Source organism: Cytobacillus kochii (genome assembly GCF_020171845.1).
GTDB lineage: Bacteria > Bacillota > Bacilli > Bacillales > Cytobacillaceae > Cytobacillus > Cytobacillus kochii.
In genome coordinates, this window is record NZ_JAIVAM010000004.1 from 115,344 (window position 1) to 520,308 (window position 404,965).

388 protein-coding genes, 5 pseudogenes and 5 riboswitches (1 of these 398 running past the window's edge) are annotated in these 404,965 nt (G+C 36.1%); of the genes and pseudogenes, 178 read left to right on the top strand and 215 right to left on the bottom strand.

What is annotated here, in order from left to right; translation table 11 throughout:
- The 32 genes from LCM23_RS07065 to LCM23_RS07220 form a co-directional block, all read left to right on the top strand.
- Positions 1 to 835: the 3' portion of an acyl-CoA dehydrogenase family protein gene (locus LCM23_RS07065; RefSeq protein ID WP_095373436.1), read on the top strand. It extends 344 nt beyond the left edge of the window; only the last 835 of its 1,179 coding nucleotides appear in the window; its start codon lies off the left edge, out of view; its stop codon occupies positions 833 to 835.
- 26 nt (positions 836 to 861) lie between these two features.
- On the top strand, positions 862 to 1,623 hold the full coding sequence (gene fabG, locus LCM23_RS07070) for a 3-oxoacyl-ACP reductase FabG (protein ID WP_224936299.1): 762 nt from the start codon (positions 862 to 864) through the stop codon (positions 1,621 to 1,623).
- A gap of 20 nt (positions 1,624 to 1,643) precedes the next feature.
- Complete coding sequence (locus LCM23_RS07075; RefSeq protein ID WP_224936300.1) at positions 1,644 to 2,093, top strand: MaoC family dehydratase N-terminal domain-containing protein; 450 nt, start codon at positions 1,644 to 1,646, stop codon at positions 2,091 to 2,093.
- The gene (locus tag LCM23_RS07080) at positions 2,090 to 2,494 is read left to right on the top strand and encodes a MaoC/PaaZ C-terminal domain-containing protein (protein WP_224936301.1); all 405 of its coding nucleotides are present in this window, start codon (positions 2,090 to 2,092) and stop codon (positions 2,492 to 2,494) included. Before LCM23_RS07075 ends, LCM23_RS07080 begins: the two co-directional genes overlap by 4 nt.
- Before the next feature lie 15 nt (positions 2,495 to 2,509).
- On the top strand, positions 2,510 to 3,736 hold the full coding sequence (locus LCM23_RS07085) for an acyl-CoA dehydrogenase (RefSeq protein ID WP_224936302.1): 1,227 nt from the start codon (positions 2,510 to 2,512) through the stop codon (positions 3,734 to 3,736).
- Positions 3,736 to 4,509 carry an SDR family oxidoreductase gene (locus LCM23_RS07090; protein WP_224936303.1) on the top strand — a complete coding sequence of 258 codons (774 nt, stop codon included), beginning with the start codon at positions 3,736 to 3,738 and terminating at the stop codon, positions 4,507 to 4,509. The genes LCM23_RS07085 and LCM23_RS07090 overlap by 1 nt, the downstream gene beginning before the upstream one ends.
- A 19-nt stretch (positions 4,510 to 4,528) precedes the next feature.
- Positions 4,529 to 5,707, top strand: a complete 1,179-nt coding sequence (locus LCM23_RS07095) for a thiolase family protein (protein ID WP_224936304.1) — start codon at positions 4,529 to 4,531, stop codon at positions 5,705 to 5,707.
- 33 nt (positions 5,708 to 5,740) lie between these two features.
- Complete coding sequence (locus LCM23_RS07100; RefSeq protein ID WP_224936305.1) at positions 5,741 to 6,325, top strand: TetR/AcrR family transcriptional regulator; 585 nt, start codon at positions 5,741 to 5,743, stop codon at positions 6,323 to 6,325.
- Positions 6,326 to 6,327: 2 nt separating this feature from the next.
- Positions 6,328 to 6,765 carry an acyl-CoA thioesterase gene (locus LCM23_RS07105; protein ID WP_224936306.1) on the top strand — a complete coding sequence of 146 codons (438 nt, stop codon included), beginning with the start codon at positions 6,328 to 6,330 and terminating at the stop codon, positions 6,763 to 6,765.
- The gene (locus LCM23_RS07110; protein ID WP_224936307.1) at positions 6,762 to 7,823 is read left to right on the top strand and encodes a phosphotransferase family protein; all 1,062 of its coding nucleotides are present in this window, start codon (positions 6,762 to 6,764) and stop codon (positions 7,821 to 7,823) included. Before LCM23_RS07105 ends, LCM23_RS07110 begins: the two co-directional genes overlap by 4 nt.
- A gap of 10 nt (positions 7,824 to 7,833) precedes the next feature.
- Positions 7,834 to 8,562 carry a 2-phosphosulfolactate phosphatase gene (locus LCM23_RS07115; protein WP_224936308.1) on the top strand — a complete coding sequence of 243 codons (729 nt, stop codon included), beginning with the start codon at positions 7,834 to 7,836 and terminating at the stop codon, positions 8,560 to 8,562.
- A gap of 20 nt (positions 8,563 to 8,582) precedes the next feature.
- The gene (locus LCM23_RS07120) at positions 8,583 to 9,371 is read left to right on the top strand and encodes an enoyl-CoA hydratase/isomerase family protein (RefSeq protein ID WP_224936309.1); all 789 of its coding nucleotides are present in this window, start codon (positions 8,583 to 8,585) and stop codon (positions 9,369 to 9,371) included.
- Positions 9,372 to 9,427: 56 nt separating this feature from the next.
- Positions 9,428 to 11,107, top strand: a complete 1,680-nt coding sequence (locus tag LCM23_RS07125) for a long-chain-fatty-acid--CoA ligase (protein WP_224936310.1) — start codon at positions 9,428 to 9,430, stop codon at positions 11,105 to 11,107.
- 31 nt (positions 11,108 to 11,138) lie between these two features.
- Entirely contained in the window at positions 11,139 to 12,002 is an 864-nt protein-coding gene (locus LCM23_RS07130; protein WP_095373424.1) for a branched-chain amino acid ABC transporter permease, read from the top strand.
- 1 nt (position 12,003) lies between these two features.
- Entirely contained in the window at positions 12,004 to 13,008 is a 1,005-nt protein-coding gene (locus LCM23_RS07135; protein ID WP_224936311.1) for a branched-chain amino acid ABC transporter permease, read from the top strand.
- Positions 12,995 to 13,756, top strand: coding sequence for an ABC transporter ATP-binding protein (locus LCM23_RS07140; RefSeq protein WP_224936312.1), 762 nt, complete (start codon positions 12,995 to 12,997; stop codon positions 13,754 to 13,756). The genes LCM23_RS07135 and LCM23_RS07140 overlap by 14 nt, the downstream gene beginning before the upstream one ends.
- Positions 13,749 to 14,456, top strand: a complete 708-nt coding sequence (locus LCM23_RS07145; protein ID WP_224936313.1) for an ABC transporter ATP-binding protein — start codon at positions 13,749 to 13,751, stop codon at positions 14,454 to 14,456. Before LCM23_RS07140 ends, LCM23_RS07145 begins: the two co-directional genes overlap by 8 nt.
- 27 nt (positions 14,457 to 14,483) lie before the next feature.
- Complete coding sequence (locus tag LCM23_RS07150; RefSeq protein WP_224936314.1) at positions 14,484 to 15,644, top strand: ABC transporter substrate-binding protein; 1,161 nt, start codon at positions 14,484 to 14,486, stop codon at positions 15,642 to 15,644.
- 106 nt (positions 15,645 to 15,750) lie between these two features.
- Positions 15,751 to 16,758, top strand: coding sequence for an NADP-dependent oxidoreductase (locus LCM23_RS07155; RefSeq protein ID WP_224936315.1), 1,008 nt, complete (start codon positions 15,751 to 15,753; stop codon positions 16,756 to 16,758).
- Between the two features lie 157 nt (positions 16,759 to 16,915).
- Positions 16,916 to 17,647 (top strand): YwaF family protein, encoded by a 732-nt coding sequence (locus LCM23_RS07160; protein WP_224936316.1) that lies wholly within the window; start codon positions 16,916 to 16,918, stop codon positions 17,645 to 17,647.
- A 245-nt stretch (positions 17,648 to 17,892) separates the two neighbouring features.
- Positions 17,893 to 18,840, top strand: coding sequence for a C40 family peptidase (locus LCM23_RS07165; protein WP_224936643.1), 948 nt, complete (start codon positions 17,893 to 17,895; stop codon positions 18,838 to 18,840).
- A gap of 181 nt (positions 18,841 to 19,021) precedes the next feature.
- Positions 19,022 to 20,176, top strand: a complete 1,155-nt coding sequence (locus LCM23_RS07170) for an acyl-CoA dehydrogenase family protein (RefSeq protein ID WP_224936317.1) — start codon at positions 19,022 to 19,024, stop codon at positions 20,174 to 20,176.
- Positions 20,173 to 21,255 (top strand): acyl-CoA dehydrogenase family protein, encoded by a 1,083-nt coding sequence (locus LCM23_RS07175; RefSeq protein ID WP_224936318.1) that lies wholly within the window; start codon positions 20,173 to 20,175, stop codon positions 21,253 to 21,255. Before LCM23_RS07170 ends, LCM23_RS07175 begins: the two co-directional genes overlap by 4 nt.
- A 13-nt stretch (positions 21,256 to 21,268) precedes the next feature.
- Complete coding sequence (locus tag LCM23_RS07180) at positions 21,269 to 22,075, top strand: enoyl-CoA hydratase/isomerase family protein (protein WP_224936319.1); 807 nt, start codon at positions 21,269 to 21,271, stop codon at positions 22,073 to 22,075.
- Positions 22,076 to 22,100: 25 nt separating this feature from the next.
- On the top strand, positions 22,101 to 23,288 hold the full coding sequence (locus LCM23_RS07185) for a CaiB/BaiF CoA transferase family protein (RefSeq protein WP_224936320.1): 1,188 nt from the start codon (positions 22,101 to 22,103) through the stop codon (positions 23,286 to 23,288).
- 371 nt (positions 23,289 to 23,659) lie between these two features.
- Positions 23,660 to 25,474 carry a potassium-transporting ATPase subunit KdpA gene (kdpA, locus tag LCM23_RS07190; protein WP_224936321.1) on the top strand — a complete coding sequence of 605 codons (1,815 nt, stop codon included), beginning with the start codon at positions 23,660 to 23,662 and terminating at the stop codon, positions 25,472 to 25,474.
- Positions 25,475 to 25,506: 32 nt separating this feature from the next.
- Positions 25,507 to 27,564: a potassium-transporting ATPase subunit KdpB gene (gene kdpB, locus LCM23_RS07195; protein WP_263624161.1), complete on the top strand. Its 2,058-nt coding sequence runs from the start codon at positions 25,507 to 25,509 to the stop codon at positions 27,562 to 27,564.
- Positions 27,565 to 27,582: 18 nt separating this feature from the next.
- On the top strand, positions 27,583 to 28,164 hold the full coding sequence (locus tag LCM23_RS07200; RefSeq protein WP_224936322.1) for a potassium-transporting ATPase subunit C: 582 nt from the start codon (positions 27,583 to 27,585) through the stop codon (positions 28,162 to 28,164).
- A 79-nt stretch (positions 28,165 to 28,243) separates the two neighbouring features.
- Positions 28,244 to 30,925: a sensor histidine kinase gene (locus tag LCM23_RS07205; protein ID WP_224936323.1), complete on the top strand. Its 2,682-nt coding sequence runs from the start codon at positions 28,244 to 28,246 to the stop codon at positions 30,923 to 30,925.
- Complete coding sequence (locus tag LCM23_RS07210; protein ID WP_224936324.1) at positions 30,922 to 31,620, top strand: response regulator; 699 nt, start codon at positions 30,922 to 30,924, stop codon at positions 31,618 to 31,620. Before LCM23_RS07205 ends, LCM23_RS07210 begins: the two co-directional genes overlap by 4 nt.
- 33 nt (positions 31,621 to 31,653) lie before the next feature.
- On the top strand, positions 31,654 to 32,427 hold the full coding sequence (locus LCM23_RS07215) for a sporulation protein (protein WP_224936325.1): 774 nt from the start codon (positions 31,654 to 31,656) through the stop codon (positions 32,425 to 32,427).
- A 306-nt stretch (positions 32,428 to 32,733) separates the two neighbouring features.
- On the top strand, positions 32,734 to 33,756 hold the full coding sequence (locus tag LCM23_RS07220; protein WP_224936326.1) for a zinc-binding dehydrogenase: 1,023 nt from the start codon (positions 32,734 to 32,736) through the stop codon (positions 33,754 to 33,756).
- A gap of 181 nt (positions 33,757 to 33,937) precedes the next feature.
- Here the strand turns inward: LCM23_RS07220 and LCM23_RS07225 are convergent, their stop codons facing one another.
- The 3 genes from LCM23_RS07225 to LCM23_RS07235 are packed head-to-tail and all read right to left on the bottom strand — an operon-like array spanning position 33,938 to position 36,621.
- Entirely contained in the window at positions 33,938 to 34,750 is an 813-nt protein-coding gene (locus LCM23_RS07225; protein ID WP_224936327.1) for an ABC transporter permease, read from the bottom strand.
- A gap of 14 nt (positions 34,751 to 34,764) precedes the next feature.
- Positions 34,765 to 35,565 carry an ABC transporter ATP-binding protein gene (locus LCM23_RS07230; protein ID WP_224936328.1) on the bottom strand — a complete coding sequence of 267 codons (801 nt, stop codon included), beginning with the start codon at positions 35,563 to 35,565 and terminating at the stop codon, positions 34,765 to 34,767.
- Positions 35,566 to 35,583: 18 nt separating this feature from the next.
- On the bottom strand, positions 35,584 to 36,621 hold the full coding sequence (locus LCM23_RS07235; RefSeq protein ID WP_224936329.1) for an ABC transporter substrate-binding protein: 1,038 nt from the start codon (positions 36,619 to 36,621) through the stop codon (positions 35,584 to 35,586).
- 264 nt (positions 36,622 to 36,885) lie between these two features.
- Between LCM23_RS07235 and LCM23_RS07240 the strand changes: the two genes are divergently transcribed.
- Genes LCM23_RS07240 through LCM23_RS07255 form a run of 4 tightly spaced genes read left to right on the top strand, consistent with a single transcriptional unit; the run spans position 36,886 to position 40,603 of the window.
- Entirely contained in the window at positions 36,886 to 37,797 is a 912-nt protein-coding gene (locus tag LCM23_RS07240) for a DoxX-like family protein (RefSeq protein WP_224936330.1), read from the top strand.
- A complete protein-coding gene (locus tag LCM23_RS07245) occupies positions 37,794 to 38,384 on the top strand; it encodes a DUF4166 domain-containing protein (RefSeq protein ID WP_224936331.1) in 591 nt (196 codons plus the stop codon). Before LCM23_RS07240 ends, LCM23_RS07245 begins: the two co-directional genes overlap by 4 nt.
- Positions 38,377 to 39,984: a YndJ family protein gene (locus tag LCM23_RS07250; protein WP_224936332.1), complete on the top strand. Its 1,608-nt coding sequence runs from the start codon at positions 38,377 to 38,379 to the stop codon at positions 39,982 to 39,984. The genes LCM23_RS07245 and LCM23_RS07250 overlap by 8 nt, the downstream gene beginning before the upstream one ends.
- 52 nt (positions 39,985 to 40,036) lie before the next feature.
- On the top strand, positions 40,037 to 40,603 hold the full coding sequence (locus LCM23_RS07255; protein WP_224936333.1) for a GNAT family N-acetyltransferase: 567 nt from the start codon (positions 40,037 to 40,039) through the stop codon (positions 40,601 to 40,603).
- Positions 40,604 to 40,643: 40 nt separating this feature from the next.
- Here LCM23_RS07255 and LCM23_RS07260 read toward each other — a convergent pair whose 3' ends face one another.
- Positions 40,644 to 40,820, bottom strand: a complete 177-nt coding sequence (locus LCM23_RS07260; RefSeq protein WP_224936334.1) for a CsbD family protein — start codon at positions 40,818 to 40,820, stop codon at positions 40,644 to 40,646.
- 139 nt (positions 40,821 to 40,959) lie between these two features.
- Here LCM23_RS07260 and LCM23_RS07265 point away from each other — a divergent pair, with 139 nt between their 5' ends.
- From LCM23_RS07265 to LCM23_RS07290, 6 genes are all read left to right on the top strand, one after another.
- Positions 40,960 to 41,505: a M15 family metallopeptidase gene (locus LCM23_RS07265; RefSeq protein WP_224936645.1), complete on the top strand. Its 546-nt coding sequence runs from the start codon at positions 40,960 to 40,962 to the stop codon at positions 41,503 to 41,505.
- 24 nt (positions 41,506 to 41,529) lie between these two features.
- On the top strand, positions 41,530 to 42,327 hold the full coding sequence (locus tag LCM23_RS07270; RefSeq protein ID WP_224936335.1) for a PHP domain-containing protein: 798 nt from the start codon (positions 41,530 to 41,532) through the stop codon (positions 42,325 to 42,327).
- Positions 42,328 to 42,347: 20 nt separating this feature from the next.
- A complete protein-coding gene (locus LCM23_RS26160) occupies positions 42,348 to 42,644 on the top strand; it encodes a TIGR04104 family putative zinc finger protein (RefSeq protein ID WP_224936336.1) in 297 nt (98 codons plus the stop codon).
- 228 nt (positions 42,645 to 42,872) lie between these two features.
- Positions 42,873 to 43,964, top strand: a complete 1,092-nt coding sequence (wecB, locus tag LCM23_RS07280) for a non-hydrolyzing UDP-N-acetylglucosamine 2-epimerase (protein WP_224936337.1) — start codon at positions 42,873 to 42,875, stop codon at positions 43,962 to 43,964.
- On the top strand, positions 43,957 to 44,943 hold the full coding sequence (locus tag LCM23_RS07285; RefSeq protein WP_224936338.1) for a polysaccharide biosynthesis protein: 987 nt from the start codon (positions 43,957 to 43,959) through the stop codon (positions 44,941 to 44,943). Before wecB ends, LCM23_RS07285 begins: the two co-directional genes overlap by 8 nt.
- A gap of 1 nt (position 44,944) precedes the next feature.
- Positions 44,945 to 45,787, top strand: coding sequence for a dTDP-4-dehydrorhamnose reductase family protein (locus LCM23_RS07290; protein ID WP_224936339.1), 843 nt, complete (start codon positions 44,945 to 44,947; stop codon positions 45,785 to 45,787).
- Between the two features lie 194 nt (positions 45,788 to 45,981).
- Here the strand turns inward: LCM23_RS07290 and LCM23_RS07295 are convergent, their stop codons facing one another.
- The 6 genes from LCM23_RS07295 to LCM23_RS07320 all read right to left on the bottom strand — a co-directional run bounded on the left by LCM23_RS07295 (position 45,982) and on the right by LCM23_RS07320 (position 49,919).
- Positions 45,982 to 46,521 (bottom strand): glycosyltransferase, encoded by a 540-nt coding sequence (locus LCM23_RS07295; protein WP_224936646.1) that lies wholly within the window; start codon positions 46,519 to 46,521, stop codon positions 45,982 to 45,984.
- 183 nt (positions 46,522 to 46,704) lie between these two features.
- Positions 46,705 to 46,965, bottom strand: a complete 261-nt coding sequence (locus tag LCM23_RS07300) for a hypothetical protein (protein ID WP_224936340.1) — start codon at positions 46,963 to 46,965, stop codon at positions 46,705 to 46,707.
- On the bottom strand, positions 46,958 to 47,164 hold the full coding sequence (locus LCM23_RS07305; protein WP_224936341.1) for a hypothetical protein: 207 nt from the start codon (positions 47,162 to 47,164) through the stop codon (positions 46,958 to 46,960). The genes LCM23_RS07300 and LCM23_RS07305 overlap by 8 nt, the downstream gene beginning before the upstream one ends.
- Before the next feature lie 22 nt (positions 47,165 to 47,186).
- A complete protein-coding gene (locus LCM23_RS07310) occupies positions 47,187 to 48,104 on the bottom strand; it encodes a GDP-mannose 4,6-dehydratase (RefSeq protein ID WP_224936342.1) in 918 nt (305 codons plus the stop codon).
- A gap of 12 nt (positions 48,105 to 48,116) precedes the next feature.
- Positions 48,117 to 49,307, bottom strand: coding sequence for a glycosyltransferase family 4 protein (locus LCM23_RS07315; RefSeq protein ID WP_224936343.1), 1,191 nt, complete (start codon positions 49,305 to 49,307; stop codon positions 48,117 to 48,119).
- A 171-nt stretch (positions 49,308 to 49,478) separates the two neighbouring features.
- Complete coding sequence (locus LCM23_RS07320) at positions 49,479 to 49,919, bottom strand: hypothetical protein (protein ID WP_224936344.1); 441 nt, start codon at positions 49,917 to 49,919, stop codon at positions 49,479 to 49,481.
- Positions 49,920 to 50,085: 166 nt separating this feature from the next.
- Between LCM23_RS07320 and LCM23_RS07325 the strand changes: the two genes are divergently transcribed.
- Both LCM23_RS07325 and LCM23_RS07330 read left to right on the top strand, forming a co-directional pair.
- Complete coding sequence (locus tag LCM23_RS07325; RefSeq protein WP_224936345.1) at positions 50,086 to 51,003, top strand: NAD-dependent epimerase/dehydratase family protein; 918 nt, start codon at positions 50,086 to 50,088, stop codon at positions 51,001 to 51,003.
- Positions 51,004 to 51,005: 2 nt separating this feature from the next.
- On the top strand, positions 51,006 to 51,719 hold the full coding sequence (locus tag LCM23_RS07330) for a glycosyltransferase (RefSeq protein WP_224936346.1): 714 nt from the start codon (positions 51,006 to 51,008) through the stop codon (positions 51,717 to 51,719).
- A gap of 439 nt (positions 51,720 to 52,158) precedes the next feature.
- Here the strand turns inward: LCM23_RS07330 and LCM23_RS07335 are convergent, their stop codons facing one another.
- Positions 52,159 to 53,241: a glycosyltransferase family 4 protein gene (locus LCM23_RS07335; RefSeq protein ID WP_224936347.1), complete on the bottom strand. Its 1,083-nt coding sequence runs from the start codon at positions 53,239 to 53,241 to the stop codon at positions 52,159 to 52,161.
- A 108-nt stretch (positions 53,242 to 53,349) separates the two neighbouring features.
- Between LCM23_RS07335 and LCM23_RS07340 the strand changes: the two genes are divergently transcribed.
- Positions 53,350 to 54,069: a glycosyltransferase family 2 protein gene (locus LCM23_RS07340; RefSeq protein WP_224936348.1), complete on the top strand. Its 720-nt coding sequence runs from the start codon at positions 53,350 to 53,352 to the stop codon at positions 54,067 to 54,069.
- A 75-nt stretch (positions 54,070 to 54,144) separates the two neighbouring features.
- Here LCM23_RS07340 and LCM23_RS07345 read toward each other — a convergent pair whose 3' ends face one another.
- The 3 genes from LCM23_RS07345 to LCM23_RS07355 all read right to left on the bottom strand — a co-directional run bounded on the left by LCM23_RS07345 (position 54,145) and on the right by LCM23_RS07355 (position 56,862).
- On the bottom strand, positions 54,145 to 55,167 hold the full coding sequence (locus LCM23_RS07345) for a M42 family metallopeptidase (protein WP_404826593.1): 1,023 nt from the start codon (positions 55,165 to 55,167) through the stop codon (positions 54,145 to 54,147).
- Positions 55,168 to 55,268: 101 nt separating this feature from the next.
- A complete protein-coding gene (locus tag LCM23_RS07350) occupies positions 55,269 to 55,724 on the bottom strand; it encodes a hypothetical protein (protein WP_224936350.1) in 456 nt (151 codons plus the stop codon).
- A 43-nt stretch (positions 55,725 to 55,767) separates the two neighbouring features.
- Positions 55,768 to 56,862, bottom strand: coding sequence for a glycosyltransferase (locus tag LCM23_RS07355; protein ID WP_224936351.1), 1,095 nt, complete (start codon positions 56,860 to 56,862; stop codon positions 55,768 to 55,770).
- 156 nt (positions 56,863 to 57,018) lie between these two features.
- Between LCM23_RS07355 and LCM23_RS07360 the strand changes: the two genes are divergently transcribed.
- The 7 genes from LCM23_RS07360 (at position 57,019) to sdaAA (ending at position 62,769) form a co-directional block, all read left to right on the top strand.
- Positions 57,019 to 57,318, top strand: coding sequence for a DUF2642 domain-containing protein (locus LCM23_RS07360; RefSeq protein WP_224936352.1), 300 nt, complete (start codon positions 57,019 to 57,021; stop codon positions 57,316 to 57,318).
- 12 nt (positions 57,319 to 57,330) lie between these two features.
- On the top strand, positions 57,331 to 57,564 hold the full coding sequence (locus tag LCM23_RS07365; protein WP_224936353.1) for a hypothetical protein: 234 nt from the start codon (positions 57,331 to 57,333) through the stop codon (positions 57,562 to 57,564).
- A 183-nt stretch (positions 57,565 to 57,747) separates the two neighbouring features.
- Positions 57,748 to 59,676 (top strand): LTA synthase family protein, encoded by a 1,929-nt coding sequence (locus LCM23_RS07370; protein WP_224936354.1) that lies wholly within the window; start codon positions 57,748 to 57,750, stop codon positions 59,674 to 59,676.
- Positions 59,677 to 59,771: 95 nt separating this feature from the next.
- Positions 59,772 to 60,005, top strand: a complete 234-nt coding sequence (locus tag LCM23_RS07375) for a group-specific protein (protein WP_224936355.1) — start codon at positions 59,772 to 59,774, stop codon at positions 60,003 to 60,005.
- A gap of 475 nt (positions 60,006 to 60,480) precedes the next feature.
- Positions 60,481 to 61,155 (top strand): helix-turn-helix transcriptional regulator, encoded by a 675-nt coding sequence (locus tag LCM23_RS07380; protein WP_224936356.1) that lies wholly within the window; start codon positions 60,481 to 60,483, stop codon positions 61,153 to 61,155.
- A 36-nt stretch (positions 61,156 to 61,191) separates the two neighbouring features.
- Complete coding sequence (gene sdaAB / locus LCM23_RS07385) at positions 61,192 to 61,854, top strand: L-serine ammonia-lyase, iron-sulfur-dependent subunit beta (RefSeq protein ID WP_224936357.1); 663 nt, start codon at positions 61,192 to 61,194, stop codon at positions 61,852 to 61,854.
- Between the two features lie 24 nt (positions 61,855 to 61,878).
- Positions 61,879 to 62,769 (top strand): L-serine ammonia-lyase, iron-sulfur-dependent, subunit alpha, encoded by an 891-nt coding sequence (gene sdaAA, locus LCM23_RS07390; RefSeq protein ID WP_224936358.1) that lies wholly within the window; start codon positions 61,879 to 61,881, stop codon positions 62,767 to 62,769.
- Between the two features lie 332 nt (positions 62,770 to 63,101).
- On the opposite strand, the gene LCM23_RS07395 is transcribed toward sdaAA, so the two are convergent.
- From LCM23_RS07395 to LCM23_RS07405, 3 genes are read right to left on the bottom strand one after another with little or no spacing between them, the layout of a single operon-like run.
- The gene (locus LCM23_RS07395) at positions 63,102 to 65,132 is read right to left on the bottom strand and encodes a catalase (protein ID WP_224936359.1); all 2,031 of its coding nucleotides are present in this window, start codon (positions 65,130 to 65,132) and stop codon (positions 63,102 to 63,104) included.
- Between the two features lie 56 nt (positions 65,133 to 65,188).
- Complete coding sequence (locus LCM23_RS07400; protein WP_095373379.1) at positions 65,189 to 65,410, bottom strand: hypothetical protein; 222 nt, start codon at positions 65,408 to 65,410, stop codon at positions 65,189 to 65,191.
- Complete coding sequence (locus LCM23_RS07405; protein ID WP_224936360.1) at positions 65,400 to 65,585, bottom strand: hypothetical protein; 186 nt, start codon at positions 65,583 to 65,585, stop codon at positions 65,400 to 65,402. Before LCM23_RS07405 ends, LCM23_RS07400 begins: the two co-directional genes overlap by 11 nt.
- 92 nt (positions 65,586 to 65,677) lie before the next feature.
- Between LCM23_RS07405 and LCM23_RS07410 the strand changes: the two genes are divergently transcribed.
- Positions 65,678 to 65,953 (top strand): hypothetical protein, encoded by a 276-nt coding sequence (locus tag LCM23_RS07410; protein ID WP_224936361.1) that lies wholly within the window; start codon positions 65,678 to 65,680, stop codon positions 65,951 to 65,953.
- 71 nt (positions 65,954 to 66,024) lie between these two features.
- On the opposite strand, the gene LCM23_RS07415 is transcribed toward LCM23_RS07410, so the two are convergent.
- On the bottom strand, positions 66,025 to 66,792 hold the full coding sequence (locus LCM23_RS07415) for an ABC transporter permease (protein ID WP_224936362.1): 768 nt from the start codon (positions 66,790 to 66,792) through the stop codon (positions 66,025 to 66,027).
- Positions 66,789 to 67,511 (bottom strand): ABC transporter ATP-binding protein, encoded by a 723-nt coding sequence (locus tag LCM23_RS07420; RefSeq protein ID WP_224936363.1) that lies wholly within the window; start codon positions 67,509 to 67,511, stop codon positions 66,789 to 66,791. Before LCM23_RS07420 ends, LCM23_RS07415 begins: the two co-directional genes overlap by 4 nt.
- Before the next feature lie 258 nt (positions 67,512 to 67,769).
- On the opposite strand from LCM23_RS07420, the gene LCM23_RS07425 reads away from it, so the two are divergent.
- The 12 genes from LCM23_RS07425 to LCM23_RS07480 all read left to right on the top strand — a co-directional run bounded on the left by LCM23_RS07425 (position 67,770) and on the right by LCM23_RS07480 (position 81,070).
- On the top strand, positions 67,770 to 68,834 hold the full coding sequence (locus LCM23_RS07425; protein ID WP_318247531.1) for a tartrate dehydrogenase: 1,065 nt from the start codon (positions 67,770 to 67,772) through the stop codon (positions 68,832 to 68,834).
- Positions 68,835 to 68,858: 24 nt separating this feature from the next.
- Positions 68,859 to 69,716 (top strand): HpcH/HpaI aldolase/citrate lyase family protein, encoded by an 858-nt coding sequence (locus LCM23_RS07430; protein WP_224936647.1) that lies wholly within the window; start codon positions 68,859 to 68,861, stop codon positions 69,714 to 69,716.
- A gap of 169 nt (positions 69,717 to 69,885) precedes the next feature.
- Complete coding sequence (locus tag LCM23_RS07435) at positions 69,886 to 70,551, top strand: GntR family transcriptional regulator (RefSeq protein ID WP_224936365.1); 666 nt, start codon at positions 69,886 to 69,888, stop codon at positions 70,549 to 70,551.
- A gap of 91 nt (positions 70,552 to 70,642) precedes the next feature.
- Complete coding sequence (locus LCM23_RS07440) at positions 70,643 to 72,004, top strand: MmgE/PrpD family protein (protein WP_224936366.1); 1,362 nt, start codon at positions 70,643 to 70,645, stop codon at positions 72,002 to 72,004.
- Positions 72,005 to 72,006: 2 nt separating this feature from the next.
- On the top strand, positions 72,007 to 72,852 hold the full coding sequence (locus tag LCM23_RS07445) for a fumarate hydratase (protein ID WP_224936367.1): 846 nt from the start codon (positions 72,007 to 72,009) through the stop codon (positions 72,850 to 72,852).
- A gap of 11 nt (positions 72,853 to 72,863) precedes the next feature.
- Positions 72,864 to 73,430 carry a Fe-S-containing hydro-lyase gene (locus tag LCM23_RS07450; protein ID WP_224936368.1) on the top strand — a complete coding sequence of 189 codons (567 nt, stop codon included), beginning with the start codon at positions 72,864 to 72,866 and terminating at the stop codon, positions 73,428 to 73,430.
- A gap of 165 nt (positions 73,431 to 73,595) precedes the next feature.
- Positions 73,596 to 74,810 (top strand): acyl-CoA dehydrogenase family protein, encoded by a 1,215-nt coding sequence (locus LCM23_RS07455; RefSeq protein ID WP_224936369.1) that lies wholly within the window; start codon positions 73,596 to 73,598, stop codon positions 74,808 to 74,810.
- Between the two features lie 3 nt (positions 74,811 to 74,813).
- The gene (locus tag LCM23_RS07460) at positions 74,814 to 76,028 is read left to right on the top strand and encodes a CaiB/BaiF CoA transferase family protein (RefSeq protein WP_224936370.1); all 1,215 of its coding nucleotides are present in this window, start codon (positions 74,814 to 74,816) and stop codon (positions 76,026 to 76,028) included.
- A gap of 27 nt (positions 76,029 to 76,055) precedes the next feature.
- Positions 76,056 to 77,117, top strand: coding sequence for a TRAP transporter substrate-binding protein (locus LCM23_RS07465; RefSeq protein WP_224936371.1), 1,062 nt, complete (start codon positions 76,056 to 76,058; stop codon positions 77,115 to 77,117).
- A gap of 22 nt (positions 77,118 to 77,139) precedes the next feature.
- A complete protein-coding gene (locus LCM23_RS07470) occupies positions 77,140 to 77,655 on the top strand; it encodes a TRAP transporter small permease (RefSeq protein ID WP_224936372.1) in 516 nt (171 codons plus the stop codon).
- The gene (locus LCM23_RS07475) at positions 77,645 to 78,949 is read left to right on the top strand and encodes a TRAP transporter large permease (protein WP_224936373.1); all 1,305 of its coding nucleotides are present in this window, start codon (positions 77,645 to 77,647) and stop codon (positions 78,947 to 78,949) included. The genes LCM23_RS07470 and LCM23_RS07475 overlap by 11 nt, the downstream gene beginning before the upstream one ends.
- 15 nt (positions 78,950 to 78,964) lie before the next feature.
- Positions 78,965 to 81,070 carry an acetate--CoA ligase family protein gene (locus LCM23_RS07480; protein WP_224936374.1) on the top strand — a complete coding sequence of 702 codons (2,106 nt, stop codon included), beginning with the start codon at positions 78,965 to 78,967 and terminating at the stop codon, positions 81,068 to 81,070.
- Between the two features lie 62 nt (positions 81,071 to 81,132).
- On the opposite strand, the gene LCM23_RS07485 is transcribed toward LCM23_RS07480, so the two are convergent.
- Complete coding sequence (locus tag LCM23_RS07485) at positions 81,133 to 82,041, bottom strand: LysR family transcriptional regulator (protein WP_224936375.1); 909 nt, start codon at positions 82,039 to 82,041, stop codon at positions 81,133 to 81,135.
- A gap of 156 nt (positions 82,042 to 82,197) precedes the next feature.
- On the opposite strand from LCM23_RS07485, the gene LCM23_RS07490 reads away from it, so the two are divergent.
- From LCM23_RS07490 to LCM23_RS07560, 15 genes are all read left to right on the top strand, one after another.
- Positions 82,198 to 82,992 carry an IclR family transcriptional regulator gene (locus LCM23_RS07490; protein ID WP_224936376.1) on the top strand — a complete coding sequence of 265 codons (795 nt, stop codon included), beginning with the start codon at positions 82,198 to 82,200 and terminating at the stop codon, positions 82,990 to 82,992.
- A gap of 168 nt (positions 82,993 to 83,160) precedes the next feature.
- Entirely contained in the window at positions 83,161 to 83,901 is a 741-nt protein-coding gene (gene fabG, locus LCM23_RS07495; protein ID WP_224936377.1) for a 3-oxoacyl-ACP reductase FabG, read from the top strand.
- Between the two features lie 226 nt (positions 83,902 to 84,127).
- The gene (locus tag LCM23_RS07500) at positions 84,128 to 85,297 is read left to right on the top strand and encodes an acetyl-CoA acetyltransferase (RefSeq protein WP_224936378.1); all 1,170 of its coding nucleotides are present in this window, start codon (positions 84,128 to 84,130) and stop codon (positions 85,295 to 85,297) included.
- A gap of 4 nt (positions 85,298 to 85,301) precedes the next feature.
- Positions 85,302 to 85,706, top strand: a complete 405-nt coding sequence (locus LCM23_RS07505) for a Zn-ribbon domain-containing OB-fold protein (protein ID WP_224936379.1) — start codon at positions 85,302 to 85,304, stop codon at positions 85,704 to 85,706.
- Positions 85,707 to 85,746: 40 nt separating this feature from the next.
- Positions 85,747 to 86,892 carry a TAXI family TRAP transporter solute-binding subunit gene (locus LCM23_RS07510; protein WP_224936380.1) on the top strand — a complete coding sequence of 382 codons (1,146 nt, stop codon included), beginning with the start codon at positions 85,747 to 85,749 and terminating at the stop codon, positions 86,890 to 86,892.
- Positions 86,893 to 86,945: 53 nt separating this feature from the next.
- Entirely contained in the window at positions 86,946 to 88,856 is a 1,911-nt protein-coding gene (locus LCM23_RS07515; protein WP_224936381.1) for a TRAP transporter permease, read from the top strand.
- 3 nt (positions 88,857 to 88,859) lie between these two features.
- Positions 88,860 to 90,995 (top strand): acetate--CoA ligase family protein, encoded by a 2,136-nt coding sequence (locus LCM23_RS07520; protein WP_224936382.1) that lies wholly within the window; start codon positions 88,860 to 88,862, stop codon positions 90,993 to 90,995.
- A gap of 17 nt (positions 90,996 to 91,012) precedes the next feature.
- Positions 91,013 to 91,423: a PaaI family thioesterase gene (locus LCM23_RS07525; protein WP_224936383.1), complete on the top strand. Its 411-nt coding sequence runs from the start codon at positions 91,013 to 91,015 to the stop codon at positions 91,421 to 91,423.
- Positions 91,424 to 91,434: 11 nt separating this feature from the next.
- On the top strand, positions 91,435 to 93,210 hold the full coding sequence (locus tag LCM23_RS07530; RefSeq protein ID WP_224936384.1) for an acyl-CoA dehydrogenase family protein: 1,776 nt from the start codon (positions 91,435 to 91,437) through the stop codon (positions 93,208 to 93,210).
- 333 nt (positions 93,211 to 93,543) lie between these two features.
- The gene (locus LCM23_RS07535; RefSeq protein WP_224936385.1) at positions 93,544 to 94,341 is read left to right on the top strand and encodes an enoyl-CoA hydratase/isomerase family protein; all 798 of its coding nucleotides are present in this window, start codon (positions 93,544 to 93,546) and stop codon (positions 94,339 to 94,341) included.
- A gap of 12 nt (positions 94,342 to 94,353) precedes the next feature.
- A complete protein-coding gene (locus LCM23_RS07540; RefSeq protein ID WP_224936386.1) occupies positions 94,354 to 95,517 on the top strand; it encodes an acyl-CoA dehydrogenase family protein in 1,164 nt (387 codons plus the stop codon).
- A gap of 36 nt (positions 95,518 to 95,553) precedes the next feature.
- On the top strand, positions 95,554 to 96,768 hold the full coding sequence (locus tag LCM23_RS07545) for a CaiB/BaiF CoA transferase family protein (RefSeq protein ID WP_224936387.1): 1,215 nt from the start codon (positions 95,554 to 95,556) through the stop codon (positions 96,766 to 96,768).
- A 569-nt stretch (positions 96,769 to 97,337) separates the two neighbouring features.
- Entirely contained in the window at positions 97,338 to 98,432 is a 1,095-nt protein-coding gene (proB, locus tag LCM23_RS07550; protein ID WP_224936388.1) for a glutamate 5-kinase, read from the top strand.
- Complete coding sequence (locus LCM23_RS07555; protein ID WP_224936389.1) at positions 98,429 to 99,676, top strand: glutamate-5-semialdehyde dehydrogenase; 1,248 nt, start codon at positions 98,429 to 98,431, stop codon at positions 99,674 to 99,676. The genes proB and LCM23_RS07555 overlap by 4 nt, the downstream gene beginning before the upstream one ends.
- An 89-nt stretch (positions 99,677 to 99,765) precedes the next feature.
- Entirely contained in the window at positions 99,766 to 100,392 is a 627-nt protein-coding gene (locus tag LCM23_RS07560; protein WP_224936390.1) for an NUDIX hydrolase, read from the top strand.
- Here the strand turns inward: LCM23_RS07560 and LCM23_RS07565 are convergent.
- Positions 100,387 to 101,211 carry an MBL fold metallo-hydrolase gene (locus tag LCM23_RS07565; protein ID WP_224936391.1) on the bottom strand — a complete coding sequence of 275 codons (825 nt, stop codon included), beginning with the start codon at positions 101,209 to 101,211 and terminating at the stop codon, positions 100,387 to 100,389. The two genes, LCM23_RS07560 and LCM23_RS07565, sit on opposite strands and share 6 nt — an antisense overlap.
- Before the next feature lie 182 nt (positions 101,212 to 101,393).
- On the opposite strand from LCM23_RS07565, the gene helD reads away from it, so the two are divergent.
- The 3 genes from helD to LCM23_RS07580 all read left to right on the top strand — a co-directional run bounded on the left by helD (position 101,394) and on the right by LCM23_RS07580 (position 106,201).
- Positions 101,394 to 103,640, top strand: a complete 2,247-nt coding sequence (gene helD / locus LCM23_RS07570) for an RNA polymerase recycling motor HelD (RefSeq protein WP_224936392.1) — start codon at positions 101,394 to 101,396, stop codon at positions 103,638 to 103,640.
- Positions 103,641 to 103,810: 170 nt separating this feature from the next.
- Positions 103,811 to 105,358 carry an esterase/lipase family protein gene (locus tag LCM23_RS07575; RefSeq protein ID WP_224936648.1) on the top strand — a complete coding sequence of 516 codons (1,548 nt, stop codon included), beginning with the start codon at positions 103,811 to 103,813 and terminating at the stop codon, positions 105,356 to 105,358.
- 111 nt (positions 105,359 to 105,469) lie between these two features.
- Complete coding sequence (locus tag LCM23_RS07580) at positions 105,470 to 106,201, top strand: SDR family NAD(P)-dependent oxidoreductase (protein WP_224936393.1); 732 nt, start codon at positions 105,470 to 105,472, stop codon at positions 106,199 to 106,201.
- A gap of 61 nt (positions 106,202 to 106,262) precedes the next feature.
- Here the strand turns inward: LCM23_RS07580 and LCM23_RS07585 are convergent, their stop codons facing one another.
- A complete protein-coding gene (locus LCM23_RS07585; RefSeq protein ID WP_224936394.1) occupies positions 106,263 to 107,816 on the bottom strand; it encodes an ABC-F family ATP-binding cassette domain-containing protein in 1,554 nt (517 codons plus the stop codon).
- A 158-nt stretch (positions 107,817 to 107,974) separates the two neighbouring features.
- On the opposite strand from LCM23_RS07585, the gene LCM23_RS07590 reads away from it, so the two are divergent.
- Positions 107,975 to 109,294 carry a 3' terminal RNA ribose 2'-O-methyltransferase Hen1 gene (locus LCM23_RS07590; protein ID WP_224936395.1) on the top strand — a complete coding sequence of 440 codons (1,320 nt, stop codon included), beginning with the start codon at positions 107,975 to 107,977 and terminating at the stop codon, positions 109,292 to 109,294.
- Entirely contained in the window at positions 109,291 to 111,879 is a 2,589-nt protein-coding gene (locus LCM23_RS07595) for an AAA family ATPase (protein ID WP_224936396.1), read from the top strand. Before LCM23_RS07590 ends, LCM23_RS07595 begins: the two co-directional genes overlap by 4 nt.
- 157 nt (positions 111,880 to 112,036) lie before the next feature.
- Here LCM23_RS07595 and LCM23_RS07600 read toward each other — a convergent pair whose 3' ends face one another.
- Both LCM23_RS07600 and LCM23_RS07605 read right to left on the bottom strand, forming a co-directional pair.
- Positions 112,037 to 112,456, bottom strand: coding sequence for a Fur family transcriptional regulator (locus LCM23_RS07600; RefSeq protein ID WP_191811732.1), 420 nt, complete (start codon positions 112,454 to 112,456; stop codon positions 112,037 to 112,039).
- Between the two features lie 467 nt (positions 112,457 to 112,923).
- Positions 112,924 to 113,466, bottom strand: a complete 543-nt coding sequence (locus LCM23_RS07605; RefSeq protein ID WP_224936397.1) for an NADPH-dependent FMN reductase — start codon at positions 113,464 to 113,466, stop codon at positions 112,924 to 112,926.
- Between the two features lie 314 nt (positions 113,467 to 113,780).
- Between LCM23_RS07605 and LCM23_RS07610 the strand changes: the two genes are divergently transcribed.
- The gene (locus tag LCM23_RS07610; RefSeq protein ID WP_224936398.1) at positions 113,781 to 114,971 is read left to right on the top strand and encodes a glycine C-acetyltransferase; all 1,191 of its coding nucleotides are present in this window, start codon (positions 113,781 to 113,783) and stop codon (positions 114,969 to 114,971) included.
- Positions 114,972 to 115,012: 41 nt separating this feature from the next.
- Complete coding sequence (locus tag LCM23_RS07615) at positions 115,013 to 115,948, top strand: L-threonine 3-dehydrogenase (RefSeq protein ID WP_224936399.1); 936 nt, start codon at positions 115,013 to 115,015, stop codon at positions 115,946 to 115,948.
- A gap of 174 nt (positions 115,949 to 116,122) precedes the next feature.
- Here LCM23_RS07615 and LCM23_RS07620 read toward each other — a convergent pair whose 3' ends face one another.
- A complete protein-coding gene (locus LCM23_RS07620) occupies positions 116,123 to 116,428 on the bottom strand; it encodes an Hsp20/alpha crystallin family protein (RefSeq protein ID WP_224936400.1) in 306 nt (101 codons plus the stop codon).
- A 247-nt stretch (positions 116,429 to 116,675) separates the two neighbouring features.
- Complete coding sequence (locus tag LCM23_RS07625) at positions 116,676 to 116,819, bottom strand: small acid-soluble spore protein P (protein ID WP_224936401.1); 144 nt, start codon at positions 116,817 to 116,819, stop codon at positions 116,676 to 116,678.
- A 119-nt stretch (positions 116,820 to 116,938) separates the two neighbouring features.
- On the opposite strand from LCM23_RS07625, the gene LCM23_RS07630 reads away from it, so the two are divergent.
- From LCM23_RS07630 to LCM23_RS07665, 8 genes are all read left to right on the top strand, one after another.
- Positions 116,939 to 117,199: a hypothetical protein gene (locus tag LCM23_RS07630; protein WP_095373336.1), complete on the top strand. Its 261-nt coding sequence runs from the start codon at positions 116,939 to 116,941 to the stop codon at positions 117,197 to 117,199.
- A gap of 325 nt (positions 117,200 to 117,524) precedes the next feature.
- Positions 117,525 to 120,233, top strand: a complete 2,709-nt coding sequence (acnA, locus tag LCM23_RS07635) for an aconitate hydratase AcnA (protein WP_224936402.1) — start codon at positions 117,525 to 117,527, stop codon at positions 120,231 to 120,233.
- A gap of 642 nt (positions 120,234 to 120,875) precedes the next feature.
- Positions 120,876 to 121,367: a peroxiredoxin family protein gene (locus LCM23_RS07640; protein ID WP_224936403.1), complete on the top strand. Its 492-nt coding sequence runs from the start codon at positions 120,876 to 120,878 to the stop codon at positions 121,365 to 121,367.
- A gap of 131 nt (positions 121,368 to 121,498) precedes the next feature.
- Positions 121,499 to 121,636: an FbpB family small basic protein gene (locus LCM23_RS07645; RefSeq protein ID WP_095373332.1), complete on the top strand. Its 138-nt coding sequence runs from the start codon at positions 121,499 to 121,501 to the stop codon at positions 121,634 to 121,636.
- 60 nt (positions 121,637 to 121,696) lie between these two features.
- Positions 121,697 to 121,840, top strand: coding sequence for an acid-soluble spore protein N (locus LCM23_RS07650; protein ID WP_095373331.1), 144 nt, complete (start codon positions 121,697 to 121,699; stop codon positions 121,838 to 121,840).
- 127 nt (positions 121,841 to 121,967) lie between these two features.
- A complete protein-coding gene (locus LCM23_RS07655) occupies positions 121,968 to 124,301 on the top strand; it encodes an AAA family ATPase (protein WP_224936404.1) in 2,334 nt (777 codons plus the stop codon).
- Positions 124,270 to 124,686, top strand: a complete 417-nt coding sequence (locus tag LCM23_RS07660; protein WP_191811710.1) for an acyl-CoA thioesterase — start codon at positions 124,270 to 124,272, stop codon at positions 124,684 to 124,686. The genes LCM23_RS07655 and LCM23_RS07660 overlap by 32 nt, the downstream gene beginning before the upstream one ends.
- A gap of 17 nt (positions 124,687 to 124,703) precedes the next feature.
- Entirely contained in the window at positions 124,704 to 124,997 is a 294-nt protein-coding gene (locus LCM23_RS07665) for a hypothetical protein (protein WP_224936405.1), read from the top strand.
- Positions 124,998 to 125,035: 38 nt separating this feature from the next.
- Here the strand turns inward: LCM23_RS07665 and LCM23_RS07670 are convergent, their stop codons facing one another.
- Complete coding sequence (locus LCM23_RS07670; RefSeq protein ID WP_318247532.1) at positions 125,036 to 125,335, bottom strand: HesB/YadR/YfhF family protein; 300 nt, start codon at positions 125,333 to 125,335, stop codon at positions 125,036 to 125,038.
- A gap of 78 nt (positions 125,336 to 125,413) precedes the next feature.
- The gene (locus tag LCM23_RS07675; protein ID WP_224936407.1) at positions 125,414 to 126,073 is read right to left on the bottom strand and encodes a GntR family transcriptional regulator; all 660 of its coding nucleotides are present in this window, start codon (positions 126,071 to 126,073) and stop codon (positions 125,414 to 125,416) included.
- 368 nt (positions 126,074 to 126,441) lie between these two features.
- Here LCM23_RS07675 and brnQ (LCM23_RS07680) point away from each other — a divergent pair, with 368 nt between their 5' ends.
- The gene (gene brnQ / locus LCM23_RS07680) at positions 126,442 to 127,788 is read left to right on the top strand and encodes a branched-chain amino acid transport system II carrier protein (RefSeq protein WP_224936408.1); all 1,347 of its coding nucleotides are present in this window, start codon (positions 126,442 to 126,444) and stop codon (positions 127,786 to 127,788) included.
- Between the two features lie 382 nt (positions 127,789 to 128,170).
- Positions 128,171 to 129,517, top strand: coding sequence for a branched-chain amino acid transport system II carrier protein (brnQ, locus tag LCM23_RS07685; protein WP_224936409.1), 1,347 nt, complete (start codon positions 128,171 to 128,173; stop codon positions 129,515 to 129,517).
- Positions 129,518 to 129,599: 82 nt separating this feature from the next.
- On the opposite strand, the gene LCM23_RS07690 is transcribed toward brnQ (LCM23_RS07685), so the two are convergent.
- The gene (locus LCM23_RS07690) at positions 129,600 to 130,709 is read right to left on the bottom strand and encodes a sensor histidine kinase (protein WP_224936410.1); all 1,110 of its coding nucleotides are present in this window, start codon (positions 130,707 to 130,709) and stop codon (positions 129,600 to 129,602) included.
- Positions 130,710 to 131,086: 377 nt separating this feature from the next.
- Positions 131,087 to 131,689 (bottom strand): glycerol-3-phosphate 1-O-acyltransferase PlsY, encoded by a 603-nt coding sequence (gene plsY, locus LCM23_RS07695; protein WP_224936411.1) that lies wholly within the window; start codon positions 131,687 to 131,689, stop codon positions 131,087 to 131,089.
- A gap of 301 nt (positions 131,690 to 131,990) precedes the next feature.
- Here plsY and LCM23_RS07700 point away from each other — a divergent pair, with 301 nt between their 5' ends.
- From LCM23_RS07700 to parC, 3 genes are all read left to right on the top strand, one after another.
- Positions 131,991 to 132,404: a CoA-binding protein gene (locus LCM23_RS07700; protein WP_224936412.1), complete on the top strand. Its 414-nt coding sequence runs from the start codon at positions 131,991 to 131,993 to the stop codon at positions 132,402 to 132,404.
- A 329-nt stretch (positions 132,405 to 132,733) separates the two neighbouring features.
- Complete coding sequence (gene parE / locus LCM23_RS07705) at positions 132,734 to 134,710, top strand: DNA topoisomerase IV subunit B (protein ID WP_281202489.1); 1,977 nt, start codon at positions 132,734 to 132,736, stop codon at positions 134,708 to 134,710.
- On the top strand, positions 134,707 to 137,139 hold the full coding sequence (parC, locus tag LCM23_RS07710; RefSeq protein ID WP_224936414.1) for a DNA topoisomerase IV subunit A: 2,433 nt from the start codon (positions 134,707 to 134,709) through the stop codon (positions 137,137 to 137,139). Before parE ends, parC begins: the two co-directional genes overlap by 4 nt.
- A gap of 277 nt (positions 137,140 to 137,416) precedes the next feature.
- On the opposite strand, the gene LCM23_RS07715 is transcribed toward parC, so the two are convergent.
- Complete coding sequence (locus LCM23_RS07715) at positions 137,417 to 137,989, bottom strand: DUF402 domain-containing protein (RefSeq protein ID WP_224936415.1); 573 nt, start codon at positions 137,987 to 137,989, stop codon at positions 137,417 to 137,419.
- A 265-nt stretch (positions 137,990 to 138,254) separates the two neighbouring features.
- On the opposite strand from LCM23_RS07715, the gene LCM23_RS07720 reads away from it, so the two are divergent.
- The 11 genes from LCM23_RS07720 to LCM23_RS07770 all read left to right on the top strand — a co-directional run bounded on the left by LCM23_RS07720 (position 138,255) and on the right by LCM23_RS07770 (position 147,528).
- Entirely contained in the window at positions 138,255 to 139,898 is a 1,644-nt protein-coding gene (locus LCM23_RS07720; protein ID WP_224936416.1) for a flavin-containing monooxygenase, read from the top strand.
- A 13-nt stretch (positions 139,899 to 139,911) separates the two neighbouring features.
- Positions 139,912 to 140,865 carry an alpha/beta hydrolase gene (locus tag LCM23_RS07725; protein WP_224936417.1) on the top strand — a complete coding sequence of 318 codons (954 nt, stop codon included), beginning with the start codon at positions 139,912 to 139,914 and terminating at the stop codon, positions 140,863 to 140,865.
- Positions 140,866 to 141,041: 176 nt separating this feature from the next.
- Positions 141,042 to 142,013 (top strand): NAD(P)H-dependent flavin oxidoreductase, encoded by a 972-nt coding sequence (locus LCM23_RS07730; RefSeq protein ID WP_095373318.1) that lies wholly within the window; start codon positions 141,042 to 141,044, stop codon positions 142,011 to 142,013.
- 246 nt (positions 142,014 to 142,259) lie between these two features.
- On the top strand, positions 142,260 to 142,583 hold the full coding sequence (locus tag LCM23_RS07735; RefSeq protein WP_224936418.1) for a PadR family transcriptional regulator: 324 nt from the start codon (positions 142,260 to 142,262) through the stop codon (positions 142,581 to 142,583).
- Positions 142,584 to 142,596: 13 nt separating this feature from the next.
- A complete protein-coding gene (locus LCM23_RS07740; protein WP_224936419.1) occupies positions 142,597 to 143,214 on the top strand; it encodes a DUF2812 domain-containing protein in 618 nt (205 codons plus the stop codon).
- Between the two features lie 33 nt (positions 143,215 to 143,247).
- Positions 143,248 to 143,640, top strand: coding sequence for a helix-turn-helix transcriptional regulator (locus tag LCM23_RS07745; RefSeq protein WP_224936420.1), 393 nt, complete (start codon positions 143,248 to 143,250; stop codon positions 143,638 to 143,640).
- A gap of 74 nt (positions 143,641 to 143,714) precedes the next feature.
- Complete coding sequence (locus tag LCM23_RS07750; protein WP_224936421.1) at positions 143,715 to 144,476, top strand: hypothetical protein; 762 nt, start codon at positions 143,715 to 143,717, stop codon at positions 144,474 to 144,476.
- Between the two features lie 167 nt (positions 144,477 to 144,643).
- Positions 144,644 to 145,117: a staygreen family protein gene (locus LCM23_RS07755; protein WP_224936422.1), complete on the top strand. Its 474-nt coding sequence runs from the start codon at positions 144,644 to 144,646 to the stop codon at positions 145,115 to 145,117.
- 1,102 nt (positions 145,118 to 146,219) lie between these two features.
- Entirely contained in the window at positions 146,220 to 146,534 is a 315-nt protein-coding gene (locus LCM23_RS07760; protein WP_191811650.1) for an ArsR/SmtB family transcription factor, read from the top strand.
- A gap of 80 nt (positions 146,535 to 146,614) precedes the next feature.
- On the top strand, positions 146,615 to 147,043 hold the full coding sequence (locus LCM23_RS07765; protein ID WP_224936423.1) for a DMT family transporter: 429 nt from the start codon (positions 146,615 to 146,617) through the stop codon (positions 147,041 to 147,043).
- Between the two features lie 14 nt (positions 147,044 to 147,057).
- Positions 147,058 to 147,528: a DMT family transporter gene (locus LCM23_RS07770; RefSeq protein WP_224936424.1), complete on the top strand. Its 471-nt coding sequence runs from the start codon at positions 147,058 to 147,060 to the stop codon at positions 147,526 to 147,528.
- A gap of 266 nt (positions 147,529 to 147,794) precedes the next feature.
- Here LCM23_RS07770 and LCM23_RS07775 read toward each other — a convergent pair whose 3' ends face one another.
- The 8 genes and pseudogenes from LCM23_RS07775 to LCM23_RS07810 all read right to left on the bottom strand — a co-directional run.
- Positions 147,795 to 149,375: a hydantoinase/oxoprolinase N-terminal domain-containing protein gene (locus LCM23_RS07775; protein WP_224936425.1), complete on the bottom strand. Its 1,581-nt coding sequence runs from the start codon at positions 149,373 to 149,375 to the stop codon at positions 147,795 to 147,797.
- Entirely contained in the window at positions 149,375 to 150,469 is a 1,095-nt protein-coding gene (locus LCM23_RS07780) for a DUF917 domain-containing protein (RefSeq protein ID WP_224936426.1), read from the bottom strand. The genes LCM23_RS07775 and LCM23_RS07780 overlap by 1 nt, the downstream gene beginning before the upstream one ends.
- Before the next feature lie 30 nt (positions 150,470 to 150,499).
- Positions 150,500 to 151,810, bottom strand: a complete 1,311-nt coding sequence (locus tag LCM23_RS07785; protein WP_224936427.1) for a purine-cytosine permease family protein — start codon at positions 151,808 to 151,810, stop codon at positions 150,500 to 150,502.
- Positions 151,811 to 151,826: 16 nt separating this feature from the next.
- Positions 151,827 to 152,555: an aspartate/glutamate racemase family protein gene (locus LCM23_RS07790; protein ID WP_095373692.1), complete on the bottom strand. Its 729-nt coding sequence runs from the start codon at positions 152,553 to 152,555 to the stop codon at positions 151,827 to 151,829.
- Positions 152,556 to 152,583: 28 nt separating this feature from the next.
- The gene (locus LCM23_RS07795; protein ID WP_224936428.1) at positions 152,584 to 154,137 is read right to left on the bottom strand and encodes a hydantoinase/oxoprolinase N-terminal domain-containing protein; all 1,554 of its coding nucleotides are present in this window, start codon (positions 154,135 to 154,137) and stop codon (positions 152,584 to 152,586) included.
- A complete protein-coding gene (locus LCM23_RS07800) occupies positions 154,134 to 155,216 on the bottom strand; it encodes a DUF917 domain-containing protein (protein ID WP_224936429.1) in 1,083 nt (360 codons plus the stop codon). The genes LCM23_RS07795 and LCM23_RS07800 overlap by 4 nt, the downstream gene beginning before the upstream one ends.
- A gap of 229 nt (positions 155,217 to 155,445) precedes the next feature.
- On the bottom strand, positions 155,446 to 157,155 hold the full coding sequence (locus LCM23_RS07805) for a sigma-54 interaction domain-containing protein (RefSeq protein ID WP_224936430.1): 1,710 nt from the start codon (positions 157,153 to 157,155) through the stop codon (positions 155,446 to 155,448).
- A 301-nt stretch (positions 157,156 to 157,456) separates the two neighbouring features.
- Positions 157,457 to 157,801: pseudogene (locus tag LCM23_RS07810) on the bottom strand (Tn3 family transposase); the annotation flags it as partial.
- A gap of 32 nt (positions 157,802 to 157,833) precedes the next feature.
- Here LCM23_RS07810 and LCM23_RS26165 point away from each other — a divergent pair.
- Entirely contained in the window at positions 157,834 to 158,148 is a 315-nt protein-coding gene (locus LCM23_RS26165; RefSeq protein WP_224936431.1) for an MmyB family transcriptional regulator, read from the top strand.
- Positions 158,149 to 158,602: 454 nt separating this feature from the next.
- On the opposite strand, the gene LCM23_RS07820 is transcribed toward LCM23_RS26165, so the two are convergent.
- Together LCM23_RS07820 and LCM23_RS07825 are read right to left on the bottom strand one after the other, a co-directional pair.
- A complete protein-coding gene (locus LCM23_RS07820; RefSeq protein ID WP_224936432.1) occupies positions 158,603 to 160,165 on the bottom strand; it encodes an alkaline phosphatase family protein in 1,563 nt (520 codons plus the stop codon).
- Positions 160,166 to 160,397: 232 nt separating this feature from the next.
- Complete coding sequence (locus LCM23_RS07825; protein WP_224936433.1) at positions 160,398 to 160,778, bottom strand: glycosyltransferase; 381 nt, start codon at positions 160,776 to 160,778, stop codon at positions 160,398 to 160,400.
- 1,120 nt (positions 160,779 to 161,898) lie between these two features.
- Between LCM23_RS07825 and LCM23_RS07830 the strand changes: the two genes are divergently transcribed.
- Both LCM23_RS07830 and LCM23_RS26055 read left to right on the top strand, forming a co-directional pair.
- The gene (locus tag LCM23_RS07830; RefSeq protein WP_263624163.1) at positions 161,899 to 163,422 is read left to right on the top strand and encodes a spore germination protein; all 1,524 of its coding nucleotides are present in this window, start codon (positions 161,899 to 161,901) and stop codon (positions 163,420 to 163,422) included.
- 136 nt (positions 163,423 to 163,558) lie between these two features.
- Positions 163,559 to 164,580, top strand: a pseudogene (locus LCM23_RS26055) (GerAB/ArcD/ProY family transporter).
- 61 nt (positions 164,581 to 164,641) lie between these two features.
- Here LCM23_RS26055 and LCM23_RS07840 read toward each other — a convergent pair.
- Together LCM23_RS07840 and LCM23_RS07845 are read right to left on the bottom strand one after the other, a co-directional pair.
- On the bottom strand, positions 164,642 to 165,727 hold the full coding sequence (locus LCM23_RS07840; RefSeq protein WP_224936434.1) for a Ger(x)C family spore germination protein: 1,086 nt from the start codon (positions 165,725 to 165,727) through the stop codon (positions 164,642 to 164,644).
- A gap of 520 nt (positions 165,728 to 166,247) precedes the next feature.
- Entirely contained in the window at positions 166,248 to 167,660 is a 1,413-nt protein-coding gene (locus tag LCM23_RS07845) for an FMN-binding glutamate synthase family protein (protein WP_224936435.1), read from the bottom strand.
- Positions 167,661 to 167,921: 261 nt separating this feature from the next.
- On the opposite strand from LCM23_RS07845, the gene LCM23_RS07850 reads away from it, so the two are divergent.
- The gene (locus tag LCM23_RS07850) at positions 167,922 to 168,662 is read left to right on the top strand and encodes a YqjF family protein (protein WP_224936436.1); all 741 of its coding nucleotides are present in this window, start codon (positions 167,922 to 167,924) and stop codon (positions 168,660 to 168,662) included.
- A 54-nt stretch (positions 168,663 to 168,716) separates the two neighbouring features.
- On the opposite strand, the gene LCM23_RS07855 is transcribed toward LCM23_RS07850, so the two are convergent.
- Both LCM23_RS07855 and LCM23_RS07860 read right to left on the bottom strand, forming a co-directional pair.
- Positions 168,717 to 169,241, bottom strand: coding sequence for a Rossmann-fold NAD(P)-binding domain-containing protein (locus LCM23_RS07855; protein ID WP_224936437.1), 525 nt, complete (start codon positions 169,239 to 169,241; stop codon positions 168,717 to 168,719).
- A gap of 118 nt (positions 169,242 to 169,359) precedes the next feature.
- Positions 169,360 to 169,962, bottom strand: a complete 603-nt coding sequence (locus LCM23_RS07860; RefSeq protein WP_191811620.1) for a hypothetical protein — start codon at positions 169,960 to 169,962, stop codon at positions 169,360 to 169,362.
- 424 nt (positions 169,963 to 170,386) lie between these two features.
- Here LCM23_RS07860 and katG point away from each other — a divergent pair, with 424 nt between their 5' ends.
- Positions 170,387 to 172,612, top strand: coding sequence for a catalase/peroxidase HPI (katG, locus tag LCM23_RS07865; protein WP_224936438.1), 2,226 nt, complete (start codon positions 170,387 to 170,389; stop codon positions 172,610 to 172,612).
- A gap of 47 nt (positions 172,613 to 172,659) precedes the next feature.
- Here katG and LCM23_RS07870 read toward each other — a convergent pair whose 3' ends face one another.
- The 3 genes from LCM23_RS07870 to LCM23_RS07880 form a co-directional block, all read right to left on the bottom strand.
- Complete coding sequence (locus tag LCM23_RS07870; protein WP_224936439.1) at positions 172,660 to 173,997, bottom strand: CoA-disulfide reductase; 1,338 nt, start codon at positions 173,995 to 173,997, stop codon at positions 172,660 to 172,662.
- A gap of 583 nt (positions 173,998 to 174,580) precedes the next feature.
- Entirely contained in the window at positions 174,581 to 174,739 is a 159-nt protein-coding gene (locus LCM23_RS07875; RefSeq protein ID WP_224936440.1) for a recombinase family protein, read from the bottom strand.
- A gap of 357 nt (positions 174,740 to 175,096) precedes the next feature.
- On the bottom strand, positions 175,097 to 176,008 hold the full coding sequence (locus LCM23_RS07880) for a DMT family transporter (protein WP_224936441.1): 912 nt from the start codon (positions 176,006 to 176,008) through the stop codon (positions 175,097 to 175,099).
- 160 nt (positions 176,009 to 176,168) lie between these two features.
- Between LCM23_RS07880 and LCM23_RS07885 the strand changes: the two genes are divergently transcribed.
- Complete coding sequence (locus LCM23_RS07885) at positions 176,169 to 177,602, top strand: aminotransferase-like domain-containing protein (RefSeq protein WP_224936442.1); 1,434 nt, start codon at positions 176,169 to 176,171, stop codon at positions 177,600 to 177,602.
- Between the two features lie 185 nt (positions 177,603 to 177,787).
- Here LCM23_RS07885 and LCM23_RS07890 read toward each other — a convergent pair whose 3' ends face one another.
- Positions 177,788 to 178,831 (bottom strand): aspartate-semialdehyde dehydrogenase, encoded by a 1,044-nt coding sequence (locus LCM23_RS07890; RefSeq protein WP_224936443.1) that lies wholly within the window; start codon positions 178,829 to 178,831, stop codon positions 177,788 to 177,790.
- 148 nt (positions 178,832 to 178,979) lie between these two features.
- On the opposite strand from LCM23_RS07890, the gene LCM23_RS07895 reads away from it, so the two are divergent.
- Both LCM23_RS07895 and LCM23_RS07900 read left to right on the top strand, forming a co-directional pair.
- Complete coding sequence (locus LCM23_RS07895) at positions 178,980 to 179,843, top strand: LysR family transcriptional regulator (RefSeq protein ID WP_224936444.1); 864 nt, start codon at positions 178,980 to 178,982, stop codon at positions 179,841 to 179,843.
- Positions 179,844 to 180,668: 825 nt separating this feature from the next.
- Complete coding sequence (locus LCM23_RS07900) at positions 180,669 to 180,956, top strand: SoxR reducing system RseC family protein (protein ID WP_224936445.1); 288 nt, start codon at positions 180,669 to 180,671, stop codon at positions 180,954 to 180,956.
- Between the two features lie 43 nt (positions 180,957 to 180,999).
- On the opposite strand, the gene LCM23_RS07905 is transcribed toward LCM23_RS07900, so the two are convergent.
- From LCM23_RS07905 to LCM23_RS07945, 9 genes are read right to left on the bottom strand one after another with little or no spacing between them, the layout of a single operon-like run.
- Complete coding sequence (locus LCM23_RS07905) at positions 181,000 to 181,881, bottom strand: sulfite exporter TauE/SafE family protein (protein ID WP_224936446.1); 882 nt, start codon at positions 181,879 to 181,881, stop codon at positions 181,000 to 181,002.
- A 44-nt stretch (positions 181,882 to 181,925) separates the two neighbouring features.
- Positions 181,926 to 182,558, bottom strand: a complete 633-nt coding sequence (locus LCM23_RS07910; RefSeq protein ID WP_224936447.1) for an NAD(P)-dependent oxidoreductase — start codon at positions 182,556 to 182,558, stop codon at positions 181,926 to 181,928.
- The gene (locus tag LCM23_RS07915) at positions 182,534 to 183,292 is read right to left on the bottom strand and encodes a sirohydrochlorin chelatase (RefSeq protein ID WP_224936448.1); all 759 of its coding nucleotides are present in this window, start codon (positions 183,290 to 183,292) and stop codon (positions 182,534 to 182,536) included. The genes LCM23_RS07910 and LCM23_RS07915 overlap by 25 nt, the downstream gene beginning before the upstream one ends.
- Positions 183,289 to 184,065 (bottom strand): uroporphyrinogen-III C-methyltransferase, encoded by a 777-nt coding sequence (cobA, locus tag LCM23_RS07920; RefSeq protein WP_224936449.1) that lies wholly within the window; start codon positions 184,063 to 184,065, stop codon positions 183,289 to 183,291. The genes LCM23_RS07915 and cobA overlap by 4 nt, the downstream gene beginning before the upstream one ends.
- 13 nt (positions 184,066 to 184,078) lie before the next feature.
- Positions 184,079 to 184,282 carry a DUF3906 family protein gene (locus tag LCM23_RS07925; RefSeq protein WP_095373296.1) on the bottom strand — a complete coding sequence of 68 codons (204 nt, stop codon included), beginning with the start codon at positions 184,280 to 184,282 and terminating at the stop codon, positions 184,079 to 184,081.
- Positions 184,266 to 185,897, bottom strand: coding sequence for a nitrite/sulfite reductase (locus LCM23_RS07930; protein ID WP_224936450.1), 1,632 nt, complete (start codon positions 185,895 to 185,897; stop codon positions 184,266 to 184,268). The genes LCM23_RS07925 and LCM23_RS07930 overlap by 17 nt, the downstream gene beginning before the upstream one ends.
- 3 nt (positions 185,898 to 185,900) lie before the next feature.
- Entirely contained in the window at positions 185,901 to 186,506 is a 606-nt protein-coding gene (gene cysC / locus LCM23_RS07935; RefSeq protein WP_224936451.1) for an adenylyl-sulfate kinase, read from the bottom strand.
- A gap of 14 nt (positions 186,507 to 186,520) precedes the next feature.
- Positions 186,521 to 187,666 carry a sulfate adenylyltransferase gene (gene sat / locus LCM23_RS07940; RefSeq protein ID WP_224936452.1) on the bottom strand — a complete coding sequence of 382 codons (1,146 nt, stop codon included), beginning with the start codon at positions 187,664 to 187,666 and terminating at the stop codon, positions 186,521 to 186,523.
- Positions 187,667 to 187,682: 16 nt separating this feature from the next.
- Positions 187,683 to 188,402 (bottom strand): phosphoadenylyl-sulfate reductase, encoded by a 720-nt coding sequence (locus tag LCM23_RS07945; protein WP_224936453.1) that lies wholly within the window; start codon positions 188,400 to 188,402, stop codon positions 187,683 to 187,685.
- Positions 188,403 to 188,566: 164 nt separating this feature from the next.
- Positions 188,567 to 188,671: riboswitch (SAM riboswitch) on the bottom strand.
- 299 nt (positions 188,672 to 188,970) lie between these two features.
- On the opposite strand from LCM23_RS07945, the gene LCM23_RS07950 reads away from it, so the two are divergent.
- A complete protein-coding gene (locus LCM23_RS07950) occupies positions 188,971 to 190,071 on the top strand; it encodes a tyrosine-type recombinase/integrase (RefSeq protein WP_224936454.1) in 1,101 nt (366 codons plus the stop codon).
- 143 nt (positions 190,072 to 190,214) lie between these two features.
- On the opposite strand, the gene LCM23_RS07955 is transcribed toward LCM23_RS07950, so the two are convergent.
- Complete coding sequence (locus LCM23_RS07955) at positions 190,215 to 191,906, bottom strand: methyl-accepting chemotaxis protein (protein ID WP_224936455.1); 1,692 nt, start codon at positions 191,904 to 191,906, stop codon at positions 190,215 to 190,217.
- Between the two features lie 239 nt (positions 191,907 to 192,145).
- Between LCM23_RS07955 and LCM23_RS07960 the strand changes: the two genes are divergently transcribed.
- Positions 192,146 to 193,330: a NupC/NupG family nucleoside CNT transporter gene (locus LCM23_RS07960; RefSeq protein ID WP_224936456.1), complete on the top strand. Its 1,185-nt coding sequence runs from the start codon at positions 192,146 to 192,148 to the stop codon at positions 193,328 to 193,330.
- Between the two features lie 96 nt (positions 193,331 to 193,426).
- Here LCM23_RS07960 and LCM23_RS07965 read toward each other — a convergent pair whose 3' ends face one another.
- From LCM23_RS07965 to LCM23_RS08105, 30 genes and pseudogenes are all read right to left on the bottom strand, one after another.
- Positions 193,427 to 194,146, bottom strand: a complete 720-nt coding sequence (locus LCM23_RS07965; RefSeq protein ID WP_224936457.1) for a DUF2812 domain-containing protein — start codon at positions 194,144 to 194,146, stop codon at positions 193,427 to 193,429.
- Positions 194,139 to 194,459 carry a PadR family transcriptional regulator gene (locus tag LCM23_RS07970; protein WP_224936458.1) on the bottom strand — a complete coding sequence of 107 codons (321 nt, stop codon included), beginning with the start codon at positions 194,457 to 194,459 and terminating at the stop codon, positions 194,139 to 194,141. Before LCM23_RS07970 ends, LCM23_RS07965 begins: the two co-directional genes overlap by 8 nt.
- 214 nt (positions 194,460 to 194,673) lie before the next feature.
- Positions 194,674 to 195,189 (bottom strand): GNAT family N-acetyltransferase, encoded by a 516-nt coding sequence (locus LCM23_RS07975; protein WP_404826586.1) that lies wholly within the window; start codon positions 195,187 to 195,189, stop codon positions 194,674 to 194,676.
- Positions 195,190 to 195,408: 219 nt separating this feature from the next.
- A complete protein-coding gene (locus LCM23_RS07980; protein WP_224936460.1) occupies positions 195,409 to 195,588 on the bottom strand; it encodes a DUF6440 family protein in 180 nt (59 codons plus the stop codon).
- A 321-nt stretch (positions 195,589 to 195,909) separates the two neighbouring features.
- On the bottom strand, positions 195,910 to 196,035 hold the full coding sequence (locus tag LCM23_RS25845) for a hypothetical protein (RefSeq protein WP_263624165.1): 126 nt from the start codon (positions 196,033 to 196,035) through the stop codon (positions 195,910 to 195,912).
- A gap of 338 nt (positions 196,036 to 196,373) precedes the next feature.
- Positions 196,374 to 196,529 carry a hypothetical protein gene (locus LCM23_RS07985; RefSeq protein ID WP_224936461.1) on the bottom strand — a complete coding sequence of 52 codons (156 nt, stop codon included), beginning with the start codon at positions 196,527 to 196,529 and terminating at the stop codon, positions 196,374 to 196,376.
- Positions 196,530 to 197,130: 601 nt separating this feature from the next.
- A complete protein-coding gene (gene ilvD, locus LCM23_RS07990) occupies positions 197,131 to 198,804 on the bottom strand; it encodes a dihydroxy-acid dehydratase (RefSeq protein WP_224936462.1) in 1,674 nt (557 codons plus the stop codon).
- 134 nt (positions 198,805 to 198,938) lie between these two features.
- Positions 198,939 to 199,613, bottom strand: coding sequence for a FadR/GntR family transcriptional regulator (locus tag LCM23_RS07995; protein ID WP_224936463.1), 675 nt, complete (start codon positions 199,611 to 199,613; stop codon positions 198,939 to 198,941).
- 356 nt (positions 199,614 to 199,969) lie between these two features.
- Positions 199,970 to 200,452 (bottom strand): hypothetical protein, encoded by a 483-nt coding sequence (locus LCM23_RS08000; RefSeq protein ID WP_224936464.1) that lies wholly within the window; start codon positions 200,450 to 200,452, stop codon positions 199,970 to 199,972.
- Positions 200,453 to 200,700: 248 nt separating this feature from the next.
- Complete coding sequence (locus LCM23_RS08005) at positions 200,701 to 200,949, bottom strand: hypothetical protein (RefSeq protein WP_224936465.1); 249 nt, start codon at positions 200,947 to 200,949, stop codon at positions 200,701 to 200,703.
- A 189-nt stretch (positions 200,950 to 201,138) separates the two neighbouring features.
- The gene (locus LCM23_RS08010; protein WP_224936466.1) at positions 201,139 to 201,360 is read right to left on the bottom strand and encodes a hypothetical protein; all 222 of its coding nucleotides are present in this window, start codon (positions 201,358 to 201,360) and stop codon (positions 201,139 to 201,141) included.
- 262 nt (positions 201,361 to 201,622) lie between these two features.
- Positions 201,623 to 202,120 carry a hypothetical protein gene (locus tag LCM23_RS08015; protein ID WP_224936467.1) on the bottom strand — a complete coding sequence of 166 codons (498 nt, stop codon included), beginning with the start codon at positions 202,118 to 202,120 and terminating at the stop codon, positions 201,623 to 201,625.
- 419 nt (positions 202,121 to 202,539) lie between these two features.
- On the bottom strand, positions 202,540 to 202,872 hold the full coding sequence (locus LCM23_RS08020; RefSeq protein ID WP_224936468.1) for a hypothetical protein: 333 nt from the start codon (positions 202,870 to 202,872) through the stop codon (positions 202,540 to 202,542).
- A 233-nt stretch (positions 202,873 to 203,105) separates the two neighbouring features.
- Positions 203,106 to 203,546: a pyridoxamine 5'-phosphate oxidase family protein gene (locus LCM23_RS08025; RefSeq protein WP_224936469.1), complete on the bottom strand. Its 441-nt coding sequence runs from the start codon at positions 203,544 to 203,546 to the stop codon at positions 203,106 to 203,108.
- 65 nt (positions 203,547 to 203,611) lie between these two features.
- A pseudogene (locus tag LCM23_RS08030) lies at positions 203,612 to 204,070 on the bottom strand (GNAT family N-acetyltransferase).
- A gap of 637 nt (positions 204,071 to 204,707) precedes the next feature.
- Complete coding sequence (locus LCM23_RS08035; protein ID WP_224936470.1) at positions 204,708 to 205,067, bottom strand: GNAT family N-acetyltransferase; 360 nt, start codon at positions 205,065 to 205,067, stop codon at positions 204,708 to 204,710.
- Between the two features lie 243 nt (positions 205,068 to 205,310).
- Positions 205,311 to 205,481 carry a Fe3+ hydroxamate ABC transporter substrate-binding protein gene (locus LCM23_RS08040; RefSeq protein ID WP_224936471.1) on the bottom strand — a complete coding sequence of 57 codons (171 nt, stop codon included), beginning with the start codon at positions 205,479 to 205,481 and terminating at the stop codon, positions 205,311 to 205,313.
- 132 nt (positions 205,482 to 205,613) lie between these two features.
- Positions 205,614 to 206,309 carry a nucleotidyltransferase family protein gene (locus LCM23_RS08045; RefSeq protein ID WP_224936472.1) on the bottom strand — a complete coding sequence of 232 codons (696 nt, stop codon included), beginning with the start codon at positions 206,307 to 206,309 and terminating at the stop codon, positions 205,614 to 205,616.
- 115 nt (positions 206,310 to 206,424) lie between these two features.
- Entirely contained in the window at positions 206,425 to 206,859 is a 435-nt protein-coding gene (locus LCM23_RS08050; protein ID WP_224936473.1) for a DUF3888 domain-containing protein, read from the bottom strand.
- A gap of 167 nt (positions 206,860 to 207,026) precedes the next feature.
- Positions 207,027 to 207,514: pseudogene (locus LCM23_RS08055) on the bottom strand (site-specific integrase).
- A gap of 206 nt (positions 207,515 to 207,720) precedes the next feature.
- The gene (locus tag LCM23_RS08060; RefSeq protein ID WP_224936474.1) at positions 207,721 to 208,239 is read right to left on the bottom strand and encodes an NUDIX domain-containing protein; all 519 of its coding nucleotides are present in this window, start codon (positions 208,237 to 208,239) and stop codon (positions 207,721 to 207,723) included.
- Positions 208,240 to 208,424: 185 nt separating this feature from the next.
- A complete protein-coding gene (locus LCM23_RS08065) occupies positions 208,425 to 209,147 on the bottom strand; it encodes a nucleotidyltransferase domain-containing protein (RefSeq protein ID WP_224936475.1) in 723 nt (240 codons plus the stop codon).
- Between the two features lie 305 nt (positions 209,148 to 209,452).
- Positions 209,453 to 209,947: a cysteine hydrolase family protein gene (locus LCM23_RS08070; protein ID WP_224936476.1), complete on the bottom strand. Its 495-nt coding sequence runs from the start codon at positions 209,945 to 209,947 to the stop codon at positions 209,453 to 209,455.
- A 126-nt stretch (positions 209,948 to 210,073) separates the two neighbouring features.
- Positions 210,074 to 210,865 carry a protein phosphatase 2C domain-containing protein gene (locus LCM23_RS08075; RefSeq protein WP_318247533.1) on the bottom strand — a complete coding sequence of 264 codons (792 nt, stop codon included), beginning with the start codon at positions 210,863 to 210,865 and terminating at the stop codon, positions 210,074 to 210,076.
- Between the two features lie 153 nt (positions 210,866 to 211,018).
- Positions 211,019 to 211,684 (bottom strand): HAD family hydrolase, encoded by a 666-nt coding sequence (locus LCM23_RS08080; protein WP_224936650.1) that lies wholly within the window; start codon positions 211,682 to 211,684, stop codon positions 211,019 to 211,021.
- A gap of 271 nt (positions 211,685 to 211,955) precedes the next feature.
- The gene (locus LCM23_RS08085) at positions 211,956 to 212,858 is read right to left on the bottom strand and encodes a sulfurtransferase (RefSeq protein ID WP_224936477.1); all 903 of its coding nucleotides are present in this window, start codon (positions 212,856 to 212,858) and stop codon (positions 211,956 to 211,958) included.
- Positions 212,859 to 213,259: 401 nt separating this feature from the next.
- Entirely contained in the window at positions 213,260 to 214,384 is a 1,125-nt protein-coding gene (locus LCM23_RS08090; protein WP_224936478.1) for an NADH:flavin oxidoreductase, read from the bottom strand.
- Positions 214,385 to 214,523: 139 nt separating this feature from the next.
- A complete protein-coding gene (locus tag LCM23_RS08095) occupies positions 214,524 to 214,898 on the bottom strand; it encodes a hypothetical protein (protein WP_224936479.1) in 375 nt (124 codons plus the stop codon).
- 38 nt (positions 214,899 to 214,936) lie between these two features.
- The gene (locus tag LCM23_RS08100) at positions 214,937 to 215,284 is read right to left on the bottom strand and encodes a DUF2294 domain-containing protein (protein WP_224936480.1); all 348 of its coding nucleotides are present in this window, start codon (positions 215,282 to 215,284) and stop codon (positions 214,937 to 214,939) included.
- A gap of 778 nt (positions 215,285 to 216,062) precedes the next feature.
- Complete coding sequence (locus LCM23_RS08105; RefSeq protein WP_224936481.1) at positions 216,063 to 217,514, bottom strand: aminotransferase-like domain-containing protein; 1,452 nt, start codon at positions 217,512 to 217,514, stop codon at positions 216,063 to 216,065.
- A gap of 325 nt (positions 217,515 to 217,839) precedes the next feature.
- Here LCM23_RS08105 and LCM23_RS25850 point away from each other — a divergent pair, with 325 nt between their 5' ends.
- From LCM23_RS25850 to LCM23_RS08115, 3 genes are read left to right on the top strand one after another with little or no spacing between them, the layout of a single operon-like run.
- Positions 217,840 to 218,052 (top strand): hypothetical protein, encoded by a 213-nt coding sequence (locus tag LCM23_RS25850; protein WP_251161635.1) that lies wholly within the window; start codon positions 217,840 to 217,842, stop codon positions 218,050 to 218,052.
- Positions 218,053 to 218,066: 14 nt separating this feature from the next.
- Positions 218,067 to 218,285, top strand: coding sequence for a hypothetical protein (locus tag LCM23_RS25855; protein ID WP_251161636.1), 219 nt, complete (start codon positions 218,067 to 218,069; stop codon positions 218,283 to 218,285).
- A gap of 30 nt (positions 218,286 to 218,315) precedes the next feature.
- A complete protein-coding gene (locus LCM23_RS08115; protein WP_224936482.1) occupies positions 218,316 to 219,185 on the top strand; it encodes a PhzF family phenazine biosynthesis protein in 870 nt (289 codons plus the stop codon).
- Positions 219,186 to 219,561: 376 nt separating this feature from the next.
- Here LCM23_RS08115 and LCM23_RS08120 read toward each other — a convergent pair whose 3' ends face one another.
- The 6 genes from LCM23_RS08120 to LCM23_RS08145 all read right to left on the bottom strand — a co-directional run bounded on the left by LCM23_RS08120 (position 219,562) and on the right by LCM23_RS08145 (position 229,214).
- The gene (locus LCM23_RS08120; RefSeq protein WP_224936483.1) at positions 219,562 to 220,608 is read right to left on the bottom strand and encodes an enoyl-CoA hydratase/isomerase family protein; all 1,047 of its coding nucleotides are present in this window, start codon (positions 220,606 to 220,608) and stop codon (positions 219,562 to 219,564) included.
- Between the two features lie 22 nt (positions 220,609 to 220,630).
- The gene (locus tag LCM23_RS08125) at positions 220,631 to 222,088 is read right to left on the bottom strand and encodes a CoA-acylating methylmalonate-semialdehyde dehydrogenase (protein WP_224936484.1); all 1,458 of its coding nucleotides are present in this window, start codon (positions 222,086 to 222,088) and stop codon (positions 220,631 to 220,633) included.
- Positions 222,085 to 222,996 carry an NAD(P)-dependent oxidoreductase gene (locus LCM23_RS08130; protein WP_224936485.1) on the bottom strand — a complete coding sequence of 304 codons (912 nt, stop codon included), beginning with the start codon at positions 222,994 to 222,996 and terminating at the stop codon, positions 222,085 to 222,087. Before LCM23_RS08130 ends, LCM23_RS08125 begins: the two co-directional genes overlap by 4 nt.
- A gap of 14 nt (positions 222,997 to 223,010) precedes the next feature.
- Entirely contained in the window at positions 223,011 to 224,678 is a 1,668-nt protein-coding gene (locus tag LCM23_RS08135; protein ID WP_224936486.1) for an acyl-CoA dehydrogenase family protein, read from the bottom strand.
- A 201-nt stretch (positions 224,679 to 224,879) separates the two neighbouring features.
- A riboswitch (cobalamin riboswitch) is annotated at positions 224,880 to 225,064 on the bottom strand.
- A 285-nt stretch (positions 225,065 to 225,349) separates the two neighbouring features.
- Positions 225,350 to 227,161, bottom strand: coding sequence for a methyl-accepting chemotaxis protein (locus tag LCM23_RS08140; protein WP_224936487.1), 1,812 nt, complete (start codon positions 227,159 to 227,161; stop codon positions 225,350 to 225,352).
- Positions 227,148 to 229,214: an efflux RND transporter permease subunit gene (locus tag LCM23_RS08145; protein WP_224936488.1), complete on the bottom strand. Its 2,067-nt coding sequence runs from the start codon at positions 229,212 to 229,214 to the stop codon at positions 227,148 to 227,150. The genes LCM23_RS08140 and LCM23_RS08145 overlap by 14 nt, the downstream gene beginning before the upstream one ends.
- 158 nt (positions 229,215 to 229,372) lie before the next feature.
- Between LCM23_RS08145 and LCM23_RS08150 the strand changes: the two genes are divergently transcribed.
- From LCM23_RS08150 to LCM23_RS08170, 5 genes are all read left to right on the top strand, one after another.
- Complete coding sequence (locus tag LCM23_RS08150) at positions 229,373 to 229,942, top strand: TetR/AcrR family transcriptional regulator (RefSeq protein ID WP_095373690.1); 570 nt, start codon at positions 229,373 to 229,375, stop codon at positions 229,940 to 229,942.
- 206 nt (positions 229,943 to 230,148) lie between these two features.
- Positions 230,149 to 230,252, top strand: a riboswitch (TPP riboswitch).
- An 85-nt stretch (positions 230,253 to 230,337) separates the two neighbouring features.
- Positions 230,338 to 230,946: a Ykof family thiamine-binding protein gene (locus LCM23_RS08155; protein ID WP_224936489.1), complete on the top strand. Its 609-nt coding sequence runs from the start codon at positions 230,338 to 230,340 to the stop codon at positions 230,944 to 230,946.
- Positions 230,943 to 231,554: an ECF transporter S component gene (locus LCM23_RS08160; RefSeq protein ID WP_224936490.1), complete on the top strand. Its 612-nt coding sequence runs from the start codon at positions 230,943 to 230,945 to the stop codon at positions 231,552 to 231,554. The genes LCM23_RS08155 and LCM23_RS08160 overlap by 4 nt, the downstream gene beginning before the upstream one ends.
- Entirely contained in the window at positions 231,529 to 233,094 is a 1,566-nt protein-coding gene (locus LCM23_RS08165) for an ABC transporter ATP-binding protein (RefSeq protein WP_224936491.1), read from the top strand. Before LCM23_RS08160 ends, LCM23_RS08165 begins: the two co-directional genes overlap by 26 nt.
- On the top strand, positions 233,091 to 233,876 hold the full coding sequence (locus LCM23_RS08170) for an energy-coupling factor transporter transmembrane component T family protein (RefSeq protein ID WP_224936492.1): 786 nt from the start codon (positions 233,091 to 233,093) through the stop codon (positions 233,874 to 233,876). Before LCM23_RS08165 ends, LCM23_RS08170 begins: the two co-directional genes overlap by 4 nt.
- A gap of 134 nt (positions 233,877 to 234,010) precedes the next feature.
- Here the strand turns inward: LCM23_RS08170 and pdxR are convergent, their stop codons facing one another.
- Positions 234,011 to 235,426 carry a MocR-like pyridoxine biosynthesis transcription factor PdxR gene (gene pdxR / locus LCM23_RS08175; protein ID WP_224936493.1) on the bottom strand — a complete coding sequence of 472 codons (1,416 nt, stop codon included), beginning with the start codon at positions 235,424 to 235,426 and terminating at the stop codon, positions 234,011 to 234,013.
- A 114-nt stretch (positions 235,427 to 235,540) separates the two neighbouring features.
- On the opposite strand from pdxR, the gene pdxS reads away from it, so the two are divergent.
- On the top strand, positions 235,541 to 236,428 hold the full coding sequence (pdxS, locus tag LCM23_RS08180) for a pyridoxal 5'-phosphate synthase lyase subunit PdxS (protein ID WP_224936494.1): 888 nt from the start codon (positions 235,541 to 235,543) through the stop codon (positions 236,426 to 236,428).
- Positions 236,428 to 237,021 (top strand): pyridoxal 5'-phosphate synthase glutaminase subunit PdxT, encoded by a 594-nt coding sequence (pdxT, locus tag LCM23_RS08185; RefSeq protein WP_224936495.1) that lies wholly within the window; start codon positions 236,428 to 236,430, stop codon positions 237,019 to 237,021. The genes pdxS and pdxT overlap by 1 nt, the downstream gene beginning before the upstream one ends.
- Before the next feature lie 244 nt (positions 237,022 to 237,265).
- On the opposite strand, the gene LCM23_RS08190 is transcribed toward pdxT, so the two are convergent.
- The gene (locus tag LCM23_RS08190; protein ID WP_224936496.1) at positions 237,266 to 238,174 is read right to left on the bottom strand and encodes a helix-turn-helix transcriptional regulator; all 909 of its coding nucleotides are present in this window, start codon (positions 238,172 to 238,174) and stop codon (positions 237,266 to 237,268) included.
- A gap of 76 nt (positions 238,175 to 238,250) precedes the next feature.
- Here LCM23_RS08190 and LCM23_RS08195 point away from each other — a divergent pair, with 76 nt between their 5' ends.
- Positions 238,251 to 238,706, top strand: coding sequence for a VOC family protein (locus LCM23_RS08195; protein ID WP_224936497.1), 456 nt, complete (start codon positions 238,251 to 238,253; stop codon positions 238,704 to 238,706).
- A gap of 2,440 nt (positions 238,707 to 241,146) precedes the next feature.
- Here the strand turns inward: LCM23_RS08195 and LCM23_RS08200 are convergent.
- Genes LCM23_RS08200 through LCM23_RS08225 form a run of 6 tightly spaced genes read right to left on the bottom strand, consistent with a single transcriptional unit; the run spans position 241,147 to position 244,882 of the window.
- Positions 241,147 to 241,605 carry a DinB family protein gene (locus tag LCM23_RS08200; RefSeq protein WP_224936498.1) on the bottom strand — a complete coding sequence of 153 codons (459 nt, stop codon included), beginning with the start codon at positions 241,603 to 241,605 and terminating at the stop codon, positions 241,147 to 241,149.
- Between the two features lie 54 nt (positions 241,606 to 241,659).
- A complete protein-coding gene (locus LCM23_RS08205) occupies positions 241,660 to 242,034 on the bottom strand; it encodes a VOC family protein (protein ID WP_224936499.1) in 375 nt (124 codons plus the stop codon).
- A complete protein-coding gene (locus LCM23_RS08210; protein WP_224936500.1) occupies positions 242,034 to 242,672 on the bottom strand; it encodes an NUDIX hydrolase in 639 nt (212 codons plus the stop codon). The genes LCM23_RS08205 and LCM23_RS08210 overlap by 1 nt, the downstream gene beginning before the upstream one ends.
- 15 nt (positions 242,673 to 242,687) lie before the next feature.
- Positions 242,688 to 243,167: an NUDIX domain-containing protein gene (locus LCM23_RS08215; RefSeq protein ID WP_224936501.1), complete on the bottom strand. Its 480-nt coding sequence runs from the start codon at positions 243,165 to 243,167 to the stop codon at positions 242,688 to 242,690.
- Positions 243,168 to 243,189: 22 nt separating this feature from the next.
- Positions 243,190 to 243,966, bottom strand: coding sequence for a hypothetical protein (locus LCM23_RS08220; protein WP_224936502.1), 777 nt, complete (start codon positions 243,964 to 243,966; stop codon positions 243,190 to 243,192).
- A 28-nt stretch (positions 243,967 to 243,994) separates the two neighbouring features.
- Entirely contained in the window at positions 243,995 to 244,882 is an 888-nt protein-coding gene (locus LCM23_RS08225; RefSeq protein WP_224936503.1) for a prenyltransferase/squalene oxidase repeat-containing protein, read from the bottom strand.
- Positions 244,883 to 245,223: 341 nt separating this feature from the next.
- On the opposite strand from LCM23_RS08225, the gene LCM23_RS08230 reads away from it, so the two are divergent.
- Together LCM23_RS08230 and LCM23_RS08235 are read left to right on the top strand one after the other, a co-directional pair.
- Positions 245,224 to 245,403: a hypothetical protein gene (locus LCM23_RS08230; RefSeq protein ID WP_224936504.1), complete on the top strand. Its 180-nt coding sequence runs from the start codon at positions 245,224 to 245,226 to the stop codon at positions 245,401 to 245,403.
- Positions 245,404 to 245,667: 264 nt separating this feature from the next.
- The gene (locus LCM23_RS08235) at positions 245,668 to 246,429 is read left to right on the top strand and encodes a SurA N-terminal domain-containing protein (RefSeq protein WP_224936505.1); all 762 of its coding nucleotides are present in this window, start codon (positions 245,668 to 245,670) and stop codon (positions 246,427 to 246,429) included.
- 273 nt (positions 246,430 to 246,702) lie between these two features.
- Here LCM23_RS08235 and LCM23_RS08240 read toward each other — a convergent pair whose 3' ends face one another.
- Positions 246,703 to 246,885, bottom strand: coding sequence for a hypothetical protein (locus LCM23_RS08240; RefSeq protein WP_224936506.1), 183 nt, complete (start codon positions 246,883 to 246,885; stop codon positions 246,703 to 246,705).
- A gap of 3 nt (positions 246,886 to 246,888) precedes the next feature.
- On the bottom strand, positions 246,889 to 247,065 hold the full coding sequence (locus LCM23_RS08245; protein ID WP_224936507.1) for a hypothetical protein: 177 nt from the start codon (positions 247,063 to 247,065) through the stop codon (positions 246,889 to 246,891).
- Between the two features lie 255 nt (positions 247,066 to 247,320).
- Here LCM23_RS08245 and LCM23_RS08250 point away from each other — a divergent pair, with 255 nt between their 5' ends.
- Entirely contained in the window at positions 247,321 to 248,274 is a 954-nt protein-coding gene (locus LCM23_RS08250; RefSeq protein ID WP_224936508.1) for a calcium/sodium antiporter, read from the top strand.
- Positions 248,275 to 248,357: 83 nt separating this feature from the next.
- On the opposite strand, the gene LCM23_RS08255 is transcribed toward LCM23_RS08250, so the two are convergent.
- Complete coding sequence (locus tag LCM23_RS08255; RefSeq protein WP_224936509.1) at positions 248,358 to 249,110, bottom strand: class I SAM-dependent methyltransferase; 753 nt, start codon at positions 249,108 to 249,110, stop codon at positions 248,358 to 248,360.
- Between the two features lie 425 nt (positions 249,111 to 249,535).
- Here LCM23_RS08255 and LCM23_RS08260 point away from each other — a divergent pair, with 425 nt between their 5' ends.
- The 4 genes from LCM23_RS08260 (at position 249,536) to LCM23_RS08275 (ending at position 253,806) form a co-directional block, all read left to right on the top strand.
- On the top strand, positions 249,536 to 250,513 hold the full coding sequence (locus LCM23_RS08260; protein ID WP_224936510.1) for a ZinT family metal-binding protein: 978 nt from the start codon (positions 249,536 to 249,538) through the stop codon (positions 250,511 to 250,513).
- Between the two features lie 79 nt (positions 250,514 to 250,592).
- The gene (locus LCM23_RS08265) at positions 250,593 to 252,131 is read left to right on the top strand and encodes a metal ABC transporter solute-binding protein, Zn/Mn family (protein WP_224936511.1); all 1,539 of its coding nucleotides are present in this window, start codon (positions 250,593 to 250,595) and stop codon (positions 252,129 to 252,131) included.
- Between the two features lie 179 nt (positions 252,132 to 252,310).
- Complete coding sequence (locus tag LCM23_RS08270) at positions 252,311 to 253,027, top strand: metal ABC transporter ATP-binding protein (RefSeq protein ID WP_224936512.1); 717 nt, start codon at positions 252,311 to 252,313, stop codon at positions 253,025 to 253,027.
- On the top strand, positions 252,964 to 253,806 hold the full coding sequence (locus tag LCM23_RS08275; RefSeq protein ID WP_224936513.1) for a metal ABC transporter permease: 843 nt from the start codon (positions 252,964 to 252,966) through the stop codon (positions 253,804 to 253,806). The genes LCM23_RS08270 and LCM23_RS08275 overlap by 64 nt, the downstream gene beginning before the upstream one ends.
- A gap of 266 nt (positions 253,807 to 254,072) precedes the next feature.
- Here the strand turns inward: LCM23_RS08275 and LCM23_RS08280 are convergent, their stop codons facing one another.
- The 3 genes and pseudogenes from LCM23_RS08280 to LCM23_RS08290 form a co-directional block, all read right to left on the bottom strand.
- Complete coding sequence (locus tag LCM23_RS08280) at positions 254,073 to 254,612, bottom strand: HAD-IIIA family hydrolase (protein ID WP_224936514.1); 540 nt, start codon at positions 254,610 to 254,612, stop codon at positions 254,073 to 254,075.
- A complete protein-coding gene (locus LCM23_RS08285; protein ID WP_224936515.1) occupies positions 254,596 to 255,189 on the bottom strand; it encodes a histidine phosphatase family protein in 594 nt (197 codons plus the stop codon). The genes LCM23_RS08280 and LCM23_RS08285 overlap by 17 nt, the downstream gene beginning before the upstream one ends.
- A 447-nt stretch (positions 255,190 to 255,636) precedes the next feature.
- A pseudogene (locus LCM23_RS08290) lies at positions 255,637 to 256,215 on the bottom strand (GNAT family N-acetyltransferase).
- Between the two features lie 546 nt (positions 256,216 to 256,761).
- On the opposite strand from LCM23_RS08290, the gene LCM23_RS08295 reads away from it, so the two are divergent.
- The 3 genes from LCM23_RS08295 (at position 256,762) to LCM23_RS08305 (ending at position 258,990) form a co-directional block, all read left to right on the top strand.
- Positions 256,762 to 257,214: a DinB family protein gene (locus tag LCM23_RS08295; protein WP_095373688.1), complete on the top strand. Its 453-nt coding sequence runs from the start codon at positions 256,762 to 256,764 to the stop codon at positions 257,212 to 257,214.
- A 75-nt stretch (positions 257,215 to 257,289) separates the two neighbouring features.
- Complete coding sequence (locus LCM23_RS08300; RefSeq protein WP_224936516.1) at positions 257,290 to 258,144, top strand: DUF2268 domain-containing putative Zn-dependent protease; 855 nt, start codon at positions 257,290 to 257,292, stop codon at positions 258,142 to 258,144.
- A 15-nt stretch (positions 258,145 to 258,159) separates the two neighbouring features.
- Positions 258,160 to 258,990, top strand: a complete 831-nt coding sequence (locus LCM23_RS08305; RefSeq protein WP_224936517.1) for a helix-turn-helix transcriptional regulator — start codon at positions 258,160 to 258,162, stop codon at positions 258,988 to 258,990.
- On the opposite strand, the gene LCM23_RS08310 is transcribed toward LCM23_RS08305, so the two are convergent.
- The 7 genes from LCM23_RS08310 to LCM23_RS08340 all read right to left on the bottom strand — a co-directional run bounded on the left by LCM23_RS08310 (position 258,921) and on the right by LCM23_RS08340 (position 265,258).
- Entirely contained in the window at positions 258,921 to 260,159 is a 1,239-nt protein-coding gene (locus LCM23_RS08310; RefSeq protein ID WP_224936518.1) for an MFS transporter, read from the bottom strand. The two genes, LCM23_RS08305 and LCM23_RS08310, sit on opposite strands and share 70 nt — an antisense overlap.
- Before the next feature lie 205 nt (positions 260,160 to 260,364).
- Positions 260,365 to 261,411 (bottom strand): hemolysin family protein, encoded by a 1,047-nt coding sequence (locus LCM23_RS08315; protein ID WP_224936519.1) that lies wholly within the window; start codon positions 261,409 to 261,411, stop codon positions 260,365 to 260,367.
- A 2-nt stretch (positions 261,412 to 261,413) separates the two neighbouring features.
- Positions 261,414 to 262,736: a hemolysin family protein gene (locus tag LCM23_RS08320; RefSeq protein ID WP_224936520.1), complete on the bottom strand. Its 1,323-nt coding sequence runs from the start codon at positions 262,734 to 262,736 to the stop codon at positions 261,414 to 261,416.
- Positions 262,737 to 262,949: 213 nt separating this feature from the next.
- Positions 262,950 to 264,143: a GTP-binding protein gene (locus LCM23_RS08325; protein WP_224936521.1), complete on the bottom strand. Its 1,194-nt coding sequence runs from the start codon at positions 264,141 to 264,143 to the stop codon at positions 262,950 to 262,952.
- 101 nt (positions 264,144 to 264,244) lie between these two features.
- Positions 264,245 to 264,514, bottom strand: a complete 270-nt coding sequence (rpsN, locus tag LCM23_RS08330; RefSeq protein ID WP_095373223.1) for a 30S ribosomal protein S14 — start codon at positions 264,512 to 264,514, stop codon at positions 264,245 to 264,247.
- 32 nt (positions 264,515 to 264,546) lie between these two features.
- Positions 264,547 to 264,696 (bottom strand): 50S ribosomal protein L33, encoded by a 150-nt coding sequence (rpmG, locus tag LCM23_RS08335; protein ID WP_224936522.1) that lies wholly within the window; start codon positions 264,694 to 264,696, stop codon positions 264,547 to 264,549.
- A gap of 163 nt (positions 264,697 to 264,859) precedes the next feature.
- Positions 264,860 to 265,258: a sporulation protein gene (locus LCM23_RS08340; RefSeq protein WP_224936523.1), complete on the bottom strand. Its 399-nt coding sequence runs from the start codon at positions 265,256 to 265,258 to the stop codon at positions 264,860 to 264,862.
- A gap of 510 nt (positions 265,259 to 265,768) precedes the next feature.
- Here LCM23_RS08340 and LCM23_RS08345 point away from each other — a divergent pair.
- Both LCM23_RS08345 and LCM23_RS08350 read left to right on the top strand, forming a co-directional pair.
- Entirely contained in the window at positions 265,769 to 265,921 is a 153-nt protein-coding gene (locus LCM23_RS08345; RefSeq protein WP_224936524.1) for a hypothetical protein, read from the top strand.
- Between the two features lie 51 nt (positions 265,922 to 265,972).
- Positions 265,973 to 266,701 (top strand): 2-phosphosulfolactate phosphatase, encoded by a 729-nt coding sequence (locus LCM23_RS08350; RefSeq protein ID WP_281203055.1) that lies wholly within the window; start codon positions 265,973 to 265,975, stop codon positions 266,699 to 266,701.
- A 63-nt stretch (positions 266,702 to 266,764) separates the two neighbouring features.
- Here LCM23_RS08350 and LCM23_RS08355 read toward each other — a convergent pair whose 3' ends face one another.
- From LCM23_RS08355 to murB, 6 genes are all read right to left on the bottom strand, one after another.
- Positions 266,765 to 267,196: a hypothetical protein gene (locus LCM23_RS08355; protein ID WP_224936526.1), complete on the bottom strand. Its 432-nt coding sequence runs from the start codon at positions 267,194 to 267,196 to the stop codon at positions 266,765 to 266,767.
- Positions 267,197 to 267,359: 163 nt separating this feature from the next.
- Positions 267,360 to 269,096, bottom strand: a complete 1,737-nt coding sequence (locus tag LCM23_RS08360) for an ABC transporter ATP-binding protein (protein WP_224936527.1) — start codon at positions 269,094 to 269,096, stop codon at positions 267,360 to 267,362.
- Positions 269,093 to 270,835: an ABC transporter ATP-binding protein gene (locus tag LCM23_RS08365; RefSeq protein ID WP_224936528.1), complete on the bottom strand. Its 1,743-nt coding sequence runs from the start codon at positions 270,833 to 270,835 to the stop codon at positions 269,093 to 269,095. The genes LCM23_RS08360 and LCM23_RS08365 overlap by 4 nt, the downstream gene beginning before the upstream one ends.
- A gap of 423 nt (positions 270,836 to 271,258) precedes the next feature.
- Entirely contained in the window at positions 271,259 to 272,041 is a 783-nt protein-coding gene (locus LCM23_RS08370; RefSeq protein WP_224936529.1) for an ABC transporter ATP-binding protein, read from the bottom strand.
- Positions 272,042 to 272,131: 90 nt separating this feature from the next.
- Positions 272,132 to 272,617 (bottom strand): flavin reductase family protein, encoded by a 486-nt coding sequence (locus tag LCM23_RS08375; protein ID WP_224936530.1) that lies wholly within the window; start codon positions 272,615 to 272,617, stop codon positions 272,132 to 272,134.
- Complete coding sequence (gene murB / locus LCM23_RS08380) at positions 272,610 to 273,542, bottom strand: UDP-N-acetylmuramate dehydrogenase (RefSeq protein WP_224936531.1); 933 nt, start codon at positions 273,540 to 273,542, stop codon at positions 272,610 to 272,612. The genes LCM23_RS08375 and murB overlap by 8 nt, the downstream gene beginning before the upstream one ends.
- A gap of 129 nt (positions 273,543 to 273,671) precedes the next feature.
- Between murB and LCM23_RS08385 the strand changes: the two genes are divergently transcribed.
- The gene (locus LCM23_RS08385) at positions 273,672 to 273,914 is read left to right on the top strand and encodes a DUF1450 domain-containing protein (protein WP_095373211.1); all 243 of its coding nucleotides are present in this window, start codon (positions 273,672 to 273,674) and stop codon (positions 273,912 to 273,914) included.
- Positions 273,915 to 273,951: 37 nt separating this feature from the next.
- Here the strand turns inward: LCM23_RS08385 and LCM23_RS08390 are convergent, their stop codons facing one another.
- Positions 273,952 to 274,725, bottom strand: coding sequence for an arylamine N-acetyltransferase family protein (locus LCM23_RS08390; RefSeq protein WP_224936532.1), 774 nt, complete (start codon positions 274,723 to 274,725; stop codon positions 273,952 to 273,954).
- Between the two features lie 284 nt (positions 274,726 to 275,009).
- Between LCM23_RS08390 and LCM23_RS08395 the strand changes: the two genes are divergently transcribed.
- From LCM23_RS08395 to LCM23_RS08405, 3 genes are all read left to right on the top strand, one after another.
- Positions 275,010 to 275,765, top strand: coding sequence for a TraR/DksA C4-type zinc finger protein (locus LCM23_RS08395; RefSeq protein ID WP_224936533.1), 756 nt, complete (start codon positions 275,010 to 275,012; stop codon positions 275,763 to 275,765).
- Between the two features lie 301 nt (positions 275,766 to 276,066).
- A complete protein-coding gene (locus LCM23_RS08400) occupies positions 276,067 to 276,249 on the top strand; it encodes an SE1832 family protein (protein WP_224936534.1) in 183 nt (60 codons plus the stop codon).
- A gap of 545 nt (positions 276,250 to 276,794) precedes the next feature.
- Complete coding sequence (locus tag LCM23_RS08405) at positions 276,795 to 277,196, top strand: VOC family protein (protein ID WP_224936535.1); 402 nt, start codon at positions 276,795 to 276,797, stop codon at positions 277,194 to 277,196.
- A 189-nt stretch (positions 277,197 to 277,385) separates the two neighbouring features.
- Here the strand turns inward: LCM23_RS08405 and LCM23_RS08410 are convergent, their stop codons facing one another.
- On the bottom strand, positions 277,386 to 278,210 hold the full coding sequence (locus LCM23_RS08410) for a 2OG-Fe(II) oxygenase (protein WP_224936651.1): 825 nt from the start codon (positions 278,208 to 278,210) through the stop codon (positions 277,386 to 277,388).
- 29 nt (positions 278,211 to 278,239) lie between these two features.
- Positions 278,240 to 278,920 carry an NAD-dependent epimerase/dehydratase family protein gene (locus LCM23_RS08415; protein ID WP_095373204.1) on the bottom strand — a complete coding sequence of 227 codons (681 nt, stop codon included), beginning with the start codon at positions 278,918 to 278,920 and terminating at the stop codon, positions 278,240 to 278,242.
- Positions 278,921 to 279,101: 181 nt separating this feature from the next.
- Between LCM23_RS08415 and LCM23_RS08420 the strand changes: the two genes are divergently transcribed.
- A complete protein-coding gene (locus LCM23_RS08420; RefSeq protein WP_224936536.1) occupies positions 279,102 to 279,926 on the top strand; it encodes an aldo/keto reductase in 825 nt (274 codons plus the stop codon).
- 71 nt (positions 279,927 to 279,997) lie between these two features.
- Here LCM23_RS08420 and LCM23_RS08425 read toward each other — a convergent pair whose 3' ends face one another.
- On the bottom strand, positions 279,998 to 281,113 hold the full coding sequence (locus tag LCM23_RS08425) for an NAD(P)/FAD-dependent oxidoreductase (RefSeq protein ID WP_224936537.1): 1,116 nt from the start codon (positions 281,111 to 281,113) through the stop codon (positions 279,998 to 280,000).
- A gap of 60 nt (positions 281,114 to 281,173) precedes the next feature.
- Positions 281,174 to 282,964 (bottom strand): oligoendopeptidase F, encoded by a 1,791-nt coding sequence (gene pepF / locus LCM23_RS08430; protein WP_224936538.1) that lies wholly within the window; start codon positions 282,962 to 282,964, stop codon positions 281,174 to 281,176.
- Positions 282,965 to 283,095: 131 nt separating this feature from the next.
- Here pepF and LCM23_RS08435 point away from each other — a divergent pair, with 131 nt between their 5' ends.
- On the top strand, positions 283,096 to 283,878 hold the full coding sequence (locus tag LCM23_RS08435) for a hypothetical protein (protein WP_224936539.1): 783 nt from the start codon (positions 283,096 to 283,098) through the stop codon (positions 283,876 to 283,878).
- A gap of 342 nt (positions 283,879 to 284,220) precedes the next feature.
- Here the strand turns inward: LCM23_RS08435 and LCM23_RS08440 are convergent, their stop codons facing one another.
- The 5 genes from LCM23_RS08440 to thiW all read right to left on the bottom strand — a co-directional run bounded on the left by LCM23_RS08440 (position 284,221) and on the right by thiW (position 287,706).
- Entirely contained in the window at positions 284,221 to 284,847 is a 627-nt protein-coding gene (locus tag LCM23_RS08440) for an FMN-dependent NADH-azoreductase (RefSeq protein WP_095373199.1), read from the bottom strand.
- A gap of 145 nt (positions 284,848 to 284,992) precedes the next feature.
- On the bottom strand, positions 284,993 to 285,601 hold the full coding sequence (thiE, locus tag LCM23_RS08445) for a thiamine phosphate synthase (protein ID WP_224936540.1): 609 nt from the start codon (positions 285,599 to 285,601) through the stop codon (positions 284,993 to 284,995).
- On the bottom strand, positions 285,601 to 286,410 hold the full coding sequence (thiM, locus tag LCM23_RS08450) for a hydroxyethylthiazole kinase (protein WP_224936541.1): 810 nt from the start codon (positions 286,408 to 286,410) through the stop codon (positions 285,601 to 285,603). The genes thiE and thiM overlap by 1 nt, the downstream gene beginning before the upstream one ends.
- On the bottom strand, positions 286,410 to 287,216 hold the full coding sequence (gene thiD, locus LCM23_RS08455) for a bifunctional hydroxymethylpyrimidine kinase/phosphomethylpyrimidine kinase (protein ID WP_224936542.1): 807 nt from the start codon (positions 287,214 to 287,216) through the stop codon (positions 286,410 to 286,412). Before thiD ends, thiM begins: the two co-directional genes overlap by 1 nt.
- A complete protein-coding gene (thiW, locus tag LCM23_RS08460) occupies positions 287,185 to 287,706 on the bottom strand; it encodes an energy coupling factor transporter S component ThiW (protein WP_224936543.1) in 522 nt (173 codons plus the stop codon). Before thiW ends, thiD begins: the two co-directional genes overlap by 32 nt.
- 71 nt (positions 287,707 to 287,777) lie before the next feature.
- Positions 287,778 to 287,870: riboswitch (TPP riboswitch) on the bottom strand.
- A gap of 42 nt (positions 287,871 to 287,912) precedes the next feature.
- Positions 287,913 to 288,020, bottom strand: a riboswitch (TPP riboswitch).
- 125 nt (positions 288,021 to 288,145) lie between these two features.
- On the opposite strand from thiW, the gene LCM23_RS08465 reads away from it, so the two are divergent.
- Positions 288,146 to 288,652 carry a shikimate kinase gene (locus tag LCM23_RS08465; protein WP_224936544.1) on the top strand — a complete coding sequence of 169 codons (507 nt, stop codon included), beginning with the start codon at positions 288,146 to 288,148 and terminating at the stop codon, positions 288,650 to 288,652.
- Positions 288,653 to 288,779: 127 nt separating this feature from the next.
- Here the strand turns inward: LCM23_RS08465 and LCM23_RS08470 are convergent, their stop codons facing one another.
- The 7 genes from LCM23_RS08470 to LCM23_RS08500 form a co-directional block, all read right to left on the bottom strand.
- Complete coding sequence (locus LCM23_RS08470) at positions 288,780 to 289,415, bottom strand: hypothetical protein (protein WP_224936545.1); 636 nt, start codon at positions 289,413 to 289,415, stop codon at positions 288,780 to 288,782.
- Positions 289,416 to 289,740: 325 nt separating this feature from the next.
- Entirely contained in the window at positions 289,741 to 290,649 is a 909-nt protein-coding gene (locus LCM23_RS08475) for a nuclease-related domain-containing protein (protein ID WP_224936546.1), read from the bottom strand.
- A 279-nt stretch (positions 290,650 to 290,928) separates the two neighbouring features.
- The gene (locus tag LCM23_RS08480) at positions 290,929 to 292,029 is read right to left on the bottom strand and encodes a branched-chain amino acid aminotransferase (protein WP_095373191.1); all 1,101 of its coding nucleotides are present in this window, start codon (positions 292,027 to 292,029) and stop codon (positions 290,929 to 290,931) included.
- A gap of 418 nt (positions 292,030 to 292,447) precedes the next feature.
- The gene (locus LCM23_RS08485) at positions 292,448 to 293,047 is read right to left on the bottom strand and encodes a response regulator transcription factor (protein ID WP_224936547.1); all 600 of its coding nucleotides are present in this window, start codon (positions 293,045 to 293,047) and stop codon (positions 292,448 to 292,450) included.
- Positions 293,044 to 294,180, bottom strand: a complete 1,137-nt coding sequence (locus LCM23_RS08490) for a sensor histidine kinase (protein WP_224936548.1) — start codon at positions 294,178 to 294,180, stop codon at positions 293,044 to 293,046. The genes LCM23_RS08485 and LCM23_RS08490 overlap by 4 nt, the downstream gene beginning before the upstream one ends.
- Positions 294,181 to 294,266: 86 nt before the next feature.
- Positions 294,267 to 295,277 (bottom strand): fatty acid desaturase, encoded by a 1,011-nt coding sequence (locus tag LCM23_RS08495; protein ID WP_224936549.1) that lies wholly within the window; start codon positions 295,275 to 295,277, stop codon positions 294,267 to 294,269.
- A gap of 123 nt (positions 295,278 to 295,400) precedes the next feature.
- On the bottom strand, positions 295,401 to 295,985 hold the full coding sequence (locus LCM23_RS08500) for a branched-chain amino acid aminotransferase (protein WP_224936550.1): 585 nt from the start codon (positions 295,983 to 295,985) through the stop codon (positions 295,401 to 295,403).
- A 274-nt stretch (positions 295,986 to 296,259) separates the two neighbouring features.
- On the opposite strand from LCM23_RS08500, the gene LCM23_RS08505 reads away from it, so the two are divergent.
- Positions 296,260 to 296,787: a ribonuclease H-like YkuK family protein gene (locus tag LCM23_RS08505; protein WP_224936551.1), complete on the top strand. Its 528-nt coding sequence runs from the start codon at positions 296,260 to 296,262 to the stop codon at positions 296,785 to 296,787.
- A 1-nt stretch (position 296,788) separates the two neighbouring features.
- Here LCM23_RS08505 and LCM23_RS08510 read toward each other — a convergent pair whose 3' ends face one another.
- The 3 genes from LCM23_RS08510 to LCM23_RS08520 all read right to left on the bottom strand — a co-directional run bounded on the left by LCM23_RS08510 (position 296,789) and on the right by LCM23_RS08520 (position 301,305).
- Positions 296,789 to 297,244: a CoxG family protein gene (locus tag LCM23_RS08510; protein WP_224936552.1), complete on the bottom strand. Its 456-nt coding sequence runs from the start codon at positions 297,242 to 297,244 to the stop codon at positions 296,789 to 296,791.
- A gap of 483 nt (positions 297,245 to 297,727) precedes the next feature.
- Positions 297,728 to 298,720 carry an LLM class flavin-dependent oxidoreductase gene (locus LCM23_RS08515; RefSeq protein ID WP_224936553.1) on the bottom strand — a complete coding sequence of 331 codons (993 nt, stop codon included), beginning with the start codon at positions 298,718 to 298,720 and terminating at the stop codon, positions 297,728 to 297,730.
- Positions 298,721 to 298,734: 14 nt separating this feature from the next.
- Entirely contained in the window at positions 298,735 to 301,305 is a 2,571-nt protein-coding gene (locus LCM23_RS08520) for a DEAD/DEAH box helicase (RefSeq protein ID WP_224936554.1), read from the bottom strand.
- Between the two features lie 210 nt (positions 301,306 to 301,515).
- On the opposite strand from LCM23_RS08520, the gene LCM23_RS08525 reads away from it, so the two are divergent.
- Complete coding sequence (locus tag LCM23_RS08525; RefSeq protein ID WP_224936555.1) at positions 301,516 to 302,049, top strand: YceI family protein; 534 nt, start codon at positions 301,516 to 301,518, stop codon at positions 302,047 to 302,049.
- 88 nt (positions 302,050 to 302,137) lie between these two features.
- Here LCM23_RS08525 and dacB read toward each other — a convergent pair whose 3' ends face one another.
- The 14 genes from dacB to LCM23_RS08595 form a co-directional block, all read right to left on the bottom strand.
- Positions 302,138 to 303,622 carry a D-alanyl-D-alanine carboxypeptidase/D-alanyl-D-alanine endopeptidase gene (gene dacB / locus LCM23_RS08530; RefSeq protein WP_224936556.1) on the bottom strand — a complete coding sequence of 495 codons (1,485 nt, stop codon included), beginning with the start codon at positions 303,620 to 303,622 and terminating at the stop codon, positions 302,138 to 302,140.
- 249 nt (positions 303,623 to 303,871) lie between these two features.
- A complete protein-coding gene (locus LCM23_RS08535; protein ID WP_095373183.1) occupies positions 303,872 to 304,183 on the bottom strand; it encodes an MGMT family protein in 312 nt (103 codons plus the stop codon).
- A gap of 204 nt (positions 304,184 to 304,387) precedes the next feature.
- Positions 304,388 to 305,350, bottom strand: a complete 963-nt coding sequence (locus tag LCM23_RS08540) for a S8 family peptidase (protein WP_224936557.1) — start codon at positions 305,348 to 305,350, stop codon at positions 304,388 to 304,390.
- 161 nt (positions 305,351 to 305,511) lie between these two features.
- A complete protein-coding gene (mug, locus tag LCM23_RS08545) occupies positions 305,512 to 306,018 on the bottom strand; it encodes a G/U mismatch-specific DNA glycosylase (protein WP_224936558.1) in 507 nt (168 codons plus the stop codon).
- Positions 306,019 to 306,298: 280 nt separating this feature from the next.
- Complete coding sequence (gene pbfA / locus LCM23_RS08550) at positions 306,299 to 307,657, bottom strand: (R)-1-hydroxy-2-aminoethylphosphonate ammonia-lyase (RefSeq protein ID WP_224936559.1); 1,359 nt, start codon at positions 307,655 to 307,657, stop codon at positions 306,299 to 306,301.
- On the bottom strand, positions 307,647 to 308,465 hold the full coding sequence (gene phnX / locus LCM23_RS08555) for a phosphonoacetaldehyde hydrolase (RefSeq protein ID WP_224936560.1): 819 nt from the start codon (positions 308,463 to 308,465) through the stop codon (positions 307,647 to 307,649). The genes pbfA and phnX overlap by 11 nt, the downstream gene beginning before the upstream one ends.
- Complete coding sequence (gene phnW, locus LCM23_RS08560) at positions 308,465 to 309,556, bottom strand: 2-aminoethylphosphonate--pyruvate transaminase (RefSeq protein ID WP_224936561.1); 1,092 nt, start codon at positions 309,554 to 309,556, stop codon at positions 308,465 to 308,467. Before phnW ends, phnX begins: the two co-directional genes overlap by 1 nt.
- 14 nt (positions 309,557 to 309,570) lie before the next feature.
- Positions 309,571 to 310,560 (bottom strand): extracellular solute-binding protein, encoded by a 990-nt coding sequence (locus tag LCM23_RS08565; protein WP_224936562.1) that lies wholly within the window; start codon positions 310,558 to 310,560, stop codon positions 309,571 to 309,573.
- 16 nt (positions 310,561 to 310,576) lie between these two features.
- On the bottom strand, positions 310,577 to 312,199 hold the full coding sequence (locus LCM23_RS08570; protein ID WP_224936563.1) for an ABC transporter permease subunit: 1,623 nt from the start codon (positions 312,197 to 312,199) through the stop codon (positions 310,577 to 310,579).
- A complete protein-coding gene (locus tag LCM23_RS08575; protein ID WP_224936564.1) occupies positions 312,192 to 312,944 on the bottom strand; it encodes an ABC transporter ATP-binding protein in 753 nt (250 codons plus the stop codon). The genes LCM23_RS08570 and LCM23_RS08575 overlap by 8 nt, the downstream gene beginning before the upstream one ends.
- Before the next feature lie 86 nt (positions 312,945 to 313,030).
- On the bottom strand, positions 313,031 to 313,198 hold the full coding sequence (locus tag LCM23_RS08580) for a hypothetical protein (protein ID WP_224936565.1): 168 nt from the start codon (positions 313,196 to 313,198) through the stop codon (positions 313,031 to 313,033).
- A gap of 64 nt (positions 313,199 to 313,262) precedes the next feature.
- Positions 313,263 to 314,033 (bottom strand): DeoR/GlpR family DNA-binding transcription regulator, encoded by a 771-nt coding sequence (locus tag LCM23_RS08585; RefSeq protein ID WP_224936566.1) that lies wholly within the window; start codon positions 314,031 to 314,033, stop codon positions 313,263 to 313,265.
- Positions 314,034 to 314,288: 255 nt separating this feature from the next.
- Positions 314,289 to 315,557, bottom strand: coding sequence for a TRAP transporter large permease (locus LCM23_RS08590; RefSeq protein ID WP_224936567.1), 1,269 nt, complete (start codon positions 315,555 to 315,557; stop codon positions 314,289 to 314,291).
- On the bottom strand, positions 315,554 to 316,102 hold the full coding sequence (locus LCM23_RS08595; protein WP_224936568.1) for a TRAP transporter small permease: 549 nt from the start codon (positions 316,100 to 316,102) through the stop codon (positions 315,554 to 315,556). The genes LCM23_RS08590 and LCM23_RS08595 overlap by 4 nt, the downstream gene beginning before the upstream one ends.
- A gap of 193 nt (positions 316,103 to 316,295) precedes the next feature.
- Between LCM23_RS08595 and LCM23_RS08600 the strand changes: the two genes are divergently transcribed.
- Together LCM23_RS08600 and LCM23_RS08605 are read left to right on the top strand one after the other, a co-directional pair.
- Positions 316,296 to 317,324, top strand: coding sequence for a DctP family TRAP transporter solute-binding subunit (locus tag LCM23_RS08600; protein ID WP_224936569.1), 1,029 nt, complete (start codon positions 316,296 to 316,298; stop codon positions 317,322 to 317,324).
- Between the two features lie 69 nt (positions 317,325 to 317,393).
- Positions 317,394 to 317,573, top strand: a complete 180-nt coding sequence (locus tag LCM23_RS08605; RefSeq protein WP_224936570.1) for a DUF4083 family protein — start codon at positions 317,394 to 317,396, stop codon at positions 317,571 to 317,573.
- 421 nt (positions 317,574 to 317,994) lie between these two features.
- Here LCM23_RS08605 and LCM23_RS08610 read toward each other — a convergent pair whose 3' ends face one another.
- The 7 genes from LCM23_RS08610 to LCM23_RS08640 form a co-directional block, all read right to left on the bottom strand.
- Complete coding sequence (locus LCM23_RS08610; RefSeq protein ID WP_224936571.1) at positions 317,995 to 318,477, bottom strand: hypothetical protein; 483 nt, start codon at positions 318,475 to 318,477, stop codon at positions 317,995 to 317,997.
- Between the two features lie 432 nt (positions 318,478 to 318,909).
- Complete coding sequence (locus LCM23_RS08615) at positions 318,910 to 319,344, bottom strand: peptidylprolyl isomerase (RefSeq protein WP_224936572.1); 435 nt, start codon at positions 319,342 to 319,344, stop codon at positions 318,910 to 318,912.
- Between the two features lie 340 nt (positions 319,345 to 319,684).
- Positions 319,685 to 320,227, bottom strand: coding sequence for an HD domain-containing protein (locus LCM23_RS08620; RefSeq protein ID WP_224936573.1), 543 nt, complete (start codon positions 320,225 to 320,227; stop codon positions 319,685 to 319,687).
- Between the two features lie 468 nt (positions 320,228 to 320,695).
- Complete coding sequence (locus LCM23_RS08625) at positions 320,696 to 322,771, bottom strand: transglycosylase domain-containing protein (protein WP_224936574.1); 2,076 nt, start codon at positions 322,769 to 322,771, stop codon at positions 320,696 to 320,698.
- A 106-nt stretch (positions 322,772 to 322,877) separates the two neighbouring features.
- Complete coding sequence (locus LCM23_RS08630) at positions 322,878 to 325,115, bottom strand: AAA domain-containing protein (RefSeq protein WP_224936575.1); 2,238 nt, start codon at positions 325,113 to 325,115, stop codon at positions 322,878 to 322,880.
- A 455-nt stretch (positions 325,116 to 325,570) separates the two neighbouring features.
- Positions 325,571 to 326,149: a TerD family protein gene (locus tag LCM23_RS08635; protein WP_224936576.1), complete on the bottom strand. Its 579-nt coding sequence runs from the start codon at positions 326,147 to 326,149 to the stop codon at positions 325,571 to 325,573.
- Between the two features lie 28 nt (positions 326,150 to 326,177).
- Positions 326,178 to 326,759 carry a TerD family protein gene (locus tag LCM23_RS08640; RefSeq protein WP_224936577.1) on the bottom strand — a complete coding sequence of 194 codons (582 nt, stop codon included), beginning with the start codon at positions 326,757 to 326,759 and terminating at the stop codon, positions 326,178 to 326,180.
- A 366-nt stretch (positions 326,760 to 327,125) separates the two neighbouring features.
- Here LCM23_RS08640 and LCM23_RS08645 point away from each other — a divergent pair, with 366 nt between their 5' ends.
- Positions 327,126 to 327,821, top strand: coding sequence for a hypothetical protein (locus tag LCM23_RS08645; protein ID WP_224936578.1), 696 nt, complete (start codon positions 327,126 to 327,128; stop codon positions 327,819 to 327,821).
- Between the two features lie 629 nt (positions 327,822 to 328,450).
- Here the strand turns inward: LCM23_RS08645 and LCM23_RS08650 are convergent.
- On the bottom strand, positions 328,451 to 329,287 hold the full coding sequence (locus LCM23_RS08650; protein WP_224936579.1) for a LysM peptidoglycan-binding and 3D domain-containing protein: 837 nt from the start codon (positions 329,285 to 329,287) through the stop codon (positions 328,451 to 328,453).
- 300 nt (positions 329,288 to 329,587) lie between these two features.
- Between LCM23_RS08650 and yhfH the strand changes: the two genes are divergently transcribed.
- Positions 329,588 to 329,719: a protein YhfH gene (yhfH, locus tag LCM23_RS08655; RefSeq protein ID WP_224936580.1), complete on the top strand. Its 132-nt coding sequence runs from the start codon at positions 329,588 to 329,590 to the stop codon at positions 329,717 to 329,719.
- 118 nt (positions 329,720 to 329,837) lie between these two features.
- On the opposite strand, the gene LCM23_RS08660 is transcribed toward yhfH, so the two are convergent.
- Positions 329,838 to 330,029, bottom strand: coding sequence for a cold-inducible protein YdjO-related protein (locus tag LCM23_RS08660; RefSeq protein WP_224936581.1), 192 nt, complete (start codon positions 330,027 to 330,029; stop codon positions 329,838 to 329,840).
- 120 nt (positions 330,030 to 330,149) lie between these two features.
- Here LCM23_RS08660 and LCM23_RS08665 point away from each other — a divergent pair, with 120 nt between their 5' ends.
- Complete coding sequence (locus LCM23_RS08665) at positions 330,150 to 330,296, top strand: hypothetical protein (protein ID WP_224936582.1); 147 nt, start codon at positions 330,150 to 330,152, stop codon at positions 330,294 to 330,296.
- A gap of 29 nt (positions 330,297 to 330,325) precedes the next feature.
- Here the strand turns inward: LCM23_RS08665 and LCM23_RS08670 are convergent, their stop codons facing one another.
- Together LCM23_RS08670 and LCM23_RS08675 are read right to left on the bottom strand one after the other, a co-directional pair.
- Positions 330,326 to 330,478: a hypothetical protein gene (locus tag LCM23_RS08670; RefSeq protein WP_224936583.1), complete on the bottom strand. Its 153-nt coding sequence runs from the start codon at positions 330,476 to 330,478 to the stop codon at positions 330,326 to 330,328.
- Between the two features lie 540 nt (positions 330,479 to 331,018).
- Positions 331,019 to 334,351: a beta strand repeat-containing protein gene (locus LCM23_RS08675; RefSeq protein WP_224936584.1), complete on the bottom strand. Its 3,333-nt coding sequence runs from the start codon at positions 334,349 to 334,351 to the stop codon at positions 331,019 to 331,021.
- Between the two features lie 553 nt (positions 334,352 to 334,904).
- Here LCM23_RS08675 and LCM23_RS08680 point away from each other — a divergent pair.
- Positions 334,905 to 336,389 (top strand): aldehyde dehydrogenase family protein, encoded by a 1,485-nt coding sequence (locus LCM23_RS08680; RefSeq protein ID WP_224936585.1) that lies wholly within the window; start codon positions 334,905 to 334,907, stop codon positions 336,387 to 336,389.
- 43 nt (positions 336,390 to 336,432) lie between these two features.
- Here LCM23_RS08680 and LCM23_RS08685 read toward each other — a convergent pair whose 3' ends face one another.
- The 7 genes from LCM23_RS08685 to LCM23_RS25860 all read right to left on the bottom strand — a co-directional run bounded on the left by LCM23_RS08685 (position 336,433) and on the right by LCM23_RS25860 (position 344,006).
- Positions 336,433 to 337,188 (bottom strand): MerR family transcriptional regulator, encoded by a 756-nt coding sequence (locus LCM23_RS08685; RefSeq protein WP_224936586.1) that lies wholly within the window; start codon positions 337,186 to 337,188, stop codon positions 336,433 to 336,435.
- Positions 337,189 to 337,911: 723 nt separating this feature from the next.
- Positions 337,912 to 339,015 (bottom strand): ABC transporter permease, encoded by a 1,104-nt coding sequence (locus tag LCM23_RS08690; protein ID WP_224936587.1) that lies wholly within the window; start codon positions 339,013 to 339,015, stop codon positions 337,912 to 337,914.
- Complete coding sequence (locus tag LCM23_RS08695; RefSeq protein ID WP_224936588.1) at positions 339,015 to 340,277, bottom strand: ABC transporter permease; 1,263 nt, start codon at positions 340,275 to 340,277, stop codon at positions 339,015 to 339,017. The genes LCM23_RS08690 and LCM23_RS08695 overlap by 1 nt, the downstream gene beginning before the upstream one ends.
- A 19-nt stretch (positions 340,278 to 340,296) precedes the next feature.
- Positions 340,297 to 341,229 (bottom strand): ABC transporter ATP-binding protein, encoded by a 933-nt coding sequence (locus tag LCM23_RS08700; protein WP_224936589.1) that lies wholly within the window; start codon positions 341,227 to 341,229, stop codon positions 340,297 to 340,299.
- Positions 341,230 to 341,434: 205 nt separating this feature from the next.
- Complete coding sequence (locus tag LCM23_RS08705; protein ID WP_224936590.1) at positions 341,435 to 342,067, bottom strand: response regulator transcription factor; 633 nt, start codon at positions 342,065 to 342,067, stop codon at positions 341,435 to 341,437.
- An 11-nt stretch (positions 342,068 to 342,078) separates the two neighbouring features.
- On the bottom strand, positions 342,079 to 343,206 hold the full coding sequence (locus tag LCM23_RS08710) for a sensor histidine kinase (RefSeq protein ID WP_224936591.1): 1,128 nt from the start codon (positions 343,204 to 343,206) through the stop codon (positions 342,079 to 342,081).
- 671 nt (positions 343,207 to 343,877) lie between these two features.
- Positions 343,878 to 344,006 carry a hypothetical protein gene (locus LCM23_RS25860; protein ID WP_263624167.1) on the bottom strand — a complete coding sequence of 43 codons (129 nt, stop codon included), beginning with the start codon at positions 344,004 to 344,006 and terminating at the stop codon, positions 343,878 to 343,880.
- 392 nt (positions 344,007 to 344,398) lie between these two features.
- On the opposite strand from LCM23_RS25860, the gene LCM23_RS08715 reads away from it, so the two are divergent.
- The gene (locus LCM23_RS08715) at positions 344,399 to 346,021 is read left to right on the top strand and encodes an ABC-F family ATP-binding cassette domain-containing protein (protein WP_224936592.1); all 1,623 of its coding nucleotides are present in this window, start codon (positions 344,399 to 344,401) and stop codon (positions 346,019 to 346,021) included.
- A gap of 129 nt (positions 346,022 to 346,150) precedes the next feature.
- Here LCM23_RS08715 and LCM23_RS08720 read toward each other — a convergent pair whose 3' ends face one another.
- The 9 genes from LCM23_RS08720 to LCM23_RS08760 form a co-directional block, all read right to left on the bottom strand.
- The gene (locus LCM23_RS08720; RefSeq protein ID WP_224936593.1) at positions 346,151 to 346,621 is read right to left on the bottom strand and encodes a DUF523 domain-containing protein; all 471 of its coding nucleotides are present in this window, start codon (positions 346,619 to 346,621) and stop codon (positions 346,151 to 346,153) included.
- Positions 346,622 to 346,764: 143 nt separating this feature from the next.
- The gene (locus tag LCM23_RS08725; protein ID WP_224936594.1) at positions 346,765 to 347,952 is read right to left on the bottom strand and encodes a D-alanyl-D-alanine carboxypeptidase family protein; all 1,188 of its coding nucleotides are present in this window, start codon (positions 347,950 to 347,952) and stop codon (positions 346,765 to 346,767) included.
- A 227-nt stretch (positions 347,953 to 348,179) separates the two neighbouring features.
- Positions 348,180 to 349,124: a glycine-rich domain-containing protein gene (locus LCM23_RS08730; protein ID WP_224936595.1), complete on the bottom strand. Its 945-nt coding sequence runs from the start codon at positions 349,122 to 349,124 to the stop codon at positions 348,180 to 348,182.
- 151 nt (positions 349,125 to 349,275) lie between these two features.
- The gene (locus tag LCM23_RS08735) at positions 349,276 to 350,475 is read right to left on the bottom strand and encodes a DHH family phosphoesterase (protein ID WP_306469994.1); all 1,200 of its coding nucleotides are present in this window, start codon (positions 350,473 to 350,475) and stop codon (positions 349,276 to 349,278) included.
- A gap of 74 nt (positions 350,476 to 350,549) precedes the next feature.
- Complete coding sequence (locus LCM23_RS08740; protein ID WP_373370906.1) at positions 350,550 to 351,881, bottom strand: YjiH family protein; 1,332 nt, start codon at positions 351,879 to 351,881, stop codon at positions 350,550 to 350,552.
- 76 nt (positions 351,882 to 351,957) lie between these two features.
- On the bottom strand, positions 351,958 to 353,256 hold the full coding sequence (hutI, locus tag LCM23_RS08745; protein WP_224936596.1) for an imidazolonepropionase: 1,299 nt from the start codon (positions 353,254 to 353,256) through the stop codon (positions 351,958 to 351,960).
- A gap of 22 nt (positions 353,257 to 353,278) precedes the next feature.
- On the bottom strand, positions 353,279 to 354,952 hold the full coding sequence (hutU, locus tag LCM23_RS08750; protein WP_224936597.1) for a urocanate hydratase: 1,674 nt from the start codon (positions 354,950 to 354,952) through the stop codon (positions 353,279 to 353,281).
- Between the two features lie 428 nt (positions 354,953 to 355,380).
- Positions 355,381 to 356,334, bottom strand: a complete 954-nt coding sequence (locus tag LCM23_RS08755) for a phosphoglycerate dehydrogenase (protein WP_224936598.1) — start codon at positions 356,332 to 356,334, stop codon at positions 355,381 to 355,383.
- Between the two features lie 30 nt (positions 356,335 to 356,364).
- Positions 356,365 to 357,819 (bottom strand): helix-turn-helix domain-containing protein, encoded by a 1,455-nt coding sequence (locus LCM23_RS08760; protein ID WP_224936599.1) that lies wholly within the window; start codon positions 357,817 to 357,819, stop codon positions 356,365 to 356,367.
- 136 nt (positions 357,820 to 357,955) lie between these two features.
- On the opposite strand from LCM23_RS08760, the gene LCM23_RS08765 reads away from it, so the two are divergent.
- The gene (locus tag LCM23_RS08765) at positions 357,956 to 358,405 is read left to right on the top strand and encodes a cupredoxin domain-containing protein (RefSeq protein ID WP_224936600.1); all 450 of its coding nucleotides are present in this window, start codon (positions 357,956 to 357,958) and stop codon (positions 358,403 to 358,405) included.
- 210 nt (positions 358,406 to 358,615) lie between these two features.
- Positions 358,616 to 358,813 carry a hypothetical protein gene (locus tag LCM23_RS08770; protein WP_224936601.1) on the top strand — a complete coding sequence of 66 codons (198 nt, stop codon included), beginning with the start codon at positions 358,616 to 358,618 and terminating at the stop codon, positions 358,811 to 358,813.
- An 86-nt stretch (positions 358,814 to 358,899) separates the two neighbouring features.
- Here LCM23_RS08770 and safA read toward each other — a convergent pair whose 3' ends face one another.
- The gene (gene safA / locus LCM23_RS08775; protein WP_224936654.1) at positions 358,900 to 359,526 is read right to left on the bottom strand and encodes a SafA/ExsA family spore coat assembly protein; all 627 of its coding nucleotides are present in this window, start codon (positions 359,524 to 359,526) and stop codon (positions 358,900 to 358,902) included.
- Between the two features lie 304 nt (positions 359,527 to 359,830).
- On the opposite strand from safA, the gene LCM23_RS08780 reads away from it, so the two are divergent.
- Positions 359,831 to 360,430 carry an undecaprenyl-diphosphatase gene (locus LCM23_RS08780; RefSeq protein WP_224936602.1) on the top strand — a complete coding sequence of 200 codons (600 nt, stop codon included), beginning with the start codon at positions 359,831 to 359,833 and terminating at the stop codon, positions 360,428 to 360,430.
- A 338-nt stretch (positions 360,431 to 360,768) separates the two neighbouring features.
- On the opposite strand, the gene nadE is transcribed toward LCM23_RS08780, so the two are convergent.
- Genes nadE through LCM23_RS08800 form a run of 4 tightly spaced genes read right to left on the bottom strand, consistent with a single transcriptional unit; the run spans position 360,769 to position 364,418 of the window.
- Entirely contained in the window at positions 360,769 to 361,590 is an 822-nt protein-coding gene (gene nadE, locus LCM23_RS08785; protein WP_224936603.1) for an ammonia-dependent NAD(+) synthetase, read from the bottom strand.
- Between the two features lie 17 nt (positions 361,591 to 361,607).
- Entirely contained in the window at positions 361,608 to 363,083 is a 1,476-nt protein-coding gene (locus LCM23_RS08790) for a nicotinate phosphoribosyltransferase (protein WP_224936604.1), read from the bottom strand.
- A 22-nt stretch (positions 363,084 to 363,105) separates the two neighbouring features.
- Positions 363,106 to 363,648 (bottom strand): cysteine hydrolase family protein, encoded by a 543-nt coding sequence (locus LCM23_RS08795; protein ID WP_224936605.1) that lies wholly within the window; start codon positions 363,646 to 363,648, stop codon positions 363,106 to 363,108.
- Between the two features lie 14 nt (positions 363,649 to 363,662).
- Positions 363,663 to 364,418 carry an NUDIX hydrolase gene (locus LCM23_RS08800; RefSeq protein WP_224936606.1) on the bottom strand — a complete coding sequence of 252 codons (756 nt, stop codon included), beginning with the start codon at positions 364,416 to 364,418 and terminating at the stop codon, positions 363,663 to 363,665.
- Positions 364,419 to 364,589: 171 nt separating this feature from the next.
- Between LCM23_RS08800 and LCM23_RS08805 the strand changes: the two genes are divergently transcribed.
- Together LCM23_RS08805 and LCM23_RS08810 are read left to right on the top strand one after the other, a co-directional pair.
- Positions 364,590 to 365,063: a DinB family protein gene (locus LCM23_RS08805; RefSeq protein ID WP_224936607.1), complete on the top strand. Its 474-nt coding sequence runs from the start codon at positions 364,590 to 364,592 to the stop codon at positions 365,061 to 365,063.
- Between the two features lie 95 nt (positions 365,064 to 365,158).
- Entirely contained in the window at positions 365,159 to 365,749 is a 591-nt protein-coding gene (locus LCM23_RS08810; protein WP_224936608.1) for a biotin transporter BioY, read from the top strand.
- Positions 365,750 to 366,077: 328 nt separating this feature from the next.
- Here LCM23_RS08810 and LCM23_RS08815 read toward each other — a convergent pair whose 3' ends face one another.
- The 3 genes from LCM23_RS08815 to crcB all read right to left on the bottom strand — a co-directional run bounded on the left by LCM23_RS08815 (position 366,078) and on the right by crcB (position 367,837).
- The gene (locus LCM23_RS08815; RefSeq protein ID WP_224936609.1) at positions 366,078 to 367,007 is read right to left on the bottom strand and encodes a lysylphosphatidylglycerol synthase domain-containing protein; all 930 of its coding nucleotides are present in this window, start codon (positions 367,005 to 367,007) and stop codon (positions 366,078 to 366,080) included.
- Between the two features lie 103 nt (positions 367,008 to 367,110).
- Positions 367,111 to 367,461 carry a fluoride efflux transporter FluC gene (locus tag LCM23_RS08820; RefSeq protein ID WP_224936610.1) on the bottom strand — a complete coding sequence of 117 codons (351 nt, stop codon included), beginning with the start codon at positions 367,459 to 367,461 and terminating at the stop codon, positions 367,111 to 367,113.
- Positions 367,454 to 367,837 carry a fluoride efflux transporter CrcB gene (gene crcB, locus LCM23_RS08825; RefSeq protein ID WP_224936611.1) on the bottom strand — a complete coding sequence of 128 codons (384 nt, stop codon included), beginning with the start codon at positions 367,835 to 367,837 and terminating at the stop codon, positions 367,454 to 367,456. The genes LCM23_RS08820 and crcB overlap by 8 nt, the downstream gene beginning before the upstream one ends.
- 95 nt (positions 367,838 to 367,932) lie before the next feature.
- Between crcB and LCM23_RS08830 the strand changes: the two genes are divergently transcribed.
- A complete protein-coding gene (locus tag LCM23_RS08830; protein ID WP_224936612.1) occupies positions 367,933 to 368,475 on the top strand; it encodes a YhcN/YlaJ family sporulation lipoprotein in 543 nt (180 codons plus the stop codon).
- Between the two features lie 298 nt (positions 368,476 to 368,773).
- Here the strand turns inward: LCM23_RS08830 and LCM23_RS08835 are convergent, their stop codons facing one another.
- The 7 genes from LCM23_RS08835 to LCM23_RS08865 form a co-directional block, all read right to left on the bottom strand.
- On the bottom strand, positions 368,774 to 368,977 hold the full coding sequence (locus LCM23_RS08835; protein ID WP_095373136.1) for a DUF6501 family protein: 204 nt from the start codon (positions 368,975 to 368,977) through the stop codon (positions 368,774 to 368,776).
- Between the two features lie 115 nt (positions 368,978 to 369,092).
- Positions 369,093 to 369,281, bottom strand: coding sequence for a hypothetical protein (locus LCM23_RS08840; RefSeq protein ID WP_224936613.1), 189 nt, complete (start codon positions 369,279 to 369,281; stop codon positions 369,093 to 369,095).
- A 72-nt stretch (positions 369,282 to 369,353) separates the two neighbouring features.
- Positions 369,354 to 370,223 carry a gamma-glutamylcyclotransferase gene (locus LCM23_RS08845; protein WP_224936614.1) on the bottom strand — a complete coding sequence of 290 codons (870 nt, stop codon included), beginning with the start codon at positions 370,221 to 370,223 and terminating at the stop codon, positions 369,354 to 369,356.
- A gap of 240 nt (positions 370,224 to 370,463) precedes the next feature.
- Positions 370,464 to 372,107 (bottom strand): AMP-binding protein, encoded by a 1,644-nt coding sequence (locus LCM23_RS08850; protein ID WP_224936615.1) that lies wholly within the window; start codon positions 372,105 to 372,107, stop codon positions 370,464 to 370,466.
- 242 nt (positions 372,108 to 372,349) lie between these two features.
- Positions 372,350 to 372,820 (bottom strand): GNAT family N-acetyltransferase, encoded by a 471-nt coding sequence (locus LCM23_RS08855; RefSeq protein ID WP_224936616.1) that lies wholly within the window; start codon positions 372,818 to 372,820, stop codon positions 372,350 to 372,352.
- Between the two features lie 25 nt (positions 372,821 to 372,845).
- The gene (locus LCM23_RS08860; protein ID WP_224936617.1) at positions 372,846 to 373,349 is read right to left on the bottom strand and encodes a GNAT family N-acetyltransferase; all 504 of its coding nucleotides are present in this window, start codon (positions 373,347 to 373,349) and stop codon (positions 372,846 to 372,848) included.
- 15 nt (positions 373,350 to 373,364) lie between these two features.
- Positions 373,365 to 374,108, bottom strand: coding sequence for a VOC family protein (locus LCM23_RS08865; RefSeq protein WP_224936618.1), 744 nt, complete (start codon positions 374,106 to 374,108; stop codon positions 373,365 to 373,367).
- A 257-nt stretch (positions 374,109 to 374,365) separates the two neighbouring features.
- Here LCM23_RS08865 and sda point away from each other — a divergent pair, with 257 nt between their 5' ends.
- Positions 374,366 to 374,497 carry a sporulation histidine kinase inhibitor Sda gene (sda, locus tag LCM23_RS08870; RefSeq protein WP_095373130.1) on the top strand — a complete coding sequence of 44 codons (132 nt, stop codon included), beginning with the start codon at positions 374,366 to 374,368 and terminating at the stop codon, positions 374,495 to 374,497.
- 79 nt (positions 374,498 to 374,576) lie between these two features.
- On the opposite strand, the gene LCM23_RS25865 is transcribed toward sda, so the two are convergent.
- The 3 genes from LCM23_RS25865 to LCM23_RS08880 all read right to left on the bottom strand — a co-directional run bounded on the left by LCM23_RS25865 (position 374,577) and on the right by LCM23_RS08880 (position 379,428).
- On the bottom strand, positions 374,577 to 374,711 hold the full coding sequence (locus LCM23_RS25865) for a hypothetical protein (RefSeq protein WP_263624168.1): 135 nt from the start codon (positions 374,709 to 374,711) through the stop codon (positions 374,577 to 374,579).
- Positions 374,712 to 375,329: 618 nt separating this feature from the next.
- Positions 375,330 to 376,577 (bottom strand): 2-oxoglutarate dehydrogenase complex dihydrolipoyllysine-residue succinyltransferase, encoded by a 1,248-nt coding sequence (gene odhB / locus LCM23_RS08875; protein WP_095373129.1) that lies wholly within the window; start codon positions 376,575 to 376,577, stop codon positions 375,330 to 375,332.
- A gap of 16 nt (positions 376,578 to 376,593) precedes the next feature.
- Positions 376,594 to 379,428 carry a 2-oxoglutarate dehydrogenase E1 component gene (locus tag LCM23_RS08880; RefSeq protein WP_224936619.1) on the bottom strand — a complete coding sequence of 945 codons (2,835 nt, stop codon included), beginning with the start codon at positions 379,426 to 379,428 and terminating at the stop codon, positions 376,594 to 376,596.
- Between the two features lie 436 nt (positions 379,429 to 379,864).
- Here LCM23_RS08880 and LCM23_RS08885 point away from each other — a divergent pair, with 436 nt between their 5' ends.
- On the top strand, positions 379,865 to 380,056 hold the full coding sequence (locus LCM23_RS08885) for a small, acid-soluble spore protein, H family (RefSeq protein ID WP_224936620.1): 192 nt from the start codon (positions 379,865 to 379,867) through the stop codon (positions 380,054 to 380,056).
- On the opposite strand, the gene LCM23_RS08890 is transcribed toward LCM23_RS08885, so the two are convergent.
- Together LCM23_RS08890 and LCM23_RS08895 are read right to left on the bottom strand one after the other, a co-directional pair.
- Positions 380,053 to 380,382 carry a DUF3889 domain-containing protein gene (locus LCM23_RS08890; protein WP_224936621.1) on the bottom strand — a complete coding sequence of 110 codons (330 nt, stop codon included), beginning with the start codon at positions 380,380 to 380,382 and terminating at the stop codon, positions 380,053 to 380,055. The two genes, LCM23_RS08885 and LCM23_RS08890, sit on opposite strands and share 4 nt — an antisense overlap.
- Before the next feature lie 369 nt (positions 380,383 to 380,751).
- Positions 380,752 to 380,946: a hypothetical protein gene (locus tag LCM23_RS08895; protein WP_224936622.1), complete on the bottom strand. Its 195-nt coding sequence runs from the start codon at positions 380,944 to 380,946 to the stop codon at positions 380,752 to 380,754.
- Between the two features lie 306 nt (positions 380,947 to 381,252).
- On the opposite strand from LCM23_RS08895, the gene qoxA reads away from it, so the two are divergent.
- Genes qoxA through qoxD form a run of 4 tightly spaced genes read left to right on the top strand, consistent with a single transcriptional unit; the run spans position 381,253 to position 385,047 of the window.
- Complete coding sequence (qoxA, locus tag LCM23_RS08900) at positions 381,253 to 382,167, top strand: cytochrome aa3 quinol oxidase subunit II (protein WP_224936623.1); 915 nt, start codon at positions 381,253 to 381,255, stop codon at positions 382,165 to 382,167.
- A gap of 44 nt (positions 382,168 to 382,211) precedes the next feature.
- Entirely contained in the window at positions 382,212 to 384,158 is a 1,947-nt protein-coding gene (qoxB, locus tag LCM23_RS08905; protein WP_224936624.1) for a cytochrome aa3 quinol oxidase subunit I, read from the top strand.
- On the top strand, positions 384,158 to 384,754 hold the full coding sequence (qoxC, locus tag LCM23_RS08910; RefSeq protein WP_095373124.1) for a cytochrome aa3 quinol oxidase subunit III: 597 nt from the start codon (positions 384,158 to 384,160) through the stop codon (positions 384,752 to 384,754). Before qoxB ends, qoxC begins: the two co-directional genes overlap by 1 nt.
- Positions 384,755 to 384,756: 2 nt before the next feature.
- Entirely contained in the window at positions 384,757 to 385,047 is a 291-nt protein-coding gene (qoxD, locus tag LCM23_RS08915) for a cytochrome aa3 quinol oxidase subunit IV (RefSeq protein WP_095373680.1), read from the top strand.
- Positions 385,048 to 385,078: 31 nt separating this feature from the next.
- Here qoxD and LCM23_RS08920 read toward each other — a convergent pair whose 3' ends face one another.
- Positions 385,079 to 385,351, bottom strand: a complete 273-nt coding sequence (locus tag LCM23_RS08920; RefSeq protein ID WP_224936625.1) for a hypothetical protein — start codon at positions 385,349 to 385,351, stop codon at positions 385,079 to 385,081.
- 389 nt (positions 385,352 to 385,740) lie between these two features.
- Here LCM23_RS08920 and LCM23_RS08925 point away from each other — a divergent pair, with 389 nt between their 5' ends.
- Complete coding sequence (locus tag LCM23_RS08925) at positions 385,741 to 387,387, top strand: AAA family ATPase (RefSeq protein ID WP_224936655.1); 1,647 nt, start codon at positions 385,741 to 385,743, stop codon at positions 387,385 to 387,387.
- Between the two features lie 559 nt (positions 387,388 to 387,946).
- Entirely contained in the window at positions 387,947 to 388,804 is an 858-nt protein-coding gene (locus LCM23_RS08930; protein WP_224936626.1) for an ATP-binding protein, read from the top strand.
- A 180-nt stretch (positions 388,805 to 388,984) separates the two neighbouring features.
- Here LCM23_RS08930 and LCM23_RS08935 read toward each other — a convergent pair whose 3' ends face one another.
- The 10 genes from LCM23_RS08935 to LCM23_RS08980 form a co-directional block, all read right to left on the bottom strand.
- The gene (locus tag LCM23_RS08935) at positions 388,985 to 389,764 is read right to left on the bottom strand and encodes a divergent polysaccharide deacetylase family protein (protein ID WP_373370907.1); all 780 of its coding nucleotides are present in this window, start codon (positions 389,762 to 389,764) and stop codon (positions 388,985 to 388,987) included.
- Between the two features lie 56 nt (positions 389,765 to 389,820).
- Positions 389,821 to 390,900 carry a YkvI family membrane protein gene (locus LCM23_RS08940; protein ID WP_224936627.1) on the bottom strand — a complete coding sequence of 360 codons (1,080 nt, stop codon included), beginning with the start codon at positions 390,898 to 390,900 and terminating at the stop codon, positions 389,821 to 389,823.
- A gap of 91 nt (positions 390,901 to 390,991) precedes the next feature.
- Positions 390,992 to 392,098, bottom strand: a complete 1,107-nt coding sequence (gene menC, locus LCM23_RS08945) for an o-succinylbenzoate synthase (RefSeq protein ID WP_224936628.1) — start codon at positions 392,096 to 392,098, stop codon at positions 390,992 to 390,994.
- Positions 392,095 to 392,931 (bottom strand): GNAT family N-acetyltransferase, encoded by an 837-nt coding sequence (locus LCM23_RS08950; RefSeq protein ID WP_224936629.1) that lies wholly within the window; start codon positions 392,929 to 392,931, stop codon positions 392,095 to 392,097. The genes menC and LCM23_RS08950 overlap by 4 nt, the downstream gene beginning before the upstream one ends.
- A gap of 3 nt (positions 392,932 to 392,934) precedes the next feature.
- Positions 392,935 to 394,071, bottom strand: coding sequence for a M20 peptidase aminoacylase family protein (locus tag LCM23_RS08955; protein ID WP_224936630.1), 1,137 nt, complete (start codon positions 394,069 to 394,071; stop codon positions 392,935 to 392,937).
- Between the two features lie 12 nt (positions 394,072 to 394,083).
- Positions 394,084 to 394,929 (bottom strand): MurR/RpiR family transcriptional regulator, encoded by an 846-nt coding sequence (locus tag LCM23_RS08960; RefSeq protein ID WP_224936631.1) that lies wholly within the window; start codon positions 394,927 to 394,929, stop codon positions 394,084 to 394,086.
- 396 nt (positions 394,930 to 395,325) lie between these two features.
- Positions 395,326 to 396,402 (bottom strand): ABC transporter substrate-binding protein, encoded by a 1,077-nt coding sequence (locus LCM23_RS08965; RefSeq protein ID WP_224936632.1) that lies wholly within the window; start codon positions 396,400 to 396,402, stop codon positions 395,326 to 395,328.
- Entirely contained in the window at positions 396,399 to 397,199 is an 801-nt protein-coding gene (locus LCM23_RS08970) for an ABC transporter permease (RefSeq protein ID WP_224936633.1), read from the bottom strand. Before LCM23_RS08970 ends, LCM23_RS08965 begins: the two co-directional genes overlap by 4 nt.
- Positions 397,196 to 398,002 carry an ABC transporter permease gene (locus tag LCM23_RS08975; protein ID WP_095373114.1) on the bottom strand — a complete coding sequence of 269 codons (807 nt, stop codon included), beginning with the start codon at positions 398,000 to 398,002 and terminating at the stop codon, positions 397,196 to 397,198. The genes LCM23_RS08970 and LCM23_RS08975 overlap by 4 nt, the downstream gene beginning before the upstream one ends.
- A complete protein-coding gene (locus LCM23_RS08980; RefSeq protein ID WP_224936634.1) occupies positions 397,992 to 399,098 on the bottom strand; it encodes an ABC transporter ATP-binding protein in 1,107 nt (368 codons plus the stop codon). The genes LCM23_RS08975 and LCM23_RS08980 overlap by 11 nt, the downstream gene beginning before the upstream one ends.
- A 153-nt stretch (positions 399,099 to 399,251) precedes the next feature.
- Between LCM23_RS08980 and LCM23_RS08985 the strand changes: the two genes are divergently transcribed.
- Together LCM23_RS08985 and LCM23_RS08990 are read left to right on the top strand one after the other, a co-directional pair.
- Positions 399,252 to 400,328 (top strand): endospore germination permease, encoded by a 1,077-nt coding sequence (locus tag LCM23_RS08985; protein ID WP_224936635.1) that lies wholly within the window; start codon positions 399,252 to 399,254, stop codon positions 400,326 to 400,328.
- 5 nt (positions 400,329 to 400,333) lie between these two features.
- Positions 400,334 to 401,782 (top strand): spore germination protein, encoded by a 1,449-nt coding sequence (locus tag LCM23_RS08990; protein ID WP_224936636.1) that lies wholly within the window; start codon positions 400,334 to 400,336, stop codon positions 401,780 to 401,782.
- A gap of 300 nt (positions 401,783 to 402,082) precedes the next feature.
- On the opposite strand, the gene LCM23_RS08995 is transcribed toward LCM23_RS08990, so the two are convergent.
- A complete protein-coding gene (locus tag LCM23_RS08995; protein ID WP_224936637.1) occupies positions 402,083 to 403,210 on the bottom strand; it encodes a metallophosphoesterase in 1,128 nt (375 codons plus the stop codon).
- 234 nt (positions 403,211 to 403,444) lie between these two features.
- On the opposite strand from LCM23_RS08995, the gene LCM23_RS09000 reads away from it, so the two are divergent.
- Together LCM23_RS09000 and LCM23_RS09005 are read left to right on the top strand one after the other, a co-directional pair.
- Positions 403,445 to 403,759, top strand: a complete 315-nt coding sequence (locus LCM23_RS09000) for a hypothetical protein (RefSeq protein ID WP_224936638.1) — start codon at positions 403,445 to 403,447, stop codon at positions 403,757 to 403,759.
- Between the two features lie 43 nt (positions 403,760 to 403,802).
- Positions 403,803 to 404,822, top strand: coding sequence for an AI-2E family transporter (locus LCM23_RS09005; protein WP_224936639.1), 1,020 nt, complete (start codon positions 403,803 to 403,805; stop codon positions 404,820 to 404,822).
- Positions 404,823 to 404,965 lie beyond the last annotated feature (143 nt).

The following is a 404,965-nucleotide window of genomic DNA, read 5'->3' on the forward strand; positions in this document are numbered from 1 at the left end:
TCCGACGATAAATGGTGAGAAAAAATCTTGTTTCGCTATGACTGAACCTGGAGCAGGATCTGATACGCAAAATATTCGCATGACAGCAGTGAAAGATGGAGATGAGTGGGTTCTAAATGGTGAGAAAACTTTCATTACTGGTGGTAATGAAGCAGATTTTGTTATGGTCATCGCGATAACGGATAAGGAGCTACATAAGAAAACAAAGGGTAGAGATGGTGTCACTTGTTTTATCGCTGACCGCGAAATGGGCTGGAAATCAGAATTTATCCATACGATGGGTGAATGGGGACCAGCTGGACTTGTATTTGATAATGTACGAGTGCCAGAGAAGAATATACTAGGTGAATTGCATGGTGGTTATAAACTTGGCCTTGAATGGATTGGATTTGCTCGTTGGATAGTAGGAGCAAGAGCAGTTGGAGCAGCAGAGAGACTATTGCAAATGGCATTAGATTATGCAAAAGAACGAGAAACTTTTGGCAAACCAATTGCTGAGAGACAGGCAATTCAATGGCAAATTGCCGATTCAGCCGTTGAAATTGAGGCAGCTAAGTGGCTAGCTTTAAATGCTGCATTTACTTTGGATCAAGGGGAAGATAATCGACACTATGCATCAATGGCAAAACTTTATGGGTCTAATATGGGGAACAGAGTCGTTGACCGCGTATTACAAATTCATGGGGGCATGGGGTATACAAGAGAGCTTCCGATTGAGAGATGGTACCGCGAGGCAAGACTTTGGAGAATATATGATGGCACAGATGAAATCCAACGTATGATTATCTCAAGAAACTTACTGAAGGGGCATGTGAAAATCGGACAACAAATATAAAGGAATGATACAGGGGGCATATGAAAATGACAAGATTCACAGGGAAAACTGCATTTATTACTGGTGGAAGCCGAGGAATTGGTAAAGGCGTCGCTGAGCTCTTCGCACAAGAGGGGGCAAATATTGCTATTATTGATATCAATGAGGAGGCATTAGCAGAAACAGCCGCAGAATTCAAGGAAAAGGGCTATCATATCTTCGTGAAAAAAGCGAATGTTGTGGAAGCAGGCGAAGTAGAAACAGCAATGGAGGAAGTTGTGCAACAGTTTGGTACACTTGATATTTTAGTTAATAACGCTGGTATCATCCGCGATAATTTACTGTTTAAAATGACGGACGATGATTGGCAATTAGTAATGGATGTACATCTGAAGGGATCCTTTAATGCATCGCGTGCCGCACAAAAATATATGGTCAAGCAAAACTATGGCAGAATCATTAGTATTTCTTCTACTTCTGCTCTCGGTAATAGAGGTCAGGCTAACTATGCAACAGCAAAAGCTGGTTTACAAGGGTTAACAAAAACTTTAGCCATTGAACTTGGACGCTATGGTATCACAGCAAATAGTGTCGCACCTGGTTTCATTGAAACAGAGATGACAAAGGCTACAGCAGAAAGAGTAGGGGTACCTTTTGCAGACTTTATAAAAGGAGCGATTGCGGCTATACCGGTTGCGAGAAGCGGAAAACCTGAGGATATCGCCAATACAGTTGCTTTCTTTGCAGATGAGAAATCATCATTTGTGAACGGTCAAGTTATCTATGTTGCGGGCGGTCCAAAAAATTAAAAAAGGAGTTGATACACAGGATGTACACGGATGTGATTGGCAAAGTATCAGGTAAGGTGAAGAATACTGTTGAACGTGGGTTAGTCAAACGGTTCGCGCAATCGATTGGCGACCCTCATCCCATTTTTATTGACGAAGAATATGGAAAGAGAAGTAAGTATGGCACAAATATTGCGCCACCTACTTTTCCACGTGTGTTTGAATCAGGCACAATTGAAGAGTTACAGCTCCCTAAGAAAGGTTTGATTCATGGTGAGCAAAGGTTCCATTATGAAAGACCTCTCCTCGTTGGAGAAGATGTTTATGTTTGGACCGAAGTAAAGGATTATTATGAAAAGAAAGGGAACAATGGTTTAATGGGTTTTCTTTCCGTAGTGAAGTATGGAGAAGATAAGGATGGGAAGCTCATTTTTAAAGAAGAAGCCATTACCATCATTACAGAAGCTGTGAGAAAGGCGATGAGTGTATGAGTAATATCTTGACTTTAGAAAAAGGAAAAACATTGTCAGAAACCTTAGCGCCTGTATCGAGAATGGACTTAATAAAGTATTCAGGTGCATCTGGAGATTTTAACCCCATTCATACAGTTGATGAGGAAGCAAAGAAAACGGGACTTCCTGGAATTATCGCTCATGGCATGTGGACAATGGGTAATTTGGCCAAATTATTCACACCATATTATGAAGAAGGATTTATAAAGGATTATCGCATTCGTTTTTCAGGTATGGTCTTTATTGATGATGTGATTACACTGGTTGCTACAGTGACTACTGAAGAGGAGCAGGAAATCGCATTTGAGGTGAAAGCAGTCAATCAAGCAGGGAAAGCAGTCTTAAAAGGTGATGTCACGTTTGTTAAAACAAATGGATAAGAGGAGGTGCGTGTAATGAATTTTGAATATTCGGATAAAGTAAAGCGTTTACAAGAAAAAATTAGTGATTTTATGGACCAATATGTTTTTCCAAATGAGAAAACCTATATGGAGCAAATAAGTAAGGAGAATCGATTTAGTACCCATCCATCCATTATGGAGGAACTAAAAGCAAAAGCAAAAGCAGAAGGATTATGGAATTTATTCTTACCGGATAGCGAAGATGGTGCAGGTTTAAGCAATATCGAATACGCTCCATTATGTGAGTTAATGGGGAGGTCATCTATAGGACCTGAAGTATTTAACTGTGCAGCGCCAGATACAGGTAATATGGAAGTATTAGTACGCTACGGAACGGATGAACAGAAGGAAAAGTGGCTAAAACCATTACTAAACGGTGAAATACGCTCTTGTTTTTCCATGACTGAACCGAATGTGGCCTCATCTGATGCGACCAATATCGAATCCAGCATTATTCGTGATGGAGATGAGTATGTCATTAATGGAACAAAGTGGTGGTCATCAGGGGCAGGTGATCCTAGATGTAAAATTGCCATTGTCATGGGTAAAAACGATCCAAACGCAGAAAAACATAAACAACAATCGATGATATTAGTCCCACTTGATACACCAGGTGTAAAAATCAAACGTACATTAAATGTGTTTGGTTACGATCATGCTCCTCATGGTCATGCAGAAATTGAATATAACAATGTAAGAGTCCCTGCTAGTAATATGCTACTAGGTGAAGGAAGAGGCTTTGAAATTGCACAAGGCAGATTAGGACCAGGGCGCATTCATCATTGCATGAGAACGATTGGGGCAGCGGAAAGAGCATTATCCATTCTTTGTGAGCGTGTCCAAGAGCGCATTGCCTTTGGCAAAACATTAGCAGAACAAGGTGTTATTCAAGAATGGATTGCCGAAGCTAGAATGAATATAGAACAATCTCGTTTACTTACGTTGAAAGCTGCTTATATGATGGACACTGTTGGAAATAAAGCTGCCAAAACAGAGATTGCCATGATTAAGGTAGTCGCACCAAATGTGGCACTTCAAGTGATTGATCACGCCATTCAAGCACTAGGTGCAAAAGGAGTAAGTCAAGATACACCGCTTGCTGCAAGTTGGGCGAATATTCGAACATTACGGTTAGCAGACGGTCCAGATGAAGTCCATAAAAGAGCGATTGCAAGACAAGAGTTAAAAAAATATAAAAAAGTAGCACAGGGGGTCCAATAATGCATGTAAAAGAACTGTTCGATCTATCTGGGAAAACAGCTATTGTCACTGGGGGCGGAAGAGGATTAGGTGAACAAATTGCTGAAGGGTTTGCCGAAGCTGGAGCAAACATCGTGTTATGTTCCAGGAAAAAAGAGAATTGTGATGAAGTGGCCGATCGTTTAAAAGAACTTGGTGTTGAAGTACTGACTTTTAAATGTGATATTACTAATCCAGAAGAAGTGCAAACAGTCGTCGACGAAACGATTCAGCGTTTTGGAAAGATTGATATTCTTGTCAATAATAGTGGGGCAACATGGGGGGCTCCAGTAGAAGAAATGCCTCTAGAAGCCTTTCAAAAAGTGGTCAATGTAAATGTTGTAGGCACATTTCTAATGTCACAAGCTGTTGGTAAAGCAATGCTGGTTGAAAAACAAGGGAAAATCATTAATATAGCTTCTGTTGCTGGACTTAAGGGGTCAAATCCAGAGTTAATGGACGCAATTGGATATAACTCAAGTAAAGGTGGTGTCATTTCTTTTACAAAAGATTTGGCTGTGAAATGGGGACCGAGAGGCATTCATGTCAATGCGATTGCACCTGGGTTTTTCCCAACAAAAATGTCCAAGGTTCTTATTGAAAGAAACAGCGATCGCTTCTTGCAAAGGACACCACTTAGGAAATTTGGTTCCGACTCGGATTTAAAAGGAGTGGCTTTATTTTTAGCCAGTGGTGCGTCCAATTTCATTACTGGTGAAACAATTGCTGTAGATGGTGGAACAACGGCAATGTAAAGAGAAGGGGATGGATGAAATGGGTAATAGAGAAGCAGTAATCGTTTCAGCTGTACGCACAGCGATTGGTAGGCAGGGAGGTGCTCTTGCCTCCGTTCCAGCTCACGTATTTGGTGGCGAAGTTATTAAGGCAGCAGTAGAGCGGGCGCAAGTGAATGTGGGAGAGATTGATGATGTGATTTTTGGTAATGTGCTAAGTGGTGGAGGAAATATTGCTAGATTATCAAGTCTTCAATCAGGTCTTTCTCTTAATCTACCTGGCTTAACAATAGACCGCCAATGCGGATCAGGTATGAATGCTGTTGCACTTGCTGCAGCAATGATTAAAGCGGGTGAGGGAGATGTCTATATTGCAGGTGGAGTAGAAAGTATGTCGAGGGCACCTTACTTGATGGATAGGGCTGATCAGCCGTATAGTCCAAGACCCCCTCAATTTAGAAAATCACGACTTTCACCTGATGAAGTTGGAGATCCACCTATGGGGATAACAGCAGAAAATTTAGTAGAAAAATATGATATTTCTCGTCAAGAGCAAGATGAATATGCCAATCGTAGTCAAGCAAGAATGGCTAAGGCGATGGCAGAAGGCCGTTTTAATGAACAAATTGTTCCGATAAAGATTCCTATTAGAAAAGGTGAGCCGATTACTTTTAATGAGGATGAACACCCAAGACCACAAACGAATATAGAGGGGTTAGCTAAACTTAAACCTGCATTTAAGCAAGCTGGCAGTGTGACAGCCGGTAACAGTTCAGGCTTAAATGATGCCGCTTCGGCGCTTGTTATCATGTCGAGAGAAAAAGCGAATTCACTCGGTTTACGTCCATTAGCCGTCATAAAAGAATCAACTGTCGCTGGTGTTGACCCTAATATTATGGGAATAGGTCCTGTACCTGCTGTTAGAAAACTATTAAAGAAAACTGGCAAAACACTTGAAGATATTGATTTAATTGAATTAAATGAAGCATTTGCTGCACAAGTCATTGCTTGTGACAGGGAGTTATCATTCAATCCTGAAAAGTTGAATGTGAATGGCGGAGCGATTGCTCATGGTCATCCATTAGGCGCAACAGGTGCCATACTTGTTACGAAAGCAGTGTATGAATTGCAACGGTCACTGAGCCAGACGGCTTTAATTACCGCTTGTATTGGTGGAGGTCAAGGGATTGCCCTTCTCATTGAAAGAGAACTAGTCTAAGAATAGGCATAGTCATAGTCAGGAGGGCTTTTAGTGAAAAATCAAATTTTAAAGAAAAGCATCGATTTGTTTGATGATAAAGGCTTTAAAGAAACGACCATTCAAGATATTGTGGATCAACTCGATGTGACAAAAGGTACTTTTTATTATTATTTCAACAGTAAGCAGGAAGTATTAAGGGATATCCATTTAGAATACATCGAAGGTTTATTACAAGAACAAGAGGAAATCTTACAAAATCAAACATTAAGTAATAAAGAAAAGCTCTACGAAAACATTTATTTAACATTAAGTAAGATTGACACCCAGGGCAAAGAAGCACGAATTGTGCACCGGGAGTTAAGGCATTTACATGAAGATCATGTCAAACAAATTAAATTAAAGAGAAAAGAATATCGATTAAATTTTGAAAAGATTATTGATGAAGGTAAAAAGACAAAAGAATTTAGTAATCATATTCGTACGGATATTCTTGCATTCGGATTTTTAGGAATGACGAATTATAGCTATTATTGGTTTCGAACAGATGGTGAACTAACGGATAAGGAATTAGCACGATTTTATACAGAAATCATTTTAAAGGGTATTGAAGAAGTGCCTGTTAAAGAGGGGATTTGATGATGCATAAAAAACATCAAATAGAGGTGTATGTACGGTTTAGTGAAACCGATGCTGTTGGCCATGTCAATAATACAAGTTATTTTCTTTATTTTGAAGAGGCAAGAACGAAATTATTTTATGAGATCCTACCTAATAGAAATAAACAAAGTAGCATGATTTTGGCTTCTATTCATTGTGATTATGTTGCCCCAGCTTTCGCAGGTGAGGAACTAGTTGTGACAACTGAGGTTAGCAATATTGGCCGTAAAAGCTTTGAATTACAGCATTTGTTGACAAGAAAGATGGATGGGAAATTGGTGGCTAAAGCAAGTTGTGTCACTGTGTGTTATAACTTCATAGATGATCATTCTATTTTGATTCCAGAACATTTAAGGAATAACTTAGAAAAATATCAGCCTCTCGCATTACTAAGTACAACAGAGGAGGGTGTTCAATGACATCTGATACAATTCCCATTCGAGAAGGTGAAGGGCTGGATGTTCATCGCTTAGAACAATATTTAAAAGCAAACATAGATGAAATACCTAACAAACCATTAGAAATCTCCCAATTTAGTGCAGGTAAATCAAATCTAACCTATCAATTAAAAGTTGGCAACTGGGAGGCTGTGTTAAGAAGACCGCCTATGGGACCAGTAGCACCTAAAGCGCATGATATGGAGAGGGAATATAAAGTACTACAGGAGATCCACCCTTTTTTCAATCAAGCACCAAAGCCTTTTATTTACAGTGATAAAGAACTTTTAGGTGCACCGTTCTTTATTATGGAAAGAAAAAAAGGGGTGGTGATAGACGATTCCCTCACTATTCCTGATGGTGACAGTGCTTATGATGTCGGTCAAAGGATATCACAATTGATGGTAAACGCTCTTGTACAATTACATGATATCAATTATCAGAAGACCAAACTAAAAGATATGACGAGACCAGCTGGGTTCATGCAAAGGCAAGTAGATGGATGGATAAGCCGATATCATCGTAGTAAAACAGATGAAATTCTTGGGATTGATGAACTTACAAATTGGTTAGAGTCCCATCTCCCACATTCCGAAAAAACAACGATTATCCATTATGATTTCAAGTTAAATAACAGTATGTTCAATCAACAGTTAACAAGATTAATCGGTGTCTTTGATTGGGAAATGTCAACTGTTGGTGACCCATTAGCGGATCTAGGTGTTGCCTTAAGCTACTGGCATGAAAAAGGTGATTCCGATCTATTGAAGAGAGGTCTAGGAAACGAGTCGGTGACAACAAAGCCTGGCTTCTTCACAAGAGAAGAGTTTATTCAAGCATATGCTCTAAAAAGTGGGACAGATGTCAGTCAAATTCATTATTATTTAACATTTGCTTACTTCAAACTCGCCGTTATATGTCAGCAAATTTATTATCGTTGGAAGCGCGGACAAACAAAAGACGAGCGCTTTTCTAATCTAAACTTATATGTAAATAACTTAATACAACATGCTGTAAAGACATCTAGAAGAAAATTGTGAGGTTATTGATATGGTGAAACTTCATGTAGTCATGAAAAAAGAAGAAATCGATAAAGAGAAATTAAATGGGCAGAAGGTGGTCGTTGTTTTTGATATTTTGATGGCCACATCAGTTATAACAACTGCGATTCAACACGGGGCAAAGGCGGTTATACCAGTAGCGAATCAAGAGGATGCATTATATGAAGCAAGTATTCGTGAAAAAGGAACATATGTGTTAGTTGGAGAATATAACGGGCTAACGATAGACGGTTTTGAATCGCCCCATCCAGAAAGGTTATCTAAAACTGTATTAGGTAAGGATATCATCTTAACAACCACCAATGGAACAGTGGCCATCAAACATGCACTTAATGCAAAGAAAGTGTATATAGCATCCCTTTTAAATGCCAAACATTCTGCTAAGGCAGTTTGTAACGAACATCTTGATGAGACGGTAGTACTTGTTTGTTCGGGATCTTCTGGTGCATTTAATGTCGAGGACTTTTATGGAGTCGGTTATTACATCGATTGTTTAATAACTAGCAGTCATAAAGCTTGGGAAATGTCAGATACAGCACTATGTGCCCATCAGTTTTATTTGGGTGCAAAAGAAAAAGGAACAGAATTATTAATGGCTTCACGTGTAGGTAAAATGATTGCAAATCACGGTATGAAGACAGAAGTAGCGTTCGCAGCTCAAAAAGATATTTTTGCCGTTGCACCTATTGTAACGGATGAAGGCGTAATCGGCGTTTAATAAAAAAATGAGGTGAAGATATGACATCGAAAACAATGAGTCATTTACTAATGAAAATTGAGAATGGTGTAATGGAATTAACATTAAATCGACCTGAGGCATTAAATTCATTTAGCCCTGAGCTAATTCAAGGGTTAAAGTCAGCACTACAACAAGCGAAAGCAGATAAAGATATTCGTGTTATTGTATTGAAGGGTGCAGGAAGAGCTTTCAGTTCTGGTGGAGATGTAAAAAGGATGGGTTCAAGGTCGCCTCTAGCTACTTATGAACATATTGGTAATTTGAATGAGCTTATTCTTTTAATACAATCTGTAGAGAAACCAATCATTGCAGCCGTACATGGATATGCGGCAGGAGCTGGGTTTAATCTAGCACTAGCATGTGATTTAATCTTAGCTGAAGAAGAAACTAAATTTATTTTAAGTTTTTCTAAAGTAGGCTTAATTTCGGATGGCGGCGGCTCTTATTTTCTACCTCGATTAGTTGGATTGCAACGTGCGAAGGAACTATTATTTAGCGCAGAGCCATTAACAGTTGAAAAAGCATACGAATTTGGCATCGTAAACCATATTTACAAAAAAGGTCACTTTGAAGATGAAGTAAAACAATATGCGGAAAAATTAAGTGCTGGGCCAAATATTGCGTATGGATTTATTAAAAAACTTACTAACGAATCTTATCAGTTATCATTAAAACAAGTATTAGAACAGGAAAGGATTACACAAGGAACGATGGTAACAACAGAGGACCATCATGAAGGAATTACTGCTTTTAAAGAAAAAAGACAACCTGACTTCAAACGTTCTTAAATTAAATATGACACCTCTATGAGCTATTCTAAAAAGTTAAGGAGGAGATTAAATTAATGCAAACAAGACATTTTGATCACTGGCCAAAGCTTCCAAAAAAATTGATTGTTCCAGAAACTTCAGTTTACCAAAACTTGGAATTCTCAGCACTTCAATATCCTTCGCGAGAGGCTATCCATTATTATGGAAATGAAATAAGCTTTAAGCAATTATTAGACGAAGTGAAGAGTGTTTCTAGTTATCTTCAAACGGAATTACAGGTAAAAAAAGGAGATAAAGTCCTGCTCTTTATGCAGAATTCTCCACAGTTTGTCATTAGCTTCTATAGCATTATGAGAATCGGCGCAGTCGTCGTTCCGATTAACCCAATGCTTGTTACGAGTGAGTTAGCATTTTATATTAATGATTGTCAAATTGAAACAGCAGTTATCGGTCAAGAATTACAACCTATTGTAAAACCACTTATTGAACAGACTTCTTTGAAACACCTACTTATTGCCTCCTATTCAGATTATATTGACCCACAAGATAACATAGATAGACCAGATGTAGTTGCAGAACCACGAAAAGAATGGACAGAAGAGCAAGATCATTTCCGGTGGGATGACGCTATAAAGATGAGAGAAATCGTTCCTTATTATACGAGCAAACAGGATGATTTAATCGTCCTTCCTTACACTTCAGGAACAACCGGTGTACCAAAAGGCTGTATGCATACGAATTATTCTGTTCAAGCCAATACCGTTGGTGGTGCTTTATGGGGGAGGATTTCAAGTAGCAATGTCATTTTATCTTCTTTGCCATTTTTCCATGTGACCGGAATGGTGCAAAGTATGCATGTACCCATTTATGCTGGAAGTACCATGGTCATTATGACTAGATGGAATAAAGATACGGCATTACAACTTATTGAGAGAAAGCAGTGTAGTAATTGGACAGCTATAAGTACGATGTTAATTGATTTTATTTCTAATCCTAAATTAACAGCTGATCGTATAGCTTCACTTATTGGCATTTCCGGTGGTGGCGCTACTTTGCCGGAAGCAGTTGGTCAGAAATTAGAGAAATTAACTGGATTAACTTTTTTAGAAGGGTATGGCTTGACCGAAACAATTGCACAAACCCATTCAAATCCAACAGATCATCCGAAAATGCAATGTTTAGGCATTCCCTTCTTCGATGTGGATGCTAGAATCATAGATCCTATTACAAATGAAGAATTGGGTATCGATGAGGTTGGTGAAATCATCATTCATGGTCACCAAGTAATGAAAGGTTACTATAATCGTCCGGAAGAAAATGAAAGCGCTTTTATTACTATAGAAGGAAAACAATTTTTTAGAACAGGTGATTTAGGAAAAGTAGATGAAGAGGGTTATTTCTTTATTGTTGATCGTGTTAAAAGAATGATTAATTCTTCAGGTTATAAGATTTGGCCGACAGAGGTGGAGTCGATTCTATATCGTCACTCTGCGATTCAACAGGCTTGTGTCGTGGGGATTCCTGATCCGAGACGAGGAGAAGCAGCAAAAGCCTTCGTAATATTAAATGAAGACAGTAAAGGAAAGACATCTGCTGAAGAGATTATTCAATGGGCTAAAGAGCATATGGCTGCCTATAAAGTTCCGAAAGTGGTTGAGTTTAGAGAGTCTTTCCCAATGACATCTAGCGGGAAAATATTATGGCGTAAACTGAAAGAAGAAGAAGAATCGAAATTGAATCAACAAAAAGTCTAATCTTCTACTGACGTGAAAAAGGGGGAAAATGATGGAACTTTTAATGCAACAATTGTTTAATGGATTAACAATTGGGAGTGTCTATGCCCTAGTAGCTTTAGGGCTCACTTTAGTATACGGCATTCTCCATATTCCAAATTTCGCTCACGGTGCTCTGTACATGGTAGGTGGATATATCACTTTAATTATGATGACTGAAGCAGGTTTACACTATATTCTCGCAATGGTTGTTTCCATTTGTGTAGTCGGACTATTAAGTGTCTTAATGGAGAGACTTGTGTTCTATCCTTTAAGACACTCTCCTCCTATTCAAGATAAAGTGGCTGCCATCGGTATTTTACTTTTTCTTGAAGCATTAGCACAGTTTATATGGGGAGCGGACTATCGCCAAATGTCAACACCTTTTGGGCAGGTGGTGGAAGTGTTTGGTCTCACACTGACATTGCAAAGAATACTCATTGTATTCGCAGCAATTGCCGTGATGATTTTGCTTTACTGGTTCTTAAAGAAAACATTTACGGGTAGGACAATCATTGCAATGGCCCAAAATAGAGAAGGGGCGCAATTAGTAGGTATCAACACACATAAAGTAGCGATCCTCACTTTTTTTATTGCTGGTGCTCTGGCGGCAATTGGTGCTTCACTTACGTCACCAATTAACCTCGTCTTTCCTGGAATGGGACATCTGGTAATCCTAAAAGCTTTTGTCATTATCATCATCGGTGGAATGGGCAGTATTCCAGGAGCCATATTAGGTGGATATATTCTAGGGTTCACGGAAAGTTTAGGCGCAACCTATCTTTCTGCAGATTATAAAGACATCATCGCTTTTGTATTATTAATTCTTATTCTATCGATTAAGCCTCAAGGAATTTTCTCTAAAGGAGGCGTATAGAATGAATGTTCTAACAAACAAGAAAGTAATTATATCTTTGCTCATCGTTCTCGGAATCGTTTTCCCTTTCATTATCCCGAATCTTTATTATCTTCATATTATGACTTTGGCTTTTATTTGGACCATCGCAGTTTATGGCTTGAATTTACTTGCGGGTTATACAGGTTACTTATCTTTAGCTCATGGTGGTTTCTTTGCAATTGGGGCGTATGTTATCGGCATTCTTACCGTTAAACTTGAGATGGGTTTTTGGTTAAGCTTTTTGTTAGCTCCATTGGTAACGATGTTCATTGGGTTAATCATCGGGCTGTTTGCCTTAAGAACGAAAGAACACTTCTTTGCTATATACACCCTTTGTGTAGGCTATATTATTTACCTAGTGATTGATAAGTGGGAAGGTCTAACTGGTGGCGTAAGAGGTCTAATTGGTATCCCTTTGCCAGAGGCAATCGGTCCAATCACTTTTCAATCGCCAACAGCTCAATATTATTTAGCGTTTTTCATTTTTCTTCTCGTTGTGGCTGTCATTTATCGTATCGTGCATTCCCTAACTGGGAGAACATTTATCGCTATTCGTAATAGTGAAGATTTAGCGTTATCACTTGGTATTTCAACTAAACGTAATAAACTTCTTGCCTTTGTACTTTCAACTTTTTTTGCTGGTTTGGCAGGAGCGATGTATGCAGGTTTTATCCGTTTCATCGGTCCAGAAATAGCTTATACAACGATCACATTTGATTTGCTTACTTATATGATTGTTGGTGGAATTGGTACATTTGCTGGTCCGATTGTAGGGACATTTCTTATCGTAATCATTTCGCAAAATCTACAATTCTTACAAGATTATCGGATGCTCATATTTGGTCCATTACTGACATTACTCATCATCTTTTCTCCTAGAGGAATTGTTGGGTTTATTCAAATGCAGTTGTATCAAAGAAAACGGAAAAAACAAGAATCTCTTGCTTACAAAAACAGGGAGGAGGAGACAAATGCTGGAGGTTAAAGGCTTAACGAAGCGTTTTGGTGGAAATGTAGCAGTGAAGTCAGTGGATTATTCCGTACAACAAGGGAAGATCAACGCCATCATTGGCCCTAATGGTGCGGGGAAAAGTACATTCTTTAACTTGATTACAGGTGTGCACGAACCGACCGAAGGAACGATTATCTATAAAAATGAAGAGATTACTAGACAACCAGCGAATGTGATAGCAAAGCTAGGTGTGGCAAGGACATTTCAAAGTACACACTTATTTGAAATGTCGACGGTGAAAGACAATGTAATCGTCGGCCATCGCTTGCGAACGAAATCGAATCTGTTTGATAGTATCTTTCGGACGAGAAGACTAAAAGAAGAAGAACAACAATGTATCGCCAAAGCAGAGGAATCTTTAGATTTCGTTGGCTTATCACATGTAAGTGATCAACTAGTAACAAATATTTCTCAAGAAGAGAAGAAACGTGTTGCTTTCGCATTAGCACTTGCTACTGATCCTGAGATCGTTTTTCTCGATGAACCAACAGCTGGGGTCAATCCTGATGAAACAGATGAAATGGCAAAATTAATCCAAAAAATGGCGGATAAAGGCTTAACGATTTGTCTTATTGAGCATAAGATGCCGATGATTATGCAGTTGGCGCATCATATTATGGTGTTGAACTATGGAGAAAAGATTGCGGAAGGAACACCAGCAGAGATTCAAAAAAATGAAGAGGTCATCAAAGCCTATTTAGGAGGGACGGTGAGTGCTTAAAATAGATGGGGTTTCTGCTAAATATGGAAAATATTTAAGTATTAAAGATATTAATATTGATGTGGTGGAAGGCGAGATTGTTGTTTTATTAGGGGCGAATGGAGCAGGGAAAAGCACGACTTTCAAAACAATTAGTGGTCTATTAAAAGCAACTTCAGGCAAGATACTTTTTAACGATGTACCTATTCATCAAACGGCACCTGAAAAGATTGTACAAATGGGGATTGTCCAATGTGCCGAAGACCGTAAATTGTTTCCTTATATGAACGTAGAACAAAATCTAATGATGGGTGGTTATATTCATCGTAAGCGTAAAGCGCAATTGAAACAATCATTAAATGATGTGTTCGAGCTTTTTCCGATTCTTTACGAGAAAAGAAATGAAGCAGCAGGTTTACTAAGTGGTGGACAACAGCAAATGCTTGCAATCGGCAGAGCTTATATGGCTAAACCGAAGTTAATGTTACTTGATGAACCTTCCATTGGGCTAGCACCACTTATTGTTGAACAAATGTTTGAAAGCATTAAAAATATTAATCAAGAAGGAACAACCATTCTTTTAGCAGAACAAAATGCATTTGCAGCGTTAAGTATTGCGAAGAAAGGTTATGTGTTTGAAAATGGGCAGATTGCATTGCAAGGGACTGCGGATGAGCTTTTATCAAACCAAGAGGTAAGAAAGGCTTATATTGGTGCATAAGTAATAATCATTAAGGGGGAGAGTTTTATGAAAAAGCGGAAATGGTTAAGTGTTTTAGTCGTATTCACTATCTTTTTTCTTTCAGCTTGTGCACAATCAAGTGGTGGCAATGGTGAGAAAGTTGTCAATATTGGTTATAGTGGTCCATTGAGTGGTGCTGCTGCTTATTATGGTGAAAATACATTAAATGGTTTGAAGATGGCAGTAGAGGATATTAATAAAGAAGGTTTTGAAGTAAATGGTGATAAATACAAACTGAATGTTGTTGCCTTGGATGATAAATATTTACCTAATGAAACAGCATCAAATGGAAAGCGCTTAGTTCAAGAAAACCAAACACCAATTATATTCTCGCCACATAGCGGTGGCATCTCAGCGTTACAAGTATTTAACGAAGTGGATAATTTCATCGTATCAGCCTATTCGAGTGAACCAGATATTGTTGAGCGTGGGAATACATTAACTGTTAGAATACCGCCGAGCTATGAAGGATATATTGAGCCATTCTCCGATTATGCGATGGATAATTTCGGAAAAAAATTAGCAGCTATTCCACCTGTTACGCAATATGGAAAAGATTGGGCTGAAGCGATTATTCCATACTGGGAAAGTGCAGGAGGAGAAGTGGTTCATAAAGCTTCAGTTGATTACTCAAAAGATACCGACTTTTTTACTCTTTTAACGAATGCATTAAAAGAAGAGCCAGATGTCCTCTTCATTGGTGGACCTTCAGAACCTACTGCTAAAATCGTATCACAGGCAAGACAGCTTGGATATGACGGAGGTTTTATCGTGATGGACCAAGCGAAATTGGATGAAATGAAAAATGTGACAGGTTCATATGATGTATTAGAAGGAGCAATAGGTGTTGTTCCGCTTATATATACAGAATATTCTGGAACAAAGGCTTTTATTGATAAGTATCGTGAAAAGCATGACAAAGACCCAGGTTCTGAAGCAGGGTATCACTATTTAGCAATGTATGTATTTGTAGAGGCAATGAAAGCAGCGGGATCTGTTGATGATGCTAAGCTTATACGGGAACATATAGAAGATGGATTAACTAATTTACCAGATGATAAAAAAGTATATGATTTGAAACATATTGAAGAAAATGGGGCAATCGAAAACTTTATCAGAATGGGTGTAATTAAAGACGGTGAGTTTGAAGAAGTAGATGTAGAATAAAAAGTGGACGTCTGTGAGTGAAGAAAATTCACAGACGTCCTATCTTTTGTTTTACCTTAATTGATAAGGGTATAGAGAAGTAGAAAGTATAAAATGGAGGGATAAAATGGGTAATCGAAGTATTCTACTAGTCGAAAGACCAAACGGAATGCCAAGTGATAAAAATTTTGAATTAGTAGAGAGTGGAGAGGTTCCTCGTTTAAATGCAGGGGAGGTATTAATACAAACCATTTACCTTTCTGTTGATCCATATATGAGAGGCAGGATGAGTGGGCGAAAATCATATATTGAGCCATTTGCATTAAATGAAGTGTTATCTGGTGGAATTGTAGGTCAAGTAATTGAATCAAAGGATGGTAATTTTAAAGAGGGTGACTATGTGGAAGGGCGGCTTGGCTGGTCTGATTATAATGTAGCTAAAAGTCATCAAATACGTAAATTAGATCCTTCTATAGCTCCTATATCAACTGCATTAGGTATTGTGGGAATGCCAGGGTTAACAGCTTATTTTGGATTATTAGATATAGGTGAGCCTAAAGAGGGAGAGACGGTTGTGGTCTCTGGAGCAGCAGGTGCCGTTGGTTCAACGGTTGGGCAAATAGCAAAATTAAAAGGCTGTAAAGTGATTGGAATCGCTGGAACGGAAGAAAAATGCCAATATTTAAAAGATGAGCTACATTTTGATGAAGTCATCAATTATAAAACTGATAATATAAAGGAAAAGGTTAAAGAATATACACCCGATGGCGTCGATATTTACTTTGATAATGTAGGTGGAGAAATTTCCGATGAAGTAATAAAAAGAATTAATTACAAAGCAAGGATTATTCTTTGTGGACAAATCTCCTCCTATAATGCGACAGAAGTAGAGCACGGCCCGAGAATACAAGGGTTATTGGTACAAAAAAGTGCATTAATGAAGGGATTCATTGTTGGTGATTATGCAGATAATCACGAAGAAGGATTGAAGCAACTTGGAGAATGGGTTAATTCAGGAAAGCTTCAATATCGGGAAAATATTGTGGAAGGTTTAGAAAATGCTCCTCATGCATTTATTGGCTTATTTAAGGGGGATAATTTAGGTAAACAACTGGTTAAAGTGAGTGAAGATTAACATGACCTAACTATAAGGACATGATATTGGAGAAGAATAAATAACGTGTCTATGGCATGATTTGTTCTTCTCCATATCATTGTGAATGGTTGCTGCTGCTACAATCTTTGTAATAGAACAATAAGGGACAATTAGATACATAGATTGGAGGAATGTTATGCAACTATTTGAGCCAAATCATAGCAACTACTCCTTTGAGATATTTTCTACTTCACACCTTGTAATGGTGGTCCTTTTTTTATTAGGATCCTTCTTCTTATATTTCAAGAGAAAAAGGTTAGCCGGACATAAAACGATGTTAAGAGTAATATTTTCATTCCTCTTACTCGTTTTAGAAGGAAGTTATCACTATTGGTTATGGATAGGTGGAAAGTGGGATGTATCATTTGCTTTGCCTCTTCACTTATGCTCGATTAGTGTGCTGCTTTGTTTGCTATTACTTATTTTACAAAAACGTTTGTTCTTTCAATTAACTTATTATATTGGTATTGCGGGAGCGACCATGGCTATCTTGACGCCAGAATTGTTTTTCGGATACCCTCATTTTCGTTATTTTCAATTTTTCTTTATCCATATGATCATCGTATGGACAGCTCTACTTTATATATTTACCTTCAAGTACTCTCCATCAAGTAAAGGGGTTGTAAATGCGTTTATTTCACTTAATATATTTGCAATTATAGCGGCTGTTATTAACTATGTTACGGGTGGAAATTATATGTTTCTTTCCCGAAAACCAGCGACGGGTTCTGTGCTCGACTTTTTTGGACCCTATCCTTATTACATTTTTGTTCTTGAAGCTGTAGCAGTATTGTTATTTGTACTTATGTATCTCCCATTTAAGAATAGGAGGAAAGACCCTCTAGAGAAAAGAAAAACAATTAGTTGATTACATCGGCCCATTTTTCCATAGGTGTCACAAAATGGACAAATAAAATGCAACTATTTTCTTTTGTGTTACATTTTATTTTAGTGATAAAGAACTGTTTATTGTGGATGATATTGGAAGTTTAGTATGTATTTTCTTTTAAACTGTCATTATATTACATATAAACCATGTTTTTCACGGTTTGTTTTTCATCGTATGACCACTATCATGAATGAGATAATGATAGATTAGGAGTGTACAAAGTGATGAAAAAACAACTCGTGTCAATAGCAGCGGCTACTACTCTTTTTGCGGCAACATATGCAGAAGTTGGAGCAGCGCAAACACATACAGTGCAATCAGGTGATACTTTATGGAAATTGTCTAATACATATAATCTTTCCATCAATCAATTAATGGAATGGAATCAGTTAAAGAGTTCTACAATTGTTGTTGGTCAAAAGCTGAAGGTTAATGGGACAGAACAAACAAGTACCTATACTGTCAAAAGTGGAGACTCACTTTGGAAAATTGCACAACAACATGGCATCTCTGTCATTGATTTAAAAAACATCAATGGGCTGAGTTCCGATAGGATATATCCAGGTCAGAAATTAAAGCTAAAGGTGAGTTCAGGGGGAGCACCTTCAACCCCTAATACAAACCAATCAACTTATACAGTGCAATCAGGTGATAGTCTCTGGTTAATTGCCTCAAAACATCAGTTATCAGTAGCGCAGTTAAAAAATATAAATAACTTAACAACGGATGTGATCCGTCCAGGTCAGGTTTTAAAAGTGAGTTCATCTAACTCCTCGGCTGGTGGAAATCAAACTAGTAATAACCAACAGTCACAGGTAAATCAATTAATAAAAGAAGCGAAAAAACATATCGGTGTTCCTTATACTTGGGGAGGGAATTCACCATCTTCAGGGTTTGACTGTAGTGGATTTCTAAAATATGTTTTTAATCAAATTGGTGTTTCCATTCCACGAACAGTGGAAACGATTTGGCAAGCGACTACATCTGTTTCATCTCCACAACCAGGTGATATTGTTTTCTTTGAAACGTATAAAAAAGGACCATCACATGCCGGTATTTATTTAGGCAACAATCAATTTATTCATGCTGGAACAAGCACAGGTGTAACAATTGCAGATATGTCTTCAAGTTATTGGAAACCGAAATATTTGGGTGCAAAGACGGCATTATAGTCATTGGATTTAAAAGAGCATTTGGGAGACAGTTCCTAGATGCTCTTTTTTAGGTTTAAAACACTGAATTACTCAATAAATATTCTAAATATTTAAAATTGACAAAAAAGAATATTTTAAATAAAATATTATATATAGATATATAGTATCGAATACCGATAAAATGAGAGGGTGAAAAGTATTGGTTAAATTAGAAGTGCCAACTGTTCAATTGACATCTGATCAGCAGTCATTTAGAAATGAAGTCCGTACATTTTTAAGAGAAGAAATACAATCCGGGCATTTTACACCTGCATGTGATTCATGGCTAAGTGGAGAATCATCTACTTTTTCGAAAAAGCTAGGTGATAAAGGTTGGATTGGAATGACATGGCCGCAGGCATATGGTGGAAGTGAAAAGAGCGCCATTGAAAGGTATATTTTAACAGAGGAATTGCTTGTAGCAGGTGCACCCGTTGCTGCTCATTGGTTTGCTGATAGACAAACGGGGCCATTGCTTCTTAAATATGGGACGGAAAATCAAAAAAAGACTTTTTTACCGCAAATCACAAAAGGTGAATGCTTCTTTGCTATAGGTTTAAGTGAACCGAATGCTGGCTCTGATTTAGCTGCTATCAAAACCCGAGCAGTACGAACGGATGGTGGCTGGCTACTCACTGGTTCAAAGATATGGTCAAGTGGTGCTCATATCGCTCACTATATGGTCGTGCTATGTCGTACATCACCAGAAGATGGAGAAAATCGCCATGATGGTATGAGTCAGTTAATTGTTGATTTACATGTTAACGGTGTGACCATTCGCCCAATCACTTTTTTAACAGGTGAGCATCATTTTAATGAGGTATTTTTTGAAAACGTTTTCGTTCCAGATGAACAAGTGGTCGGTCAAGTCGGGAATGGTTGGAAACAAGGAATGGCAGAACTTGCTTATGAAAGAAGCGGACCAGAGAGAATACTCAGTACATACCCATTATTTTCAGGTGTAATTGATGAACTAAAAAGGATAAATGATCGAGAAGGATTAACAGAAATGCTCTCGCTCCTTCCAGAGCTATGGAGCATTAGAAATTTATCTATTGGTGTGGCAAAGTATCTTGACGAGGGGAAGGATGTTTCATTTATTGCCTCACTTGTTAAAGATAGAGGAACAACTTTTGAAACAAAAGTGGCAGAGACGGTGAGGCTAGTATTGTCTAAACACCCTGATTTATTAAATAGTAGGCCTATCGTTGAGCTGTATACACAATCTATTTTGCATGGACCAGGTTTCACTCTAAGAGGGGGAACAACGGAAATCTTACGAGGAATGATTGCCAAAGGGGTTGTATCAGAATGAGTGAAATAAAAGAGTATATTTATGATTCGGCCAGTAAATTTTTGAAGAAACAATCTACACAGGACTTACTTGAAAAGGGACAAAAGGGGTTATTTGATGATGAGTTATGGGCATCCTTAAATGACATGGGTCTAACAGGAGTAAATATACCGGAAGCATATGGGGGAGTTGGCGGAGATTATGAAGATGGTTTTACAGTTATTAGATTAGTTGGTCAATACCCAATTCCTCTACCTTTACCTGAAACTTTAATTAGTAAATGGATTCTGTCACAGTACGGGATAAAGATCCATCATGATCAACCGTTATCTTTCTATTTTAATGAACAAAAACCTTTGGAAGTTAGGAAACATAACGGCAACTATATTATAAGCGGAGAGGCTTTGAACGTACCTTGGGGAAGGGTAGCAAAAGAAATCGTTGCCCTCGCCAAATGTCAAAACGAGTGGATGATGGTCCTCGTACCAGTAAACGAGTCCAAGATACATGAAGAGGTGAATCTAGCCGGTGAACCACGTGATTCCTTGATTTTTCATGACATTCATATTGGAGGTTCAGCCATCAAAATAATAGAAGATTGTGAGAGTAAGAAAATAGTAGAGCAACTGTATGCATTGGCTAAAGCGGCGATGCTTGCTGGCATTAGTGAACGAGTAGTACAGGAGTGCCTGTCTTATGCAAGTGAGCGTAAACAGTTTGGCAGGAATTTATATCGCTTTCAAGCGGTGCAGCAACATATCTCACTTCTAGTAGGAGAAACCGCTGCTTGCTTAGCTGCTGTTAATAATGCAGTGGAAATGCTTCAGGGTAGTAATGATTCGTTGTTTATCTTGTTGACGAAGATAAAGGTGAGTTCCGTTGCAGGTGATATTGCGATGACCGCTCATCAGCTCCATGGAGCCATTGGGATGACATATGAACATACGCTGCATCATTTAACAAAACGGTTATGGTCGTGGCGTGATGAAGCTGGAGATGAACGCTATTGGCAAGGGGAATTAAGCACATATATAGCACACAGTCCAGCCACTATTTGGTCACTATTAGTGGATAATCACGAAGTTAAATCCATTTTATAAGGAGGTAAAGAGAATGTCTGATTTACATTTTGAGGTAAGAGACGGAATTGCACAAATTATATTAAACCGCCCAGATGCAATGAATGCGTTTAGTGAGGAAATGCTAGATTTATGGATTGACGCACTACAGACTGTGCGAGATTCTAATGATATACGTGTTGTGATTGTTAAAGGAAATGGAAAAGGCTTTTGTGCTGGTGGGGATATGAAAGAAATGAGTGCAGGCAGGGGATTTTATCGCTCTGATGAAGATCGTGTAACCACTGGTCTTGCAAGAAAAAATTCTCTATGGAAAAAGGTACAACGAATTCCTTTATTATTGGAAGAGATTGATCAACCTGTTATTGCACAAATTAATGGAGCGGCATTTGGGGCAGGTCTTGATATGGCATTAATGTGTGATATCCGCATTGCCGCAGAAGGTGCGAAGCTATCCGAAAGTTATACAAAAGTCGGCTTAGTTCCTGGGGATGGTGCTGCTTATTTTCTTCCGAGAATAGTTGGTATAGACAAAGCTTTAGATATGCTTTGGACAGCGAAAGTATTGACGGCTAGTGAGGCGAAAGAAATGGGATTGGTCACATTTGTAATTGCTGATGATGAGCTGGAAGGTTTTACAGAGAACTATGCCAAAAAATTAGCAAATGGACCACAAACGGCCATTCGCTTCATTAAAAGAGCTGTCTATCAAAATCAAACAATGAGCCTAAGGTCATCATTAGATATGATTTCTTCGTTTATGGCAATCACAACCGAATTAGAAGATCATCGTGAAGGAGTAAAAGCGGTAACAGAGAAGAGAAAACCGAAATTTCAATGAATAGATGTGAAGGGGGGAGGTAGTCGTGGATAGAGCCTTGGATGGAATTAGAGTATTGGATTTATCAAGAGTTTACGCTGCACCGGCTGGTTCAATGATATTAGCTGATTTAGGTGCCGATGTAATTAGAATAGAATCACCTATGGGTACTGATAGCATGCGAGATTGGGGACCATTTATGAATGGTCACAGCAGCTATTATTTTACAGTCAATCGGAATAAACGTTCTATTACTCTTAATTTAAAATCTCATGAAGGATTAACTATTTTTAAGCAGTTAGTAGCGAAAGCTGATATCGTCCTTGAAAACTTTAAAACAGGGACATTGAAAAAGCTTGGTATTGATTATGAAGATTTAAAGAAAATCAATAAGGGCATCATACTTTGTTCTGTGACAGGTTATGGGCAAACGGGGCCGTTAAAGTCAGAACCAGGTTTTGATCCTGTTATTCAGGCGATGAGCGGATTAATGGATGTGACCGGCCAACCAGATGGTGAGGCAACAAAAGTAGGAATACCGATTGCGGATATTCTCACTTCTAAATACGTCGCTATAGGTCTTTTAGCCGCATTAAGAATGAGGGATAAGACGGGCATCGGCCAGCATATCGACTTGTCTTTATTAGATGTGCAAATGAGTGATATGGCGAATATTTCCAGTGGATATATTAACACTGGAATGGAATCCAAACGTTTAGGAAATCAACATAATAATGTAGTTCCGTATCAAGTTTTTGATTGCCAAGACCAACCGCTCATGATATGTGTGGGCAATAACCATTTATTTCATCAATTATCCAAGCTATTAGAAAAACCTGAATGGAACAATGATGAGCGATTTTTAACAAATGAAAAACGATTAGAAAATAAAGAAGTATTGGTTCCACTTATAGCAGAAAAATTAAAAACACAACCAGCAGAAAATTGGTTAGAGCAGTTTTCTCAATACGGCATCCCTGCTGGAAAGGTGAACACGATTAAGCAAGCCTTAGCCCATCCGCAAGTGCTTGCAAGAGAAACAGTAGAAACAATGGCACACCCGGTGATAGGAGAAGTAAAAATGATGAAAAGTCCTCTTCGCTTCTCGGGGTTAAATATTAGGACTGATCTTGCACCGCCATTACTAGGAGAACATACAGATGTTTACTTGCATGAACAGTTGGGCATGGATGAGGAAAGTATTGCAAAACTGCGAAAGCAAGGCATTATATAGATGAAACGATAGCGGTGATGTCAGGGAAACTGGGACAAAACTGTGCTAACTCAAGGATTAATCCGAATGTTTAGGTGTATCTAACATCTAATCATTCGGATTTTTTGTTTGATTTTCTTTTTCCTAACCCCTTAGTTAGAAAAAACATTGTACTCCTCCCCTTGTAAGCAAGCTTACACGAGAATATCATTCACTCTCTTTATACTTTCTTAATACAAACCGCTCTGACCTTAACACTACCCTAATATCGTATTTGTTATTTTTTATTAAGAGGGAGTTTTGAAAATGAATGTTGTCAATATGTGTTTAGGTTTAGTGGGATGTACGTGTATCGTTTATTATTTTTATATTTTATTAAGAGGAGATAAACAATGAGTGCAATGGTCATCGAATATGGATTGTATGTGGGCATACTTGTTTTACTCGCTATGCCATTGGGAGTATACATAGGTAAAGTGATGAACGGAGAAAGGGTATTCCTTTCACTGGTCATCACGCCTATTGAAAGGTTAATATATAGATTTTTAAAAGTCAGTGCGACAGCGCAGTCAAGTTGGAAACAATACGCCAAGGATGCTATTGCACTTAGTGCATGTGGCTTTGTTGTCTTATTTCTCATTCAAATCAGTCAAAATATACTACCGGTAAACCCGGAGAATAAAGAGGCTGTAAGCTGGGATTTAGCGTTAAATACGGCGATTAGTTTTATCACTAACACAAACTGGCAAGCATATAGCGGCGAGGCGACGATGAGTTATTTTACTCAAGCGCTTGGATTGACGGTACAAAATTTCATTTCTGCTGGCATGGGTATCGCTGTCTTGTTCGTGATTATTAGAGGCCTATCACACCGTAAGGATAAAGATCAAGGCTTAGGAAATTTCTGGGTCGACATGACAAGGATTCACTTGTATATTCTCTTGCCGTTATCTTTAGTGATCGCTTGTCTGCTCGTCTCGCAAGGGGTCGTGCAAACATTCCAAGCGTCAACGTCTGGAGCGCTTATTGAACCGTTTGCTGTTGATGGTGATGGTGAAGTAATTGCCAATGGATCCATTCTCGATGACAGAGTAACGGTAAACAGTGACGTAGTGGAAGAGGCGACCATTATCAAAGAACAGCTGATTCCGCTTGGTCCTGCAGCAAGCCAAATTGCCATTAAACAATTAGGAACAAACGGTGGCGGCTTTTTCGGGGTGAATTCTGCTCATCCATTTGAGAATCCAACGAGCGTCTCTAATTTTATCCAAATGTTATCGATTTTGCTTATTCCGGTTGCATTAGTTTTTACATTTGGCAGAAACATTCGTGATAAAAAGCAAGGTTATGCGATTTTTGCTAGCATGTTCATACTACTCATTCTTTTCTTAAGTGCATCTGCAATCAATGAACATTTAGCGACTCCACAGTTGGAACAAGATGGTGCCGTTTTAACAGCGGTTACGTTAGATCAAAGTGGAGGAAATATGGAAGGGAAAGAAGCGCGGTTCGGAATTGTTTCCTCAGTTGTATGGTCCGTATTTACAACAGCTGCTTCGAACGGATCGGTCAATTCCATGCTTGATAGTTATACACCTTTAGGTGGAATGATTCCGATGATCCTCATTCAACTAGGAGAAGTGATTTTCGGCGGTGTTGGTTCTGGCTTATACGGTATGATCGGTTTTATTATTGTTACCGTTTTTATCGCTGGGTTGATGGTTGGACGCACACCAGAATATTTAGGGAAGAAAATCTCTCCATTTGAAATGAAAATGGCTGTTCTGATTTGTTTGGCAACGCCCATCTCTATTCTTGCGAGCAGTGGATTTGCCGCTCTGATACCGAGTGTTCATTACAGCCTTAATAATGGTGGTGCACATGGGTTTTCTGAATTTCTTTATGCCTTCACTTCAGCAGGCGGGAATAACGGATCAGCGTTTGCAGGGTTTTCGGCAGATACAACTTTTTTAAATATAACGCTCGGTGTGACAATGTTATTGGCTCGTTATCTACCAATGATCGCGATTCTAGCGATTGCTGGCAGTATGGTAGAGAAGAAAAAAGTGGCCGTTTCATCTGGTACGTTATCGACTAGCAGTCCGTTATTTATCTTCATGGTAATCCTGATTGTTATTTTAATGGGGGCATTAAGTTTTCTACCTGCATTGGCCCTTGGCCCGATAGCAGAGTTTCTCTCAATGTGAAAAAACACTATACATGAATAAGGAGTAGAAGGATGAAAAGTGAACATACAATGGAAAAAAGGATCATGGCAATTGCCATAGTTGATGCTGTGAAAAAACTTCACCCAAAGGTGCAAAAAGAAAACCCGGTCATGTTACTTGTTTATATATCCGCTATATTAGTGACCGGTTTATACGTGATCTCTTATTTCGGACTAAAAGATGCACCATCAGGCTATACATTGTTTATTAGTATCGTTCTCTGGTTTACAGTACTTTTTGCCAATTTTGCAGAAGCGATTGCAGAAGGTAGAGGAAAAGCACAAGCAGATTCATTGCGCTCGTCAAAAAAACAAGTCAATGCCAATAAAATTCCTTCGATAGAAAAGGCGAACGAGATTCAAGTTATCCCTTCTACGCGATTAAAGAAAGGTGATTTAGTAATTGTCAGAGCTGGTGAAATGATTCCTCTTGACGGTGAAGTAATAGAGGGTGTCGCTTCTGTCGATGAAAGTGCGATTACAGGTGAGTCTGCACCAGTGATCAGAGAAAGTGGCGGTGATAGAAGTGCCGTTACAGGCAGTACTTCAGTTATTTCTGATCATATCATTATTCGCGTTACGAGTGAACCTGGAAAGGGATTCTTAGATCAAATGATTGCGATGGTTGAAGGAGCAAATCGGCAAAAAACACCGAATGAAAAAGCGTTAGAAATCTTTCTTGTAGCGTTAACACTTGTGTTTATTCTTGTCACAATGTCACTTTACACGTATACGCATTTTATCGCAGCAGATCAAGGGATCAATAATCCTGTTTCTGTCACTACAATGGTTGCTTTATTAGTTTGTTTGGCACCGACAACGATTGGCGCCTTATTATCGGCCATTGGTATTGCTGGGATGAGTCGCTTAAATCGAGTGAATGTATTGGCGATGAGCGGGAGAGCGATTGAAGCAGCTGGAGATGTAGATATCCTCATGCTTGATAAAACAGGAACGATTACTTTCGGTAACAGACAAGCGGACGATTTCATTCCAGTTGATGGCGTACAATCATATGAATTGGCTGAAGCAGCGCAACTTTCTTCCTTGGCTGATGAAACGCCCGAAGGAAGGAGTATTGTGATCCTTGCCAAAACAAAACATCAAATAAGAACAGAGCATATCGACACGAGTAAAATTAATTTTATTCCCTTTTCTGCAAAAACCAGAATGAGTGGCGTGAGTATGGAAGGAATAGAGATTAGAAAAGGGGCAGCTGAAGCGATTAAAGCGTATGTGGTAAAAAACGTTGGCACATTTAGTAGAGAGTGCGGGGAAGTGGTCGAAAAAATAGCTAATAAAGGTGGGACACCGTTAGTTGTAGCTAAAGGCAACCAAGTGCTCGGTGTAATCTATCTTAAAGATATCGTCAAAGAAGGCGTGAAGGAAAAATTTGCTGACCTAAGAAAAATGGGCGTAAAAACCATTATGATTACCGGCGATAACCCCAAAACAGCAGCAGCCATTGCAGCTGAAGCAGGTGTGGATGATTTTTTAGCAGAGGCAACGCCCGAAGCAAAGTTAGAACTGATTAGAGAATATCAGCAAAAAGGCCATCTTGTCGCCATGACTGGAGATGGTACAAATGATGCACCAGCACTTGCACAAGCAGACGTCGCGGTTGCAATGAATACGGGAACACAAGCAGCAAAAGAAGCGGGGAATATGGTCGATTTAGATTCTTCACCAACGAAGCTTATTCATATTGTACAAATTGGTAAGCAATTGTTAATGACACGAGGTAGTTTAACAACATTCAGTATGGCCAATGATTTAGCGAAATACTTTGCCATTGTACCTGCGTTGTTTTTAGGGCTATATCCGCAATTATCGGTGTTAAATATCATGGGGCTACATAGCCCAGAAACAGCTGTTCTTTCGGCGATTATCTTTAATGCGCTTGTCATTATCTTTTTAATCCCACTTGCTCTAAAAGGAGTGAAATATCGTGAAGTTTCATCACAACGGCTCCTTTCAAGCAATTTGTTCGTTTATGGACTTGGTGGCATTGTCACACCGTTTATTTGTATTAAAGTAATTGACATCATCTTAAGTAGTATTTGGTATTAATTGGAGGAGTGTAGTAAAATGAAAAAAAGTTTAAGAGCTTTGATGTTTCTTTTCATCTTTACAATTGTCTGTGGTGTGATCTATACGGCAACAGTAACAGCTTATGCACAATTATTTTTTGATGAGGAAGCGAATGGTAGTTTACTAGAAAATGAACAGTCTAGTCGTTTATTAGCACAATTTAATCAAGATGAAAAATATTTGTGGGGGAGAATAATGATTGTCGATAGTAGCACCTATCAAGATGAGGAAGGTAATCCACTAGCTTACGGTGTAGCATCCAACCTCAGTCCTGCAAGTGATGAATATGAAGCCATTGTTGTTGAGAGGGTTGATTACATTCAATCACATCATCCAACAAAAAGCGAGGAACCCATACCGGTTGATCTCGTGACTGTTTCAGGTAGTGGGCTTGATCCAAGTATTTCGATTGCTGCTGCCAACTATCAATTGGACCGGTTAGCAACGGAAAATCAACTTTCAAAAGAAGAAGTACAAGCGCTATTTGACCGTCATACGACAAAACCGTTTCTGTCAGTATTTGGTGAAGCGACAGTCAATGTGACAGCAATAAACGCAGAGTTACAAAAGCGGAAGTAGGATTTACCTGTAGAAAAAGGCTGCTGGAGTTGAACACATACTCTAGTGCCTTTTTTCGATAAAATTGAGGTGTTTGCTAATGAAACGAGCCAAGCCAGAGGATTATTTACATATGATACAACATCATGATGAAAAGCAAGATAGAGGAAAGTTGAAAATATTTTTTGGGTATGCAGCTGGCGTCGGTAAAACTTATGCGATGTTACAAGCAGCCCATGATGCCAAACGAAAAGGTGTGGATGTCGTATGTGGTTATATTGAGCCGCATGCTAGGGAAGAAACATTAGCTTTACTAGAAGGGTTGGAAAAGATTCCTCCACTAGAAAGCAATCATAACGGTTTAAAAGTATACGATTTCGATTTGGACGGTGCTTTAGAGAGAAAGCCCGCACTTATTCTTGTCGATGAGCTAGCCCATACGAATGTAGAGAAAGCCCGCCATACGAAAAGATATCAAGATATTAATGAACTACTTGCTGCAGGGATTAATGTTTACACAACGGTCAATGTCCAGCATATTGAAAGTTTGATTGATATTGTCACGATGATTACAGGTGTTACTATCCGAGAAACTTTACCTGATTCTGTATTTGATGAAGCGGATCAAGTAGAGATGGTAGATATCGAACCAGATGAATTGATTCAAAGAATGCAAGACGGGAAGATCTATCGTCCCCCTCATGTAAATAGAGCACTAGCTCATTTTTTTACAAAAGGGAACTTAACAGCCCTTAGAGAGTTGTCATTGCGGCGAACAGCTAATCGTGTAAAAAAGCATGCTGAAAAATCAACGGTTAATGAACAACAGTATTATGCGGATGAAACGATTCTCGTCTGTCTGTCAACGTCTCCTTCAAATGCAAGAATTATTCGCACAGCAGCGAGATTATCAGCGGCATTTAAAGGGGAGCTGATTGCTCTTTATATTGAAACATCTCGCGACAGGCAATATGCAAATGAGGACCGTGAAAGATTAATACAAAATATTCGTTTAGCAGAACAACTGGGTGCTAAAGTAGAAACAGTTTATGGGGAGGATATTCCTCATCAAATTGCTGAATATGCAAAAGTTGCTGGTGTATCAAAAATTGTAATTGGTCGAAGCCAGTCAAAAAAACGACTTTTCAAAGCGGGCCCTTCCTTTACGGAGAGAGTAACGGTGCTTGCGCCAGATATAGATGTATACATTATTCCTGATCATGAGCAATTTATGAAACGTTTTACGGCACAAAGAAAGAAAGAGAAACTCACGTTTTCATGGCGAGAGTGCGCCCTTACAATTTTCATGCTTATTGTGGCAACAATTGTGGGGTATATATGCCAAAGAATGGGTTTCAGTGAGGCTAATATTATTACTTGCTATATCCTCGGCGTATTGATAACGGCCGTTTACACAAGTCATCGTTTGTATAGTCTTGCTTCCTCTATATTTGCTGTTTTGTTGTTTAACTTTTTTTTCACTAACCCGACATTTACATTTATGGCTTATGATAATGGCTATCCAGTGACTTTTCTGTTTATGTTACTTGCTTCATTCATTATTAGTACGGTAACAACAAGGCTTAACCAGCAGACGAAAAAAGCAGTTCTAACAGCTAGCCGGACAAAGATCCTGTTAGATGCAAATCAGCGATTACAGCAAAGTAATACTCGTGAAGAAATTATCCAAACAACCGGACAACAATTGCTAAAATTATTGCAGAAAGACATCGCTATTTATCCAGTTAGCGAATCAGGCTTATTAAAGCCATTGCCATTTTTAATGAACAATCAAGAAAGGCAATTATTTTTAGAAGAGAAAGAAGTAGCTGTCGCCCATTGGGTGTACAAAAATAATAAACGGGCAGGCGCATCAACGCAAACTTTGCAGGGAGCTAAATGTCTCCATATGGCCATCAGAAGTAAGAATGTTGTCTATGCTGTTGTCGCCATTTCACTCAGAGGACAGCGATTAGATCCTTTCGCTGCCAATCTGCTTATTTCCGTTCTTGGTGAAACGGGAATGGCATTGGAGAAAGAGTTATATAGTAGAAAAAGAGAAGAGGCAGCGATCGAAGCGCAAAATGAGCATTTACGAGCAGATTTATTGCGCTCCATCTCTCATGACCTTCGCACACCTTTAACAACCATTTCAGGCCATGCTGATTTTCTCTCAAAAAATGAACATTTATTAGAAAGTGATAAAAGAAAAGCACTATACAAAGATATATACAATGATTCGATTTGGCTTATTAATTTAGTCGAAAATCTACTTTCGATTACGAGAATGGAAGACGGTCACCTACATTTGCAGTTGGTGGAAGAATGTGTGGACGATATCATTGAAGAAACATTGAATCATATGTATGGAAATAACATCCATGAAAGGGTATGCTATCATGCTCACTCCACTTTATTATTTGCTAAAATGGATGCGAGACTGATGATTCAAGTTGTCACCAATTTAGTAGATAATGCGCTTAAGTATTCCCCGATAGATACTACCATTGATATTAGGACGATTAAAAACGGAAGTAATGTAGTTGTGGAAGTTCTCGATCAGGGTTTTGGTATAGAGGAAAGTGAAAAAGAGAAGGTGTTTGATATGTTTTATACCGCAAATCGTACGTCAGGCGATCAAAGGAGAGGGCTTGGCATTGGGTTAGCCCTTTGTCATGCGATTATTACTGCCCACGATGGAACAATGAGCATAAAAGATAATAACCCAAGTGGTAGCATCTTTCGTTTCACTTTACCACTGTCAGGAGAAGAGAAAATATGAATCAAAACCAGCTCTCGATTCTAGTAGTCGAAGATGATTTGCCTATTCAACAGTTAATTGCTACAACATTAGCAGCCTATCATTATGTGTTTTGTTGTGTAACAGATGGGCAGCAAGCCATCTTGAAAGCTGCCACTATCAATCCAGATATTATACTCCTTGATTTAGGTTTACCGGATATAGATGGTGTAGAAGTAATCGAGAAAATTCGCACATGGTCTGCTGTCCCAATTATTGTCATCAGTGCCCGTAGTGAAATGAATGAAAAAATAATGGCGTTAGATAGAGGCGCAGATGATTATTTAACTAAGCCATTTTCCGTGGAAGAATTATTGGCTAGGATACGTGTGGTGACAAGAAGGCTCAGTATGATTCAGACAGAAATACCGTCATCACATTTTACAAATGACGAGCTAACGATTGATTTTAGCTCATCCTGTGTCTATGTATCAGGAAAGGAAATTCATCTCACACCAATCGAGTATAAATTAATTTGTTTATTAGCGAAGCATGCTGGTAAAGTATTGACCCACCATTTTATTTTGAAAGAAGTATGGGGGAGTCATATTCAAAGTGATGTTGCTTCATTACGCGTTTTTATGGCAACGTTAAGACGAAAGGTGGAACCGGGAGCAGCAAGATCTAAATTTATCCAAACGCATGTAGGTATTGGTTATCGCATGTTAAAATATTAAAGAGGTAAATAATAATATGAAGGATGGGATTAAATGAGTTTATTTTCCAAAGTGTTAGCGAGTGTAGGTATTGGAGCTACGAAAGTGGATACAAAACTTTCAAAAGAGTCTTTTATGCAAGGAGAGCAAATAAACGGTATAGTCGAGGTGAGAGGAGGGAAAATAGATCAACAGATTGAACATTTATATATAGAAGTATGCTGTAAATATGATGTCGAAAATGATGATAATGGGGTAAGCACACAAACAGCAGTTCTATGTCGTCAATTGATTACACAAAATATAACCGTTTTAGAAGGTGAAGAAAAAGAAGTGCCTTTTTCTTTTCAATTACCTTATGATACACCGATGACTTACGGAAAAACAAAGGTTTGGTTACAGACTTCAGGAGATATTAAGAACGCAATGGATCCTAACGACACAGACTTTATAAAGGTTGAGCCTAATCAATTATCTTCTTCCATTTTACATAGCATGGAGGATATTGGATTTAGGTTAAGAGAAGTAGTATGCGAGGAAGTACCTAGAAGATTAAGAGATAAATATCCGTTTGCTCAAGAGTGGGAATTTGTTCCTGCTAGTGGAGAGTTTCGAGGACGGTTGGATGAAATAGAATTAATCTTCATGAAGCAAAACGAAAGTAATGTGGAATTACTCATTGAAGTCGACCGTCGAGCAAGAGATTTTGGCTCCTTTCTTTCAGAACTTATGGAAACAGATGAGACGAAATTAAGAGTCTATTTGTCTGTAAATGATATCCCTCAAATGGAAGCGAAACTTACAGAGCTCATTCGTAAATATGCTTAAAATGTAACAATAACTAATGGTTGTATGCTGGAAGTAAGTAAAATAATAGCCTAATAGAAGCTTAACAAGTCAATGATTTTAGCTATTATGTTTGTTTATGTATGTGATTTTATGCGAACATATCAGAGGATAATCTTCATTGGATATGTTCGCATTTGTCGTTTCAAGCATATAAAGTCAATCTATAGATGTTCTAATAAATCAGAATTTTTGAATTAATCGATGGGTTTGTTATACTTGTATTATGTTTAATTAAGTAAAATAATTGCTATATATACAGGAGAGGTTTGGAAAGGGGTAGAAAAAATGAAAGCGGTTGTATTAAAAGACAAAATGAAAAAAGGAGATATGATTGCTCCATTATATTATGAAGAAGTAGAGACACCACAGCCCAAAAAAGGTGAAGTGCTTGTGAGATTACATTATGCTGCTGTTAATCGTCGGGATGTATTTATCCGATATGGTGCTTATCCTGGGATTGCGGTACCTTCTGTTTTAGGTTCTGATGGGGCAGGTGTCATTGCAGCATTAGGTGAGGGGGTTTCAGGTATCGCTGTAGGTAGTGAAGTTGTCATCAATCCAGGGCTTGATTGGGGAGATAACATTGACTATCCTCAAGCTAAACATACAGTACTTGGTGTTCCCTCAAACGGGACTTATGCACAGTATGTGACAGTACCTGCTGAGAATGTGCTACAAAAACCTTCCCATTTAACATTAGAAGAAGCAGCTGCCATTCCTTTAGGCGCACTTACAGCATACCGAGCCGTTGTCACAAAAGGAGAGGTCAAACCATCTGATACCGTTATTATTCCGGGTATTGGGGGAGGCGTTGCGACTTTTGCATTACAAATTGCTGTTGCAAAAGGAGCGACGGTCTTTGTTACCTCAAGCAGTGATGAGAAAATTGCTTATGCTAAGGAACTAGGGGCTACTGATGGAGTAAACTATCGCAATGAGGATTGGGTGAAGGAATTAAAAGCACTGTCAGGTGGTGCCGATTTAAGTATTGATAGTATTGGTGGATCTACCTTTAATGATCTCATCTACTTGGCTAAACCTGGTAGTAAAATCGTCTCCTTTGGTGCGACATTAGGACCGGTAGAGCAAGTTGTGATGCCAAGAATCTTTTTTAAGCAATTACATATTCTAGGGACAACAATGGGTAGTGCTTCTGAATTTAAATCAGTGATTGATTTCTACGAGGCTCATAAGTTAAAGCCAGTAATTGATGGAGTATATGATCTACAAGATATTGAAAATGTCCATGAGAAAATGGATAAAGGAAAGGTATTTGGGAAAATGGTTTTAAAAATACCGCATGACTAAGATGGAAAAATGGTATAAAACATTATTTATCGTTGCCAGGCCAGCTATGAAATTATCATCCACTCATCAAAGATATCAAATCCCAACTGACATGCAAAAATGAAAAACATATAAAATAAATAGCAAAAGGTTGATCTTATCATTACTATAAGTTCAACCTTTTTATGCTACTTAATGGTAATTATTCAGGTTTCCATGAGCTAAATCTTTTTTCAATTAAACCGATAATGCCGGTGAGAATGACACCAGAAACAGCGATTACAACGACACCAACAAACATTTCCGCAGTTTTTAAATTTTGGCCTGCATGTGTGAGATGATAACCAATACCAGCTGTAGATGCATACATTTCTCCAACGACAATTGCGATTAATCCCTGTCCTAGCCCTAAGCGAATACCGTTTAGAAGAAAAGGAACCGTGGAGGGGAGAGCAATTGTTTTAAATATTTGGAATTCAGATGCGGTAAAACTACGAGCTGCTTTAATTAAGTTTTGATCTAGAGTGGACATGGCCTTTTGTGCACTCATGACAATAGGAAAAAATGCCATTAAAAATACGACGACGATTTTAGATGCCGCACCAATCCCAAAAGCAATGATGATTATGGGTAATAATGCAACTTTTGGCGTAACGTATAGAGCGGATACAAATGGACTAATAATACTGTTGAAAATACGATTCCACCCGGCAAATATGCCAATCGGAATCCCTATCGCCATCGCCAGTATAAACCCAAGTGAAAATTCATATGCACTAACACCTAGATGCTGCCAATACCTAGGATCTGCAAAAAGTGTCGTGGCCGCTTCAACAATTTTAATAGGTGAGCTTATAAATAGGGGGTTAATAAGCTTATAATAAGAAATCAATTCCCAAGAAATTAAAAATAGAATAACGGAAGTTACACTAATCCAGACGGTGCTTTTTTTTGTTTTTATTTTTAGCGATTTATTTTTCACTGGAATGGTGGATGTCATTTCGGTTTTACTCACTCAATGTCTCCTCCTTAGGCGAATCCTTGTTTTGCTGACTCATTTTCTATTAACTGCCAAATACGGTCAACATATTGTAGAAAATGTGGTTCTCTTTTTATCTTCAATTCTCTTGGTCTTACTAAATCAATCGAAATATCTTCTACTAAATGGCCAGGTCTTGCACCAAACACAAAAACGCGATCAGCTAAAAAAACAGCTTCGTCGATTTGATGGGTGATAAAAATACTTGTCTTTTTCGTTTCACTCCATATTCTCACAAGTTCCTGTTGCATAAATTCTCTTGTTTGTGCATCAAGAGCGGAAAATGGCTCATCTAAAAGGAGTAAGGAGGGTTCTACTGTTAAGGCTCTTGCAAGGTTTACTCGTTGTTGCATACCACCAGATAGTTCATGCGGATAATGACTTTCAAATCCTTTGAGGCCAACCATTTCGATATATGTTTTCGCTAGCTCTCTTGTATCAGGACTCAGTCTCTTTTGTAATTCTACCCCATATAAGACGTTGTCCATTACATTTCTCCATGGAAGGAGACTCGGAGATTGAAAGACCATAGAGCGATCTTTCCCAGGTCCGACTATTTTCTTATTATCTAAAAGAATGGACCCATTACTCGGTTCAATAAAACCGATCACCGTATTTAAGAAAGTTGTTTTTCCACAACCTGATGGACCGACAATACAAATAAATTCTCCTTCTTGAATGGAGAGGTTAATATTTTTTAAAGCAGTTACCTCTTGACCGGTTTTATGGTTCATATAAGTGACATCGAGGAATTGACTTTGCAGTTTAGGTAATGATTGTGTATCTTTCATCGTACCCTTCCTTTCCTATTATTTTGGGAAAGCCTCTTTTAAGTAACGATTTGTCCAAAGTTTTTCTTCAGCCGTATCATGAGTTTGGCTTACACCAGAAATTTCACTTAATTCAACTAAAGGGTCTTGTGCGTGATCCCATGCAGCTTGAGTCATTTCACCATACCCGACATAGGTTGGTTTTAATGAAGTGAGCGATTTTTCTAATATTGCTTGATCAACTCCTTCAAAATACCCTGTAATTAATCCAGCAGCTTCATCTGGATTGTCCCGAGTAAATTCAATCGCTTTTCCTAATGCTCTTACAACTTTTGTAGTAAGTTCAGGGTTGTCTTCGATATAGTCTCTTTTCGCAAAAACAATCTCCCAAGCTAGTTCCGCGTACATTTCTTCTTCACTTAGTTCGAGTGCAAGTGAACCACCATCTTCTGCTTCAACCAGTGCAGAGAATGGAGGTGACGCAATTCCACCATCAATAATACCTTCTTGCATTCCACCGACTTTTGATCCTGTTCCTTCCATTTTTACTGTTTCAAGGGTCGATTGATCTTGTCCATACTTTTCCATTAAATAACGTAAATAAACATCGCCGGAATCTCCCACTTGATTAGAGCCAATTTTTGCACCAGCTAATGCTTTTACTTTCTCCTCAACAGTGGATTCCTTTGTTATGCCTTTTTCTTTCATAAAGGTTTCAGACAGCGCTACTTCATATGTGAGAGCAGAATTTAATCCTTGGATGGCTACAAGGTCTTCTCCTGCTTCAATGGCAGATAACATGGCACGTGGTGCTGCTAGCGCAAATTGTGTATCTCCTGAAAGAATAGTCGCTGTTACTTGGGAACCACCACCACCTGAAGCAATATTTGCCTCGATCCCTTCGTCTTCAAAATATCCTTTTTCAATTGCTACATAGAGAGGAGCGAAGGAAAGAATTCGTGCTGGTTCTGCAAAAGTAAGTGCGGTCTTCCCATCCTCTGAAGTAGAAGAAGCATTCCCACAAGCTGTCAGAAAGAGCAATGTTGACAGTAATAAAGTGAATAAATTGCTTTTCATGTTAAATCCTCCTTTGTTTTATATATAATACATAGTTTTAAATATACAAAAAAGATTTGATTAATGTCAATATTATTTGAATATTTTATTTATTTTGATGAGTTCAATATACCTTTTACCGATTCTAGAGTATAAAGATAGTCAAAGGAGAATTTCGTCTTTTAATCTAATTAAAGAACGCTATGTATGAATGGATTATTCTCCAACATTTGATGATTCAACCGTTTATTATCAGTTATAATGGTAAATAAGGGAGGTGGGTTGATGAAGCCTAAACCGATTTATGTGGAGGTTGATATCAATCGTGAGCTAGATGACGTTTGGACATACACACAAGAACCTACTAAGCATGTGGAATGGGATATCAGGTTCTCAAACATTCACTATGAAGAAATATTGGATGATGATGTACAAACTTTTACATATAAGCGGAATATCCCACCATTTTTAGAAATAATAGGGTGGGGGAAAACAAGAGGTAGCGTAGATAGGGATGGAAAAAAGACTTCATCGCTTCATTTCGGTACCGATTATTCGCTTTCGCCAATAAGGGAAGGTAGAGGATACTGGAAATATGAAACTAAAGGAGAAAATAAGACATTATTTATTACCCAATATGACTATGATGTCCCATTAGGTAGGTTAGGTATGTTGCTAGATAACTATTTTTTCCGACCTTTATTAGGATGGTCAACGGCGCTTAGTTTCGATGTATTGCGAAGATGGTTAGAAAAAGGGGAAAGTCCTCAGACGCAATATCGAAATTTTATCATTCACTGGATAGTTACTTTTCTATTTGCTTTTATATGGATCTATCACGGTTTAGTTCCTAAATTGATTACACAACATCCTTTAGAGGTGCAAATGATTACGGATGTATTGCCAGTCTCATATGCGCATGCGAAAATATTGACGGTAATAGCTGGTGTAGGTGAGATTGCCTTTGGCTTAAGTTTTTTATTCATTCAGCGAAAAGATAAGCTGTTTATAATAGCCCTCTTGCTTTTATTTGCTTTAGGCATAGCGGCAATTGTCGGAATTCCATCTTTAATGACTGTCCCCTTTAATCCTTTTACGTTTAACACTAGTTTAATTATACTTGCCCTGATTGGGTGGTTAAGTTCGGCTCATCTACCGTCTGCTAAAAATTGTAGGAGAGTGAAAAAGCGCAAATGACTATGTATGAGCAAGTATTAGGTGAACATTTTGAAAAATTACATAAGAGAATGCAGCAAAGATACCGTTTCAATGAGGCAACTTTTATAGGAAAAGGGAAAATGGACATGATTGAAAATAAATGGTGGCTACGCCCTTTTTTATATTTAGCGACAAAAAGACGCTTAATGTTCCCTGAACATGGTAAAAATATTCCGTTTGAAGTGAAAAATACGTTGAATGTAGAAAAAAACGAGGTGTATTGGGAGCGGAAGTTTTTCATTGGTGGGAAAGTACGTTTTTTTGATGCAAACATGAGGTGGAATGAACAGACGAGAGAAGTGGATGATTTTTTAGGATATCCGTCCCCTTTATATTCATCACTGTGTTTTCAAGTACAACCTTGTGGTGGTCTAAAGATTGTGTCGGGTCGGCAAAAGTTGCTTATTGGTAAACACGAGGTAGAGATTCCCTCTTTCTTTCAAGTAAAAGCAGAGGTGTATGAACAATTTGATGAGAAGATTGGCCGGTTTCGAATTAAAGTAAAAGTAATGAATCGGCTTATAGGTACATTGTTCACATATGAAGGGACTTTTATTGATGAATAGACAGAAAAAAACATTACTTATCCTATACATCATTTTATTTATTATCACACTTATCGTATCAATCGATAGTGGCTATTTTTTACTTTTGACCGTAGCACAAATGATTTATGTTCCGACAATGATCTTGCTTATTGTTGAGAAAGGGGATTGGATAGACAGATACGGATGGCTATTCATTACAATTGGTGTCCTTTCGATTTTTATACTAACGGTTTTCACTTCAGGTGTGACCAATTGGTTTTTCTCTACAATTTATCTGTTCTATACGGTTTTCATATGTTTTTATGGGGTATGGCGCTTTCTAAATCGAGGTTTCACTCTTTTTGAAGAATTTTTGATTGATGTTGGCTTGATTTATTTTGCAATTGGAGGATTATGGACATTTGCTCATTATAATGGAATTGATACTGGTTTTTCTCCAATGATTACTTGGTTAACGAGTATCCATTTTCATTATGCTTCTTTTTTATTACCGGTTTTTGCTGGTTTTTTAGGACGCGTACTAAAAGGGAAGCGAAGGGGTTTTTATTACTGTAGCACAGCCGTCCTTATTGCACCGCTTCTTCTTGCAATTGGCATTGCTGTTTCTTATTGGTTAGAAGTAGTATCCGTCGTTCTTTATATATATGGAATCTATGGACTGATTTATTATGCATTAAGAGCACGAATTCATAGATTGTTTTACAAATCCTTAGCTGTGATTTCATTTGCTTCCTTAGGTGTAACCATTTTATTTTCTGTTGCCTATATCATAAGTCGATTTGGTGGAAATGAAGGGATTACTATTCCTTTTATGCTTCAATTTCATGGTATAACGAATAGTGTCTTTTTTGCTTTATGTGGTTGCTTAGCTTGGTTTTTTATCCGACCCCAAAGTCGTTTTGTTAAGCATAATATCCCATTGAGTCATGTGAGAGGTGGCATGATGGTTGGTGAAGAAGTTTTAACTAAAGTGAAAGACAATAGAAAAGTAGAGGGACTTGTTGAAGAACTACAAAGTTATTCATCCCGTTCGATTCCAAAACCATACCGAGATTTTTATGAACATACGGGCGAGTTTCGCTTGTATGCAACTGTACATTGGGCTAAATGGTTTAAACCATTTGCTTTCTGTTATTACCAAGTGAGCCGCTTCGTTAAACAAATCCATTTACCCCTCCATAGCAATAAAATAGAAATGAACGGTGAGTTGGTATCGGTCTCATCTAAAGTCGATGGGCGAACAAATCCCCGAGCGTGGGTGAGAAAAATAAACAATGACGTTTGCTTTATTGCTTTATATGCAGCACATGAACATTTAGGGAAAAAATATATGAATATAAGTCTACCCCTTCCTTTCTCTGCTATGACCGGTATTCTTTCACTGAAGATGGATAAAGAGAACTTAGTATTAACTAGTTTTCAAGAAAATGAGCAGTCGCATGAAGGGATATATTTTCAATGGAGAAATCACTTCTTCCGTTTGCCATTAAATGAAAAATTTACGATGTTTGTTTCAAAAGATGGCAAGTTAATGGCGAATCATCATATGTGGATATTCGGAATCTCTTTTCTATTTATCTCCTATGAGATTGAAAATAGGCAGGAAAAAAATACTTAGAGTAGAACTATATTAGCATGATCAAATGATAGGTTGCTAAGGAGTGCCTTAAATGGGAAAGATGTTAATAAAAGGATTTCGTATGTTAGATGGGAAGAAATTTTATATACGACATGCTGAAAGCTCGGATGCCAATGAGTTGCTACTGTTTACTAAGGATGTCATAGAGCAATCTCCTTATTTATTGATTGAGCCCAATGAATATCAGATTTCCTTCAAACAGCAACAGCAAAAAGTTCAGCAAATACTTGAAGGTCCAAGTAAGTTATTGTTAATTGCTGTTTTTGGAGAGGAGATTATTGGCAGGTTAGATTTTAGTGTAGCCAGTCGAAAGAAAATTGCGCATACAGGAACTTTCGGGATGAGTGTGAGTCACTCTTTTCGTGGAAAAGGGGTAGGAAAAGCGTTACTTTCAAGTTTACTTTTATGGGGTAGACAACATCCAAAAATAGAAAAAATAGAGTTAGAAGTGCTGGCTGAAAATAAAGCTGCTATCCACTTGTATGAGAGTGCGGGTTTTGCAGTCGAAGGTGTTAAAAGGCAGGCAGTGAAAAATCGTTATAATGAGTATGATGATCTCATCTTAATGAGTTATTTTTTCGATAATAGCAGAATGTAAAGAAGAAAAAAGGTGATGAAGGGAATCATCACCTTTTTTCTTACTTTTGTTTGTTAAAAGCTTCCTTCACATCGCCGAACTTTTCTTTAACTGTTCCTTTCACTTGATCCATCTTACCTTCAGATTTTTTTGATGTATTATTTGTACTATCACCATATTCTTCTTTCATTTTTCCTTTTACTTTATCTTTAAGACCATCCATTTGCTCTTTATTCATTTGTACCACTCCTTTTGAAGTTTGTTACATTTATTCCCTTTATCAAAAAACTGAAACCTTTTTCTTCGATTATTCGTTTATGAAACTGATAAACTATTGAAAAGAGACAACTTTGTGTGGGGGAAAAGAAAAGGTGAAGATGGTGAAAGTTTTTAGGGCGTTTGTATTTGTGCTCATATTAATTATTATTCTATTGTTATTTATCCAATATTTATTCGGTTCATTATTTAAGTATAAAGATGTACCCTTACCAGTTGAGGTTCATCCCGAAGTAAGAGCTAAGACAGAACAGCTAATCACATCATTAGAAGACAAAGGAATCAATATATTGATTACAGATGATTATCGCAGTTTACATGACCAAGATGAGCTGTATGCAAAAGGGCGAACTGAAGAAGGAAAGATTGTCACACATGCTAAAGGTGGAGAATCGTATCATAATTATGGGTTAGCTGTTGATTTTGCACTAGTCACAAAAGGTGGAGAAGTAGTATGGGATATGACATATGATGGGAATGGAAATGGCCAAGCTGACTGGGATGAAGTAGTTGCAGAAGCGAAAAAATTAGGTTTTGAATGGGGTGGGGATTGGCAGCATTTTAAAGATTACCCGCATCTACAATATGACTTCGGTTTATCGATTAATGAATTACAAAGGGGGAAAAGACCACCAGAAGAAGAATAAATATCGTTAAGGGAGGGATTGAGTGTGGTGGATATTGCTGCTGTAACAAAAGAGGAAGGCTTTGATCTGCATTTGCATACGACTGCTTCAGATGGTGAACTAACACCTCTTGAGTTAATGCAATATGCTGTTGAAAAAAGATTAAAGACTATCAGTATTACAGATCACGATACGATTAATGGTGTGGAAGAGGCATATAGCATCTCCCACAATCTCCCTATTCAACTCATTAGAGGGATTGAGCTATCATCAACATATAAAGACAGAAGAATTGATATTTTAGGTTACGATATTCACCCAACTAATCACCTTAAAAAAAAACTTGCATTTATTTATGAAAATCGGTTAGATCGTGCCAACAAGATGGTAAAACTGTTAAACTCTTATGGCGTGCATATTAATATGAGAGATATTAGAAAACAGATGGTAGGAGAGCTAATTTGTCGTCCCCATATTGCCATGGCTATAGTTGAAAAGGGCTATGCATCGTGCAAGAATGATGCTTTTCTGCGATACCTCGGTGATGATAGCCCAACACAAGTTCCACTCGATACGATGTCTGTGGAAGAGGCGATTGCCACTATTCATGAGGCTGGTGGACATGCTGTGCTAGCTCATCCGCGTCTCATAAAAGATGATCAATTAGTGTTAGAATTACTGCGTTTAGGTCTCGATGGTATTGAAGTTTGGCATCGCAGGCATACGAGTAAAGATGTGAAAAAATACAAAAGAATGGCAAAAAAATATGAGATTCTGCAAACAGGCGGATCAGATTTTCATACATATGCCCATTATCTGGGTGAATTTGGTTATAAACGATAATAGAATTATGGAGGTTTGTCATGCCTATTTGTCAACATTGTCATCACAAATGGAGTTGGATGCAAACATTTAAAAGACTATTTACTATTAGAAGGACAATAAAGTGTATGTATTGCGGTGAAAATCAATATCAAAGTGTAAGGTCAAGAAAAGTTACTTTCTTTCTACCGCTCGTTACCTCATTTATGATCGCTTTTATTTATCTTTTTAATCCTTCGCAAACCATTGTATATCTATTCAGTGGCTTCATATTTATCCTTATTTGTCTTGTCATGCCTTTTTTTATCCGTTTCATTAAGGATGATGATGTAATGTAGTGAACTAATGAAGAACTAAATTTTTGCTTGCTATGATGATATGGTAAATACCATTTCATCATAGCTTTTTTTCATTATGTATACTCCACTGGCTTCTCCCCCTTAGGTATATGTTTCAATTTTATCTTTCAAAGACTTGCCTATAGCAAAGTCGAGATACAAGCATAAATTAATATTAGATAAAAAAAGTGCTATGGTCTAGTAATAGAAAGGAAAGGGAGTGAAGGGATGAAGATCATGACAATTTTGGGGACAAGGCCAGAAATTATTCGCTTAAGTTTAATCATAAAAAAACTCGATCAATTAATTGATGAACATCTTATTGTACACACTGGTCAGAATTTTACAAACGAATTAAGCGATATCTTTTTTAAAGAACTAGGCTTAAGACAACCTGATTATATATTAGCATCAAAACAACAATCACTAGGAAAACAATTAGCAAAAATGTATAGCGAGCTAGAAGGCATATTACAAGATGAGGCACCAGATAAAATTCTCGTATTAGGAGACACCAATAGTGGACTCAGTGCTATTTTAGCTGAGCGCATGGGTATTCCAGTATACCATATGGAAGCGGGGAATCGTTGTTATGATTTAGAAGTGCCTGAAGAGAAAAACCGCCGTGTAATTGATGCGATTTCAACAGTTAATCTTCCTTATACACCAGGAAGTAAAGAAAATTTATTAAGAGAGGGGATAGCCCCACAAAGTATTTATACTTCAGGCAATCCGATTAATGAAGTCATCCAACACTATTCGCCACAAATTAATCAAAGTAATATCTTAACCTCATTATCACTACAAAAAGGAAATTATTTGTTACTTACTGCACATAGAGCTGAAAATGTCGACCATCAAGAAAGGCTGCTTGAGATCTTAAATGGTGTTAATCAAGTAGCTGATCATTTTAATAAACGTGTCATTTGCAGTATTCATCCCCGCACAAAATCCAAAATCGATCACCTTACCGATTTCGTTCTACATCCATTAGTCGAATTCCATCAGCCATTTGGTTTTTTTGATTTTGTACAACTTGAGAAAAATGCTTTCTGTGTATTAACGGATAGTGGAACAGTCCAAGAGGAGTGCTGTTTATTCTATATTCCAACTGTTACGATCCGCCATACAACAGAAAGACCTGAAACATTAGCCTGTGGAAGTAATATGATTTCTGGTATTGATGCAAAAAGAATACTTTTCTGTGCAAAAATAATGACGAGTCAGCCGACAAGTTGGAAATTGCCTGAAGGCTACGAAGCAGAGGATGTTTCAGATAAAGTAATCAAACTACTATTAGGGGGACTGACAGTTGTTTAAAGATAAAATCATCTTAGTAACCGGCGGTACAGGGTCTTGGGGCTATGAACTCGTCGAACAATTACTTTTCTTTCAACCGAAAGAGATAAGAATACTATCTAGAAATGAGTCAAATCAATTTTCAATGAAGGAAGCATTCGATCATCATCCTTCATTACACTTTTTAATTGGAGATATAAAAGAAAAGGATGCCATGATTGAAGCAACACAAGGAGTACATTATGTTTTTCACCTTGCGGCACTTAAGCATGTTCCTGTATGTGAAGACCAGCCGATTGAGGCATTAAAATCCAATGTGATTGGAACACAAAATGTCATAGATGCAGCGATTATTAATAAAGTGGAAAGAGTTGTATATATATCCACAGATAAAGCTTCTAACCCGTCGAACTTCTACGGTTTATCTAAAGCGATGGGGGAGAAATTGATTATCCATGCCAATACTTTAAACTCGGCCACAAAGTTTGTTTGTATAAGAGGAGGAAACGTACTTGGTACAAATGGAAGTGTCATTCATGTGTTTAAGAGACAAATACAAGAAAAGGGAAAGGTAGGCATCACCGATCCAAGAATGACAAGATTTTTCTTAACAGTAGAGGAAGCGATCAAATTGGTATTTAAAGCAACTTTTGAAAGTATCGGTGGCGAAACATTTGTAATGAAAATGCCAGCATGTAAAATTACTGACCTCGCTGACTTATTAATTGAAGCATCAGGAAAACCGAATATTGGAACAGAAATTCTTGGAGTAAGACCAGGAGAAAAAATCCATGAACTTTTACTATCAGATTATGAAAGTACAATGACCGTCACTTATGATGATGAATACTATGTTATCCTACCCTCTATCCATATCGATGGTTTGAAGGCTTATTATAAAGATTATCAACCAATTAATCTAGAAGAATATAATTCTGGTCAATCGTTAATGGATAAAGAGGAGCTGAGAAAGATGTTGAAGAAGGGCGGGTTTATTTAAAATGAAATTATTAATTTTGGGAGGGAAGGGCATGGCAGGTCACATGCTTGCCTCCTATTTTCATGCTTATTCCACCTTTGACGTCTACACAACTTCAAGAGAACATTCAGAAAGTGATCATCAACTATATTTAGATGTGACCCGTACAACTGATGTCGAAGAGGTTATAGATAAGGTACAACCGGATATCGTTATAAATTGTGTTGGTATCTTAAACGAGCATGCAAGTGCTAATACAAAGCTTGCCTTTCAAGTGAATAGTCTGCTGCCACAAGCGTTGGCAAGTATTATGGAAAAAAGGGGCGGTCGTCTCATCCATATTAGTACTGACTGTGTGTTTTTAGGCGATAAGGGTGGCTATACTGAAGAAGACATAACAGATGGTACATCTATTTATGCGCAATCGAAGCAATTAGGTGAAGTATCTTCACCTCCCCATTTAACTGTAAGAACATCAATTATAGGTCCGGAGTTAAAGAAGGATGGTATCGGCTTATTCTTATGGTTTATGGAACAAACAGGTACCATAAAAGGTTTCAGTAATGTGTATTGGAATGGCGTAACGACTTTCGAATTAGCGAAAGCGATTCATCAAATGATCAAGGAGGATATACAGGGACTGTATCATCTGGGTATGCATCAAGCTGTTTCTAAATATGAGCTCTTATCTTTAATAAAAGAAGTATTTCACAAAGAAGATGTATCGATCATCTCTGATGATGTAGTAAAGTTAGATCGAACAGTGCAAACGGTAAGGAAAGATTTTTCTTATCCACTACCATCATATAAAGAAATGCTCATTGAGCTTAAAGAAGAGATGGAAAGAATGAAGGAAAGAGAATAATTGTCATCAGCTATAAGGAAAAACTGCACCTCTAATGGTTAGACACATGACCTAACAATTGGAGGTGCAGTTCATCCTTAAATTATGCGGAGGGTTCGTTTGTATGTTTGCCATCTTATTATTTAAAACTTATTCGATTATTCGCATTTAGATTTTTAGCGAATCAAACCGGATTGATCGTTTTTTTGATTCAATTATTCATGCAGTTTTTTCTGTATCGCCTGATGATAGAGGCATAGTACTTGTTTAATGGCATTTGCTAACGACCAGTGATGAGTAGCAAACTCCAATGCGCTTATACCAATACTTTTTCTGACCTTTTCTTCATGTAGTAAGAATGCGATTTTTTCAGCTAGTTTTTTTGAATCTCCTATCGGTGTTAGAAATCCTGTTACGCCATCTTCAATCATTTCAGGTATGCCTCCTACATCACTGGCGATAATAGCTAATCCTGATAGTTGTGCTTCGATAATTGATAAGGGCTGGTTTTCTGAGAGTGTTGGTAAAATGAATAGATCAGTTTGTTGTAATAGAGAGGGGACATCATTTCTTTCTCCTAAAAAGAGAATTTGATTTCTTAAGTGATAATCATTCGTTCGTTTTTGTAGATGCTGTTTTTCTTCGCCATCACCAATGATCCAACAACCCCAGTTATTATTTTGTTCTTTCACATATGACAATGCTGTGATCAAATACTGTACACCTTTTGCTTTAATGAGTCTACCTGTATATATTCATAGTTGTTGTCTTTTTTTTCTTTTTCTAATATGGTTTGCAGGTTTTGCAGCTCGTAATAAGAAATCATCAATATCAAACCCATATTGAAGGATAGTTAGTTGATGACTCTCGATGTGAATATCATTACATAAAATACGTTTCATCCATTCATTAGCTACAATAGTGGTATAACCTGCCCTTTAACCGGTGTATTCTAAATTCTTAAAATACGATAAATTCTCCAATTTTGATGAAGGGTCTTGGAAAAACTGTTCTTTTATTTCTTTTGTCAGGGATCCATGTATAGTTGTAATGAGAGCAGGGTGTTTGAGTTTTAAATGATCAATTGCACGGGCTGCAATAACGTCTTGTTCATGTATGATATGCTTCCAAATCCATTTGAGCAGCTGCCTTCTCATATTCCTTGCTTTGATAAGCGGTATATTTAATAATTTATTCATCAGGCGGAAGTTCTGTATGAGGCGGTGTAATCGGAATATTAATATCTTTATTAATAATAATGACATGACGGTTTTGTGTATTAAACCCCATTAAATCTACCTCATGACCTTCTGCCTCGAGCCCTTTTCTTAACTGATTCATATAATTCCACACTCCCCCTAAGTGAGGAATCGCCCAATACGTAGCTAGAATCTTCATAAAAAAGCTTCTTTACATTAAGTTAGCTTTTGTTTTTCATAAATTGATAGGTTTGTAGTAAGCCCTCGTCGATAGAATGGTGTGGTACCCAATTGAGTTTCTGTTTGATTTTTTCTCGGGAAAGGCAGCTATCTTTTATATCTCCTTGGCGACTTGTAACATATTGTTTCTTTATCGGCTTAGAATGAATATGCGAAAGTTTTTCAATGATTTGATTAACTGAAGTTTTTAAACCTGTGCTCACGTGATAGGTATCATTTGTGATTTGTTTACTAGCAGACACATTTGCAAGAACGATATCGTCGACAAATATAAAATCTCGTGTTTGTTCACCATTCCCGTGGATATTAAGTGATTCCCCGGATAAAATCTTTTGAAGGAAAACAGCAATAACACCACCTTCTCCTTTGGGTGTTTGTCTAGGACCATACACATTGCCATAGCGTAATATCGTATAGGGTAATTGATATAAATGGTGGTAAAGGCGGATATAATTTTCTGCTGCATATTTTGACATACCGTAGTAGGAGATTGGTTGAGTGGGATCTGTTTCGTGAATAATATCCTCCGATGATTCTCCGTATACAGCGGAGGTAGATGAGAATATAAATTGCTTTACTTTTGCTTGTACACTAGCTTCTAGTAGATTGATTGTACCTACGATATTAATATCTGCATCTGTAGTTGGATATTTGATTGATTTTGTTACATCTGCTTGAGCAGCAAGATGGAAAACAAGCTCAGGTTTTATGGTAGAAAAATGCTGCTTTATTTTGTCACTTCTTATATCACAATCAAGAACGATTGACTCAGGGTGGAGATATTTTTGTGTACTAGATGAAAAGTTATCAATCACATATACTTTTGCCCCTTCTTTTATAAAATAGTCCACTAAATGTGAACCAATAAATCCTGCTCCTCCACTAATAACAATATTCATGATTGTTCCTCCCTAAATTTGCTTTGTCTTCAAGGCTTTTTGGTAAACGGCAATAACACGATCAATGGCTGGGCCTAAACGCCAGTAATCATCTGCGAAATGTTTGGCACGCATCCCGAGATTATTTAAGAATGCTGGCTCTTGTAAGAGATAAGCAATCGTTTCATAAAGGGGGTAGGCGTTTTTTGGAGGTACTAGCATGCCTGTCATACCATGTTGAATCATCTCGGGGACACCACCGACTTGACTAGCGATAATGGCTTTCCCAGAAAGTTGTGCTTCAATAACAGATAAAGGTTGGTTCTCAATTAACGTTGGTAAAATAAGCATATCTGACTGTTGCAATAAGGCAGGGATATCATCTCGTTGCCCTAGAAAGACAATATCTTTCTCTAGTCGCGCTTCTTTAACAAGTTTTTTCAATTCGTTTTCTTCAGGGCCGCTCCCTACAAGCCAACATACCCAATCATGTCTTGTTTTCTTAAGCATTGAAAGTGCTTCAATGAGAAACCTAACCCCTTTGAACGGTGTGAACCTACCTGTGAAAATGATCACTTTTTTATTGCGTGGTTTTTTCATATTGGTCGTTTCCTTCGCGCTAGCAGTAAAAGCTTCAATATCATAGCCGTAGTGTAAAATGTTTAATTGCTGACTCGATACATCGAATTGGGAGATCAATTTTTCATACATCCATCGGTTTGCCACAATAGTACAGTCGCTAGCTTCAGCTCCTTGTTTTTCGAGTTGACAGAAATATTGAACACCTTCTATGGAGCGATTTTCTATTTGCCCATGATAATGGGCATCAATAATTTCTTGAGCTACACATCCATGCATGGTAGTAACTGTTGCCGTTTGAGGGTGTTTTAATCGATTGACCGCTATAGAAGAGAAAATATCCTGGGCATGTATGACATTATATTCGCTAAGGTCAATTTGTTTGAAACAATTTATATATATGTCTAATAAGGAAGAATAAGAGCCAATAATGGGATCATTACTCTCAGCCATAGGTGGTTGTCCAGCGGGCGTAGGGATAAAAATATTACGATTAATGACCGCAAGTGCTTTATGGCCTTGAGTAAAACCAATGATATCTACTGTATGACCAAGTAGTTCATACCTATTCTTTAGTTGGTTCATATATTTCCATACGCCCCCAACATGCGGAATTTGCCAAAAGGTTGCAAATAAAATCCTCATATGTTCCTCTCCTTTTTGATTGTCCACATACTATGTATATGCAGTGCGCTATAATCGGTTATAGACGGGTATACCAGCTAAATATCTTAAATAGAAAGGCTTTTTTCAAATTAAAACGCGGACAAAATATGATAAAAACATATATTGTCCGTGTTTTGCGTCATTCAGAAATTAATCAGAATAGGCTGCTGCATAAAATGTTTCTGGTCCTGTTCGTGTTGGAAATAATACAACTCCGCCTCCTACATTGATTGTTGCGCGATAAATTGGAAAAGTCGTTGTAGCAATGGGGTTGTAATCGGCACCATTGAAAGATAAGACAGTAGTTGAAGCTACTCCAAGACCTGCAACTGCTAATGTTTGTGTGGCTGAATAAATAAGTGTTGGGGTACCGTTCACCACACGATATACGTTTACGACAATCGGTGTTAACACTGTAGCTAATGAAGTGAAGGCGGCACTGATAGAAAATGTTACACGTGGATTAGCACCAGCACCTGCTAAATTCAAGCCTAATGTACCGAATAATGCTGGTGTAGCTGTTACAGGTATACTAATCTGACCATTTGCTGTTGAGTTTTGTGAACTTTGTGAATCTAAAAATGTTCCCAATATGTTCACCTCCTTTGCTTGTCAGTTAGTAATACATTATGTGAATGAAGTGCGAGGTGCTTGGACAAGTTTCACCATTTTTTTACGATTTGAGCCCGAAACAAATAGACAAACTCTTCATATGCTATTTAGTAAGTTGTTCGAATTGGAGAGTGAGAGGGGCAATATGGGTAAAGGGAAAACGGTCCTTATTACTGGTGCTGGTGGGTTTACGGGTCGGCATGCATGTGATTTCTTTCATAATCAAGGTTATCAAGTATATGCATTAATGAGGAATCAGCCAATATTATCATTACCATATAAGGTAATCATTTGTGATTTATTATCGCTTGAACAAATTGAAGAAGCAGTAAATGTCAGTAAGCCTGATTATATTTTACATTTAGCTGGGAGATGTAGTGTTTCTGATTCATGGGAACATCCAGTAGATGTATTAAGTGTTAATACGATGGCAACAGCCAAATTAATAGACGAAGCTAGAAAGCATGTGAAACACTGTCGCATTCTTATACCGGGTTCTGCCTTAGAGTTTGAACCCAATCAAATAGACACACTGAAAAACCCTTATAGTCTTAGCAAAACGATACAAGTCATACTGGCAAAGTCCTGGATTCAGCTCTTTGAAAGCCAAGTCATCTTAGCTAAACCCACGAATTTAATTGGGCCAGGAAATTCGACGGGGATTTGTGCCATTTTAGGTCAACGAATTGCAGAAATAGAAACAAAGCATTCTTATAATAAGGAAGAAGCGATAGAGATTGCTGTCAATGCTAAAAGAGATTTTCTCGATGTAAGAGATGCAATAAAAGCTTACGAATTGTTGTTAAGAAAAGGAAAAGTTGGAGAAGTGTACGAGATTTGTTCTGAAACATCTTACACACTCCTTGAAGTGATGGCTATTTACAAATCTCTTACAAATGAAAATATTCATATTGAAGAAGTGGAAGAGTTACGACCATCTTATGTATCATCAATGAGTGCACAAAGATTAAGAGAATTAGGTTGGGTGAGAGACTACACGTTAAAAGAATCTTTAAATGATGTGTTAACTCACTTTAGGAATAAGATAAAGAAGGACGTGTAAATATGGAGCCACTAGTTTCGGTCGTTATTCCTTTTTATAATTGCCAATATGTCGATCAAGCAATTGAAAGTGTATTACAACAAACGTATAAAAATATAGAATTAATTGTTGTCGATGATGGTTCAACTGAATACGTACACTTAGTGCAAGCGTATAAAGATAAACTAACCTATATTTATCAAAGAAATAAAGGAACAGCAGCTGCATTAAATACGGGAATTAAAGCTGCTAAAGGTAAATATATTGCCTGGTTAAGTGCCGATGATTTATTTGAACATGAAAAGATTGAAAAACAAGTAGATTTTATGGAAGATCGTCTAGTGGATATGAGTTTTACAAACTATGATATCATCAACGAAAATAATGAAGTTGTGATGAAAAACTTAACGATTAATTTTCTATCTACCAATCATATTTATGAAACATTTTTATACTACAACCCTGTAAATGGATGCACAGTTATGATAAAGAAAGATGTATTTAATGAAGTGGGCTATTTCAATACTCTATATAAATTCACTCAAGACTATGATATGTGGTTAAGAGTAGTCCTTGCCAAAACTTCAATAGCATTTATAAATGAAAGTCTAACAAAATATCGCTCTCATAGTAATTCAACATCAGCTAAAAATCAGCCGGCAATGAAAATGGAAATACGTAAACTCGAAGCCATTTATCGTAGAAAATTAAGGAAACTATTAAAAAAGTGGATATGAAATAATACTAGTTTTTATAAAATAGTGATCTGGATGAATACATGCCAAATGAACACTCTGAATATGGAGTGTTTCTTTTTTTGCATAATACTTTGTGCGTTCTAATTGTAAAACTGATAGAGATCCTTAAAAAAATGATTGCCGATTAGGTAAACCCAAAGGCGAATACACAATGGAAGTTAAGATTCCGAGTTATACCAATAGAGTAAAAACAGAATTGAGCAGTGTAATGTACTGCTCAATTCATTTCCTAATGTATGATTATTACAATCTACTTGTTTCAATTCCTTAAAGAGGCTACTGAATAAATAAAATAGTTAAATGAGTAGTTGCAACGTATTCCTTATAAGATGACATGACGTTTCAATTAGAAAACAACAGCATAGTAAAAGATTTGCTATGAGAATTTTTTAGTTGTTTTTCCGTCATAGAACATATTTCAGTTACTTACTGGTAATGTACTTGTCATCATTTTCTTGAAATTCTGAGCATAAAGCGAGGGGGCAAAGTTCGTTTTTACATGGGATACTGCGTTATTAATAATTGTCTGTCTGAGCGTCTGGTTTTGAATTAGCTCTATTCCTTCTTTAACAGCTTCTTTTGGGTTGCCAATATCATAGTATTTACCGGTAACATTATGAGTGACAGCTGTTCTTATACCGCTAGAATCAGTTGTGAGTATTGGGCATCTACAGCTCATCGCTTCTAATGCTGTTAAGGGGGCACCTTCTATTTTTGAGGTCGAACAAAGAAATCCACCAGAATCACTAATCATGGAAAAGTAGTCAGCCATTTTCTCATTAGGAATATTCGGTAATAAATTGATGTTTTTTTCTAAATGGTACTTTTTCATCGTCTTTAAAAAATTCTCTCTATCTTTAGGGAAAGATAGTGTTGGATCTTCAAAAAGGTAGACTTGTAGCTGATTACGTAGTTTCCTTTTTAGTAGAAAACAAATGTTCAAAAATTCCTGCCAGTTTTTATTATCCTCGATCCGACCAACCCAACCAATAATTGGTTGGACAAAACTTTTGCCAGTCGCTTTATAGTTAAAGTGACTGCAGTCAAAGCAATTATTAAATTCATACTTAGGAACATTTGGGAACATCTCACTTAATAATGTGGAAATATGGGGAGTTCTTGGATTAAGAAAACCATCAATATCATTCTCTGCTAATGTTTTACCGATAGAAAAACCATATCTTGTTTGTTGTATCGACCCATAACCTTGGATTTCAACATAGATTTTACCATTGTACCCACTTTTTTTGATAGCAGGCACCATTTTAAAATCGGAAGTAATGACAATGGCGTCATATTGATGTTTCTTTATAAGGGTAATAATTTCTTCTTCATCACTTTTAATAAATACAGGATTATAGTGTTCATTTATATAATTTCTACGGTTTTCATAATATAGAAAATGACAAGTGATTCCTACCTCCTTTAAAGCAATACTTCTTTGTCGATTTAAGGTTTCGACTCCTCCACTTGGTACATAGAATATAAATAATACTTTCAAGATGTACTCCTCCTATCACATTTATCCTCTAATACTATAAATATGCTTAAGTCTCACATGTGGTTTGGACAATACGTCTAGAAAGAAAGAACGGAGTGCATTTAATTTATGGATAAAGTTTCAGTAGTCATCCCTTTTTATAATTGCCGGTATATTGATGAGGCAATTGAAAGTCTGCTTGCACAGACATATGGAAATATCGAGATTATTGTCATCGATGATGGGTCCACATTACATCTTGATAAACTTGAACCATATAAAAAACAGGTTACTTATGTAAGGAAGGAAAATGGAGGCACAGCTACAGCTCTCAATGCTGGCATTCAAATCGCAACAGGTAAATATTTTTGTTGGCTTAGTGCCGATGATAGCTATAAGCCAACAAAAATAGAAAAACAAGTAAAGTATATGGAAACATATGGTGTAAGAGCTTGTTATACCGGCTGTGAGACAATTGGGAAGAGTGATTCACAGATAGATGCTTATTTTAATCAAACCTATTCATTGAGAAGTCACTTTTTAAAAGCTTTATTAAATATATGTTTTATTCACGGTTGTACAGTTATGCTGCGTATGGATTTATTACGCGAAGTTGGTCCATTTGATGTTAGTTATCGATATACACATGATTATGAGATGTGGTTGCGGGTTGGCCTAAGTGAGGAATTTCACTATCTTACTGAAAAGTTAGTGAATTATCGTGTGCATGAAGAAATGGGGACAGTGCATCATCAAAGAGAAATAAAGCAAGAGGTTCTCTTCATAAAGAGGCAGTATCGAAATCATGTATTAAAAAAAATCTCAGAGCTAAGAAGGGGTGGGCATTAGGAAGAAAATATACCTGCCGTCAAACAATATGTTTTGGCAGGTAGGGTTATATCAATTACACTCAGGATTGATCCTTTAACCAACTAGTTCTGACAGTAAATAATAATAAAGTAAGTCGTAAGTTTGGCGAATACTCTTTTCATGCGTGCGCTCAAAAGCGTGAGAAGAATCGATTCCTGGTCCGATTAATCCGTGAATAATATCAAATCCAGCTCTAATCGCGGCAGATGCATCGGAACCGTAGTATGGATAAATATCCACTTTATAACCGATTTGATGTTCTTCTGCCAGAGCGACTAAATGTTTACGCAATTGATAATGATAAGGCCCACTAGAATCCTTCGCACAGATAGAAACCGTATATTCATCAGTTGCCTGTCCATCACCGATCGCTCCCATATCCACAGCTAAATATTCTACTGTTTCGTCAGTGATATTTGAATTGCCTCCATAACCAATTTCTTCATTATTTGAAATGAGGAAATGAGTTGTATAAGGTAATTCAATACGAGTAGTAGTGATATCTTTCATTAACTGCAGTAAAATAGCTACACTTGCTTTATCATCTAAATGTCTAGATTTGATAAATCCAGCGTTGGTTATTTCCACTCGTGGATCAAATGAAACAAAATCTCCTACGGCAATTCCTAGTTTTTTAACGTCTTCAATGGAGTGTATTTCTTCATCTAAACGTACTTCCATATTATTTATATTTCTTTCCGCTGTACCGGCATCTTTATATACGTGAACAGAGGTCTGATGCATGAGAATCGTCCCAGTATATTTTTTTCCATCTGACGTTTCTATTTGACAGTACTCACCTTCAATAGAGTTATAACGAAACCCACCGATTAGATCAATTTTTAATCTGCCACTCGGCTTAATTTCCTTTACAATGGCTCCTAATGTATCCACATGTGCAGTTAACATCCTATGTTGGGAATCGTCTTTGCCAGTAATTGTTGCGATAAGAGCACCTTTGCGATTTTTTCTTGTTTGTACGCCAAGTTCATGCAAATATTCCTCAACGAATGAAATTACTTCATATGTATTCCCTGATGGACTAGGGATGGAAACTAAATCTTTTAATAATTGCAGTGTTTCTTTCGTTTGAAAGTGAGTCAAATTTGTGAGCCTCCTATATGTTTAATTGTCTATTATTATACGCCTTTTTAGTGTGTCTGAACATGCCAGGCATTTTATTGTTTTTGTGATTGATATTCTCTTTTTTTAAGCTCTTGTATGGCAAGTATTTTTAGTGAAAGAATTTCTTCATCACTAAAATGCTTATTAACGGTGTCCATTAATTTTTCCTTATCTTTCTCCGTTAACCCATGTTTTAGTTTTGTAGAAAGATCCTTGATGTCTTGATTGCTGAAGGTTTGTGTTACTTTAGTCATGGCTTCTGATCTCGTTTTGATCGGTAAGTCCGTTTTACTTAAGTTCATTGTTGCAATCTCGTCTTTTTCATTGATATATGACAGGATTGTAGGGTCGTTTAATAATTTTTGCATGTCTTCTTCTTGCAGCGTGTCAGCCAGTTTTGAAGCTGCTTGATAGGTGACTCCCTCTAGCACCGCAAAATAAATAAGTATAGCGGTGAAAACCGTTGTTAAACTTATGAAAGAAATAAATATGATTTTCTTTCTAGACATAGAGAGCTTGCACCTCCTTTTTTTCTTTTAGCATATTTTAACATTAATTGAGGATGTTCACGTACAAATTAGTTAAATCTTTTGTGATTTTCGCAATGTTAAAATCTTTTAATAATGCTTGACGAATTTCTTTCATTTCTACAAGTTTTTTTTCATGAGTCATCAATTGGAAGATGTCATTTTTGATATTCCGTTGATGAATAGGTTGATCTGCATGATGATCAGCAAAATGACCATATTTCATTTTTTCCCAGTTTTCTTTTGTCACAATTCCACTATAACCTTTTGCTCCTGCTGCTATAACAGGAACTTCGCAGCATATCGCTTCCATTGCTGTTCTTCCGGTTCCTACAACCGCATTAACGGAATAGTAAAAGGGGCGTAAATCTTGTTGTGAGCCTAATAAATGAACGTACGGTGTAGCTCTTTTCCGATTCATCGCTTTAATCATATTATGAATTTGTTTCGTTCTAAAACCTTCCCCAGCAACAAGTGCATATAGGTTTGGTTGTCTCAATTCTTCAATGGCTTTTAACAGACGCATGCAAATATCTGCTTTATCAAATTCGAGCCGGCTGGCATAAAAGACAACAAATCCTGTTTCTGGGATATGAAGGTTTTTTCTTGCAGTTAGATCAGATTGATAAAAATAATCATTTCCATCAAGGCCATTGGGAATGAAGGTAGATGTCAGATTATATTGATGAACCAATTGCTCTTGAACGAATTGGCTAACAGTAATGATTTGGTTACATTTTGGAAGTATTTTTAATAACTCGTCTTTTCGGTTATATAGACCATGAAGAGTGTAGACATAGGGGATGTTATGTTTTTGTGCCATATGAAGGAATAAAATACCTGAATATACTTGATGACAATGAATGAGATCAATTTGATGGTTATGAATGATTTCTTCTATTTTTGCTTCTAATTCATTAGATTTTTTGTCAAAGGTGGTCGGGATATTAACCTCATAGACAGGAATGTTCTCATGCTTAAAATTGTCCCCTAATACGCCGGGTCTCCCGATGACAATAATCGTATAACCCATGGCTTTTAATGCTTTACTAATTGTAAATATATAAGTTACTGTTCCGTTTGCTCCTAAGTGATCAGCTACCATTAATATGGATTTCATCTTAACACTTCCAATCATGTTTTTTTTACATTATATGTGGATTGTTTAAGGAATTGTTAGAAAAAAGGCGTTTGTACTGGGAAACTCGTCCATTCAGTTTGAGGAAAACGACATAAGATAGTTAGTGATTAAGGAGTGAAGGGAGGGTATTACAATATGTTATGTACTGACTCTAAGAAGAAACATCGTTACCAAGGTGGTAAGGAAAAAGAATGGTTAGAGGGTTGTGAAAAACCATCTCATAACAATGACTGTGGTGATGACTTCTGTAATTTTGAAGGACTAAGAAATGAATTAAAACGCTTAGTCGGCACTTTTGTAGAAATTGAAACAACAGGTGGTCCAGTAGAAGGTGTATTAGCAGCAGTGAGAAAAGACTATGTTGTTGTTACTGATGGTACTTCAACTTTCTTTGTTCCATTTAGAAATATTCAATCAGTTATTAATTTAGGATAAGGAGGGTTTATATTGTCTAGAGGGTTTTCTGGATTAGCACCAACTATTGCAGAAGAGCTAGAAGGTTACATCGGACGTACAATCACTGTAGTAAGTAACTTTTCTTCTCAAACAGGCGTCCTTTTACGCGTAGATGAAGGTTCACTTGTGTTAGCACGTGTCGTATCTGGTTATTATTCAAATGAAACGGACGAGATTATTATTCCGTTATGTAATGTGAGTTATGTAGAGTTACCAGTAGTTTAATGATGACTTAAAGCCTTCGAAGGTCTTTACCTTTGAAGGCTTTCTCATTTTTATTTATGTAGCAGGACGATATCAAAAAGCTGCATTTTTGAAACTTTATTATTTTTGTCTTCGTCTTCAATAGGAGCAAGCTTATATCATATTACATTTTTATTTATAAAAGAACGTGAAAGAGGTTTTATCATGGAAGAAAGTAACAATAAATATATTTCATTTCATACGATTTTTCTCATTGCATTAAGTAGTTTTGTTATGAAGCTCTTGATTACATATAACACACAGTTTGGAATGGATATTGAGCTGGGAACGCAAATGATTATATTAGCTACACATATTTTAAGTTCTGCTAGCTTATTTTTTATCTTGTATATATTTAATAAACGTAAACAAATGATTTATTTACTTATCATGGATCTTCTTTTAACCATTCTTCTTTATGCAAATGTTGTATACTATCGATTCTTCAATGATTTCATTACAATACCAGTCTTAATGCAAACAAGAACAAATGGGGGGCAATTAAGTAATAGTGCCTTAGTTCTCATGCAGCCAATAGATATTCTCTTTTTTATAGATTTGATCGTGTTGGTCGTCCTTTTGACCGTATTTAAAGTTAAGGTTGTTGGAAATCGAAGCATGAAAATGGCATTGATAGGCCTTTTCATAGGAGTAATGATGGTTATAGGAAATGTCATTTTAGCAGAAAATGATCGACCAGGGTTATTTCAGCGCTCATTTGATCGCGCCTATTTAGTCAAGTATTTAGGGTTATACAATTTCACACTTTTTGACATTTATCAAAATATACATGCGACGAGTGAAAGAGCAATGGCAGATAGCGGAGATGTGGTGAAGATTAAAAAAGAAATTCAAGATCGCTATGTTTCGCCTTCTAAGGATTATTTTCAATTGGCGCAAAATCGCAATGTGATAGTAGTCTCAATGGAATCATTACAAGATTTTGTAATCAATACGAAAATAGAAGGGAAGGAAGTCACACCTTTTCTCAATTCTTTAGTAGAAGATGAGGAGACGTTTTATTTCGATCAAATCTATAATCAAACGGGTCAAGGTAAAACATCGGATGCTGAGTTCATTCTTGATAATTCTTTATATGGCATGCCGCAAGGGTCGGCCTATGTAAATAAAGCGCAAAATACCTTTCAATCTACACCAGGAATATTAAAGGAATATGGTTATACATCTGCTTCCTTTCATGGGAATTATCAAACATTTTGGAATCGGAATGAAATGTATCGTTCTCAAGGCTATGACCGTTTCTATGATGCATCATATTATGATATGAATGAGAGAAATACGAAGAATTATGGATTGAAAGATAAACCTTTTTTTGAAGAGTCGATGCCAATATTAGAGGAATTACCTGAACCTTTTTACGCAAAATTTATTACATTATCCAATCATTTTCCTTTTGAAATGGACGAATGGGATACAAATTTCCCACAAGCTAATACAAATGATAAGGTTGTTAATCAGTATTTCCAATCGGCAAATTACCTAGATTCCGCATTATCTAAGTTTTTCACAGATTTGAAAAAGAGTGGTCTATATGACCGTTCTATTATTGTCCTTTATGGTGATCACTACGGAATTTCAGAGAATCATAATGAAGCGATGGCAGAGATTATCGGCAAAGAAATTACACCAATCGAAAGTCTAAAATTACAACAAGTCCCCGTTTTTATTCATATCCCTGGAGTGAAAACAGGAGATTATCCTCAACCTATCGGCGGACAATTAGATATTAGGCCTACACTTCTACATTTATTAGGGGTTGAAACCAATCATTATTTAGGTTTAGGAACAGATTTATTAGCCAAAGGTCATATCGAACTTACGCCATTGCGAAATGGTGATTTTGTCTCGAATGATATAAGTATGATTAATCGGCGTTTTTATGATAGTAAAAGCGGGAAAATGATACCGTATGAGGAGGAATTTGATCAACTGACACAAGCTGCAAGAGAAAAACTTGATCTTTCAGATGAAATATTAACAAAAGATTTATTAAGGTTTTATCATCCAGCAGGGTTTACCCCTATCAATCGTGAGGACTATCACTATGTTCAAGACGGTGAAGTGGAAAGTTAAAGTATTGAATGTGGACTTCGGGTTAAAATATAGCAAACAACTTATAATCAATGTTATACTTCATACATTGAGAAATTGATTAAGGGGGATAAAAGATGAGCGAATGCAAATTGGATCACACAATGACTGATGTAAAAAATAAGTATATAGATCAGCAATCGTATTTGCCTAAGGATTTGCATGCAAAGTTCGACCTTTTTTTCCAAGAAGAACATAGCCAAGAAATCCTAAACGATGTATTTCACTTATTAAAGAAATACGATTTAGCTGATGAAGAGGAGCAAGAAACGAGAAATAATCGTCTTCATTTGGTCTTAAGAAATGTTTGATGATAAAGCGAGAGGACTTTTGTTCTTTCGCTTTTCATTTGTTGTTGGGCAGATGCATGTAAAATGAAAAAACTTAGTGGTGATATTGATTTAAAGCATTTCAATGTCGCACTCATAGAATTAGCCCAAGCTGAGAGCTTCACAAAAATAAAGAAATCAGGTCTCCACAAGGCTATATTATCTCCTTCAGAGAAGAGTCCAAAACGATGAGTTGTCAATAGGAAAGGCAAATGCCCTCTTCTTTCTCAAGCGAAAGAGGGTATAATCTTCTGTCTTTTAAACTTGCACAAAGGTATTTTAGACTTGCGGATTTTTATTTGTTCTTAGTTTATCGTACTTTTGAACGTTATTACAAAAAAATTGTATGCATTAAAAAAATATTTTAATTATAGTTTATGTGTGTTATGATGATTAGGATTTGAAATACAACCATTTTGAAAACGGTTTCATTCGAAGAGTATAGGATGTGACAAAGATGAAAAAGAAGGATCAACATATATTTGACTTTGCTATTAGAACGGCTGATATGCTTGTAAAAATGTTTGGCCCTCATTGTGAAGTAGGTGTTCATGATTTCTCGGATTTTAAGAAATCGCTTATACATCTTGCCGGTAATGTAACTGGTCGTTCAATTGGTGCTCCAATTACGGATTTAGTTTTGAACGAATTAGCAAAGGGTAACTATGAAGCAGAGGATCTTGCCAACTATAAAACGCAGACACCAAAAGGAAATGTAATGAAATCATCGACCGTTTTCTTACGTGATGAACATAATAAAATTATTGGCGCGCTATGTATGAACTACGACATAAGCTTGATGATGCAATTTGGTGGTGTCCTTGAAACGTTAACAAACTTTAATGAAGAAGATACAAAGGATGAAACTTTCTTTACATCCGTACAGGATATTGTTCACGAAATGGTGGAACAAGTCCTTCAACCGTATAAAAAAGCACCTGCAAGTATGACGATTGATGAAAAAATTGAGGCAGTGAAAAAGTTAGAGGAAAAAGGGACCTTCTTAATTAAAGGAGCCAATGAATATGTTGCTTCTATTTTAGGAGTTTCTAAGTTTACTATTTATAATTATTTACAAAAAATAAAAGTGATGAATGAGAATGAGAACGAAAACACGCATGAGTATGTTTAAGATAAAGAGTCAGTTAATGATAAAGGAGCATAATATATGAAATATAGATCAGCATTTGATATTATCGGCCCAGTTATGATCGGACCTTCTAGCTCACATACAGCTGGGGCTGCTCGGATTGGAAGGGTAGCTCGGACCTTATTTGGCAGGCAGCCAACGAAGGCGGAAATATATCTTTATGGTTCATTTGCGAAAACGTATAAGGGACATGGAACAGATGTGGCAATTGTAGGGGGAATTCTTGATTACGATACGTTTGATGAACGCATCCCTGGATCGCTTCAATTAGCCGAGCAACTGGGAATGGAAATCGTGTTTTCTGTTGAAGAAGCAGTTGTTGATCATCCAAATACTGTGCGCATTAAATTGTTTGATGATGATAAAGAAATGGAGCTCGTTGGTATTTCCATTGGTGGAGGCTCTATTGAAATAATTGAATTAAATTCATTTGCGCTCAAACTTACAGGTGAACATCCTGCTATCTTAGTGGTCCATAATGACCAATTTGGTGTAATTTCAAAAGTTACTTACCTTTTAGCACAACATGAAATAAACATCGGTCATATGGAAGTGTCAAGAAAAGAAAAAGGGAAAATGGCATTAATGGTCATTGAAGTAGACCAAAATATTGATCAAAACTTAATGGACGAAATTGCTCAGTTACCACATATCACTCAAGTCATCAAGATGGTGGATTAATGACAGCATGTAGGAGGGATGTATATGTTATTTAAGAACGCGGCAGAATTAGTAGAATTAGCAGAAAGAGAGCAAATCAAAATTGCAGAAGTGATGATTCGTCAAGAAGTTAAAGTATCAGGGCGCACACGTGAAGATATTATTGCCCAAATGGATCGTAATCTTACCGTTATGGAACAAGCAGTAGAGAGAGGTTTAAATGGTGTAACTTCTGTTTCTGGGTTAACAGGAGGAGACGCGGTTTTATTACAAAAATATATAAAAAGTGGAAAAGCACTTTCTGGTCATACACTGCTAGATGCTGTTAGCAAAGCTGTTGCTACAAATGAAGTAAATGCAGCAATGGGAACTATTTGTGCCACACCAACAGCGGGTTCCGCAGGCGTTGTACCTGGAACGCTGTTTGCCGTTAAGGATGTACTTAATCCAACAAGAGAGGAAATGATTGAATTCTTATTTACATCCGCAGCTTTTGGCTTTATTGTTGCCAATAATGCATCCATTTCCGGAGCAGCTGGTGGCTGCCAAGCAGAGGTGGGGTCAGCGAGTGGGATGGCAGCTGCAGCTATTACAGAAATGGCAGGCGGTTCACCTTCTCAAGCAGCACATGCGATGGCGATTACTTTAAAAAATATGCTCGGTTTAGTATGTGATCCTGTAGCTGGATTGGTAGAAGTCCCTTGTGTGAAAAGAAACGCAATGGGTGCTTCAAATGCGATGACAGCAGCAGACATGGCATTAGCAGGGATCACAAGTAGAATTCCATGTGATGAAGTGATTGATGCCATGTACCGAATTGGTCAAACGATGCCTTCTGCGTTAAGAGAAACGGCTGAAGGTGGGTTAGCGGCCACACCAACAGGTAGAAGATTAGAAAAAGAGATTTTTGGGAACAAAGCTAAAGCAGTTAAATAATATGATAGAGCACTTTAAATAAACATTCTTGTCTCGTGTCTATACGATTCAAGAGCGTTTATTTTTTTGTTTGTTTAGCAGCAGTATGGCTAATAAGGAATGAGATGTGGGAGAAAGAAGTAGAGCAAAGATCGCTAGGTACTCTTTTTATCAAAATCAAATGAAAAAGTCTTAGGAGTGCTTATCATTCAATACGATATTCGTACCCATGTTCATCTTTTGCACAGATTACAATGAAGTACACGCATAGATAGCATAAGAGAAGACCACTACAAAAGTGGTCTAATGTAAAATGGATTACAAAGGTGGTTGACGCTGGTGTATTTTGTCTATTATCCTCGTTCCCAAAACCTTTGTTTACCTACATTTTGTATATAAGTTTTAAAAGGGCCGTTTGTGATTGTTACTCCAGGTTTATTAATAATTCCAACTTCTTGGATTAAGTACATACCACTTCGAGAAGAGCCAATCGGTTTATAATGATTAAATTGTTCAATTATATAGCTCTTTGCTTTTTGATTAAAGTGAGGTGTAGCTCCTCTTCCAGATACGACAAATAGGCTGTCATAAACCAGGGGAGAACCTGTTAAAAAGGAATCGTCGACTTGAAGCGTACTACCATCAGTTCCATTCAATGTTTCCTGTGTTTCACTAATAATGAACGGGCGAGTTTTTGCAGCGAGCAGCTGTTGTAATAATGGACGTACAATAGCTGCATCATATTGGTCAGCTACGATGATTCCCACCTTTAACGTAGCTGGAGAAAAAGTGGTGTTTGCCATACTAAGTGCTTTAGAGGACGCAGTTTCTGATGATTCTTTCACATTTGGTGGCTGGATACCAATTTTATGTGCCACGGATGTGGCCAGATCGTGGCTAATATGACCAATAAGGTTGACTACATTTTGCCTGACCATTTTACTTTTTACTTTACCTAATTCAAAGCTAAAAGCTAAGAAAATATGATTCCTTTCAACATCACTCATACTATTCCAAAATAACCTCGCCTGAGAAAAGTGGTCTGTAAAACTTGGAGCAGTCTTTCGAACTTTCATGCCTTCAACTTCAGAAGGGTATGTGAGAAACCCGCCTCTTGCTGGGGGTACTTCATAAGGTGTATTGTTTTGCAAGGAATTATTGTGATAAGCGACTTTGTCCTTATCGATAATATATCTGGCTGCACCGTCTCGTTGGTTGTTATGAAATGGACAAACAGGACGATTAATAGGAATTTGTTGAAAATTTGTTCCTACACGATATATTTGTGTATCTGAATAGGAAAAAATACGCGTTTGTAGTAGGGGGTCATTAGAGAAGTCAATACCACGGACGATACTACCAGGGTGAAGAGCAACTTGTTCTGTTTCGGCAAAAACATTATCAACATTTCGATTCAATGTCATTTTACCTATTTTCCGTACGGGAACAAGCTCTTCTGGCCATAATTTAGTCGCATCTAGAATATCAAAGTCGAATTTAAATTCGTCTTCTTCATTAATGACTTGTATGCCTAATTCATACTCAGCAAAATGACCTTCTTCGATATTTTCCCATAAATCTCTGCGGTGAAAATCGGCATCTGCTCCGCCAAGTTTTTGTGCTTCATCCCAAATTAACGAGTGCAGTCCAAGTACAGGCTTCCAATGAAATTTAACAAATCTCGCTTCGTTATTTTTATTAACCAGTCTAAATGTATGGACGCCGAAGCCCTCCATCGTTCTAAAACTACGGGGAATGGTTCGGTCGGACATAATCCACATCATCATTGCTGCAGATTCTTCATTGCTCGAAATGAAATCCCAAAAAGTGTCATGAGCTGTTTGACCTTGTGGAATTTCATTATGCGGTTCTGGTTTTACTGCATGAATGAGATCTGGAAATTTAATCCCGTCTTGAATAAAGAAGATGGGAATATTATTCCCTACCAGGTCAAAATTGCCTTCTTCTGTATAAAATTTTGTCGCAAATCCCCGCACATCTCGGTTCGTTTCATTTACCCCTCTAGAGCCCACCACCTGAGAAAAACGGACGAATACAGGTGTTTCTAAACTAGGATCTTGAAGAAAATGAGCCATTGTTATATCTTCTAACGATTCATATACGCGAAAAACCCCATGTGCAGCAAATCCCCTCGCGTGAACTACTCTCTCAGGAATACGCTCTCTATCAAAATGAGCCATTTTATCCTGAAATATAAAATCCTCCATCAAGGTGGGACCGCGTTCACCAGCTGTTAGAGTATTTTCGTCATTCGCAATTTTTACCCCTTCATTAGTTGTTAACGGTTGATTTTTATTTTCACGTATGAATGCTTCTAATTGTTTCGTTTTTTTATTTTCTGGCTTTTTGCCTTCTCGCTCCACTACAGTCACCTCCATTATCAAAGGTATGATGACGGTAATAAAGTATGTATAAAATTTTATGATATACGCTTTTGATGATCTTTTACGGCAATTAAAATCCCCTTGTTAATCCAATAATTGAAGTTCTCTGGCGGGAAAACACCACGCCTTTGTGAAGATCCCATTTCAATAATAATACTACTATCACTTACATCCAAAACCTTCAAAGATTTTGACAAACATAAGTTAGGTAAAAAACCATCTTTAATTTTAAACTCCATATTCTTTTTAATAGCCATCTAGATTCGCCTCCATTTGACATGATGAATTAATGCGATAGACTAGGCTTTCATTCGCCTTATCATCTTGGGTAATATAGAACTTTATGTAAATCGTATAGTAAAAACCTTTTAAATGATTATTTTCCTTTGCTATACACTTGAATTGTTCAATTATAATGTAACCAATTTTCATGAGGTTTATCCTTTTTTAAGAGTATTTCAGCAATGATGAAGAATAATAGAGAACAATGTTGTTGGTTTAAAAAATGAAAGGAGCAATAAGATATGGAATTTCCAATAATACATACAAATTTTTGGGATGCTATCATCGCTATTCCCATATTGATGATTCTTACGCAAGTGTTAAAATATTTTCTAGGAATTAGTAAACCTTATGTGCCGACAGTGGCTATACTTATTGGGTTAATTGTATCAATATTTATAAGTCATAGAGGGGATCTCATTGCAGGTGTCTTTATGGGTTACTTTTACGGTTATGGGGCTATTGGTAGTTACGCTTCCCTTAAAACATCTTTGCTTTATTTTAGAAATAAAAAATAATGCAAAAGAGCAAAAAGTTATTAAAACGAAAACACGAACAAATTTCCATTTGTCCGCGTTTATAAAGGATATCATTCCGTTTTATTTGGCGTATGTGTCATAAATTGCATCCTTTCATTAAACATTGTTGGATAGGATAGGAATCCAAGTATAATACTCGTGATAACAGCAGAAGAAAGCAACATAAACAGAATCAACAATTGAAACATGACAGCCTGCACAGGATCAGCGCCTGCGATTATTTGTCCACTCATCATCCCAGGCAGTTGTACAAGCCCAATTGTTTTTTGACTTTCTATTGTCGGTATTGTACTTGCGCGAATACTTGTCATTAACTGACGGTGAATAGCTTGTTTCGGTGTACCTCCCAATGATAGCAGAAGCTCTACTTCTCCTGCTCTGTTTTCAATTTCTGCGGTAAATCGATTGAGAAATAATATCGATAGTACCATCGCATTACCAATAATCATTCCACTAATTGGAATCATGTATTGGGCAGTTGCTGGAATAATTTTAAGACTAATAAGGACACTTTGGGTCAACACTTCGATAAAGCAGTATGTAAGAATAAGTTTCCATGTAATGCCTTTGATCATCACACCTTTTTTTCTTGCATTATGTACGGCAGCAGTAATAATGAGAATAATCATTAAAAAGATATAGAAAAAGCTTTCTGAATCAAAAACGAATTGCAACACGTAACCGACCGCAAGAAGTTGGATGATTGATCGAATGGTCGCAATCAAGACATCTTTTTCAAGACCTAGCCTGAATGTTTTAGATAAGAGAATAGGAATAAGAACAAATATTAATGTCAGAGATAATTGAAAAAAAGTCATTTTTCCTCACCACCTTCAAAAAACTGCTTGACCTTATCATTTGAGGATGAAACAATTTCAGTGCTTTTTCCATATGCTGCTAGTTTGCCATCTATAATTACCCACGTCTCATCCCCTAAACGAAGTGCTTGATCAAGATTATGAGTAATCCAAACAATGGTTGTTTTCCTCTTTTGATTAATCGTTGTAATTAGTTGCTCAACTTCCCTTTGTGAAGTTTGATCAAGGGCTGATGTAACTTCGTCTAACAATAATATTGCTGGTTCATTCAGTAATGTCCGCGCGATAGACACCCTTTGTTGTTGCCCTCCAGAAAGGTCTGTTGCTTTGCGGTGAAGGAATTCTTCATTCAATCCAATCAAATTAAGCATTTCGATCGCCTTTTCTTTTGATAACTGTTTTCCATTGAGGGTTAGTGGCAACGATAAATTATCATAGACATCCCCTTCTATCATAATGGCTTTTTGCAGAACTATTCCTACATTACGACGTAGAACTGTTGGTGTAATGGTCGAAATATTCTCACCATGAATGAAAATGTCTCCAGATGAGGCTGACTTCATTCCATTACATAAATAGAATAGTGTAGATTTGCCCGAGCCTGATGGACCGACAACGGTCGTTATATTCCCGGAAGAAATAGTACCTGTTATGTCTTTAATAATTGATAATGAATCAGTGTGATAATGTACATTTTGAAATGAAATCGCTGTTTGCAAATATAACCACCCTTTTACATTTATGATTAATCTTTTTGTACAACCTTAGTATATCCTAAAGGATGAGATTGGTTAGATATTTAAAACATTCTTGCTTAAAATGAAAAAGAAATAACTTGATGTTCTTTAAAGTAAACGCGGTCTAATGGTTACTTAGTAAAAAGACTTTACTTAATATTTGAAAAAAGAAAAGGATTTATTAAAGGCAGTAAAGAAATGAAAATATATCACAATGACAACAAAGAGGAGGTAAAGATGATGAAAAGATATGATTTAGCAGTGATTCCTGGTGATGGTATAGGGAAAGAGGTTGTACCTTCTGCCGTTAAAGTGCTCCAAACAGCAGCGACTTTACATGGCGGTATTCAATTAGAGACAACTGAACTTCCATGGGGGTGCGACTATTATCTCAAACATGGCAAAATGATGAGTGATGACGGTCTAGAGCGACTGAAGAATTTTGATGCGATTTTTTTAGGGGCAGTAGGAGATCCGAACAAAGTTCCCGATCATATTTCATTATGGGGTTTACTTATTCACATTAGGAGAGAATTTGAGCAGACCATTAATATCCGGCCAGCAAAATTATTCAAAGGGCTAACCTCCCCTCTCGTTGATCCAGGGGCATTTAATTTTCTAGTTGTACGTGAAAATAGTGAGGGTGAGTATAGTGAATCTGGTGGGAGGATACATAAAGGAACAGACGAAATCGCTATCCAAAACGCCATTTTTACGAGAAAAGCAACGGAAAGAGTAATGGATTATGCGTTTAAACAAGCTGTTCTTCGTAAGGGTCATGTCACTTCAGCTACAAAATCTAACGGTATAGTCCATTCGATGCCATTTTGGGATGAAGTGTTTAAAGATGTGAGTGAGCGCTATACAGGAGTGCGTACATCATCTGTGCATATTGATGCACTAGCTGCTTTTTTTGTTTCCAAACCGAGCGATTTCGATGTGATCGTTGCTAGTAATCTTTTTGGAGATATTTTAACTGATATTGGTGGAGCGATTATGGGGAGTATTGGTATAGCCCCTGCTGGAAACATCAATATAAATGGGAAATATCCGTCTATGTTTGAGCCTGTACATGGTTCAGCGCCAGATATTTATGGTAAAGGAATAGCCAATCCAATCGGGCAAATATGGACGGCTTCGTTAATGTTAAATCATTTAGGTGAAGTAGCACTAGCTAGAGAGGTCTTACGAGCAATGGAAGAAGTTACTGATGCAGGGGTAAAGACGAGAGATATTGGCGGAAATGCTACGACTGATGAAGTGACAAATAAGATTTGTCTTCAATTACAAAATAATATTGGCTGAATGTAGGGAGGTTGAAGATATTTGATGAATCAAATGTTTAGTTATTTATTCGTACCTGCGATTTCTACCAAGATGGTAAATAAGGCTTTAACAATTAAACAATCGGCCATCATACTAGACTTAGAGGATTCTGTTGCCCATTCCAAAAAGCATGTAGCCAGAGAGAAGGTCTCTGGTTATATGAGTGAACTTAATAAATGGGATAGGCAAAGGGTATATATTAGGATTAATGATAGTGAAAGTCCGTATTTTTATCATGATCTTCAATTAGTTAAAGTATGTAAGCCACGGGGACTATTTATCCCAAAAACAGAAGATAAAAACATGATAAAGGAGATAGCTACTTATTTGGCAGACGAATCGATAGCTCTTATTCCCTTAATTGAAACGGCAAAAGGGATACATTATTCATTTGACATTGCCACTGCAACAGAAACCGTTGAAAGACTGGCTTTTGGTGCGGTTGATTATTGTTTAGATACAAATATTGAGGTAGGAGAGGGGAGGGAAGAGTTATTATACGCACGTTCGCAACTAGTAAACGCTTCAGCAGCAGCTAAAACACTACCACCTATTGATTCCGTGTTCCTTCATTTAGAGAATAACAATGATTTCATTAAAGAAACAACCCATGGCAGGAAACTAGGCTTTGCTGGTAAATTAGCGATTCATCCAAAGCAAGTCGTACGAATCAATGATGTGTATCATCAAGAGAATCACAACCGTATTTATGAGGCTAAAGAAGTGATTAGACTGTTCGAAAACGCTGAGAAAGAGGGAAAAGCATCAATTAATGTGAATGGGCGTTTAGTGGATTATCCCGTTTATAAACAGGCTAAGAAATTACTACAGATAAATAGTGAGAGTAATGAATCAAAGTGATGACACTTTATATTTTGAACTGTCAAATGTTTGATACGCTAGTATTAGCTGACCCTTTGTCATCGAACACTTAGTTTTACTACTCTTTAAAATAAATTTCTGAAAAGTATAGACAATTGTAATTGGATTTTGTATCCTGTTTTAAAAGGGAGTAAAGGGTGAGTGATCATTGACGATTGATGTTGATTTGAAATTAGATAATCGTGATACACTGCATTTAAAAGTATGTAATGTTCTCCGAGAAGCAATTATAAAAGGTCAGTTTAAACCTGGTGAACGATTAAAACAATCAGATTTAGCAGAAAAACTCGGTGTTAGTAGAATGCCGATTAGAGAAGCATTGAGAAAATTAGAATCTGAAGGCTTAATTACCCTAGTACCACATAAAGGAGCTATTGTTAAAACGATTCATTTATCAGATTTACAAGAGGTGTACACCTTAAGAGCACAGTTAGAGAAGATGGCTTTTATCCAAAGTGCAAAGCTGCTTACAGATACTGAAATCACGAGATTAATAGATCTTGTTCATTTAATGGAAGATAGTGAAGATGTAGATGAATTTGTTGAAAGAAATATAGAATTTCATCAATTATTATTAAAGCACTGCCATTGGGAGAGATTAAATGGTTTTATTGACTCACTATGGAATGGGCTACCACAACAAACCCCACATTTTATTACAGGTCAGACGGCTACATCAAATGAAGAGCATCAGGAGATTATCAAAGCGATTAGAGAGAAAAGATTTGAGCATGCAGGTGAGATTTTGTCTCATCATATTTTAAGAACAGGTGAATCACTTATTCATAGTTTAAAAAATGAAAGAATGAAATAAATATTGATTCATCAGGAAGGCAGCACGAATTTTTCAGAGCTGCCTTATCTTTTGCAAACGTTTACTTTAACGAAGGAAGGATGAATGGACAATGGCTTTAACGGAGAAAATTTCAGAATATATAGTTAATTTAGACTATCAAGATTTACCAAAAGATGTGATTGAATTCACGAAAGTATGTATTTTAGATTGGTACGGTTCAGCAATAGCAGGCATAGATGAACCACCAGTTGTTGCTTTAAAAGAGACGTTATTTGAAATGGGAGGGAATGAACAGGCAACCCTTATTTCCGGTGAAAGGACTTCTCTTGCAAATGCTGCCATGATTCATAGTGCTGCTAGCCATATAGTGGAGTTAGATGATATTCATAAAGGGTCGATTATTCATGCAGCAACAGTTGTGATTCCTGCTGCTTTATCTGTGTGTGAAGCGTATGACTTATCAATAGAAGAATTAATTACGAGTATCGTCATCGGCTATGAAGTTTGTTATCGTATCGGGGAAGCGGTTACGCCTAGTCATTATTATTATTGGCATAATACTGCAACATGTGGCACTTTCGGAGCAGCAGCTGCAGCAGCGAAGTTATTAGGGCTTAATAAACAACAAATCGTTCATGCTTTGGGGAATGCAGGGACACAGGCAGCGGGGTTATGGGAATTTATTGAAGACGGTGCCAATTCAAAACAGCTTCATACTGCAAAGGCATCCTATAATGGTGTACTTGCAGCACTACTTGCTAAAAAAGGCTTTACAGGTGCATCAAAGATATTAGAGGGTGATCGTGGTTTTTTCAAGGCAATGAGTGATTCGTACAACGAACAAAAGATTGTTGAAGGACTCGGTGAGCAGTTTAAAATAATGGAAAATGGTTTTAAGCTTTATGCTTCCTGTCGTCATACACATCCGAGTATGGACTGTGTGCATACATTGATGAACAAACATTCAATAGACTCTACTGAAATTGAAAAAATCCTCATAGAAACCTATCAAACTGTATTAGATATAACGGATAATCCCAAACCTCGTTCCATTTATGCAGCAAAATTTAGTGTACAATTCTGTGTTAGCTTAATCGCTCTTAAAGGCAGCGCTTTTCTACAAGACTTTAATGAAAGAACATTAAATAATAGTGAAATTAGAGAAATGATGAATAAAGTACGAGTAGTATCAACAAAGGATTTTACGGATGCCTATCCAGAACAATGGGGTGCCAAGGTAACTATTGTCTTAAGGAATAAAGAAAGTTATCGTTTCGCGACTGAATTTCCAAAAGGAGACCCAGAGAATCCTGCCAGTAAAAAACAAATGGTTGAGAAGTTCCAGTCATTAGTGGCTCATAAAATTACAGATGTAGATCATAGAGTAGATGATATATACAATATTGAAAATGTAAAAATAAAGGATTGGCTACTGGTAAATAGCCCAATTGTAAATGGAAATGAGGCTTGATGATGAAAGTGATTGCTTATGACCATATAGTGGAACAAGTAGCGAAGCTTTGTCAGGAAGCGAACTTTGACCTTGGCGAAGACGTTATTTCTGCTTTTCGACAAGCGGTAGAAACAGAAAGATCACCAATTGGAAAAGATATACTGTTAGATTTAATTGAAAATGCGAATATCGCTACAGAAAACCGTGTGCCTATGTGTCAGGATACAGGTGTTTCCGTTTTTATAGTTGAATTAGGTCAAGACTGTTTGATTAAAGGTGGAACAATTACAAGTGCCATTAATGAAGGTGTAATGAAAGGATATAAAGACGGATATTTAAGGCATTCTATCGTCAATAATCCCCTGACAAGAGATAAATCTGAAACATATAACAGCCCTGCCATTATTCATATCGAAATGAAAGCCGGAGATCAACTCGTTATCCATATGTCGGCAAAAGGGGGAGGGAGTGAGAATATGAGTGCACTTAAAATGTTAACCCCAGCAGATGGTATCGAAGGCGTAAAAGAGTTCATCTTAACAACCGTTGAAAATGCAGGACCAAATGCTTGTCCACCTCTAGTTGTTGGAATTGGAATTGGTGGGAATTTTGAACGCTGCGCTTATTTAGCTAAAAAATCATTGTTTAGGCCGATTGGTCAACATCATCAGTCTCCAATAGTTGCCCAATTAGAAAAAGATTTAATGAAGAACATGAATGAAATGGGGATTGGTCCTCAAGGATTAGGTGGCGATACAACTGCCATAGATGTAAAGATCGAGTTAGAACCATGTCATATCGCTGCACTTCCTGTGGCTGTTAATTTAAATTGTCATGCGTCAAGACATAAAGAATTAAGAATGTGAGGCTGATAAAATTGGAAAAAAAGCAATTATCACTACCCTTAAAACCAGAAGAGTTGGAAACATTAAGGGCCGGGCAGCAAGTCGAATTAACTGGCTTAATATATACAGCGAGAGACGCAGCCCACAAAAAAATTTATGATCTTTTATCTCAACAAGAAACGGTCCCATTCACGTTAGAAAATGCTTTTATTTATTACGTTGGTCCGACCCCAGCAAAACCTAATCAAGTGATTGGTTCCGCTGGTCCAACTACTAGTAGCAGAATGGATAAATATACACCATTATTATTAGAGCATGGCTTAAAAGGAATGATTGGAAAAGGATATCGAAATGAAGAAGTAAAGGAAAGTATAAAAAGAAACAAAGTCGTTTATTTAGCAGCAATAGGGGGAACCGGTGCACTTCTTTCTACGGCTATTAGAGAGGCTGAGGTTGTGGCATTTCCTGAGTTAGGTCCAGAGGCAGTATATAGGCTCACAGTAGAACATTTTCCAGCTACAGTGATTATCGATTCTTTAGGTAATGACTGGTATATACAAGCAAGAGAGAAGTTTCAACAAGAAAGATCAACTCTTTAATCATTTATTACTATTCTTAAAAAGGACAAAGTCTCACATGTCTATCAATTGTATCCATTATCCCAAACAAATTATCTATTTTATTAATAAAATATTGAATATTATTAATATATATAATAGTATAATTAATAAATTCAGAAAATTCTAATTAGGTGGTGTGGAGAGATGGAGTTCGAATATACAAGTGAAAACCAACAAGTCTTACAAATGGTAAAGGAGTTTGTCCGAAAAGAAGTGTCACCCCACATTAAATATTATGAGAAAAATCAATTATTCCCGAAAGATATTTTTGAAAAAATGGGGAATCTAGGTTTTTTTGGTGCTTGTTTTCCTGAGCAATATGGCGGGTCTGAATTAGGTTTTCTTAATTTAGCTATCATTGCTGAAGAAATATCGAAAGCACATCCATCGTTAGGTTATGCCTTTAATATGCAAGCAATGACCTGTCCTTTTACAATACTAAATTGGGGAAATAAGCAGCAAATTGAAAAATATGTTCCTTCTCTAATAAAGGCTGAGAAAATTGGTATGTTCGCTCTTACTGAATCTGGTGGTGGCTCAGATCCTGCTGGAGCAATGAAGACAACGGCTGTTTTAGATGGTGATGAGTACGTACTGAACGGATCAAAAATGTGGATTACTTTTGCAAATGAGGCAGATGTAGGTGTGTTGTTTGCGAGAACCAATCCAGAAGCTGGTCATAAGGGCATTTCTGCATTTATTATTGAGACTAATGTACCAGGGTTTTATGCAAAACCAATCGAAATCAGCTCTCTAGGATTTATGACAAGAAGCTGTGAAGTATTTTTAGAGGATTATCGAATCCCCAAAAGTCAATTATTAGGGAAAGAGGGAGAAGGCTTTAAAATTGCGATGAACGCCCTTGATTATGGACGCTTAACGGTTTCTTCACGATTGGTTGGCATTGCTCAAGGTTGTATTGATGAGTCGATATCTTATGCAAACGAACGAGAAGTGAGTGGTGTACCGATTGGTCAATATCAAATGATTCAACATTTGATTGCGGATATGGTAGTAGAAACAGAGGCTGCAAGATTGCTTACGTATAAAAGCGCTTACTTAAAAGATAAAGGCGAAGCGGCGACTAGACAAAGTGCATACGCAAAATATTTTGCTTCCGAAGTAGCTACCAAAGCTGCAAGAAGTGCGTTAGAGATATTTGGTGGCAATGGTATCGCAGATGAATATCCGATTATGAAGTATGTAAACTATGCGAATATGCTTCACTTTGGTGAAGGGTCGGCAAATATTCAACGTATACTGATTGCCAATGATGCCTTAGGGGAAAAGGATGCTAATCGTCATCATATCGAAAGAAAGTATTCTTTAAGTAGTGATATTCAAAAGGTGAGGGTGTAGTCGATGAGTGAAAGGCAACCACTTGAAGGCGTTAAAGTATTGGATTTATCTCGTGTATATGCAGGACCTGGGGGTTCAATGATATTAGCAGATTTAGGTGCTGATGTCATCAGAATAGAGGCACCGAACGGTACAGATAGTATGAGAGATTGGGTTCCTTTCATAGGTGGAGAAAGTACGTATTATTTTACCGCTAATCGTAATAAAAAATCAGTCGAGTTGGATTTGAAAAATCAAAAAGGGAAGGATATCTTTCTAAAGCTCGTACAAGAGGCAGATATTGTCTTAGAAAACTTTAAAACAGGTACTTTGAAAAAGTTAGGTCTCGACCTAGATCAACTTAAAAAGGTAAAAAAAGATATTATATTATGTTCGGTTACCGGATATGGGCAAACGGGACCGTATAAAGGGGAACCGGGATTTGATCCTGTTATGCAAGCGATAGGTGGTTTAATGGAAGTTACTGGATTTTCAGAGGGCGAGGCGACAAGAGTGGGACTTCCACTAGTCGATATTATGACGTCACAATATGTAACAATAGCGATTCTAGCAGCACTAAGACAAAGAGATCAAACAGGAAAGGAACAATATATTGATCTATCCCTATTTGAAGTACAATTAAGTGCACTTGCCAATGTAGCAAGTAGTTATTTAAATACAGGTACTGTTTCCACAAGAGTTGGCAATGATCATAGTTATATTGTTCCTTATCAAGTATTTAAATGCAGTGACCGCCCATTAATGGTTTGTTGTGGTAATGATAAATTATTTGCGAATTTTTGCGTTGTTTTAAATCATGAAGAATGGATTGGGGACGATAGGTTTAAAACGAATCAAGCCAGAGTAACTAACCGAGAAGTGTTAACAAAAAAGATCGCAGATATGATGATAACCAAAACGGCAGATGAATGGTTCAGTCTATTATCACAAGTAGGTGTTCCAGCTGGACCAGTAAATAATATTGAACAAGTGTTTCAACATCCTCAAGTTGAGGCGAGAGAAGTTGTAGAAGAAGTTTCCCATGTAAAGCTTGGACATATTAAATTGGTGAAAAGTCCACTCAAAAATTCTACGCTAAATGTTAAAACAAAAGCAGGGCCACCTGTTTTAGGACAACATACAGAAGAACTTCTACATGCATTAGGGTATCAAAAATTAGAGATCGATCAACTGAGAAAAGAGGGAGTTATTGGTTTGTTAGCCAAGTGGAAAGTGTGATTATGCACAATAATGGAGGTGTTTCCAATGAAAAAGATTCTTCTATTGACTTTATTTTTTGTATGTATTTTATTAAATGGCTGTAGTCAACAGACATCCAATGAAAGCGCTTCCGATGAGGTGTATGTGATGGATATAAATAATTGGCAGCCATCTACACATCACTATGCTTATAATGCGTGGGAGCCATGGAAAAAGATGGTGGAAGAAAAGACGAATGGAAGAGTTAAAGTCAATATTTATCATGGGAGTGCCTTAGGAAAGTCTAGCTCTGTTTATCAAGATATAAAAGGAGGGCTCTATGATGTAAGTCTTCTCGTAACGAACTATTTTTATGATACCCCTTTTTTTCCTTATACAATCGGTAGTTTACCATTTGCATTACAAGGACCTGTTGAGGCAAACAAAGTTTTAAGTAAATTCGAAGATCGATTTGCAGACAAAGGGTTAGATAATGTCATCCTTATGCCACCAACATCAACAGATGCCTATGATTTATTTTCTACCACTCCTATTCACACAATGGAAGATTTACAGAATAAAAAAATGAGAATGAGCGGAAAAGGCGAAAATGCCTTTATTCAATCATTAGGAGGAACGCCAGTATCGATCACATCTGAAGGCATATACGAAGGATTAGAAAAGGGGATGATTGATACCGCATTTTATACACCTATTGGCGGTGAAGCAGTAAGGTATTATGAACCTGCCCCTTATATTACACAAATGTCAGTACTCGTAAACCCACTCATTCCTGTAATGAATAAAAACTTCTATGATCAGCTCCCGCCAGATTTACAAAAAATATTTACAGAAGAATTGAATCCTGCGTTATCAGAAATGTTTACAAAGAGTTATGTTACAGAGTTAGCTGCTTCTAATGAGCAGTTAGAGAAAGCAGTTGAAAAAAGAGGCGAATATATTAAACTTTCTACAGAAGAAGACATTAAGTATCGTGAAGCAGGTAAAGGTGCTTGGGAGTTATGGATAGAAGATGCCAATAAACGTGGATATGATGGAGAAGAAATGGTCGAAGCTTTTTTTGAAATTCTCCGTGAAGAAGATTACCCTTTACCATTTGAAAATTAAAACAGTTAAGGTGGTGGAATGCATGAGAAAGCTGGAAGAGATCATACACTTTTTAACAGCAATAACAAAATATATTGCGTTAGCAACGATGACACTGATGATGATTTTTATTACCTTTGCTGTAATTAGTCGGATATTATTTTCACCTATTATCGGTGATATCGAAATTGTTCAGTTAGGTATGGTAGTGCTAATCATGTGTGGTTTGGCTTATACAGAACAAGTAAACGGACATATTACCATAGATATTATCACAAGCAGACTTTCATATAAGTGGCAACGTGTCTTAGAGATATTTGGCGCCTTTCTTACATTTATTATTACCATCCTCATTGCCTATATATATCTTCATGTCGGGATCTTTCATCAACTAACAATGCCTATATCTACTACTCTTTTAGAAATCCCGTTTTATCCCTTTGATTATATCATTACATTCGGCTTTCTCATGTGGGGAGCTGAGGCTTTTCTAAGAATGCTCAAGCTCATCTTTTCATTAAATTATGAAAATACAGGAGGTGATGAACATGCCGGTTGAATGGTTTGGCGTTATCGTTATTTTGATCATGTTTGTTTTAATGTTTTTTAAAGTACCCATTGCTATCGCAATGGTTGTACCAGCCGTACTAGGAATCTTTTATTTGAAAGGTTGGACGGCATTAGCCACAGTTGTTGAAACAGTGACATGGGATCATAGTTTTAGTTATACGTTAAGCACTATCCCTATGTTTGTTCTAATGGGAGAATTATTATTTATCTGTGGAATTAGTACAGAGCTCTTTAATACTTTCAGACTTTGGCTTAGTAGATTAAGAGGTGGACTTGGAATGGCGACAATTGCATCTTCTGCTGTTTTTGCGGCCGCTTCAGGTTCAAGCCTTGCAAATACTGCCACAATGGGTGTAATTGCATCAAAGGAAATGCTAAAGGCTGGTTATAACAAATCATTAACCGGAGGAACGATTGTCGCGGGAGGAACATTGGGTGTGCTCATTCCACCAAGCACTTTGTTTATTCTATATGGGATGATGACTGAACAATCTATTGGACAGCTTTTAGTGGCTGGCATTATACCGGGGCTGATGCTTATCATCTTATATATGATTACTGTATTTGTGGCTGTTTCTGTAAGGCCAGAGTTAGCACCAATGATTCATACAAAGGTGGAGTGGAAGGATCGTTTCATCGCATTGAAATCTACAATATGGATTATTTTGTTATTTGGTATTGTGATTGGGGGTATGTATATCGGCTGGTTTAACCCAACTGAAGCAGCAGGGATTGGGGCATTCTTTACGTTTATTTTTGCATTAATCAGAAGGAAATTAACGATTCAGTCATTTGTTAAAGCATTATCTGCTACTTTAAAAACAACAGGATTTTTATTTGCCATAATTATTATGGCATTTATCTTAAATTACTTCCTAACAATTACGAGATTACCTTTTCTATTAGCGGATATTTTCGAATCTATCTCAGTTCCCCCTTTTCTATTATTTGTGCTTATTATTCTTATGTACATTTTATTAGGAATGGTGATGGATGCTCTTGCTATGGTTGTTGTTACATTACCGATTATTCTACCGATTATTCTAGCGATGGATATGAATTTAATTTGGTTCGGTGTCATTATTGTTTTGGTGATGGAAATGGCAATGATCACACCTCCTGTTGGCATGAATTGTTTTGTACTAAGAGGATCAGCCCCTGACCTTTCTTTAGAACAAATTTTTAAAGGAACAAGTTTATTTTTGATTCCCATTTTCCTATTAATTATTATTCTCTATCTTTTTCCTGATATTGCTCTGTTTTTGCCTAAAAATATGTATTAAGAGGAGGTTGAATATATGTTTACGAGTGACGACCTTAAACCAATGTTAGAACCAAACGCAATAGCTATTATTGGAGCTAGTGGAGACGAAACGAAAATCAGCTATAAACCGATAGCGAATTTAAAAGAGGTAGGCTATCAAGGTGAAGTTTATCTTGTAAATCCAAAATATGAAGAGATATTAGGTTTTCTATGCTATCAGAAGATAGAAGAACTACCTGAATATATTGACTTAGCATTGATTTGTGTAGCAGCTAAAAGTGTATTATCTATTATTAAACAATTACATGCGAAGAAGGTAAAAAGTATATTGATTTTTAGTTCTGGATTTACAGAAATAGGTGGAGAGGGAGAGAAGTTAGAGGAAGAGATAAGGGAGTATTCAAAAGGAAACCATTTGCCGATTTGCGGTCCAAATTCTCTCGGATTATTTAACTTAAATAAACAGATGATTGCTTCCTTTTCCAGTTTAAAAGCATGTGATCCTGCAGCGATTGCATTCGTTACACAAAGCGGAGCAATGGGTTCTTTAACTCATACATTAGCAACTGAAATGGGTATCGGATTTCAAGCTTTTGTATCTAGCGGAAATGAAGGCACGGTTGATTTCTTTGAGTATATTGATTATTTTGCTAAAAGTCCTGACATAAAAGTCATTGGTGGATATTTAGAGGGAGCAAGAAATATAACTAAAATGAATCGTTCAATAAAGGCAAGTCATGAAAATAATAAACCAATAGTATTAATGAAAGTTGGCACGTCAGTTATCGGGGCGGATGCGGCTAGTTCGCATACCGCATCATTAGCAGGAAATGCGAAGATTTATCAATCTTATTTTGCTGCAAACAATGTGGTTCTTGTTGATGATGAGGAAGAATTAATTGATACATTATCACTGTTTAATTATGCTAAAAATATCTCTAAAGACGGAGGGGCGGTTATCGTCACACAATCAGGTGGTGCAGGCATAATGATGGCTGACCAATGTGAACGTAAAGGAATGAAACTTGCCACTTTAAAAGCAGAAACGAAAGAGAGATTATCACAAACTCTTCCAGCTTTTGCTTCTATTAAAAACCCAGTTGATATGACGGCACAAGTGAATCAAAATCCTCAACAAATACTTGATACTCTAACTGTGTTAGTTGAAGCAATTGAAGTGCAATCCATCGTGCTTTATATTCAAATGACGGATCATTTATTTACACCTATTATCGACAAACTTAGTAAGTTGATTAAACAAGCAAATAAGCCCGTTGTTGTTTGTTGGTCTGGTATACAGGAAGAAACAAAAAAGGCGGTCTTTAAGGAAAAAAGTATTCCTTGGATCCCTACACCAACACGGACCATTAATGCCCTTGCACATGTCGTAAATTACTATACGGCAGAAAAGCAAACTTACGGTCAAATGAGAAAAGAAATTCGTAAGCAGACACCCATGATCGTTAATGAAAAACTAAATGAATGGGAAGGGAAGCAACTATTACAATCGATTGGTATAAAAGTGCCTAAAGGTTCTTTTGTTCGTAATCAAGAAGATCTGCATGAGCATAGTCTTTCTTTTCCTCTTGTCTTAAAAGGAGTTTCGAAGGAGATCACTCATAAATCAGACTATCAGTTGGTTCAAACAAAAATCAACAGTCAACAAGAGTTACTTCAATTTTATGAAGGCATGATTAATAGGATAAAGCATCATCATATCGAACATCTTATCGAAGGAATGATGATTGAAGAAATGGCAGATGAAGGAGTTGAGGTGATTATTGGAGCCATTAACGACCCTACATTTGGACCGACAATCATGTTTGGTATCGGTGGGGTATTTACGGAAGTGCTTGAGGATGTTGTTTTCTTGCCTGCACCAATTACAGAGGCTCAAGCGTTACAAATGATTGCTTCTATTAAGGCATTTCCACTTCTAAATGGAGTGAGGGGAAAACCTAAGTCAGATATAAAAGCATTGGCATTAACGATACAATCTTTATCAGAATTTTGTTTATCTCATCAAGGGGAATGGAAAGAAATGGAATTTAATCCAATCCTTGTCCATAAAGAAGGTAAAGGTGTTACAGCGGTTGACGCTGTCATTGTTGGGAAAAAACAAGCAGAGATCTATAGTTGATTCACTTACCCTTATTAATGAGGCAAAGTGCAGGAACCTCATTAATAAGGTGGGTTATATACTTAAATCAAATAGGGCTTCTGTTCAGTTACAAACGATAAAAACTTCTGTATTCCTCCAGCAATTACCGTATCTTGATGGTAAACAAGGTGAGAGTGACGATACAAATGCAAGTCATCACTAATTGGAATGATTTGGAGCTTACCATTTTCAATCTCTTCTTGTACCGAGATACTTGGCAAGAAAGAAATCCCGAGATTAATCTCGATCATTTTTTTCGTTGCATGGATGTCGTTAAGCTCCATTCCTGTTTTCATATCGAAACCATAGGAAGATAGCTTTTGTTCAATTTGTGCCCAGTAGTTTGACTCTTTCCCATAAACGATGAAGGTTTCATCAGCTAAGTCACTTAAATGAGGACTTGGAATATTTGTTAAACGATTGTTAGCTGAGGCAACGAGTACAATGGGATCTTGACCAATATGATGGCTGACTAAATCTTCTTCTATAAACTCTTTTTGAGCGGAACGTGCAATGGCAAAATGCACTTCACGATGATAAAGCATATCGATCATTTTAGGTGTAAAAGCGGTATGTAGTATGATTTCAATTGTAGGATAGGAAATATGAAAGCTTTCTAAAATTTTTGGTAAGATCCAGTAACAAAATGAATCGGAAGTCACTAGAGAGAGGGAACCTTTATACCCTCCTTTATATTGAGTGAGTGATTTTTCGGCTTCTTTTACTAATGAAAGAATTTGTGTGGAATAAGGATAAAGAATCTTTCCGGCATCTGTTAAGCTACCTAATGATTTATTTTTACGATTGAATAATTGCAGCCCTAATTGGTCTTCTAAAGATTTGATTTGAGAGCTAACTGTTGGTTGTGAAATACAAAGTTCCTCAGCAGCTTTAGAAAAGTTATTATGTTTATATACTGATAGAAATACTTCTAATTGTTTAATATCCATTCTAATAACGCTCCTTACATGTTTTCCTGCTCCCACTATTTTACCATATAGATATCAGATGATTTATATCATTCAAAAAACAACTTTTATTTCGTTGACAAAAATTTTTTTTGTATATAAAATTACTGAAAAAAGGATAATGAAGGGGTAGAAAAGATGGATGAGCATGTAAAGAAGGCGAAGAGAAAATATAATGTACCTGCAGTGGACAGTGCATTTAAAATCCTTACATTATTGAGTCGAAAAAAGTTTAGTAAAAGTAACTTAACTGAAATTGCAAATGCCTTATCATTAACCCCAACAACATGTTACCGCATACTGCAAAAGTTAGAAGAGCTATCCGTTGTACGTTATGATCAAAGCTCTAAAAGATATAGTCTTGGCCCCTATTTAGTTGTTTTAGGAGAAAGAGCGAAAGAGAATATTCTAGATTTATCTGTTATTATGCCATACTTGGAAAGATTAACAGAAGAAACTGGATTAACGAGTTTCCTAGTCAATCGAATTGGTGAGAAAAAATCGACCATCATTGCTAAGGTAGAAGCAGAACAATTTGGAATAAATGTATCAGTAGGTAGACATTTCTCAATTGTAGATGGTGCTTATGGTAAGTGTTTGTTAGCTAATCTAAGGCGAGAAGAAGCAAAACGGTTAATTCATTATAATGATGGTCTTCGTCCTTTAACGGAAAACGAAATGAAAGAATTATTAGCAGAGTTAGAAATGATAAAAATAAAGGGATATGCCATTTCATATGGGGAATATATTGATGGTTTAATTGGCATTGCTGCACCGATTTTTAATAATACAAATACAGTGGAGATGTCCATTTCATTAGTCGGCTTAACCAGTCAGTTGCAAGGAGCGGAAGCGGAAAGAATTGGTGAACTAATAAAGGGAATTGCGAATGAAATTACAATTAAATTAGGCGGAGATCGCCCATTAGTCTAATTAGAAAAGACATTATTATTCAATCAGAAAATAGGGAGTAATAATGTCTTTTTTGCAGAAAATCGAATGTAGTTAAATAATCTTAATTTTCTAATTTTTTATTGACAAAAAAATTTTTAATATATAAAATCTTAATTAATATCATATTTTTGAAATGGAGGTAGTTTCATGGATTTAAAGAATAAAGTAGCGATAGTTACTGGCGCTGGGAAGGGAATCGGTAGAGAGATTAGTCTTTTATTAGCTCAACATGGCGCCCAAATAGTCGTTGGTGACTTGAATGTAGAAGCATGTGAATCTGTCGTGAATGAAATTGAAAAGGTTGGATCAAGGGGATTAGCAGTTAAAGTAGATGTTGCCAAAAAAGAAAGTGTTGACGAGCTTTTCTCCAAGATAATTAGTCATTTTGGTGATATAGATGTGCTTGTTAATAATGCAGGAATTACACGTGATGCAATGCTTCATAAAATGACAGAAGAGCAATTTGACCAAGTGATTCAAGTACATATGAAAGGGACATTCTTATGTATGCAAGCTGCGGCACTTCATATGAGAAAACAAGAGAAGGGGAAGATTGTTAATATCTCATCCATTGCCGGTAAGGTTGGTAATATGGGGCAAGTGAATTATGCTGGCGCTAAGGCAGGAATTGTTGGCATGACGAAAGCTGCAGCAAAAGAATTAGCTAAATTCCAGGTCAATGTGAACGCCATTCAACCTGGTTTTATTGAAACAGATATGACCAAAGCCATTCCTGACAAGTTAAAGGAGTTGAAAATAGCAGAAATACCGATGCAAAAAGTAGGTCAACCGCTTGATATCGCTAAAGCTGCCGTTTTCTTAAGTTCTAATTATGCTGACTATATCACTGGGAACGTAATTGAAGTAACTGGTGGCAGATATATGTAAGCGATTGCAAAACATGAAAAATATATCGATTCATTTTTAATCTCTCTTCTCAAATCTACAAAATGATCTAACAACATCCTCAACCAAGATACATCCTGAAATACTCGCTGTTAACTTCTTTGTAAAAGACCAAACCCAATAAAAACATATGTATACCAATCTATTAGGTATGTATGACTGCTTTCATAAGGATTTCTAAAAATAAATGCATAGATGGAGGGTTATCATGTCAATTAAAAACGCTGCTGCCATTGTCGGAGTAGGTGATGTTGAGCTTGAGGAAGGAAAAGTAAAAGACGGTTTATCTGTCTTACAAATTCAAGCAATCGCAGCAAAACGAGCACTAGATGATGCAGGTTTAACAAAGTCTGATGTAGACGGTCTGTTTGTTGCTGGTCTATGGGGAGTACCTGGTGTTGGTACATTTCCTTCTGTTGTAATGGGAGAATATTTAGGGATTGAGCCAAACTATACAGATTCTACACAGATAGGCGGTTCTTCATTTGAAGCTCATATTGGCCATGCTGCAGCTGCCATTCAAGCAGGGCTTTGTGAAGTAGCATTAATTTTATATGGAAGTACACAGAAGTCAGAGAGATCGCGATCTTTAGCAGGAAGACCACCTACGTTTACTGCACAATATGAAACACCTTTTGGCTTACCTTCACCAGCTGGTGCATACGCAATGGCGGCAAATCGCCACATGCATCAATACGGAACAACGAATGAAGACTTAGCAGAAATAGCAGTAGCAACAAGAAAGTGGGCTCAATTAAATCCATATGCGACAAAAAGGGATACGATATCCATTGAGGATGTTCTGCAATCGCCAATGATTACTGATCCTCTTCATATACTAGATTGCTGTCTTGTAACAGACGGAGCAGGGGCAGTAGTGCTTGTATCACCCGAACGGGCAAAGGATTGCCGGAAAAAACCGGTCTGGATCCTTGGTCAAGGGGAGGCACATAGTCATTGGTCTATTCAGGCGATGCCTGACTTAACCATGACATCTGCTGCGCAGTCAGGTAAACGCGCGTTTGAGATGGCCGGAGTTGGCCATGATGACATTGATTTCGTTGAAATCTATGACTCTTTCACGATCACGGTGTTGCTCACATTAGAATCTTTAGGCTTTTGTAAACGTGGTGAAGGTGGCGATTTTGTGAAAAATCAACGTACAGCTCCAGGCGGTGATTTTCCGATGAATACGAACGGCGGGGGCCTTTCATATGCCCATCCAGGTATGTACGGGATTTTTTTAATTATTGAAGCGGTTAGGCAACTAAGAGGTGAGTGTGGAGAGAGACAAGTGAAAGAAGCAAAAATAGGACTTGTAAATGGAACAGGGGGAACACTTTCCTCAACATCAGTCGTCATTTTAGGGAGGGACTAAACAGATGGATAAGATAATGAAGCCATTACCAATTATTGATAATGATTCGAAGTTTTTTTGGGAAGGGTGTGAAAAAGAAAAATTATTCATACAACAATGTCAAAGTTGCTCTTTGCATATCTTTTACCCACGTATTCTATGTCCTCACTGTGGAGAGGAAAACGTTACTTGGGTAGAAGCAAGCGGAGAAGGGACGATCTATTCTTATACAATTGCGCGAAGGGCTGGTGGCCCTGCGTTTAAAGAAGATTTGCCGTATTGTGTTGCCCTCATCGATCTAAAAGAAGGGGTTAGGATGATGACGAACATTATTGATACGGATATGGAAGCAATTCATTGCAATCAACAAGTAAAAGTCGTCTTTCAAAAAGTCGGAGAGATGACGCTACCCATGTTTACGCCTGTATAACTTTGTTTTCATTGGCCATATCTGGATGGGAGGTTATTACATGAATAAAGGGAATAAAATGCTTCCATTAGTACTGCTGCTATTACTATGTTTTCTTTTAGCTGGATGTAACTCTGCTCCTCAAGCTTCGTTGCTCGCAGATGAATCGGGCCTAGCTGAGCAAATGACGTGGAGTGTATATGATGTAGGCTCTGGTGGTTATGCAGAAATGTCGGCTATTGCGAATGTGTTGACAGAAAAATATGATACAAAGGTGAGAATGCTTCCATCTGCAAGTGGTGTTGGAAGAATGGTGCCTTTAAGGCGTGAAATTGCTTCTGTAGGCAAAGTGGGAGATGAAATTCAACTGGCATTCGAAGGAAAGGAAGAATTCACTTCAAAAAAATGGGGACCGCAAAATGTTCGAGCTTATTGGGCACCCATTAGTCAATTCGGATTTGCTGTAAGAGAAAACTCAGATATACAAACTCTCAAAGATCTAAGGGGAAAGAAAATTCCAATAATAGCTGGAAACACTTCCGTCAATTTAAAAAATGAAGCAATGCTTGCTTTCGCCGGCTTAACTTGGAATGATGTGGAGCCAGTAAAAATCACTTCCTATTCAGGACAAGGAGAAGCGCTTATCCAAGGGCAAATTGATGTTGCCGGTATTAATCCGACTGCATCTACAATGTTTGAAGCCCATAGTAAAGGTGGAATTCGTTGGTTAGAAATGGATAAAGATGACAACGGGGGATGGGCAAGAGTTGAGGAAGTGGCTGCGTGGTTATTTCCTATTAATACAAAACAAGGAGCAGGTATGGACACAGGTATGGATGTCATGGGACATGGCTATTTAATTGGTGGATACGCAGATCAAAGTGAAGAGGCAGTTTATCAGTTTATTAAATCGTTAAATGATTCTTTCCATTTATATGGCGATGCCCTACCTAATCTAGCTCTATATAGTAAGGATGAAGTCTTAACAGAGCCAAAAGGAATTCCGTTTCATGAGGGCACAATTCGTTTCTTTAAAGAAGAAGGCTTATGGAGTGAAGAAAAACAACAAAAAAATGATCAATTAATAGAACGGTACGAAGCGTTAAATGAAGTATGGGAAAAAACGGTTGCCTACGCTGAAAAAGAAGAATTAACAGATGAGGAATTTGAAGCGCTCTGGTTACAGGAACGGGAATCTGTAAATTAGAAATGAGAGAATCATAACCATCCATTCTGATAAATGTGAGGTGAGGTTAGTCTATGGTGCAATCACGTTTAAACACTTTTTGGAAAACGATTATTATTAGCTCCACTTTAATAGGCATTTTCTTATCTGTAAACATGTTATTCTATCTTGAATTATTTGGCATAAATCCGATTCAAAATGCTTACATGATTTTATTATTAGCCTGTTTTCTCCCTTGTGCCTATCTTATGTTTCCCGGAAAGAAAACGGATCTTTCGATTAAATGGTATGATATCGCCTGTTTTTTATTATCCATGATCATTGCTATAGCCATTGGTTTGAATGGTGAACGAATTATTATTGAGGGATGGGATTGGGAGGCTCCAGTTTTACCGACCATTGCAAGTATTCTTCTATGGGGGTTAATTATTGAAGCTTTAAGAAGAACAGCCGGTCTTGTTTTAGCGATGATCTGTCTAGTAATCTCACTGTATCCTCTTATTGCTGGAATTATACCGATAGAATTGCTCCAAGGACAGTCTTATGATTTTCTTACGTTAGCGAGAAATCACATCATGAGTTCTAATAGCGTGTTTGGTATTGCTTATACAACGATTGGGAATTTATTACTAGGATTTTTAGTATTTGGTGTAGTCATTACGAAAACTGGTGGTGGTGACTTTTTCTTCAACCTCGCTCTTTCTATCTTTGGCAGAACAAGGGGGGGCTCTGCGAAGGTTGCCGTTGTAGGGAGTGCATTTTTTGGCATGTTGAGTGGTAGTGCCGTTTCGAATGCAGTGACAATAGGAGCAATGACCATACCGGCAATGAAGAAAACAGGCTATAAACCCCATTATGCAGCAGCTATTGAAGCGACAGCGTCTACAGGTGGTACCATTACGCCACCGATTATGGGTTCGGCAGCCTTTATCATGGCCTCTTTTTTAGCGGTCCCTTATTATGAAATCGCTTTAGCAGCTGCAGTCCCAGCATTTCTTTATTATCTTGGCTTATTTATTCAAATTGATGGATATGCTGCCAAAAATGGATTGAAAGGGATGTCTGCTAAGGAAATACCCTCATTCTGGAAAACGTTAAAAGAGGGTTGGTATTATATCTTTTCAATCGTAGTCATGATTTTCTTCTTAGCAGTACTTAACTCAGAAGGGCAAGCACCTTATTATGCGAGTGCTGTATTGTTAATCATTGCCATGATAAAGAAATCAACGAGGATGTCAGCTAAAGATCTAGCGAATATGGTTGTGAATATAGGAAAGGTCTTAACTGATATCGTTGTTATTATTGCTGGGGTAGGCTTTATTGTTGGTGCGTTGTCTGCTACAGGTGTATCGTTTTCATTTTCTCGTGAATTAGTGGCTGCTGCTGGAGATAATACTTTCTTAATCTTAATAGGTGGAGCACTTACCTGCTTTATTTTAGGGATGGGTATGACTGTATCCGCTGTATATGTATTTTTAGCAGTTATTATGGCACCGGCACTTGTGGCAGTTGGTGTGGATCCAATAGCAGCACATTTATACGTTGTTTATTGGGCAACTGTCTCCTATATTACGCCACCAGTAGCATTAGCTGCCTTTTCGACAGCAAGTATAGCAGGAGCAAGTCCGATGAAAACAGCTTTTCAATCTGTCCAGTTAGGGTCAGTAAAGTTTATTGTCCCATTCTTCATGATTTATAATCCTGCCATATTGATTGGTCGTGGAGATCCGTGGGATACGGTCCTTAGTATAGTTGTTGCAGTCATAGGGATTGCTTGCATTTCCTTTGCTCTGGAAGGCTATTTTGTGGGAGCTGGCATTTTAGTTATGGCAGAGCGAATCATTTTATTTGTTGCTGGTCTGATGATGTTTGTCCCAATGTGGTCATTTATTATCGCTGGAACCGTGATAGCTGTCTGTCTTTATGTACTTAAATGGCGAAGAAAAAGAAGTAAATATAATCAAGGCAATGAACTGGAGGTATAACGAATGGATAAAAATGAAGCGATACAAAAATTTCTTCACCCAGAATCAATCGCCATTGTAGGCGTATCAAAAGATTTCACATCCATTAGTGGTAAACCGATCAAAAACCTTATTCAGCATCAATATAAAGGGAATATTTATCCTGTAAACCCTAAATATGAAGAAATTGGTGGTTATAAGTGTTACCCTTCTTTAGTTGAAATTCCTGACTCCGTTGATGTCGCATTAATAGCTGTTTCAGCTAAAAGAATGTTATCCATCATCGATCAATGTAAACAAAAAGCAATTAGAAGTATCGTTCTTTTTGGCTCAGGTTTTGCAGAAATAGGAGAAGAAGGTTCAAATCTACAGAATGAAGTGTTAGAAAAGGCGAAGGAAGCGAATATTCATATTCTTGGCCCCAACTGTGTCGGCTTATTAAATGTTCATTTATCACTACCAATGGGGTTTGCTACCTCGTTTGAAACAGATCGGCCATTTATTTCTGGACCAGTAGGGTTTGCTTCTCAAAGTGGAGCGATTGGCTTTTCATTATTCGGGATGGCACAAGAAGAGAATATAGGATTTTCCTATGTGGTGAATACGGGAAATCAGATGGATATTACGACACTTGATGTCATGAGTTATATGGTAAAGGATGAGCAAACATCAATCATTACTGGTTATTTAGAAAGTATTCCAGACGGAGAACAATTCATTCGATTAGCGAAAGCCGCAAAAGAAAAAGATAAACCACTCATCATGTTGAAAGCTGGAAGGTCAAAATTAGGACAGAAAGCGGCTTTATCGCATACAGCCTCAATGACTGGTTCTGACGAAACGTATCAAGCAATCGCCAAACAATATGGCATTATTACAGTGAATGATATTGATGATTTAATCACAACAGTCAAAGTCTTTTTAAATCACAAAAGGGCAGCTGGAAATAGAGTGGTAACGATTTCTAATTCTGGAGCTGCAGGTATTGCAATGGCTGATTATAGTGAAGATTTGCAGCTTAATATGATTACGTTGGCTGAAGAAACGAAGAGAAAAGTGGCAGATTTAATCCCTACTTACGGATCTGCAATGAATCCGATTGATGTGACTGCGCAAAGTTTAAAAGAACAACATATTCTAACCGATACATTGAAAATTTTATTAGAAGATACAACAATAGACAGCATTGTTTTTCAAACGACATTTGGAGGCGAATTAGGCTTTAATATTTGCAAAGCAATAGCGGAAATAGACGCGAAAACAGATAAACCGATACTCGTGACGATTACTGGTACAGATGAATTAACGGGAAAAGGAAGAAGATATTTACAACAAAATAAAATACCAGTATATAAAACATCTTATGAAACGATGGTCGCACTAAGTTTACTAGTACAATATTCAACAAAGACTGTTAATGATGTTCAGGTAGCTGGTGAAAACATTTATCATCGTGATGAAATTAAAGAACGAATTTGGACAGAAGTAAAGGTTAAACATTTATTAACAAGCTTTGGCATCCGTACACCTAAAGGAGTACTCATCAATAAGGTAGATGAGATAGAGACTATGAAAGTAGATTGGGATATTCCTAAGGTGTGCAAAGTCATTTCTTCCGATATTCTTCATAAAACGGATGCAGGTGGTGTTATTGTTAATATACAGAATGAACAAGAATTAGCGTTAGCGGTTAAGGAGATAACAGAAAGTGTAAAGAAATATGATAAAGAAGCACAGATAGATGGCTTTCTTGTGGAAGAGATGGTTAAGCAAGAAGGTGTAGAATTTTTCATTGGCGTGAAAGAGGATCCTCAATTTGGTGCGATTATTGTCTGTGGGCTAGGAGGAATATTTATTGAAGTATTTAAAGATGTATCGCTAAGAAAAGCTCCAGTCAGTGAGGAAGACGCAATTGAGATGCTAATGGAATTAAAAGGTTATGCCGTTTTGCAAGGAGTTAGGGGAAAAGGCAGTCATGACATTCAGGCATTAGCTCGAGCGATAGAGAAGATATCCCATTTTGCTGCTAATCAAAATGGTAGATTAAAAGAGATGGATATCAACCCTCTTCTTGTGCTTGAAGAGGGAGAAGGTGTGCTTGCCCTAGATGGTGTCATCGTTTGGGATGAAAAAATTGATCATTTAATAGAATCCTTATGAATGGAGAAGTCTCTATTATGAAGAATGAATACTTACAATGGCTAGAAAAGGAGTTTAATACATCTCCTTATTGGCAGCTCCTTGGTATTACAATGGATGAATTGGAAGCAGGGAGAGCGCGCATTAAGATGTCGGTAAAAAAACAACATTTAAACTCTAATGGTGTGGTTCATGGAGGCGCAACCGCCTCCTTATTGGATTCGGTTATAGGTGTCACTATTCGGTCAATGAAAGATGTTAAAGTGGCGACGATTTCATTAACAACTCAATTTCTCGCACCTGTTAAAGAAGGGATCTTGTATGCAGAAGCGAAAATGATACATGAAGGAAGAAGAATCCAATATGTTGAGTCTATTCTTACTCAGGAAGATGGAAGTGTTGTTGCTAAAGCGCTAGGTACCTTTTCTATTAAACAGCGGATAAGTTAGGAGGGGGATTTATGGATGAGTCTATTAAAGTACTTCAACCGGAACCGATAAAAGGTGGCATGCCAGAACCGACAGAAATAAATTATTTCTTATCAGATCCCCATATTCATTTTTTATTAGCACACTATGTAAACGATGATTATCAATTATTTAAAGCTAAGTTAATTGAGTTAGGGGATAGAGCAAATAATGAGATCGATCCGCTTTCGAGAGAGGCGGACAGACATCCGCCAACATTAACAATGTATGATAAGCGTGGGCAACGAATAAATGATGTTAATTATCATTCATCCTATTCACGTCTCGAGGAAATCGGTTATGAAGAATTCGGATTGGTTGCCATGAGTCATCGCAGCGGTGTCATGGGGGCTGAAACGGCTTTTAATAAAGTGATGAAATACACTTTTTGGTATGTATTTGCTCAAGCTGAATTTGGTTTATGTTGTCCGATGAGTATGACAGACTCAGCGGCGAAGATTTTGGAGGATTATGGAAGTGTGAAACTAAAGACAGAATACTTACCCCAATTAATTAGTACGGAGAGTAATAGAATGACCGCTGCTCAATTTATGACAGAAAAGCAAGGCGGTTCGGATGTTGGTGCCAATTCAGTCAGAGCAGAAGCTAATGGAGATTCATGGTTAATCACGGGGGATAAATGGTTTTGTTCAAATGTTAGTGCTGATGTAGCACTTGTATTAGCGAGACCAACAGGTGCAAAAGAAGGAACAAAAGGGTTGGCCATGTTCTTAGTACCAAGAATCTTGCCTAGTGGAGAAAGAAATCATTATACGATCAATAAATTAAAAGATAAATTAGGGACAAAAGGAATGGCTTCAGGAGAAGTAACTTTTAAGCGGGCGACTGGTTACTTAGTTGGGGAACTTGATCATGGGTTTAAACAAATGATGTCAATGGTCAACGCTTCAAGGTTATCAAATAGTGTCCGTTCTACAGGTCTCATCAGGCGCTCTTATTTAGAAGCCTTATACACAACTAGAGGACGCATCGCATTTAAAAAACCATTAGCCAAACTTCCTCTCATGCAGAAACAATTATTTGAAATGATGCTAACATCGGAAGTGGCGACATCCATGTCACTATACACGGCACATACCTTTGATTTGACCGAAACTAAAAAGGATGAGAAAGCAAAAACGATGCTAAGATTGTTAACACCTTTGTTAAAAGGTGTAATATGCAAACAAGCAAGAGTGATTGCAGGTGAATCAATGGAAATGAGAGGCGGCAATGGATATATTGAAGAATGGGCAAATGCTAAACTTGTACGTGATGCTCATTTAGGGTCAATATGGGAAGGTACGACGAATATTGTTGCGCTGGATGTTTTAAGAGCAATTACAAAAAATAAGGCAAATACTGTGTTAATACAAACAATGAAAACGATTTTAAATGAAGTGACGTTTGTTGATTTTATCCCATTGAGAAAGAAGTTATTAACTAATATGCATCTATTAGAGGAAGATCTTAATCTAATAGGGCAAGTTAGCCCTACAGAAGTAGAAATGGAAGCTATTTCTATCATGCATCGCATTTATTTTTTATTAGCGAATTGCTTATTGTTGAAAGAAGCTGAAATTGAAACAAAGGAAACAAGCAGTTATAGAAAATATTTTAATGCTTGTTATTATTATCATCTGCATATCCAAAATAGTAAAAGTCGGTGTTTTCACCAAAGTGTATGGCAATGGGGAGAAGATGTTATCAATTGGGTGACTATCCCCAAATCAGCGATCTCTCATTTTAATGAGCAATTAAGTAAATAGAAAATTCTAAAAAATATTGCAATTGAAAATTGGATACAGTATCCTATAGATAACCATTTTTATAAGTAGGGTGAAGACGAACGACAACTTGTGAGAAAAAACGAGAAGCTTCGTTGTTTTCCCCCCTAGCAAACCATTAAAACATCACTTAAAGGAAAATGTTACTATGCATTTCCACAAAGAACATCTACGAACATTTGGCGAAAAATGAGCAGGTATTCGTCTCCATTTCTTTAATGAATCATACTAAACCAACAAGAATATTAAGGGCAACTATGTCAATGATTGAGTATGAATTAAATGCTCTTTTTACAGCAAAAAAGGAGGATATAAATGAAAGTTGAGACATATGAAACGATTGACCTAAAAAAAACCCATCATAATCAAATTGCTATCTTACGTTTAAACCGTCCACAATCAATGAATGCATTGAACACTAGAATGGCAAGTGAGATTGTATCAAGTTTAGAAACCTTAAAATATGATCCAGATTTACGTGTCATTATTTTAACTGCAGAGGGGGATAAAAGCTTTTGTGTTGGAGCTGATTTAAAAGAGCGAAACGGAATGAGCCAAAGTGACTGGAAAAAACAACATGATATTTTTGAAAGAGTGACAGAATTAATTCGTGAGTTTCCTTTTCCCATTATTTGTGCTGTAAATGGTTATGCGCTAGGCGGAGGTATGGAGATTGCATTAAGCTGTGATATGCGCACAGCAAATGAAAACGCTTCATTCGGTTTGCCTGAAGCGAAACTCGGTCTCATACCAGGGATAGGTGGTACACAAATGGCCGTAAGAGTATTACCACTTGCAATAGCTAAAGAAATTTTATTTACAGGTAAAAGAATCAGTGCTACAGAAGCTGAGAAATATGGACTCGTGAATAAAGTTTGTCGAGAAGAAAACTTATTAGAAGAGACAATTAAGTTGGCATCAGAAATTGCAGAGAACGCGCCACTTTCATTAAAGGCATTAAAGAAAGTTGTTAATAAAGGAGCAGATTCCGATTTATCTACGGGAATCGCACTAGAATTAGAAGCATATTATCGTTGTGCTAATTCTAACGATCGTCTAGAAGGAATTTATGCTTTTAATGAAAAAAGAAAACCACAATGGCAAGGAAAATAAAGGAGGGTAAAAATGGCACAGACGAAAGTCAATACTGAACATGACATGATTAGGAAAAGTGTGAAAAGTTTATGTGAGAGATTTCCGGAAACGTATTGGCAAGAAACGGATGAAAGGGGAGAATATCCAACAAGTTTCGTTCAAGCCTTAACAGATGAGGGGTGGCTTTCAGTTCTTATTCCAGAACAATATGGCGGAGCTGGTTTGGGAATGACAGAAGCGAGTATTGTATTAGAAGAAATTAATCGCTCAGGCGGGAATGCGGGTGCTTGCCACGCACAGATGTATACAATGGGTGCAATATTAAGGCATGGTAGTGAAGAACAAAAACAGAGATTTCTCCCAAAAATAGCCAGTGGTGAAGCAAGACTCCAGGCATTTGGAATTACGGAACCAACAGCTGGCAGTGATACAACTAGTATTGAAACTTTTGCCCACAAAGAGGGAGATAAATATATAGTTAACGGACAAAAAATTTGGACATCTAGAGCTGAGCATTCTGATTTGATGCTACTTCTAGCAAGAACAACACCAAAAGAAGCTGTAGCGAAGAAAACTGATGGCTTAAGTTTATTCATACTAGATATGAAAGAACAACACGATAAAATAACCATTCGTCCGATTGATACAATGATTAATCATGCGACAACAGAAGTATTCTTTGAAAATGCGGAAATTCCAGTAGAAAACTTAATTGGCGAAGAAGGTAAAGGGTTTAAATATGTTCTTAGTGGAATGAATGCGGAGAGAATATTAATTGCCTCAGAATCTGTTGGAGATGGCTTATACTTTATAGATCGCTCAGTACAGTATGCTAATGAACGTGTAGTATTCAATCGTCCTATTGGAAAGAATCAAGGTGTACAATTTCCGATTGCTAAGGCATTTATGGAAATAGAAGCCGCAAAGCTAATGAGAGATAGGGCGGCTGATTTATTTGATGAGGGAGTCAATTGCGGTGCAGAAGCAAATATGGCTAAATACCTTACTTCCGAAGCGACATGGAATGCAGCAAATGCGGCAATGGATACTTACGGTGGCTATGGTTTTGCTAAAGAATATAATATTGAACGGAAATTTAGAGAAGCGAGATTATTTAAGGTTGCCCCAATTGCCAATAATTTAGTATTAAGCTTTGTCGGACAGCATGTATTAGGATTACCAAGGTCTTATTAACTTGTACCATTTCTTTTACTACAGGGAGGGATAAGGATGACGGGACCTTTAGCAGGCATGAGAGTCATTGATGTCACAACCAATATTTCCGGTCCAACTTTGACAATGATTCTAGCGGACTTAGGTGCGGAAATTATTAAAATTGAACGTCCGGGTACGGGAGATGACGCCAGGGGGATGGGGCCATTTATGAGTGGTGAAGGCGTATATTTTCTCCATATTAATCGCAATAAAGAGTCGGTTGTCATCGACCTTAAGAAACAAGATGGGAAACAAATCGTATATGATCTTGTCAAATCGGCAGATATATTCGTTGAGAACTTCCGGCAGGGAAAAGCTGAGCAAATGGGATTAGGTTATGCTAAATTGAAAGCAATAAACAATCAAATCATCTATTGCTCATTATCAGCATATGGCCAAAGTGGGCCGCAAAAATTGCAACCGGGCTATGATGCTATTGCTCAAGCTGAAACAGGCATCATGGGCATCAATGGAGCCAAAGACGCTGAATTAGCGAGAGTACCTGTCTCTATTTTAGATCAAGGAAGTGCAATGTGGGGTGCAATTGGTATTCTATCTGCACTTTTGCATCGAAAGCATACAGGTGAAGGGCAATTTGTTTCTACTTCTTTATATGAAACCGGTTTATTTTGGAGTAGTTATCATATGCTTTCCTTTTTAGCGACAGGAGAAGAACCTCAGAAAAACGGCTCTGGTCACACGGCATTTGCTCCTTATGGTGCTTACTTGGCAAGTGATACGTATATCATGATTGGCATTTCCAATCAATCGCTATTTGAAAGATTATGTCGGGTTTTAAATAGTATGGAGTGGCTATCAGATCAGCGATTTTTAGATAATAAAAATCGTGTGGAAAACCAATACATCTTAAAAGAAAACATAGAACTGATACTTCAAAGGGAAACGGCTGATTATTGGGTGACGGAATTAAGCGCGGCAGGGATCCCAAGTTCCAAAGTAAAAAAAATATCGGAAGTCATTGATGCAAAACAGACAGAAGCCCTTGGCATGTGGCAACAAGTAACACATGATACAATTGAAGATTTACGTCTACCAAGACTACCTTTTCATCTAAGTAAATCTACACCTGAGGTGAAAATGGCATCGCCAAAACTAGGGGAAAATACTGATTGTGTCCTACAATCATTAGGCTATACGCAAGAAAGAATAGCAGAGCTTTCAACTAGCCAAGTTATTGGAGCTTATGAAAAAAAACTGAAAAACAGATAAACCATTTATGAGCTCTTCTATTATTGTGGTAAGACATTTATAGGAGAGCTTTTCTTGTGGTTCAACTAACGCGTAAATAGTACAACTGTTTTTCATCTACAATATCAAAAAGTTGAAGAAAAGATTTGTTTGATGAATATTACATATGAAGTGGGGATATTTTCATCAACTACGATAAATAATTCTTTTCATGAGAAAGATATCTGCTATAATGGTTGTAATACTGAAACGTTTTAATTGAAGAAAGAGTCAAAATTATAAATGAACGATTGAAAGAGGGCTAGTAAATAGGGATTGGCATGAAAGAGAGTGGAATTTATCAGCTGAAAGATTCCACCATGATTCAACCTATTGAACCTGCCTCTTTAGTCTGGTGAAAACCATCAGCGGTGATTGAGACGTTAACTCATGAAAGTGGAATGTTTAAAAGAAAGCATTCAATTAAGGTGGTACCGCGAAACCTAACTCGTCCTTATGTATTAAGGCTTGAGTTAGGTTTTTTATTTTTTAAAAAACTAGACTGAGACATCACTACATGGGTGTTCGTGCTCTTAAAAGGAATGAATCATATGGGGAAGAAAAGAATGATCGTTAAAATTGGCAGCAGTTCATTAACGAATGAAAGGGGGGAAATTGACCGCTATAAATTTACCGATCATATATTAGCACTTGCAAAAATACAGAAAATGGGCCATGAAGTGATTGTCGTATCCTCGGGAGCAGTAGCAGCAGGTTTTAGAAAACTAGGTTATTCTTCCCGTCCCATTACATTAAAAGGGAAACAAGCTGCGGCTGCTATCGGTCAAGGATTATTAATTCAAAGTTACATGGAAGCCTTATTAAAATTTGACACCTTGGCAGCGCAAATTTTACTGACTCGATCCGACTTTAACAATCAAGTGCGCTTTAGAAATGCGTACGATACGATTATGGAACTGTTAGATCGTAAAGTCATACCGATTATTAACGAAAATGACACTGTTTCTATTGAGGAATTGACTTTCGGGGATAATGATATGTTATCAGCACTCGTTAGCGGGCTTGTTCATGCTGATTTACTTGTGATTTTAACAGATATTAATGGCTTATATGATAAAAACCCGTTTAAGTATCCAAATGCCAGCCGAATTGACTTCTTAAATGAAATTACTGATGTGCAAATGAAAGCGACAGATGGTGCGGGCTCTAAAGTTGGAACTGGCGGCATGTACTCAAAGTTGAATGCTGCTAAAACAGCTATGGAATTAAACGTCCCGGTTTTTATCGGTACTGGTAAAGGTGAAGACAAACTTATAAGCATCCTTAATGGAAATGGAGACGGTACATATCTTTCTAATCAGCAAATGAAAAATATTAATACAAAACGGCAATGGATTGCCCTTCATTCGACGGTCAAAGGAAAAATCTATGTGGATAAAGGAGCCGAAAAAGCACTTGTACATGGTGGTGGAAGTCTATTATCACCTGGAATTGTTAAAATTGATGGAAGTTTTCTTTCGGGTGAGGTTGTTGAAGTGAGGTTTGAAAATCAACTAATTGCTAGGGGAGAAGTAAGTTGTTCTAGTCAATATCTCACGCAAACATCACATGAGAAAAAACGAATTAAAGAAGTGATTCATCGTGATAAATTAGTTTTAGAATCGAATAGGAGTGAAGGGAAATGACAAGTGAAGTATATGAAAAAGGTAAATTAGCAAAAAAAGCGAGCTATCGTTTAAGTGGCGCTACGACAGCGGAAAAAAATCAAGCATTAAACGCCATTGCCAATCAATTAATAGAAGATCAAGAGGAAATCCGTTTAGCCAATGAAAAAGATATAAGGATGGCGCGTGGCCACATGAGTGACAGTATGATTGATCGTCTTATGTTAGATGAGTCTAGAATAAGAGCAATGGCACAAGCGGTCACTGATATCGCACAACTTGACGATCCTATACATCGTGTATTGCAGACAATAAAAAAAGAAAATGGCCTACTTATTCAACAAAAGTCAGTCCCACTTGGTGTTATAGGTATGATTTACGAGGCAAGACCTAACGTAACCATTGATGCTGCTTCACTAGCTTTAAAGACAAATAATTGTGTAATTTTACGAGGGAGTAAAACGGCTCTACATAGTAATCGTGCGCTTGTCCAAACTGTTCATCGCGCATTACAATCGACGGAGCTACCAATTGATAGTGTCTTATTAATTGAAGATACGAGTAGAGAAGCTGCCAAAGAATTATTTCATCTTCATACATTTCTCGATGTGCTTATCCCCAGAGGTGGCAAAGGATTGATTGATACTGTTGTACGTGAGGCATCCGTGCCGGTTATTGAAACAGGTGCAGGTAATTGCCATATGTATATTGATGAGTTTGCGGAATTAGAAATGGCGAAGAAAGTAGTATTAAATGCGAAGAAACAAAGACCTTCTGTTTGCAATAGTATCGAATCTCTTTTGATTCATACTCATTGGTTGGAAAAATACGGGGGAGAATTTTTAGCTTACATGGAGAACGAGGGAATTGAAATGGTTGGAGATCAATATGTGAAAGACTTTCTTCCTCACATCGAATTAGCCACTACAGAAGATTTTCACAGTGAGTTTCTATGCTTAAAAATGAGCGTTAAAACAGTTGCCTCTGTTGAAGACGCCATTACTCATATTCGTCAGTATGGGACAAAGCATTCAGAAGCAATTATAACGGAAAATAATAGTCGAGCAGAAACCTTTATGAATCATGTAGATGCTGCTGCTGTTTATCATAATGCTTCAACAAGATTTACAGATGGATTTGAATTTGGTTTTGGCGCTGAGATTGGCATTAGCACACAAAAAATGCATGTGCGTGGACCAATGGGATTAAAAGCACTAACATCAAGTAAATATTTTATTGAAGGTAATGGACAAATAAGAGAATAATTGTTAGCTAAAAGTTAAAGGAATTTTGCTAGCGTTAGAGAAGTATAAATGAATAAGATGATATTCTTCTGAAAAGGTGTGACTTATATATGGAAACTATTCCTAAGCCAGCGGCGACAGTCTTATTAATCAATCCACAAGGACAAGTATATATGACGAAACGCCCAGCAACAATGAAATTTCTTGCTGGGCATTATGTTTTTCCTGGTGGCGCAGTGGATGAGAAAGACTCGCTGCTATCTAATAGATTAATTGCTCCAACAGATCAGGAAAATATCCCTTTAGCTTATTATGTTGCTGCCGCAAGAGAAGTCTATGAAGAAATTGGAGTTTTCCTTGGTTGTGATAGAACAGGAGAGCCGCTCTCATTTCAAAAAGAAGAAAGTTTGAACGATAGGAAAAGGCTCTTAAAAAAGGAAATAAGTTTTATCGAGTTATTAAAAGAAAAAGAAGCCGCGCTTGATTGTCGCTGCTTCACATATATCGGCCATAAAACGACACCAGCAAAAAGTCCAATACGTTTTGATACACGTTTCTTTATTACACGTCTCCCAAAACGGCAACAACCAATTCCTGATCCTTATGAAGTTGCAGAAGCCAGGTGGATTTATCCAAAAGATGCTTTGCATGCTTATGAGAAGGGTGAAATTAAACTCATAAACCCGACTATCCGTTCACTTGAAAAAGCAATTTGTTGGTTAGATGCAACTTCATGAATAACTTGAGTAAGCATTTCTGTTCTGTATAACCTTTCTTTCTTCTATCAACTTAATTAAATGAGCTTCTGTTGTTTTTTCTGCTACTACTTTGTTTGAAGGGTGAATATGACCAGCGTATATCTTATTCGTAATTTCGTGTAATAACAGGGGCTCATTCTCTTTTAAAATATGTAAAATTTGTTCTTCTCTCTGCATTCTTCTATTCAGTACATAATCAATATGTTCGTATGGATTATTAATCCAATCGCCATGACCAGGACCAACCATTGTTAAGGATAATGATTTTATTTTTTCTAATGTGATGAAATAATCTTTCATATTCCCATCGGGTGTACCAATCCAAGAAGTTCCCTTTTCTATTAAATTATCGCCTGCCAGTAAAATCTTCTTAGAAGGTAAATAAAAGCTTAAATGACCTGAAGAATGCCCTGGGAGATGTAATGCTATCAGAGATTCATCGCCTATAGATATTTCTTCGTGATTTGAAAGGTAATGGAGGTTATCAATTTGAACATTCCTTCTGATTTCGGACTCCTCAAGTGGATGAGCAAATATAGGTATTTGCCAATCAAGAAGTTGTTTCACTCCAGGTGAATGATCTTTATGTCCATGGGTGAGAAGAATCGCTTTCGGAATGGGAAGCTCATGTTTTTTTAGTGCTGTATGTAGTGTTTCTCTTGTAATGGGTTGATTATAACCAGTGTCAATGATTAGAGTTTCCTCTTTATTACCGATGATGTAGCTATTTGTTGTTGTATATGGCCAAAGAGTGGGAGTAGGAATAGGTATACGTAATACACTAATATCTGATTTCATTATGTCCACCTTTTATAAATAATTTGAATATTATGAATATTTTTTAGCTATTGATACTTACTTTAAAACTATGCTATGATACATAGGTATGGCTATTTGTTATTATTGTATAAAAGTATCCAATATAATAATAACAAAAATATTGAGATGTGTCAACTAATTTTTTATCGAGGAGTGATTCTATGCAAGAGCGACAAGAAGAGCAAAAAAGGGTAGATAGAATAATACATGAAGTGAATAAGAAGCAAGTCGCTTATATAGAAAATCGCGACCACGTACAGAAGGATGTAAAACAATTAAAAACAGGATTTTGGGATGATGTGACAGTCAACCTAGAGGAAATGGACGATGTGATTGAGACATTTCAAAGTGTAAAGCAGCAAGCAGAATTATTAGGGGAAAGAGAACGGCGAATGGGAATGCTCGATCAATATGTCAACATATTGTCGAAACAAAAAGACTCGCCCTATTTTGGCAGAATTGATTTTAGGGAAGATGGGGAAGAAAAGGAATCCATATATATTGGTGTTGCCTCATTAATGGATGAAAATGATGAGCAGTTTCTTATTTATGATTGGCGGTCACCTGTTGCGAGTATGTATTACGATTACACACCTGGAAAAGCAAAGTATGACACCCCATATGAAACAATTATGGGAGAAATGTTATTAAAGCGTCAATTTATTATAAAAAAGGGGAATATTGAAGGGTTATTTGATACGGGTTTAACGATTGGTGATACTGTGCTGCAGGAAGTGTTAGGTGGACACGCAAATGCACAGATGAAAAGTATTGTTGCTACGATTCAGAAGCAACAAAATGCAATTATTCGCAATGTGAAAGACGATTTAATTATTGTTCAAGGAGTGGCAGGTAGTGGGAAAACATCAGCAGCATTACAAAGAATCGCTTACCTTCTATATCATTATAGGAAATCATTACATGCGGAAAATATAATTCTTTTCTCGCCAAACCCGCTATTTAATAGTTATGTTTCTCAAGTGTTACCAGAATTGGGTGAGAAAAATATGAAGCAGGATACTTTTTGGCACTTCATTCAAAGTAAGTTTGATGCAAAGCTTACGATAGAAACACCGCTTGATCAATTAGAATTTCTTCTTCAAGAAAATGATTCAAGTGAAAAAAGAGTCCAGGAAATTGAATATAAGTCCTCTTTATCCTATCAATCTTCTATGGACCAATATATTAGCCATTTATTAATAGAAGGGATGATTTTCCGTGATCTCACCTTTCATAATGAAAAATGGCTGACTGTCGATGAAATCGGTGAGAAGTTTTATTCTTATGAAAGTAATATCTCAATCGCGAACAGACTGCAACTTATACAAGAATGGAGCCTTTCTATTATAAAGAAAAAGGAGAAAGCAGAACGGAAGAAGGCTTGGGTTGAGAATGAAGTAGAATTACTTGATAAAGAAGATTATTTACAAGCATATAAAAAGGCACAGCAAATAGATGATGATGGCTTTATGCAACCAGAAGTTGAGCAAGCGTATTTGATGAAAATGGTTGTGAAAAGGAGACTTAAGCCACTTCGGAAACAAATCAAATCTTTCTATTTTGTTGATATACTTGCAATGTACGATGAGTTTTTACGTACAAGTAACAAAGATGATTCGGGATTAGAGGCAATTGTATCTGGTGATATGTTGTATGAAGATGTGGTTCCTTATTTATATTTAAAACAACAATTATTAAAGGAAGATGGTCATACGTCTGTACGTCATATTTTTATTGACGAAGCACAGGATTATTCACCCTTTCACTTTGCCTATTTAAAAGAGTTATTCCCGCATAGTAAGTGGACGTTATTGGGAGATGTGAATCAAACTATCCACTATCACGCTGACAATCAGTCTGTCCTTTTTAGTAATGAAAAAGCAACAATCTATCAATTAAGACAAAGTTATCGTTCAACGAAAGAGATTACGACATTTACATCAAGTCTGCTTTTAAATAATGAAGATATTATTCCTTTTAACCGAAGTGGCGAAAAGCCCATTATCAAAAATGTGGATGAGAAAGAAGCGCTAACGATACTCATAGATGTCGTTCGTCGATCCGTCTCGCTAGGTCATGAAACCATTGCGATCATTGCTAGGAGTGCGAGTCAGAGTGAGGAGTGGTACCGTCAATTATTGCCTCATCTTAACAATGTGAACCTTATCCATCAAAAAACAACGGAATTTCAAAAAGGAATTACCATTATTCCATCTTATTTAGCAAAGGGGATTGAATTTGATGCTGTTGTTATCCCCGATGGTGAACAGTATAAAAAAGAGAGGGACCGCTTTTTATTCTATACTGTGTGTACGCGGGCAATGCATCAATTAGTCATCTTGCAAAAATCACAAACGAATCCGTTTATTAATGGAGCAGATGTGCACACATATGAATATATATTGTAATGATTGTTTTAGGTATGTAGGATATTATTCGTATCTTGCATACTTTTTTTTATATCTTTTGATGTGTTTTTACATATTAAAGGAGGAAAAGGGGATTTCTTGCATAACCCTTTTAAGGGAGCAATTTTTGCTTTCAACCTGAATAGAGGGAGGAATGTGAAGTGAAAAAAATGGTCGCTTGTATTGCCATCGTCACACTATTTATGTTAACAACCTCTCAAGCATTTGCTGCTAAAACGATTACGCCTCAAGGAAAGCTTAAGCCACCAGGGGAAGTATTCACGCCGGGAGAGTGGTTTCTCGGAAGTGTACCACCGAATTTAGATACAAGTAAACCCCCGATTGTCTTTGTTCAAGGAAAAAATGGTAGTTCAACTAGTTGGTATGAAGAAACGGAATATCATGGTGTAAATGATATGTATACAAAAGCGTATGAATCTGGTTATCAAACTGTGTTTGTACAATTGCATGATGCAGCAGGAGAAGGTTCGGCAAGCCAATTGGATAACGGTGAACTTCTCGCTTCGATGCTTGCTGATATTTCCGCACATTTCCAAGGGAGAAAATTAAATATTGTCGCTCACAGTAAAGGTGGACCAGATACACAAGCGGCGCTCATTCATTATGGTGCACACGCATATGTCGGTCGAGTCATTACATTAGGTTCCCCGCATCATGGTTCCCATTTGGCCGACCTTGCTTATAGTTGGTGGGCAGGGTGGTTAGGTACGTTATTAGGGCAAAAGGATGATGGGACATTTTCTTTACAGGTAGGTGAAATGGCTCACTTTCGCTCAATAACTGATCACCATTCTCATGCAACGAAAAATAAGTATTACACTGTTTCCGGGACAAATAAGGGGCCGTCAATGTCCGCTTTATGGATGGGTGGCCAATACTTATCCTCTGAAGGTGAAAATGATGGTTTAGTTAACGATTGGAGTACAAGGTTACCATATGGTACACATCTCTTTAATGACACCTCTCTTGATCATGATAAAATTCGTATGGGCTCCGCTGTATTTTCTAGAATTGAACCATATTTGCGTTCATCATCTGTAACCGGATTGACAACGGATGATGTAAAAAGTAGCGATACATTAATGTCTAAAGATATTTCCTCCTATACCCACGGTGGCGAATGGCAAGGGTATGCCTCTTATAATCAATCCTTTCATGTGGATGAACAACTTAAAAACATACAAATCTGGACATCAACGAAGGATGTTAAAGTTAAATTAATTTCGCCAACTGGGAAAGAGTATCAAAGTTACACTTCATCACCTAAAAGTGCAGAAATATTTAATGGGGCAGCAGCACATAGTTTTACTGGCATTATATCTGAAACAGGTCGTTGGCAAGTGCAACTAACATCTAGCAAGAAGGATAATGCCTATGTTTTAAATGTTACCCATGAAGGGAAAAATAATCTAGAACTAAAGATGAATCCACTTTTCTCAAAGGATCCAGTTGCTTTCTCCCTACAATCAAACAACAATATACAATCTATCACAATGAATACGAAATTAGTGGATAAGAACGGCAATACAGTAGTGGCACCTTTAAATGTACAAAACACTTCGCGTAATGGGTCAATTGGACAATTTAATGCTAAGTTAAGTAGTGGTGTTTATAATATGACTATTGATATAAAAGGTAAAACACTTCAAGGGGCCCCTTATGAAAGAACAGTTATTCGCTCGTTTTATGTACAATAGTAGAGTTTCATTTATCGTTTGATCGGTGTGTGAGGTGCTGATACTGGCATCTCTTTTTCTTTTTAACTAAAATAAAGGCAAGTCAATTGAAATAGATGGGGTGAGATGTGAATGAAGTTTATAAATAAAACAGTTATTGTCACTGGTGCAGGAAATGGCATTGGTCAAGGGGTTGCACTCGCATATAAACGGGAAGGTGCCAACGTAGTAGTGGCTGATTGGGATGATTCGAACTTTGCTGCGCTTGAAGCAAAGGGGCTTGATTGCCTTCAGATAAATGTCCAAGAAGAAGCAGACATTCAACGATTATTAGAACAAACGATCGAGAAATATGGACAAGTAGATATTCTCATTAATAATGCTGGTGTATCTGTCTTTAAACCTTTGTTCGAATTAACATTAGATGAATGGGATCGTGTCATCAATACAAATGTAAGAAGTGTATTTCTAGCCACGAAAGAAGCGGCAAAATATATGAAAAATAACGAATCGGGTGGAGCCGTTGTGAATATGGCTTCTACTCGTTCGATGATGTCTGAGGTCAATTCAGAAGCCTATGCCGCTTCAAAAGGTGGCATAGTTAGTTTAACTCATGCATTAGCTCTTTCCCTAGCTGATTATCACATTACGGTTAATTGTATTTCGCCAGGGTGGATTGTGACGAATGAGAAGGCGGAACTGCGAGAAGTAGATCATCATCAGCACCCTTCAAGGAGAGTCGGGACGGTAGCTGATGTAGCTAAAGCTTGTCTTTACTTAACAGATCCGGAAAATAACTTTGTGAACGGAGAGAATATTACTGTAGATGGTGGTATGACGAAGAAAATGATATATGAAGAATAAATAAATGATAAAAAGCAAGGTTCCCCTAGTAAGAGTAAAGGAACCTTGCTTGTTTATATTTCTATTTCATTGCGTCTGACCACTCTTCTACATTCCACACTTTTGTGACCCAATCTTCGTAAAAGTCGGGTTCATGGCAAACGAGGACAATGGTGCCTTTATATGCTTTTAAGGCTCTTTTTAATTCTTCTTTCGCCGTAATATCTAAATGATTTGTTGGTTCGTCAAACAGTAGCCAATTGCTTTCGTTCATCATTAACTTGCAAAGACGTACTTTCGCTTGTTCTCCCCCACTTAGTTGGTTCATTGGTCTTGAAATATGTTCATTTTTTAGCCCGCATTTAGCGAGAGCTGCACGAACCTGATGCTGATCCATCGCCGGGAACTCGTTCCATACATCATCTATGGGTGTAATTTGCTCGCCTTTCACTTCCTGTTCGAAATAGGAAGGGTAGAGGAAGTCACCTCTTTCAATTTTCCCGCTAATCGCTGGGATTTTTCCAAGCATCGTTTTTAAGAGGGTAGATTTTCCGACACCGTTACATCCAACAATGGCAATGCGATCCCCTTTTTCAATCGTAATTGACATTTTTGGCAATAGGGCATGTGTATAACCAATTTCAAAATTCTCGCCTTCAAACACATAACGGCTACTAGCCCTCGACTCTTTAAATTCGAAAGTAGGTTTAGCGGCAGTTTCAGGACGATCAATTCTCTCCATCCGGTTTAATTGCTTTTGCCTACTTTTTGCACGACCTGTTGTTGAATATCTCGCCTTGTTTTTTGCGATAAAATCTTCTTGTTTCTTGATGAATTCTTGTTGCTTTTCATATGCGTGGATATGTTGATTTTTATTGATTTCTGCCAGTTCTAAGAATTTTTCATAACTAGCCGTATAGCGAGTAAGTTTAGAGAATTCTAGATGAAAAATAACATTTGAGACTCCGTTCATAAATTCAGTATCATGCGAGATTAAAATGAATGCATACGGATATTCTTTTAAATAGTGGGATAACCAGTCTATATGTTCAACATCTAAATAGTTTGTTGGTTCATCTAAGAGTAAAACTTGAGGTTGCTCAAGCAATAGTTTAGCAAGTAAGACTTTTGTTCTTTGCCCCCCGCTAAGTGCTGCGACATCTCTATCCAAACCTATTGCATCTAATCCCAACCCTCTTGCGGCATCGTCTATTTTTAAATCGATTGAATAAAATCCGCCTGCTTCTAGTGTATCTTGAATTTCACCCATTTTCTCAAGCAAAACTTCTAATTCTTCTGGTGTGGCATCTGCCATCTTCGCTGTGACTTCATTTAATTCTTCTTCTTTTTTATATAATGGTAGAAAGGCATCTCTTAATGCATCGCGCATCGTTTTTCCAGGGGTTAAAACAGTATGTTGATCCAGATACCCATATTGTACATTAGGTGTCCATTCCACTTTGCCCCCATCGTGAATAAGCTGCCCTGTAATAATATTCATTAAAGTAGATTTACCTACCCCGTTTGCTCCAACTAACCCTACGTGATCTTCTGCTAATAAACGAAAAGACACGTCCTTAAATAATGTTCGATCGCCAAAAGTATGACTAAGATGATCAACTGTAAGTAAACTCATTTTGTAATCCTCATTTCTTCATAATCATTTAATAATCATACTAGATTTCTCGATGTTTAACTAGGGGAGAGGCGATATTTATCTATAAAAGAAAAATTCCTTATGAGGAATGGATGGTGGTATAATATGGTTTAAATACATATAAAAGGGGGATTGTTATGCAATTAACGATCCATGCAAAAGGAGAAGACGCGAATATCCTTTCTTTCTTATTGGCGAAACACCCTGAACGTCTTTATGAAAAAGAACATAAAGGGCATAAAGTACGTCTCTTTTATCAAACCTTTACTCCCAATGAGGTGAAAGTAACGATATACGTCGTTTTGGATGCTATAAGTTTAGTAAGGGATAGTGGAGAGAAATTAGATATTACACATTATATTAATGACCGTGAATTTGCAGTTAGTAGTTTGTTTTTATCACTCATACGCTCTTCTCTTGCGACAGCCCTAAATGGCTTACCTAAGGAAGAATATTTACCATATGTACGGCAGGTATTTCAATTTTCTTATTCATTTGGTCCAGTAAATACAGACCTTTCTGTAGAGAATCTTCGGGAGTTGTTTTCACCGCTTGGATTTACCTTATCTGTGCAAACTGAAACGAAAAACAGTCCTCTTTATGTAACTGTTACAGGTGAGACAACGTTACAAAAGGGGTTAAGGCAGTTATTTATTCTCATTCCAGTTATTGATAATTATAAGCACTATTTTATTGATGAAAAAGAGGCGGAAAAGCTTCAGCGGTTCGGAGAAGGTTGGCTAGATGATCATCCTCAAAAAGAATGGATTTATAAACGTGCCTTAAAGTATAAAGGGCTGTTAGACGACCATATAACCGAACACATAAAGGTTGAAAAGGAAAAGAAGCAAAAAGGACTAAACCAACTACGTTATGAAAAGATAATCGAAATCATTCAATCTAAACCTCATCTTAGAAAGATAATAGATATGGGGAGTGGAGAAGGAAAGCTTAGTACTAGATTAGGCTTTTTACCAAATGTGAGTGAAATAATCGCAGTTGAACCAAGTGAACGAGAAACGTTAAAGGCGAAAAAAAGATATGCAAAAGCTGCCGAAAATCCGGGCTTCTTAATGCCAATGCAAAAATGGGGTTCGGTATTTTATTATGATGATGGACTAAAGAATAAAGACGTCTTTATTTTATGTGAAGTGATCGAACATATTGCCGAGGAAAAATTGCATACGGCCATGCAACTGATTTTTCAAGAGTATAAGCCTGCAGTTTGTATTATTACAACACCGAATAAAGAATATAATACACTTTATCAACTTGGGGAATCCATGCGTCATTATGATCATCGCTTTGAATGGACAAGAGCAGAATTACTAGCATGGGTTGAGAAGATGACTGATATGTATGCTTATAAAGCTAGCATTTCTAGTATAGGTGAGGTAGATCATAAACGAGGTTCACCGACTCAGATAGTCGTATTTGAAAAAGAGGTGATGGTATGAGGAGGAGAATCACACTTCCTAACGCTGGTGTCGTTTTACTTGTTGGGCCTTCTGGTAGCGGTAAAACAACATTATTGCAGAACTTGGTCGATAGCGGACAAATAAAAGACTCAGAAATTTTAAGTTCAGATAAATATAGAAAAATAGTTGCAGATCAAGAGTACAACTCAGTTGAAAGCACTGATAATAAGATGGCGCAAATCTTATTTGAACAGTATCAAAGGATTTCTAAAGAGGCATTTGAACTGCTAGAATTGACCCTAGAAGCAAGATGTCGCTTAAATAAATGTAGTTTCATTGATGCGACTAATATAAATAGTGATGATCGTAAAAAATTGATTTCCATTGCACATCGCCATCATTTACCAATAAGCGCAATTGTGCTAGATATCGATTTAGATACATTATTAATGAGAGATAACGAACGAGTATTCCCAAGGGGCTCAAAGCGCATTAAACAACAAATGAAAAGGTTCCAATATCATAAGCGTTATTTAAAGACAGAAGGTTATCATCAACTTCATATGATAAAAGAATTGAATCACTCTGTTGAAATAGAACGAATGGATGAAGTTCCTCCTATTGATGTGGGAGCAGGAATTGATATCATTGGTGATATTCATGGTTGTTATACTGAGCTATTACATTTATTAGAGAAGTTAGGATATGAAGAAAATGAACAAGGGCTCTATACTCATCCCCTTGGGAGGAAGTTTTTATCATTAGGAGATATTATGAGTCGGGGACCGCGCTCTTTAGAAACGCTTTTATTTTTTAAAAATCATGTTAATAATAACTTAGCTTATATGATTGATAGTAATCATGGTTGGAAAATCTACAGATGGTTAAAAGGAAATCAAGTTACTTTACAACATGGTGACGAACTGACAGCTAAAGAAATCAATCAATGGTTAGCTACCTATTCAGAAGAAGAGCAAAAGCGCCTGAAGGATGAGTTCATTCAGTTTTTAGGAGATGCTCCGGCACATTATATAATCGAGGATAAAGGCGTGCCGATGCTTGTATGCACACATGCAGGGATTAAAGATGAGTATATAGGCAAGAAATCCCAACAAATATCGGATTATTGTCGATACGGTGAATCATCAAGTCGCATGAAAGATGGTATTCCCATTAGAGATGAATGGTATCATCATCATACAGGTCATATGACCATTATATGGGGGCATGATCCGAGACCATATCCGACTACTATCAACTCTACGATTAATATTGATCAAGGTGTAGTATTTGGAGGGAAATTAACAGCCTATCGATATCCCGAGAAGTCATTTGTCGCAGTTGATGCCCTCAAAAATTATAACGGTGTAGAGCATAACCCAATAATAGAATGGAAGAGCAAAAGATTGCTACCCCCAAATATACAAGCGCTTATTGAAGGTTTCCGCATACAAATGGAAGAATTCGAAGATGTAAGTGTGAAAGGTAAGTATGTAAAACCAGTCATTGGCTCGTTATCTACAGCCGATACCCATTTTGGTCAACTGGTTTATCTCCCTCCAACTATGAGCCCTGTTCCTATTCCGAGTCAGTTGCCAGATTATTTAGAACATCCAATAGAGGCTTTTAAATATTATCAGGATAATGGTGTTAATCAACTGATTGTTGAGAAAAAGCATATGGGTTCACGGGGGATTTTACTCATCTTTAAGAATGAGGAAGTAGCGTTAAACTATACTGGGATTAGTAATTTAGGTGCGATATATTCAAGAAGTGGGAAGCGCTTTTTTAAGAAGGATATAGAAGAGCGAATATTAACGGTTATCCAATCTAGTTTAAAGGAAAATGACTATTTTGGTAAGTACGAAACTGACTTTGTATTACTGGATTGTGAGATCATGCCATGGAATTTAAAGGCACAAGATTTAATCAATAAACAATATGAACTTGTAGCTGAAAGTGCGATCTTAGATCGAAAAATCTTGGATCAAGCACTAAATGAATCAATGGTTGAGAACCAGTGGTTAAAGGAAAATGAGGAAAAGTTAGAACGTGCAGAAAGTTTTCAAAAAGTGTATGAAAAGTATTGCTGGGAAGTTTCTGACATAGATCGCATTGTGATTGCTCCATTTCATATCTTAGCACATAGTGGAAGAGTATATCACGAAAATCCCCATACATGGCATATGACTCATGTAGAAGAACTATCCAATATATGTAGTATTTTTAGACGTACTGAATATTTACTTATTGAAGATGAATCGGATTGGAAGCAAGTAATTAATTGGTGGAAAGAAATAACAGAAGAAGGGCATGAAGGAATGGTTGTTAAACCTAACCAGTTTACCGTATGGGAAAAAGGGAAGCTGTTACAACCAGCTTTAAAGGTAAGGGGAAGAAAGTATTTACAAATCATATATGGCATCGATTATTTAGAAGAGAAGTACTTAGAGCGGTTGAAGAAAAGAAACACGAAACGTAAACAAAAACTAGCGTTGCAAGAATTTTCCTTAGGGATAGAGGCGTTAAACCGCTTTGTAAAGCAAGAAGAAATAGGTCGAATTCATGAATGTATTGTCGCTATACTTGCCCTCGAAGGAGATGAAGTCGACCCGAGATTATAGTCGTCATAGAGAAAAGTCATCTATATATGATGGCTTTTTTATGATGGAATTTTATCTTTCATAATCTTATTACCACAAGCGCAAATTGTACTATGCTTTAACTTAATTAATTTTGTTTTACATACTGGGCAAATTTTATCTTCTTTTTTCATCGGAATCATCCTTTCTCTATGCATTCTTGGCATTTCCCATACACTTCCATATTGTGATTATTGACGGAAAAACCTGTAAGATTAGCTACCATTTCTTCAATTTCTGTAAGTTCCGGATAGTTAATATCTGCAATTTTTCCACATGATTCACAGATAACGTGATAATGATTGGACTGACTAAATTCAAAGCGACTTAATCCATTGCCATAAGGTAGCTCATTAATGATTCCTAATTCAACAAATAGTTTTAAGTTATTGTAAATGGTAGCGAGACTAATGATGGGGATTCTTTTTTGAATGTCTTCAGCTGTTGGATGTCCATTCATGTCAATCAGTGTCGTTAAAATTTGTATTCTTTGTGGTGTAACCCTTAAATTTTTTTCTTTTAATAAGGGAATTAAGCTTTCTATTTGGTCTTTGTTCATGCTATAACCCTCATTTATAATGATGTAATTGTAGAGAATGCCTTTAAGTAGAACTTAAAGGCAAATGAGAAAAAGTGAAAAATAACGAAATATGAGAATGACTAACATATTAACGATATATATTAATAATAACACTTCTCATTCGAAAATCAATACTTTTTTATAATAATTATAAATAAGGACTGTGTATAAATATAGTTTCGACATTACCTGTAATATATCCTCGTTGAGTGTGTAATAATTTTAGTTTTTTTAATCACCAATATACTAATATGTTACATGTCATGAATGTGTGAAAGAATATTGAAGACGGAAGGGGATTATCAATTACACTTTGAATGGGGATTCTAGTTGATAAAAGAGTTCGAATTTTGTACAAATATAAAATCCGTAATGTCCCTAAAACATTAGCGTTTTTTGGAACATTACGGATTTTTATATATTTAATCTAATAATGGAAGTGAAGGTTATTTTACTTTTTCTGCCCAGTTCATAAAATTGTTTACAACCTGATCTAAGAAATCTAGAGTTTGTTCGTGTACAAGTTCTCCTTGTTCATTTACTTTATCAAGCACGGTACCGATAAAAACTTCATTTCCTGGAAGTGTGACAGCGCCGACTCCAGCTGAGTTGAGTATTTGACGCAAGTGCATTTGCGCTTTTACTGTTCCCATTGCACCAGGCGTTGCCCCAACAATCATCGCAGGTTTATTGACCATTACTTTTTCCACTCTTGAAAACCAATCAATGGCGTTCTTTAAAAATGCAGGAATGGAGTGATTATATTCAGGTGTTAAAAATAATAACCCATCACTATCTTTAATTCTTTGGCGAATTTCTAAAACGGCCGCTGGTGGTGTAAGTTCATCATCTTGATTATACATCGGTAATCTTTCAAGAGGGAGGATATCTATCTCGAGCTCTTCTTGATAACGATCTTTCATTAATAAGGCTAACTTTTTATTTATTGATTCTTTACGATTGCTTCCAACAAATGCAGCAATTTTCATATAAACGCCTCCATTATGTAATAATTAATGTTTCCATCATAGCATAGACCTATTTGAAATCTGTTATAAATGCTCAGAAAATCTAATCGTTTCAATTAAAGGAACATTTTTTAAGTAAAATGGGTAAATTAACTAATAAAGTTCTTTTGGAAATATGTCCTCTATATGTGTACAATTATTTAAAATGTGGTAAAGTATAATTTGTAAAACCTATACATAGCAAATGTATAACTAGAAAATAGTTGTATTTTTCCAGAGGACAGTTGTCTATTTTGAAAAGAAAATGAAGATGAAACCCTAGGAGGAAAAGAAATATGTCAAGCAATATTCTTAATCAATTTTTAAGTGAAAATCTTGAGGATTTAAAAGATAAAGGATTATATAACGAAATTGACCCGTTAGAAAGTGCGAATGGTCCAATCATTAAAATTAACGGGAAAGAGTTAATCAACTTATCTTCTAACAATTATTTAGGTTTAGCAACAAATGATACGTTAAAGACAATTGCTAAAGAAGCGATTGATAAATATGGTGTTGGTGCAGGAGCAGTTAGGACGATTAATGGTACGTTGCAAATTCATGTAGAGCTTGAAGAAACACTTGCAAAATTCAAGCATACAGAGGCAGCAATTGCTTATCAATCTGGATTCAATTGTAATATGGCGGCGATTTCTGCAGTTATGGATAAAAATGATGCCATCCTTTCAGATGAGCTTAATCATGCTTCTATCATTGACGGTTGCCGTTTATCCAAAGCAAAGATTATTCGATTTAATCATTCTGATATGGACGATCTTAGAGCAAAAGCAAAGGAAGCAACAGAATCTGGGCAATACAATAAAGTAATGGTCATTACAGATGGTGTATTTTCAATGGATGGTGATATTGCTAAATTACCAGAAATCGTTAAAATCGCTGAAGAGTTTGATCTAATAACATATGTAGATGATGCTCACGGTTCTGGTGTATTAGGTAAGGGTGCTGGTACGGTAAAACATTTTGGTCTTTCTGATAAAGTGGATTTCCAAATTGGTACATTATCGAAGGCAATCGGAGTAGTTGGTGGTTATGTAGCTGGTAAACAACAATTAATCGATTGGTTAAAGGTGAGAAGTAGACCTTTCTTATTTTCTACATCTGTTACACCTGCTGATGCCGCTGCAAGTAAAAAAGCGATTGAGATGTTAATGGAGAGCACAGCGCTAAATGAAAAATTATGGGAAAACAGTGAATACTTAAAAGCAGGCTTAAAGAAATTAGGATTTAATATCGGTGACAGTGAAACACCGATTACACCTTGTATCATTGGGGATGAAGTGAAAACGCAAGAATTTAGTAAGAAACTTAATGAAGCTGGAGTGTATGCAAAGTCCATCGTATTCCCAACGGTACCAAGAGGAACTGGTCGTGTACGTAATATGCCATCTGCTGCACATACGAAAGAAATGCTAGATCAAGCGTTAACTATATATGAAACGGTAGGAAAAGAACTAGAGATTATATAAAATCACCCTTTTAGAGAGGGTTGAAAAGGGTAGGAGAAAAAATGAAAAAAATTATGATTACTGGCGCACTTGGCCAGATTGGCTCAGAGTTAACACTGAAATTGAGAGAAATCTATGGAACGGACCATGTCATTGCAACAGATATTAGAAGCAATGACTCAGAGGCAGCTACATCAGGTCCTTTTGAAATGGTAGACGTTACAGATGGAAAAACGATGTTAGAAGTGGCGAAAAAGCATCAAGTTGATTCTATTATTCATATGGCTGCCTTATTATCAGCAACAGCTGAAGCAAATCCAGTGTTTGCTTGGAATTTAAATATGGGTGGATTGATGAACGCACTTGAAGCAGCAAGAGAAACGGGTGCGCAATTCTTTACGCCAAGTTCCATTGGCGCTTTTGGACCTTCTACACCAAAAGACCTTACACCACAAGATACGATTTGCCGACCAACAACAATGTACGGTGTCAATAAAGTGTCTGGAGAGCTTCTTTCAGATTATTACTATCATAAATTCGGTGTGGATACGCGCGGTTTACGATTCCCAGGATTAGTTTCTTACGTAACACCTCCAGGAGGCGGAACGACCGATTATGCTGTGGAGATTTATTACGAAGCGATGAAAAACAAAGCGTATACTTCTTATATTGCAGAAGGTACCTATATGGATATGATGTATATGCCTGATGCCTTAAATGCGATAGTCAACCTTATGGAGGCTGATCCAGCAAAATTATTACATCGTAATTCATTTAATGTGACAGCAATGAGTTTTGAACCGGAGCAAATCGCTGCTGAAATTCGTAAGCATATACCAGAATTCACCTTAACGTATGATGTCGATCCAGTTCGCCAATCGATTGCTGACAGTTGGCCAAATGCCATTGACGCTTCAGCCGCAAAAGAAGAATGGGGATTTAAAGCAGAGTATGATCTTGCAAGAATGACTGAGGATATGTTAAATAAACTAAAATAATGATATAGAAAAACGCCCTTTTGATAAGCGGGCGTTTTTCTTTGAGTTAAAATAGATTTTAGTATATCCATGCTAAGGAGGATTTATCGTATCGTAAATTTGTTCATTTTAGTTCGAATCCTGAGACGATAAAAGGTTTACATAAATATATTATGTCAACTAAATGTTTCATCGTTATTTGTCTATGGAAATTTCCAAAATAGAATGCTGGTGCACGATTCGTAGTGGAGTTGTAATATGAGGAAGCATAAGTTTTCTGCTATATGTTGCACCATCACTTTTTGCGACAGCACTGATAATAAGCTCATCTCCTGTTGGTATTACTTGCACATGATGATAACGATCTTCTTCAATTAAGGCTTCAATAATATAAGCTGATTCTGTATCAAATACATCGATACGAAAGATAGACTCGTCTAAAAAAGATGTTAACGGATCAAGAAACATGCTTTCAAACCAACTCTGCCACTCCATATTCATACATATCACCCCAGTATGATAATGTATGCGTATACACAAATAATGTGAATCGTACCACGGATTTTTTTAATGTTAATGGGGAAAAATATATATCCTCTTCCAAATTAATGATGAATTATTTTTATTAGGAACAGTCCGGGTATAAGGTAAAATGAGTCCGGTACAATACCGAACCCATTTCAAGAATGCAAAGTTATTTCATTAAGTTTTTATTTTGATCACTTATGCAATTGTATCGAACAAACTTCTACATATCATGATGAGAGTGATTCTTTTGTCTTGAATGATTTCTATTCTTTACTTTCTTAGAGCCACTTAAAGGCTCAGGTTGTCCTGGATTATCCCCTTTTGGAGCGTTTTTTCTCATATCTTTACCATCATTTTTATTCATTTTTTTATTTCCCTCCTTTTGTTTATAGGATGAAAGAATCCCCATTTTTTATACGGTATATTTTATCATCACACTGAACAATTTAATTGTAAGAAAAGCAAAAGAGGTGAAAACAAGTTATGCCTTATCATAAAAATAAACAGCAAGCATTTCAAGCAGCCCAACAAAGTATGGAAGATGTAGAAGAACAGTATCATGTAATAGATAAACATGCGAGTACGTATGGCCAACAACTCAAACATCTGTCTCAAGAAATAGCAGAAACTTATGAACAAATTCAAAATGCTTTAGAAGTTGCATCAGAGCATCAAAAAGAGCAATTGCTTAAATTTCAAACGGATTTGGATGCCATTACAAGCCAAGTGCAATCGGAAAAATAAAAAATAGTGCTAAGAAAGTCGAATAAAGTCAATTAAACACGATTGGTTTATTTTCTTAATATAATAATTAAATGAAGTCTATTTCACACCGTAATTGATAACCTCTCTCAATTACGGTGTTTTTATGTTTATCATATCATTTATTAGAAATACCATAAGAAAAACTTATCAATAACAATAACTTTCTTGTTATTTACTTATGTTGAATGTTGTATTATTATAGAAATTGTGAGAAAAGTGAGGATGGGTAAAAATTCAAACTTTTCGATTGATTACCATTAAGTGGTATTATAGTACTTTGTAGTTCGAATTAGGGGGTAATACTATGGCGAAAAATGATGTGTTTAATTCCCGTAAATCATTTGATGTAGATGGGAAACGTTATCATTACTATGACTTAGCAGCACTTGAAAATGCAGGTATAGGACAGGTATCTAAATTACCATATTCTATTAAAGTCCTACTTGAATCTGTACTACGTCAATATGACGGTCGTGTAATTACAAAAGAGCATGTTGAAAACTTAGCAAAATGGGGAACAGCAGATGTGAAGGAAGTGGATGTACCATTTAAACCTTCACGTGTTATCCTTCAAGACTTTACAGGTGTACCAGCAGTTGTAGACTTAGCTTCTTTAAGAAAAGCTATGGCTGATATGGGTGGAGATCCAGATATGATCAACCCTGAAAAACCAGTTGATCTTGTTATTGACCACTCTGTACAAGTTGATAAATATGGCACACCAGATGCACTAGATGCAAATATGGTTTTAGAATTTGAAAGAAACGCAGAACGTTACCAATTCTTAAGTTGGGCACAAAAAGCATTTGATAACTATCGTGCTGTTCCACCTGCGACAGGTATCGTTCACCAAGTAAACTTAGAATATCTTGCAGATGTTGTAATTGCAAATGAAACAACAGAAGGAGATTTTGAAGCATTCCCTGATACACTTGTTGGTACTGACTCTCATACAACGATGATTAATGGTATCGGTGTACTCGGTTGGGGTGTTGGTGGTATTGAGGCGGAAGCTGGTATGCTTGGACAGCCTTCATATTTCCCAGTTCCTGAAGTGGTTGGGGTGAAACTTGTTGGTGAGCTACCTAATGGAGCAACAGCTACTGACCTAGCCTTAAAAGTAACACAAGTTTTACGTACACACGGTGTTGTAGGTAAATTTGTGGAATTCTTCGGACCAGGTGTTCCTGCACTTCCACTAGCTGATCGTGCAACAATCGCGAACATGGCACCTGAATATGGTGCAACATGTGGATTCTTCCCTGTTGATGGTGAATCTTTAGAATACATGCGTCTAACTGGACGTAAAGAAGAACAAATCAAAGTTGTTGAAGCTTATTCTAAAGCAAATGGATTATTCTTCGATCCTTCATTAGAACCAGTTTATACAGATGTAGTAGAAATTAACTTAGCTGATATTGAACCGAACCTTTCCGGTCCGAAACGTCCGCAAGATTTAATTCCGCTTTCTGCTATGAAAAAAGAATTTAATAAAGCTGTTACTGCTCCTCAAGGTAACCAAGGTTTTGGTTATGATGAGAAAGAGTTTGATAAAACAGCAACAGTTAACTTCAAAAATGGCGATTCTACGACAATGAAAACAGGTGCAGTTGCAATTGCTGCAATCACTAGCTGTACAAACACATCTAATCCTTATGTATTAGTTGGTGCAGGTCTTGTTGCGAAAAAAGCAGTAGAACTTGGTTTGGAAGTTCCTAAATATGTAAAAACATCTTTAGCACCGGGTTCAAAAGTTGTAACTGGATACTTAAATAACTCTGGTTTACTTCCTTATTTAGAGCAATTAGGATTTAATCTAGTAGGTTATGGATGTACAACATGTATCGGTAACTCTGGTCCTTTAAAAGAAGAAATTGAAGAAGCGATTGCTGATAGTGATTTACTTGTTACTTCTGTTCTTTCTGGTAACCGTAACTTTGAAGGTCGTATCCATCCATTAGTAAAAGGTAACTACCTTGCTTCACCACCGTTAGTAGTTGCATACGCTCTAGCTGGAACAGTTGATGTTGATCTTCAACATGATGTTCTTGGTCAAGATAAAGATGGGAACGATGTATTCTTTAAAGACATCTGGCCAACAACAGAGGAAATCAATGCAGTCGTTAAACAAACGGTTACACCTGATTTATTCCGTGATGAATATGAGCGTGTATTCGATGATAATGAGCGTTGGAATGAAATTAAAACAAGTAATGAACCATTATATACTTTTGATGAGTCATCTACTTATATCCAAAACCCACCATTCTTTGAAGGTTTAAAACCAGATCCAGAAGAAGTAAAACCATTAAATGGTTTACGTGTAGTTGGTAAATTTGGTGATTCTGTTACAACTGACCATATTTCTCCTGCAGGTGCAATCGGTAAAGATACACCAGCTGGTAAATACCTTCGTGAAAATGGCGTAGAAGTTCGTGACTTTAACTCTTATGGTTCTCGTCGTGGTAACCATGAAGTCATGATGCGTGGTACATTTGCTAATATCCGTATCCGTAACCAAATTGCACCAGGTACTGAAGGTGGATTCACAACGTACTGGCCAACGGGTGAAGTGACATCCATTTATGATGCATGTATGCAATATAAAGAAGATGGAACTGGATTAGTTGTACTTGCTGGTAAGGATTACGGAATGGGATCATCTCGTGACTGGGCAGCAAAAGGAACAAATTTACTCGGTATTAAAACAGTTATTGCTGAAAGCTATGAGCGTATTCACCGTTCTAACCTTGTGTTAATGGGCGTTCTACCACTTCAATTTAAAGCTGGGGAAAGTTCTGATACACTAGGATTAACTGGTAAGGAAACAATTAGTGTTGAAATTGGAGAAGACGTGAGACCTCGCGACTTTGTAAAAGTGACAGCAATTGCAGAAGATGGCACTGTAACTACTTTTGAAGCACTTGTTCGTTTCGACTCTGAAGTGGAAATTGATTACTATCGTCATGGTGGTATCTTGCAAATGGTACTTCGTAATCGATTGCAGAAATAATTGTAGCAATCCTGCCCTCTACACATCTAGATGTGTAGAGGGTTTTTAGTTTCCAAACTTCACCCCTTTTAGGAAGGAATTTGCCTCCATTCAATACTCATAGAATCACGATGTAAAGTTTTTAAAAAAGCTTAGGATTAAATGAAATGAGTTAAAATGATTGAGCATAGTAAAACAAAAGGAGATAACAATTGAAAGCATGGATGATTGGTCCGTTTTTAATTACTGTAAATCAGTTAAGTCTTGCATTAGCGTTTGTAATCACCTATTTATTTAAAAAAACTTTGTTTAAAGTTGAAGGGAAGATAAAAGATGAAGTTAGTTCTAGTCTGGTGACTGGTCTAATTATTTTTCTCCTATGTTATAAAGGGTTGCCACTCATAACGAGATTTGCAGATGTAATAAAGAACCCCTTTATCATTGTTTATTCAAGTAGTGGGCTGAAAGGTCTATTTTTCGCTTTAGTTATCATGGTCATTTATTTATTTATTTATAAAAGCCTATCGCTCGCATTTCTCTATGATTCAATGGATGCGTATCGCTTTCGTTTATTTATTTACATATTTTCTTTCATTTTGGATGATCAGAACACTATATTTTCTTTTCTATTAGGAACAATAATGAAAGGAAGGAGTGTTCTAGTTGAAAAAAATCTTATTATTCCTTTGTTGCCTTTTCCTATTTATCCCGCTAGAAACTGCAGCAGAAGATCAATTACCAGGTTTGAAGATCGGCACAAAAGCACCCGACTTTAAGCTTCAGACTATTGAAGGTAAAAATGTCAGTTTAACGGAATTTCGCGGAAAAAAAGTGATGCTCAACTTTTGGGCTACTTGGTGTGCGCCATGTAAACAAGAAATGCGTGATTTCCAATCATTTTATCAAAATAAAAAGGATACTAATATAGAGATCATTGCCATTAACATTGATACAAAAAGTAATGTCAGCAAATATGTTGAGCGTTTAGGTATTACTTTTCCGGTTTTATTAGACGAGAATGATCACGTAAATGAGGTTTATCAAGTGCTGGTAATACCAACAACTTATTTCATTGATGAAAAGGGCGTTATAAGGGATAAATACTATAGTGCTATGCCTTTATCATTAATTAAAGAAAAGTTAAAGCAGTTTTAATATATCTCTTTTATACTTATTTGATTCCAATAGCTAAATCCATTATTAAATTTTCTAAAATTTGTAATAACTTTCTATTGAATGGGGCATACTGCTAATAAAATAGAAAGAAATGGTGGGTGAAGAATTTTATGAGAAAACCTAAAAGAAGAACGTTTGCTGATCTGGTATTGGAGAATAAGCTTCAATTAATGAAAGATCAATCTGCAATGGATAAAATAGAAATGCGATTAGAAGAAAAACATGCTAGTCACCTGAAGGCAGAGTAGATTTTTACCTGACTATTTCACTTAACTTCCGAACATAATAATATGAAGGAGGGATAAGTGATGGGTAATCCAAAAAAGAACAGTAAAGCTTTTGTCCCCAATCACCTTGGTACACAATCAAGAGGTTTTGGTGGCAATAAAGGGAAACAAATGCAGGATAAAACAGGCAAACAACCTGATGTGATTCAAACAAAAGGTGAATAAATGTCAAAAGGATGCTTAGGTAGGCCGTACCTAAGCATCCTTTTGTATGTAAGCGGCTTTACTTCAATATGAAGAAAAAAATATGGTATAGTTAGTTTAAACCATTGAATAAAGTGATGTGAATAGAATGAAACAAAAGAAAACAGAAATTGACAAAAATGGTTCCCAGCAAGTACATACTAAAAGAAATATATTTGAACAAATCTCTCGTTTAGATGAAAAAACGGATGCTGAACAATTATCAAAGTTGCTAACAGAAGCTGCGCAATTGTCTGCTATAAGGGACAAAACAGATGTTCAATTGCCAGTTGCATGGTTACAAAAGGCGATTGAATTATCACCGCAGAATCTCAGAGCAAAAGAAGCGCTTGCAGAAACAAAATGGATGATTAACAAAGAATTCATGGATCAACTACAATATCCTATTATTCGTGAAACTGATAATCGTGCAACAAAAAAATATGCTGCAGAAGAAATGATAGCCATCACAAACCGTTTTATGCAAGAAACTCTTAAAGCAAAAGAACATTTAAAAGGTCAAAAAGAGGAACTAAGTAAGTATAAAAATGATCAGCTGAGTCCTTTTGTAGACGATTTATATGCTATCCTCGAAGACGCTCTATTCATTGGCGATGAATTAGTTGAGGTTGCTGAAGCATATGAGCAATCGATATCCGGCGTATTTCATACAGCAATACATTATGATGAAGTAAAGAGAAAAATTGAGCAACTTTTGAAAGTGAAAGAAAAGTGGCAACAAAGAATTGAAGCCTACGAAATACAGAAAAAGCAACATGTGACTCCTTTAAATGAACTTGATGAAATGGTTGGTATGATTAATGTAAAGAAGAGAATTAAAGCTTATTATCAATTTTTACAGTATCAACATAGACGTCGTACTTTAGGTTTTAACCTGCGAGATCAAATGAGTCTCAATATGGTGATCACAGGGAATCCTGGAACAGGTAAAACAACTTTAGCGAGAACACTTGCGCGTATATACCATCATTTAGGTGTCTTACCAAGGGAGAATGTTATAGAAACTAATCGTTCACAATTAGTCGGCGCATATGTTGGGCAAACCGAAGAGAATGTTGGACAATTAGTCGAAAAAGCGCTAGGTGGAGTATTATTCATAGATGAGGCTTATACATTGAATCGATCAGATCAGTCAAAGGACGATTATGGACAAGTAGCAATTGATACGCTTGTTTCGTTAATGACAAGTGAAAAGTATAGTGGACGGTTGGCAGTAATATTGGCAGGCTACCCTGATGAAATGCGACAGTTTCTTGAAGTAAATCCGGGATTACGCAGTCGTTTCCCACAAGCAAATCATCTCCATCTTCAAGATTACAATGACTACGAGTTGTTAGAGATAGGGAAGCGGATCGCTTTAAATAATGATTATGTGCTAACTAGTTCAGGAGAAAGGGCGTTGTTAAAGAGAATAGAAAGAGAGCGTGTTGATGACACCTTTGGTAACGCAAGAGCTGTACATGATGTCATTCTCGATGCGATATTTTCTAAAGGTATTAAGGGTGATCAAGCAGATATTAGAGAACTAACCATATTAGAAGAAGATGATTTTACCATCGATGAGGAAGAGTCTATTGATCAACCGCAGAAGCAACTGGATGAAATGATTGGATTGGAGCATGTTAAAGAAGAAGTAAAGACTTTAGTGTCATTTGTACAAGTACAGCATATGCGAGGGCAACAAGGATTACCGGCCATTCCTGTGCAGCTACACTCAGTTTTTACAGGAAATCCAGGTACTGGAAAAACGACGATAGCGAAAATTTTCGCACAATTATTAAAAGAATGTGGCTTGCTCAAACGGGGCCATCTTATTGTTTCGAGTAGAGCTGACTTTGTTGCTGGTTATATTGGCCAGACAGCATTAAAAACAAGAAAACTTATTCGCCAAGCATTAGGTGGTGTTTTGTTTATTGATGAAGCGTATTCTCTTTTATCAGATATCACTACGGATTTCGGAAAAGAAGTGATAGATACGCTTGTGGATGAAATGACTAAACATAATGAAAATTTGGTTGTGATATTAGCAGGGTATCCAATGGAAATGGAAAAGCTATTGGCAAGTAATCCTGGACTAAGGTCGCGGTTTAAAAAGTTTTTACATTTTCCGGACTATACTGCTGAAGAGATGCTGAAGATGATGAAAGCATTTTTAGCAAGTTATGAAATGAGTTTAACGAAGGCGGCCGAACAATTACTGATAGAATATTTTACGAATACAGTAACAGAAGGTAATGGTCGTTTAGTTGTGAATCTTGCTGAAGGGGCCATTCAGAATCAAGCAAGAAGAATTATGGAAGATTCACATACAAGTGAGTCATCGTTATCCACATTAACAGAGAGAGATTTTATGAATACAATAGGCGGGAATAGAAAGGAAGACAAGACTAGTGCTAGTTTCAACGAAAGAGATAGAAGTTAGATATGCGGAAACAGATCAAATGGGTGTGGTCTATCATGCCAATTATATTATTTGGATGGAACTAGGTCGAACGCAATTCGTAAAAGACCTAGGTTTTAATTATGCGGCATTAGAAGAACAAGGTGTATTATCACCTGTACTCGATATACAAGCATCTTATAAAAAACCTCTCCATTATGGGGAGACAGCTACAGTCAAGACCTGGGTAGAAGCTTATGATGGTTTAAGGACAACTTATGGGTATGAGATATATAACCAAGAAGGCATTCTCGCTGTTAGTGGGTCTTCCTTACACACTTGTGTGAAGAAGGATAGTTTTCGACCGATTTCACTTCGAAGGAAGTTTCCAGATTGGCATGAAGCATACGAAAATGCAAAGAAATAAAGAAAGAAGGCTTAAAAATGGCGTTCGGTATTACTAGGGTGGATGTGAGAAAGTGGAAATCTGATATAGATGCTGGAAAGATCGCCTTTCTTACTCATTATTGGCTTGATGATCGTTTCCCCACGTGTAAGACGGTCACGAAGGTGGGAGCGTCCGATTTGAATCAGCTCATTTTATGGGGGAAGCAATACGGATTGAAGCCGGAGTGGATTCATCATCGTAAGGATGGATACTCTCATTTTGATTTATTAGGAGATAAACAAATCGAAATTATGAAGTTAGAGGGAAAAGAAGAGCATATTTGGAGATAATAAACATCACCCCTAGTTTTAAGAGCTAGGGGTGATGTTTATTTTTCATATTTATACTGCGGTTCGTTTAAGTCCTCATCATAATGCACAATCAAATGATGATCATCGAAGTACCATAAGTCTTTTTCCTCGATGAAAAACTGGATACCTTCAGATTCTTTCGTAACGATAGGATTAACCGGTTCTTCATTAGAAATACCTAAAGAAAAGCCTTGTTGTATCGGGCTTGAACCTCCATAACGGGCAAAAAAACGAACGTAATCTCCAGCGGTTAAAAGCATCTCATCTTTAAACCAATTAATGGCTTTCTCACTCAATCGAATGTCCAAGGTCCCCACTCCTTTTACCTTTATAAGCCTATTGTATACGAAAGCGAAACACACTGCTAAGATTTTGATTGGAAAGAGAAGGGAACCTTATTTATGCTCAGAAAAATATTCATTGATGGCACGAATCCAATTGATTCTTGTTACATCAGAGGCTGTTTGTTTGTCACCTGCTTCTAGCGCTTGAATGATCCGTTCATGCTCGTCGATAGATGATTCTGTTAAGATAATGGCTTTGTAATAGTAAAGTCTCATAACATGAGGTTGGAGACCTTCAATTGCCTGAGTTATATAAGGATTGTTTGTTTCATCTACTATTAATTGATGGAACTCTTCGTCATATTTAAGAGCAGAGAATGAATCCTCAGTATTAATAGCTTCAGCAAATTTCTGATTAATTCCTTTTAAACGATTAATCACCTCTTGCCCCAGATTGCCTGCTACTAATTCAGAAGACAATGCTTGCAGGACACTTAATGGAGGAAGGATTTTCGTTATATCTTCGTGATTTACTGCCGTAACTTGTGTCCCGACACCAGGATACATTTCTACAAATCCTTGGGAATTCAATAATTGTAATGCTTCTCTAATGGGTGTTCTGCTGACTCCTAAAGCTTCCGCAAGATCAGCATCATTCAACTTTTCTTTTGGTTTTAACGTACCATCAATAATCCATTCTTGAATTTGCAAGAATGCTCGTTTTTTGGCTGAAAGTCGTTGTGGAGTTGAAAAATTACTTGGAATTGGCATAATAAACCACCTTTGCGTATCAAATATCTGTAAATTACTCTGTTAGTATAGTGTGATTTTTCAAACTTGCTGAAATAAATACGGAAATATTCTATCCATATTAGTAATATATAGAAAAAATTATATAATAATATAGTTTTTAATGCAATATATCCCCTCGTCCATTAGTTTCTTAAGATAATTTATTGTGTTCATTATAGTGATATGTTATCTTATTAATGCAATATATTAACTGGAATTAGATAAAAGACAGAATTTTTTAAAATTATTTCAGAATATTTAATTTTATGAAGAATAAATATTCTGAAAAATACTAGCGGTGAGAACATCATCTGCTAGTTGTAATTGAGAGGGGTAAACTTGTAAATATGAATCAAAAATCTTCAAATTCTTATGTGGTTGTATTAGGTTTAATGTTATTCTCTTTGTTCTTTGGAGCGGGTAATTTAATATTCCCGATTATGATGGGTCAAGAAGCGGGTACAAATGTTTGGGCAGCAACAGCTGGGTTTATTATAACTGGTGTCGGACTGCCATTATTAGCTGTTGTTGCTCTTGGCTTTTCAGGTAAAAGTGATTTGCAATCGCTTGCAAGTCGAGTGAATCCAACATTTGGACTGATTTTCGCTATTATATTGTATTTAGCTATTGGTCCATTATTTGCCATTCCGAGAGCAGGAAGTGTTTCATTTGAAATTGGCATCCGACCATTATTGCCAGAATCTTCACTGACGATTGGTTTATTAATATTCTCAATCTGCTTCTTTGGTGTTGCGACGATATTATCATTAAATTCATCAAAGATTGTTGATATCGTTGGTAAATATTTAACGCCTATTAAAATTAGCTTTATACTACTATTAATTCTTGTTGCTGTTTTTAATCCTTTAGGATCTTTTGGGGAGCCAACAGAAGCTTATTCACAACACTCATTCTTTAATGGCTTCTCAGAAGGCTATTTAACTATGGATGTACTGGCTGCTTTTGTTTTTGGTGTAATTGTTATTAATGCACTTCGGGCAAAAGGTATAGAGTCAAATCGCTCTATTATGTTTGCTACGATGAAGGCTGGTTTGATTGCTGCGGTTTTATTAGCATTCTTTTATAGTGCGATGGCTTATATGGGTGCTAGTAGTGTTGCGGAATTAGGTATCCTTGAAAATGGTGGAGCTGTTCTCTCGGGTGTAGCCTATGCCTATTTTGGCTCTTATGGAGGAATCGTTCTAAGTGCTGTTATGATTATTGCCTGTATGACAACAAGTGTAGGTTTGATCAGTTCATGTGCTAGCTATTTTAATAAGATCATGCCTAAATTTTCCTATAAGACATATGTAATTGCATTTGCAATTTTCAGTACTGCAGTTGCGAACTTTGGTTTAACAGAGTTAATAGCTATTTCTGTTCCAGTACTTACAGCGATTTATCCTTTGGCGATTTTATTATTAATTTTAACATTTTTCCATCAGTTCTTTAATGGGAAGAAGTCTGTCTATCAAGTGAGTATGATTTTAACGTTTATTGTTAGTGTTTTTGATGGTTTAAAAGAGGCAGGAGTTCAAATAGAGCCTGTTTATCATTTATTCGCAAACATTCTTCCGTTGTATGAAGTGGGATTAGGTTGGATTGTACCAGCTATTATTGGTGTGATTTTAGGTATTGTTATAGATCTGTTTAAAAGAGAGACAAAGATAAAAGAGAATGAAGAAGTAATCTAACTGTTTTTTTACCCTTACAAAAGATTTTCCTTTTGTAAGGGTTTTTTTATGTAACCAATAATATTCACTATTTTATTGATATCTAGAAGGATTATCCTTAGTCATTCCAATTAAGAACGTAAAAATTATCGATGTCCATACTAGTAATATAAGTAAGAATCATTCTATTAATATATTACATATGACTATATTTTTTTAAAATAATATATTGCATTCATTACATGGATATGTTACTTTAATAATGCAATATATTGCTTGAATTTTTTCAGAGATTGTAATTCATACAATATTATATTTAAATATGAATTTTCTGAAGAATTAGTAAATTATAGTATTTGATGATTGTTAACTACAACAGTAGAGGCAGAAGGGGGTAGAAGATATGAATCAAAAGGTTCCATCTTCTTATATTATTGCAGTAGGTTTTATGTTATTTTCATTATTTTTCGGTGCTGGGAACTTAATTTTTCCAGTAATGATGGGTCAAGAAGCAGGAACGAACGTATGGGCCGCAGTAGCGGGCTTTATTATAACAGGTGTTGGTCTTCCTTTATTGGGTGTAATCGCTCTAGGTTATTCTGGTAAAAGTGACTTGCAATCGCTTGCAAGTCGTGTAAGTCCACTCTTTGGTCTCCTTTTTACAGTTGTATTATATTTATCTATCGGACCATTATTTGCGATACCAAGAACTGGTACGGTCTCTTATGAAATTGGTATAAGACCATTCATTTCTGATGAATGGAGCACGATTGGATTAGTTATCTTCTCTATCATTTTCTTTGGAATTACCGCATTCTTCTCTCTGAATGCATCGAAAATTGTTGATATTGTAGGTAAAGTTTTAACACCCATTCTACTATTATTTATCTTAATTTTAATTGTAGTAGCATTTGTTAATCCACTAGGATCTCTACAAGCACCAAGTGAGGCATATACTGTTAACTCTTTCTTTAACGGCTTTACTGAAGGTTACTTAACAATGGATGCTCTTGCAGCTTTCGTATTCGGAATTATAGTGATTGATGCCATTCGCTCCAAAGGCGTTCAATCTACTAAAGTAGTGATGCTTTCAGTGATTAAAGCAGGATTAATTTCAGCCGGTTTGCTTGCCGTGATTTATGGCTCACTTTCTTATATTGGTGCTAGTAGTGTTTCTCAATTAGGTATATTAGGAAACGGTGGTGCAGTTTTATCTCAAGTTTCCGGGCATTATTTCGGCTCATTTGGAGGAGTTATTCTAAGTGTGATTGTCATTGCGGCATGCTTAACGACTAGTATTGGCTTAATCTCTTCATGTGCAGCTTATTTTAGTAAAATCATGCCTAAAGTCTCCTATAATACGTTTGTTATTGTTTTCTCAGTATTTAGTGCAGCGATTGCTAACTTTGGATTAACTCAATTGATCGCTATTTCAGTACCGGTATTAACAGCTATTTATCCATTAGCGATTGTATTATTAATCCTTACGTTTTTACACCCATTGTTTAATGGTAAGAAAACTGTTTATCAAATGAGTATGTTATTTACGTTTATTATTGGTATCTTTGATGGCTTTAAAGCAGCAGGATATACGATTGCCTCAGTAGATAATCTATTCACTAGTATTCTTCCATTATATGATGTAGGGTTAGGTTGGTTAGTACCTGCATTTTTAGGAGCGGTTCTAGGAATAATCATTGGTTTATTTCAAAATAAAAAGGTTGAGGATGAAAAAGAACAATTAATATAATAAGAAAAAAAGCCTCCGACTAAAACGGAGGCTTTTTTTTGCTATAAAACGATGCCAATTATTCGGATGTGAAGTTAATCTCTCAATTGCTGTATGTATTTTCTTTATCGAGCGGTAAAGTAATCTTAATCGTTGTACCTACATTCATTTCAGATGAAATGTTAATCCAGCCATTATGTTGTTCGATAATTCTTTTACAAATGGATAACCCAATGCCTGTGCCCGTCGTTTTAGTAGAATAAAAAGGTTGAAAAAGCTTTTCTAATGTCTCTTCATTCATTCCGAAACCCGTGTCCTTTATAACGATTAAACATGTTTCAGCTGTACTTCTAACAGAGATATTAATCGTATTATCTTGATGCTGCTCTTGTGTATCAAATGATTCCAGTGCATTTTTAATTAAGTTGACTAGTACTTGTTTTAATTGTTTGGCATTTCCATAAATATATGGGTCGTCTTTTGATAATTGGAAGGAGAGTGCAGTATTCTTTAAAATCGCTTCACTCTGAAACAACAGGAAAGTATCGTGAACAAGTTTATTAATAGAAATACCTTCTTTTATTTTGTCCGTTGGCTTTGCTGCATTTAGGAACTCATGAATAATATCATTGGCACGATTAATCTCATCTAGAGCAATATCAACATATTGATTTTTCCCTGACTCGTTGAGATAGGGTTTTAACAATTGTAAAAAACCTTTAACTGTTGTAAGCGGATTACGTATTTCGTGTGCCATCGATGCTGCAAGTGTACTTAAATTTTGGGCGTACTCATTTGTAAAATTTGCTTCATTAATCTGAGACGCAGTTTCATGAATGATTTTCTTTTTTTCATTTAGTTCTAAGCTAAATCTGAGGAGTTTCTGTTCTAATTGTTGTGTTTGATAGTTATAGTCAGCAGTTAATGAATGAAATAAGGGGTAGCAAAATAAATGACATGATTCTTCCTCAGGAATCGTATAGACGCGATAATTGTGATAACCGTTACCGAAAAATAGCTGTAAATTAAGAACTGCTTTTTTCTTCCGTATTTCATTAAATTGTTCGACATCTTCGTAATTCATTAATTGTGTGAATGGGGTACCAATGATTGTATGCTGATTAACTATAGATGTTGAAACCACGTGATTATTGTTGTCAATTAAGAAGTATGGAAATGGTAGTTCTTTTAAGACAATCTCAGTTAATTTCATTTCTTATCATCCTTACCATTGTTTGTCATGTGGAAGTAGTATCTAATGTCATTCTCTTTTATTCTATTAGAAGAAATTGCAATATATGTTAGAAAAACAAGTATATTGAGAATAAAACACGAATCATCTCTACATATCTTGTTATGTATATGAGTTAAAATGTCATATTTTTAATTAAACCGCAATGTTGGAATTATTAATCTTATCATACCAAAGTCATTCAATGGCTTTCAATCACCGTTTTCATTCGTTAAAGGAATTTTTTAGGAATTGTTAAAAAATGATAGATTACTAGAAAAAAGTATAGCTTCGATTTACCTAGTATAGAAATGAATAGATAAAAAAAGACAGCATGCTCTAACGCTGTCTTTTGAATGTTATCTTTTCTTTTTAAATAAATTGACTTTTGGTTCGGTTTTATTGATAATCCTTTTAATATTTGTACGATGTCGATAAATGATGAACAATGTCATTAAGGCAATCACTATGATTAAAATTGGATCACCAAGAATGAGTGAATAAATCAATCCTGCAATACCAGCAATCATTGATGATAATGAAACATATTTAGTAGTGAGAAGTGAGATGAAAAAAACAGCTAATATTACCACAAACATGACGGGCACGAACGCCAGCACAACGCCTGCAGATGTAGCAACAGCTTTACCACCTTTGAATCCTGCAAATATCGGGTACATATGGCCAATAACAGCAAAAATTCCTATAATCACTGTATGTATATCTATATCAAAGAAGATTGGTAATAATCCAGCAGCTATGGTACCTTTCAGGATATCGGCCAGTGTAACGGTAAAACCTGCTTTTTTTCCTAGCGTTCGGAAAGTGTTTGTCCCACCAAGATTACCACTACCATGCTCACGAATATCAATGCCATAAAACACTTTACCAATGATTAATCCAGATGGAATGGAACCAATTAAATAAGCAATAAGAAAAACGATGATTACTTCAAATGTCATAAACTCTCCCCCACGGAATAAAAATACAGTTCTTATATTGTACCACGTAAATAAGTGAATGTACTATGTTGCTTTTAAATTATCTTTTCTATTGCAAAGATTACGCTATATGAAACGAATGTTAAATAGATATATGATTAAAATTAGTAGAAAAGAACTTTTTTGTTAAGAGGAATTACGTGATATTTAGCGAAAAGGAAAGCTTTATAAAAAAGATAGAAAGTACAGCATTGCGATCCATTCGCATTTATACTTTAATTCAGATAAAATAGTGTAGAGTTCAAAATAAGAGGTGAATGTATTGAGTATAGAAAACCCATCAAGAACTGAAATCGGAAAGATGTTAAAACAAGCAAAGAGGATTGCCGTCGTAGGTTTAAGTGATAACCCTAATCGTACATCCTATATGGTAAGTGAAGCAATGCAAAAAAGTGGTTATGAAATTATCCCTGTTAATCCCAAAGTTAAGGAAGTATTAGGTGTAAAAGCGGTTGCATCATTAGCTGAAATAGAAGGCAAAGTGGATATTGTTAATGTCTTTAGACGGTCGGAATATTTGCCAAGTCTTGCGAATGAATTTCAAAATATTGATTGTCCCATTTTTTGGACTCAGCTAGGTGTTGTAGATGAAGACGTATTTCAGCAGTTAAGCGATGCTGGTTATACCGTAGTCATGGATCGATGCATTAAAGTAGAGCATGCGCTAACAAAATAACATTTGTAGCATGGGATCATGACATTGATTTCATGCTTTTTCTTTCATATGCGGTTTAGAAGTGAAAATATGATATAATGATTAGAACGTTTGTTCTTGTTTGCCTCTTGCAACAGTATATACATGATCTTAATGCATGTTACAATGGGGAACATATATGCATACGGCTCGCATGATAAGAAGGAATATAGTGAATAAGAATGGAATAATAAACCGATATCTATTGTAGAGAGGTGCATAAAGGCGCGGTTATGATATAATCAAACTCTATTGCCGACTCGGATTGATAGACAATAGATGGTTTTTGAAGAGATGAAAGGGGAATGCTTGTGGCAAAAAATCAGGAAGTATTTGACTATAATGATGATGCCATACAAGTACTTGAGGGATTAGAAGCTGTTAGAAAACGTCCCGGAATGTACATTGGAAGTACGGATGCAAGAGGGTTACACCATCTTGTATACGAAATAGTCGATAACGCTGTAGATGAAGCACTTGCAGGTTTCGGCGATCATATCATTGTCAAAATACATAAAGACAATTCAATTAGTGTTCAAGATAAAGGTCGAGGAATGCCGACCGGAATGCACAAAATGGGCAAACCTACAACCGAAGTCATATTGACTGTGTTGCACGCTGGAGGAAAGTTTGGCCAAGGTGGATACAAAACAAGTGGTGGACTTCATGGTGTGGGTGCTTCAGTTGTTAACGCCTTATCACAATGGTTAGTCGTTAAAATTAAACGCGATGGACTTGTTTATGAACAGCGATTTGAAAACGGTGGAAAGCCAGTAACCACACTTGAGAAGGTTGGTAAAACGAATCAAGTAGGGACAACGATCCACTTTAAACCAGATCCGACAATTTTCTCAACAACTACATATAATTTTGAAGTTCTAAGTGAACGATTACGTGAATCCGCTTTTCTCTTAAAAGGAATGAAAATCGAAATAACGGATGAACGTCACGATCTTAAAGAGATTTATCATTATGAAAATGGGATTGAAGCATTCGTTCAGTACCTAAATGAAGAAAAAGATACGCTCCATCCAGTAGTTAGTTTTGAAGGGGAGCATAACGGTATTGAAGTTGATTTTGCCTTCCAATTTAATGATGGCTTTTCAGAAAATGTCCTTTCTTTTGTCAATAATGTTCGTACGAAAGATGGAGGGACACATGAAGCTGGAGCTAAAACAGCGATGACTAGGGTGTTCAATGAATATGCCCGTAAAGTTCAGCTTCTAAAAGAGAAAGACAAGAACTTAGAAGGAACCGATTTACGAGAAGGTTTTGCGGCGATTGTCTCAGTACGTGTACCTGAAGAGCTGTTACAATTTGAAGGACAAACAAAGGGCAAGCTCGGAACAAGTGAAGCGCGTTCAGCTGTCGATGCCGTTGTATCAGAGCATCTCTCTTACTTCCTTGAAGAAAATCCAGATACAAGCTCTTTATTAATTAAGAAAGCAATTAGAGCTTTTCAAGCAAGAGAAGCAGCACGTAAAGCGAGGGAAGACGCTAGAGGCGGGAAGAAGAAGAAACGGGCTGAAGCGGTTCTGTCAGGGAAATTGACACCTGCTCAATCACGTAACCCAGAAAGAAACGAATTATATTTAGTAGAGGGTGACTCTGCAGGTGGTTCAGCAAAGCAGGGGCGCGATAGAAGGTTTCAAGCGGTATTGCCATTAAGAGGTAAGGTAATAAATACTGAAAAGGCAAAGCTCGCAGATATCTTTAAAAATGAAGAGATAAACACGATAATACACGCTGTTGGAGCGGGTGTCGGTGGTGACTTTACGATTGAAGATATTAATTACGATAAAGTGATTATTATGACGGATGCTGATACCGATGGAGCCCATATTCAAGTGCTCTTACTGACCTTCTTCTACCGCTATATGAAGCCGTTACTCGAAGCAGGTAGAGTCTATATTGCTTTACCACCATTGTATAAAGTGAGTAAAGGTTCAGGAAAGAAAGAAGTAATAGAGTATGCATGGAGTGATGAAGAGCTTCCTGATACGATTAAAAAGGTCGGTAAAGGCTATATTATTCAGCGTTATAAAGGACTGGGTGAGATGAATGCTGACCAATTATGGGAAACAACAATGGATCCAGAAACGAGAACGCTCATCCGTGTGAAAATTGATGACGCTGCGAGAGCGGAACGTAGAATTACCACTTTAATGGGTGATAAAGTTGAACCGCGGAGGAAATGGATTGAAACCAATGTCGCATTTGGGTTAGAAGAAGATGGCAGCATTTTAGAAAATGAAAACATTTCGACGCTTGAGGAGTTAGATTCATGAACAAAGCAGAACAATTTCGTGATCTGCCGTTAGAAGATGTCCTTGGTGACCGATTTGGCAGATATAGTAAATATATTATACAAGATAGAGCATTACCTGATGCGCGAGACGGGCTAAAGCCCGTACAGCGTCGTATCTTATATGCCATGCATGTTGAAGGAAATACGCATGATAGAGGTTTTAGAAAATCGGCAAAAACGGTCGGTAATGTGATTGGTAATTTTCACCCACATGGTGACTCGTCTGTATATGATGCCATGGTGCGTATGAGTCAAGATTGGAAGTTGCGCAAGCTTCTTATTGAAATGCATGGCAATAATGGTAGTATCGATAATGATCCACCTGCTGCAATGAGGTATACAGAGGCGAGATTATCTTCTATTTCTTCTGCACTCTTAAATGATATTGAAAAAAGAACGGTTGATTTTATTCCGAACTTTGATGATACTTCGAATGAACCAACCGTTTTACCGGCTAGTTATCCTAACTTACTTGTAAATGGATCAACAGGGATTTCTGCCGGGTATGCAACGGAAATTCCACCTCATCACCTTGGAGAAGTTATTGATGCTGTTATTCATCGTATGGATCGTCCACAAAGTACTGTCGATGACTTAATGCAGTATATAAAAGGACCTGATTTTCCAACCGGTGGAATCATACAAGGTGTGGAAGGCATTAAGAAAGCCTATGAAACGGGCAAAGGTAAAATTATTATCCGTGGTAAAGTAGATTTCGAGGATATTCGTGGTGGTAGAAAGCAAATAGTCATTACTGAAATCCCTTATGAAGTAAATAAAGCGAACTTAGTGAAGAAAATGGATGAATTTCGCTTCGATCGTAAAATTGAAGGAATCGCCGAAGTCCGTGATGAAACGGATCGTACAGGGTTAAGAATTGTCGTTGAATTAAAGAAAGATGCTGACCCACAAGGTGTTTTACACTATTTATATAAATATACTGATCTGCAAATCCCATATAACTTTAATATGGTGGCTATTCATAACCGTCATCCGAAAACGATGGGGTTAGTTCCCTTATTAGATGCCTATATTGACCATCGAAAAGAGGTTGTCACACGTAGAACGCAATTCGATTTAGAAAAGGCACAAACACGTCAGCATATCGTTGAAGGACTAATTAAGGCGTTATCTATATTAGATGAAGTCATTGCGACGATTCGTGCTTCAAAAGATAAGCGTGACGCGAAAGAGAATTTGATGAGAGAGTATCAATTTACAGAGCCTCAAGCAGAAGCGATCGTCTCATTACAACTTTATCGTTTGACGAATACGGATATCACAGCATTGCGTGCAGAAGCAGAAGAACTAGCGGCCAAAGTAGAGGAACTCACATCGATTCTTGCCAGTGACAAGAAACTCGCATCAGTGATAAAAAAAGAACTTCGTGAAGTGAAGAAGCGATTTGAAGACAATAGAAGAACAGTCATTCAAGCAGAGATAGAAGAAATTAAAATTAACCTAGAAGTTCTTGTAGCAAATGAAGATGTGATTGTTACTGTCACAAGAGATGGGTATATTAAACGGACAAGCCAGCGTTCTTATTCAGCTTCAAATGGACAAGATTTAGCGATGAAGGAATCCGACCGTTTATTAACAAAGCTAGAGATGAATACAACGGATGTTCTACTTCTATTTACGAATAAAGGCAGCTACTTATATTGTCCTGTGCACCAATTACCTGATATCCGCTGGAAGGACATGGGTCAACATATTGCCAATATCATTGCCATCGATCGTGATGAATGTATCATTCACGCAATCCCTATTACTGATTTTGAACAAGAGAATGCGACATTATTATTTATTACGAAAAACGGTATGGTGAAGAAAACTGAATTAAAATCATATAAAGCTCAACGCTTTTCAAAAGCGCTCGTTGCTCTTAACCTAAAAGGTGATGATGAGGTTGTCGATGTTCACCTAACACATGGCGAGCATGATGTGTTTCTCACAACTCATTTAGGTTATGGTCTCAGGTTCCATGAGACAGAAGTAAACTTAGTAGGTCCAAGAGCTGCGGGTGTAAAAGGAATCAATCTAAAAGATGATGATTATGTTGTTTCTGGAAAAATGATTAGTAATGAGAAAGAAGAAGCAGTTGTCATTGCGACGCAACGCGGGGCAGTGAAAAAGATGAAACTGCAAGAGTTTGAACAAACATCAAGGGCAAAACGAGGTGTAGTGATGTTACGCGAATTGAAAAAACATCCGCATCGCATTGTCGGTATGGTTATAACAAATAACCATGAAACGGCATTTGTTGAAAGTGAAAAAGGGACAATCGAGTCCATAGCAATGAATGAACTTAGATACAATGATCGTTACTCCAACGGATCGTTCATTTTGGATGAAGAAGAAAATGGTACAATTATTCATTTATGGACTGAGAAAAAGGAACAAACATAAATGGTTTTCTTCCAAAAGTTGAAAGGTTGTATTTAACTTAAATGACACATAAAAAAAGTACACACTCATTAAAGTGATGTACTTTTTTTATGTGTCATTATCCTTCTTTTAGTTGATCATTTTTTTAAAAAACTCTGAAGGCGTCCTTCTAACGCTTCTTGGTCAACAGGGAAGATTACTGTGTTAGAAAATCATTTTTTTATATTAATGTTAAGTCTTCTAGTTAACTAATTTTCATGAACGGAAATAGACAGAACTTCTGTTCATTTAATCTTAGTTACTTCAAAATTTCAGATAGAAAATTTTTATGGGCGTTTGACAATTTTAACAAATTAAAGTTTCCAGCTCTAGCTAAACTTTTAATGATTTTTACTTCTTTCCAAGCTAAATCATATAGAGGTTGATTAATAATATTATTTTTTAGAGCATCTTCAAGTTCGTCGTCATCCAAAACATATAATTCCCCGGTTGGTAATATAACAATATCTAAGAATAAATCGTCTATCCATGGAATAGTATTGTCTATTCCATAATGGAGGCATATGTCTATATACCACTGAATGATATTCCCTTTAGAATCGAACATCGTAGTTACTGTATGGTTTTTTCTTAAAGGAAATTGTTGAAGCCACATATATCCATCATCCACTATACATAATTTCTTTCTACCATAACTTACACATAATGGAGATGTAACGGATAGTGTATGTAATAAAGTTATGTGTCCCTTAAAGTTTTTGGTATTGAGGAAAGCCTGTGAATATTTCCTTTTATCAATTCTTTTCCAATCTGAACGATCTCCGAACTTCCTCTTTAGCATCATCATCCCCCACGCTTGTTTTTTACGCAAATTATAGCCTTTTATTGTAACGAGTTTAATTGTATTAAACAAATTTATTTAAAATAATAGATCTTACTGAATATATTTCATAAGTAATGCTGTTACTTCTAAAATTAATGGGCTTCCTTTTACTGAGCTATTATAGTGAGAAAAAATTTAATTAAGGAGAGAGGAATTTTACAATAGGAGGTCTAATACTATTAATAGTCAGAATATTTTTAACAATACCTATGAAATGTAAGCAATCATTCAAGTAGAAAGGTGTGAGTAATTGATGGACAACCACAATCATCAAGATTTCCCTTCCTATGATGCAATTATTGTTGGTGCTGGGTTTTCTGGCATGTATATGCTCTACAGATTACGAGAACGCGGCTTGAAGGTACGGGTGTTTGAAAAAGGTGCTGGTGTAGGGGGAGCTTGGTATTGGAGCCGCTATCCTGGTGCGAGGTGTGACTCAGAAAGCCATACGTATAATTTTACCTTTTCTGAAACGTTATATGAAGAATGGTCTTGGCGTTCTCGTTATCCGACACAACCAGAAATTCTCGAATACTTAAACTTTGTAGCAGATCGCTTACAACTGAGAGAGGATATTGAGTTAGAAACAGAAATAAGAGCGGCTCATTTTGATGAAGAAATTACACAATGGAGAGTGTTTTTACAAGATGGTCGACAATTGATATGTAAATATTTCATTACAGCTGTCGGTTGTCTATCAGCACATGCGAAGAATATACCGAAAATACCAGGTTATAGCCAGTATAAAGGTGAAAGCTATCACACAGGTACTTGGCCACATCACGAAGTAGATTTTCATGGCAAGAAAGTAGGGATTATTGGTAATGGCTCAAGTGGAATTCAAAGTTTACCGGTTATTGCAGAAACAGCAGCGGAAGTATATAGCTTCCAAAGAACTCCTCAATATGCGATTCCCGCACAAAATCACCCTTACACAGAAGAAGAAATCAATGAATATAAAGCAAAGCGATTAGATACAAGAAAGAAAATGTTTCAATCTCATACTGGTTATCCCTTTTTTTCACGACCGTTTTCTGCCTTAGAGGAAAATCAATATAAACGGCAGGAAGTTTATGAAACAGCATGGAAGAAAGGCGGCTTTGAGATAAGTGCCACTTATAATGATTTATTAATTAATGAAACCTCTAATGAAACACTTAGTCAATTTGTTCGAGATAAGATAAAACAAGTTGTTAAGGATCAATCGTTAGCAGAAAAATTGTTACCCACTTACCCAATTGCCACTAAACGTCTAGTTCTTGATACAAATTATTATGAATCATTTAATTTGCCACATGTTCATTTTGTCGATGTAAAAGCTGCGCCTATAACACAATTCAGTGAAAAGGGTATTTGCACAACAGGCAGAGAGTATCCCTTAGATATGGTTGTGTTCGCTACAGGTTATGATGGAATGACCGGACCATTATTAACGATGGATATTAAAGGACGTGGAGGAGAATCACTTAAGGAGAAATGGGAACATGGAGCTAATGTATCAACTTATTTAGGTGTTGCCACTAACCTCTTCCCGAATATGTTTATGATTACTGGACCACAAAGTCCATCTGTAGCAACAAATATGCCGACAAGTATTGAACAGCATGTGGATTGGATTGACCGTTTTATTGCTTATATAGAGGCAGAGGGGCTCGAAATGGTAGAAGCGAATGCGCAACAAGAAGAAACATGGCGTATCCACTGTGAAGAAGTATATAGACAAACATTATATAGCAAAACCCCTTCTTGGTATTCTGGAGCAAATGTAGAAGGAAAGCCTGAAGCATTTTTAATTTATCTGGGTGGACTAGGACAATACGGGAAAATCCTCGAGAACTGTGCTACTAGTGAGTATAGTGGATTTGACCAACATTCTTCCATCACAAAAAGTATGTAAAGGAGTGCTATTAATGGATTTTATGAGTAGAGTAGCAGAAGAAATAAGAGAAATCTGTGAGAATTTCCCACCATTTAAGTTACCAGAGGGATTAGAAGCAGCAAGGCAGGCTGCATTCGTCCCAGTCGAAACATCCCCTTATGTAAGAATCAATCAATTATCTATTCAAGGTGGAGATAAACAAAGAATGTTAGTGAAGATCTATGAACCTTCTAATAGAAATGAAGAGGCACTTCCAGCTGTTCTTTTCATACATGGTGGAGGTTATGTTACTGGTCATCCAGATGGTAGTGATGCTATTTGTCAAGCGTTTGTAAAAGAAGCTGAATGTGTGGTTGTGTCAGTGGATTATCGGTTAGCTCCAGAGCATCGCTATCCTTGTGCAATAGAAGATTGCTATGCTGCCTTGTTATGGATGCATGAGAGCTGTGAAGAATTAAAGATTGATAGGAGTAGAATCGCAGTAGCTGGTCAGAGTGCGGGCGGAGGATTAACAGCTGCCCTCTCATTGTTAGCACGAGATAGAAGCGGTCCGAAAATAGCCTTTCAAATGCCACTTTATCCAATGATAGATGATCGTAATACGAGTGCATCAAGCTATGAAATCACCGATGAAAAAGCGATATGGAATCGTGGCAATAACCTAGCAGCATGGAGGATGTATTTAGGTAAAAATATCAATGGCGAGATTTCACCGTATGCTGCGCCGGCAAGAGCAAAAAATTATTCTGGCCTACCACCAACCTATACCTGTGTGGGTCAATTGGATCCATTTAGAGATGAAACAATTGAATATGTCTCGCGACTTGCGAAAGACGGAGTCGATGTAGAGTTTCATATTTATCCTGGCGCTTATCATGCCTTTGAATTATTAAATCCAACTTCTGATTTGGGTAGTGCAGCAATTCAAAACTATATACAAGCATTAAAGAAAGCGCTTAACCCAAAAGTGAAAATCATGAAATAAAAGAATGAGCTGCGAGATTGAATCGCAGCTCATTTTTACAGAAAATAATATTGTTAATTTAGAAATATCTGATATTTAATTGACGGGTAACAGAAATATGGGTTAAATTGGACATATAGAAAACAGATGAAATAAGTGTTACCGTTTTCATTCGTTCTTTGAAGGGAGAAAAGAAAATGTCTCGTTTACCAAAACAATTTCAGCAATTACAGTTACCGGTCATTGGATCACCACTTTTTATTATTAGTAACCCAAAGCTAGTTATTGAACAATGTAAAGCTGGTATCGTTGGATCAATGCCAGCATTAAATGCCAGACCTTCTTCTCAGTTAGATGAATGGTTAGCGCAAATTACGGAAGAGCTTGCTGATTATAATGCACAAAACCCGGATAAACCGGCTGCACCCTTTGCAATTAATCAAATCGTACATAAATCAAATCAAAGATTAGAAAAAGATATGGAGCTATGCGTGAAATATAAAGTGCCAATTATAATTACCTCTCTAGGAGCGAGAGAGGAAGTATTCTCCGCTACTCATAGTTATGGTGGTATTGCACTCCATGATGTAATCAATAACACTTTTGCACATAAAGCGATAGAAAAAGGCGCAGATGGTTTAATTGCTGTTGCTGCAGGAGCGGGTGGCCATGCTGGTGATAAAAGTCCGTTTGCGCTCATTCAAGAAATTAGACAATGGTTTGATGGAACATTAGCGCTATCGGGCTCTATTGCGAACGGACAAGCCATTTTAGCTGCGCAAGCGATGGGAGCAGACTTAGCCTATATCGGCTCGCCATTTATCGCTACAGAGGAAGCTAGAGCCTCAGAAGAGTATAAACAAGCTATTGTTGATGGTTCGTCCGATGATATTGTTTATAGTAATCTATTTACTGGGGTTCATGGTAACTATTTAAAACCATCCATAAAAGCGGCTGGTTTGGATCCTGATAATCTACCAGATAGTGATCCAAGCAAAATGAATTTTGGGGAAAATCGAGTAAAAGCATGGAAAGATGTTTGGGGTAGTGGACAAGGGATTGCTGCCATTTCCGCGGTGACAACTACCGCTAATTATGTCAATAAACTAAAACAGGAATATAAACAAGCACAAGAAGACTTGTTCGCTTATAGCAAACAATTTACGTGAACAATGAATCTTTTAGCCACCTTTTAGGTGGTTTTTTTAATGTCCGAATTTATAAGCATACAAAAATTAACGAAAATAATTCTAACAGAACTATGTTCCAAATATTCAATAGATAAAGAAAAAACAAAATATGCAATTAAGTAAGAAAAGGGCGAAAGTTGAAAAATGATTTATTGCAATATACAGTCAGACTGTATATAATTGTACTATATAGTTTAACTGTATATATAGTGTCGGGGTGATTCCATGGACATAAATAAATATTCTCCATTAACCGAAACAACCTATTACATTTTATTATCATTAATTGAACCTTCCCATGGATATGTCATGATGCAAAAAGTGGAGGAATTAAGTGACAACAAAGTGAAAATAGCGGCAGGAACGATGTACGGAGCAATAGAAAATTTAGTGAAACAAAGGTTAATACAATCTGTGCAAAGTGATGATAAACGTAGAAAAACGTATGTGATCACAGAGAAAGGAATTGAGGTACTAAGACAAGATTATAAGAGGATGAGCCATATGATTCGCATTACTAATAACTTATTCTCTAATACAGATAAGTAGTGGAGGGGAGAAGATGCGCAAATTCAAGGTTTTTAATGACTTTGATAAAGAGGAACAATGGTTAGAGAGAATGGGGAGTGAAGGATACCAATTAGAAAGCACTTATTTCGGCTACAAATTTCGGTTAGTTGATCCAAAAGAGAAAAAAATTAAAATAGATTTCAGAAAGTTCAAGCATTCAGCAGACTTTTTGGATTATATTACACTGTTTGAGGATAGTGGGTGGAGACATATAGCGGGATCAAAATATTCAGGGATTCAATATTTTGAGAAAATCGATGACCAAGCCATAGATGACATTTTTTCTGATAATGTTTCAAAGGCAAAAAGGTATCAGCGCTACGCTCATTCTTCTCTCATGCTTGCCATTGGTAACTTCCCACTAATAATCTTTCTTTATTTTACAGACATTATTGATCCAGTCTATTTCATTCGACCAAGTGAACTTTACTTAACGCCGGGGCTATGGGACAAAAGTGGAACCTCATTTTGGTTTTCGTTCATTTTTGAGACACCTTTTGCCTTGTTAAGAGGGGCAGCTTGGACATTCATTCCACTATCTGTTCTATCCTATTTATTCTTTAGTTATAAAGCAAATAAACGGTATATTCAATCAATGATAAAAAAATAACAGGATTCTTCATAGCAAAGGTAGGGGAGAACAATGGAATCTGAATTAAAGAGGGGCTTTCTTGTAAGACAAAGAGCATTTTTGAAGTTGTATTTACTAAAAATGATTGAAGCGAATAAACGTTATGGTACTCAGTTTTTAGATGATCTGAGAACCGAATTTAAACCATATGGATATCATCCTACTCATTCCGAAATCTATAAAACATTACATGAGTTAACGAGAGAGGGATGGGTGAGAAGAGAAAAAAAGTTACTTGGTGAACCTGGAGTAGATTTTCAAGAAATTATTATTTATCATCTTACGGATAAGGGGAAGCAAGAATACGAACTATATAGAAAGCAAATGAAAGTGGAGCTTGACCGTTGTTTAGGACTGCTAAATCAGGCCATGAGTGATCATTACGGACCAATAAAAAGAAAATAAATTTTTCAAGTCTCTTTTTGCATTATTCTTCCAATAAAGGGCATCCTTATAATAATGTTAGGAGGGTCTTTATAATGAAGAAAGAAGTGCTTGTCGCATTAACTGCCTTTTTCTTGATGAGTTTATCCACGATGACCGCTGTATATGCCGGTGTAGACAAGAATGAAGAGCAAAAAACAATCATTACCCAAGAAGCAGAGCTTTCTGGAAAAGAGTTAAAAGAGACGATAAAAATTAAAGGTATCCGTTATGAAGAGGAAGCTGGTTTTTTTAAAGAATTATCATTAGAAGTAGAAGATGATCTTAAAAAAACTGTCAAAGTAGATTTAGAACCGGGGTTTGACCCACGATTAAAGATAATTGATTTTAATGATGATGGTGAAAAGGAATTGCTAGTGAAAATCAACAGCGAAGATAGTGGAGAAAATGCTTCATTCTATCTTTATAGTTATCAAGATGGAAAACTAATTAACTTAGGTGTACCTGACCCAGTCATTTCTACTGCGCAATTAGAGGATAATTACGAAGCTGTTATTGCAGTAGAAAATGAAAATAGGGAAGTAACTTTTGATTTGGCTGGGAATGCAAAAGCATATGAAAAACTCGGTATATATCATAAAGGGAAATTAAACGAACCATTTGAACTAACTGTTAACTCATACAATATGCTTACTCCTTTTGAAAATACAAAGGGAGAAAAGGGCTTGAAGGGAATGCAAAGGGTCACAGGTATAGACCAAAATGATACTATAGCTTATTTGCAATCTTTTTGGAAAAGAGAAGATGAAAAATGGCAATTAGTGAACGTAGAAATTTTGGATGTAAGAAACAAATAAGCGGTTATGGCTAAATAGCTTATAGTTTATCTTCTTTAAAGATAAACTATAAGCATTTTTTATGATATGGGTAGAGAATAGGGTACAAATCTCTAGCTAGCACAACTTTAGCTAATGGGCATATGATGTATAGAAGTAACAATCTTTTAATGAAGGGGAAGGATTCAATGAATCAAGAATTAGATTTAACAAAATTAAAGGTTGATATTCTTGCTCCTGCAACAAATGTTAAGCCAGTTGAATATAGAAATTATTACTTTCGACAGCCTTATGGAGATGAACAAGCTTATTTAAGCATTTCTATTGAGAACGTAAAAAGCAATGAGAACACTCATTCTGACGCGCTTCAGGCACAGTGGATACCGCAAATGGGGCAATATGTATTGTTCTGCCGATTTCAAATTAGCAAAGGAGAGTATACTGAACCGTATGCTAAGATACGATATCTTATTTATGAAAGAGAAATCAATACTTGGTTAACAGCGCTGGTATATGGAGATCAACATTTTTTACAGCATTATCCATGGTTACTCGATTCACCAATCTACGTACAGTTTCAATCTGATTATCCTGCGTTTAATAAGATACAATATTATGGAAATGTAAGACAGTTTTTAAGCAAAGCTTTACAAAGACAATAATATTATTATGTAAACTAAAAGTTATAAATCGAAGCATGGTTTATAACTTTTTTCAATTAAAATTGTGAATGACCTAAGAGATCAAGGAGTAATTTTTATATCATGCAGAAAAATATGATAATGGATAAAGCTATTTTCTGTTACATCTAAACTTAGTTATGAGCGTTCAGCAGCTGGCAATGCTGAAGCAAGAATAGAAAAGGTAGCTAAGAAGAGTTAATACGGTATTTTAATCGTATACAACTTAGGTAGAGCAAGAACGTAAATAAAATCATTGAGTTAACTGCGATTTTTTTAATTGGATAATAGATTGATTGATACACTAAAACTTGAATCATATGCGAATCAATCATTTTGTTAAAGTTATTAAATAGGATTACATATAGATTTGCAATTTTTGATTACAATGGAAAACAATTTATCACAAAAATAAGATCAGGAATCATAAAATTTTATTCTGTCTCAATGTTTTAAGTATACTTAGATATTGAGACAGAAATGATTAAAATTACTTAACTTCCTATAATATATATTATGTAAACTAGATAAAAATGATAAGAAAAGTAGTTACTTTCATTTCATTGCGATTTCCCGCTTACGACTTCACTTCGATCTATCCAAAAATAGCAACTATGTTCATTTTTCTATGCCAAAGTTCTTTAACCTTTCATAATCCTTATTCTTTCGAATGGTCAGGATGATAAACTAATGATTTGTTTTACATACTTTGGTTCCTTCCTATTAACTTTTCACGTTGATTTAAAATTGTGGAGTATTGGATATTTTTTTGTCATTCATGATAAAATTCATTCCTCAGTTTACATAATAAGTATTGCTCGAATGCTACTTTAAAAGGATTTTCATTCATTTAAGAACGCTGGGCTTAAATAGTTAAAAATAATAACATGAGATTAACTAAAAGTGTACTATATTCTTCCCCCACTTATAGTTAATATGTTTATACAGAGCTGGTGATTTTGTTAATAGAGTAAATTTGCATATCTTTAATTTTATGTACAATTCTCCCTCCCTTCTTCTGCCTTTGCTAACAACGTTTAATACATCAATTTGACATATATAGAAATATCGATATAATAGCAATATGGAACCTATCGATATTTTTAAAGCATTATCTAATGAAACGAGGCTAAATATCTTACTGTGGTTAAAAGATCCAGAGAAGCACTTTCCAAAACAGGGGGCTCACCTACCTAAGGAAGTGAGTTACAAAGGCGGAGTATGTGTTGGAGATATACAAGAAAAGGCTAAAGTTTCCCAATCTACAGTGTCACACTACTTAAATATGATGCAGAAAGCAGGATTATTAGAATCTGTTCGTTATGGTCAATGGACTTATTATCGAAGAAATGAGGAAGCTATTAGTCAATTTGCTGAATATTTTAAAACGGAAATCTAAGTTTTTATGATTTTCGTATTTTTTTTAATGCATATATCGATAATTCTAGATATTTAAATTTAAGACAGGAGGATTTAATCATGCGGTTTATTGCATATATTTTTGCATTATTGGCTGGAATGGCACTTAGTTTTGAAGGAGCTATTTACGGTGAACTAGGTAAAAATATTGGAAAATTAGAGACTAGTTTTTATAACTTTATTGTAGGTGCAATCATTCTTGGTCTATTATGGTTATTTTTTGGAAAAGGTAATTTATCATACGCAGTTAAAGCACCTAAATGGTCCCTTTTAGGAGGAGTCTTAGGTGTTGTTTACTTAACAGCAATAGTAATTAGTATCCCATTTGTTGGAGTTGGGATCACTATGGTTGCTGTAATCCTTGGCCAATTGATTATGAGTATGGTAATTGAGCATTTTGGATGGTTAGGAACAAATAAAGTGAAAATTAATAGAGAGAAAGTTTTAGCTGTCATTTTAATGATGATAGCACTCATATTAGTTAACTAGGAGAGGTTTTTATTATGGGAATTATTATGATTTTATTTACTTTAATTGGTGGTATAACATTAAGTGCACAATCAGCAATAAATGGATCATTCAGCCGTAGAGCAGGTACAATCGAAACTACGTTTTTAACATTTATAACAGGCAGTATGTTATTGGCCCTTATCATATTATTCTTTGGTCAAGGAAATATATTTGCCATATTTGACGCACCTCTTTGGCAACTAAGTGCAGTTTTCTTAGGAGTTATATTTTTGCTCTTTAATGTTTTTGCTGTTACAAAAATTGGCGTTATAGCTACTAGTATTACGGTGATAATCGGACAATTAGTCATTAGTGTTGTAATTGATCACTTTGGATGGTTTAATAGTTTAATTATTCCACTGGATACTAAACGATGGTTTGCTCTTTTATTTATGTTAATAGCCTTATATTTCATATTTAAAGGTAATAAGCGTTCTGTGGTAGAAGCGAAACAACAAAAGTAGTTGAGGTTACTTCACTTAATGCATTTAAGAATCCCCTATTAACCAGTAAGTCATTAGGTAGCATAGCTAAATCATCTCAATTTTTTTACCGCAATGAATTTAACTATTATACTTCAGCTCTATTAGAGCGGGACTTGCAGTTCATATCTCATTACGGTAGTAAGAATCAACAAAACCAGTCATCAACACTATAGATGACTGGTTTTGAATTTGACTCTGATAAAAGCATCAGTCTGTGTTTTCCCTACTATTTGTAACTTTTGCTATTAATGGGTAGCAACCTCGCTTTGATATTTTAAGTCCCCTGCCGCTTTCACCCTTACTCTAGTTGCATTTCCTGGCAAGTAGGCCAATGGGACATCCTCAATATCTACAATTTCTACACTACTTGGTTCAGCCCCAGCTTCCACAGCTTCTTTTATTGCTTGTTCTTTTGCGCTTTGTAACGCAGCAGCTCTGCCAATCTCATCTAGTACAAATATCTTTTCCACTTGCCCGCTTACTTGAGCAATGGCTGAGCCAATGGCATTTGCTACACCTGAATGGTTCGGGCGGATAACATGAGAGGCGCCTTTAAGGGTTTCTGGTAGTAAAATACTACCTCCTCCAACAAGAATAACGGGAACTGGATCAGCACTTGTTTTCATTCTGTCTATTGCTTCTTCGACCATCTCAACCATTCTTACGTATATCTTATCTAATAAATTTTTATCAAGATGTGACACTTTTTTAACGTCTCCTAAATTACTTTTCCCAAGTGCCACAACAACATCAGTAGTAGTTAATGTATCTCCACCGAAGACCAATCCTTTCTCTGGTAATCGATACCCCACACTTTCAGGACCGATTGTAAAAGAATGTTCGTCTTCTATTTTTATAATTGTTCCTCCCCCTAAGCCTATAGAAACTAAATCCGGCATACGGAAGTTCGTTCTTGCTCCACCAATCTCAACTGCAAGAGAAGATTCTCGTGGAAATGATTGCACTAACACACCTACATCAGATGTTGTTCCTCCTACATCTACGACTATGGCATCAGATAATTCACTTAAATATGAAGCACCTCTCAAAGAATTAGTAGGTCCGCATGCAACTGTGAAAATAGGGTATTTCATTGCATATTTTACAGACATCAATGTTCCGTCATTTTGTCCAAAGAATACTTTCGCTTGAATCCCTTCATTTTTTAATGCATCGATAAACCCTTCTGCAGCCATCTTTGCGACATTAATAACTGAAGCGTTTAATATGGTCGCATTCTCCCTTTCTAATAGCCCTACAGAACCAATCTCAGAAGATAACGATAATGCGATAGAGTCTCCCAATACTTCTTGAAAAATCTCGGCTGCTCTTTCTTCGTGTGCCTTTGATACCGGAGAGAAAACAGAAGTAATTGCTATGGAATCCACTTTTTCCTTTAATTCATTTGCAATTTCATATAAGTGATTTTCATCAAGTTCAACTATTTCTCTTCCATCAAATTCATGACCCCCTCGCACTAAGAAGACATGTTCACCTAGTAATTCTCTAAGGTCGTTTGGGACACCTATTAAAGGTTTGACTGCCAGTGTCGCTGGCGCACCAATTCGTACTACCGCCACTTGATTTAGTCTCTTTCTTTCAACAATCGCATTCGTGCAATGAGTTGTTCCTAACATTGCATATTTTATATTTTCTTTTGGCACATTCGCATGAGAAACAATTTTGTGCATTGCATGATATATGCCTGTAGCTACATCTTCAGTAGTTGAAGCTTTTGTTTCTGATATGACTTCATTCTTGTCATTTAACAAGACCGCGTCAGTATGAGTACCACCTACATCAATTCCAATTCTATATGTTGCCATCATTGTGTCACTCCTTTTTTTACAAGTTCCTCTACAGGTGTATATGCCATATCATAGCCAAAGTAGTTTGGCCCTACTGTTGCTATGCCTTTTTCTGTTCTCCATTTTGGATGACAAGGGATGCCAATTACAACACATCTAGATCCATAGCGTATGCCTTCTGTTGTTATAGGTAAACCTGTTTCTGAATCGAGTACAGCTATTAAATCCGGCGTCATACATAAAACCTTTTCATTCGTTTGAGCAATAAGATGTTCATTTTGAAAGCGGAGTTTTAAATTTTCACCTTTATTTTGTTCAAGCCCCTCAAAAGTAGCGACACCCTTTGCAAAACCTGATTCAGTTTTCCTATCTATATCAATGACTTTCCCTTTAAATAACTCAAAGCCATTGACTGTTTCTAAAATTTTCTCTATAGGATTCACATTATTTATTTTGGCTAATCTAATACTTTTACCAATTTCCTCTTCAAGCTTAAGAATATTTGTAATCCCACTTTTCTTAAGGTCTTTAGCTGTCATTGAATACATCGCACACATGACAGAACCACCCATTTGTATAGTTGCAGATCTAGCAATCCTCTCTGTCCATACATTATCAATTGTAGACAATAGCGCTGTATTTCCCTTTTCATCAGCTATTATTGCAGGAGTTGCTGATATCCCGTCTAAATAAAAGGTTACCATTTGGAGTTCTGGAAATGCTCGTCCCATCCCATCAGCATCTATTACTGGAATTCCTAATCTTGCAGCTAATGCAAAAGGTAACATACTATTTACACCACCCGCTTCAATAGGAAAAGTCCCGTATATCTTTTCACCTAAATATTCCTCTAATTGATTAAAAGCACGAATAGCTTCCTCACCACTTGGTGCTTTTTCTAACATAACAGTGGGTGCACCCATCATTGATGATGGGACAACTAATGCATCGTCAGGTACTTCCTCCGGGTCTAATAATATTACCTCTCCATATTCTTCAATTGCTTGAAGCGCCATTAACTTACCAATGTACGGATCTCCACCTCCGCCCGTTCCAAGTAAAGCTGCACCAATTGCCATATCCTCAATTTCTTGTTTTCCTATTTTTCTCATTTGACGCACTCCTTTGAAGTTTCTAAATATTTATGCTACATCTGCATGAATATCAGTTTTATATAATCTCTCCATTTTTTTGGCAACATAATAAATGACCGCACTAATCACTAACGAGTTAATAGATGGTATACCTATTGTAATAAAATAACCAGCTAATCCTCCGCATCCCCAGGCTAAAATCGTAGGCCAGCCAAGTTTCTCGGTATTTGCAGGCAATTGGCCCTTCTGGCGACTTTCGTCTAGTATTTTCCTATGTGTCTTTAAAATGAAATAGTCAATAACCATAATTCCCGCAACAGGTGGAACAAGTATCCCAAGTAAAACGAGAAAATCAGTGAAACGTTCTAATATCCCTAATACAGATAATAGCGTACCAATAATACCAATTAGTAACGTAACCATTCCACGATTTAATTGAATTCGAAATAATGAGTCAAAAATATTAGTAAAACCGAGGGATGATGAGTACAAGTTTAAATTATTGATTTTAACAGTGGAAAGGACCACAACCATAACCCCTAACCAGCCAACTGTTGTCATCATAATATTAGCCACATCATTTGTTCTTGCCGCTAAAGCCATTAAGACAGCAATCATATTAATCCCTAATTCTCCTACTAATAATCCGATGGTAGTCATCCAGAAAACATCTTTTCCACTCTTAGCAAACCTACTAAAATCCGGGGTAATCACCGCACCTATGATAAATCCACCCGCAACCATGGTCGCAGCAACGCCAATTGATAAAGGCTCACCTGCTGGCTGTGTTGCTAGTAAATCAGAAAAACTCTGTCCTTTTAGTGTTTGATAAATTCCTATACTGACAGCTATTAGAAATAAGGGTACAGTGATTGAAGCTGTAATACTTAAAAGTTTAAAACCGAAAATAACCAAAATGGTTACACCAATTCCTGTTAATGTTGCTGCTAAGGGTAAAGAAACCGCTCCATTGGTAGATTGTACAATTCCTTCAGCAAACACGGAATTTTGTACACCAAACCAACCAATACAAGAAATAGCTATAACTGCCCCAATTATGCTCGAACCATGGCGCCCAAACCCTGTCCACCTAGCTAAAAGACTTGTAGATAACCCTTCTTTCGCGCCTGCATACCCTAAAAGGAAACCAACCACTTGAAGAATCACACTACCTAGAAACGTAGCCCAAAATGCCTGCCAGAAAGTCATCCCGTATCCTAAAGATGCTCCTAAAATAAATTGTGAAATGGTTGCTAATGCCCCGACACGAATGATCGTAATACTCCACAGTGATCGCCTAGCCTCCTGAGGCACCCTTGTTAATGAATAATCGTCCCCAATAGTAGAATGATTTGCCAACGTCCTATCCCTCCATTCAATTCGTATTCATCACTCTTTGTTTACTTGGCGGCTTCATATAAGTAATGCGACTTTGCTTCACTCCCATACTTATTGTAGCTTCTAATAATTTTGTCGCTGCAAAGCCAGGATCTACAACTGGAATGTCATAGCCTTTTTCAGTTAGCTTCATTTGGAGTTCGCTAGCTACCCCCATAAATCCAGTACAGCCCAAAATTAGTGCTTCTGCTTGGTCCTCTTTAATCGCTTTTAACATTTCATCTAAAAGAGCACTCTTTAACTTCTCTTTCTCATGTACTTCTAAAACGGGGATGTTTACATAACGAATAGAGGCAAGATTATGATAAACACCTGTTACTTTACTAATGTTACTAATCATTGAAACGACATTGGGGAGAACAGTTACAACAGAGAAACGTTTTGCCAGTGTGCTTGTAAACAGCATAGAAGCCTCGCAAGGGCCTATCACTGGAATATCAACGACCTCTCTAGCTGGCTTCACTCCTGGATCTCCAAAACAATTACTAATCACACCGTCGTATCCGTCTGCTTCCGCTTGTTTTACTTTTTCGATAAAATCAGGTACACATAAGGCTTCATCGTACTCACTTTCTATAGAAGCAGGCCCGTAATCTAGGTTTGTTACATCAATGGTTGTTTGAGGATAGGAAAATCCAGTAAATTCTTTTTTCATTTCATCCATAAATGTGTCTGAGATAATAGGTGCAATCACTTTAATTTTCATATTTCGCCCTCTCTTTTTTAAAATAAGATTATAAATCACCAAATGCCATTATTTTTAAACGAAACATTTCACCTTTTAAATAATCGAATGGAAATTCCTCCACTCTATTAATTTTGATCGTTTCAGGTTTTGCTCCTTTATGAATTAACTCTGTAATTACCCTCTCTTTCTCTCTTTCTACAATTTCCTCTTTTGTACGATCATTTAGCCAAAAAACTTTGTCTAGACTTGAGCTTAGGGGAGCATAACAAGCTCCTACGGCATTACATATTTGATAACCTACAGGCTGGATAGCTTTATCAAATTTAGTGAAAATATTATTTAGAAGTAAAGGACTTCCACCTCCAACTAGAACGAGTGGGACGTATTGATCTTTAGGTTGTAATTGTCTAATTTTTTCTCTTATCCTGCTTGATACCGTATTTACTACTTTTAAACAATCTTCTGTTGAAATACCTTCTAGATTTTCATATTTAATGTGTTTATCCTTGAATGAATGAGGAAAAATTTTTAAAAACGAGTCGGATATTGTCCATTGTTCTCCTCCCCATGCAAGCCCATCTTTTGTTATATCACTTGCAATTGTATCTTCAATTAATAAATCACCATTATGAGTATTGACTAAATTGCCTCCACCTGTTGAAAGTGAGTGTACTTTTGGCAGCCTAACATTCACTGGAATATCCAATACTTTTACTGGTCCTTCTTCTGTTTGTGGATGACCATGACTTACCATACCAATATCAATTGTGCTGCCTCCAACATCAATCCCTATGAAGTTCTTTAAACCAGTAAGTTTGGAAGCGCCACGTAAACTATTAGTTATGCCAGAACCGATTGTGAAAATAGGTAACTTAATCGCTTCTTCTACTTTCATCAATGATCCATCATTTTGCGTTATCCAATAAGGGCAATGCAGACCTAAGTTTTTAAAGATATCATTAATGGAGCTTAACGCATCCTTCATCACAAATGACAACATTGAGTTAAGCAAAGAGGCATTCTCACGATCCAAAAAGCCTATACTTCCTATTTCATTAGATACAGTGACAGAAAGAGAAGGCATATGAGAGGCGATCACTTTTTTTAAGTTGTTTTCTTCATCCTCATAAAAGGAAGAAAAGGCACCTACAATACAAACTGACTCTACTTTTGCTTTTTCTAATTCCTTCATTATCTTAAATACACTTTCATGATCGATTTCATCATAATGAGGTATTTGCCTTGTAAAATCATATTTTGTTTCTAAATGAAACTCTTTTATAATGTATTTACTTAAATGACTTGGCCAGAATAAACCAGGTTTGATTTTTGATGGTTTCTTGGTTAAACGAATCAAAGCTGTCTTGGCTAAATTTTTTGGATAATACAATTCATTTAGTACATGTGTAGTGCCTAAGAAGACCCCTTTCATTGATTCTGGCTTTACATTGGCCTCATTTAATACTATTTTTGCGGTTTCATAGATGGTTTCTCCCAAGTTACTTGTCGTCAATTGCTTTGACCAGGCCTTTATATTGCCTGAGTCATCAATGATAACTGCATCAGTATTTGTTCCACCTACATCAATTCCTAACCTCATTGGTCTTCCTCTTTCTTTAACAGTTGATAAGATTCTTTCATGTGTATGAGTGTTAACATATCTGTAGTATGCAATATGTTAGGAGCAGGTATAACTAAAACGATGACTGATTGAGCCCTTTGAATGTCTACAACACTGATTGGTTCAAGTGAATCTATATGGAGAAACACAATTAAATCTGGCACACGATAAATGCTTTCGCCATTATGAATGGTAAAAAATTCATTCATAAATTGGATTTCAATTTTCTGGTTATGTTGTTTTGTATAGCTTTCAATAAATAGTTTTCCAACAATCACTTCATTTTCAAACCAACGAGAGACCTCTGTTACATACCCTTTAATAACGAGAGATAATTCTCCGTAGATCGAATTTTCAAATGCGTTCTTTATTTGCTTTAATCGGATGATTCCGTCGCCATAAGACGTAATAATTTTCCCTAAACGATAGGCTAAATAAAGTGTCCCTGACAACATCGAAGTTTTGATCTCATCTCCACTTGCACCATAGCCGACTACGTGACTATGCCCTCCATTATTATTAGCAAATGATTTAGCTTCATGTACTGCCTGATCGGAAGTGTATGAAGAAGGAACGAACTTCATATTATCTTGCGTTACTAGTGAAAGAGGGGCAAGTGGAATACCATTTAAATGCAGAGTAGTCATATAAAGCTCTGGAAATGCTCTTCCCATTCCATCTCCATCAATCACAGGAAGGCGCCGCTTTAGAGCAAGTAAAAGGGGAGCCAAAGCATTCACACCACCTATTTCGATAGAAATGAGGGCATCTACATTTTTGTTATATTTCTTTTCATATAAACTAAGTGCTGTTTCCATTTCTTCGCCTGTCGGTAAATCTTCATTAAAGAGGACTGTGGAACCCATAATTCCAATAGCAGTTACCCACCAATCATCCCTCACTTCATGAATGGGTATCACCTCTATCACATCATCGTCTTTCATCACCGACAATATTAAAGCTTCCATTGATCTTGTATTACCACCACCTCCACAAGATAATATCCTTGCCCCAAGGGAAATGAAGCGAATGTCTTCTTTAGTTATTTTCCAAGGCATTTCTTTCTCTCCTTTCTTTACTAGTTGCAAGTTCTATACCAATATTCAAAAAAATAAAATAATAACTTAAAAAACCACGAATCTCGCAATTTTATGTATCTAGGTTAAACGTGAAAATCCTCTCAAGTGAGAGGATTTTTAAATATAAACATGAGAATGATAATTGAGAAAAACAGGTTAAATACATTGATTTCTCATTTTTTCTCAACTTTTCTCTTTGATTCTCAAATTACTTAATTCTTAATTTATTCAGTTTGCGGTATAAGGTTGGTAAACTTATATTCAAGGATTTTGCTACTCTTTTTTTACCTAAGGTATCCCTTCCAAATTCATCTAATAGTCGGAGGATTTCCTCTTTGTTTTCATTGGATTGTGTTCTATATATACGCTTATGATTTGGTTGTAATTGTATTTGAGATTGTATTTCATCTTTAAGATACGTTGGCAAACTTTTTTGAGTCACTAATTCACCGATTTCTAATTGAACAAAGTGGTGCACGACATTTTGTAACTCTCTAATATTTCCACTCCAATTGTTATTCAATAAAATCTCCAATACTTCTTTAGAAATTCTTTTCGGTTTTTTTCCAGCTTGTTTTGATAAGTTTTTCATAAAATATTCAATCAATATAGGGATATCCTCCCTTCTATCTCTTAAAGGTGGGATGACAATCGGTATAACATTTAAACGGTAATATAAATCTTTTCTGAACTTCCCTACTTGAACCAATTGCTCCAAGTTTTGATGAGTAGCAGTAATGATCCTTACATCTACTGGGGTTGATTGATTATCACCTACTTTTTCTATTCTTCTTTCTTGAACAACCCTTAATAACTTCGCTTGAAGAGAAGGAGACAAATCACCAATCTCATCTAAAAAAAGCGTACCGCCATTTGCGAGCTCAAAGCGCCCAACCCTTGTAGTATGTGAACCAGTAAATGCACCTTTTACATGACCAAATAATTCACTTTCTAATAGTGATTCTGGTATGGCTGCACAATTTAGCGCAATAAATGGCCTCTTACTTCGATTGCTTCCATGGTGAATAGCTTGGGCAAATATTTCCTTTCCCGTACCACTTTCACCTCTTAATAGAATAGATGAATCACTATTAGCTACTCTTTGTGCTTTTTCAATCGTTTTTTGAATACTATGGCTAGTCCCTTTAATTTGTTGAAAAGTATAGAGCGTTTGTTTAGCAATCGGTTTTTTCACAGTTCCTTTATCCATTAATATTTGTATTAAATAGGATATTGTTACATCATTTGATTTGATCGTTCTTAAAGAAACCGTAGCTTTTCTTTTATTCACCAATAATTCAACCTCTTCAATGACTTTATCTTTTTTGAGTCTTTCCCAATCTTTACTGTACATTAAAGTCGAAATATTTAAGCCTACTACATTTAATCTTTCCTCATTAATAGAGGAGAATGTTTGACTGGTCGTTTCAATGACGTCTTCTTTGTTAATAAGGACAAATACATCGCTTGTAGTTTGTAAAAAGATTTGCAGTTCATCTAATGTTTCATGATAAAGACGTTCTAGTTCTAGACTTTGTAATTTTATTTCGATTGTCGATTTACATAAGTCCAATTGAGAGTCAATGAGTTCTAATGTTTCATATCGCTGTTCATTTTTCATGCCACTTTGCATAACAAGATATGCCACTATTTGATTCGCTATCCTAATGGGGGTCATACTTATTTCTTCATCAGGGTATTTAGTTAATGTACATAAGTCAGTACAAATGCTACACGATTCTTTAAATAATTGTCCAATTGAGTTCCTATTTTTCCGGAGTTTTTCTTCAATAAGGACACCAAAGGTTGAATTCTGCCTATCACAATTCTCAAAATAGATATGTATCTTACAAGAATAGTGGCGAAAGAACCTTATAGCAATTGTCGTTATTTCACTTTTATATAATTCAGATAACAACAGGATCACCACTTTTACTGAGATTAAAGTTATTATAACAAATAATCGAGATGTCCCATTGGTATATTGACGCATTTAGATTAATTTCACTTTAAATGAACCTTATGAAAAATAAACCTGAGTTTAAATAAATCCTTTTATAAGGTGAATTAAGGTCGCGCATCCCAAGGCTTAAGTGAGCCAATGATTGTGAAATCTCTCGCTGATTGCATACTGTCAATTGTACCAGCTGATATTTCTTCGTGTGTGAGCCCCACCTGGAAGATGTTCCGTTATATTTGAAGCCTAGTTGAATGATTTTAAGCTTACATTGATTAAAATGGTATTCTCCTAGTATATTGATATGTTCCCAACCTAAAGGCAATATATGGTGCAATAAGTCTTCATTAAAATTACCTGTCCGTTTTTGATATTCTACTGCTCTTGTTAGATGTAGAGTATTCCAGATACTGATGGCATTGATAATTATGTTTAAAACACTTGTCCTTTGCAGTTGATCCTGTATGGTTGGTTCTCTAGGCTCTCCTTGTTCTCCGAAGAAAATGGTTCTTGCCATTCCATTCATGGCTTTTCCTTTATTCAATCCATTTTGTATTTTTCTTCTTAAAGATTCATCCGAAATGTAATTCAGAATAAAGATTGTTTTTGTTTTCTTCTTGTGCCCTGGAAGAAAGGTAATTGCTGCAACTTCTTTTCTTAGAACCCAGTGTTCGGGATCGGATTCAAAACTGGAGCAAACTATCAACTTACTCAGTAGCAGTTTATGAGCGCTACCCAGATGACCCAACTCTTAATCAAATCCTTATTAATCTAAAACAGCAAAGAAAGCTGTTTCAAAACTTATGGGACCAGCACAATATACAACAGAAGAAAGTTAGTTTCATTTCGATAAATGACGTACAAAATCAAACAAATAATTTCCGCATTCATTCTGCTTCCCATGTAGATGGAAACGAAGATCTTCATTGGTGTATGTATGTTCCTGTCTCTTAAATTATTGTTCACAACAAATCTAAGCGTTGCCTCCGATAATGGCCGTTATGGTGAATGAAATATAGATTGTCACCGTTGATTTAAAATAATGTTGTACTGGAAACATACCGATGATTTTCTGTCATCTAGGTGCTTTAATAGAACAATCAAAAAAGCCTAATTTCTAATTTCTCAGCATTGAACTGCACCCCAATTATTAGACACAAAATCTAATAATTGGGGTGCAGTTCATTATTAAGAAATTAGGTTTTTTTGTTGCTCCGTTAGTTAAATGGCGATTTGGAAAAAAGTTATTGAACTATGCAACTTTATTTTAAATATCAAAAGAAATTTTTAATGGCATCCATATGTATTTTATGACTACAATCTTCACAACAAAAAATTCTACTCTTTCTTTCTTTATTGACGAATCAATCCTTTTACTTCTGGATGATTAAGACTTCATTTTTAAATACTATTCTAAGAAATCTAATATCCATTTTTTTAAATCAACAATACGCAAATCATCTATACTTTTATTGGTACCTGTTACAATTATAGGTGCAAGAGAATCATTTTTATGCATCGAGCCATGAGCCCCACCTCCTGTATGTTCAGGAGAACTTTCTCCAATAAATTCGTAACCAGGTTTGGCATCAACTATTAGAAAATCTCCTTTTTGTGAATGTAGTGCTCCATACAATCTTGCTAATCCATCAGGGTAATCTCCATACTTTAATTGATTTTTAGTTTTTATTGTCAGATCAAGAATTGAGCTATTTCCTTTTATATACCAATTTTGATTATAAATATCTTTAAAATCCCCTTTGGGTTTAAATTGTAACGCCCCTTTTTGATCGCCTGATTCCACTTGAATCATATCGTTTTCCTTCCACGCAACCCATGCTATACGCTCATCTGTTTGCAATCTACTTGCAATATCGTGCATGGAGCAATCCTTACTGATCTTGTATATATACGCCATACGTTCATTTGCTGTTATAACAAGTTCATCATTATTACGAACAAGCTCATCAAGCTTTAAAATATTGTAGTTCGATAGAATTTCTCTTAAATCAATTAAAGCTTCTTTTTTGTTTTTCTTAACAAGTGATTGTGGGCTGTCTCCAATGATAATCCAAACCATATTATCAAGGGCATTATTCCAATTTGGAAATACATTTAATATTTCCTGTAGTTGTTTATCAAGCTTCTCAATACCTTCAATCGTTTCAGGCCCTTTTCTATGAACGAAGTGATCATTTGCGGGAAGATACATAATTGTAAATTCAGGAAGTATGTTTTTCTCTAAAAGATATTTTAATTCTTGAGCTGCAAATGCATCATTAAGCCCTAGCCGATTGAATAAATGTGAATTTTTTTCGTCTTGACGAATAAAAGCACCCAATGATAAGATCTTTGGTCCAAAGGTTTTGTATTGTTCAGGTAAAGTAGTTGTTTTCGCTAAGACTTTTGGAATTTTAAGAATGTGTTCATAGTTCCCTCGGTATATAATAGAATTTATAGAAGCTGTTTCTTTCCCACTTTTGTCTAAAACTTCGTGAATGGTTTCAACATTAGAGCTGAGATCTACATTATTAAATTGGTATATGCTATCTTCAGTAAACTGAGAAATCCCAATCTTCATCATTTCGAAAAAACCATTTCCGTAGTTAATAATACGCTGTTCATTTTCGTCATACCATACAAGCCCAGGAATTTTATGTTTATCAGGATAAGTTCCTGTTATCAAAGAGCTATCTATTGAGACTGACATTGTTGGGTAGGAACTGACTAAGTTATTATGATAACGACCATGATTTAAAAAAAAATCAAGGGCAGGCGCTTTATTCTCTTGAATTGCCTTTTTTAAAGGCTTATCCATCAATGAATCAATGATAATAAGGACAATTTTAGGGGAGTTTTCATTATTCGTTTGAATGGCATTTGGGGTATCTTGCTCTTGATTATTTGTATGGGCAGTGGAATAAAATAATAGAATAGAAAGAAATACAATAAAAACTAATCGAAATCGCATCATTTTACCACCTTCGTGTTTTTCGAATTATTCTTTCCAAGTTATTCATTTTCTATGAATGATTATATTGAAGAGCAAGGTATATACAACTACGGGCATTCAGATATTACTATGACTTAACGAAGGAGTTTAACAATGAATTCAGCACCCGCTAGTGGATCTAATTTTTTTTGAAACGTACTTATACTATCATGCAAAAAATTCATCTCTGTAGGGGAAAAAAGTAACTTTTCTATAAATGATCGATATTAGTTGAATCATCGATCTTAATAGCTAAACCCTCATTAACTAAATAATCACAATTACTTTCTTCATGTCCCGGAATTGGTTGATAAATAAACAAAGGTAACCCTTTTGTTAATGCTTCAAAACAGGTTAAGCCACCAGATTTTGTGATGAGGATATCTGTTGCTTCCATCCATTTGTCAATATGTTCTACAAAACCTATAATTTGAATATTAGGATGATGATACACTTCATTTTTCAAAAAATTCCTTCTTAGCCTTTCATTCCTTCCAGTGAATATTAATATGTTTATCTTTTCTTTCCATTTTATAAGTTTATATGCTAGTGTCTGGATTCCACCTAGTCCTAATCCTCCTCCCATTACCATAACAGTAGGAAATATTTTTAAGGTTTAATTCCTTTCTTATTTCTTGTTTGTTATTTTTTCTAATCCAAAAATTCGAGGTTATTGGCATTCCTGTAACGGTAATATTTTTTTGGAAACTCCCATTTTTAATGGGAAGCTGATTTATATAGGGTTGGATAATTTATAAAAAAATGATGCTGATATTATTGGTATAAACATGTATAAATATGTTTCATGACATTTGTCTTCTTGTTGGAAACAAAGAATGATATACTTATCCATCACTTTAGCCGAGGGTAGTATAAGAATTATCAATGTCTTTAATTAACTGTAATAAAAGTGATAGTAATTGAAAATTCCTCAGTATCTAATCGTTCTTTTTTAGAAGGAATAATGAAAAAACGAAAAACAACATTGGCTTGAACAAACAGCCGAAAGAAGTGACCGAAGAAATTAGTCTTAAAAAAGTTAGTAAATATAGGTACTTAAATGGTAGGAGAAAAATCGAAAAATCTGCTATCTATTTACTCAGAAAAGCTATCCATTAATGGTTCAATGTCAGCCCCATAACATCCGATTTTTGCTGATTAGGTTGATTTTCTTTCCGTTATTTGTTTGCACCCAAGAATGAGGATAGATTGAGGATTTATTCTTTCTCTTAAAGGAAAAATGTATGACAAGGTGGCTTTGTCATACGGTCTGATAAAACAGTTGAGAAAGTGACTATTGAAGAGTTGGTGTAGCATGGAAACGCCAATTACTACTTGGAAACCATGTATTCTAAGTGAACCCATTCAAAGTTTCTGAACCATTAAAAATGGAGAATAGCAAATTAAACATACTTTTACTTTTAAATCCTACATAATAGATTTGATATATGTGTTTTTGTAATTAAGTAGTTTCTTCAGCATATAAAGGGTGATACTAAACTTTTTTACATCCCTTATTTTCCATACATAAACGTTTGATTGCTGCTTGATGCGCTCCTGGAGAACCTACCTCTTTAATTTAACTTTTCCTCTGCTCTTCCCCTAATATTAATCAATTTATTGGATAACCTATAAATACAAATAACCAAAGAATCAGTATCGGAAAAAAAACCTTCTATTTTCAATGCAAATATATAAGGAGGGCTTTACCCTTGCTAAAATGGCTTAACCAATCGAAAAAGACATTATTTAATAAAAACAATGACGATACTGAAACAGAATTTAAGATAGATGATTTAATTAAAGCGTTAAAACCATCGAAAGACTTTCAACGGTTTGAATTCAAAACTGGAAGTACTAGTTGCATTATTAGCTATATGAATACTTTAGTAAACCCGGAGTTTATCCATCGTGATGTACTGTCACATTTAACAGAAAACACCTTTACTAGCCTAAAAGACATAGAAAAATTACTTCCAATAGAACAGAAATTAATAACTGATGATGTAAAAGAAATCCAAAAGAAAATAATGACTGGTTCAATTATGATTCAATTTAGTGAACATGATTCGAACTGTTTACTGATACCTGCTGTTACTGTTGAATCACGACAAGTAACAATACCGGAAGTAGAGTTTAGTGTAGTTGGACCGAAGGAAGCATTTGTGGAAACACTTGATATAAATATTAACTTAATCAGAAAGAGACTTCCACTTCCGCAGTTACATTTAAGAGAGATTGAGGTTGGGAAAATATCAAATACACGAATCGCTGTTCTTTTTATTGATGGCATCGCTAATCAGGAAAATGTTAATACAGTAATACAGCGATTATCTGATATTGAATATGACAATATAATTGATAGTTCGTATATAACTCAAATGATTTCTGATAATAAAAATTCACCTTTTCCACAGCTGCTCGATACGGAACGTCCTGATCGTGTTTGTGCAGTATTAACAGAAGGGAAAATTGTGATTCTAGTTGATGGTTCACCGCATGCCCTATATGCTCCTATAACAATAGTTGAATTTTTCTCGGCATTTGAAGATTATTTTCTTATTTGGCATATGGCATCATTCTTTCGATTGATTCGTCTATTCGCTGTAGCTTTTTCAGTTTTTTCTACTCCTTTTTATATCGCAATATTGACATATCATTTTGAAATGTTACCGATAAATCTTTTAGCCACCATATATTCATCAAGAGGAAATGTCCCATTTCCACCAGTACTAGAGGTGCTGATAATGGAATTTGTTATCGAACTATTGCGTGAAGCTGGTGCAAGATTGCCTAGTAAAGTCGGACAGACAATTGGTATCGTTGGCGGTATTGTAATTGGAACAGCTTCTGTAGATGCTGGTTTAACTAGCAGCGTATTACTAATTATTGTAGCACTTGCAGCACTAGCATCTTTTACAACACCAGTCTACCAAATGAGCAACACCATTCGCTTCATTCGCTTTCCTTTTATATTATTTGCACATTTGTGGGGATTTGTCGGAATCGCTATTTTATTTGCAATTACAATTTGCCACCTATTAGGGTTGACCTCTTTAGGTAGGCCATTTATTGAACCTATATTTCCGCCACGTTTAACGGATTTAAAAGATGCCTTTTTTCGTATGCCTTTCAATCGTCAGGCTAAGCGTCCAATCTACCAAAGACCTGAAGACTCAAATCGTGCAAATTCAGATCGCCTAAATCAAAAACATGATAAGAATAAAAATAAATAAGGAGCATAGAGCTTTTTATCGTAACAGCAAATGGATCTTGAACAACTACTATGGAAATTTGGTGAGGTTTATGCGAAATCTTTTAAAAGAAAACTTACTTATTTCACCCTTCCTTGTCTTTTATCTGATTCATTCAATGCAGACAGGTATCTCTGTCCTCGACTTAAGAGGAATAAGTAAGTCTGCTGGACACGATTCTTGGATCTCAATAATAATATCTGGGTTAAGTTTACACCTTCTAATCTTCATCTTATATCGTATTTTAAACAAAGGACAAGGAGATTTAATTGCTATTCACAAGGAATTGTTTGGCAAATGGGTTGGTGGTTTTCTTAGTCTGCTGTTTATTTTATATTTATTAATGCTTTGTTTCACTGTATTACGTTCATATATCGAAATCATACAATTATGGGTATTTCCGCAATTAACTCCATGGTTTTTTAGCTTATACTTTTAATAGCAGCCGGTTATTTTGTGATTAACGGACTACGAGTTGTAACTGGGATATGTTTTTTAAGTACCCTATACTCGATACCAATTTTACTAACATTTCTTTTCCCGCTGAAATTTGCTCATTTTAGTAACTTGCTTCCTGTAATGGACCATAGTTTTAGAGAATTGATTGATTCAGCAAGAAATGCCACATTAGGTTTGAGCGGATTTGAATTATTATTTATGTATTACCCATTTATTAAGCATCCGAAAAGGTCTGAAAAATGGGCTCATTTAGCAGTTATAGTCACAACACTTGTTTATGTCTTTATAGCTCTAGTTACTTTCGTTTTTTATAATCAAGGTCAGCTGCAAGAAATATTATGGGGAACAATCACAATTTGGAAAATTATCGAATTTCCATTTTTTGAGCGTTTTGAACATTTAGGAATAGCTGCATGGATATTTATTGTATTGCCAAATATTTGTTTGACATTCTGGGGAGCACACCGTGGAATTATAGAGATATTTTCATTTAACAAAAAACTTATTTTGAGTGTGATCATAATCATTTTAGTAGCTGCTTCAGGATTAATTGAAGATCGGACAAGTATCGAAGCACTTAGAAGATTTTCAGGAGAAGTTACTTTCTTTTTTGTATATGGTTACATCCCCATTTTGTTTATTTTACAAAGGCTTATATTGAAGCTGAGAGGGGGTAAATAAAGTATGAATATCCCCTCACAAAAATTTAGAAATAACTTAAAATCTATTCGTTTCTGTTTTTTTACTCAGTAATGCCCTTTTCTATAATATCGAATTTAATTTTGACATCTACGGAGGCATCTGGATACAGTTCCCGCCATTTATCTGCTTTCCATCCCCTTGTTTGGCTTCTAACTCTATCTCCAAAACCAAGTGGATCAATGCCCTTTTCTTGAAAATCTTTAATCATTTGTAAACTGCTTTCCTTTAAATGTGCCTCTATCATTTTTTCAAGCTTCCTTTCATCAGCCGCATTCTGCAACTTAATGTCAGAGATAACTTCATTAATAAAAGCTTTAGCTTTAACAGTGATCTCAATTTCTGGACTGGTCATCCCCTTCTTTATTTGATAATCCACTTTCGATTTTATAGTTTCCAATGCTATATAAGTATCTTCTTCAGGAAAAGAGGCCTCGTACGTCCCATAATCTATATGTTCATATAACATTTTAAATAAGAAAAGCTTATCCCCCCGTATAGCATCTATGTATTTATCTTCTTTAAATAAGGCTAGACCACTGAGCTTAATTTTATCGTTTTGTTTTTTGACAAGCACCATAAAGGGATCTTGACCTTTAGATGAATAATTGTACATAAACTCATGATAATTTGTTGAAGGTAAATTTCCTGTTTTATGATGTTCAAGAAGATTCTTTAAATAACGGGAAGGTGTTTCTTCAAATGCGTATGTCCCTTCTAATAATTCCTTGGCGTTTCCTTCAATTACACAAAAGTCAACCATTCTTCCAATAGATGGATGTCTTTTAAGACCATCAAGAATCTTAATAACACCTTTTTTTGCTAATTCTTCCCCGTAGACAGCAACCAACACTTTACCCACTGTAACAGGTTTAGGCGACTCATTTTGAGCACTTCTTGCAGCACCATATCCAGTAAAATTCACATCGCTGAGGGTTGTGTTAGTCACTTTTTTATCCTTACCTGTACTGAAAATAGCAACATCCAAAGTTAATTCGTATTTTTTATTGTCAGCAGAATCATAACCGATGCCTTCCGCAATCTGAAGATTTTCAATTGTTTCTGTCTGAACACAGCCTACAAGTAAATAAATACAGCAGATAGGGATGAGCGACTTTTTAATTATCATTAATATACTCCTTGACATTAAAATTTACCAAATTAAGGTCAGGTAATCATAGATATTCGACAGTGACATTGATTCAATATCATTATTCCGCCCAAACCTTTATATAATGTGACAACTATTCATATATTATAGGACTTTGTTGCGAGTGCAGAGATTGCATAGTTTCCTGTACTAATACTAAATTTATTGGAAAAAGCCCTAAAACTATGGATGAATTTAAAAGGACATTCACTTTTAAAAATAGATTAAATAGTATATACAAAAAATAATCTCAATTGTTATAAATTATTCTTTGTTAATTGCTGTAAATTATGACAAGATAAATTGAGAATATACCAATACATTTATGCCTCTTCATTAGTAAATCAGGCTCTTTTTCTATATAATCAAATACCTGTTTTTAACTAACTTGTATTATTAAAATCCAATATTGTGAAGCAATAATTTTAGAATACTATCTGGAACCATCTTTTTATCAGATTATACTCAAACTTATTTATGTTAATAAAATAATTGATGATTATTTCTCTTTATGGTTGACTTTCCAAGGTTCAAATGAAAATGGAATTCCCACCATTTTAGCTGTTAACTCATCATAGGATACTAAATCTTTTTTTGAAAGTTCTTTTAATGAGCGTTTCCCCATTGCTCTTAAGGCCATTTTCATTTCTTCAATGCTCGCTGTTAAAAATTTTTCTGCAGTTTTCACCCCATCTTCAATCTTAAACTGATCCTTGAATTTCCCTTCATTCCATACAACTTGTGTAGGTGGTTCGAAAGGAATTGCCTGAAATATTTGATTATGTGCGACCGTAAATAAAATAGCAGAACCCAAATAAACAGCATCAGCACCTAATGCCAGTACCTTTAAAAAATGTCCTGGAACAAAAAGTCCACCAGAAACAATTAAACTAATTTCTCCTTTCATATTTCTCTTCTTTAAATGATTAACAGCACGAACAATTGCATGTAAGGTTGGAATCCCCATATCATCAGATAAAATCGGCGGTGCACCCATTGTAGCTGCTTGACCACCGTCTATCGAAATAAAATCCACACCTAGATAAATTAATTGATCGATGTCCTCTTCTATCTTTCCGCCTGCCCCCATTTTAACACCTATAGGAACACCCCCAGATACAGTTCGAAGTTCCTTAACAAGCTCCTTTATATCATCGATCGTTTGATCTTCATAGAAATTATCATAAATCACAGCATCTTCATTTTCTTTCAGTCCCATTACATCACGCGCACGTCCGGTTAGATTTTTTGGAGAAATTTTCGTACCCACACCGAATAGTGCACCTTGTCCAAATTTAATTTCAATCATATCAGCACGTTTAATTAAATCCTCGTCCTTTGACCATTCCGCTTTTGAAAATTGCAATATATATTTCCCTGCGGCGTTTAATTCTTCAGGTAAAACGCCTCCTTCTCCTGAATTAATTGCTGTTCCTGTATTGTTAGCTGCTTCTGCCAATGCAAGCCTTACTTCTTCGCTCAGTGCAATGCCATAAGCCATCCCACTGATCAGTAATGGTATTTTTATTTTCATTGGCTTCTTTGCTTTTGGTCCAATTGTTACTTTAACATCTACCTCTGCTTCGCCATCTATAGGAAATGGTGTTGTTTGTGTAGGGATAAAGGTAATCGGATCAAAATGTGGCCACTTTTTTGACGAGCCTAATGGACGATGTAGGACATCGCCTGTTTCGGCACGCAAGCTGTTTTCTAGCATATTTTGAATTCCCATATGGCGTAAACCCGGCAATATTTCCATAAGATTTTCTTGATATCCGTCGGTTAGTATGATTTTCCCCATTTTTTTCGCTATTTTTTTTATCATCCAACGCCAACCAATAAGGATGAAAATCAAAAAGATAAATAATATTGAAATCATCACAAAAGAAAAATAGTATAAGATGTTTGGCATAATCACTTCTCCACTTTGTATTAATAAACAACCATCATCTCCATTATTGCCCAAATTAAAATTTATTATCATATTGATATAGAACACTAGCAAGTAGTACATATGGAGTTCTAATAAAATTCATCTTAAGGGGAAGGCTAGAAATGATTTTAAGATTGAACAATTACTAATGTAATAAGACGTGCTTCGGGTGATTTTTATTAACATCATTTTCTCATGGATTATAGTGTTGCCATCTAACATGGAAAGGAGAAAATTTGCTTGAATATTTTAAAAGATACCAGTCATCGACCATTTTCAATATATTCAAAAAAATGGATAATGAGACAAACATGGAGAAACCTATATTTTCTTCATTGGCCTGTCCCAATTGAAGCGCTACGTGAACATATTCCTAATTCATTACAAATTGATACCTTTAATAACTATGCTTGGTTAGGAATTGTTGCATTTGTTATGGAAGGAATCTATCCTCGCGGAATACCTGCTGTCTCAATAACCCCTAAATTTCCAGAAGTCAATTTAAGAACCTATGTTAAATATAATGGTAAACCAGGAGTCTATTTTCTTTCTTTAGATGTCGAGAACTGGGCTTCCTATAAAATCGCAAAAAAATGGTATCGTTTGCCCTATTATCCTGCACAGATTTCTTTTCGAAATGACGATCAAATTTTTCATTGTAAGAGTGTCAGAAAAAATAACAATGCCCAAATAGCATTTCGTGGGACGTTAAGACACTCACAAGAAGTAATTTTTGCAAATACAGGCACTCTTGATCACTGGCTTACAGAGCGGTATTGCCTATATAGTACCGATTCTAATGGCACCATCTATTGTGGAGAAATCCATCATGGGCCATGGCCGTTACAGAAAGTAGATATAGATATAGAGGTGAATACACTTTTTTCACCTTTTAATATTGATCTTTCTAATAAAGAACCGATATCTCATTTTTCAAAAGGAGTTGATTCTCTTATTTGGAATATTAAGAAGATACATTAAATTAAGAAGACGTAGATTTCTCTTTTAAAAAGAATTACGTTAAGGTCGCCCATCTCAAGGCTTAAGTGAGCCAATGATTGTGAAATCCCTCGCTGATTGCATACTGTCAATTGTACCAGCTGTTATTTCTTCGTGTGTGAGCCACCTGGAAGATGTTCCGTTATATTTGAAGCCTAGTTGGATGATTTTAAGCTTACATTGGTCTTTGTAGTTTTGTTGGGAGGATTTGATACTTTCGATGTCTGAACTGCTGCCTTTTACAAGATAGAGTGTCCAAGGTTCATTTTGTAATTGCTCGATTTGTTTGTTCATTATAGGAATAGCGTTGGGGGCTGTATTATGAATCCATGCTAAAACAGTGTGAATGGGACCGCCTTCTTTGTGAGCAAGGGTAATCTCTTCAATAAGTTTGTCAGTATCAGTGTAATCTAAAAGACGATAAGTTGTATTTGATTGCTCTAGAGATTTGCTCTTTCTTCCATAGATTCTTGTTTGAGTCGTGCGATCAATTAACCATTGTGTTGTTTCCTTTAACATACCTGTTCCTCCAAAAATGAGCGTATGTCCAAAGTTTTTCATACTGCTTCTCCCTCCTTCTAATTAACTGCGATGTTACTGCGAGCGCATACATAAAACTTCCATTTATCAGCGATTAAACCCTCTTTTTTTAAAAATTTCCTTGAAGAATTTTGACAGTTTAAAGAACTTGCTTCTTGTATCGGAAATATTTCTTTTCTAGTTTTGCAGAAGTTGCAAAGATATATTGGTAGCTTTGCTGAATAAGCTGAATTAAATCATTTAGTTGCACATCCGATTCATTCATTACTTCTTCTCTCATCTCTTTAAGTGATTGATGAAAGCCTTTAATGTCTTCATATTCCATAATGTCATAGAGTGTTTCCATATCTTCATATGATGTATAGATGAACCGTTTCATTAGTTCGTGTAATCTTTTTGCTTTTAGATGGTAATCAATATCTAAATTAAAAACATTAGAGTATAGTAATGCTTCATTAGCAATCTCTTTATATTTAGGTTCAATCTTCGTCGTTATTAAAAGTAGTTTTGAGGTGGCGGTAGAGAGAAAGATTTCCTTATCACGATGCCAAATGGTTACTCTAACACCGTAGTAGGTAATCATTCCGCCAATAATCGCTCCAACAAATCCGATCAAACCAGCTATAATGGTCAAGTCCCATTCAAACATGATATGTAAACAAGCCCCTAGCACCAATGTAATACATAATAGTAATAGAGTGATGATGATGATTAAGAAGCTGTTTTCCTTTTGATGAATCATTGCTTACCCCCCCTATTTAAAAGGATTATTAAGAAAGGTTATATTTATCAAAGGCTAATACTTTCCATTTTAGTTACTTTCATTTACAATAAAAGATAAATAGTCAGATTTTTCTATCTTTATTTTATGACCTCGATTAACTGATAATACCCTTTACTGATTTATTTTCATTTACATATTAATTTTATCAATTTCATTTACATTTTCTCATATTCTCCTTCTCTTTTTACTATTTTACAAGAATAAAAGCACCCTAATATTCCATTGTTTATCCTCTTAGAATATAATTTTCTCGTAAATTTCATCTTTTCCCTTTACTTTTTTTATTATATTTTATTATAATCATTATATAATAATTATTATTATCTGAGATTGATTAGTAGATGATGATAATTACCTCACTTCACAATAAAGGAGAATCAGTATGAGCGAAAATAATATTATTTCTGAAGCAAACCATTCAGGCGGAGGTGGCTGCCCTTTTCATCATGGAAGTGTAACTAAGCAGCAATCTGAAGCAACGACTAACAAAGATTGGTGGCCCAATCAATTAAACTTAAATATTCTTCACCAACATGATCAAAAGTCTAATCCAATGGGTGAAGATTTCGATTATACTGAAGAATTTACTAAACTAGATTACTATGCTTTAAAGCAAGATCTTCATAAATTAATGACGGATAGCCAAGATTGGTGGCCAGCAGACTTCGGTCATTACGGACCACAGTTTATTCGTATGGCTTGGCATTCTGCAGGTACTTACCGTACAGGTGATGGACGCGGGGGTGGCGGTACAGGTTCACAACGGTTTGCCCCTCTTAATAGTTGGGCAGACAATGCCAACATTGATAAATCTCGTCGTCTTTTATGGCCTATTAAACAAAAGTACGGTAACAAAATTTCTTGGGCAGATCTAATTCTATTAGCAGGAAACGTTGCCATTGAATCGATGGGTGGTAAAACATTTGGTTTCGGTGGTGGCCGAGCAGATGTTTGGCACCCTGAAGAAGATGTATACTGGGGTAATGAAAAAGAAATGCTTGGTGATAACCGCTACTCAGGAGATCGTGAATTGGAAAATCCTTTAGCGGCTGTACAAATGGGTCTGATTTATGTGAACCCTGAAGGCCCAAATGGGAAACCTGATCCTGTAGCAAGTGGGAAAGATATTCGGGAAACATTTGCACGTATGGGTATGAATGATGAAGAAACAGTTGCCCTTGTTGCAGGTGGCCATACTTTCGGTAAAGCACACGGTGCTGGAGATGCTGCCCAAGTTGGCCCAGAACCAGAAGCAGCGCCAATTGAAGCGCAAGGACTTGGTTGGATCAGCTCACATGGTAGTGGTAAAGGTCGTGACACAATTACAAGTGGAATTGAAGGTGCTTGGACTGCAAACCCTACTCAGTGGGATAACGGTTTCTTCGAACAATTATTTGGATATGAGTGGGAGTTAACAAAAAGCCCTGCCGGTGCATACCAATGGCAAGCAGTAGGTCAAGATGAAGCACATATGGCGCCTGATGCCGCTGATAGCTCTGTCCGTGTGAAAACAATGATGACAACTGCTGATATGGCGCTACGTATGGACCCTGCTTATGAGAAGATCTCTCGTAGGTTCTATGAGAATCCAGAAGAATTCGCCGATGCTTTTGCACGTGCTTGGTTTAAACTTCTACACCGTGATATGGGTCCACGTGATCGTTATTTAGGTCCAGAAGTTCCAGAAGAAGAATTAGTATGGCAAGACCCTATCCCTAAAGTAGACTATGAACTAACAGATGCTGAAGTGTCTGAGATAAAAGCCAAAATTTTAGATTCAGGTTTATCAATTAGTGAGCTTGTTACAACTGCATGGGCATCAGCTAGTACATTCCGTGGTTCTGACAATCGTGGAGGTGCGAATGGTGCGCGGATCCGTTTTGCTCCACAGAAGGACTGGGAAGTGAATCAACCTGAACAACTTTCTAAAGTGCTTCATACATTAGAAGGTTTACAAGCTGGATTAAATAAAAAAGTCAGCTTAGCTGATTTAATTGTACTTGGTGGTAGTGCGGCGATTGAACAAGCGGCAAAGAATGCTGGTTTTGACGTCACTGTTCCATTCTCTGCAGGTCGTGGAGATGCCACAGAAGAACAGACGGATGTAGAAAACTTTGAAGTATTAGAACCAATTGCTGATGGTTTCCGTAATTATCAAAAACAAGAATACAGTGTAGCTTCTGAGGAGTTATTGGTAGATAAAGCACAACTACTTAACTTAACTGCTCCAGAAATGACTGTGTTAATTGGCGGTATGCGTGTATTAGGTACAAATCATGGTGGCACAAGCCATGGCGTATTTACTGAAAATGTAGGCACACTATCCAATGATTTCTTTACGAACTTACTTGATATGAGTGTAGAATGGAAACCAGTTCAAGGCGGTATTTTTGAAGGTCGTAATCGTCAAACAGGAGAAGTTGTTCGAACGGCTTCAAGAGTGGATTTAGTGTTCGGTTCAAACTCAGTGTTACGTTCTATTGCTGAAGTGTATGCACAAGAGGATAATAAAGAAAAGTTTGTCGCTGATTTTATTTCTGCATGGGTTAAAGTAATGAATGCCGATCGTTTTGATTTAAAAATCAAAGATGCTGTATTAAGCAAGTAATATTATTCTAAAAAGAAACGCCGCTACTTATGTAGACGGCGTTCTTCTTATTTACTTCTGCGTGCGGCTTGTTGCACGGGGTCCCATACCCCGTTGAAAGGTGGCGCATACGATAAATCTAAATCCATTAAGTCATCGATAGACATTTGATTGTATAACGCAGTCGCAAGAACGTCTATTCGCTTATCTACCCCGTACTCTCCAATAATTTGTCCCCCAAGTAATGTGCGATATTTCTTATGGTATAAAAGTTTTACCTTCATTCTTTTTGCATCTGGGTAATACCCAGCAATATCGTGAGCATCTGTTACGACAAACTCGTAAGGAATATTTAGTTGTTTAGCTTCCTTTTCAGAAATACCTGTTCTTCCTAATGTTAAGTTAAAAAATTTAATGACAGATGATCCCACGATTCCTTTAAACGGCTTAGGAATTCCTAATAGGCTCAGACCTGCAATTTGTCCCTGCTTATTTGCGTGTGTGCCCAAAGGAATATGATCATCTAAGGCTTTAATTCGATGATATTGCGTAGCACAATCTCCTGCTGCATATACATCTTTAATACTGGTTTGCATATAATTGTTCACCCGTATTGCACCGTGTTGACTGAGTGAAATATCTGTTTGTTTGAGAAATGCCACGTTTGGCTTGACACCAATTGCCACTAAGACAAGATTTGTCTTGTATGCCCCTTTATCAGTCTTAATGCTTTCGACAAAAGTGTTTCCTGAAAAGGATTGAACTTCTTCACCTAATTTTAAAGTCACTTGATGCTCTTTAGCTTTTTGATGAATCAGCTGTGCCATATCTTCATCAAAAATGGTAGCAAGTTGTTTATTGCGCTCGATAATCGTGACCCTTTTCCCTAACCTCACAAAGCTTTCAGCCATTTCCAAACCAATGTATCCACCACCAATAATCGTCACATGTTTAATCGTTCGATTATTCATTTCCTGGATTATTTCATTTGCGTCAGGTATGGTTTTTAAAGTGAATATTCCTTGAAGATCAGCCCCCTCCCAATCAGGCATAACAGGACTAACTCCAGTCGCAATCAATAATTTATCGTATGTAAGTTGAAATGGTTGTTGATCAATATAGTTATATCCCTCAACGGTTTTCGTATCTGTATTAATATTAGAGACTTCATGTTTTACTTTGGCATCTATTCCATATTTCTCGCGGAAAGTAGTAACAGAACGGGCAATTAAGTCTTCCTTTTGTGGAATTACGCCACTAATATAATAGGGAAGACCACATTGTCCATAAGAATAAATCGTTCCTTTTTCTAATACAGTAATTTCGTGATTTTCCTTGCTGTTGCGAATGATTTGCATCGCTGCACTCATCCCGGCAGCATCGCCACCTATAATAATTATTTTCATCTTCTTTCATTCCTCCCTTCACTAGTTTTGCTCAACAATGTGTTTTTCACACAATGATTCGTTTTTTACCTACAATGAAACGATTGAACAAAGTTAACTGAGCGTTAAAGTTATCGTTTCTTATCGCCTTCCACCACTCGTAAATTTCTTAATTGAATACCCTTTAGTTCATTTTTAGAAAACATAATAATTGATTGAATAATTTACACGCATTGATGGGGCGCAGTAGCAAAACGCGAAATTGTTCACTTATGTCATCTGAAATGCTAAAAAACTCTAACCTTTGTTCTGATGTAAGTTATGCTCTTCCTCTTAACGACATCTTATAAAATTGCTTGGCATTGATGTTGATACAGGGGTGTCTTTATGTTTCCCTTTTAAATTATTTTTTTAGCCTGCTTCCTTCTCTAAATAACAATAGGTAGTTGTACGAGAAATCCCCCCATTTAGCAACATCCTTTATAGGTGGTCCGTTTGCCACAATTGTTTTCTGCATTACTATTTGCTTCCTATCTAATTTTACTGGCCTTCATCCTCATCTACATCTTGCCTTCGCTGCTATTCTTCAGCTTGCTGTACGTACTTAAATAAGATTTCGTTCAAATTCTGCAAATGCCGTGAATAAATGAAACATCAACTGGCAGGTTGCAGTTGATTTATTCAGCGTAATGTTTTCCTGTAACCTGTGAAAGCTAATACCTCGACTATTAAGATCATTGACAATTTTTAAGAAGTGCTGCATGTTTCTCTCTAACGATCAAGTCACTAACCAATAACAGTGTCACCTGGACGAACAAACCGGAGAGATACCTCAAATCCTTTTCTTTACTCTTTTGGTCCACTCATTTTGTCAGTTAAAATTTCTTCACAACCATGAGTTTTTTAAAGCTTCTATTGCAAGCAAATTACTATCATAGAGAACCGTCATTTCTAATTATTCCCAAAAGTAATTGTACCATAACTTAATGCAATAGCTATTAAGGAAAAATAGATTTATTAACAGAGTTAATGTAAATTATTTATAATTAAATATAGAAAACTAGATTACAAAATATTGTGTACAGAAATGATGACTTTCCGGACTGAACTCAATAATAAATTAATCTTCTATTTGTATATTTCGTTTTACTCTTTTCGGTAATTTATCTCTCTTTATATGAATGAACAAAACCCCAAATAGCGTTATGATTCCTCCTATAACAGAAAGGGTAGTCGGTACCTCTCCAAGCCAAACCCAAGCAATCAAAAATGTAAGTGCTGGTGTTAAGTAAAGCGAGCTTGTCGCCTCTGAAGCTCCTACCCGAGATGTTACATAAGCTAATGCAAGATAAGGAATAACCGTAGGAAAGAGACCTAAGTACAAAATGCTAAGTGTTGATTCTATAGAGGATCTTATTATTTCCTGACCCAGTCCCGGGAGATAGAAAAGCATAAAAAATGTACCTGCCCAAATCGTATAGGTAGTAAAAGCAAGAAATCCATACTTTATTAAATACCGCTTTTGGAAAACGAAGTATAAACTTTCTGAAAAGGAAGCTAAGAGAATAAATAAAATTGCAGTATTAAATTCAAAATGATCTCCTGTCCCAAACGATATCAATATAGCGCCCAAAAAACTTATAATAGACCCAATCCACCTTATAAATCCAAACCGTTCACGCAGAAACCAAACGGCTAATAGAGCAGAAAAAATAGGAGTCATAGATACAATTAGGCTTGCAACACCAGCACTAACCGTTTTCTCTCCAATATTTAAAGCTGTATGATAAACCGTGAAACCTAAAAATCCTAACAATAAAATAGCTGGAACATCCTTTATTTCCGGTAAATGCATACGAGTGAGTAAAGCAATTATTACGAGGGCTAAAGAACCAACTAGTAATCGAAAAAGGGCAAGATGTTCAGGTGTATAGGACTCTAATCCAACCCGAATACCAGGAAAAGCTGAAGCCCATAGAAAAATCGCAAGACTATGAGCGACTATAACATTAAACCCCCATTTTTTTGCCATTTGAACACATCCTTTGAGAATACGAAACCAACCAATATTATTTCTGGTTCCTATTATTTCTAATCTTAATCAGTATTTGATAGAATGTCTTCAACCAGTTGGACAATTTTCAACCCAACCACTTTGGAATAAAAATAGAATGTGAAGGGGTAACTTATGGATGAAATCAAATAAAAAATATCCGAAATATCAACAAATTGTGGATGATATAAAAGAGAAAATTGCACATGGAGAATGGCCTATCGGAAGCAAAATTCCAAGCCAACGTAAATTAGCCAAGAAATTCGAAGTAAATCGGAGCACTGTTATCACTGCTTTAGAAGAATTAATGGCTGACGGGTTAATTGAGGGTAAAATGGGAATGGGAACAATCGTAGTGAATAATACATGGACATTACTAGCTACAAATCCTCCACCTGATTGGAACGAACATGTCAAATCAGGTTTACACAAACCGAGTCAAGCAACAGTTCAAGAGATTAATCAAGCCGAATCTAACACCAACCTTATTCAGCTTAGTAAAGGCGAACTTTCCAAAGATCTATTTCCCTTGGAAACAATGAAGCTCGTAATGGGAAGAGTTTCTAACAAAATGGAGGCATTCGGATATGAAGAACCAAAAGGATTTATGCCATTACGAGAAGCGTTAAGCAACTATTTAAGAACAGTGGGTGTTCATGCCTCACCTTCATCCATATTAATTGTTTCTGGAGCATTGCAGGCTTTACAATTGATTTCAGTTGGCTTACTACACAGGGGGTCATCCGTTTTACTTGAAAAGCCTTCCTATCTTTATTCTCTACATGTGTTTCAATCTGCTGGAATGAAGCTTACAGGTCTACCCTTAGATGAACACGGTCTCTTGACTAATGACATTTCTATATCAAAGGGCCAGGAAGGCAGAGCAATTTTATACTCTAATCCTTGTTTTCATAATCCGACAGGGATTTTAATGTCTGAAAAACGACGCCAAGAGCTCCTTGAAGTATGTGAAAAAGAACAACTTCCAATGATTGAAGATGATATTTATCGGGAGTTATGGATCGATGAACCACCTCCTTTCCCTTTAAAAGCAAAAGATAGAAATGGACATATTTTGTATCTTGGTAGTTTATCTAAAACATTAAGCCCGGGTTTAAGAGTCGGTTGGGTTGTCGGCCCCGAACCTGTGATTGAACGATTGTCCGATATTAAAATGCAAACCGACTATGGTTCTAGTTCATTATCCCAAAGAGTTGCTACTGAATGGTTAACAAGTGGGCTATATCAGCAGCACCTTGAGTCTGTCAGAGAGCAGCTAAAAATAAGGCGAACAGTAGTGTTAAAGGCTTTAGATACTTATTTGAAAGATATAGCCCTTTGGAATGCACCAAAGGGAGGGTTTTTTATTTGGTTAAACATTTTGCCTAAACTATCAATGAGGGATCTTTATGTAAAAGCATTAGCTGAAGGTATTCTTCTTAACCCAGGGAATATATATGCTCAAGAATCGGACCGTTATATTCGCATTTCCTATGCGTATGCCTCATTAACAGATCTTAAAAAGGGAATCCTTAAAATGAGTCAAATCATTCGTGAATTAGTAAAGTGTTAATAAAAAATCCTCTTCCAATAGAAAATTGGTTGAGGATTTTTGTTTGCGCTTCCTGTTCTGTTGATTATTGAAAAAATTATGAAGTCTTTATGAGGGTATTTTCCTCAATCTTTTTATAACATTTACAATTAAACAGATTCTGGTATTGCTATTATTGTTATTGTTCCATTTCAAGTAGGTTGAGATCAAATGATATCTTTTTCGACCATTGTCAATACAATCTGGACTGAATTCCAAGCAGCCCCTTTTAATAAATTATCTGATACAATCCAGAGGTGGAAACCATATGGATTGTCAGGGTCTTTTCGAACTCTTCCAACAAACGTTTCTGTTTTTCCGACTGCGTAAATAGGCATTGGGTATAGTTGATTACTTGGAGAATCCTGCAAAACAACGCCCGGTGCCGAAGATAATACTTCTCTTATTTCATCAACAGTTGCTACTCGTTCCAATTCAATATAAACAGATTCAGAGTGCCCTGTTACAACTGGCACTCTGACACAAGTGGCAGCCATTTTTAGGTTAGAATCTTCGAATATCTTCTTGGTTTCTTGAATTATCTTTACCTCTTCAAAGGTGTAATCATTTTCAGTAAATACATCTACTTGCGGCATTACATTAAAAGCAATTGGATAATGTTTTTTATCTTTTTTTGCAGGCATTATAGAAGCGGTAGCCTCTTCACCCATGAGTAGTTTCATTGATTGATCTTTTAACTCATTGATGGCATGTATTCCAGTTCCTGATACAGCTTGATATGTAGAGACAATAATTCTTTCTAAACCAAATAATCTTCTAATCGGCTGAAGTGCTGTCACCATTTGTAAAGCAGAACAATTGGGTACAGCAATAATCCCCTTGTGTTTAATAAGAGTATGGGCATTCACTTCTGGAACAACAAGTGGGACGTCAGTTGACATACGATATTCGCTAGTATTATCAATCACCACTGCGCCACTTTCGACCGCGAAGCTTACTAATTGTCTGGAAACTTCTCCGCCAGCACTAAAAAATGCGATATCAACACCCTTAAAGCTTCCTTCCTCCGCTTCCTTAATGATGATTTCTCGACCTTTGAAAGAAATTTTCTTACCAGCAGATCGCTTCGATGAAAGAAGAGTGACTTCGTTTATATCAAATTGAGTTATCTGCTCCAGCAAGTTAATAATTTTCTGGCCAACTGCACCAGTAGCACCTACAACAGCGATATGATAGCTCTTTTTCCTCATATTATTCTCCTCCGTTAATTAATTTTAAGAAGTGGAATAGGTCCATTTTTTTATTCCTACTTTTACTATAATGGAAGAGTTATTATTTGATAAATTGAAATATATGATATAATCATTCATAAATTATGATACTAAAAAGAGGTTAGCTATGGAAATGAGACATGTTAAGACTTTCTGTGCTGTTGTTAAATATGGTGGATTCTCAAAAGCAGCGCGTGAATTAGATTATGCACAATCCACTGTAACAACGCATATTAAAGCTTTGGAGAACGACTTACAATCTCCACTTTTCGATCGGTTAGGGAAAAAAGTACTTTTAACAAAATCTGGGCATCATTTTCATCCTTATGCGTTAGAATTACTTGCGATTTACGAAAAAGCACAAGAAATTCCAAAAGATAGCAATCATCCTGAAGGTACGCTTACGATTACTGCGAATGAATCTTTAGCTGTCTATCGATTACCAAATATCCTACAAAAATATAAACTGATAAATCCTAAAGTAAATATTGTTCTTGAGACGGGAACAAATGAACAAGCAATTAAGAAGCTGAGAGACGGAGAAACAGATATCATTTTTTTGATTGGACAATCAATGGAGTACGATGAGCTCATTACGACTCCTTTGTTTGATGAGACCTTAGGTTGGGTTTTACCGGCTGACTTAGCTTCATGTGATAATCCATTAAAGATATTAAAGGATTATCAGTTTATCTATACAGAGAGAAATTGTGGGTACAGAACCATGGTGGATAATTACATACGTATGAGTGGACAGATGCCTGACAGAACATTTGAAAGTTCAAGTATTGAAGTGATTAAACAATCAGTTTTGTGTGGATTGGGCCTAGCTATTCTTCCTTATATTGTTGTGAAAGAAAATTGTAACAATAACGAACTAATCTTTAAGCCAATTGAAGCATCACAACTTATTAAAAGTAATGTGATTTATCATAAATCCAGATGGATCTCTCCAGTACTACAATCTTTTCTTAGTATATTAGAAAAGTAGAGTAATTTAATGTATGATTAAATACTATTATTATTTCAAACAGTTAGTAACGATTTTAAAGAGCCTTATTATGTATAAAATGTAGTAAGGCTATTGCTTATATAGTTAAATTAAATAACCAAAATCGACGTTCGTAATATCAAATTTAACTTAGCGTATGTTTTCCCGCGTATTGCTACCAGGCCCCCTTGATTTGGAAGAGACCAATGTCCTCTGAAATATAATGAACTCGAACTCAAAAAAATCAATAATATGATAATAATTAGCCCAATCTACTTCAGAGTATGCAAAAAGTACTCTCATCTATAATCGTAATAATTTTTCTATATCTAATCATTTAAACACTTCGATCCGAGCAACTCCACTATGAATAATAACAACATCATTCATCTACTTTGAAAATTATTGTATCTCGATAACATTAGTTACTATAAAATTATTATGTAAACTAATCCCCCTTCAGGTTGCATGTATACAAAAAATTATTACAGTAAAGCAAATAAGGGTAAATTACCGGATTAGTTGTAAATTTTGTATAAAAATTTATTTTATTACATGATAGCCCCGATATTTTTGTAATAATATAATTTTAAAATTATAATTATGCATAGCGATTTTCCATAAACAAAGGATTATACTTGCTTTTTCCAACATGTGTTGTAGTAATATCTTTAATATTAGTTTACTATTTACACTTATTGTAAAGGAGGAATCAAACTGAATAAAATATAACCCGTAAACTATTTAAGCCATTTTTATAGTATTATAGTCTAAAAGGTTTGCCGCTTACATAAAGTGGATATGTCATAAGAAAGGAGAATTCACATGAAGACGATAGAGATAAAAAGATTTTCTGTTGGTAGTGTTGTAAAAAGCACTTTGTACTTATTATTTATCCCCATTATTGGAATGATTATTTTCGGATTATTTTCTTCATTATTATTGTTTACCGAAGATGGTGTCATCGCCTTTACTGGCATTTTATTTATGCTTTTATTATCTGTATTGTATGCGGCCATTTATTTTGGCATACTTGCACTCATGACCGTTATTTATAATTGGTTAGCTGGAAAGTTTGGTGGCTTGAAAATGGTAATTGAAGAGAAAGAGTAAAGAAGCTAGGCTGGGATCATTTCATCCCAGCCTTACTGGTGTTTTACGAGTTTAAATGTAACATTTTTTTATGGTAGATTCGAATGACTGTAAAGATAATCGCTGTTACCCATATGAGTGCGACAGCACTATACACAATGGGATAAACCTCTTCATTACTAATCCATGTTTGTACAATTGTTTGAATGTTAATGAGAATGATGAATCCTCCAACAAGCACCCCCATTAATTGTGGATTTAATTTCTGTACAAGCCAAGCAGCGATCGGTGCTGCAATTACACCGCCTACCATGAGTGCTCCCACCCAAAGCCAATTTACCTCGTTCCATCCTAAAGAAATAAGAAAACCAATGGATGCAGAGAGGGCAATCGCAAATTCACTTGTGTCAACAGTTCCAACAACTTTCCTTGGGCTTACCCCTTTTTTTGAAAGCAATACTGGTGTTGTAACAGGACCCCAACCGCCACCACCTGTGGCATCAGCAAATCCGGCTATAAAACCTAATGGAATCGATTGCTTTTTACTGAGATTGATTGATGACTGGTGGCTACTTTCCTTATATTTAAATAAAAATCGTATGAAGATAAAAACACCTAATAGTAAAAGAAAAAGGGCTATATATGGCTTAGCTAAATCACCTGGGATATTACTTAAAAATGTGGCACCTAAGAACGCACCAATGGAACCAGGGATGATTAACTTATATACTGTTTGTTTATCTACATTGCCAAATTTAATATGTGAGATACCTGAAGCAGCTGTAGTGACAACTTCAGCAAGATGTACCGATGCGGAAGCAACGGCAGGTACAATGCCAAAAGCAAGTAAAAGCGATGTAGAAGTCACTCCGTATGCCATTCCGAGAGCACCATCAATTAACTGTGCGAATAAACCAATAAAAATAAAAATCAATAAATTTTTCACGGTAACACCTCTTTCGTTAAATAAAAAAAGGCAAAATCTATTTTCTAGATTTTGCCTTCGGTTGACCGAACAGCAGCTATATGTAATGCTTCTAAGCTCTCTCTTTGTTGTTTATTATTTACACGGAATTCATCTGCTAGTACCTCTTGTAAATAGTCATTTTTTTCAATTTCACTTATAGGCAATTTTTTAACCAACTGCCTATATTCGGCAAGAAACGTTGTATACTCCGTCCAACTTTCATCAAATTGTTTACTTAATTGTTGTTTTAATGCTCTTGTTAACTTTGGACTACTGCCATTTGAAGTAACTGCTACTTGCAGATGCCCTCTTGTTACAGTAGCGGGGAAGAGTGTATTGCCATCCGTTAATTCATCTACTACACAAACTAACTTTTGCGGGGTTAATATTTCGCCAAACTGCTTATTAATCGCCCGATTATTGGTAGCGAGAATACAAAGAAACGCATCCTCGAAATCAGCCAATTCGATCTCTCTTTCTATGCATTGAAAATGATTTTGTTGCGCTAATTCCAAGACTTCATTTGAAAATGCAGGTGCGATAAAAGTAATATTGGCTCTTTGTTCTAATAAAACTTTCGCTTTGCGTGCGGCAATCCTCCCACCTCCCGCAATGACAATTGCCTTATTACTTAAATCAATAACGAGTGGTTGCAATCTTCTGGGCCCCCTTTATTTAAATATTGAATCAATCGAAGTTGTATGCTGGAGATGCGACTTAACGGTTCAATGATGAAAGTCTGATCGCCTAAAGCTCTTTTTTGTTCCGTAAATTGCTGCAATTCGTCTAGTAATAACCCTGAAAATAATAAGTAAGGGATAATAATTACTCTATTTTTTGTACGACTCTGTGATAAATGGTAGCCCTCTTCAAGACGAGGAGTGGCTGCAGCAAGAAAGCAGGAGGTTACGTTGTTCACAGCTAACCTTGCCTTTAACCCAGTTGTAATTAAGTTGAAATCCTTATAAATGTTCATGTCGCTACTTCCACGTCCTACTACAAGTAAATGATCTTTTTCGGTAATGGGAGAATATTTTTCGTTTATCAAATCACATATACCATCTAAAATATAGCTTTGGACGCCAAAAGGTGGAAGTAAATCGATTTTAATAGCTGAAAAGCGCCTCTGCAATGATAGTAGAAGGCCAGGAATATCCTTCTTGTAATGCCCTCCTTTTAATAAAAGTAACGGAATGATTTCAATTTCCCGTGCTCCTTGATGAACACAAGCTTCTATTCCTTGCTCAATCGTTGGGGCACATATTTCTAAATAGGACCATTCTTGTATAGGGACATTTACTTGTTTCATGATGGTCTGCAAAAAACATTCTACTTCCCGTATTCCTTTTTTTGACCTTGTGCCGTGAGCAATATAAAGGATGGCTTTCATTCGCTATGAACCTTCTGAAGGGCTGAGCCATTTTCAATATACCAGTTCAGTTCATCTCGTAGTTTAACGACTTCCCCAATAATAATCATACTTGGATTGATAATTGCTTCTTCTTCCGCTACCTTTACAATCGATTTTAATTTTCCAGTTATCGTCCGTTGTTTCAATGTTGTTCCCCACTCCACAATAGCAATTGGGGTATCACTATTTTTTCCGCTTTTAATAAGATGATCGACAATGACAGGCAATTGTGAAACACCCATATATATACAAAGTGTATCAACTCCATGTGCTAAGTGATGCCATTTTTGGTCAGCAACTGAGTCACCCGCTTGATGACCGGTAATAAATGCAAAGCTTTGACTGATTTGCCGATGGGTGACAGGAATGCCGGCATAGCTCGCAGCACCAATGCCAGCAGTAATCCCGGGAATCACTTCAAATGGAACACGATGTTTCACACATTCAAGGGCCTCTTCTCCTCCACGACCAAACACGAAGGGGTCCCCACCTTTAAGGCGAACAACTGCTAACCCTTTTTTTGCATATTTTACGAGGAAATTGTTGATCGTTTCTTGTTTCATCGTATGATAATGAGGAAGCTTCCCACAATAAATCAATTGTGCCTCTTCTCTCGCAAATGATAAAATTTCCTGATTAACTAGTCGATCATATAAAATTACATCCGCTTGCTGAATTTTTTTAATTGCTTTTAATGTTAGTAATTCAGGATCACCACAGCCTGCACCAACAAGGTAAACATAACCCTTCATTTATCCGCCTCCATCATTCATCTAATATAAAACCGATTTTTTTCGTTATCCGTTTCTTTTCTCTTAACGTTACTTCGTCTATCTCTGGCAACTTTAAGTAATATTTTTCTAGTTCAATATCTAACTGGGTAAATGCTTCATCATCAGAATCAGCTACAATGACTGCTGGAATTTCCTTATTTACCAATGACAATTCAAACCTATATAGAAAGGCCATCTTTATGATTCTCCAATACAATATTTAGTTGATCTTGCAAAGATTGTGTGCCATTTCTTTGCACAAAAGTATAAAAGTTCTCACCTGACATTTTTTCTTTGTTAAAAAAATGTAGTAGATGTTCAAGTGTATCTGTGAGGAAGTTGGCTGGTACTTTTCCTTTTAACTTTTTGTTAAACTCTCCGCCAGATTCTAACGTTCCTCCAACATACACTTCATAAGCTTCTTCCATTTCCTTATTCTTGTTTCGTACCATCACACCTTGTAAACCGATATCGGCTATTTGCCGTTGACCGCAGGAATTCGGACAACCGATCATATGCATGCGTACCGGAACATCAACAGTTAAGCGACGATCGAGTTCTTCTGCAATTTGGCGCATTCTTTCCTTTGTCTCAACTAAGGCTAAGTTACAAAATTGGATACCTGTGCAAGAAACGGAATGTCCGATAAAGGAATTCGGATTCACTGTAATTCTATTAAAAATGGGTTCGGCAAGTAGCGATTCTACATGTTCTTCTGGGATATGTGGAATAATCAAGTTCTGTGAATTACATGTTCTAATTTCACCTTGACCATATTGATCAGAGATTCGAACAAGTTCAAATACTTCATCAGCTGTTAAACGGCCGACAGGTACATTAAAACCGATGAACTTAAGCCCTGATTGTTTCTGATCATGGACGCCATAGAAATACCCTGCATTCCATTTCTTCACGGGTTCAACTCCTTTAGAAGGCAGTTCCCCTGTATATTCTTCAAGTTTTTCTTTAAATTTCTCTACACCCCAGTCAGCAATTAAAAACTTTAATCTAGCACGATGACGTTTATCTCGATAACCGTAATCTCTGAAGATAGTGGTTACGGCAATAGCAATCTGTAGCACTTGCTCTTTTTCTACAAATATATCAACCGTTTCTGCCAAAAAAGGCTTAGCAGATAGGCCTCCCCCTACTTTTAAATGAAAGCCTTGTTTTACTTCACCATCGATGTTTTTTTCAGCCGGTGTAAATGAGACACAGTTAATTTCTGCATTAGCGGCGTTGTGTAAGTTTGTACTGATAGACATCTTATATTTTCTTGGTAAATTCGAAAATTCCTCATTAAATTGAAAGTACTCATACACTTCTTTGACAATATCTCTCGTATCAAATAATTCGTTAGGGTCGATGCCTGCGATCGGATTTCCGACTATATTCCTCGTTATATCCCCACATGCACCAGCACTGGAAAGGCCAACACTTTCTAATCTAGTAAAAATATCAGGGATATCCTCAATTGTTAACCAGTGAAATTGAATCGCTTGTCGCGTCGTAATGTCGAAAATCCCGCGACCATAATCTTTGGCAATACCAGCTAGAATTTTCGCTTGTTCCTTCGTTAGTATTCCTGAAGGTACATTCACACGCATCATAAAATAACCTGCTTCTTTCGGCTTTTGCAAATACAAGCCTGCCCATTTAAAAAGATCCCATTGGTCTTTAGGAATAGACGTGAAGCCATTCTTTGCATATTGTGGAATGTCTTCATAAATTTTCAGCCCATCTTTTTCGAGTTTAGCTAATTCGGTTTTGTTTAGTTTTTCATTATTTGACCAATGCTTTGTATAAGCCATTGTCTACAACTCCTTAATGATTTGTTGTTGTTGCAAAAACGTTAGTATTTCCGTTATTGCTTCCTCTACTGATAACCGGTCGGACCTAATAGTTAAATCCGGATGTTTAGGAGGCTCATAAGGTGAATCGATTCCGGTGAAGTTTTTTATTTCACCTCTACGCGCTTTCTCGTATAATTTCTTCGGGTCTCTTTTCTCACATTCTGTTAACGGGCAGTCAATAAATATTTCAAAAAATTCATTGGAGGCAAACTGTTCACGCACACAATCACGGTCAGCTGCGAATGGTGAGATGAATGCCGTAACAACAATTGTTCCACTATCAACAAACAGTTTAGCTACTTCCCCAATACGGCGGATATTTTCTGTACGGTCTTTTTCAGTAAAGCCTAAGTCTGCATTTAGACCATGTCTGATATTATCACCATCAAGGACATATTCCTTCATACCTTCTTCAAACAATTTGGCTGATAAAGCATTTGCCAAAGTTGATTTTCCAGAACCAGATAACCCAGTAAACCATAATGTACAACTACCATGTTGCTGCTTTAAGCGACGTTCTTCTTTGGAAATGAGCGTATCGTGCCAAGTAAGATTGCGGCTCGCCATATAAATCATCCTTTCTAGACGCTTGCATCAGTTTTTAAGCCATTAATCAATACATCAATCACTTCTTTACGGCTGAATGTGGAAGGTGGCTGTTCACCCTTGCTTAATAGCTCTCGTACTTTTGTGCCAGATAATATCACTCGATCTTCTTGTTCATGTGGACATGTTTTATTTGAAACCATTCCTTCACAGCGGTGGCAGTAAAAGCTATGTTCAAAAAATAATGGGGTAATTCCAAGTTCTTCTTTAGTAAATTGTTGGAAAATATATTGGGCATCGTATGTACCGTAATAATTCCCAACACCGGCATGATCTCTGCCGACGATAAAATGTGTACAGCCGAAATTTTTTCTGGCTATGGCGTGAAACACTGCTTCTCTAGGGCCTGCGTATCTCATCGCTGCCGGGTAAACACCCAAATGGACACGTTCACGAGGAAAATATTCCTTTAGTAAGATGCGATAACTTTCTAAACGGATATCAGCTGGGATATCATCTGCTTTTGTTTCACCTACTAATGGATTTACAAATAAGCCATCGACCGTCTCAAGCGCAGCTTTTTGAATATACTCATGCGCTCGGTGAATCGGATTACGCGTTTGGAAACCAACAATTGTTTCCCACCCCTTTTCTGCAAACAAAGCTCTTGTATCTTTTGGCTCTAACCAGACATCTGCAAATTCTTTCTTTTCCGTTTTTCTAATGAGGATGATTTCTCCAGCTACATAAATATTGCCTCTTTCAAAAAGTCGTTTGACCCCTGGATGGGCTTTATCCTTTGTACGATAGACCGATTGTGCTTCTGTTTCTAAATCAGGTTCGAACCACTCAGAAACAGTAATTACACCATAGGTAGTATTTTCTAAAACCAAACGGTATTGCTCCCCTTTTTGAAGTTGGGCAGCAACCGTAACATCAACAGGTAATGTGATAGGGATGGACCATATTGTCCCATCGCTTAATCTCATTTCATGAACGACAGATTCATAATCTTCTTTTCCTAGAAAGCCTATTAATGGACTAAATAATCCAACGGCTATTAGCTCTAAATCACTTAGTGCAACTTTGTCAATCTCTATCGACTTTGACACTTTAGAAATATCAAATTCTGGCTCAAATCTTTGAATTAATGTTCCTCCATGTGGGCTAGGTATGCTCATCTGTTTACTCCTTTTTTTATGAATTAGTATGCAAGCCGCATTCTGTTTTCGTTAAGCCTTGCCAGCGGCCAGCACGGGAATCATCACCGCCAATAGCTGGTTGTGTACAGGGAAAACAACCAATGCTCGGATAATTTGCATCATGTAAGCTGTTATAAGGCAACTGCTTTTCTTTGATATAATCCCACACATCATCTATACGCCAATGAATAAGTGGGCAAATTTTGATATTAGTGAATTTCTCATCACGATTTAAGAAATTCGTCTGTTTTCTTTCAGGTGATTGCTCGCGCCTAAGTCCAGATATCCAAGCTTTTTTTTCTTGCATTGCTTCTTGTAAAGGCAACACTTTACGTAATTGGCAACATTGATTCGGGTCGCTTTTCCATAATGCTGACCCATATTGTGTGGCTTGTTCATCCAATGTAAGCTTAGGTTTTTTCATCTCAATTTGAAGCGTAGGAAAACGTGATTTTATTTCCTCGATTACTTGGTATGTTTCAGGAAAGTGTAAATCGGTATCAAGAAAAACAATTCTGGCATCACTTTTTATTTGTGCGATGAGGTCAATTAGAACAATAGCTTCAGCACCGAAACTAGAAGCGTACACAATTTCCTCTTCGTCATATGTGCCATAAGCCCACTCTAGAACCTGTTTGGCTCCTTTCGTTGATTGATCAATAGCGAAGGTAGCAGAAATGTCTTTCCAGTTTTTATAAGAGAGCGGTTGATTCATTTAATCCCCCTTTTCCAATAAAAAAAGACGGCATTTCCTCCGTAAAAGGAAATGTCCGCCTTTAGTTGTCTAATCAGCGAATCTTATTATTTTTTTATTCATCACCTTCTTAAATAAAAAACACCTTTTCAAAAAGAAAAGGTGTAGGATGGAAAAATTTTGACACCTTATCTTTCAAAATGAATCAACATTTTGCTGGAATTAGCACCTTGCACTAAGCAGGTTGCCGGGTTTCATCGGGCCAGTCCCTCCACCTCTCTGGATAAGAAAATATTGGATAAGATAAATCCTAACATACTATCAATAAAAGTCAAGACAAAAATCTAATTTTTATGATTTGTCTGAATTATACTCCTATATCGCAATAATATTCCACTGAAAACAACTAGGTGAATACCTATTAAAAAAAAGATAATTTCGTCTGAGGGCGATTCTCGAGCATCCTAATTACTGGAAAAATATTATTTTATTTTCATAGATTTCTATGATACTATATAAGTGAAGATAATTACGCATTATCTTTACTATACATAATAAAATTATGGTTAATAATAAGGAGTTCTCTTCTATGAATGATATGATACCTTTACATAAAATGACTGATAGTCAATACTTACAAGCTTTACAAACTAAGTTACATTCGAGTCATCTTCTTGATGAACATCGCAATCTCATTTTGGAAAAAGCCAGTGATCAAGAATTTTTGGAAATGTTCTTCGTTGTAAAGATTTTTACAACCAATAAAACATTTTCTCCTCATACCCTGAAGGCTTATCGCAGTGATGCGAAAACCTTACTTACTTATATGAATACACATCAACTTTCATTCAAGGAAATTGGTTTCCCGGAAGTGAAAGCTTATAATCGTTACATTAATGAGGCTTATGCAGCCAAGTCAGCGATAAGAAAATTAGAATTTTTTCGTAGAATCTTAGACTTCGGTTATGAAACGCAATTTTATAAAGCGCATCTTTCAACATGGGTATCTAAACCATCAAGTAAAAAAGGTCATTTTAGTGATCAAACATCTGCAGGTGTTGGTATGAGAGAACTGACTGCTTTTGACGCCGAACAACTTATTTCCTGTTTCCCAAAAGTCGTGAAGGCGGAGACAAATCGTGAAGGATTAAAGCAACGCAATTTGTTAATCGGTTACTTATTGTATACAACTGGATTAAGGGCGAGTGAGCTTATCAGTTTGAATTGGGGTAGTTTCCGTTTAAATCGTCGTGGTGCCTTATATGCAGATGTGATTGGAAAGGGAAATAAATTCCGTTCTATTCCTATTCGTGAGGAAACAAAAAAGGTGCTGTTGCAATATCGCGAAACAATAGGTGCTTCAACAAGTTTTTCAAGCGGAGACAACTCTCCTCTCTTTTTTTCTATGTATAATAAACGGGATTTAACTGGAAAGCAGAAAAGACTCACTTATCCTGCACTTTATAAAATTGTGAAAGAAGCGGTGCGGATGGCCGGAAAACAAACTGATATTTCTCCCCATTGGTTCCGCCATACTTTTGTCACGATGTTGTTAGAAAATGATGTACCATTAGCAGTTGTAAAAGATTGGGCAGGACACGCAGATATATCTACGACCAATGTTTATTTAGAACGAATTAATCAAGAGGAAGCATACAAACATCTTGAAAAAGTAAATATTTTCCAATAATACAAATGAAAAAGACAGCCTGGGCGAGCTGTCTTTTTCTCCGTTTGAGGTGAATCAGTTTTTCAGAAGGATTACTATACTATATGTACAAGCAGGGAATGTGGACAAGGACAATGGTCTATTTTTTAAAATTTGGGCTAAACTTAAATTTGATACTCTTTATTTAATTCCTTTAATTTTCGTGCAAGTAAGCTAATCTTTAAACCCTCTTCGTGACTTTGTGCCACTTCCTTCATTAAATGGTTTGAATCCATCACCATTTGCTCTGATTTTGCTAAAGTCTCTTGCGAAATCGCTAAAGCGTATTCTGTTTTGTCCTCCATTTGCGGTAGAATAGTCTGTAAACCAACCAATTGTCGTTTTGATTCATCTATAATGTTACAAACAGAAAGGACTTCTTTCATTAACAAATCGAATGCTGTTCGATTCTTATTCATGATCTCTTTATATTGTAAAAAATGGTTATTTGTTTCTTCAGATTCAAAGAGTGTTCTAGATGAGATGTCTTTCATTGAAATAATATTTTCTTTGACTAATTCAACAGCTTGTGCTGATTTTTCTGCCAAAGCACCGACTTCAGTTGCCACTACCGCAAAACCGCGCCCTGATTCCCCTGCCCGCGCTGCTTCTATGGAAGCATTTAAAGCTAGCAGCTTTGTTTGAGTTGAAATATCTTGTATAACTGAGGTCACCTTTTCAATAGAAGAAAAATAGTTATTCATTTGGGCAACAGTGTGAGTCATTTTTGAAAATGAAGTTGAAAAAGATTCAAATGTGGCGATGACTTTACTTATACTCTCTTCACCATCTACCGCTGTACCTTCCATTGTATATGCTTTTTTCATCATACTATCCATACTATCAAATAATTTATTGGTTTTTTCTTTCATAGATTGAAACTTCTTAATACTCTCTTCAGAACTAATGGCAGTTTGCTCTGCTCCCTGTTTTACCACTTGAATACCGACTAATAATTCTTCATTTTCTAATTTTACTTTATGAGAAATATGATCAAGACTATTGCCTGATTGGGATAAATTGTCTGTAGCATCCATTATATTTGTTAATAACTTCCTCATATGAGCAATCATTGTTTGATAACTATTAATAAGTGAGACAATTTCAGGTGTTGTACTTTCCATTTTTATATCATTTATTAATTGTCCTTTACTAGCCTGTCTCATCATTATTGTTAACTTTGAAATAGGGTTGGTCAAATTTCTTACTAAAAGAATGACAATCACTCCAGTTACTAACAAACATAAAAGGACTGTTACACCAATAAACTGGCTCATTTCTGTTAATGTTTGTAGATACTGTGATTGAGGTATAGCAATAGTGTAGATTCCCTTTAATTCTTGAATGTTACGAAATGCTATCGTGTAGGTTTCCCCATTCATGTCACGCTCAATGATTCCATTTTGTTGTTGAGTAATAGTTTCAACAACGTTATCAGGAAAGTTAATTGGTCGATTTTCACTGACAGAAAAAGGGTCTGCTCCGTTTTGATTAATCAAAAAGAAATATGCACTGAATCCATCTTGGGCTAATTGTGATTCTTGTCTTCTGATCACTTGATTCAGTTTTGTTGTGTACTCATTCTCGTCATCTATGTATATGAGTAATAAATTTTGGGCAATTTCATAAATATAACTTGTTTCCTTATCAAGTCTTTGTTCCATAAAGCCAATAATAGTTTCTTTTGATTTACTAATAGAAATCATTGTCACTACCGTTGCTGAAAAAAGCAGAATAGTAATCACAATAATCAAGAGTCTTGCTTGTAAAGAAAGTTTTCCAACAATCCCTTTGATGGCGTCTAAAACATTTTCCATATATCTCTCCCCCTTGTTCTCATTATGAGGGTGAAATATAAAGAGAATGTAAATAATGAGTTATAATTGTTTTAATTCTTTATACCCATTACTAAAGTAGTGAGAATGAAAAGTTGTGCACTCATTCTTAATACATTGAATAATGCAATTTCTGTCATTTTTTAATATTCATTTGACATCAGATGTCATACTACCTTATTATCAATACTATTGGAGAAAATTTTTTAAGGGGAGACATCATGGTAAATATTTTAATAGGAATTTTAGGTTTTTTTCTCGTTCTCGGCTTAGCATACCTTATTTCCAATGATAAAAAAAATATCAACTATAAAGCGATTGCTATTATGGTTGTCTTACAGATTATCATTACTTTATTCATGTTCCAAACAACCATTGGTTTAAAGTTAGTTGAATGGATTTCTAATGGCGTTACAACTGTTTTAAATTTTGGTTATGAAGGTATTGATTTTGTATTAGGTGGCTTGGTGCAAGAAGGACAAACAGTCTTTTTTATGAATGTACTTATGCTCATTATTTTTACTTCAGCATTATTATCCATTCTTACTTATATTAGAGTTTTACCTCTAGCTATAAAGTACATTGGTGGGTTTTTAGCGAAAATTACCGGTTTATCAACAGTAGTTACATTCAATAGTATTAACTCCATTTTCTTTGGCCAAAGTGAAGCATTGTTGGCGATTAAATCACATTTGGCAAAAATGAGTGATAACAAACTATTTATTATTAGTACATCAGCAATGGGGAGTGTATCAGCTAGTATTATGGGCTCTTACATGACAATGGTTCCTCCTCAGTATGTTTTAATAGCGATGATTTTGAATTCGCTTTCAGGCTTGATTATCGCGACAATGATAGCTCCGATCAAAAACAACGAAAAAGAAGAAATTGATGTAAAAGACGTAACGGGGTCAAAATCATTATTCGAAGCGATTTCTAACGGTGCACTTGATGGCGGTAAAGTAGCTTTAATCGTTGCAGCTATGCTTGTTGCCTATATTGCGTTAATGGCTTTACTTAATGCCATGTTTGATGGAATATTTGGTATGGATCTAACAACAATACTAGGTTATATATTTGCTCCTATTGCCTGGTTGATGGGTATACCATCAAATGAAATTATTACAGCAGGATCCATTATGGGAACAAAACTTGCTACAAACGAATTTGTTGCAATGTTACAATTCCAACCACTTATTGGAGAGCTTTCAGAGAAAACAGTTGCGATTATTTCAACATTCTTGATTTCTTTCGCTAACTTTAGTTCAATTGGTATTATTAGTGGTTCGATTCAAGCTATTAATGGTGAAAAAGCGGCAGTCGTTGCTAAATTTGGTTTGAAGATTCTATTAGCAGCAACCATGGCATCTACCTTAACATCCATTATGGTCGGTTTATTTAGTTAAACACGAAAAAAAGGCATAGCGATATATGCCTTTTTTTCGTGTTTAAATCATGAGTTTGTTCAACTGAACCTATACTTACTTTGATTAAATGTAAGATTACCGCCCTAAGTGCTTATGATAAAAAGATAAAATTGACCAGATGAGTATAGGTAGTGCAAAAGCACCTATAAGCATATAAGCGAGCGTTTTAATTGCATCATTTGGGCCACTTCCATATAACAGAAAAATTGTCAATGCAGCTAAAAATAATAGGATTATTGTATTTATGAAAAATACACTTCTTTGTTTCCCTTGTACTTTCCATTTATTTGATTGAATTTTCATTGCTGTCCAAACAGCTGGTACTGCTATGATCGTTAATATTATTGATACAACAGTGAGTATATTTGCTATCATTCCAGTTGTAAATATTGTACCCGTCCAAGAACTTACTGCAAACAACACTAATGCTCCTATTCCCCACCTTGCCGTGTTACTTAAAGATTCTTCATGTTTTTGGGCAAGTGTTTCCTTATCTGAATAAATTGGTTCAGTACCAGGATCGGCGCGAAATAAATGAATACCTGCTTCTGAGTAAACGTGGTTCCAACCTGCGTCTTCAAAATAGCTTAAGTATTCCTCTTCCTCATTTTCTTCTACTGTACGGTAATCAATGCTGTATACATACTCTTTTTTCTCACCTTTCACCAATGTATATCCCATGAAACTTAGCTTTTTAACATGCCACCCTTTAAGAGACTGCTGCCTCAATTTCTCCATATCTTTACTTTCTGCAAATGCTAATCCACCAGACATCATATACTTTGTTTTACTCATTGTCCATTCCTCCCAATCCTTCTTCAGCTAATTGAACCATTAGCTTTCTCACATTCATTTCATCTTTTAATACCACTTTACCTTGATTAGTCAATTCATATACTTTTCTTCTTGAATCCGAACCGTCCTGCAAATAAATCCATTCTTGTTTTAAGAGCTTCTTTATAATCGTATACATCGAGGCTGGTCCAATGGCTATTCTCCCCTGTGTAGTCTCTTCGATCAAAGACATAATTGCATATCCATGCCTTGGACGGGTTAGTGCCGTCATAATATAAAACATAGAATCGGTTATCTGCCCTTCTGATTTCAATTTACATCATCCTTAATGTATTCTTTTTTGATATATCATAAATGGATATATTCATAATATATCATTTTGTGATATAAGTGTCTATAGTTATATCATAAAATGATATAATTTTTATAAAAAAAAAAGCTTCCTTCAACATAAAGAAGCTTTCTAGTCAATATTAACAACGAACATATCTTTGCAATTTTAATTTCTTTTACCCATACATTGCACATTACTTCAAAGGATATACCATCAACCAATTACTATCCTTATTCATTTTCCTCACTTTCGTAAACCCAACTTTTTCATAACAAGCAATAGCACGATGATTGTTTGTCGCAGTATCTAAAATAACCATCTTTGCTTCTGTTCTTTGCGCAATGTATTTAACAAATAGTTTCACCATTCTTGTTCCAATACCTTTTCCGAAAAGCATTGGTTCACCGATGAACTGATCGATTCCATAGATCAGTTCATTGTCCCCAAATCCAAAATATTCATTTTCATTATCTACCTGATAATACTGCATAAATCCAATCGGTTGATCTTTGAGTTCTACGATAAATGGCAGGACATTAATTTCGCCGTCTATACGAGGACCGTATTTCTCTTTCACCATTTCTAGAGAAAAAGGTTCATTAACATCTCCGTAGAATGTCAATACTTCTTTCGTACTTAACCATTTCCTCATATACAGATAGTCATTTTTAGACATTTTTCTTATATATAAATCATTTTCCTTCAACATGAACTCTCCTGTTCAAGATATAGAGTGACCTCTCGCACGCATAAAAGCAGATATGTTTGAACCACCAACCTACCGAATAAGAAAAGTCTCCCCTTGGAAAAATAATCGTATCTTAACTGTTCCAAAGAGAAACAACTGAAATTCCGGTTATTTATTCACATGTTTATCCGTACACATACCCACTTAATAGGACGGAATTTTCAGTTAATAAATTACACACTATTTCTTAAAGTCCTTATCTATCAAAGGTTTACCATCTGGATCAAGCATAACAGTTAATCCACTGACCGGACCTGCATAATGGAACATATACATCACTCCGGTTTCATTATCCCGAATAATCTTAAAATTTTCTATTTTCCCTTGAGAATAAATTGTTTGAAAACGTTTATTATCCATCACTCAACGCTCCCTACATCTTTTTTAATGAAGTTCCTCTGGGGTAATGTAGCTCTAAATAAGTTTCATTAACTTATTTTTACCATAAAACCACCTACTGAACAATGCACATTTCAAAGCATTTTTACTTTAGAGATTAAATCAAAAATTTTTATAAATAATTCTGAATAATAATGAGTTACTCCTTTAAAGTGATATAGCAGTCTAAATTATTGTTATTCTATTCAGTTAAAGACCAAACAACGTCTGTATTGAGTGAAAATACAAATTACCTAAAAAAAAAGCTTGTTAACTTCGAAAGCTAACAAGCCAAAAATGATCCTAATCTGGTTTTCTTTTTTGATCTTTATTTCGTTTATTCCCCTTACTATTATCACCACTTATTGCGCTTTGAGTTCCTTGCGGTGAGCTTTGGTTCTTACTGCCGTTATTAGGTACTTTCGTCAAACTACATCACTCCCTTCTATTAAGGAGTATTGTGGACCTTTCGAGAAAATTCTATTCAAAAAAAGAATCCAGTCACTCCCAATCCCTCCTCTTATCAAATCACGGGGCAAGTAATTCCATATGTATAATGATATTTAGTCACCAATAGTTAAAGTTCGCTTCCTAACTGAATGAAAAGAGTAGACTTCCTTTGTGGCTTTTAGGAATCGGCTTTGTTCTTTTATTCAATAGTATCTAATTGGTGTAGAGATCGGTCGGTCTTTCGTTTTCAAATCTTGTTCCTATTTTCTAGCTTAAATGAAATAACTTCTAGCGTGTTATCGAATTTTATTATTGGTCTATTGTTTTTTTGAATGATAGCCAGTGTTTTCTTCCTCAAAGCAAGAAAAACAAATCATTTTACCATCATCTTCAAGAACACCACCTAAAAAACCACCATGACAATAAATCCCCTCACCACAACTACTACATATACCAAGATACTCTTTTTCCATAATACCTCCTTAATATAAGAGTTCGACCTTTTTAGAACAGACTTTAAAAAACTTTATATTGTCTTTTATAGATACAGTTCAATCAAATGATTTCAATTAAAACTTATTGTTATATATATTTAGACAACAGGCAAACATATTCCCTCAAGTTTGAGGGTACTGATGAGATTTTTAGGCAAACTTAAGGTTTTTGAATTTTCAATAAGAAGAAATGAGTAAACATCTGGAAAAGTAAGGGGAAATTTATTTAAGTATAGAAAAAACGTATATTACCTACAAAGAACACGAAAATAAGCCCGGAATAAACATGTTAAGTAATTTTTAAAAAGCTACGTGTAATGCTTAGTTCTATTTTGTTAATAAGGAGGGCTTATCGACTGTTTCGTAACAATTAAAAATAACTTTGCAACGTCTCATCTCCAATCTCAGAGATGTGTGAAAGTTGTATCATTTTTTATAACCCGTGCTTTTAATATTTTTAAAATGTTGGGCTCGCCATTTACTTTGTTCGTCCATTACTAAATCAATTATAGTAATAGTCTTGAAAATAATAAGTAAGAAACCTCATTATCTAAAATGAAGTTTCTTTACTTTACTATACTTAAATGCTCATTACGCCACCTTTTGATGCATTTGTTACCAGTTTGGAGTACCTTCCTAACCAGCCATTTTTAATCTTTGGTTCAAATGGTTGTAATGATTTTTTTCGGTTAGCTAATTCTTCATCAGATAATTTTACGTTCATCGTTCTGTTAGGTAAGTCGATTACAATGATATCTCCATTTTCAATAAGTGCGATTGGACCACCCTCAGCGGCTTCTGGAGAAATATGACCAATGGAAATTCCGCGTGATGCTCCGGAAAAACGACCGTCTGTTAGCAAAGCAACTGAACTACCTAATCCTCGACCCATAATGGCTGAAGTTGGTGCTAGCATTTCCGGCATTCCTGGACCACCTTTAGGTCCCTCATACCTGATGACAACAACATGGCCTTCTCTTACAGCTCCATTATCGATTGCTTGTTGTGCTTCTTCTTGTGACTCAAAAACAATTGCTTCTCCTTCGAACTCTTGAATCGTTGGGTCCACTGCGCCGACTTTGATGACAGCACCTTCAGGGGCGATATTTCCATATAAGATGGAAAGGCCACCAACTGGGCTATAGGGATTATCCTTAGGACGTATAACCTGTTCATTAGTAATGTCATGTCCACTTACCAACTCACCCATTGTTTTACCTGTAATCGTTATTCTCTCTGGATGAATGGCATTTGGAATTTTCGTTAATTCATTAATGATTGCACTAATGCCCCCAGCTTTATTAATATCATCCATTGAATAATCTGACGCTGGCATAATTTTTGCTAAATATGGAACACGGGTAGCGATTTTATTAATATCTTCAAGATTATAATCAATACCAGCTTCATTTGCGATTGCCAAAGTGTGAAGCACTGTATTAGTCGAACCACCCATCGCCATATCTAAAGCAAAGGCATCATCAATGGCTTCTTTCGTAATGATGTCACGTGGTTTCACATCTTCTTCAATCATGCGAACTAAATGTTTAGCAGCTTCATAGATTAACTCTTTTCGTTTCGCACTTGTTGCGACAATCGATCCGTTACCGGGAAGAGCGACACCTAGCATTTCCATTAAGCAGTTCATTGAATTAGCTGTAAACATCCCTGAACAAGACCCACATGTTGGACACGCATTATTTTCAATATCATTGAACTCTTCTTCTGTCATTTTTCCTGACTTAAAAGCTCCTACTCCTTCGAAAACAGATGTTAATGAAAGTTGTTTTCCGCTTGCACTCGTTCCTGCTTCCATCGGCCCACCTGAAACAAAGACGGAAGGGACATTTGTACGCGCGGCTGCCATTAACATACCAGGAGTGATCTTGTCACAGTTTGGAATATAAAAGACGCCATCAAACCAGTGGGCATTAATAACGGTTTCTGCACTATCAGCAATTAGCTCTCTGCTAGGTAAGGAATAACGCATACCAATATGCCCCATGGCTATTCCATCATCAACACCGATTGTATTAAATTCAAAGGGAATGCCACCTGCTTCAATGATTGCTTCTTTAACCACATCTGCAAATTCTCGTAAATGAACATGTCCAGGAATAATATCAATATATGAATTACATACACCAATAAATGGTTTCTCTAAATCTTTTGCTTTTACTTTTCCTGTCGCATATAAAAGACTACGGTGAGGAGCTCTATCTACTCCAAGTTTAATCGTATCGCTTCTTCTCATTTACAACCACACCTTCAATTTTCATTATTTTGATTATTTGTATAATGTATTGTAAAACGTATGTTGTCTGCTGTCAATAACGTTGTTAGACAAAAAAGAGCATCTTTTATAAAAAGATGCTCTTTTTTGCTTTTTTATTCAATTCCTAATTCACTCATTGCATGTAATATATGAATTTTCATCGCACTTCTTGCTCCCTCAGGGTTACGATTCTTCATAAAATCCATAATCATTTGATGATCATTCAATGTATCTTTAATTGCAACTTCTTTTTCGACTGATAAAATCACCCCTTTATCGATGGCTTGATAAATGACAGGCATGAGCTTTTCCATAAATTCATTATGGGTCGCTTTAACAATTGATTGATGAAATTTCTGCTCTTCAGCCGTTCGATCTTGCTTCTTTTTAATCTTCTCTTCAATTTGTAATCCATAATCGATAATTCTTTTCATTTCTTGGTCACTTGCACGAATGGTCGCATAGTATGCAGCTTCTGGTTCAAATATTAAGCGCATTTCATACAAATCTTTCGCATTAATTTTTGCATCTGTAAGCAATCCGAAATGTTGCATATGGTCAATATCCAAAGCTTCTTTTATAAAAGTCCCTCTACCTCTTTTGATTTCGACAATGCCATTTGTAACAAGGATTCTAATCGCTTCTCTTAAAGTAGTTCGACTAATATTCAATTCTTCCGATAATACATTTTCGTTAGGTAGCTTATCTCCAGGTTGAAAACGTTTCTCAATGACAATCATAGAGATAATGTCATCAGCGATGGAATCGGATAATCTTTTTTGAGTCATATATTTGTCCACACCTTATTTAGTATTAATATAGAATATAGTGTAAACGATCATTTATGTAAATGCTTATTTTTTGCGAAATGAAAAACCATGAATGCTGTTGGGTTATAAAAAAGTTTGATCAAATGCACGTCTTATTATGTTAATTTCCCAAATATAAAAGAGCCTGTTTTTGAAAAAAAGGTTGATAAAAACAGGCTCTTTAAACATTTTACGAAGACGATTTTTATAAAAAAAGTTTGATTATTTTCTACCTTTGTTGCTCAACAATCGCGCCCGTTTGCGGAAGATTAAATTAATGATTTTCTTTTGCTTTTAGTTGCTTCACTGGTGCACCAATTACTTAACCTTGTCATTCAAAATCCTTTTACGGCTAATTCATCGTTATCTATTCCTCTTACAATAATTTCGTATGTTTCATCTTCTTGAAGTAAGTTGGGTAATTTATTTGATTCTATAATTGCATTAGCATCTTTAATCAATTCACTTAAATGTTGATCATTATCTAAATCTGAATCTTGTATAGAAGTTTTTAAAATATATTTTATAGGTTTAGGATTGAAATCTATTGCTATACCAGTATATTGAGTATAATTCACTTTTAATTTTTCATCTATTTTTGAAACAACTCCTATCCATTTATTCTCAGGGTGACCAACTTCAACAGCAGATGAATTAAAATTAAAGACATTGGCATTTTCTCCATTCAGAAAAGAAAGAAAAACGATTAAAAAAATAGCTATTAACACTTCAATAGTGTGTTTTCTTTCTTGTTTTTTAAGCTCAATTATTTCTTTATATTTTTGTTGTACTCTTCTCTTTTTTGAATCAATTCTCATAAGAAGACTCCTTAAGGGTTAGAATTTAGAACCTAATTAATTATTGTGACCATTACAATCATGCATATAATATCATTAATATCCAGCCTCAAGGAAAGCTCCTTCCCTTAATGGCCCTTACACGAGAAAGAGACGTATCTAAATAAACGTAGCCGATTGCTTAATAACAATTATTTTAAAATTCGCAATATAACTCAATCCTTTTATTCATTAAATAAGGCGTATTCCTTGCTCAAGAAATGCGCCCTTTAGTTGAAGAAACTTTTATCACTCTTTTTTCTTTCAATTAATGTCCAAACTACATATATCAAAAAAGACACACCAACCACTATCAAGAATCCATTTGTAATCACGTTAAAATCTAATTCATTTATCGTTTTAACTACTTCACCGTTTTCCCCCATATGATGTATGGTCCATCCGTTATAATCAAGGAAAAAGTATGATAGTATGATACCGATTACTAATCCGCCTAATAATGAAAACCAAACTTTCATATAAATCACCCCTCTTCACTTAAAAATATATTCCACATATTTTTTTCAATTCCTCTTCAACAATCCTGCCCTTTAGGTCAATTAAAAATGCGATACCTCATTATTGAAGTATCGCACCCTTTTGTAGAATAATCTAACTGTATATTATATAAATGATGCGCAACTTTTCTTAAAAATCATCACATTAAACTATTCTTTATTATTATTTGAATCCATTATTGAGCCAATTATTATTCCAATAAGCATTCCTATTCCAGGTCCAAAAGCCCAAGTTAGTGGAAATTCAAAAAACATTCCAACAATAGATGAAAATACAGCGCCTCCAAGCAATCCGAAAGCAACTCCAAAACCCACATATGAGTTCCTATCATTATTATCCTGTTTTTTATTAATATTATTTTTGTCAGTCATATTTAACCGCCTTCGCCCGACCATAACTTTCACTGTTCACTTTTCTACAACTGCGCTAAAGATTTGTACAACAGTATGGAAGCGAATCTAGCATAACCTTATTCAATAATTGCGCCCTATTGAGGAAGATATATTTATTCAATTTTTAGGGCAGGCTTAAAATATTTTTCTACATCTTTAATATTATTAGTACGTAATATCTTTCATACGAGGACGGTTTTCTATACTTTGTATACTACTTTTCTAGCTAATTAAGTTTTCTTTAAAAAGTTAGATCATCAATTTCATTATTACGATTTTCCCAGTCGCGAGTTATTTTCATCTCGTTGTTAGTTTTGACTGTTATTTCTCCTTTTCTATCTATAGATTCTTCAGAACCATTATCGGAAAAAATTAAATGTAATGTATATTTATATTTTTCTGACTCTTCTTCCGATTCGACTTTTTCAAGAGTAACATCATCTAAAGCGATGCTGTTATTTGTTTTAGATGCAACTTCAGCAGGTATATCGAAAGCTCTATTGGCAAATTGTTTCTCATATTCTTCATCAGATAAGAAAGGTTTCACTTTTTCCCCTATTTCATCAGCAGTAGGGGGGTTTTTAGGATTTTCGATTGTATACTGGTAGGATTTATATTGACTTAAAAATTCTTTAACTTCTTTTTCATCTGCGTTACTGCTGCTATTACTATCTTCTGAACATGCTGAGATAAAAAACAAACACATAAATGTAACTGTAAATAAGATGATTCGTTTCATATTGTTCATTCCCTCCTTTTACACTAATTATATACTAAATTAGGAATAAAAGGATTATTATATCGAGTAGTACCAGCGAAGCTGACATCACCCGCAATAAGGGAATGTCAAGGGTTATATTACGTTGTTTAAGTTAAATGCTTGAAATACACATCCCCCCTCCTGTAGGATGGGGTAACATAAAGTTGCTAAATGAAGATTCTTTATAAATTTAAATCTAATTCATTTATAGTTTTAATAACTTCGCCTTTTTTCCCCATATGATGTATGGTCCACCCGTTATAATCAAGAAAAAAGTAAGAAAGCATGATACCGATTATTAATTCGCCTAATACAGAAATCAAAACTTCCGTAAAAATCAGCTCCTTTCACAAAAGAACACAATTCTTACTTCAGAAAAGCGCATGTTTGAAAAGCTTTTATTTTTTTAAACTATCAAATAAAACATAACCAGAAACAATCCCAGCTGTTGTTGTCAATGTAGTATCACCTAAAAAGATCAACTCTTTTGCAAATAACAAATTCTCAAAAGAAGTAGATAATGACAAAATTGGTATCATTGCTATATATAGTGATGGTATTCCAATTGCGGCAACCTTAATCCAATCAAATGACCATTGCTTTTTTTCTTTAATCTCTATAATCAATTTAGGCAATCGTAATAACAATCCGATAGCAATAGGAAATATAGTAGCAAATATTAAAAAAGGCAACAGATTAAACGAATTTCTAAGTTCTTCATGTAACCTCACTTGATACTTCACTCCTAAGTAAAAAATAAATCCCATAACAACTGTGGAAACGAAATAAAATAAAAATCTTTTAATCTAACCCCCCCTTTAACCTTGCTTTACTTATATATACGAATAGCTATCCGATTTTATTAAGCTTAACTGCACCCATTTATTTAATAAGCCTTATTCAATTAAATGGCCCGATTCTGATACAACTTTGCCATTAAAGCGCCCGATCGTATTATTGAATATTATCTATTGACGTTATATGATTGATTCCTAACAACTACAGTTTCGGGTACAAAACGAATGAAAACATTTTCAGGATCTTGATTTTTGAATCTAGCATCCCACTCCTTTTCTTTTGAACCTAAATATTTAGAAAATAACCGTTTTGCTAAATTAGAGTTAAATGGCTCTACGGTTGCTTTTCCTCTAAAACCTGCATGTAATACCTTCCCTGTAGCCGGATCAAAATCAACAATACCGATAGCACAATTCGGATTTTCGTCTATTCTTAATGGAAAAGTATCTACAGGAGTTCCTATAATCCAAAGACATTTATCTTTCCAAAAAAACCAAACGGGAGATTCTCTTGGTCCTTCGGATGAAGCCGTCGATAGATGAGCAAATAATGGTTTCGTTAAGAATTCATCCAAATCAAAACTCCGTTTACCCCTTATAATCTTCATTTATTCCACCTCTTAATTATAGATAAGCGACCTTTGATTGAACAAAGGAACCTTTAAACTAGCATTCATAATCCATTTTTTGGAAATTCATATATGTTACCATTTGTATCTTGCATAAATGAATCAATATCTTTAAACCCAACTTTTCTATATACTTTTATCGCTCTTTGATTAAAAGTTGCCACTGATAAAGTAATTTTATCTGGTGTAAATCTTGATTGGACAAAATCAATACCTGCATTGAGAAATTCTAACCCTCAACCATTTCCAGTCAAACCTGGTCTCATTCCTAAACCTATATCATAAATATTAGCAGCTACTTTGCTAACACTGAAGAAACCAATAATTTCATCCTCTTTCAAAACTGCAAACATAGGGTTACCTCTTGTTTCTGGGTCTAAAAATTCAGCTAAATCTTCTTCATCAGCTTCCATATCATAAAAAGAATATTCTCCATCATAGTGCCATTTATGTGCAATATCTTCAGCTTGTTCCTGAGTCATATTCTCAAACTTATAAGGCATAAGTATCACCTCTCCCTTTACCCCTGTTCCCCTTGTTCAACTCTCCTTCCCGTTTGCTCAATACCAATTATTTCAAAACCATTCGCTCAACTCAATCTTTTTTTTGTTGACGTTTACCTTATTTCAGATAAGCGTCCGATTCTGGAACAAGTATTTTGGATAATTTTAAATAATTATTGATTCATTACGGCGTAACCAATCCATCCGATTAGTAAAATGTTCGGGGAAATCAATAATGCTGATAGCCACCTCATATTTTTTCTTAGGGATAAAGCAGCCCCTAGGTAAAAGAATGGGAATATCAAACCCCACCATTCAAAACGTGACGTTGCAGCTAGGTAGAGTGATAATGGAATTATCAGTAGACCGGAAATCACAAGAAATAAGGCTTTTTCATTCCTAAAGAAATAAACGAAAATATAATTGAAGCTATCATAAATGGCCAAAATAATAACCCCATAAAGGCTCTCCCCCTTAAGGTTTCCCTCATATTTCGAAATTGTTCTAAAAAATTAATACTAATTATCTCAAGTTCCTATAATATCCACAATTAGTTATTAAAGAAAATGGCCCTTTTCATGCAAAATAAGCGTAGATCCTTATTCAGGAAATGCGCCCGTTTCTTGAACAATGAGGGTTAAATAATCACAGACATTTTAACTGTTTTAAAGGTATGATCAAAGAATGACTCGCTAAATTCTTCAATATAGGTAAACCCATGTTTCCGATAAAAAGATTCTGCCTGATGATTTCCTTTTTCCAGGTAAACCACTAGTTCATCGCCATTTTGTAATTTATTTTTTATTTTATTTAAAAGGGCACTTCCTAAACCTTTCGACTGAAACTTAGGGTGGATGTATATAGCTGAAAGGTCATTCTCATTCTTACTGCAATGTAAATTAGCAAACGAAACGACCTTTTCCTCCCATTCCCCAACTAGAAATGCCGTTGTTTCAAGTTTATTTCTAAGTGGATCAATTGAATAAGCTGTTTGCAAATATTTTTTTGAACTGAAACAGGGATAAGTTCTCTATATGCTTCTGCCCACGATAATCGAGCAACCAATTGGATAGTCGAAAAATCACCTTCTGTTGCATTTCTTATTTGTATACTCATAATTTATTACCTCGCACACTGATCTATAGTCCTTAATAATATTTCGTTAAATGGCCTAATTCTGCAATACAGGCTCTGCGCTTAGCTTTGCATCAGATTTGCGACCGATTGCGGAGAAAAAAAGTTACTTTTCTTTATCCATACAATCCGTACAAAAAATCTCACTTTCTTTTTTTAAATAGGCTTTAATCTCAACCATAATCGTATTCTTCGGAGCCTTCATCTTTGCATAGATTTCTTCTCCATCTTGAATTTCTCGATTGCAATTAGAGCAATATAGCGTACGTTTAAACATTAGAAAATATCCTTTGTTTTTGCAGAATCTGGCCCTTTTCTTAAAGAAATGGCGCTAATCCATTGTTAAATTGCACCCTTTAATGGAGTAAAAGTCGTCCCTAAAGAAGACCTTAGTCTCAAAAATCTAATTTCATTTTTTATAGCCATCAAAAAAGGTCCCTCCTAATGGCTTGTAAACATAATCTACAAATTCGATAAAAGGCTGTTTGTTTCCGTGTTTATAATAACAGTTTAGAGTTTCAAAAAACTTTTCGTACAAGCTCCCGTCAAATGCTTTTAAAGCTCTTGTAAGACCTTTCCCCCTTCCAGACCATTGACCATTTAAACGTAAAATGAAGTCAGCAACCTGTAATGAGATATTGTTAATAGTAATCAATGCCTCTTGTTCATTTTTTGAATCTGCAAAATCATCGAGAAGATCATAAATAAAATACCTTGAAGCTTTTATAAATTCTTCAGAAAGGGGCGGAGGACCATTTTCGATAAAATTATTTGCGGTGTTTCTTATATCATCTAACTCGCCGTTATTTTTAAGCACTTTACTGTCGATTAGCATATTAGCTAAGATAGGTCTTCCTTTATTTCTGTCTTTTTCAAATTGTTCTAAATAAGAATTAAAATTATGAACAAATGATTCAATTTTCCATCCATATAAAACAAAGCTTTCTCGGTAGGAATTTAATGAATTATCAATAATCACAATATCTAAATCAGAGGTCATAGTTTCTTCACCTCTTGATGCACTTCCTGCTAATAAAGCAATATTACAATCCGGAAAGTTTCCCTCTACAAATTTAACTGCAGCTTCTATTGCAGAAAAAATCATCTTCACCCCCATTTTCTAAACATCTCTCCCAAGAAACATAATTCTTTTTTATTTCTTTATCATTAACCTAAATACCTTCTGCAAATATCTGTCTGAAATATAAAAGGGCGCTTATTCATATTAATGAATCGCTCCCTTTAGTTGAAGTTCGAGGATATGTTTTCAAGTGTTTATAATTTATGAGTTTCCCTCTTGTATTTATCACGACTTCATCTTCCCCATAACCCATATGAGCACGATAGTAAGGGTATACTTTTAGCGTTAACTCATATAATCCACCAATTCCATATAACTGTTTTATTTTAATGATTTCTGTATCATATGAAGCCCATGTAAGAACTTCAGGTACATTTTCGTCGTCTTTGTAGATTTCTACAATTGCTTTATCTACTGGTTCTCTTAGGCTACTTATAAGTGCCATTTTAACCGTTTCGCATAATTCCGTATCGGCTTCATTTATTGTTTCTGTCTTTGCATTTACTGTTCTATTAGAGATTACTAAAAGCATTCCAACCATAAGCAAGACCGCAAATTTATTAATAATTATCACCTCATTTTAGTTTTCCTAAGAACTAAAATGATTTATTCAAGAATCTGGCCCTTTAAATCAATTTTAACTACTTCCAAATATGTGAGTATACTCAATCATTTACTTCAAAAAAAGAAAAGGCACTATAGAGAAAGAACCTTTTTATGTCAAAGCGATTGATTATGCATTTAAAAGTATTTGCTATAGAAATCTTGTCTCAGCTTTCCACTTAGCTGAGCATATATTTTTGTAGTTTCACTCTTCTCGTGACCAAGTAAGCTCTGGGTCACTTCAAGTGGTGCTCCATTGTGGTTTGGCAAGCTTCCCTCAGATGTTCGATTTCAAGTTCAGAGAGGAATTTAGGTATTCTTTTTCCTAGTTTTGGTTCCTTCAGTTTAGCTGCAGGATTTTTAGATATATATCCTTCATCATATGTCCATTTAAATAATGATCGAATACTTCGGACTCTATGTCCCAGACTAGACGGCTTTAAATGCTCTCCTGCATCGATTAAATAACTTTTTAATTTTTCTGTCGTCACTTCATTCATATCAATATTACCAAAATATCGCAATAACAAATTATTCTGAAAGCAATATGTTTTTATAGTTAATGCTGAATATCCCTCAATCTTCTTATCTAGTTGGTATTTCTCCCAAGCTTCCGATAATAACACCATTCTTCACTCTCCCAGATTATGAACCAATTATTCTAGATTCTATTATGTTCAAGGAAAGTCATTATTATTCAACAATCTAAGAATTTAATAATTAACTCAATCTATAAAAGCCTTGAAAAACAAGGGGGATTCCGTATCTTTTTCAAGAATCGCGCCCTATTGTTGAAGATCTAGTTACATGTTTGAATGAACTAAATCACTCTTTAGTTAAAAATCGGCAATTCCCAGTCCTCTAAAAGTCCCCAAGTTATTTCAGGATTTCCATTTAAAGATTTCATTGAGCCTACATATACTTTTTCATTTTGCTTCCCTATACTGTCGTAATGTTTAACTATTTCTTTGGTTGTTGCTGAAACATTGTTATTCAGAATATCTTCATAACCAATCCATGATAGTGAGCCTTCATCGCTTTCAATTAAAACAGTATTTTTAGGTACGATTCCAATGAAAACATATTGTATTCTAAGTTCTTGATTACCCTTTATCCTAAGTACAACGTATCCAAGTGTAAGATTTTTTATGTAATCACTCTTTAAACCTGTTTCTTCTTCAATTTCTCTGAAACATGCTTTTTGTGGATCATTAATTTCAACACCTTCTATATGACCCCCTATTGGAACTAATAACCCTGCAAGGAAAGTATCTTTTTTCTTTTTTTGAAGAAATAAAATTTCTTGTTCCTCATTAAAAAGGAAAGCGACTGACATTTGTCTAAGTTTCAAAGATTCCAACCCCCTTTTTGTTTTAAAAAGTTAAATCTTTCTTACACTATCCTGTCCTTTAGCTTAATAATAATTATTTCAAATTCTCATTATTTTCACAATAAGTTATTCCAGAAAATTGCCCTTAACATAATGAAGGAGCCTAATTCTTGCTGCAGAATTACTCCCGATTGCTTAATAAGGTTTTATGGATTATCTTTTTCTTTTCCTAGAGAAAATCCTTCAAATAAACGCCCACCGTACGGATCCAAAACCTTATCTACTAATTGAACAACCTTATTTTTCTCACCTGTTTTATAAAAAACATTAAAGGCTTCTACGAACTCTTCGGTAAATTTCTCATCATGTTGATTCAAAGCCCGAATAATCCATTTCGAAGAGCCAACCCACTGACGATTAGTTCTTAAAACAAATTCGTGAACAAGATCAGCTAATGTGTTAGTTATAAATATTTCTTCAGCTCGGTCATTACTTCCTAAAAAATCATCAAGTGCATCAGTTATAAAGTATCGCTTTGTACTAACAATTTCTTTAGACCATATTTCAGGTCCCTTCTCTAATATATCTTTCGCTTCTTTTTTTATAGATTCTAAGATTCCTTCATCTCTTAAAATAATTCCTTCAGAAATCATTCTTGGCATAGAAGGCTTTGCAGCTTTGCAGTCCATTTCGATAAAGTATTTGTATGAAGTTAAATTATGGGCAAAAACCTCTATTGCCCATCCAAAGTCAAACATAGACTCTCTATATGATGAAGTAAGTCTTTTATCAAAAATGACAATATCAAGATCAGAAGTTTCTGTTGCCTCTCCCCTAACTACACTTCCTGCTAATAAAGCCCCTTGGCAATTTGAAAAGTGCTTATCAATAAATTGTTTCGCTGCTACAACTGGATCAAACCTTTTCATTCACTTCACCTCTAACAATCTTTTCATTTCCAATATAAATTCGTCAATAAAAAGAAAACCCCTATTTCAAGGGTAAATTTAATCCAACTTTATTTCAATATACTGCCCACTTGCTGCATTAAAAAGGCGTTTTTTCTTATGGAAGAAACGCGCCCGATTGTGGAAAATAATTAAGCTAATCTTATTGAATAGGTGCCCTTAAATAGAGTGAACCCTTATTTAAAATTCAAAAACAATTTTATCCCCATTGGAGCATGGTATTTGTTGTTTTCGACACGACTAATTTCGATGAAAGGAATTCTATTCTATAAAAAACTTAAAAATCTATTATTCCAGAGATTCTCATGATGTTCAATGATTGTTTTAGCTCCCAAAAGGTCACTGTTTAGAGTGGTAGTTAACCCTTTTTTCATAAATAATTTATATCCTAATCCATGAGCCATTCTAATAGTTGTATCTACACAATATTCGGTTTGTGCTCCACAAATTTCAAGTTTATTTATATTTAACTTTCTAAGTTGTTCATTCAAATCAGTCTTGTAAAAAGAATTTGCATGTGTTTTGTTGATATAGATATCTGTATCTTTAGCATCTAGTTCCGGAAACAATTGCCATTCTGGAGAATTAAAAACCAAATCACTATCATTATGTTGAACAAAAATAATAGGATTTTTTATTTCTCTAAACAAACGAATTCTTTGATTAACTCCATTTAATACATTCGCTAGTTTAAATAGTGGAACATTTTTAGGCTGAACACCAATTTGCAAGTCAATAATTATTAGTGCTGTATTTTCCATAATTATTATTCTCCTCATATCTCTTTTAGAATTTATCTACTTACGATATCACAAAATTTTTATTTGTTCTAAGTAATTTTATCCAAATATTAAGAAAAAGCACAACTCTTGATGAAGAATTGCGCCTTATTGCGGAATATCACTAGGTAAAGTAGCTGAATTGTTGATAGTTACTTTCCATGAAATTATTGTTGTACTATCACGTACATTATTTTCCTTAATTTCTTCTAATAATCTTTTAACACCATATTGATTGGTTATCCCTTCGAAGGTATTAAATATTTCAAATGGGTTGTCAAAATTAGTATTTGGGCACTCAATAAGCCCATCTGTTGTTAAGAAAATATGATTTTCTCCTTTCCGTAATTCTTTCCTTCCAGAACTGTAACAAGGTACAGCTAAATTAAAAGTATTCTTTTGTCCTACCCACTCATAAAAACTTCTATGATTCTGTTGAAATTCTCCTAGTGCTTTAAGTTCAGGATGAAACAAATAAAGAATGCAATCTCCTATCGATAGCCACCAAAGGAATTTTCCTTTCCTAACAACAAATAGGCAAGCAGTTTCTCCTTGGACATTTTGATTAGCTTCTCGAAAGCTTTGACCCTTAAAAATATTTAGAATGAAGGTGGATATGGTGTCGAAAGCTTCTACTGTCTGCATTTTTAAGATTTGTTGCACTGAGTCTCTTTCTTTTTCAAAGGTTTTAAGAACTAATTCTGCACTTTGTGCTGTATTATGAGCATCAAGAATAATAACAAACTCCCAATCTTCTTCTTGATTAACCCAAATTAAACATCCATCTTCATTCTTAAATTGCCCAGTTGAAGAGTTACCACCAAAATGACCTATTACAATATCGTTGTTCAACAATTCAGTGTGAACTTCATCTACATAATGTTTTGGCTTCCTACCCATTGATAATCACTCATGATTAATCACCTTTTATTCATATTGGTCAACTATTTTTTAATATACAAAAGAAAATAAAACGATTTATAACCTAAGAAAAGCACCCTTTTCATGCAGAATAGCTGCCAATTCCTTATTTCGGAAATATAATTTCGTTATTTATCCAACTTTACTTGCTATTAAAATATCTGTTATCTCGTCAACACAATTAACAATATGTGTAGGGTTAGTATCACTTAATTCTTTAAATGAACCATATCCATAAGTTACTCCGATAGAGTCAATACCAATATTATTTGCACCAATCATATCGTGTTTTCTGTCACCAATCATAATAAAATCATCTAGCCTATGCTCATTGTACTTATCAAGTATGTATTGAATAATTTCAGTTTTTGATGTTCGTGTTCCGTCTAGATTACTTCCAGCAACAAGATCAAAATAATGGTCAATGTTAAAATACTTTAGTATTTGTTCAGAAAATACAGTAGGCTTTGAAGTTGCAACAACTAAAATATATTGTTGTTCTTTTAATGATTTTAGTAGAAAAGGAATTTCCGAATATAGGTCATTCTCAAACATACCCTTATCCTTGAACCTTTCCCTGTAAAAATGAATTGCCTTTTGTGTACTTCCTTCATCAAAGTCGTAATATTCAGCAAATGACACTTGAAGTGGTGGACCGATAAAACATTCAAGTTTATCGATATTAGGTTCATCAATGTCCATTTTCTTTAACGCATATTGAACAGATTTAGTTATACCTATTTTTGGGTCTGAAAGTGTTCCATCTAAATCAAATAAAATTATCTTATATTTGTTCATATAAAGCTTCCTTTCTGTATCAATTACCTTCCTCATTTTACCATAAAAAAACTCAGAATTATTTAAATTTATTATCAAACTGTCCCGTTTACTCGATAATTCTTGCTCCATTAAATGGCCCGATTGCTGAAAAAAAAGTCCTGCATCAATACAGGACTTTTGATCAAACTTTATTATAAGTTATCAATCTTTTTTATAAATTATCGAACTTTTTTACAACCTATAAATTTTAATTTAAATCAACAAATGCGAGAACATTCGTGGAAAGAATTTATTCATTATTGGTTGTTACTAGTGGCGCGTTTTCGTCTTGCACCCATTCTGTCATGGAACCATCGTATACAGCGACATCTTTACGGCCTAGTGTATATAGAATGAAAGCATTCCATGTAGCAGCAATCCCACCGCCACAATATGTGATGACTTTTTTAGATTGATCAAATACACCGGTCGGCTCAAAAATTTCACGTAAATTTTCTTCATCTTTAATGAGAAGTGATTCATCATCTGATAAGTCGGCAAAGAAGACATTTTTACTATTAGGAATATGACCGGGACGACCGTAAGTGTTTTTCTTACCACTAAAGACATCTGGTGATAAACAATTCATAATAATCATGTTTGGATCATCTATCGCTTTTTTGACATCTTCTTTTGTAGCTAATAATTCCCGTCTTCTTCTACCATTAAAAGTTGCTTTTGGATAATATTCAATCCCAGACTTAATTTCTCTACCTTCTTCTTTCCATTTTCTAAACCCGCCGTTTAAGATTGAGACATTATCAAATCCTTCGAAGCGAAGTTGCCACCAAACACGTGATGCCCAATCAGATGCGGCATTCGGGGAGCCGACTTCAGCGATTTTGTCATAAATAATCACATGCGTACCATCACCAACACCCAATTTTTCAATCCCTTCTACGAACCTTTCTCGAGATGGCAATGTAAATGCTTTTGGATCATCTGGGTTTGCTAATTCGTTTACTACATCTGCATGCACAGCACCTGGAATATGCTCTTCTTTATAAGCGTCTCGTCCGTTCGTTACAGAGTAAAGTCCATCACCATCTGGTAACTTTAAGAAAGTCGTCGCGTCTAGTATGCGGATATTTTCATCATTTAAATGTTCCTCTAACCATTGGGTTGAAACAATTGGTGGAATCGTTTTGGTCATACTCTTCTCTCCTCTTTCGATTTTTGATTAATATAACATTATACCCATCTGTATACAAGGAATTAGGTTTGCAATGTTCATTTTTATGAAACAAACCATTATATTTTCATATTCCCTATTTATAAAGGTTAGAAACATTGATAAAAGCTTAATCATAATCATTATTTTATGAAAGCTTTCGAGCAAAAAAAACACTCTCCCTAAACCTGTTCATTGAATAGAGAGAATGAAATTAAGTAAAGACATTCGACATTCATACCAATAATTATAAGAAAATATCTTTTCGATTCGTCTCTACATTACAACTCAATCTTGCTACATAAGGCCCTCCTTTATGGAGGAAAGAAACAACGGGAAAAAAACCGATTCTTATTTTAATCGGTTTTTAAAATAATTTCCTATTAATAGAGGGTGCCTTCTGCTTCTTTTGTATAAATTTTCACCTGATCAAGTGCCCCATCTTTTAACTTAGTTACCCATTCTGGATCTGCAAGTAGGGCACGACCGATTGCCACGTAATCATATTCACCAGCATTCATTTTTTCATCGACAATTTTAAGATTTTTTTCAATGGTGATTTGTGCATTATCTTCACTACTTAAATATGCGCGATTAATGCCAATGGATCCAACTGCAATTGTTGGTTTTTGTGTGATTTTCTTTGTCCACGCAGCTAAGTTATATGTAGGGTGTTCATCTACAAATTCTGGTTCCCATATGCGTCTTGTTGAACAATGAAAAATATCTACACCCGCTTCAACTAAAGGTAATAATATGGTCGCAAGTTCCTTACTATTATTCGCTAACTTGGCTTTGTAATCTGTACCCTTCCATTGAGAATAGCGGAAAACAATTGGAAAATCGGGACCAACACTTTGTCTGCATGCCTTAACGACCTCTGCTGCAAATGTAGAGCGTTCCTGTAGGTCTCCACCATACTGATCTGTCCGTTTATTAGTCAGTTCCCAGAAAAATTGATCAATTAGATAACCGTGAGCTCCGTGTAATTCGATGCCATCAAATCCAATCTCTTTGGCAGATTTAGCAGCCTTTGCATACGCATCAACTAGGTCATGTATATCTTCTTCTGTAAGTACCTTGATTTGATCAATTTTCTTTCCTTTTAACGTGATTCCTGAAGGACTGACAGGCGGTGAATCGATGTTAGGTAGACTCCCGGCTTTTCTTGCTGCACCAACATGCCATAATTGTGGAATAATCTTCCCGCCGGCTTCATGTACTTGAGCTACTACATTTGCCCAACCTTTTAGTGCATCCTCGCCATAAAAAAGGGGAATTGTTTCACCAGCAACTGCTGATGGATGATCAATCGCTGTGCCTTCAGTAATAATAAGGCCTACACCATTTTCTGCTCTCCTGCGATAATATTGTGCTACCTTTTCATCTGGTACACCATTTGGTGAGAATCCTCTTGTCATTGGTGCCATTACTACCCTGCTTTTTAATTGCCCATTTCCAAATGACACCTTTTCCAATAAACTATGCCCTGCAATTTTTTCTACCATCTTTATCACTCCTTGCTTTCATTTTACAAAGAATGCTAACAAATACAAGTAAAATGCTTTCAATTAACAGAATATTTTATTCGTTTATCACTGCATAAAAAAACATTTCAACAAAAGGGATTGAAATGTTTTCTCTTTATTAGGAATCAGCTCTTTTAATTTCTTCAGGTTTAAAGCCATAAATGACAGAAACACCTAAATATAAAGAAAAGAAATCCAAGAACCAATTATTATTCCTTTCCTTTGTGTGAAGACAACGAAAGATCTCTTGGAACTGCATGCTTTCATTTGCCTTCACCACGGGGGTGATTCCGAAATATTTAATTACCGTATCTAAATTTAAATGTTTTGCAATCTTCAAAACATCCTCTAATAGTGAATAATAGATTGCGATTTCCTTTTCCTGAAATAGTTTAATCATTTGCGTATTTAAGTTAGTTAATAATAACCGTCCTTCTTCTTCATTCACAACAGGAACTTGATTTAACATTTCTTTTATATCGATTTTAATCACCTATTTTTCCAATTTTAATCATCTTAACGAGTTGAGAGTTATACTTGCAAAGGTTTATCAAAAACATAAATCGTCATCGCAATATCTTTTTCTAAATCAATATCAGTAAAAATATTGATTAATTGAGCACCAACGAGTCCTTCAAGTTTTTCAACCTTTTCTTTATCGCTATATAATTGTTTGATAAGGGTTGTTCGAGCTTCATGGACTACTTGGTAGCCTTTCGTTGATTCAATCATGAACTTCTCGACATTTGTTAAGTTCCCTTTCATTTCCGTAATCGCCCAACAGCCTGTAAATTTTGTAGTCATTTCTCTTGGCCCATTGCCTACATGTTTTTTTCGAATTTCTCTTATAATCATATTGAATTGATGTTCGATATTCATTAAAAGCGTCCTCCAATAATAAAGTCACAGTTTTTCCAGGTAAGTGTATAGCGCAAATGTAATCTTATGGTCCTCCATGTGATCATTAGATAAACCTATTCCTTTATGCATACAATAAGCCCGCCATAAAATAGTTTGTTTACGCAAACTATTTTATGGCGGGCTAATAGCAAAGCAGCAGACGCTACTCGTTATCCATCTCACCATTCACCTATTATTATATAGTAATAGGCAATATCTTTACCTATTAGCCATATATTACTTATATAAGTATAATTTCTTTCTCGAAAAATATCAATATTATAGAAAAAAATTGCTTTCTCTTCTATTCGATATCGTAATAATCTTATAGTTGCTTTGCAAGCAAAGGTACTACATTACTAAAGTAATCAAACTCCCCATCTCCTTTTAATCCAGCAATTTTAAATTCTTTTTTAATTATCATTATCGATATATTAACCTCGCCTATTTTCTTATCTAAAATATTCTATTATATCTATTCAACAAAAAATCCCTTCCTTCCTGTATTGAAGTAGGGATTTCATACTAATTATTGAACATTTATTCAACTACCTTGCCCTGTTAATTTAAGTACATTTTTTTCACAATCCCATTAGTGTAATCCTATTGAGACTCAGTTATTTTTACATAAAAGAGGGATTTCAAGCGTCTCAAATGACTCGTCTCAAAGGTATGAACGTTTTTAAATCTTTAAATTTAGAGTGATAAGCAGATTAAAGTTGTAAATCCGCACTTTTGAGACTACCCCGATATGAACTTAAAGAATTTGTTCTGCTACCAATTCTGAAAGAGTTTTAATTCCATAGTCAATTTCATCTAAGGATGCATAAGAATAAGAAATTCTCAAATATTGATCAGAGTGATACTCATACAAATCTCCAGGGTGAACAAGTATTTTCCGACGCAAGGCTTTTGTAAAAAGCTGGTACATGGATATACCTTTATTTAACTTAAGCCAGATGAAATATCCGCCTCTAGGGATATTCCATGTACCGATGCTAGTAAAGTATTTCTTTAATGCTTCAAGAGCAACATCTCTTCGAATCTTAACATTTTTCCGCATAATATCGTTATGCTGATAATAAAGGCCACTAGAAAATAGTTCTGTGGTTACATTTTGGGAGAGTGAGCTGGTTCCATAATCAGTTTGCATTTTTATATCTGCCAATCTTTTAATGACTTTTTCTGATCCAACAATCCAACCAATCCTGAGACCAGGACTTAAATTCTTCGATAATCCACCAATATATAAAACAAGTCCGTTGTTATCAAATGCCTTGATTGGCTGTGGAGGTTTTTCATCAAACCAAATCTCCCTATATACATCATCCTCTATAATAGGCAAACGGTCCCTATCACACGCTTCAACAAGCGTTTTTCTTCTTTCAAGTGACATGACACTACCGGTAGGATTTTGAAAAGTAGGTATTGTAAAAAGAATTTCTCCTTTTCTCCGCCTATGTCGATCAACCAATTCTTTTATTTCTATACCTTCTCCATCCTGCTTGATTCCCGAAAGTTGCATTCCGAACGATTGAAAGGTTCTAAGAGAGTAAAGGTAGGATGGCTTTTCAACATAGACTACTGAGTTTGTGTGCAAAAGGCCAAGGCAAATAAGCTGAAGTGCCTGCAAAACACCAGAGGTAATCAAGATTGAGGATGGATCAGCTTCTATTCCTATTGTTTTAAGGTACGTGCTTACCTCTCTTCTTAGATTGATATTCCCGTTCGGTTCTTCATAACCCAGCGATGTCATAGACTGTGACAGTTTTTTTAGTACGCCCTGAATCATTTTGTTAGGTATTAATTCAGGGGAAGGTTCACAGGATCCCATTCGGATGATACCAGGTTGGAATTCAGCTTGATTGATCTGCTGCATTATATTTTGATTTGTTTGATGTAATCCCGAAGATATATAGGGATGCCAATTATGTGAATGATTAATGGACATTAATGTCCATGTATTGTTTATTACTTTTGTACCTCCACCAGCATTACCGCTAATAAGGCCTTCAGCTGCCAGCTCTTCAAGGGCAGATACTACGGTACTTCTGTTTACACAGAAAATTTCAGAAAGCATCCGCTGACTTGGCAATTTGAAACCAACTGGCCATTCTCCAGTTACTATTTTATCTTTTATGAAATTAACAATCTGTATATCCAATCGATATGGATTGTTTCTATCAGGTTTCCAGTTGATATCAAACATAAATTCCCTCCAAAAACATAGTATTTTCACCATATCATTTGGTTGGTTAATTAACAACCAAGAATGGTTGGAGACTTTTTGTTGTTATTCAAATACAATTACATTAAATCTTTTCAAAAACCCTAATGGTAATAGGCACAGGAGTTCAGGCGTTTTTTTTAAATAGCCGCCACTCTATCTCAAGTTCAGACAATTAACAAGGTATATATATAACCCTGTAAAATATGAAAATGCATTAATATACCAGTCTTCAATAAAAACGGAACTCGGTAAAATCATAAATGATATCAACGATAATTATAATAAGAGCTGGAAACAAAGAATTGTGTCAGTTCAGTTTGTAGCTGTAAGAAATCCAATGAAAGCTTTGGAAGTAACCGATGCAGTAATTACGATTACGCCTTCGCGAAAACCATTGATTTTTAAGGATTGGATTAAGCCAGGCAAACATATCAGCTGTGTGGGGGCAGACATGACTGGAAAACAGGAAGTGGATGAAAAGATTTTGAGGTTGTTTCTGTATACGAAGATGATATAAAACACGTATCGACAGTGGGAGAAACAAAAAGTGCTATAAGGGCTGATATATTAGGCAAAAACAGTTTGACTGAAATTGGACCATTCTTACTTGGAAATGCGAAAGGACGTACAAGTGATGTAGAAATGACGATTTTTGATAGTACTGGCATAGCATTGCAGGATCTTGCAGTTTCAAAATATATTGTATCAAAAGCAGAAGAAATGAATGTCGGGACAATCGTACAAATATAAAATCAATATCTAATTTGGAGGGATCATATTATGAAGATAAAAGTTTATACATTAAATTCATTTGCAAAATCCATTGAGGGAGGAAACCCTGCCGGGGTGGTACTTAGCGCTGATTATCTATCAGAAGAGGACATGAAAAAAATAGCAGGTATCATCGGCTTTAGTGAGACTGCTTTTGTCATGAAGTCAGACCTTGCTGACTTCAAGGTTAGATTTTTCACACCTAATGAAGAGGTTGACTTTTGTGGCCATGCAACAATAGCAACGTTCTATACACTTTGCAACCAAGGCTATATTAAACCAGGGAAATATTCTCAAGAAACAAAATCTGGAGTTTTAAATGTAGAAGTAATGGAAGACTTATCCATAATGATGGATCAAAATGCACCAAGCTATTATGAAATAATAGACAAGGAGGAAATTGCAGATTCCTTAAATATTACTATAGATGAAATGTTAGGGGATCTACCAGTGCAAATTGTATCTACTGGTCTTAGGGATATACTTGTACCGATTAGAAACTTAGATATATTAAATTCTATAAAGCCAAATTTTGAAAAAGTATCTGAGATCAGCAGTAAATATAATACCATTGGATATCATATCTTCACCCTTGAATCACTTAAGGATTCAAATGCTCACTGTAGAAATTTGGCACCTCTATATGGAATTCCAGAAGAATCTGCAACTGGTACATCCAATGGTGCCCTTTCATGTTATTTATATAAATATGGTAAAATCAACTCTGAAAAAGAGATTAATCTGTCTGTTGAGCAAGGTTACTCTATGAAAAAACCTTCTGAAATAGTTATTGAGTTAACCACTCAAGGGAAAGAAATTATTGAGGTCAAGGTGGGCGGGAAAGCGTTGAATTTCTCTGAAACAGAGGTTGAAATATAATGAATGTAAATTTTAAATCAAAGAAATATTAAGACAGCCGGATTAGGTGTTGTGTTACATCTAGTATGGCTGTTTTTCTTTATTAAATATTCTTTAATTGTCGGTTATTAGAGCGTTATTGTGATGAATGAGGGCTTAGATGGTAATATCAATGGACCTGTCGATTACAGTGCTTATCCTATGTTTGCTTTTTTTGATATGGCATGGTTCTGATGAGAAATAGACAATAACAACGTGGTTTCAGAAGAAAATAAAAAACTACTCGAAAAAACCTTGCTTTCGCGGAGCTTATCGCTACGAACGTCATGCAAGGTTTTTTAATTCAATGAAATATACTTTTTATAATTGTAATTGTTTTTCTTTCGTTAGAGTTAGCTTACTTTTTTTGAAAGAATCCCTCAACATGTTGAGATGTAAAATCGGATAATTGTGCAAAGTCATATTGGGGATTGCGGTCTTTGTCAATGACCACAGACCGTACACCTTCATAGAAGTCACTATGGCTTAAAAAATTTCTAGCAAGTATGAAGTCTGTTTCTAAGCAAGTTGTGAGAGATTGTTCTTCACCGTCAATCAGTTGCTTAAGTGTGACTTTAAGTGATGAAGGTGATTTAGATAATAAGATATCACTTGTCGTTGTAGCGAAATCACTAGGATGTTCACGAAGAGAGTGTAGAATCTCTTCTAATGTTTGAAAAGAAAAGTGCAAATCAATTTCTTCTTGTAATTGTGATAACTTACTTTCTCCGCTTTCGTCGTTGGCGTACTGGTTGAGTAAATCATTCAAGTTATAATCGAGATTTACATCTAACCAATTCATATTCTCTAGATTTTCTAAGAGGGAGTTAAATTGTTCACTCTTGATGAAATAATCAGCTCCTCCTATGTAGAGAACATCAGATGCATGTATCGTCTCTGCCGTCAACGCTAAATAACGGCCAATATAGCCTGGAGCTTTGTTAAGGAAATAGGCTGCACCGACATCAGGGAAGAAGCCAATATTCATTTCAGGCATGGCCCACTTCGTCCGTTCAGTTACGATACGATAGTTTGCCCCATAAGTCAGTCCAACTCCCCCGCCCATTACAATACCATCAAGATAAGCAATAATGGGCTTTGGATAGTCATAAATTAATTGATCTAATTCATACTCCTCTTTAAAAAATTGCATTGCCAGACTTTTATTTTTTTCATTCAAGCGGGCATCGTATAAAGCTTTTATATCTCCACCTGCACACAAGCCTTTTTCTCCTGCTCCTTTGATCAGAATTATCTGTATGTGATTATTGTTTTTCCATCGCAGTAACTTTTCTTTAAGTGGTTGAACCATTGCTAAAGAAAGTGAGTTTAGCGCTTTCGGACGGTTGAGTGTAATCACACCTAACCCTTTATCATTTACTGTGAAGAGTACTTCATCTGTCATACAATCTCTCCTTCCATTTTTTTTAAAACCAACGTTCAGTTACGACTTTCTTTCTTGTATAAAATTGAACACCATCTTTTCCGTTAGTTCCTAAATCTCCATAAAATGATGATTTGTTACCAGCAAAAGAGAAAAACGCCATAGGAGCAGGTACATTCACATTTACACCAATCATACCTGCATCAATCTTCTCCCTGAAAATTTGTGCTTCTTTACCACTAGATGTATAAATAACAGCTCCGTTGGCAAATTTTGATTGGTTCGTTAAGGCGATACCATCTTCAAATGTTTTTACTCTAACGACACTTAAGACCGGTGCAAAAATCTCATCTTGCCAAATTTTCATATCGGATGTTACATTGTCAAATATTGTTGCACCTACATAATAACCATCTTCTGTCGTCTCTGTATCCCTACCATCTACGATTAAATTGGCTCCCTCTGATACCCCTGAGGCGATATATTGTAACACACGGGATTTATGAGTGTCACGAATGAGTGGTCCAACAAAATGCTCTTCAAACCGACCATCCCCGACAGTAAGTTTTTTCGTTTCTGCTACAAGTAGGTTCATAAAGTCATCTGCTATATCTTCTACAACGGCTACCACAGAACAAGCCATACATCGTTCCCCACTACTTCCAAACGCTGCGCCAATAACACCTTGAACCGTTTTTTCTAGATGACAACTAGATGATACAACTGCGTGATTTTTCGCACCAGCTAATGCTTGTACTCTCTTTCCGTGAGCGGTGCCAGTTTGATAAACATGTTTGGCGACCGGCTCTGACCCAACAAATGAAATTGCACGAATTTCTGGATGATCTAATAAGCGATTAACCACGTCTTTTCCTCCATGTACAAGGTTTAGTACCCCTTTAGGAAAACCTGCCTCATAGAATAACTCTACGAGTCTACCAGCCAAGATCGGCGTTCTTTCAGAAGCTTTCAGTATAAATGTATTCCCACAGGCGATTGCCAGAGGAAACATCCATAAAGGAACCATCATTGGAAAGTTAAAAGGGGAAATCCCAGCAACAACACCAAGCGGATAGCGCCAAATTGAGCCATCTATCCCTTCGGCAATACTAGGAAGTGCATCTCCCATCATTAAATTAGGAGTGGAGGTTGCGAGTTCAACGACTTCAATTCCTCTTTGTACCTCACCACGCGCATCCTTTAATGTTTTTCCATTTTCCTCTGTAATAATTTGAGCGAGGTTTTCTTTTTCCTCTTTTAACAAATGAAGATATTGGTAAAGCAGACGCGCTCTATTTGGGACGGGTACTTCAGCCCACTTAGGATAGACCGCAGCAGCAGCTTTGACAGCTAAATCAACATCTTCTTTACCAGAAAGGGGGACGTAAGCAATAATTGTCCCATTCGCCGGGTTCGGTACGGCTTCCACTTCCTTACTGCTTGAATCAACCCATTCACCATTAATATGGTTTTTCATTGTTGGAATTTCTGTTTTAATCATTCCTTCATCCCCGTTTCTTTCGCATTTTTTGTTTGATCATTTTTCACTTTTTCATAAAGAACAGCCATATCTTGGCTACCATAACCCTCGTTTTCAGCATTTTTGTATATATTTAATAGTAATTCACTAACTGGCAATTGCAATTCGTGTTCCTTGGCTAAATCAAGCGCGAAACCAAGATCTTTATTTAATAGCTGCAAGGTAAAACCGGGACGATAATCTTCGTTCGCGATAAAACTTTTATAGTTTCTTTCATATATCCGACTTTGGCCGTAGCTCACATTCAACATCTCAAATAATTGTGCTAAATTAATGTTGCTTTTTTCTGCCAGATTTAAGGCTTCGCTTACACCAGCAGTATAAAAACCGATAAGTAAGTTATTGATTAATTTGACTGCAGTTCCGCTTTCAATTCGTTCATTCACATGAAAAATATTCTCTCCAAGAATATTTAACAATGGTTGGGATTGCTCGAAAGCTTGTTTAGGACCACCGACCATAATGGTTAAAGTACGATTTTCAGCACCGATTACACCCCCACTGACAGGAGCAGCAAGAAAATGAATGCTCTTCTTTTTTGCTTCTTCTGCTAATTTTTGATTCAAGCTAGGAGCAACCGTACTTGTATCAATCAGGACAATGCCTTCACGTCCTTTTGTAATCAATCCTTCCTCACCTAAATAGATTTCTTCCACCGCTTTCATTGAAGGTAAGCTTGTGAAAATAAAATTTACTTGCTTTATGATATTATTGATAGATAATCCAATCACACCTCCCGACCTTAGCAATGCCGCTTCAGCATCTTTGTTGAGGTCGACGCCGTACACTTCATTGCCTTCTGATAATAAGCTTTGCGCCATCGGTAAACCCATATTCCCTAATCCAATAAAACCGATTTTCTCACCCATCATTTAAGCTCCCTTCATTTCAGTAATTTTGGTTGATCAATAAGTATTTGTGCTAATTGCCTTTTTTTCAATAACAGATTGCTGTAGAGTGGGATTTGGTAATTTTCAATGTTTGCGAATGCAACGAATCGTTCTTTTTCATCAAGTATCGCTGCTGAAATCAGGCTAATCGTTTGTTGTTTCAAATATTGAAAGCATTGTTCGCATATAATATCAGTCGCTAAATCTTTCCACTTTTGATTTTGTTTTCGATGTTGCAGTTTTGATGTCCGCATATAAGTCGATTCCATTGTGTATAGTTCTGTGATGATATTAGCTAAAAGACGTGCATACTGCTGTTCCCTATTTATATCAATTTTTGCATTTGAAACCGCTTCCAAAGACAGCGATAACAGTTCTTTTCCTAACTCAATAAATTGGCTGTTTCTATCTTGGTGTAATGGTGTAGGGGTATTGATTGTGATATCTTTAGATGAGTGTTTGTGAAGTAAGTTTTTTGCTATGGTTAAGCGATTGATTTCGTTTGTTCCTTCAAAGATACGACTGATTCGAGCATCCCTATATAGTCGCTCAACATCGTAATCTCTCATATAACCGTATCCACCGTGAATTTGAACGGCCTCATCTGTTACATGCCCAAGCATTTCAGAGCATCGTACTTTGTTTATGGCACATTCCATTGCGAATGCTTTTAAAGAGGTGATTCCTTCATCTGTTGGAGCTTGATCAATCATATCTGCTGTGCGATAAGCGGCACTTTCACTTGCATAAATAGATGTCACCATTTCAGCTAATTTTTCTTGTATCAACGTAAATTCAACCAGCGCTCTATCAAATTGTTGTCTCTCTTTCGCATAGCTAAGAGAAAAGTTGAAGGCTTGTTTAGCTGTGCCAATATTCGAGAAAGCTAGCTTCAATCTAGCAAGATTTAATATATTCATGGCAACTTGATGACCTTTTCCTTTTTCTCCTAGTATATTAGCGGATGGCACAACGACATCTTCCAATATAAGAGTAGCTGTTGATGATCCATGAATACCCATCTTTTCTTCTTCTGCACCAATAGATACGCCTGCTATGTCTCTTTCAACAATAAAAGCAGTCATCCCGTCATTTGTTTGGCAAAACACAACAAACACATTTGCTATGTGAGCATTGGTAATCCATTGTTTTTCCCCAATTATTATCCAACTATCACTCTTGCTGTTGTAAATAGCTCTTGTTTTCGGTGAAAGTGCGTCCGATCCAGCTCCTGCTTCCGTTAAGGCATAAGCACCAATCCAATCCCCGGAGATGAGTTGTGGTAAATACTTTTGTTTTTGTGCTTCTGAACCAAAATAAACATACGGTAATGTGCCAACACCTACATGAATATTATACGAAACACTAAAAGCCCCACCGTATCCTATCTTTTCAGCTATAAGCCCGGATAATTTTTTACCAAGTGCAAACCCGCCATAATCCTCAGGTACATCAATAGCTAGTAGACCTAGTTCCCCTGATTTTTGAAACAGATTCTTAGCCACTTCATAGTTCTTTTTTTCTAATGAATCTATTTGGGGCAACACTTCATTCTTAATAAATAATTCTGCCGTTTGTGCAATGAGTTGTTCCTCTTCAAGAAAATCTTCAGGAGAAAAAATATCTCCCTTTTCTTCTAGTGTTTTTTTTAGCTTCGCCATCGTGCACTCCCTTTACATCTTTCTATCTCCTTTGATTGAGCGCTTGCTCAAATCAGTAGCAAGAAGCAAACCACCTTCAAACAAAAAACAACTCCTGTTAAAAGAAGTTGTTAAGTAACGAGTGGACAAACAAATAAACATGTGTTGAGTAATATACATGTTCTTCTATCCGCACTTAACACCCCCTATCCGCGTAGGTAATGATGTTGGCTAAAACAGGCAGGTCTCCTGGCTTATGGTCGTGGCGGATTTGTTCCTTCCCTATTCAATAATGAATAAGTGGTTATGTACAATCCGCTCGCAAATACAGTTGCGGGACAGCACCGGAGTCTAACCGGTTTCCCTTTTAAGCTTGATGAACAAGCACCTGTTTATTTAGCTTATTTAGTTTTCACACTAACAATATATCAATTTTTCGGAAAATTTACAATTTATTTTTTAGAATATGTATTCTCAGCTTAAAATGATGAAAAAGTTAGGCTCTTTATCATTTTTCTTCCAACCACAATATAAGCTAGAGTCATTGATTAAATCCACTCCTACAACCCGAGTAGAAGAAAGCCTAATTCTTCATTTTGACCGATCGTTTGATGTAACATGAAAGGTTTATATAAATTTACCACCAAAAAGAGAAACACGCCTCCTAGATTGCAGTGGCGTGTTTTTCAAGTTTACTTAAATAAGTTAAGAAGTTTCTCGAAGAATCCTACTTTATCTTTTGTTTCTTTTACATCTTCTTTGTTATCTTTTATTTTAATCTTATCTGTTTGGATGACAAATTGGACTAGTTCCAACTTTTCATTATTTTTATCTGATACAAAAGAAATTGGCTCATAATCAGATTTATCATATTGCGATATCATTTCATCCACTTCTTTTGTCACCTCATCAGGAATGTCTTTAGTTGCATCATGTAATTGTCCAGTTCCATTATGAAGCGAGCCAGCTCCTTTGGTTAGTTGCTCAGCTCCAGATAGAGAACCGCTAATTCCTTCATGGATGTCACTATATGATGTACTTAATTCAGAAACACCGCCTGTATAAGCAAGTAACCCTTGGTGGAATTGATTATAGTTAGATACCATTTCTTCAACACCAGATGTCAATTGTTTTAACCCTTCATCAATGTCAATTTGAAGAATAGATTCGTCTATATTAGATGATATTGCACGAAGGTTACCTGCTGCTTCTCTCATTGATTGACTAAAGGTTGATAGCGGTTCAACCATGTCTGTAAGGTTATCTTTGGCTAGTAGTAGAACTTCTTGAGCAGCTTTTGTCCCTCTATAGGTTTCTACCAATTGATCAATTACCTCTTTATCCGCATTACTTTCATATAATTTATTTATCTCTTTATCTGAAATTTGGTTATCTGGTATCTGCTCCAGAGCACGATTGATTTGTGTTTTTACCTCATTATAATTAACAACTACTTGGTCTACATCATTTGCTGCTTGTTCTAGATTATCCGCTACCTCAGGCAGATCGATTGTTACATTCTCGAGTTCCCCAATACCACTTACGCCACTGGCTTGTTTCATCTCATCTTTAATCAAAGATAAAGTATTATTTATTTGTGCTGATCCTTCTGTTAATTGGTTACCAGACTGACTTAATTCATTTAGTCCTTTTTTATATTGTGCAGACCCACCCTCTAAAGACCGTAAGCCTGATGATAGTTCATTCATTCCTATTGCTAAGTCTCCGACACCATGATGAAGGTCACCAATTGCCTCAGTTAATGAGTGAAACTCACTCGTCAATTCTTCAGTATCTGGGCTATCAATGGCAAGTGAAGCAGGTAAAGCAGATATTTGCACACCTTCTGTTTCAAAATGATTTGTTTCTGCCTCAATCGTAAATACTTCTTCCTGCTCCGGCATAACGGTAAAAGTGAGCTGCTTATCTTTGCCGGATTGTGCAACAGTGGCATTCTCGGCTTTTATCTCCTTGAATTTTTCAGTGTTCAGCGGTACGCTAATTTGCAGCATATAATTTTCAGAGAATGAAGAACGCTTACCTTCATTCGCTTCTACAGCAATTTCCATTTTTATATCGCCCGATTTACCAGCTAAATTTTCTGGTTCAACCTTTTTATTATTAAGGTAATAATTAATTGTAAAACGCCAAGGTAACTCAAAGTTATTTGGTAAGTTTCCTTGATAATAGTAATTTTCTTCTTTTGCTTGTAATGTGATCTGATCATTTTCTTTGCTAATTTTTGATGTGTCAGTTAGATTTTTAACCTTTTGGTAATTCCCAAAATCTTCTATCACACCAGGTTCTATCAGTTCAAACGAATTGACAACATATAATTCGGTTAGGTTACCGTCTGCTAGCAAGTTAGCATAAATCACTTCATTTTTGTTTGCTACTTTCCCTTTACTCATTCCGCCTTTAACTGTTTGTGATTCAGCATGTATATTCATCACAGGAAAGAAAAATAGGGAAGCAGTGATAAGCATCCATTTAATGATCTTCATGTTTTTCCTCCTTGTTACTAAAGTCCATTTGTAGAGATGTTTTTTGAATCAATTTATCACATAGTAATAATAATGCAGGTAGAAAAAGGATAACGAGTAAAAACGCGAGCAATGCTCCTCTACCTAATAATAATCCAATAGAACCGACGATTGGATTTGAAGAAGTTAGCCATAATATAAATCCGACACTAGATAAAATGGAGGCAGACACGATAATGGAAAATAATTTCTCATCAATTGTTTTTCTCATCGCTTGTTTTGGAGAAAGTTTTCCACGCTTATGCTTATAAGTCTCTGTTAATAAAATGGCATAATCGACCGTTGCTGCAAGCTGTACAGTGCTAACGATGAGATAACCAATAAATACTAATGACGTATCGGTAAAATAGGGTATGGCGAGATTAATCCAAACAGAAGATTGTATTGTTAATAATAAGATAATCGGTAATGATAATGATTTGAATGTGACAAGTAACACGAATCCAACCGCGATAACGGTTAAAGTATTTACTAAAGAATTATCTTCTGTAACCGTTGATTTCATATCATAAAGTGCAACACTTTCGCCTAAAGTTAACGCTTGATTACCAAAATACTTAGTACCTATTTCCCTTATCTCTTCTACTAATTGAAAAGGAATATCTCCTTCTGTTCCTGCATCAGTATTAATGATGATTCGACTGTAATTATTGGATAAGAATTGTTCCTTTGCTTCCTCCTCTAAATATTCTTGCGGAATAGTCGAACCAACCATATTCGTGTAGCCAATTACATTTGAGACATGGTCAACCTCTTCAATAGATGCAATCATTTCTTTTTCTTTACCTATTTCATTATTAGGTACCAATAATACTACAGCGGTTGATTCGCCAAATATTTCTTCTACTTTTTGGATGTCTTGCCCTAACCTAGTACTGTCAGGTTGATCCCCCATTCCATAAGTAAATGAGGTTTCTTTTTGTGCTAAAAAGCTTGGTATAACGAGAAGTAAGACGAAAATCAAGACCGGAAACCTTAACTTTAATGTTTTTTTTCCAATACCTTTAAAATTTGGTATTAATGATTTGTGCTGTGTTTTTTCAATCCAATGATGGAATAATAATGTAAGTGCTGGAAGGAATACCATCACACTTATAAAACTTAAAATTATTCCTTTAACAAGGTTTAAACCTAGGTCTGATCCAATCTCAAAATCCATAAACAATAATGCAATAAATCCAAATAGAGTTGTAGATGCGCTCGAGGCAATGACACTAAACGATTCTTTCATAGCTAGTTTCATAGCTTCATTTGGCTCATGCCCTTGTTTACGATAATCTTGAAAACTATGTAATAAAAAGATAGCGTAATCCAAGGAAACAGCTAACTGCAAAATTGGTGCGACTGATTGTGTCACAAAGGACACTTCTCCTATAAAAACATTACTCCCTAAATTAATAATTACCGATACACCGATAGCCGTTAAGAAAAAGAGCGGTTCAACCCAAGAGTTTGTCGAGAGAACTAGTATAATGATAATAATGGGAATAAGTATCCCTGCAGCGAGTAACGTTTCTTGCCCTGTCATTTTCTGCTGCGTAGCTGTATTTGCAGCTTCGCCAATAAGTGATCCCTTCTCACCAATTATTTGATATATATCTTCTGTTGCTTCGACCTCTTTGCCACTCTCAATGGTGACAGAATAAAGAGCGTGATTATTTTTGTAGTAATTTTCTATTGTGCCTTGGTCTCCGGTTTCTATTGGTGTTCTTATGTCCATCGCATCATCTAACCACATCACATCAGTTACACCTTGAACCTTATTTAATTTCTCTTTGATAACGAGCGCTTCTTGGATTGTAACATTCTCAACCATTACGCTTGTATTTGGAATACCACTAGTAAATTCCTCTTCCATCACTTCTAAAGCAACGGTAGATTCAGCTTCTGCTGGGATATAATCTTTCATATTATAATTAACATTCACAAACAGAAAGCCAATAGCAGAAAGCACTGATAACAAAAAGAAAATGATTGTTACAGATTTTTTATAACGAATAATAAACTCAATCATTATTGGTTTCCCCACTTCTTGATGTTGAAATTCTTTTACAGTAACATTATACATACCACTGTGTTAGATAAACAACAAACAGTTGTGTAAAAAATGTTTAACATCCAACATTTAAGCGTACTTTGTTGGATTTCTTTAAAAAAGTGAGGGTTTGTATGATGAACAAAAAATTGGATCGTCGGAAACAATATACTCGTATGGTGTTAAAGGAAAGTTTAATGGAATTATTAAGAGAAAAAGTAATCTCCTCCATTACCATTAAAGAATTATGTCAAAAAGCAGATATCAATCGTTCTACTTTTTATAGTCATTATCGTGATCAATTTGATTTACTCCAGCATATTGAAGATGAGATTTTGTTAGAATTACAAGTCACTTTAAAACAGTACAACCATAATGAGACAAATGAAACTTTTGCAATGACAAAGTATTTATTAGATTATGTTTATAAACGTAGTGCTGATTTTCTTGTTTTATTTAGTGACCATGGTAACAAAGCTTTTCAAACGAGAGTAATTGATACTGCACAATCAATCATTATTAATAGTTTAAAGGAAGAACAGCAGGTCATAAATCTAGATAAATCAAAATATATGATTTACTTTGTAATTAGTGGATGTATTTATGTAATTGAAAAATGGTTAATGAACGGGATGAAAGAATCTCCGGAAGAAATGACAACCATTATTACTGAAATAAGTAATCGGGTTATTCTTCATTCTAAATAGGATGCGAATATATCAACATTCTTCACATCAATATTTTATTCATCTCTACTGTATTGGAATTTAAGTTGTCTTCCCTACTCATTTGCATCATTTTACGTATCAATTAATATATTGTATTTATCGCTACTACATTATCAATTGACAAGTATTGGTTTACAGATAATGATTTTTTGCTTATGATAGGATAGACGAACAAATAAATATATCGAATGCGCTAGGGGAGCTATATTTAATGGCTGAGAAGGCAAGTGCCTGACCCTTATAACCCGATCTAGATAATACTAGCGTGGGGAAGTGCAGTTGGTCAGTGTATTCTCTTTTTTTCTGCATAACCAAACTGCATTCCATCGGGGTGCAGTTTTTTTGTTCAAAAAATGTTAAAAGGAGATTTTTATATGAATCAATTATGTGGAACAAGTAGTATCGTGGGTTGTCAGTTTACGCTTTCTGCAATGAGTGAGAGGTATGTGGACATCATCTTATTTGCCCTTAAAGAAGTGAACATGTCAAAGGTGTGGGCTGAAACTGATGATGTATCTACTTGTATCCGTGGTAAGCAAATTCATGTTTTTGATGTAGTGAGGGCAATCTTTTTACACGCAGCTAAAACGGGAGAACACATCGCTATGAGTGGTACCTTTTCGATTGGTTGTCCAGGAGATTCAGCAGCAGATGTATACATGGACGAAACTGACATTGCCTTGAACAAGGATGATACAAAAGAAATAGACCAGCTTGCAGGTTGTAAATTTGCCCTCTATCCCTTAGGGAGGGAAGATTATATGGAAAAAATTTATGAGCAAATTGATTGGTCCAAGGAGACTGAAGTAAACGTAAGCCATAGCCATTATGCCACAAGGCTTGATGGCAAGGTGAATGATATTTTTAACTTGTTACAGAACGTTTTCGATCAGACCAAGCAAGATGTATCTCATGTGACAATGACATTCACATTATCAGCTAACAGCCCTACTGGAAAAGCTAAAGAAGTGAAAGTCTCATGATAAAATCATGGCGTCTAAAAGATATTGTTCTCATGTCAGTCCTGGGTGTAGTATTTGGCTTTATTTATTTAGGTTTTTTTGGGGTCGGTAAAGTTCTTGTTGCCATCCTTACCCCGTTTGGATTTGGACCCATTGGTTATGAATTGATTTATGGCATATGGTTTATTGTATCAATAATAGCTGCTTACATTATCAGAAAGCCAGGCGTTGCTTTTACAGCAGAAACCATTGCTGCTATTACCGAAGTACTTGTCGGCTCAACATCTGGACCCACTTTAATTCTTTCAGGGATGGTGCAAGGGTTAGGGGCGGAAATCGCTTTTGCACTGACAAAATGGAAAAATTACCAACCTCGAATTCTCGTTTTCTCAGGTGTTAGCGCAGCATTTATTAGTTTTCCTTACCATTTCTTTGTATCAGGTTTTCATGCCTATGAATCCTGGCTTATTATGACAATGTTTGTTATACGTCTCTTAAGTGGAGCCATCATTGCTGGTTATTTAGGAAAAATGTTAGCGGATCAACTAGCGAAAACTGGTGTGTTAAATGGGTACCCGATTGGGAAGGAGGTAATAGCAAGGCATGAAAAATCATCAACCAATTTTTGAACTAGACTCTTTCTCATTTTCCTTTGATAAACACGATGAACCTTCTGTAAATAATGTAAGCTGTAAGTTATATGCAGAGGAAGTGACTTTATTACTTGGAGCAAGTGGTTCTGGCAAAAGTACACTTACACTATGTTTAAATGGTCTATATCCTGAGGCGATTGATGGTTTTACTTCAGGGGACCTTTTATATAAAGGGAGAAATATCTCCTCCTACCCTAAAGGAGTAATAAACCAAGAAATAGGCATTGTCTTTCAAGATCCAGAAAGTCAGTTTTGCATGGTTCGTGTAGAAGATGAATTAGCATTTGTGTTAGAAAACTTGTCTATTCCCAGATGCCAAATGAAACAAAGAATAGAACATGTGCTAGATATTGTAGGATTATCACAATATATGAAACATAACATTCACCATCTTTCAGGAGGACAAAAACAAAAGGTTGCGCTAGCTTCTATCCTTTTAATGGACCCTCAATATTTAATTTTAGATGAACCTACAGCAAATTTAGATCCGATATCTAGCCTCGAGTTTATCGAGACAATTATTAAGATTCAAAAACAACAAAGATTTGGTTTGCTTGTAATTGAACACGAAATCGATGACTGGGAACCATACGCTCATCGGTTGGTTGCGCTTAATAACAAAGGAGAATTACTTTTAGATAGTACGCCGAAGGAAGGTTTTCAAAATCATTTACATAAGTTGACGAAGAATCGTATAAGAGTACCTAAAAGGTATGAAAATAGAAAAATGCCTATTCGACCATCAAGTGAGAAAGAAAGTACAGAAGTAATCGTTAATCTTAAAGATATACAATTTAACTATAAAAATAAGCAAATCCTAAATGAGCTTTCCTTTTCAATCAAAAAAGGGGACTTTTGCGCAATAGTTGGCGAAAATGGTGCTGGTAAATCTACGTTATTACAGTTAATAGCCAAATTAATTAAGCCCGTCTCAGGCTCGATCGATTTTTTAAACACTCCATTAAGTAATTGGCATGAAAACGAATTGTATAAGAATATGGGCTATGTATTTCAAAATCCTGAGCATCAATTTATTAACCAAACTGTATACGATGAAGTGTGTTTTGGTATCAAGCTACGTGGCTATTCTAGAGTAGAAACAGAAAGAATGGCTCATCATTTATTAACCGACTTTGATCTCTTATCTGATAAGTGGAAAAACCCATTTTCATTAAGTGGTGGCCAAAAAAGAAAGCTGAGTGTAGCAACGATGTTACATTCCAAACCTGATTTACTTCTATTCGATGAACCAACATTTGGACAAGATGCCTATACGACCTCTCAATTTATGCGTATAGTCACGCACCTAAATGATAAAGGGGTAACCATCGTTTTCGTTACACATGACATGGATTTAGTTGATTCATACTGTAATAATGTCTTGGTTATGCAACAAGGAAAGATCGTTTATGATGGTACACCTAAAGCACTTTGGCGAAAAACTGAGCTTCTAGAAAAAGCCAGATTAAGGATACCTTACCGCTTACGGTTGATCAATGAAGAGATGACAATATGATACACTCATTAAATCCAACCATGAAAGCTATTACGGTTATCTTACCTGCCATTCTGTTGAGCTTTTCCTTTGATATTATTACACCAGCGATTATGTTTATTTATATCCTGATACTTACCTTTTTCTTCAGTAAACTGAACATAAAGAAATGGTTGTTTTACTTTATACCTATGTCCTTTTTTGCGCTCGGATTAGCTTGGATGACAATGCTATATACGGATGATAAGTACGCAACTGGTCCTATTGTTTTTTCGTTCTTTTCTTTTGATATCAGGATGGGTAGCATTATAGTTAGTATGAGTTTAGCACTAAGGTCATTGTGTTTTATAGGGTTATCTTTACTCTTTGCTTTTACAACTGATCCCACAAAATTTATGTTAAGTTTAATGCAGCAAGTTCGCCTTTCACCTAAGTTAACTTATGGTATTTTGGCTGGGTATCGCTTTGTTCCAACCTTCAAACACGAATTAGACTTGTTAAAGAAAGCTCATCGTATTCGGGGCCTTGGTCGTGCGAAAGGATGGAGAAATCGCGTGGAACATATGAGACAATATTTTATTCCCCTATTAGCTGGTGCCATTCGGAAGGCTGAAAGAGTCGCAATTGCAATGGAATCAAAAGGTTTTACAGGGTCAAAAGATCGAACCTATTATACTGTAATGAAAATCAAGGCCACTGATTACCTATTTATTATCATCATGCTTATCATTTTAATAATCGCCTATTACGTCTCTTATCGATTGGGCACCCTTAACATATTTGGCCATCGGATAATGCCCTAACTTTACTTCCTTCAATCTTTCTAAGTAATATTAACAACGAACAAGTTCAGTTATATGATTAAGAATTTGTTCGTTGTTGATTAACTTATTGTACTTGTTTGTAATTATTTCTTCTTAAGTCAAGCAAGATATATCTAATCAATATCATCCATTCCCCATGCTTTGAACAATGCCTTCAAGCTGTGTTCCAATTGTTCTTCACGAATACCTGCAAAGCCTAATATGATTTGCGGTTCTTTATCCTCTCTTCTAATTATGGAGTAATTAGATAATGGATAAATTTTCAAGCGCTCTCTTTTTGCGCGTGCTACGAGTTCGCTTTCATTCATTCCGTTCTTGACAATCAATACGACATGTAATCCAGAGCTTTCTCCCATAACTTCTAATTGCGGAAAGGACTTGAGTACGTTTAGAACTATTTCTACCTTTCTTCTATAAACTTTTTTCATCCGGTTTAAATGCTTTTCAAACTCTCCGTCTTTCATAAATCCACTTAAGGCATTTTGGTCTATTCTCGAAACCGTGCAATGATAAAAAGATAATTTTTCTTTATAAGATTTAACAAGGGGTTTCGGCAAAACCATATAACTAATGCGCAATGATGGAATAAAAGATTTAGAAAAAGAGCCTAAATAAATAACCTTTTCCCCTCTGTCCATACTTTGCAGAGACGGTATCGTTTTTCCGTTATAGCGAAACTCGCTGTCATAATCATCTTCAATAATGTAGCGATCATTCTTCTCTGCTGCCCAATTCAACAATTGTTGTCTTCGTTGAATCGGTAAAACGGTTCCATAAGGGAAATGGTGTGAAGGCGTCGTATACAGGATATCTATAGGCGATTTTTTTATGGCGTGGATGTCGACTCCTTGTCTATCCACTAACAGTGGATACACTTCATATCCGTAATTATGTAGTATCTTCATCATTAAATGGTAGCCTGGGTCTTCCACCCCATAGACCGTATTTTTATCAAACAGAAAAATCAGCTGTTGTAAAAGAACTTCTACACCTGCGCCAATTACTATTTGTTCTGGCTTGCAAGTTACACCACGGGAATGATATAAGTACTGCGCAATTTCTTTCCTTAAATCAAGTTCCCCTTGGTTTTCACCAAGCAGTAATGAGGACTGATGAACAGGTTCAATATGTTGTTTCACATACTTTCGCCATTTATCAAATGGAAAGTGAACTGTATCAATTTGGCTCGGGTGAAAATCATAAATGGCTGTTTGTTCCTTAGGATAAACACCCACTGTTGAACTTTCATTCTTCATTTTACTTTCGATATATTCTAAGTCTGTTAATGGTAATATAAAGTAGCCTCTGCGCGCTTGTACTTCAATATAACCTTCCGCTTCAAGCTGTTCATACGCTGTTTGAATGGTATTTTGACTTATTTTTAACAAGGTGGCTAATTTTCGTTTAGATGGAAGCTTATCTCCTTCTCGTAATCTTCCCACTGTTATTTCGCCCTTAATATAGTCATATAATTGCTCATATAAAGGCACATCACTGTCTCTTAACAACTCACAAGCTAAGTAATCCATCTAACTGCCCCCTCTAACTGATACTATAAAATTATCAAAAACTGATACTTACAATCATATCAGTTCCTTTTTATACTAATAAACAAATCTGAAAAATGCAATGGAGGAATGAAAATGAGTCAATTAGTAGGTACAGAAACAGTAAAACGCGGGATGGCACAAATGCAAAAAGGCGGTGTCATTATGGATGTCGTCAATGCTGAGCAAGCAAAGGTCGCTGAAGCAGCAGGCGCAGTTGCTGTTATGGCATTAGAGCGCGTGCCTTCAGATATTCGTGCAGCTGGAGGAGTCGCTCGCATGGCGGATCCAAGAATTGTTGAAGAAGTGATGCAGGCAGTGTCTATTCCTGTCATGGCCAAGGCTAGAATTGGACATATTGTTGAAGCACGAGTGTTAGAAGCAATGGGTGTTGATTACATAGATGAGAGTGAAGTATTAACCCCTGCGGATGAAGAGTACCATATTTTAAAAAGTGAGTTTACGGTTCCATTTGTGTGTGGATGTCGTGATTTAGGTGAAGCAGCAAGAAGAATTGGTGAAGGTGCATCCATGTTAAGAACGAAAGGTGAACCGGGTACAGGTAATATTGTTGAAGCAGTAAGGCATATGAGAAAAGTTCAAGCACAAATTCGGAAAATCACTTTGATGAATGATGATGAACTCATGACAGAAGCTAAACTCTTAGGTGCACCATATGAAATCCTTCGTGAAATTAAGAAAAGTGGTAAATTACCAATAGTAAACTTTGCTGCAGGTGGGATTGCCACGCCAGCAGACGCTGCTCTCATGATGGAACTTGGTTCTGATGGTGTCTTTGTAGGTTCGGGTATTTTCAAATCTGAAAATCCAGAAAAGTTTGCTCATAGCATTGTGCAAGCAACAACGCACTATAAGGACTACGATTTAATCGGAAAGCTTTCGCAAGAACTCGGTGCTGCAATGAAAGGATTAGATATTTCTAAATTATCCTTAGAAGAAAGAATGCAGGAGCGTGGTTGGTAATGTTAAAAATTGGCGTACTCGCCTTGCAAGGAGCCGTTTCTGAGCACATAAAACAAATCGAGTCAGCCGGGCAAGTCGCTGTAGCCGTAAAAAAAGCAAGTGAACTACCGTCACTTGATGCTTTAATTATTCCTGGTGGAGAAAGTACGGCAATAAGAAAACTAATTGATTATTATGAATTCAAAGCACCAATTCAACAGTTTTCAGCAGAAAAGAAACCGATTTTTGGTACTTGTGCGGGTTTAGTATTACTAGCTAATGAGTTAGTTGATGGTAGTGAAGCGCATTTACGGTTAATGGATATAAGTGTAAAGCGAAATGCCTTCGGTCGACAAAAGGATAGTTTTGAAACAATGTTACAAGTAAAGGGATTCACAGGCAATGTTCCAGCAGTATTTATTAGAGCCCCAATTATTACAGAAGTAACAGAGCATGTGGAAGTGTTAGCTACATATGATAACCAAATTGTAGCTGCCAAACAAGGTCATCTACTTGTTACCTCCTTCCACCCTGAATTAACAGAGGAAAATCGTTGGATGAAATTATTTATCAAGATGGTAAAACAGGCACATCAAATGTCTACCATTCATTAAATCACAAAAAGAGCCTTGCTACAGATAAGTTAAAAAGAAATGCCCGGAAAAGAGCTGTTTCCTAATAGGAATTTTTCCGGGTTCTCTATGTATTTATTTACTCTCCTTTTCCTAACCTGCAAATCTATTTCTTATCGCGAGAAGTTATATATGGCAAGATGACGAAACACACTTGCTTACTTCGGTAAAAATACGCTCCTTCTTCGAGTCCGTTTAGCTGTTTAGAAGAACAGCAGTAACCATTTTATTTATAAAGTTTCACTGCCCCCTCCAAAAACTTTACATATTTCACAATAAATGCTTTTGGTTTTAAAATCTTAACTTTATTACCAAATCCGGCCAAAAATTGATAAGCATATTGATTCTCAGGCAATTCAATTGTTGCAACGTAACTTGTTCCAGCTTCTTTCTTAACGGCATCTTTCCCATATCTATCGATAAATTGATCCCTTACAGCAACATCTATTGATAGATGTACATTAACCATTGTTTTTTCTTTATTGTGTTGTCTTTCATGTTTGTATTCCTGATTAATTCTTGCATCAAAATAACCGCCTTTTTGGATGTTTAATATCCTCGTCAACTTAAATGTTCGATAGTCTTTCCGTTCTAAGTTATAGCCAAAAAGATACCAATGCATTTCACTTAAATGTAGTCTATAAGGTTCTACCACCCTATAAGTTATGTTTCCTATTTGGTCAACATACTCAAACTTTAATAACCGATTATTATTAATTGCTTGCTCAATAAATAAAATATCTGCTTTAGATTGCCTTCTCCCAACCCAATCATAGAAAGATAGATTAAGATTTGGAGAAATATCTGTGCTGGTCATTCCTCTAATTTTTTGAATAGTCGTTTGAATTTCTTGATTTGTAATCAGTCCCTCAAAGCCTGCTAAAGCTATAAGTATATTTTCTATATCCTTGTGATTTAGTAAACGTTTATCAAATTTATACTCTTCCATTAGCGCATATCCCCCTTCAACACCATATTTCGCATAAATAGGGATTTTTGCATAACTTAATGTTTCCATATCACGTTGAATCGTTCTTCTCGTCACATGAAAAAGCTGACTAAATTCTGAAGCCGATACAACTTCCTTTTGTAACAAAATCATTACTATCGAGATAAGTCGCTCAATTTTCTTCATATTCTCCTCCGATATACGACATACATATGTCGCTTATGTACTATTATACTTCAAATATGAAAAGGAGGAATAAAATATGAAAGCAATAAATTATCTACAATTTGATGGAAAAGCAGAAGAAGCATTGGCCTTTTATGCAAAGGCATTATCAGCAACTAGCAAAAAAATAGTAAAATTTGGCGACTTCGGTCAAAATCCCAATGCCCCATTAACAAAAAAAGAACAAAATATGATTATGGAATCTCGTATGGAGTTTTCGGAGAATATTTTAATGATCTCTGATGTTCCGCCTTTTATGCAATCTGTCACAGGTGATATCACAAATGGTAATACCCTCTTAATTAGTATTATTGACGCTGATCCCGAAATAAATGAACAATATTTCGAAAGCCTTTCAGAAGGTGGTACTGTGATTATGCCGATTTCTTCTACGCCATGGTCAGCAAGTTTTGGAATGTTAGTCGATAGATTTGGGGTAATGTGGAAGTTTAATAGTGAGGCAAGTAAATTTATAGATGGTTATGTAGATTAATCTTCTATTATTGGGGATTTCTCCAACCTTTTTGGCGTAACACCCAGACTAAACAGAATAGACAAACTAGCCTCTGAGATTTCCTATATTATTTGGAAATTTCGGGGCTTGTTTTATTTCTATGATTAGATATTTAATAAGAAATATTGATATAAAAGAAAATTGGTAATCTCTTTTAAAAAATTCCGATAAATATTTTTCTTTTTCTCCTCTTCTTTAATCAAAACAATCCCCTCATTTCGTTAGTTTGCTTTAAGACAGTGTCATAGTGTCTTATAGAGATAGAGAAGAGTATGTTTAAACAGATTCATTGATGGCCAAACTTTTAGTAAAAGAGATTTGGGGAGGAAAAGCTGAATGAAATTGACCAAAAAAGAAGCGGAATGACCGCCACTTTAAGGTAGTTTTTCCCTTTAATGAAACCTTTCCTACAATTGTTTCGTAATAATTATAAAAGGCTTGTTACTGTTAAAACGTAGATTTCTCAATGGCTTTGCGGAAAATGAGTAAACAATCAGGGCGGTTTCCAAAAAGGAGGGGTACTGAATGGCTTATATTGGAGTAGCATTTGCTTTAGCCGTAGCTATTTGGATAGGTTGGAAAGAAGACAAAAAGAGAAAAGATTGAATAATAATGATAAACAAATGGGGGCTTGGCAATTAATAGAAGTTTTTCATTTGTATTTAGTGAAAATCACCCCAAACGACTGTTAGTTGATTAACCACCTTAAGGTGGCTTTTTTTTAAGAAAAAAGGCAGTAAATGGGGGAGGTTGACCAAGGTTTTATTTATGTTTTCATTCGTTGTTTAAAAAGAACGAATCGTGCTTTTTCACTGTTTCTTAATATGTATAATATACTAGGCCAACAAAAGTGCAAAGAAAAAGCCAGATTCCACATGGGTTCTGGTTTTTGTAACTGCCAATATTGTGACGTTATGTCTACTAGATTGTATAGGTGCTGTATATTTATTTGTCAAGAAATACTCTTGTTTTATTAGAATCAGATGCTATGTAAAATGTAATAAAATATAATCGATAAACATAATAAAATAATAAGGATAATTTGAATGCAACCTCCAATTATACTAAGGATTCTACCCCTTGATGCCCATTTAGTTTCTTCAATGTATTCCCTGTCTTTCATTACCTTTGAAGAAGTCAAAATCCCGAATACTCCAACTATAATCCCGATATATGGTAATAATATAGACGTTACTCCTAATATCATGGGTAAACGACTTTGTTTAAATGTAGAATCCAAAAATAGTTCCTCCTATAGAATAATAATTTTATTCATTTTATTCCACTCTAATTGGATTAATACGAGTTTATTATAAAAAGTAACCATCCAATTAAGATTACTAGAGGAGAAAAAATCATATGATTTGGATTTTAGAAGTCGTAGCAACAATATTGGATGGTCTTTTATCAATAAGGGATTTTTTGAAAAATAACAAAAAAAAGTAGAAACTTAATCAATTTTATTGAGCTTTCACATTAAACACCATTGCCCAGGTTATGCTCAGGATGGTACCGTTTCCTTTATTATTCTTTTCAAGTCTACTTGCCACCAATTTTCCGTAGTTACTTACTACACTTGCAACAAAATCAAGTACAGGTATTTTTAAGATTCTCAAAATAGTTGAACTAGATTTTACATCTTTATCAAACTCCCTTAATTGATCTATTGCATTTACAGTATCCCTATTATTTAAATATCGTGTATATCCCCCACCAGTGTTTAACAGTTTTTGTTACTCCTTGTACTTCTACATTTTGAATTATTGTTTATCCGATAAAATAGTTATAATTCCTTGTTCAGCTTCTTGATTCAATTCATTTAAGCGTACTTCTGAATTATCTAAGTTATATTATTGTAATTAAATGGATTTTTTAAGCTCATATAAAAAAAGAGCATGTACTAAGATAGTTTTTTGCTTTAGAGTTGCTGTTCTGTTCGCTTTACTTCTCTTTTATCTTCTTCTTCTAACGCTTTCCCCTTTTTTGAATCAATAATTTTTTGAATCAATAAAATGATAATAGTGAAGATAATTATACAAAATACAATACCGATGTTCGAAAATGAGATACCGTCTAATCTATTATCCAATCATAAAATATAAGCAGAAAATAAAATAATGAAGGTGCCTATTAAATGAAAGAACTCGTTGCTTTTGAATTTTCTATACGAATATCATATAGAAATGAGATCCATTCATAAAGGAATAACCATAAAAAAATACATACGGAACTTTTGAACTTGATATGGGTTAGCGACTACCTATTAAAAGTCTCTGAAATCATTATTTCAATTAGTAGCAAAAACCAGCTAATCCCTAGACAGTACATTAGCTGGTTTTTGTTATAAATACATAGATGTAAAAAGAGCACACTCCTTCCTCCGAAAAAGCGCCTTATTCTCTAATAAGAACTAAATTTATCAATTGTTATTTTTAATTAAAATTTGATTGCGAATATGGTGTTCCATATGCGAAAGATAATCTTGAATAAGCCACTCGAGTGTCTTATGTTGATTATTGCCTATGTCACAAAGTTTAGATAGGCTTTCGCTAGGAACATTTTTAACAATAGTGAGAATTTGCTTATTTAATGTCTGAAAAAGGTTTACTATTTCACCCAGCGGTCTATCTTGATAATTCTGAACCTTTACCCAATGATCTTGATTATATGATTGAATAACATACATTTGTTCTTCATACTGAATTTTTATAAACCTTTCAATATTATTTATCGCAGAGTCACATAAATGTCCTAAAATTTCTTTTTTAGACCATTTATTTGGTAATGGTCGATTAGAAATTTCTAATTCTGACATAGAATTGTACTCATCTGGCAATGTTTTTATCCAATGATTGATCCCCTCAACTACCTTTTGCATATTTCTCTTCCCCCTAAAATTTTTATAAGACAAATATTCAACTGTACTGGAGGTCTATCCTTTTGAAGTTACCCGTATATAATATCCATCTGGGTCAATGACTCTAAAATCAGTTGCCCCCCAACTTTGGTGTTTAATAGGAGATTCTATGACTTTTGGTGCGACTTTTGTGATTTGCTCGTAATGATCATTGACGTCATCCACACTTAGAATCAACTCAACGCCCACTCCCTTATTTGCTAAATTCCTTTTTCTGAAGTAATGGTCCCCGTCTAGAATGGATTCTCCTGTGAGTAAGAGAAAAGTATCCTCATTCTTAAACAAGGCACTATTCTCCCCTTGTTTCATAAGGCTACATCCTAATATTTCTTGATAAAAATGAATCGACTGGTGCATGTCTATTACAAATAATTCAATTTTGAAAGCCATCAACTACCTCCTTTATTTACTAGCAATGGTTGAATCAGTCTTATGACATCTTGATAAAACGAAGGCGGATGCGGAACAAAGTGTGCTTGAGTGATATTAGTGTTCAGCTCATCACTTTGCCTAGGATCTAAGATAGATCGGTCTATAATAGGAATCGTATCTTGTTCCCCCACCCATAATCGGCAAAAATCAGTCCATTTCACTTTAACCAAGCCGGCTACTTCTTCTTCTTGAAGAGAAAATTGATCCCAGTTGAATAATCCACGATATAAAAAAACATGTGCATGCTCTCTATCTTTCATCTTTTCGGTTTCTATGGCATAGCGAAGCATACCAATTGAGGAAAGTTGTTTTATAGAGACATTGATGCCTAGCTCTTCCTCTACTTCCCTAACTCCATCTTCAATGGTTTCATCCGCTAATAAATGCCCTGCAGCAGTAATATCTAGCAAATTAGGATAATCTTTCTTTTGCGCACTTCTGATCTGTAAAATGAGGTAGTCTGTTTCTCCTTCCTGACTTAGTAGCCAACAATGAAAGACTTCATGCCAATAGCCATTGTCGTGCGCGTCGTCTCTTGTTGCTATACCAATTTCGTTATATTGTTCATCAAAGATTTTCAAGAATTCTTTAGTCATGTATGCCGTCCTTTCCTACAACCAATCTTCTAGTACACTCCAAGTAATAGTGGGTTTGCCGTTGTCTGATTTCATTGTGCCGGTATAGATTAATTCATTTTCCAGGTGTTCATTATAATGACTGGCAATGGCCCTCGACGTTTCAGAAACGTTTTCCTTTTCCAAATTTTTCATCCTGATCCAGCACAATTCTCCCTCCTCACCAGAAATAATTGGTCCATTCTCCTTTAAGCTTGCAAAGAAGACATATTGAACCCTTATCTCATTTTCATCTGCTTTTAATCTATGGACAATATACCTTAACTGTAGTTTTTCTAAAATAAGTCCAGTCTCTTCCTGCACTTCTCTTATAATCGCTCGTTCTGGGTCATTTAGCTCATCTGGCTCCATATGACCACCGATTGGAACGAGTTTCCCTGGAAGAAATGCGTGCGTGGAAGGTTTTTGTAATAGTAAAACTTCACCATATCGATTGGTTAAAAACGCAACGGCCATTTGCCTTAACCTCACTCAGTAATCACTTCACTTCCCAATTGACTTTTATTCTCCCTTTTAAATCTGAACCGGTTACGAAAACACGATATTCACCTGTTGTATCTGCTGTAAAATAGATTCGAAAATTGTTCACGTCTTGATCGATTGCCTCTATCATCTGATAAGACACATCTTGATTTTTTTCGTCTAAAATATAATAACCATAGCCACCCTCATTTTCAGGTAAAAATTGAATGGTTATGTAGACTATCTCACCACGGGCAAGTGAAATAGGAATAGGTTGGATACCATTAAAATGAGTAAATTGAGCAGAAAATGAGTTTTCTGACCTTTGATCATGCCAGTCTTTCTTCTCTGTATAGTCTATGTTGGATAATACAACTAACATGGGAAGAAGTAGAACAATTCCCCATAGCTTTTTATGATAGTGTTTCACGATTTTATAGCAAAAGAAAAAGATAACAGCTATAAATGCAGCGAATATACCTGCAAAAAAGGTAAAAAAGCTGATTCCCGTAAGAGGAAAGAAAGCTATAAAGCCAGCGACTGTATAAATTATGGCCTGAGCTGATATGGATAAAGATAATTTAATCGAAAACCCGTCAATGACCACAGCAGCAAGTAGAGCATAAATGATGCAGTAAAGATAAACCCATGACTGATATGACTGCTTCCATGCATATAAATCAAAACCAACACTACTTAGAAGGAAAACATTTAGTAGAATAAGTATGCAAGTGAGTGTAGTTAATAGATTCATTATATATGATAGAATGGATTGGTTTTTATCCGTGTTCATATGAACAACTCCTATGAAGCAAAAGATTTTATTGAAAGATCTGTAATTTCTGCTGATTATTAATGGCAATAATGCCTATCCATTGTTGTTTAGCTACAGCAAAATTCAACTGATCGTCTCCCCAATCCCAAGAAGGGTTCCATACCCCCTCCGTTGTAATTGTTTTATGTAAGTAAACAATATTTTCTTCTACAAGATTGCGATATTGATGATATAGAAGTTCCTCTTGATTATGAATTAAATCTAGTGGTAGTGCGCCATAACTTTTCCCCCATGTATCTGGTAATTTGTTCATCGCTCGCTCTGCTAGTTGATGGATTTTAGCAAGCACTTTTTTGGAATCACCCATTTTGTCCTGTAATAAGTTAGCTGCCTTCTGATAATTATTAATCTCATGAAATCCCATGTCTTCCGCTTGCTGCAGATAGGTGAAGGCTTTTTCAATTACTTGCCATCCCAACTTATTTGCTTCACTCTCCTCGTTCGACCAATGTATCAAATAGGCAGCTAATTCAACTGATGGATTATACATCCACGTAGATTGAACATCTTTTGTATAGTGCCAATGAGGGGCATGGGGATAAAGGTTATGTTCTGGTGTTACTGTGAGCCAAAGTTCCGCTTCTCTATTATAAGAAAGTAATAAATAGTTGACGAGATTCCTTACTATCTTTTCATCCTTAGTCGCATTCACTTCTATTAATTGTTGGCACGCTGACCATGTAGCAATAGCCGAAGAATCTGGCAGCCAGAAATCGGGTTCCAATCCATTACCGAAACCTCCATCTTCGTTTTGGTAGGACGCTAAATACTGAATGACCCTTTCTCGTGACCCTCCATCAAATAGGTATTCCCATCGTGCCAATTCAAGTGGTCGAGCATTACGCTGCATCCAAATCTTCGTTTTTTTATTCATCCTGTCTCCTCCTTAATCATAGCGTCTTGAATAGAGCTCGTTAGTCAAGATTAGAAAACTGACCACGGCTACTGGCATATCTTGATGAGAGCTGTTTAAACTTTGTTCACCGTTTTCTATTGCCTCTTTTCCTTCTGCCATTGTTTCATCTAAGGAACTAGATGAAGAATCATTATATTCACTAAACGCGTCAGCAATATATCGTGAATAATGAAAGCACCACTAATATTCGATATCATTTTGCGCCTTATCACTCATTCTTTTGCTTAAGCTTCATAGATAGTAGAAACCTTCCATATAATTATAGAAGAATACATTCTAACTTAGGAGGTCAATTTTCAATGAATTTGTTAGGTATGATTACTTTTCTCTTATTAATTATTGCTGTTGATTATTTTTACTTTGATAGGGATAGAAAAAGATGGGGTTGGTTGAAAGGTGCAAGTCGCGCAAAGAAAGCAATTTGCATATCCTCTATCCTTCTACTTTCTATCATATCTTATCTAGGTTTAAGTATGTGATATTCCCTCTGAAAATTCTTATAATTTTTGTTACTTTTGTAATAAAAGAACAGGCATTTTTTCCTCTTTAATATGAAAAGAATGGCTAATCTCTTGTTTTGCTGGTATCATATGTAAATAGTTAAAATTTTTATTGATTTTTCAATTTGATTACATCTCATAATTGGAGGGTCAATTGGTTTCTTTTTAGCCAAACATACTATATAATGCGCACTAGATGATTTTAATCAAAAAATCATTCTGCTTGCAGGAAGGAGATTGATTATGAAGAAATGGACAGTTTTATTAATGACAAGTTTGATGGTGCTTTTCTTAGCCGCTTGTGGAGGAGACGAAGAAGCAAAAGATGCTGAGAAGAAGGACGAAGGGCAAAACACTGAATTATCTGCTGAAGATAAGAAAAAACAAGAAGAAATGCAGAAGAAATTAGACGAACAAATGGTTGAGGATGATTCAACTGTTGCTGTAGTGAATGATGAAAAAATCTTAGGTGTTGATTATAATTTGACACTTACTACACTACAAGGGCAAATGCAACAAATGGGTCAAGACCCAACTACTAAAGAAACATCTGAACAAATGAAGACTCAAGTAATTGATAGCCTTGTTGGACAAGCACTTATCCTTCAAGAAGCAGATAAAAAAGGGATTAAAGCTTCTGAAGAAGATATCAATGAACAATTTGAGCAGACAAAAGGTCAGTTTGAAGATGAAAAAGCCTTTGCAGCTGCTCTAGAGCAATCTAAATTAGATGAAAAAGAATTAAAAGCACAAATCGCTGATAGCATTCAATTCAACCAATACGTTGAAAAAGAAGTACCTACTGGCGAAGTATCAGAAGATGAAATCAAAAAAGCGTATGAAGAAGTAAAAACACAAAGTGAAGGTGCCGATCAAGAAGTGCCAAAACTTGAAGATGTAAAAGAACAAATTAAAGCATCTATCCAACAGCAAAAACAACAAGAAGTACTTGCTCAACATGTTGATGACTTGAAAGAAAAAGGGAAAGTTGATATTAAGATTTAATAAACCCCCCCATCCAAACTTCATTTGGGTGGGGGTTTTTGATGGTTCTTGTAGTCTTTATAAAGACCTCAACCTATCAAAATAAACAAATTTCCCAGTGGTACCAGTAGGAATGACCTTAACTTGGGTGCCTATTGGATTATTCTATCGAGTAATATTTTCCCCATTCTTCTTGGTTAAGAAAATAATTGCATAGGACTCTTGGCGCTCGGGTTTTAAAGTGAACATAATGATGTTTTTTCCTCCTTCTACAATTAATAACTTTGTTTGCTTTTATAATTGGATAGCAATTGCTACCCTATAAGGCTTCAGTTCTTTCGTAATAAACTCAATGTACTTTTGTTCATTCACACGAAAATGCTTATCAACATGAAATTTTTCACTATATAAACCTGCCTGCCAAGGGCAATAACCTTCTGTTCTTTGCACCGGTATACTATCAATACCCACTATCATTAGTTAAGCATTATGGTAATCTAACCCTTTTTCCAATGACAAAGAGTCACCACCAATTGCATCTTGATCACGTAAAAGATTTTGACCATCATGCATGTAAAGCACAGGATAGTGATTACTTGAAATGGGATAACCATTGTTCTCGTTTGTTTCAAGAAGCAATGCAACAAATTTAAGCACACCTCACTTATGCAATTTTAATAAGGAGTTGTTAAGGAAGTATTTAAAAGTTTAATAAGGAAAACTCATTTCTATCATTTACGATAATATTTTTTAAAGATATTATACAAATTTATACGAGCATAATTGGATATTTTTTTTATTAATAAATCAAAGCTATATTTTAATCCACTCCGAAAGAGGGTATGAATAGGAGTGAAGAGATAAGAATAATGAATAAAACTATACATAAAAGAAAATGAAGGAGTACTTATGATGACTTATATTTTATTACTTGTTGGATTCGCATTATTGATTAAAGGGGCTGATCTTTTTGTTGACGGTTCTTCCAATATTGCTAGGTTGTTAAGAGTCCCACCCATCTTAATTGGGTTAACGATTGTGGCATTTGGTACAAGTTCACCTGAGGCTACTGTCAGTATTATTGCGGCACTAGAAGGAAGTGCAGATGTTTCACTAGGGAATGTGCTGGGAAGCAATATCTTTAACATCACACTTGTGGTAGGGGTTACAGCCTTTTTATATCCATTGAAAGTACAAAGTGAAACCATAAAAAAAGAAATCCCTTTCACATTACTTGCAAGTGTTACTTTGCTCATTCTTATGAGTGATATAGCATTGCAGGGTTTTGACAGTAATTTACTTACTCGTAGTGATGGGCTTGTCTTTTTATTATTTTTATCTATATTTATGTACTATGTCATTGAAATTGGCCTTAAAAGTCGGCAAAATAAAGAAAATATATCTACTCCTAAAGACATTACGTGGGGGAAAAATATATTCATTTCGATTATAGGTCTAGCGGCCATTATTTTTGGTGGGAATTTGGTCGTTAACAACGGGACAGAAATTGCATACTCCCTCGGTATGAGTGAAACATTAGTAGGGTTAACAATTGTTGCAATAGGTACCTCTCTACCAGAACTAGTAACTTCAATTACTGCAGCGTTAAAAAAAGAGAGCGAAATCGCTTTGGGTAATATTGTAGGTAGTAATATTTTTAATATTTTATTTGTACTTGGTGCCTCGGCAACCATCTCACCATTAGCCGTAAATGATAAAGTCTTTATTGATGTCATTCTTATGATAATCCTAACGATTGTTCTATTTATATTCTCGCGGACCAGTTTTAAAATCGGCAAAAGAGAAGGGTTCATTCTCGCTGTCGCATACATTATTTATTTGGTTTATATTATTATTCGTAATTAAAAAATGCTATAAAATAATTGAATGTGCATGATAAAAAAAGACTTCCATTTCTAGTTTGAAAGTCTTTTTTTTGTTTGTTTGCCCTATATGTTTGGCTTACGACATTTGATAATAAAGCTAGTCGGTAATAGACTGGCTTTATCAGGTGAATACCAGCCATTACTATGTCTATCTTTATCTTCTTCTGTTAAACAGACCTCTTCGATCATTTGCTCAATATGAAAGCCAGAAGCAGTAAGTAAATTGATATATGTACTTAATTTATATTGTTGCATTGTTGCTGGTTCCTGCCATGCATGATGATTATAAGCACCTTCCTCATGATAGCTTTTAGTCATAACGAGTTGTCCATTTTGGCGGCTCATTCTATTATATAGTGGGTGCTCCCAACTAAAGATAAATAAACCACCATCATTTAAATATTGAAAGACATTGGCCAATGTCTTGCTTAAATTCGTCGACCATCCGATCGCGTATATTGAAAAGACAATATCAAAATACGCACTTGGAATACCAGGATTCTCTTCCATTGGAGACTCAAATAATTGAATCGATGTATTACTTTCTGCTAATAAGTGCTTAGCTGTTTGAATTTGCACATGAGATAAATCAAGCCCCCATAACTCACTAGGAGATTTTCCATCTAAATATTTGATTGAATGACCACTCCCACATCCTAATTCCAATATCCTCTTTCCTTTCACCTCACCGAATAACTGAAAATCATCTTCAGTAGGTGCGAACGGACCATATTCAGGTAGCGGGTTTCTAGCAAAAAAACGCTCTGCGGCTTTATCCCAACTTTTTTTGTTTTGTATTAACGTTACATTATTCATACTCTCACCTCTTAAGAACATATATTCTTCTCTTGGGTGATGATGTCCTCCTTTTTGAGAAAAAACTAGGGTGATCATACTTCAATTTTGTGTCATAATACAGTACCGTTAAGCACTCCTGTTTGTGATACTTTTATAATTTTAAATATATTAGTTGCAGCGGATTTTATTAATATGACTAATAAAATAAGCTATATTCCCCTCTTTTCAGCCATTTGGCTATTAATTAGTTATTTATTAAAAATAAAAGATTCATATTGACAAAACTAAAAAAACATTATACTCTTTAAAACGTAATCGTTACGATTAACTAACAAAGATCTGCCCTGAAGAAATCATACTCTATACATATTGATCAACCTTCTAAAAGTATATTCTTTAAAACGTAATCGTTACGATTAAATTAACGCGAAAGGGTGTTTATTTTGAAAAAACCGTACTTATATTTAAGTGTAGTGGCTTTAAGTTTAGCATTAGTAGCTTGTCAAAATTCAGAAGAAACAGCAACTACTAACAGTACTTCATCAGAAGAAGGGAAATCTACAAATGATAATACAACTTCAGTAGAATCAGCAACTATTGCAATCGATGGCTTAGGTGATCATTATCACACTGGGGATACCATTGAGTTGGCTGCTGTATTAAGTGAAGAGGCTGATTATGATCACTGGCATTGGTATACAAGAGAAAGTGGTCAATCAGAATGGGAGGTTGCATCTGGTCAAGAAGGTGACACCTTCTCAGGCGAAGCAAGCGTCGATGGTTTAGAAATTAAAGCAGCTCTTTACAACGATAATCATGAGGTATTTGCTGAATCAGAACCAGTAACGATTGTTATTGATGATCATCATGGGCATGATGAAGAAAGCAAACAGATTTATCAAGGGTATTTTGACGATGATCAAGTAGCAGATCGTGAATTAACAGACTGGGAAGGCGATTGGCAGTCTGTCTACCCTTACCTTTTAAATGGTGATTTAGATAAAGTCTTTGCACATAAAGCTGAAGAAGGTGACATGACTGCGGAAGAATACAAAGACTATTATACAGAAGGTTATGTAACAGACGTCGAACGTATTGTTATTGATAATGGTAATGTAACGTTTTACAAGGACGGAGAAGAGTTTTCTGGAGACTACGAATATGATGGCTATGAAATTCTGACTTATGAAAAAGGAAATCGTGGTGTTCGTTTTATCTATAAACTCGCAGAAGAATCTAAAGAGATGCCTCAATACATTCAATTTAGTGATCATATTATATCACCTCAAGTATCTAGTCATTTTCATCTTTATTGGGGAGATGATCGCGAGAAATTATTAGACGAAGTTACTCACTGGCCGACTTATTATCCATCTAACTTAGATGGCGATGATATTGTGCGCGATCAATTAGCACATTAATATTTTGGAGAAGAGATGGATTGGTCCTCTCTTCTCTCTACTTTTGCAACACATTCTAACAAGGAGATTCATAGATAAAATGAAAAAATACCAAACTATATTCATATGTTTTACCGTGATAGCATTTCTTTTTGGCTGTCAGTCTCAAAATTCAAAAGTAGCTGGAAATAAGAATGAATCTGAAATAACTGTTGTCGCTTCCTTCTTACCGATGTATGAATTCACCAAACAAGTAGCTGGTGATCGAGCAAATGTTCAACTTATGGTTTCAGAAGGTCAAGATACCCATCACTATGAGCCTAGTGCCCAAGATGTAGCAGCTGTCAGTCAAGCAGATGTGTTTGTCTACAGTAGTGAAGAAATGGAGTATTGGGTAAAGAGCCTACTTAATACGGTAGAGAACAACAATCTCGTTATAGCACGTGCTGCAGACGGTCTCGATGAAGCAAAACATGAAAATGTGCATGATGAACACGACTCAACTGGAACAGAACAAGTGAAGATCAATGGGGTAGCAGATCATTACCATACGGGTGATGATATTCAACTTTCAGCTGAATTAACAGGAAATGCCAATTATGATCACTGGCATTGGTATCAGCAGTTAGATGAGAGTGAAGAATGGGAAGCTATTTCTGAGCAAAGTACTGATACGTTGACAATGGTTGCTCCAGATAAAAGTTTAAACATTCGTGCTGTTATTTATGATGATAATCATAATAAATATGCAGAATCAGAGCCAGTAGAAATTAATATTGACAACCATGATAACCAGGTAGACACTGAACACGCTGAACATAACCATTTCAAGAAGGAAGCGGAAATAAACATTAAAGGGTTAGCAGATCATTATCATACAGGTGATGTTGTTACACTAGAAGCTGAGCCGAATGATTCATTCAATTATAATCATTGGCATTGGATGATGAGAGAAGATGCTAACCAAGAATGGAAAGCAGTACCAAAACAAGTAACCGATCATTTTGAATACAAAACAACAGGAAAAAGCTTCGAATTGAAGGCTGTTCTTTATGATGATAAACATCATATTCAGGCAGAATCTAACCCTGTATCTGTGTTAATTGATGATCATGAAGATCAAGATCCTCACATATGGCTTGATCCAGTTTTAGCACAAAATCAAATCAAAGCGATTCGTGATGCCTTAATTGAGGCAGATCCGGGTGGAGAAGAAATATATGAGAAGAATGCTGAATCCTTTATGAATGAACTTAAGGATCTAGATGAGGAATATCAAACTACTTTAAAAGATGCGAAAAATCGTGTTTTTGTCGTGCAACACCAGGCATTTGGCCATCTGGCGAAACGTTACAACCTAGAACAAGTTGCGATTGGGGGATTATCTACAGAAGTTGAGCCCAGTCCTTCACGTATTGCTGAAATCGGTCATTTAGTCGAAGAGAATAACGTACCTGTGATTTATTATCAACAAGGAGCGAGCTCCTCCATTGCTCAAACCGTTGCATCAGAGACAGGAACAGACACAGCTGTATTGTATGATTTAGAGGTACTTTCTGATGAATTATTAGAAAATAACTTAGGTTATATTGAAGCTATGCGTCATAACCTTAAAGCATTGCAACTTAGTGTACATTAGGATCAATTGGTGAAGGCGGTTATTTAAAAAAAGGCTAACTAACCAAAGGTTTGGATTTGCATCATTCTAGTTAGCCCATCTGGTTAATTTAACTTCTATCTATTAGATAAAGAATCAGATAGACGATCCTGCAATCCTTCCACCTTATTTTTGGAAAATGAAGAAAGGTAGATGAAAAAGTGTTCTATATAAAAGTAGCTGATCTCTCTTTCCACTACGAAAAAGAACCCGTCTTAACAAATATTTCATTTGAGCTAAACCCGGGTGATTTTGTCATGTTAACCGGTGAAAATGGCGCCGCAAAAACAACTTTGTTACGTAATATCTTAGGATTGCTTAAGCCTACTATGGGGGAAGTTACGCAGTCTCCTACTAATCGATATGGTGAGAAGTTAGTGGTTGGATATGTTCCCCAACAAGTATCTTCATTTAATATTGGTTTTCCTAGTACAGTCTTAGAATTAGTTCAATCAGGACTCTATCAAAGGGGCAAGTGGTTTAAAAAGTTGACTGAAGCGGATAAAGATCAAGTGAAACGATCCCTTGAATCTGTAGGATTATGGGAAATGCGTCATAAAAAAATTGGTGAATTATCAGGAGGCCAAAAACAACGAATATCGATCGCACGTGTATTTGCTACAGATCCGGACTTATTTGTTCTAGATGAACCTACTACGGGAATGGATAAAAAATCAAGGGAGGAATTCTACCAATTATTGCGACATCAAAGTGAAATACACGAAAAAGCAATTCTGATGGTGTCGCACGACCACGACGAATTACGAAATTATTGTAATAAACATATTGAACTTGTTCGAAAGGAGGAATTGCCTTGGAGATGTTTCTCTATGAATTCATGCAGAGAGCTTTCCAAGCCTCGATTCTCATCTCTTTAATTGCCCCTATGCTAGGCTTGTTTCTCATACTACGGAGACAGTCTCTGATGGCAGATACTCTAGCTCATGTTTCTTTAGCTGGTGTAGCACTTGGATTATTAGTTAGTATCAATCCGACTTGGACGAACATTATCATGGTGGTGATCATTGCGATCTTACTGGAATACTTACGTATGTTATATCGCACCTATTCAGAAGTTTCAATTGCTATTTTAATGTCTGGCGGGATGGCCTTAGCATTGATTTTAATGAGTTTGAACCAAGGTGGAACGACACTTAATATCAATCAGTTTTTATTCGGTTCTATCGTAACAATTAGCACACAACAAGTATGGATGCTCTACCTCTTAGCGGGAATCATCGTCATACTGTATATCATTTTCCGTAAGGCGATGTACGTTTTAATATTTGATGAAGAAACAGCGTTTACTGCTGGATTACCAATCAAAACGATGTCGATTGCCTTTAATGTATTAACCGGAGTTACGATTGCTATTATTATGCCTATAGTTGGCTCCCTGCTCGTATCCGCCATTTTAATTCTTCCTGCAGCCATTTCTATGCGATTGAGCCGTAGCTTCGCAAGCACAATTCTATTAGGGATACCTATTGCGTTGACTGGTATGTTAAGTGGTTTATTTACATCTTATGAGTATGGTACGCCTCCGGGTGCCACTATCACTTTAATCTTATTGGCCCTATTTGTGATAGCAATCATAGTAAAAAAAGTGATGAAACAAAACCAAAAGGAAAAAATTACTTTGAAAGAACAGCAGTAAATGGTACAACATCATTAAATCAAACTTCATAAGGTTCTGGTTCTATGTCTTGTTAGGGTGGGGATACTATTTCCACCCTTAATTTATCTTATAGATACTTTTATTTAGCGTATTTAAATTCAGAGGTTAAGTAGTTTTTTAACTCTCCACTTAAATCTTGTTCTATTTCCCTTTACATCTAAATAAGTTTCACATTCATATAAAATATTTTTCAAGTATCATAATATCTTATCTGTTTGAAATAGCGTTCCGTACATATCGAACATTTATGTATACTCTCTATGAATAACGTTCATGGCCTCTTCTATCCCTTCAACCACCTTATCCAACTCAATGTCTTTGAGTCTCTCCTGGTGCTCTTTTAATGTTTGCTTTCCTGCCCCAGTTTTGACTAAGATTTTCATTGCCCCTACTTTTGAAGCGGCAACCATATCACTCCAGCGGTCGCCAATTACGACGGTTCGAGCTAGGGAAAGCTTATAATCTTCTGCTGCTTGCTGGAGCATTTCAGTATTTGGTTTGCGACATTTACATTCCGCTTCAGGGGCATGAGGGCAAATATACACTTGATCGAATCCGAAAGAAAGTAATTCGTGAATAAATGCCGTTTTTGTCGTTAATCCTTTCGCAATTCCAGGTTGGTTCGTGAAAGCAAAAACCTTTATTCCCTTTTCCTGTAACTTGCTTATATTTTCTTTTACTCCGGGGAAGAGTCTAAATTCCCCAGGAAAATGGATGGTGTCATCGCCACCAATTGTGCCATCTCTATCTAAGAAAACGGCTTGTATTTTATTGTTTTTCTTCATGATGACCGTTCCCCCATAGGCGATTAACCGTTAACAATTTTTCTTCAGCAAAAACCATCTCATAAATATCAGGTTTTGTTGTTTGTTGAAAAAATTGAAAATCAAACTGTTTTTGAAAGTAACTCATTATAATCGTCATGATATTTCCATGTGTTCCAATAACAATAGATTCTCCCTTATAATTGTTCAAAATCTCTTTTATAACTGGAATAGAACGTTCTTGCGCGGCACCTGTGGATTCTCCTCCAACTAAACAGTAATTTTCGTCTTTAAATGACTGCTCAATGGCGGATAATAATTCCTTTTCTTCTGCATGGTAATCGAGCCCCTTAATTGGTCTTTCTCTTAGATTTTCATATGTTTTGATTTGTAGTTGCCTATTTTCTGCAACCTCTCGAACAGTCTCGATTGCGCGTGTATATGGACTAGAGATGACTCTATCAATCTTTTTATCCTTTAAAACCTCAGTGACCTTAATTGCTGCTTCTCTTCCCCTTGGCGATAAACCTCTCGTTTTCTCCTCACCAAATATAAACGGTGATTCTGCATGTCTAACCATATATATTGTCGTTACCATAGATTTCCCCCTATCATTCTCTATAAGACTCGAAAAAATTCCGATAATTTCGAGTCTTATAGTTAACGTAAATCCAAATATATAAAATTCTTTATACAATCTCCACTTTTCTTTTTACGCTAAGAATCGAGCACAATGACATTCTTTATTCTGCTCTACCCTCATGTTTAATCTTTACCTTGGGAAAAGACTCCAATTAATCTCCCACCATATAGAAGCAACTACTCATAAGTAAGTGCGATTAACTCTGTTTGCTATTTTACTTATCCAATTGAGGATAATAAGGACCAAAAAAATGAAGTACGAGAAATCTATACTTCTTTATTTACAGTTATTGAGAAGGTTAAAAATGGGGAACTATAAATTTGCGAAAGGCATGGTGTGAAACATCCAACATGCCTTTTCTTTTTTTATTTAATCTTTATCATACTTATATTAGATTCGGTTTTACAGAAACTTCTCATAACAAAAACATTCATATGCTCGCTTATACTGTGACTTCACTTCTTCTTTGTTATCACCGACATAATGCGCGAAGGTTGTCGTTGGTAGGATATTTTTATCTTTGCTAAAAATGACATCACTACCCTCTTCTTCATTGATATAAAGATGAAGATAGGAGTAATCACTAGTAAATCCGTTTTGCTGGTACCAACTGTTGACTCCATTATCGTCTCTCGTCCACGCTTCTAACCGATAGATGTTTTTTTACGAGCTATTCGCTCAGCTTCTGTCAGTTGCGCGCGCAATCCCTTGTCTTCGGTAATCTGGATGGACAGCGATATGCCATATCATGCCACCGAGTCCACTCCCCTGGAAACAAATACTTCTTTCTTCATTTTCATATTCTACATCGATCAAACCGACAACTGTTTGGTCCGTGATAGCTATAAGTTCAATCGCTTGATTTTCGTAATGCTCTTTTGCAGTTAAAACATTGTCATAATAAGCTGAATCCAAAAAGGCAAGTACTCTACATCTCACCCAACCTATTTCATCCTCTGGTCTATAAGCTCTTATTTCCATTTACTCTCTCCTTAAGTAAAAGAATCCCCTAAACACCTACATGCAATTATTGTTAGATTCATTGTGAACATGGCAATCACTCCTTTCAATATGAAAGTCTTTATGATTAAAGATAAAAGGCATTAAATAAACAAACGAGAAGTCCAGTTTCTATGGATATAGAACCAACACACTTTGCTAAACGGCCTCACATCCCATTCTATAGAACAAGATTGGCGAGAAACAATGCCTTTTTTGTAAAACGAAATAGTGATTACTATTATTTTGAAATTGCTTGGCATGAATGTCTTTCTCTCGAAATTTCAGTTATCCATTTGAAAATAAAAAGAGCACGCCCTTTTTCTCCATGCTTTACCTTACATTTCGATTGCAATAAAAAACAGGTGGAAATTTGATACAGGTGATTATCTGGTAAATTGTAGCCTATTTTATTTTCTGTATTTCCTATTTTTTTGCAATTGTTCAACTTCCTTTTACTTTTTTTGCTATAATTAATAGTATCATATTTTGGAAAAAATGTAATTTTGTAAGAGGGGTGAAATGATTTTGTTCCAGTTCTTTCAATACAATTGGCAAGTGAGAGATGAATGGTTGACACTGTTGAAAGACATCCCTCCTGATGAACTATTAAAGGAGAGGGTCGGTGGTGTCAGGAGTATTCTTTATACCTTCTTCCATATCATTGATGTGGAGTATAGCTGGCTACGGTGTATCAATGGAAAAGAAGATGTACTATTTGATTATAGTGACTATCAGACACTTGATCGTATTCAATATCTATCAAATCAACTAAGAACTGAAATAAGCGCTACCTTTCCTCATGATGTACCTATAGATAAACAAGTATTTATTCCTTGGGACTCTAGTCACCAAAATGTGACTGCGATTCTTCATCATATAATTGCCCATGAAATTCATCATATCGGCCAGTTGTCTATATGGGCGAGAGAATTGAATTTACACCCTGTCTCTGCTAGCTACATTGGGCGGAAATTTTAATCGGAGGTATCTATGCGTTTTACTTATTTTTGTCTTAGCTTAACAGTGTTGTTTTTATTATGCGGGTGTTCTGAAATGAGTAGGAATGAAAAATTAGAAACGAACTGGTCTTTCCAAACTGAAAACGGACAATCATTTAATATTGTAGAAATCCAACATTTAATGGAAAGGTACATAAAAGATCATGATGAAGAAGATGCTATATTCGCAGATTATAAAGAAGCGGTCATTGATCCTATTTATAATGAATGCTTTCTTGACGGCGAATTTCTTCATATCGCTGAAGATGTATTGTCACATAACCCGAAGAATTTCGACAAACTACAAAGAGTCATCGAACGGATGAATAGTCAGGAAGTAAAAGATAGCTTATCCGAAGCATTAGAGCTTTCTGCTGCTGCCTTACCGATAGAAAAGGAAATCAATGTCTGCTTACTTCCTGTTTCCTACCCTGGTTTTGGAATGGCAGTAGGATCAGATAAGATTCTCATTTTGTTTGACGAGTACCTTTCCATCGATCGTTTTAAGGTTACACTCGCTCATGAATATCATCATAGTGCCTGGCAAGCTGCATATAGAGAGTCATCTGAGAAATGGACTGTCCTAGATAATATGGTTTTTGAAGGAAAGGCAGTGATGTTTCAAGAGATCATTTACCCTAATCAACAAATGATCAATACAAATGAGATTTATGACCAAGAGGCATGGGATTATGCTTCACCTCATTTCGAAAAAGGAACACTCGAGCACTCTAATGAGATTCTTTATGGCGGATTTGATCCACTGCCACCATTGTATGGCTATTCTGAAGGCTACCGAATGGTGAAAAATTATATTGAGAAAAATCCGAAAATGAGTATTCCGGAATGGACAAAACAAGACGCTGCCACTATTTTCAAAGAAGGTAATCATGAGGAAAACTATGATTAAGATAGGAGAGCTCTTATGCAACATGGAAATGTATTAATTCCTTCAAAAAAGGGACTGTTTCTCTATAAAAACACCTTTCAACAAGAAAGCCTATTACGCTCAGATGCTTCGTATAAATTGATATATGCTCTAAACGGACCCATTCATTACGATCTATCACAAAGAGTGGAAAAACTAAAGGTTAATCAATTTATTATGGTTGATCCATTTACACCTCATCAGCAATTATTTGTTGAAAAGCAAAAATTTCTCATTGAAATCAATCCTTCTTTTTTAAAAGATGTCAATGAATCTTTTGGTAATCAACCTGCTGATATTGCATTTGCTGCGGTCATTCAGCTCAATCCAATGATTACGAAATGGATTGAACTGGTCATTGAAATGATGACACTAGAAGAAGATCATCAACAGCCGATGTTTCAGTTATTCCTTGAGAACAGCTATACCCAGTTAGCGATTCTTCTTTTAAAACACACGATACATACGAATAACCATCAGCTACCAACTGAACATTTTCAAACCGTAGCACCTGCTATTTACAAAGTCACTTCCTCATTAAGAGAAGCCTATCAATCACCATGGTCACTCAATGACATGGCGGCAATTATTGATTGGGATATCTATCATTTCTCTCATTATTTTAAAGAAATCGTCGGTGTTTCACCCTATTCGTGGTTACAAATCTATCGTCTGCAACGAAGTTTGTTTTCATTGAAACAGAATGATACGACTATCCTCGATACGGCTCTGAACGCAGGTTTTTCATCCATTGCTGTCTATAATCGCCTTTTTAAAAGAGTATATGGCATTTCACCTCGAACATTTCGAAACAACTTCACGAAGTAATAAAATGTGAAGAGACATATAAAAAGGCCACATATTGCAAAGAGGAATCTTACTGGTACAATATGTGAGAATAAACCAAATAATAATAAGGAAAAGGCATTCGCACAATATAAAGTAAATGCGCTAAAACTAAAGCCTCGACCTAACATCTCATCTGGTAGGTGTTTTTGTAACAAATAAACTCTAGCTAACCCTGAAATCGGTAGACCAATCGCTGCGAGGGACACACCAATAAACAAAGATGGGAGCCCATTAACTAAACCGACGATACTAATGCCAGCTCCCCATATAAATGAACCAATTACATATTGCATCATAGTGAATCTTTTGATAAATAAAGGAATGATTACATTAACAACAATGACAAATAGGCCGTACCAACTGGTTAAAATACTGTACCATTCTTCTCCCTTTGTAACCATTTGTTCTACTAACAAAAATAATCCTACTTGCCAGACCCAAGTATGGAAAAATACAATCACAACAGTGATGAAAATGACATTCCTAAGAATATGGTGCTGTATTAACCAGTGAAAAAATTCCTTTAAGGACCTGTAAATTTTTAATTTATTCGTTTTGATGTCACTATGAATGTATACCTTCACAAATGAAAGGAATATTGCACTAACAAGATAGCTAACTATCGAAAATGTAAATAAATGTATTTTACCGATCGTAGCTAAAATGATGAGGTTTCCAACTGGGCCTACTATAACAACACCTCTTGTAATAGAGTCAACTAAACTGTTGGCCGTTGTTCTCTCTTCTTCAATCGTCACTTTCATCAATAACGCTCTACTCGCAGGATCATATAAGCAACCTATTGTATGTATAGATAAACAGAGAAAAATAAGTTGCCAATATTGTAATTGCTGAGTATAAAATAAAACAACCACTATCATGATTATCGGTATTTTAATGATTTCCATCCGAATAAGCCATTTCTTAATAGGAATCCAATCCGCTAGTACGCCTCCTATTAATCCAAATAGCAAATATGGCAACACTTGAGCGGCCACCATAGCAGTTACATAGCTAGATGAACCCGTTAATGAGAAAGCAAAAAACAAAAAAGCCATATTTATCATCATGTTACCTAAACTGGTGAAACTCTTACTAAGTAAATAAAACCTGAATGCCCGGTTGTTTCGCAGAATTGATTGATACATCTCGCTCACCTCACCTACTAGCTTATAGTTGAGCGAGGGATTTTTCCGCTATGATATTGTATATATTTTGCACAAGATCATACCACTTACTATTGTTTAGTATCATTCTTATCAAAAATATAAAAGATGATAATCCTAATTACGATACCATACAAGGTCTACGGTTGGTCTTAAACTCTCACGCATTAGGTAAATCATATATTTGTTAGGTTACGCTATAGCCTTCCTCACCAATTTCACCAACAATTTCCTCTAGAACATCCTCCATTGTGACAATACCAACAGCTTGATTTTCTTCATTATGAATAAGTGCCATATGCTTTCTTGTTTTTTGCATCGTTAGTAAAGCTTCCTTAATTGGAGAAGTCTCTAGAAAGTTTGGAATTTCATGAATAAGATCACTGATAGATACATCTTGATCCACTAGACTTTTCGTTAATAATTCCTTTGCATTTATATAACCTTCAATCCTTCCATCTATCTTGTCTTTAACAGGATAACGAGTAAAAGCGTGTTTTTCTAAAATATCTAATAAGACGGCAAGGCTCATGTTTTTTTCAAGTGTAATGATACTTGCTTTAGGAATCACGATATCTTTTAGTTTTCGTTCATCAAAACTAAAAATATTTTCTAGATAAGTAAGTTCTGCTTGGTTAATCTCACCACTTTCGAAGCTTTGTGTGGCAATCAACTTTATTTCTTCTTCTGTATGCGCTGTTTCATGTTTCGACGGTTCGACACCAAACAATCTTAGAAGACGTTGCGAAGCTCCATTTAAGAATTTTATAAACGGTTTTGTTATTTTCCCAAACCAATATAATGGTGGAGCAAGTAACAATGTCATCTTCTCTGAATATTGGATCGCCAATGTTTTTGGAGCTAATTCTCCAAAGACAACGTGGAAAAACGTGACAATCGCTAAAGCAATGAAATACGACAATAAAGTGGCTGTTGCTTGAGAAAGTTCGAATCGTTCAAAAACAGGATGTAAAATTTTTTCTACTGTTGGCTCACCCAATGCACCGAGTACGAGGGCGGTAACAGTAATTCCTAATTGGCATGCAGATAAATGATAATCGAGCCCCACAACCACTTTTTTCGATATTTTAGCCTTTTTATTTCCTTCTTCAATCAGTTGGTCAATTCGTGACATTCGCACCTTAAGAATAGCGAACTCTGCACCAACAAAAAACGCGGTTAAAATAATAAACACAACAACAAGAAATAGATTTAAAATAATCATACCGTCCATTCTCAATCCCCTTTGGGTTCACCTCCAATATGAAGTCCTTCTAATTGTACTCTTTGGATTTGTAGTTGTTTTACTTTCATTACTGTCCAAGTGAGACCGTTTTCTTCCACGACATCTCCCTTTTTTGCCATGCCCGCTAATTTTTGATGAATCCAACCGCCTAATGTATCAATTTGATCACTATTTGCGAATGTCATCCCGAATTTTTCTTCTAAATCAGCCAATAAAACGCGTCCAGAGATACAGTATTTGTTAGGTGCACGATACTCAATTTCTTCGACTTCCTCTTCGTCAAATTCATCGCGAATTTCACCAACAATTTCTTCTAAAATATCTTCTATCGTAAGTAAACCAGAGGTACCACCGTATTCATCCACAACTATCGCCATGTGAACACCGATTTTTTGCATTTTGATGAATGCGTCGTATATTTTTGTTGTTTCTAAAATAAACGGAATAGGTTGAATAAAATCAGCCAAGTGATATTCCCTTTTGCCTGCCATCTTGGTCAACATTTTTTTAACATTAACGATGCCGATCACTTGATCCTTTGTGTCTTCTATCACAGGATATCTTGTAAAATTATGCTCAATCATCATTTGCGCAATTTCTTCCCTTGTCATGTTCTGCTCGAACACAGCCATATTAATTCTGGGAACCATGATATCTTTGGCCACCCTTTCATCAAAGGAGAAAATATTTTCCATATATTCGAGTTCGGTTTGGTTGATTTCACCGCCTTTATAACTTTGGGTCATGACAATTTTCAATTCTTCTTCCGTATATGAGTCTTCTTTTGCTTTTGCCGGCACGCCAAACATACGTAATATCACACGTGATGTTCCATTGAGTAACCAAATGAAAGGAAACATGATTTTTCCGAACCAGTAAAGAGGGGGCGCTAATAATAAGCTCATTTTTTCGGCAAATTGAATCGCTAAGGTCTTAGGTGCCATTTCACCGACAACTACATGTAGAATTGTTACTAAAATAAAGGCAATGGCATATGAAAGAACTGATGATAATGATTGTGAAAGATTTAACCAATCAAAAACAGGATATAATATCTTCTCAACGGTTGGCTTACCAAGGGAACCAAGTCCTAAAGCTGTTACGGTAATCCCCAGTTGGCAAGCTGATAAATTATAATCTAAGTTATCTGCTACCCTCTTGACAGTCATTGCTTTTTTATTCCCCTCATCAATAAGCTGATCAATCCGTGACATTCTTAGTTTGACAACAGCAAATTCAGCTGCCACAAAAAAACCGGTCGCAAAGATCAAGAAGGCCAGTAGTAGTAAATTTAATATTGTAATCAGATCCATAAGACACCACCAGTATTGAAATTGTATTTTATTAATGTGTCCATTCTTATATCATGTACTCATGCATTTGTAATGATTAGTTAACCTCTAATACCAAAGGCTAAAATGCATAACAGTATCTATGAAAACTCCTATTAAAAATAAAAACGAGGAAAGAAAATAATTTTTCTTTCCTCGACAACATTAACATGTTTTATAACTGGACCGATTTATCTAACTATTGATTGTCCAGCTAAATGGATCTGGCAGTTCATCCCACTTGGCATCATACTCACTTGGTGATAACAAGCAGTCATCTAATTCTTTTGTTATTAAATCTACATCAATATCCATTCCAATAAACACAAGTTTAGTATGACGATCACCAAATTCCACATCCCAATCATCTAACAAATTAGGGTTTTCCTTTAAGGTCTCATCTTTTTCCTTCTCTGGTAGTGATGCTACCCAATAGGATATGGGCTGCATCATTACAGAAGGACCAGCTTGTGACATTAATATAGCTAAGTTGTTTCTGCTCGCGCACCAAACAATCCCTTTTGATCTAACTATTTGTGATGGCATTTTTTGACACCAAGTATTAAAACGTTCAGTATGGAAAGGGTATTTTCGGTAATAGACAAAAGATGAAATGCCATACTCTTCTGTTTCAGGCGTATGATCAGAAGGACCGATCGAGAGCTCTTGTAACCAACCTGCAGATTGACTGGCTTCGTCAAAATCGAAAAGCCCAGTATTTAAAATTTCTTTCGGATTTACTTCACTATTTACCGTACGAATAATCTTCGCTTGTGGCTGCAGTGTTCTAATCACTTTTTCTAATTTATCAAGGGCTTTATCATTTACTAGATCACACTTATTTAATATAAGCACATCGCAAAATTCAATCTGGTCAATGAGTAAATCAGCGATATTTCTATCATCTTCTTCCCCAACTGCCTCCCTACGTTCTAATAATGTGTCTCCTGATTCAAAATCATGCCAAAATCTATTCGCATCAACAACCGTTACCATCGTATCTAATTTACAAAACCGAGTTAAATCTATATTCATTTCTTCATCGATATAAGAAAAGGTTTGTGCTACAGGGACAGGTTCGCTAATACCTGAAGATTCAATCAGTATGTAATCTATTTCACCCTGTTTAGCTAATCGTTCAACTTCTATAAGTAAGTCTTCTCGAAGAGTGCAGCATATACATCCATTTGACATCTCCACCAATTTTTCCTCTGTTCGAGAAAAGTTTCCTTGTTTTCGAACAAGTTCACTATCGATGTTTACTTCACTCATGTCATTTACAATGACTGCTACTTTTAAACCGTTTCTATTATTTAATATATGATTTAATAATGTTGTCTTACCAGAACCTAGATAACCACTAAGAACGGTCACTGGAATTTTTTTCATTGTTAAACACTCCTATAAATCAAAATGATTACGATTTATTAATTAAAAAAATACTCTTCTTATCTTTCGTTTATATACTCCCATCTAATAAGGATAGTGGATTACCAACTCGATTTTTTAACGCCTGGTATTTGACCTTTATGTGCATATTCGCGAAAAGCTATACGAGACATCTTAAATTTTCTAAGATAACCTCTAGGTCTTCCGGTTATTTCGCATCTGTTTTTTAACCTTGTCGGGGACGAATCTCTCGGTAGTTTTCTAATACCTTGAATGTCACCTTTTTCTTTCAGCTCTTTCCGAATTTCTGCATATTTTTTCACTAATTCTTGCCGTTTCTTTTCTTTTGCTATTTTAGATTTCTTAGCCAACTTTCACCATTCCTTTTCTATTTCTACATTCTCTACTTTGTTTCCCTATGCAAAGTTTTTCTCTTTAATCGTGGACAATATTTCATCAGTTCAATTCTTTCTGGATGATTTCTTTTATTCTTTGAAGTAATGTAATTTCTATCACCCGTCTCTGTGCAGGCTAGTGTGATTTTAACTCTCAATTTTTTATCTCCTTCCCGTTTCCTATTCATAAAAACTAAAAACAATCAGATACTACATCTCATAGTATAAAACGTAATCATTACGATTTGCAAGTGTTTTTTATTCCTTTATAAAAAAAGAGCCATCATATTGTATGATCGCTCTACCCTTTGATTATTTAATTTACATAGTTGCTAATGGGCTAATTTTCACTGCAACTCTTACTGATTGCTCTAATTTATGATCGAGCATAAAGTTCGCTTGAATATAATAATCATTATCTTTAGCATTCATCTCATTTGCTGAGGGAATTTCCAATGTAAATACTGTTTCTTTCTGCTCATTCGGTTGGACAGGAATCGAACAAAATACAGAGTGAGATCTCACAATTTCTTCTTTATCATTTTCTTGGTTGCAAGCAATCAGATCAATATCATATCTTCTAATCTTCTGTGGGATGAGACCACCAAAAAATTTTATGCCACCTTCAATAATATGGCCTTCTTTATATTCTTTTTCATTAGTAGATAAATGAATTTTCTTCATTCCTATACCCATTTTTAGAGCATATTTTTTAAGCATTCTAGCTATGTCACCTATACCTTCTTATATATTGTTTAATAACTGTTGTTTGTAATCGTACTAACCTATAATAGTATATGATAGAAATAATGGTAAAGAATTTTTTTACATAATTATTTTTTTACATAATTATTTTTTAAAATTATTTATCCTTCTTTTCACCTTAGAATTATAAGCTTTCAATCAGTAACGCATTTTACTAAACAATTAATCAATTCCATTACTCCCTTTTTGAAAGTGAAACGTTACAATTGTCTAACATTTCTTCAGGTAATTAACCAAAAGATAAAGTGCAACGTTATAGTTCTTTAAATTATATAATGCGCATCTACCTTTGACAAGATAAAAACGTGTGCTTTTATAAAATTTACTGTGTTTTTACATTCGTCAGTAGGTACATTATGACGGATTCATTTTTATCGTTCAAAAATAACTATAGTAAGTATTTTAGTTGCATTAAAAGATGCATGAGATTTAGCACCGAACCATGGAATAACAAAGCAGCAGGAATTGTTTCTTATCTTAAACTGTATTGATATAACACTTAAACTTGCTGTACAAAGCAAAACGAATATAATTGAACCGGAATTACCTGCGCATCATCAACTAGTAACAATGAAAAATATTATCTTAAACTATTTAACCGCAAATGCAGCAAAATAAAGGCTTTTAGAAAAGAGGAGAATAATCATTTCATACTTACCTGAATGTCAGATAGAATGGGGAAAACGTGGTGCAAGAGAAGCAGCAAATCGAGGAGATATTGTGATTATTGTTGATGTCCTCAGTTTTTCTTCTACAGTTGTAACGGGTTTAAACTACGGAGCAATCATATATCCCTATCCCCCTCATTTAAATGGCAAAGCATACGCACAATCATTGGGAGCGCAATATATTCTTGGGAGAGCTGAGGCAGCGAGATTAGGTGCACCCACTTTATCACCTGTTACATTTAATCACTCACATGATAGGCAAAAATATGTTTTGAGTTCTTTAAATGGTGCCTTTTGTACTTGGATTGCCTCCCATATACCAGCTTTATTCATTGGGTCTTTATTAAACGCTTCTGCAGTGGCATCAGCTGCAAATCAATTATCCGCTTCATTAAACGCTAATATTACTGTTGTTCCTTGTGGAGAATTATGGAATGGCGTGAAAGAATTTGAAGACTCCCTTCGTCCTGCAATGGAAGACTACTTAGGGGCTGGTGCCATCCTTTCTAGGATAGAAGGAAAGCAATCAGCTGAGGTGCAAGTGTGTATTGGCGCTTTTCAGCATTCAAAGTCAACACTTAGTAGATTAATATGGGATTGTACAAGTGGAATAGAATTAAGAGAAAGAGGGTTTGAAAAAGATGTGAAGCATTGTAGCCGTTTAAATATTTATCAAACCGTTCCTATATTAAAAAACCAACATTTTTCTGAGTATACAACAACGACATGAAGAAGCAATCCACGATAATGTTCACAATTGCTTCTTCTTTGGTAGCTTTTAATCTTGTCATCTTCATCTTAAGCTGTTTGATTCGCCAATTATAAGTGTCACTATTTGGTAGAAATCTCGTTGGGCAATGAGGAAGTGGGGATGATTTTCGTCATCTAATAACATAATATAAGGCTCTTCTTCTTCAGGAATAATTAATACCATTTCGTTGATAAAATCATTAAACCATTTGTTTTTTACGGTCAATGAGGGTGCCAACGGAATACGAACCATATAGCCGTCTTTAGGCATAGGATTAATTTTCACATATATCCCATTGATTGATTGAAGAATAGATGTTGCTTCTTGTTGTATTTGTTCATTAGGGGGCCGTTTTTTTACAACGTCGTTGACTTCCACATCAAACAATTCCACTTGAGGAAGTCCTTGTGCAGAAGCTGTTGAAACAAATGATAATAATAGTGCGAAAGAAAGTAAGATCAACATTTTTTTCATCTTAATCACCTCTGTTATTAACTTTTCCCTCAAGATTTTTTTTACTCTTAATTGTGCATTTATTATTTTCTTTCCTATTGAATATTTGGAACATAGTTCGTTTAATTTATTAGTTAAATGAAAAAACCAATCTAAGATTTATACTCAGATTGGTTTTTTCTTCTTATGCTTGTAAAGATTTCGCTTGCATCTCGTACATTTGTTCGTATATGCCACCTGCTGCAATGAGCTCTTCGTGACTGCCTTGTTCTTTGATTTCACCTTTATCAAGCACCAAAATGCGGTCAGCATTTTTAATTGTAGACAGTCTATGAGCGATGATAAAAGTGGTTCTTCCTTGTTTTAGAACATTCATTGCGTTTTGAATAATCTCTTCCGTTTCTGTATCTATATTTGATGTTGCTTCATCGAGGATTAGGATCGCTGGATCGAAAGCGAGCGCCCGTGCAAACGAGATTAATTGTCTTTGACCGGAAGACAAAGTACTTCCTTTTTCAATTACCGGTTCATCTATCCCTTTTTCTAAATGTGATAGCACTCGATCAGCACCAACTGACTGAATCGCATGCTCCACTCTTTCTCTTGTAATATTAGGTTGATTTAAACTTACATTCGAAGCAATAGTCCCTGTAAAAAGATACGGGTCTTGTAAAACTATCCCCATATGTTCACGAATCGTTTGTCGTGGTATCGTCGTAATATCAACTCCATCAATATAAATTTTACCGATTGTTGGATCATAAAAGCGAAATAATAAGTTCATAATCGAGCTTTTTCCTGAACCTGTATGACCCACGAGCGCAATCGTTTCTCCCTTTTTGGCTTGGAATGAAATATCCTTTAAAACAAAATCAGGTTCTTTATATGCGAAGGATACTTGATCAAACACCACATGCCCTTTATATTTTGGTATCTTTTCATTAGATACCTTCTCACCTTTTAATGCTAAAACTTCAAATACACGATTCCCGGCTACAAGTGAACGCTCCATTTGCGAAAATTGATTCACAATATTTGTAATCGGATTAAAAAGTCTTGTTAAATAGTCAACAAACGCATATAGGGTTCCAGCTGTCACTATTTGTGTACCACTAAATGATTGTGTCCCAAAATAAATGATAAAACATGTAAATAACAGTAGCCTTAACGTATTTACAAGGTTATGAGAAGTCGCAGAATCAAGAATAATTAGCTTTCTCTCATATTGATAATGTTCTTCATTCATTTCATCAAACTCTTTCGTCATTTGTTTTTCTCGACGGAAAGCTTGAATAATAGTCATCCCTTGAATGGATTCATTGATCATTGCATTAATATCAGCAATTTTTGTTCGGATCACGTCATTATACTGTGAAGCATACTTTCTATATAGAATCATCCAAATATAAACGATTGGTATCATAACGAGTGCGATTAAAGCCATTTTCCAGTTCAAAATGAATAAGGCAATATAGACACCAGTTATAGAAATGGCACTCGTAGCAAAACTCGAAAGTACTTGCACAAATAAGTTTCTAATTGCCTCTGTATCATTTGTCACTCTTGCTACAATTTTACCAGATGGTAATTGATCAAAGAAACCAATTGGTAATGTTTGAATATGCTTGAATACATCTTTTCTTAATGCTTGAATAATTCTATTTGAACCCTTTTGTAATTGTAAATACATAAAATAACGGAAAATAGCCGTACAAATTGATAATGAGAAATATAGAATGAGTAAGTATAGAATTGGTGTAAAGTCAAATTGGCCGAGTGTCATATGATTATCAATGATATGTTTAGCAATAAAGGGGCCCGCTAGGTCAGTGAACACTGCAATGGATAGAAATAACAACCCGAGTAAAATGGTGCCTTTAAACCTTAGCGCATACGATAATAATTGTTTGCCTGTGCTCATGAATTTGCCCCCTCTAGCTGTTGGCGTACATACTGTTCTTTATACCAACCGTCTTCATTAATTAAATCATCATGTGTACCTACTTGTGTAATCACACCATTATCTAAAACAATAATTTGATCTGCGTGTTGAATACCTGATAAACGATGTGTTGTAATAATTGTCGTTTTTCCCGCTCTTTCGCTTTGAATATTGCTGATAATTGCAGACTCTGTTTTTGCATCTACAGCAGATAAGGAATCATCTAATATTAAAATATCAGGATCTTTAATTAATGCGCGAGCAATCGATACCCGCTGCTTTTGTCCCCCTGATAAGGAAACACCTTTTTCACCTACTAGCGTATTTAACCCGAGCGGAAGATAAGCTAAATCTTTTGTAAAAGCAGCCAAATCAATCGCTTTTTCTATTTCTTCGTCTGTGGCATCTTCTTTACCGAATAATATATTTTCTTTAATTGTTCGAGAAAAAAGCACGTGACTTTGCGGTACATAGCCAATCCAATCTAATACTTGTTCTTTCGTCTGTTGGGAAAGGTCGATATCATCAATAGATATTCCTCCTTCTCCTAAAGGATACTCCCTCAACAATTGGCGAATAAAGGTCGTTTTCCCTGCGCCTGTTTTACCCACAATTCCTAACGTTTCACCACTTCTTAAGCTTAAATTAATATTTGAGAGGTTAACGACTTTACTCGTAGGATATTGAAAGGTTAACTCTTGGAATTGTAAAATATGGGGCTTATCGACTGCTAAAGGTTTTGTTGGCGGCATGATATCCGCTTCATAATTTAATGTCTCTTGCACTCTGTCTAAAGAAGCGTTCCCTTGTTGCATCACATTGATTAACTCACCAATAGCAAAGATTGGCCAAACCGCTAATCCTAAATAAACATTAAAGGTAACTAGTTGCCCAACAGATAAGTCTCCATTAGCCACTAACACTGATCCATAACCGAGTGCGACAATATAACTAATACCAGTTCCAATTGTTGTGATTGGATTGAATAAAGCATTTATTTTGGCGGTATGCATATTTTTCTCAAAAACATCTTCACTCATATCAGCAAACCGTTGTTCATCTGCCTTCTCTTGCACATAGGCGCGAATAACTCTCACACCAGAGACTGATTCTAAAACACTATCATTCATCTCGCCAAAAGCATCTTGTGCTCTCATATACCTTTCATGGACAAGTTTGCCATAATATTGAATTAATATGGCCATAACTGGGACAGGTAACATGGCGAAAAAAGTAAGTTCCCACGAGATCATGAAGCCCATCGCTAAGATAATACCACCGAGAAAGAAAGTAGAGTCAATCAACGTCATAATCCCAAATCCTGCGGTTAACGAGACGGCATTCAAATCATTGGTCGCCCTGGCCATCAGATCTCCGGTGCGATTTTTTTCATAAAAAGTCGGTGTCATACGCAGAAATTGGCTCATTAATTTCCGCCGCATTAATCGTTGCAAGTTGACGGATCCTTCGAATAGACCGTATTGCCAAAAGAAATTTAACATATAGCTAAAAATAATAATACCTAAGAAGACCGCTACATACTGAATAAGTAAATCACGTGTCATTTCACCTTCTGTAATGTAATCAATAATGACCCCAATTAAGTACGGTGGAATAATTTCTAATACAGTAGCTAACATCAATAATAGAACGGCGATACCGTATTGCTTTTTGTATTTTTTAAAAAACCAACCGAGTTTCTTTAACACATCAAACATTTATTACACAACCTTTCCTCTCTTGCTGTCTGTTTCCTCTACCCACAACCTATACGCTGATTTTTTAATAGTAATATTCTTTGTTTTCTGTTCATCTTTAACATCCCCTTATCTTTATTCAACTATCTATTAGAAAAACTCGACTTGCACAGAAATTTACATGGCAAGTCTCTGTTTATCTCCCCTATTTTCTTCTCCAAAAAAAGAAAATGCGGTCCCCATAAAGAGGCCGCATTTCTCTTCTAAGGTATGAACGTGTTGCCATACCTCCATTCATTAAAAGAATAAAGCATTATCGAAAAAAAGGTAGGGACGAATATGAATTTGTTTTCATGAATGCCTTCACTCTTGCTTTCATCGTCCTTACCTCCTCTCATTTGTAAATAGCGTCTTTTGAATATTACCACTATTTTCATATTTGTGTCAATATGTTTTTTTCAAAGACATTCTTTTTGAATGCCTGTCTACTTCAACTGTTATGCCAAAAAAATCAGTTAATGTTTCACTCGTAAGTAACTCAGATGTATTTCCACTTTTAAATACCGTACCGTCTTTGATTAATAGAGATTTATTGAAAATAGGAATGATTTCTTCAATATGATGGGTAACGAAAATAATGGTCGGCGCTTCTTTTTGTTTTGAGATACGAGCAATTGAACCCAGCAGCTGTTCACGAGAAACAAAATCTAGTCCAGTTGTTGGTTCATCAAGAATGAGCAATTTTGGATGGGCCATTTGGGCACGAGCGATTAATATTTTTTGTTTCTCACCTTGAGAGCAAGTTTGATAAGTTTCATTCTGTAATTGGATTAAATGGAATTGCTCTAACCATTCATTTGCTTCTTCAATGTCATCCATTGAAGGTTCGTCATAAAGTCCGATAGATGCGTATTTCCCACTAACAATAATATCTTGTACTCGCTCGTATGGACGAATCTTCTCTTGAAAAGAAGAGGATACCCATCCAATGGATTGCCTTACTTGCTGTAAGTCTACTTTTCCGTATGTATGACCCAATACTGATATTTGTCCACTAGTTGGCCAAATATAGCCCATAATCATATTTAATAATGTGGTCTTTCCTGAACCATTTAAACCAAGCACTGCCCAATGATCCCCATTATTTACTTGCCAATTCATATTTTTTAGGATGAGCTCTTGATTTCTTGAACAGTAGACATTTTCTATTTGAAGCACTGTATCCATCTTTACCCTCCCTAAAAACTAAACTATATAATAAAAAAACAGAACGGTGCTTTTGGCTTTTGTCCGTCCTGTTTATGTAAATTATTCATTTCACTCATAAAAACTGTCAGGGATACCTGCGAATTTACGCTTATGATATAATAACGGTTCTTTTTTATTGCTTTCTATATCAATTACTTTTCCCACTAAAATACTGTGGTCGCCAGCTTCAATTGTGTCATGCATCTCGCATTGAAATACACCAGCGCAATCAGCAATAATTGGCAATCCATTGGCTGATTCAGACCAATCAGTATTTTTAAAACGATCAAGACCTTTTGAAGCAAATAATGAACAAACTTCTGCTTGATCATGAGCTAATACATGGACAGCAAATTTTTTCGTTTGCGTGAACTTCTCATAAGAAGATACTCTTTTATCAATTGACCACAATAATAACATTGGATCTAATGAAACAGAAGCGAATGAATTCACCGTTAAACCGATAGGAGTGCCTTCTTCGTCCATCATTGTGACAACAGTGACACCAGTAGGGTAATTACCCATGACTTCTTTAAATAAATCTGTTTTACTCATGATTCTTTCCCCTTTCATTCTCCTCATAATCCCCTAAAATTTGTACTTCTCTTTCTAGCTTCACACCAAAATTGGCAAAGACCTTTTCTTGTACAAGATGAATGAGCTGAATATAATCACTAGCAGTCGCTTCATTCATATTCACCATAAAACCTGCATGTTTCGTCGACACTTGCGCGCCCCCAACCGTTAAGCCCTGTAAGCCGCTATCTTGAATCAACTTCCCAGCGAAGTATCCCGGAGGTCGTTTAAAGACACTACCACAAGAAGGATACTCTAGTGGTTGTTTCGATTCTCTCGCAAAGGTAAATTCATCCATCTTTGCTTTTATGTCTGCTTGATTTCCTTTTTGTAGCGTGAATGTCGCTTCTAATACAATTAGCTTTTTCTTAGCAAATGCACTTGTACGGTAAGCAAAATCAAAGTCTTCTGGTGTTAGCGTTAATAACTCACCTTCCGTATTTAAAGCAATGACCTTTGTTAATACATTCGAGATTTCACCACCGTATGCCCCTGCATTCATAAATACCGCACCGCCTACACTTCCTGGGATCCCGCATGCGAACGCTAACCCATCTAGTCCGTGTTCATAAGCAGTACGAGAAACATGAATAATTTCAGCGCCACTACCTGCTGTTATTTGTTTTTCATTAACAGCAATATCATTAAAATGATTCAGGTTTAACACAATTCCAGGTAAACCATGATCACTAATAATGACATTTGCTCCTTTTCCAAGTAAGGTTAGAGGAATCTTTTTATCGAAGGCAAATTTTACAACCTTTTGTGCGTCTTCAGTATTTCTTGGCTGCACGAAAATTTCCGCCTCGCCACCAACCTGTATATATGTATGTTTTGACATCGGCTCTTGATGATAGATATCACTATTCGTTAATAGCTGACGTAATGTTTCTTTGATGTTCATTTTTTTACTCCAATCTGTTATGCTTTACAAAAAGTCAATGCATTTTTATACTGAAAGGTATAAAAATAAAATAACATGAAATCATGTATTTATCTAGTACTTTGTGAGACGAAAGAAAGTGTGATAACCATGGGTTTAATATTACTAGAAATTTGCGACATGAACCTCTTGTCAGAAGAAGCGTTGCAAGCACTATTAGAAAAATATCCCGAAGTAGCTGTTATGAGCTATGATTGTCAAAACTTATGTGGTCTTTGCAAAATGAGACCATATGCGCTCGTAAACGGACAAAGGATATTTGGAAAAGACTTGCCGGAATGCATTGAAAATATACGCATTAAAATAGAAGAGGAACTGGCATTGTTCGCATAATTCATTCGCACTGGAGCCTAATAAAGGCTCCAGTTTTTTATTTATTTTTTATAGTAATCCCAAATAGATCTTTAGCTAATTGTAAAAATTCAGCTGTTGTTACTTTTCTTTTCGTTATATTCCCCCCTACATTTAGGGTATAGGAACTTTCTGTCAACGTAATCGTTTCATATTCTCTAATAGATGTGAATAGATAACCCTTATTAAAAGGTGAGGATTCACTATGGATAATGGTGTCTTGTATGGTCGTTAATTCATCTTCTGATTGTATAGTGTTTGCCAAAGAGAATTTATACCCTGTTTTCCAATCATGTACACCGTTTTTTTTCATATTTAAAATATATTCATCGTTATTGTATGTGATTCTAAAAAAACCGTTCGCTGATTTGACTTCTTCACCGTCTAACGGTACAGCTTTTAAAGGTAAATTATTGCCAAAACCTGTATCTACTAAGAAAGGTTTATTTTCTTTAGTGAGAATGATACATACATGCGTGTCCCCAGTACTTGACCATGTTTGTTTACTGTGATCATAGACATTCCCTTTTACTAATTTTACATCTAATCCTTCATCTTTTAATACATAAAAAAGCAAAGGGTTCAAATGATAACAAACACCACCAAATCCATTGATTAAACAAGTTTCTTCAATTAATTCTTTTGTAATAGGTGTTGTGCTTCTCGCCATAATACTCGTGTTTTCAAACGGGAAGATATTTGTTGTTTTTCTTAGAACTTCGTCCAAATTATTAAATGTAATCTTTTCTTGAAAATGAATTTTCTCTTTGAACTTCATTGTCAAGTCTGTCATTGTTCATCATCCTTTGGTATAACTTCACTCTACTATAACACGCTTCGCCTATCTCATAAATGAATCTGCATAAAATTGGCGAGCACAAGGTATCTTTCTGATTCTTTCAATTACTGAGGAGTATTTAATAAGAAAAAATTAATCATCCCACCTATCACAGATTGCCTACTATTTTATTCCTTAAAAAACCAAACACATGAAACACAAATCACTTTGAATAAACCTTACATAATAAAGAGACAAACCGCTGACAATATAAGCAACAAAGATAGGAGGACTTCATTATGTTATCTGCTGAACAACTACATCATTTTAAAAAATTGTTAACACAATCTTTAAACGAAAATGAACAACAAATAGAGCAAAATCATCATTTCGGACTCCATGAGGAACAAAATAATGTTGGTTTTTCAGGCGAATTATCTAATTACGATAATCATCCAGCTGATTCTGCGACTGAATTATACGAAAGAGAAAAGGACCTAGCCATAGACGATCATTATAGAGATGAAGTTGATGAAATTCGCACAGCTCTTACTGCTATAGAAAAAGGAACTTATGGAGTGTGTCAAGTTTGTCAAAAAGAGATTCCCGTAAGCCGACTTGAGGCATTGCCAACAGCAACAACTTGCATTGAACATAGTCAACAGCAGAACTTAAATGAGTACAGACCAATAGAAGAAGAAGTCATTAATGCCGATGTCGAGGTACCACATGATGATAATAACGGTTTTGATGAAGAAGATAGCTGGCAATCTGTTGCAAAATGGGGGAATTCAGATGGACCGTCAGATTTATACGATGCCCCAACAGATTATGAAAAAATGTATCTTAATTCCGGTGAAAATGTTGGCTATACAGAAGAGTTCGAGAATAGTGTGGGAACGGATATCGATGGCAAAAACATTCAAATTTTTGACACTAAACAGTTACGTGCTTATGAAGAAGCACTTGATGAAGAAGGCATTATGACCACTTTCGGTGATTTAAAAGCTTATGAAGAAGAACCTTATGTAGAAAACAAAGAAGATGAGCAATAATAAAAAGCGAGACTATAGCGTCTCGCTTTTTATTATTCACTGCTTTACTTCTCTTCTTTGGCGAGATCGATCATCATGACAATTAACACGAGTAATTGAATCAAGACATCGGCTTCGATCGGAATCATCCTCCTCCATAAATGGTGAAGTTCATTCCTCCGGTTTATCTAAGAAGTAAAGACTTACGTTTCCCTTACTCCATCTATATGCAGAAGCGTCTTCATTATGTCTCCATTTACTAGTAACCAGTGAAGATATACGTTAAACTAAAAAGGATTATATACATAGGTGGGGAGAGTAAATGACATTAAAGGAAATTGAAAACCAATTAGCAGAGTTAAAAATGGACTATATGCGCTTACAAGATGATATCGAAAAGTTAGAGTCATTTGGACGTTCAGTTGAGAAACAAGAATTACGAATGAAAGAAATTGAAGAAGAACTACAAAGGCTTAATCATTTAAAAGCTGAGCTTGAGAAATAATACGCTGACTGCAGGTGTGAAACGGCCTGTTGATTTGCCGCCGGGTCTATATAGTGATAATGAAGGCTTCCCCCAATTAATTTGGGGGATGTTTCCTGAGATGATGAACACATGACTTGCACTAAAAAATAATCTTATTTTCATATTTTTGCCTTCACATTCTATTTAACAGAGTGTCAACAGAACGCTGATTTGATATCTTGTGACAGCAATCTTATAATGAGAAACTTTGTGGTTGTAAAAGGATAGTAGAAAAAAACCACTTCTTGCCCTTCCGATTGGATTTCTAACAAAGACAAAAAATAGGGGTGTTAATCGAAACCTGCTCATTAAATTTAGTTACCCTTATAACGAATATAGAAAGCTCGCAATTAGAAGAAGTTCAAATACATAACGGTCTAATCGGTTATTATGCGTAACACCGTAACTTTTCTACAAGATGATGTTGCTATTGATACCGTATAAGTTAACTAAAAAGGTGGATGAGGATGAGCATTCTCTGTGGAATCAAGTGATTAATGAGGCAAGCTAAGGAGGCATTACCAATGTCTAAAGGAATGATTCATCATATAGAATTGTATGTGTCAGAACTTTCAAGTAGTGTAGCTTTTTGGGATGCATTACTAACAGAGCTGGGTTACAGTCGTTTTCAAACATGGAAGTACGGACAAAGTTGGAAAATAGAGAACAGTTATTTAGTCATTGTACAAGCAGAAGAGAAATATTTAGACATTCCCTATCATCGTTGTCGTGTTGGCCTTAATCATTTAGCTTTTCATGCACAGTCACGAGAGCAGGTTGATGTGATTACAGAAAAATTAAGAGAAAATCATGTTACAATTCTCTATGAAGATAAGCACCCCTTCGCTGGTGGTACAGGGCATTATGCTGTTTATTTTGAAGATCCAGACCGGATGAAGGTTGAAATTGTTGCACCCGCAACATAGTTTCATCGTCATTCTCCACCATTTAAATACTTGTTATCACCCATCATCACATTTTTATCTTCTCTCATATTTACATTAGTAGGAGGCAAATATGGATGATGCCTCCTTTTTCTATCAATCCAAAAAGCTATACTACATAAAAAAACAATGATAAAAAAGAGCACCCACATTTATATCATCACCACGCTTTTAATCAATCCTTTTTTGTCTAATCCATTTGGTTGCCACCCACTTTTCTCCTCTTTGTACCGGTAAACTTGAATGTAATGATTTGCGATCGACTTCACCTAGAGAATTACTATAGTGAAAAAAGACAGCAGATCCTTTCTTAGGGGTAAATGAAGCATTAATCTTTGGAAATATCGTTTCACCGCCTGATTCGACATCATTCAAATAGATTAGCATCGTCGCTATTCTTTGCCCGCCTTTACGATTGTCTACACGGTTTTCCGGAAAAAAATCAAAGTGAGACTTATATTCATCACCGACTTCATAATGCAATACTTGCAAACCTTCCCCATTTTCAATTGGATAAGAGGTCAGCAAACTGATTCGTTTTTCAATTCGAGCAATAAAATCATCTTCTTGAAGCTTAAAATACATCCCTTTGCTCGTTCTACCAGCAGCGGCTTTTTCTGCTCCAGAATTCGCATCTATGACTTTAGATGGCTGAAGGCGGCTTTTCGCCCGTTCAATGAGAAAATCACATTCCTCATCTGATAATACATGGTCTAGTTGGATAATCGTTGGTTTTATAAAGTTTGAGCGAACAAACACCATTTGATTATCTACCACAATGGTATGAGGTTGTTCATTTAAATAGACAGGTTCATATTGATAAGTTGAGGCACCTTTAATATCTGAACTGGCAAACGCAATTTCAAACATTGTCTCATAGGCAAACCTAGCATCAAATCCTTTTTTAATCAGACCATTCGTAATAGCTAATGGACTTACTCCTTGTTTTAATGTATCAATAATCCAATCTTGTAGTTCATTTGAAATAGTTTTCATTTTTTCCAAAACAGACGTCAACTCCTCCCCTATTTTGACAATATGTTTTGTTGAGACTGAACAATCTTCATTAGTTGCTCTGAAGAATAAATACAAACACCTTGTTTCTCCATATCAGTGATACATTTCATTGCTTGAGCAACATGCTTGGCTTCAATGGCATATTTCATTTTTTTCTCGTCATTCAATAATGGCGACAAAAGTTGATACAGCTTTTTACCCGCAAGTTCCCCTCTACGCTTTTCTAATCGTTCTCCCATTAACAATGAAGGCCTTACAATCGATAATGCAGGTAATGACAATGTTTTTAGTTTATCTTCTAGTAAGCCCTTAATCCTTGGATAGAACAATTTAGAACGAGCATTTGCATTGATAGAACTTATAATGACAAAATGTTCAACCTCATGACTCTTCGCTAACTTTGCCATCGTATAAGGATAATCTACATCTACTTTAATCATTTTCTCTTTTGTTTTTGCTTTTTTAATGGTCGTTCCTAAACAGCAATAAACGTGATCAACACAAAAATGTTCGGCATATTCTTCTAAATAATCAAAGTCAATGACTAATTCAATCAATTTTTCATGTTTCATATGAAGCGGTGTTCTAACAATAGCAATCACTTTCTCATACGAATCTTGTAGTAATAATTTTAATAATTCTTGCCCAACTAGGCCTGTTGCACCTGCTATCAGCGCAGTCTTTCCCATCTTTAAACCATCCTTCTATATTTTTTCCTTTCATTCTATGATACATGGAAACGGGTACAGATAAAAACAAAAAGTTTGAATTATTGTGCATTTATTGTTTTTTTCTAGTCACGAAGCTTTTCTTTTTGCAAAAATTACATCATATGCCATAATATGACCATAACATTAAAGGAGGTACTACATGAATACAATTACTTTAAACAATGGAGTAGAAATGCCCCAACTTGGCTTTGGTGTTTGGCAAGTGCAAAATGAGGAAGCAACCGCTGCTGTGCAAACAGCCATTGAAGTTGGGTATCGTTCCATTGATACAGCGATGATTTATCAAAATGAAGAAGGTGTCGGCAAAGCCATTAAAAACGCTGGTATTGCTAGAGAAGATCTATTCATTACGACAAAAGTTTGGAATACGGATCAAGGATATGAACAGACATTAAAAGCGTTTGACGAAAGTCTAGAAAAGTTAGGATTAGATTATGTTGATTTGTACTTGGTTCATTGGCCAACACCACAATTCGATACTTATGTAGATACATATAAAGCACTAGAGAAATTATATAAAGATGGTCGTGTAAAAGCGATCGGCGTCTGCAATTTTCATATTGAACATTTAGAACGTATATTAAATGAGTGTTCAGTCAAACCTGTCTTAAATCAAGTAGAATGTCACCCCTATTTATCACAAAACGAATTGAAGGAATTTTGTAACAAACATGATATTTATGTTGAGGCATGGAGCCCTTTACAACAAGGCGGGGAAGTATTACAACTTGATTCAATTAAAGAAATAGCCAACTCAGTAGGAAAAACACCTGCCCAAGTAGTTCTTCGTTGGCATTTGCAGAACGATACAATTGTTATTCCTAAGTCAGTTACTCCTTCTAGAATTAAAGAAAACTTCGATGTCTTTGATTTTGAGCTTTCGCAAGCACAAATGGAAACCATTAATAAACTTAATCGCAATGAAAGAAAAGGCCCAGATCCATCGGATATGAATGTTCGCTAATATTCTTTCATCAATAGGATAAAGAGGTAAGTGCTATAATATTCTTATATTTGCACCTCCCTCTTTTTTTATTACCTAAAGGCGTCATTAATATTATATAGGGCTATATCAATATCTAATTCCTCGCCAATTACAAGCTTTGCTAATTGCGCACCTAAATACGGACCAGATGTTAATCCAGATGCTCCTAAGCCATTGGCAGCATATAGTTTCTCGTACCCAGGAACTTGACCTATAACGGGTAAAAAACCAGGTGTAAACGGTCTAAATCCCACTTTTGTCTCAACAAGAGTGGCCGCTTGTAAACCAGGTGCCACAGTCAACGCTTTAGATAATACTTCAAGCACGCCCCCCGCTGTCACATTCGTATTAAACGGATGTTCATCCTCATGTGTCGCACCAACAACGACTTTACCATCTTCAAAAGAGAGTAAATAATGATTTGTTGGCGGCTGAACCACAGACCATTCAGATGTGTCTGCATCAGGTACGTGAAGATGGGCAATTTGTGCTTTTTGAGCACTAACTTGAAAGTTGAGCCCTATTGGCTCTAATAATTCCCTTGCCCAAACGCCGGCGGTTACGATGATTTTATCTGCATGTAATAGCTCTCCATTCACCTTTACCCCTTCTAGTTGACCATTTTCACCTACTAATAAAGCTTCACCATGAATGATATCTGCGCCATATAGTTCGGCGGCTTTTAGCAGTGCCTTCCTAAGTTTACGCCCATCTACTCTAGCCGCTCCACTCACATATACTGATTGAAAATCGTGCGACAGTGGCGGAAAGGCGTCTCTCGTTTTTTCTTGATTATAATTTTTGATTTCACCGATTTCTGGTGCATCTTCTCGCCTTTTTATCGCCCTATCTATCATCTTTTCAAGTTTTGTTTCGTCGTGATGTAAACTAATCGCACCTACTTTTTTATAACCGGTGTCTTGATCAGTTTCCGCTTCAAGTGCTGGAATTAATTGTTGATAATACTTCGCTCCCCCTTTAGCAAGCTGATACCACGCTTTGTTTCGACGTTGTGACAACCATGGGCAGACGATACCCGCAGCTGCTTCTGTCGCTTGCCCTGCATCTTGCCGATCGATTACTGTCACCTTAAAACCAGCTTTCGCTAAATGGTAAGCAGTAGATGCACCTAGTATGCCTGCTCCAATCACTATCATTTGTTGCATATTTTTTCCTCCATCATGGATAAAAGACGAAAGGCAATATGCTTTCCGTCTTTTTTCTTTCTAGCTTAAGCTTGCGAACTCTTCCACAAGCTCTTCAAACGTTTGTAACGCTTCGTCAATCGGTTTTGACGTCGTTAAATCCACGCCCGTATTTTTTAATAAGGCTAATGGAAATTCTGAACTTCCGCTTTTTAGAAACTCAAGATAAGTCTTTAATGTTTCCTCATCGCCATTATAAATCTTCGTTGCTAATTGAATGGCTGAAGCATAACCTGTCGCATATTTATATACGTAAAATGGTCGATAAAAATGCGGAATTCTTGACCAACCATATTTTACCTCTTCATCTAATACAAGGCTTTCCCCATGATAATCTTTAAATAGCTGTTCATAAATGCCATTAAACACTTCTGTATTTAACGTTTTACCTTCTTCTGCTAATTGATGCGTTTTCCATTCAAATTCACTGAACATGACTTGTGTAAAGAATGTGCCTTTAAACTGATCAATAAAATGATTAAGTAAATGTCGTTTGACGTCTTCATTGGTTTCGTGATCAAGTAAATATTTTATTAAAAGTACCTCATTTACAGTTGATGCAACTTCAGCGACGAAAATACTGTAGCCTGCCGTAATTTGCGGCTGATGCTGGGCACTCCATTTACTATGAACACCGTGGCCACATTCATGCGCAAGTGTAAACATACTATCAAGATCATCACGATGATTTAAAAGAATATAAGGGTGTACACCATATACGCCCATATTATAAGCACCCGAGCGCTTTCCTTTCGTTTCTCTTACATCAATATAACGATGTTCTTTAAACGATTGCAATGTAGAAATATACTCTTCCCCTAGTGGCGCTAACGCTTTACACATCGTCGCAAATGCCTCTTCATATGGAATCTGCATATCGACATCTTTCACAAGCTGGGCACTTAAATCATATTGTCTTAATTCATCTAACTGCAATAACTCTTTTCTTAATGCTGTATATTTGTGCATCGTTTGCAAATGGTCTCTTGTGGACTGAATTAGATTATGGTAAACCTCTTTCGGAACATTATCACCAAATAATGCTTTTTCTAATGCAGAAGGATACTGCCTTATTCTTGTGGTTGTAACATTATTCTTGATTGCCGCTGATAAAGTCGAGCCGATTGTATTTTTAAGTTGTACATAAGGCTTATAATACGCCTTATACGCTTCTTTCCGCTTTTCTCGATCATCACTTTCAATTAATTTCGCATACATTCCTCGTGTAAGTTCTACTTTTTCACCATTATCTTTTGTTACGAGTCCAAACTCAATATCAGCATTATTAATCATATTATATGTATTTGATGGTGCAGAAAGCGATTCACCGAGTTGTGATAATAAACTTTCTTGCTCAGTTGAGAGCACATGCGCTTTATAACGAAACGATTCGAGTAAGTCTTCTTCAAAATATTGCAGCCCTTCTTCTTCTTTAATATAAGCTTTTAATGTCGCTTCATCTAAGCTAAGTAAAAACGGCATAAAGAAAGAAGTTGCACTACTCACTTTTACACTTAGTTGTTTCGATTGATCTAATAAACTTTGAGCACGACTATCCCTTGTATCAACATCTGATTGTAACATCGCATAAGCATAGACTTTACCAAACAAATAAGATAAATCTTCCTGCTTCTTCAGAAATTGAAATAAACTTTGCCCATCGCTTATTTCCCCCTCGAACCCAGCTAACTCCTGCGCTAATGACTGAATGGAATCATAATCCTTTTGCCACTCAGACTCCTCACTATAAATATCAGTGACATTCCAAGTTTCTTCTACGGGAATCTCTTTTCGACTAGAATAGGCCGTCATAATTTTTAACACTCCTTAAATAGTTCATTTTTTTGCTCATATGCGTTATATTAACTAAATATATTCTATTTCGCCATTCTTAAACCTTTTTATAGTAATTAATAATGGAAAAAAGGAAAGGAGATCCAATCATGGCTATTACATTACCTCATATCGAGGATGCGAATCAAACTAATTATCTCCCACCTCAAGGTGAGATTCAACCGTTTGAATCTGAAGAAGAATACGAAACTAAGTTAAAAGAATGGAAGCTGCCTGCCAAGAAAGCGTTTTGGTTTAAACAAAAAACCCATCAACGCAAAGTAGAAATTGTCGGCTATCAAGCATACGGTGAAGAAGATGATCATTACACCATTGTAATCAAGTTCCAAGATGGAAAACTAAGTTGCATTCATCCCGCTTATTTAAAAGAAATGCAAGCGGGCAACTTTGGTAAAGAAGCTTTTGATGCTGCTGGACAACCGAACACCGCACAAATAGAAGAAAAACAGGCCGACGAAAAAACAAAAGAGCAAGCGCCAACACCGCCGAAAACCACAGCTACAAAAACAAAAACAAAGAAAAAAGAAGCAGCTAAAAAAATCCAACTTCCTGAAGATAAGGTGGCTTTCTCAGCAATTGTGAAGCAATTTGCGCTAAGCTATAATCATTTCACTGAGGACCATGATGAAGTCATTGTGCTCGATGAGGTTGTAATTCATCAAGACGACCCTTTACCAATTGGACTAGCTTGGTGCAGTCACTCTAAAACATTAAAAAAACAAGAATTAGCTATCGGAAACAAACTTTCCTTTAATGGCAAAATCGTCAAAAAGAAATTACCAAAAGCCCAAGACGATGTCGATGAAGAGCATAAAGCAGAAGAAGCAGTTCCTTATAAAATAAACAATCCTTCAAAAATTGAAAAACAATAACAAACAGAGTGAGGCCATTCCTCACTCTGTTTTGTTCTACTTTAAGATACGCAAGTAATCTTTCGTAACAAATGGGTACTGATTCGACAAATAGTTCCTCAGCCATCATTCATGCATGTAGTTAAACTATATCTATTTAACTGCCTATCTAGCTTGTTTAAAATGTCTTCCTGTTTTGAATCCTAACCTCTTTACACATCATCGAGTTGTGTGATAATAATCAAGTTTATTCAAGGTTTACGCAAAGAATGAGCGACCGTGACTTCCTCAATACAACTTTTAGGACGTCCTTTAGACAAAAAAAGCACCTCTACAAAAATATAGAGATGCTTACGTATCGAATTAGAATTGAGCAGCAGCTTTAGCTACGTTTTGTAATCCTTCTTCAATAATATCTTGTGTACGATCTGGGTATTGGTTATGTCCTTCAATCACAACTTCTGAAGGAGAAGTAATGCCCCAAAGGCTGATAATTGTTTTTACTAAGTTAACTGCCATTTCGCCAGCAGCCATACCTTCTAGTGAATAATCAGAACCTCTAGCGTTTAAAAGCATCACTTTCTTGTCGCCAGCAAATCCTACTGGACCTTCAGCAGTATATTTAAACATTTTACCTGCTTGAGCTAAGTAAGAAACATAGCTGATCAATGGAGCTGGTACAGTTGAATTCCAAAGTGGGAATGCGAAAACGATTTTATCAGCATCAAAGAACTGATTTAAATACTTCTCAACTAACGCCGCACCCTTTTCTTCTGCAGCAGTTAATTCCAACCCTTGGTTCTTTTTAAAAGTACCATTGATTGCATCATTACCATAGTAAGGCATGTTTTCTTCAAAAAGATTCAATTCCGTAATATCATCTGATGGATTTGATTCTTTATATGATTGTAAAAATGCATGATACATTTTTACAGAAATTCCAGCTTCAACTGGACGATCACTTGCGTTTACAAATAGAACTTTTGCCATTATGTGAAGACCTCCGAATGTCGTAATAATTTATCCGAAATACACTAAAATGAAATATCTCGAACCAAAAGTAATTTTAGTATATTAATAGTATCTTGTCAATGGAATAAGTTCTCTTTAACTACACTTATGATATATTTTAGGTCTAAAGGAATAACTGAAGTAAATCTCGAGCTGACTTTTCTGGATTTTTAGATTTACTAATTGCTGAGACAACAGAAACACCTGCTAACCCTCGATTTTTAAGCATTTTTATGTTTTCTAGTTGAATACCACCAATAGCGACAGCAGGAATATCAATCGCTCCAATGATTTCCTCGAGCATACCTGGTGCTATTAAATCAGCATCAGATTTAGAAGTTGTCGGAAACACCGAACCTATTCCAACATAATTTGCTCCTTGTTCTTGAGCAAGTTTCGCTTCTTCCACATTAGATACAGAGATACCAACTACCATATCATCAGGAACAACCTTTCTAACGACGGCACATGGCAGATCATCTTGTCCCACATGCACACCTGCTGCACCTACCGCTAAAGCGATGTCTACTCTATCATTAATAATCAGTGGAATATCCAATGGCTTTAATATAGATTGTAATGTTTTCGCCTTTTCATAAAAGAGTTGACCATCCGCTGTCTTCTCTCTTAATTGAACGATGGTCACACCACCTTTTACACCACTTCGAACAATATCATATAATTCATTGTTTGCTATTTTATCATCTGTGACTAAATATAAACGGTAATCCATTAGTTTTGCCTCACTCCATCTAGCCAAGTGGCTGCATTCATTGTACTAATCGTATCCATTAGCTTCACTCGAAATGAACCTAACCCTTCACCGGCATGTAAGCTCTTTGCTGCGATTTCCCCTGCTAGACTCATAGTAGCCATACCAATAACAGCACCGTCAAACCAATTTTCTGAAACAGCAGCAGCAGTTGCTACTAATGAAGCTGTCATGCAGCCAGTTCCAGTTACCTTCGTCAAAAGGGAATCTCCATTATCAATCACAACGAATTGTCTACCATCTGTAATGACGTCTTCTTTCCCACTAATAACAATGAGACAGTTTAGAACTTCGGCTGCCTCCTTTGCGAGTGCTTCAGGTGCCATTTCAATTGCCCCTGCATCAACACCACGCGTTTTAGTATTCTTACCAATAAGAGCTGAAATTTCAGAAGCATTGCCACGAATAATGGACACTTTTATTGTGCTAATTAACTCTTTTGCCTTATTTGTGCGATAAGTGGTTGCACCAACACCCACTGGATCAAATATTACTGGAATTCCTTTTTGATTGGCAGTTTGTCCAGCTTTAATCATCGCCGCAAACATTGCATCATTAATAGTACCAAAATTAATTACGAGCCCATCTGCCATCATAGCCATTTCTTCTACTTCTAAAAGTTGTGTGGCCATAACAGGTGAACCGCCCATTGCTAGGGTCACATTGGCACAATCATTAATAGTTACTGTATTTGTTAAATGATGAATGAGTGGGGTATGTTCTTTTAACTGCTGAAAGATTCTCTCAACTGCTTCACTTGAAATCGTCATTATCTTTCCTCCACCTTTGCTTTGTTGTATAACTCATAAAAATGATTTGTCGGACCATGCCCATGACCGAGTGCTAGACTATGCTCAATCGCTATAGAAATATAATTCTTCGCAGACTGTATGGCCTCAATAAGTTCTTCTCCTTTTGCTAACCCGGCAGCAATGGCAGATGAGAGAGTGCAACCTGTACCATGGGTGTTTTTTGTCTCTACTCTTCGACCATTAAACCAGTTGAAACTTTGACCATCCCATAATAAGTCATTCGGTTCTCCTTCTAAATGTCCACCTTTTAATAAGACGGCTTTTGGCCCTAATTCATATAACTTTTTACAAGCTTGCTCCATGTCTTCAACCGTGCGAATCGTCATACCCGAAAGTACTTCAGCTTCAGGAATGTTTGGCGTAATTACAGTCGCAAGTGGTAACATCTTCGCTTTTAATGCCTCAATAGCTTGTTCCTTTAAAAGATGATGTCCACCTTTCGAAACCATAACAGGATCTAACACAATCACTTTTGGACTATAATGATTTAAACGGTCTGCGACGATTTTTACAGTCTCACTAGATGACAACATCCCGATTTTGACAGCATCAACTTGGATATCATCAAACACAGCTTCTATTTGGTCTTTTATAATATTGATTTCAATATCCTGTACCGAACGTACCTCTACTGTATTTTGAGCGGTAATCGCCGTAATGACGGACATGCCGAACACACCATTGGCGGAAAAAGTTTTAAGATCTGCTTGAATCCCAGCTCCTCCTCCTGAATCAGAACCTGCGATCGTTAATGCTGTTTTCATTGATGTAACCTCCAATAGCTTTATTCTTTATTAATACTCTTAATAAACCATATCCTAAAATTGCTCCAGTAAACGAGCTCACCATAAATGCTGGTAGAAATCCGAAAAGGGTGGCTTCTTGTCCTAAAAGTAATGTACTAATCGGATAAGTCGCTACTGCCCCTATCATTCCCGTTCCAACGACTTCACCTAGTGCTGAGAAGCCAATTTTTTTCGTTTTTTGATAAAGGAACCCTGCAAGTAATGCGCCAATCATACTCCCGGGGTAGGCAAAAACACTTCCTGTCCCCATCATATTTCTCAATGTAGATGAAAGAAACGCTTGACTAACGGCATACCATGGTCCAAGAAGTACAGCAGATAATACATTCGCCAAGTGCTGAATCGGAAAAATTTTCGCTATTCCAATCGGAATAAAAATGAGACTACTCGACACAGTAGTGATGGCTGCAATCGTTGCCGTCATCGTCATTTTATGGATTTTATTCATAGACCTTTCCTCCTTTCGATAAAAATAAAAAAGCCGCTAGTTTGTATAAGCGGCTTTGGTCATCATGATATGTATGACGTCACTCGCTTCCCTACGCTAGTATTAACTAAATCAGGTTCAAAGGGTTCATCTCAGCCAAGTATTTGGCACCCCTAGCATTTATTCATATATAAAAAAATCCTCTACTTCCAAAAGGAAGCGAGGACGACTACATCGACACACTTCCCTCCACTGGTACAAACCAGATCAGGTTCAAAGGGTTTTGAACGGCATTCAATCTCAGCCTCTATGTGAAGGCACCCCCAGTGAAAACTTATAATATATGATGTCAATATAACATGAAATGATAGAAATGAAAATAAAAAACATGGGATAGAAACGATGTTGCGACATAAAACGTTATGATATGATATTTATATAACATTCGGGAGGACAGTCTATGGAAGATAAGAGTATTGTACTTATTGGGTTTATGGGGGTCGGAAAGACATCCATAGGAACGGAATTAGCTAAGAAATTACAGTGGGGTTTAATCGACACGGATGAACGCATTGAACAACAGTTCAAGATGTCAACTTCAAAAATTTTCCTTGATCATGGTGAAGAAGTTTTTCGAAAAGCTGAAAGCGAGTTGATTGAACAACTATCTGCCGAAGAAAAACAGATTCTTTCATTAGGCGGCGGTGCCTTTTTAAACAGTAAGAACCGCGAAATATGTTTACAAAACAGTACCGTTGTCCTTATCGAGCTCTCATGGGAAAAGTGGCTTGACCGATACCCATTGATTAAAGATACAAGACCGAAATTAAATGGTCTTTCTACTGATGAAATGTATCATCTATACAAAGAAAGACAAGCTCATTATCAACCATATCATCTAAAAATCAATGTTGACGGGAAAACAGCTGAAGAAGCTGCTGAATTGATTATTAGTGGGATAAGATAAAGCTAGTAATGATTATGGTTATGGTTCATTAGGATGTTTCTTCTACTATCTAAGTATTTCGCATTATCCTAAACGAATTTATGAAAGCCGGGCACTCCCTTGCTCGGCTTTCATTTGTGTTTGGTTCTTAATAAATTGCTAAATAACTCCTTTTTGCGGGGCGTTTATCTCTGGTTTTCCTTCTGAGTGACTTGCTAAACCCTTTTGCGGGGCGCTCATCTCTGATTTTCTTTTCGAGTGATTTGCTAATCCCTTTTGCGGGGCGCTCATCTCTGGTTTTCCTTCTGAGGGACTTGCTATCCCCTTTTGCGGGGCGCTCATCTTTAGTTTCCTTTCTGAGGGACTTGCTATCCCCTTTTGCGGGGCGCTCATCTCTGGTTTTCTTTCTGAGGGACTTACTAACCCCTTTTGCGGAGCGCTCATCTTTAGTTTCCTTTCTGAGGGACTTGCTAATCCCTTTTGCGGAGCGCTCATCTCTGGTTTTCTTTCTGAGGGACTTACTAACCCCTTTTGCGGAGCGCTCATCTCTGGTTTTCTTTCTGAGGGACTTACTAACCCCTTTTGCGGAGCGCTCATCTTTAGTTTCCTTTCTGAGGGACTTGCTAAACCCTTTTGCGGGGCGCTCATCTTTAGTTTCCTTTCTGAGGGACTTGCTAAACCCTTTTGCGAGGCGCTCATCTCTGATTTTCCTTCTGAGGGACTTGCTAAACCCTTTTGCGGGGCGCTCAGCTCTGGTTTTCCTTCTGAGTGACTTATTAAACACTTTTGCGAGGCGCTCATCTCTGGTTTCCTTTCTGAGGGACTTGCTATCCCCTTTTGCGAGGCGCTCATCTCTGGTTTACCTTCTGAGGGACTTGCTATCCCCTTTTGCGAGGCGCTCATCTCTGGCTTTCTTTCCGAGGGACTTGCTATTCCCTTTTTGCGATGTCATCTAGATTTTTTCTTTTATTTTGTGCACAAAGTTCTTTGTTCAACTTATAACTGCTTACTAGTAGATTGAACCCATCAGAATACCGATCAATCTATACGGTACTGTTACTTCACTTCATTACTAAATAATTCAACTATTTCTTCTTTTTTAAAACCCATTAATGATAATAAAAATAATTTCCACCACCATTAAGTGTATATTTCTCTTGTAAGAATCGTTGTATTGCGGAACTACTGATTGCTCCTCCACACCAATCATAAATCGCCGTCTTTGTTACTTTTTCTGATGGAAAAAGAATAATAAAGTCATTGATTGCTTCACTTAATGCATCATAAGATGAAATGTTCCTCCTACATTTTGAGCAATGAAATTTGCGCAAACTCGCTCGCCTCATCTGCCCACTGCACTCTCGACAAACCACTCCTTTTACCAAATCCTCCGTACAATAATCGATTTTTCTAGCATAATTCATTTCTTCTTTATGATGACTCAAAAAAGTGTGAACAATTTTTGTATGAAATGGAGAGTGTTGAATGTCTATTTGATTTAGTTCTCTTAATAATCGTGGAATTTGCGGTGGAAAAATAACATTTTGTTTCTTTGTACGGTCATATAACATAAACTCGGGATGAACAAAAACAAGTAGATAATCAAATGCAATGTTTAATTCGTGCTTAGTAAGGAATTGGTGTAGGAGGGTTTCATTTCTTTGGATTTGTAAAAGGGGATTTTTAATTTCCTTGTTTGTTGGTGAATACCATTTAGTGTCCTGAACCAAAAAATCACCACTATAATTTTTCACTTCGAAAGCAATGAGTTTGTGGGGAGTTAAACAGAGTGCATCAATTTGGAAGGATGTATGATTAATTTCTAGCAATACATCATAAAGAATGGGGAATTTTGGTGAAAGTTGCTGCAAATCATCTCGCCATTTACTTTCTCCTTCATATCCTTTTTCTAACATTTTGAGATATTGTTCATTCTCAGGGGACAATTTTGATCTAAGATGGAGCACGCGTAATAATCGGAGTTGATAAGAGGGATTGAGTGGTTTTAGGTCTGGCAAATTCCTTCATCCTTTCTTTTTACTCTATTATAACGAATTTTTAACATAAAAAAATACCAATATATATAACTTCTCTAAAAGAAAGTACAAATTTGCTTGTTAAAAAGTGTAAAACCCTTTTGTGATTTTAATATATGCAGTCATTCCATTTTTTCACTAAGTCCATCACTTCGACTTTATTCTTTCAGTTTTTGTCCACTTTTACTGCTACCCACATTTCTAGCCTAACCCTTTTAAAAAACCACTTACCATCAATGGCAAGTGGTTCTTTCTCTTCTATTAAATTGCTGTCGTAACAGCTTTTTCTTCGTCCACCTTCACGATCCAACCAAATTTATCTTCTACTTTTCCTTTTTGGATTCCTGTTAGCGTTTCGTAAAGTTTGCCGGCGATTTCACCTGTTTGTCCGCCACCAATGGTCAGTTTTTCGTTATTCCAGAATAGTTCTCCGACTGGTGAAATGACCGCTGCAGTACCCGTTCCGAATGCTTCTTCTAGCGTGCCATTTTTTTGCGCTTCATAGATCTCATCGATTGAGATACGACGCTCAGATAAAGGAATACCCCAGTCTTTAATGAGTTCAATAACAGAGTTTCTTGTAACGCCTTCTAAAATGCTTCCGTTCAATTCAGGTGTAACGACTTCACCGTTAATTTTAAAGAAAATATTCATGCTTCCTACTTCTTCCACATATTTATTTTCCTTGCCATCTAACCAAAGTACTTGTGAATATCCTTCCTGTTCTGCTACTTCTTGTGCTTTTAGGCTAGCAGCATAGTTTCCTCCTGTTTTAGCATTACCCGTTCCACCTTTGACTGCACGAACATATTCGCTTTGGACAGCAATTTTCACTGGGTTAATTCCTTCTTTATAATAGGCACCGACTGGTGACATGATAATAATAAATTTGTATTGATGTGATGGAGCAACGCCTAAATAAGGTTCTGTAGAAATAATAAATGGACGAATATATAGAGATGTTCCTTCTACATTTGGAACCCAATCACGATCAACTGCAATTAATTGTCTTAATGCTTGAACAGCAAGTTCTTCGTCAATTGGCGGAATACAGAGTCTGTTGTTCGATTTGTTCAGTCTCTCCATATTTTTATATGGTCTGAACATGAGCACTTCCTGATCTTCAGATAAATATGCCTTTAATCCTTCGAAAACACTTTGGCCATAATGAAATACCATTGCAGACGGGTCAATTTGTAATGGCTCATAAGGGACAATACGTCCATCATGCCACCCCTTGTCTGCATGATAGTCCATTACAAACATATGATCTGTAAAATTCCTACCGAAAATCAACTGATCAAATGCCGGTTTTTCTTTTTTGGTTGCACGTCTTTGGATTTCAAACTGATAATCATTCATTTCTACTCTACTCCCTGTCTAAGATCAATTTAAAGTGCTGTTAAACATCTTTACTCTTTTTCTTTGGTATTATGCACCATTGTAAACGAAATACTTTGATGATTAAACTACTACTTCGCAATTTATACGATATTAAGAATTTATTACTTTAATACTTAAAATCAATATAACATTTCCTTAATAAAGTACATTGATTGTTTAAAATATTATGAACCCTATTTTTAGTATTGTCAACACAGTTTCTGAAACTTTTCTATTATTCTTACAAATTTATAATCTCCCTATAAACGCAGGATTTTACTAGCTTTTTATTGAAATGATTTGCATGAAATATTATGCAGAAAAAGGTTTGATTTTTTAGATAATTAGTCAAGAAATACAAAAATACTCGTGACCACCTGCTCGTCACGAGTATTCATTAATGAAACCAGCCTTTGTTTTTTGATTCTGTGATGGCTTCGATTCTGTTGGTTACTTCTAACTTCTCTAATATAGCTGAGATATAATTACGAACTGTACCAGCTTTAATCGTTAATATGGAGGCAATTTCTTTAGTGCTTTTTCCTTCTGCCATTAATTCAAGTACCGCTTTCTCACGTTCTGTTAAGGGATTTTCTTCTCGATAGACATCATCCATCAGTTCCGGGGCAAAAATTCTTTTGCCTGCCATGACACTACGAATCGAATCAGCTAACTCTTCACTCGGACTATCTTTTAATAAATAGCCCCGTACCCCTGCTTTTATCGCTCGTTGAAAATATCCAGATCTTGCAAAAGTGGTTAAAATAATGACCTTTATGCCACTGTTTTTAATTGCTTCAGCTGCTTCTAACCCTGTTTTTAAAGGCATTTCAATGTCCATAATACAAATATCGGGACTTTGTTCCTTCACTAATGTAACTGCCTCTTCTCCATTGGAGGCTTGACCAACGACTTGCATATCGTCCTCAAGGTTCAGTAAAGAACCGAGTGCGCCTAACATCATCCTTTGGTCTTCTGCAATGACAATTCGAATCATGCCAAATCTCCTCCTTCAACTTGTTTAACGACAAGTGGGACAATAATTGAAATTGTCGTGCCCTCATCACAACTGATGTCCAAATGACCATTGACAAATTCTAATCGTTCTTTCATGCCATTAATCCCATTACCATAGCTTTTTTTCTCACTATTCGTAATGCCTGTTCCGTTATCCTTTACAGTAACGACTAATTCTTTATTTCGTTCTTCTATTACTACCGAACATTTTGTCGCTCGACTATGTTTGACTACATTTGTAACCGCTTCTTTTAAGCACATACTAATAACATTCTCTATAAAAATGGATGTGTAAGCTTCTTTTAATGGTTCATTGATTTCCATATCCATTTGCGCTGCTTGTAATATTTCTTTAATACGAACGACTTCTTCCTGCAATCGTATTCCTCTCATTTGCGATACCATTTTCCGTACTTCATTCAAAGCTGTACGGGCTGTTTGCTGGACATCTTTTAATTCAACTTTTGCTTGTTCTGGGTCTTTTTGAATTAACTTTCTCGCCAGATCACTCTTTAATCCTATTAGTGAGAGTTTTTGTCCAAGTGTATCATGTAAGTCACGCGCAATTCTTTGACGCTCTTCTTGTTTAACAAGGTCGGCAATTCTTTGGTTCGCGTATTCTAATTGTTTCTCTAGCCTCTCTTGTTTTCTTTTATTATAGATATTAAATGGCAACAATATCATACTCACTAAAATAATAATCACAAATGGAATTTGACTTAAAAACATGTCACTTTTAACAACAATATTATAATTAATGGCTACAGTCGTTGAAACAATGTGAATGATATAAACAATAAAAAACGCCACTCTATTTCTTATATATCCATTATAATAAGCGATAAAAAAAGCAAAATACACATACTGATAAATAATTAACATTGTCATTGAAACTGCAATCAATAAAAGAGACCATATATAAACTGGCCATTTATTAGATATAAAGGCAAAACGAAAAGTGATAAAAAAGACGACCGTTAATATAATACCAACAATAATCTCCCAAGTCGTTGAAGATTGAAAGATAAAATAAAATGGGAGAATCGTCAGGATAATCCATATGTATGGTGTCATCCCAGAGCTTTTCAATTTATATAAAAGTGGATATGACATTGTAAACCTCCGCTTCAATGTAGAAATAGAAAACTCCTTTGTTTCTTTCATACAAAGGAGTTTCTTAACAGTATTATAGCAGATTATTAAGATATCGGTACTTTTCGGTATTGTTTTACTGCACGGTAGCCGACAAATATTTTCTTCTCTTCATCCCAAAGCTTAAAGCGAAGAGATTCTAGGCTTGTTGCTAGTGAAATGGTCGGTACATTTTGTAATTGCTCACTGTTAGTATGTGCTTTCTCTAATTCGTAATTTGGGACTCTTGGAGCTAGATGGTGTACATGATGGTAACCAATATTTCCTGTCATCCATTGCAGTGGTTTTGGCAATTTGTAAAATGAACTGCCTTCAATTGCTGCACTCACATATTCCCATTCTTTATCTGGCTCAAAATAAGAATCTTCAAATGTATGCTGGACATAGAATAACCAAATACCAGCTGCACCAGAAATCAGGAAAATCGGGGTTTGCACAAGCAGGAATGCTTCCCAGCCGATGAGATAACACATGAAAGCATATAAAGCAACAATTCCTACATTGGTTAAATACGTATTTAATCTCTCTGGTAAACGAGCACCCTTTCGATTAAAACGATTTTTAAATAAAAATGTGTAAATCGGACCTAATCCAAACATAATGATTGGATTACGGTAAAGTCGATAACCAACCTTCGTTAAAAAAGAGGCATCCATATATTCTTTAACAGTCAACAACCATATATCTCCTGTCCCACGCTTGTCCAAGTTACTGCTTGTTGCATGATGAACGGAATGATCATGTGCCCAAGCGCTATATGGAAAAATCGTAATAATCCCAGCAATCGTTCCCACAATTTTATTCGCTCTGCGGCTTTTAAAGAATGAATTGTGACAGCAATCATGAAAGATGATAAATATACGTATTAAAAAGCCCGCCGCTAAAACAGATAAAGCTAATGTCAATAAATAATGAATGGAAAGTGAAAAATAAGCAAGTGTCCATAAACCAAAAAATGGTACCAGCGTATTGATTAATTGATATATACTTTTGTTACGATTCGCCTTTTCAAATGGCAGCATTTGTTTTCTCAATGTTTTCAAACGTTCTTTTGTCATATTGTAAGTTCCTTTCCTTCAATATAATTTAATAATAAAGACGTCTGAAAATACTGTGAAGACATAGGTGTCATCACGCAACCATGATAAATGTCATGTATCCATTAAGACCAACTACTAATATCAGCCTTCAAGCTCAATTATAAGGTCAAATAAAACTTTATAAATAAGTGAAAAAGCTTCGCCTATCTTCATATCTTCAGAAAATCCTTCAATATAATCTAACGTAAAGTTAATTTCCCATAAGCCATCTTTTTGATTAAACATGGGGCTGAGTCGCGCTTCATCACTTGTGAAGATTGACATAAAATAGGCTTTAATTTCTTTTTCCTTTTTCTTAGGCTGTTTTAAACCAATCAAGCAATCATAAGTACGGAATAAATCATCTACTTCAAAAGAAAGTGATTCAACATTTAGTTGATCGAACCATACGGATTCAACATAGACGAATTCATTGATATGTTGCTTAAAATAAGTGATCGGCTGCTCAAAAAATTCACTGGCCGATTCTGTCCCAAGGAAATTTTCTGTTTCTTTATCGCCTCTTTCAATATAACTATCAAAAAAGCGCTTTTTAGGATCGAGGACGTTTTCCTCTTTTTCATCTATTAACTTCTGCTTTTTTGCGTAGTTTAATTCTTCATTAAATAATAATTCTCCATTTTCTTTTGCTTGTCTAATTCTTTCAACTAACTGTTCTTTAAACATTATTCGCACCTCTTTGTCTTTCATTGCAAGTTTTACTCCTTTACATTCTACACAACTCTCTATCATGCTTTCAACAATGGAAAATCACATATTGACGAACATCCACTATCAATGATTCCAATAACCGCCATCTCATCCTTTCAATCAGTTTAGGTTGCAACCTAGCATCATAAAATTTATCTTAAAATCTTTACTTCTTTCATATGTATAAAATAGGCTGCAATTGATTTATGAAGGTTCGTGAATGCATAAACTATAAATTAAAAATGTGGTGATGACTTTGCAAATACTTCCTTTTCAAAATTTAAAAGAGAAAAACTTAACATTTGAAGATGTTTTTGAGCGCATTCTTCACTTCATGTACATCCAACCGAGAGGAAATTATAAACTGATTGTTGGAACAGACTCTCAAGTACATCCTGCCCATACTTTATTTATCACTGGTATAGTGGTTCAAAATGCAGGAAAAGGAGCGTGGGCTTGTATTAGAAAATGTTCCGTCCCACGAAAAATGCTTCATCTACATGAACGAATTTCTTTTGAAACTTCTTTAACTGAAGAAATTGTTGCATTATTTGATGAAGAGAAGAAAAACAAGATGATTGATATCGTCTTACCATTTATTTACCAAGGTGCAAGTTTTACGATGGAAGGCCATTTAGATATTGGTGCCGGCTCTCGTAATAAAACGAAGGAATATGTAGCTGAAATGGTCGCAAGGATGGAATCCATTGGTGTGGAAGCCAAAATAAAACCAGAGGCATATGTCGCCTCTAGTTATGCAAATAAATTCACAAAATAAATTACTGATGCAGTGAATACTGCTGTTCTGCTTTCTCTGCGACTGCATTCGTTAACTCGGTTGTAATTTCAGGAAGAGAGGTTTCTAAAATAGCATTCGCCATTTTTGCCATCATTCCTTCAGCTACAATCTCTAAAAAGCCCGTCATCACTACTTCTTTTTTAGAAGAATTTACACTTGAGAAAAAACCATTGCCCTTAAATTTCTCATTGATACCTGTTAAGTTAAATGTCACTTTATTAGGTGCCTGCCATCTAGTGATATCAACCTGTAGCTCTATCTTCTTTTTCATTAAGCCGACATCTACTTTAAACACCCAGATGGAGCTTTTTTCATTTAATATTTCATGCCTTATATATCCAGGAACAAGTGGTGCCCAATGGTTCATATCACTAACAAACTGCCATAGGTGTTCAATTGATACATTTACTTTTTTCTCATGATGAAAGCTTGCCATTATGCCTCTCTCCTTCATTCTCGTCTTAGATGCTACTGCCTTATTTCTATTCAAGCAGTAAGGGAAACATGCTAACGAAAACAAATTAGAAACTCTAGAGGTAAAAGCTGCTTGCTTAAAATCAATTGACATTGCTTCAGTTTAATAAAACCGTTATACCTCATCATGTTCGCTCTTTTAAATGGCAGAAAAAAAGAGAATACATTCCTACCTTATATTCTATTAAAATCAATGGACGAAGTAGATAGTTTCGATATTAAATCTCTCACCTTTAAAGAATAGCGTGCAATCTTTATACAATTGCTAAAAAAAAGATCATACTACGATTTACTTTGTCTATTTGAGCCATAACGCAGTCATAATTTAGGCTATCGTCTAATGGCTATACTACAGACGTCTGTAGCGCGATGATTAGCTTTAGATTGGGGGTGGTCAACCCACTAATTCACATTGTGTAGGTTGCTTCACATTCCCTTTATATCTCTAAAAAACTGGTTTGTTAATCATATCAGCCAATAATTTATATGACTTTAGACGATCGTCATAATCATGTGTTATTGTCACGATCATGACTTCATCTATGCCGTATTGGTCTGTAAGACTTAACAATTCTCTCTTGACCTTTTCCGGATTACCAATAATCATTCTTTCTTTCATCTTAGCTACTTTTTCTTGTTTTGCAATGAAATAGGGATGCTTAATTGCTTCCTCTACTGAAGGCACTTCTTGCTTCTCTCCATCATCTGATTGGAGATGCCATAATAATACTGAGGTAGCTATTTCCTCAGCCTTTTCATCTGTTTCAGCACAAATAACGGAGACGGTTAACATCATATTTTGTTGTTCGTTCTTGCGCTTCTCTTTAAAAAGGTCAATCGCCTCTCTACCATTAGCTTCACTCATAAATTGTCCAAAACAGTAATGTAACCCTTTTTCGGCTGCTAAACTAGCACTTTTATGGCTTGTTCCTAACATCCACACTTCAGGCTTTATTGGTGGGAAGGGACTTGCCTTCACTTTACGAAAAAGATGGTCTTCTGGATGATGGTCATTTAAAAAAGCAAGTAGTGTATCAATAGACTGTGGCCACTCTTTGACAGCTTGCAAATAATTCCCTGCTAGTGCAATACTTGCTTCAGCAGATGCTCCTGGTGCTCTTCCTATACCGAGGTCTATACGTCCTGGAAAAAGTGTGCTTAATAAATGAAAGTTCTCTGCCACTTTAAAAGGTTTATAATTCGGTAGTAACAACGCACCCGAGCCAATCCTTATAGTTGACGTTTGTGATGCAATATAACTCATCATAATTTCAGGAGAGGAACTAGCGAGCCCAGGCAAGTCATGATGCTCTGCAATCCAATAGCGGTAATAGCCTAATTCATCCGCTGTTTTTGCTAACTGCAGTGAGGCCTCAAGTGCTTCTTTTGCTGTCTTGCCTTTGGCAATTGGTGATTGATCTAAAATACTCAGCTTCACATTATCCCTCCTGTTTACCTCTTATAGTAACGTCTTCTTCTACTCGGTTGATTCTTATGGCAATCATCGCAAATGTTAAAGGCATGATCCCAAGCTAAAGATTTCCCACAACGCTTACATGTTTTTTTCATATTTGCAATATCATCATCTAATCGTTCAAACACATGATTAGATATATCGTCCCTCACTCTTTCCCAATAGATGGCTTCAGTATGTTGACCTAATTTATAGAGAAATAGTAAATGAAGACCTATTGCTTTATATGAATACTCAAGGTCTTCAAGATTACGGTTTCTTAACCTTGGTTCAGGCAACTCTTCATGATCAATGATACTGTACATCGTCTGCTCCCATTGCCGAATCAGGTCCGCTTCTTTTTTTGAAAAAGGTAGATGTAAGAAGCTGTACAAATCTTTTAAAGGCATTCTCGCTTCAATCTCTGTCCCTCTAACCAGTTCATAAAGCTCCCTTTCTTCACTTAATGTTGCTTTCTTAGTTCCCTTTGGACTTTCAAACAAATCCCAGAGTTCAAAAAACTTCCCTAAATCACGATAATACAAAAGAAAGCGATCAAAAATGGCTGAAGTAGGGGCAATAGCAAAACTTTCAATCGGAGCATCTACTTGTGATAATAAACCGCTCATTAACTTAATCCGGTCAAAAAAGGCCACTCTACCTACAGGGTAAATACCTTTTCTCCCCGCTCTCCCAGCAATCTGTTTCACTTCTTGAGAAGTCAGTGTGCGACGTTTCGTACCATCAAATTTCTCCGTTTCCAAAAAAACAATCCGTCGTATCGGTAAATTTAATCCCATTCCGATTGCGTCTGTTGAGACAATGACATCAGATTGACCAGCTGTAAAGCGATTAACCTGTTTCTTCCTCGTTTCAGGTGGCATACTGCCATATATCATACTCACTTGATGACCTTTTCTCTGTAACATAGACGCTGTTTCGAGTACCCTTTTACGTGAGAAACAAATCAGCGCGTCACCCTCTTTTACGTTTTTTAGGGTGAACTCTTCACTGTCTACTTCCAAAGGGGCTTCTCGTTTATATCTATGTATTTCAACATTGCTATCTCCAATTAACTGCAACAGCATAGCTTCGGCATTTTTACTCGCAATAATATGCACTTCTCCCGCATTTGCCTTTGTGATTGCCTTAAACCAAGCATAGCCACGGTCCTTATCACTAATCATTTGTGATTCATCTATAACAATGACATCATAATCATCTTTCTCATAAAACATTTCAACAGTACAAGCTAAATGTGTCGCACCTGAGGTTTCTCGTTCTTCTTCTCCAGTTTTTAAAGAACAAGGTGTTCCTTCATTGTTTAGCTTTTCATAGACTTCAAGTGCCAACAAACGTAATGGGGCTAAATATAACCCGGATGGGGCTGCTTTCATTTTCTCTAGCGCTTGGAACGTTTTCCCTGTATTTGTTTCACCAATATGAAGAACAAATTTCTGATAAATATTCTTTCGGCTCTCATAAGCAGAGGCAAAAATATCATTCAACATTCTTTGTTGTTGTTCTTCTTTTTGTCTCCGTTCCCGTTCTTCTTGTTTGCGCTTCATTTTTCTTTCTTTTATTTGTATTTCATATAAGCTTCGCTGCTCTTCTAAATCAAAATCCTCATTTGCTATCGTCAATAAATCGTTCACATAATCTTCCATGATTCGGCCTAGTGCATTTGGAATTAAATCCTCCCAATCGATTAAATCCAACAACTTCTCTCCAGTCAAACTATGATGGAACAAAGATTGATACTTATCGATATGATCTTGACCAAGTTGTAATAGAAGCGCTTGTTGTATAAGCGTATGTAAAGTTTCTCCTACCATTTGTTCATATTCAAAATAGTATGTTTCATACTCAAAATACCATTTATTTTTTATCATTACTTTGTGGAGATTACCTGTAAACTCCTCAAAGAAATCTTCTACACGGGGGTAATCATCAACGACAAAAGGGCCCACTTCCACTAAAGGCTCTTCTAAGTAACGTGATTCCGTCTCATGATACTTCACTCTATTTGTTAAATCCGTTTTAAGCTTTAGAGCCAATTTATGTCTTAAAGTTAAAAAGAGATTTTCACTGTTTTTTGACAACCATTGTTCTGCTTCTTCACATAGAAATTCTTGATAGGCGTACCTTTCTTGTTTGATCTGGCGTTCTTTTTCTTCTTGAAGATATCTTTCTCTTGCATAAGCATAACGCTTCGCCCACTTTTCAGGTTGATCTTCAAAAATCGAATGCAGCAAACTATTTACATTTAATGGACGAAACTCAATGACTTCTTTCCTAAATGCTTGATTTAACGTTTTCTTATTCATATCTTCAATAACATAGTTTTTTTTCTTTAAATATTCCTTCTTATGAAAACGAGAGAGTTTGTTTGTCGCTTTATTACTCCACACATTTTGCCAAACTTGTGCTAAAAACGGGGCTCGATCCTTTATATATTGTGAAAAACTTAACATTTGTTCATTTGCACCTAAATAATAATCTATATCTTCATAAATTTTCATTTTTGTATATTCAATCGCTTGACGATGGATATCCTCTAATTGCTTCATTCCTTTAACTCCTCTAACAAATACATATTATTCCTATTGTATACGAACTCTTGTCACTTCACTACCATAACATATCGCACTTCTACGAAAAAATAATTAGAAAATTTAAAAATAAATTGACAAACACGGATGACGAGATTATAATTATTTCGAAATCAATTATTTTTAATTTGAGATTTATTAATCAAAGATATATAGGAGGAAAATAAAATGGCTAAAACAAAGTGGACGTTAGACCCAGCTCATAGTAGTGTTGATTTTTCTGTTAAACATATGATGATTGCTAATGTAAAGGGATCATTTACAGCGTTTGATGCTGTTATTGAAGCTGATCCTAAAGATTTAACAACAGCGGATATTTCATTAACAATCGACTCAGCTAGTATTGATACCAAAAACGAAGATCGTGATAATCATTTAAAATCACAAGATTTCTTCGATGTTGAAACCTATCCAAAAATTAATTTTAAAGCAACGAATATTGTGAAAAATGGGGAAGATGAATATAGCGTGACAGGCGATCTGACGATTAAAGATACAACAAAACAAGAAACGCTTACAGTCGAATTTGAAGGAACGGGAATTGATCCATGGGGAAATACAAAAGCTGGATTTAACGTAACTGGTTCAATCAGCAGAAATGATTATGGCTTAACATGGAACTCTACATTAGAAACGGGTGGCGTTCTTGTCGGAGACAAAATCAAAATTAGTTTAGATGTTCAAGCTAGCAAGGGTGAGTAATTTTTATCCGAATCTTATTTAAAATAAAGACGATTACAAAACGCTTGGTGTCCAGCACCCAAGCGTTTTTGTAATGATAGAGCGTAGTTTATTGTTCAGCTAAAATGGTAGCAATTTTATCTTCAATGATTTTCCCTTTTGATCCATCTACCATATTATTCAATATAATAGAAAATACATATCTTTCTCCTGACTTGTTATCCACATAGCCTGAAAGCGAGCTAACAGTTGAAATCGATCCTGTTTTTGCATAAACATGACCCTCAGCTGGAGAGTTTTTCAGTCGATTTCTTAATGTTCCCCCTACCATTCTGTCCGCATGACCAGCTACTGGTAATGAATGAAAATACACATCAAACCAAGATTCCTTCTGTACTTCGTATAAGAGTTTGGAAAGCTCGTTAGCTGGTAATAAAGTGACATGAGAGATGCCTGATCCGTCTCTTAAAAGCATGGTATCTTGATTGATTCCCCAAGCCTTCAATTCATCTGTTAAAACTTTTAATCCCGCATCCCAACTGCCTTCATTTTTAATCACTTTTCCCATTTCTTTGATTAAGATTTCGGCATGTGTATTATTACTTAACTTCATAAAGGGAATGAGCAATTCCTTTAACGGCATGGATTGTTGTTCATACAACACTTCTGTTTGATTAGGTGCGACTCCTACCCTAACGCCACCATGTATTTTAATACCTTCATCTGCTAAAGAATCCTTTAATAACTCTAAAGCATACTGTGTTGGCTCCCATACGGCAATCCACTCTCTACTAGATGTAGCTTCTATAGGAATCGTCCCAGTGATGGTTATCTCATTTGTACCATGTTCTCTTACAATATCAATTTCTTTTTTATCTGATGTACCAACGGTTTTAGCGTTATTGTTGATTTTGACATATTTATTGTTCGGCTGCAGAGTTATTTCTGGCTTTTTCCCCTCTTGTTTACCTGGTTTTACCTCGACAATCACACTTCCAGCATCATAATCTTCATTCGGACTTACAGTCAATGCTGATATTTGCGCACCATAATAATAACTCTCATCTTTCCAGATGATATCTTCTGACAAACGTTCATCATCATACCAACTATCATCTGCAATAAGTTGACCCTTAATCATTTTAATACCTTGTTTTTTTAATGCTTTAGCCATGTTAGTAAAATCTTCTTTCAATAAAGTAGGGTCGCCATACCCCTTTAAATAAATATCCCCATGGTGGACAGAGCCCCGTTGCTGGCCCTTCGATAATAATTCTGTTTTAAAACGATAATCTTCACCTAATACTGACAGTGCTGCTGCTGCTGTTAATAGTTTCATATTAGAAGCTGGTCGTAATCTAGTATCAGCTATATGTTCATAAACAATCTCCCCTTCTTCTGCGCTCCTCACGCTTACACCAGCAAGAGCTCCCGCTAACAGTGGATCATTGTTAATAAGTTGATTAAGCTTCTGAACTAACTCATCTCCTTCTTCATTAGCCGAAACTTTAGGTTCCACTTCTGATTGAAACGGTGTATAGGCAATTGAAAATAATAGTACAACCGTCAACAAACTCACTAAAGCTTTTTTCATTTTTCCTCATCCCCTCCTATTTTCTTCCTGTCTACATTTCTCCTACATAGATTGACAAAAAACTACATCTATATGTATTGAACTTCGCTTTTTCTTCATTTTTCTCCTGTAAGTGAATGGATGTGTTTTTCCTTCTGTCCTAAATAGGTAGCAATAACTAGTCAATCATTTCTTTCAGCAAAACTAGGCATACTTAGGGGGAAAAAAAGAGGAAAGTTAGAGAACAAACCTTGACTGTGTGTGAATGCTTCACTTGGCGCGGTCATACTGTGAGCGACTCATATCCACTTGATGAGCCTGTATAAAGAAAACACCTTCTTGTTCAAGTAACTCTTTTTGCATATCGGCTTGGTGGCTATCATTTAGTCTAATTTCACCTACTTTATTGACCACTCTATGCCAGGGCAAACCATATTTATGACTCATTGAATGGAGAATGCGAACAACTTGCCTTGCACCACGGGGGCTACCAGCATATGTTGCGATTTGTCCGTAGCTCATGACTCTGCCTTTAGGGATTTCTTTAATTATTTTAATCACTGTTGCTGTAAATGGTTGCATATCCTTTCCTCCAAACGGGTCGTTTTGTTTTGTTACTAGTATAATAAACTAAAGGATCATAACATAGTCTCAATTCATTCATCATAAAATACATGTAATCAATAAAATAAAAAAACCATGCCTAGAGAAACTTATTAGACAAAAAATAACAAGAACAAATTCAATGAAACAGAATTTGTTCTTGTTTTTAATCCAATCAATATATTAACTTCTTACTAATCTATTTTTTACTACTTCAGTTAATACACGGTTTAAATGTTCTGGTACAGTTAAATAAAGGAGACCGTTACCTTCTAATTTTGGCGAATAGCCCAGCGGAACAGTTCTTCTAATCAGTTGCGCATATGACTCAGGCTCTGAGAAATCTCTTTCAAATGTAACTTGAGATAAATCTTTTATTAACGCCAAAGCCCCTGCGACGTGTGGTGCGGCCATTGATGTACCGCTTAGTTTTGCATATTTACCATTTAAAAAAGTAGATAATATTTCTTCACCAGGAGCGACCAAATCAATTTCGGTATGAGAATTGCTGAAAGGAGATGATTCGCGGTTTAAATTAACGGCTCCAACACTAATGACTTCATTATATGAACCTGGATAAGCAAGCTCATCGGTATTATCATCCCCGTCACCTTCATTCCCAGCTGCACAAACAACAAGAATATTTTCTCCGACGGCTTTTTGTATCGCTTCATGTAGTTCTGGAACATCTTCAGGGCCACCTAGTGACATCGATATAATATCTACTTTCTGTTCAACCGCATACAATATTCCATTTATAATCCAATCATATTGACCAGATCCATCTTTGTTCAATACTTTTACAATTAACAAATCTGCTTCCGGGGCTACACCAATTACTCCTGATTCATTAGCAGTAGCAGCAATTGTACCAGCAACATGTGTGCCGTGACCATTATGGTCATCTAAGATATCTGGTGAACTCCCATCATCGTCTGTAAAGTTTCTACCACCTATAATTCTCGCTTTTAAATCGGGGTGGTCCATGTCACAACCTGTATCTAATATTGCCACCTTCATGCCTTTTCCTTTCGTCTCTTTCCAAATCTCAGGTGCCTGAATCAATTGTATTCCTTGCGGTGTTTCATTGACATCTGTCACTTGATCATTGACTGTGTAAGGCATTACTCTAACTAATTGCTTCATCCTTTATCCCTCCCTAACATAATCGTGAAAACCATTTGGTCCCTTCAACGCATAGACAAGAGAATTTTGAAGCGATACAAGTTGTATCATTATTATAACAAAAGATTAAATATTCTGAAAGAAATTAGACCTTTTTTTCTCTCGGTCTTTTTTCCTGTTTTTTACTTCCGTAACATTTCCCTCAATTGTTTATAGATATCTACAATTTCATCTATTTTCATTCTTACAAGCCCGCTTGACGAAGGTGCAACAAAATCAATTACACCAGGTACAACCGATTCGCTCTGAAACCCCCAAGATACCTTCTTTTTCTTACTAAATTCTTGATATACACCTTTCCCTACATAACAGGCCACTTCAGGTTGATATGTTTCTAGTTTTTCTAATAGTTCTAATCTACCTGCTTGATATTCTTCCTTCGTAATATCGCTGGCCGCTTTAGTTGGTCTTGAGACGATATTTGTTAAACCATATCCTAATTGAAGTAATTGATGATTTTCTTCTGGTAAGTAAATCCGCTCAGTCAGTCCAGATTGATAGAGGATTTTCCAAAACCGATTATGACGATTGGCATAATGATATCCAGTTTCTGCAGACTTTACGCTCGGGTTAAACCCAATAAATATGACTTTTAAATCCTTTTTAAGATGATCATCTATCGGTTTCATTTATCTTTACTCCTTTATTTTTTCATACAATAACCATAGCATGTAAATGATTATTTTTGCATTGATACAATCTACAATTTATTTATAGTAGAAGGAAAAAATGATCAATTGCTTGTATGAATGTTCTAGAAAAAAAGACGTTTACAATCTTAAAAATGGACAGTGATTATCCCGACAATCATTTTCATCATTTTAAGTGCTGTTTAGACGATTCCTAATTTTTATGATGTTGCACTATGCATGCAGAAGACAAAAAAACCTCTCTAAAAATGAGAGGTTTTTATGCATGATATGCTCTCAAGCCATTCTCCAGTAACTCAATAGCTAAGCTTGCTTCTTTTTCTTTGATGATGAGGGGTGGATGCCATGTGATGCAATTGCCAGCTGCTACTTTAAACGATAGTCCATGTTGTAAACAATAGTAGAGAAGAAACTCGGTCAACTGCTCATCTTTTTCTTTTGTGACTCGGCTTTTAACAAGCTCGATCGTTATTAACAATCCACAGATTCGCAAATCCCCAATGCAAGTATACTGCTCCGCTAGCTTCTTTAACTTAGCCGCCATGAATTGAGATTGGCTCAAACTATTTTCTTTTAACCTGTAATCGTCAATATAGTTAAGCATGGCAACGATAGCCGCACTGCCTATTGCTGGCTTTTCATGTGTATAATGACCGAGTGAAACATCTGCGGCCGTATCAAGCACTTTTTTCACTAAAACGGCAGCTTGTGGCACGATGCCTCCGCCTAATCCTTTTCCCAATACAAGGATATCTGGCTCGATATCATATAATTGATGCACATAACATTCACCGCTTCGGTAAAAGGCGGTTGGAATCTCATCAAAAATGAGTAGAATTCCATGTTCGTCACATATTTTTCTTAACCTTTTAAAATAAGATCGTGGAGGAATATGCGTGTCTGTTGCTCTAATTGGCTCTAGTAAGATGCAACTAATATTCCCTTCATTTATAATCACATACTCCAGATAATTTAACGACTTTTCAGCGATATCTTCTGGTGAGCTTGCACCAAAGACATTCCGGTAGGACTGGTAGGGCATTACTTTAATCATCCCAGGCAACATCGGACCAATACCGTTTTTAAATACAGACTCTCCTCCCGCAGAGATTGCATCTAAGCCTGCCCCATGAAATGACTCCCACATGGAAATCACTTTATGATTGCCAGTCACTTTTCTAGCAATTTTCATAGCAAGCCCTACTGCTGCACTGCCTGAGGGAACGAATAATACTTTGAAATCTTTTGAGATCGTCTTCTCTATTAACCTTTCTCCTGCCTCCATCGCAATGTCAGCAGTAAATCTCCGCGGAATAAAAGGCAAAGTATTCATTTGTTTCATGATAGCTTCAATCACGTACGGATTTTTATAGCCGACTTGATGCAAGCTATTGCCATGGAAGTCTAAATAACGTTTTCCCTCTCGATCGATTAAGTAGCAACCGTCTGAGTCAACAACGGTTTGTAGACAAGGAGTCGACATCGATTGCCTTATAAAGACCGCTTCGTCGCGACAAAGTGTTTCTCGACTTATCTGATCAAGTGAATGATTCCATCTCAGCCGTGAAGGGCTATTATTCACGTCTCCTTCACGGTGAAGTGCTTCTTTATTTTTCAATCGCTTCCCTTTCCTTCCCGGATACTTGAAGATTAATTGTTTCTATCAGTGAAGGTAATTCTGTCATTGTCTCAATTGTAAAATCAGCCCCTGCGCTTATAAAGGCTTCTTTTGTTCGTGCCATTTCTTTCCGTTGTTCCTCTTCAGATAATTTGTTAAACTCATTGGCTGATAAGCCCATTTCAGAACTACCAACTATCACCCCAACCGTCCATACGCCGGCTTGTGCACCTTCTTTCATATCTGAAATCGTGTCTCCAACCTTCACGACGTTTTTGACACTTGATACTTTTAATGCCTGCAAGTTTTTAAAGATCATAAACGGATACGGTCGACCGTACGAATCGGTATCATCAGCTGTAAAGTAACAATCAGGTGTATAGCCTTTTTCCTTTGCTAAGGGTACAACAATATCCATCATTGTGCTCGTATATCCTGTCGTTGACCCTATTTTCAAACCATATGCTCTTAGCTCTTTAACCGTTTCGACCACACCAGCTATCGGATCAGTAAAATGAGCTAATGACTGCAATAAAGCCGGTTCGAATTTGCTATACAAACTTTCTACATCTGTTTCAGTGAATGGCTTGCCATTTTGTTCTTCCCAAAGACATGCAATCCGGGGCATCGACAGCATGGCGCGAATATGATCGATCTTTAGCATGCCCATTGGTTCTCTCGCCTCTGCCATCGTCACCTCAATACCCGCATCTTTAAAAATATCAATAAAGACATTTACAGGTGCAAAACAACCAAAATCTACTGTCGTACCCGCCCAATCAAATATCACTGCTTCTATTTTCTTCATTATGCTTTCACTCCCAAATAGTTTTCGATAATATCACATAAACGGTTAATATCTTCTTCGTAAATTTCGCCAATATTGCCCATTCTAAAAGTATCTTCATCAGTTAGTTTTCCTGGATAAATAACAAACCCATGTTCTTTCATATAATTATAGAAAGCTTGAAAACTAAATTGATCGTTCGGATAAATAAAGGAAGTAATAATTGGTGATTGTTTGTCCTCACTAATATATGTATCAAATCCAATGGCTTTCATTCTCTTCCTTAATAACTGATTATTATTTCGGTATCGTTGTTCACGAGCAGGAATCCCTCCTTCTGTGTCCAGTTCATCCAAGCTCTTCCCGAAAGCAGCAACGACATGAGTTGGTGAAGTATAGCGCCATTTACCATCTTTGTCCATCACTACCCATTGATCATATAAATCGAGTGAAAGGCTTCGTGCATTACCTTTACAAGAGGTGATTTTCTCTCTTTTAGCAATCACAAATCCAAACCCTGGCACTCCTTGTATACATTTGTTCGCACTGCTTATTAAGAAGTCAATTCCAAGTGCAGGTATATCAATTTCCATTCCGCCAAAGCTTGACATTGCATCAATAATTAATGTTTTATTTGTTTCTTTAGCAACGTTGGCGATCATCTCAAGTGGATTAAGAATACCTGTCGTTGTTTCACAATGGACCATGACGATATGTGTAATTTCGTTATCTAAAGATAATAAATTTCTAATCTCTGCTTCTTTCGGATATTCATTATAGGCTACAGCGTAATGCGTATGCTTGATACCAATATAGTTGGCGATTTTGACAATCCTCTCACCATAGGCACCGTTCGTAATAATCAATGCTTTATCTTCTTTACTAAAAGCAGAAGTCATAACTGATTCCACTGTAAAAGTGCCGCTTCCTTGCATCAAGACAACGGTATAGTCATCATTTTCTGCATGAGCAAGTTTTAATAAATCTGTGCGAATTTTTTGCGTAATTTGCTTATAATCATCATCCCAAGTACAACGATCAAACAACATTTCTCTTTTAACCGCCTCTGTCGTTGTTAATGGACCTGGTGTTAATAATTTATATTGTTTCATTCGTAAACTCTCCTTTATTTAGCTGAATTAAAGAATGCTTGATGTTTCTCTAATAACTCTACTGTCATTGGTTCTGGGAATATTTTTTGATTGCTAGCAATATTTTCATCTGCAACCGTCTCGCCATCGTATAAAGCAACTGGATAATAGTCGATTAAACCTTCTCTCGCTTCTTTTACCAGAACTTCAGCCATTTCTTCCGCTAATTCTTTTTGCCCTTCACCTTTATCAATGACGGCAATCGATTCTGTAGTTGAGAAGTTCCCTTCTGTTGGATCGATAAAATCAATGGGTGCGCCTTCCGTTTTTGCAGCAACCGCTTGATGACGCAAACCAAATCCAACCGCCACTTCCCCTGCTTGCACCTTTTTAATAGAACCAGAACCTGAACTTTCTATATGGGGCCCTGCATTTTTTATAATACCAGCCATTACATTCTTACCAGTTTCTTCTCCATATTCACTAATTATTGCCTGAATAAGCATCCATCCTGTGGAAGAATCCATAATATTAGGGATTGACACTAAGCCTTCGTATTGCGGTTCTGCCAACTCTTTTATTGAGGTCGGTACTTCTAGCCCTTTTTGCTCTAAAAGAGAAGTGTTATAAAATAATGAACCAGTATTAGCTAATAAAGGAGTATAAAAGTCAGGATATTCTTCTAAACTACTTGTATCAAAACTTAAATCCTTAAACATGTCATGTTGCTTTTCAGCACTTTCTAAAAAGTAAGAGCTCATTGTGACGATATCTGCTTCGATACTTTTCCCTTCTGCTAATAATTTTCCTCCTAATTCTGATGTTCCTAATGATTGAATTAAATAGTCTCCTTCAAAGCCAGCATCGTTTAATGTTTCTTCCATCACGTTTACAGCTTCTTCATCACCATTTGATAAAATCACGACTTGATTACTGTCACCACTTGCTGCCTCCCCTCCACATCCAGCTAGAATCATGACGATAGCAACTGACAAGAGTGTGAACCATTTTTTATTTTTTCTCATGTTACATCCCTCACTTTTATATGTTTTTTAATGATCTTCTTTTTTGTAAATAATCACAGAGTAGTTTGATAATGAGATTAGTGAAGAAGATCAGTAAAGATAGTACAAAAATGTCATTAAATTTAGCAAAGTGCTGTAGTTCTTTGATCTTACTTGAAACAAGCGATGTTTGAGCAGATACGAGAAAAATAATGCCGCTAATCGTGACCATCGCATTGATAAAATAATAACTAAACATTTCTATCACTGTGCCCCAAGAGTTTGGCAGAATCACTCTGTAAATCGTTTTAAACCAACTATCTCCGAGTAATCCTCCCGTTGTCTCCCATGTCGGGTTCATCTTAGATAGAGAATTTTTCGCCATTAAGTAAGGCGTTGTGTAGTAGTGGACAATATTGCATACAATAATAATAATAAATGTGCCTTTTAGACTACTATTATTAAAAAGTAATAGATACGATAGACCAAGTACCATACCAGGCAAGGTATTTGTAATCATTGAAACAATATCAAACGCGCCTTTTCCTTTTATCTTTGTTCTCGCATTAATAATCGCTGAACTGTAGGCTATCAATATCCCAAAGAATGTCGTAAAAAGAGCAACGATTAAAGAATTCTTATAAACGCCAATGAGGTCATTTGATTGAAATACATTGATGAGATGATTCCATGTAAAAGTTGAATCGTAGGGAAAACTTGTTAAAAACGGTGCAATGAACATCACCAGAAAGACAGATAACATACCAATGATGACAATGGAAGATAATAACGCAAAACTAATATCTCTTCCTTTATTTTCAACCATTTCAATCTCAGTGAATTTGTCATAATGGAAATTGAATCGTTCTAAATATTGCAGTAAAAACACACCGAATAAGGCTGGTAGGAGCATTAATATAGCGATGACTGCCCCATGGCTGAAATTCGGGATTGAACCAAGCATAACCTGATAAAGCTGAGTAGAAACAACCGAGTAGGTTCCGCCAATCGAAGCTGGTATCCCATAATCAGTAAAACTTAGAATAAATGAGAGTACAAAGGCTCCACCTATGGCTCCAGTTAATGGACGTAAGATCGTATGAAAAAAACTTCTCCAAGTACCGTCTAACATCAACTTTGAAACAACCATGAATCTCTTATCTATATACATAAATGAGTTATTGATAATAAGAAAGGCTGCCGGTAAAGTGTAAATTGTATAACCTAACAACAAGCCATTAAATCCATAGATATTAAATAAAGGTTCTCCCATGAGCTGCGTGATTAATCCTTGATTACCAAAAGAATACATAATTGCAAAACCGTATGTAATCGTAGGTAATAACATAGGAATAAGTATCCCGACTTTAATGATACTTTTATAACGATGTTCAATATTCGTACAATGTAATGCGTAAGCAATCATAAACGCTAACACAGTTGAAATGACAGCTGTTAATCCTGAAACTTTTATACTGTTCATGAACGCTGTTAGTAATTCGCCATTCGCTAGTACATTTATATAATTAGTTAATTCAAGGCCATTGGTTGTTTGGAAGGAGCGGTAGAACAATGCCAGCATTGGCAAGACTAGAAATACCGAGAATAGTAGGATGATAGCCATATAGATGACCTTCATTTCCAACTTGATATTAGGCATATTGCTCACCAAACAAATGAAAAATATTTTGCCTTTTAATGTGGAGTTGTTTAAGAATAAAATCTTTCACAAATTCATTATTCGGTTCATGAATAATTTCATGTGGGGTGCCGAATTGTGACACATGACCTTGATTAATAATTAAAATCTTATCTGACAAAGTTAACGCCTCTTCCGGATCATGCGTAACAATAATGGTTGTCAATTGAAATTGCTTAGCAATCGACTTGATTCTTTCTTTAATTGACTCTTTTATCACCCCATCTAATGCACTTAACGGTTCATCTAATAGAAGAATTCTTGGTTTCATCACTAACGTTCTCGCAAGCGCGACTCTTTGTTTTTGCCCGCCAGATAGTTGACTGATTTTCTTGTCCAAATGTGGACTGAGCTCAAGGAAATCAATATATTCGTGTAATTCATTCTTTGAGTCCATAGATTTCTTATTCTTCAAGCCATAAACAATATTTTCATAGGCGTTTAGATGGGGAAATAATGCATAATCTTGAAAAACAATGTTAAAGCCCCTATCCTTCATCTTTACATTCGTTAAATCTTCATTCTCATAATAAATTTTACCACTATCCATTTTTGTCAATCCTAAAATGATGTTTAATAACGTTGTTTTCCCACTTCCACTTTGACCAAGAAGTGACACGATTTCTCCTGGTCGTATTTCTAAATCAATATTTTCTAATACTGATTTGTTATGATATTTTTTAGATACATTCTCAAGTTTGAGCATATTTAAATCCTCCTATAGTTAGAAAATTCAGTATTTTAAACTGAGCATTTTCCTCTTTCAGCTACCAAGACGAATGATAAAAAGTGTCACAATGATAAAAAATTAACCATGTTATAGACCCTTTTACCGCCTACAAAAAATATTATCGCTGCTGATGTAAGTCCCTTTACTTTGACGCCCATTTTTATCATTAAATCAGCATCTAGAAATCCTAACCGATACAATAGTGCGGCAACTGGCATCGGAGCGATCATTGTTCCATTCTCCTCTGAACTAAGGAGGGCTGCAATCAGCTAACTAAAGTGCATCCCTCTCCTTTTAGCTCTGTATCCATTGTTCTTTAGTAAGGGCAACTGTGTGCGAATAGTCGATATTCGTAATAAAGTAATTCACTTCTTCTAATGATGCGATTTTATAATTGGCTACCTTATCCACCTTAGAATCATCACTTAGAACATAAGATTTTTTTGATTGCGAGACAAAAACTTGTGATAGAAGACATTTATCTAAGTCATAACTTGTAAATCCAGCTTGATTAGCCACACCGTCGATGGCAATAAATGCTTTATCGACATAAAATTCTTTTGCCATTTTTTCTGCCAGAGATCCGGTTGTGCGGAAGTGGTCATTACGAACATGTCCACCTAAGAAGATAAGTTCACCTGTGAAACTTCTTAACTCCTCTCTTTCCATTAATTTAATCGCGATGGGAAAGGAATTCGTTATCACTGTAATGCCTTCTTTCATTAATAAACCATCAGCCATCTGCATCGTTGTACTTCCTTCATCAATGAAAAGTACATCACCATCTTCAACAAGAGCAGCTGCTTTCTTACCAATCAATTTCTTTTCTTCGATATGAAGAATTTCTCTTTCAAACATCGACAATTCATTATTTACAGGCTCAACTTTGACTGCGCCACCATGAACTTTTTTTATTTTATATTCATTTGATAATTCTTCTAAGTATCTACGAATGGTTTCCGTTGATACATGAAATTCCTTCGCCAATTGATTAACCTTCACTTGCCCAAACTCTTGGATTAAACTCATAATCTTTTTCTTTCTTTCTTCGGCTAGTAGAGACATCCATGTTTGCTCCCTTAATCAAAATTCTTTTATTGTTTTACTTTGTTTTATTTTGTTTTATGTTGTTTTTTATTATATAAGCAAGAATATCACATGTATATCATCCTGTCAGAGAATCTCACAAACATTTACAAAACCTTAAATATCATTTACAACCGCTTAAAGGATTTTACATATTTCTTATATTAGTTTGCTTATAACAACACAAAAAGACCGCCAAAGCCATTGCTTTGGACGGCTCTATTACTCAATGATTTACTCTGCAAACAACAGAGAGATTTCAGGAAATATGATTACAAGAATAAGTGCAGCCACCATAAGCAAATAAAAGGGAACCACACCTCTAATCACTTCACCAATTTTTTCTTTTGTAATTCCACTAACTACGAACAGATTTAGCCCTACCGGAGGAGTAATCATCGCTAACTCCATATTAATCGTCATAATAATGGCAAAATGTATGATATTGATATCGAACAATACTAATACAGGTAGTAAGATTGGCAAAGTGATTAAAATAATCGCTGTTGCCTCTAGAAACATCCCCAATAAGAAAAACATCAAATTGACACCAATTATAAATATCCACTTATTGGCTGCACTAGCTTCAATCCATTGAGCAAAAATCTGCGGTACTTGTTCCGTCGTTAAGAACATCCCAAAAACCATGGCTGAAGCAATCACTAAGAAAATCATCGAAGTTATATTAATAGACTCTTTTAATACTTCTCGAAATTTATTAAAAGTCATCTCTTTGTAAATAAATATCGACACAATTAAACCGTATAAGCAAGAAACAAAAGCCGCTTCAGTTGGCGTGACAGCCCCACTATAAATGCCACCTAAAATAAAAACGGGTAGTAAAAAGCCCCAGATTGCCTTATATGTCTTCTTCCATCTTAATTGAAAGGGAACTTTTTCTAATCTACCATAATTATGTCTCCTTGCATGAAATATAGCTGAACACAAAAGTAAACTTGTTAGTAGCAAACCAGGGATTATTCCTGCAGCAAATAATTTACCTACTGAGGCTTCTGCAACAGTTGCATAAATAATTAACGGAATGGACGGCGGGATTAATATACCTAGCGTACCAGCAGCTGCCACTAAACCCATCGAATATCTTTTACTGTAACCTGCCTTTACCATCGCAGGAATCATAATCCCACCAATTGCTGCAGCTGTGGCCGGGCTTGAACCTGAGATGGCAGCAAAAATCATGCAGGCAAGGATAGTGACAACAGCTAACCCACCGCGAAAATGACCGACCCATGATTTTAGTGCTTCAATTAAGTGAAAGGATATGCCACCTTTGGACATAATCACCCCTGCAAAAACAAATCCGGGAATAGCCATTAAAGTTGCTGAGTTTAAAGCATTAAACATCTTCAAACCAACCGTATAAAGCGTAAAATCTACCATAAATAAAGCAACGATGCTAGACAGGCCAAGGCTGACTGCGATTGGAACTCTTAATAAACAAAGAATCGTAAATACAACAAAGAGGACAATAATCGCACTCATAAACTAACCCCCTTGTTATGATTTTCTCTATTTTGTTGTTCAATTTCTTCATATAATTCTTCTACTTCACCTGTTAACTCTTTCTTATCTCCTTTAGCAGATCTATAAGCTTTTCTAATGAAGTAAAGCCCTAGTAGCCCCATACTGATAGGTAATACAAGTAAGGTAATCCAAATCGGAATACCTACATCAACAGTTTCAGTACCTTGCACTCTTGTAAGCGTTACCAATTTAATGCTTGTAAACATTAAAAAAAAGGCAAAACCCGCACCGATACAATTGCTAATACAGTTAATAATCATTTTTGCTTTGTAAGATAAACGATCAAATAGGATTTCTACACTGATATGACGATTTTCCTTTAAAGCGATACCAAAACCCAAAAAGATGGACCAAACAATCAAAAATTCAAAAATCTCTGTCACCCAAGCTTGCGGCATATTGAGGATATACCGTGTAAATACCCCATACAGACTTACAAACACACCAGCAATAAATAACAAACCAGCTATTCCCTCTTCTAAGTTTGATAGTTTCTTAAGCATGACGATTATCAACTCCCCTTTTGTAGATTGTATCCAATATTTATACTTTACTATAAAACAAATGAATAATAAACAGAATATTTATTTATTTTTATTTATTCACAATTTTCATTTATTTTGTTATAATTTTAGATATTGTATCCAATCTACTATTTTGTAAGCGATTTCTTTTGTAACTAAGGGGGGTTTTTCCATGTTAAGAGTAAAATCGATTTTTGTCCTTTGCCTTTTGATTATCGTTGGAACACTTCTGTCTGGTTGTCAAAGTCACCCTACACATGCAGATGTTACCCAAGTAAACGGCGTTCAAGCAATGACTATTAAGATATCCCACGTAGTTGCTGAAAATACCCCCAAGCATAAAGGGGCATTAAAAATGAAAGAAGTGATTGAAGAACAATCAAATGGGAAGATCCAAGTTGAAATTTTTCCTAATAGCTCCTTGTTCGGTGATAAAGATGAATATCAAAACCTAATTGCCAATAATGTTCAATTCATCATGCCAGAAATGACCAAATTAGTTGGTTCAGAAGTCGGTTTTAATATTCCAGGTATGCCTTTTCTATTTGAAAATGATGAAGCTGCTGAAAATTTTTGGGATGGTCCAAAGGGGAAAGAAGTATTAGCGCGTTTACAGAAAGATAAAGTATTAGGGTTAACCATGTGGCCAAACGGAGCCAAGCATGTGACAAATAATAACCGTACTATATCCTCTCCAAGTGATTTTGCTGGATTGAAAGTGCGGACAACTGGAGGGCAACTATTAGAAGAACTATATAAGTCATTAGGTGCCGGCTCAAGTTCGATCCCTTTCGGAGAGCTATATACTGCCTTACAACAAGGAACGGTCGATGGTCAAGATAACCCGTATAGCAACATCGAATCGAAAAAGTTTGCTGAAGTACAAGAGTACTTAACCATTATCGGTATGAACCGTGTTGACTATGCATTACTAACAAACACAACTTTTTGGGATGGATTAAATGATGAGAGCAAGCGTATTGTGCAAGCCGGGATCGACGCAGGTACAGAGATTGCTAGAGATTCTGCTGAAAAGCTCAATGATGAAGCTTATGTAAAAATACAAAATGAGAGCGATATAGAAATAAATGAACTGACTGATGAAGAAATAGAAGCTTTTAAAGAGCATTTACAGCCAGTGTATGATAAATGGAAGGAAATTATTGGCGAAGATATTATTGAGGATGCTGAAAAACAGTAAAACGGCATCCTAATATTTCTATATCATGTATACTAAGGTAAAACCGTCTCAAATGAGGTGATATAAGAAATGACTGGGGATATGGTGTTTCAAATTATTATGTTCCTCTTCCTTTTAGCCGTCTTATTAATAATTGCTACCGCTGTAAAAAGCTTGTTAAAAAAGAGGGTTGTTAAAACAAATCTTGATGTAGAACAAAAATTAGATCGTATTATCGAATTATTGGAAAGAGAAACAAATAGTAAATAATTAAAGGCGTTTTCATATAAAGCGCCTTTCTACTTTCTCACATTTAATGTAGATTTGGACGATTCTAAATGCCACTCAAAAATTTCGATAGACAATTATCGGTTAGCAGATGCCCACACATCGCCTTTACTACCCCTATTTTTATCAATTTTCACCACGTTTATATGTTTTTAACCAATATTGTAATGATTTGAGGGTTATGTCTCTTTTTTTGGAAGATAACTTTTACGTCAAAATACGAGGGTTTTCTTATTCTTTATGCAAAGATTATGAGTGAGTGATGTATTTTTGATCTAGCTATTCATACGTAATGGGTTTGTGAAAAAACGACTTTTGCTAGTCTTTATGAGCGGTTTCCCTTTTGATGGAAGTGAAATACTTTTACGAAGCATCCTTTCGATTTTTCCTTGTGAGTGATTGGCTATCCATTTTGCGAAGCATTCATTTCTTCTATTCTTTCTGAGTGACTTGCTAAGCCACTTTGCGAAGCGCTCTTTTCTTCTTTTCCTCCTGAGTGACTTGCTAAGCCACTTTGCAAAGCGCTCTTTTCTATTTTCCCTCCTGAGTGACTTGCTAATCCACTTTGCGAAGCGCTCTTTTCTTCTTTTTCTCCTGAGTGACTTGCTAAGCCACTTTGCGAAGCGCTCTTTTCTATTTTTCCTCCTGAGTGACTTGCTAAGCCACTTTGCGAAGCGCTCTTTTCTATTTTTCCTCCTGAGTGACTTGCTAATCCACTTTGCGAAGCGCTCTTTTCTATTTTTCCTCCTGAGTCACTTGCTAAGCCACTTTGCGAAGCGCTCTTTTCTATTTTTCCTCCTGAGTGACTTGCTAATCCACTTTGCGAAGCGCTCTTTTCTATTTTTCCTCCTGAGTGACTTGCTAATCCGTTTTGCGAAGCGCTCATTTATATTTTTCCTCCTGAGTGACTTGCTAAGCCGTTTCGCGAAGCGCTCATTTCTATTTTTCCTCCTGAGTGACTTGCTAATCCACTTTGCGAAGCGCTCTTTTCTTCTTTTCCTCCTGAGTGACTTGCTAAGCCACTTTGCGAAGCGCTCTTTTCTATTTTCCTTCCTGAGTGACTTGCTAATCCATTTTGCGAAGCAATTATTCCATTTCCTTCAACTCAAAAACCTTACCAATCCACAACATTCTGTAATCTCACTCATATCGTTCTGATTGTATGTAAATAACCTTCTACACACTCTTGATTATTAACAACACAGGCGTAATCACATATATGGATAGAACGAATCACACACGACAAAAAACCCGGACTCATGTCCGGGTTACATTTCAGCTAAAACAAACCACCTTGCTCTAGTTGATGAAAGTGGAATTAGTCTTCAACGACAACCTTTTCCATTACGTCACCATTTTTCATTGCTTTAACAGCTGGCATACCAGAAGTTACTTTACCAAACACAGTATGAACACCGTTAAGATGCGGCTGAGGTTCATGTACGATGAAGAACTGACTTCCACCAGTGTCTTTACCAGCATGCGCCATAGAAAGTGACCCTTCTTCGTGTTTGTGAGGATTGCCTTCTGTTTCACACTTAATTGTATAACCGGGGCCGCCTGTACCTGTTCCTGAAGGGCACCCACCTTGAGAAACGAATCCAGGAATCACACGGTGGAAAGTTAACCCGTTATAAAAGCCCTCGTTAATCAACTTTTTGAAGTTTTCTACTGTACCTGGTGCTTCATTAGGGTATAATTCAAATTCAAGTTTTTCTCCATTTTGTAGCTGTATGTATCCTTTTTCAGACATGTATAACACTCCTTTATATTTCAAAATCTTTTCTATCATAACATTTTTTTATGTAAGAATAAAATCTGAAGGTTAATTAATTTAAATGAAGCATTTATTATGTACCAAATAAGCTTAAGAATAGTAATAAAAGAAATATGATCGATGCATAAAATGAGACATGGAGAAAAAAAGTAGTGAGGTTGAATTTTATTTCTTCAGTGTTAAAAGTTTGTCTTTTCGTCCGTTTTTGCATATCATCACCATCCTTATGTAGATGTTAATAATATTCGTTATTCATGTGACAAAATCCTCCAACTTTAAGCAAAATAAATAGCCCTTCGTTTGTATGAAGTGCCATTTATTCAGCTTGTCTTTGCTGAAGTTGTTGAGTTAAATGACGATCAATGATACTATCTAACTTTTGTAGACTTTGTCTTGCTCTGTCAGCAGTAATGGTCCGATAATGATGGGCTCCTCCTGGTTCTTCATCCTTTTCATCTGCTCTTTTAACAATGGATTGTAAGGCCGTACGATCCACTTCTCCACCTGGTAAAAAAGAATCAGTATGAAATAATATTGCAAGTGAGACTTGTTTGGCTCTAATCGGATTTTCACCTAAGCGAATCAGTAATTTATGGGCTCTTTCCGCTCCTTTGATCGCATGAATATCGTTTTTACGATATAATTCATAGTCCCATTTACCATTTTGATTATACCAAGTGTAATGACCGATATCGTGTAAAAACCCTGCTTTTGCAGCTAAGTCGACATCCACATTTTCGATCTTTGCTAATTTCACTGCGTGATAAGCAACCGCTACAGCATGGGCAAGACCTGATCTTGTGACATATTTTTTGGCAATATGATGATCAAAAATATTTGTTAATGTAACATCTCTCATAAAAAATAACCTCCTCTTTTTATCCTTTACCATATTTATGCCCCTCTAAACAAACGTTGGCTTATAAAGTTATCATATACATTATTATTGTCGAAAGTGTTAGGGCATATTATGTGGAAATTGATATTTTAACTATACATTTTACTTATTTTCTCTTAAAATTGCTAGTGTTTTGTTTGATTATCTAACAAAAATGTTTGTGAGCAATGTCTCTACCACCTCATAAATAAAACATCCTTGACTAATCGTAAGAAAGAGACTGAGACAAAACTAAATGACCTAACCTTAAAAACGAACAATTACCAATGATGATCTATAAAAATCAGTTGCAAAAAAACCTGTTCCATTGCACTATTCTTTTTATATAAGGGTAAAAACACACAAAAAAACCGAATGATTAGTTGTGTATTTTCCTAATCACTCGGATCAATCCTTAGCTTGAATACATATGTCCCAGCTACTTCCTTCTTAATTTACATATTCATTCCATTTATCGCGCAAGTATCTCGCGAAATCTTTTCCGTCTTCAATGCTTTCTTTCATAAATTCTTTCCAAACGGGTAGTTCTTCTTTTAGTTTTTCCCCTAGTTTGTCAGATTGTTCTTTAATGGTTGTTTCCATTTTCTCTTTTGCTTTGTTAAAAGTTTCGCCCGTGCTGTTGTTCACTTCTTTAGGTTCAATAGCGCCTTCCATTACCGCTTTAAAAATCGGTACAACATTTGTCGAGGTGCTTCCTGATAAGTAATGTTCTCGGTCCGTTTTATCATACCCCAACCACACTGCGCCAACGATTTCATCTGTATAACCAACAAACCATTGATCTTTTGTTCCATTTAAATCAGCATATGGCAATTGAGTCGAACCTGTTTTCCCAGCAAGTGACACACCTTCTATTTTGGCACCTGCACCGGTTCCATTTTCAATGACGTCTTCAAGCATTGTATCCATTTTTTTTGCGACTGATTTTGATGTGACCTTTGTAGCTTTATCATCATGGGCAACAATCTCATTACCTGTTGGACCAACAATTTTCGTAATAAAATGAGCATCATACCGCTTCCCTTCATTTGGGAAAGTAGAATAAGCTTCTGCTAGTGTTAAAGGAGAAATCCCTTTATGCATTCCACCTAAAGCAATACCTAAATACTCATCTTCCTTTTCATAAGGAATGCCAAATCGCTGCAAGGAATCTAACCCTTTTGTTAATCCAATTTGATCTAGTAACCAGACAGCGGGTGCATTGATAGATTCAGCAACAGCTTTTGTCATCTCTACTTCACCAAGGTATTGATCGTTCACATTTGTTGGTGTGTAGTCCCCATAAGTGACTTTTTCATCTTGTAACATTGAATCTGGCTCATAACCTTCTTCAAGCGCAGGGGTGTAGGCAGCAAGTGGCTTTAAGGTTGACCCTGGTTGTGCCTTTATATGTGTGGCACGGTTAAATCCTCTAAAAACATGTTCGCCTCGTCCACCAACCACTGCACGGACGCCACCAGTTTGCGGATCGAGTAGAACAGCTCCACTTTGAACAAGAGTACTTCCATTACCATTCGGGAATAGAGAGTCATTATGATAAGTCACTTCTAAATTTGATTGGATGTTTTGGTCCATTTGTGTGTATATTTTATATCCTCTTGTAAAAATTTCCTCTTGAGTTAGACCATAACGGTTGATTGCTTCATCTAATACCGCATCTACATAGTAAGGGTATTGTCTCTCGAATGTATTTTTTTCCCCTTCTTTTAAGACAATCTCTTCGGCAACAGCTTTTTCGTACTCAGCAGTAGTAATCATGTTCAGTTCCTGCATTTTAGCTAATACAATATTTCTTCTTTTCATTGCGCCTTCATAGTTTTTATAAGGGTCCAGATAAGAAGGTGATTGCAATAAACCTGCAAGCATGGCTGATTCACTTATTGTTAACTCGCCAACATTTTTACTAAAATATTGGTTGGCGGCACTGTCAATTCCCCAGGCACCACTACCAAAATAAACTTGATTTAAGTACATCTGCAGTATATCTTCTTTTTCATATTCTTTTTCAATTTCAACTGCAAGGAATAGTTCTTCTATTTTTCGGCGGTATGTCTGTTCGGATGTTAGTAGTGCATTCTTAGCTAATTGCTGTGTGACTGTACTACCTCCACCTGTGATTCTACCAGCAAATAGATTGCTTACAAACGCCCTTGTCATTCCTTTTAAATCAAAGCCATTATGTTGATAAAAGCGTTCATCCTCTATGGCAACAACCGCATTTGGTAAATGTTCTGGTAAATCTTCAAATGTTACTCCTTCGCTACGATTTGTGGCAAAGCTTGACGCTTCATCCCCATCCTTATCATATATGATAGTAGATTGCTTTAACCCTTCTTGTAATGTAGAAACATTGGCATTTACGGCAAGAAAAGCAAAAAATAGAATCGCAAGTAAAATAAAAGTCAATCCTAATAATAATCCAATTTGCGTTAAATGATATTTTTTCCAAAACTTCTTTATCCATTGCCATAAAGTTTTTAATCTGGCTTTTAGTTGAGCTTTCATTGTTTTACTCCTTCATATAAATGCAATAGTGAAAAGTTTTTATTTCCTCTCCTCTATTAAATAGAACGTAATAAATGAAAATAAGTTTCACTTTTATATTATTCTTCTACCAACCATTAGATTTAACCCAGTTGACTAATGTATTTGATATGATTCTCGCACTGACATAAGGGGGTAATAGATTAGTCATTGCTTCAAAAGGAGCTCCAAGCCATAAAATATCATCATCAATCAAAATAAAAGCAAAGCACGGATGACCTTTCATCTGATTAGCCGAAGGAAGCTCAGATAAATGAGACTCGCTACAAATCGTAAGTAAATTCCTTTTCATAAGTGATTGAAATACCTCTATATAAGGGGACCCAACACTAAATATTTTCGGCAATCCAACGATTACTTGCTTCTTAGCATGATGTAGATCATATAGGAGGCGTTCACGCTTTTTAGCATAATGCCAAGACAATTTCGGATGAGAATGATTCATCCATTGCCCTATTTCAGCGGGGCCAATCACATGTCCTTCGCTCGTTTGATGTTGCCATAATTTTTTCCATATTTTCTTACTTGATACATGCTGCCTTATAAACGTATCATTTGCTATATGGATAAACTTTCCTTTTGTACGTGTGAGAGCAACATTCAATAATCGTTCACTATTTTGACCGGTTAATAACATACCTGGTCTTGTTTCCGGATCCCCATCGACTGTATCAAATATCATCATATCCTGCTCACTCCCTTGAAAGCGATGGACAGTCGCTGACACAATTTGCGCAGCCATTTTCTCTTTCTCATAGACTTCATCTAAGAACTGTGTCATTAATATTGCTTGTGCCCTATAAGGGGTGACATAGCCTATTGAGCGATTACCCGCCTTATAAGCTTCATGAATGAGTTGAAAAGAGAGCAATAATTGCCAGAGATTCACGCGTGAATGCGTTGATTTTTCCTTTATGCAATAGGCACCTGTACTTGATGTATCTAACAATATAGAAGCACGTTGAGGAAATGGATGACTTTCTACAATGTTCTCTCTCGTTTGATAGACAGATGGATGATCGATAACGAGGGATTGATAAATATATTCATTCGTGAATTTCGATATATCTGGGTGCATTCTTCTTTGTTCATTTAATAAGAACAACTGCGGATGAAGTTTCCCTTTCTTCTCTTGACTTACGACACCGGCATGATGGAAAATATCTTCTTGCAACCATTTTTTTACTAAAGGATGCTTTGCTGAAGCTATTGGCGGTAGCTGTTTAAAATCTCCACAAATAATTGTCCGTTTTCCTAGAGAAGTCGCCAGGGCAATTTGAGGGATATATGCCATACTTGCTTCATCTAAAATGATATAGTCGAATTCATCTTCATAGATTAGGGTATCAGTAGCCATTTTCGCCAAAGTTGTGCCAATGATTCTTGATTGCTTTACTAGCGTATTTTCTTTTTTCTTTAGTTTTTCCTGTAATGTATGAAGCTTTTTTTCTATTTCAACTAATTGCCTACTATCACGTTGGCTAAAGGAAGAGGATAGATCTAATTTTAATCCTGCTCTTTCCTCCATTAATTGATTTTTCTCTTCTATTAAATCACCATCGCTCATGTTCAATAAGCCAGTCGCTGTAATTGAAGCAAACTGCTTCATGAATTCATCTGACTGTCTGCCATACCTTAATAGATCACCAAGATTATATTTATCCTTTTTCAAAAGAAACTGATAAACTTCTGCCATAAGTACATCCACTGCTTGATTACTATGTGCGACAATTAATATCCGCTTCTTTTTTAAATATTGATTTGCAGCTACTCTTGCTAACGTATAGGTTTTACCGGTTCCAGGAGGTCCCCAAATATAAGTCATTGGATTATACTTCGATCGTAGGACTAACTCATGTAATGATGATTTAATTTTATCTTGCGGATGTTTTACCTCAGTTGAGGGATTCATTAGATGCTTTATTCTTACTCTTTTTTTCTTTTGATCCTTTATTTCCGCTAGCCTCTGATAGAGTTGATCTAATAACTCCCACGGGTCATGCTGCAAATGGGCTTCATGAATCTCTTCACCGAAATAATCTTCTATCGTTACAATAATATTTTTTCCTTCTACAGATACCATACGGCCCTTTGACCTTCTTTCTCCCCAAAGAACGGTAATGGTTGAACCAATTGGAATTGATAAAGGAAAATGGACTTCAAAGTAATAGCTATAGCCCTCTTTTGCATCTAATTTTCTTCCAGCAAAAATATGAAAACTCTTACTACCATATTGTTTTAAATGACTGATTTCTGCTGCAATCGCTTTTTGCCACTCTTTTATATAAACTTTTGTTGATACCATTTGCTCATACTTCCTTTGTTTTCATTCATAAATATTTACTATACCATATTTACAAACAAGTAGACTCTGCTTGAAATAAAAAAGGTAATTAGCCTTCAGCACCATCCTCAGTACAAAATGATCTAATCTCGCTACATCCCTTTGGTAAATCACCTTTTAGTAACCACGTTTCAACGATATAAGTAAATAAGTCAGGTTTTTCCATAGGAAATCCATGGCATGTAAAAATACAATTAAAGAAGCACCCTTATCACCGTATTCTGTATACTTCAAAGCCACTAATTTCACCTATCTTCCTTTCTTTTTCTAATCGGCTTTCAATATTAGGATTTTTCATATTTAGTTACTTATTTTAGAACGTCCTTGTCGTAAAGAATGACTCTCTGCAATCATGAATGAACCAGAGATAAATGAAAGAGGCTCAATCATTTTTAAAATGATTGAGCCTATCTTCCTTATACTTCTAAGCCATAGTTTTTACATAATGCTGCTAGTCCACCTGAGAAGCCACTACCAATGGCATTGAATTTCCATTCGTTATTGTGGCGATAAAGCTCACATACAACAACAGCTGTTTCAATGGAAAAATCTTCTCCTAAATCATAACGTAGAAGTTCTTCATTTGTTTCTTCATTTACTAAACGGACAAACGCATTGGAAACTTGTCCGAAATTTTGCTTTCTTAACTCTGCATCATGAATGGTAACAGCAATTCCGATACGATCAACAGTTGAAGGGATTTTTGAAAATTCGACAATTAATTGTTCATCATCTCCATCTCCTTCACCAGTACGATTGTCTCCTGTATGAATGACCGAACCTGATGGATGTTCCAACTGATTGTAGAAAATAAAATCTTGATCTTGCTGGCAACGGTTTTGATGATCTGCTAAAAATGCAGAAGCATCTAGGTCAAAGGATTCCCCGCCATTATACTTATTTGTATCCCAACCGAGACCGATCACTGCCCTCGTTAACCCCGGGTTTGTTTTCGTTAAATCGATTCTTTGTCCTTTTGATAATTGAATAGCCAAAGAGACTCCCCCTTTTATCGCGTTAAGATTATCCTACTTGTAAGCCGTAATCAGTTGCAATTCTTGCCAAACCACCTTGATAGCCTGAACCAATCGCAGAGAATTTCCATTCGCCATTATGACGGTATAACTCCCCAACAATTACAGCTGTTTCAATAGAGAAGTCTTCTCCCAAATCATAACGAATCAATTCTTCATTGTTTTCTTCATTTAAGATACGAACATAAGAATTAGATACTTGTCCGAAATTTTGCCCTCTTCCCTCTGCATCATGAATCGTAATTACAAACGAAATTTTTGCAATAGTAGCAGGTACATTGGATAAGTCAACTTCTACACTTTCGTCATCACCATCACCCACACCCGTGCGATTATCCCCTGCATGTACAACTGACCCATTTCCACCTTCTAATTGATTGTAGAAAATAAAGTCTTTATCCGAAGAACATTTTCCAGATTCATCTAATAAAAACACACTAGTATCTAAGTCAAAATCTTGGCCGCCATCATACTTATTTGTATCCCAACCAAGACCGATAACGACTTTAGATAGCCCTGGATTTGTTTTGGTTAAATCAATTTTTTGTCCTTTTGATAATGAAATTGCCACTTTTCATCTCTCCCTTTTCATTGAAAATTGTAAATATGTATACATTTAGTTTAAACGTTTATTAGAAAAACGTAAACTGATATACCCTCGCTTTTCTACTTAAAAAAGCAAGTGAAAAAAAACTATTCAATTAGCATGGTTTCTTATGCTTATGGAAAATGAAGTTCTTTCATTTCTGACTCTCATTTTCTTTTGCATCCTGTCTATAGTACATACGTAAACGCCTGATAAATAGTTTCAAAAATTTTTCGTTTAATAGGTGAGTGCCTATTATTGCCACAGTTTAACAACGACACTCATATGCTATAAAAACAGATCTGAAGGGAGGTTTATATTCTGTCTAAACAAGAGCAAGTAACACCATCATTGTTTCTTAAAGAAAAAATCACTAGTAATCAAGATGTTTTTAGAAAAAATTATCTATCTGACCTTTTAGAAGAACAATCACAGCTTAATCATAAAGTATCAAAACAGCATCGCGATTTACAACATCAGTTAGAGGAGACGTATGAAGATTTAATGAGCTATGCTAAAGATGAGAGTATACGCCACGAAAAAAATATGCAGCAATACAATGAGGACTGGACTGCACTTCAATCAGCCTACCAAGCTCAAGAGCAAAATCAACTCGAAATGAATGGTTATCTTCAACAAATTGAAAATAAAAACGAAGAATTACTAATTCAACTAAGAACTAGTCAGTCTTCATATGAAACTCTATTAGCACAATCATCTATTCAGGAAACAGCTATCTTAGAACTTTCACGAAAATTAGATAACCTTGAGAAGCCGACTGAAAAAATCCTAGAGGAATTAACAGTCATTACCGATGATCAAGCTGCTATTAAAGACAAAATGGAAACACAAGATATCTATCATCAATCTGTTATGGAAAAACTCGAATCTCAAGATGCACTTAATGAGAAATTATCAAGACAAATCGATCATTTAAAATCGATTATTTTTGAAAGAACAGCTTACCTTACAGAAAACTTTAAGTCACTCATTTCTCCTGTAAAAAGTTTTTTTGTTCATCATGAGGAGAAAAACAAAAATAAATAAGACCGGTTTTATATTTTTTCTTGCGCGGTTTTGGTTTATTTTAATTGCCTGGTCGCGCATTTATTTGCCCGTTGCACTCATCCTTATTTTCAAGAAATTTCACGATATAGATTTCTTCGTGTTCTTAGTTAATTAACGAATCTAGTGAGATGAATGTTGTTTTCAGCTCCACTATTAAGTTAAATCGCTATAATAATCATCACCTTCTTTTTCTCATTTTCCCTTTTAATAATGAAAAGTTCATTCAATTCGATATTGTTTATGTCAGACTTTAAGGCAGGTATGTCAAAGATCAATAAGCAGAACCTGGGTCTATAAAAAATTTTTAGGGGTAGTTAAAGTAATAGAATTGTAGTGAATAGAGGATATATACTCCTAAAATCATAGCAAAAATAACAAGGCATAAGTATATTGTCCAAGATGGATGGGTAAAAATGGGTTGTGTCACGTTCAAAGAAAAAATTATAATGAAACCTTGAATACGAAATAGCAGAGTTCACAACTCTTTCTTTCAGTCTAAGAGACCCATAGAGCAAAAAAATCCGAACACATAAACCTTTATAGGTTTGAAATGTGTTCGGACTTGTCAGCTAACTATCATACTAGTTTAACCATTTTCTATTTAACAATTAATCTAAGATTGTCACTTTTACTGTTTGTCTACCATAATTAATGGCATCCTCTTTATTTGGAATAAAGATATCAATTTTATTTCCTTTAATTGCACCGCCAGTATCTCCTGCGATTGCTTCACCATAACCTTCTACATATACTTTTGTGCCAAGTGGAATAACATTTGGATCAACTGAAATGACCTTCGCATCTGGATTCTCTTTTAAGTTAATACCAGTTGCAGTTACACCAGAACAACCCTCACAAGATGCTGTATATGCAGTTGCTTCCATTGTAATTTCTTTTGTTCCTTCTTCTGAAGGGGTGTTGTTTGTATTTTTCTCTTCCTTAGGTGCATCTACAGCCTCTGCAGGTTCTTCTTTTGCCTGTTCTTTGTTCGTCTCTTGATTCACCGCTGGTTTTTCTTCTTTAGTTGGTGTAGATTCGGTATTTTCTACCGGAGTATGTACCGGGCTTTCTTTTACGATACTACTCGGTGCACCGGGATATACAACAAGCTCTTGGTCAGGGTGTATCACTTCTGAACTTAAATTGTTCCAGTTTTTTAATGAATCAACCTTCACATCAAGTTCTTTTGCAATGCCCCAAAGCGTGTCGCCTTTATTTACTTTATATTTTTCTTCCTCATATACGTTTAACACATCTTCAATATAAATTGTATTTGAAGATAAGTTATTCCACTCTTTAACCTGTTCAACTGTCGTATTGTATTTTTGTGAGATGCTCCATATTGTATCTCCTTTTTTGACAGTTACTTCCTCGGCTTGCACGCTTGCTGCAGCTCCTCCTGCAATAGTTGCTACAGCTAAAAATGATAATACTGATTTTTTCATTTCGCATAACCTCCTGTATAGCTTGTATTAGCTAACGGTGATAATCATAACAAAAGTTCGTTACAGGAAAAGAACAGGACAATAATAATCTAATGACTTATATAACAGAAGTTTAACAAAATGAGGGTTGTTGCTTAATAAATGTATTAATAGTAATTCTTCTTCCTTAAAATGAAAATTTTTCTTCCTTTTTATTAAAAAATTCAAAAAATAGGTACACATTTTTATTTTAATCGTGTATACTGTATCATAACAGAAGGAATAATAAAATAATTGTTATATAAAAGGAGATGGAAGAAAATGATGAGTCCAGTAGAATTTTTTCAAACTTTACCTAAGAAGGTATGCCCAGAATGCGGTCAAATAATGGAAGAACAAGCGGAATCCTACTTAATGGAATGTGATCGTTGTCTTTCAAAAAAAGGTGAATAGAACGACAAAAACCGTGCAGTCGATGTAGACTACACGGTTTTTTGTATCCATCTTGCTAAAAATAAAGCGATTAACACAAAGAACTATGCTAATTGCTTTATTTTTAACTGGCGTCAAGTTACATTAAGATTTCTGGGAGATCCCTTACTTCTAAAGTTGTGTCACTACCACATAAAGGGCATTTCAAATCTACAGATACAAAATCTTTTCTCATCCAGCCATTACATGTATTATCTAGACAAGCATATACATCCGTACTTAAAATCACTACTTCAGGTTTTTCATCTTGTGCTTTTTTATTAAAAAACATCGTAATCCCCCTCTAAATTTTATCTTCTACTATTAGTATGGACAACTTAGCTTAGATTAATGAATTTAATTCTGTGTATTTTTTCGTAAGTAACGTAAACTATAGAAAGAGGTGAACATAATGTCATCAAAAGAAAAACGATTTACAGTAGCAGGAACTGATATTAATGAAGTGAAACGACTAAATCAACAGTCTGGTTTATCTTATAATGAAGTAAAAGCATTATTAGCTGCAAAATATTTAAATTCAAAAAATGAGCGTAACTAAAGAAGCTGCCAGTAAGCAGCTTCTTTAATTTAATTCTGTGATTTTTTTCTTGGAATCGCGATGTCAATACCTTCAATAGCATCCCAATTTTCATCAAAATTTTCTAAATCACCATTTAGCAAGGATAGATTCTCATAAAGATTTTTGGATTCACTTAAAGGCATATCCTCATACTCTTTCAAATCTGTTATCCTCCCTTCATGTAATACTATTGTGTTCAAATTTCACTTTTTCATACAGTTCTCAAGCATTTATGTACTATTGCCAATATGATTACATAGAGAGAATTCTTCACAATTCGAATCAATGATCATCGATTTAACAAGCAGTAGAATAACTGTTCACATGATTAATATCATGACTGGTTGATGAATATTACCATGAACACAAGTAGGTTGAAGGATGGAAGAAATAAAGAGATAAACTCGTAGGGAAATTCCAAAAATATAATATAGAAGATTATTCTTAAGTGAATACTTTTTTAGCAAGTTGAAAGTAAATGGTTCCCAAACTGAAGTAGCGAAACTTTCACAATGTAGCATAACAACATTCAAAAAATTAAAAACAGAAGTATTTAAAAATAATAAAGCAGCCATTAAGGCTGCTTCTCAAGATGTTCTAACGTCAATATAACAAACATCTACTATCTTATATTTATCTTTAATTCCCATGTTGACATCCTCATTTGAAGGGTAGCTTTTATTTTTATTGATTTACTTTCGTTACGGAAAACGTATTGCGTTAATGTCGATATTTAAAGCACTTGAAGAGGTTACATTTGTTGCTACTGTATAAGCTATTCTAATATCATATGTTGCAGTTCCAGTGGTAGTAGCAGTATTTACATTGGTTGATGCAACAGGAAATCTTGATGTACCTGCCGAACTTACACTTCTTTGAGCGGAACGCGTATCAAGTAAAGTCCCATTAAGATATAGCCTTATTTGGAAGGTGAAATTAGAATTGGCTGTTGTAATTACATCAACTGATACCGCATAGTCAATTTTAATGTTTTGAGCAACAGTAGTTGGCACATTTAATGTAGCCACTGTCGTTTCAGTTCCAGTAGTTATTAGCGCAATTGGCCCAGCCACTTGTGTAAAAAATAATTGAGATCCAGCTCCTGTGGCTCCCGTTACTCCAGTCGCTCCTGTGATTCCTGTTGATCCTGTGATTCCGGTATCTCCGGTTATTCCCGTCGTTCCAGTTGCTCCTGTTGGACCGGTTACTCCGGTTGCTCCCGTTACTCCGGTCGATCCTGTGGCTCCTGTGATTCCAGTCGATCCTGTGATTCCGGTTGCTCCTGTGATTCCTGTTGCACCGGTTACTCCCGTCGTCCCTGTGGCTCCTGTTATTCCTGTAATTCCGGTTGCTCCTGTAATTCCTGTTGCTCCTGTTATTCCTGTTGTTCCTGTGATTCCTGTTGTTCCTGTGATTCCGGTCGATCCTGTGATTCCGGTCGATCCTGTGATTCCGATGGCTCCCGTTACTCCAGTGGCTCCTGTTGGACCGGTTACTCCCGTCGTCCCTGTTGCTCCTGTGATTCCTGTTGCTCCTGTAATTCCGGTTACTCCTGTGATTCCTGTTGCTCCTGTGATTCCGGTCGATCCTGTGATTCCAATGGCTCCCGTTACTCCAGTGGCTCCTGTTGGACCGGTTACTCCTGTGGTACCTGTTGATCCGATCGATCCTGTTATTCCTGTTGCTCCTGTTATTCCTGTTGCTCCCGTAGCGCCGGTTACTCCTGTGATTCCTGTGACTCCTGTTACTCCTGTTACTCCTGTTACTCCTGTTATTCCGGTCGATCCTGTGATTCCTGTGGCTCCTGTAATTCCTGTTGCTCCTGTGATTCCGGTTGCTCCTGTTATTCCTGTGGCTCCTGTGATTCCGGTTACTCCTGTGATTCCTGTTGCTCCTGTGATTCCTGTTGCTCCTGTGATTCCGGTTGCTACTGTTGTTCCTGTTATTCCGGTTGCTCCCGTTACTCCGGTTGCTCCTGTTATTCCGGTCGATCCTGTAATTCCGGTTGCTCCTGTTATTCCGGTTGCTCCTGTTATTCCTGTTGCTCCTGTGATTCCGGTCGATCCTGTGATTCCGGTCGATCCTGTGATTCCAATGGCTCCCGTTACTCCAGTGGCTCCTGTTGGACCGGTTACTCCCGTCGTCCCTGTTACTCCTGTTATTCCTGTTGCTCCCGTTACACCGGTTGCTCCTGAGATTCCTGTTGTTCCTGTTGCTCCTGTGATTCCTGTTGTTCCTGTGATTCCGGTCGATCCTGTGATTCCGATGGCTCCCGTTACTCCAGTGGCTCCTGTTGGACCGGTTACTCCCGTCGTCCCTGTTGATCCTGTTATTCCTGTTGCTCCCGTAGCGCCGGTTACTCCTGTTGCTCCAGTTGCTCCTGTGACTCCTGTTACTCCTGTTATTCCTGTAATTCCTGTTGCTCCTGTGATTCCGGTTGCTCCTGTTATTCCGGTTGCTCCAGTGATTCCTGTGATTCCGGTGGCTCCCGTTACACCAGTGGCTCCTGTTGGACCGGTTACTCCTGTGGTACCTGTTGATCCGGTCGATCCTGTGATTCCGGTGGCTCCTGTTAATCCAGCCGTTCCGGTTGCTCCCGTTGTTCCAGTTAATCCGGTCGATCCTGTTACTCCAGTCGATCCTGTTGAACCAGTTACTCCGGTGACTCCTGTTGATCCGGTCGATCCTGCGATTCCGGTTGCTCCCGTTACTCCGGTTGCTCCTGTTATTCCGGTTACTCCTGTTGCTCCTGTGACACCTGTGATTCCTGTTATTCCGGTGGCTCCCGTTACACCAGTGGCTCCTGTTGGACCATTGGCTCCTGTTGGACCAGTTACTCCCGTCGTCCCTGTGGCTCCTGTTATTCCAGTGGCTCCTGCGATGCCTGTGGCTCCCGTAGCTCCGGTGACTCCTGTCAATCCAGTCGTTCCTGTTGGACCGGTTACTCCTGTGGTACCTGTTGATCCGGTCGATCCTGTGATTCCAGTTGCTCCTGTTAATCCAGCCGTTCCTGTTGCTCCCGTTGTTCCAGTTAATCCGGTCGATCCTGCGATTCCGGTTGCTCCCGTTACTCCTGCTGTTCCGGTTATTCCTGAAGGACCTGTATTACCTGTGACTCCTGTCGCTCCGGTTAACCCTGTGGCTCCTGCGATTCCTGTGGCTCCGGTTATTCCGGTTCCTCCTGTGGTTCCCGTGGCTCCTGTGACTCCTGTAATTCCGGTCGTTCCCGTATCTCCTGTGATTCCTGTTGCACCTGTAATTCCTGTTGCTCCTGTTACTCCGGTTGCTCCAGTTATTCCTGTTATTCCGGTGGCTCCCGTTACTCCAGTCGCTCCTGTGATTCCTGTTGTTCCAGTTAACCCTGTTATTCCAGTCGTTCCAGTTGCTCCTGTTGGACCGGTTACTCCGGTCGTCCCGGTAGCTCCGGTAGCTCCTGTGACTCCGGTTAATCCAATCGTTCCAGTAGCTCCGGTCACCCCTGTTACTCCGGTTGCCCCTGTATTACCTGCAACTCCTGTAGATCCCGTGGCACCGGTTACTCCGGTCGCCCCGGTGGCTCCTGTAACTCCACTCAAACCTGTAATTCCACTAGCTGTCGCATTAAAACTCTCTGGGCCAACACGCGTTACATCTGAATCAACTGCACCAGTAATATTACGAACAAAGGCAGTATATATTAAAAACCCAGAACCTTTGGGGACATTGTAATCTGAAGCGGAAAATGCGTACTCTTGAGGACCATCCTCGGAGCCATTAAGAACAATAGTCTTGATACCTGTAAAAATAGTATTAGCATTAGGATTAGTCCCTCGAACAATTTTTATTTCTACAAAATTTGTATAAGTACTGGCTGTTGGACTTAATTTTAAAGTAATAATACCGTCAAATTGAACACGAATGTTTGAAGTGGGGATAGCTTCACTAACATTAAGGCCAACTTGTCCCCAAATTTGGTAAGCAGACGAAGTTGGTATGTTTATAGAATTGGCATAGGAAGCATTTTGAGATATTATTCCATCAAAGAATTCTGGCATAGGTTGTCACCTTCCTTTTTATAGAGAATACAAGTGAATTTAATTTAAATTAACTTTCTAATTAATTTATGAAATTTGGAACAAAAGTGGAACGGCACATTTATTGATCTTTGAAAAAACTGAGTTTAAATAAAATGATAAAATTTTGTCGCATTTTAATAAAAAGTACAAGTAATAAATAAAAAAATTCGACATAAAATCTAAAAATAGAATATAAGACCTTTTCCTATATACTCATGAGTATGTTGAAAAGGCATTTCTTGTTGGAATACAAGTGTATTTTCACACGGCTCCAGGATGAATATAATACCTGTTAATCCGCGCATACATATAGATATCAATTCCGATGTTTAACCTTTACATTAGTGCTGTCCGATAAATAGCTTCTTTCTTATATTCATTAAATGTCCATGTCGAATATAGACGGAAAATTATAAATCTTCTTAGTTGATTTATAATTTTAAAAAATGGTACTATATTCATGTAAACGGTTTCTATGCTTAACAATTCCAGCCATGAGAGTACATAGACACTATTTTTAAGGAGGAATTCGATGAGTCAGTTAACTGTAAGTGTGAAAGAAAAGGTGGAGAAATTTTTAAGTGGGAAGAAAAAGCTGTATATTAATGGGGAGTTTGTCGAAAGCAAATCAGGTAAAACATTCGAATCTTATAACCCAGCGACAGGTGAAGTACTCGCCCATGTATATGAAGCTGACAAGGAAGACATTGATTTAGCGGTCAAAGCAGCTCGCGAGGCATTTGATAATGGTAAATGGTCAAAGATCTCTGCTGCACAACGCAGTCGACTTCTCTATAAACTTGCCGACTTAATGGAAGAGAATAGTGAAGAATTAGCACAATTAGAAACCTTAGATAACGGAAAACCTATTAGAGAAACAACAAATGCAGATATCCCACTAGCTGTTGAGCATATGCGTTATTATGCTGGCTGGTCAACAAAAATCGTAGGACAGACGATACCGGTAAGCGGTCCATTCTTTAACTATACAAGACATGAACCTGTGGGAGTAGTAGGACAAATCATCCCATGGAACTTCCCATTGTTAATGGCTATGTGGAAAATCGGTGCAGCACTAGCTAGCGGTTGTACGGTTGTATTAAAGCCAGCTGAGCAAACTCCTCTATCTGCTCTCTATTTAGCAGAACTAGTCGAGGAAGCTGGATTCCCTAAAGGTGTCATTAATATTGTTCCTGGATTTGGTGAAACGGCAGGTAGTCCATTAGTGGATCATCCATTGGTCGACAAAATTGCTTTTACTGGCTCTACTGAAGTCGGTAAATCGATTATGTCCAGTGCTTCTAAAACATTAAAAAGAGTAACGCTGGAGCTTGGCGGTAAATCACCTAATATTATCTTACCTGATGCTGACCTTTCAAAAGCGATTCCAGGGGCCCTAAATGGTGTCATGTTTAACCAAGGTCAAGTGTGCTGTGCCGGTTCTCGTGTGTTTATTCAGAAGAAACAATTTGATAATGTAGTGGCTGATATGGCAAGCCATGCTAAAAATATCAAACAAGGAGCAGGTATACATGCTGACACAGAAATTGGACCACTGGTGTCAACTGAACAACAAAAACGAGTCCTTGGTTATATTGAAAAAGGTGTAAGTGAAGGTGCAGAACTGGTCGTAGGAGGAACGAAACCACAGGATGATGGCTATTTTGTTTCACCAACAATCTTTGCTAATGTGCAAGATGACATGACGATTGCTAAGGAAGAGATATTCGGTCCAGTTATTTCCGCAATGCCATATGAAGATTTGGATGAACTTATTGATCGGGCTAATCGCTCAGAATATGGTTTGGCTGCGGGCGTATGGACACGTGATGTAGCAAATGCTCATTATATTGCAAATAAACTTCGAGCAGGTACCGTTTGGGTTAACTGTTATAATGCTTTTGATGCAGCTTCACCATTTGGTGGCTATAAACAGTCTGGTATCGGTCGTGAAATGGGATCCTATGCTCTTGATAATTATACTGAAGTGAAAAGTGTCTGGATTTCAATGAAATAATATAGAATAAAAAAAGAGTAGCCAAAAAATGGCTACTCTTTTTTTACGCATATGCTAAAATACTGTCTCTTAAGAGTTGAGCAGCCCCTACACCTGCTTTCTCATCGTAATACTGTGTAAATCTCTCATCAGCGATATACATGTCTGCCAAACTTTTATGTGCCTCAGAAGAATAAGTTGACCATGTATATTGTAACCATTTTTTGTGTAACATCACGATTTGCTTCGCATCTTCTTTTTGTTGATTTTTTTGTTGATTGAATTGTTTAAGTCTTTCAATCAATTCGCTCTCAATCTCTTGCATCTCTTTATAGCTTTCCTCAGACATTCCCATCCATGATTGATTTGCCTCTTCTACTGCTTCCTCTCCATATTTTTCACGAATTTCCTCTCCGAACTTGTTTTCGTTTTCCTCTATTCTCTTCTTTTTGAATGCGGCAAATTTTTCTTCGTTACTCATTTCTATCTCTCCTTTATGATAAGCAATCGTATGTTCAACTGCTTCTATTAGGCTGTCAATATGATTCCTCTCTTCAACTAATGCATCATAATGCGTGTGCAGTATGCTTTGTATCGATTGACTTTCAGAAGATAGTATTCTTTGTATGTCAGACAATTTGAAGTTTAATTCCCTATAGAACAAGATTTGTTGCAATCGATCGACTTCAACTGTTGAATAAAATCGATAACCCGCTTCATTGGTTTTTGTAGGCTTAAGTAAATGAATTTCATCATAGTATCTTAAAGTTCGTGTACTTACACCAGACATTTGTGCCATTTGTTTAATTGAATAGAGCATCAACTCACCTCCTAATCACTACAATAAAGGTTTACGTTGCGTAAAGGTCAAGCGTAAATGAAAAAAATTTTTCCATACCACTTTTAATGCAGGATACAAAGCAACAATGTTTTTTATATGCTTTTTTGACCCTTTAAACGACAGTCATCAGATGTTCAACCCCAAATGGCGAGTAACATCCTCCTCCACTAGCGGAAGTTCTCTAGAAAAATTCACAATAAGTGCTTTTAAGAATCCTTTTATATGTACTCAAATCTTTTTATGGGAAAAGGAATTGATGATGCCTGTCAGGTAATATCCCAAAAGTCTAACTAGTTGGGTTTTATGAACAGTTCGGTCTTTTAGTAAAAGTATTGTTAATTTAGCGTATAATTTCTTCCATGACGCGTTTTGGTAGTTCAATCATCCTTTAATATGAGCCTAATTTACTTAGCTTAAAACCCAATTGTATCATTACACCATGTTCTGTTTAAAAAAGAAGATATAGAACTTGAAAATAACCGAAGATAAACTAAAGGGGCTGGGTTATAACTCAATGAACTACCTTAAAACGAACAATAACAAATGATGCCCTATGAACATGAAGATCATTTGTAAAAAAGGTCCATTTCATTGCACTATAGACACTCCTTTCTGACAAAAAATCCGAATGATTAGATGATAAATACGCCTAATCACTCGGATCAATCCTTAGCTAGAATACTTATGTCCCAACCTCTTCAGTTATTTCGTCCTTCTTTCGATCAAATTTACGCCAACGCCCATACAAATCACTCCAATTAATAACATGAGGACTAATGGCATTGTAATCTCAAGCCATCCGGCATCAAAGATGGCTATATCCATTAGGGCTTCAATCGCATGAACGAGTGGAAATAAATCGGCAACGAACGAGAGGACAGGATGACTAATCAGTCCAGGTGGCATGTAAACACCACTGATGACCGGCACAATTGGCATAACGGACGGGAAAATCATATTAAACTGTTCCGGTGTTTTTATAAATCCTGTAAATAACATGGCTAAACTCACCATACTGAGTGTAAAGACAGCAGCGACAGTAAGTATCATGCCAAAGTTATGTCCTAGATCATAGTCCATCACATAATTAAAAATCGCTAATACAATTACAATTTGCATAAACCCAATCATAAAACTGTAAAACAGATGGCCGGCATACATCCCCGTTTTGCTGACAGGAGAGAGAATCATTCGATCCCATACACCACTCACTTTATCGGAAGTTACTGCATTCACTTTAAATCCAATTGTAAACATGGCTAGAAACAGGGTGAAACCAAACAGTAATTGGAGCTGCATATTATATTCAGGCACTTCTCCACCCTCAATGGATTCCGTTTGCATTTGGAATGGAGCCTCTTCCAAATAACCATTCACTTTCTCTCGTGTGGTGTCAACATTCCCTGTTCCAGATGCGGCTTGGAGCTGCGCCTCTTTCGTAAATACAGAATGAACATAGTCTTCCACTAATTGGACCGCCTGAGTATTGGAAGCTGCAATAATCTGATAATCACTTTCTGATAGCCGAATCGCTGCCTCACTTTTTCCATCTTCCACATCTGTCTGCGCCTCTAATTCATCAGTAATCACAAAATCATAATCCTGATTTGCATTCAACAGAGGCTCCCATTTTTCTTCCACTTCTCTACTATTAGGCTCACTGCTAAAAATCGGAACAGTTGTTTCTGTTTGTTCATGCAAATCGGTGAAAATAAACGTAAAAAGTATGCTTCCTATGGTCAATAGAATGACTAACCATGGACTTCTTATGTCCTTCTTGAATTGTGCTTTCATCAATGGAAACATTACGACCTCCCCCTTTCAGGAAACAGGAGTATTCCGAGAGCAAAAAATCCACAGAAAAAAACAAATTGCTTCACCAATGGTACGGCAAAAGAAATCGCATTTCCATTTTGCAGAAATTCCGTAAATAAATCTATCGCTACCCCAGTCGGTGTCCATTGACTCAATTCCTGTACCCAATTCGGGAATTGTTCCAACGAGAAAAAATTTCCGCCTAATGCAGCCAACACCATAACGACCATTGTAAACAGTCCATTCGCTGTATTTATATTACTCATCCTTAACGTCAACGAAGTGAAAATCGCAGATAACCCAGCAATAGTTAATGAGAAAAACGTAACAATAACAATGATGCCTAGCCAAAATTCCGATAATTTTTCGGGGAAGATTCCCAACATCAGATCAGTTGCAATAAACACAAGCATTAACTGAATCCAAGCCAGAAGGAAAGTAGAAATTACCTTTCCCATTAAATACGAAAATGGACTGCTGTTCGTTAATAAAATTCGATTGAAAACACGTTCTCTTTTTTCCGTTGCCGTCTTTACTGCAACTGTTGCAGCAATAAATAGCGCAAAGAGTGAGCTCATCGCAATCGTATAATATTGGGCAAGTTCTATTTCAACAATGTTTTCGCTGATTACGTCTCTTCCTCCTTGCGGTAATACTAGTTCTGTTCCTTCATCTTTTGTCACCGCATCAAGTGCCAATTGAAAATTGAGCGTCTCGATATAATGATCGATTACACTAGCTAAGATATCCGTTTCAAATGAATGCTCTGCTATTTGAAAACGAATAGCTGTATCTGCAGGTTGCCCTAGCATTACCTGACTTAACATATCATGCGTAAATCCTGCTGGAATTTTAATAATGGCTTCTAATTCGCCGTTTTCGACCTGTTTTTTCGCTTCCTCTTCACTCATCTCTATGGTATGAATCCAGGAACTTAATTCAGGATCTTCAAAAAACGATACCATTACCCCACTTGGTGACAATGTTTTAGCCTGGTCCATCATTGCATTTATTTCCATTTCTGCCAAGTTCATTTCCCGTAACGTTTCTTCAAATTGTTTAAATGCGGCAGCTTCATCATCTTCCAGAACCAAACCAGCCCTTACATCCAATTCATCGGTATCATCTATCGATATTCCGGAGAAGGCAACATTCAGAACAATCAAGATCAATATTGGCGCTAATATAGAAATCAAGACTTCTTTACGATCCCGCCAAAAAACCAATAAATCTTTTTTTAAAAATGAAATCATTTGGCTCCCCTTCCTCCTCTTAATCTCTTAATGTCCGACCGGTAATATGCAGGAAAACATCCTCAAGACTTGGCTTTTCCATTTGAAAATTCGTTAAATGAATGGCTTCACTTTCAACCGCGTGTACTAAATCACTTAAGATACTACTTCCTTTTTTGGAGATAATCCGTAAACTTTTATCTGTTACATCTACACGACGTATGTTGTTAATAGCTTTCACTTTCTCGACTACCCTCTCACTCGTCTCGCTCAAAGTTACTTGAATCATATCCTCACTGGACAAAATGCTTAATAACTCTTCTTTACTTCCTGCAGCCACCACTTTCCCATGATCCATAATGTAGACACGTTTGCATAATTGCTCGACTTCTTCCATATAGTGACTCGTATAAAGCACTGTCGTCCCATATTCCTCATTTAGTTTACGCACCGTTTCAAGAATATGGTTTCTTGATTGTGGATCAATCCCTACAGTAGGTTCATCTAGAATAAGAACTTTTGGTTGATGCAACAAAGCAGCTGCAATATTAACCCGTCTTTTCATCCCGCCGGAGAATGTTTTTACCAGCTCTTTTTGACGTTTTTTCAATCCGACCATCTCAAGAACTTCCTGGGTACGTTGCTCTAAGATATTCTTTTTGACGTGATAAATTTCACCAAAGAACTTTAGATTTTCATAAGCAGTAAGTTCTTCATATAAGGCGATCTCTTGTGGAACAACACCAAGGATTCTCCTGATTTCTCCCGGATTTTTAATGGTACTTTTGCCATTTAGTTTCACATCACCGGAAGTCGGCTTGAGTAAAGTAGAAATCATGGAAATCGTTGTAGACTTGCCAGCTCCATTCGGTCCAAGCAAACCAATGGATTCTCCTTCATCTATATAAAGATCAATTTCATCCACAGCTTTTTTTCCTTTAAATATTTTGCTTAATTTTACCGTTTCAATCATATCCACACACCCCTGTATAAGTTGGTAGCACAGAAAAACTTGACGTAACGCTCGTTTTTCTAATACTTATATCCTCTCCTGACATTGTCAATATACATAAAAAAAAACAGTGTCACCACTGCCTTCAGTCATTTTCATCATCATTGGTCATGACTTTAGTCATTTTCATTTTTCGCCTAGTTATTTGCTGCTTCTCTTCAGTTAATCAGACAAGATTATGGCGGATTGCGTAAATAGCCAGTTGTGTCCGGTCTCTTAAATTTAATTTATGTAAAATCTGACTCGTATTATTTTTCACCGTTCCGACAGATAAACCTAGTCGCTCTGCAATTTCATGATTGTTAAGCCCTTCACCGATACAAGTTAATAGTGCACGTTCACGCGGATTCAACGATGGATCTGGATTTTTTTCTTCCTGGCGATGGAGAAGAAGCGGCATCACTTTGGCTGCAACTTGATCTTCCACACTCAGTCCACCTTTTAGCGCACTACGGATAGAGCGAATGAGAGAATCGGTATCTGCATTTTTTAATAGATAACCGCTTACGCCTATTTTTAATGCTTCCATCACATACTCGTTATTATCAAACGTTGTTAACATTAAAATTTTTGATGGTTTCCAACGGGATTGTATAATTTTAGCAGCTTCGATTCCGTCCATAACAGGCATGCGAATGTCTAAAATAACTACGTCAAATACATGCTTTTCACAAAGGTCGATTGCTTCCTTACCATTGCTTGCTTCTCCGACAACCTTCATTTCCTCATCTGTTTCAATCATCATCTTTAGCCCTTGCCGCACCATCACCTGATCTTCAGCCAATAGAATCCGTATCAACATTACCCCTCCTAGTCTGCTAATTTTATAAAACCCTTAACGATAAATTGCTCTTCTGTTTTCTGTACTTCTAACTGACCGCCGATTTTATCAAGCCTTTCTCGCATGGAGGTTAATCCGAATCCTTCCTCAAAGCGATAACTATTCATCACCGGATTGCTAATTTCAAAACGAAAAACACTGCCCCCTGGAGCTTCAAACGAAATCTCAGCCTCTCTAGCATTACTATGTTTCATAATATTCGTAAGTGCTTCCTGTACAGAACGAAAAATGACAAAAGACTGTTCACCTGTAAGCGGTACGGTAAACGCCCCATGCTTGACTGAAAACTGAATACGGATAAAACTCTCCGTTTCCAGCATACGGATTAATCGTAAAATGCCCTGAAGTCCTCCAATTTCATTGCTCTTTAACACTTTCACCGCATTTCGCGTTTCTTCAAGACTTTCACTTGCTAGGGACTTTAAAGACTGGATCTGCTCCTGATCTTTTTCATCTGCCGTTAACCTGAATGCTTCCATTTGCATGAGAAGCGCAGTAAGTTTGTGACCTACAGAATCATGAATTTCATGTGCAATCAGTGTACGTTCCTCCTGCCTTGCTGATTCTTCCTCCGAGACAACACGCCTTTTTAAACTCCTATATTCACTGAGTAGCACATCATACCTAAGGAAAAAATCATCCTTCTCGTTCTTTGTTTGTTTATAAAGAATGATCGCTGCAATGAGAAAAACTAAATATAGCAAGATAAAACTAATTTCAGTTGCGGACAGATCCTTATTTAATATGATAAAAATAACTCCTATAGTAGAAACAATTGCAATAATACTAGCAAGACGAGTTGACAGCTGATAATAGGCTTCTCCAATTAACAAGGATAAAATCAACAGCAGAAACAGATTAAATGGTTCTCCTTGTTGCGGGAATAATATAATGACCGAAATCACTGCATTAATAGCAATTAAAACGGTGGAAATGACAGGCTTTTCCTTAACAAGCGGCATGAAAAAAAACAGTATAAAAAACAGTGATAAACCAAATAGCCGCCATGTGATCTCTGACAAATCACCTGAAAAGCCTAGGATAGCAAAACTCCAAGCAACTGCATTAAACAACAACCATATCCAGTATAAGTTCATACACATTGTCCCTTTCCTTCCAATGAATATATCGTACCAAATAGGGTTTTAGATAACAATTATCTAAGGTAATATATCTAAAAGAAGAAGAACGTTGTTTCTCGAAAGGATCAGTTATTGGAATTGGGGAAGAAATATGGTTTTTGGTCTTTGAACTCAACTAAGCAAGCGGCGAGTGATAAATTGACTGGAAACGCCAATGTATTTTACGTGACATATAAGGTGGAATATTTTATACCTATAGATTCGAGTAATATACGACTGTTGAACAACCACTCAAGTAATGTGGTGGTAGGGGAAAGGATTGTTAATTTTTTGCATCAAAAGTGTACAAAGTCCAAGTACTTGAACAAATAATGAAGTAACTACACATTTAGTCTTCGTCTTATTTGATTTTCTTTAACTGATTGGTGGCACAGCATTTAGTCAACTAGTTTCAATATTCGGGCGCTTGACTTGAATAATAAGGCGCCTTATTAACATGCCCTTCACATTAAAGGATTAAATTATCTATAAATAAAATATTGTAACTTTCCCATTTAAACTCTAAAGTTACCTTACAAAATGTCCGCAATGTGGTCTATACATAAAAAAATATCATTAAACAAAAAAAAGAGGTGATACACTCACCTCTAAAATCGATTAATCATATGTAGTAGCCCTGCTTATCCTTAATTAGAAGCAGATGGCATTGCTTTACATGGCTGAATGGTTAATAATGATCTTGGTTTTGTAAGGCTCACTTTAATACCAGCTTTTTTTAAACGGTTCACTAAATCTACGATCTGTGTTTTCTCCATTTATAAAACTCCTTTTTTCCTGCCTTTATACTTTATATATTAAAGGATAATTATGAAAAAACTATGAACAATCCTTTATTTTTTTCCTTCTTTTATAACTTTTTTGTGAAAAAAGTATAAAAAGGATCATGGTTTTGTTGGATAAAGTGAAAACTTGCTTGTATGTATTGTCCAACGCCTCGCATTGTCTATTTTATCATTACTTACCCTTTTAGAATTATGACAAAACCTCAACAATTTCATTTCAAACCATAAATATTTATATTCGCTTTAAAGGGGTAAACTCCCTCTATTTTTTCATGTTTTTTCAAATAAATATGATCTAGATTAACACTGTGACTTGAGTTAATGTTATAATTTTATCGATTATGATGCATGGAGGAATATAATTAATGCTAACTGTTACAAACGTAGGTCTCCGCTATGGCGATCGCAAATTATTCGAAGATGTTAATATTAAGTTTACACCTGGCAATTGCTATGGTTTAATCGGCGCAAACGGTGCGGGAAAATCCACCTTCTTAAAAATTTTATCTGGCGAAATTGAATCACAGTCCGGGAATGTTAGCTTAGGACCAGGAGAACGGCTTGCCGTCTTAAAACAAGACCATTTTGAATATGAAGAATATGAAGTATTAAAAGTGGTTATTATGGGGCATGCACGCCTATATGAAGTGATGCAAGAGAAGGATGCTATTTACATGAAAGCAGATTTCTCAGATGAAGATGGTATGAGAGCTGCTGAATTAGAAGGTGAGTTTGCTGAGTTAAATGGTTGGGAAGCAGAATCCGAAGCGGCTATTTTACTTAAAGGTCTCGGCATTCCAGAAGAATTGCATATGAAGAAAATGGCTGATTTATCAGGTGGAGACAAAGTAAAAGTATTGCTTGCTCAAGCATTGTTTGGAAAGCCTGATGTTTTATTACTAGATGAACCGACGAACCACTTGGATATTAAAGCAATTGCATGGCTAGAGGAGTTTTTAATTAACTTCGAAAACACAGTCATCGTTGTATCTCATGATCGTCATTTCCTAAATAAAGTCTGTACTCATATTGCTGACTTAGATTTCGGTAAAATTCAAATTTATGTCGGTAACTATGACTTCTGGTATGAGTCTAGTCAATTAGCACAAAGAATGGCCCAAGATGCAAATAAGAAAAAAGAAGAAAAAATTAAGGAATTACAAAACTTTATTGCTCGCTTTAGTGCGAACGCGTCAAAATCTAAACAAGCAACATCTAGAAAAAAATTACTTGATAAAATTTCTTTAGATGACATTAGACCGTCCTCAAGACGTTATCCGTATGTAGGGTTTTCTCCTGATCGTGAAATTGGTAATGACTTATTAAGAGTAGATGGACTATCAAAAACAATTGACGGTGTGAAAGTACTCGATAATGTAAGCTTTATTATGAATAAAGACGATAAAATTGCCCTTGTGGGTACAAATGAACTTGCTAAAACAACTTTATTCAAAATTCTGATGGGTGAAATGGATCCAGATGAAGGTTCATTTAAATGGGGGGTAACAACTTCTCAAGCTTACTTTCCAAAGGATAACTCAAATTTCTTTGAAAATAGTGAGCTGAATTTAGTCGAATGGCTCCGTCAATATTCTCCTGAAGATGAAAGTGAAAGCTTCCTTCGTGGCTTTTTAGGTCGTATGCTCTTCTCAGGTGAAGAAGTATTGAAGAAAGCAAGCGTGCTTTCAGGTGGAGAAAAAGTTCGCTGTATGCTATCAAAAATGATGCTAAGTGGTTCAAACGTACTTTTACTTGACGAACCTACTAACCATTTAGACTTAGAATCCATTACCGCTTTAAATAATGGTTTAATTGCCTTTAAAGGTTCGATGATTTTTGCATCACATGACCATCAATTTATCCAAACGATTGCTAACCGAATTATTGAAATCACACCAAACGGTATCGTAGACAAACAAGTAACTTATGATGAATACCTTGAAAACGATGAGCTACAAAAGCAAATCGCCAAAATGTATCAGGCATAATTGTAAGAAAGCTGGTAGCCATATATGGCTACCAGCTTCTTTAAATGGATATGTAAAGTCGCGAATACCTGAGGACACTCAAAGTTGTATCTATAACAAACACCTACGTAAAAATACATAAATATATCCTTAGTTAATTTCAAGTATTGAATATTCATTAAAGTTATTTTCCGAAATGACTTTAAAACCATTTTTTCTTAATAAGGCTGTTGTGACACCATTACCTACTATCTGTTCCCCTTTGAATGCTCCATTGTAAATAACTGAACTACCACATGATGGACTATTTTCCTTAAGGATAATTGTATTTGCTCCCAACTCTTGAGCTTTTTTTAATGTAGCATATGCACCGTTGATATATTGTTTTGTAACATCCTTACCTGACTTTTCGATAACTTTTGCTTTTCCGTCTAATACATCTTCACCATCTCCGCCCACGATTTCAGCTGGCTCTCTTGGCGTCGTAAAACCTCCGAGTAATTCCGGACAAACAGTCATCGCTTGATTCTCTAATAAAAGTTTCTGGATTCTTTCGTCTAAACTATTAGATCCATTATATCTTACATTCATTCCTGCCAAACACGCACTTACTACTATCATGTTTTCACCGCCATTTGTTAGTCCCAAACTATCTTTTCTATTGATAATTGTAACATAATTCTTTCTTTTTAAAGTTATATTCTCACATTTACTCACATCTATATAAAAGCAAAAAAGCACAGTAAAGTTACTGCGCTTCCTTCCTACCATCTTCTATTATGGATATCATATCGGTTACGTTTCCTCATTTTTCGTATAAATAAGAAAACCACTATCAAAATGATGGCGACCGAGCCTATAGCAATATAAATAATATGAGTCGGATTTTCCTTCTCAGTATCATCGCTAGCATCATTCATCGTATGATGGTTCGCTACCTCTTGTTTAGGCTGTTCTCTTTCCAAAGTTATTTCTTGTATTACTTTGTCATTATTATCCACGATTTCTAATACACCTTGTTTATTTAAGTGTTCTGTAAATCCTTCAATCGGTAAAGATACCTTGTAGCTATTTTCTGTTGGTTGAAACACTTTTTCACCAACAAAATATTCTTGTTCAGGGACAAGTTCTTTATTTTCATAATGAGAGAAACTGTAATCAAAGATGGTTTTTGTGTCTTTATAAATATCACGTTTAAAATCTGCTTTCATAACAATCGCTGTTAATGCCAATTTCCCATTATCTGCAGTAGATGCGAGTGTTTGTTTAGATTCACTGACAAATCCAGTCTTCCCACCAGTAATCCATTCGTACGGTCTTTGTCCAGTTAGGAGTTGATGATGGCTAATGAGTGTCGTATCCCAAGATTCACCATCCCATTTTAATTCTACAGTACCGAAAACTTCAGCGAAGGTCTCGTTTTTCATAGCATAATTTGTGATGATTGCCATATCCTTTGCCGTTGTATAATGGTTTTCGGAAAATAATCCGTGGGGGTTCGTAAAATGAGTCTCGGTCACTTTTATTTTATTTCGCATGTAAGCATTCAATTTTTTCGAAAAATTCTCTTCATTACCTTCCAAATGAATGGCAATTGCCTTTGCCGCATCATTACCTGAGTTAATGAGCATTCCTTGAACGAGCTTTTTTAAAGTTACCTGCTCGCCCTCTTCTAAGTATACTTTTGTCCCATCAACATCTACTGCTTCTTTAGAAATTGTGACCACATCATTTAAGTTTCCGTTTTCAATTGCGTAAATAGCGGTTGCAATTTTAGTTAAACTTGCTGGATACATTTTTGCGTTTGCATTTTTTTCATACAATATAGCGCCCGTCTCTGTTTCCATAACGATTGCCGTTTCACTAACAATTTCTGGTTCATCATCCTTAGCATATGCTTGTGTACCTAATAACATGAGGAATAGGAAGATGATCATCCATTTTTTCTTCATTCATCCACTTCCATTTCTAGTGCTTTTTACCCTATTGAATTGTACCAAAAAAATCTAACGTAATTACAGATGATAACAAATTGTTACATAATTGAAAGAACTTTGTCGTATTTTGTAATGAGTTAACGAATGATGGTGATAAAAACTAAACTTAGTACGTGCCTAATTTTTGGTCATAAAAAAGAGCATCCTTTATTTAGATGCCCTAATTTACTAATTATATGATATTAACTACTGCCGCAGCCTCCACCGCAACTCGCACCTGAATCACCACTAGAACAAGAACTATCATTGGAAGGTGACGATGCATCACTAGCACAGGCAAAACCGCTGCATGAGGAAGAAGTAAAGCTATTCTTGGTTAGCTCTTCAGGTAAATAACTACTTACCGCTTCCTCAAAATTGTCATATTCATACATTGAAAAATAAATGCTAATAAAAAGAATACCTTGGTGGGAAAATACTGATTTTGATTTTAAACTCTTATCTTGATTTTCATGAAAATCAGTTGCTAATTTAATATTTTCTTTTATTGATTGAATTAATTCCAATTGGATATCCTTCCATTTAGAATGAGTCCGAAAATAAGTCATTAACAATTCTTTTTCACTCAAAGCAGTAAAATCAGCTATAATTTGCGGGTGCAAAGGTTTTCTCATAAAAGATCCCCATATTTTCACACTATTCTCAGATGGTTGGAAATAACTCAAATACAAAAAGTCAAAAAATGCCCTTTCGTTATGTGCAGATTGATTGCCACCAAGGTTAGGGGTATGGTGTAAATATTGACCAAATAATTGCTGGCAAAAATCAGCATACTTTTGTGTAAACAAAATCATTTCATGCCATAATGTATCTACTTTGCTACTATACATAGGTACTGTTTTAAACATGCTGCATAAGAAGAAATACCTTTTCAACTCCAAAAAAAGCCAGTCAAATTCATGATCTTTCCATTTTGGATGTTCTTTTAGCACGCGATTTCTTAACTGCCTTTTATCACTTTCAGTAAATGAATTCTCTACTTGATGAACTAAAGATTGTGCTATCGGCTGAACTAAACCAAGATTATTCGGGATTGGCAATTCCTTTAAAGGTTTTACAGTCGGTTTTAAGAATTTGGCAAATACGAGAATCATGATGATGAATAAAATGATAAATAAGTACAACATTCTCTCTTCCCCCCTCTCGCTCATTATACACAAGATATTGGTACCCCACCATAAATTTGGAAGGTGTTAACCAAGCATTCAAAAGCGATACTTTACCCCAAATTTATAAAAAACTCCTCGAAAGGGTTGCTATCTTTCGAGGAGTTATGACTTACTTATTCTTTTTCATATAATTATCGTATACATCATCTTTCGCTAACCAAGCAAAATCAGCTATCTTAATTGCATTCACTGCCGATTGGAAATCTTTAAATACTGTCGCATTTTCTTGATGATTCTTTTCTATTTTCCACTGCTCTTGTTTTTGGTAGATACGATAAATGTCACCAGAGCGTCCTTCATAAATCGTACCATGACTATTTTCTTTTTGGTTGAATTTATTTTTAGGTGCATCAATTTTTAATGATTCTTCTGTGAATAATTCTACAACAAATTTTCTAAACGCCTCTTCATTCATCGTACAGCCTGATGCTTTTGCATGACCACCCCCACCGTACGTGCCTGCAACAGCCGAAACATCAATGTGATCGTGAATCGTTCTGAAGCTGACTTTGCGACCACCCGTATTAAGAATTGCAATATAATCTAAATGAGGGTATTCTTTTCCCAGCTCATTGCCTAGTTCGGAATGATAAGATTCCGCATGAACAACACCAACAATATGCTTATCAATCGACGCTTGGATAAGTTCTCTTTTTTTACGCTTAATATAGCGTTCAATTTTAGCTTCTTCCATTGATAATAATTTCGCTTCAAGCTCATCAAATTCAAAGTCATCTGCGGTTTTTAATCTTTGCAGTATCATTTCTTCAAATTCTTCTATAGAAAACATATAAAATAAATCATTCAACTGCTTCGCTTTTACATTATTATTTTCGTCCCATTCCCAAGTATCATATTGTCGAACCAATTCAATGAATTGTTCAATAGACCTTTTTGGAGATAGTTTTTTTTGCTCAACAAAATACTCATATAATAATGATGTAGCACAAGTTTGTCTACCATCATCATATTGTACTGTTACTGTAGCCCATTCATATTCATTAAAGTGTAGGGCCGTTTTATGATGATCAATTAGTTGTGCCTGACCACCCTGTTTGACAAAATCATCGACCCTTTTCGTATTATCCTCATTGATCGATAAGTCTGTTAAGTAAAGCTTGGTATCTTTATGGTCCTTTTCAGAAAAAAACTTCTCGACTTTATAGTCTAAGCCTCCGACAGAATTATAATAAACTTGCCCTTCTTCTCCTAATGCTAGCTTGATTATAATACCACAACCAACACCATCTAAGTCGTTATGAGAATATAATTTATACATTACTTCACCCGCTGTTCTAGAATATTTCAATATGTATGCTCTCCCAAAAGAGTTAGTACTATTATATATGAAAAGAACCCTGCATGAAACCGCAGGGCATTAAATTAAAACAGAAGGTATGCAATTGGTGTGACAAGAATAAGAGCAAGCACTGTTCGTTCAAACCAAATAATCACCATTTGCCTTATGGTAATAGGAATATCAGTTGATAAAATGCAAGGAACTAAAGCCGAAAAGAAAATAATCCCGCTAACAGATACAACCCCAATAATAAATTTTGTCATCAAAGCGGCTTCTGTCACTACCATAGAAGGTAAGAACATTTCAACAATCCCAACCGATGTCGCTTTTGCTGTTAGCATTGCTTCTGGTAATCCCAATATAGCTGTAAATGGATAAAATAAATATGCAAGCCAATCAAAAACTGGCGTGTATTCGACTAATACCAAGCCAATAAGCCCAATAGACATAATTGAAGGCAGAATGGACATCGTCATTAATACACCATCTTTTAAATTTTGTTTCACATTTTCAACTATTGATGGTGCTGAAGCAGCAGCTTTCATTGCTTCTTTCCACGCAGTTTTTAGCAGAGGTTTGTCATATGCATCTTTCTCTCTCTTCACACCTTGATAATACTCATTTGACATGTTTCTAATTGGCCAAATTCTTACCGTAATTGCTGTTACTGCAAATGTAATTATGAAGGAAGTCCAAAAATAAACCGACCATATAGACATTAAGTCTAACGCTTTAGCCACGACAATCATAAAAGTAACAGAAACAGTGGAAAACCCAGTCACTATAATTGCTGCTTCTTTCATTGAGTACTTACCTTCTTTAAAAATACGATTAGTAATTAAAATACCGACAGAATAACTACCGACAAAAGAGGCTACTGCATCAATCGCAGACCGTCCAGGTGTTTGGAAAATCGGTCTCATAACTGGTTTCATCATCACTCCGATAAATTCAAGCAGACCATAGCCTACTAATAAAGCTAAGAAGACCGAACCAATAGGAACTAATAAACCGACAGGCGTAACAAGACTATTAAATAAAAAAGGACCCATATTTGGATCAAATATGAATGTGGGACCCAAGTTAAAATAAACCATAAAAGCAATGACTACACCCAAAAGTTTTAAGAAGGAAAATACTGTTGTCACAATCGTTTCTTTCCAATTACCTTTTATAAAAGGATATAAGCCTCCTATCAGGATAATCAATAGCAAATAATAAGGAACAACATTACCTAGAAGGTGGCGCAACCCACTCACAATATGATCGATCATGATGGAAGATTGCCCATTCAATGTTATCGGAATAAAAAACATAAATATACCAATCATACTGTAAATGAAAAACTTCCATACATGACTATTGGCGTTTTTCATTTGAGATTTGGTCTTTGGATTACTCAGTTCCGTTTCCATATTTCCTCACACCCTATCTTCCTTTAAATGTTATTTTATAAAAAGAGACTGGCACATACCAATCTCTCCCTTACTATTAGTGACTTTTTAGCTTAGTTGTTACTAGGGCACCATTGTCAATGACTATTCTTCCAGCTTTAATTACCGTATGCGTATGGTTCATTCCATATAAATATTGAGTTTGCATATAATTAGGTACATCAAGTATAAGAATATCTGCCTTTTTTCCTTCTTCCAGACTGCCAACCTCATGACCCTTCCCAATTGCATGGGCAGCATTGATTGTTGCCGCGTAAATCGCTTCAGCAGGCGTTAAGCCCATATGCATACAAGCGAGATTCATCATAAAAGGTAATGAAGTTGTTGGCGAGGAACCAGGATTACAATCTGTAGACAAGGCAACTGCTACTCCTTCATCAATCATTTTACGACCATTTGCTGCTGCTTCCATTAAGAAAAAGGCTGTACCAGGAAGAAGAACAGCGATGACACCTGCTTCCGCCATTTTTTTAATCCCTTCATCTGATGCTTTCAATAAATGGTCAGCTGATATGGCACCTACTGCTGCTGCTAATTCTGCTCCACCATACGGTTCAATTTCATCTGCATGAATTTTTGGTATTAATCCAAGATTTTTACCCGCTAACAATAACCTCTTCGATTGCTCAGGAGTAAACACTCCGCGTTCACAAAATACATCGTTAAAAACAGCTAACTCTTCCTCTACCACAAGAGGGAGCATCTCATCGATAATTAGATCAATAAAAACATCTGGCCGCTCCTTGTATTCAGCAGGTATGGCATGTGCGCCCATAAAGGTGCTGACAATATCGATTGCATGAAGGTGATTGAGTTCTTTAGCTACAAACAATTGCTTATATTCAGTTTCCCAGTCAAGGCCGTAGCCACTTTTTGCTTCAATCGTTGTTACACCGTGTATTAAAAAGCGATCTAACCGTTTTATACTCTCCTCTTTTAATTCATCTATTGTCGCTGCTCTCGTTTTAGTTGTGGTGGCATGAATTCCACCTCCGTTGTTCATGATGTCCATATAGGTGGCACCATTTAACCTCATATTAAACTCTTCTTCACGGCTCCCTGCATAAACTAAATGTGTATGTGGGTCCACTAATCCAGGCATGACCACTTTACCACTCGCATCAATTATTTCTGCTAAATTTATCTCCTGATGAAATTGGCTGAGCAATTCATCTGTTTCACCGATGGCGACTATTTTTTCATCTTTCATTAGTATCGCACCATCATTAATGACGTGTAATTGATTCATCGCTGCTTTGACTGCTGGTTGTTGTGAATGACCCTTTAATGTAAGTAGTTCATTCGCATGCTTTATAAACAAATAAGTTGAGCTCATTACCTTACCTCTCCTCTATCGATTATTTTTCGGTATCTCTCTTCAACATTGGTATTTGAATGCCTTTATCAATGGCGGTTTGTTTCGCCAGATCATAACCAGCATCAGCATGCCGAACTACACCCATACCAGGATCTGTTGTAAGCACTCGCTGTAATCTCTTCTCCGCTTGTTCCGTTCCATCAGCAACAATCACCATGCCAGCGTGTAAGGAATAGCCCATGCCGACTCCACCGCCGTGATGTACTGACACCCAACTAGCACCACCAACACTATTAATTAAAGCATTTAAAATTGGCCAATCTGCTACTGCATCACTGCCGTCCTTCATGGCCTCTGTTTCCCTATTAGGTGAGGCAACAGAGCCTGAGTCAAGATGATCTCGCCCAATTACGATTGGTGCTTTTAATTCACCAGATGCAACCATATCATTAATTATTTTGCCAAACCTTGCTCTTTCACCATAACCTAACCAACATATTCTTGAAGGTAACCCTTGAAATTGAATTTTTTCTCTAGCCATTTTAATCCAGTTACATAAATGCTTATTATCTGCAAACTCTCTTAAGATGACTTCATCTGTTTTATAAATATCCTCTGGATCTCCCGATAGTGCTACCCATCTAAAAGGGCCTTTCCCCTCACAAAATTGTGGACGAATATAAGCAGGTACGAATCCTGGGAAGGCAAAAGCATTTTCCACACCTTCATCATGCGCGACTTGACGAATATTGTTACCGTAATCAAATGTAATCGCACCTTTATTCTGCATTTCAAGCATAGCAGTCACATGAATGGCAATTGACTTCTTAGCTTGTTGAACATACTCTTGTGGATTTTCAATTCTTAACTTCGCTGCTTCTTCCATTGAATAAGAAATAGGAATATAGCCATTTAACGGATCATGCGCGGATGTTTGATCTGTTAATATATCTGGAATGAAACCGACGTCCAACATTTTGGGGAGGATTTCAGCTGCATTTCCAAGCAAGCCAATTGACAGTGACTTTCCCTCTGCTTTTGCTTCCTGTGCAAGCACAATCGCTTCTTTCATATCGTAAACTTTTTTATCCAAATATTTTGTTTCTAATCTTCGGTCTATTCTTGTCTCATCTTTATCTATTGCAATACAAACACCCCCAGCCATTGTCACTGCTAATGGCTGCGCCCCGCCCATACCGCCAAGGCCCGATGTAAGTGTAATCGTTTGCTTTAAAGAACCATTAAAATGTTGCTTTGCCAATTCTGAAAATGTTTCATACGTTCCTTGCACAATTCCTTGGCTGCCAATATATATCCAACTACCTGCAGTCATTTGGCCGTACATTATTAAACCTTTTTTGTCTAGTTCATGAAAGTGATCCCAATTGGCCCATGCAGGAACAATGTTAGAATTGGCAATTAATACTTTGGGTGCATCCTCATGTGTTTTAAAAACCGCAACAGGTTTCCCTGATTGCACAAGCAAGGTTTCATCATTTTCAAGATGGTGAAGAGTTTCCATCAAACTATCGTAGCTCTCCCAATTTCTTGCCGCTTTACCAATCCCGCCATATACAATTAATTCATCAGGCTTTTCTGCGACTTCTTTATTTAAATTATTTCTTAACATACGAATAGCAGCCTCTTGAATCCAACCTTTTGCATGAAGTTCACTACCTGTATAATTAATAATTTCTCTCTTCACTTTTTCCATTATTATCCCTCCAACCCATTCATAAGTTTATTTTAACTTAGAATTTTCAGAATAAACGGTCTATTAATATTGGATTATTTATATTTTTTTGTGATTTGTTACTTTGATTTATATAGTTATTTATTCATTTATTTGATTTATATAAAAATATAAAGAATATATAACTAAACCGTTTAAATTCTACTGCTTTATTTTAGTTCTCCTCTTTATAAACAAGATAATTCTTGCAAGGTCTGAACCCATTCCGTTTCTTTCACGGTAGAATTGCCTCTTTTAATTAAAGTTGATTCTGCTCTCTTCATGCCAGACTCGACAATATGTATAATGAGACTTTCCTTGGAGTGAATAAACGGCCAAAACAAAAAAATCCAAACAATCATTCTATGTTTTAAGGAAAAATTGAATGATTGTTCAGATTGAGTTTTTGTTTATGATTTCGAGACGAGATGTTCTAGCTGTTCGTCATTAATAAATCGCTGTATATTTTTTAGCGTCAGCTGGTTAATTCTTTGGACTGCTTCAAAAGTAGCCCCACCTATATGAGGAGTTGCTATCACATTTGCTTGTTTTGACAACTCCGTAATAGAAGGCTCTTTTTCAAAAACATCTAATGCAGCACCTTTAATCACATGGTTTTTTAATGCTGCAAGCAGGTCCACTTCATTGACTAATCCGCCGCGTGAGATATTAATAAGAAACGCACTCGGCTTCATTTTTGCTAATGTTTTTTCATTTATTAGATGGCGATTTTTCTCAGATAACGACGTAGAGAGAATAATGTAATCGGCAGTTGATAGTAAATCGTCAAGTTCAGTAAAGGTAACATTCAGCTCTTTCGCTTTTTCCTCGTTTCGGTAATGGCCGAAAGCAATGACTGACATATCAAAACCGCTTGCTCTTTTAGCAATTGCTTGTCCGATTGCACCGAAACCAATAATGCCCAACTTTTTCCCGTACACTTCGTTACCCATAGAAAGCTGCCATTTACCAGTTTTCATCTCTTGATCTTTTTGCGCAATTTGTCTTGAAATTGACAATAATAACGAAAAGCCAAGATCTGCTGCGGAATGTGCATTTTCCCCCGGTGCATTTGTAACAACAATCCCTTTTTTCTCAGCATAGCTCACATCGATGTTATCGTACCCTGCTCCGAATTTAATAATGTACTTTAAATTGGGGGCATGGTCAATGACTTCTTGATCAATTTTCACAATAGCAACGACGATGATATCAACCTCTTCGACTTCTTTTAATAATTGTGATTTTGTAAGTCCACTATCACTATGAACGAACTTCACTTCAGCATTTAACTGCTTCGCATCTTCTATGATTGTCGGATATTCCTCGATAAAGGGATCTCTAATTAAATATAAAACTTTCATTTTTCATCTTCACCTTTATGTTCATTTTTGTTAGTACGTACGACTGGTGTTTGCACGAAAAGTACTTGGAGAGCACTTCATGTTTTGATTAAAGACTTTATTAAAATATTGTTGATTACGATAACCACATTCTTTCGCAATTATTTTAATAGGAAGATTTGTTTCCGTCAATTGCTGGGTCGCTTTTTTTATACGACGCATCGTAACGATTTCTCTAAAAGATTGCTTATAATACTTCGTTAATAAGGAGCTAATATAGCTTGTATTACGATTAAATTTGGCAGCAATCATATCTAAGCTTATCTCTTTCTCATGATAATGTTCTTCTAGATAATGATATATTTGCTTGGCTAACTTCTCGGACTTCGAGTCTATTTGCATGTCTGTATCTATTAAACTAGCTATCAGCTTGATCATTTCTTCTATTACTCGATAGATAAGTGGTGAGTATAGAATCGTTTGGAATAATGCTTGATATTTTTCTTCCTTTTCTTTATCAATTAAATGCCTTGAAATCATGTATCTCCTAATTTGTGCCAAAATACTCGTTAACCTAATTCTAATAATAGCTGGATCAGGGTAAGGCGAAGTTAGACTTAAAAATTGCTCATACAGCCATGTTTTGATTGCTTTTATATTCCCTCGCCGTAAATAATCAATCCAAAACTCCTGCTCTTTTGGTGTTAAAAAAGGGTCAATACTCACCCATTCGTTTGCTGACCATGGAATAAGCTTATTTAGACCAGTGTAAAAAGAAAGCTCCATTCGTTGCTTAATCTTACCGTATTGTGATTGCAGTTGACCTGTATCATTTGTATTTCCTTCGGCTAAAATAATCGCTTCATTTGATTCTTTTTCCCATCCACGAATAAAGGTATGGCATTTTCTTAAAAGATCTTGGTCATTCTCCTCGACAAGGCATAAAATCATCTCAGGTAAAAGAAATACTTTTTTGACATTTGCCCATGAATGACCCATTACATATGTATATAACTTAAATATTCCATTTGGATGAATAGTTCTCATTCCTATGACCTTTACATGATGGGCTTGATCTTTTTGCAGTAAGGTTCGTTCTTCAGTATTGTCTTCTGCTATTTGTGCATGGTTCAGGCTTTTGCTATGCATACGATAAAGCACCTGAAGTGATCGAAGCACATCCTCAGGAGACACAGGTTTTACTAATAAATCACTCACTCCTATTTCAATGGCTTTCTTTGCTTGATCAAAAGTAGGTTCAATGGTGATGGCTAAAATTTTTATGTTTAAGATAGGCACAAGCTGTTTTAATTTCTTATATCCCACTGAATCGAACATTTCCATTTCCAACAATAAGAGATCCGGACTTTGTTTTTCCATGGTTGTGAATACTTCATTTGTAGATGATCTTATTTCAATTTGCCAAGTAGGATATACGGTTTTAATTAACCATTTTAATCCCTCTGCATCGATGTTATCTCGATCAGCAATCAAAATTTTATACATTCCATCATCTCCTTTTTATTATGTTAGCTTAAAATGCAAAAGTAAACAATTTTGAAAAAAAAGATAAAAATGAGACAAGTTCTGATGTTCAACCTGCATACATATGAAGTACAACCTAATAATGAGGAGAGATAGAATGAAGTTTCTAATTATTACAAAGCAAACGATAATCACTGTTTTATTATTAATTGCCCTTATTGCATCTGCTTCGGTATGGCTTATATCAAAAAATGGGAGTTTAGCAGTGATTGGGGATACGACAGAAACAACAAGAGAGATTGAAATGGTAACAACAGAATATAAAACAACAATGGAAAATGGAGAAGAAATGGAAGTCTATCGCTGGGATCCAGGAACTGTATTTTTAGAGGTCGGAGAAAAGGTTAATTTAAACATACTAGGTGTAATGGGTAAGGAACATTCCTTTTATGTAGAGGGAACTGATATTAAAGGTGTGGTTCAAAAAGGAGAAGAAACTAAAGTACCTCTCCAATTTGACGAAAAAGGTACCTATCAACTCATCTGCCATAACCATTCTCAAGAGGAAGATCACGGAAAAATGATTGCTTACATTGTTGTACAATGATTATAGTTGTCTCTAAGAATGTTGAATATAGAAAATAACCACTGAATAATGACACGAACAAATTGAACATACTTTTTGATTTGTTCGTGTTTCTATTATAATCTCCTTTAGGCATCCCCCTATTTTTTCCACAGTACATCGTTTGGAAAAATCAAAAATGATACACAACGACTCTATTTTCTTATAATTAAATTTTTGGGAGGGACAAAGGTGTCTAAAGATATGGTTTTTCTTTTTGGTGCTATCGTATCTATGATTGGTGATTGGGTTTCTGTCTCCAGCGAGACTATAAAGCCTACAAAAGGGATACACAGCCTTTATTATATTTACCAATATTCTTTTTTCAAGAATTTATGCGATAATCAATTCAATACAGTAAACGACTCGTTAAAGACCGCTAAAACATAGCCTAAAAAACACAATTAGGTAATCGCAATAGGCTTCATAAAAAAACTGCCGTAACTTGTACGACAGTAGAATTCCCTTCTATATTATTATTTTGAAATAAACATTTGTGTCCAATAGTGACCGTAAGAACCGCCTGTAACATAGCCAACACCAATCTCAGTGAACTGACTCGATAAGATATTCTTACGGTGTCCATCGCTATTCATCCATGCTGTTACAACAGCTTGTGCACTTGTTTGGCCAGCTGCAATGTTTTCCCCTGCTGCATGGTATGTTAGACCAAAATCTTTTATCATTTGAAAAGGTGTGCCATATGTAGGAGATTGATGACTAAAGTAACGATGATCGATCATGTCTTGAGATTTAAAGCGTGCCACTCGCGCGAGCTCCCAATTTTCTTTTAATGGTTTTAAGCCCTCTTTAGCGCGCTCTTCGTTTACAAGCTGAACGACTTGAGATTCCATTGATAATGTCGCTTGAGCAGTGGATGGAATTTGAACTGTTTGACCAGGGTAAATGAGGTTAGGATTACCAATTTGTTTATTAGCTTGAATAATCTCCTGCACCCCTACTTGATACTTCACCGCTATTTTCCACATTGTATCTCCGGATTGCACTGTATGTACGGTTTGAGCACTTGCTATATTTTTTATTCCAAAGACAAGAGTAACAGTTAACAAAAATAAGGAAAAGTATTTAGTTGTTTTTTTCATATTCATATTAAACCAAAACCTATTAAACTATTATAGCGGTAATTGTTGCCTACATTGGGTAAAAGAAGCTTAGATAGTATATGAAAGGTAATACTGGAAAAATCATTACCTATAAATTTGAAATAAATTACTTTTTTACGCCCTTAAAAATTTTATTGAACAATGGTGTAGGGAATTTGCCTTTGTTCTCGTCTATTCTTATGATAATGTAAGTTACTTGTTAGAATCAGATGACAGCAATAGGAAAAATGATTATAATGGAGTAATGACATTAGAAACTGATAGAATAGAAAGGTATTGAGAGATGAACGAAATCAATATTAGTTTATTTAGAGGAATAAATGACCTAGGCTTTGAATATCCAGATTTGAACCCAATAATTGTTTTTATTGCCGAATATACCGTGATATTATTAGCCTTCATTACTTTGATGTATTGGTTTACACGTAAAACAAAACATCGTTATATGGTGATGACGGCAGGATTCACATTTATTTTAGCTGAAATTATTGGTAAGTTCGTTGTTAGCAAACTTCACTTTAACTACCAACCTTTTGTTGAATTGGATAATGTCAATAAGCTTATAGATAAAGCGGCAAATAATTCTTTTCCAAGTGATCATACGATATTATTCTTTTCATTCTGTATCGTCTTTTGGTTATTTAATAAGAAAAATGTATTGTGGCCCATTCTTGCTGTATTAGTAGGGATTTCACGAATATGGGTTGGTGTTCATTATCCATTTGATGTGATAACAGGGGCACTCATTGCCATCATTTGTGCGATTATCATGTATAACCTTATAGGTAGAATGCAATTGTTCACGACACTTTTAGAAGTATACGAAAAAATAGAAGAAAAAGTATGGCCAAGAAAAAATAAAGGTAGACATTTAAATCGATAGAAGCGGGATGGATCTTTTTTAGATCCATTCTTTTTTTCCTTTCTGTTATTGAACAAAAATAAGGGGCGATTATGTAGCATTTGCTCAATTATTTAGCGAAAATGCACAATGATTCGGTGAAAACGACTTATACTCTGTATTCATTCAGGTTTTCTATTTGAAGTCCGTTTTGGCTCGACTTTTACCTTCGTTTTATCTTCGTTATGTTAACACTGTCTACTTATTTAGTTGTTTATTAGCTTTTAAATTCAGTAGATTGGTTCCTCCCCTAATCATGTTGGTTAATTATACTTACCTGTTAAAAAAACAGACTGCTAACTAGCAGTCTGCCTACAACTTTATTTCCACCAATCGTCATGCATAGATGCTGGCATTTGTCTTTTATGTTCCGTTATAATATACCTTTGCTCAATTTTCTTGGCAGCTTCCGCACTGACTTCTTTTCCTTCTAAATAGTCATCAAGCTCATCATAAGTAATTCCTAGTTCTGTCTCATCAGCTTGTCCTGGTGTTTGATCAAGTAAATCTGCTGTCGGTACCTTCATATAGATGCTCTCTTCTGCACCTAGTTCTTTTAATAGAGCTTTACCTTGTCGCTTAGATAATCCTGCTAGTGGCAATAAGTCTGCTCCTCCATCACCGTACTTTGTATAAAATCCTGTAACTGCTTCTGCAGCGTGGTCCGTACCAATTACTAAAAGACCCATTTCTCCACCGAAAATATATTGCGCAATCATACGTGTTCTTGCTTTCACATTTCCTTTATGGAAATCTTTTAGCTCAGCAATATCGGCCACTTCATTATATACTTTTTGAATCTCATCGACTGGTGATTTCACATTATAAACATATGTTTCATCCGGTTGAATAAATTGCAATGCTTTTTGTGCGTCATCTTCATCATGCTGTTCTCCGTATGGTAATCGAATCGCCACGAACTTGGCTTCATATCCTTCCGCCCGTAATTCTTCTACTGCTATCTGTGCTAATCGTCCGGCTAGTGAAGAATCTTGACCACCACTTATACCCAATACAAATCCTTTTGCACGCGCCTGCTTGACATAATTTTTTAAAAAATTGATTCGTTCAATGATCTCTTCTTTTGGATCAATCAATGATTTGACATTTAAAGCAGCGCGAATCTTATCTTGTATGGACATCATTACTCATCCTTTCATCAAGCTTTAGCATTTAGGCTATCTTTAATTTTTTTCTTTATTGAATCAATCAGTTCTATTTTGTTATTCCAGCAATTTGGACTTAAATCTACAGGATATTCTTCCGGATTTAATGACCTTCTATACTCATGCCATAATAGAGATAGGTTTTCTTTCACGTATCCTTGTATCTCTTGAAGACTAGGCTTTTCATAAACTAATTGTCCATCCGTAAAAATGTCCTGATGTAAGTCTTTCGCTTCGAAATTGGTGACAAACTTACTGATATAGGTGTGGACAGGGTGGAACATTTTTAAACGTTCTTCTTCTTTAGGATTTTCACTCTCAAGTGCGATATAATCACCCTCTGATTTGTGATTTTCCCTATTTATAATTCGATAAACACGTTTCAAACCTGGCGTTGTTACTTTTTCTGGATTCCCACTTATTTTAATTGTATCTTCCATTTCCCCTGCTTCATTTTCTATAGATACCATTTTATACACAGCACCCAGTGCAGGTTGGTCATAACCTGTAATCAACTTTGTCCCAATACCCCAAGAATCAATTTTGGCACCTTGTGCTTTAAGATTCATAATTGTATATTCATCTAAATCGTTAGAAGCAACAATTTTTGTGTGAGTAAATCCAGCTTCATCTAACATTTTTCTAGCTTCTTTAGATAAATAAGCTAAGTCCCCACTATCAATTCGAATACCGACAAAATTAATACGATCTCCTAACTCTTTTGCTACCTTAATAGCCGTTGGTACACCAGAACGAAGCGTATCATATGTATCAACAAGGAAAGTACAATCTTTATGTGTTTGTGCATATTTATGGAAAGCGATATATTCATTTTTATATGCTTGTACAAGTGAGTGAGCATGTGTCCCAGCTACTGGGATATTAAACATTTTACCAGCACGCGTATTTGACGTAGCCCCAAACCCACCAATTACAGCTGCTCTTGCTCCCCAAACACCGGCATCCATTTCTTGGGCTCTACGGGAACCGAACTCCATTGCCACACCATCATCTAACACTTCCATAATCCGTGCAGCTTTCGTAGCAATTAATGTTTGAAAGTTGATGATATTTAATAATGCTGTTTCTATTAATTGCGCTTGAGCAAGCGGTGCTTCAATTCGTACAATTGGTTCGTTGGCAAAAACCAGCTCTCCTTCAATCATTGAACGAATATTACCTGTAAAACGCAAATCCGCTAAATAAGCAAGAAACGCTTCTGGATAGTGTAATTCATCTCGCAAATAGGCAATATCACTCTTAGAAAATTCGAACCCTTGCAGGTAATCAATGATGCGCTCAAGACCAGCGAACACGCCATAGCCATTCCCAAAAGGTAGTTTCCTAAAATAAATATCAAAAACCGCTTTTCTATCATGGATACCATCTTGCCAATAGGTTTGTGCCATATTAATTTGATATAAGTCTGTGTGTAATGCCATGCTGTCATCTGGATATGGCTTGTTCATACTATTTTATACCCCTTTTTCGTTATTTAATTATTGCATTCAGAGAACCACTAAAATGTTCGAGTGCCCATTTATGACCTATTTCGTTAAAACTTGCTGTGGCTCTTTCATAGACAACCATTGAAAACCCTTTGTTATAGGCATCTACAGCAGTGTGTAACACACATATATCTGTACAAACGCCAACTAAATGCAATTCGTTAATGTTTCGTTCTCTTAATAAAAGTTCTAAATTCGTCCCGCAGAACGCACTGTACCTTGTTTTATCTAACCACTTTACATGCTCTAAACCCTTATTTTCCTCATAAACTTGTTTTAAATTACCATATAGCTCTCTACCCACTGTGCCGTTTATATTATGAGGCGGGTATAGCCTTGTTTCAGGATGAAAATGATCATTTTCTTCATGTCTATCGATAGCCAAGATCGTTAAATCACCATTTTTGATAAAATCAGCGGTTATTCTTACAATTTCATCTTCAATAGCAATTGCCGGTTCTCCACAAGGTAATGCTCCGTTAACAAAATCATTGGTATAATCGATATTAATCAAAGCCCTTGCCACTAGTATCTCCCCCGTTATCTTTCTTGGTATCGACCTGTATATATAGGTTTCACTACTTCGACTTCATTAAACCTATATAATTGCGTTGCTTTTTTTGACGTTCTTTGCGTAGTTTTACCCTCAACCTTTTCTATAAAAGGGAGTGATTTAATTTTTCTAGCAAATGCTTGCTCATTTAGTATAGCGGGATCTTTTGTAACTGTTGATAATACGGCTTGTAATTCTGAATATGTAAATTCATCTTGTAATAAATTTTTTGCGGCTGTTGTTTGTAACAGCTCTTTTTTTATTACGCTCAGTGCATCACAAATAATCTGTCGGTGATCAAATGCAAGTTCTAATTGCAGGACATCATGAATATTCACTAATTTAACGGCAGATGCGTCATCATTTGCATTCATTTCCCTTAAGTCATCCTCAGAGATAATTGCATAATGTGCGTTAGATATAATCCACCCTCTATTATCTCGACCGGGTTCATCGTATATACCAAAATGCTTCATATGCACACAATCAATCCCAGTTTCCTCTTTTAATTCCCTAACAGCTGCTTGTAAGGCATTTTCATGAACGCCAACAAAGCCACCTGGCAGCGCCCATTTCCCTCCCTCTGTATTTAACTCCCCTTCTGCATTCCACTTAGCTCTTTCAATTAACAAAAGGTTTAAGCTCATATCGGGTGGAGTAAATGGTTTAGATTCTTCTGTTACGATGGTAAAAACAGCAATATCTGCTGTATAGCCATCTGGTGTTCGATATTTTTTAGTCATAAGGTAATTGCCCCACCACCATGAATTAATTAACAACTTGATAATTGTTAATTATATTTTACCCTACTTTAAAGAAACTTCAACTCTAATGATTCATTTGAATGCAGGAGTTTTCTTTTTTCCTAAAGAATATATGAGAGGAATAATACTTTTTTTGAAAGGAAAGAAAACATGATTGAAAATGTCTCGAATCACATACAAACAGTACGTTTATTAACAATCCAATCACTTGAGAAAATAAATCCAGCATTCATTTCGACTGTACCAAAAGGATTTAATAATAATATTCACTGGAATTTCGGTCATATCGCTTATATACAGGAGAGACTTGTGTTTGAACTAACAGGAGAGCGAATGGGGATTCCAAGTGAGTATGAAACATTTTTTGCTGCAGGTACTGCACCACATCTTTGGCAAGGCAATCCGCCATCTATTTTAGAAATCAAAGATGTATTACAGGAACAGACGGAGAGAGTCATTTCCGTTGCCAAAAACAAATTTACTAAAACATTGCCCACTCCATTCACCAATAAAATGGGGATTACTTTTCAAACGGTTGGCGAATGTATCCTTTTTTCTACCTTTCATGAAGGGATGCATTTAGAAACAATTAAAAGAATATATAAAAGCACGAAAAATAAGTAAACCACAAACAAAACATAGTTGACATAAAAAACCCGCCAAATTATAATGTAAACTATATTATACATAAGGTTAACATTATAAATGAGGTGAAAGATTTGACGAAAGAACAATTACGATTAAGGTCGCTCCTTACGACAGCATTATTCGCAGCTATTATTGGGATTATGGCACAATTAATTATCCCATTGCCACTTGTCCCAATTACTGGACAAACATTAGCCATTGGATTAGCAGCCGTCATTTTAGGATCGAAATATGGCACTTTTTCCGTCCTCTTATATTTAGCCCTAGGTTGTGCTGGCGTGCCCGTTTTTGCAGAGTTTTCTGCAGGTTTCTCAGTTATTGTCGGACCGACTGGTGGCTATTTAATTAGCTATATACCAGTAGTATGGATTATGGCTAAATACCTTGAGAAAACAAAATTCACATTTGCACATGCGCTTACAGCAAATATTATAGGTATGTTTATTACGTTAATTATTGGAACGGCGTGGTTAAAGTGGATGGCTGACTTAAGTTGGACCGCAGCATTTCTGTCAGGGTTCGCTCCATTTATTATCGGTGGTTTTATTAAAGCGTTGATGGCAGCATGGATTGGATTGCTAGTTAGAAAACGACTCATTAGTGCTCGATTACTTTTTACGAATCAATTATCAACGAAGGCAGTCGATAAAAGCGCCTCTTAATGATATATTCTTTTTTAAAAGTGAACGAATGCGCATACATCTAAATGGTGTGCGCATTTCACTTTTCAATATTATATTCTTACATTCCTTCTATTATATATACATTGGATTTGAGTACCGAAATTGGTCTTCGTCCATTTCACACTCCTAAGCTTACTTCTTTCTCTTTGATATTTTTCTATCTCCATAATCACATCTATCCATATGATTGATTAAGACCGCCCGATTTAAGCCCTCTGATCTCTAGTCTAGCCAACTTCTTATATTTGCCCTCATACCAGTATGCATGCAGTTTAAATTGAAATAGTCGATTTTTTTTATTACTTCCTTAGCTGAAAAAATTTTTTGTTTTTAAATGTCCACATAGAGTAGTCAAAACAACCGGTGTACCAACTACCGCAGGAATAAAGTAATAGCTAAGGCGATAAAACATTAATACCATAAATGTTAATTCTGCTGGTATTCCGTGAGATTCAAAACCGATTAGAATAACTAAATCAAACGAACCAATTCCCCCAGGTAACATACTTATTATGCCAGCACAAGCAGCTACAATGACAATTGGGAAAACAGAAAATAAAGAAAAATTGACACCGACTATATTTAAAATACCCCAAATACAAATAACGACAAAGATCCATTCAAAAACAGAGATCATTAATAGTTCCGTTATAAACTCCCTCTTGATAGGCAAACTTTGCAGTTTTCGTTTAATAAAATAGACAAAAAGCAGTAGAGGGGTATAAAGCGCCACAATCCAAATAGCAAGATGAGCTAATCTCAATTCTGAGAAAAGTTCAGATCCATTAAATAACACAATCCAAGACAAGATGGATAAACCACAAAGATAAAATAATGACAGTTTAGCGATTACCTTAATATATGGGATATTATTGTCTAAGTAGGGACGGTAATAAACCGTTCTTAATGTTGCGCCGGCTACTCCGCCAAACCCAATTAAGTTTGAGTAAGCATTTGCAGATAACGAATACCCTAACAGTTTTTGCATCGGAATTTTGACCTGTAGTAATCGATTTAAAATAACATCATAAAAAAACATTGGAGACAAACAAATTAACCCTAGAATAATAATGAAAAAAATTCGCCAAAATGAAAGCTCATCCAAATAATGCTCAAGTAAAGCCCAGTTGAAATCTTTAAAGAATTTATTTGCTTCCATTATTACAATGAGCAAAATAATACATGGCATAACATATTTTATTACTTGAATTAATTTTTGATTAGAAAAAATTGACACGATGATTCACCTTTTTCACTACTTTTACAACCATTTTCATTCCCCTTTTGTTTCGATCCTATTAAATATGTATTCAATACTTGTCCATAAATGAACAACCGATTTATGGAAACATTATTAAGCCTAACATGAAAAGGGCTATACCGCCTATATAAGTGACAAAAAAATATATAAATGCCATCTTTTGTTTCTTCACAATTAATTCCACCATCTCCAACTGAACAGATGAAAAAGTTGTAAACGCCCCCAAAAGACCAACTACAAGTAAAGCTGATACATTTTCCCAATGTAGAAAATGAACAACCACACCCATTAAGAAACAACCAAGTAAATTAACGATCACCGTTCCATAGGGAAAGAGTGAGTTGGTTTTGCTATTGATCAACGTTGATAAGGAGAAACGGGCTATTGCACCAAAAAATCCACCTATCATCACATAAAGTATTTCACTCATTTGTTCCCCTCACCTCTTTACGTTTACCATAAACAACACCAAGATAGGCCATCACTAAACCTAGTGCGATATTAAATAAGATATATATAAAAGCTTGAATGATAAATCCATTTTCAACTAATAAAACGGTATCCGCACTAACAGTCGATAATGTGGTAAATGAGCCAATTACCCCTACAGTGATTGCTTGTTTAAGATTAGGATCAATAGGCAATGTGATGGACGATAAATAACCGAGAATAAAGGCACCAAACACATTGATTATTAAAATATCTAAAGGAAACGCACTCTGCCAAAACCGTCCGATGACAATTGTGATAGCAAACCGCATGCTTGCGCCTATCATCCCGCCAATTCCAATATATAGATACTTCATCCTTGACCTCCTTGCTCCAAAAAAATTGTTTATGCATACTCTCGATAAAATGAGCCAAGCTAACAGTGTAAGAAAAAAAGAAAGGGTGTTAAAAGATGAAAGGTACAATCATTGCTGTTGCTCTTTCAAGTTCTCTACTATTAACAGCTTGTGGCATGAATAATGGACAAGATACGAACGACACTGCTTATAGAGCACCAGATATGCATGACCCCGCTAAAGTTGGATATGAAAGAAATGGTGACAATGATAGACCAAGTATTGACAACAATATTCATACTCGTAATGTCGATTATGATGGGACACAACATTCAATGAGGTTTGCCGATAAAACAGCAGATAATATTACACAAATGGACGAAGTTAAAAGAGCAAGGGTTTTACTTACTGACGACAATGCCTATGTGGCAGCAACCTTAGCAAATGGTAATGAATTTACACAAGATCTAGAAAAGAAAATTGCTGATCAAGTAAAATCATCTGACCAGAACATTGATGATGTCTATGTATCAGTAAACCCTGATTTCTACAACCGTATGGACACATATGCAAAAGATGTTCGCAATGGAAAACCAATTGAAGGCTTCTTCGATGAATTTAGTGAAACAGTGAAACGAATGTTTCCTAATCATGAATAATGGTCAATCTGTGGTCTGGTAGGGAAATATCCCTATCAGTCCTATTTAATCCTGACTTCACTTGACTAAGCGATTATTGTATAAAAAATAAAAGTAAAGAAGTTAATTTATAACATTACAGATTTTGTAAGTGTTAATTATAACAATCATTTCCACTCGATGCTTTCCTCTATGATCCCAATATAAATCTCTTGCTCCAACCTGCATGCATCCTCAAAGGTACATTTTACATATATTATGAACTTAGCTATTTTTTTGCACACGAAAAAGCTGTCAGTCAATCTGACAGCTTTTTGCCTTAAACTTCTTTAAAATAGTCTTTATAAAAACCACTAACTTTACCAGAGTTGTCAACGATGAAGAAAAACTCTTCTGTTTCATTTTTCACATCATAGATTTTTCCTTCAGTTAAAGCACGATTAACAATATATTTCGCTGCATTCGTATGTACACATTTTACCTTTTTTAACGTGTCACTTTCATGCCATGTTTGATGAATCATTTTTGCCACTCCTTATGTGTTCTCTTATACAGTGTAAAAAAATTAAATGTGTTCTGCAAGCTGTATAGTGATTTTTTTCTATTTGTGATGGTAAATACTCATTTGAAATGTGTTTTTATAGAAATACTTTTTGTAAAAAAGAAATTTTTTCTTTTTCAAAAGTATACATTTCACTTGTGAAAAAATCTTTAAATGTTATATATAGTATATCACAAATATAATCGATTCTAATCATTTCCAAGTATTGATAATGTTGCTTATCATAAACAATCTCAAAGAAGCATGTTTTCGTCAATTGTTTCATTTAGACGACCTTCTTTCATCTTTGGTGACATTGTTATATACCACCAAAGTAGCTTATAGTAAACTTCTTTGTTTAATTCACGACTCCAAGCTTATTTATCTCTTCTTTTAAATGCTGAACATATTGATAACTGAGTCTCCCTTCAGCTGCACGCAAAATCTCCCTCGCATAAAAGGATGGTGGAGAAGACTGGGGATTTTTATCATAAACATGGAAGGTTAACACATCTTTATATATTGCCCCTTCAATTGTCAGATTAACAAAAGTCGGTCGGTAGTGACCAACAGTGACTCCTTCTCTTTTGAATAAATAATCTATTGCTTCTATCGGTAATTGATAAACAATACCTTCTGTTTCACCAGAACCTTCAATGATGTCCGCTCGATTCCCATCTGGTGCATAGAAATAATAGCCCATTTGATAGCCTTTTAACACACCTATACCAACGACATTTTTAAAAAAATGGTCAACTCCAGCTTTCATAAATCTTTCTGTATCCATACAAGACCCATAAGCAAAATAGTAAAAAGTCTTTGGGGAATTCTTTTGCAGGTTGTATACCTTCCAGTCTGAAACTTTAATTGCTTCTTGCTGTAGAACTTCAGCGGGGGAAACATAAATAAAACCTTGTCGCACTCCTAAATCCGTATGTACGTGTACTTTTTTTCTTACAGATAAGGAATGCTTGTCACTTTTTACATACCCTTCTAAAACATCAATTGCCTCTAAATGTTCGGCACTTAAAACGTATAATTCTCCATATACTTTTTCAGCTAGTTTATCTGACAATTCGACTCTCGGATAACCATCACCCGTATCAAACATGACTCCATTTACCCAAGCTTGTTCGGCCATTAAACGAGCTTCAGTTAAATAATCATGATGGATCTCATTTTTTCGTAATGTGCCATACACAAAGAGGTGAATCGTTGCCATACCCATAAATGCGCTCCTTTTTTGTCACTATAGTAATATACTTATTCTTCCTCCTCCTACAATATTCAACAATTTGAAAGTGATTCCCTCTTTATTAACAATTTTTTACCATATTTTTACCTTAACTAAATATCACCAATATCGAATAGAGCTAGAAATATGGGTGAATAAGAGACAAGGCAAACGATTGCCTTGTCTCTTGCTCTTTACTCTCCACTTTTTATATTTGTCTCCTCTTTTCACTCATCATTTCTGGGCAGTAATGGATTGAATCGCTTGTTCCTTTAATTTGAATTTTTGTATTTTACCAGAAGCAGTCATTGGATATTCTTTAGTAAAAGTAATATGTTTAGGTATTTTATGTTTAGATATTTTGTCTTTACAATATTCTTTAATTTCTTCAGCCGTAATGTTGGCATGATCTCTTAAAATAATCCATGCCATTACCTCTTCACCGTATATCTCATCAGGAACACCTACAACTTGAACATCTAAAATTTCTGGATGACTATAGAGAAATTCTTCAATTTCTCTAGGGTATACGTTTTCTCCACCTCTTATAATCATATCTTTCAGACGACCTGTTATTTTACAATAACCATTTTCATCCATAATAGCTAAATCACCAGTGTGCAACCATCCCTCTTTGTCGATAGCTTGTTCTGTCGCTTCGGGATTGTTATAATAACCTTTCATAACATGATATCCTTTTGTGCAGAGTTCCCCTTGAGTACCAATTGGCACTTCATTTGCTGTCCCAGGTTCAACAATTTTCACTTCAACTTCTGGCAATGCTCGGCCAACTGATTCTACGCGTAAATTAATAGGATCATCAGTGCGTGTTTGTGTAATAACTGGTGAAGATTCCGTTTGACCATAACAAATTGTAATCTCTTCAATACCCATTTTTTCTATGACAGCCTTCATTACTTCAATCGGACAATTGGATCCAGCCATCACACCTGTTCGCAATGATTGTAAATTATATTTTGTGAAATTTTTGCTATTGATTTCAGCTATAAACATTGTTGGCACTCCATGAAGGGCCGTACATTTTTCTTGTTCAACCGTTTGTAAAACGGTATCAGGATGAAATTCCTGTACAGGTACCATCGTTGCCCCAACTGACACACAAGCCAAGGTGCCAATGACACAACCAAAGCAATGGAAGAATGGTACAGGAATACATAGTCGATCATCTTTTGTGAGCTTCATACAAGCGGCAATATTTAATGCGTTATTCACGACATTACCATGTGTGAGCATTACGCCTTTCGGAAATCCAGTTGTGCCTGAGGTATACTGCATGTTAATAACATCATCCGGCTGAAGTGAAAGCAAACGCTCATTTAAAGCCTCATCACTACATCCTTCACCAAGAGCTACAACATCTTCCCAACTGTAGGTGCCAGCAAAGCGCTTCTCTCCTAACACGATGACGTTTTTTAGAAAGGGAAGCTTGCTACATCTTAACTGGCCCGGCTGCGATGTTTTTAATTCTGGTGCGATTTTATAGAGAATATCAATATATGATTGGTCGCGGTATTTTTCCATTAAAATAATAGTGGTGGCATCAGATTGTTGTAATAAATATTCAAGTTCAGCGGCTTGATAATTCGTATTGACAGTTACTAACACAGATCCGGTTTTACCTGTTGCAAACTGAGCACTCACCCATTCAGGGGTATTAGAAGCCCAAATCGCTACATGTTCTCCTTTTTCTAAACCGAGTTTCATGAAACCTTTAGCAACTGTACGACAATACTCATTAAAGCTATGATATGTGTACCTCAAACCTCTATCTGCATAGACTAATGCTTCATGATTAGGATTTTCTTTTGCTCTTTTTTCTAATAAATCGCCAATCGTTATATTTAATAATTCAGACAATTCTTTTCCTCCTCAGAAAATTATGATTGAAACGCTTTCATTTATTCTTATGTAAAATTCGAATGTATCATTTTAGTACTTATCATATTAAAGTACAGTACAAAATGAACCAACCCAGGTTTGTAAATTCATATTCCGATGGTGCTTTATGTCCAACAGTTAAAAACAAATGTAGATTTCTATCTAATAAAAATAAAAAAGCTCGAATATTTATATATTCGAACCTCCTCGTATTATTTCCTTTATTTTTTTCTTACCATTATATAAAAGTTTGTACTTTTTCTTTGAAAATGGTGTTGAATAATAAAACCGAGTTTTTCATAAAGATGGATGGCTCGTTGATTAAATGAAGCCACTGTTAACCTTATTGGGGTATTTGGAAAAAGCCTTTCTATTTCCATAAGAATCTTGGTTAAAAAACTGCTTCCCAATCCCTTTCCTGTTAAATCCGGTCTCATTCCAATGCCAATATCAATGCAATCATCTATATATAGATGACTGCTTTTCACCGGTACTCTTGCTGATTCACCGTAACAAAAGAAACCAATCATTTCTTCCTGTTTATATATACAAAAGTAGTTTCCCGTTAGCCATTCTTGTTTACTGTCTTCTGTTTGAGCGTGATTATAAAAATCGTAAGGAGGTGGATATGTCCATGAACTGAGGATGACTGCCTCGTATTCTTTTACTTTATTAAACGTGGTAGTTTCCATATCATTTTCCTCCAGTTTATCGTTATTAAAATAATCTCAACTCATATACAAGTTCTTCTTGGCGAGTGTCTTCAAACCACTCTTTTCCTAATAACGTAAACCCTAATTTTTCCACGATTCTTATAGATGCTTCGTTTTTTAGGTCACATGAGGCTTGAATATATTTTACTTTTTTATGTCTTTTAGCTAATTTGATACAACCTGTAATAGCTTCTGTCGCATAGCCTTTATGCCAATACGATTTTCTGAAATGGGCAATTAATTCAATTCGTTTCACTGATGCATCAATATTAAATCCAGCCGCTCCAATAACTTCATTGCTTTTCTTATCTTTTAAACTATATACCGATAGGCCGTATTCTTTATGACAGTCTTCATACCATTTGACGATTTTAGGAATCTTGACGGAAGCAACTGCTCCTCCACTTCTGGCCATTACTTCCTGATTGCCCCAAATTTCATTCATTTGCTTAATATACTCTTTTTTAAATACAAAGAATGACATTCGTTTCGTTTCATATATGTGCATGTGACACCCCTCTTTCTATAACGAATGATAAGAAGAGCCAAAGAGTTGTATTGTTTCCTCGTTCTTCAAAAAAGGTTGTAATGTGATATGAACGGGACGGTTCTTATTCGCGTATTTTTTGTTATATGCTGCAAACTCAAAGGCTACGTCTGCAATCATAACGTTTGTACCGTGTTGTTTTCCTTGAAACAACTCACGCCATTCTGCAGCTGTTTCTTCAGGTGACTCTACAATATACATAATGTCCTTTATTTTTGTATGGATAAGTTGTTGATCTATCATACCTAATGATTTGAATTCTTCATATCTCGTATAGTCATCTTGTTCCCATTGAATAAAAAAAGGAAAAGGCACTTCTCGTTTTGCTTGCAAAAATAGCATCTTCCATTTAATCATTTGCCCATCTGCCCTCATCCGTTCACCAGGGAAGATCGGATAGGTTTTATATCCCTTTTCATTCAATTCTTGCTTTAACACTTCAATATTTTCTGTGCGAAAACATACTTGACCTAACCCCTCAAAAGTAGCTAAATCCTGTACAGCTTGTTGTACTAAAGGGTTATCTGATTGCATAGCAGTTGCTTTATTTTCTATTGCTAAAAATTCTATATAAGATGAGTTTAAGTACAATAAACTATTATATGTTCCCCATTTTTCATGCCTACCACCCTGAACCGCTTTTATATTCATAACAGATAAGTAATCGATAATCTCTTGCGGATTTCGTTTAATAAAATGAACGATATGATCAAGTTGCATTGAAGGATACCCCTTTCATCAAAAGAAAATTCATCCAACTTTACCTTAGCTAAGATTAGTTTACCATAACTTTTCTACTTATCTATGAATGTTTTTCACTCAACTTTTACTTCTTAAATGAATTGTGTGTCCTTTATAAACATTTTACATTTCCTTAACAATTAAAATTTTTATACATTTCTCCTTTTCAAAACAGGGGATAACGTTTACAATAAATAAAAGAATATTCAATCCTTTACCTAGGAGGTATGTATCAAATGAAGATAATGAGTAATGAACAGTTGGTCGTCTCGTATCGTGATGCATTAAAGTCAGGTTCTGAAAAGGAATGGATTCGGATACTTAAAGATGAAATTCAAAAACGGGGATTAAAACCATTTAAAGAGTAAAGCATAAGGCGAGCAAATATTTGCTCGCCTTTTTATTTTAATCCTTTCGGTAACGCGGAAGATATCCATCACATTTTAATTATCGTTGCTTTATTTCCTTTGTTGTTTGAATTTCATTATTTTGTAGTATCTGTTTATAGTCCATATCAGAAATAACACCTAGCTTTTTGAACAGTACGGAATATTTCAATATCCTATTTTTCCTTCCTCTCATGGTAATCACTCCTGCTTTTCTATCATAATATGCATTTTATCAATAAAGTTTCCTTCATGCAACATTTTTATATTTCTAAAAATCTTTTTATCAAGTGCATATCCCTTACTATTTCCTAAAGTGCTTGAAATGATGATTAATAGTGAGGAATACATGATCTTTTTTTAATGCAACAATAAATGGGATGAGTAGCATGTGGATGAATGATATAGGAAAATGTGAATATTATTTGTTACCACTCGTACTTTTTCTGAACCTGTTCATGTTTGATGAAACTCACTCGTTTTCTCCTCAGACCTAGCGTAGTTCATGTGTAAAAAAAGTTAGTAATTTGCTTTATTTTTGACTTCTTTCCTAAGAGACATGTTCATGAGTGATGATCTTATGCTCGTTGACACCATATTTGTTTTACTGCTAAAGGGCTATGGCTCTTCCTTATGTGACAGGTTCAAGCTTTGATTTCTTCTCTTTTAGAGGAATATGCCCCTTTTACAATACCCTCGGGTTCAAATGAAGGGATCAATCATGAGGGTGACTGATAACAAAAAGCGAGGAAGTGAACAATAAATCGCTTCACTTCCTCGCTTTAAACCCTTTTGAGTATTAGTTTATTTTAAATTAAGCTTCAAATAATAAAGACTCAGGGTCTTCAATTAATTCTTTCACACGTTTAAGGAATGTTACTGCTTCTTTACCATCAACAATACGGTGGTCATAAGAGAGAGCAACATACATCATTGGGCGGTTTTCCATTCTTTCAGCATCAATAGCTACTGGACGAGTTTGGATAGAATGCATCCCTAGGATACCTACTTGTGGTCCATTAAGGATTGGTGTTGATAATAATGAACCAAACACACCACCATTAGTAATGGTGAATGTTCCACCTTGTAAGTCAGAAATAGCTAGTTTATTATCTCTTGCTTTTTTACCAAGGCCCATAATATCCTTTTCAATTTCTGCAAAGTTTTTACGGTCAGCATCTCTAACAACTGGAACTACTAAACCTTCATCTGTTGAAACAGCAATACCGATGTCATAGAATTTTTTAAGAACTAGTTGGTCGCCGTCAATTTCAGCGTTTAACAACGGGCTACGTTTAAGTGCTGCGACAACCGCTTTTGTGAAGAAAGACATAAATCCAAGTTTTACATCATTTTCTTCTTGGAATTTATCTTTACGTTTTTTACGTAAGTTCATAACATTTGTCATATCAATTTCATTGAATGTTGTTAACATAGCAGATGTTTGTTGAACTTCTACAAGTCTTTTCGCAATTGTTTGGCGACGACGGCTCATACGGATGCGTTCTACTGGTTTTTCACTATTTGCATCAGTTGCGGCTGGCTTAGGAGCTGGTTTAGATGCAGCTTGTGGCTGCGCTGCTTGAGTCGCTTGATTTGGATCGTAGTTCGCAACATCTTGAGAACGTACTCTTCCCATAGGATCTGTAGTTGGAACTTCACTTAAATCGATTCCTTTTTCACGCGCCATTTTTCTAGCTGCCGGTGAAGCAATTGTGCGTTGTTTATTATCTTCCGCTGGTTTGGAATCAGCTGGTTTCGCTTCTTCTTTAACCTCTTGAGGTGCTTCCTCTTTCTTCTCTTCTGCTTTAGGAGCAGGAGCTTCTCCACCTTCACTTACAACTGCGATGGTATCCCCTACATTCACAGTGTCGCCTTCTTCTGCTTTTAATTCTGCAAGTACACCACTATATTCAGAAATGATTTCTACATTTACTTTGTCTGTTTCAAGCTCAACAACATAATCACCTTTATTGACTGTATCACCAGGTTGTTTTAGCCACTGAGCCACCGTACCTTCTGTAATTGATTCTGCTAATTCAGGAACTTTAATATCTGCCACAATAATTTCCTCCTTATTACTTACGTGTTAAAGATTCTTCAATAATTCTCTGCTGCTCTTTTTTATGCACGACTGGATCGCCTTCTGCTGTGCTTGAGCGGCGGCGTCTACCGATATAATTTACCTCTACTCCGTCAGGGGCAATATGTTTTAACCTTGGTTCAACAAAATTCCATGCGCCCATATTCTTCGGTTCCTCTTGCACCCAGATCATTTCTTCAAGATTTGGATAACGTTTTACTACTTCCGTAATGTCAGCAAATGGGAACGGATAAATCTCTTCTACACGTACAATATGGAACCACTCTTTATCTTCAATATCTTTTAATTTATCTTCTAAATCAATAGCCATTTTTCCTGATGTGAAAACAATTCTCTTCACTTGATCTTTTTTCTCACCAAGGTCAGATTGCTCAAGAATCGAGTTAAACTGTCCTTCTGATAAATCTTTAGCAGTTGCAGCAACTGTAGGATTTCGTAAAAGACTCTTAGGTGACATTATGACCAATGGTCTTACTTCTTCCTGATTCAAAATCGCTGCTTGTCTTCTTAAAATATGGAAGTACTGTGCTGCTGAAGAAAGGTTAGCTACTGTCCAGTTATTTTCAGCTGCCAGCTGCAGGAATCTTTCTAATCTTGCACTTGAATGTTCTGGACCTTGTCCTTCATATCCATGTGGAAGAAGCATTACTAGACCAGATTTTTGCCCCCATTTTGCGCGACCAGCAGAAATGAATTGATCAAACATAACTTGTGCAGAGTTCGCAAAGTCACCAAACTGTGCTTCCCAAAGAACTAAAGTTTCTGGAGCTGACACATTATAACCATATTCAAAACCTAGAACAGCCATTTCTGACAACGGGCTATTATGAACAGCAAATGAAGCTTTAGCAGTTGAGATTTGATGTAAAGGTGAGAACGATTTACCTGTCACTTCATCATGTAACATGATATTTCTATGGGCAAATGTTCCACGCTCTGAATCTTGACCTGTAAGTCTTACAGGCGTACCATCTGAAATAATTGAAGCGAATGCTAATGTTTCAGCGTGACCCCAATCAATTTTCCCAACCTCTTCTAGTCCATTTTTACGACGTTGTAATATTTTACTTAGCTTTCTAAAGACTTTATATTCTTCCGGCCAATTTAGAAGCTCTTCATTCAATTGCTGTAAAGACTCTAATGGCACAGCAGTTTGAATGCTTGGTATACCATTTTCCACTGTCTCAGGTGGATTTAATTCAGTTGCATCTTCTTGTTTATCTGGCACTTTATCGTAAGCTTGCTGAAGTTTTTCTGCTACTTCTGAATGAATAGCAGTAACCTCTTCTTCTGTTAAGAACTGATCTTTTTTTAATTTCTCGCCGTAAAGCTCTTTAATCGTTGGTCTTTTATGGATAATATTATACATCGCTGGGTTTGTGGTCATCGGCTCGTCCATTTCATTGTGACCAAAGCGGCGATACCCAATTAAGTCAATTAAGAAATCTTTATGGAATTTATCTCTATATTCAATAGCTAATTTAGCGGCATTGATGACTGCTTCGGGATCATCTGCATTTACATGCACGATTGGAACCTCATAGCCTTTGGCTAAATCACTTGCATATCTAGTCGATCTAGAATCATAAGATTCTGTTGTAAAGCCAATCGTGTTATTAGCAATAATATGGATAGAACCACCAGTATTATAGCCATTTAATTGACCTAGATTTAATGTTTCAGCGACAACACCTTGCCCTGGAAAAGCAGCGTCTCCGTGAATGATGATGGAAAGTGCTTCGTCGTAATTAACTTCTGGGAAACCACCAGAAGTACGTTTATCTTGAGCCGCTCTTGTATATCCTTCAACAACAGGACCAACGAACTCTAAATGGCTTGGGTTGTTCGCAAGTGTTAAGTTTGCAACTGTTGTATTTTCAGCCTTAATTTGTTTGTCTAATCCAAGATGGTATTTTACATCGCCTGTCCATCCATAGCTGATGCCAATAGAGCCTTCAGATGGGACAAGATCTTTGTTTGGCGCATGCTGAAACTCCGCGAATATCATCTCATAAGGCTTACCAAGTACATGAGCAAGCACATTTAAACGTCCGCGGTGTGCCATTCCAATATTTATTGTTTTTGTGCCATTCGCCACTGAACCTGATACAATTTCATCTAACATTGGTACCATCGTATCTAAACCTTCAATAGAGAAGCGTTTTTGACCGACGAAAGTACGGTGTAAGAATTTCTCAAACTCTTCTACTTCCGTTAATCTTTTGTACACTTTCGCCTTTTCAGGTTTTTGCAAGTTAAGTTTAAGGCTATTTGTTTCAACCTTGCGACGAAGCCAATCCTTTTCTTCTAAATTGTCAACATGAGTGAACTCAAATGCTAACGTATCCATATAAGCATTTTTTAAGTATTCAAATGCTTCTAATCCATCTCTTAACGGAATATTCGCATCTGTACATATAAGATGAGCTGGTATTGCACGTAAATCTGCTTCTGTTAATCCATAATTACTTAAATCAAAAATAGCAACATTCTTTTCTTCCCTATTAACTAGGGGATAAATATCAGCAGCTTTATGTCCGTTTGAACGAATAAAATCGGCAAGACGAATAGCTGATAAAGTTTTTTCAATTTGTTCTGGACTTACGCCAGTGCTTTCTGCTCCTATACTTACAGGAGCTACCCCTGTTTGTTGCAATGGTGAACCATTAACCTCAAAATACTCTCTCATTTCTTGGTCGACTGATTCTGGATTTTCTAAATACATCTCATAAAGCTCGATTACATAGCCAAGGTTAGGACCGTAAAAACTTTGTTCTAAAGGTCCGCTACCCTCTGAAGGCTTCTTCATGGAAAATTACCTCCACAACTCTTTTTTAAATATATTTGGATAATTTATTTCCGCCCCATATCCATTCTAGGATAGTAACAATATTATTTCGTATATAAAAATTCCGAATAATGTTAATTTCCAGAGGACGAAATGTTTCCTAAGCCATTTTACCACGTTAAAGGCGCATATACAAAGGGAAAAAAGAGAAAATCACGAAAATACAGCTAATATTTTTAGAAAAAATACTTATATTAAAAAAGTGAATTAATTTAATTCCTATATCACGCCTATTAGTGTAATAAATTGGAAAGATGAACTAACGTCTACAAGTTGAAAATCATTCAACTTCTAAACCGTTTGCCTATTTAAGTATATATCAAAAGCCTTATTATTGGTAGAATTGTGCACTAAATATTCAAACTGAATAAAATACTACGAGAGAGGATGTGAACTTATGGATTTATCTAGAGCGAGGGAACTACTAAAAAATCAAATCGAATATGAAGTAACTTTCGATGGCGTAAAAATCGTGATTGTCGATCTCTATGAATTAACTAAAATGGCGAGGGTGTGCGAAAGAAACAACGTAGATAAGAATCAAGTTGTTCCACTCGCACAATTAATAGAAGAAAATACAATACGTTAACGATCAGTTTTTTTTGTTAAAATACGGACGATTTTCTCCGAATCTTTATCATATTCAATAAACACATAGAGCCCATATTCTATCTCCTGTTGACGCATCCAAAGTTTAAACTTTTCTATTTCTGTCTTTTCCTTTACTTCTTTTCCAAGATGCTGATAATCAACAATATCTGCTGATGGATATTTTTCCTTTGCAATCATCATCGCTTCTTTACCCCATTTTGCATAAGAAGGAGCATCATAAACGGCATAGTTTGTTTGAGGGCTTGAAATTAATATATAGCTAAACAACACTATGACAATCGAGAGAAACACTCTTTTCTCCATTTTCTCCTCACCTCTTCACTTTCATTTTTTGATGGAAATATTTATAGTTTTACTATCTTTTAAATGTTTATTCTTTATGAAAGTTTTTTTGGGTAATGGGTTATATAATGAAAGAAAAAATTCAAGGCAAAACTTGCTTGTGCAAAAGTAAATATCAATGGACAAAGAAAAGCGAGCAAGTTAATGGTTAAAACTTGCCCGCTTTTCTTTATCTATTGTTCCATTAACCCTTATACCATAAATATCAACATAGCCTTTAAAAAAATATAAGAATATGTCCTTTACTAGTTCATTTGATTAGTTTTAGTTATGATTTTTAAAAAAAGTAATCGTACAACATCTAAAACAAAAAGTGGAAGACATAAAGGGCTATTTTGTTCTCTCAAGTAAATCATCTATTTCAATTATGTCTATTAAATGATGAATATCATCAGTCGGGTTATATACACCGTCTAAAAATTGATCAATATCAAATTTCTTTAACAAGATAACCCCCCTCTTTTTTCCATCCGTTTCAAAACCATTCGAAGACTTCACACTTTTTCTGAGGGTACTGTCAATCAAATACGCAACATCATTTATATTAATATAATAAATACAGAAGCAACCTTTAATATTTATTGAATGATACAATATTCATTTTTCAGTTTTTTCTTAAAATAGAGTATTTAAATAATATTATTTTTTCTTTTTACTTTCAGTTTCATGAACATTTTGTGACCAAATTCATCATTTGTTCATGAACATTTTGTGACACCTATCACATTCAATTGTTTTTAACCATTTATGATACTAACATAGGGTTACAGGCGTGATATTCACGTTCAAATAAAACAATAGATTTTTAGAAAGATAGAAAGGGGTACATCAATGAAATTGAAAAGGGCTCTTTTATTGGCTATAGTTGCCATTGCCGCTGTACTTGCTGGGTGTGAACCACTTACTGTTCTAAATCCTAAAGGTCCACAGGCCGAAGTCCAGGCTAACGATATTATGATGTCCATATGGTTAATGTCTGGCATTGTTATTGTAGTTTTTGCAATGCTTGCATATATGCTCATTAAATTTCGTTCATCTAAACAAGGAAAAGATTATGAACCACCTCACATCGAGGGAAATAAATGGGTGGAGGCAGTTTGTGTCGGAATACCTGTACTAATTGTTGCTTATCTATCATTTGTTTCTGTCCAAAGTAACTATAAAGTTGAAGCAACACCACCAGGGTATGAGGATAAGGAGCCATTAGTTGTATATGCATCATCATCTAACTGGAAATGGCACTTCAGCTATCCTGAAGAAGATATTGAAACAGTAAATTACTTATATATACCTACTGATCGGGCACTTGAATTTAAACTTTACTCATTCGGTCCAATTACTAGCTTCTGGATTCCACAACTTGGCGGACAGAAATATGCAATGGCCGATATGGTAACAACATTACATTTAGCTGCTGATCATCCTGGTGAATTCATGGGTAGAAATGCGAACTTCAGCGGAAAAGGTTTTGCTGAAAATACATTTGATGTAACAGCAATGTCTCCAGTTGAATTTGAGGAATGGGTAGATGAAGTTCATCAAACAGCTGATCCAATTACTGAAGATAAATTTGAAGAGTTACTAGAGCCAGGTCACTTAGGTAAGATGACTTTTACTGGCACTCATTTAGACTTTAGCCCAGCACCTGAAGGGCATGAACATCATCAATCAAATGATGAAGATTCAGAAGAAAATCATGAAAATCATGATGAGCACGAAGGTCACTCTGACCACAGTAGCCATTAATTAGATGAAGTGTCTATTGACATCTTCTGAAAGGAGTATACAGGATGGAGTTCTTTGAACGTTTTGCCATACCACATCCAAGTCCAGCTATTTATGCTTCAATGGTAGCAATTGCAATTGTTTCTATTGCCATTGTAGTTGGGATAACATATTTTAAAAAATGGGGTTATTTATGGCGTGAATGGTTAACAACTGTTGACCATAAACGATTAGGTATTATGTATATTATTGCAGCGATCCTCATGCTATTCCGTGGAGGCGCTGACGCAATTATGATGCGTGCGCAATTATCAGCACCTGAGAACAAATTGCTTGATGCACAGCATTATAACGAGATATTCACTACACATGGTGTTGTTATGATTCTCTTCATGGCTATGCCATTTATTATCGGTTTTATGAACTTTGTTGTTCCACTGCAAATTGGGGCTCGCGATGTTGCGTTCCCACGTCTTAATGCACTTAGCTTCTGGTTATTCTTTGCCGGTGCGATGTTATTCAATATCTCATTCGTTATCGGAGGTTCACCAGATGCGGGTTGGACATCTTACTTCCCGTTAGCAGATAATGAATTTAGTACCTCTGTCGGTACCAACTATTATATGATTGCGATACAGATTGCCGGTCTTGGTACATTAGCAACAGGTATCAACTTTATGACGACAATCTTGAAAATGCGTGCTCCAGGCATGACATTAATGAAAATGCCAATGTTTACTTGGTCAGCATTAATTACGAACGTTATTATCGTATTTGCTTTCCCTGTATTAACAGTTGCGCTTGCAATGGGTACATTAGATCGTTTATTCGGTACACATTTCTTCGCATCAACAAATGGCGGTATGGATATGTTATGGGCCAACCTTTTCTGGGTTTGGGGACACCCTGAAGTATATATCTTGATCTTGCCTGCATTCGGTATTTACAGTGAAGTAATCTCTACTTTCGCTAGACGTAACCTATATGGTTATAAATCAATGGTTGCTTCAATGGTAATCATTTCACTATTATCATTCGTTGTATGGGTTCACCACTTCTTTACAATGGGTCAAGGCGCTTTCGTTAACAGTATTTTCTCTATTACAACGATGGCAATAGCAGTACCTACCGGTGTAAAAATATTCAACTGGTTGTTAACACTGTATAAAGGTAAAATCACTATGACAACGCCAATGCTTTACTCAATGTTGTTTATCCCACTTTTCACACTTGGTGGTGTAACAGGGGTTATGCTAGGTATGTCAGCAGCTGACTATCAATACCATAATACAATGTTCTTAGTTGCTCACTTCCATATGGTAATCATTCCTGGGGTTGTGTTCGCAATGCTAGCTGCCCTTTACTACTACTGGCCAAAAATGTTCGGCTTCATGTTAAATGATCGTCTTGGTAAAATCGGCGCTTGGATTATTGCTATTGGTACATTAGTTGCCTTTATGCCAATGTTCATCTCTGGTTTAGATGGTCAAGCAAGACGTATGTACACTTATTCTGAAGCAAGTGGATTTGGTATTTGGAATATGATTTCTATGGTTGGCGCCCTTATGTTAGCAGCAGGATTTGCGTTAATCGTTTATAACATTTACTATAGTTTCCGTTATGCACCACGAGACATTGGATCAGATCCTTGGGATGCACGTACACTTGAGTGGGCTACACATACACCAGTTCCTGAGTATAATTTTGCAACTATGCCTAAGATCGATTCCTATGAAACATTCTGGGATTCAAAGAAAAAAGGCACACCGTTATTCCCAGATAAAATTGAAAAGATTCACATGCCGAACAACAGTGGTATTCCATTCATTATGGGAATTATCTTCTTCATGTGGGGATTCTCGTTCGTCTTTGCAATGTGGATTCCGTTAATTATTTGTACACTAGGTATTTTCGCTTGTATGGCTTATCAATCATTTGAAAATGATCATGGAAGATATATTTCTATTGAAGAAATAGAAGAAACAGAAAAAGAATTGGGAGGTAAAAGATAATGAAGATTGATCACTCTCTCCCTCTTGAGTACAGTACTGATGAAAATCGCTTAAAGATTCTTGGCTTCTGGATTTTCCTCGGTGCGGAAGTTATGTTATTTGCTACATTATTTGCATCTTACTTTATTTTGTCAGGTGGTACAGGTGATGGCCCATCGGGTGCCGAAATTTTTGAAATCACACCTGTATTAATTGAAACGCTCGTTCTACTAACAAGTAGTTTCACAATTGGCCTCATGGTTCACGCGATGAGACTTGGCCGCCAAAAAGCAATGATGGGATTCTTTATTGCAACAATCGTACTTGGGGCTATTTTCCTCGGTGTTGAGATTTATGAATTCGTTCATTATGTTCATGTTGGCGCAGGACTACAAACAAGTGCATTTAGTGCAATCCTATTAACAACTTTAGGAACACACGGCGCGCACGTAACTTTCGGGTTATTCTGGGGAACATGTATCCTAATTCAAGTAAAGAAATATGGCTTAACACCAAGAACAACGAATAAGTCATTTATCTTCTCTCTTTACTGGCACTTCCTAGACGTTGTTTGGATCTTCATCTTCAGCTTCGTCTATCTGAAAGGAATGATGTAATGATGAAAGAATTATTCCCGATGAAACAAGTGATGGGATTTATCTTTTCACTCGTGCTGACAGCTGTTGCCCTAATGGTTTACTTCTTTGATATGTCATTTGCAGTTGGAATGACAATCTTACTTGTAACTGCTTTTATTCAAGCAGGGCTACAATTAGTACTATTCATGCATGCTGGTGAATCAGAAGATAAAAACGCCATCTATATTACAATTTACTATGGTGTATTAATTGCAATCTTCACCATTCTTGGTTCCCTACTAACAATGGTTTGGACTTACCAAATTCAATAAATAAAAAAGGAGCGTCCTCTTTCGCGCGCTCCTACTTTGTTTTAATAGATGTTGCTGTTACTTTTGCTAATGTATCTAGTTTAGATTTTCTTCTACCTGTCTTTTCTAATACTTCCTCTGTAGCTACAAAAAAGACGCCCATTAAAAAGACAAAAATGGCTCCCATTACCGTACCAATACCAATACCAGTTAACGTACTGGAAACGTTTCCAAAGAATCCGATCGAAAAGATGATGATTCCGGCAATCAATAATGTACCTCCATAATACTTAACTGCATTTAACATAGCTTTTGATGTATTCATTTCCATCATCCTCCTTTTCATCCATTATCCACCCTGTTCACAATTATGTCAATATTTTTTCGCAAATTTGACAAAAACACCTCTGTTTTTGGGTTGACTTTTCGATTAATTAGTTATTTTTTTATTATATTATGCAAATAATTATAGTTTGATTTTACTTTTAGCCTTATTTTTGACAAAAATAACGGTTTTACTACTTATTTTCTTCACAAATTATGCATTATATTCCTATGTTAACAACGTTTTATACTAAAAATAGCTTTTCTCTCCCTTTATAATGGACATATATTTACATTACCAAAACATGTTTGATATTAATTTTTTTGGGGGTTATAAATTTGTCACATAAAATAAAACGTGCAACTCTCATTCTTATATCACTGTTATGTATGTTAGCTATTTTTATCACCTATTATTTGATGAATAAACCAACCACTCATACAATCCCCTTCTCTCAATTAGAAGCCAATATACAAAATTATTCCCAAGCTGACATTGAAATGAAGGAATATAAAAACGGAAAATTAGAAGTGGTAATAGACGAGAAAAAATTTATTTCTCATATCACACCTAATAGTGATAAAGTTGAAAACCTTGTCGCTACTTATCCAATAGAATATAAATATTCTGCGACTAACTCATATAGTATATGGATCATTATTGCTTTCTTATCATTATTCATTGCAACAGTTATTTATTTGTTTAAATCAGGAAAAATGGGTGCAACCAATCAATTAAAACAATCTGTATCTAAAGCGAAACCGCTCCCCTCGACAACATTAAATGATGTTGGAGGCTTGCAACCCGAAATGAAGGATGAATTATTACAAACCATATCATCCTTGAAGTCGCCAGCTAAAGCAGTAGAATTAGGGATTAAACCTCCTAAAGGGATTCTTCTTTATGGCCCTCCTGGGACTGGTAAAACATTGCTTGCACAAGCAATAGCTAAGGAATTAAATGCGCAATTTTACTCTTCAAGTGGTTCTGCCTTTAATGAAATGTTTGTTGGTATTGGTGCTGCAAGAGTGCGTTCACTCTTTCAAAATGCCCGCAAGAATCAACCTTCTGTTATTTTTATAGACGAGGTAGATGCTTTAGCAGGCAAAAGAAAGCCTCATGGCGGGGAAGAAAGTGAAAAAACATTAACGGAATTACTCGTTCAATTAGATGGCGGGCTATCCAATGATGGTATTTTATTTATTGCTGCAACAAACAGAAAAGATATGCTAGATGATGCATTTCTTCGACCAGGCAGAATTGATTTCAGCTTTCATATTCAGTTACCTGATTTGAAAGGAAGAAAAGAAATCATTGATATTCATGCAAAAAATCGACAACTTGCCAGTGATGTCTCAGCTTCACTTACAGTTTTAGCTGAATCAACATCCGGATTTTCTGGAGCTGATCTCCATTCTCTGTTTGAAACAGCAAGTAGAAAAGCAATACTCAATAATCATAAAGAAATAACAAAAGATGATCTCAATTTTGCATTGGATCGAACCATACTAGGAAATAGCAGCCTACCTTTACAAGATACAAATATTAAGCGAAGAGTAGCCATCCATGAAGCGGGCCATGCTCTTATTGCAGCTGTGACAAAACCGGGTTCAGTTAGAAAAGCGACCATTATTCCTCGTGGCCAAGCATTGGGTTATGTTGCACCTATTCAAAAAGAACTCCATTTATCTACTTTTAGCGAATTGCTTGATCAAGTGGCAATGATTTTAGGTGGAGGAGTAGCAGAAAGACAACTATTAGGTGAGCATAGTATCGGTGTAAGCGGAGATGTCCAACAAGCAAAGCAATTATTAGAACAGATGGTTGAAAACGGTCTCTTAGAAGATGGATTCACCCTTTCTTTTGAATCAAAGCGTAAAGACGAATTATTACAATCACTTTATTTTCAAGCATTAAAACGAGCAGAGTCCTTACTACTCGAACATAGTAAGGCGCATGCAAACATTGTTCACGCCCTCATGTCTTATGAAACATTAGATGGAGATGAAATTGAACAATTAGTACGAAACAAATGAAAATGCCAACACATATAAATGAACACTTTCAACCGCCTGTTGAAAGTGTTCATTTTTCACCTCTTCCCTCTCCTATACGATTCTATTATTCGACAAAATGAAGCAGGAATCTCCAACTAAATGTATAATGTATATATATGAATATATAACCATGTTAGGAATGATGCTTTTGTATGAATTCATCACAAATATTATACTGCATTTTTTGATTTTAATGATTATACCAATGACAAAAATAATTGTCCCTTCTAAATATCATCATAAAAAGAAAGTTGGCATTTTTTTTGTTGCTATTTTACTTTCATTAATCTTAACTATTCTTTTTCCAGTGCATCTTTCTAACCATACTGTTTTTGATTTAATGTACATACCCATATTTATTTGTTTTTTCTATGTTCATAAATATACCGGATTATGCTTATTATTTTTCGCTCTTATTTACCGTTTGTTTGAAAGCGATACTAGCGATGTATTTCTCATAGTCAATTATCTCGTCCTCGCTTTCATATTTCATTTACTAACAAAATTTTACCAAAAAAGTTCTTTAAGAAAGAAAATATTGATAGGATTATTATTTTATATTCCTATCGCCAGTACTAGAATGATTATATTTTTTAAGAATCAGGAAACACAATTTTTTATTCAAGCATTATTTCTTGTCTTCGTTTACGCTTTAACATTAATATTGATTATTTATATGATTGAAATGCACCAATCTCATTTATTAATGAGAGAGACGATTCAAGCGGCAGATAAACTCAATGCGATTAGTCAATTAGCTGCATCCATCGCTCATGAAATAAGAAACCCAATGACCACTGTAAAAGGATTTATGCAATTAATGCACGCTGAGCAAAATCTTACTAAAACACAAATACAGTACATCGAAGTCTCTTTAAAAGAACTAGAACGAACCAATCAAATGATTAATGATTTTCTCACTTTATCAAAACCTGCTAATAACACCGTCATAACATTTGACCTTATTCCGATCATTCAAGAAGTAACTGAATTTATGAAATCATATGCCCATCTGTCGAATATTCAATTGCAGTGTAAAATAACCCACTACCCCATTTATATAGATGGAAATGCTAATGAGTTAAAACAACTGCTAATTAATTTTATTAAAAATGCTATTGAAGCCATTAATGAAAATGGCACGGTAGAGATTGAGGTTTTTTCCTTAAAAAACAAAGTAAAAATTACGGTTCGAGATAATGGGAAAGGAATGTCAAAAGACGAGTTATCACGAATCGGACAACCGTATTTTTCAACAAAAACGAGAGGAACTGGCCTTGGTTTAATGATTGCCTTTGATATTATAAAAAAAATGAATGGGAAATATGAAATAGAAAGTAATGAGGACGAAGGAACAGCCATTCATTTGTATTTTTCTACATCAGATTCTGTCTAACGATGTCGCATTTCCCTCAATTAAGAAGGAATATGTCACTTCTTGCGCTTGCCTAGGAAATAACAAGAGAATAAAGTCCTTATTTCCTTATATATTAGAAGTGATAATTTAAGATGAAGCCATTATCACTTCTAATATATCTTCTCATAAGTTAGTTCTTAACTTCTCGGAACCATTCTATTAACGAAGCCATTCACTTCCCTCAATCTGTTCAGATAAAGGAATGATATGAGCATTTTCTTTCAAATGCTCAATATGGCGATTTAATACGGTAACCATCATTGGTCCCGAAACACCAACATGGCCTATCGCAATTAGGCGGTTTTCAGTTTTAAGTCTATTCTCCAGTCTCTGAGTTTGTTTTTCAATATGACTGACGGAATAAGTGTCATCAAAAAAAAGATTGTTCTCTAGATAAGGTAAGTGTAGCTCTTCTGCTATTTCTGGTATGACACTCTTGCCAGTGGTTTTACTATCAAGATAATATAAGCCCCTTTCAGCACAAACCTCTAGCACAATTTGCATAATTCTTTTATCTTCAGTGATTTTCGACCCCATATGATGATTCATCCCAACAGCATGTGGTACATTCTCAATTGCCTCCTCTACCCTTTTGCGAATTTCTTCATCACTCAGATCAGCAGTAATCGCTCCTGGACCTAACCAACTTTTTTTCCCTACTTTGGGCTCCATCGGCATATGAACGATTACTTCATGACCTTTTTCAATGGCTGCATTGGCATCTGCAGTTGTTGAAGGCATAAACGGCATAATCGCAACAGTTAACTTTGCCTGTAAATTAAGAATATCTTCTGTTCCATTCATATGGTTACCTAAATCATCAATCACAATTGATAAAGATGGCTTCCCCCCTTCATCAACTTGTGCGAAACTGTCTTTACTCATCAATGGAAATAACATGATATGAACTAGCAAACTTATGAACAATAATCGTTTCATCTCATCACTCCTCAAAGTTAAATTTCCCATAACTTCGAAGAAAATTGCATTCGTTTTTATAAAGCTGATTTTTTTTCTACTTGCGTGTAGGACGTTTTTCTATTTCGAACCCACGCGATGATTACAGCAGCAATAAGAACTAAACCTAAATAGCCAGTAATCGGATACAGGATACCAACTAAGTTAGTAAATCCAAAGAAACTAGAAACAAAAGATGTTAAACTAATGGCAAGAACTGCCCATTTAAAATGTTTGCTTTCTCTTTTCACTATCCTTGAAGTAAAGCTATAGATCATTCCAACGGCAGTGTTATAAATCATTCCTAAAAGAATAATTGTCATCAACACACCAACGATTGGAGAGATTTCATTTGCTAGAAAGAGCATCGGAATATCTAGTGTTGCCACATCCCCTATTCTTGTGAACATTCCGACATTAATGAGTATTAGCATAAGACCGAGACCCAAACCACCAAGAACTCCGCCCCAACCTGCTTGTTTCGCGTTTTTAGTAGTGCCACCCATAACAGCTAGCATTGCCACTCCACATGTAATGTTATAGGAAACATAAAGTACTGCACCTAGTAACCAATGTGGTGCTGCTGGACTACCTTCTTGAGCTACGTGACTCAATTGTGAGAAGTTTGCATCAGCTGTAAATAGAGCATACGCTGAAATAATCATAACAAGCATGAGAAGAAAAGGAGTGATACTACCGATTATAGTCATGACTCGATTCACGTTTACAAAACAAGTCAACACGGTTAACAGCACCATGATTAAACTTCCTATTTGACTCGCAATACCAAATTGTTGTTCTAATGTTGAACCTGCACCTGCAAACATAATGGTTGCCACACCGAATAAAAAGAAAGTAATAATAAAATCCACTACTCTCCCTATATATTTTCCACAAATATAGTGAACAACATCTTTGTGTGATTCTGTTTGTAGCCTACTACCTATTTGCGTAATATTCATACCGAGAATAATGAATAAAAACGTAGCGACTATTGTACCAATAAAACCTAACCAGCCAAAATTAGTGAAGAATTGCAATACCTCTTGTCCAGATGCAAAACCAGCTCCAATGATTGTACCAATATAAGCACCTGCTATTTGAATGATTTTTCTCATAAAACCTCATCCTTATATTTGAATTTTCTGATATTTCATTAATAATGAAAGCAGCTGCCTATATACACACAGCTGGCTTTCTTATTAGACATTATTGATACGTTTTTTCCATTATTGTATATTTTTCAATGACCGCTAAATCTGGGGCGTAACCTATTCCGGCGTTTTCAGGTACGGTAATATATCCATCTTCAACAACAACCTCAGGTGTTATAATATCCTTTTCCCAATATCTTGAGGAACCTGCAGTGTCACCAGGCATAATAAAATTGGCTAAAGTAGTTAAAGCAACATTATGAGCTCTTCCAACGCCTGACTCTAACATTCCTCCACACCAAACAGCAATACCTTGTTCTTGACAATAGTCATGGATTTTCTTTGCTTCTGTTAAGCCGCCTACTCGTCCAATTTTGATATTAATGATTTTGCAACTACCCAACTCCACAGCTTTTCGTGTATCCTCTAACGAATGGATGCTTTCATCTAGACAAATCGGCGTTTTCATTTCAGCTTGAAGTTTAGCATGATCAACAATATCATCCGAAGCTAAAGGTTGCTCAATCATCATTAAATTGAACTCATCTAATTGTTTAAGATGCTGAATGTCTGATAAACGATAAGCAGAGTTTGCATCAGCCATTAGGAGAATGTCAGGAAACTTCTCTCTTACTTGTCTCATCACATCTATGTCCCAGCCCGGCTTAATTTTTACTTTCATTCTTTTATAGCCTTCATTTACATAGCCCTCAATTAATTGCAGTAAATCTTCTACAGATTTCTGTATGCCGATACTGATACCTACTTCAATCTTCTTCTTTTCTCCCCCAAGTGCCTTAGCCAAAGTGATTTGATTTCTTTTTGCATATAGATCCCAAACAGCGCCTTCTATTGTAGACTTGGCCATATTGTTTTTTCTTATAGAAGAAAAGATTTCATTTACTTCATCTGGATGAGTCATTTCTTTATTTAATAATGCTGGAATGAGAAAATCCTCAAGCATATGCCAATTCGTTTTAAAGGTTTCTTCATTATACCAAGGCACCTCAAAAGCAACAGATTCTCCCCAACCAGTATTACCTAATTCATCAGTTGCTTCTAATAAGATAAACTCTTTATCTTGAAAAGATCCAAAGCTAGTGGCAAAAGGTGCTTTCATTGTCATTTTTAGATGGCGTAACTTTACTTCCTTTAATTTCATTGATTTCTTCTCCTCACATCTAATTGTAATTTTTGTCTTTTGATAGTGATGATATAACTTACATGATTATTTTTTTGGACATCATACGCGGTGTACCCATGCTGAAATAATTGCTGAAATATCCTTCTTGTCACCTCTCGCCATTCCTTTGCTAGTGAAGGATTATGTTTTTTAATTTCCATAAACTCCGCTGGAATGGGAACAGCAATACTCATTTCATTATAATCAATGGTTTGTAAAGTTTGTTCCATATCGCTTATCGCAGGAAAATCGTTTCGATTGAAAACTTCAAATGGATAGATCGGTGTCACATCATAGTTAAGTTGTTGTTTGACATGTGAACTGCTGATTCGCCATTCTATGTTGAAACGATCGCTTGGTAAGCCTTTATTAATTCCATCTACCATTTCACCATAACAATTCACAAGATAATCATTACAAATACCATTTAGTTTTGATAAATTCAAGTAAGCATTCCTGCTTTGTAAAGGATCAAATGTCCAGCGAATCAGATTGTACCCCATTTCCTCAGCAGCTTCCCTCTGTGCAACTTTTAGTAGAGCACCAATTCCTTTATCACGATAGCTTTGATGGATACCGAGCATATGAGAACAAAGAAACGCTTCTCCATTTGCATAACCAGGAAATCCATAGCTAAATCCAATCAATTCATTTTCATCAAATGCGCCTAGCATGAGACCACCATTTTTTATTGCTGTTGCTGTTTGGTGGATAGGAATGGGATCCATTCCCCATACGTCTCGCTCTAACTTTTGGATTGTTTCCATCTCTTCTATCGTGGTCAATTTTTTTATTGCTAAGCCAGTGAGCATAGGTTACGCACCTTCTTTTTCTAACGTATTTAAGACTGTTTTGACAAGAATTTCAATTCCCGTAAATATCGCTTCATGGTTAAAATTCATTTCAGGATGATGTAACCCAGGAGTTAATCCACAACCAAGTCCGAGCATCGTTGCCTTCAATTCAGGTCTTTTCAAAGTATAAAAATGAAAATCTTCTCCTCCAGATGTGATAATTGGTGGAACCATTTTTTCTTTACCGATTGTTTCAACAATTGCCTGACCCATTAATTGCACTGCATCAGTATCTACTTGTGCTGCAGCAATATCAGCCGTTGTTTTATAATGAATTTCTACCTCGTGAAGAGAAGAAAGGTGAGCAAAAATTGCTTCTACTTTAGTTGCTAATTGTTGCATCACTTCATTTGTTTGCGCTCTTAAATCTAAACTGAAATGTGCTTTACCTGGTATAATATTACTTGAGTCACCCCCGGCTTGGAACTTCGTCATTTTAACTGAATGTGGGACCATAGGATCTAATTTGACACGATTCAATTCTTGAACTATCGCTGCACCTATTTCAATCGCGCTTTGCCCGAGGTGAGGTCTCGCTCCATGGGCATCTTCACCAATGATTTCTCCAGTAACGAACCGTCCAGCTCCGTGCATAATTGCTGGTGAACATTGACCATCTCTCAACTCCTGAATCGGCCTTACATGGACACCGTATAAATAATTCAAATCGTCTATTAATCCCTCTTCAATAAACTTTAATGCCCCGGTACCTTTTTCTTCAGCTGGTTGGAATAGAAATTTAACCCTACCTTTTTTCTGAGCATTCAAACGATGCAGTACAAGTAATGTACCAATCGCCATGGTCATATGTGCATCATGCCCACACGAATGATTGGCCTGCATTACTCCATCAACTTCCTGCCACAATGCATCTATATCAGTTCTAACGCCAATGGCTTTTTCACCGCTACCTATTTCGGCAATAAGTCCTGTCGTTTTAGGCAAGGTTTGAAACAGGATCCCTTCTTTTTTTAAGACTTCAGCAATAAATGTTGTCGTTTTTGTTTCTTGCCAACTGATTTCCGGGTTTTGATGGAGATGATTAAATATGTTTGTTAATTTTGGCTTTAGTGCTTCAAGTTCCTGCAATTCTTTCACCTCTTTAATCTGTTAACTAGATTCAAAATAATCATGGAATACTTTATCGTAGTAATCCTTTTCTTCTTTAAATGACTCTTTATTCTCTGTCATCATTGCCGCAATCAACGCATTCAAGAATGAAAAAAGCACTGGTGTAGAATCAAGTGTAGGTTTCCTCCCTGAAAATAGTGGAATGAGAATGTCGACATTGTTTTTTAATGGAGATAGTGGCGTGTCAGTAATGCCAACGACTTTGGCATTTCGACTTTTTGCTTGCTTGGTAAAATCAGTAGTGCTTTTCACATAACGATGAAAGCTGATTGAAACCACTACTGAAGTTTCATCCATCGAATGGAGAATCTTCAATAAATCATCGGACTCTGTTCGAATAAGATGGACATCATCCTTCACAAGCCCTAATGTAAATGCTAACCAGCTTGCAGCAGCAAATGATGTTCTTGCACCAATAATATAAACCTTTTGGGCTGATTTTAATTGCTCAATAGTCAAATCAAATTTTGCTTCATCTATTGTCTGAATGGCTTGGGTGATTCGCTCTGCATCCATGTTCATCACTTTTTCAAGAAAATGTGGTTCGCCAACAAATGGTTGCTTCATTTGAATATAAGAATCCAAGCTGCTTTTATCATGAAATAATTGCTCACGTACTTCTTTTTGTAATTGCGTAAATCCTGATAATCCTATTCGATAACAAAAACGGATCACAGTGGTTTCGCTCACACCTGCTTTTTTACCTAACTCACTTGCAGACAATACGGCTATATCTTGATAATGGTCTAGTAAATAACTTGCTAATTTCTGCTGTGTTTTCGATAGTTTTTCATAACTCCCTGTAATAACTTCTTTCAGATTCACCTGAACACCTACCTCAAAATGAAGTCTGTACTTTTTATGCAATATATTAGAAGTGTTAACTTCTTGTTTATAGTAAATTATCACAATTTTTCAGTTATTTCAATGCTTTATAGAGAAAAAGTTTCAGCTGCAATATATTATTTAGAGTAGTTCTTATTTTTTATCCAAGCATGACTATCTCCCACGTTCGTTACCCTTCCGATAAATTTAACTGCTCACCCTTTTTAAATGCCACCATTGTTATCATCAAAATAATCATAAAGTACGAACAGCATTTATTGCCTATAAGCATTTCATTGTACTCTTCCATTAAAAAAGCGGACAAATTCCACCATTGAAATTTGTCCGCTTTGCGGCTGCTCTGACGATCTTTTCTGTTCTTCTTTATTTTATTGTTTATTTACGATGCATTTTAAATTCAAGAAACAGTTCGTTATAATAAGCAAGCATTTGTTTACCTAGGTTCTCGTATACTTCTAACTTAGCTGTTTGCTCTTCATCCGGATAGAAACGCTCATCACTCGTTGTTTCCTCATCCATATGAGGAAGAGCTGCTTTATTCGGTGTTGAGTAACCTACATATTCAGCGTTTTGCGCAGCAACTTTCGGATCTAGCATAAAATTAATAAATTGATGAGCCGCTTCTTTATTTTTTGTTGTCTTTGGGATGACCATGTTGTCAAACCAAAGATTCGATCCTTCTTCAGGAACCGTATATTCCAGTGATTCATTTTCCCACATCGCATCTTGGGCAGTTCCAGACCATAAAACAGCAACGGCCGCTTCATTATTTTGCATTAATAATTTAATTTCATCACCAACGATGGCTTTAATATTTGGTGTTAATGTATCCAGTTTATTCTTCGCTTCCAGTAATCTTGCTTTATCTGTTTCGTTTAATGAATACTCGAGACTATTCAGTCCAAAACCTATGACCTCTCTCGCTCCATCAACGAGTAATACATCATTTTTCAAGCTTGGATGCCAAAGATCGTCCCATTGTTTAAAATCAATTTCATCACTTACTTTATCAGGATGATATAGAATACCTACTGTTCCCCAAAAATAAGGAATAGAATATTCATTGTTCTCATCAAAAGCTAAATTAAGAAAACGTGGATCAATATTTTTCAAATTCGGCAGTTGTGAATGTTCAATGGGGAGAAGTAAATCTTCCTGTTTCATTTTATCAATCATGTATTCTGAAGGTACCGCTATATCGTATGAAGTCCCACCTTGCTCGATTTTTGTTAACATGGCTTCATTTGAATCAAAGGTTTCGTATATTACTTTGATACCTGTTTCATCTTCAAATTGGTCTAATAATTCAGGGTCTATATAATCTCCCCAGTTATAAACAGTAATCGTGTTCTCGCCTGTATATCCTTGTGCAGTATTTAAGCGGTGAACGATATACAACAAGACAAAAGAAACAATTAATACAAGTGACAAAGCACGTATGAGGTTTTTCATTTTCTAACCCCCATTCGACCTATCTTGCTCGTTTTCTTTGTTATAAAGTAATAACCAACAACTAAAAGCATGGTGAATAAAAATAACAATGCTGATAAGGCGTTAATACTTAGAGAAACCCCTTGTCTCGCCAACGCATAAATTTCTACAGAAAGAGTTGAGAATCCATTACCGGTCACAAAAAAGGTGACAGCAAAATCATCCAAAGAATAAGTAAGTGCCATGAAGAAACCAGCAAATATACCAGGGGTAATATAAGGTAATACAACCTTTGTTAACACATCTAATCGACTTGCACCTAAATCCAGTGCCGCATATATGATACTCGTACTCATTTCTTCTAACTTAGGTAATACCATTAGGACAACAATTGGTACACTAAAGGCAATATGTGCCAACAAGACGGAAATGAAGCCAAGCTTTATACCTATCATTGTGAAAAAAATGAGAAAAGATGCGCCGATAATGACATCTGGACTAACAATTAAAACATTATTTAACGACAATAAAGTATTTTTTGTTCTTCTTCTTCTTGCATAATAAATGGCCATAGCGCCAGCTACCCCTAAAACTGTTGATATTGCTGATGAAAGCAAGGCAACAATAATTGTATTTAATACTATAATGAGTAGCCTAGTGTCATTAAATATTTCTTTATACCAATCCAATGTAAACCCTTCAAAGTGATACATATCACCGCCACTATTGAAAGAATAAAAAATCAAATAAAAAATCGGTGCATATAAAACCATAAAAACAATGATTAAATAAAGAGAGGACCATTTAAATTTCTTCATCTCATTTCGCCTCTCTTTCTTCTACCAGTAAGAAGCATGATGACAACCATAAAGATAATTAAGAAAACAGCAATGGTTGCCCCCATTCCCCAATCTTGTGTCACGAGAAAATGTTGCTCAATAGCTGTTCCTAATGTAATCACTCGATTTCCTGCGATTAACCTTGTCAGCATGAACAAAGATAAGGCAGGGATGAATACGATTTGACATCCAGATTTCACCCCATCTAAAGTCAAAGGGAAAACGACACGAGAGAAGGTTCGCCAGCTTGAAGCACCTAAATCTTTTGAAGCATCAATAAAAGATGGGTTCAGTTCATCTAGTGCATTAAATATTGGTAAAATCATAAACGGTAAAAAGATATAAACAGAGACAAACACAAAACTAAAGTCTGTAAACAAAATTTGCTTTCCACCTACACCCATCACTTCAAGAAATTTATTCGCTGCTCCGTATGTGCCAAAAATACCAATAAATGCATAAGCCTTTAATAATAAATTGATCCATGAAGGAACGATAATAAGGAGTAACCATAGTTGTTTATGCTTTGTTTTTGTTAATAAATAAGCAGTTGGATAAGCGATTAATAACGTGAAAAATGTAATTAAAAACGCGTACCAAAAGGAGCTAAGTGTCATTTTTAAATAAACTGGTGTAAAGAATTTTTGGTAATTCTCTAACGAAAATTCACCTTCTATATTAAAAAAAGAATAATAAACGACTAGGACGATTGGTGTGATGACAAAAAGAGCAATCCATAAAACATAAGGAATTAAATAATAATTACGAGATTTAGCTTTCATAACTTCCCTCTTCATATGCTTCAAGACGCTTATCGAATTCCTCTTCTGTTTCACCAAGACGCATGACATGTATGTCTTCTGGCTCAAAGTTGAGACCAATTTCACTTCCGACAATTGCTTTTTTTGTCGAGTGAACGAGCCACTCATTGCCATCTTCATCATAACAACTTATCTCATAATGTACGCCTCTAAATAATTGTGAGTCTACTTTCACCTTTAACTTACCTACATTAGGGCTAGTAATTTCTAAATCTTCTGGGCGAATGACAATTTCGACCGTTTCATTTTGATTTAAACCGCCATCGACACAATCAAATGTTTTGCCTGTAAACTGAACGACATAATCTTCAACCATTACACCTTCAACAATATTAGATTCACCGATAAAGTCGGCAACAAAACGGTTAATCGGCTCATCATAAATATCATTAGGCGTACCACTTTGTTCTATTTTACCGTTATTCAGAACAAAAATTTCATCAGACATTGCTAATGCCTCTTCTTGATCATGTGTCACAAAAATAAAAGTGATGCCTAAATTTCTTTGTAATTCTCGCAATTCATATTGCATTTCTGTTCGCAACTTTAAATCTAATGCAGATAATGGTTCATCAAGAAGAATAAGCTCAGGTTCATTAACAATCGCTCGTGCAATCGCAACACGTTGCCTTTGCCCACCTGACATCTCTTTTATCTCTCTTTTTTCATATCCTTCTAAGTTCACAAATTTCAAAGCTTCTATCACTTTTTGGTTAATCATTTCAGATTTTAATTTTTTTATTCTAAGTCCAAATGCCACGTTTTCAAAGACATTTAAATGAGGAAAGAGTGCATAATCCTGAAAGACAGTATTCACTTGTCTTTTATTTGCAGGTACTTCGTTTACCTTTTTATTATTAAAATAAATATTACCTTTTGATGGCGAAATAAATCCGGCAATTAAGCGAAGTATGGTCGTTTTTCCGCATCCAGAAGGACCGAGCAAAGTATAGAATTTCCCACGCTCTATTTCAAATGAAACATCATTTAAGACAGCCGGGTCATTGTCATATTGCTTTGTTACGTTTTCAAAACGAATAATAGTTTGGTCTGACATTCCAATCTCCTTCTTCTATAAGATATTCCTTAGTAATTCTAGATTAAAAAAAACTGATAATCAATACACAATAATAAATATATATAGATATTTTTATCTGCGCATAATAATTGGAATAGCTGAAACAATAAGGAAAAAAACAGGTGAGTAATTTTGAATCAAAAACTAAGCTTTATTAGCATTGCCTATATTATGATTCTCGGCATCGGCTTGTTTGCTCATGTTGAAATTATTCCTGCTGTATTGTCTACTTCTAGACGCGATACATGGATCAGTATGTTACTTGCCATTATTCCTTTGATTCTATTCACCCCTCTTATTTATAAAGTGGGACAAACAGTTAAAGGAACACCATTTATTCGAATTATTAGTGAACAATTAGGGAGATTCAAATTCTATATTTTATTCTTCCCTTTACTCCTATATTTAATAATTTCTGCCTTTGTCTCTACAAAAGAAATTATCTATTGGTCACAGTTAAGTTTCATGCAGAATTTCTCCAGTATGATCATTGGTGGTGTACTATTAATTGCCTGCTTCTATTGTAGTTTTTCCGGTGTAGAATCAATGGCCATTATTAGCCGCTTGTTACTTCCAGTAGTCGTATTTTTAGGATTTTTTGTTTCTTTCGCCAATATGAAGAAAAAACATTATGAGTTGTTATTACCCATATTCCAAGAGGGTGTACTAGATATTCTAAAAGGGATGTTTTACACAAGCTTACCGATTATTGAGATTGCTTTTGTTTTATTTTTCCTACCCCATATGAAAGGAATGATTAAAATTAAACATTTAATCATTCTGGGTGTACTTATTATCGGATTAATGATTGGGCCGGCAATTGGAGCGATAGTGGAATTTGGTCCAAAATACGCTTCCGAATTTAGGTACCCAGCATTTGAAGAGTGGCGAATCATATCTATTGGAAGATATATTTCTCATACAGACTTTTTTGCAATTTTCCAATGGCTATCAGGTGCTACGATTCGAATTGGATTTTTTATCTACCTCACCTCTCAAATTCTTACAAAAGGGGAGAAAAACAGAACACCTATCTCTATCATCTTTATTTTGTTATTCATTGCAGTTGTTATGCCGTTAGACCAAGACCTATTTTATAATTTTGTTTTTCGTTATTTCTTACCCATATCAACGATTGTTCTACCTATTCAATTTATTATGGTTTCTATATATATCTTTAAGAATAAACAATTATTCCCAGGAGGTTAAAGAGCTTGTATGATCAATCCCTTTTTACAAAAGAAAAGTTAGCAGAAGTTTTTAATCATTCTGCAGATATACAGATCAAAAGCGTTCCTGTTCGGCATACTCCTAAGGGAGAGTTGATTATTATCTATTGTCGTCCCATTGTAAACATAAAGTTAGTCCACTCTCTTGTGATTCCTTTTTTAATGGATGAGGATAATGACAATGAAAAACTTTATAACTACATACAAAGTGATTACAGTTTAAAAGCTAAATTAACAAAAGAAGAATTAATAAATCAAGTATTTTGTGGTAAATTAGCTGTGATATCAAACTTCCGTGAACGTATTTATTATTATGATGTGAAAGATGAGCCCAATAGACAACCCGAAGAATCTGTTATTGAAGTATCAGTAACTGGGCCGAAAGACGGTTTTATCGAAAATATTGACACTAATCTTGGGCTTGTACGTAAAAGGTTAAAAACCCCCTCGTTCGTTAATGAAGAGTTTGTAATTGGGCGTCGGTCAAATACGAGGGTTGCACTTCTGTATATTAAAGATGTGATGAATGAACAAATAATTAACAATGTGCGAGAGAAACTAAATCACATTGATGTCGATATTTTGCAGAGTCGTGATGAATTAGAAGAGTTACTTGTGGATAATAAATTCTCCCTACTACCACTTACAAATTTCTCAGGTCGGCCTGATTTTGTTGTTGAATCACTCAATCAAGGAAGATTTTCGATTATTATTGATGGTGCCCCGACTGTGATTATCGCCCCCATCAACTTAAGCTTCCTTGTTAAAACAGCCGAAGATAGTAATATTAGCTTTTATTACTCCTCAGTAGAACGAATGATACGATTACTAAGCTTATTCCTGACCGTTTTTTTACCTGGATTTTATACGGCACTCGTTACCCATAATGTTGGGCAATTACCTTTGCCGTTAATTGCCACTATTACAGTTGCAAAGATGGGTTTACCGTTTTCCACACTGCTGGAAATGTTTACAATTTTTATTATGTTTGAGTTATTTAAAGAAGCGGGTGCAAGATTGCCTAAAGGAATTGGACAAACAGTTGCTGTTATAGGGGGCTTAATCATTGGTGATGCAGCGATCAGAGCCGGTATAACCTCGCCGACGCTACTCATTGTTGTAGGAATTACAGCCATCGCAGGGTTTACTCTCGTCAATGCCAGTCTTACGGGTAATGTCTTTTTCTTGAGAATGGCTGTTCTATTAATTAGTTATGCTTTTGGAATTTTTGGTTTTATTCTTTCATTAATTTGTGTATATATCCACTTATCTACACTCAAATCCTTTGGTATGCCTTTTTTAACCATAGCAAGGCAAAGAAAGTGGTCAGAAGAACTAAAAATGTTCATTACACTTCCTTTTAGCCTGCAGAAAAAGAGAAACCTATCTTACGGTGTTAAAGACAAAACACGAAAAAATAGTGACAATGATTAAAGAAGGTGTTCATTCACAAACATACTACTTGCCTGATTTTTAGTGGTTGCCAAAGTAGAGAAGTTCGGCTCCGCGCATACTTTAGAAATCGGGCCAGATTATCAAAGATTACAGTTTTTAAAATTAGCAAAATTAGGAAAAACTGCAACATTTGCGATTAATGCAGTAACAGTAGCGCCATCATTTATACAAAATGAGACTAAGAAAAAAGGAGTTTTAAACTCCTCAACTTTTAACTGAAATCCTTCATATATTCACTTTATTATATATTGATTTTTATTTACATTCTTCCGTTTACAATCAATGCGCGTGCCACTTGCGGAAACTCTTTAACTCATTATAGGGACCCTTCATTAATGCCTCTACTTGCTTATCTTTGGCGACATTAGGTACTTTTTTTCCTTTAACTTGCTTATAAATTGGGATTACAGAAGTAGCTCCTTCTTCAATAATCCATTGTTCTCCATCATATGTTAACTCAAGTTCTATTCTTCCTAAATGATTTCCCCAATGCCCCGCTTGAACAATGAATGGTGTTGTCTGAGATTGAAGCCATTCATTCGGTTTTTCTGGGAAAATATTATGACTATGTCCAAATAGAATCACATCAATATTCTCAATTGATTTTAATTCATTGACACTATTCCCTTCTTGCTCCGCAAGGCCCTTATCCGCATTCACACCCACATGAGCCAAAGCTATGATGATATCTGCTCCTTTTGCTTTCATTTGGGGAATATACTGATTGGCCGTTTCAGTAATTGTCCTCATTTTTAACTTTTGCTTAAAGTAATTACTATTCCAATCGGCGACAATGGGGGTTAAAAAACCAATCACTCCAATTTTAATTGCACGTTCATCCCCATTTGCATCGACCAATGTCCGATCAAGAATCACATATGGGTTCATATATGAAACATCATCAAAGATGTTTTTCGTCATATCCTCATTGTATATATTGCTACTTACAATTGGAAAAGTCACATCTCTTAAGCTTTCTGTTAAAAAGCCGATACCATAATTGAATTCATGATTTCCGAGTGTCATGGCATCATACCGTAGTGTATTCATGACATGAATAACCGGGTGAGTTTGTCCTAAATGCATCAATCTTGTTTGAAATATATAATCTGCAAATGCATTTCCTTCTAAGATATCACCAGTATCAAATAACAGGACATTTTTGTTTTTATTACGTTCACTTTTAATTAAGGTTGCGGTTCTAACGAGTCCAAAATCGCTAACAGATTCGCCTTCATCGTTTTCATCCATCATATGACCATGCATATCTGTTGTTTGTAGAATCCGTAATTTTACTGGAGCTGCTGATGTGGCATAAGCGCTAGGAAATAGCGATAAACCCAAGAGCCATCCAATGATAGGAAGTATAAAGAAAACGACAGTTATCTTTCGCATATGACTTTTCATCATTTCACCTCAACACATTTGATGAATTCTTATTTTGTCATGTCTTACTTAAAATCATTCGATGGAAAGTAGAATTGTCCTAAACCACTTTATTCCAATTAGTACATTTATGACACGTATTGTGCATATGTTAGAACAAGCTATTATATTTTTTTATCTAAAGAAAAATATATGAAATTAAAAAAAAGTAGGATAGAATAATAAATATAAGGAAATACTGAGAGGATGTAGGTTTTGTATAAGATATGTTTATCAATGATGTTCATTTGCTATATGTTCATTACGCCATTTTTAACTGAGGATATAAACGAGCATCGTTCTTTACATTATGATGATGATGTTCAAATAACGGCTACTTTTGCTACATTTAAAAGGCCTACAGAGATGGTTATACCAGAAGAAAATAATCCTATTGTACATAAAATCAATGATTTTGTTCGCTTAGAAGAACCCCATAGCATCATTCAGGAGAACCAACAATCAAAACAGGATCGATTTCAACTACCCGTCCAGTATCAATCCAGTTATTTATCTAATCTCCTTATATAAAAAGATGCTTTATTGTTGAAGATTTTATAGGGGGAATGTGAAAATGGAAAATTTCAAGAATTGGTTACAAAGTAGCGGGATTAAAAGAGTTATTATTTTTGCAATTCTCGTATTCGCTTTATTTTTAATGAGAAGTATGATTAATGTCATCCTTATTACGTTTATTATTTCCTTTCTAATGGACCGCTTAGTAAATCTTGTCTTGAAGAAAGTGAACATAAATCGAAAATTCACAGTAATCGGTCTTTACTTATTCATTATTGCGATATTTACTGTTGGAATCAGCAGATATTTACCAGTTATTATTTTTGAAATCTCGCAACTGATTGGACAAATGCAAAGTTTCTTTAGCCAAAAACATGACAATATTATCATGAACTATATTACAGAATTATATGAACGAAATGAAATATCATCTTATTTAGAACAAGGGGTAACCGTTCTACTTAAATACTTCTCTGATATAAGTTCATTTGGTATACAATTTTTGATTTCACTTATTTTAAGTATTTTCTTCGTTTTAGAGAAGCCGAAATTGATTGCCTTTACAAACAAATTCAAATATAGCAAAGTTGCACCATTTTATAATGAGATTGCTTACTTTGGTTCTAAGTTTGTTCAAACATTTGGCAAAGTAATTGAGGCACAATTTATTATTGCCCTTGTGAACTGTGCATTAACAACATTTGCACTATGGATAATGGATTTTCCCCATTTAATGGGATTATCTATTCTTATTTTCTTTTTAGGCTTAATACCAGTTGCGGGCGTGATTATATCATTGGTGCCATTAAGCTTAATCGGATATACGATTGGTGGATTCATGCTAGTCATTTATTTATTAGTCGTCATTATGATTATTCACGCAATCGAAGCATATATACTTAATCCAAAGCTAATGTCATCAAAAACCAATTTACCTGTCTTCTATACTTTTATCGTATTGATTTTCGGGGAACATTTCTTTGGCGTATGGGGACTTATTGTCGGTATACCAGTGTTCGTCTTCTTACTAGATGTATTAGATGTGAAAACGACAGGAAAAAAGTCGGTAAAAGTGTAAATATAAGATAAAAGCTGTGCATAATGTTAATGTCCCCTTTAAGTAGACATTCAAAAAAACCTTCATGTTACCATGAAGGAAAGAATGCTACTTGGAGGGGATTTTTCTATGGCAAAGAAAGGACAAACTTTTAATAGTTATTC

Bases quoted from the DNA above. Each gene is read 5' to 3' on its own strand.
- LCM23_RS07565 (WP_224936391.1), bottom strand. From the start codon at position 101,211: ATGAAATCAGATATTAGTGTATTACGTATACCTATTCCTACTCCCACT.
- LCM23_RS08800 (WP_224936606.1), bottom strand. From the start codon at position 364,418: ATGACTAAAAAATATCGAACACCAGATGGCTATACAGCAGATATTGCT.
- LCM23_RS07545 (WP_224936387.1), top strand. From the start codon at position 95,554: ATGACGGGACCTTTAGCAGGCATGAGAGTCATTGATGTCACAACCAAT.
- LCM23_RS07650 (WP_095373331.1), top strand. From the start codon at position 121,697: ATGGGTAATCCAAAAAAGAACAGTAAAGCTTTTGTCCCCAATCACCTT.
- LCM23_RS07525 (WP_224936383.1), top strand. From the start codon at position 91,013: ATGAAGAATGAATACTTACAATGGCTAGAAAAGGAGTTTAATACATCT.
- cobA (WP_224936449.1), bottom strand. From the start codon at position 184,065: ATGAAGGGTTATGTTTACCTTGTTGGTGCAGGCTGTGGTGATCCTGAA.
- LCM23_RS07840 (WP_224936434.1), bottom strand. From the start codon at position 165,727: ATGATAATTAAAAAGTCGCTCATCCCTATCTGCTGTATTTATTTACTT.
- LCM23_RS08665 (WP_224936582.1), top strand. From the start codon at position 330,150: ATGTCATCAAAAGAAAAACGATTTACAGTAGCAGGAACTGATATTAAT.
- LCM23_RS08145 (WP_224936488.1), bottom strand. From the start codon at position 229,214: ATGATTGAGTTTATTATTCGTTATAAAAAATCTGTAACAATCATTTTC.
- ilvD (WP_224936462.1), bottom strand. From the start codon at position 198,804: ATGAGAAGAAGCGATACGATTAAACTTGGAGTAGATAGAGCTCCTCAC.
- LCM23_RS07775 (WP_224936425.1), bottom strand. From the start codon at position 149,375: ATGGCAACATATAGAATTGGAATTGATGTAGGTGGTACTCATACTGAC.
- pepF (WP_224936538.1), bottom strand. From the start codon at position 282,964: ATGACGGCCTATTCTAGTCGAAAAGAGATTCCCGTAGAAGAAACTTGG.
- LCM23_RS08385 (WP_095373211.1), top strand. From the start codon at position 273,672: ATGGGTTTAATATTACTAGAAATTTGCGACATGAACCTCTTGTCAGAA.
- LCM23_RS08970 (WP_224936633.1), bottom strand. From the start codon at position 397,199: ATGAAGAAATTTAAATGGTCCTCTCTTTATTTAATCATTGTTTTTATG.
- LCM23_RS07125 (WP_224936310.1), top strand. From the start codon at position 9,428: ATGCAAACAAGACATTTTGATCACTGGCCAAAGCTTCCAAAAAAATTG.
- qoxB (WP_224936624.1), top strand. From the start codon at position 382,212: ATGGAGTTCTTTGAACGTTTTGCCATACCACATCCAAGTCCAGCTATT.
- LCM23_RS07530 (WP_224936384.1), top strand. From the start codon at position 91,435: ATGGATGAGTCTATTAAAGTACTTCAACCGGAACCGATAAAAGGTGGC.
- LCM23_RS08230 (WP_224936504.1), top strand. From the start codon at position 245,224: ATGAATTTGTTAGGTATGATTACTTTTCTCTTATTAATTATTGCTGTT.
- LCM23_RS08925 (WP_224936655.1), top strand. From the start codon at position 385,741: ATGTTAGCTATTTTTATCACCTATTATTTGATGAATAAACCAACCACT.
- LCM23_RS08115 (WP_224936482.1), top strand. From the start codon at position 218,316: ATGAAGATAAAAGTTTATACATTAAATTCATTTGCAAAATCCATTGAG.
- LCM23_RS07720 (WP_224936416.1), top strand. From the start codon at position 138,255: ATGGACAACCACAATCATCAAGATTTCCCTTCCTATGATGCAATTATT.
- LCM23_RS07790 (WP_095373692.1), bottom strand. From the start codon at position 152,555: ATGAAAATTAAAGTGATTGCACCTATTATCTCAGACACATTTATGGAT.
- LCM23_RS07415 (WP_224936362.1), bottom strand. From the start codon at position 66,792: ATGACTTTTTTTCAATTATCTCTGACATTAATATTTGTTCTTATTCCT.
- LCM23_RS07140 (WP_224936312.1), top strand. From the start codon at position 12,995: ATGCTGGAGGTTAAAGGCTTAACGAAGCGTTTTGGTGGAAATGTAGCA.
- LCM23_RS08300 (WP_224936516.1), top strand. From the start codon at position 257,290: ATGAGTAGGAATGAAAAATTAGAAACGAACTGGTCTTTCCAAACTGAA.
- LCM23_RS08710 (WP_224936591.1), bottom strand. From the start codon at position 343,206: ATGAACTTATACTGGATATGGTTGTTGTTTAATGCAGTTGCTTGGAGT.
- LCM23_RS07630 (WP_095373336.1), top strand. From the start codon at position 116,939: ATGCCTTATCATAAAAATAAACAGCAAGCATTTCAAGCAGCCCAACAA.
- LCM23_RS08840 (WP_224936613.1), bottom strand. From the start codon at position 369,281: ATGAAACAATTGACGAAAACATGCTTCTTTGAGATTGTTTATGATAAG.
- LCM23_RS07930 (WP_224936450.1), bottom strand. From the start codon at position 185,897: ATGGCTTATACAAAGCATTGGTCAAATAATGAAAAACTAAACAAAACC.
- LCM23_RS07425 (WP_318247531.1), top strand. From the start codon at position 67,770: ATGAAAAGATATGATTTAGCAGTGATTCCTGGTGATGGTATAGGGAAA.
- LCM23_RS08660 (WP_224936581.1), bottom strand. From the start codon at position 330,029: ATGTTTTTTAATAAAAAAGCACAAGATGAAAAACCTGAAGTAGTGATT.
- LCM23_RS07765 (WP_224936423.1), top strand. From the start codon at position 146,615: ATGCGGTTTATTGCATATATTTTTGCATTATTGGCTGGAATGGCACTT.
- LCM23_RS08780 (WP_224936602.1), top strand. From the start codon at position 359,831: ATGAACGAAATCAATATTAGTTTATTTAGAGGAATAAATGACCTAGGC.
- LCM23_RS07150 (WP_224936314.1), top strand. From the start codon at position 14,484: ATGAAAAAGCGGAAATGGTTAAGTGTTTTAGTCGTATTCACTATCTTT.
- LCM23_RS08620 (WP_224936573.1), bottom strand. From the start codon at position 320,227: ATGAGAGATGTTACATTAACAAATATTTTTGATCATCATATTGCCAAA.
- LCM23_RS08675 (WP_224936584.1), bottom strand. From the start codon at position 334,351: ATGCCAGAATTCTTTGATGGAATAATATCTCAAAATGCTTCCTATGCC.
- yhfH (WP_224936580.1), top strand. From the start codon at position 329,588: ATGATGAGTCCAGTAGAATTTTTTCAAACTTTACCTAAGAAGGTATGC.
- LCM23_RS07400 (WP_095373379.1), bottom strand. From the start codon at position 65,410: ATGGCTATTAAAAAGAATATGGAGTTTAAAATTAAAGATGGTTTTTTA.
- LCM23_RS08080 (WP_224936650.1), bottom strand. From the start codon at position 211,684: ATGAACAAATATAAGATAATTTTATTTGATTTAGATGGAACACTTTCA.
- LCM23_RS07470 (WP_224936372.1), top strand. From the start codon at position 77,140: ATGAGAAAGCTGGAAGAGATCATACACTTTTTAACAGCAATAACAAAA.
- LCM23_RS07110 (WP_224936307.1), top strand. From the start codon at position 6,762: ATGACATCTGATACAATTCCCATTCGAGAAGGTGAAGGGCTGGATGTT.
- LCM23_RS08755 (WP_224936598.1), bottom strand. From the start codon at position 356,334: ATGAAAGTTTTATATTTAATTAGAGATCCCTTTATCGAGGAATATCCG.
- LCM23_RS07575 (WP_224936648.1), top strand. From the start codon at position 103,811: ATGGTCGCTTGTATTGCCATCGTCACACTATTTATGTTAACAACCTCT.
- LCM23_RS08220 (WP_224936502.1), bottom strand. From the start codon at position 243,966: ATGAACACGGATAAAAACCAATCCATTCTATCATATATAATGAATCTA.
- LCM23_RS08975 (WP_095373114.1), bottom strand. From the start codon at position 398,002: ATGAAAGCTAAATCTCGTAATTATTATTTAATTCCTTATGTTTTATGG.
- helD (WP_224936392.1), top strand. From the start codon at position 101,394: ATGCAAGAGCGACAAGAAGAGCAAAAAAGGGTAGATAGAATAATACAT.
- LCM23_RS07845 (WP_224936435.1), bottom strand. From the start codon at position 167,660: ATGCCAAACATCTTATACTATTTTTCTTTTGTGATGATTTCAATATTA.
- LCM23_RS08320 (WP_224936520.1), bottom strand. From the start codon at position 262,736: ATGGATCTGATTACAATATTAAATTTACTACTACTGGCCTTCTTGATC.
- LCM23_RS08465 (WP_224936544.1), top strand. From the start codon at position 288,146: ATGGAAGATAAGAGTATTGTACTTATTGGGTTTATGGGGGTCGGAAAG.
- LCM23_RS26160 (WP_224936336.1), top strand. From the start codon at position 42,348: ATGCCTATTTGTCAACATTGTCATCACAAATGGAGTTGGATGCAAACA.
- LCM23_RS07300 (WP_224936340.1), bottom strand. From the start codon at position 46,965: ATGAATAAATTATTAAATATACCGCTTATCAAAGCAAGGAATATGAGA.
- LCM23_RS08495 (WP_224936549.1), bottom strand. From the start codon at position 295,277: ATGACAAAAGAACGTTTGAAAACATTGAGAAAACAAATGCTGCCATTT.
- LCM23_RS07860 (WP_191811620.1), bottom strand. From the start codon at position 169,962: ATGATTCATCAAAAGGAAAACAGCTTCTTAATCATCATCATCACTCTA.
- LCM23_RS08070 (WP_224936476.1), bottom strand. From the start codon at position 209,947: ATGGAAAATACAGCACTAATAATTATTGACTTGCAAATTGGTGTTCAG.
- LCM23_RS08015 (WP_224936467.1), bottom strand. From the start codon at position 202,120: ATGAAACGAATCATCTTATTTACAGTTACATTTATGTGTTTGTTTTTT.
- LCM23_RS08435 (WP_224936539.1), top strand. From the start codon at position 283,096: ATGGCTATTACATTACCTCATATCGAGGATGCGAATCAAACTAATTAT.
- LCM23_RS08365 (WP_224936528.1), bottom strand. From the start codon at position 270,835: ATGTTTGATGTGTTAAAGAAACTCGGTTGGTTTTTTAAAAAATACAAA.
- LCM23_RS07220 (WP_224936326.1), top strand. From the start codon at position 32,734: ATGAAAGCGGTTGTATTAAAAGACAAAATGAAAAAAGGAGATATGATT.
- sdaAB (WP_224936357.1), top strand. From the start codon at position 61,192: ATGAAATATAGATCAGCATTTGATATTATCGGCCCAGTTATGATCGGA.
- LCM23_RS07800 (WP_224936429.1), bottom strand. From the start codon at position 155,216: ATGCCTTGGAAAATAACTAAAGAAGACATTCGCTTCATTTCCCTTGGG.
- LCM23_RS08410 (WP_224936651.1), bottom strand. From the start codon at position 278,210: ATGAAAACTATTTCAAATGAACTACAAGATTGGATTATTGATACATTA.
- LCM23_RS07135 (WP_224936311.1), top strand. From the start codon at position 12,004: ATGAATGTTCTAACAAACAAGAAAGTAATTATATCTTTGCTCATCGTT.
- LCM23_RS07255 (WP_224936333.1), top strand. From the start codon at position 40,037: ATGGGAAAGATGTTAATAAAAGGATTTCGTATGTTAGATGGGAAGAAA.
- fabG (WP_224936377.1), top strand. From the start codon at position 83,161: ATGGATTTAAAGAATAAAGTAGCGATAGTTACTGGCGCTGGGAAGGGA.
- LCM23_RS07725 (WP_224936417.1), top strand. From the start codon at position 139,912: ATGGATTTTATGAGTAGAGTAGCAGAAGAAATAAGAGAAATCTGTGAG.
- LCM23_RS08565 (WP_224936562.1), bottom strand. From the start codon at position 310,560: ATGAGAAAAAATAAAAAATGGTTCACACTCTTGTCAGTTGCTATCGTC.
- LCM23_RS08315 (WP_224936519.1), bottom strand. From the start codon at position 261,411: ATGGACGGTATGATTATTTTAAATCTATTTCTTGTTGTTGTGTTTATT.
- LCM23_RS07505 (WP_224936379.1), top strand. From the start codon at position 85,302: ATGGATAAGATAATGAAGCCATTACCAATTATTGATAATGATTCGAAG.
- LCM23_RS07995 (WP_224936463.1), bottom strand. From the start codon at position 199,613: ATGACTCAAAAAAGATTATCCGATTCCATCGCTGATGACATTATCTCT.
- phnW (WP_224936561.1), bottom strand. From the start codon at position 309,556: ATGAAACAATATAAATTATTAACACCAGGTCCATTAACAACGACAGAG.
- LCM23_RS08720 (WP_224936593.1), bottom strand. From the start codon at position 346,621: ATGATAGTAGTAAGTGCGTGTTTGGCAGGAATGAATGTAAGATATAAT.
- LCM23_RS07340 (WP_224936348.1), top strand. From the start codon at position 53,350: ATGGATAAAGTTTCAGTAGTCATCCCTTTTTATAATTGCCGGTATATT.
- LCM23_RS08010 (WP_224936466.1), bottom strand. From the start codon at position 201,360: ATGACTGACAAAAATAATATTAATAAAAAACAGGATAATAATGATAGG.
- LCM23_RS08200 (WP_224936498.1), bottom strand. From the start codon at position 241,605: ATGCAAAAGGTAGTTGAGGGGATCAATCATTGGATAAAAACATTGCCA.
- LCM23_RS08760 (WP_224936599.1), bottom strand. From the start codon at position 357,819: ATGTATAAAATTTTGATTGCTGATCGAGATAACATCGATGCAGAGGGA.
- LCM23_RS07130 (WP_095373424.1), top strand. From the start codon at position 11,139: ATGGAACTTTTAATGCAACAATTGTTTAATGGATTAACAATTGGGAGT.
- LCM23_RS07520 (WP_224936382.1), top strand. From the start codon at position 88,860: ATGGATAAAAATGAAGCGATACAAAAATTTCTTCACCCAGAATCAATC.
- LCM23_RS07900 (WP_224936445.1), top strand. From the start codon at position 180,669: ATGAAGACGATAGAGATAAAAAGATTTTCTGTTGGTAGTGTTGTAAAA.
- LCM23_RS08105 (WP_224936481.1), bottom strand. From the start codon at position 217,514: ATGTTTGATATCAACTGGAAACCTGATAGAAACAATCCATATCGATTG.
- LCM23_RS07455 (WP_224936369.1), top strand. From the start codon at position 73,596: ATGGAGTTCGAATATACAAGTGAAAACCAACAAGTCTTACAAATGGTA.
- LCM23_RS08615 (WP_224936572.1), bottom strand. From the start codon at position 319,344: ATGTCTGAAAAAGGATACATACAGCTACAAAATGGAGAAAAACTTGAA.
- LCM23_RS07075 (WP_224936300.1), top strand. From the start codon at position 1,644: ATGTACACGGATGTGATTGGCAAAGTATCAGGTAAGGTGAAGAATACT.
- LCM23_RS08995 (WP_224936637.1), bottom strand. From the start codon at position 403,210: ATGAAAAGTCATATGCGAAAGATAACTGTCGTTTTCTTTATACTTCCT.
- LCM23_RS08845 (WP_224936614.1), bottom strand. From the start codon at position 370,223: ATGGGTATGGCAACGATTCACCTCTTTGTGTATGGCACATTACGAAAA.
- LCM23_RS07480 (WP_224936374.1), top strand. From the start codon at position 78,965: ATGTTTACGAGTGACGACCTTAAACCAATGTTAGAACCAAACGCAATA.
- sda (WP_095373130.1), top strand. From the start codon at position 374,366: ATGAAGATAATGAGTAATGAACAGTTGGTCGTCTCGTATCGTGATGCA.
- LCM23_RS08415 (WP_095373204.1), bottom strand. From the start codon at position 278,920: ATGGGAAAGACTGCGCTGATAGCAGGTGCAACAGGCCTAGTTGGGCAA.
- cysC (WP_224936451.1), bottom strand. From the start codon at position 186,506: ATGGCGAGCCGCAATCTTACTTGGCACGATACGCTCATTTCCAAAGAA.
- LCM23_RS09005 (WP_224936639.1), top strand. From the start codon at position 403,803: ATGGAAAATTTCAAGAATTGGTTACAAAGTAGCGGGATTAAAAGAGTT.
- LCM23_RS08000 (WP_224936464.1), bottom strand. From the start codon at position 200,452: ATGAGAATTGATTCAAAAAAGAGAAGAGTACAACAAAAATATAAAGAA.
- LCM23_RS08005 (WP_224936465.1), bottom strand. From the start codon at position 200,949: ATGAAAGTTTGGTTTTCATTATTAGGCGGATTAGTAATCGGTATCATA.
- LCM23_RS08425 (WP_224936537.1), bottom strand. From the start codon at position 281,113: ATGCAACAAATGATAGTGATTGGAGCAGGCATACTAGGTGCATCTACT.
- LCM23_RS07740 (WP_224936419.1), top strand. From the start codon at position 142,597: ATGCGCAAATTCAAGGTTTTTAATGACTTTGATAAAGAGGAACAATGG.
- LCM23_RS07885 (WP_224936442.1), top strand. From the start codon at position 176,169: ATGAAATCAAATAAAAAATATCCGAAATATCAACAAATTGTGGATGAT.
- LCM23_RS07645 (WP_095373332.1), top strand. From the start codon at position 121,499: ATGAGAAAACCTAAAAGAAGAACGTTTGCTGATCTGGTATTGGAGAAT.
- LCM23_RS07375 (WP_224936355.1), top strand. From the start codon at position 59,772: ATGAGCGAATGCAAATTGGATCACACAATGACTGATGTAAAAAATAAG.
- LCM23_RS08740 (WP_373370906.1), bottom strand. From the start codon at position 351,881: ATGGAAACGGAACTGAGTAATCCAAAGACCAAATCTCAAATGAAAAAC.
- plsY (WP_224936411.1), bottom strand. From the start codon at position 131,689: ATGACATTTGAAGTAATCATCGTTTTTCTTATTGCTTATTTAATTGGT.
- LCM23_RS07985 (WP_224936461.1), bottom strand. From the start codon at position 196,529: ATGGAAAAAGAGTATCTTGGTATATGTAGTAGTTGTGGTGAGGGGATT.
- LCM23_RS08505 (WP_224936551.1), top strand. From the start codon at position 296,260: ATGACTTTGCAAATACTTCCTTTTCAAAATTTAAAAGAGAAAAACTTA.
- LCM23_RS08725 (WP_224936594.1), bottom strand. From the start codon at position 347,952: ATGAAGAAAAAATGGATGATCATCTTCCTATTCCTCATGTTATTAGGT.
- LCM23_RS07175 (WP_224936318.1), top strand. From the start codon at position 20,173: ATGAGTGAAATAAAAGAGTATATTTATGATTCGGCCAGTAAATTTTTG.
- LCM23_RS07085 (WP_224936302.1), top strand. From the start codon at position 2,510: ATGAATTTTGAATATTCGGATAAAGTAAAGCGTTTACAAGAAAAAATT.
- LCM23_RS08100 (WP_224936480.1), bottom strand. From the start codon at position 215,284: ATGAATATCGAACATCAATTCAATATGATTATAAGAGAAATTCGAAAA.
- LCM23_RS07120 (WP_224936309.1), top strand. From the start codon at position 8,583: ATGACATCGAAAACAATGAGTCATTTACTAATGAAAATTGAGAATGGT.
- acnA (WP_224936402.1), top strand. From the start codon at position 117,525: ATGGCGAAAAATGATGTGTTTAATTCCCGTAAATCATTTGATGTAGAT.
- LCM23_RS08600 (WP_224936569.1), top strand. From the start codon at position 316,296: ATGTTAAGAGTAAAATCGATTTTTGTCCTTTGCCTTTTGATTATCGTT.
- LCM23_RS07760 (WP_191811650.1), top strand. From the start codon at position 146,220: ATGGAACCTATCGATATTTTTAAAGCATTATCTAATGAAACGAGGCTA.
- LCM23_RS07965 (WP_224936457.1), bottom strand. From the start codon at position 194,146: ATGAGTAAAACAAAGTATATGATGTCTGGTGGATTAGCATTTGCAGAA.
- LCM23_RS08065 (WP_224936475.1), bottom strand. From the start codon at position 209,147: ATGAAAAGGTTTGATCCAGTTGTAGCAGCGAAACAATTTATTGATAAG.
- menC (WP_224936628.1), bottom strand. From the start codon at position 392,098: ATGAAATTAAAGGAAGTAAAGTTACGCCATCTAAAAATGACAATGAAA.
- LCM23_RS07200 (WP_224936322.1), top strand. From the start codon at position 27,583: ATGAAAAAAAGTTTAAGAGCTTTGATGTTTCTTTTCATCTTTACAATT.
- LCM23_RS07370 (WP_224936354.1), top strand. From the start codon at position 57,748: ATGGAAGAAAGTAACAATAAATATATTTCATTTCATACGATTTTTCTC.
- LCM23_RS07350 (WP_224936350.1), bottom strand. From the start codon at position 55,724: ATGTCTAGAAAGAAAATCATATTTATTTCTTTCATAAGTTTAACAACG.
- LCM23_RS08965 (WP_224936632.1), bottom strand. From the start codon at position 396,402: ATGAAAAACCTCATACGTGCTTTGTCACTTGTATTAATTGTTTCTTTT.
- LCM23_RS08680 (WP_224936585.1), top strand. From the start codon at position 334,905: ATGAGTCAGTTAACTGTAAGTGTGAAAGAAAAGGTGGAGAAATTTTTA.
- LCM23_RS08085 (WP_224936477.1), bottom strand. From the start codon at position 212,858: ATGACCAAAACGATTCCACCAATTGTTTCAACCCAATGGTTAGAGGAA.
- thiM (WP_224936541.1), bottom strand. From the start codon at position 286,410: ATGACGATTTCAAGTGAAGCAGTTGAGAGAATCTTTCAGCAGTTAAAA.
- LCM23_RS07825 (WP_224936433.1), bottom strand. From the start codon at position 160,778: ATGGTAATGGGAGGAGGATTAGGACTAGGTGGAATCCAGACACTAGCA.
- LCM23_RS07105 (WP_224936306.1), top strand. From the start codon at position 6,328: ATGCATAAAAAACATCAAATAGAGGTGTATGTACGGTTTAGTGAAACC.
- brnQ (WP_224936408.1), top strand. From the start codon at position 126,442: ATGAATCAAAAATCTTCAAATTCTTATGTGGTTGTATTAGGTTTAATG.
- wecB (WP_224936337.1), top strand. From the start codon at position 42,873: ATGAAGATCATGACAATTTTGGGGACAAGGCCAGAAATTATTCGCTTA.
- LCM23_RS08395 (WP_224936533.1), top strand. From the start codon at position 275,010: ATGTTATCTGCTGAACAACTACATCATTTTAAAAAATTGTTAACACAA.
- LCM23_RS07780 (WP_224936426.1), bottom strand. From the start codon at position 150,469: ATGAGAAAAATAGGAAAACAAGAAATTGAGGATATGGCAATTGGTGCA.
- LCM23_RS07160 (WP_224936316.1), top strand. From the start codon at position 16,916: ATGCAACTATTTGAGCCAAATCATAGCAACTACTCCTTTGAGATATTT.
- LCM23_RS08500 (WP_224936550.1), bottom strand. From the start codon at position 295,985: ATGTTTAAAGAACAGTTAGTTGAAAGAATTAGACAAGCAAAAGAAAAT.
- LCM23_RS07250 (WP_224936332.1), top strand. From the start codon at position 38,377: ATGAATAGACAGAAAAAAACATTACTTATCCTATACATCATTTTATTT.
- LCM23_RS07605 (WP_224936397.1), bottom strand. From the start codon at position 113,466: ATGAAAATTGCTGCATTTGTTGGAAGCAATCGTAAAGAATCAATAAAT.
- LCM23_RS07330 (WP_224936346.1), top strand. From the start codon at position 51,006: ATGGAGCCACTAGTTTCGGTCGTTATTCCTTTTTATAATTGCCAATAT.
- katG (WP_224936438.1), top strand. From the start codon at position 170,387: ATGAGCGAAAATAATATTATTTCTGAAGCAAACCATTCAGGCGGAGGT.
- LCM23_RS07515 (WP_224936381.1), top strand. From the start codon at position 86,946: ATGGTGCAATCACGTTTAAACACTTTTTGGAAAACGATTATTATTAGC.
- LCM23_RS08155 (WP_224936489.1), top strand. From the start codon at position 230,338: ATGAATCAATTATGTGGAACAAGTAGTATCGTGGGTTGTCAGTTTACG.
- sat (WP_224936452.1), bottom strand. From the start codon at position 187,666: ATGAGCATACCTAGCCCACATGGAGGAACATTAATTCAAAGATTTGAG.
- LCM23_RS08305 (WP_224936517.1), top strand. From the start codon at position 258,160: ATGCAACATGGAAATGTATTAATTCCTTCAAAAAAGGGACTGTTTCTC.
- LCM23_RS07445 (WP_224936367.1), top strand. From the start codon at position 72,007: ATGAAAGTGATTGCTTATGACCATATAGTGGAACAAGTAGCGAAGCTT.
- LCM23_RS08205 (WP_224936499.1), bottom strand. From the start codon at position 242,034: ATGGCTTTCAAAATTGAATTATTTGTAATAGACATGCACCAGTCGATT.
- LCM23_RS07755 (WP_224936422.1), top strand. From the start codon at position 144,644: ATGAATCAAGAATTAGATTTAACAAAATTAAAGGTTGATATTCTTGCT.
- LCM23_RS07770 (WP_224936424.1), top strand. From the start codon at position 147,058: ATGGGAATTATTATGATTTTATTTACTTTAATTGGTGGTATAACATTA.
- LCM23_RS07820 (WP_224936432.1), bottom strand. From the start codon at position 160,165: ATGCGATTTCGATTAGTTTTTATTGTATTTCTTTCTATTCTATTATTT.
- LCM23_RS07080 (WP_224936301.1), top strand. From the start codon at position 2,090: ATGAGTAATATCTTGACTTTAGAAAAAGGAAAAACATTGTCAGAAACC.
- LCM23_RS08880 (WP_224936619.1), bottom strand. From the start codon at position 379,428: ATGAAGAAGCCTTCAGAGGGTAGCGGACCTTTAGAACAAAGTTTTTAC.
- LCM23_RS08225 (WP_224936503.1), bottom strand. From the start codon at position 244,882: ATGAATAAAAAAACGAAGATTTGGATGCAGCGTAATGCTCGACCACTT.
- LCM23_RS07535 (WP_224936385.1), top strand. From the start codon at position 93,544: ATGAAAGTTGAGACATATGAAACGATTGACCTAAAAAAAACCCATCAT.
- LCM23_RS07580 (WP_224936393.1), top strand. From the start codon at position 105,470: ATGAAGTTTATAAATAAAACAGTTATTGTCACTGGTGCAGGAAATGGC.
- LCM23_RS07230 (WP_224936328.1), bottom strand. From the start codon at position 35,565: ATGAAAGATACACAATCATTACCTAAACTGCAAAGTCAATTCCTCGAT.
- LCM23_RS08170 (WP_224936492.1), top strand. From the start codon at position 233,091: ATGATACACTCATTAAATCCAACCATGAAAGCTATTACGGTTATCTTA.
- LCM23_RS07490 (WP_224936376.1), top strand. From the start codon at position 82,198: ATGGATGAGCATGTAAAGAAGGCGAAGAGAAAATATAATGTACCTGCA.
- LCM23_RS08650 (WP_224936579.1), bottom strand. From the start codon at position 329,287: ATGAAAAAATCAGTATTATCATTTTTAGCTGTAGCAACTATTGCAGGA.
- LCM23_RS07615 (WP_224936399.1), top strand. From the start codon at position 115,013: ATGAAAAAAATTATGATTACTGGCGCACTTGGCCAGATTGGCTCAGAG.
- LCM23_RS07355 (WP_224936351.1), bottom strand. From the start codon at position 56,862: ATGAAATCCATATTAATGGTAGCTGATCACTTAGGAGCAAACGGAACA.
- LCM23_RS07540 (WP_224936386.1), top strand. From the start codon at position 94,354: ATGGCACAGACGAAAGTCAATACTGAACATGACATGATTAGGAAAAGT.
- LCM23_RS08215 (WP_224936501.1), bottom strand. From the start codon at position 243,167: ATGGCCGTTGCGTTTTTAACCAATCGATATGGTGAAGTTTTACTATTA.
- LCM23_RS07265 (WP_224936645.1), top strand. From the start codon at position 40,960: ATGGTGAAAGTTTTTAGGGCGTTTGTATTTGTGCTCATATTAATTATT.
- LCM23_RS08585 (WP_224936566.1), bottom strand. From the start codon at position 314,033: ATGTCTCTACTAGCCGAAGAAAGAAAGAAAAAGATTATGAGTTTAATC.
- LCM23_RS08835 (WP_095373136.1), bottom strand. From the start codon at position 368,977: ATGATTCATCAAACATGGCATGAAAGTGACACGTTAAAAAAGGTAAAA.
- LCM23_RS08695 (WP_224936588.1), bottom strand. From the start codon at position 340,277: ATGATTTCATTTTTAAAAAAAGATTTATTGGTTTTTTGGCGGGATCGT.
- LCM23_RS08045 (WP_224936472.1), bottom strand. From the start codon at position 206,309: ATGATTTTTTCTGCAATAGAAGCTGCAGTTAAATTTGTAGAGGGAAAC.
- LCM23_RS08700 (WP_224936589.1), bottom strand. From the start codon at position 341,229: ATGATTGAAACGGTAAAATTAAGCAAAATATTTAAAGGAAAAAAAGCT.
- LCM23_RS07735 (WP_224936418.1), top strand. From the start codon at position 142,260: ATGGACATAAATAAATATTCTCCATTAACCGAAACAACCTATTACATT.
- LCM23_RS08885 (WP_224936620.1), top strand. From the start codon at position 379,865: ATGGATTTATCTAGAGCGAGGGAACTACTAAAAAATCAAATCGAATAT.
- kdpB (WP_263624161.1), top strand. From the start codon at position 25,507: ATGAAAAGTGAACATACAATGGAAAAAAGGATCATGGCAATTGCCATA.
- LCM23_RS08190 (WP_224936496.1), bottom strand. From the start codon at position 238,174: ATGAAGAAAATTGAGCGACTTATCTCGATAGTAATGATTTTGTTACAA.
- LCM23_RS08210 (WP_224936500.1), bottom strand. From the start codon at position 242,672: ATGACTAAAGAATTCTTGAAAATCTTTGATGAACAATATAACGAAATT.
- thiE (WP_224936540.1), bottom strand. From the start codon at position 285,601: ATGGATTACCGTTTATATTTAGTCACAGATGATAAAATAGCAAACAAT.
- LCM23_RS08310 (WP_224936518.1), bottom strand. From the start codon at position 260,159: ATGTATCAATCAATTCTGCGAAACAACCGGGCATTCAGGTTTTATTTA.
- LCM23_RS07585 (WP_224936394.1), bottom strand. From the start codon at position 107,816: ATGAGTTTACTTACAGTTGATCATCTTAGTCATACTTTTGGCGATCGA.
- LCM23_RS07460 (WP_224936370.1), top strand. From the start codon at position 74,814: ATGAGTGAAAGGCAACCACTTGAAGGCGTTAAAGTATTGGATTTATCT.
- hutU (WP_224936597.1), bottom strand. From the start codon at position 354,952: ATGGAAAAAGTGAAGAGAGAAATTATTAATTATACAGGTAGTGAACTT.
- LCM23_RS07180 (WP_224936319.1), top strand. From the start codon at position 21,269: ATGTCTGATTTACATTTTGAGGTAAGAGACGGAATTGCACAAATTATA.
- LCM23_RS08935 (WP_373370907.1), bottom strand. From the start codon at position 389,764: ATGAAACGATTATTGTTCATAAGTTTGCTAGTTCATATCATGTTATTT.
- LCM23_RS08355 (WP_224936526.1), bottom strand. From the start codon at position 267,196: ATGAAAAAAATGTTGATCTTACTTTCTTTCGCACTATTATTATCATTT.
- qoxD (WP_095373680.1), top strand. From the start codon at position 384,757: ATGAAAGAATTATTCCCGATGAAACAAGTGATGGGATTTATCTTTTCA.
- LCM23_RS07310 (WP_224936342.1), bottom strand. From the start codon at position 48,104: ATGAATATTGTTATTAGTGGAGGAGCAGGATTTATTGGTTCACATTTA.
- LCM23_RS08580 (WP_224936565.1), bottom strand. From the start codon at position 313,198: ATGATCGCTCCGATGCCAGTTGCCGCACTATTGTATCGGTTAGGATTT.
- LCM23_RS08605 (WP_224936570.1), top strand. From the start codon at position 317,394: ATGACTGGGGATATGGTGTTTCAAATTATTATGTTCCTCTTCCTTTTA.
- LCM23_RS07980 (WP_224936460.1), bottom strand. From the start codon at position 195,588: ATGGATAATAAACGTTTTCAAACAATTTATTCTCAAGGGAAAATAGAA.
- LCM23_RS07235 (WP_224936329.1), bottom strand. From the start codon at position 36,621: ATGAAAAGCAATTTATTCACTTTATTACTGTCAACATTGCTCTTTCTG.
- LCM23_RS08865 (WP_224936618.1), bottom strand. From the start codon at position 374,108: ATGCAACTTGATCATATCGTTCATTTTATTAAACGAAATCCGCAAGAG.
- LCM23_RS08160 (WP_224936490.1), top strand. From the start codon at position 230,943: ATGATAAAATCATGGCGTCTAAAAGATATTGTTCTCATGTCAGTCCTG.
- LCM23_RS08440 (WP_095373199.1), bottom strand. From the start codon at position 284,847: ATGGCAAAAGTTCTATTTGTAAACGCAAGTGATCGTCCAGTTGAAGCT.
- LCM23_RS08285 (WP_224936515.1), bottom strand. From the start codon at position 255,189: ATGGTAACGACAATATATATGGTTAGACATGCAGAATCACCGTTTATA.
- LCM23_RS07260 (WP_224936334.1), bottom strand. From the start codon at position 40,820: ATGAATAAAGAGCAAATGGATGGTCTTAAAGATAAAGTAAAAGGAAAA.
- LCM23_RS08595 (WP_224936568.1), bottom strand. From the start codon at position 316,102: ATGCTTAAGAAACTATCAAACTTAGAAGAGGGAATAGCTGGTTTGTTA.
- LCM23_RS07205 (WP_224936323.1), top strand. From the start codon at position 28,244: ATGAAACGAGCCAAGCCAGAGGATTATTTACATATGATACAACATCAT.
- pdxR (WP_224936493.1), bottom strand. From the start codon at position 235,426: ATGGATTACTTAGCTTGTGAGTTGTTAAGAGACAGTGATGTGCCTTTA.
- LCM23_RS07855 (WP_224936437.1), bottom strand. From the start codon at position 169,241: ATGAAAAACTTTGGACATACGCTCATTTTTGGAGGAACAGGTATGTTA.
- LCM23_RS07895 (WP_224936444.1), top strand. From the start codon at position 178,980: ATGGAAATGAGACATGTTAAGACTTTCTGTGCTGTTGTTAAATATGGT.
- LCM23_RS07945 (WP_224936453.1), bottom strand. From the start codon at position 188,402: ATGAATCAACCGCTCTCTTATAAAAACTGGAAAGACATTTCTGCTACC.
- LCM23_RS07675 (WP_224936407.1), bottom strand. From the start codon at position 126,073: ATGCCAATTCCAAGTAATTTTTCAACTCCACAACGACTTTCAGCCAAA.
- LCM23_RS08280 (WP_224936514.1), bottom strand. From the start codon at position 254,612: ATGAAGAAAAACAATAAAATACAAGCCGTTTTCTTAGATAGAGATGGC.
- LCM23_RS07875 (WP_224936440.1), bottom strand. From the start codon at position 174,739: ATGCAGCACTTCTTAAAAATTGTCAATGATCTTAATAGTCGAGGTATT.
- LCM23_RS08480 (WP_095373191.1), bottom strand. From the start codon at position 292,029: ATGAATGATTATCAGTTTGAAATCCAAAGACGTGCAACCAAAAAAGAA.
- LCM23_RS07115 (WP_224936308.1), top strand. From the start codon at position 7,834: ATGGTGAAACTTCATGTAGTCATGAAAAAAGAAGAAATCGATAAAGAG.
- LCM23_RS08830 (WP_224936612.1), top strand. From the start codon at position 367,933: ATGAAAGGTACAATCATTGCTGTTGCTCTTTCAAGTTCTCTACTATTA.
- LCM23_RS08140 (WP_224936487.1), bottom strand. From the start codon at position 227,161: ATGAAGATCATTAAATGGATGCTTATCACTGCTTCCCTATTTTTCTTT.
- LCM23_RS07655 (WP_224936404.1), top strand. From the start codon at position 121,968: ATGAAACAAAAGAAAACAGAAATTGACAAAAATGGTTCCCAGCAAGTA.
- LCM23_RS08090 (WP_224936478.1), bottom strand. From the start codon at position 214,384: ATGGTAGAAAAAATTGCAGGGCATAGTTTATTGGAAAAGGTGTCATTT.
- LCM23_RS07485 (WP_224936375.1), bottom strand. From the start codon at position 82,041: ATGGATATTAAACAATTAGAAGTATTTCTATCAGTATATAAACATAAT.
- LCM23_RS07440 (WP_224936366.1), top strand. From the start codon at position 70,643: ATGGCTTTAACGGAGAAAATTTCAGAATATATAGTTAATTTAGACTAT.
- LCM23_RS07880 (WP_224936441.1), bottom strand. From the start codon at position 176,008: ATGGCAAAAAAATGGGGGTTTAATGTTATAGTCGCTCATAGTCTTGCG.
- LCM23_RS08575 (WP_224936564.1), bottom strand. From the start codon at position 312,944: ATGCTCAAACTTGAGAATGTATCTAAAAAATATCATAACAAATCAGTA.
- LCM23_RS07095 (WP_224936304.1), top strand. From the start codon at position 4,529: ATGGGTAATAGAGAAGCAGTAATCGTTTCAGCTGTACGCACAGCGATT.
- LCM23_RS07245 (WP_224936331.1), top strand. From the start codon at position 37,794: ATGACTATGTATGAGCAAGTATTAGGTGAACATTTTGAAAAATTACAT.
- LCM23_RS08805 (WP_224936607.1), top strand. From the start codon at position 364,590: ATGATTGAAAATGTCTCGAATCACATACAAACAGTACGTTTATTAACA.
- parC (WP_224936414.1), top strand. From the start codon at position 134,707: ATGAACAAAGCAGAACAATTTCGTGATCTGCCGTTAGAAGATGTCCTT.
- LCM23_RS08040 (WP_224936471.1), bottom strand. From the start codon at position 205,481: ATGTTTAAACGTACGCTATATTGCTCTAATTGCAATCGAGAAATTCAA.
- hutI (WP_224936596.1), bottom strand. From the start codon at position 353,256: ATGAGCTCAACTTATTTGTTTATAAAGCATGCGAATGAACTACTTACA.
- LCM23_RS25865 (WP_263624168.1), bottom strand. From the start codon at position 374,711: ATGAGAGGAAGGAAAAATAGGATATTGAAATATTCCGTACTGTTCAAA.
- phnX (WP_224936560.1), bottom strand. From the start codon at position 308,465: ATGAAGAAAATAGAAGCAGTGATATTTGATTGGGCGGGTACGACAGTA.
- LCM23_RS07240 (WP_224936330.1), top strand. From the start codon at position 36,886: ATGAAGCCTAAACCGATTTATGTGGAGGTTGATATCAATCGTGAGCTA.
- LCM23_RS07595 (WP_224936396.1), top strand. From the start codon at position 109,291: ATGAGGAGGAGAATCACACTTCCTAACGCTGGTGTCGTTTTACTTGTT.
- LCM23_RS07215 (WP_224936325.1), top strand. From the start codon at position 31,654: ATGAGTTTATTTTCCAAAGTGTTAGCGAGTGTAGGTATTGGAGCTACG.
- murB (WP_224936531.1), bottom strand. From the start codon at position 273,542: ATGAACATCAAAGAAACATTACGTCAGCTATTAACGAATAGTGATATC.
- LCM23_RS08340 (WP_224936523.1), bottom strand. From the start codon at position 265,258: ATGCTTAAAAAATATGCTCTAAAAATGGGTATAGGAATGAAGAAAATT.
- LCM23_RS08125 (WP_224936484.1), bottom strand. From the start codon at position 222,088: ATGATTAAAACAGAAATTCCAACAATGAAAAACCATATTAATGGTGAA.
- LCM23_RS08130 (WP_224936485.1), bottom strand. From the start codon at position 222,996: ATGGGTGAGAAAATCGGTTTTATTGGATTAGGGAATATGGGTTTACCG.
- LCM23_RS07950 (WP_224936454.1), top strand. From the start codon at position 188,971: ATGAATGATATGATACCTTTACATAAAATGACTGATAGTCAATACTTA.
- LCM23_RS07155 (WP_224936315.1), top strand. From the start codon at position 15,751: ATGGGTAATCGAAGTATTCTACTAGTCGAAAGACCAAACGGAATGCCA.
- LCM23_RS08360 (WP_224936527.1), bottom strand. From the start codon at position 269,096: ATGAGCACAGGCAAACAATTATTATCGTATGCGCTAAGGTTTAAAGGC.
- LCM23_RS08855 (WP_224936616.1), bottom strand. From the start codon at position 372,820: ATGGAAACTACCACGTTTAATAAAGTAAAAGAATACGAGGCAGTCATC.
- brnQ (WP_224936409.1), top strand. From the start codon at position 128,171: ATGAATCAAAAGGTTCCATCTTCTTATATTATTGCAGTAGGTTTTATG.
- pdxS (WP_224936494.1), top strand. From the start codon at position 235,541: ATGAGTCAATTAGTAGGTACAGAAACAGTAAAACGCGGGATGGCACAA.
- LCM23_RS07290 (WP_224936339.1), top strand. From the start codon at position 44,945: ATGAAATTATTAATTTTGGGAGGGAAGGGCATGGCAGGTCACATGCTT.
- sdaAA (WP_224936358.1), top strand. From the start codon at position 61,879: ATGTTATTTAAGAACGCGGCAGAATTAGTAGAATTAGCAGAAAGAGAG.
- LCM23_RS07560 (WP_224936390.1), top strand. From the start codon at position 99,766: ATGGAAACTATTCCTAAGCCAGCGGCGACAGTCTTATTAATCAATCCA.
- crcB (WP_224936611.1), bottom strand. From the start codon at position 367,837: ATGAAGTATCTATATATTGGAATTGGCGGGATGATAGGCGCAAGCATG.
- LCM23_RS07620 (WP_224936400.1), bottom strand. From the start codon at position 116,428: ATGAATATGGAGTGGCAGAGTTGGTTTGAAAGCATGTTTCTTGATCCG.
- LCM23_RS07750 (WP_224936421.1), top strand. From the start codon at position 143,715: ATGAAGAAAGAAGTGCTTGTCGCATTAACTGCCTTTTTCTTGATGAGT.
- LCM23_RS08690 (WP_224936587.1), bottom strand. From the start codon at position 339,015: ATGTTTCCATTGATGAAAGCACAATTCAAGAAGGACATAAGAAGTCCA.
- LCM23_RS08590 (WP_224936567.1), bottom strand. From the start codon at position 315,557: ATGAGTGCGATTATTGTCCTCTTTGTTGTATTTACGATTCTTTGTTTA.
- LCM23_RS07500 (WP_224936378.1), top strand. From the start codon at position 84,128: ATGTCAATTAAAAACGCTGCTGCCATTGTCGGAGTAGGTGATGTTGAG.
- LCM23_RS07600 (WP_191811732.1), bottom strand. From the start codon at position 112,456: ATGAACAAAGACCAAATAGAAAGCTTAATTCCCTTATTAAAAGAAAAA.
- LCM23_RS07955 (WP_224936455.1), bottom strand. From the start codon at position 191,906: ATGGAAAATGTTTTAGACGCCATCAAAGGGATTGTTGGAAAACTTTCT.
- LCM23_RS07510 (WP_224936380.1), top strand. From the start codon at position 85,747: ATGAATAAAGGGAATAAAATGCTTCCATTAGTACTGCTGCTATTACTA.
- LCM23_RS08715 (WP_224936592.1), top strand. From the start codon at position 344,399: ATGCTAACTGTTACAAACGTAGGTCTCCGCTATGGCGATCGCAAATTA.
- LCM23_RS08405 (WP_224936535.1), top strand. From the start codon at position 276,795: ATGTCTAAAGGAATGATTCATCATATAGAATTGTATGTGTCAGAACTT.
- LCM23_RS08325 (WP_224936521.1), bottom strand. From the start codon at position 264,143: ATGAAAAAAATTCCAGTGACCGTTCTTAGTGGTTATCTAGGTTCTGGT.
- LCM23_RS07325 (WP_224936345.1), top strand. From the start codon at position 50,086: ATGGGTAAAGGGAAAACGGTCCTTATTACTGGTGCTGGTGGGTTTACG.
- LCM23_RS08075 (WP_318247533.1), bottom strand. From the start codon at position 210,865: ATGGGTAGGAAGCCAAAACATTATGTAGATGAAGTTCACACTGAATTG.
- LCM23_RS08540 (WP_224936557.1), bottom strand. From the start codon at position 305,350: ATGAAGCAATTAGTTAGAGTAATGCCTTACACAGTCAATGATCAAGTG.
- LCM23_RS08485 (WP_224936547.1), bottom strand. From the start codon at position 293,047: ATGATTCGAATTGTCATTGCAGAAGACCAAAGGATGATGTTAGGCGCA.
- dacB (WP_224936556.1), bottom strand. From the start codon at position 303,622: ATGAAAAAAGCTTTAGTGAGTTTGTTGACGGTTGTACTATTATTTTCA.
- LCM23_RS07555 (WP_224936389.1), top strand. From the start codon at position 98,429: ATGACAAGTGAAGTATATGAAAAAGGTAAATTAGCAAAAAAAGCGAGC.
- LCM23_RS07795 (WP_224936428.1), bottom strand. From the start codon at position 154,137: ATGAGGTTAGGAATTGATGTAGGTGGAACAAATACTGATGCAGTTATC.
- LCM23_RS08610 (WP_224936571.1), bottom strand. From the start codon at position 318,477: ATGAGCGCTTCGCAAAACGGATTAGCAAGTCACTCAGGAGGAAAAATA.
- LCM23_RS08135 (WP_224936486.1), bottom strand. From the start codon at position 224,678: ATGGCGAAGCTAAAAAAAACACTAGAAGAAAAGGGAGATATTTTTTCT.
- thiD (WP_224936542.1), bottom strand. From the start codon at position 287,216: ATGAAAACAGCATTAACGATCGCAGGTTCTGATTCAGGAGGAGGAGCT.
- LCM23_RS08120 (WP_224936483.1), bottom strand. From the start codon at position 220,608: ATGACAGATGAAGTACTCTTCACAGTAAATGATAAAGGGTTAGGTGTG.
- LCM23_RS07975 (WP_404826586.1), bottom strand. From the start codon at position 195,189: ATGTTGAAGGAAAATGATTTATATATAAGAAAAATGTCTAAAAATGAC.
- LCM23_RS08980 (WP_224936634.1), bottom strand. From the start codon at position 399,098: ATGTCAGACCAAACTATTATTCGTTTTGAAAACGTAACAAAGCAATAT.
- LCM23_RS07315 (WP_224936343.1), bottom strand. From the start codon at position 49,307: ATGAGGATTTTATTTGCAACCTTTTGGCAAATTCCGCATGTTGGGGGC.
- LCM23_RS08150 (WP_095373690.1), top strand. From the start codon at position 229,373: ATGAACAAAAAATTGGATCGTCGGAAACAATATACTCGTATGGTGTTA.
- LCM23_RS08255 (WP_224936509.1), bottom strand. From the start codon at position 249,110: ATGAATAATGTAACGTTAATACAAAACAAAAAAAGTTGGGATAAAGCC.
- LCM23_RS07745 (WP_224936420.1), top strand. From the start codon at position 143,248: ATGGAATCTGAATTAAAGAGGGGCTTTCTTGTAAGACAAAGAGCATTT.
- LCM23_RS08510 (WP_224936552.1), bottom strand. From the start codon at position 297,244: ATGGCAAGCTTTCATCATGAGAAAAAAGTAAATGTATCAATTGAACAC.
- qoxA (WP_224936623.1), top strand. From the start codon at position 381,253: ATGAAATTGAAAAGGGCTCTTTTATTGGCTATAGTTGCCATTGCCGCT.
- LCM23_RS07090 (WP_224936303.1), top strand. From the start codon at position 3,736: ATGCATGTAAAAGAACTGTTCGATCTATCTGGGAAAACAGCTATTGTC.
- LCM23_RS08025 (WP_224936469.1), bottom strand. From the start codon at position 203,546: ATGAAGATTATAAGGGGTAAACGGAGTTTTGATTTGGATGAATTCTTA.
- LCM23_RS07890 (WP_224936443.1), bottom strand. From the start codon at position 178,831: ATGAGGAAAAAGAGCTATCATATCGCTGTTGTAGGTGCTACTGGTGCA.
- LCM23_RS08195 (WP_224936497.1), top strand. From the start codon at position 238,251: ATGAAAGCAATAAATTATCTACAATTTGATGGAAAAGCAGAAGAAGCA.
- LCM23_RS08165 (WP_224936491.1), top strand. From the start codon at position 231,529: ATGAAAAATCATCAACCAATTTTTGAACTAGACTCTTTCTCATTTTCC.
- LCM23_RS08520 (WP_224936554.1), bottom strand. From the start codon at position 301,305: ATGAAGCAATTAGAGGATATCCATCGTCAAGCGATTGAATATACAAAA.
- LCM23_RS07430 (WP_224936647.1), top strand. From the start codon at position 68,859: ATGAATCAAATGTTTAGTTATTTATTCGTACCTGCGATTTCTACCAAG.
- LCM23_RS07360 (WP_224936352.1), top strand. From the start codon at position 57,019: ATGTTATGTACTGACTCTAAGAAGAAACATCGTTACCAAGGTGGTAAG.
- LCM23_RS08730 (WP_224936595.1), bottom strand. From the start codon at position 349,124: ATGTTGTACTTATTTATCATTTTATTCATCATCATGATTCTCGTATTT.
- LCM23_RS07690 (WP_224936410.1), bottom strand. From the start codon at position 130,709: ATGAAATTAACTGAGATTGTCTTAAAAGAACTACCATTTCCATACTTC.
- LCM23_RS08370 (WP_224936529.1), bottom strand. From the start codon at position 272,041: ATGGATACAGTGCTTCAAATAGAAAATGTCTACTGTTCAAGAAATCAA.
- LCM23_RS08240 (WP_224936506.1), bottom strand. From the start codon at position 246,885: ATGATAGTGGGTATTGATAGTATACCGGTGCAAAGAACAGAAGGTTAT.
- LCM23_RS08765 (WP_224936600.1), top strand. From the start codon at position 357,956: ATGAAGTTTCTAATTATTACAAAGCAAACGATAATCACTGTTTTATTA.
- LCM23_RS07665 (WP_224936405.1), top strand. From the start codon at position 124,704: ATGGCGTTCGGTATTACTAGGGTGGATGTGAGAAAGTGGAAATCTGAT.
- LCM23_RS08250 (WP_224936508.1), top strand. From the start codon at position 247,321: ATGACTTATATTTTATTACTTGTTGGATTCGCATTATTGATTAAAGGG.
- LCM23_RS07870 (WP_224936439.1), bottom strand. From the start codon at position 173,997: ATGAAAATAATTATTATAGGTGGCGATGCTGCCGGGATGAGTGCAGCG.
- LCM23_RS07730 (WP_095373318.1), top strand. From the start codon at position 141,042: ATGTCTCGTTTACCAAAACAATTTCAGCAATTACAGTTACCGGTCATT.
- LCM23_RS08535 (WP_095373183.1), bottom strand. From the start codon at position 304,183: ATGCAACCATTTACAGCAACAGTGATTAAAATAATTAAAGAAATCCCT.
- mug (WP_224936558.1), bottom strand. From the start codon at position 306,018: ATGAAACCGATAGATGATCATCTTAAAAAGGATTTAAAAGTCATATTT.
- LCM23_RS07380 (WP_224936356.1), top strand. From the start codon at position 60,481: ATGAAAAAGAAGGATCAACATATATTTGACTTTGCTATTAGAACGGCT.
- qoxC (WP_095373124.1), top strand. From the start codon at position 384,158: ATGAAGATTGATCACTCTCTCCCTCTTGAGTACAGTACTGATGAAAAT.
- LCM23_RS08685 (WP_224936586.1), bottom strand. From the start codon at position 337,188: ATGCTCTATTCAATTAAACAAATGGCACAAATGTCTGGTGTAAGTACA.
- LCM23_RS07960 (WP_224936456.1), top strand. From the start codon at position 192,146: ATGGTAAATATTTTAATAGGAATTTTAGGTTTTTTTCTCGTTCTCGGC.
- LCM23_RS07475 (WP_224936373.1), top strand. From the start codon at position 77,645: ATGCCGGTTGAATGGTTTGGCGTTATCGTTATTTTGATCATGTTTGTT.
- LCM23_RS07405 (WP_224936360.1), bottom strand. From the start codon at position 65,585: ATGAAAATTGGTTACATTATAATTGAACAATTCAAGTGTATAGCAAAG.
- LCM23_RS08400 (WP_224936534.1), top strand. From the start codon at position 276,067: ATGACATTAAAGGAAATTGAAAACCAATTAGCAGAGTTAAAAATGGAC.
- safA (WP_224936654.1), bottom strand. From the start codon at position 359,526: ATGAAAAAAACAACTAAATACTTTTCCTTATTTTTGTTAACTGTTACT.
- nadE (WP_224936603.1), bottom strand. From the start codon at position 361,590: ATGTCCATACAAGATAAGATTCGCGCTGCTTTAAATGTCAAATCATTG.
- LCM23_RS07165 (WP_224936643.1), top strand. From the start codon at position 17,893: ATGAAAAAACAACTCGTGTCAATAGCAGCGGCTACTACTCTTTTTGCG.
- LCM23_RS08235 (WP_224936505.1), top strand. From the start codon at position 245,668: ATGAAGAAATGGACAGTTTTATTAATGACAAGTTTGATGGTGCTTTTC.
- LCM23_RS08860 (WP_224936617.1), bottom strand. From the start codon at position 373,349: ATGCACATATATGAAACGAAACGAATGTCATTCTTTGTATTTAAAAAA.
- LCM23_RS08420 (WP_224936536.1), top strand. From the start codon at position 279,102: ATGAATACAATTACTTTAAACAATGGAGTAGAAATGCCCCAACTTGGC.
- LCM23_RS25860 (WP_263624167.1), bottom strand. From the start codon at position 344,006: ATGGAGAAAACACAGATCGTAGATTTAGTGAACCGTTTAAAAAAAGCT.
- LCM23_RS08890 (WP_224936621.1), bottom strand. From the start codon at position 380,382: ATGGAGAAAAGAGTGTTTCTCTCGATTGTCATAGTGTTGTTTAGCTAT.
- thiW (WP_224936543.1), bottom strand. From the start codon at position 287,706: ATGAATAAAATCCATAAAATGACGATGACGGCAACGATTGCAGCCATC.
- LCM23_RS08920 (WP_224936625.1), bottom strand. From the start codon at position 385,351: ATGAATACATCAAAAGCTATGTTAAATGCAGTTAAGTATTATGGAGGT.
- proB (WP_224936388.1), top strand. From the start codon at position 97,338: ATGGGGAAGAAAAGAATGATCGTTAAAATTGGCAGCAGTTCATTAACG.
- LCM23_RS08940 (WP_224936627.1), bottom strand. From the start codon at position 390,900: ATGAGAAAAATCATTCAAATAGCAGGTGCTTATATTGGTACAATCATT.
- LCM23_RS07610 (WP_224936398.1), top strand. From the start codon at position 113,781: ATGTCAAGCAATATTCTTAATCAATTTTTAAGTGAAAATCTTGAGGAT.
- LCM23_RS07925 (WP_095373296.1), bottom strand. From the start codon at position 184,282: ATGGCCTTTCTATATAGGTTTGAATTGTCATTGGTAAATAAGGAAATT.
- LCM23_RS07305 (WP_224936341.1), bottom strand. From the start codon at position 47,164: ATGAAGATTCTAGCTACGTATTGGGCGATTCCTCACTTAGGGGGAGTG.
- LCM23_RS08790 (WP_224936604.1), bottom strand. From the start codon at position 363,083: ATGAACAAGCCATATCCAGATGACAGCATGGCATTACACACAGACTTA.
- LCM23_RS08570 (WP_224936563.1), bottom strand. From the start codon at position 312,199: ATGCCTAATATCAAGTTGGAAATGAAGGTCATCTATATGGCTATCATC.
- pdxT (WP_224936495.1), top strand. From the start codon at position 236,428: ATGTTAAAAATTGGCGTACTCGCCTTGCAAGGAGCCGTTTCTGAGCAC.
- LCM23_RS07625 (WP_224936401.1), bottom strand. From the start codon at position 116,819: ATGAATAAAAATGATGGTAAAGATATGAGAAAAAACGCTCCAAAAGGG.
- kdpA (WP_224936321.1), top strand. From the start codon at position 23,660: ATGAGTGCAATGGTCATCGAATATGGATTGTATGTGGGCATACTTGTT.
- LCM23_RS08950 (WP_224936629.1), bottom strand. From the start codon at position 392,931: ATGCTCACTGGCTTAGCAATAAAAAAATTGACCACGATAGAAGAGATG.
- LCM23_RS07590 (WP_224936395.1), top strand. From the start codon at position 107,975: ATGCAATTAACGATCCATGCAAAAGGAGAAGACGCGAATATCCTTTCT.
- LCM23_RS08820 (WP_224936610.1), bottom strand. From the start codon at position 367,461: ATGAGTGAAATACTTTATGTGATGATAGGTGGATTTTTTGGTGCAATA.
- LCM23_RS08625 (WP_224936574.1), bottom strand. From the start codon at position 322,771: ATGAAAGCTCAACTAAAAGCCAGATTAAAAACTTTATGGCAATGGATA.
- LCM23_RS07210 (WP_224936324.1), top strand. From the start codon at position 30,922: ATGAATCAAAACCAGCTCTCGATTCTAGTAGTCGAAGATGATTTGCCT.
- LCM23_RS07915 (WP_224936448.1), bottom strand. From the start codon at position 183,292: ATGAAAGCCATCCTTTATATTGCTCACGGCACAAGGTCAAAAAAAGGA.
- fabG (WP_224936299.1), top strand. From the start codon at position 862: ATGACAAGATTCACAGGGAAAACTGCATTTATTACTGGTGGAAGCCGA.
- LCM23_RS08490 (WP_224936548.1), bottom strand. From the start codon at position 294,180: ATGTCATATCCACTTTTATATAAATTGAAAAGCTCTGGGATGACACCA.
- LCM23_RS08265 (WP_224936511.1), top strand. From the start codon at position 250,593: ATGAAAAAATACCAAACTATATTCATATGTTTTACCGTGATAGCATTT.
- LCM23_RS07410 (WP_224936361.1), top strand. From the start codon at position 65,678: ATGGAATTTCCAATAATACATACAAATTTTTGGGATGCTATCATCGCT.
- LCM23_RS08375 (WP_224936530.1), bottom strand. From the start codon at position 272,617: ATGAGTAAAACAGATTTATTTAAAGAAGTCATGGGTAATTACCCTACT.
- LCM23_RS08630 (WP_224936575.1), bottom strand. From the start codon at position 325,115: ATGGTATCAACAAAAGTTTATATAAAAGAGTGGCAAAAAGCGATTGCA.
- LCM23_RS07465 (WP_224936371.1), top strand. From the start codon at position 76,056: ATGAAAAAGATTCTTCTATTGACTTTATTTTTTGTATGTATTTTATTA.
- LCM23_RS08390 (WP_224936532.1), bottom strand. From the start codon at position 274,725: ATGACAGACTTGACAATGAAGTTCAAAGAGAAAATTCATTTTCAAGAA.
- LCM23_RS08525 (WP_224936555.1), top strand. From the start codon at position 301,516: ATGGCTAAAACAAAGTGGACGTTAGACCCAGCTCATAGTAGTGTTGAT.